Origin of the sequence: Hyphobacterium indicum (genome assembly GCF_003129605.1) — a bacterium.
Classification (GTDB): Bacteria; Pseudomonadota; Alphaproteobacteria; order Caulobacterales; family Maricaulaceae; genus Hyphobacterium; species Hyphobacterium indicum.
Genome location: NZ_QBDX01000002.1, coordinates 95,172 through 554,838, shown reverse-complemented (window position 1 = coordinate 554,838; position 459,667 = coordinate 95,172). Strand labels below are relative to the sequence as shown.

Genomic DNA, 459,667 nt, shown 5'->3' with positions numbered 1-459,667 from the left:
GCGCGCATTTCGGTCATGGGTGGCGAACAGGCCGCCAGCGTACTCGCCACGGTCAAACGCGACGGCATGGAAGCGCGCGGCGAAGACTGGTCTGCCGAGGACGAGGACAAATTCAAGCAGCCGATCCGCGATCTCTATGAGAAAGAAGGCTCGCCCTATTTCTCGACCGCGCGTCTGTGGGATGACGGCATTATCGCCCCGGCCGATACACGGCGGGTTCTGGCGTTGTCCTTGTCCGCTGCGATGAATGCGCCTTTCCCGGAGACAAAATTCGGCGTGTTCCGAATGTAGCAATCCGATCACCGCGGATCTGCGTAAGTCCTTATATGTTTGGCTTACGAGGTTTCGATGCGTGTTCTTGGGTTTTTGACTGCCCTTTTTGTCTTTTCCGGAGGCGTCGTCATGGCCGCTGACGAACCAGCTTATACGGTTGTGCAGCGCCAAGGTGATATGGAAATTCGCGATTATGGCCCGATGATTATGGCCGAAGTTCAAGTCAGAGGTGATCGCGAGCAGGCCGGAAGCCTGGGGTTCCGGCCGCTTGCGGACTATATTTTCGGGAATAATGCGCCCCGCCAATCCATCGAGATGACGGCGCCTGTGACAACCCGCCGGGGGCAATCCATTGAAATGACCGCACCGGTGACCGCAAGGTCAGCAGGTGAAAATGTATGGGCTGTTGCTTTTATCATGCCTGCGGAGTGGACGATGGAAACACTGCCCCGGCCGAATAATCCGGCTGTGAATATCCGCGAGGTGGAAACGCGGCGAATGGCGGTTGTCGAATACCGTGGCCGCCGGACCGCCAGCAGGGTGGATCAACATGAAGCCGAGTTGCGGGCGTGGATGACGGCCAACAATTTTGAACCGGCAGGAGAAGCGGTCTACGCGTCATTCAGTCCGCCCTGGACTCCTGTGCCTTTGCGCCGTCATGAAGTCATGATCGAGGTGCGCTCGGCCCGATAGAGCTGTGCGTTCCTACCGCAGTGATCCTGATATATTCCGGTGGTATTCTCCTCGTCTCATTCAGGGAGGCGCACCATGGGCCGGATTTGCATTATCGACGGACATCCTGATCCTGCTGACGGACATCTCGTCAGCGCGCTCGCACAAGCTTGCGCCGAAGGGGCGGGGGATGCCGGGCACGAGGTGAGCATGATCCGCATCGCCGCGCTTGACATCCCATTGCTTCAAAATGCCGGCGACTTTGCTCTTGCGCCAGCCGAGCCCATTCGTGACGCGCAAGCCAAGATTGCCGCGGCGGACCATGTCATATTCGTTTTTCCACTCTGGCTTGGCACAATGCCGGCGGCTTGCAAGGCGTTCTGGGAACAGCTCGCTCGCGGTGGTTTCCTGCTGGATACCGGGGACAAGCCGGACCAGTGGCCGCAACGGAAAATGAAAGGCAAGACCGTCCGGATCATTGTCACCATGGGCATGCCGGCGCTGGCCTACCGCCTGTTGTTTGGCGCGCATAGTGTGAAGGCACTGGAAGCCGGAATTTTCCGGATTTCAGGTTTCAGGCAAATCCGGCACACAATCTTCGGCGGGATTGGCGCAATTGATGACCAGCGGTATGCTGACTTGCTGGATCAGTGCCGTAAACTTGGCGCGAAAGGCGCCTAACCCTGGTGACGCAATTATGACAATCCTTCGCCTCTCACGCGAGTGGGGTTGCCAGCGCCGGATTTTCCTAAGAATGTTTTAACAATGCGCGCTTTCTGGGGTATTGTATGAGCGTGTGGGCGAAACCGAGGGGAAAAACGCCATGGAATTTCTTGATACTTTGCGCGGCTGGTTTGACCAGGGATACGCGTTTTTCGAGCCAGGCTTGCTGATGTATGCAGGAAATGGTGAGGCTGTGAACTGGATGCCGCTGGCGATCCAGTTCGGCGTCATCGCGCTGGTCATGGCGATCCTGTTGCGGTCGGCCGGAGCCATTCTGATTTTCACCATTGTGGCCACGATCATCCACCTGATTGTGGATATCGTCATGCCGATGGTGCGGGGCGGTGGTATGGACGGTTTCGATTTCGGTGCTGTCACGGCCAATCTGACGGATATGAATTACTGGCTATATGCGGGTGCGCTCGCGATCGGCTATTTCTTCGGCATCCTGATCCTGGGTGGGGTCAAGGGTATGATTTTCCGCGGCGACTGATACTGCGGGAAAACCGGAACAGAAAGCCGCTGACCTCCGGGTTGGCGGCTTTTTCTTTGCGGAGACCATCATGATGGAACATTATTCGGTTCATCCTGTTTTACCGGTCACCGATATGCAGCGCTCGCTGGCATTCTGGTCAAAGCTGGGATTCGTACTGGATTTTGCCGATGCCTCGCCTCCTGAATCCGCGAGTTATGCCGGTGTGTCGCGCGGCGATCTGGTTTTACACTTGCAAACCTTCACGCCCGGTCAGCGCGCCCAGACCCAGACCATGGCGCTGCGGATCGAAACCGATTCTGTGGACCAGCTCTATGCAGAATGGGAGTGTCTGGGAATTATCACTGCGCCTCTGGAAGAAAAACCGTGGGGCAATTACGAATTCGGCTTCTATGATCCGGACAACACCCCGTTTTTCTTTTACCGCGAGACGCGTTAGACGGGGTGGCCAATAATGGAGCCCAGCCATGTCTGATGAAAATCCCGTCCTCCTGGATGTCACACCCGGCGAGCTTGCCGTGGTCACGATCAACCGCCCCGAGAAGAAGAATGCGTTTGACCGGGTGACGATCAATGCGTTGAGCGACACGTTCGACCTGCTTGCGAAAAATACAGACGAGGTCCGGATCGTGATGCTGCGCGGGGCAGGGGACACATTCTGCGCGGGCGGGGATCTGGGCTGGATGAAGGATGCGGCCGGATACACGCATGAGCAGAATATCGAGGATGCCGAAGCGCTGGCCGGCATGCTCTACAAGCTGTTTCATCTGCCGCAATTGACGATAGCGCTGATCCAGGGCGCGGCCATGGGCGGCGGATCCGGCCTGGTGGCCGCGTGCGATGTGGCCATTGCGGTCAAAAACACGAAATTCAGCTTCTCGGAAGTCAAGCTGGGCCTGACGCCAGCGACGATTTCACCGTTTGTTGTCCGGGCTATCGGTCCGAAATGGGCCAAGGCGCTGTTCACAACGGCTGAGGGCTTTGATGCACAATTCGCTCACATGATCGGGCTCGTCCAGTATGTGGTCGACAAGCCGGAAGAACTCGATGACATGGCCGAATATGTTGCCCGGTTGGGCTTTGCGGCCGCGCCGGGGGCCATCGCCGATGCCAAAGAGCTGGTTGATGATGTGGCCGGGCACAGGATTGATCAGGGGCTGATGCATGACCTCGCGAAACGCATCGCCCATCGCCGTGCCAGCGAGGAGGGGCAAGAGGGGCTCACGGCCTTTCTTGAAAAGCGTAAACCGGGCTGGGCAGGCTAGACACCTCTGGAAGTTTTCCGCAATCCACGCGCCTTCCTGCATGCGCGCCGCGAGGCGTGGCGGGCCGCCTTTGTGCGCGGGCCGATTACCCGTTTTGTGTTCGAATTTGTGTCTTTCGGCATCAAGCAGGCCTGGGCCTGCCTGTTTGGCGGGGCGATGGTGGCGCTGCTGCTCGGCACATTTCTCTTTTATCCGGATGAGGCCGTTCTGCCGCGCTATGATTTTCTGACCCTGTCTGCCATCGCACTACAGGCCGGATTCCTGATCACGCGCCTTGAAACCTGGGAGGAGGCGCGGGTTATCCTGGTTTTTCACATCGTCGGCACGGTGATGGAGATTTTCAAAACCTCGGCCGGTTCCTGGATCTATCCAGAGGAGGCCTATTTACGAATTGCCGGTGTGCCGCTGTTCTCGGGCTTCATGTATGCCGCAGTCGGCAGCTATCTGGCGCGGGTCTGGCGCATTTTCGAATTCCGGTTTGACCGCTTCCCGCCGCTCTGGCTGCAGGGCCTGCTGGCACTGGCAATCTACATCAACTTCTTCACCCACCATTTCACCGTCGATATCCGACTGGCCCTGTATCTGGCGACCCTCGTGATTTACGGGCCGTGCGTGATCTGGTTCCGGCCGGATGAAAAGCACCGCTTCATGCCATTGGTGATTGGCCTCCTGCTTGTCGCGCTGTTCATCTGGTTTGCCGAGAATATCGGCACCTATGCGCGGGCCTGGACCTATCCGCACCAGGACGGGGTCAACTGGAGCCCGGTCTCTATCCAGAAGCTCGGTTCGTGGTATCTGCTGATGATCATCAGTTTCGTGCTCGTCGCGGCCGTGCACCGCGCGGGACCGGCCAATCAGGCCCCGCGCGACAGACACAGCTAGCCGAGCCAGGGGACAGCGAGTCCCGCAGCTTCTTCCAGAATGTCCTGGGGCATGCCGCCCAGATTGCTCATCAGCGCTATCGCGACGCCGTATTCAGGATAGACCAGGAGAACAGACCGTGTGCCCTGTTGCAGACCCGCATGGTGATAGCGCAGCCGTCCCGCGTCATCCTGATCGATATTCCAGCCAAGCCCTACGGGTGTTTCTTCAGCCAAAGCCGTGATTTGCGGTGTCATCAGTTCCGAATGCATGCGTTCGGACAGAAAGCCGGGTTCGGACATTGCGGCACCGAAGCGTGCGAGGTCGGCCGCGGACGCCAGCAAACCGCCACCCGCCCATTTGTAGGCCGGATTGGCGGGCAGAGCGTTCACAAGCGGGCCGGCCAATACCAATCCCAGCTGCTGCTCATACAGCATTGCCGGGTCATAGAAACGCACACGGCCTGAGCGCAGCGCGAATGGATCGTCGCTTTCCAGAGAGTCGAGACCTAACGGTCCGGCGATCCAGGTCTCGAGCAGATCAAGATAGTTGGCCCCGGTCGCGGCCTCCATGACGGCGGTGGCCAGCGTGTATCCAAAGGTGGAGTAGTGATAAGCCGATCCGGGCGCCGCGACGAGATCGTCTTCCACAAAGAGCGACAGCGCGGCAGATGTGTCCGGGTAAAATCGCTGATCGATCAGGCCGCCGGGCGCAGACGGATTGAAATCGCTTCGGCCATAATGGCGGATACCGCCTTGATGCCCGAGCAGTTGGCGCAAAGTCGTGTTGGCATGTTGTGCCGGCAGGTCCGGCAAGTATTCGGAAATCGGGGCGTCGAGGTCGAGATGACCGCCTTCTGCCAGCCGCGCCGCCAGGGTTGCTGTGATGACCTTGGAGACGCTTCCAAGCCGGAACCGGCTTTCCAGCGAGACCGACAGATTGTTTTCAAGATCGGCCAGACCACTTTCCCCGGTCCAGATGACCTCGCCATCGACGGCGATGGCTGCCGAGAGGCCGGGAATGTGGTTCTCGGTACGGATTGTATTGAATGCGGCGTCGGTCTCGGCCGCCGGTATCTGCGAATAGCTTGGACTGGCAGCCGCCAGCAAAGCAGCGGTGAGCAGGATGAGTGTCGTACGCATTGGTATCTCCCATAGAATTGTCTACGGGTCTGTGATGAAAGACTGCGCAAATCCGGATCCATTTTGAATATTAAGCTTTGGACAGAGCCATCCTGTGTGGACCGGCTCCGGGGATTGCCTTGACCTCGCCGGAAAATTCAGGCGCATAGGACCATCATTTGGAGACGCTTTTCATGTTCAAGACACTCCTGATCGCCAATCGCGGAGAGATTGCCCGGCGCGTCATGCGTACTGCCAAGCGGATGGGCATAAGGACGGTCGCGGTCTATTCCGAGGCCGATGCCGAGGCACCGCACGTCAGAGAAGCGGATGAGGCGGTGCTGATCGGGCCGGCACCAAGTGCGGAAAGCTATCTGCGCGCCGACAAAATCCTCGAAGCGGCCAAACAGACCGGCGCGGATGCCATCCATCCCGGCTATGGATTTCTGTCGGAGAATGCGGCCTTCGCGCGGGCCTGCGCCGAGGCCGGCATCAAGTTTGTCGGCCCATCGCCCGAATCTATCGAGGCAATGGGGCTCAAGGATCGCGCCAAGAAGCTGATGGAAGAGGCGGGCGTGCCGGTTACGCCGGGCTATCACGGCGACAATCAGGACCCGGAACACCTTCAGAATGCTGCTGATGCCATCGGCTATCCCTTGCTGATCAAGGCCGTTGCGGGTGGCGGCGGCAAGGGGATGCGCAAGGTGGAGACCTCTGCTGACTTCCCTGATGCGCTGGACAGCTGCAAACGGGAAGCAAAATCCTCCTTCGGCAATGATGAAGTCCTGATCGAGAAATTCATCGAGAATCCGCGCCACATCGAGGTGCAGGTCTTTGGCGACAGCCGGGGCCGCGTGATCCATCTGTTCGAGCGCGATTGTTCGCTGCAGCGCCGCCATCAGAAAGTGATCGAGGAGGCACCAGCGCCCGGCATGACGCCGAATGTCCGCGCCGCCATGTGTTCCGCCGCCGTGCAGGCCGCCAAGGCTGTCAATTACGAAGGCGCGGGCACGGTGGAGTTCATCGTCGATGGATCCGGCGCACTGCGCGAGGACGGCTTTTTCTTCATGGAGATGAATACGCGGCTTCAGGTGGAGCACCCGGTGACAGAAATGGTGACCGGCCTTGATCTGGTTGAGCTGCAGTTGAAGGTCGCGGCCGGCGGCTCTGTGCCCGAACAGGACGAGATCCGGCTGAAAGGCCATGCGATCGAGGCCCGGCTCTATGCCGAAGACCCGGCGAATGGTTTCCTGCCGAGTATCGGGCGGCTGGATATTCTCGACCTGCCATACGGAATCGAAGGTGTCCGTGTTGACAGCGGTGTGGAGCAGGGCGGCGAGGTGTCGCTGCACTATGATCCGATGATCGCCAAGATCATTGCCTTTGGTACAAATCGCAATGCGGCCATTGAGCGGACGCTGGCGGCGCTTTCTGCCACGCGTGTCTATCCGGTCCGGACAAATGGCGGGTTCCTGGGCAATTGCCTGCGCGATTCTGATTTTGCGGCTGGCAATGTGTCGACAGGTCTGATCGCGGACAAATCAGATTCGCTAATTCCCTCCGGACCGCCGGAAGCGGATGCCGCCCTTGCCGCCCGGGCTGTGCTGGAACGGGTATCCGCCGGCCAGCCCGCAGATCCCTGGGCCGTGCAGGATGGGTTCAGGGCAAATGCCGCGGCGCGTATTCAGGTCCGCCTCGAGTTTGATGGGGGTGCGGTTGACGTGTCACTCAGCGGCGCACCCGCAAAGGGCAGGACCGTAACGGCCCGCGTCAATGAAAAGGCGTTCATTCTGGACGGACAGGCAGCATCAGGCCGTGTGGTTGCCGATCAGGATGGTGTGATCGTTTTTTCGGATGGCCGGACCAGCCGCTTCAACCTGCCCCGCCCCGATGCCGCTGCCGATGCCGCTGAAGCCGGCGGCCTCGTGAAAGCTCCCATGCCGGGCAAGGTCTTGTCTCTGAATGTTGCCGAAGGTGATACGGTTACCAAGGGGCAGAAACTGCTTGTTCTGGAAGCCATGAAAATGGAGCATGCACTGGCTGCGCCACGAGACGGGGTGATTGCATCTGTCTCCATTGCCGCCGGAGATCAGGTCGGTGAGGGCGATGCCCTCGTCACGCTGGCGGAGGAAGAAGAAGCGGCGGCATAGGCTTCCATTTTCCGTCATCGTCCAGCTTGACCGGACGATCTCGATGTCAGTGAGGCCCTCCGATCAAGTCGGAGGGTGACGAAGCTTTTCAAATGACAAACTGGCCCGATCCTTGCTCTCGCCAGAGGGGAATGATGGAGATGGCCATGAACGGGACAGGCGAAACCACACATACCGGCAATGTTGTCACGGAATGGGGCAGCGAAGCCCGGTCCGGCTTCCGCAAGAAAGTGGTCGTGGGTCAGCATGACCTGCACACACGCGACGCGTTTTCCGATGAAGCCCTCGCGGCTCTGATCGAACGTCATCCGCGGGATATGTCGGATTTCTGCACGATGGGAGAACTGGACGACGGGGCAGACAGCTGGCGAGCCGGTGATCCGGGGGATCTTTCGGGCATGGAAATGCTGGAGGCTGTCCGGGCCGGAAAGCTGTGGATCAATCTGCGCGAGGCGATGTGCGTCGATCCGGTGTATCGCCCGCTGTTCGACCAGATGATGGCCGATATGAAGCGGCTGAATCCGGGCTATAAGGTATTGAATGCGGAAAGCGGCATTCTGATTTCCTCGCCGACCGCGCAAGTCTTCATCCATTCGGACGTTTCGGAAACCATTCTCTGGCATGTCCGCGGCAAGAAACGTATCCGCGTCTATCCTGCTGAAGCGCCTTATATCACCGATGAGCGGATGGAATCGATCCTGCACCTGGAGCAGACCGAGGATCTGCCTTTCGAACCGGGCTGGGATGATGAATGCGAGGCCGTCGACCTGGTGCCGGGCATGTTCACTTCATGGCCATTGCATGGACCGCACCGGGTCCAGAACCTTTCAGGCATGAATGTTTCGATCACCATGGAGTTGGTGACACCGGAATCCATGCTTAAAAATGGTGTACTGCATGCCAATGGCGTATTGCGCCGGCGGTTCGGGCTCGACCCCAGATCTTCCGAAGCCCAGGGGGCAGGAGCCTATATGAAGCTGGTCTTCTCCAAGATGGCGAAGAAAATCTGGCGCCACACCAAGCCCATGCCGAAAAGCGAAAAGACTTTCGAGATCGACAAGGCTTCGCCGACGGGTTTTCGTGATCGCGCCGCATAATCTGCTGGAATATCTCATTGCGCAAAGCTATCCCTTTGCCTGGCGGGGCGTATGACAGGCAAAGGGATGTTTGCATGAGAGTTTTGGCTGCAGCTGCGGCTGCGATGTGTTTTTGCGCCCCGTCATTTTCCGACAGCTCCACCTATCCGCAACCGCTGGCGGATGCATTGGCGATGGGCTATGCCGCGCCCGAAGATGCTTTCTGGCGGTTCACCATGCGGGTCTCCATGAATGATGCCGTCATGGATGTGAGGTTTGATGGCGCGCAGGCCGATGGCGAGGACTGGACGCTGCTATCACCCGCCAGTCCGGACGTCCTTCCGGAGGAATTGTCCGGAATGTGGGCGGAGATGAATACCCCTGACAATCCCGATGATGCGGGCAATGAACGGCGCCTGTCCGTGGGCAGTGGCGGCGGGCTGTTTTTCTCGCCTGAAACCGCGCAGATGATTGCCGGTGATGTGCAACTGGCGGCCGGTGGCGGATACACTTTCCGTCCGGACCTTGATCCGGATTCAGACGACGCGGAATCCATGGCCGAACACCTGAACGGAGAAATCGCACTCGCGAGCTCCGGTCATGTCGAGCGTATCCGGATATTTGCGCCGGCCAGTTTCAAGCCCAACCCGGCCGCCCGTATCCATGAGTTTGAAATGGTCATGGATTTCCAGAGCGTTGAGGGATTGCCTGCCCCGGTGATGACATCGATGTCGACCGTTGTAGATGTCAGCGCCCTGTTCCAGCGGCAGCAGCAGAATGTACGCTTTGACTTTTCCGATGTGGAATATGTCGAGCCGTGACTTGGCGGGCCAGGAGAAACGTCCTAGCTCTCACAGCATGACACTGCACCTGATCAAACTCTGTGTTGGGATTGATACCGTCGAGGAGCTGGAAAGCTACCGGCGCCAGCGTTCGCAAGAGCAATTGGCGCGCGGTGAAGCGCTCCGGTCAGTACATGTGACCCGCATGTTCCCGAAGCAGGCCGAAAAGCTTCTGGATGGCGGAAGCCTCTACTGGGTCATCAAACGGGTGATCCAGTGCCGCCAGCGCATTCTGTCGCTGGACGAGGTAACCGGTGAGGACGGGGTTCGCCGCTGTGCAATTGTCATGGATCCGGAGATCATCCGGACGGCACCGGCAGCGCGCCGGCCTTTTCAGGGCTGGCGCTATCTCAAGGTCGAAGAAGCGCCGATGGATATCAGCGACCCGTCCGCCGGTGGTGAAAACCTGCCGCCGGATTTGCGGCGCAAGCTGATCGAGATCGGAGCCTGGTAGCTCAGCCCACGGGCAGATTGTCGATCAGCCGCGTATTCCCGAGCCAGACGGCGGCCAGAACGCGCGCGGGCTGATGCACTTTGCCGCCGGGCAACGGTGCCAGGGTTTCCGCACAGCGCGCCTCGATATAGTCCACGCGGTCAAACACATTTGCAGCCTTGGCGAGCGCTTTGCCTTGCGCCGTCTCCCAATCGACGCCCTTTTCGAGATCAGCGGCAAAAGCGGCCAGGATTTCGTAGAGGCTGGCGGCTGAGCCGCGTTCTTGAGTCGATAGATAGGCGTTGCGTGAGGACAAGGCGAGGCCATCCCGCTCACGAAGCGTCTCCCCGGCCATGATGTCGATGGGCAGGTCGAGGTCACGGACCATTTGGCGGATGACCAGCAATTGCTGATAGTCTTTCTCGCCGAAAACCGCGATGTCAGGCTGAACGCGATTGAAAAGCTTGGCCACGACTATGGCCACGCCGCTGAAAAAATGCGGCCGGAAATCGGTCTCAAGACCGCGCGCTGGGCCGTCGACAGACAGGCGGGCTGAAAAGCCGTCCGGGTACATGTCCGATGCAACGGGTGCATAAAGAAGATCGCATCCCGCATGGGCCAGCTTGGCTGCATCGGTTTCCAGCGTCCGGGGATAGGCGTCGAAGTCCTCGCCCGGCGCAAACTGGGCGGGATTGACGAATATGCTGGCCACCACTCGGTCTGCCTTTTCTTTCGCGCGCGCGATCAGGGAAAGGTGGCCGTCGTGCAAGGCGCCCATGGTCGGCACAAATCCGACTCTCAATCCTTGCCGCTTCCAGCCGGTCACGGTTTTGCGCAAGGAAAGCAGGTCGGCGGTTGCGGGCAAGGGCAGGGCGGTTAAATCGTTCATGAAAGGCGGATAATGCGGCTTTGCTCTGGACGCAAGCCATGCGACTCGCGCTACACACGAAACATGATCCGATCCAGCCTCATAATTCTGCTTGGCCTGTCATTGACCGCCTGCATGACCACCCGCCAGGAGCCGGTTTCACCGGCAGAAATGCCGGTCGCGAATACGCCGGCTGCCCTTATGGCGTCACGCCTTGCGGTGGACCTCGACCGGCGCGCACGGCATGACCCAGCCTCACTGGACCGGGTTGAGGATGAAATGCGGACGCTGGCATTGCGCATGGCTGCACCGCCGGAACCGGCGCCTGAGCCTGATCCGGTAGCGCCCGACCCGGCAGGCGGTGTCAGCCTGTTTCATGCCATCCATCTGGCATCCTACCGTGCTGAAGAACACGCCGCTTCCGGGTGGGAGTCGCTACAGGCGCTGTTTCCGGACCTGCTGGCGTCGCGCATGGCCCGGCTCGAGGAAGCGGATCTGGGATCACGGGGGGTCTTCCTGCGGCTGAAAGCCGGGCCGTTTGATACCGCGGCTGAAGCCGGTTCGGCCTGCGTGCAGATTGAAGCCGCGGGCGGGTGGTGTGCGGTGACCGATTTTACGGGCCGCGCGCTCAGCCGGTAATAATTCTCACAAATCGAATCAGTTGTTGGGCATGGCACCGGACTTGCTCTATAAAGGCCATGAATTTGGCTCTACATCCGGTGTTCCCATGAATTTCTCGACGCAAGCTGACCGTCCTGGCCGATTTCGTCTGATACGGCGTAACAAGGGGGCTCATGTCATTGTCGTGGGCAATGAAAAGGGCGGGGCCGGCAAGTCCACGGTCGCCATGCACCTTTCGATCGCCCTGATGCGGATGGGGAAGTCGGTGGGTGTCATCGATCTCGATTTGAGACAGCGTTCCTTTGGCCGCTATCTGCAGAACCGCCGGGCCTGGATGGACACCTACGGCGTCGAGCTGCCCATTCCAACGGAAATCCGGCTTGAGGCCAGTCCGCTTCGCCACCTCGACGAGGCAGAAGCCGAGGAAGATGCCCGTTTTCAAGCCGCGTTCAGTGAGCTGAAGACCGGACAGGACTTCATTATCATCGATGCCCCGGGGTCTGACACTCATTATTCCCGTTTGGCCCACGCTGTTGCAGACACGATCATCACGCCGGTGAATGACAGCTTTGTTGATTTTGACCTTCTGGCCGAGATTGATGCGCAGACTTTCGAGGTCGGCCGGCCGAGCGTCTATGCCGAAATGGTCTGGGAATGCCGCAAGAAACGCGCCGGCCGGGACCGGACCTCCATTGACTGGGTTGTCATGCGCAATCGCATGTCGCAGCTGGACGCCCGCAACAAGCGCCGCGTGGGTGAGGGGCTCAAGAAGCTCTCCGAACGCATCGGTTTCCGCATGGCACCAGGGTTTGCCGAGCGGGTGATCTATCGCGAACTCTTCCCGCTGGGACTGACTTTGCTGGATCTGACCGAGGATGGCTCGGCCGTGGCCTTCTCCATGAGCCATGTGGCGGCGCGGCAGGAATTGCGCGAATTGTTGACTGTCCTTAAACTGCCCGAACTGGCGGACACAAAGATTCCCTTCTGATGCCATTTCTGCTGCTGGGCTTTGCGGCTCTTGTCATTCTGGTGCTGGTCTCCCGTGCCTTTGCCCGCATGAAAACCGCCGAGGCGGCGCGATGGTCGCGTATCCTTCTGGGGCTCGCGGCGGCGATCTTCGGCGGGCTGTTGACCTTGCGGGGGCTCGCCATTCTGGGCGCACCGCTGGCAACTTTCGGGATCGGGTTGATGGCCGTGGGGGCGGGTTTCCGGCCCAAGCCCTCCCGTGACGCTCCTTCCTCTTCTCCACCGTCTCAAACGATCAGCCGAGAGGAAGCGCTGGATATCCTCGGCTTGACGGGTGCGCCCACGAAAGCGGAAGTCCGGACCGCCTATCGCAATTTGATGAAACGGGTACACCCGGATTCCGGCGGAACTGACGGGCTGTCGCGCCGCCTGACCGAAGCGCGGGATGTGCTGCTGAAAGACTAGCCGCCGGGTGCGACGGCAAAGCAGGGCTCGTCGCGGGCTGCAAGTCTGGCGCAGACAGCGCGGGCCCGGCCGGCATCCACGCCGGTAAAGCGGGCGCGGAACAGTGTCCGGCCATTGGAGTCAAAGCGGGGGGTATACATGGACGCTTCCGCAAGTTCGCTTGCCAACTCGCGTACCGTCTCGAGGCGCGCCCGTGCTGCAGCTTCATCCGTATAAGCGCCGACCTGCACGGACCAGCCTGCAGGCGGAAGGTCCTGTGGCTCAGTCCTGGCCGCCGTGCCACTCGGCGTTCCCATATCATCTGTCATTTCAATCTGAAGCGGTGGCAGCGTCTCGCCATCGCCCTGAGCGACCGGCGGCGACAGGTCCAGCGCGGCGATCTGGGTCGCAATGATATCCTGTTCGCGAATGGGGTTCAGACGCGGTGTGAGATCGCGGGCCGCAACGATCAAAGCTTCGCGGTTTTCCAGTGAGCGATATGCGGCATCGATCAATTGCTCGGCATGGGCATCGCGATAGGCGGCTGTCGGTCCACCCATAACGACCGCAACAAGACGGTGGCCATCACGCATTGCCGTCGTTGCGATGTTGAACCCTGACGCGCGGATATAGCCGGTCTTCATGCCATCCACACCATCGACGCGGCCGACCAGATTATTGTGCGAACGATAGGTGCGCCCATTATGGGTGAAGCTGCGTTCGGTGAAATAATGCATGTATTGTGGAAAGTCGCGGCGCAGCGCTAGCGTCAGGCGCGCCATGTCCCGCGCGGTCGTAACCTGACGGGAATTGGGGAGGCCCGAAGCATTGCGGAAGGTGGTGTTGGCGAGGCCCAGATCGCGTGCCCGCGCGGTCATCTCGACAGCGAATGCCCGTTCCGTCGTGGCCAGCTCTTCAGCGACCATCACAGCAACGTCATTGGCGCTCTTGATCACCAGGGCGCGAATGGCGGTCTCGACGGTAATTGTGTCGCCCTGGGACAGATTCAGATTGGACGGCTGCTGGCTGGCGGCGATCCGCGAGGCGGTCAGCGTATCCGTCAAAGACAGATCGCCAGCCTCAATCGCTTCGAATAGCAGGTAGAGCGTCATCATCTTGGTGAGTGAGGCGGGATAGCGTTGTGCGTCCGCCAGCCGGCTGTGCAGAATTTCGCCGGTATTCGCGTCTGCAACAAAAGCAGCATAGCGGCGCGTGTCCGCATACCCGTCGGCCGCCATCAGGCCAGACAGGATGATTACAATCGTCACAAACAGACCGCGCAGGGTATCCATAGGGAACGATCCAACCCCAGACCCGTTTCTGTGACGTTAAGGCCGTCGCAAATATTTTATGGTGCAGCGCAACAATTTTGTTGACGCGGCTGCGAAGGTTTGGCATATAAATGCTGCAACTGCGAACAAATGAGTCGCGAGAGAGTTTGAAAATGACGGATACGACCGCAAATACTGCAGCCGAAACGGCGCAAACCGAAGCAAAGGCGCAACCGGCCAAAACACCGGCGGTCAAGGCCGCTTCGGCCCCGCGCGCCGAAACCGCGCCGGTCCAGAAAGCAAAATCGCCGAAGGCGGCAACCCGGAAGACTGCGGCAAAGAAGACCGCTGCCCGCAAGCCCGCCAAGACCAAAACGAAATCCTCCCCGAAAAAGGACATCAAGACCATGACCAAAGCTCAGAGCCACGCTGTGAACGAAACGATCGAGCAAATGACGACTGCCGGCAATCAGGCCTTCAAGGAAGGCTTTGAAAAGTCGCTGAAGTCCGTCAACGAAATGAACGCTTTCCAGAAGGAAAACGTCGAGGCCGTCATCGCTTCCGCAACCGCTGCCGGCAAGAATGCCGAAGTGCTGAATTCGAACGCCGTGGCCTATGCCAAGACGTCGATGGAATCAGCTGTCGCCGCCACCAAGGCGCTGACGACCGCCAAATCTGTCCAGGACATGATCGAGGTCCAGACCGACTTCGTGAAGTCTTCCATGGACATGTTCCTGGCCGAATTGAACAAGACCTCCGAGATCTATTCCGGTGCGGTCAAAGAAGTAACCAAGCCGATCAATGACCGCTTCGCGGCTTCGGTCGAAATGGTGCAATCGGCTCGCTAGAGCTGATTTCGGGCAGGCCGATCTCCCCCGATCTGCCCGACACATTCTCCCTAACTGGCCCGGCGGTTTATCTGCCGGGCCTTTTTCTTTTGCGCTTTGGTAACAGGATTGCTGCCAGAATTTGAACGATCCGGTGTCACAATTTGGCTCCAGATCGTGCAGAAGCTGTTGAGGATGGTGTTTCAGGTCTTCCCAGGGCGCAAACCTTGCTTATCTAATAGAAGCCCAGCGACGAGCCGAATCGATGACCGAGCGCCGCGATAAATCCAGCGACCCTGATCGCCAGACAGGGGTCGCGACCCGCACCCGTCCGAAGACGAAGAAACCGTCGATGTACCGGGTGGTGATGTTGAACGACGATTTCACGCCGATGGAGTTCGTCGTTGAGGTCCTGATGCGGATCTTCAACAAGTCGCCGGAAGAAGCGACGCAGATCATGCTTCATGTCCACCAGAATGGCGTCGGCGTCTGTGGCGTGTTTACCTTCGAGATCGCCGAAACGAAGGTAGCGCAAGTGATGGATCTGGCACGGCGCGCGCAGCATCCGCTGCAATGCACGATGGAAAAGGAATAGACGTTGCCCTCATTTTCAACCTCTCTCGAAGACACGCTTCATCGCGCCCTCGGGTTTGCGAATGAGCGTGGTCATGAATACGCCACGCTGGAACATCTGCTGCTGGCTCTCGTCGATGACGAGGATGCCGCCGGTGTCATGAAAGCGTGTGATGTCGATCTGGGGGAGTTGAAATCGACGCTGACCGCTTTTGTGGACGCGGAGCTGGGTGACCTGGCGGTTGATGATAATGAAGATGCCAAACCGACGACCGGTTTCCAGCGCGTGATCCAGCGCGCCGTCATTCACGTTCAGAATGCCGGCCGGGAAGAGGTGACCGGCGCCAATGTCCTGGTCGCGATCTTCGCCGAGCGCGAAAGTCACGCCGCGCATTTCCTCGCCGAGCGCGACATGACCCGCTATGATGCGGTTAATTACATTTCCCATGGCATTGCCAAACGGCCCGGCGAAAGCGAAGCGCGGCCGGTGCGCGGTGCGATGGAAGACGAAGCCGATGATGATGACGAGAAGGATGGCGACGCCCTTTCGGCCTATTGCGTCGATCTGAATGCCAAAGCCCGTGAGGGCGGCGTGGATCCGCTGATTGGCCGCGAGGCCGAAGTGGAGCGCTGTGTTCAGGTGCTTTGCCGCCGGCGCAAGAACAATCCTTTGCTGGTCGGTGATCCCGGCGTTGGCAAGACGGCCATTGCCGAAGGCCTGGCGCGCAAGATCATTGAAAAAGACGTTCCGGAAGTGCTGCAGGACGCCACCATCTATTCCCTGGATATGGGCTCGCTTCTGGCCGGCACCCGCTATCGCGGTGATTTCGAGGAACGCGTGAAGCAGGTCGTCAAGGAATTGGAAGCGCGCGAAGGCGCCATCCTTTTCATCGACGAAATTCACACCGTTATTGGTGCCGGCGCGACGTCTGGCGGAGCGATGGATGCGTCCAACCTCCTCAAACCCGCGCTGCAATCGGGAAGCCTGCGTTGCATGGGTTCGACGACTTACAAGGAGTTTCGTCAGCACTTCGAAAAGGACCGTGCTCTGGCCCGGCGCTTCCAGAAGATTGATGTGACTGAACCCAGCCGGGATGACACCGTGAAAATTCTCCAGGGGCTGAAACCCTATTTCGAGAAATTCCACGATGTACGCTTCACCAATGAAGCGGTGAAGACGGCGGTTGATCTGTCAGCCCGCTACATTACCGACCGCAAGCTGCCCGACAAGGCGATTGACGTGATTGACGAGGCGGGCGCACGGATGCGCCTGCTGCCGCCGTCCAAGCGGAAGAAAACCATCGGCGTGAAAGACGTCGAGACCGTGGTCGCCAAAATCGCCCGCATTCCGGAGAAATCGGTCTCCAAGGATGACGAATCGGCGCTGAAATCCCTGCCATCGGATCTGCGTCATGTGGTCTTCGGCCAGGACGAGGCGATCGAGAAGTTGTCATCGGCCATCAAGCTGGCGCGGGCGGGTCTGCGCGAGCCGGAAAAACCGATCGGCAATTATCTCTTCTCCGGTCCGACCGGTGTCGGCAAGACCGAAGTGGCCAAGCAGCTGGCTTCCATTCTGGGCGTCGAACTCTTACGCTTCGACATGTCCGAATATATGGAACGGCACACGGTTTCCCGCCTGATCGGTGCCCCTCCGGGATATGTCGGTCATGACCAGGGCGGGCTACTGACCGATGCCGTGGATCAGCATCGACATGCGGTTCTGCTGCTCGACGAGATCGAGAAGGCCCATCCGGATCTTTTCAATATCCTCCTGCAGGTCATGGACCATGGCAGCCTGACGGATGCCAATGGCAAGAAAGTCGATTTCCGGAATGTCGTGCTGATCATGACGACCAATGCCGGGGCGGCCGATGCTGCCAAGGAAGCCATCGGCTTTGGCCGCGACAAGCGTGAAGGCGACGATGTGGCTGCCATCGAAAAGCTGTTTACGCCGGAATTCCGCAACCGGCTGGATGCGATCATTCCCTTTGCCGGCTTGTCCCAACCGATTGTCGGCCGTGTTGTCGAGAAATTCGTGCTGCAGCTGGAAGCCCAGCTGGCGGACCGCGGCGTCTCGTTCGAACTGACCGATGCGGCGACGGAATGGCTGGCCAAGCGCGGCTATGACGAGAAATTCGGTGCCCGGCCACTGGCCCGGGTCATCCAGGAGCATATCAAGAAGCCGCTGGCGGATGAAATCCTGTTTGGCCAGCTGAAATCCGGCGGGCTGGTGAAAGTCGATGTCGATGCCGCAGATGCGGAACGCCTCGACTTCGACATCACGCCGGGCGACCGGATCAAGCCGAAACGGCCCAAAGGAAGTGGCCGTAAGAAAACGAAAGAGCCGGTGCGCTAATAAGCCTACTCGGCAAAGACTTCAGATGAGGACAGGCCGTCACCGATCCCGGTGGCGGCCTTTTCCTTTTGCCTGCGATATTCACGCGGCGTCAGGCCGTTGGCTTCCTTGAAGGCGCGATTGAACGGACCCAGCGATGCAAAGCCGCTATCGAGTGCAATATCGAGAATGCTGGCGCTGGATTCAGTATCCGCCAGCAAACTTTCGGCATGGCGAATCCGGTACCCATTGATAAAGCGGTTGAAATTCGGGTGTCCGAGCGCCGAGACGATGGCGCGTGAGACCTTGTAGTCCTTTTCGTGCAGGCGCTGGGCGAGGGTCGACACCTTGAGCTCCGGATCCAGATAGGCCCCTTCGGCCACGAGGGCTTGAGCGCGCCGGGCCAATGCCATTTCATCCCCGGTTGCGGGCGGTGATTTTCGCGCAGCGCCTGACGGTAAGGGGTTATTCTGACGGAAAATGATGGCGAGGCTGACGCTGCACATGATCATCGCGGCACAAAGGCCCTGAATGAGTACGGTCAGTCCGGGGGAAACGAATGTCAATCGTCCATGATCGAACAGCATGACACAGATAACAACGCCGGCTCCGAAGCTGGACAGGTAAATGTAGCGAATACGCTTTTCGTTATCGGAAATGCCCGACCAGCCATTCAGCCCCTCGCCAAACGCCAGAAGGAGGGCGGCCGAGCTGAAAAAGACCTGAAGGCCGTCCAGTCGTTCCATCCACTGCGCCAGACTTGCCTCGCCCATCCAGGCGCCAAAACTCAGGCTGAGGGCCAACTGGTCAAATATGGTCGGAAGGAAAATGCCGGCAACGATGGCTATTTCGGGCCAGCCAATCGCGGCATCGTGACGGAAAAGCGCACGGGATGTGAGCCAGAAAAAGGAACAGGAGGCGCAACTGGCAATCGCCATGACGGGATAGGCGGCACCAATCATTTCCCGGCCCAGAACCTCGATCAGCATGATGGCGATCAATCCAACGCAGAAACCGGCCCAGATCAGATGCAGTTGCGAGAAGGCGCGCCGAAGGGCGATCCATCCGAGCCAGACCGCCGCCGCAGATATTGCGAAAATTTTCAATCCTGCGCCCAGTGCAAACACGGCGGCCTCCATTCGTGTGCCATGATGCGCCTGATCCCGACCGATATGCAAGTTTGTGATTTTCTTTCGCCGATTTCTGAATCGGCGAGCCGGTGCCCGCCCGATCATTCATTCCTTTTTCATGACCGGCCAACAAAGGCTGGCACGACAAGAAGGAATATTCATTATGGTCGATACATTCGCGCCTCCCGCGCGCCGCGCGTTGAATGCGCACACCGTCCTTAAAACCACCGGACTGCTCTGGTTCCTCGTCGCCGTGATCGGGCAATGGCTGTTTGCCTATTATGTGATCGCTGCCTATGCGCCAGAAACGCTGTCGGGCAGCTGGGAGCGTTGGGATGAAACCGGCCTGATACAGGGGTTTACCGTCGATGATCTGATCGGCAATCTGGCCTTTATCTCGCACACCTTGCTGACCGCGGTCATCTGTATTGGCGGAACAATGCAATTGATGCCGCCGGTGCGGAAGCGGTTCCCGGCCCTGCACAGATGGACCGGCCGGACCTATCTGACAGTCGGCGCCTTTATGGCCATTGGCGGTATCTGGATGATCTGGGGGCGCGGTTCGCGCCTGACCGAAATTGGCGGCTGGGGCACAACGATCAACGGGCTTATGGCCCTGGTGACGATCGCTGTTGCCTTCTACTTCGCCAAGCGGCGCAAGATCGATCGGCACCGGCGTTGGGCGATGCGGACCTTCATACTGCTCAGTGGCGTCTGGTTCACGCGCCTCGGATATATGGCTTGGGCGATATTGACGGGCGGGGCCGGTATGAGCCGTTCGCTGGACGGGCCCTTCGATATCTTCATTGCTTTTGGCAGCTATCTTTTGCCACTGGCCGTGCTTGAGCTTTATTTCCTCGCCAGTGACAGCCGGTCAGGCGGCATCAAGCTGGCCACGTCCGGCGTGATGCTCGCGGCAACTGCAGCGACAGCACTCGGCGTGTTCGGTGCGTGGTCGATGATGTGGAGCCCGCATGTCTGAGGTCAGGCGAGGGCGGCTTTGATCTTGTCGGCCTGGGCTTTCAGCTCGTCCATATCCGCTTGTCCGCCGCCATGGCGGCCAAGTGGCTCGCCTTCCCAGCGCGGAATGACGTGAAAGTGGATATGAAACACGGTCTGCCCGGCGGGCGCGCCATTGAATTGCGTCACCACAATGCCATCCGGTTCGAGGGCCGTTTCGACCGCTTTTGCCAGGGCCTTCACGCGCTGGATTGCGGCGGCGGCCATGTCGTCTGACAGGTCGAGCAGATTACGCGCGGGCTCTTTCGGCACAACGAGGCAATGACCCGGCGATTGCGGAAAAATGTCCATGAAGGCCACGGCGACGTCATCCTCGAAAATCTTGATCGCCGGGGCGTCCCCCGAAATGATTTTCGCGAAGATGTTCTGGTCGTCATATGTGCCGGACAGGCTCATGGTATTCATTCCATTCAGCAGCTTTGGCATTCATGCCTAACAAGAGTCATTCCTGCTTGAAAGGCAATTCCGCCTGTTGCGCCTCGATGTCGGCGAGCACGGCCCCGCGCTCATAGTCGAGATAGTCTGCCACCGCGCGCCGGAAATTTTCATCGGGAATGTAATGCACCGAATGGACCGCGCGCGGACGATAACCCCGCGCCAGCTTGTGCTCGCCCTGGGCGCCGGCTTCCACGCGCGACAGGCCGCGTTCAATCGCGAAATCGATGGCCCGGTGATAGCAGAGCTCGAAATGCAGGAAGGGGGCGTCGGCGAGGCATCCCCAATAGCGGCCGTAAAGCGCGTCTGACCCAATGAAATTGAGTGCGCTGGCGACAAAGCGGCCGTCCTGTCTGGCCATCGCCATCCAGACCTTGTCGGCCATGCGCTGATGGATCAGATCGAAGAATTCGCGGTTGAGGTAGGGCGTTCCCCATTTGCGGGCACCGGTGTCCTGATAACAGGCAAAGAAGACGTCCCAGTGCTCGGGCCGCAGATCATCGCCGGTCAGACCCACGATCTCGATGTTGGCATTGGCGGCAGCGCGTTCCTTCTTCAGCGCCTTGCGTTTTCGCGAGGCCATATCGCCAAGGAATTCATCATAGGTCTGATAGCCCGCATTTTCCCAGATATATTGCCGGTCCACGCGGTGCAGGAGACCGAGACGTTCAGCCATTTCCCGGTCGTCTGCCGCCGGGAAATTCATCGACCAGACCGGCAGGCCATTCTGCTCGGTGATCGACATGGCGGCCCGTGCCAGTCCCTCGCGGACATTCGCCTCAGACGACAACAGACGCCGGCCAGTGACCGGTGTGAACGGCACGGCGCTGAGGAGTTTGGGATAATACCGCCCGCCGGCCCGCTCCCAGGCGTCGGCCCAGGCATGATCGAAGACATATTCGCCATAGGAGTGGGATTTGGCGTAGCCGGGCAGGGTGCCGACGAGCGCGCCGCCTTCATCTTCAGCAATCAGGTGAACGCCCTGCCAGCCCGTTTCCGTGGTGGCGCTGCCGCTTTCTTCCAGGGCCTGCAGGAAGTCCCAGGACAGGAAGGGATCGTATTCCACGCCGACCGGATTAGCCGCCGCATCCCAGGCAGATCTCTCCACATCGGACAGGCTGGAAATTGAGCGAAAACGGATCCCGGTCATCGCATCTGGAGATAGGCGCAATTTGGCATTGGGGAAAGGCGGGTGGCGGGCTATGTCTGTACAAAACCGGGAGGGATACAAACATGACATCACGATTTGAAGGCAAGGTCGCTCTGGTCACGGGCGGATCCCGCGGAATCGGGGCCGCTATTGCCCGCCGGCTGGCGTCTGAAGGCGCGGACATTGTGCTGACCTATGGCGGCTCGAAGGACAAGGCCGAAGCGGTTGCCGAAGAGATCCGCGCCATGGGCCGGAAAGCCGAAGCGGTGCATTGCGATGCCTCGAAACGTGGCGAGACGGCGAAACTGGTGGCCGATGTGGCAGAGCGATACGGACGGCTGGATGTGCTGGTCAACAATTCCGGCGTTTATCCGTTGACCTCGCTGTCGAAATGCACGGACGAGACCTGGGATGAAATGCTGGCGATCAATGTGACGGCTGTCTTCGAAGGCCTGCGCGCGGCCTATCAGGTGATGAAGCCGGGTTCCTCCATCGTGACCATCGGGTCGGTGGCTGGAGATTCGGCCCAGATGGCGGGTGTCGGGGTCTATTCATCCTCGAAAGCGGCTGCCGAACTGATTACTCGCGCTGCGGGCCGCGAATTCGGCCGCAAAGGCATACGGGCCAATGTCATTCAGCCGGGTCCGATTGATACCGACATGAATCCGGCGGATGGCCAAACCGCCGAATTGCAGAAAATGATGGTGCCGCTGGGCCGTTATGGCGAAGCCGATGAAGTGGCCAATGCGGTGGCTTTCCTTGCCAGTGACGAAGCGTCCTACATCAACGGCACGACGCTGAAGGTCTGTGGCGGGATGACGGCATGATACGGGTGATCCGCGGTACGGTTGCCCTGACGGCACTGGTGGCTGTCCTGATTCAGTACGTGACCTTTATGAGTGGTACGGATGACGGCGTGGCCATCGCGACGCTGCGTTATTTCAGCTATTTCACGATCATGACCAATTGCCTTGTCGCAGCGGGCTGGGGCGCCGCCGCCCTTTGGCCACAGACTGCAATGGGGCAATTTTTCCAGAAAGACAGCATCCGTACCGCCGTGACCGGCTATATTGTGCTGGTGGGGGTCATCTATCACGTCTTGCTGGCGTCCATTCACGATCCGCAAGGCCTTGAATGGTATGCCAATCACCTCCTGCACACGATTGTGCCGCTGGCCGTGTTCCTTGACTGGCTTTTTCTGTCCGGCGCGCGCTCGGCGCGGTTTGCGCAGGTCATCTCCTGGCAGGTCTATCCGGTGGTCTATACTGCCTACACCCTGATCAAGGGGTCGATCACCGGGTTTTACCCCTATCCGTTTCTGGATGTGAATGATCTGGGATATGGCGGCGTTGCGGTGCAACTTGCTGGCCTGATCTTCACCTTCGTGCTGACAGGTATTGTTTTTGTCGCCATTGGCAAATTGCAGGCCCGCCTGATGCGCTAGGCAATCTCGAAAACGGCGTCGATTTCCACCGCGGCACCCAGCGGAAGCACGGGGCAGGAAACGGCGGAGCGGGCATGACGTCCGGCGTCTCCGAATGCCTCGACCATCAGATCGGAAGCCCCGTTGATGACTTTCGGGATGGCTTCGAATTCGGGCGTTGCGCAGACAAATCCGCCGAGTTTCACTACCCTTACAAGACGGTCGAGATCACCATCCAGGGCATCCTTGAGCTGGGCAATCAGATTGAGTGCGCACAGGCGCGCCGCGGACTGACCCTGTTCAACATTCATGGTTTCGCCCAGGCGGCCGGTGACCAGCCCATCGGGACCAAAAGATATCTGGCCGGAAACAAAAAGCTGATTGCCGGAACGCACATAGGGCACGTAATTGGCCACGGGTGCTGCGGCCTGTGGCAGTTTCAGCCCCAGATCCGCCAGACGTTTTTCTGCCTCGGACATAATACTCTCCTGTTCTTCTAATCGCCTAGCGCGCTGCCTGTGTCACTGCAAGAGGTCCGTCATTTCGGTTTGAATACGCGGCCTTTCATGATGGCAGCGTCACCGAATTTTGCGCGGGCCTTGTCCATCGCCCGTTCGGCTGCTGCGCGCCTCGGCCCATCCGGGTCCAGCAAATCCAGGGCGTCCATACTGCCATCGACGAGACTGGAGATGCCGATACCAATGAGGCGGAATTTGCGGCCGTTCGCCTCCGGTTTCAGAAGCTCCTGTCCAACCCGGAACAGGGTGTCAGCAAGCTGTGTGGCATCGGGCAGTGTGCGGCGGCGTGTGATGATTTTGAAATCCTGTGTGCGCAGTTTCAATGTCACGACATAGCCTGAAACGTTTTTCTGCTTTGCCATGTCTGCGACCCGAACACATTGCCGCCAGAGTCGGGATTCCAGCTCCTTCAGGTCGCTGATATCATCGAAGAATGTGGTTTCTGACGACACGCTCTTGCGTTCGCGGTCCGGGGTGACCGTGCGGTAATCCTCGCCCGTGGCAAGCTTTGCGAGCCGGTAGCCGCCATCGCCATAGCGGGCGGCCATGGTCTTCTCTCCGACCCGGATGACATCGGCCAGTGTTTTGATGCCGTCCTTTTCCAGCCTGGCTGCGAAGACCGGCCCTACACCGAAAACGGCCCGGGTTGGCCGGGTCTTGAGAAAATCCGGAGCTTCCGAACGGCCCAGAACGAAAAACCCGTTTGGCTTGTCCATGTCAGAGGCCGTCTTGGCGAGGAATTTGTTATAGGAGAGGCCGACCGATACCGTAATGCCGACTTCCTGATGGATGCGCTTTTGCAAACGCAGCAGGGTCAGTGCCGGTGGTGCATGGTGGAGGCGCTGTGTGCCGGTCAGATCGAGAAAAGCCTCGTCGATGGAGAGAGGTTCAACAACCGGCGTGACGTCCTGCATCATCTTTCGGATACGGTCGCCCTCTTCGGCATAGACATCCATCCGCGGACGGATCACGACGGCATCGGGGCAGGCTTTCAGGGCCTTGAACATCGGCATGGCCGACCTGACGCCGTAAAGCCGGGCCACGTAACAAGCCGTCGAGACCACGCCCCGCTTTCCCCCGCCGATAATGACGGGCCTGTCTTCCAGGGAGGGGTCGTCACGCTTTTCAATCGCCGCATAGAAGGCGTCACAGTCGATATGGGCGATCGATAATGCGTTCAGCTCCGGATGACGCAGTGGCCGCCGCGCGCCGCAGGCCGGGCAGGTGTCGCTTTGCTCCAGCGGTGTCTGACAGGCCCGGCAATATCCCGGCAGGGTGCTCATGACAGTGGCCAGAGCCAGGCGGCACCGCGAACACCGGAGCTGTCGCCATGCAGATTCCTGACGATGCGCGTCGTCATCCGGTCGCTGAAGACATATCCGGGCAGGCGGCGTGCGGTTTCCTCTGCGAGCAGCGGGATGTTTGACAGACCGCCACCCAAAACGATCACTTCCGGATCAACGATATTGATCACGGTCGCCAGTCCGCGCGCCAGGCGGTCCTGAAACCGGTCGAGCGCGGCTTTGGCGTCGGCTTCGCCCGCTTCGGCATTGGTTACAATCTGGTCAGCCGTTAAGGTTCTGCCGGTTTCGCGTGTGTGATCGGCCGCAAAAGCCGGTCCGGAGATCCAGCTTTCGACACAGCCGCTAAGGCCGCATTTGCAGTCGGGGCCGGGCACCTCCCCAATCGAGGGCCAGGGCAGGGAGGTATGACCCCATTCGCCTCCCAGCAGGCCATGGCCTTCATGTATCCGGCTATCGACAACCAGTCCGCCGCCGACGCCGGTTCCAAGGATGACGCCAAATACTGATTTTGCGCTCTTGCCTGCACCATCCACCGATTCAGAGAGGGCAAAGCAGTTGGCATCATTGGCGCACCGCACAGGGCGGCCCAGCGCCGCTTCAAGGTCCTTGTCGAGTGCGCGTCCATTGAGTGCGGCCGAGTTTGAGTTGCGCATCAGACCCGAGACCGGATTGAGCGATCCGGGATGGCCGACGCCAACAGGGAGCGAATCACTTTCCACAGATTTTTCAGCCAAACCGACCAGATGCGTGATCAGCCGGATTTTTGATTCATAATGTTCCGGCGTCGCTTCGCGTCTGGAATAGCGTGTGTGGCCGACCGAATCGATAATGGCGACTTCGGTTTTGGTGCCGCCCAGATCCACTCCGATTCGAAACATGCTTCCGCCCCAGTCCGGGTTATGGTTAACATTGCCGTTCTTATCTTGTTCCAGAAAGGGAGAAAAGTTCGGCGCCGACTCATCCTTGATTAAGGATCATCTGCTCTAATCATCGCGGGGTGAAACCGGGTGCGCAATGACGCGCCCAAGCTACGGGAATGCGGCGGCGTCATGCTTCAGGTCATGCCCAAAAAGGTTCTCATCGTCGAGGACAACGAGCTCAACATGAAGCTCTTTTCCGATCTGCTCGAAGCGCATGGCTACGAGACCGTTGGCACGAATAATGGTCTGAATGCGCTGGATCTGGCACGGGAACATTCGCCTGACCTCATCCTCATGGATATCCAGCTGCCCGAAGTCTCCGGGCTTGAAGTCACCAAATGGCTGAAGGACGATGATGAGCTGTCGTCGATTCCCGTGATCGCTGTGACTGCATTTGCCATGAAGGGTGATGAGGAGCGTATTCGCGAGGGCGGCTGTGAAGCCTATATGTCCAAGCCGATCAGTATTTCTGTTTTCATCGACACCATCAGGGGCTTTCTCGGCGAGGAGGCGGCATGAGCGCCAGGGTCCTCGTTGTTGATGACCAGGAAGCCAATGTCAGACTGCTCGAAGCCAAGCTGAGGGCGGAGTATTTTGATGTTGTGACGGCCTTTAGTGGCCAATCCGCGATTGATTGCGCCATTGCGCAGCAACCCGACGTTATCCTACTGGATATCATGATGCCCGGTATGGACGGTTTTGAAACCTGCCGCCGCCTCAAATCCGATCGCCGGACGCGCCATATTCCGGTTGTAATGGTCACAGCGCTGGATCAGCCCGACGACCGCGTTCGCGGGCTGGAGGCCGGTGCGGACGATTTCCTGACCAAGCCGGTGGATAATCTGCCGCTGTTTGCCCGCATTCGTTCCTTGCTACGCCTGAAAGTCCTGCTCGACGAATTACGGCTGCGCGAGGAAAAGGCCGAGGAGCGCGGGCTGGCACCGGTTGATGCCGAATCGGAAGCGCTACAGGACGTGAACATCCTGCTCGTTGCCGGAGAAGACCGGATCGCCAGCCATCTCGCCAGCAAGCTGCCGCCACAGACGAATGCCGATGTGGAAATTGATCCGGCCAGGGCGATTACCCGGTCAGCTGACGGGTATGACCTGATACTGATCGACCTCACGACAAAGGCATTTGATGCCTTGCGTGTCTGCGCGCGTATCCGGGCCAATTCCGAGACCCGGCAAATACCAATCCTGGCCATTGTGGACCCTGACGAGGTCAGCCGCTCGGTCCGTGCGCTCGACCTCGGCGTGAATGATATTGTTCACCGCCCGGTTGACCGGGGGGAGCTGAATGCCCGGATATGGACGCAGCTTCGGCGCAAGCGCTATGCGGACACACTGCGCGAGCGCCTGGAAGACAGTCTGGAGATGGCGGTCACAGATCCGCTGACCGGCCTGCACAACCGGCGCTATATCTCCTCACGCCTGCAACAGGTTGCAGAGATTGTGGCCTCTGGTGATACGACCGCATCTGTTGTGATCGCAGACCTGGATCACTTCAAACGCGTCAATGACACTTACGGCCACGAGGCGGGAGATTTTATCCTGCGCGAGTTTTCCGAACGGCTGAAGGCGCGTTTGCGGGCGGTCGATCTGGCGGCGCGTTATGGCGGTGAGGAATTTGTGATCCTGATGCCGGATGCGCCGCTGACCGAAGCCAAGGCCGGCGCCGAACGTTTGCGGGCCGCGATTGCGGATACGCCGTTCAGATTGCCGGGCGACAGCGGTGTGCTTGCTGTTACGGTTTCAATAGGCGTTGCTGAAATCCAGCCGGGAGATGATGTCGATACGGTGCTACGCTGCGCGGATGATGCGCTCTACCGCGCCAAGGCGGCGGGCCGTAACTGCGTGATGACAGATCAGAAGGCCAGTCAGGCGGCCTGAAAGCACAAGAGTCGCAAGACTACTTGATTTTGCCTTCTTTGAATTCGACGTGTTTTTTGACGACCGGATCATATTTCCGGACGACCATTTTCTCGGTCATGGTCCGGGCATTTTTCTTGGTCACGTAGAAATAGCCGGTTCCCGCCGTGGAGTTCAGACGGATCTTGATGGTTGTCGGCTTGGCCATGACGAAATTCCCTGATGCACATGACTGTCACGCCGGAAAAGCCCGGTCGCAAGAGGCGCGGAACATACGCACGCTCCGCAAAGTGTCAAGCGGGTCTTCGCTGTATTTGCCGCACTGCCAGGAACACCAGGTAGATGACGGCGATACCACTGGTCACGATCAGCACGCCTTGCGGATTCATGGCGTCCATACCAACGCCACCTGCGGCAGGTCCCACAAGGGACCCGACACCATAGGCCATCACAAAAGCGGCGTTTGCCGCTGCCATGGATCCGCCATCAAACCGCTCGCCGATCATGGCGAGACCCAGTGTGTACATGCCGGTTGCCGTGCCGACATAGGCAAACATCACGGCGTATAAGGCCAGAGTATTGGCTCCCGCCAGGAAGATAAGACCGGGTCCGACAATACAGACGAGAGTCGCCAATACCGTGATGCGAAGCCGGCCGGCATGGTCGGCAAGGCGGCCAAGCGGTGTCTGAAGTGCGATACCGCCGAGCGCGCCGGCGGCCATCATGAATCCGATGGATGAATCCAGCAGGCCAATGCGTTCGCCATAAACCGGGAAGAGCGAGAAAAAGATGGTCTCGGTGGCACCGAATAACAATCCGGCTCCGATAGCGGCCGGCGCATATCCTGCGGCACGGATCATGGCTTTGAAACTGGCGGATTCGGCGTCGGGCTGTTCAATGCCCGGCCCCCGGAGAAGAATGATGGGCAGTGTGCCGATCGAAAACAGGCAGAACCCTGCAATCCATGGGTCGGGGCCGGTCGATCCCAAAACTGCCAGCAATAACCCGCCTGCGCCGAAGCCGGATGCCAGCGCTGTGGCATAAAGACCGAGAATGGTGGCGCGTTTCTCTGCCGGCGCAATCTGGTTGATCCATGTCTCGGACGAGACAAAGATGATGGTGATGCTGAGCCCCATGGCAAAGCGCAGGGCAAACCAGACGATCACATCCGGAAACAGTGGAAAAAGCGGAATGCAGAGGGCGGTGAATGCAAGGCTGCCGATAATCAGTGACCGTCCGGCATAACGTGACAGCAATCGTGGAATGAAGGGCGTCGCGGCGATTGTGGATAGCGCAGCAGCAGCGCCGTTCAATCCTACGATCAGGCCCGAGCCTGTCATCGTTTCCAGATTGAGGGCCATGACCGGCATGAGAAGTGTGAATCCGCAGCCGCAAAGCGATGCGCAAATGATCGCGGCTATGAGCGATCGAAGGCGGCCATGCCGCTCGTGGAGAAGCCATTCGGAAAACATCGCCCGCGGCTATAACGGATCAATCTGCATCCGTCTTGCCAATTCTCGGATATGACGCGGCCGCGATGCGGGCTGCTGCAGCCGCCGGTCCAGCTCGCCCAGTACAAAGCGTGTCACATGCGGCAAGGGCAGAGCTTCGGCTTCCTCGCGCGTCACCCACCGGACATCGGTGAGCTCGTCAGATTCGCGTTTGACGATGCCGGCAACCGCTTCGTCAGCATCGGCGTGGAAGAACCAGGCGTCGAAGCGGCGGACGCGGCGAGGCGGGGTTATGGCGCGGGCGATCAGGCGAAGCGGACGCGCATCCGGCTGGAGGCTCGATTTGCGAAATGCGGTCCAGTTGGGATGGCGTGATGTGATCCTCCCCTCGCAGCCGACAAGATATCCTGCCTCTTCGGCGGTTTCGCGGATGGCGGCAGCCGCTGCCGCACGGGCACGCCTCTCGGACATGACCCGGCACATGCAGGCCAGATCCTCGCCTTCCATCATCCCGGCAAGGGGAGCATAGCTGTCGGCGCGATCGACCCGGCCCCCGGGAAAAACATATTGTTCAGGCATGAAAACATGACGCGTCGAGCGCTTGCCCATAAGGATTTCCCGGCCGCGCTTGGACTGGCGCGTGAGGATCAGCGTTCCGGCCAGTTTTGGCCTGAGCGACAGCCCGGACTTTGCCGTCATCTGCGGCGGCCCTTCTTGCGTGGCTGACGCTTGAAGGTCGATTGCGGCCGGCCCTGGGGCTTTCCACGGCCGCGCGGTGACTGCCGCGGGCCTTTTTCCGGCGGTGTGAGCATCTCGAACAGGAGGCCGCCGGTCACCGGTGTGGCCTCCTCGAGACGCACCGTCACAGATCGTCCCAGCCGGTACATGTCGCGGGAATGCTGTCCGATCAGAGCATGCAGCGCTTCGTCATGAATGAAACGTTCGTCGCCCAGACGGCTGATCGGAACAAGACCGTCGGCCCCGGTTTCCTGCAGTCGCACAAACAGGCCGAAACGGGTCACGCCGGTGATGCGGCCGTCGAATTCGGTGCCGACCCTTTCCGCCAGGTAAAGGGCGATATAGCGGTCGGTGGCGTCTCTTTCGGCGGCCATGGCGCGGCGTTCCAGAGCCGTGATATCCTCGGCGATCGCGTCGAGCTGGCTGGCTTCGGAGTCGGTCTGGCCATCCTTGCCCAGCTTGCAGGCGCGAATAAGAGCGCGGTGGACTGTCAGGTCGGCATAGCGGCGGATCGGCGACGTAAAGTGGGCGTATCGGCGCAGGTTCAGACCGTAATGCCCCGGATTTTCTGTGGAATAGACGGCCTGTGACTGCGAGCGCAGCACGACCTCATTTACCGTCTCGTAGTGGTCGCCGTCCTTGGCCTGTTCGAGCAGGCGGTTGAACCGGTCGGGACGGGGCGGTTCGCCACGCGACCATTTCATATCAATGGTCTGCAGGAAGTCGGCGAGGGCATCCATTTTTTCGAGGCTGGGGGGTTCATGCGCCCGGTAGATCAGCGGCCGGCCTTTCTGTTCCAGTGTTTCCGCAGCACAGACATTCGCCTGGATCATGCATTCCTCGATCAGCCTGTGGGCATCAAAGCGCTCGCGGACCTCTATGCCTAATACCTTGCCATCCTCGCCGACGCGCACTCTGCGCTCCGGTGCGTCGATTTCCAGCGCCCCCCGGCGTTCGCGTGCGGCCGAAAGAGCCCTGTAGGCGCCCCAGAGCGGTTTCAACACATCTTCGAGAAGCGGCTCACCCTTCGGGCTGTCGCGTCCATCTATGGCATCTTGTGCCTCGCCATAGGCCAGCTTGGCGGCGGACCGCATCCAGCCGCGAATGAAAGTGTGTGACCGCTTGTTACCGTCCTTGTCGAAGACCATACGGACCGCCAGGCACGGGCGTTCCTCTTTTTCGCGCAGCGAACACAGATCATTCGACAGGCGCTCGGGCAGCATGGGAACGACGCGGTCCGGAAGATAGGTGGAATTGCCCCGGCGCAGCGCACCCCTGTCGAGGGCCGAACCTGCTGTCACATAAGCGGAGACATCGGCAATGGCGACGAGCACCACCCAACCGCCTGGATTTTTGGCGTTGTCATCGGCTGCGGCCCAGACGGCGTCATCATGGTCACGCGCATCTTCGGGATCGATGGTGATCAGAGGCACACTGCGCAGATCCGTCCGATCGCCCATGGTGACGGGTTCGAGTCTGGCGATCTCGGCCAGCTCCTCGTCCTTGAATCCGGTCTCGATGCCATGGGAATGCAGGGCGATCAGACTCCCCGCACCAGGCGAATTCACATCACCAACCACCTCTTCGATAATCGCGGTTTTCAAGCCGTGGCGATGTTCCTTTGCGATTCGGCACAGCACGAGGTCGCCATCTTTCGCTTTTTCCGCTTCGCCCTTGGCAGGGACCAATTCGTGGCGGCTGCGCCGGTCCACCGGTTTGAGACGCGGCGCGCCCTTGCCCTTTGAGAGCACGCACAAAACCTTGTGTGCGCTCTGGCCCAGCTTGCGGATGAGCCGGGCCTCATAGTTGCCATCCTCTTCCTGGACCAGGCGAACCAACGCCCGGTCCCCCACACCAAGCGCTGCGCTGCCTCTGCCGCCTGCGCCTTCACCGGGCGCCAGGCGGATGACGGGCGGATTATCTCGCGATTTATCAGGCCGGGCGAGCAGTTCGCCATCAGTGTCACGATCATGAATGACGACAACCATGACGCTGGGAAGAGCTTCGGTCAGGGCAAAGGCGTTGCGGCCCTCCTTGCGGATAAGACCTTCGTCCAGCATTTCGCGGAGCACAAATTTAAGCGCAATCTTGTCATCGCCTTTCAGGCGGAGCGCGCGTGCGATTTCGCGTTTTCCAAATTCACCGCGGCCCAGCCTTATGGCTTCGATCAGCGCTTCGCGCGTCAATCCGGTTATTTCGGATTTGTCTTTACCACTCACGCTTTCTTCGCTGCCGCCTTTTTCTTTGCCGGCGCTTTCTTCTTCGCCGCCGGTTTCTTCTTCGCGGGCGCTTTGCGGGCCCCCGCCTTCTTGCCGCCCTTGGCTTCCTTTTCCGCGACCAGTTTCATCGCTGTTTCCAGATCAATGGTTTCCGGATCAGCATCCTTGGGCAGGGTCGCATTGATTTTCTTGAATTTGATATAGGGACCATAACGGCCGCTCATAACCCTTACCGGTTCGCCTTCATGCTCGCCCAGTTCTTTGAGTGCCTGAGGCGCGCCGCGCGTGGCCTTCTTTTCAGCGAGCACGGTGACGGCCCGATTGAGACCGATTTCGAAGACTTCTTCGATATTCGGCAGGTTCGCATACAGGCGGCCATGTTTCACAAACGGGCCATAGCGGCCCAGCCCTGCTTCGATGATTTCGCCATCTTCCGGGTGCGCGCCGACCGTGCGGGGCAGGGACAGCAGTTTGAGTGCGCTTTCGAGTGTCAACTCGTCCTTTGCCCAGCCTTTGGGGATAGAGGAGCGTTTCGGCTTTTCTTCACCCGGCAGTGCCAGTTCGACGTATGGGCCAAAGCGGCCATCTTTCAGATAGACGGTTTCGCCGCTATCCGGATCCTCACCGAGGGCGCCATCGCCCTCAACGGCACCGTTGTCTTCCGTCGCGCCCAGAGGCCGTGTGAATTTGCAGTCGGGATAATTATCGCAGCCCAGAAAAGCTCCGAATTTGCCAAGACGGATAGAGAGCCGGCCCTTGTTGCAGGACGGGCAGAGGCGGGGGTCAGTCCCGTCTTCCTTCTCGGGGAAGATATGTGGTGCCAAGGCGTCATTCAGGGCCTCGAGCACTTCGCCAATCCGCAGATCGCCTATTTTCTCGACGTCACCGGAAAACTCGGTCCAGAATTCACGCAGCAGGGCTTTCCAGTCGAGGTCGCCGCGGGAGACCCGGTCAAGCTGATCCTCAAGCCCTGCCGTGAAATCATATTCCACATAACGCTCGAAGAACTTCTCAAGGAAAGCGGTGACGACGCGGCCCTTGTCTTCGGGAATGAAGCGGTTCTTGTCCATGCGGACATATTCGCGTTCGCGCAGGACCGAAAGCGTGGAGGCATAGGTCGATGGCCGGCCGATGCCCAGCTCTTCAAGGCGCTTGACCAGGGAAGCTTCCGTATAGCGCGGCGGGGGCTGGGTAAAGTGCTGATCCGCATGCGTTTTCTTTGCCTCTGCAGAGGCGCCATTGGTCACTTTCGGCAGGCGTGTTTCGCCTTCCTCGTCCTCATCATCGCGGCCTTCCTGATAAAGCGTCAGAAATCCGTCAAACAGCAGGACCGAACCGTTTGCCCGAAGCGCGAGCTTTCTGCCGGCCGCCTCGATATCGATTGTCGTGCGCTCGAAACGCGCGCTTTCCATCTGGCTGGCGACGGCGCGTTTCCAGATCAGCTCGTAAAGCCGGCGCTGATCCTCATCAAGGCGCAGGTCTTCCGGTGCCCGCGAGAAGCTGGTCGGGCGGATCGCTTCGTGCGCTTCCTGCGCATTGCGCTGTTTGGATTTGTAAATACGTGGGCTGCCGGGCGAATACAGCTTGCCATAGCGGGCACTGATGACATCGCGGACCTGGGTGATGGCTTCTGCCGCCATATCAACACCATCGGTCCGCATATAGGTGATGAGCCCGACGGTCTCCCCGCCGATATTCACGCCTTCATAGAGTTTCTGCGCCGTCCGCATGGTGCGCTGTGCATTGAAGCCCAGCTTGCGTGAGGCTTCCTGCTGCAGCGTTGAAGTTGTGAAAGGCGGCGGCGGATTGCGCTTTGCGGGCTTGGCCTCGACCGCCGAGATTGTCAGTTGGGCTGCCTTGATGGCTTCGGCCGCCGCTGTTGCTGTGGCGCGGTCGTTGATGGACAGCTTTGTGAGTTTTTTGCCATCAAACTGGACCAGGCGCGCGCGGAAAGGCTGGCTGCCACCCGAGACCAGATCGGCATCGACGGTCCAGTATTCTTCGGTGCGGAATTTTTCGATTTCCAGTTCGCGGTCGCAGACGATCCGCAGAGCAACCGACTGCACACGTCCGGCAGAACGTGCGCCCGGCAGCTTGCGCCATAATACGGGCGAAAGGGTAAAGCCGACCAGATAGTCGAGCGCGCGGCGGGCGAGATAGGCTTCGACCAGCTCCATGTCGACCGCGCGAGGATGTTTCATGGCTTCGAGAATGGCCGTCTTGGTAATGGCATTGAACGCGACGCGCTGGACTTCGACGCCCTTCAGGACGCGGCGCTTTGTCAGCGCTTCCAGTAAATGCCAGGAAATGGCTTCGCCTTCCCGGTCCGGGTCGGTTGCCAGAACCAGACGGTCGGCATTCCTGACCGCATCGGCAATGGCTTTAACGCGTTTTTGCGACTGGGCATCAACTTCCCAGCTCATCGCAAAATCCTCGTCCGGTTTTACCGATCCGTCCTTTGGCGGCAAATCGCGGACATGGCCGAAGCTGGCAAAGACCTCAAAGTCCTTCCCCAGATATTTCCCGATGGTTTTGGCTTTGGCAGGCGATTCGACGACAACGACGTTCATTCAATCACTTCCGGATAATTCTGGCCGGGAAGATAGCCCGGTAAATGGCGGCGGAAACTGATGGAGGCTAACAGACGTGTCAACACACCACTTGAGCTTGCAATTATAAGTCGCTTACGCAATATATTCGCCTTTAGCGAGATCTGGGGAGTTCCATGAAATCGCAATCGGTAAGTGAGTGCGAGGCCTTGCCGCCCCAACAGGCAGCAGATTTTGTCGCTGAAATGCTGAGTGAACTGGCCGTCTTGTCCCGTCAGGCAGGGTTGAATCGCTCCGGCGAGCTGATCGAGGCGGCAATCCCGTTACTGGCGATGGAGTCCGATCGTCATCAATCCTGATCATCGGCATAGCGCAACTGGACCTGCCCCCCGGGCAAAACCGTCGCCCGCCCTGCCAGTTCCAGTTCGATAAGCACGCCGTGAACCTCGCCCGCGCGGGCACCGGATTGGCGTACGAGCTCGTCAATACTTACCGGTGAGGGGGAAAGCAGGTCCGCAACACGAGCGCGGACGTCTGCATCGGGTTCGTCATCCAACCCGGATTCATATTCGGGCGATTCAGATTCCGCCGCGACCGGCCGCTTGGCCTGACGCAATATATCCAGCACATCATCCGCGCTCTCGATCAGCGCTGCGCCTTCTCGGATCAAGCGGTTGCTGCCCTTGGCGCGTGGATCCAGCGGGGAGCCCGGTGTGGCCATGACTTCGCGCCCCTGTTCGGCGGCCAGCCGAGCGGTGATCAATGAGCCGGAGCGCATCGCAGCCTCAATGACGACCGTGCCTAGCGAAAGGCCCGAGATCAGCCGGTTACGGCGGGGAAAATCGCGGGCGGTTGGCACCGCGCCCAACGGCGATTCTGTCACCAGAAGCCCGCGGCGTGCGATGTCATGATGCAGGTCTGCGTGCTCGGGCGGGTATATATGATCAAGCCCGCTGGCCAGCACGGCAATGGTTCCGGTTTCGATAGCGCCCGCGTGAGCTGCGCCATCTATTCCGCGCGCCAGGCCTGAGATGATCGTGATCCCGGCAAGTCCGAGTTCTCTGGCAAGGTCGCGCGCGAAACGGACGCCGATGGCCGAGGCGTTGCGGGAGCCGACGAGTGCGCAGCAGGGTGCTGCATCGGGGTCCAGAACGCCTTGAACTGAGATCACTGGCGGCGGCGGATCGAGCACAGCCAGCAATGACGGATAGTCCGGTTCGCACGCCATCAGCACGCGCGCCCCGAAATCCTCTGTGGCGGTCAATTCGGCCTCGGCCTCATCACGGCTGACGATGTTCAAGGCTTTGACGCGTCCGCCCTTGGCGGCCAGTCCGGGCAGGGATTCGAGAGCCTCGGCGGGTGAGGCATATCGTTCAATCAGTTTGGTGAAAGTGACCGGACCAACTTGCGGTGTGCGGGCAAGGCGGAGCCAATCGATGCGCTCGCTGTGGGTGAGTTCACAGCGCTTCACGACTTCTTTGCGCCGATGGCTGGCTCTTCGCCGGCCAGAAGGCGAGTGATATTCGGGCGATGCCGCCAGAAAATGAGGAGCGCCAGAAACAGACAGAGCAGGGCGACGTCCTGCCGCCCGAAGGCATAGGCGATGAGCGGTGCAGTGGCGGCGGCCACCAGGGCGCTAAGGGATGAAATCCGCGCCATCAGTGCCATGCCGATCCAGGTGAGCGCGGTCAGTATTGCGACCGGCCAGGCCACGGCAAACAGCGTTCCGTAGAAGGTGGCAACGCCCTTGCCACCCTTGAACCCCAGCCAGACCGGAAAACAATGGCCCAGAAAGGCCGCGCCACCGGCGACAAGGCCTTCGGTTGTGCCGAACAGCGCGCTGAAGATCAGGGCTGCGATCCCGGCCTTTGCAGCGTCGAGCACAAGCGTTGCAGCGGCCAGATCCTTGCGGCCTGTACGCAGGACATTTGTGGCACCGATGTTGTTCGAACCGATCTCGCGGATATCGCCCAGACCGGCGATCCGGGTCAGCACCAGACCGAAGGGAATGGACCCCAGAAAATAGCCGCCAATGGCGGCGATCGTAATTGCGATTATTTCCCAACCGGTCATCAAATTACCCTTTCAGGTTGTATACAATGCCCCCATCGACCATTGTCATCAAGACCCGGCCTTGAAAGCGCCGGTTGTGCCAGGCGGAATTGCGGCGCGCCGAAACGCTGTTTCCGGCGTCGAAAACCCAGGGCGCATCGCCGTCAATCAATACCAGGTCGGCCGGGGCACCGGTTTCAAGACGGCCCTGCGGCAGTCCCAGCAATTCGGCCGGGCCGATCGTCAGGGGGCGCAAGGCGGAGACCAGATCCAGCTCTTCCTCATGCACCAGGCCCAGCATCGCCGCCAGAAGGGTTTCAATAGAGATCGAGCCCGATGCGGCATCTGAGAAAGGCTGGGCTTTCCGGTCCAGGTCCATGGGACGATGGTCGGAGACCACAGCGTTGATGATCCCGTTTTCAATAGCGGCGACAAGCGCTTGGCGATCCTCCTCGTGACGTAAAGGGGGTGACAGCCGGAAGGCGGGATCAAGGCCGTCTGCATCGACGGCATTCAGAACAAGACTGGCGATGGATGCCGTGGCGCAAATCTCGATTCCGCGTTTACGGGCGCGGGAAATGGCCTCAACCCCATCACGTGTCGAGACGCGGTCAATCATCAGGCGCGCGCCGGTCAACTCGGCCAGGGAAGCATCGCGGTCAATCGCCATGCGCTCGGAAACGGCCGGCTCGGTCGCGAGCCCGAGACGGGCAGCCGCCTCGCTTTCGGTGGCAACGGTTTGCCGGGAGAGACCGGAATCGCGCGGTGGACAAGCCACCCAGAGCTCGAAGCCCGATGCGTAGCTGAGCAGGTTCCGCAAGGTGACGGTATCGGTAATGGGGCAATCGCCTTGCGAAACGAATGCTGCTCCGCAGGCCGCCATCAGCCCGAGTTCGGAGAGTGTTTCTCCTGCAAGGCCCATGGTTGCCCCACCGCAGAACAGGGCCCGGACCGGAAGCGGCAGGGCCGCTGCGCGCAGGCTGGTAATGGCCTCCGGCTGATCCATCGGCATGTCGCGGGTGGGGGATATCACCATTGTTCCTATGCCGCTCGTAACGGCGGCACGGGCGAGGCTGTCAAGCGTCTCACCGCCGGGTGTGAAAGCCGGTTCGATGGCGGTGCGCAGATCGATGAGGGCCGGCGCGAGGATCGCGCCACCGGCGTCAATAATGTGATCCTCATCCTGCGCAATGCCCTCGCCGATCTCCGCAATCAGGCCGTTTTCAACGCGCAGGCTGGCCAGTTCGTCGCGGCCACTGGCCGGATCGACGACGCGGGCATTGCGGATCGTGATGGCGCTCATAGACCCGGTCTCGTATTCTTGCGGGCGCGCTGTCCCAGTTGTTCGAGTACAGCCATGCGGATAGCAACTCCGGCTTCGACCTGATCGAGGATGAGGCTGCGATTGCCGTCATCTGCCAGCATGCTTTCAATCTCGACATTGCGGTTCATCGGCCCGGGATGCATGACCACACAATCGGGATGAGCAAGCTCCAACCGGCGCGAGGTCACCCCCCAGAAGTGAAAATACTCGCGGGTGGACGGGATCAGGGCGCCGCTCATGCGCTCCTTCTGCAGGCGCAGCGTGATCACCGCATCACAGCCATCGAGCGCGTCGTCGAGGTCATGGAAGATTTCCGCGCCCCAGCGATCCACATCAGTTGGGAGCAGCGTTGGCGGTGCACAGAGGCGGATTTCGGCACCGAGCAAGTTCAGCATGCCGACATCGGAGCGGGCGACGCGGCTGTGGAGGATATCGCCGACAATCAACACACGCTTGCCGCCAACATCGCCGATGCGGCGAGTGAGCGCGAACAGATCCAGCAAGCCCTGTGTGGGGTGGGAATGCATGCCGTCGCCGGCATTGACGGTTGCTATGCCGGTTTCGCGGTGGATGAAGTCCGCGGCGCCCGACGTCTCATGGCGCACCACGATCAGGTCCGGCCGCATGGCGGCGAGCGTGCGGGCCGTGTCGGCAAGGGTTTCGCCCTTTTTCGTCGAGGAATTGGCGGCGGAGAAATTGACGACATCCGCGCCAAGGCGTTTGCCGGCGAGCTCGAAGGAAGCAAGGGTCCGGGTCGAAGGCTCGAAAAACAGATTGATCTGCGTCAGTCCGCGGAGCGCGTCGTGCTTCTTGTCCGGCGATTGATTGATCGCGAGCCAGTGATCGGCGCGATCAAACAGGATCTGGATGTCCAATGGATTGAGGTCATCGACCGTGATCAGACGGTCATGAGGAAAGTCATAACTGAAGTCAGCGCGGCCCATGTGAATTCCCAGCTGATTTCGGGCGGTATAGGGTGAGAGTTGATTAACGGCAAGTCGTGAGCGTCAGGCGCATGTGGAGAAGGTCATGATTATCCGGGAGATGCAGGTGAGCGATGCGTCCGCTGTGCTGGAGATATACGGTGAGGGAATTGCGACCGGGCATGCCACATTCGAGTCGGAGCCGCCGGATTGGGCCGGTTTTGACCGGAAACGATTGAACGCACCGCGACTGGTTGCGGAACAAGCCGGCGATGTTGTCGGCTGGGCAGCGGCGTCGGGCGTATCGGACCGTTGCGTCTATGGCGGGGTGGCAGAAGGTACCGTCTATGTCAGCGCTCAAGCGCGCGGGCAGGGTGTCGGCAAGCGCCTGCTTTTGGCCTTTGTCGCAGCGGCGGAGGCGGCAGGCATCTGGACGCTGAATGCAGGGATATTTGTCGAGAACACGGCTTCCATCCGATTGCACGAGGCGTGCGGCTACCGCATGGTGGGGGTCCGCAAGGCCCTGGGCAAAATGACCTTTGGTCCGATGGCCGGACAATGGCGCGATGTCGCACTGATGGAATATCGCAGCCAGACGGTGGGAGTGGATTGAATGCTTACAATTCTTGCGGCGGCAATACAGGCGGCTTCGCCTGCCCAATGCTCTGTTGAACTCGTCGTTCTTGGCGTGTCGCAGGATGGCGGCACGCCGCAAGTCAATGTGCAGGACGATCTGGCCTGGGAGGATGCGCGTTTGCGCCGCCGCGTGGTGTCGCTGGGCCTGATCGATCATGAGGCTGGAACGCGGTACATGTTCGAAGCGACGCCGGATTTTCGTGAGCAATTGCACGATTTGAACGAGATGGCGGGAACCGAAGGCGCGCCGGATGGCGTTTTTCTGACCCATGCGCATATCGGCCATTATACCGGTTTGATGTTCCTCGGCTTTGAATCCATGAGTGCATCAGAGGTGCCGGTTCATACCCTGCCATTAATGGCAGAATTCCTGTCGACCAATGGACCGTGGGATCAGTTGGTCCGATACGAGAATATCGATTTGCAGGTCATGGCGCCGGGTGCGCCGGTCGAATTGACGCCGCACCTTGCCGTTTCTGCCTGGGATGTGCCGCACCGCCGCGAATATGCCGAGACGGCCGGCTTCCGGATTGAAGGACTGGAGCTGTCCGTGGTCTTCATTCCGGATATCGACAGCTGGGAGGAATGGGCGGAGCAGGGAATACACATCGAGGATGTCGTGATGGAAAACGATGTCATCTATGTCGATGCGACCTTCTTTGATGACAATGAATTGCCCGGCCGGGATATGAGCGCCATTCCGCATCCGCGCGTCACCGAAACAATGGATCTGTTCCAGGATTATCCGGACGAGATCCGTCAGCGGATTCGCTTCATCCATTACAATCACACCAATCCGATCCGGTTCGAGGACAGTGCGGAAACGCTGGAGGTGCTGGAGCGGGGGTACCGCATTGCCCGCGAGGGCGAGACGATATGCCTTTGAGCTTCTTAATTCCGTCATCCTCCGATTTAATCGGAGGATCTCTGAGGTCCTCCGGCCCCCCGCTTTCGCGAGGGCAGGCAAGCCTGAGGAAGACGGAGTTTTATGAAGGCCCTGAACCGTTAACCCACCTGCGTGGCGATCCAGACGGCCACCGGAAGCGTGATAAAAGAGAGCAGCGTCGTTGCGGTGACATCCCCCGCGGAAAGCCGCCGGTCACCGCCGAGCTGCTGGGCCAGAACATAGGCCGAGGCGGCCCCCGGTGAGGCGCCGACCAGAACCACAATCGCAAATGCTTCGCCGCGCACGCCGAGCGCCCAGGCAATGCCGCCGAATATCAGCGGCGCGATGATCAGCTTGTTAAACGCGGTCAGCGCCAGAAGGCCGCGCCGGGCATTCAGCGCGGTGAAATCCAGTCCCGCACCGACCGCCAGCAGGATGAGAGGAAGGGCCGCGCGGCCCATCAATGCCAGCACGTCCGCGATCGGGCCGGTCTGGAACAGGCCGAGGAGATTGGCGATGCCGCCGGCAATGCAGCCGAGGATCAGCGGGTTGGAGATGATCCGCCAGAGCACGGCCCTGATGTCCGGTGTTTTCTCGTGAGCGCCCCAGACCGTCAGCACAGTCACCGCCATGACGTTCACGATGGGGATGGTGGCGACCATGATGAGCGAGACCAGGACTTCGCCATCGAGGCCGTAGGACAGGGTGGCAAGGGCGAGGATGACAAGGCCGTTCCAGCGCACCGAGCCCTGGAAGACGCTGGTAAAAGCGGGGCCATCCGTCTTGATCAGCGGTTTCAGGGCAATCACCAGCAAGCCCATGCTGATAAATCCCAGAACGGCTGCCAGGACGGCAGGTGCAAGGGTAATGCTGTCGAAATCGGCACGCGAGATCACGGAGAAGAGCAAGGCAGGCGACAGGCCGACATAGGCGAGGCGTGAAATGGCCGGCCACATTTCCGCAGGCATCAGGTTGGATCGCCGCAATCCCCAGCCGACGCCGATGACCGCGAAAATCGGTAAAAGTGCACCGAGAATGGTCGTCATGCCTTCAAGGCCTCTATGGCATCTTCGAGGATCACGGCGGCGGCGTGGGCATCGATCACTTTTTCAATCTCCTCGCGGCGCTTGCCGGCTGCGCGCAAGCGGTCTTCGGCCTTGTCGGAGGACAATCGCTCATCCTGAAAGCGGATGGGCAAATCACGAAGACGTTTCAGATTGTTGCCGAGCGCGCGCGCCGACTGGGCGCGGGGTCCGATGGAGCCGTCCATATTGACCGGGAGGCCGATGATCAGACCGCTACAGCCAAATTCGTCGAACAATTCGAAGACGCGGTTTGCATCGGTCGTAAATTTTGTCCGGCGGATGGTTTCGACCGGTGTGACCACTGTACGGGCGGCATTGCAGACTGCGATACCGATGGTTTTCTCCCCGGGGTCAAGCGCGAGCAGCGGGCCGGTGCCCGGAAAATCGGGTGCATCTGTCATTTTGTCTGGGTGCGCTTGTGGCGGTTTTCAGTCAAGCTTTCTTGCGCTGCAGCATGGGCGTTGCTAGTCAGAACGCTTCTGGATGAACTCCATGACAGAGGGCGCATTTCATGTCCGTCACCGAAGACGATGTCCGCCGCATTGCGCGGCTGGCCCGCATTGCCGAACCAAGCGACCGTCTGGCCGCATTGACCGGTGAGCTGAACGGCATTCTCGACTGGATCGAGCAGTTGAACGAGGTCGATGTCGAAGGCGTCGAGCCGATGACGACACCCGTCAAATTCCCGCTGCCGCAGCGCGAAGATGCTGTCACGGATGGCGGTATTCGCGACAAGGTTCTTGCCAATGCGCCGAGCTCTGAAGAAGGCTTCTTCGTCGTACCGAAGAGCGTCGAATAATGACGGTGACGGTCTCTCCCGCTGACCCGCTTTCTGATGACGCGCGCGCTTTGATCGCGGCGCTCGATGCGGAGATGGCATCGATCTACCCGGCCGAATATAATTTTCCGCTCAGCCCGGAAACGCTGGCGCGTCCGGAGATCACGTTTTTTCTGGCCCGTAATGCGGACGGAAAGGCGCTCGGCTGCGTGGCGGTCCGGGCCTATGAGGATTTCGCTGAAATCAAGCGGATGTTCGTAATGGCCGAAGCACGTGGCCAAGGCGTAGCCCGGTTGTTGCTTCAAGCCGCGCATGATCACGCCGCCCGTGCCGGATTCGACCTGATCCGGCTGGAGACGGGCGACCAACAGAAGGCCGCGATCGGCCTCTACCAATCGGCTGGGTATAAACCGTGCGGCGCATTTGCAGCGTATCCAGTCAGCAGTGCGCACAATATTTTCTTTGAATGCCGGCTGCAGCCGGAAGGGGCGATGGCATGACTGATTTTCTGACCCTTTCGCTTGCCGAGATCACGGCGAGGCTGAAGGCCCGCGAGATTTCTGCCACCGAAGTGGCAACGGCTGCTCTGGCCGCGGCTGAAGCCTCGCAGGGTGAGTTGAACGCCTTCACGGCGTTTGACCGCTCCAGGACGCTGGCCATGGCAGAAGCGTCGGACCAAAAGCTCGCAAAAGGTGAGGGCGGGCTGCTCGAAGGCGCGCCGATTGCCGTAAAGGACCTGTTCGCGGTGGAAGGCGTGCCAACAACCGCCTGTTCGCATATTCTTGACGGGTTCAAACCGCCCTATGAATCGACCGTCACGTCGAAGCTCTGGGCCGAAGGCGGTGTTTTCCTCGGGAAGACGAATATGGACGAGTTCGCGATGGGCTCGTCGAACGAGACCTCCTATTATGGCAATGTCATCAATCCGTGGCGCGCAAAGGGATCCGAAGCGAAGCTGACACCCGGCGGATCGTCCGGCGGGTCGGCGGCCGCGGTCGCGGCCCATCTCTGCTACGGGGCCACTGGCACGGATACAGGCGGGTCCATCCGCCAGCCGGCGGCCTTTACCGGCACAGTTGGCGTGAAAGCCACTTATGGCCGGGCCTCGCGCTGGGGCGCGGTGGCTTTTGCTTCCTCTCTGGATCATCCGGGCCCGTTTGCCAAAACGGTGAAGGATGCCGCCATTTTGATGCAGGCCATGTCCGGCCATGATCCGAAAGAATCGACCTCCTTGCCGCTGGACGTGCCGGATTTCGTGGCCGCTGCTGCCGCTTCGGTGAAAGGCAAGCGGATCGGTGTGCCGAAGGAATACCGCATGGACGGCATGCCCGCGGAAATCGAGACACTGTGGCAACAGGGCGTGGACTGGCTGAAAGCCGCCGGTTGCGAAATTGTTGATGTCTCCTTGCCGCATACGAAATATGCGCTGCCGACCTATTACATCATCAATCCCGCCGAAGCCTCGTCCAACCTCGCGCGCTATGACGGCATGCGCTACGGGTTGCGGGTTGAAGGCCAGGACCTGACCGAGACCTATGAGAAGACGCGCGGCGAGGGCTTTGGCCATGAAGTCCAGCGCCGCATCCTGATGGGCACCTATGTTCTGTCGGCCGGATATTATGACGCCTATTATCTCAAGGCGTTGAAAGTCCGCCGCCGTATTCTCGAGGACTTTGATCAGGCGTTCGCGCAATGTGATGCGCTGCTGACGCCGTCAACTCCATCTGCGGCATTCGAGCTGGGCTCGAAGTCAGCGGATCCGATCTCCATGTATCTCAATGACATCTTCACCGTGACGGCGAACATTGCCGGGGTGCCCGCCATGTCTGTTCCGGCGGGGCTGGATGCGTCCGGCCTGCCACTGGGATTGCAGGTGATCACGCCGGCGCTGGATGAAGCGACGATGTTCTCGGTCGGCGCGGCCCTGGAAGATGCAGCTGGCTTCTCGCACACGCCGGAGAAATGGTGGTGACCCCGCATCCTGCCCTCAAGCTCGCGCGTCCGTCGATTTTCTTAGGCGGCCTGATGGCTGTGGCCGGGGCCTTGCTGGTCACGGGGCGGATCGAGATTGCGAACGGTTTGATTATCGGAATTATCGTTCTCTGCCTCGGCATTGGCGGTGTGATTTTCGGCCTGTTTGTGCAAGCGGCCTGGCGGATTGTTGTGGCGGCGAATTCAGACACATCTCCAGCTCAAACTGAGGAACAGGAATGAGCGACCATAGTTATGTATTGCAAGGGACCACGGGCGACTGGGAAATCGTTGTCGGGATGGAAGTCCACGCCCAGGTCGCGTCCCGGTCCAAACTGTTTTCCGGGTCGGCCACAGAATATGGTGCCGAACCAAATACCCAGGTCAGCCTCGTGGATGCGGCGATGCCGGGCATGTTGCCTGTGATCAACGCCTATTGCGTGGAACAGGCCGTGCGTACCGGGCTGGGGCTGAACGCGCAGATCAACAAATACTCGCGCTTTGACCGGAAGAATTATTTCTATCCCGATCTGCCGCAAGGTTACCAGATCAGCCAGTTCCAGTTTCCGATTGTCGGCGAAGGCGAAATCGAGTGCGAACGCGATGACGGGTCGCTGTTCACGGTCGGGATCGAACGCCTGCACCTGGAACAGGATGCCGGCAAGTCGATTCATGATCTGGATCCGAATGCGACCTATGTGGATCTGAACCGGTCCGGCGTGGCGCTGATGGAAATCGTGTCGCGTCCGCATATCCGCACGCCGGATGAGGCGGCGGCCTATATGAAAACGCTGCGGACGATTGTGCGCTATCTCGGCACGTGCGGCGGCGATATGGAAAAAGGCCAGATGCGCGCGGATGTGAACGTGTCCATCTGCCGTCCCGGACAGTATGAAAAATTCCGTGCGGATGGCGATTTCAAGCATCTCGGGACGCGCTGCGAGATCAAGAATGTCAATTCCATGCGCTTTATCCAGCAGGCGATCGAATACGAGGCCCGCCGTCAGATCGATCTGGTGGAAGAAGGCGGGACTGTGCAGCAACAGACACGCCTGTTCGACGCCAACAAGGGCGTGACACGGTCCATGCGCTCGAAAGAAGAAGCGCACGATTATCGCTATTTCCCGTGTCCGGATCTGTTGCCGCTGGAAATACCGCAAGCGCGGATTGACGAGATCAAGGCGGAACTGCCGGAATTGCCGGCCGACAAGCGCAAGCGTTTCGTCAACGAACTCGGTCTGTCTGAATATGACGCTTCGGTGCTGGCGGCCGACAAGGATCGTGCCGACTATTTTGAAGTTGTCGCCGCGGGGCATGACGCCAAGATCGCCGCCAACTGGGTCAATAACGAATTGTTTGGCCGCCTCAACAAGGAAGATCTGGGCATTACCGAGAGCCCGGTTTCGGCGGGCCAGCTGGGCAAGCTGGTCGATCTGATCTCGACCGATGTCATTTCCGGCAAGATCGCCAAGGATGTGTTCGAAATCCTGTGGGATGAGGGCGGAGATCCGGCGGAAATCGTCGAGAAGCGTGGCCTGAAGCAGGTCACCGATACCGGAGCGATCGAATCGGTTGTGGACCAGCTGATTGCGGAAAATCCGGAACAGGTGACCTCGATCGAGAAAAATCCGCGCGCGCTGGGCTGGTTTGTCGGGCAGGTGATGAAGGCGATGCAGGGCAAGGCCAACCCCAAAGCCGTCAATGATATCCTCAGGCAGAAGCTCGGTTTATAGCCACTGCGGTTGATATTATTGGTTTCGTCCTTAGGTCCTTTAGTGAAAGGAGCTATGGATATGACCGAACGGATCGAAAAAACCGAAGCTCGCCAGGGAGAAAGGAAACGCTGGCAGGAACACACGCTGATTATTTCCCTGATCGCGGCTGTTGTGTTGGTCGGAGCCGGATATCTGGTGTTTACGGCGGTTACCTGACGCGCCTTCCGGGTTGGCGTCCTGCCACCCGGCATCTTCCCAATTCAGCTTCAGGCTGACACATTATCCGCATGTGGAAGACGGTTCTGATCTATGCGGGCCTGCTGGCAATCGGTGTGTTTGCGCTGGAATGGGTGCAATATGCCTATCTTGCCCGGCGGTTCGGCTTGGAATTCCTGTTGCTGCTGACCGGTGTGGCATTCGCCGGGCTCGGATTGTGGCTCGGAATCATACTGACCCGTTCAAAACCTGCTTCGCATTTTCAGCTCAATATCGCGGCTCAAAAAGCACTGGGCATTACGCGGCGGGAGCTTGAGGTTCTGGCTGCGCTCTGCAGCGGTGCATCGAACAAGGCCATCGCGCGTGAGCTTGGCCTGTCCCCGAACACGGTGAAAAGCCATATTTCCAGCCTGTATTCCAAGCTGGAGGTCGCCGGACGTGTGGCCGCTATCGAGAAGGCCCGCTTCCTGTCATTGATACGCTGAGCCTGTACGAAGCGGTGAATTTGCTGAATTCACCCATTCGGGTGATGTGTGCGGCCGAGAAGTATGGCTGAAAGCCCGGCATTGTCATTTCATCTGCCGTGAAAGGGGAACACGATGATCCGGTACATTCTGATATTCGGGAGCATTTCGGGGATGCTGGTTGCGGGCATGCTGTGGCTGGGCGTGACGCTGCTGGCCGGAGAGAATGGCGGCGGCTCGATGCTGTTTGGCTATCTGAGCATGCTGATCGCACTGTCCTTCATATTTGTCGCGGTCAAGCGGTATCGCGACAAGGAAAATGGCGGCGTCATAAAATTCTGGCCGGCGCTGGGTCTTGGCATTCTGGTGTCGCTGGTTGCCGGGCTTTTCTATGTGGCTGCGTGGGAGACCTATCTGGCGACCACGGACGGAAACTGGATGGCGAATTATATCGAAGCCGAGATCGCCGCGCGCGAGGCTGCAGGTGCGTCAGCCGCCGAGATCGCCGCTTTCCGGACGCAAATGCAGGGAATGGCCGACAACTACGCGCATTGGTGGTTCCGCATACCGCTTACGCTTGCGGAAATCCTGCCTGTGGGATTGCTGATCTCGCTCATTTCAGCCGGTATACTGCGTAACCCCAAAATCTTGCCACACAGGCCGCAAGCCTGACGCGGTTGTGATAATAACCTTTTGAAAATTGGGGTTCATCAGGTCAGAAAAAGCCCTTGTTGCAACAATCCGCGTGACTATCTCCACCTGCGAAAGCAATGGAGGTTTCCCGTGTTCAACAAGGTTCGCAATTCAGCTCGCCGCCTCAAAAACGGTCAGGACTGGAAAGAGAATGGTGTGGCGCTGACACTTGTCGGTGCAGGATCCTCAATCGGCCTGGGCCTGCTCATGTGGTCAACCACCCTGTAGACGCATGTGCCTTGATCAGAGCAGGCGGATTTCCCGCAACCTTTCCAGCAAATAGTCCTGCGCCGTGATCGGTTCCGGATATTGATCCGGATGATCCGGGCTAATGCAGGATTCAAGCGTCCGGATCCTGTAATCCGGCCGGAAATGCAGAAAGAAGGGAAGGGAATACCGCGCGTATTTCTGCCGCTCGGGAGCGGGATTGACGACCCGGTGTGTGGTTGAGGGCAGCCGGTTGTTCGTCAGGCGTTGCAACATGTCCCCGACATTGATTACGAGGCAGCCGGCGGGCGGATTGATGTCAATCCATTCACCGGTCCGGCGGTCGATGACCTGGAGGCCCGCTTCCTCGGCGCCCAGCAGAAGTGTGATCGCGTTGATGTCTTCATGCGCGGCGGCGCGGATCGATCCCTCGGGTAATACACTCTCCTGGGCCGGATAGTGGAGTAGGCGCAGGATCGAATTGCCGTCCCTGACCGGATCATCAAAGAAATACTCGTCAAGGCCCAGATCGCGGGCGACAGCGCGCAGCAGGCGTATGCCCAGCTGGTCGAGTGCAGTGTAGAGACGCATAACCGCCTCCCAGCCATCGACTTCCTCAGGCACGAGATTGACGGGCATGATGGCGGCGTAGGGGTGCCCCGGTGGCAGGTCCCGTCCCACATGCCAGAATTCTTTCAGGTCGATCGCCTCGACGCCTTTCGCAGCTTCCCGTCCGAAGGGGGTATAGCCCCGCTGCCCCGCGCCGCCCTTGATGTGGTAGCGGGATTTGACGTCTGGCGGCAGCGCGAAAAAGGCTTTCGCCTTGTCCAGGGCCTCGTCAATCAGTGACTGGTCGAGTCCGTGATCCGAGATGACAGCGAAACCGAAGCGGCGAAACTCCTCGCCCAGCTCTGCTGCGAATACATCCGGATGCGTGTCGTCCAGCGTCAGCGATACGGGCGGTATGATCTGCTCTGTCATCGGGCACCTGCGAGAATTCGCGTTTTCATACTGCCAGAATAAATCAGTGCAAGAGCGCAGGCACGATTACGCTGATTGCCGCAGCTTCAGTCACTGACCGCCGGAAAGGATTTGGCGACCAATCCTAACAAGACCGGTGCCTCCGGTAAGGAGTCGGTTGCGCGATTCAGACCTGATTCAGACCGCTTAACCGATCTCAAGACTCCCTAACGGAAATAAACCAAATAAATCGATTAACCCTGACTTTTCTTAACCTTATAGCAAACCCCTGAGGTGATTCTCCTGACTGTCCGAGGCCAGAAGGCTCAGGGCATTGGGTGGATCGCTCTCATAGCCAATCCGGCACCAAGCCGGGCATGAGAGCCAGAAATGGGGGCCAAAATGGCTTTCACTGATGTGGAAACGGCGCAGGCGCACAATGTGGTCAATACAGACCCGACGGGCGAGGATCTCTGCAAACTCGGACTTCTCTATTCGACCGGCCAGGGTGGTACGGTGGATTATGTGGAAGCCCACAAATGGTTCAATCTCGCGACACTGATGGGCTGTGACGCCGCGAAATACTATCGTCAGGAAATCTCGGACGAGATGGACATGATGCAGATTTCAGCGGCCCAGCGCGCGGCGCGTGAATGGCTGAGCACACGTCACTAGACTGACTGGGCTAATTGTTGATCGCGTTCGCAATGGCGAATGAAAACGCCTGGTCGAGCGGCAGAATTCCGTAGACATATTGTTCGACGAACAATGTGACTTCGGAGATCGTCGAGCGTGGCACGAAAACGATATCATAGCGCTGCAGGGGGAAGGGGTCAGCCTGACCGTCTCCCCGCAGGGCGCGATGCAGATTGACCGTGCGCATCATCAGGCCATCGCCCGACGGGGCGCGTCTGAGTATGACGACATCGCCACGGGCGGCGGAATCGCGAAAACCGCCTGCCAGCATTATGGCTTCAAGTGCGCCGATGCGCGACGGCATCTCATACATGCCGGGTGTGGCAACCTGACCCCCGACAATTATGTTCTGCGCCGCAAAGCTTGTTGCGGTCACTTCCACAATCGGATTGCGAAGCATGGTCGTATAGGCGTCAGCGATGACGCTGGCAGCCTCGGAATCGGTTCGCCCGGCCACCATCACACGTCCGGCCAATGGCAGATTGACCCGTCCGTCCGGGCCAATGGTTGCGGTGCGGTTCAATTCGCTGGCGGTATGGACGGTGACATCAATGGCATCCCCCGGATAGAGCCGGAAGGCCGGATCCGCTGACCGCCATTCCACAAATTCGATATTGTTCCAGCTGGCCGGTGCGACGGACCCTTCCGGACGCGCACTTGCGTAGCTCCAATAATCAGGTTCGCGCTCGCCACTGAAAGGGGAGGTGACAGCATTTGTGACCGTTCGAGCCGTCCCACAACCTGCAAGACAGAGGGCCAGTATCAGAACGGAAATTCGCATTGATGGAGACTCACTTGGCTATTTCTTACCTGAACAAGAACCTTTCGCGGTTCGGATAATGAAAAATTAAACCGGACACCGTTTTTCTCGCTTTCATGAGTCGAAGCCACACCGGAACCGGTTCCAGACCGCCCAGCGATCATCCTCATCCCCGGGATGAAAGGCGGGAGCTGGACCTGTATGATCTGATCGAAATGATCTGGTCGCAACGTGGCATGATCATTGCGGTTTTTCTGGTCCTGTTTGTGGCAGGTGCGGCCGCGTCATTCCTCCTGCTGAACAAGACATACGAGGCGCGGGCACGGTTGCTCGTCCTGCTTGATGATGAGGATCTTACACCTGGTGCGGCTGGCTCTGGGGACGGCTTTATCATAGAACAGGTGATGCAGTCGGAATCCGAAATCATGAATTCGGAAACCGTGCGGCGGATCGCGCTTGAGAATATCGGTCCGGCTGCTGTTTTGCCGGAAGGGGGCTCGGAAGCCCTTGCCCTGCGGGCCATGCGGCAGAGCTTTTCGGTCGTTCGTGCGCCCAATGCTTCGGTGCTGATACCGGTTCTAGAAGCCGATAGTCCCGAGCGCGCCGAAACGGTGTTGAACGCCATTGTCGATGCCTATCTGGAGTATCGCCAGGTCGTTCTGACCGGTGATGGCGCGACGGGCGTCGCGGATCGCCGGCTACAATCGGATCAGGCCTATACTGCCGCGCTCGACGCGCTCGACCGGTTTCTGACGGAAAACGATATCACGGAATATGAATCCGATATTGCAGCGCTCCTGACGCAAATAGCGGCACTGCAAACATCTTTGGCGACGGCCCAGTCGGAACGTCAGGCCGCCTCTGCAGCCGCTTCCGCGATCGCGCAGCGCGTCGCGGAAATGCCGGAAAATATAGACCTCTATGTCGAAAGCAGCGCCGAAAACCTCCTGATCGAGAATCGGCTGGAGCGTGAAAGCCTGTTGTCGCGGTATCTTGAAACCGCTCCCCCCGTTGTCGCGCTGGATCGCGAAATTGCCGAACTGGAAGACTTCATCGCCGGGGGCGGTGTGGAGGGGCTCGGACAGAGGCGGACCGGCGTGAATACGGTCCGGCAGGGCCTTGTTCAGGAGCAAATGCGGCTTGAATCGGTAGCCGCGGCCGAGGCTACGCGTGCCCGCGCCATTTCCGCACAACTATCGGCGGCCGAAAGCGAAATTTCCAGGCTGCGCAGCCTTGCGCCTGACTATCGCCGGCTTGCGCAGGATGTTGCGGCGACGGCGGCCGCGGCGACATCACTGGCGACCCAGCAGGCCGAGGCTGAAGCCCGGCAATCGCTGGCACCGGGCAGTGCGGACGCCGTGCGTATTGTCGAGCGGGCATTCGCACCGGCCGAGGGTTCGTCGCTGAAAAAACTGGGTGTCGCCGCGGCTTTTGTTTTTGCCGCTGGGACCGCCATCCTGATGGGATTGCTGCGTGGCTACTGGTCGCGCCATGTCGGGCCGGGTGCCCAGGCACGCCCTGTTCAGCAGCGCACACAGACTGCGGATTTGACGGACGCCATCGGTCCGATGCCGTCCCGTGTTGCCGGTGTCCCGGTTCTGGCCCGAATGCCGGACAGGGGCAGTGCGTTGGGCCGCCGTTAACCGATGCGGTGAATGCTGCGGTCTCAATAATGATTCGCGGCGATTCGATGGTTGATCTTTCTTTTGAAATGCAGGCACTGGTGGACCAGCTGGAGCCGATCGCACGGCCCGGCGGCAAGGGGCGCGTGCTGATGTTTCTCGGGGCCAGTAAACGCGCCGGCACCTCGACCATCGCCCGTGAATTTGCACGCGTCGCTGCGGAAAGGTCGCGCCGCGGTGTCTGGCTCTTTGATCTCGACTTTGCCCGCAATTCGCATGCACGGGCGCTGGCGCGTCCTGATGCAAACGTTTTTGATGCCTCCTTCGGACGCAATGCATTCTGGCGCGCTGAACCGCATGGCGCCCGTGCCCGTCTGGTGGCCAAGGATTGCTCAACAAAGCACCTCTATGTCACCGAATTCCAACGCGCCCGTTCGGGGGTGGAGCGCCTTGAATTCGGAAATGCCCGGGAGTACTGGAATGCGGTTCGCGGCAGCATCGATCTTGCCGTGATTGATGCGCCCGGGGCCAGCCGCGCCATCTTACCTGTGGCCGCGGATGCTGATGGTGTCATCCTGGTTGCCGATGAAGGCAGCTGGAATGAACGGTCCATCGCCGCGCGCCGGGAGGCGATTGAACGCCGCGGTGGCATTGTCGCGGGAATTGTCTGCAACCGGTCGCGTATTGTGTCGCGGCGCGCCGCTTGACGGACGTCAGCACTCATATCCACAATTTGCGTGCAGCGCCGCGGATGAATGTGCTGCGGCCAATGGAATTTTTCCTCGCCGGTATCGTGCTGTTTCTGGTGTCGCAGGGATTGCTTGGCCCGCTTCTGGCCAATTCGCCGGAATCCGAAGAGAGCACATTGCTGCAGGTGATGTGGTTGCCCGTCTATGCCCTGACGATTGCCTGGATGGCGATTACACCAGCCCGCACGCTGGACGTCATGTGGCGGACGCCGATCATTCTGATCCTGTCCTTGTTGTGCTTCGCGTCATTCCTGTGGTCTGTCGATTCCGGCCTGTCTCAAAGGCGGGGCTTTGCGCTCATCATGACAACCCTGTTCGGCCTGTTGCTGGCGTCGCGCTTCAATTGGCGTGAACTGATCACATTGATTGCAGTGGTGTTCTCCGTTCTGGCGGTAATGAGCACAGTGATGTCGCTCGCCTTTCCGGGAATTGCTGTTCATCACGACATCCATGTTGGTGCGTGGAAAGGCATCTGGTGGGAGAAAAATACGCTTGGTGCGATGATGGCCTTCGGCACCACGGCCGCGCTCGCAGCATCAGTCTGTCAGCCCCGGCACAAATTGATCTGGTGGGGGCTGGCGGCATTCCAGGCCGGACTGGTCCTGATGTCGACATCGAAGACGGCACTGCTGGCCTTGATGCTGGCAATTGCCGGCATTGCCGCCATCCATCTGATACGGCGCGGATTCGGGTTTTCGGCGCTGATACTTGTCGGCGGCGGGCTGATCGCTTTCATCGCCGCCATGGTGATGTCCATTGCGCCTGTCGCCGTGATCGAGGCGCTTGGCCGGGACCCGACATTGACCGGCCGCACTGATATCTGGGTGGTGCTTGCCGAACAGGTTCAGGCGCGCCCCTGGACGGGTTATGGCTACGGCGCCTTCTGGGATGCGCCCTACGGTCCGGCTTTCTGGGTGCGGCAACGTACGCAATGGCCGGTGCCGACGGCCCACAATGGCTGGCTGGAAATTGCGCTCGGTATCGGTGTGCCGGGGATTATCCTGATGGCGGTTTCGCTCTTGCTATCAATCATAAGGGCTTGCGGCCGGCTATTTCGCGGACCTGAAGTCTTCTGGGCGCTGATTTTCCTGATTTTGGTGGTTTTGATCAGCATATCGGAAAGCAATCTGCTGCAGCGCAATGCGCTGACCTGGGTCTTGTTCGTGGCAACGGCTGCGCGTTTGGCCTTGCCGCGGCGCTATGATGCCGTCAGCCAACGATAGGCCTGCGTAACCGGCAGGACTTTTGCCCCGCTTGCCTGGATATGATCCAGCAATCCTGCAAATTCATCGGGCGTGCAGCCCCACTCCGTGGGCGAGGGCTGAATGTCATGGGTATAGAATATGAGCCAGCCGGGCCGGGTCATGCCTTCGTCGACGAAAGCGTGTGCCCGCGCGAGACCTGCTTCGCCGCCATCAACACCAACGGCTTTCAGCAGATTCCGGTCATCCCCCTTTCTGTTGATGCCCGGACGAACGCCGCGCAGGGTTTCAAACCGGGTTGCCAGGACGCGTTTGCTGGCCGGCGATGCCTCACCATAGGGATAGGCGAAAGCCGGAAGGCCTGATTTCAGGCCCAGATCCACAAGCGCTTCATAATTGGCCTCTATCTGCGCACACGCCACTTCGTCTGACGCCCGGCCGAGATCGGTATGATTGAGCGTATGGCAGGCAATCTCGTGGCCGGAATCTTCCAGCTGACGAAGATGGTCGGCATCGAACATCGGACCGTGATGCGTGTCTGTCCCCGCAAATCCGGCGGAGGCATACCATGTGCCGCGCCAGCCGCGCTTTTCGAGCCCGGATTTCCCCACGTCGAAAGCCGACTTCGGAAAATCGTCAAAGGTTATCGAGACGACGAGCTGATCCGGAGCAAAATGAAGCGGGTTACACTCCAGAAACCGGGCTTTCAGGCGCTTGAGCTTACCGGTCAGACCGGAGGCGGGGATGTAGGCAGTGTCCGTCATTTTCCAATCGCATCGGCTGCCCAGCTGGCACGCCAGAGTTTCAGGGCGGTTGTACGGGCTTTCATCGGCGCAAGCGGCGTTTGCGCCATCATTGCCCATATGCCACGTAACAATGACTGACCGGGAATGGCTTTCAATATCTGCGCCGCTTTCGCACCCGGGAGGCTTGCCAGCTCCGGATGTTTCTCCAGCAAGCGGGCATAATTGTGTGCAGCATCGCGGAATTTGCGTAACAGGACATCCGGTGACTGCCAACCCGAATGCCCGGCCGGATTGTCAAAATGCGCCAGCTCGCCCTGTTTGCCGGCGCGCACTGCCCAGTCAACATCTTCCCACCCCCAACCAGTGAAATTTTCGTCAAATCCGACTTTGCGCATCAGGGTTGACCGGGCGAGGAGATTGCTAGTGCAAAAGGCTGTCGCTCCGATCTGATTGCGGACATCTGCGTTATTCTCGTCGCTCGACCGGGCCAGTGCAGCATGAAGATGGTGGGACGGCTGTTGCACCGGATCCGCTGAATAACCGCCGAATGCGGCGTCGAATTCATATCCCTCGACCAGTTCCAGCCAGGTCTGAAGGAAGCCGTCGCTGACGGTCATGTCGGCGTCGAGGAAGAGCAGCCATTCACCAATGGCGGCGGATGCAAGCCGATTTCGGCCGGCGGCGCGTCCGACATTGCGGCGGGACGTCAGCAAGCGCGCCGGAGCCGGTAGACGATCTATTTCAGCTGCCACCGATGCATTCAGTTCAGGATCCGGTTCGCCGTCATCAAACAGGATGATTTCAGCCGGCAATCCGGCCGCCGCGATTTGCTGGGCCAAAGCCCGTGCGAGCGGCACAGGATCGTCCTTGTAAAAAGGAATCAGCATTGACAATTGACGGGCCGACGTCTCGGTAGCGGCGGCATTGGAATAATCGGCGTACTGGCTCATGGGCGCGCCTCCGCCGGACGCCACCAGCTTTGGGCTATACCCAGCCAGCTTCGGCAACCGGCAATATTCAATGCCAGAGCGATCACTACATAAACGGCACCGCCCAGCGCAGCCTTCGCCAGCAGGACGAGGATGGCCGGCCCCTGAACAGGCAGCGCATAGACCACCAGTGCCATCACGCCGGCGGCAAGCGCCGAGCGTCCCCAGTCCAGCCAGGGCAGGGGAAGTGGAAACAAGGCGCGTCCGATTGCAGCGCAAGCAACAAGGCTGAGCGTGTAGGAAACGAGTGTCGCCGCTGCCGCACCGGCGATACCGAACACCGGGATCAGCACCAGGTTCAGGCTGATATTGAAGACGGCAGCGCCACCCATGATCGCCGCCATCCAGCGCGTCTTGCGCTTCAGGATGAAGCTTTCGTGGAAATAATAGGTCATCAGCCCCTTCATCAGCCCGGCCAAAGCAATCCAGGGCAGGATCAGCGTGGCCCCCGCGCGATATTCCTCGCCCACCATGACGGTGGACAAGGGGGCCGCCACCAGCGCCAGCCCGGTGGCCGCCGGAAATCCGATCAGCCCCATGACGCGGGCAGATTGCCCCGCTACACGGCGGGCGGCGTCGGGGCCTTCTTTTTCGAGCGCCCGGATCATCAGAGGGGTTGCTGCCGTTCCCAACCAGATAAACAGGATATCAATGGTCCGGTCGGCAAGCCCGTAGCCCGCCGCATAAATCCCGACCGCGGCCTCGTTCATCAACCCGGCGATCAGAAAGCGGTCGCCGGCAGACAGCAAGTGTTCGAAAACCAGCGAGATTGAAACCGGCAGGCCGTAAGCGAAATAGAGCATGGCGCGGCGTTTGCGTGGCTTTCCGGTGGCTGATTTCCGAGCCTGCGATGGGAATTCGAAAAACAGGGTAATGAGGCTGGCGAGCGCCATTCCGGCGATCGGGCCGGCCGCACCGAGCGGCGTGGCCATGAGGATGGCGATTCCGAGCGCAAACCCGCCCAGAACATTGGCCGTTTCGAATATCGAATAGGCCGCGACCTGGCCGGCTGCGCGCCGCGATTCAATGCCAATGGCAAGGATAGAGCGGAGGGTCAGGGCGGCCAGTCCGAAACCGAGCGCCGTCTTGAGCTCGATGTTCAGCGGTGCGGCCCAGAGGGCAATACCGCCGAGTATGATCACGCCGGTTCCGACGAAAGCGAAGCTGGAATAGATGGTGGCAAGATGGGAAGCGAGATGCCCGCGCGCATCCGCCCGGGCGTGAAAACGGGCGACCGCGGCATCGAGCCATGTATGAAACGCCATAGCCGTGATGTGCATGGCCGCCAGCGCCAACGCGTACTGACCATACATTTCGGTTGGCATCAGGCGCGTCAGAATGGCCACGCCGCCAAAACCGACGACCGCGCGGGCGATCTGCACCGGCAAGTATCCGAGAATGTGTTTGCCGAGCATTCCTGAGCGCAGCTCCCTGTTCGAGCCCGACAGCATGCATACAAGCACCTAAAATCGCGTGAACATATCTGCGGGCTTTGAAACGAAGCGGAAACCCTATTGCGCTAGCTATGGGATCATATTTCCGGAGCATTGAATGGCCCACTCGATAGATGCCCGCCTGATCAAGCCGAGCGAGCTTTCCGTTGCCGAGCGGGAGGCATGGATCGCGTTCACGGACGGAGATCCGGCGCTGGCCAGCCCCTATTTCCGGCTGGAGTTTGCCGAATGCTGCGAGGAGGTGCGGTCCGATACACGTGTGCTGGTCGTTCGCGAGCGTGGTCAGATCGCCGGATTTCTTCCGATGCAGATGGGAAAGGTCGGTTATGCCCGCCCGATTGCCGGACCTTTGTCGGATGTCCATGGCGTTATCGCCGAGCCAGACCGGAGTGTTGACCTGAAAGCCTGGCTGCGAGCAGGGGGTGTGCCGTTGTTCGAATTTCACAGCGCACTGGGCCTGCAGCCTTGCTGGAGCGCCTTTTCGCACATGTCTGACGGTTCATGGATCATTGATGTGTCCCGTGGATATGACGCATTCGAGCAGGCCCGGTCGGAAGCCGAGCCCAAGGCATTCCGCAATATTCGCGCCCGGCGCCGGAAACTCGAAGAGATGGAAGGCGGGTTTGAATTCCGCATGGATGATGATCGCCCAGAAGCGTTATCTGCCATGATCGACTGGAAACGCGAGCAATACCGCCGAACCAGTGTTTTTGATGTCTTTTCAGTCGCGTGGACAAGGGACTTGCTGGCGGCTGTGCTGAACAAGCAGTCTGATCGCTTCCGCGGTGTGTGTTCGACGCTGAATATTGCTGGCCGCATTGCTGCGGTGCATGTCGGAATGACGAGCGAAGCCCGCTGTCACTACTGGTTTCCGGCCTATGATCCGGATTTCAACAAGGTGAGTCCCGGATTGTTGCTCCTATTGGAAAAAATCCGTTTTGCCTCGGAAGCCGGACGCGCCAGCGTCGAGCTGGGGCCGGGGGATTATGACTTCAAACGCAATCTCGGCAGCTGGCAGGTCCCACTCGCGCAGGGGTGTATTCTGACAGCATCCGCTCCGGCGACCTTGCGAAGCGCAGCGAGATCTCTGGCCGGTGCCATTGAAAAAGCGCCGTTCGGGAAAATCGCCAGCCTGCCAAGGCGCGCCTTGCGCAGGGCCGACAAGCTGGCGTCCTTTTACGCATGGTGATCAGGCCGGACCGCCGCACAGTTCTGGCTGCGGGCGGTGCGTCCCTGCTCTTGGGTGGCCAGCGTTCTGCCGCGCGGCGAAAGATAGCGCTCTGGGATAATGCGAGCGGGCCACATCTGCGTGGAGCGGTGTTTCCGCAACGCCGGGTCTATCCGGACATTGACGGTGACAGCTTTCTGGGGCCCGGGCCGGTCGGCACGCCGGTCAGCAACCGGGCGCTGGCCAGTCTTGCCGAAGCGGGTGCCAATCTGGCGGTGCTGTCTCACCCGGGCGTTTTTACGGAATTCGCTCCATACCGCACTGACCCGGCTATAGAAGATCATCTGGCCGATTTGGTGGAGCGTTGCGCGCGTCACGGCTTGTTTACCGTGATTGCCTTCCGTACCGGACCCGGGCGATCAGAATTCACTTTCCATCGCGACAATGGTGATAGCTGGTTTCCGTCTTCGATGATTGATGAGCGTGTCTGGTCGGATGCGGAAATGCAGTCGGCGTGGGCCGATATGTGGCGGCACACAGCGGGGCAGTTCCGCGCAAACGCGGCCGTTGCCGGTTATCTCCTGATGGTTGAACCCAATGGCAGCCATATTGTGCAGAACTCCCCCTGGCCGCAAATGGCGCGCCGGATGGCCCAGGCGGTGCGGGAGGTGGACCTCGAAACGCCCTTGCTGATCAGCCCGGACAGCTATGCCAGCGTGGCTCACGAGAGCGACCTGGAGCTGAGTGGTCTTGGACCGGCCGTGCTGGCCATTCATGATTATGCGCCCTATGCCTATACCCATTCCGATCCAAACAGCGCCGCATCATTTTCAGTGGAGGCGGCGCGAATTTCTCCGCCACAGGCGGCGCGATGGATGGTGGGGGAATGGGGAGTCAGACGATGGGCGCATGATGCCGCCCGCTTCGCCGCCTTGCGCCTGCAATCAATGGAAGAACAGTGCGCAAACTCGGCCTGGTTCAACTGGCCGTCGGGATGGCGGGCTTATGAGGAGGCCGAGAATGGATGGAATCCGTTTTTCGGACCGAATCCGGATGCAACACGGCCTGTCATCAATCCGCCAATCGTGGACGTGCTACGCCGCTACTGGTCGAGAAATACGGTCCGGCCCTAGCGGACGTTGATTTTGTCACCGAGCAGGGCTGGTCCGGTTTTCAGCATGATCCAGAGATCGAACCAGAGGCTGGCCTTGCTGATATACTCCACATCATAGCGGATACGTTCGCGTGCGGCTTCCGGTGAATGAAGCGGACCGCGCGACCCGCTGACCTGGGCCCAGCCGGTGAGCCCTGGCTTGACGCGGTGGCGATGCGCATATTCACCGACCAGGCTGGAGGTCAATGCGGCTCCGGTTTTCATGCCCGGTGCGTGCGGACGCGGGCCGACCAGCGACATCTCGCCTTTCAACACATTCCACAGCTGCGGCAGCTCGTCGAGGCTGGTCGAGCGGATAAAGCGGCCTATCCGCGTGACACGAGGATCGTCTCGTTCGACCTGACGGACTGATCCGTCTTTCGCAGCCGGCTCATCGCGCATGGAACGGAATTTCAGAACCTCGATCAGGCGGCCATTAAAGCCTTCGCGTTTCTGACGGAAGAGGGCCGGGCCGGGCGAATCCAGCCGGATCAGCACAGCCAGCAAGGCCATGACGGGCAGGGCTGCGACGAACAGGACCGATCCGATCACCAGGTCTTCCAGCCGTTTGGTGATGATCCATCCCGGCGTGGCCGAATTACCGGACAGGCGCGCTGCCGGAGCGTTTGCGATTTCCTCGAGGGTTTGCTTTTTCGGGTTGAAGTGCTCGAAATCGAGCAGCAGACAAACAGGCTGCGCAAGGCCTGACAGGCCGGCGAGCAGCGATTTGACGCGGTCTACGGCGTGCGGTGTCACGGTGACAATGATGCGGTCAACTTCATGCAGGTGAGGCCAGCTTGTCAGATCCTGTAGCGTTCCCAGATAGGGGGCGCCGGCCAGAATGGAGGGGCTGCGCGTGCGCCGGTCATCAAATACGCCGAGTATGTTGACTGCCTTGCTGCGCGAATTGGCATCAATCAGGCGGCGGGCATTTGCGGTTGCGCCGACGATAACAACATTGGCGGCGAGGCGGCCATTTCGCGCCCAGTATTCCATGAAGAAGGCATAGATCGTGTGAACAATCAGAAGGGCTGCGGCCGAAACGCTGGCCTGCTGAGCCGCGGCCAGCGTCAGGGACGGGTCGGACAGGCGGACCAGCAGAATGCTGGCCATGCCGCCCAGTCCAAGACCGATCATACCCGTGGCGATATGGCGCCAGGCCGGCTTGCGCGCACGTACGACATAGTGTTCGGAGAGCCGGAATGAGCAGAGGGATACGCCAAGAAAGACCAGGATCGGCCAGAAGTCTGCGCCAAATGACAGGAAGGCCGCCACAGTCAGGCTTCCCATGATGCCGAAGTCGACGAGCTGCAAGGCCCGGCTCAGCGTTGCCCGGTCGATACGGTTGGCTGGCGGGTTGATGGACTCGCGCATCATGTCGAGGGTGGCAGCGCGCCCGCGGCCGTTTTCGAGACCGGCAAAGCCGGGCGAGACGTCATTCGCCGGCGAAATGGGCCGCGTTTCATAGTGCCGCTTGTTCATGGTCACCGTCCCCGATCAAATTGATCCGACCGCGATAATGCACGGATAACGAAAAGATTCGGTTGTCAGACGTGGTTAGCAGAAAGTGAAAGATGGTTGTTTCTTATCGCGCTGAAATGCCTGTATGGTTGATGAGGCATTGCCGGGGAGGGCGAATTGTTTCGACTGATAGCAATGACAGTATTGGCCGCTGTGTTACTGGCCGGGTGTGCCAGCACACCCGCTGATCTCAGTCCGGACAATATGCGATCCTCGGCCGCGAATGCTCCCGCTGGTGCCTCGGAACAAAGTGGCACAATGGATTTTCCAGGCGCTGATGGCGGCGGTGGCAGCGCTTCACAGACCGGCTTTGTTTATCCGGCGATCGGAACAGCCTTTGCGGGCACACGGCCCGAAACGCCTTACGGTATGGCCGCGCAGGGCGAGTCTCCCTACTGGCGATCCACCATCGAACTCTATGATCTCGAGGGGGAGGTGTTTGGCGAATTCCGACTGATTGCCGCCGGGCAGGACCCGATTCTTACGACCCTTCGCATGGCACCTGATCACCTCGTGAACGGCTTTCGGCGCTATATTTCAACAACGCCTGATCCGGTCCCGGTGTCGGCGGCGTTCCAGGCTGGTCCCTGCATCGATTTTGACGGGATTGAGCGACCATTCTTTGCTTCAGTGCGTGTGGATGATGTGACTTATGAGGGCTGCGCCCGGGAAGAGGGTGGTCAGTGGGACTGGAGCCGGGATCTGTTGACGCGGTACGATCAGATCCTGTTATGCCTCGAAGAAGTGCCGGGAGCGGTCGCCGCCATCGACGCCTATTCACCGAGTGAGGAAAATACGGCGGTGCGTGTCCTGACCGATGATCAGAGCCGGTTCGAGTGTGTGATTGTCAATGCGGATCTCCGGCTGGCGTCTGTCCGCGAGCTGGATGTGACGGAAGTTCACCTGAATGAAGGCCGGACCGTGTTCTTGACGGCTGAACCCGAGGCGAATGATTGCCGGGCGATCGAACATATCCGGCGCGCTGATGGCGAATTGATGGGGGTGTTGGCCCACGATCTCTGTCAGAATCCGCGTACCCATGTGGAGGGGCCGCTTGCCGCCGGCGAAAGCTAGTTGGGGACCATTGCATCCAGTGCTGGCAGAGTTGCTGCCAGCTGATCCTTGAAATGTTTCCAATGTCCGATCGACGAAGCATAGACCGGGCGGCGGACATGTTCGGCGCTTGCTGTCGCAACCGCCGCACGATTGCCGGCAAAATCCAGGCAGGCCGGGTCCCAATCCATGCCTATAAACCTTGTCAGGCGCCTGGCTTCAGCCTCGGTATTCTGCACCAGGTCCTCATACGCAAGCCGTTCGATACGCCCGGCCGCGCCAGACAGCCAATGCTGCATGAGGCGCTGAACGGCAGAGAGGTAAGCCGCGATAGACTGCAAGTCATATGACCAGAAATACCGGTCCCGGAACAGCGTTTTGTAGGTCGCGATGGCCGCATCTCGCGGGTCGCGGTCCAGATGAATGATCCTGGCTTCCGGCAAGGCGTCCGCGATCAGTCCCGCATAGAGGAAGTTTGTGGGCGTCTTGTCGATCACATATCCATGCCTGTGACCACGGCGATGCAGTGCGTCGCGATATCGTTGACCCACGCCACTCATATCGGCAGCCGGAGTCTGCTGTGCAATTTCAACCGGGTCACGCAAACCGGCGAATACAGGATCTTCGAGCAGGCTGACGATGAAATCCTCGGTTTCGCCCGCCGAAACCACATCATTCCGGTTTGACAATATTCGATCCAGAAGGGTTGAACCGGCGCGCGGCAGACTGACAATAAAAACCGGCGTCAGTTCCGACCGCTGATAGTCGCGGGAGATAGATGGCCAGGCCCTGATGGTTTCGTCGATGGCATTGATTTCAGGCTCGACAGAGTAAGGCCGCGTCTGCCGCATAGCTCTGGCTCCGTTTGTCCAGGCGTCGAAAGCCTCAGACCATTTTCCGAGATCTTCGAATTCCTTGCCCATTGCGTAGCTGAGTGCGGCGCGCGAGAGGTCATCCAGACCGGGTGAGCTCAAGCGAACAGCAAGCTCGTCAATATAATTCCTGTCCGGAGCCGCCTTTGTCAGCAGCGACCGGGCATAGGCGGCTTCGGCCGCCTGTGGCCCTGCCTTGCTGGCGAGGTCGAAATTGCGGGCCGCTTCTTCAAGCTCGCCATTATAGCGCTGTGCCGCTGCCAGATTGAAACGGCAGCGCGGCTCGTCAGGGACTATCTGGGTCAGCCGGGCATAGACTTCCCGGGCCTCCTGATGCGCGCTGCTTGTCGTGAAACAGGCTCCGATCTGATCAAGAATAACCGGGTCGCTTGTCGTTTCGATGTCAATTGAACGCGCGGCACTCAAAGCTTCATCATACAGGCGGAATTGCGCCAGCAGATTTGCGGCTTGAGCCGCAGGGCGGGGAAACTTTCCGGGTTGGGCAGCCGCTTTCCGGGCAAAGCGGATGGCCTCGTCCCGCTTGTTCAGATTGGCAGAAATGAAGGCCGCGAATGCGTTGAGGCCGGGATGAACGGGATCGCTTTCCAGCGCCGTCAGGACACGCTGTTCGGCACCACGGAAATCGCCATCGCGCAATAATTGTGGAAGCAGGCGCAGTGTTTCTTCAGAAGTCATGACAGGCCGGGCGTTTCATTTGGCTATAAAGCCGCCGGGGTTTGCCGCAGGCAATACATGGTCTGCAGGCGATATCCGCTATTTGCCGGTAAAAAGGTGGACGTACTCGCCATAACCTTGCGCTTCGAGTTCCGCGACAGGAATGAAACGGAGCGAAGCCGAATTGATGCAATACCGCAAGCCGCCCTGATCCGCCGGCCCGTCGGGGAAAACATGGCCGAGATGACTGTCGCCATGTGCCGACCGGACTTCAGTCCGGATCATGCCATGAGACATGTCGCGCAATTCCTTGACGTATTCACCGTCCACGGGACGGGTGAAGCTCGGCCAGCCACAGCCGCTGTCAAACTTGTCCATGGACGTAAAAAGCGGTTCGCCCGAAACGATATCGACATATAGGCCCGCCGCCTTGTTGTCTGTATGCGCGCCGGTAAAGGGCCGCTCGGTCCCGTTCTCCTGCGTCACCCGATACTGCTCGGGTGTGAGCCTGGCGACGGCGTCAGCCGCTTTCTTGTAGGTGCGGGGCATGGCGGATTTCCTGTGCATACCTGGTCATTGTCGGTGGCGTATATGGGAAAGACCCGATCAGATTACCACCCGCCGGCAGGTGCGCGGGGGATGATTTGCGTTACGCGATCATTGCTGACCGCCGGCGACAGGTTCGTCACCGGCATCTGCGGCCTCGGCTTCAAGCCGTCCTGCCATCCAGTTCGGTGTCTTGGTAAACCGTCCCAGAACGCTGTAGGCCACCGGGATCACAAACAGGGTAAACAGGGTTGCGACCGTAACGCCGGTGAAGATGACAACCCCGATGGTGATGCGGCTTTCCGCACCGGGGCCGCTGGCGAGCATGAGCGGTGATGCGCCAATCGCAGTCGACAGACCGGTCATGAGAATGGGGCGGAAGCGGATCTCGGCGGCATCTAGTGTTGCGGTCATGACATCCCGGCCTTCTTCCCGCAGCTGATTGGCGAACTCGACAATGAGAATGCCGTTCTTGGCAGCCAGCCCGATCAGGATGACAAGTCCGATCTGGGAATAGATGTTCAGACTCGAACCAATGACTTCAAGCCCGAAAAGGCCCCCCGTAACCGCCAACGGAACCGTCAGCATGATGATCAGGGGCTGGATGAAGCTTTCAAACTGCGCGGACAGCACCAGAAAAACGATCAGCAGGGCCATGCCAAAAGCGAAAAGCAGGGCGGCATTGGCTTCGAGAAACTCCTTGGCTCCTCCCAGATAAGTCGTGGAAAAGCCCGGCGCGAGTTCACGCGCGGCCCAGCCATCGAGCCATTCCACGGCTTCTCCCAGCGTGTAGCCTTCGGCCAGCGTCGCGGAAACCGTGATGGCGCGCTGCCGGTCCACACGGTTGCGGGACGAGGCCTCACCGATTTCCGTTATCGAGACAAGGTTGGAAAGCGGAATGAGATTCCCTTCACGGCCGGATACGTAAAGCGTTTCGAGGTCCTGTGCGCTCGATCGCTCATCCCGGCGATTTTCCATAATCACATTATAGGCTTCGCCCTGTTCGATGAATTGTCCCACGCGGCGCGAACCGAGATGGGTTTGAAGGGTCTGGCCGATGTCGGCAACGGAAACGCCAAGATCCGCGGCGCGGTTGCGATCGATATCGACAACCAGGCGGGGGCTCGTGGGCTCATAATCCTTGCGGGCGCGCATCAGATCCGGATTGCCTTCACGGATCGCGGCCAGCAATCGTTCGGCTTCGGCATCGAGGCTTTCATAGTCCGGTCCCTGAAGGACAAACTGGATATCGTCTCCGCCTCCGCCGCCGCGGATCGCCGAGCGCATGGAGGCAAAGGCACGAACGCCTGTCAGCTGGCCAAAGCGGGCATTGATCTCGCCAATGATATCGCTGCCGCTGCGGCGCTCATCCCAGTGCACCATGGTTCCGATGACGATGCCGGAATTATAGCCGGATCCGCCCCAGCCCGGGGCGACCACGAGCACCCGCCGCAATTCACCATTCTCGACATATTCCATCATGATGTCTTCGACCTCGGCGGCCTGCCCGGTCATATAGTCGAAGCTGGCCCCCTCCGGACCGGAGAAAAATCCGAAGAATGACCCGCGGTCCTCCGGCGGAGTCAGTTCGCCGGGCAGCCGCTCGAGCAGATAGGCCGAGCCGCCCAGCGCCACGAGCACAACCGGGATAATCATCCAGGGTGTTCTGACGGCGATTTCAAGGCTGGAGCGGTAATTACGGCGCGCGCGGCGGACGATTTCATTCACCCAGCGGGCCGGCCCCCGGGCCTCTCCTGATGGCTTGATCAGCTTTGAAGCCATCATCGGAGACAGCGTCAACGCCACGAAGCTCGACAGCATTACGGCAACCGCAATGGTCAGGGCCAACTCGTTGAAAATGCGGCCGATAAAGCCGGGCAGGAAAACCAGTGGCACAAAGACCGCAACGAGCACGGCGGTGGTGGCGATCACGGCGAAAAACACCTGGCGGCCACCCCGCAACGAGGCGAGCGCCGGACCTTCGCCCATATCGACGCGGCGCTGAATGTTTTCCAGGACAACGATGGAGTCATCCACCACCAGCCCGATGACCAGAACCAGCGCCAGAAGCGTCAGGATGTTGATGGAGAATCCGGCCGCTGCGAGGCCCGCAAAAGTGCCAATAAGGCAAACCGGCACCACAGCCGCCGGGATGATGGCGGCGCGAAAGCTGCCCAGGAAAAGATAGATCACCAAAACGACGAGCGTCGCGGCAACAAATAGTGTGCGCCAGACTTCCCGGATCGATTCTTGAATGAAGACCGTATCATCGGACGCGACAATCATGGTCATGCCTTCCGGCAGGCTGGCGCGAATGCGTTCAACCTCAGCGGCCACATCCTGCGCCACCTGAACAGAGTTCGCCTGGCTTTGCCTGACAAAGCCGAGACCGATCATGTTATTGCCATTGCCGCGGAAAAGCGTGCGGGGTTCTTCGGCTTCGAGCGAGACATCCGCGACTTCACCGAGGCGGATGATATGCCCGCCTTCGCCGCGCCCGATGGGCAGTTGTTCAAAACTCTCAGGCTCCGAAAAGAGCCGCTCGACACGCACGACAATCTGGGTGTCCGGTGTTTCGATGGAGCCACCCGGCACTTCGACATTCTGTGTTCTCAAGGCGGTGTCGATATTGGCCACGGTCACGCCGCGTGCAGCCATGGCCTGGGGGTCGAGCCAAATGCGAATGGCATAACGCCGTTGACCGCCGATACGGACGCGGGCGACGCCATCGATCACGCTGAAGCGGTCCAGCATGGTGCGTTCGGCAAAATCGGATAACTCTTCCGACGTCAGCCGGTCCGACATCAGCGCATACCACATGAATGGACGGGCATCGGAATCCTGTTTCTGGATCTCGATCTGCTCGACTTCCGGCGGCAATCGGTCCGATATACGTGAAACCGCATCGCGCACATCATTCGCCGCCGCTTCGATATCACGGCTGAGATCAAAGGTGATCGAGATGTTGGCATTGCCATCGCGCGACGACGATTGGATCAGCTCGATACCATCGATTCCGGACAGCTGGTCTTCGATGACCTGTGTGACGCGATTCTCAACGACTTCGGCATTTGCACCAGGATATTCGGCCTGAACCGAGACGATCGGCTGATCCACATCGGGCAACTCCCGCAGCGGCAATTGCCTCAATCCCAATACGCCGAACACGATGATCAGGGCGCTGGCCACAAAGGCCAGAACCGGGCGCCGGACGGCGATATCTGAAAGAGTCATGGCTGACTCACCAGCGCGCTCGCCGCCTCGCCGGATCGCGGCCGGGCGGGGGCGGCCCGCTCAACGATCTCGACAGGCATGCGGTCGCGGACCCGGTGAACGCCTTCCGCGACGATCAGATCGCCGACAGACAAGCCATCTGTCACTTCCACCCAATTACCGATGCGGCCACCGAGTTCGACGGTTTGTTGCCGCAAAACGGGTGGGCTTCCGGTTTCATCAATGACGAAAACAAAGCTCTGATCCAGATAACGTGTGATCGCAGACCCGGGAATGGCCGGCCGCGAGCGGACGTCCTGGCGCATTTCGACCGTCATCAATTGCCCGGGCCGCAAATGCCCGTCGTCATTATTGATTTCGGCGCGAACTGTCACCGTGCGCGTGACCGGATCAATCCGGCTGCCGATCTGGGCAATTGTGCCCGTGAACACTTCGTTCGGGTAGGCGGATGTCCCGGCCGTGATTTCCTGCCCCGGTGCCAGCACCGACAGGAAGCGCTCCGGCACTGAAAAATCAAGTTTGATTATCGAGGTGTCATCCAGCGTTATGATCGGATCGCCGGGCCGGACCAGACTGCCCAGGCTGACTTCGCGCAATCCGACGACGCCCGAGAATGGGGCACGGATGATCCGGTCGGCAAGCCGTGCCTCAATCGAATTGACTCGGGCAACGGCCCGCTCGACGGCTGCATTGGCTTCATCCAGTCGCTGACGTGGTGCAATGCCGCGTTCGATCAGTCCCTCGACCCGCTCCAGTTCGCGACGGGCTTCGCGCAGTGTCGCCCGGGCTTCCGAGAGGTCAGCGGATTCCTCGGTGTCGGTGAGTTCGACAAGAATATCGCCTTCTGCCACTTGCTGTCCGGACTCGAAATTGACGCGTGAAATCGTATCGGCGACTTGCGACGTCACCGTAACCGTTTCATTGGCTCCGGCTGTGCCAAGCGCTTCGACAATATCGGCAAAGGTCTGATGGTTCACCGTGTGCGCGGCCACTGGTGTCGCGCTGCCGCGGAAACCGCTATCGGCAGAATCTGTATGGCTGATCGACCGGACGACAATGATGGCGGTCATGGCGATAAAAACGCCAAAGACGATGATAAGGGTAGCTGCGCGTTTCATGGATCCTCCGGCACCGAAGATGCGCCAATAATGCGGAATATCAAGTCAGATAGCCGCGGCGCTGCATATGGAGCAGGGCGGTTGTCGTCAATTGTTTCTGAATGGGAAGAAGGGCGTCGCTATTTCGTCTTTGATCTCGGTTCGCCCGCATTGGTGTTCATTCGCGAGGCCCGTTTGCGCCATTGATCACGCGCCAGCGCCTGCAAGTCTTCGATGCTGTCGGCCTCATCGGTAATCTCGAGCCCCAGAAGTGTTTCGACAAGATCCTCGATTGTCACCACACCCGCAGTGCCACCAAAATCGTCCGAGACAACGGCAATATGCCGGTTGCTGCTGAGCAAGACCTCGAACAAAGCCTGAAGACTGTCTGCTTCATCGACATGGGCGATATCGCGTCTCAAAGCGGAAAGCGGCGTATCCAACCGGTCTTCCAGAGCGGCCAGCAGAATGTCGGTCTTCAACACAAAGCCGGAAATCGTATCGACATCCTCATCATATATGGGCAGGCGTGAAAAGGGAATCGACGCGAGTTTTTCGGCGACGGATTCAACACTTTCCGTTTCATCAAACGCTTCCACTACCGTACGCGGCGTCATGATGTCACGTGCGGTCAGCGCGTCGAAGCGGAGAAGGTTGGCCACAATTGCCGACTGGTTTTTCGCAATCACGCCTTGTTGCTGGCTGATGCGGGCCATCGCCACGATTTCCTCGCGGCTGACCTTGTCGTGTTGGCGGTGCGCAATCATCCAGCTGATCGCTTCGGACAGTTTCACCAATGGCCACATTGACCAGATCAAAGGGGGCAGAAGCCGTGTCGTGAGTGGTGTGAGCGCTTTCCAATAGGTCGCGCCAAGCGTTTTCGGGATGATCTCTGAAACCACCAGAATCAACAGTGTGAGGACCGCTGAAAATACGCCGACTCCGGCATCCCCGAAAACATGAGCAGCCTGCGCGCCGGCTGCCGTAGCGCCCACGGTGTGGGCGACGGTGTTCAGGCTGAGAATAGCGGCCAGCGGCCGGTGCACATCAAGCTTCAGTGCCTTGATCCGTGCCGAGATGCGGGGCGAGCGTTCTTCGAGCGCGGCTATATGTGCGGGCGTGACGGAAAGAAACACCGCTTCAAGGATCGAACACAGGAACGAAACGCCCACTGCGAGAAGCACGAATAGAATTAGAAGAGTCATTTGAATCCATGCGGGTACGCTACCGGTGTGGCAGCGTTCAACATGTAACACGCGGAGGCATAATCACCAGCCGGTTCAGCCAAAGTATTTGAAGAAGGATTGCAAACGCTGCGCTCGTTCATGTGAGCGGACCATTTTTGCCGGACGCGCGCCCTTCAGCATTCAGTTCATCTCACGCATGGGCCTGTTGGTATTGAAGCGTGCGTGTAATGGGTGCCGCGGCGTGACAATACGGATTCGGTGGTGCGGTAGCCCGCAGGATATGCACATCCGTCTAAACTTATTTTGATGCTCGCCCGAAGGATCGTGGTGATCAGGCGGAAAATGATTTCCACCAAAAGTGGAAGAATAGTGGCGGAGAGGATGGGATTCGAACCCACGATACGCTTTTGACGTATACTCCCTTAGCAGGGGAGCGCCTTCGACCACTCGGCCACCTCTCCACTGGCGGGTTTAGCCGCACCACACTACCGGGATCAAGCGCCGATGACGGTTGCCGCGTTGGGGAGAATTTAACCTAGGAGGTCTAGGATTGGATTCAGGTGGGAAACAATATCGGACGGGACGCCTGATGAACCGGATCAACTGGAAATCAGCGGGAATGACATTTCTTGTCGCGGTCTTTATCGCGTCATTTGCTGCCATTGCCGGATATATAAGCCTTGAGCCCTATTTCGAGCGCAAGGTGATGGAGAGCAGCGCTCTGCATATCGAGGAGCGCGCCAATCGCCAGCGAGCCCTGTTTTCCGATGTGCAGGCCATTGAATACGCCACGGGGCGCAGCTTCGCGCGGCGGCTGGCTGCGATGGAGGGGCTGGATGTTTCTGCCGAATTCAACTGGTTGTTTCCGGAATTTGGTGATGGCACCCGCCGTTCGCGGCCAGAATTGTTTGATGGATATCGCGATGAGGACGGTGATTATGTCTATGGTGTCGGTGCCTTCATATCGGATGCAGTTGTTTCACCGGAGCGTCAACGGCGCCTGATTGCCGCCTATCATACAGTGCGTCAGCATGGCGAAGCCAATGCCGGGCATTTCGACAATCTGAATTTCGTGACGCCGGACAATGATCTGATCATCTATGCGCCGCAGCGCGATGATCGCCTGGAATTCTACCGCCGCGATGCGCCGGCTGATTTTGATTTCCAGTCGGAAGATCTCGCCCGGATCGTATCTCCCGCCAATAACCCCATGGGGGTGACGCGCTGTACGCAATTGTCGCGCCTGCTTTATGTGCGTGATGGCGTTGCACTGACCACCGGCTGCCATTTCCCGGTCCGGGTTTCGGGACGTCATATGGGCGCGTTCGGGATCACGATCTCTATGCAGAATTATCTGGCCAATGCCATCATCGACGCCGAGGTTAATGCCAGCAACATGATCATGACGCGGGATGGCAGCCTGATCGCGCACCAGGCCTTGCTGTTCCAGGATGTCCTGACGCCGGAAGCGGTGACTGCTGCGGAATCGATCGCCCATCCTAGGCCGATTGCCGAAGCCATACGCAATTCAGGGCGCGATTCGGGCGTGTTCCAGACCGATGATGGACGGCTGGTTGCCTTTGCGCGTATCGAAACACCGGGTTGGTATTTTGTTATCACGCGTCCGGCCTGGTTGATTCATGCGCGTGCTTCGCAGGTGGCGGCATTGATCTTCGCCTTTTCCTTCCTGGGGGTCTTCACCCAGGCGATCATTCTTGCGATCTATCGCTGGCAAAGACGCCGGACCCGGACCCAGCTCCGCTCGGGCGGCCATCTGGCAGGCGTTTGACGAGCGGCTTTGCGTTTTTGGGGGTAGCCGGGCGGGCAGGACAAGGCTAAGAGGCGCGCGCAATCCCTCTGGCCCTTTTCGAGTTCTGCCCATGTCCGTTGCACCGGAAAAACTGCGTAATATCGCCATTGTCGCGCATGTCGACCATGGCAAGACCACACTCGTCGATCAACTCCTGAAACAATCGGGAACCTTCGGCGACCGCGTCGAAACCACCGAGCGGATGATGGATTCCAACGATATCGAAAAAGAGCGCGGGATCACGATTCTGGCGAAGAACACGGCTGTGACGTGGCGGGACTGGCGGATCAACATCATTGATACGCCCGGGCACGCGGATTTCGGTGGTGAAGTCGAGCGCGTTCTGTCTATGGCGGATTCGGTGCTCCTGCTGGTGGATGCTGTCGACGGACCGATGCCACAAACCGCTTTTGTGACGCGCAAGGCTCTGGAACGGGGACTCAACCCGATCGTTGTCGTCAACAAGATCGACCGTCCGGGGGCACGCCCCGACTGGGTGGTCGACCAGACCTTTGATCTGTTCGACCGGCTCGGAGCCAATGACGAACAGATGGATTTCCCGGTTGTTTTTGCGTCGGCCCTGAACGGGTTTGCCGGCCTGGATGCCGAAAACCCTGACGCCGACATGACGCCACTCTTCCAGATGATTGTCGATCATACACCGCCGCCGCCTGTCGATCTCAACGGGCCGCTTCAGCTTCAGGTCAGCGCGCTGGATTATTCCAGCTATACCGGGGTGATCGGCATTGGCCGGATCCGCCGAGGGACACTGTCCAAGAACCAGCCGGTCATGGTCATTGATGCGGAGGGCAAGACGCGCCGCGGCAAAGTCCAGCAGGTGTTCGGATTTCACGGGCTGGAGCGCATCGAGATGAACAGCGCGAGCGCGGGCGATATCATCACCTTCACCGGACTCGATCCGCTGAAAATTTCGGACACGGTTTGTGCGCCCGAACAGGTGGAGGCATTGCCGCCGCTGACGGTGGATGAGCCGACCATTGCCATGACGTTCCAGGTCAATGACAGCCCGTTTGCGGGCCGGGAAGGTAAATACGTCACCAGCCGCAATCTGGGTGAACGTCTCCAGCGTGAGCTGATCCATAATGTAGCCCTGCGCGTGCAACAGCTTGACGATGCTGACAAGTTCAAGGTTTCAGGCCGTGGCGAATTGCATCTCTCGGTGCTGATCGAGAATATGCGCCGCGAGGGCTTTGAGCTGGCCATTTCGCGTCCCCAGGTCCTGACCAGGGAAATCGACGGTGTTCTGTGCGAGCCATGGGAGACGCTGGTTGTGGATCTTCCGGAAGAGTCGCAGGGCGCGATCATGGAAAAGCTGGGCGAACGCAAGGGCCAGCTGAAAAACATGACACCGGACGGGCAGGGCCGGGTGCGTCTTGATTACGAAATCCCGACCCGCGGCCTGATCGGCTTCCGGTCAGACTTCCTGACGGCGACGTCGGGAGCCGGTCTGATGTTCCACACATTTGACCATTATGCGCCCCGGGCGCCGGGTGAGATCGGTCAGCGCCGGAATGGCTCGCTGGTCTCGATGGTGGACGGCAAGGCGCTGGCCTATGCGTTGTGGAACCTGCAGGAGCGCGGCAAGCTCTTCATCGGGCATGGCACAGAAGTCTATGAAGGCATGATCATCGGCATTCACAGCCGCGATAATGACCTGCCGGTGAATCCGACCAAGGGCAAGCAGCTGACCAATATCCGGGCGGCCGGTACGGACGAGGCCGTGGTTCTGACCACGCCGGTCCGGACGACACTAGAATTTGCTCTGGAATTCATCAATGATGACGAGCTGGTCGAAGTGACGCCGGAGTCGATCCGGATCCGGAAACGCTGGCTGAAGGAGCACGAGCGGAAGAAGGCCGGACGCGCCTCCGCTGCCTGAGGCTTTTAATCATTCTGAACAAAAGGTTTACGTCAGCCCGCGACTCACTTCAAACATGGGTTGTAACGGCCAGAAAGGCTGTACAACTCAGAAGAGGAGATGAGTATGTTGAAGATCAAAGCTCTGCGGAAGTCCGCTCCGAAAGCCAAGCGCGTTCTGTACTGGGACTAACGGTTTTCTATCAAGCGCCCCGCAGTCTCCACCCGGCTGCGGGGCGTTTTTGTTTGAGGAGACACCGTGCGCACTTTATTCGCCGGACTCGGGGCTGACGCCGAAGCACGGTTTGCGGGCGTGGGGCAGTCTCCAACGGCTTTCCCGCAGATCGCCGCCGCACTTCTTGATGAATGGGACTTACCCAACCGTTTGTCGCTTGCAGAGGTCTGGGAGGCAGCGGCTTCGGGAGATCTGGCGGGCCTGGGCGATCAATCGAAGCCCGGCCTGGTTCCGCTTTTTAGCGGGACCAATGTCAGGATTGTCGGTCATCTGTGGAGTGACGCCGCCGACCGATTGCACCAGCATGACTGGACAGGCGCATTTCAGGTCCTGGAGGGCCAATCCTTCAACTCGGTTTATGATTTCGAAGCGGCACGCGAGATTGACGAATTTTCGGCCGGGACATTGTCGCGGCGTACCTTCGACGTGTTCACTCCCGGCCATATCCAGCCTGTCGAAGAGGGAAGGTCGCTCATACACAGCGTTGTTTACTGTGAAAAGCCCGGATTCGCCATCAGCCTGAGGGTGGCGGGTGAGGGGCCAAGGGGCGCGTATGAATATCTGCGGCCCGGCCTGCGGAGCCCGTCACATCGCCGCAGGGATGCCAGCGCCGCGCAGCTCGACCTCCTGTCGCAGGCATTACAGGTTGATCCGGCGGCGTATGAGGACAAATTCTCCGCCCTCGCGGAAGGGCTGGACGAGGCCGGGTTGATCCGCCTGCTGGATGCCGCCGCTTTCGACAGCCTGCCGATCCCGGAAACGGTTATCGAAACCACCCTGAATCGTCTGCCCGATGGTGGGCTGATCCTGGCGTCGCTGAACGACATCGAACGCAGTGACAAGACGCGTGAATTGCTCGGTGAGCATGATCATCCGAAAATCCGCACCTTCATCTGTGCCCTGTTTCACAGCGAAAGCCGCCGTGAGTTAAACGAGACCCTGCGAATTGCCGGTTTTGCCGATCCTGTTATCGAATCCGGACGCGTCTTGTCGGCGCTGATTGTCGATGATGAGGCGGGCGAATTGCCGCCGGATTATCTGGTGCAGGCTTTGGGTGAAGCGGCGTTAACCGGAGATGTCCGGAATGCCATTGCCGCCATGCGCACACAGGCGGCGGGCGCGCCCTTGCTGGATGCGCATAGCCAGTTTGTTGGCGAAGCATTCGAAGCGATGGAAGAGGCACCGGTCTTCCGATGCCTCTTCACAGCCTGATCAGTCGGCGGAGCGCTGTTCATCCCGCAGGGCGCGGAATTCATTGCCCTCATACCAGTTTGGCCATTCCTCGCTGTTCGCGATGCGCTCACCCAGAAGATAGAGCAGGGTGGCGTCGCGGGCGAGACCGTCGAAATCCCAGTCATAACTGAATTCGTCTTCGGGACCGTGATAGGCCGTTGCGCGATAGGCAGCGCTCAACTCCTCGACATGACCGGCGCCGAGCTCGGTATTTACCGAACCGGTATCCGCGTAGATCATCGGCACGCCGCGTTTTGCGAGTGAAATGTGATCCGAACGGTAGAAATAACCGGCTTCCGGATTGGGATCCGGTGACAATGTCCGGTTCTGGGTTTCGGCGACGGCGGCGAGATGGTCCTCCAGCTCGGAGGCTCCATAGCCGATCACCACGATGTCGCTGGTCGGGCCGGTGGGCAGCATGCCGTCCATGTTGAGGCCGCCTACGGTCTGCGAGAAGGGCACCAGCGGATCGGTCGCGTAATACTCAGAGCCCAGCAGGCCGGACTCCTCGGCCGTGACGGCGACGATGATGACCGAACGCTCCGGCGGATTGGCGGCAAAAGCCTGACCGATTTCAAGAATCGAGCTTGTTCCCGTGGCGTTGTCCACCGCGCCGTTATAGATGACGTCTTCTTCGGGATCATCGCTCAGCCGCGTGCCGATATGGTCCCAGTGCGCCATGTAGAGCACATATTCGTCCGGACGTTCCGTGCCGCGGACAATGCCGGCGACATTCCGGGAATCGAGGAATTCGTGGCTGGTGACCAGCGTGGCGTTCACTTCTGCGCCGGGAATCTCAACCGGTTCAAAACCGGGTTGATGCGCAGCTTCAACCAGAGCATCGAAATCAAGACCCGTTGCCGCGAAAAGTTCGCGGGCGCGGTCATTGGTGATCCAGCTTTCGGATCCGACAAAGGGTGTCGAGCCTTCCGGGCGCTGCAGGTCGAATTGCGGGCCAGACCAGGATCCGGAGACGACGTTCCAGCCATAGCTGGCAGCTTCGGTTTCGTGGATGATGATGACGGCTTCAGCGCCCTGACGGGCCGCTTCCTCGTACTTATAGGTCCAGCGGCCATAATAGGTCATGGCATTGCCATTGAAGAGATCTGGATCGCCGGAGGCGAAGCCGGGATCATTGATCAGCATGACCACTGTGCGGCCTTCCACATCCAGACCTTCATAATCATTCCAGCCATATTCCGGGGCGACAATGCCGTATCCGACAAAAACCAGATCGGAATTTTCGATCTCGACCACGGGTTCGATGCGGCGCGTGCCATAGACCACGTCTTCCAGATAGGTCAGGTCCATCGGCTCGCCATTGATGGAAATGTCGAAGCTGGACGCGGTTGTCTGCAGCGTGGCTTCGACCAGCGGGACGCGCTGGAACCAGGTCCCGGCCTCGCCGCCGGGCTCCAGACCCGCGCTGGCCATTTCGTCGGCAATCCACTGGCTGGCCATGATGCCGCCCGGCGTTGCCGGCGCGCGGCCCTCGAATTCGTCAGACGCCAGCGTCTGGATCCGCCAGGCCAGATCATCGCCGGTGATCGCCGCGCTGGTCTCCTGCGGTGCCGGACGGGCATTGGGATCAATGCGCTCGGGCTGGGCCGCGTCCCCGGAAGACATATCATCGGATGTTACGGCTTCGCCCGTGGCATCCGCGTCCGGATCCGTGACGGGCTCCGAACAGGCGGCGAGCGTGAAGGCAGCCAGGATGGATGCGACATAAAGGGTTTTCATTACGGTTTCTCCGATTTCAGTTTCAGCCGGTGACGCCACCGACGGTCGGCAGGGCGCAAAGATCTCTCATGCGCCAGCCCTGACCGGTCTGGACCAGGTCACAGCGGAAATAATCCTGCCGCGCTACACCGGGCAGACGAACGGCCTGTTCCGGGGCGAAGGTGATGCTGCCGCCGGTGAGCGCCCGGAAACGATCTTCCTGATAGACGGCGATCGAGCGCTGGCTGGCGATGACATTGCCTTCAGCATCCACGCGGCGCGGCAGATCAATAACGCAGGGCGGGGGCTGGGTCAAAACGCCCACCAGCGTACCGCCGGTATAGCCCTGATTGCCCCAGAGATGTCCGGCGACATAAGGATCGCGGCGTTGCATGGCAGCGCGGGCAGGCCCGTCAGCCGACAGGCGGATCAGTGTGTCGCGGTCGCGCGAGACGACGGCGCGGAAAATCTCGAACTCCTCGCCCGTCGGGGCGCGGCAGGCGAGCGTGACCGGTTCGGCCACGGTCTGGCAGGCCGACAGGGCGATGGTGAGGGTCAGGCCGGCACCGGCCAGGATTTTTTTCAACATGGTGTTCCCCGCATATCCAGATGGCGGGCGATGGCCCGGCCGGATCATGTCTGCGGTCATCATGCGATGGAATAAGGGGAAAGGTAAACTGCCGAATATGCGGGACGCGGTCTAAACCGCATCAACAGGGATCTTGATATAGCGGATACCATTGTCTTCCGGCTCGGGCAGATGGCCAGCGCGCATATTCACCTGCACCGATGGCAGGATGAGTTTCGGCATGGACAGGGTGGCATCACGCTCGGTGCGCATTTTCACGAATTCGTCTTCCGATGCGCCGTGTCCGACATGGATATTGTTCGCCTTCTCCTCACCAATCGTGGTTTCGTGGATATATTGCTCGCGGCCTTCGGGCAGGTAGTCATGGCACAGGAAAACGCGCGTGGAATCCGGCAGAGCGAAGAGTTTCTGGATGGATTGATAGAGCGCGCGGGCATCGCCGCCGGGGAAATCACACCGCGCTGTGCCATAGTCCGCTGCAAACAGCGTATCCCCCACAAACAGGGCATCTCCGATCAGATAAGACATGCAGGCCGGGGTGTGGCCGGGCGTATGTATGGCTTTTGCCTCCAGCTCTCCGATATTGAAGATCGCGCCATCCTCGAACAGCGCCCCGAATTGCGAGCCATCGGTGGCGACGCCATTGGCGTTGAAAAGTTTGGTGAAAATCGTCTGCACATCGCGGACATGGCTGCCGATGGCGATCTGGCCGCCCAGTTTTTCCTGCAGATAGGGCGCAGCGGACAAGTGATCGGCATGGACATGGGTTTCCAGAATCCAGTCAATGGTCAGGCCGCGCTCCTCAACCGTCGCGATGACCTCATCGGCGGCCGTCGTGTGGGTGCGGCCCGAGGCGGCGCAATAATCCAGCACGGAATCGACGATGGCGGCTCGCCGTGTCGCGGGATCGATCACCAGATAGGTGAAAGTATTCGTGTCTTCATGAAAGAAGCTGAGAATGTCCGGCGTCTTCATGGTGTGCTCCTGTTATTGCCAAGAGATATGGCGACAGACTACATCTTTGATAAGTGGACAAAACAGCACAGAGGACACCGGATTCATGAGCCAGCTGGAAGATATGTCGCCCAAAGCCGTCGCCGACGCCCTGAAGTCAGGGGATATTTTGCTGATTGATGTGCGCGAGGCCAATGAATACGGGCTGGAACGCATTCCCGGTGCCTTGCTCTATCCGCTCTCGACGCTGGACCCGAAAGCCATTCCGGTGGGCGGGCCCAAGCGTGTGGTATTTCATTGCGCGGCCGGCCGCCGCTCGGCCATGGCGGCGATGCGCTGTCAGGACGAAGGCGTGAATGTCGATGCCCATCTCGCCGGCGGGCTCGGTGCCTGGAAAGAGGCACAGCTTCCCCTGATCGAAACCGATCCCCTGACCGGGCAGGTCAAGGGCGGGTAGGGGCGCCCTTCGCTCGCGGCTCGAGGGCGGCGTCTGGAGGCCGAATGGGGCCTCTTCAACTATCGCGCCCGTTATGGAGCCTGCCCTCGGGATTGCCAAAGGCAAGACCCGGAGGATCCCGCCCTCGGCCGCTTCTACCAGACAGACCCGGTGCTCTATGCTGACCAGTTCAACCTCTATGCCTATGTCGGAAATGATCCGCTGAATATGACGGATCCGAGTGGGATGTGCGCAGTCATTTCGCGCGAAAGCGGCGGTTCAACTGTAGACTACCTTGAGCTGGAGTCATTCCCTGAGGAGCAAAGAGAGACTGTCAATTCGGCAGTTGTGGCAGCCGGCATTGCGATTGAGTCTGGGGGCGATTCACAGCTACAGCGGTCGTGGGCTAGCGCGAATAGCATTTCTTATGACCCAAACCAAGTGCAAAGCGGTCTGAACTCAGTTTCGCTAGACCCAAACTCTCCGATTGGATCATCCATTACGCTGGGGCCAAGTACCTTTGGTCAGAGTGCTTTCGAAACCTTAGAGGAGGTCGCAGAAACAACAGTTCATGAAGTTGGCCATGGGACTTTACGTGGACTGGAAATGTCTCGACAACTTAAATCACTCGAAGGCCAATTGCGAATTCAACAGCAGTTTGGCGAAATGTCCACCGCAACGCTCGCATCATACCGAAACATTAGCGCCAGGCTAGAAAACAGGGTAGAGACTAATGCCATAGAGCTCCTTCAGCGACAGGGGTATATTGGAAATTCATACGAAGGCATACCGTACCTCCGCGCATTAGAGCGGATTCCTGAGAGTTTTGACCCTCTGAGTTTACAATGAATATACTTCTAATATCAGCAACAGTGTTTTTGGCAGGCGGTAACGATCAGGAAGCAATATGTTATTCGAATGATGCAAGTCGTTTATGCTTCTACGCCGTGGGTGATTTTGTTGAGGCTCGTCTAGAGGATAATGTAACACAGACATTAAATATTAGCGCGAGTGTTAATGTAATAGAGATCACAACCTCAGCTGGAAGCGCGTATTTAAATGTTGCCCCTGGAGTTGAATTCTTTTTTCAAAGAAATTGTGATGAATTATCAAATCAGCAACAATATGAAAGTGTTTATTACTCAATATATGATATATTACATAACTGTCGTGCTAGCCTAGACGGAGGGGGTGTGATCAGCAATGCATTAATAAATAATAATATATTATATTCTGTACAATATCATATTTTTGAAGATTCATACATTATTGATAGTATTTCAATAAGTAGAAATGGTGTACTAACTCCTTTAGCACCTGAGCAAGATCAAAGAATTTTGAGGTTGGCTGTCGGCAATGATAACTTCAATGGTCATTTGCCTGTAGAATGGATATTTTAATTCATTATTTTACCGAAATTTATGAATTTATGTAAGCAATGTGTATATGTTGAATTTATAGATTTAATTAATTTTTCTCCTTTCCGCAAAATGAATCATTGTTGAAGGCCCGTCACGAAGGTTGCAAATTTACATGTATGGCTTGGCTGAAGGTGGATTTACAGAGGTTGACGTGACCCCTTGCTTTCCCCCAGCTGTGATTAGAGCCGAGCCGAGAGATTTCGCACCAACGGAGATGGCCGGTTTCTGGATACGCAGCGAGCCAACCAGGCCTATGCGGCCTCCGGTCCGGACGGCGTAACGCTGGCATTTGAAAATGCGCCGATTGCCGAGATCGCATCGGCTGTGCTGGGCGATATTCTTGGTGCGCAATATGTGATCGATCCACAGGTTTCCGGCAATGTCACTTTGCGCTCAGCACGTCCTCTTGCGCCTTCCGACATTCCAGCGGCTCTGGATCACGCCTTGCAGCTTTCGGGCTTCCGACTTGTTGAAACATCTGACGGCGCTTTCTTCATCACGCAGGGCAATCGCGCGCGCGAATTTACCAGCAGGCCGCGATTGGCCGGTGAGGACCTGCCGCCCGGCTATGGCCATGTCATCGTCCCGCTGGACTTTGTGCCGGTCGAAGAAATGCGCGGTCGCGCATAGCTCCGAGTCACTGACGTGCTATTCGAATGCACCTGCCCACTTGTTTTAGCATGTTAAAACGATATATCGGCGCTCACGGAGGTGAGAGCCATGAGAAAACCTGTTCGAAATGACGGTCCGGAAGAGCGCAGCAAGCTGATCGAGGCGCTGCTGTCTTTGAAGGATTCGGGCGAGATGGAGCGGTTCCTGACCGATCTGTGCACGCCGGGCGAATTGACCACCCTGGCCGAGCGCTGGCGGGTGGCGCGCCTGCTTGATGAAAATGAACTCACCTACCGGCAGATTTCCGAAAAAACCGGCGCGTCGACGGCCACTGTGACCCGTGTGGCGCGCTTTCTCTCCCAGGAAGCCGCGCAGGGTTATCGCCTTGTGCTCGACAGGATGAAACAGAAAACCGATGTCTGATGCCCGCCTGAAGCTTGCCGTTCAATCCAAGGGCCGCCTTTCCGAAGGCGGTATGGATTTGTTGAAACGCGCCGGTGTGCGATTTGCCTATGGGCGTGATCAATTGCACCGCCGGGCCGAGAACCTGCCGCTGGACCTGATGCTGGTGCGCGATGACGACATCCCCAGCTTTGTCGCGGGCGGGGCGTGCGATTACGGCATTGTCGGCGAGAATGTGCTCTATGAAATGCAGGCGCGCTCAAGCCGCTATGCCAATCTGGAAGTGGCCCTGCCGCTGGGCTTTGCGGGCTGTACGCTGAAGCTGGCCGCGCCCAAGGGCGGCGCAATCGGGTCGGTCGCGGATCTCGCCGGGCGCAGCGTGGCAACGTCTTATCCCGGGTTGACGCGAAAATATCTTGTCGAACGGGGCATTGAGGCGGAAATCGTGGAGATGCGCGGCTCGGTCGAGGTCGCTCCGCGCATGGGCATTGCCGATGCGATCTGCGATCTGGTTTCGTCCGGCGCGACGCTGGAAGCCAACGGACTGGCGGCGTTCGAAACCGTGCTGGAAAGCCAGGCCGTGCTGGTCCGGCGCACGACCGGCCGCAATCAAGATGTCGACGGTGTGGCCCATACGCTGATCGAGCGGGCGGAGGGCGTGATCGCGTCGGCGCAGACGAAATATATCCTGCTCAATGCGCCGAAGGACCGGCTGGCCGAGATCAAGGCGCTCCTGCCGGGCTCTGACGCGCCCACCATCGCGCAGATCGCGGATCGCGATGATGTGGTGGCCGTCCATGCCGTCTGCCGCGAGCGGGTGTTCTGGGAGACGCTGGAGAAGCTGCGCGGCGCCGGTGCGCGGGCCATTCTGGTGCTGCCGATCGAAAAGATGATGGCGTGATGAAACGGGTCATTTGGAAAGATCTGGGCGATGGCGCCCGCACAGCTTTGTTTTCGGCCTCGCCGGAGTCGGATACGGCGCGCGCCGCCGCCATCGAGATTGTCGAGGCCATCCGCCGCGAGGGCGACAGGGCCGTGTTTGAATATGCGCGCCGTCTGGACGGGTTTTCCGGCGAGAGCTTCCGTGTTTCGTCCGCCGACATTGATGCCGCGCGGGCGGCGGCTGATCCGGAGGATATCGCCGCGATGGAGGCCGCGATTGCCGCCGTGCGCGCCTTTCATGCCAAGCAAGGACTGGGCGGCTATGAGATCGAGACCTGGCCGGGCGTGACCTGCCGCCGCCGCGTCGATGCGATCCGGTCGGTGGGGCTGTATGTGCCCGCGGGCTCTGCACCGCTCGTCTCGACGCTGATCATGCTGGCCGTGCCAGCGCAGATCGCCGGTGTGCCGGAGATTGCCGTCACCGTGCCGCCGGGATCGGATGGCAGGGTGAATGCGTCCGTGCTCGCCGCGGCGAGCCTTCTGGGCCTTACGGATATCTTTGCCATTGGCGGGGCACAGGCGATTGCCGCGCTGGCCTTCGGCGCGGCGGGATTGCCGCGTGTCGCCAAGATTTTCGGGCCGGGCAATGCCTGGGTGGCGGCGGCGAAATCCCATGTCAGCACCTTGCCGGGCGGACCGGCGATTGATCTTCCAGCCGGGCCCAGTGAAGTCATGGTGATTGCCGATGCCGGCGCGCGTCCGGACTTTGTCGCGGCGGACCTTCTGGCACAGGCCGAGCACGATCCGATGGCGCAGGTCTGCCTCGTCTCCATCGGTGCGGATATTTCCGCGATCGAGGCCGAGCTGGCGCGCCAGCTGAGTGCGCTGCCGCGAAAGGCGATAGCCGAGCAGGCGCTGTCGCAGGGCGTGATGATCGAAGCGGGCGACCGGCGCGAGGCCATGGCCATCGCCGAACGGGCGTGTCCGGAGCATCTGATCCTTCAGACCGACGCGCCGGGTGAACTGGCGCGCGATATCACCACCGCCGGGTCGATCTTCCTGGGCGCATGGACACCGGAATCGATGGGCGATTATGCCGCCGGGCTGAACCACACCCTGCCCACGGGCGGGGCGGGCCGTGCCTATAGCGGCGTCACGGTCGAAGCCTTCCAGCGGACCACGACACTGATCGAAGCTAGCCGCAGCGGCGCGGCAGGCATTGCACCCGTTGTGGAACGGCTTGCGGCGCTGGAAGGGCTGGACGCACACGCCACGGCGATGCGCCTGCGCCGCACGGGAGGCGGTGATGAATAGCGATCTTTTGTCATTTGAACGGGTCGGGCTGGCGCGGAGATCGCGCCTCGAAATGCTGCGCCGGCGTTATTCGGCACGGGCGGGATGCGCGCCGTCTGGCGTGGTGTTCCTGCCAAGCCCGGACGCGGTGGATCTGATTGGCATTGACGGCGCGGACATTGAACAACTGGGTCCGGTGGAGGCACCGATCACGGCGGTCAGACTGGCATCGCCCAACCCGGATGTCTCCCGTTGGGAGGCGCTGTTGAGCGACGGGCTGGTGGAGGCCGGACTGACTGCGCTTTTGCCCGTATCAATAGCATCAAAGGAAAAAGAAAACAGTGAAATAGGAGAAAATATTAAGGTAGTGATTTGGGAGTTCGGGGCGTGGGATGAGATAGAATCAGCGCGCGCAGACGGCGACCAGATATCCCTGACCTGGGCAGATGAAGTGGCGGCCCGGGCGCGGCTCGCCGGCATCGGGCTGGATCTACCCGACAGCGGACAATTCCGCGTCCTGAGCGTTGAAGAAGCACGGGCATTGGCGGACCGGCTGGCCGTCCCTTCGCTGCGTGCTGCGAGTGTCCGGCGCACCACCAAGGAAACAGATATTCTTGTGTCGCTGAACCTGGATCAGTCCGGCCCGGTCCGCATTGCGACCGGTGTTGAATATTATGATCACATGCTGGAGCAGATCGCCAAGCATGGCGGCTTCGCGCTGGAAGTGGCTTGCGAAGGCGATACCGGGATCGATGCCCACCACACCATCGAGGATGTGGCACTGGCTTTCGGCGAGGCACTGGCGTCGGCGCTGGGAGATCGCCGCGGGATTGGTCGGTTCGGCTTCGAACTGCCCATGGATGAAACCCGGGCCGGGGTCTGGATTGATCTGTCCGGGCGGCCTTTTTCAAAATTTGACGGCGCGATTCCGGGCGAGCGGGTCGGTGAATTTCCGGTGGAAATGACATCGCATGTCTTCCGTTCCATCGCCGACAGTCTGAAAGCGGCCATTCATGTCTCGGTCGAGGGGGAGAATGCCCACCACATGATCGAAGCCTGTTTCAAGGCCTTTGGCCGGGCTCTGCGGCAGGCGGTGAAAGTGGAGGGCGATGCCATCCCGTCCACCAAGGGCGTGCTGTGACCGTTGCGATCATCCACACCGGCTGTGCCAACATCTTCTCGGTCCAGACCGCTCTGGACCGTCTGGGCGTGCCCCACATCCTGGCGGAACGGCCGGCAGAGGCTTCGGGAGCGGACCGCCTGATTCTGCCCGGCGTCGGGTCGGCCCGTCCGGCGATGGAAAATCTGCGAGCCGCGGGTTGGGATGAGGCGCTGGTGGCCGAGCCCCGGCCGTTGCTGGGAATATGCCTGGGCATGCAATTGCTCTTCGAGGCCTCTGAGGAAGGCGGGGTTGAGTGTCTCGGCCTGTTACCCGGAAATGTCATGGCGATGACGGCGTTTGACGGCGGGCGATTGCCGCATATGGGCTGGAACCGGATACATTTCGAAATAGGTCAAGATCCGATGTTGACCGGTATTGAAGACGGCGAGCACGCCTATTTTGTGCACAGTTATGCGGTGCCCGTGACACAGCATACCGTGGCGTCCAGCACGCATGGTGCACGGTTTTCGGCGATGGTCCGGCGCGGGAATGTGATGGGCTGTCAGTTTCATCCCGAGCGCTCGGGAAAAACCGGGGCGCGTATTCTGAACAACTTCCTGGAGTTTGGCGCATGAAGCTTTATCCCGCGATAGACCTTCTCGATGGCCGTGTTGTACGTCTCCACAAGGGCGATTTCGACGCCGTCACCGATTATGGCAGTGATCCGGCAGCAGTCGCGGCGGCCTATCTGGCCCAGGGCGCGGAATATCTGCACGTCGTGGACCTGTCGGGCGCCCGGGATGGCGCGCGGCGGCAATCGGAAACAATCCAGTCCCTTTCCAATACCGGGCTGCGCCTGCAGGTGGGGGGCGGAATACGCTCGCGAGAGGAAATCGCATCCATTCTCAAGGCGGGGGCCGAGCGGGTCATTGTCGGCAGCCTTGCTGTCCAGGCGCCGAAGACGGTTTCCGGCTGGATCTCGGAATTCGGTGCGGAGCGGATTGTGGCTGCTTTTGACGTGCGGATCGAAGCGGGCACGATCTGGCCCTTGGTGGCCGGGTGGACACGGAAAGGCGATGAGCCGCTGGCAGCACTCCTGGAGCGCTATGCCCAATCGGGTCTGCGTCATGCTCTGGTGACGGATGTTGATCGCGACGGGGCCTTGCAGGGGCCGAATGCCGGACTTTATCGCGATCTTTGTGAGCTGTGGCCGGACATTGCCTGGCAGGCCTCGGGCGGTGTGGCGTCGCTCAGCGATCTGACGGCATTGAAAGCGGCCGGCGCTGCCGGCGCGATTGTCGGCAAAGCCCTGTTTGAAAATCGCTTTACGCTCGGGGAGGCGCTTTCATGCTTGCAAAGCGGATAATCCCCTGTCTGGACGTCAGGGATGGCCGCGTGGTCAAAGGCGTCCGGTTCCGCAATCATGAGGATGTCGGCGATATCGTCTCGCTTGCGGCCCGCTATGCGGGTGAGGGTGCGGACGAGCTGGTCTTCTATGATATCTCTGCCAGCCCGGAATCCCGCTCGGTCGAGCCGGAATGGGTGAAACGTGTGGCACGTGCGATCGATATCCCCTTCTGCGTGGCCGGCGGCATCCGCAGCGTCGATGATGCCCGGGCCCGGCTGTTTGCCGGAGCCGACAAGATATCTGTCAATTCACCGGCACTGGCCGATCCGGATATGATCAATCGTCTCGCTGACGAATTCGGCCGGCAATGCATCGTCGTTGGCATTGACAGCCGCGAGGTTGGCGGGGAATGGCGGGTTCACTCCAATACTGGCGATCCCGGCAAAACCCGCACGGAAACCCGCGCGACACTGGACTGGATAGAAGAGGCCATTGAACGCGGGGCAGGCGAGATCGTGCTGAACTGCATGGATCAGGATGGGGTGCGCGAGGGGTATGACATCAAGCAGCTGACGGCTGCGCGAGCGGTCTGCCGCGTGCCGCTGATTGCCTCCGGCGGGGCCGGGGCGATGGCGCACTTTTCCGAAGTCTTCCGGCAGGCCGATGTGGACGGGGCGCTGGCCGCCAGTGTTTTCCACAAACAGGTCATCGGAATCGGTGAACTCAAGGCCTGGCTGGCGCAGCAATCCATAGAGGTCCGGCCATGATGGCTTCAGACGACATTGATTTTGAAAAGGGCGGCGGTCTTGTCCCTGCGATCGTCCAGCATGCCGGAACCGGGCAGGTTCTCATGCTGGGTTATATGAATGACGAGGCCTTGAATAAAACACTCAAGGATAATCACGTAACCTTTTATAGCAGAAGTAAAAAACGACTATGGAAGAAGGGTGAAACAAGCGGAAATACGCTGACCTTGGTGTCATTGTCAATCGATTGCGACCACGACACCGTGCTGGTCAAGGCGCTCCCGGCCGGTCCTGTTTGCCACACCGGAACAGCAAGCTGTTTTGCAAACGATGGGCCTCCTGTGGCGGGTTTTCTGGCGACTCTGGAGCAGGTCATCGATCAGCGTTCTGCGGCGGACCCTGAGGAAAGTTATGTCGCCCGGCTCATGGCGGAGGGGTTGACGAAAATGGCCCAGAAAGTCGGCGAGGAAGGCGTGGAAGTGGCGCTGGCGGCCGTGGCCGAGGACGAGACGGCGTTAAAGGGGGAGGCGGCCGATCTGGTCTTTCACCTGATGGTGCTGTTGCGGGCACGTGGCCTGACGCTGGCAGACGTCATATCGACCCTTCAGGCGCGACACCGCTAGGCCAGCAAGCGCTTCATGACCGCGGAGTATCGCCCGGCAATTTCCGCCCGCGCAATGTGTTGACCGTCTTTCACGATATGACGCCCGGCGGACCAGACATCGGAGATACAGTCGCGCGACCCTGTGAATATCCAGCTGTCCAGCAAGGCATCTTCTGATCTGCCGGCCAATACCGGATGTTCGGTGTCCGGGGCCAGCATGTCTGCCCAATAGCCGGCTTCGAGCTTTCCTGATTTGCGCCCCAGTGCCTGTGCTCCGCCCTGCAGGACGCCGGTGTAGAGGGCGTTGCCGTTGGATTGCATCGGATCGGCCAGAACGGTGCGCTGCTTGTAAAGCAGCCGCTGGCTCCATTCCAGTTGCCGCAATTCCACGGCGATATCCCTGCCGATATGGGAATCGGTGCCAATGCCCCATTTGCCGCCGTCTGCATGCCATTGGCGTCCATTGAAAATGCCATCGCCCAGATCCGCCTCCGTCGTCGGGCAAAGCCCCGCCACCGCCCCTGTTTGTGCCAGGGCGGCGGTCTCGGTTCCGGTCATCTGGGTGGCATGGATCAGGCACCAGCGTTCGTTGATATCATGATGGTTCAGCAGCCATTCTACGGGGCGCTGGCCGGACCAGGCCAGGCAATCCTCGACTTCCCTGACCTGTTCAGCGGCATGGATGTGGGTGGGGCCGTCATGCCCGGCTGCAAGGATTGTGGAAAGATCTTCCGGCGTGACCGCGCGCAGCGAATGCGGGGCCATGCCCAGTTGATCATCGGCCCGGTGAAGACAGGCGCGGCTGGCCTCCCACAGTGCCAGATAGTCTTCGGCTGAATTTGAAAACCGGATCTGGCCGGAATGCGTCGGGGCGCCGCCAAAACCGCTGCGGGCATAGGCGACGGGCAGGAGGGTCAGGCCGAGCCCGGCTTGTCCGGCGGCTGCGGAGATCCGCCCCGCCATTTCGGCTATATCCGCATAAGCGGTACCATCGGCCTGATGATGCAGATAATGAAACTCGGCGACAGCGGCAAACCCGCTTTCGGCCAGCTCGGCATAAAGCTGGGCCGCGATGATTTCCACATCTTCCGGCGTCAGGCGTGGCAGGAAATCATACATGCGTTCGCGCCAGCTCCAGAAATCATCATCACCCGGTCCGCGTGTTTCTGTCAGGCCGGCGAGGGCACGCTGAAAGGCATGGCTGTGCAGATTTGACGGGGCGGGCAGCAGTGTTGCAAACGTCTCAACCGCCGCCTCCAGCGGGCTTTCCGGCGTGATGCTTGCCAGCCGGCCATCGGCGCCGATCTCGATCCGGACATTGCGGGCCCAGCCATCCGGAAGAAGGGCTGACTTCGCTTGAAGCTTGCGCATGCGGGTTATCCTCTGACATGACATCACATACTGTAGGGATTCCGTGCTGATTTGGGAGAGCGCATGCGCGTTGATCGCACCTTCACCAATGCTAGGCTGGCCACAATGGCCGGCGCAGCGCCTTATGGAGCGCTTGAAGCGGGCGCGATTGCGGTGCGTGACGGCCGCATTGTCTGGGTCGGTCCGACGGCTGATGCACCCGATTGTGATGATACCACCGATCTGGAAGGGCGCTGGGTGACGCCGGCACTGGTCGATTGTCATACCCATCTCGTTTTTGCGGGTGACCGCTCGGGAGAATTCGAGCGCCGGCTCAATGGAGAAAGCTATGAGGCCATCGCGAAATCCGGTGGCGGCATTGCCGCGACGGTCGAGGCCGTGCGCCATTCGAGTGCGGCTGATCTTGCGGCGGCGACACTTCCCCGTCTGGATGCATTGATTCAGGAAGGGCTTGGAACTGTAGAAATAAAAACGGGTTATGGTCTTAACTTCAAGTCTGAGCTTAACATGCTCAAGGCCATTCGCAGCCTGGGTCTGGTCACCGGTTTGCGGGTCCAGTCGACGCTGCTGGCAGCGCATGCCATCCCGCCGGAATATTCCGGCCGCGCGGATGATTATATCGACGAGGTGTGCCTTCCATTGATTCATGAGGCGGCCCGGGAGGGGCTGGCGGATGCCGTTGATGCCTATTGCGAAAGAATCGCCTTTACCCCGGAACAAACACGGCGTGTCTTCTCGGCGGCCCGGGAGGCCGGACTGCAAATCAAGCTGCATGCGGATCAGTTCAGCGATAGTGGCGGTGCGTCGTTGGCCGCTGAATTCGGTGCCCTGAGCGCAGACCATCTGGAGTATACGAGCGAATCCGGCATCGTGGATATGTCAAAGGCCGGAACGGTCGCGGTGATCCTTCCCGGTGCGTATTACATGCTCGGGGAAACGCAAAAGCCGCCAATCGAGGCGCTCCGCAAGGCCGGTGTGCCCATGGCATTGGCGACCGATGCCAATCCGGGCTCTTCGCCCGTGCTCTCGCTGCTCACCATCGCCAATATGGGCTGCACACTGTTCGGCCTGACGGTCGAGGAGGCGATCGCCGGGATTACGCGGGAAGGGGCCCGCGCGCTCGGCCTGCAAAACGAGATCGGCACGATAGAAGTTGGCAAGAGATGCGATCTGGCTGTCTGGGATGTCGACAATCTGGCGCAATTGATCCAATGGATCGGCGCGCGCCCGCTTCATGGGCGTATTCTTTCCGGAGACTGGGGATGACGGTGACGCTGCGGCCGGGCGCGATGGCGCTTTCTGACTGGCGCGCGATCTATCGCGGCGAGGGTGTGGTTCTGGATCGTGGCTGCAAGGGCGATGTGGAGCGCGGTACAAAGGCGGTTCAGGACCTGCTGGCCTCTGGCCGGGCCGTGTATGGCGTCAATACCGGGTTTGGAAAGCTGGCGCAGAGCCGCATCGCCAATGAAGAACTGGCCGAGCTGCAAAAGCGCCTGGTGCTGTCCCATGCCGCAGGTGTCGGCGCGCCCATGCCGGCGAAAATCGTCCGCCTTATGATGGCGTTGAAGATGTCGTCGCTTGGCCGTGGCGTGTCGGGCGTGCGGTGGGTGATCATCGAGACGCTTGAAGCGCTGCTGGAGGGCGGTGTGACGCCCGTCATCCCGTGTCAGGGATCGGTGGGGGCGTCCGGCGATCTTGCGCCCCTGTCGCAACTCGCAGCGGCGCTGATCGGCGTCGGCGATGTCCAGATCGGCGATGAGATCATGACGGCCGCCGATGGGCTGGCGCGCCTGGGGCTGGCTCCGCTGGAGCTGGGCCCGAAGGAAGGCCTGGCCCTGCTTAACGGGACCCAGTTTTCCACCGCCTTTGCCCTGGCCGGCCTATTCGATGCCGAGCAGGCTTTCCGTTCGGCTCTGGTAGCCGGTGCGATGAGCGTTGAAGCCGCCATGGGGTCGCTCTCGCCCTTCGATGCCCGCATTCATGATTGCCGGGGGCATCAGGGCCAGATTGATGCGGCGGCGGCCTATCGCGAACTTCTGGAAGGCAGCGGAATCAATGCCGCTCATGCAGACTGTTCGAAGGTCCAGGACCCGTATTGCCTGCGCTGTCAGCCGCAAGTGATGGGCGCGGCGCTGGGTGTGTTGCGGCAGGCGGCGGCGACCTTGTCGACCGAAGCCAATGCCGTGACCGACAATCCGCTGATTTTCCCAGACGGTCCCGATGCGATCTCGGGCGGCAATTTTCATGCCGAGCCCGTGGCGTTTGCTGCCGACATGATTGCGTTGGCGATTTGCGAGATCGGGTCGATGTCCGAACGGCGGCAGGCGATGCTGGTCGATCCCAACCTGTCCGGCCTGCCGGCCTTCCTGTCGCCCGCGCCGGGTCTCAATTCCGGCTTCATGATCCCGCAGGTTACGGCCGCCGCGCTGGTCAGCGAAAACAAGCAGCGCGCCACGCCCTGCAGTGTCGATTCCATCCCGACCTCGGCCAATCAGGAAGATCATGTCTCCATGGCCGCACATGGGGCGCGGCGCCTGATGGACATGACCGCCAATCTCGATGCCATCATCGCGCTGGAATGGCTGACGGCGGCACAGGGCATGGATTTTCATGCACCGCTGTTCTCGACTGCGCTTCTGGAGACCGCCAAGGCCCGGCTGCGCGCCGAGATTCCGAAACTCGATGATGACCGTTTCTTCGCGCCGGATATCGCCCGGGCCACCGAAATGATCGGGCAGGGGATTCTGGCGGATATCGGCGATCTTCCGGGAGTGGCGTGATGGCCGGGCTGTTTGACCTGCGCGCCGGGCAAAGCCCGCTGATCATCAATATCCCGCATGCCGGAATTCATGTGCCGGATGACATTCTGGCGCGGATGACGCCGGCGGCGCGCAAATTGCCGGACACGGACTGGTTTGTGGACCGGCTCTATTCTTTTGCTTCGGACATGGACGCGACCATGCTGAAGGCGAATGTGTCGCGCATGGTGATCGATCTCAATCGGGATCCGTCCGGGCAATCGCTTTATCCGGGGCAGGCGACCACCGGGCTGGTGCCCACCGAATTGTTTGATGGCTCACCAGTCTATGAAGGCGATGCGCCGGATGCGGCCGAGATCGAACGCCGCCGCCAGGACTATTTCGACCCCTATCACCAGGAATTGAGCGAGCAGATTGCCCGCATCCGGGCACTGCATGGCTATGCCGTGCTCTATGATGCCCATTCCATTGCCTCGACTGTGCCGCGCCTGTTCGAGGGTGAGCTGCCCGTGCTCAATCTGGGCACCAATGATGGCGAAACCTGTGATCCCTCCATCGCCCGCGCGGTGATGCAGGTGATGCTGGACCAGGACGATTACGAGACCGTCGCCAATGGCCGCTTCAAGGGGGGCTGGATCACGCGCACTTTCGGGCTGCCGCGCCATAATCTCCATGCCTTGCAGATGGAGCTGGCGCAGCGCGCCTATATGGACGAGGCCGCAATCCGATATGACGAGGAGCGGGCGGCGAAGCTGCAGCCGCTTCTGAAAGATATTCTGAGCGCGGCGCTCGAGGCCGCCGACCATCTGCACTGGGAGCATGAGTGATGACGTCAACCCGCCTCGATAATGCCCGCACCATCCGCGCCAGGACCGGCCCCGAGCTGGACGCGAAATCCTGGCTGACCGAAGCACCCTTGCGGATGCTGATGAATAATCTTGATCCCGATGTCGCGGAGAAGCCGGAAGAGCTGGTCGTCTATGGCGGGATCGGCCGGGCGGCGCGCGACTGGGAGAGTTTTGATCGCATTGTGGCGACGCTGAAGCGCATGGAGGCGGATGAAACCCTGCTGGTTCAGTCCGGAAAGCCGGTCGGTGTGTTCAAGACCCATGCCGATGCGCCACGGGTTCTGATCGCCAATTCCAACCTGGTGCCGGCCTGGGCGACCTGGGATCATTTCCGCGAACTCGATAAGAAGGGCCTCATGATGTACGGCCAGATGACGGCCGGATCATGGATCTATATCGGCAGCCAGGGCATCGTTCAGGGCACGTATGAGACGTTTGCCGAAATGGGGCGCCAGCATTTTGGTGGCGAGCTGAAAGGCAAGTGGATCCTGACCGGCGGGCTGGGCGGCATGGGCGGGGCCCAGCCGTTGGCGGCGACCATGGCCGGAGCCTCCATGCTGGCGGTGGAATGCCAGCCCTCGCGAATCGAAATGCGCCTGCGCACCCGCTATCTGGATGAACGCGCCGATACGCTGGATGAGGCGCTGGCGATCATAGAGACCGCACACAAGGCGGGCCGGGCGGTCTCCGTGGGGCTTCTGGGGAATGCCGCCGAGATTTTTCCGGAACTGGTGAAGCGCGGCATCCGGCCCGATGCCGTGACCGACCAGACCAGCGCGCATGATCCGGTGAATGGCTATCTGCCCGCCGGCTGGACGCTGGAGCAATGGTTTGAAAAACGGGAGAGCGACCCCGACGCGGTCTCGAAGGCCGCCAAGGCGTCGATAGCCGAGCAGGTCAAAGCCATGCTGGCCTTTCACGCGGCGGGCATTCCGGTGTTCGATTATGGCAATAATATCCGCCAGATGGCCAAGGATGTGGGGGTTGAAAACGCCTTCGACTTCCCCGGTTTCGTACCGGCCTATATCCGGCCGCTCTTCTGCCGCGGGGTGGGCCCGTTCCGCTGGGCGGCGCTGTCGGGCGACCCGGAAGATATCTACAAGACCGATGCGAAGGTGAAGGAGCTGATCCCGGACGATCCGCATCTCCACAACTGGCTGGACATGGCACGGGAACGCATCGCTTTCCAGGGTCTGCCGGCGCGTATCTGCTGGGTCGGTCTGGGCCAGCGTGACAAGCTCGGCCTGGCCTTTAACGAGATGGTGGCGTCAGGCGAGCTCTCGGCTCCGGTCGTGATCGGCCGGGATCATCTCGATTCCGGTTCCGTGGCGTCTCCCAATCGCGAGACCGAGGCGATGATGGATGGCTCGGACGCGGTCGCCGACTGGCCGCTCCTCAATGCGTTGCTCAACACCGCGTCGGGCGCGACCTGGGTGTCGCTGCATCATGGCGGCGGGGTCGGCATGGGCTATTCCCTGCATTCCGGTCAGGTGATCTGCTGTGACGGCACGCCGGAAGCGGCGAAACGCATTGCGCGCGTCCTCTGGAATGACCCGGCCACCGGCGTCATGCGCCATGCCGATGCCGGATATGAGATTGCGAAGGATTGCGCGCGCGAGCAGGGGCTGGATCTGCCGTCGGTCTGATCCGGTTTCGAGGGTGAGGGGGCGAAGGGCGCGTGTCATCCCGCCCCCTCCGTTTCTCACTGCGTTCGAACCACCTCCCCCGTAAACGGGGGAGGAAAACACAAACTCACCTCATGGTGAGGCGCTTCTCGCAGAGAAGCCTCGAACCACGCAGCAGGCTTGAATGCTCCTTCGAGGCTCGCTGTCGCGAGCACCTCAGGATGAGGTGGGAGGGAATGTGGGGAGGACACCGGATCCGCATCTGCCATGCCGAACATCCCCGCCGGTCAGCGCCGCGAGGCTTTGAGGATGAGAGAGGGCGCGGGAGGAACTCGCAAGCCGTCTATGGATGTGTATGTGGGTGGCCTGCCAGGCCTCCCGCGCGGAATGTCTTACAACTGCCGGACCGTCTTTCAGGCACACCGGTATTTCGTCCTACCCGCCGGATTGCATGGGCTTTCCCCAACCGGGCAACCGGTTTCCACCGTTTCGTTGGCCAAGCCAGGAGGGCCTGACGATGGACCTTTCCACCCTTCAATCCTGCAAGGCGATGTCCGCCCGCTTCCCTTTCAGGACGCGTCGCACCCGCAGCCGCTCTTTCATGAACCGGATCGTTAGTCCGGCTCACTCGAGGCATTCCCCTCATCCCCCGATATACAGACGACCTGCAGACCGCCTCTCACAGGATGAGGTGCGGCGCATTATAGGGGGAGATGAGCGGGCGGGGATAAGTTGCGGCCAAAAACACCGTCATCCCTCCGAAAGCAGGGACCCAGAGCGACGGACGGTCGCGATATCCATGCCCGCAATCTGCGCAGCGTGGATGCCGGCGGCTGGTTGGCGCGGGGCGTGCCGGTTGAACAGATTCAACTGGGTTCCTGCCTTCGCAGGAATGACGATTAAAATCAGGATGAAATGACTGAGGTCATCCGGGTGATGACGGGTGTGTTGCTTATTTCATGCTGAGGTGGCTCAAATCGAGCGGCTTATGCATACCCGTCCATCAGCTGCTTGAGCGTCGCCGAACCCGGGCAGAGCTTTGAATGATTGATCGCGTTGAGCGGCGTGTCCGGCAGATGATTCATCTCGCCCATCTCCGGACGGCTTTCATCGATATAGATGAGGCCGGTCGGGATTTCGGAGCCTTCGAGATTTTTCAGGAGGTCGAAGGCCGCATCGCGGTCGCGCGGATCATGGCTGGTGTCGGTCTTGCGCAGGATCACATCGCCGCCATTGTGCATGGGGATGGTGATGGCTTCGCCGTCGGCATAATCCGCAGTGATTTCCTTTTCCTCCGGCACGAAATCGGCGTGGATGACCGGGTGATAGTATTTGTAGGTGTGGGCGTAGGATTTGGTCGAGCCGGCATGATCGTTGAAGGTGACGCAGGGGCTGACCACGTCGATGACGGCAAAACCGCGATGCATGAGGCCAGCCTTGATCAGCGGCACAAGCTGTTCCTTGTCGCCGGAAAAGCTGCGCGCCACGAAAGTGGCCCCGAGGGTGAGGGCGAGGCGCACCGGATCTATCGGGGTCTGTTCATTGACTTCGCCATATTTGGCGCGAGTGCCGATATCGGCCGAGGCCGAGAACTGCCCCTTTGTGAGGCCATAGACGCCGTTGTTCTCGATCACATAGAGCATGTTGAGATTGCGGCGGATGGCGTGCGCAAACTGGCCCAGCCCGATGGAGAGGGAATCCCCGTCGCCCGAGACGCCGATATAATGCAGGTCCGGATTCACCGCTGCGGCCCCGGTCGCCACCGAGGGCATGCGTCCATGCACGGTATTGATGCCGCTGGACTGGCCGAGGAAATAGGCGGTGGTCTTGGAGGAACAGCCAATACCCGAGACCTTGGCGGCGCGGTGCGGTTCCAGGTCGAGCTCGTGGAAGGCGCGCACGAAAGCGGCTGTGATGGAATCATGCCCGCAGCCGGCGCAAAGGGTCGAGGCGACCCCTTCATAATCACGCTGGGTCAGCCCGTGCCGGTTCTTGCGCAGATGCTTGTCGACGAGCGGCTTCTTGATCGAGGTCATGGTCTAGCCCTCCGCCTGGCAATGGCTGGTAATCATACGGGCAATCAGGCCGGTATCGGCCGGCATGCCGGAATAATCGAGAATGGAAACGAGCTGTTTCTTCTCGGCTGCGGTCTCGTTGATAAGGAGCTGGCGCAGCTGCCCGTCGCGATTCTGTTCAACGACGAAAACCGTGTCGTGTTCGGCGATGAAGGCTTCGATACCGGAATGGAAGGGGAAGGCTTTCACGCGCAGATAATTGAAATGCAGCCCCTCGAGCGCCATGCGGGCAATGGCTTCACGCACCGCCGCATCGCAACCGCCTACGGTGAGGATGGCCCGCCGTGTCGGTTCTGCCGCCTTCTGGATCACCGGGCCGGGCAGATGGTCGGCGGCCTTCTTCCATTTCTGCAGAATCCGGTCGAGAACTTCCTGATAAGCAGCTGAATCTTCTGTGTATCCGCCAAATTTGTTATGGCCGGAACCGCGCGTGAAATAGGCCCCTTTCGGGTGTTCGCCGGGAATGGTGCGATAGGGAATTCCATCGCCATCATGGTCGAAATAGCGGTAGAATTTCTCGATCTTCTCAAGGTCATCGGCATGCAGGACCTTGCCGCGATCGGGCTGACGGCTGTCATCCCATTCAAAGCGCGGCACCATCCACTCATTCATGCCGATATCGAGATCGGAGAGCACGAAGACCGGGGTCTGATAGCGTTCGGCGGCGTCAAAAGCATCCACGGACAATTCGAAACATTCCTTCGGGTCGGCCGGGAAAAGCACGATATGCTTGGTGTCGCCATGGCTGGCATAGGCGGCGAGCAGGATGTCGCCCTGCTGGGTCCGTGTCGGCATGCCGGTCGACGGGCCGACGCGCTGGATGTCGAAGATGACGGCGGGCACTTCGGCATAATAGGCAAAGCCGATGAATTCGCTCATCAGAGAGATGCCGGGCCCCGAGGTTGGCGTGAAGGATCGGGCGCCATTCCAGTTGGCCCCGATCACCATGCCGATGGCGGACAGCTCGTCCTCGGCCTGGATGATGCAGTAATTATTCTTGCCGGATTCCGGATCGACCCGCAGCTTCTGGCAGTGGTTCTTAAATCCGTCCATCAGCGAGGTGGAGGGTGTGATCGGATACCAGGCACCGAATGTCGCGCCGGCATAGACACAGCCCAACGCGGCCGCGTCATTGCCCTCGATCAGGATGCAGTCCTTTGTCTCGTCCATCGGCTCCACCCGCAGGGGCAGGGCCTCGTAATTCTGCGTGATATAATCATGGCCGAGCATGAGCGCATTCATATTGGGCTCGATCAGCTTGGGCTTGGCCTTGAACGTGTCTTCCACCAGTGACTGGATGACGGCCATATCAATGCCGGTCAGGGCCGCCACGGCACCGACATAGGCCATATTCTTCATCAGCACGCGGGTGCGCGCATTGGCAAATTCGCTGTTCGTCATCTTTGCCAGCGGCACACCGATGACAGTGATGTCCTCGCGGCCATGCAGTTTCGGGCGCGGCCATGTGGAGTCATACAGCAAGGCCCCGCCGGGCGAGACGGCCTTGAGGTCCTGCTCATAGCTTTCCAGATTCATGGCGACCATCAGGTCGACATCCCCGGACCGTGCCGTCCAGCCATCCTTCGAGACGCGGATCTCATACCAGGTGGGCAGGCCCTGGATGTTTGACGGGAACATATTCTTGCCGACCACCGGCACGCCCATGCGGAAGATGGACTTCATCAACAGGCCGTTGGCGCTGGCCGATCCGGTGCCGTTCACATTGCCGATCTTGATGACAAAATCATTGATCTTCACCGCCGTTGAACCGGCGGAACGGGTTTGAGTCTGGACGTTCATTCGGCCGCTCTCCGGCTGACACTTGCGGCAAGCTCGTCATCGGCATGCGGCAGGAAGATGGTGGATTTCTGCATATCCCAGGCGGCTGTCGGGCAGCGCTCGGCGCACAGGCCGCAATGCAGGCAGAGGTCTTCATCCTTGACCATGACCCGGGCGGTGTTGGGCAGACCTTCGGAGACATAGAGCGCCTGATCGGTGTTGTTCGCCGGGGCGGACAGGCGGGTGCGCAGATCGGCCTCGTCGCCATTTGCCGTGATAGTCAGGCAGTTGACCGGGCAGATATCGATACAGGCATCACATTCCGTACAGGCCGGGGCGGAAAAGACGGTCTGCAGATCGCAATTGAGGCAGCGTTCGACCTCGGTCTTGATCTGCTCGGGCGTGAAGCCGAGCTCGACCTCGATATCGAGCTCCTTGAAACGCTCGGCGAGATCGACTTCCGGCATGTCGCTGCGGGCATCGGGATCATAATCATTGGAATAGGACCATTCATTCGGCCCCATCTTGGCGGTTTCCAGATTGACCCCGCGCGGCAGGCGGTCATTCACGTCTTCGCCCATGCAATGCTTGTGGATTGAAATCGCCGCCTGATGGCCATGCTCGACGGCCCAGATGATGTTCAAAGGACCAAAAGCCGCATCGCCGCCGAAGAAGACGCCCTTGCGGGTGGATTCAAACGTGGTCTTGTCGACAACCGGGGTTTCCCACTTGTCGAATTCCATGCCGATATCGCGCTCGATCCAGGGGAAGGCATTGTCCTGACCGATCGCCAGAATGACATCATCGCACGGCAGGGTGACTTCGCCGGTCTTGCGCGTGCCGGTGATCTTGCCGCGCTCGTCGACATCATACTCCATGACCTCGAACGTCATCCCGGTCAGCTTGCCGTTTTCGGTGACGAAGGCCTTTGGCGAATGATTGACGATGATCTCGATATTCTCGTGCTCGGCGTCTTTCAGCTCCCAGGGTGAAGCCTTGAAGAATTGCCGCGGCTTGCGCGCCATGACCTTCACACTGTCCGCGCCGAGGCGCAGCGAGGTTCGGCAGCAATCCATGGCGGTATTGCCGACGCCGATGATCAGGACTTTCTTTCCGATCTCCTCGATATGATCGAAGGCGACCGATTCCAGCCATTCAATGCCGATATGGATATTGTCTGCGGCGTCCTCGCGGCCGGGCAGGTCCAGATCCTTGCCCTTGGGCGCGCCGGACCCGACGAAGACGGCGTCATAGCCTTCCTCCAGCATGGCTTTCATCGAGTCGATGCGATGTCCGGTCTTCAGCTTGACGCCCATGTCGAGGATGTAGCCGATCTCGTCGTCCAGAACCTTCTCCGGCAGGCGGAAAGAGGGGATGTTGGAGATCATCAGCCCGCCGGGCTTTTCCAGCGCTTCGAAGATGGTGCAGTCATAGCCCAGTGGCGCGAGGTCATTGGCGACCGTGAGCGAGGCCGGACCGGCGCCGATCAGGGCGATTTTCTTGCCATTGGGGGGCATTACCTCCGGCATGAGGTGTTTGACCTCGTCGCGGTGATCCGCGGCGACGCGTTTCAGGCGGCAGATGGCCACCGGCTCGTCCTCGACGCGGGTGCGGCGGCAGGCCGGTTCGCAGGGACGGTCGCAAACGCGGCCCAGAATGCCCGGAAAGACATTCGACCGGCGGTTCATCATATAGGCGTCGGTATAGCGGCCCTGCGCGATCAGCCGGATATAGTCCGGCACCGGCGTATGGGCCGGGCAGGCATGCTGGCAATCGACGACTTTGTGGAAATATTCCGGATCGCTGGTATCCGTTGGCTTCATGCCCATTCAATTATTCAAGGCGGATAACGCGCCCTGATCCCTCCCGGCGAAATACTGTGTGCAGCTAAAACCAGTTTACCGGGACTGCCAAGGAAAACCGGCAGAATCCGGGTGCGTTTGCGGCGTGTCTGCACGATTGAACCGGACCGGCCCTGCGGCTATGTCTGGCGCAGACCCAGATGGAGACCGACATGTCCGACGCCTTCTTTGCGCACCTTCAGGAAACGCTGAATGAAATCGAGGCCGAGGGGCTGTTCAAGCGCGAGCGGGTGATCGCCTCGCAGCAATTTTCCGAAATCGATGTGAAGCGCAATGGCACGACGGACCATGTCATCAATTTCTGCGCCAATAATTATCTGGGTCTGGCCAACCGCCCGGAGCTGATCGCAGCGGCCAAGGACGCGCTCGACACATACGGATTCGGCGTGGCGTCGGTGCGCTTCATCTGCGGCACGCAGGTGGTGCACCGCGAGCTGGAAAAGGCGATTGCGGACTTCACCGGCCAGGAGGATGCCATCCTCTATGCGGCGGCCTTTGATGCCAATGGCGGCGTGTTCGAACCGCTGCTGGAAGCCGAAGACGCGATCATTTCCGATGCGCTGAACCATGCCTCCATCATTGACGGGGTGCGGCTCTGCAAGGCGAAGCGCTTCCGTTATGCCAATTCCGACATGGACGATCTGGAAGCGCAGCTGAAAGCGGCTGAGGCCGCCGGTGCGCGCCACAAGCTGATCGTCACGGACGGCGTGTTTTCCATGGACGGCTATATCGCCAAACTGAAGGATATCTGTGATCTCGCGGACAGGTATGGCGCGCTGGTCATGGTCGATGACTGCCATGCGCACGGCTTCATGGGCGCCAAGGGACGCGGCACGCCGGAACATTGTGATGTGATGGGCCGGGTCGACATCATCACCGGCACGCTGGGCAAGGCACTGGGCGGGGCGATGGGCGGATTTACCGCGGCGCGCAAGGAAGTGATCGACCTCCTGCGTCAACGCTCGCGGCCTTATCTGTTCTCCAATTCACTGGCGCCGTCCATTGCCGGTGCCTCGCTGAAGGCGCTGGACATGGTGGCCAAGGGCGATGATTTGCGGGCGCAGCTCTTTGACAATGCCAAACGGTTCAGGACCGGGATGAGCGCGGCCGGATTTGACCTTCTGCCGGGCGAACACCCGATCATACCGGTGATGCTGGGCGATGCGGCGCTGAGCCAGAAAATGGCCAACCGGCTGATGGAGGAGGGGGTCTATGTGATCGGCTTCTTCTATCCGGTCGTGCCCAAGGGCAAGGCGCGGATCCGCACGCAGATGAGCGCGGCGCATACGTCGGAGCAGATCGACCGGGCGATTGCGGCGTTTACGAAGGTCGGCAAAGAGTTGGGGGTTATTTGATGGCGACGAAAGATGATTTGAAACAATGGGTTGCTGAGGCGTTGCGAGATTTGGGTGGCTCGGCGCGACTTATTGATGTGGCTGAACGAATATGGATGCGGCATGAGGGCGAATTAAAAAGTTCAGGCGATCTATTTTTCAGATGGCAGTACGACATGCGCTGGGCAGCAAATGAGCTGAGACGTTCAGGAGTAATGAAGCCAGTCGATGAATTGCCGAGAGGGTACTGGGGCTTGAAGTAGTTTTTACCGTGACGCAATCGCCATAATCCGGTACCAATCGCGAAGCAGATTTCGTCCGGGAAGCGAATTTGCATCTGTTTTACAGCCGGGGGGCATCAAGACGGCAAGGGCTTTGCCGAGGAGGTTTTGATGTCTGAAACACCAAATGAAATGGCGGCGCAATCGCCGTCTGTCCAATCACCACCGGTCAGCAATGCGCGTCCTTCGGACGAAATGCTGCCATTCCTGAACAATTTCCACGACATTTTCACCACGATCGGCGTGCTGATCCTGCTCGGCGGGCTCGGCATCGGGGCCGGGCAGGTGATGTCCGGGCTGGGCCTGGAAGAGGGCGGTCTGCGCTGGCAGATGGCCTTGATGGGCATGATTGGCGGCATAGCCGTGATCGTCTGGTTCCTGTCCGCGCTTCTGGTCGGTCAGCAACGCCGCATTTTACCGGGCATCGTATTGTGCGTGGCCTTCAGCGTATCGGTGACGATTGTGCTGGTCTGGGCCTATACACAGCTGGTGACGCAGGGCCTGGGGCTCAACGAGGCGTATTTCGAAAGCCGCTTCGCCAATGCGCCGGAAGACATGGAATTCGGCCGCGAAGCGGTGGATTATGCTCTGGCCAACATCCCGTTGGCGCTGCGCCTCTTTCCGGTGGCCATCGGGCTGGCCGCGCTGATCCCGGTGGCGATGTATTATTTCAGCTTTCGTCTGCCCTTTGCCGGCGGATTGCTGGGAGTCGGGCTGGCGACGCTGGCCGCGCTGACCCTGTTCACGATTGATCCCTATACGGTCGGCGTCTGGTCGCCTGCGGTGAATGTGGCGGTCGGCGGCGCGCTTCTGCTGGCCGGTATCATCTTTGATGCCCGCGATCCGCAGCGCCAGACCCGCCTGTCGGGTACGGCGTTCTGGCTGCACTTTTTTGCCGCGCCCATCCTGCTGACAGCCGTCCTGAATGTCGTTCAGATCGGCTGGACGCTGGAGGAGGCCGATTTTGTCAATCCGGAGCGGATGAATCTGCTGGCGGCGATGGGGTCCGATACCGGTAATGCCATGCAGCTGGCCGTGGTGGCGCTGACCGTGATCGCGCTGTTTGCGCTGGTCTCGCTGTTGATCAACCGCCGGGCGCTGATCGTGTCCGGTCTTCTGACTGCCGGAATATCCATCGGCGTCATCGTCAATGGCTCCGGGCTGGAGGCTCCGGCCGTGGTGGCGATCACGCTGCTGACGCTGGGCGGGATTGTGGTCCTCCTGGGAGCGGCCTGGAATCCGGTGCGCCGTCTTCTCCTGCTGCCGATCCCGGGCGAAGGCCCGCTGGCGCGCATCTTCCCGCCGGTCAGTGCGGCTGAAGGTTAGTTCCTGAAAACCCAAATCCGCGATTTGCTCCGGCTTGACCGGAGCATCTCGTGGCGGCGGGCGGTGCATTTGATCGAGATCCTCCGGTCCCCCGTTTTCACGAGGGCAGGCAAGCCGGAGGATGACAGGGGAGGTCAAGCCGGAGGATGACAGGGTGTGGGCGTTGTTAGCCGCGCGCTCCTATCATCCGGCTTCTCATACGGCCGGAGGCAGGCTAGCCTTGCCAGACGGGGAGGCTTTTCATGATCTGGATTCAACGGGGATTGCTGGTTCTGACGCTGGTGTTTGCCGGGCTGACGGTGTGGCTGGCGCTGGAAATCCGGTCCGTGCCCTTGCCGGATCAATTCACGCTACCCAACGGGTTCGAGACGCCCATCCTCGCGATGGAATTTCCGCGAGATGCCGAAGATCTGGAATTTGTCCGTGGACTCGAAAACGAGGATATGCGGCGGCATATCTTTGTCGTGCAATATATCGACCAGTATTTTCCCTATGCGTATGGCGGGCTGCTGGCGAGTTTTCTCGGCTCAATCATAATCATGGTGATGAAGCGATTTTCACGCCAAACGCTGCTGCACGTCACACTTTTGATTGGATGGGTGGTTCTGACCGCCTCGGTCATCCAAAGCGATCTTCGCGAGAATGCTGCAATCGACCGAGCCCTGTCTGCGGTCCTCTCCGATCCCGTCGCCATGCACGCGGCACTTGATACACTTGCCCATTCGGTTGCTTTGCATGCCTGGATCAAATGGAGCTTTATCGCCCTGATGATTGGCCTTGCTTCGTTGTTTCTGATTGCGTCAAGGCAACGAATTCTGGGCGGCCTGGTCTTACTTCCCGTGCTTGCAACCCTCTATGCCGCGTTGATCAACTCTACCGGCCCCGCAATCGAATTCATGGCGCAGGCGATTGCAGTTTTCTTCCTCGCCATTCCGGTGCTGGCGGTTTATTTCCTCGTCCAGTCTTTCCGCCGGACGGAGCCCGAAAATGAAAGCCCTCGCCAAGTCGAAACCTGAAACCGGAATCTGGATGATCGAGGATGCCGCCGTGCCCGAAATCGGGCCGGACGATGTGTTGATCAGGATCCGGAAAACGGCGATCTGCGGCACCGATATCCACATCTATAACTGGGATGAGTGGGCGCAAAAAAATGTGCCGACGCCCATGGTGGTCGGCCATGAATACTCCGGCGTGATCGAGGCCGTGGGCTCGGACGTGACGCGCGTCTCTGTCGGCCAGCGCGTGTCGGGCGAGGGCCATGTTGTCGGCGCCAGCTCTCGCGCGGCGCGGGCCGGGAAATTCCACCTCGACCCGGATACAAAGGGTGTTGGCGTCAATATTCCCGGCGCATTTGCGGAATACATGAAACTGCCGGCCTTCAATGTGGTGCCGCTGCCCGATGATGTGCCGGACGAGATCGGGGCCATCCTCGATCCGCTGGGCAATGCGGTGCACACGGCCCTGCAATTCGACATGATTGGCGAGGATGTTCTGGTCACCGGGGCGGGGCCGATCGGCATCATGGCTGCGGCGATTGCCCGCCATGTCGGCGCGCGCCATGTGGTGCTGACCGATATCAATCCGGACCGGCTGGCGCTGGCGGAAAAAGTCGTGCCGCATCTGACGCCGGTGAATGTGAGCCAGCAGGATCTGAAGGACGTGATGGCGTCGCTGAAAATGCGCGAGGGCTTTGATGTCGGGCTGGAAATGTCGGGCGCGCCGCAGGCTTTCGGCCAGATGCTGGATACAATGGTAATGGGCGGAAAAATTGCCATGCTCGGCCTGCCGTCAAAGCCGATCGAGGTCGATTTCGGCAAGCTGGTCCTGAAGGCGATCACCGTCAAAGGCGTTTATGGCCGCGAGATGTTCGAGACCTGGTATAAGATGCTGGCCATGCTGCAATCGGGTCTCGATGTATCCGGCGTGATCACACACCGTTTGCCGGTCGATGATTTCCAGGCCGGGTTTGACGCCATGCGGTCCGGCCAGTCCGGAAAGGTGGTGCTGAATTGGGGACGTCCGTGACAGCCAACCGCCATCCCCTCGACTTTACCGAAAAGCCGCTCGACGCCATGACCGCCGAGGCGAAGGCGTTCTATGAGGACATCCGCAAGCGCCGGACGGTGCGGGAGTTCTCTGACCGGGACGTGCCACGCGAGATTATAGAGCATGCGGTACTGGCCGCGGGCACTGCGCCGTCGGGCGCGAATCACCAGCCCTGGCACTTCACCGTGATCGGGAAAGGCCCCTTGCGGACGAAATTGCGTCAGGCGGCGGAGGCGGAGGAGAAGGCTTTCTATGAAAGCAAGGCGAGCGCGGAATGGCTGGAGGCGCTGGCGCCCTTGGGGACCGATGACCACAAGCCCTATATCGAGATTGCGCCGTGGATCATCTGCGTCTTCGCGCAGCGCCGCGGCGGCGTGACCGTGGGTGAAAACCGCAAGAATTATTATGTCAATGAGAGCGTGGGCATTGCCTGCGGCATGCTGCTGACGGCATTGCACCGGTCCGGCCTGGTGACGCTGACCCACACGCCGAACCCGATGACCTTCATGTCAGAACTGTGCGGGCGTCCAAAGGACGAGAAGCCCTACATGCTGATCGTGGCGGGTTATCCGGCAGAGGGGGCGACCGTGCCGGAACATGCGCTGATCAAGAAGTCACTCAGCGACATTTCCGATTTTATCGCGTGATCAGGTGCGGACGCGGCGTTCGCCGGCGGTTGTCGACCAGATCAGGGCGATGATCCAGCCGATCACGGTCCAGCCCAGAAGGAAGTTGGTCAGGAAGATCGCGAACGTGTTGTGATGGCCGCGCGCCAGCGCAATCAGGCTGGGAATAAAAAATAACACGATGCCGGGAATGACGATTTCCATCGGGCTTGCTCCTTATCGAATTTCGATAAGAAGGTAAGTCCGTTTCGCCGGGAGTGCAAGAGCCGGCGAGGGGGATTGTGCGATGTGCTGTCCCGTGCCATCGCGGTTTCCTCCCCCGTTCACGGGGGAGGGGGACCACGAAGTGGTGGAGGGGGCAGGCCCCCCTCGTCGCTGCGCGACACTCCCCCCGCAAGCAGGGGGAGAAAGAGCGAGCGTGCACGCAGCGCGAGGACGCTTTTGAAACCTACCCCTCCATGCCTTCGGTTCCCGGGAATTGGTAATCCCGATAGATGTCCCGCAGCTTCGTCTTGAGGATTTTGCCGGTCGCGCCAATAGGCATTTCGTCAATGAATTCGACTGCATCCGGCACCCACAATTTCGGTACCTTGCCGCGGAGAAACTCCAGAATGGACTCGGCATCCGGTTCAGCGCCTTCGCGGAGCTGGACAATGAGCAGGGGCCGCTCCTGCCATTTCGGGTGGTGCTTGCCGATGACGGCCGCCATGGCGACATCGGGATGGCCCATGGCCTCGTTTTCCAGATCGATGGAGGAAATCCACTCACCGCCGGTCTTGATGACGTCCTTGGAGCGGTCGGTAATGGTCATGAAGCCGTCGGAATCGAGATAGGCGACATCGCCGGTTTTCATCCAGCCATCGTCGGTGAAGGCTTCGGCGCCGGCGCCGCGGAAATAGCCGGAGGCAATCCACGGCCCGCGGACATGGACATGGCCGGAGGATTTGCCATCCCAAGGCAATTCCCGGCCTTCATCATCGACGATCCGCATTTCGACGCCATAGACGAGGCGGCCCTGTTTCAGCTTCAGCTTGACCATTTCGTCACGGCTGAGATCGGCATGCTTGGCGAGCGGCACATTGACGGTGCCCAGCGGGCTCATTTCCGTCATGCCCCATCCTTGCTGCATGGTGACGCCGTAATTGTCCTCGAAGGCGCGGAGCAGGGCTTCGGGCAGGGCGGAACCGCCGATCAGGACGCGTTCGACGGAATCGATGCGCTTGTCGTTTTCACGCAGATATTGCAGCAGGCCGAGCCAGACCGTTGGCACGCCCGCAACATAATTGACCTGCTCTTCCTCGATCATTTCATGCAGGCCGGCCCCGTCGAGGCGCGGCCCCGGCATGACCAGCTTGGCCCCGCCCATCGGGGAGGCGTAGGGGATGCCCCAGGCATTGACGTGGAACATCGGCACCACGGGCAGCATGACGCCGCGCGCGCCGACACCGATCACATCGGCGGACATGCAGGCCATGGCGTGCAGCAGGGTTGAGCGGTGGGAATAGAGCACGCCCTTCGGATCGCCCGTTGTACCGGAGGTGTAACACAGGCCTGCCGCGGCATATTCGTCGAAGACCGGCCAGTCATAATCCGGCTTGTGATCATCGATCAGGTCTTCATAGGCGAGGCATTTTGTCTGGACGTCCTTCACATGACCGGAATCGGCCATCAGCACCCAGTTCTTCACGGTCTTGCAGTGCTTGGCGATGCCATCGATCAACGGCGCGAAGGTCTTGTCGAAGAAGACGGCTTTTGACTGGGCGTGGTTGAGAATCCAGATGATCTGCGCCGGATCGAGGCGCGGATTGACGGTGTGAATCACCGCCCCGATGCCGGAGACACCATAATACAGTTCGAAATGCCGGTGCGTGTTCCAGGCGATGGTGGAAACGCGGTCGGATTCCTTGATATGCAGCTTCTTGATCAGCGCATTGGCGAGCTGGCGCGTCCGCTTGTGGGCATCGGAATAGCCATAGCGGTGGGTTGACAGATCTTCCGGCAGGCGGCTGACGATCTCGCGATCGCCATGACAATTATCGGCATGTTTCAAAATCCCTGAAATCATCAGGGGGGCATCCATCATTTCGCCCTTCAGCATCATTTCTCATTCTCCCCGGTCTGTTTGCCCGTTTTCGGGCTTGGCCCCATTGAAGCCTTTATTGCGCCTACAGCGCAACGCCTTTGCGTGATTTTTCGAAAACGATTACAGGCAATTCCAGATCAGGAGTGAGGGAATGGACCGTTTGCCGGTATTTTCCGATGTTGAGGACGCAGCCCGCCGGATTGCCGGCGAGGCGGTGCGCACGCCGCTGCTCGAAAATGACGCTCTGAACGAGCGTCTGGGCGGACGGGTGCTGATCAAGCCGGAATGCCTGCAAAGAACGGGCTCCTTCAAATTCCGTGGTGCCTATAACCGGTTGTCACGTATAGCGCCGGAGGCGCGGGAAAAGGGCGTGGTCGCGTTTTCTTCCGGCAATCATGCGCAAGGTGTGGCGCTGGCCGCGCGGCTGCTCGGCATTCCCGCCACCATCGTGATGCCGTCCGATGCGCCGAAGATCAAATCCTCCGGCGTCCGGCGTCTGGGCGGCAAGGTGGTGGAATTCAACCGCGAAACGGAAGACCGGGAAGCGGTGTCCGCGAAAATCGTTGACCGCACCGGGGCCACGCTGGTGCCGTCTTATGATGATCCGTATATCATCGCCGGGCAGGGAACGGCGGGTCTGGAAACCGCGCAAGACCTGCAAGAACGGGGTATTGTGCCGGATCAGTTTGTGTGCTGTGCGGGCGGCGGCGGATTGATCGCCGGCTGCGGCCTCGCGATGAAACACTTTTTCCCCGATTGCGATTTGCTGGCGGCAGAACCGGAAGGTTTTGATGATCACCGCCGGTCGCTGATGGCCGGTGAACGCGTGGCGAATGCCCGGAAAACCGGATCCCTGCAGGATGCGATCATCACGCAGATTCCGGGAAAGCTGACCTTCCAGCTCAACCAGGCGCAGCTGTCCGGGGCCGTGACGGCCAGTGACGAGGATACGCTCGACGCCATTGCCTTCGTCTGGAAGCATCTCAAACTGGTGGCAGAGCCCGGCGGCGCCACGGCTTTTGCCAGCCTGCTCAACGGTCAGGCCGATACGCGCGGCCGGACGACCGTAGTCCTGATCACCGGAGGCAATGTCGATCCGGACGTGTTCAAGCAGGCGCTGGACCGGGTCTAGAAATATCCTGAACCGCGGCGCAGATCAGCTTCCAGTTCAAGCGGCACCGGGCCGCCATCGCCCAGCCTGTAGCGATAGACCTGCAGGTTTTCCATGACGCGCTGAACATAATTGCGCGTTTCGGAGAACGGAATGGATTCCAGCCAGTCGATCGGATCCACTTCATTGGTCCGGGGATCACCATAATCCTCGATCCAGCGCCTGGAACGGTGTCCGCCCGCATTATAGGCGGCCAGGGCCAGAATGTAGGAGCCATCGAATTCATCGATCACTTCCTGCAAATGGTAGCGGCCGAGGCGCATATTGTATTCCGGATCATAGGTCAGGGCTTCATACTGATAGGGTAGACCCAGCCGGCGGGCGGTCACGCGCGCGACGGCAGGCATCATCTGCATCATGCCGCGGGCGCCGGCGCTGGAGATTGCGCGGGGATCGAATTCGGTTTCCTGGCGGATGACAGAATGAATGAGGCCGGGTTCGGGTTCGACATACAGCCCCGATGGCGGCGGCAAATCGATCACGGGAAAGCTCTCCTCCGGCAGGATGTTCCAGCGATAGCTGGCCGCTTTTGCCGCCCGAACGCCTTGCCGCAAAAAGCCATAATCCTGCGCGAGCCGTGCTAGCAGCAGGCTCTCGGCGGCATCTTCCAGCTCGTCATCGAGATGATAGATGAAGACCCGGAAGTAATAGTCTTCACCCTGTTCCGCCAGCAGCCGCAGCGCGCGGGTGACGGTCCGGGATTCAAACGTGATGCCGGTTTCCGCCGTCGGGACCAGCGCGGCGGGCAGATCCAGCATGGGGCGTTCGTCCCCGGCCAGCTCGATCAGCGCCATCTGGCCATAAAATGCAGTCGAATGCTCGGCCGCGAGCCGGTAGTAGCTTTCGGCTTCCTCTGTGCGGCCCAGTGCGGCGGCGGCCCGGCCCTGCCAATACCGGCCCCGCGATACGGACACCGGATAGGAGACGCCTTCCACAAGCCTGGTGAAATGCGCCAGGGCGTCTTCCGGGCGGTTCAGATAGCGCAGCGCCATCCAGCCGGCGACAAATTCGGCATCGGCAAAATCTGCGCCGGATGTCATGCCATTGGCGGCGGCGAGCTGATAGGCCGTGGCATAATCCCGGTCGCGGATGAGGTTCAGGATCATCAGCCGGCGTTCGAGCCACATATCATCCAGGGCTTCGAGGTCAGAGTGCGTCTCCGGCAGCTGCAGCAGCATCTCCAGCGCGCCCTCATCGAGATTGGCCCGGCGGCGCCAGCGCGCGCGCTCATAGATCAGGCCGGGATGATTGGCGAGCTCGGCCGGAACCCGTGCCACGGCCGCATTCACACCGCCTGACCGGCTGGCCAGGGCAATGCGGGCATCCATCAGGGCGCGATGTCCGTTGCTCAGCTCGTTTCTGAGATCGCCTGCAAGCGTACGCTGATCGCGCCAGAGCAGATAGTCCACGCGGGCTTCATGGTCGGACAATGTCAGAATGTCGTTATTGGCGTTGAGAATCTCGCGCTGACGATAACGGCGGAAGGTATGATGACGCCAGGCGTCACGGATATATTCCGTGGCTTCGGCCAGGCGGCCCACATTCCGGAGCGCCGCTCCGAGGGCGATCTTGCCTTCACCGGATATCGGTTCCCGGCCGGCAAACCAGTTGACGATGAATTCCGAGGAAAGGCCGGACGTCGAGATCTTGAACTCGGCTTCGGACCGGATCATTTCATACTGTGGCCAGCCTTCCAGCTCCTCCAGGGCGAGATCGAGCTCCATGAAGGTCGAATTCTCGTCGGAGGTCGCAATACGCCACAACAGGATCGAGCTCGCGACCGGATCCGATATCCGGCGGCGGGCATCACGAACGTCGCGCCAATCCCCGTCTTCGGCGGCTTCAAGGCCGCGCTCCAGCATCAGGAAATCCTGGTCATCGAGATAGCGTGACGGGTTGGGGCGTTCCGGCCGCAGGCGCGGGTCCGGATACAGTGCGGAGGCGGCCGGCACGACGATCCAGCCAGCCAGCAAGACGAACAACAGGAAAAGGGTTCTCATCAGACTCATCTTGTCAGCAATATTGGCCGTATCATGGCGCAGGCAATGGCGCTGTCTACAGCCGACATGCGCTCTTGGCCGCATGCCGGGCGTCCGATAGGCTTGAAAACGGTAACAATGTTGTCAGGCAGGCTTTTCATGCTCTCCGGTTCCATCACTGCGCTCGTCACGCCATTCAAGAATAATGCCGTGGATGCCAAGGCGTTCCAGATGCTGGCCGAGCGCCAGATCGATAGTGGAACGCACGGGCTGGTCCCGGTTGGCACAACCGGCGAAAGCCCGACCCTGTCCCTGGATGAGAAAAAGCGGGTCATCGAACTGACGGTGGAGACCGCCAAGGGCCGTGTACCGGTGATTGCCGGCACCGGATCGAATGATACGGCGGCGACGATTGAAATGACAAATTGGGCGAAAACGGCCGGTGTGGATGCCGCCCTGATCGTCGCTCCCTATTACAACAAGCCGTCGCAGGAGGGGCTGTTCCGCCATTTCGAGGCGATTTCGGCAGCCTGTGACCTTCCGGTCATCGTTTACAATATACCGGGGCGGTCCATCGTTGATATCCATCCGGAGACGATGGCGCGGATTGCCGGGCTGGAATCGGTGATCGGTGTGAAAGACGCGACCGGTGACCTCACCCGCGTGGGCGCGCACCGGCATCTGATCGGCCCCGATTTCATCCAGCTGTCGGGTGAGGATCCGACAGCGATCGGCTATAATGCCGAGGGCGGAACCGGATGTATCTCGGTCAGCTCCAATGTTGCGCCCGCCCTGTGCGCGCAGCTCCAGAATGCCACCCTGTCCGGTGACTATCAGGAAGCGCTTGAAATCGGAGATCTTCTACAGCCCTTGCACAAGGCGCTCTTTATGTCGCCGAGCCCCGGCCCGGCGAAATATGCATTGAGTTTGCTGGATTTGTGCCTGCCTGATGTCCGCCTTCCGTTAACGGAACCGGATGATGCCGTGAAGGCGGCGGTGCGGGGCGCAATGGAACATGCCGGATTGATCTGATGGCCAAAGACCCGAATGCTGCTGTTGCGGTGAACCGCCGCGCGCGGTTCGATTACGAGATCGAGGAGACGTTTGAAGCCGGGCTGCAATTGCAGGGCAGCGAGGTCAAATCCCTGCGCAATGGCCGCGCCAATATTGCCGAAGCCTATGTCGGTCCGGAAGGCGATGAGATCTTCCTGATCAATGCCGATATCCCGATGTATGAGGGCGCAAACCAGTTCAACCATGAACCGCGGCGCAAGCGTAAACTGCTGCTGAAACGCAAGGAAATCGCAAAGCTGCAAGGGGCTGTCGCGCGCGAGGGACGGACGATTATTCCGCTCAAGCTCTATTTCACCGATCGCGGCTTCGCAAAGCTCCTGATCGGTCTCGCAAAAGGCAAGAAGACGGTCGACAAGCGCGAAACCGTCAAGCAGCGGGACTGGAACCGGCAGAAATCACGGCTGATCAAGAATTACGGCTGATCTGCCAGATAGTCCCGGACGTCTGAAAACACATTCTCGAACATGGTTTCCGTCAGGCGGCCGGTATTCGTGTTGTATCGCGAGCAATGATAGCTGTCGAACAGGCGCACTGTGCGGCCGTTGAATTCGAAATCCTGCGCGGCTTGATGGGCGAATTTCATCGCCGACAGGCGCTGGCCCATGGCCCGCAAGGTGTTGTCATGTGAAATTTTTCCGAGGCACAGGATGGCCGACAGGCGGGGCAGGGCCCGCAACCGTTCGGTCAGGAAGGGACGGCAGGCATTCATTTCCGCGCCGACCGGCTTGTTTTGCGGCGGCACGCAGCGCACGGCATTGGTGATCATCGCATCCTGCAAGCGCGCACCATCATTGGCATGGCCGCCATATTCCCCCTCCAGAAACCCGAATTTCCCGAGCGTGGCGTATAAAAGATCGCCCGCATAATCGCCGGTGAAGGGCCGTCCCGTCTGGTTGGCGCCCTTCAGACCGGGGGCCAGGCCAACGATCAGGAAGCGGGCTTCCAAATCCCCGAAAGAGGGCACCGGCGCGTTGTGAAATGACGGAAACAGGCGGCTATTGGTTTCGCGGAAGGCGACCAGCCGCGGGCAGAGCGGGCAATCTAGTGGCGCTTCCGGCCCGGTCACCTCAATCGTCATCGTGTTGCGGACGTCCGCCCTCGCGACCGATCATGGATTTCAGATCGGCGAGATCGATGAATCCATCGGCTTGCCGCCGCAGATCATCCGATATCATCGGCGGGCGGGCTTTCAGCGAGGATACGACCGTGACCCGGGCACCCTTGCGCTGGCAATGCTCGACGGCGTAACGGAAATCACCATCGCCCGTAAACAGGATGATATGATCGAGATAGGTGGCGGCGGAAATGATGTCTACGGCCAGTTCGACATCCATATCGCCCTTGATCCGGCGCCGGCCCGAATCGTCCGTGAACTCCTTGGCCGGCTTGGTGATGACATTGAATCCGTTGTAGTCGAGCCAGTCGACAAGCGGTTTTAGCGGCGTGAAGTCCTCGTTTTCCAGCAATGCGGTGTAATAGTTGGCCCGGGTGAGGCGGCCCCGCTTGCGGAATTCCTCCAGCAGCTTGCGGTAATCGATGTCGAAATCGAGTGCTTTCGAGGTGGAAAACAGGTTGGCACCATCAATGAAAAGGCCAATACGTTCGTTGGGATAGAAGGTCATGGGGCGCTCCCGAATGCTAAAGATCAAAACATGAAAGAGGCGGCGAATATCTATGTCGCGCTCGGGGCCAATCTGCCCTTTCGGGGGCGGTCCCCGCAAGAGACCTTGCCGGACGCATTGCAGCAACTGGCTGAAAGCGGCGTATTGCCGGTTGCGGTCTCCAGCCTGTGGACATCGCCGGCCTGGCCCGATCCGGCAAAGCCCGCCTATATCAATGCGGTCGCCGAAGTCCGGACCGCGCTGGAGGCCGGGGCGCTGCTGCGCGTGTTGCTGGAAGTCGAGTCCCGGTTCGGCCGCAGCCGTGGCGAGCGTTGGGATTCGCGCACGCTGGATCTCGACCTCATCGATTATCGCGGCCTAGTCATGGATACGCCGGCCCTGACCCTGCCGCATCCGAGAGCGGGAGAGCGGGCTTTCGTGCTGCTGCCGCTGGCGGAGATTGCGCCGCACTGGGTCCATCCGGTCTCCTGCACAGCCATTTCCGGCCTGATTTCCCGCCTGCCAGCGGATGCGATTGACCAGACTCACCGAAGCGGCTGATTTGCGCTGTGTTGCAATGCGGCAAAGGCCTTGCAGTAAAGGCCGAGCGGCGTTACTTACTGCGATCCCTTTGCGAGCATTTTACAGGAGGCCGCACGTATGGCCCGCGTCACCGTTGAAGATTGCATCCAGAAAGTCCCGAACCGTTTTGACCTGGTTCTGCTGGCCGCGCACCGCGCCCGGAACATTTCGGCCGGTTCGGAGCTGACGCTCGACCGTGACAATGACAAGAATCCCGTCGTGTCGCTGCGCGAGATTGCCGAAGACAATCTCGATTTGCGCGCCCTGAAAGACAGCCTGGTCAACGGGCTCCAGCGCGTGATTCCGAGCGACGAGGAAGAAGAGGAGCGGGCATCGCCGCAAGACGATCTGCCGCAAATCGCCTCCAAGCCGACCCCTGTCGATCCGGATGAAGCCGACATGCTGAAAGCGCTGCAAAGCGACCGCGACGGCGCTCCGGACAACCGGTTCTAGGGCAGGGTGAGCCTCGCCGCGCCTGACCAAGACACCCCGGCGATTGAAACCTATCCAACCGCCGACGACCTCGTCGGGCGTATTTCCAGATATCATCCGACGGTCGATGCGGACCTGATCCGCCGTGCCTATGATTTCGCGCGCGAAATGCATGCCCCCCAGAAGCGCTATTCGGGGGAGCCCTATTTCGCGCATGTCGCGTCGGTGGCGATGATACTGGCTGATCTGAAGATGGATGCTGCAACCATCTGTACGGGCCTGTTGCACGACACGGTCGAGGATACGCCGGCTACGCTCGAACAACTCAGCGAACGCTTTTCGCCCGAAATCGCCGCACTGGTAGATGGTGTGACGAAGCTGGGCCAGATGGAGCTTGGGTCCAACCGGACCAAGCAGGCCGAGAATTTCCAGAAACTGGTGGTCGCGATTTCATCCGATGTCCGGGTGTTGATCGTGAAACTGTCAGACCGGCTGCACAATATGCGGACGCTCCATCATATTCCCAAACCCGAAAAGCGCGAGCGGATTTCTACCGAAACACTTGAAATCTATGCCCCATTGGCCCGGCGGATCGGAATCAACCGGATCTGTGTGGAACTGGAAGACCTGTCCTTCCGCTATATCAATCCCGCGGCCTTTGAATCGGTCTCATTGCGGCTCGCCGAAATGCGGGAATCGCGTGCCGAGGCGGTCGCCGAAGTGTCCCAGGTGATCATGGCCAAGCTTGAAGAAGCCGGTATTCAGGGCCGTATTTTCGGACGCGAGAAGCGGCCTTATTCGATCTGGCGCAAGCTGGAACGCAAAGGCACAAGCTTTGACGAGATCGCCGATATCTATGCCTTCCGGCTGATCGTGGATTCTGCCGATGATTGTTACCGTTCGCTGGGCATCATTCATCAGAACTGGCGCTGCGTGCCCGAGCGTTTCCGGGATTTCATTTCCACGCCGAAGCCGAACAATTACCGCTCCCTGCATACCACTGTCGTTGGTCCCGAAAGCGTGCGGGTCGAAATCCAGATCCGGACCGAGGAAATGGATTCGGTCGCGGAAAGCGGCGTGGCGGCGCATTGGCGCTATAAGGGCCAGAGCTATGGCTATGACGCGGAAGCCGCGAAATCTGCCGGCGGCGATCCGCTGGAGCGTCTGCGTCCTTTCCTCGAAATTCTGGAACAGGGCGGCGATCCGGACGAATTTCTCGAGCATGCCAAGCTCGAAATGTTTGCCGACCAGGTTTATTGCTTCACCCCGAAGGGCGAACTGATTGCATTGCCGTCCGGTGCCACACCTCTGGATTTTGCCTATGCCGTCCACACCGAGCTGGGTCACACCTGTATCGGCGCGAAAATCAATGGCCGGGACCGGCCGTTACGCACGCGCCTGAAGAATGGTGATGTGGTCAATATCCTGCGGGGCGGTTTGCGTCAGCCGCCTGCCGGGTGGGAGGAGCTGGCCGTGACCGGCAAGGCCCGCGCTGCGATCCGGCGGTTGATCCGCACGACGGAACGGGCCGAATTCGAGGGCATTGGCAAGATGCTGGCCGAACACGCATTCGAGCGCGAGGGCAAGGTATTCCGGGAAAAAGGCCTGGAAGATGCGCTGGCGCGCCTGGATATTGCCTCGATGGAGGAACTCTACCAGGCACTTGGCCGCGGCCGGGTCACGTCCGGACAGTTTCTGGATGCCGTCTTCCCCGGCCGCCGCGACAGCCGCCAGTATGATGCCAGTGAAAAGGAACTGATCCGCGATGAGAAAGCCCGGCTCTATGTCCGGGGCCGCGGATTGACGCCGGGTATTTCGATCCATTTTTCAGAGTGCTGTTCACCGCTTCCGGGTGACCGGATTGTCGGGGTGATGGTGCCCGACAAGGGCGTGACCATCCACACCATTGATTGTGACCGGCTGACCGAGCACGATGAATCCGATCCGGACCGCTGGATTGACCTTGGCTGGACGGCGGAGGCGGAAGAAAACGCCGTGTCGGCGGCACGCGTTCACGCCGTCATGCACAATACGCCGGGTGCGCTGGCGGAGATCGCCAAGGCCGTGGGCGAGAATCGCGGCAATATCGGCAATATCAAAACGCTGAAACGCGCCAAGGACTTCTTTGAAATGCAATTTGATATCGAAGTGTTCGACAACCGGCATCTCGCGAACATTATATCGGCCCTGAAAATGTGTAGCAGCGTGGTGTCCGCCGAGCGCGCCCGCGGTGAAACAGACGAGAATGACGCATGAAGACCGAAGACGTGTTGAACGAATTCCGTGCTGCCGGGGCTCTTCTGGAGGGCCATTTCATCCTGTCGTCCGGCCTGCGCAGCCCCGTTTTCCTGCAAAAGGCGAAAGTCTTCGCTGACGCCGTGCGGACAGCGAAGCTCTGCAAGGCGCTCGCGGCAAAAGTAAAAGCGGAGATGACGGACGCGCCGGAAATCATCGTTTCACCGGCCGTTGGCGGCATTGTCCCGGGCTATGAGATGGGCCGGCAGATGGGCCTTCCGGCTATCTATGTCGAACGCGAGGAGGGTGAATTCCGCCTGCGCCGCGGTTTCGAGCTGGCCCCCGGACAGAAGGTGCTGGTGGTCGAGGATATCGTGACTACCGGCTTGTCGTCACGCGAATGTATTGATGCGCTGAAAGCGGCTGGCGCGACGGTTCTGGCGGAAGCCTGTCTGATTGACCGTTCGGGCGGCAAGGCCGATGTCGGCGTTCCCTTGATCGCGCTGGCGTCGATCGAATTCCCGGCCTATGCGCCGGATGATCTTCCGCCGGAACTCGAATCCATCCCGGCCATTAAACCGGGCAGCCGGGGTCTGAAGGCATGAATCCGCCGGTCCGCCTCGGGGTTAATATCGACCATGTCGCGACGATCCGTAATGCGCGCGGCGGATTGCATCCCGATCCCGTGCGTGCTGCGCGGCAGGCGGCTGAGGCCGGCGCGGACGGGATAACCGCGCATTTGCGCGAAGACCGCCGTCATATCGGGGACAGGGATATCGAGCGCCTGGCCCGTGAAATCGACTTGCCGCTGAATTTCGAGATGGCGGCGACTGACGAAATGCTGGCGATTGCTCTGGCGCACAAGCCGCATGCCTGCTGCATCGTGCCGGAAAAGCGCGAGGAGCGGACTACGGAAGGGGGGCTGGATGTGGCCGGGGGCCATCAGCACATCGCGCCTTTTGTTGACCGGCTGAATGCCGCCGGAATCCGGGTCTCGCTGTTTATCGAGCCGGATCCGGTTCAGATCGCGGTGGCGGAAGCCATCGGGGCCTCCGTGGTGGAATTTCACACCGGCGCTTATTGCGATGCCTATATTGCCGGGAACCAGGCCAGAACCGCTGAGCTTCTGAAACGGATCGAGCTGGCTTGCGCGCTGGCGCATGAGCGCGGTCTGGAAGTCCATGCCGGGCATGGGCTGACTTATGACACGGTGAAGCCGGTAGCCGCCATTTCGCAGGTGAAAGAGCTGAATATCGGCCATTTCCTGATCGGTGAAGCCATCTTCCGCGGCTTGCGCGAGGCGGTAACGACGATGCGCGGGCTGATCGCCGATGCCCGCAATGAGGCGGCCGCTTGATTATCGGCACGGGCACCGACCTGATTGATATCCGCCGGATCGAGAAGACTCTGGAACGGTTCGGCGATCGTTTCACCCAGCGCTGCTTTACCGAGATCGAGCAGGCCAAGTCAGATCGCCGCAGGGAGCGGGCAGCCAGTTATGCCAAGCGTTATGCGGCAAAAGAGGCAGGCGCCAAGGCGTTGGGCACCGGCATATCGCGCGGCGTGTCGTGGAAAGAGGTCGGCGTTGTGAATCTGCCCGGCGGCAAGCCGACGCTGGAGCTGAAGGGCCGGGCGCTGGACTGGCTGGCGCGGCTGACGCCTGACGGTATGACAGCCTTTGTCCATATCAGCATTACGGACGAGCCGCCCTATGCGCTGGCCACCGTGATTATCGAGGCCCTGCCCGGGGATGAGGCATGAGCCGCCTGCTTCAGAGCGTGCAGGACAATATCGGGTATCATTTCAAGGATATCGACCTGCTCCAGCGGGCGCTGACCCATGCCAGTTTCGGTGATGGTAACCGGCTGGTGGGCAATTACGAGCGGCTCGAATTCCTGGGCGACCGGGTTCTCGGGCTGATTGCCGCAGAAACCATGTTCAGCAAGTTCAAAAACGCCAACGAAGGCAAGCTGGCCCCGCTTTACAATGCATTGGTCGACCGCAATGCCTGCGAGCATGTGGCGCGGCAATTCGGGCTGGGAGACGCGATACGGATGTCGCCATCGGAAGAAAATGCCGGCGGGCGTAACAAGGCCTCGATTCTGGCGGATGCTACGGAATCCGTCATCGCGGCGGTTTACCTTGATGGCGGGCTGGAGGCGGCGCGCCGTGTATTTGACCGTGGCTGGGGTGATGCGGTCTCGCAATTGACGGAGAAGCCGCGTAATCCCAAGTCGGATTTGCAGGAACTGGCGGCCAAAAAAGGATATGGTCAGCCGCGATATGATCTGCTGGAACAGGCCGGACCGGACCATCGCCCGATATTTGTGGTCCGGGTGGAGCTCGACGGCTTCGATCCGTGTGAAGGGCAGGGCGGATCGAAACAGGAAGCACAGCGCGAGGCCGCGACGGCCATGCTGCAAAGGATAAAGAGTCATGACTGAGTCCCGCGCCGGGTTTGCGGCCATCATCGGAGCGCCGAATGCCGGCAAGTCGACGCTCGTCAATGCGCTGGTCGGGGAGAAAGTCTCGATCGTGACGCGCAAGGTGCAGACGACGCGCTTTCCGGTCCGCGGCATTGCGATGGAAGGTGATGACCAGATCGTGCTCGTCGATACACCCGGCGTGTTCGAACCGCGGCGCCGTCTGGACCGGGCCATGGTCAAGTCGGCGTGGACCGGTGCCGATGATGCCGATGCCATTGTTCATGTCATTGATGCCGAAGCCCGCCACCTGGGCTCGACCGGAAAAGGCGGTGGGGCCGAGAAGCTCTCGGTCAAGGATGATGACAGTGTCACGGAAGGGCTGAAGGCGGCCGGCAAGACGGCCATTCTCGCGCTGAACAAAATTGACGAACTGGAACGCGACAAGCTTTTGCCACTGGCCGAGGCCCTGAATGCGACCGGCGTCTATTCCGATATCTTCATGATCAGCTCGACCCAGGGGTATGGCGTGGCCGATCTGAAAAGAAAGCTGGCCTCGATGATGCCGGTGGGACCGCATCTCTATCCGGCAGATCAGGCGGCCGATATCCCGCAGCGCCTTCTCGCCGCAGAGATCACGCGCGAGCAGATCTATGACCGGCTGCATCAGGAATTGCCGTATTCGACAGCGGTCGAGACCGAAAGCTGGCGGCGCCTGCATGACGGGTCAGTGCGCATCGAGCAGCGTATTTTTGTGGAGCGTGACAGCCAGCGCCCGATTGTGCTGGGCAAGGGCGGCAAGACGGTCAAAACCATCGGCGCGGCCGCGCGGCAGGAAATGGAACAGGCTTTCGGGTGCAAGGTGCATCTTTTCCTGCAGGTACAGGTCCAGCCCGGCTGGGATGAAAACCGCGCCCGCTATCTTGCCATGGGACTGGAATACGACAGCTGATGGAATGGAGCGGCAGAGGCCATGTGCTGGCGGTGCGGCCGCATGGTGAGACCAGCGCCATCGTCGAATTGCTGACCGAGGATCAGGGACGCCATGCCGGGCTGGTCCGGGGCGGACGGTCGCGCACCCTGCGTCCGGTGCTTCAGCCCGGAAATTCCGTGACTGCGAACTGGCGCGCCCGCCTCGCCGATCATCTCGGTCATTTTACCATCGAGGCGGACATCTCGCGGGCCGGTCTTGTGATGGATGATGCATTGTCGCTGGCCGGTCTCAATTCCGCCTGTGCGCTGGCCTGTCAGGCCCTGCCGGAACGGGAATCCCATGCGCCGGTCTACCGGGCGATGGAGGTCTTTCTGGACGCGCTGGGCGATGCCGATATCTGGCCGGCCCTTTATGTCCGCTGGGAATTCGGCCTCCTGCGTGATCTGGGTTATGGCATGGATCTGGAGAAATGCGCGGTGACAGGCGAAGTCGAGGGCCTGACCCATGTCAGCCCCCGGACGGGCCGGGCGGTCAGCCGGGACGCGGCAGCGCCCTATCTCGACAAGCTCCTCGCCTTGCCGCGTTTCCTGCGGGATCCGGAAGCCGGATTTGTGACCGGGGATATTGCGGATGGCCTGGCGCTGACCGGGTTTTTCCTGCAGCGCCGCGTGCTTTGGCCGATGGACCGGGATTTGCCTGAATCGCGTGTGCGTTTGGTCAAGGCACTGACGGACGCCGGGCGCAATTAGCGGCATACTGTAACGGTCCGAATCAGGAGTGCAGCATGGGCGATGTCTTCACCCCCGAAGGCGGGGAAATTTTCGAAGAACCTTTTGATGAGGCACTGTCCAAGCGCTATCTCGCCTATGCCCTGTCGACGATCACTCAGCGCGCCTTGCCGGATGCCCGCGACGGGCTGAAGCCCGTCCACCGCCGCATTCTGCATGCGATGCGCGTGCTGAAACTGAATCCGCGCGATGCGTTCAAGAAGTCGGCGCGGATTGTCGGGGACGTCATCGGTAAGTTTCACCCGCATGGTGATCAGGCCGTTTATGACGCGCTGGTGCGGCTGGCGCAGGATTTTGCCTCGCGCTATCCGCTGGTCGAGGGGCAGGGCAATTTCGGCAATATCGATGGCGATGGCGCTGCGGCGATGCGCTATACCGAAACACGCCTGACGGAGGCCGCCGAGCTGCTGCTTCAGGATATTGATCAGGGCACGGTCGATTTTCGCGAAACCTATGACGGGTCGGAAGAAGAGCCCGTGGTTCTGCCCGCGGCCTTTCCGAATCTGCTGGCCAATGGGGCCACCGGTATTGCGGTGGGGATGGCAACGTCCATTCCACCGCATAATGCTCATGAGCTGTGCCGCGCATCGCGGACGCTGATTGCCCATCCGGATACCTCTGTCGCTCAGCTTTTGAGGTCGGTGAAAGGCCCGGATTTTCCAACCGGCGGGATTTGCGTGGAATCGCCGGAGGCGATCCGCGAAGCCTATGAAACGGGGCGGGGCGGTTTTCGGCTGCGCGCCCGGTGGGAGATCGAGGATCTGGGCCGCGGAACCTGGCAGATCGTGGTCACCGAAATTCCCTACCAGGTTCAGAAGTCCAAGCTGGTCGAACGCATTGCGCAATTGCTGGATCAGAAGAAGCTGCCGCTTCTGGAAGATGTGCGCGATGAAAGTGCGGAAGATATCCGACTTGTTCTGGTGCCCAGAAGCAAGAATGTCGAACCCGAGCTGTTGATGGCGGCATTGTTCAAGATGAGCGAGCTGGAAAACCGGATCTCGCTCAATCTGAACGTCCTTGACCAGTCCGGTACGCCGCGGGTGATGAGTCTGAAGGATGTGCTGCGCATCTGGCTGGACCATCGCCGCGAAGTCGTGGTGCGCCGGGCCAATACACGCCTGGCAAAGGTCGAGGACCGGCTGGAAGTGCTGGCCGGATATATCATCGTCTATGCCGATCTGGACGAGGTGATCCGGATCATCCGCTTCGAGGATGAACCCAAGGCAAAACTCATGGCCCATTTCGACCTGTCGGACCGGCAGGCCGAGGCCATCCTCAATATGCGCCTTCGTGCGTTGCGGAAGCTGGAAGAGTTGGAAATCCGCAAGGAGGAAGCCAATCTTAAGGATGAGCGCGGCGATCTCAGAACGCTGATTGGCTCCGAGCCCGTGCAATGGGAAAAAGTTGATGCCGAAATCGCGGAGGTCGAAGCCGCCTTCGGTCCCAAAACCGCGATCGGCGCACGACGGACCGAGATCAATACCGCCGGGATTGTGGAATACGATGCCGAGGCGGTCGCTGAATCGCTGATCGTCCGGGAATCCATACTGGTCGTGGTGTCGCAGAAAGGCTGGATCCGTGCCCTGAAAGGCCATTCCCACGACATCGGGGCCATTGTGTTCAAGGAAGGCGATAGCGCGCTGTTCACAGTAAAATGTGAGACCGTCGACAAGCTGATCCTGTTCGCTACGGACGGAAAATTCTACGCCATTGATGCGTCCAGACTGCCCGGCGGCCGTGGCCATGGTGATCCACTGCGCCTGCATGCCGGCCTGCCGGAAGATGCCGCGCCGGTTGCCTTGTTCCGGCATGAACCGGAGCGTGAATTGCTGATCGCCTCGCGGGCGGGCAACGGATTCCGTGTGAAAGAGGCGGATGTCTTTGCCACGAAGAAGGGCGGCAAGCAGGCCCTGAATGTCGGAGACGGCGAGGCCATTGCCTGCGTGCCTGTAACCGGAAGCAAGATTGCCGTGTCCAACACCAAGAAGCGCCTGTTGATCTTCGATGTCGCGGACCTGCCGCAAATGGCGCGCGGGAAAGGGGTTCGCCTGATGGGCGGAAAAGGTGCTGAATTGCTGGATGTTGCGACCTTCGATCCGGCAGATGGACTTGCCTGGATTGACGGTGCCGGACGGCGTCATGTTTTCGAGGACTGGAAAGACTGGGAAGGCAAGCGCGCGCAAGCAGGCATGGCCCGGCCGCGCGGTTTCCCGAAAACCGGAAAATTCATGCCGGCGGACCCGGTTGCGGTAGCGCGCGCCATGGATTCGGCGTAATCAGCCCGTAGTGAAAAATTGAATGAAACCGGAGGGATTTTAGATGGAATGGATTATCCTGCTCGTGGTCGTGGTTGTTATCGCGTTTTTCGTGATTGGCATCTACAACCGTCTGGTCGCTCTGCGACAGACAACCAATCAGGCTTGGGGCGATATTGACGTGCAGCTCAAACAGCGCGTCGATCTGATCCCCAACCTCGTCAACACCGTGAAAGGCTATGCCAGCCACGAGAAAGAGACCCTGGAAAACGTCATCAAGGCGCGCCAGGCCTCGGTCGATGCGACAAATGTGAAGGATCAGGCCCAGGCGGAGAACATGCTGACCGGCGCGCTGCGTCAGATCTTTGCCCTGTCGGAAGCCTATCCTGATCTGAAAGCGAACGAGAACTTCCTGTCGCTGCAGAACGAGCTCGCGGACCTCGAAAACAAGATCGCGGCCGCCCGCCGTTTCTTCAACAATGCGGTCAGTGAATTCAACACGGCGGTCGAGCAATTCCCGGCGGTTATCTTTGCCAGCATGTTCGGCTTCCAACAGCGTGATTTCTTCGAAGTGGCTGATCGGGCCGCGGTCGAGAATGCGCCTGAAGTAAAATTCTAGGTCCGCTTCATGATGGGCGCGGTCGGTCTCCGCACGCATATCTGGAACAATAATCTGAAATCCGTGCTGCTACTGGCCGGATTTCCGTTCCTTTTGATGTTGCTGGCGTTTGCCGCCGCGCTTGTCATGACCGCCATGGATGGTGGCGGCACCTATTCCGCCGGCAAGGACGGGTTCGGACTGGGCGCGGATTTCGGGGCCGCTCTGGAAAACTGGCCGGTCATGGCGCTCTGGTCCGTTATCATTGCCGGTATCTGGTTCGTGATCGCCTGGTTCGGGCACCAGGCGATGATCGACATGGCGACCGGTGCACACTCCGTCACCCGCCAGGATGAGCCGGAACTCTATAATCTGCTGGAAAACCTGTGCATTTCCCGCGGTCTGACGATGCCGAAACTGAAAATCATCGAAACGGAGATGATGAATGCCTATGCCAGCGGTCTGACAGAAAAACAGTATGCCGTGACCGTGACACGCGGCCTGATGCGCAATCTGAACAAGGCCGAGCTGGAAGCCGTGCTGGCACATGAATTGAGCCATATCCTCAACCGGGATGTCCGGCTGCTGGTGATTTCCGTGATATTTGTCGGCATTTTTTCCTTCGTGGCGCAAATCGTCTTCCGCTCCCTGTTCTGGAGCGGGCTTGGTGGCCGGTCGTCCGGCCGCCGCGGAAATGCGGCGCTCTTGATGATCATTGCCATCGCCATCGTGGCCATTGCCTATTTTCTGGCCATCGCCATCCGCTTCGCCCTGTCGCGCAAGCGCGAATACATGGCGGATGCCGGGGCGGTGGAACTGACCCGCAATCCGGATGCCATGATTTCGGCGCTCGAGAAAATCTCAGGTCATGCCGAGATCGATAACGCGCCGGACGGTGTGCGCGAAATGATGATCGAGAATCCGAAAGCCGGTTTTGCCGGGGTTTTTGCGACCCATCCGCCGATTGAAAAGCGGATCGAAGCCCTGATTGAATATGCGGGCGGACAGCGCGGGGCAGGCAGCACGAGCGTGCCGTCCGTCTAGGTCCGTTCCATCAGTACGACGGTCACGCCGTCGATCAGGCCTTCACCGTAGGGCTTGTATCCAAGGCGCTCCGCAATCCTGATAGAGGCGATGTTGCCGGGTTCGATCATGCAGATCGTACGTCGGCGGCCGTGGGTGTCATCCATCCACTTCATGCAAGCGGTCATAGCTTCGCGCCCGTAGCCCTGACCGTGAACCGTTTTGTCAATGACATACCCGATCTCGGGGTCTCCTGAGAAACCGGCAGGCTGTTCGCGCTTGAAATCAGCAAAACCGACCAAGCCGATAAAGCGGTCCGATTCGCGTTCATCCAGTGCCCAGTATCCGTATCCGAGAATGGGCCAGTAACCGGCACTGGAAACAATCCGGCGCCAGGACTCATAGGGCGTAGAGGGCTTGCCGCCGACGAAGCGGACATTTTCCGGATCCGACCAGATACGGCAAACAGGCTCGAAATCATCAGCGCGCAAGGGCCGAAGCCGCAGGCGCCCGGTTTCGATCACCGGCGCAACGAGATGCCTAGTCATAGAGCAATTCCGGAAGGCCGGTCGCCAGCCAGGGCAGGAGTGCGACCAAAATGATGACAATCAGCTGGATGCCGACGAAGGGCAGGGCGCCGCGATAGATCGCCCCGGTCGTGACTTCGGGCGGAGCGACCCCTCTCAGATAGAAGAGTGCGAATCCGAAGGGCGGGGTCAGGAAGCTGGTCTGAAGGTTCAGGGCCATGAGCACGCCGAGCCAGACGGGGTCGATTCCCATCATGAGCAGGATGGGCGCAACAATGGGAACCACCACGAAGGTGATCTCGATAAAATCGAGGAAAAATCCCAACAGGAACATGACCAGCATGACAATAGCCAGCGCCCCCCACTTTCCGCCGGGCACGGCTTCCAGGGCGGCCTGTACGGTGGCATCTCCGCCCAGTTCCCGGAAAATGAGGGAGAATAAGGCGGCCCCGATGAGTATGACAAACACCATGGACGAAATCTGGGCCGTGGCCCGCATCACATCGTCGAGAACGCCGGTCTTCTTCAATCGCCAGAGGGCGGCCGCCGCGCCGAGGAGTGTTAGCGCAACCAGGCCATAGGCCAGATACAGCCCGGCCTGCTCTCCGGTGGATATGTTTTCCCGCCCGATGCGAAGATCGACGAAGAGCGTCATGGCAATCAGCAGGATGAGCGACAGGGCCCCAAGCCCGGACAAAGTCCGTCCGAAACCGGGATTGCCGTGCGCGCCGGCATTGCGGAATCCGGCCAGGAAAGTGGCCCCCACGGCCCCCACGCCAGCGGCTTCTGTCGGTGTGGCCAGACCGGTGAGAATGGAGCCCAGCACCGCGATGATCAGACCCAGAGGCGGGATCAAGGCCCGAAGGATGCGGCCCAGCGAGGGGCGGGCCTCCTGTGGGGCAGGCGGGGCCTTGGCCGGTTGGGTGATGGCGACGAAAATCTGGTAGCCGATATAGGCGGCCACGAGGAGCAGGCCGGGAATCAGGGCGCCGGCGAAGAGGTCTCCCACCGAGACGATATCCGGAGAGAAAATTCCCTGCGCCCTCTGGGCTTCCTGATAGGCGTTGGAAATCTGGTCCCCCAGGAGCACCAGCACGATGGAGGGCGGTATGATCTGCCCGAGCGTGCCCGCTGCGGCGATGGACCCGGAGGCGAGACCCGGATCGTATCCGCGTTTGAGCATGGTCGGCAGAGAGAGCAGGCCCATGGTCACGACCGTTGCCCCGACAATGCCGGTCGAAGCGGCCAGCAATGCCCCGACGACAACAACAGAAATGCCCAGCCCGCCCCGGAACGTGCCGAAGAGCGCGCCCATGGCTTCCAGCAATTCCTCGGCGACCCTGGATTTCTCCAGCATCACGCCCATGAACACAAAGAGCGGGACGGCGACCAGGATGGAGCGGTCCATTTCCATCATGTTGCCGTAAATCCGCTGCGGGAAGGCGCGCAGATGAATGGGGTCGAAAACGTCGAGGAGCAGACCGATTCCGGCGAAAGCCAATGCCACACCGGCCAGCGTGAACGCGACCGGATAGCCACGCAGCAGGGCGATAAAGGCGAAGGCAAACATGAGGAAAGGAAGGAGGTCGATGAAGGTATTCATCTAGAGCTCCCGATCCACGGCGGCCGCATGTCCCGGTGCAGTCTTGCCGGACACCGTCAATGCCGCCCTCAGAGCCGCTGCGAGCCCTTGCAGGATTATCATGACGGCAAAGAGCGGGATTGCCGTTTTCAGGATGAATACCAGGGGCAGCCCGTCACTTTCCCGCGAGCGTTCGAGGATCCGCCAGCTGGCATTGATATAAGGCGTCGAGACCCAGAGGATCAGCAAGGCCATCGGAAACAGGGCGAGATAGGTGCCGATCAGGTCGGTCCAGGCTTTTCCGCGTTCGGAGAGTTTGGCGTAGAAAATATCCACACGGACATGGCCGTCTGCCAGCAGGGTCGAAGCGGCGGATAACAGGAACAGCAAAGCGTGCATGTAGATCACGGTTTCCTGCAGCTTTGTCGAAGCAAAACCGAAGACATAGCGTTGGATGACGACCGTTGCGGTGACGATCACCAGTCCCAGCGCCAGCCAGCGTGCCGCATCCCCGATGACCGTGCTGATGGCATCAAAGAGGGATATCAATTTACGAAAAGCGGATTCCAGAACCGGCGGCAATCCGGCGATACGTCCCCAGACGCCGCCGAGGAGTGGCAGCAGCAAGAGGGGCGACAGGATCAGCCCGGCCCAACCGGCCAGACGACCGGCAGGCAAGACCGTCTGATAGAGGCTGGAACCCATCCAGGCCGATAGGCTGCCGGCGGTGAGGCCATCCAGCACCATCACGATGATGATGCCGGCGATGATCAGGACGATCAGCCAGTCTCCCCCGCGCATGGCCTAGCCGCCCAGAACGCGTTCACGTTGCGCAAAATAGGGATATTCCGAGACACGCCCCCAGACGCGGCCGCGGTTGCGGGCGGCCATATAGCTGTCATAGACACGCCGTGTCATCGCATCGGTATTGGCGACGTCCGCAACCACCTGTTCCGAAATCTCGCCAATCCTGAGCCAGGCTTCATCCGGGAAGGACCGCAATTGCACGCCATGCTCGTTCTGCAGGACATCCAGGGCGATGGCATTCTGGTGGGCATATTCGGCCAGGGCCATATTGTTGCTGGCCCGGCAGGCGGCGCGGATGATGGCCTTGTGATCCGTATCGAGCCCGTCCCAGACGCCGGCATTGATGCCAAGCCCGAGCGCCGAGCCCGGCTCGTGGAAGCCGGGGCCATAATAGTATGGTGCCTCGCGATAGAATCCGAATGCCAGATCATTCCACGGCCCGACCCATTCGGTGGCATCAATCGTGCCATTCTGCAGGGCCGGATAAATCTCTCCGCCTGACAGGGCGACCGCCGCCCCGCCGAGTTCGCGCAGCACATTGCCGCCGAGGCCCGGTATCCGCATGCGAAGGCCACGGAAGTCTTCCAGCGAATTGATCTCGCGCTTGAACCAGCCGCCCATCTGGTGACCGGAATTGCCAGCCTGGAACGCCACCACGCCGAATTCACGGCCCAGCTCCTCCCAGAGTTCCTGGCCGCCGCCGAATTCGACCCAGGCCATGATTTCTTCGGCGGTCATGCCGAGCGGAACGGCGGTGAAGAAATTGAAGGCCGGGGACTTGCCTTGCCAGTAATACTCGGCGGCATGATACATGTCGGCCGTGCCGGTCGCTACGGCGTCGAAGGCTTCGAATGCGCCGACAATTTCGCCTGCGGCATGAACCTCGACTTCCAGCGATCCGCTGGACATGGCGTTGCAGAACTCCGCCACACGTGTTGCGGCGGTGCCGAGGCCCGGGAAATTGGCCGGCCAGGTCGTGACCATGCGCAGGCGCCGCGTGCGCCTCGTCTGGACGTTGGGTGCAGCGACGCTGCTGTCTTCCCCCTGGCTGCAGGCTGTCGCCACCGTGGCGGCGGCAATGCTCGCGCCGCTCAGGAATGTCCGCCGATCCATATCAATCTCCCCCAAAATCCATTTCGGTCTGTCTGCCGAATTCGGTGTCTTCAAACCGCCGCCAGCCTGACGATGTCAGGATTTCCAGCGGACGGTAACGCGATTTGTAGGCCATTTTTTCGCTGCCCGGCACCCAATAGCCCAGATAGACATAAGGCAGGCCCTGTGCCTGCGACCATCGCACTGCATCCAGTATGATGAATTTGCCGAAGCTGCGGGCCGGCTGTTCCGGATCAAAGAAACTGTAAAGCAGGGACGGGCCGTCGCGCAGCCGGTCGATCAGGGCGGCGGCGCGCAATGTGCCGGCGTCATCACGATATTCAACGACATCGGTGCGTTGGGCCCCGTCCTCGATCATCATGACGTAATCGGCAAAGCTCATGCCCGCCATATCTCCGTCGCCATGCCGGGTGTCGAGATAGCGCGAGAGCAACTGGAATTGCTCCATCGTGGCGTGGGCGGGTTGTTCTTCCCGGCTCAGATCGTCATTGGCCTTCAGGACTTTCCGGTTCGAGCGGGAAAAGCTGAAGGCGTTGACCGGAATGCGCGCAGACCGGCAAGCATCACAACCTTCACAGGCCGGGCGATAGAGCACGGCCTGTGAGCGGCGGAATCCGGCATGGGTCAGGGCATCATTCAGCGCAGGGCCGTCGCCGGGTTCGAGACGGGTAAACAGTTTGCGTTCCAGCCGTCCGGGCAAATAGGGGCAAGGCCCTGATGCGGTCAGGTAGAAGGGAATCTGGCGGGTTGTGAACGGATGCGTCACGGAAGGGCTCGAATCCTTGCTTTTCTCATCAACTCAGACTGCACGTTCAGAAACCGAAATGAAATGCCGCGATGCCAGTGAAAGCCAGCCACAGTATGATGACAAGGGGTGCCCCGGCCTTGATATAGTCGGCAAAGCGGTAATGCCCGGGTCCCATGACCAGAAGATTGGTCTGATACCCGATCGGTGTTGCAAAGGAGGTGTTGGCGGCAAACAGGACGGTCAAGGCGAAAATGGCCGGATCCTGCCCCATCTGGTTGGCAGCACCGATGGCAATGGGGGTGAACAGGATGGCCGTGGCATTGTTTGAAAGCACGTTGGTGAGCAAAGCGATCAGGATGAACAATACCGAGACCAGAGCGACCGGCCCGTAGGGTTCGAATGTCGACACTACCGTTCCGGCAATGAAATTCGCAGCGCCTGTGGATTGCAGGGCCGTGCCCAGCGCAAAGGCCGAACCGACCAGCAGGTAGACGCGCATATCGATGGCACGGGCAGCCTGCCGGGAATTCAGGCACCCGGCGGCGATCATGCCGACGGCACCGAGAATCGACGCATGGACGATCGGCATCAGATTGGTCGCGGCGGCAACCACCACGCCGGCAAAGATGATGAGGGCGAAATTGGCGCGCCGCGGATCGGGCAAATCGGTTGTCGCCCAGGCCATCAGCAGCAGGTCGCGGTCATTGCGCAGGTTGCGCAGGGCATCTGCCTTGCCGAACAAAAGCAAGACATCTCCGGCTTCGATGCGGATTTCGCCCATTTTCTTTCGGATCATGCGTGACCGTCTTTGCACGCCCAGAACAACACAGCCCGTCAGATGGCGAAAGCCGATCTGTTCAACCGTGCGGCCGATCAGGCGCGAGCCCGGTGGAATGACCGATTCCGACAGGCCGAGGCGCTCTCCGGGTGAGGGCTCGTCTCCGCCGGGCCCGCTTTGCAGGAGGCCACGCAGATATTCGGCGCGAGAGGTCAGCAGATCGGACAGGGTCTTGCGGGTTGCGGCAACAATCAGAAGATCGCCTGCACGCAGTTTGACATCATCAAATGGCGGCAGAATGGCGTGCTCGCCGCGCTGGATCATCCGCACCGTGATATCCGGGAGGTCCGGAAACATGCCGGCGACCGGCGATTGTCCGCGCAAAGGGTGTTCACGTGTGACTTCGAGCTGGGCAATGAATTGCTTGCCATCGCCCCCTGCGATCTCGCGCTCCATTGTCGCGCGCTCTGGCAAAAGGCGCGGGAGAATGAAGGCCACATAGAGGACGCCAATCAGTGCCAGTACGATGCCGTATTGAGTGGGTGCGAAGAAGTCGAGAGTCACACCGGTGAAGGCCGAATAGCTGTCAGAGACCAGCAGATTGGTCGACGAGCCGATCAGCGTCGTCATGCCGGCGAGAATACAGACATAGCTGAGCGGGATCATGATCTTGGAGGGCGAGGCACCCATCCGGCCCGCGACGGCCACAAGGATCGGAATGAACATCACCACGACCGGTGTGTTGTTGATGAAGGCGCTGACCACGAAGACGAACACGAAAATCGACAGCAGGGTCATCAGCGGCCGTTTGTCGTAGGAGGCCAGCAGACGCTGTGTCGGGCCATCCATGGCACCGGTCTGGAAAATGCCCTGACCGACAACGAGCAACGCCATGATGGTCAGAAGCGCCGGATTGGCAAAGCCGGCCAGGATCTCCGCGGCACCGGGATTGTCCTCCGGAATCGGGAAAAACTGGAAAAAGACCAGAACCACTGCGACAATGGCCGCAGAGACGATTTCAATCGCGTACTTTTCCCAGACATAGAAGACGATTGAAATCGCCACGAGGGCCATGGCGGCCCACATCTGCCATGTCTCTGCGACGATATCGAGCATGCCTCACGCCCTGTGTCCTGCGCCCGCAATTCATGGCGGGCCGGAAAGACTAGCATGAGTGGGACGGCGTGAGGCGAGCCCTTTTTGCTGTGAACTGTGGATTACCTGTTGAGGCCGTGCCCGGGGGCAATCACCGGGGCTTCGCGCAGCAAAAGGATCGAGATGCGGCGATTTCCCGGCATGTAGGGATCGTCGGGATAGAGCGGTTCGGAGCCGGCGCGCCCGGTCACTTCCGCAATCCGGTCGTCATTCAGCCCGCCTTGCTGGAGAATGGCGCGCGCGGCGTTGGCGCGGTCGGCTGACAGATCCCAGTTGGAATAGGCATCGCCAGGGGCCGGCGCCGAATCAGTATGGCCGGAAATCGCCACACGATTTGGCAATTGCTGGGCAATTTCGGCCACGGCCCGCAGGAGAATGACAGCGCGGTCATTGGGCTCCACAGAGCCCGGATTGAACATCGGGCGGCCTTCCTCATCGACCAGCTGAATGCGCAGACCTTCCGGTGTTTCCTCGATGATCAGCTGGCGCGTCAGCTCGGCCAGTTCCGGCATTTCCTGCAGGGACTGCCGCAGAGACATTTCGGCCGAAGCAAACTCGGCTCGTTCCCGGCGTTCGCGGGCCGCCGCCATGGCATCCGCGCTGACGGATTGCGTGGTCTGCTCGCGGGTTTCATCAGGCGTTTCGGGGTCATCCTGAACTGCGTCCGGGGACAGGCGTTCAATGGTCGATGAGGTGCCCCGGGCCCCGCCGCCATCTTCGCCAAGGGCGGTGCCCGCCAGAATGCCGCCGCCGCCGGAATTGGTCGGGGCGACACTTGCGGGCGCAAAATAATCTGCAATTCCCTGACGCTGTTCGGGTGTTGTGGTATTGATCAGCCACATCAGCAAAAAGAAAGCCATCATCGCGGTCACGAAGTCGGCATAGGCCACTTTCCAGGCGCCGCCATGGTGACCATGGCCGCCGCCCTTCTTGATTTTCTTGATGATGATCGGTTGATCCGAAGCCATCACAACACCACCCTGTTTGTTCTTCTTTGAAGGCGGAGTATGTCCCAACACGGTTAAAGTCCGGTTTCGAAGCGATTCGGAGATTGTAAATTGTCGCCATCACAGTCATTTCGCGAGGCCATGTCGCGCTATCCCACCGGTGTGACGGTCGTGACCGCGTATCATGACGGCAAGGCGTACGGTATTACGGCGAATTCGTTTGCCTCCGTTTCGCTGAAGCCGCCTCTGGTCCTGTGGTCGATTGCAAAGTCGGCAGACCGCGCGGATATTTTTCTTGCCGCGAAAAGTTATGCGATCTGTTTTCTCGGCAAAGCGCAGGCGGATATCGCCCGGTTCTGCGCCGAAAATGACGGCCTTCCGGACGGGCAATGGTCTGAAAACAGACATGGCTTTCCGGTGATTGACGGGGCAGGCGCCGTCCTTGCCTGCCGTCAGCATGCCGTTTATCCCGGCGGTGACCATGACATCATCCTCGGCGAGGTCATGGGAATTTCAGTGAAGGAAGACGCCGGGGCGCTGACCTTTCACCGCAGCCGGTACGGCCAGCTCGATTAGGGGAACGGCATGGTTCATTGCGCATTTCTGGGGCTTGGGGTGATGGGCTACCCGATGGCCGGTCATCTGGCCGGCAAGGGCCATCAGGTCACGGTCTGGAACCGGACAGCAGACAAGGCCCGGAAGTGGGCCAAATTCCACACGGGAAAGGTCGCTGTCACACCGGAAGATGCCGCCGCTGAAGCTGATTTTGTCTTTCTCTGCCTGGGCGATGATCCGGATGTGCGCGCAGTTGCGGAAAGGATTGTCCCGGTGATGAAGCGGGGCTCGGTCCTGGTCGATCACACAACAGCCTCTGCGGAATTGGCGCGGGCGCTGCATCAGGAATGCAAGGCGCGGGATATCGGTTTTGTCGATGCGCCGGTTTCGGGCGGTCAGGCCGGGGCAGAGAAGGGGCAGCTGGCGATCATGTGCGGCGGTGACCCGGATGTTTTCGCCTATGCCGAACCGGTGATGGCAAGTTATGCCAAGGCGGTCACATTGATTGGCGCGGCCGGATCCGGCCAGCTTGCCAAGATGGTCAACCAGATCTGCATTGCCGGTGTGGTACAGGGGCTGTCCGAAGGACTGCACTTCGCCGAACAGGCCGGGCTTGATGCGGAGAAAGTCATCGGCGCGATTTCCAAGGGCGCAGCGCAATCCTGGCAGATGGAAAACCGCTGGCAGACCATGGTGGCGGGTGAATTCGAGCATGGTTTTGCGGCCGACTGGATGCGCAAGGATCTTCGCATTGCGCTCGACGAGGCGCGCAATAATGGCGCGCGCTTGCCGGTTGCGGCGCTAGTCGACCAGTTCTACGCCGAAATCCAGGCGATGGGTGGTGGACGGTGGGATACTTCCAGCTTGATCGCGCGATTGAAAAACGCCGATAAACGCTAGATGCGTCTGATCGAGCTCTCCTTTCCCGAAACGGTTGATACCCAGCCACTGCTGAAATCCTGCCTGCGGGCCAATCCGGTCGATCACCGGCTGGAACCGGCAGATGATCGGGGCCGCCGCGTCTTGCGTCTCTACTTCAAGACGGGCGAGGGGCAGGAAGCGATTGACGCAATCCAGGGCTTGCTGGCCGACACGGATGACTGGCGGCTTGTGGTTATCCCGATCGAGGCCACCTTGCCGAAGATCGAGGCGGAGGAAGACGCCGAGACCAGCCGGAAGCGGCGGACGCTGGCCCTGCGTGAAGAGTTGTTCGAAGACATTGCCGCCGGCGCCAAACTGAATCGTGACTTTCTGGTTCTGACGGCCTTGTCCGCGGTTGTGGCGGCGCTTGGCCTCAATGCCAATAATGTTGCCGCGGTGATCGGGGCAATGGTGATTGCGCCGCTGCTGGGGCCGATTCTGGCATTTTCCTTTGCGTCTGCGCTGGGCGATCTGGACCTGATGGCGAAGTCGGCGCGGACCGCGGTTGCGGGGCTGGCGCTCGGCCTGGCGGTCAGCTTTGCGCTCGGCATGGCCCTGCCGGTCAATTCGCTGAGCGGCGAGCTGGTCTCCCGGACGATTGTCGGCGTGGATACGACTGCTCTGGCGCTTGTTTCCGGCGCGGCGGCGGCGCTGTCCATTTCCACGGGAATCTCCAGCGCGCTGGTCGGGGTCATGGTGGCGGTGGCCTTGCTGCCGCCTTCCGCTGCGATGGGGCTCTATGCCGGGGATGGCGAATGGATGATGGCGGCGCGGGCCGGTCTCTTGCTGTCGATCAATGTGGTGAGCGTCAATCTGGCCGCGCTTTTCACATACCGGGTCAAGGGCGTCCGGCCCCGGACCTGGCTGGAACGCAAGTCGGCCAAGCGCTCGGTCCTCGTGAACTATGCGGTGTGGGCCCTGCTGATCATTATTCTGACCGTCGCGGCCTGGCAGGTGACGGTCCATGATGCGGCGCTGGCATCAGCGATAGACGGGTCATGAAAAACCCCGCCCGCAGTGCGCGGACGGGGTTTGCTCAGGCGTTGCCGGCGTCGTTATTCGCTGGCGCCCGGTATAAGGCGCTCGACCGTGGCCATGACGATGACCATCAGCGAGGCTGCGCCCAGAACGGCGCCATAATTGGCGAAGATGGCGTTCAGATACTCGCCGACCGCCGGGATGGAGCCCAATGCAGTGGAGCCGCCCGCAATCAGGAAGATGGCGGCCAGTATCAGGGCCTTGCGGTGATCGCCCTTGACGAAGAAACCGCTTGCGAGCCCCAATAGCGCAAGGATAAGTGCGCCATACTCAAAGGTTACGAACGCAAACACGATGGCTGCCAGAAACGCGACTGCCCAGATGATTTTGTCGAGTGACATGAGTCTCCCCCTTTGTTTTGCTTGTCAGATGACGCAATCGTCACCTGCTGCAAGGCGAGATTAGTTGGTGAATCGACTGATTGGGCAAGCCCAAAAACGAAATGACCGATTCCGTATATTTGGATAATTCGAAAGGCTGGCAGCTTTGACCGTCGATTTACTCTTTCTTTTTCTGGACTATAGCGGCGTCACTGTGTTCGCCTTTTCCGGGGGGATGCTGGCGGCGCGCAAGGAGCTTGATCCCTTTGGCGCGGCTATTCTCGGCGCGGTCACGGGTATGGGGGGCGGCACGCTCCGCGATGTCCTGCTGGGGGAATTGCCGGTCTATTGGGTGGATGCGCCGGATTACCTCTGGCTGGCGCTGATCGGGGCGTTGATCGGGTATTACACCTCCCCCTGGGCTCAATCCCTGGCCACACGCCGGGCGGCTCTGGCCTGGGCGGATGCCATCGGCATGTCGGTGTTTTGCGTGCTCGGTGCAAAGGCCGGGCTCGCCGCGGGAGCGCACTGGTCGATTGCCCTGCTGACCGGGGTGATGAGTGCGGCCTTTGGCGGATTGATCCGGGACATCATCGTTAATGATGTGCCACTGGTCCTGCGCGCAGAGATCTACGCTTTGGCGGCGCTGGCGGGGGCGGGTGCCTATGTGCTGGCCATTACGCTCGGTATCGGGGCCGGAACCGCTGCAGTAGGTGCGGCGCTGCTGGCCTTTGTCATCCGCGGCTGCGCCATCCAGTTCAACTGGACCCTGCCGCCGATCGGCAAGGTGGGTTAGGTCAGAATCTCCGCCGCCTTTGGCGCGAAGTAAGTGATAATCCCCGCCGCACCGGCGCGCTTAAAGGCCGTCAGACTTTCCATCATCACGCGGTCGCCATCAATCCAGCCATTGGCGGCTGCAGCCTGGATCATGGCGTATTCGCCGGAGACCTGGAAGGCGAAGGTCGGCACGCCAAAAGCCTCCGAGATCCGGCGCACAATATCGAGATAGGGCAGGCCGGGCTTGACCATCACCATGTCGGCGCCTTCCTCGAGATCCATGGCGACTTCACGCAAGGCCTCCTCGGTATTGGCGGGGTCCATCTGGTAGGTCTTCTTGTCGCCCTGCAGGACCGCACCGGAGCCGATGGCTTCACGATAGGGGCCGTAGAAACCCGACGCGTATTTGGCAGCATAGGAGAGGATCATCGTGTCGGTGAACCCTTCCATTTCCAGCGCTTCGCGGGTCGCCCCGATACGGCCATCCATCATGTCGGACGGGGCGATCACATCACAGCCCGCCTGCGCCTGAATGAGGGCCTGCCGGGTCAGGCGGTTCACGGTTTCATCATTCAGGATGATGCCGTCTTTCATGACGCCGTCATGGCCATGGATTGTGAAGGGATCGAGCGCGACATCGCAGATGACACCGACATTCGGGGCCGCGTCCTTGATGGTCTTTATGGCCTTCGGCACCAGGCCGTCAGGATTGAGTGCTTCGGAGCCGTCCGCGTCTTTCTTCTCCGGGTCGATATGCGGGAAAATCGCCATCGCTGGAATGCCCAATTGTTCCGCGCGCCTTGCCGCATCGGCCAGGGCCTTCAGACCCAGACGCTCGACGCCGGGCATAGCCGCCACGGGCTCTGTCGGATCAGCGGTGTCCGAGACCACAACCGCCCAGATCAGATCATTCACGGTCAGCACATTTTCCTGCACCAGGCGGCGTGACCAGTCGGCCTGCCGCAAACGGCGCAAGCGTGTTGCTGGAAATGTGCTCATCGTGATCTACCCTCGCAGCTTGCCCAATCGCATGGTCCACGTTAGGCCTTCGCGGCCTTTTTCAAAACCCGGATGGAGCCTGATTTGCACTTCGAGCTCAATGAAGACCAGAGCCTGATACAGGACGCTGCGCGCAAATTCGCCGATGACCGCCTGAAGCCGTTCGCGGCGGAGTGGGATGAAAACAAGCATTTCCCCGAAGATGTTCTGCGTGAAGCCGCCGAAATGGGCTTTGCCGGCATTTATACGGGCGACGAGTTCGGCGGATCGGGAATGACACGGCTCGATGCCTGCCTGATCTTCGAACAATTATCGCGTGGGTGTGTTTCAACGGCCGCTTACATCTCCATCCACAATATGTGCGCCTGGATGATCGACAGCTGGGGCGATGACCGCCAGCGGGCGAAATTCCTTCCGCCGCTGATGTCGATGGAGCATTTCGCCTCCTATTGCCTGACCGAGCCGGGAGCCGGATCCGATGCGGCCTCGCTGCGCACCAAGGCGGTCAGGGATGGCGATGATTATGTGCTGAATGGCTCGAAAGCCTTCATCTCCGGTGGCGGGCGATCCGATATCTATGTCGTGATGGCGCGCACGGGCGGCGAGGGGCCTTCCGGCATTTCCACATTCGTGGTCGAGAAAGGCACGCCGGGCCTGTCCTTCGGGGCGAATGAGAAGAAGCTGGGCTGGAATTCCCAGCCGACTGCCGTGGTGAATTTCGAGGATTGCCGCATTCCGGCCGCCAACCGGCTGGGCGAGGAGGGCATAGGCTTCAAGATCGCTATGAATGGCCTGAATGGCGGCCGTGTGAATATCGGCGCCTGTTCACTGGGCGGGGCGGCGGAGGCGCTGGATGTGGCGGCTGATTACGTTCAATCCCGCAAACAGTTCGGCAAGCCGATCTCCGGCTTCCAGGTCACCCAGTTCAAACTCGCCGACATGTCGACCGATCTCGAAGCTTCGCGTCTGATGCTCTACCGCGCGGCTGCAGCGATCGATGCGAAAGATCCGTCCACGCCGAAACTCTGCGCCATGGCCAAAAGGTTTGTGACCGATGCCTGCTTCGACATCGTCAATCAGGCACTGCAACTGCATGGCGGCTATGGCTATCTGAAGGATTATCCGATCGAGCGGATTTTGCGCGATCTGCGGGTCCACCAGATCCTCGAAGGCACCAATGAAATCATGCGCGTCATCATCGCCAAGGATGTTTTGAAATGAGTGACGAAATTATTGCCCGCAAGACCGGCCAGACCGGCCGTATCACGCTCAACCGTCCCAAGGCGCTGAACGCACTGTCCATGGATATGGTCCATGCGATGACCGAGGCGCTGCTGGCCTGGAAAGACGATGACAGTATCAGAGCGGTGGTGGTCGATGGCGAGGGCGAGAAAGGCTTTTGCGCCGGCGGCGATATCCGCATGTTGCATGACAGTGGCAAGGCCGGCGGTGAAGAGGCCTGGCGCTTCTGGCATGATGAATACCAGCTCAATACGCTGATCAAGGAATATCCCAAGCCCTATGTGGCGCTGATTGACGGCATCACGATGGGGGGCGGTGTTGGCATTTCGGTGCACGGTTCACACCGCGTGGCCGGTGACCGCACCATGCTGGCCATGCCGGAAACCGGGATCGGTTTTTTTCCGGATGTCGGCGGCACCTATTTCCTGCCGCGCCTTGCCGGGGAGACCGGCATGTGGATGGGGCTGACCGGGGCGCGCCTGAGAGCGGCCGATTGTGTCGCGACCGGCATTGCCACGCATTACACGCCGTCCGCTGATCTTCCGGCTCTGATCGCGGCACTGGAAAGCGCTGACCTGTCGGACGAGGACGCGCTGGAGGTCATTCTGGAAGAACATTCCGGCGATCCGGGCGATTCCGATCTGGCGGTGACACGCGGGCTGATTGATGCGGCCTTTGCCGGGGATGATGTGGCGGCGATGGTTTCGCGGATCACCGAAGCGGGGGATAGCTGGTCGCAGAAGCAGGCAAAGATCATCGCCACGAAATCACCCACATCGCTGAAACTGACCTGCGCGGCGATCCGCAGCGGGGCGGACAAGTCATTCGAGGATGTGATGCGGCAGGAATTGCGCCTGTCGACGCATTGCCTGGGCGGGGTGGATTTCTACGAGGGCGTGCGGGCCGTCATCATCGACAAGGACAATGCGCCGCGCTGGTCCCCGGCGACGCTGGACGCGGTGGATGATGCGATGATTGCGGCGTATTTCGAGCCGCTCGCCAAAGATAAAGAATTGTCGTTTCTGGGAGAATAGATCATGGCCATTATCGCATTCATCGGACTGGGCAATATGGGCTCGGGCATGTGCGCCAACCTGGCCAAGGCCGGGCATGAGGTGCGCGCCTTCGATCTGAGCGCGGAAGCCGTCAAGCGCGCCGAGGGGGCCGGGGCCAGAGGCGCAAAAAGCGCGGCTGAAGCGGTCTCCGGTGCGGATGCCATCGTTACCATGCTGCCCGCCGGCAAACATGTCCGCGCCGTCTATGAGGGCGAGATTTTTGACGCTGCGCAGCCGGGCACGGTCATCATGGATTGTTCGACCATTGACGTGGCGACGGCGAGATCCGTGGGTGAGGCGGCTGCGGCCAAAGGATTCCTGTTTGTGGATGCGCCGGTCTCCGGCGGTGTGGCGGCGGCCGATGCCGGCACGCTGACCTTCATGGTCGGTGGCCCGGAGGCGGCTTTTGCCAAGGCGGAGCCCTTCCTCTCGAATATGGGCAAGGCCGTGATCCATGCCGGCGATGCCGGCACGGGACAGGCGGCCAAGATCTGCAATAACATGCTGCTCGGCATTACCATGATCGGGACGTGCGAAGCGTTCGCGCTGGCCGACAGATTGGGTCTGGATCAGCAGCGCTTCTTCGACATTGCCTCGAAGGCATCCGGCCAGTCCTGGTCGATGACAAGCTATTGCCCGGTGCCGGGTCCGGTCGAGACGTCACCCGCAAATCGCGGCTATACGCCGGGTTTCGCCACGGCCATGATGCTGAAGGATTTGAAGCTGGCCATGGATGCGGCCGCAACGTCGGGCGCCTCGACGCCATTGGGCGCGCAAGCCGAGGCGCTCTATGCGCTGTTTGACAATATGGGCGGTGGAAGTTCCGACTTTTCAGCGATTTACAAGCTGCTGCAGGGCAGCTGGAATACGGAATAATCGGTTTTTAACGAGTTTCGGTTAGCGTTTCCGCAAAATAACAAAATGTTGTTGGGTGGAATGGAGAACCGATATGGCCCTGGCTGAAAGCCTGAAGCCGGCTGCGGAAACGCGCACGGACTATCTGGAATTGCTGCAACGTGTCGAGCGCCTTCACCGGCAATTGCTCGATGTTGTAAAGGACGAGCTGGATCGCGAACACCTTCGCGAGCTGACGAGCGTGCAGGCCTTGTTGATCTACAATATCGGCGACCAGGTGCTGACGGCGGGCGAACTGAAGTCGCGCGGCCATTATCTGGGCTCGAACGTCTCCTATAACCTGAAGAAATTGGTCGATCTGGGCTTCGTCAACCAGGAGCGGTCCAATAATGACCGCCGCACGGTCCGCATCAGCCTGACCGAAGCCGGCCGTGATGTCAGTGATCGCCTGTCCGGTCTGTTCGCGCGGCAGTCCCATGCGCTGGAGCCTTCTGGCGGTCTGAATACGGCGACAGTCGAAGCGACCAATGTGGCGCTGGATCGTCTGGAGCGTTTCTGGACCGATCATATCCGGTTCCGGCTGTAATTTTTCCGGCTGCGTCCTTTCGTCCAACTCGCCAAAGCGCCGGAATTGTTCCATTAGGGTCGTTAAGTTAAACTTAGACGACTCTGGTGACGGTGATTCCATGGACTATCAGGACGCATTCAAAACGGCGGTCTCCCGTGTGCGCGCGGAAGGCCGCTATCGCGTCTTCGCCAATTTGCGCCGCTATAAAGGCCAGTTTCCGAAAGCCCGCTGGCGGACAGATGAAGGCGATGTCCGCGATGTCACTGTCTGGTGTTCCAATGACTATCTCGGCATGGGGCAGCGCGCCTGCGTTACCGAGACCATGAAGCAGGCGATCGACGATGTCGGCGCCGGAGCTGGCGGCACCCGCAATATTTCCGGAACGACAAATTATCATGTCGAACTGGAGCGTTCGCTGGCCGACCTTCATGACAAGGACGCCGCGCTGCTCTTTACCTCGGGCTATATTTCAAATTCGGCGACCATTGGCACGCTTGGCAAAATCCTGCCGGGCCTGATCATTTTTTCAGACGCGCTAAATCACGCCTCCATGATTGAAGGCGTCAAAGGCGCGAAATGTGAAAAGCATGTCTGGCGGCATAATGATGTCGCACATCTCGAGGAATTGCTGCGCGCGGCACCGCTGGACGCGCCGAAACTGATCGCCTTTGAATCCGTCTATTCAATGGATGGCGATATCGGGCCGATCAGGGAAGTCTGCGATCTGGCCGACAAGTATAATGCCCTGACCTATCTGGATGAAGTACATGCGGTCGGCCTCTATGGCCTGCGTGGCGGCGGCATTGCCGAACGCGAAGGGCTGATGGATCGTGTCGATATCATCGAAGGCACGCTCGGCAAGGCCTATGGTGTCATGGGGGGCTATATCGCAGCCGATGGCGATCTCGTCGATGCGATCCGGTCCTTTGCGCCCGGATTCATCTTCACGACATCTCTGGCACCTGCGCTGGCGGCTGGCGCCCGTGCCTCGGTCGAATATCTGAAGTCCGCCCACGAATTGCGCGAGGCGCACCAGGAGCGCGCCGCGACACTGAAACAACGCCTGCGGGATGCCGACTTGCCGGTGATGGATTCGGAAACCCACATCGTGCCGCTCTGGGTCGGGGATCCGGTCATGTGCAAGCGCTTGTCAGATGCATTGCTGGATGATCACGGTATCTACGTTCAGCCGATCAATTATCCGACCGTTCCCCGCGGAACGGAGCGTTTGCGGTTCACGCCGACCCCGGCGCACAGCGATGCCATGTTCGACGAGCTGATTGACGCCTTGCAGGAAATCTGGGTCCGGTTCCGGGCCCGGCGGGTCGCCTGACCGGCGCGCCGAAGCCGGCGCCAGCCTCCCTCGCTGGCCGCGAGGTGATCTATGAATTTATTGAATTGACATCGGCCATCCGGGTGGCCGCGATTGATGTCGAAACCGGCGTAGAAGTCGTGATTCAATCGCCCAAGACGGCCAGCCGCCTCGATATGGAGCGTGTTGCCGGCGCCAAGCTGGCCCGCCGGCTGGGCCTTACTCCACAAAAGAAACGGCCGGATGACGGATCACCCGGCCGAGGTATCAAGGTCTGATCGCGAACGCTTACTTGCCTTTGCGGCCGCCGCGTCCCAGACCGATGTCCTTGGCGAAGGCCGAGCGCTTGCGTGAATAGGCCGGTGCCACCATCGGGTAATCGGACGGGAGGCCCCATTTGCGGCGATATTCATCCGGTGACATGTCATATTGCGAGCGGAGATAGCGCTTCAGCATTTTCAGCTTCTTGCCATCCTCGAGGCAGACAATGTGCTCGTCGGTGACGGATTTCGAGACCGGAACGGCCGGCTTGGACTTGGGCTCGGGTTTGGCTGATGATCCGCTGATCTCGCCCATGGTCGCGTGCACAGACCGGATAAGCTCCGGGATGCTGTCAGCAGGAACGGAATTGTGGGTCAGGAAAGACGCAACAATATCCGTGGTCATCCGCAGGATTTCTTCTTCATCGATCTGGGGGAGGGTTTCGTCTGTCATAAGGACTCCATTTGCCTTGTGTATTCTTTGACTTTCTAAAGTCGGCGAGAACTGTCTAGAATTCAACGTTGAAAATAGCAACACACCAGAACCTGCAAATACATTGAATACTTGGGAAGCAGGCTGCGGAAAGCAGTCCAGAAACCATAGAGCTGCATTGTCAGCCCGTGCGTTGCGCCCTATCAATCATGTCCCGCGTAGCGTTTGAGGAGAGTGTGCCGTGCGAGACGATTTTTTCAGCCAGTCGCTGGCGAATGCCGATCCTGATCTTGCGGCGGCCGTTGGCAAGGAGATCCGGCGGCAGCAACAGCAGATCGAGCTGATTGCCTCGGAAAACATCGTGTCCCGCGCGGTGCTCGAGGCGCAGGGCTCTCCGCTGACCAACAAGTATGCGGAAGGGTATCCGGGCAAACGCTATTATGGCGGCTGTGAGTTTGTCGATGTCGCCGAGGATCTGGCGCGCGACCGGGCAAAGGAATTGTTTGGCGCAGCCTATGCCAATGTCCAGCCGAGCTCCGGCAGCCAGGCCAATCAGGGCGTCTTTCTGGCGCTGTTGAAACCCGGTGATAAAATCCTCGGCATGAGTCTCGATGCCGGCGGACATCTGACCCATGGCGCAAAGCCGAATATCTCCGGCAAGTGGTTTGACGCTCACCATTATGGCGTGCGCGAAGAGGATGCGCTGATTGATTATGACGCGTTGGAAGCCCAGGCAAAAGACATCCGGCCCCAGCTGCTCATTGCGGGTGGCTCGGCCTATCCGCGGATCATCGATTTTGAACGCTTCCGGGCGATCGCCGATGCGTGCGGTGCCTATCTGATGGTGGATATGGCCCACTTTGCGGGACTGGTCGCTGCGGGCGAATATCCCAATCCGGTGCCGTATGCAGATGTCGTGACCACGACCACACACAAGACGCTGCGCGGCCCGCGCGGGGGCATGATCCTTTCGCGGGACGAGGACCTCGGCAAGAAGTTCAATTCCGCCATCTTCCCCGGTCTCCAGGGCGGGCCATTGATGCATGTCGTTGCGGCAAAGGCGGTCGCGTTCGGCGAGGCGCTGCGCCCGGAATTCAAGGACTATATCAAGGCTGTAATCGCCAATTGCCGGATCATGGCCGCGACGTTGAAAGAAGGCGGTTATGAAATCGTCTCGGGTGGCACCGATTCGCATCTGGCACTGGTTGATTTGCGGCCGAAATCCCTGACCGGCGACATTTCCGAGAAGGCGCTCGAACGGGCCTTCATGACCTGCAACAAGAATGGCGTGCCGTTTGATCCTGAAAAACCGATGGTGACGTCCGGCCTGCGTATCGGCTCACCGGCCGCAACCACGCGCGGTTTTGGCGAGGCCGAATTCAAGCAGGTCGGCGAGATGATGGTCGAGGTGCTGGATGCGCTGGCGGAAAACCGGTCCGGAAACAAGGCGGTTGAAGAAGCGGTCAAGGCCAGGGTTCTGGAACTGACCGGGCGCTTTCCGATTTATCCCGATCTGATCTAGGCTGACCCGATGCGTTGTCCTTTCTGCAGCCACCCCGATACCCAAGTGAAAGACTCCCGTCCGGCGGAAGACGGGGCTTCCATCCGCCGCCGCCGGCATTGCCCGAAATGCTCGGCGCGGTTCACGACATTCGAGCGGGTGCAGCTGCGGGAGCTCACCGTGGTCAAGCGCAATAACCGACGTGTCCCGTTTGATCGTGACAAGCTGGCCCGGTCGGTCGCACTCGCCTGCCAGAAACGCACAATCGATCCTGACCGTGTGGATCAGATGGTCTCCGGCATCGTCCGGCGGCTCGAAAGCTCCGGAGATTCCGATGTGACGTCGGATGCCATTGGCGAGCTGGTCATGGACGCGCTCAAGAATCTCGATCCGGTGGCCTATGTCCGCTATGCCTCCGTGTACAAGGATTTCCGCGAAGTCGATGATTTCCGGGACTTCATCAAGGGTGAGCAATTGGGACCGCCGGGCGGCGACGGCTCCTCGCAATCATGACCGGCCCCGGCGGGCCCCAGGTCACGCTGAAACTCGCCACTTCGCTGGATGGCCGGATTGCCCTTTCCAATGGCCAGTCGCAATGGATCACCGGGGAAGCGGCGCGGGCAGCTGTGCATCAATTGCGCAGCGAGCAGGACGTTGTGTTGACCGGTGTCGGAACGGTGCTGGCGGATGATCCGCAACTGACTGTGCGGCTTCCGGATTTCAAGGGGAGCCAGCCGGGCCGTGTAATTCTTGACACACGCCTGCGGACGCCGGACACGGCGCGTTTATTCGATGCGGGCGGTCCGCTGCTGTTCCTGTGCAGCGCCGATGTTCCCGCCCATAGCCGCGCGGCACTCGAAGCCAGGGGAGCAGCTGTTGACATCATCAATCGCTTTGATGGCCTGCATATCAGCCTGAAGGCCGCTCTACAGCGGATCCGCGAACTGGAAGGGGAACGGATCCTGATCGAAGCCGGCGCGCGGGTTGCGGCCAGTGCCATAAAACTGGACCTGGTGGACCGGATTGAATGGTTTCGTGCGCCCGTATTCCTCGGGGGGGATGGTTGGCCGGTATTGGCAGCCCTTGGCCTTGAGCGGCTGGACGAAGCGCCCATCTTCGAACGCATCGGCATTTCGGAATGTGGTGCCGATCTGCACGAGACCTACACACGAAAGCGCGTCTGAATGTTTACCGGAATTGTTACCGCCAAAGGAATTGTCCGATCCGTTTCGGGACGCACGGACCGCCGCTTCAGCATTGAAAGTGTGTATGATCCGGCGACGATCGAAATCGGGGCGTCCATCTGCCATGCGGGCGTCTGCCTGACGGTGACCGAGACCGCGAAGGCCCCGGCGGGCGGGCTGCATGTCGTCGAAGTGTCGCCCGAAACGCTGCAGAGAACCACGCTTGGCAGCTGGATGGAAGGCAGTGAGGTCAATCTGGAGCGGTCGCTGAAAATGGGCGATGAGCTGGGCGGTCATCTCGTGACCGGGCATGTCGATGGTCTTGGCGAAGTCGTCGACCGGAGCGAGGCGGGCGGATGGCTGACCTTGCAGGTCCGGCCGCCGAAAGCGATTGCAAAATTCATTGCGGAAAAGGGCTCTATCGCTGTTGATGGTGTGTCGCTGACCGTCAATGCGGCCGAAAATGATGTGTTCAGCCTGATGATCATTCCTCATACGGCGCAGGTTACGACGATTGGCGCGCTGCAGATTGGCGCACACGTCAATCTTGAAGTTGACCTCATGGCGCGATACGCCGCACGCCTGATGCAAGCGGAAGATTGATGCATGGCCAGCGATACGCCGCTTTCCCCGATTGAAGACATTATCGAAGACGCCCGGAACGGGCGTATGTTCATTCTGGTCGATGCCGATGATCGCGAGAATGAAGGCGATCTGGTCATTCCGGCCCAGTTTGCCACTCCGGATGCGGTCAACTTCATGGCGCGATACGGTCGGGGTCTGATCTGCCTTTCGGTGACAGATGAGCGCGCGCGCGCGCTCGGGCTCGAAATGATGTCCTCGCACAACCGGACGCGGCACCAGACCGCCTTCACCGTTTCCATCGAGGCCCGGGAAGGCGTAACCACGGGCATCTCCGCCCATGACCGGGCCGTCACGATCGCCGCGGCTATCGACCCCGGAAAAGGCGCGGAGGATATCGTCACGCCGGGCCATGTCTTTCCGCTGGTCGCGCGGGATGGTGGCGTTCTGGTGCGGGCCGGGCATACCGAGGCGGCGGTCGATGTTTCCCGGCTGGCGGGCCTCAATCCGTCGGGGGTGATCTGCGAGATCATGAATGAAGACGGCACGATGGCGCGGATGCCCGACCTTGTGGCCTTTGCCCAGCTCCATGGACTGAAGATCGGAACAATCGCCGATCTGATCGCCTATCGCCGCCGCAATGATCTTTTCATCGAGCGCCGCGCCGAAGTGCCGTTCGAAAGCCATTGGGGCGGGATATTCAAACTCGTTGTCTATCGCAGCCTGGTGGACGGGTTCGAGCATGTGGCCTTGTTGAAGGGGCAACCGGAAGCCGACCACCCCACGCTGGTACGGATGCACAAGGTCAGTTTCGTGGATGATGTGATTGCGGCAACCGGACGGCGTTCCGGCCTTGTGGAAATCGCCATGCAGACCCTGGCGCAGCACGATGGCCCGGCGGTGATGGTGTTTATCCGGGAAAGCAATCTCAATGCGATCCGCGAACGTTTTGGTGCAAAGCCGACAGAGCCCGACGAAAAACGCGAGGAAAGGCGGCTTCGTGAATACGGAATTGGTGCCCAGATCCTGACCGATCTCGGCGTTGGCAAAATGGATTTGCTGACAACGGCACCGCAACCCATTGTCGGACTGGAGGGGTATGGCCTTTCGATCCATGAGACGATCCAGCTTGGAGATTTTGACGCATGAATGGTCAACCGCGCATCCTTGTCGTTGTCGCGCCCTACTATAAAGAGGTCAGCGATGCCTTGTTGAAGGGTGCACAGGCGGCCTTGGCCGATGCTGAAGTGGAAATCGTCGAGGTTCCCGGCGCGCTGGAAATTCCGGGCGCAATTGCATCCGCGGTCCGGAGCCGGACGCGGTTCGATGGCTATGTGGCTCTGGGCTGCGTCATTCGCGGCGAGACCAGCCATTATGACCATGTCGCCGGAGAATCTGCCCGGGCGCTGATGGATTTGACGCTGCAGGGGATTGCGCTTGGAAATGGCATTCTGACGGTTGAAAACCGCGATCAGGCGATGAAGCGCGCGGGCGACAAGGACAAGGGCGGCGATGCAGCGCGCGCCTGTCTGGCCATGGTTCGCCTGCGTGAAAAATTCGGGGCTGCCTGATGGAAATGAGCGAAGATATCCTGCCTGTACTGAAGCCCCGTCCGGAAGCCCGGATGGCGGCAGTCCAGGCGCTCTACCAGATAGAGCAGGGGGGCAGTACCGCAGACCGGGTGATGCGGCAGTTTCTTGATCACCGGCTATCGGATACGGCCGATATCGAGCTGTTTGAATCCCTTGTGACCGGAACGGTGAAAGCCACGGCGCAGCTGGATCAACAGATTGCTCCGGCCCTGAGTGATAAATGGCGGCTGGACCGGATTGACGCGACACTGCGCGCCATATTGCGGTGCGGGGTATTCGAGATGACCCATGCCGCCGAGACACCCGCACGCGTGCTGCTGGATGCCTATGTCGATCTGGCTGCCGCCTTTTTTGATGACAAGGAAGTGGCGTTTATCAATGCGGTTCTGGACCGGTTGACCCGCGATATCCGGCCGGGAAGCCTGGCGGGGTGAGCCGGATCGGCGAATTCGAGTTTATCGCGCAATCACTGGCGCCGCTTGCCGCCGATTACGAGGGCGCTTTCGGCCTGACAGATGATGCTGCCTTTCTGGCCGCATCATCCGGTCTGGTCGTGACCTCTGATACGCTGATCCAGGGGGTGCATTTCCGCACGGATGATCCCTGGGACATGGCCGCGCGCAAGGCGTTGCGGGTGAATGTGTCGGATCTTGTCGCTATGGCGGCGCGTCCACATGCCTTCCTTTTATCTATTGTCTGGCCAGAGACTGTGTCGGCCCGGGACCAGCAGCGATTCGTTGATGGGTTGGCGGAGGATTCCGCAGGCTATGGCATGCCGCTGATAGGCGGGGACACCACACGGGGCGGTGACTGCCTGGTGATCACAATCACGGCTTTCGGGGAGGTGGCACAGCCGCTCCGGCGCAGCGGCGCGCAGCCCGGTGACCGGGTATTTGTCAGTGGCACTATCGGTGATGGCTGGCTCGGATTGCAGTCTGAAGCGCTTGACCTGCCGGAGACAGAGCGGAACTCCCTCAATGACCGTTATCTGCTGCCACGGCCGCCTGTCGCCTTGATTGAGACGTTACGCACCAGCGCAACGGCGGGGCTGGATATCTCGGACGGTCTGATTTCGGATGCTGGGCATATGGCGAAAGCCAGTGGTGTCAGTGTTGACCTCCAGCTTGCGAATATTCCGTTGTCGGCTGCTGCCCGGGACTGGCTGGCCCGGCAGGACAAGCGGACGGATGCGATGATTTCACTGATCACCGGGGGGGATGATTATGAAATGCTGTTCTGTTGTCCGGCTGACCGGGTGGAGGCTTTGCGCATTTCCGCACGCAATGCCGGTGTCGCCGTTACGGATATCGGATGCATTTCAGAGGGAAGCGGTGTCAGCGTGCGAGATGAAAAAGGCAATATCGTTCAAATTTTAGAGACCGGATTTACGCATTTTTGAGCGTGGACGTGTATCGTCCGGGTCATGAAAAACCTTCTCCTCGCCTTTGCCCTCGGCTCCTGTTTTTTCACGCCTGCTGTCTATGCAGGTGGTGGTGGCAGTAGCAGTTCGAGCAGTAGCTCCGCCATTAATATCGACTGGAATCAGGGAGCCGGCAGTCAGGCATCCAGCCATGCCAGTGTCATGGAGGAATTGGGCGTGGATGAAGGGAATCCAAGGGTTATTTTCATGCCGGCGATTGTGGTTCCACTTGTCGAGGATCACCGGCTGCAGGGTTATGCCTACATTCATTCCCGCCTCTTGGTCGCACATAATAACGAGGCCCGTAATGTTCAGGCCAATACCCATATTGCCCTCGACCGCCTGATCCGCGCGAGCCATCGCACCAATCTGACCGCCGAGAGTGGTGACACGATTGATGTCGACCGCATGCGGGAGGTCTGGTTGATTGCGCTTGCGGAGCAATTTGGCGAAGGCGTGGTGGAGCGGATTGTGATCACACCGCCAGATATCCGCCTTTTACGGTGATTTTTCAGTAAATTGATCCATTGCATCCGGGCGTGTTGCGCCCGCCATGGCCTTTGGGCATATTCCCGCCACTTTCCTTGGGGGGGATGGGTGCTTCGCTGATTCGCGAACATGCCCAGACAGCATTTCCTCCCCGGTCAAATTGAATTGGGACGAAAGGCTGAACGCCATGAATATGGAATTGGGACTTGGACTGGTCATTCTGGCTGGCCTGCTTGCCGTACTGTACGGCGTGGTGCAGAGCCGGTCGATTCTGGCAGCCGATGCCGGAAATGACCGCATGAAAGAGATCGCTGCGGCGATTCAGGAAGGCGCAAATGCCTATCTTCGCCGTCAATACATGACCATCGCGATGGTCGGCGTTGCCGTCACCGTACTTGTCTGGTTCTTGCTGGGCTTTCTTGTAGCGGCCGGCTTCGTCATCGGTGCCGTGCTGTCGGGCATGGCAGGATTCATTGGTATGCTGGTTTCGGTCCGCGCCAATGTCCGGACGACCCAGGCCGCATCCATCAGCCTTGCTGGCGGCCTGTCCATGGCGTTCCGCTCGGGTGCCGTGACCGGTATGTTGGTCGCGGGCCTCGCCTTGCTGGGTGTGGCGGTTTACTATTATCTGCTCACCGCAGTTTTCCCGCCTGAAAACCCGCGCGTCGTCATTGATGCGTTGGTTGCGCTTGGTTTCGGTGCGTCCCTGATTTCGATTTTTGCGCGTCTCGGCGGCGGTATCTTCACCAAGGGTGCGGATGTCGGCGGCGATATGGTCGGCAAGGTCGAGGCGGGTATCCCGGAAGATGATCCGCGCAACCCGGCGACCATCGCTGACAATGTTGGTGACAATGTCGGCGACTGTGCCGGTATGGCGGCCGATCTGTTCGAAACCTATGCGGTCACGATTGTCGCGACCATGGTTCTCGCCTCTATTTTCTTCGCAGGTGTTGCTGCTCCGGCCATGATGTTCCTGCCTTTGGCCATTGGTGGCGTGTGTATCGTGACGTCGATCATCGGGACCTTCTTCGTGAAGCTCGGCAAATCGAACAACATCATGAATGCGCTGTACAAGGGCTTCGTGGTGTCGGCCGTGCTGTCATTGCCCGCTGTTGCAGCCGCGATCTATTATGTGCTGCCGAACGGCTTCGGCCCGATCATGGACGGCAGTTCGATCACCGGTCTGAACCTGTTCCTTTGTGGCGGTATCGGACTGGCCGTTACGGGTCTGATCATCTGGATCACCGAATACTATACCGGCGTGGACAAGCGTCCGGTGCGGTCTGTGGCTCAGGCATCGGTCTCCGGGCATGGTACCAACGTCATCCAGGGTCTGGCTGTTTCGCTGGAATCCACAGCGTTGCCGGCTCTGGTCATTATTGGCGGCATCATCGCCACCTATGTTCTGGCCGGCCTGTTCGGGATTGCCATTGCCGTGACAACCATGCTGGCGCTGGCCGGGATGGTGGTTGCTCTCGATGCCTTCGGTCCGGTGACGGACAATGCCGGCGGTATCGCCGAGATGGCGGGGCTTCCCGAGGAAGTCCGCAATACGACGGATGCACTTGATGCCGTCGGTAACACCACCAAGGCTGTGACCAAGGGCTATGCCATTGGTTCGGCGGGGCTTGGCGCTCTGGTTCTTTTCGCGGCCTATACGGCGGATATCCAGCACTTCATCGAGACCGCGAATGGCGAAGGCTTCTTTGCGGACCTGATTTATGGCGGCACCGAAGTTACGGCGAATGTTGTGAACTTCTCGCTGTCCAATCCGTATGTCGTTGTCGGTCTGCTCTTCGGTGGCCTGTTGCCCTTCCTGTTCGGCGGCATGTCGATGATGGCTGTTGGCCGTGCAGCCCAGTCGGTCGTTGTGGAAGTGCGCCGTCAGTTCCGTGAAAATCCGGGCATTATGGAAGGCACGGTGAAGCCGGATTATGGCCGGGCCGTTGACCTGCTCACCAAGGCGGCGATCCGCGAAATGATCGTGCCGTCGCTGCTGCCGGTGCTGTCACCCGTCGTTCTCTTCTTCGCGATCATGCTGATCGCAGGACCGGGTCCGGCTCTTTCGGCTGTTGGCGCCATGCTGCTGGGTGTGATCGTGACGGGTCTTTTTGTCGCCATCTCGATGACCTCGGGCGGCGGTGCCTGGGACAATGCCAAGAAGGCGATCGAAGACGGTTTCACCGACTCCGATGGCGTGCTGCACGAGAAGGGCTCCGAAGCTCACAAGGCAGCGGTCACAGGCGACACGGTGGGTGATCCCTACAAGGACACGGCCGGTCCGGCAGTGAACCCGATGATCAAGATCACCAATATTGTGGCACTCCTGCTGCTGGCAGTGATCGCGCATCAATAGCGGCTGTTGCTGCGTACAAGAAAGCCCCGGTCTTCGGACCGGGGCTTTTTTTGTGGCTATGCACTCGGAAAATTACTGATCGCGTCTCGGACCGCCGGCACCGCCGGGCAGGTTCTGTTCGCCACCGAATTGTTCCGTGGGCAGGCTGCCGATATTGCCGAACAACTGTTCCCAAACGCTCATTTCGCGGCCCGGAGTCGGTGTTTCGCGATCGACCAGCGCCACGCGCCGCCCGTCTTCCAGCCCGTATTCCTCGACGGAAGCCACAAGACCGGCATCATCAAACCGGACTTCAAGTATCCGCCGGTAGCTCGTCTGCGGCCGCTGATAGGCCAGCGATTCCCGCGTGTCGGACATGTAATACCAGGTCGTCGATTCAAAGACGCCTTGCGTTGACGGGCTGCCAAGGCGTTCCAGAACGCTGGCCTGATTATCCTCGCCCGGGACGATTTCGGGGACTTCGCCGTCAACATAGACAAAGCCGTGATTCCGGAGGACAGGTGTACAACCGGCAGCAAGAATGGATCCGGCTGCAACAGCCAATAGCAATGCGCGCTTCATGGACTAAACCCTAACTCCCGGTTCTGGATACTCTGCCGCGTTGACCTAGCCGAGCCTGACCTTAGCTTCAAGCCCCGCCAAGAGGGAGTGTCTATCGCATGTTGTCATTCTTGAAACGCCGGGACGCGGCGAAAAGCCATACACAGGCCCTGTATGAGCGGATTGTCGCGGCTGCGCGCCAGCCGGTATTCTATACAGTTGGCGGTGTGCCAGATACGCCAGAGGGCCGGTTCGAGCTGATCTCGCTGCATGTCATTCTGGCCATCTCCCGGCTCAATGCGGACGGCGAAGCGGGACGTGCCGCCGGCCAGGCCCTGTTTGATCACTTTTTCAAGGACATGGACTATGCCATGCGGGAAATGGGAATTGGTGACACCAGTATCGGCAAGAAAATCCGGGCCATGGCGGAAGTCTTCTACGGGCGGTTCAAGAGTTACGCGGCGGCTTCTGACGCGGCCGACCGCGACACGCTCGCCACCGCCATCGGGCGGAATATCCTTGACGATGAACACCATCCCCAGGCTCCCCGTCTTGCAGACTATTTCCAGCGCAGCGCTGAACGTCTTTCGGCCTTGTCCCTGCTGGAAAGACATGCCGTGGAACAGCTGGAATTTGCCGATTTCTGACGGCTGCCGACAAGTGGTGCAGATGCCTTGCATCGGTTCCGGCTTTGGATATGGTCTCGCCGGTTCAATCAATGCGCCTGACTATCCGCGCCAGACCCGCTAAGGCATGACCCACTCAGCACCGATCATATCCGTTGATGCCATGGGGGCCGATAATGGCCCGTCCGTTGCGATTGAGGGCATCAGCCATATTCTGGCGCGCCGCCCCGATTCCCCGGTCCGTTTCCTGGTGCATGGCGATGAAGCCCAGCTGACTCCCCTGATTGCGGCGGCGTCACCGTTGGCGCGCGAGCGCATCACGCTCCAGCACACCGATTCGGAAGTTCGGATGACCGACAAGCCGAGCGAAGCCGTGCGGCGGTCCCGGGGCTCGTCAATGTGGAACGCGCTGACTGCGGTCAAGAATGGCGAGGCCGATGTTGTTGTGTCCGCCGGGAATACCGGCGCGCTGATGGCGATATCCAAGGTCGTTCTGCGGATGAAAAAAGGCGTTCACCGCCCGGCCATATCCGCCAGCTGGCCAACGCCGCGCGGTCATACTGTCGTGCTGGATGTGGGGGCGAATGTCGAATGCGGCCCCAAACAGCTGGTTGAATTCGCGATCATGGGTGAGGCGTTTCACCGGGCCGTTCACGGATCGACCCATCCAACGGTCGGGCTGTTGAATGTGGGTCAGGAAGAATTGAAGGGGAATGAAACGGTTCGTGCCGCCGACCGGCTGATCCGTGAGGCCGGAATTGACTTCAGATATCATGGCTTTGTCGAGGGTGATGATATCTCGCTCGGGGCCACCGATGTTGTCGTCACGGACGGCTTCAGCGGCAATATTGCGCTGAAGACCGCAGAAGGCACGGTCAAGCTGGTCGCCCACTGGATGCGCGAATCCTTTACGAGTTCACTGACCGCAAAAATCGGTGCGCTTTTTCTGCGTATGGGTGGTCTTGATCATCTCCGGGCCAAGCTGGATCCGAGGTCCATCAATGGTGGGGTATTGCTGGGCCTGAACGGCATGGTCGTCAAAAGCCATGGCGGCACCGATGGTGAAGGTTTTGCCACCGCGCTCGGGCTGGCCATTGATATTGCCGGCAGTCACTTTCTCACAGAAATAGAAGCCAATCTCGAGCGCCTGACCCGGGCAGAAGAAGCCATAAGCGAAGCAGTCTCTTGACCCGTTTGATTTCACGCGTGGCCGGGCAGGGGAGCTACCTGCCCGAACGTATCCTGACGAATGCCGAAATCGCGACTTTTGTGGACACGGATGATGAATGGATCCGGACCCGGACAGGGATTTCGGAACGCCGCATCGCCGCCGAAGACGAAACGACTGCCGATCTGGGCCACAAGGCAGCGCTTGCCGCGCTGGAAGATGCAGGCCTGTCCCCTGATGACATTGATCTGATTGTTGTCGCGACCACGACTGCCGATCTGGTGTTTCCTTCCACAGCTGCCCTGATCCAGAACCGATTGGGAATCCGGCATGGCGCAGCATTTGACATCCAGGCCGTCTGTTCCGGCTTCATCTACGGGCTTGCGGTCACGGACGGGCTGCTGAAAGGCGGCGTTTTCAACCGGGCGCTTGTGATCGGCGCAGAAACCATGTCGCGGATCCTGAACTGGGAAGATCGCACCACCTGCGTGCTGTTCGGTGATGGTGCCGGCGCCTGGGTGCTGGAGCGATCGGAGGGAGAGACGGGTCTTCTGGGGTATGACTTGCGCTGCGAGGGCCGGTATTCGGACCTTCTGAAAACCAGCGGCGGTATTTCTTCAACACAGTCCTCGGGCCATCTGACGATGGAAGGTCCGGCCGTGTTCAAACACGCCGTGATGAAGATTTCCAATTCCATGGCACGCCTGATCGAGCGAGAGAATGTTGCCATAGACGATATTGACTGGTTTGTGCCGCATCAGGCCAATCAGCGGATTCTGGAAGGTGTTGCCGACAAGCTCGGCATTTCCCGCGACCGGGTCATTTCCACCGTCGCCCGGCACGGCAACACATCTGCAGCGTCGGTTCCGCTCGCATTTTCACAGGCGGTTAGCGATGGCCGGATCAAATCCGGCGACCTGTGCCTGCTGGAAGCATTAGGAGGTGGGTTGACGTGGGGGTCAGCTTTAGTGCGAATATAATCCAAATGGGTGCTAACACGTTGACGCGGCTGGTCTGTTGGGACTAGCCTGTCTTCTTCCAGTGGGGGAATATCATGTCCGGTAAAACCGTAACGCGAGCAGATCTGGCAGATGCCGTGCATCAGAATATCGGATTGTCGCGTCAGGAATCATCCGACCTGGTCCAATCGGTGCTTGGAATGATTTCGGATTCTCTAGCAAATGGCGAATCTGTGAAATTGTCCTCGTTCGGGTCCTTTCTGCTCCGTGACAAGAGCGGCCGGATCGGACGCAATCCGAAAACCGGTGAGGAAGTTCCGATTGATCCACGCCGGGTTCTCACCTTCAAGCCTTCCCAGGTGTTGAAGGAGAAGGTCGATGCGGGTCACTCGAAAGGCTGATTGAGTGACAGACAAAGCACCAGATGCCTACCGCACCATCAGCGAGGCGGCGGATGAACTGGATTTGCCTGCCCATGTCCTGCGATTCTGGGAAAGCCGTTTTTCACAGATCAAGCCAGTAAAACGCGCTGGCGGCCGGCGGCTCTACCGGCCCGGCGATTTGCAATTGCTCCGAGGTATCCGCACGCTTCTGTATGAGCAGGGCTATACCATCAAGGGCGCGCAGAAATACCTGCGCGAACATGGCGTGGCGGCGGTTGCCTCCCTTGCGGATGGTGCGGCACCGGTATTGCCGGAAGCGCCCCGGCTGGCCGAGCGTTTTATTCCGGCCGATGCGCCTGTGACAGAAGGTGACGGAATACGGTCAATGCTCAGCCGCCTGGAGGCTGCCAAAGCCAAACTGGATACTGCACTGGCGGCCCGGGACGCGAACTAACTTATCCGGTTGCCGATCTCGCCGGGCACTCCTATAAGACGCGTCCCCTACAGCCGTCAGACGGTTGTTCTCTTCTACGGTTCGGAGCGTGGCGCAGCCCGGTTAGCGCACCGGTCTGGGGGACCGGGGGTCGCGAGTTCAAATCTCGCCGCTCCGACCATTTCCGCACTCTCTTTGTGGTTGGCGGGTCCGGCATGATGCGTCATGCTGGAGCCAATTCAGGGAGATATTGATGCGTCTGTTCCTATCCGCATTTTTAATGTCCGCCGCACCTGCAGCGTTCGCCCAGGACATGGCTGCATGGCAGATCGACCGACCGGCCGAGGCCGTGTCTGTGGGTGAAGGGACGGCCATCGCTATACCCGATGCGTCCCCTGATCGCGGCTGGCAATTGCAGATTGCTCCCGGCTTGCGCGCGGTAGAAGCAGGACAGGCGCTTGCTGTGCCGATGCCGGATGGCATCGCACTGGATGGCGAGGTGATGATCAACCGGCCGACATCGTCGGGCGGTCGCCATCTGCAGATTGATTTCGGCACGCCGGGGCAGGGTGTGTTGATGCATATCGGGCTGAATGCGACCTACGGACGGGTCTGGACAGACCATGGCGAATTCGTCATCCAGCCCGAGCGTTCCGGCGGTCTGGTCATGCGGCCCGCCCCCGAAGAACCGGTTTTTGATGATGCATTGGCGGATATCCGGATGCACGCACCATCCGGCATTGCCGAAGCGCAGCCCGATGGTGCTCTGGCCGGATCCGACACGCTGGATTTTCTCTATTTCTATGACAGCTCGATGATCGAGACGCATGGCTGGGGCCTTCCGGATCTCGCGGCGACCGACATCGGTAATCTGGAGACAGCTCTCACCGAGTCAGACGTGCCGCTGTCTGCCGACCTCACCCAGCTCCAGTTCATGGCTGTTGCGGCGGATTATCCGAGTGATGATCTTCTTGACGATCTCCACGGCCGGAGGGGTGTTTTTGCCGGACTTCAGGCCCGTGTCGATTCTCTTGGTGTGGATGTGCTTTCGCTTAATCGGGTCCGAGACCCTGACCGCGAGAGTTTTTGCGGACTTGGATTTCTGCATAATCCGACGTCCGACTTTACCGGGCGTTCGCACATCAATGTCTGTCATAACGGCCTGACCCTCGCCCACGAAACCGGACACAATATGGGACTGGCACACGGGCTCGAAACGGATGGCACGTCGGGCCGCCCTGTGGACTGGGCGCGCGGTTTCCGGATCGACAGTGCCAATGCCGATGGCGGCATATTCACATCGGTCATGGCGTATGGGAGCGGCCGTGTCCCACAGTTTTCAGACCCGACCATCGAATGTCCGGAACGCGGCAGCGTCTGCGGTATCCCCCTGAATCCGGCCGACAGCAGCGCAGGCTCTTATGCCGCCGAGGCTTTGCGGCGCTATGCAGTCGGATTTCCGGCCCAGGGGACGCCGAACAACCGGCTGCGGTCCTCAGTCCTGCCAACGAGCCGGTTTGTCGCTACGGGCAGCGCGGCCACAGCATTCATGACCGTTATCAACCCGAATCAGGTGGACGCCACGAACTGCATTATCGAGCACCACGGCCCTTACCGTGACAGCTTCAGCTATCAACGCACTGATCCGAACACGAATGCCCTTGTGGGAGATGCCAATACGCCGGTGACAATTCCGGGCGGGGCTTTCCAGACCTTCCTGATTTCGCTGACACCCGGTGCTGATGTCTCCGGTGTCAGTTTCGCGCCCTATGCGTCATGCGACAATGTCCCGATGGCCGCTGTTTCGCCTGGATTGAACACGGTCGATCTGGGGGCCGATGCGGCCGGGGGCCCGGATATAATCGCATTGAGTGCGACGGTCGGTAATACCGGGATTGTTGATGTGCCGGACGGCCGCAGGGGCGTGTTCTCCGTTGCGACGATCAATCTGGGCGGCGCCGGCAATGTCACGGTTAGCGCGCGATCCCTCGACCCCGCACTGCCGGCGACGGGACAGGTCTGTCAGACGGATACGAACGGCGTCTGCCTGGCTCCGCCGGCTGATACACTGACCCTCGATATTGGTCCGAATGAAACGCCGACATTCGGGGTATTTGTCCGGACCGGCCATGTCACGCCTTTCAGCCCCAGGCAGCGTTTCCAGTTCCGTATGGAAGTGAATGGGGTTGTCCGCGGATCAACCTCTGTTGCGGTTCGCGATCAGGGACCAATAGTGCCGCCTTCGGCAGTCGCGCATGCATTTGCGGTCACGGCGTTCGATGACGCGAGCGGCGCGCTGGCGAGTTACGCATCTGGGTATTATGACCGCTTTGAGATTGTCAGCGGACCCTCGCTCGGAAGCGTCGAGTTGAATGCATCGACGGGGCGCTACACTTATACGGCCGGCGCGCTTGGCGGGTCGGACAGCTTTACCTATCGGGCGGGCAATTCCAGCGGCTGGTCGGCACCGGTTGCGGCCAGCATCACTATCAACGCCCTGCCAGTTCCGACCGTGACGCCATTCACGGTCGAGGACGATACCGATGGTATCTTCTCTGTTGATCTGGATGATCATGCTGACTCGAATATCAGTATTGACCGGTTCGTGCTCATTTCAGCACCTTCCGGTGACCATGATTTCAATAGCTTGACCGGTGTCATTAGTGGAACTCTGCCGGCGGCGCCGGGTAATTACAGCTTTTCTTTTGCCGCAGAGAACCGGTCAGGAAGAGGTAATGCCGTCACCGGAATTTTCGATGTCGTGCAATATGAAGCCTGCGCACCGCGCAATTCCACGTCGAGGCGAATCTCGCGCCGCGTTGCAGAGGTCGCTGTGACCGAAACCGGTACGGCTACTTCGGACGAAATCGAAGTGATTGCGACGGCTTTGTGCATGGAGACGTATGATCGGAATGAAGGGAATTTTACCCGGCTGCGTAATCCGGCGAACGGGCTCGACTTTGCCGTTCAGCTGGTCAGCAATGATACGACCTATCGTTTTTATCTGAACAATGATGGGGGGCCGTCTGGCTGGGATTATATCTTCGATATGTGCAAAACGTCAGGTCAGGACCGGCTGTCAGCCTGCTGATTGGCATTGCGGGTATCACGAACGATAAGGCCGGACGCGATCATCAGACCGAATATCGCGATGGTGAAGAAATAGAGGCCGGGCTGTTCCGCAATCCGGACCGCCCGGTCGCCTGACAGTGTGAAAACGATCAGCCCGGCGATCAACACATCAAGCATCGACCATTTGCCGAGGCGGTCCACCCAGATGAGTGCGCTGCGGCCATGAGCCCAGCCGGCGTTCACGGCTGACAGGTAGAAGGCTTTTGCAATCGGAAACAGGATCGAGAAAACGAGGATGACCAGTCCGAGGAGATAGTTTTCATTCTCCAGCAGGGCCCGGGTGACATCGATCAGGGAATGCGCCTGCGAGAAGAAGATCAGGCGCTGAGTTTCCAGCATCGGGGTCAGGAGCCCGGCGGCCAGACATACGGAGGATAAAAGGATCAGCATCCGGGCCAAGACGCCGCCACGGCCATGCGCGCGTGAAAGGGATGTTTGGGTCATCATGTCCTCCCGCTGTTTGCGCTATCAGGCAAACAGAATGCGGCAGCACTAGGGCAAACAGAAAGGGCCGCCCGATGAGCGGCCCTTTCCGGTGTTGTCGTGGCGTGCGGATCAGTATCCGCTGAGTTGCGCCACACGTCCGGCACCCCAGGCATCATCACCGAGGAATTCGCCGGCGGCCTGCGCCCGCTTGTAGAAGAAGCCGATCTCGTATTCATCGGTCATTCCGACGCCGCCATGCATCTGGATGGCCTCGGCCGATGAGAGACGAGAAACTCTGGTGGCTTTGGCCTTGGCCGCAGCGATCCACAAAGGCGCCTGCGATGGCGCTTCATCGAGTTGCCGCAAGGCCTTGATCACGAGCGACTGGGTCATTTCCACCTCGGTCAGCAGATGCGCGGCACGGTGCTGGAGGCTCTGGAATGAACCAATTTTCTGGCCGAACTGCTCGCGTTCCTTGATGTAATCGAGCGTACGGGAAAACGCCTCCTCGGCGATACCCAGCTGCTCGGCGGCCAGGCAGGCCCGGCCTGAATCGAGCACCAGGTCGAGCAGGGCGGACCCGTCTTCTGTTTCCGACAACAATGCATCGCCATCCAGCTTCACATCGTCGAACTGGATGTTGGCCGGGGCGTGGCTGTCGACCGACCGGCGCAAAGTGCGCTCTACGCCACTGGCTTCCGGATCGACCAGGAAAAGCCCAATGGAGTCGTCATCCATACGGGCGGCCACGATCAGCATGTCGGCACCATTGCCGCAGACCACATGGCGCTTCTGCCCGCTCAGACGGAAACCGTTTCCGTCCTTTCTGGCCCGGGTTTCTATGTGCGAAGCATCGTGCCGGGCTTTCTCGTCAACCGCCAGCGCATAGACTTTTTCGCCGGATGCGATTTTCGGAAGGTGTTCGGACTTCTGTCCGTCTGTACCGCCATAGCGCAATGCCGTGGCACAAAGCACGGAGGAAGCGAGGAAAGGTGTGGCCGCCAGCGTGCGGCCCATCTCCTGAAGGATGAGGCCGGCGGCCGTGAATCCCATATCCACCCCGCCAAATTCCTCGGGAATGACAATGCCATTCCAGCCCATATCCGCCATGTCTTTCCAGATGGCATGACGGAATCCGTCCTTGCAACCTTCGTCGCGAAGACGGCGGAGCTCGGAAACCGGGGATTTTTCGGCCAGAAACGCCTGCGCACTGTCGCGCAGCATCTGTTCTTCTTCGGATAGAATGTAGCTCATTGATAGATCCCCGATCAGCCGCCCGGAAGCTCAAGCACACGCTTGGCCAGGATGTTCAGTTGGATTTCGGACGTGCCGCCCTCGATGGAATTGGCGCGTGACCGCAACCAGCCGCGCGCCGGATCGCCATCCTCGGGATTTTCACCCTCCCACAACAGCCCGTCCGAGCCGAGCGCCGACATATTCAATTCATGACGGCGTTTGTTCAGCTCGGTGCCGTAATATTTCAGCATGGACGCCTTCGCGCCCACACCCTGGCCACCGTCGGCCTGGTCCTTGATCCGTTGCAGTGTGGTTTCAAAGGCGAGGGCATCAATGGTCAGCCGGGCAATGTCGCCGCGCAGGATGGGATCCGCGACGCGGCCATTTTCATCAACTTCACCGGATTTGTGGGCTGCCGCGACCGGGTTCATCTGAGCGCCACTGCCGCCCCCGGCAATATTGGCGCGCTCGTGAGAGAGCAAGTATTTGGCGACGTCCCAGCCACGACCCGGCTGGTGCACGATATTTTCCTTGGGCACTTTCACGTCGTCGAAAAAGGTTTCGCAGAAGGGCGATTTGCCGGAAATAAGCTTGATCGGCTTGGTCGAGACCCCGTCCCATTCCATATCGATCAGGAGAAACGAAATGCCGAGATGTTTCGGCGCATCCGGCTCAGTCCGGACGAGTGCGAAAATCCAGTCACATTCATCGGCATAGCTGGTCCAGACCTTCTGGCCATTGACGATCCAGTGATCGCCCTTGTCATCGCCCTTCGTGCGAAGCGCTGCCAGGTCGGAGCCGGCACCGGGCTCGGAATACCCCTGGGCCCAGCGGATTTCACCACGTGTAATCTGTGGCAGGTAATGGCATTTCTGCTCTTCGGAACCGTATTTCAACAGCGCCGGTCCGAGCATCCAGATGCCGAAGGAGATCAGGGGCGGACGGGCCTTGATACGCTCCATTTCCTCTTTCAGGATCTGGGCTTCGTCCTTGGACAGGCCGCCACCCCCGTATTCCTTGGGCCAGGACGGGCAGGTCCAGCCTTTCTCCGCCATGCGCTCGAGCCAGGCTTTCTGATCGTCGCTGGAAAACTCGAAGCGTTTGCCACCCCAGCAGATATCTTTTTCCGACTTCATCGGTTTGCGCATCGAGTCAGGACAATTGGCTTCAAGCCAGTCACGGACGTCGTTGCGGAAGGATTCCAGATCGCTCATATTTCTCCCCGTTGGTCTCTTTGTCGCTGCAAAGACTAGCGCGAGATTTGCCGGAGGCGAGCCCCTTTTCCCACCTGCGGCGAATGATCGCCGGGACTTGCCAAGCGGGGAAGGGCGGTTAAGTCGGGCAGCGGAGGAATTGTCATGTCTCTTGCCCGCCCGCAGACCAGCAATGCGATCTTCATCTGGCTCCTGATTGTGGCCGCAATGGTGTCCGCCATGATCCTGATTGGCGGCGCGACGCGGCTGACCGACTCAGGTTTGTCCATCACCGAATGGCGGCCTGTTACCGGGACCATTCCGCCGCTGACCGAGGCGGGCTGGCAGAATGAGCTGGAGCTCTATCGCTCCACGACCGAATACCAGTTACAGAACCGCGGCATGAGCATGGAGGAATTCCAGTTCATTTACTGGTGGGAATGGGGCCACCGGTTTCTCGGCCGGATGATCGGGCTGGTTTTTGCCATTCCGCTGGCTGTTTTCTGGATCCGGGGAAAGATATCAGGGCGTCTCAAACTGCCGCTGGTCATTCTGTTGATCCTCGGCGGTCTGCAGGGCGCGATCGGATGGTGGATGGTCTCCAGCGGCCTAGTCGACCGGCTGGATGTCAGTCAGTACCGGCTGGCGACCCATCTCGGCATGGCATTCGTCATTCTCGGCCTGACGATCTGGGTTGCGCTGGATGCGCGTTACGGCGTGAGCGCGCGGACCCGGGATGGCACGGCGCCTTGGGTGGCAGGCTTCTGGGTGCTGGTCTTCGTCCAGATCATTCTTGGCGCCTTTGTCGCGGGGCTGGATGCCGGACGTATCTTCACAACCTGGCCGCTGATGGAAGGACGGTTGATCCCGGACGGTTATCTTGGCGGTATGGGCTGGCTGCAAGCGGCCTTCGAAAGCCGTCCGGCTGTCCAGCTGCATCACCGCTGGACCGGTTACCTGGTTGCGTTCTCTGCCGGCCTGTTGTCGCTGGCACTATGGCGCAGTCATGCTGCGGCGCTGCGGACCGGTGCCATCTGGATCGCATCGATGACAGCGGTGCAGATTGTTCTGGGAATCACCACACTCGTCCATGCAGCTCCACTCAGCCTGTCACTGCTGCACCAGGCGGGCGCGATCGCCTTGTTCAGTGCCGCCGCGATTGTGACCTGGAAAGCCCGGCGCGTTTAGTCAATTACGGTGATCCCGCGCGCGAAGGTTTCCCGTGCGATCAGGCGGATCCGGCCATCGGTTTCGTCAGCAACGGCCACCAGTCCGCTCTGGTATGCGGTGCCGCCATAGGATGATTCCGTTGTTGCAATTGCGCCGGGCTGATCGACTCCGGGGATCGAAAATCCGTCACGAATAATCGCATCGCCGATAAGTTCCAACGTGCGGCCGTCACGGATTTCAAGTGTATTATTGGTCCCATTCGACAGTATCAGAACCGGCCGGCCGAGAAACTCTCCTGCCGCCAGCGATATGGCATATCCATCCGTTTGCGCTTCGATGCGGCCATCCCCGGAGAGCCGGACAATACCGCCAGCTGGACCGGAGGCGTAGATGCTTCCATTGCCCGCGGCACAGGTCCGGACCGGGGAGGGAAGCTCGAAACGTTCCCGGAGCGTGGCGCTGATCAGATCGCCGCCATCATCGGCTATCCGCCAGATTTCGGCCGTCGTGCTACGGGACAGCACCATGAGGTCAACATAACCAATGCCTTCGCCAAGTCCGCAGACGGATGCGATGTCTCCCTGTGGGCCAATCGGCTGGATCGGTGCCTCGATCAGCTCGGGGCCCGTCCGGAGCAGGGCATAGGCCCGCACAAGATTGGTATCGCGGTCGGCTCCGAACAGCAGCGGAAGGGATTCTCCCCGCAACTGGAATCCCGGCGCAGCGGCCAGTCCCCACAAACGCGAGCCGGTCATGCGGTGGACCGCCTCACCTTCTATATCGAACAGGTCGATCCCGCCTTCTTCCGCCGCTGCGGCGATAAAGCCGGACCAGGACGTCGACGGGTCGGGCAGAAATGCCACGGCCGCAACGCCTTCGCTTTCAATCGTTTCCATCACCCCGGTCGATACGAGTTCCAGATAGGAGTCATCTCGTGCCGGTCCGGCTGCGGATTCCACCGTGCCGGTTTCGCTGGCCGGTTCACAGGCCGCCAGCAGCAAGGCGCCGCCAGCGATCAGCCCAATTCGTGCCAGGGCCCCCGGACCGCAAACGTCCGCGAAGGTTCTGACTGTACGTTGACGAAGAGAATAGTTCCGTCCGGAGAGAAGCATGGTCCACAAAACTCACTGTAGCGGCTGTTTTCGGTAAACGCGTTCCGGGCAAGCGTATAGATACGTCCGGCTGGCGTCACGCCGCGAATGTACTGTTCGCCGCGTCCATCCTCGGCCACGATCAGATCACCCCAGGGCGCAATCGTTATATTATCGCACATCCCCATGGTTTCATCACCGGGGCTCTCGATGAACAGTTCCAGCCGTGCCGGTTCAGTGGCTTCGGCTGACGTTCCTTCGTGCGGCGACGGAATATAGCGGAAGATCTGGCCCTGGCGCGCGGAACCGCCATCGGTACAGGTGAAGTAAAGCTCGTTTTCTCCGAACCAGATGCCTTCGCCACGCGTGAATTGAGCTGCGCCCAAGGCGATATGACGAAGCGCAATGTCGCCGTCGGGATTGGCGCTGTCTTCGACTTCCATCCATTCGACGGGCAGGCTGTCGCCCGGGTGGAAATTCCGCGCGTCCCAGTTGCGCGTGTCAAAGCCGTTTTGGCCGCGGATTTTCAGCGCCTGCAGCCTGCCGCCGCGCTGCAATTCGCCCGGCCGGTCTGGAATGAAACGGTAAAACAGGCAGTTGTCGTACTCATCTTCGGTCAGATAGGTGATTCCTGTGCCCGGATCGATGGCAACGGCTTCGTGCCGGAATCGGCCCAGCCCCACCAGAGGTTCGGCGCGGACCAGTTCGCGCGCGACGGCGGGAACCTCGAATACATAGCCATGGTCGCGGTCAAGGTGATCACCCTGGAGGTCAACGGTTTCCTCGCAGGTGAGCCAGCTGCCCCAGGGCGTCGGGCCACCGGCACAATTGTTATAGGTGCCGCCCAGTGACAGGAAATGTTGCTTCAATTCCAGTGTGACCGGGTCCAGAACAAGTGTCGACGTTCCTCCCAGCAGGCCGGTCCCGTCATCGCGGCGGTCATACAGGCGGGCCGGATCGATCAAGCCCAGTCGTTCGGCCTCCGGGCCGAAGGGGGATTTTTCAAACTCGAACGGATGCAATTCGTGATTCCGCACGAGCGTCAGACCGTCGGACGTTTCGAAGGCGGCCATGCCGTCAAAATCGCCCGGCGTCAGAAGGCCGTCATCCATCTCGTCGCCTTCGGTTGAAATAACCGAATAGGAAAAGCCCGGCGGCAGATCGAGCAGGCCGGCCGGGTCAGGAACCAGATCCGGCGGTGTAATCGCGAGCGGGACATTATCCGCCCGGGCCCGGCCGGATAATGCCGCAAGGCCCGAGAAAGCGGCTGTCGCTGCGGCGGTGTTGCGGAGAAACTGACGTCGATTGTACATGTCTGGAATCCCTGAAGTTGCGACTTTTCTAGCCGGGTGACCGCACAGGCAAAAGAGCCTCACAAAAACTTATTATTTCTACGGTACCTAAATACCGTATTCCTAACATATTGATTTAATGTAGCTCTGAAATATCAGTTGACGCCAAACGCACAGAGGCCTATCCCGCGCGCTCCATCAGGCCTGAAACCGGCCAGAAGTTCGAGAGACACATCATGAAAACCTTTACCGCAAAGCCTGCGGAGGTGGAGAACAAGTGGATCGTCGTAGACGCCGAGGATGCCGTTGTCGGCCGTCTCGCAGCGTTCGTCGCCACCCGCCTTCGGGGCAAGCACCGCCCGGATTTCACACCGCACGTTGATACGGGCGATCATGTGATTGTTATCAACGCCGACAAGGTCCGGTTCACCGGACGCAAGATGGGCGACAAGCGTTACTACCGCCACACCGGTCACCCGGGTGGTATCAAGGAGACGTCGCCGGAGAAGATTCTCGGCAGCAAACATCCGGAACGCGTTGTCGAGCTCGCCGTGAAGCGCATGCTGCCAAAAGACAGCCCGCTCGCCCGGGGTCAATTCTCGAAGCTGCGCGTTTATGCCGGCACCGAGCATCCGCATGAGGCTCAACAGCCTGAAGTTATCGACTTCAAGTCGATGAATACCAAGAATGTCCGGAGCTAAGCCCATGTCCGAGAACGCCCGTTCCCTCGAAGACCTCAAGGACGCTCTGAAAGAGTCAGATGCGCCCGTCGTCGCCAACGAAACCGCCGAGCTGCCTGAACCGAAGATCGACGAACTTGGCCGCTCCTATGCGACCGGCAAGCGCAAGGACGCCGTTGCCCGTGTCTGGATCAAGCGCGGTTCCGGCAAAATCACCGTGAATGGCCGCGCACAGGAAGTCTATTTCGCGCGTCCTGTTTTGCGGATGATGCTGCAACAGCCATTTGATGTGACCGAACGCAAGGACGAGTTCGACGTGATCTGCACCGTCAAGGGTGGTGGATTGTCGGGCCAGGCCGGCGCGGTCCGTCACGGTATTTCCAAGGCCCTGACCCTGTTCGAGCCGGGGCTTCGCGGTCCGTTGAAAGCCGAAGGCTTCCTGACCCGTGACAGCCGCGTGGTCGAACGCAAGAAGTATGGCCGCAAGAAAGCGCGCCGGAGCTTCCAGTTCTCCAAGCGCTAAACCAAGGCTTATACAGTGTATTACGGGCGGTCCTTCGGGCCGCCCGTTTTGTTTTCGGCAAAGGTTCTGGCAATGACGTCGAACACAATCCGGACCCGGCTGCTGGTCCGCAACTCGCTGTGAGTGACAAGCCAGGTCGGGACGGTCACCGAAAATTCATCAGTCAGAACGGCCTCGAGTTCATCATAATCTTCGGCGATGAATCTGGGCAGGACGCTGAGGCCCAGCCCGGCGCGGACGAGCTCCAGAATAACCTCGCCCGTGTTGCAACGATAACGGACGTCCTGACGGCTGATCGGCAGGCCACGTTCAGCAAGTCCGGCCACGACGCGTGCTGGTTGATCGAACCCGATAAAGCTCAGCCCGGTCAGGTCTGTAAGGGATTTCGGACGCCCATGGGCATCCAGCCAGCCGCGGGCGGCATAAAGAAAGGCAGGCGTTTCATCGATCTGGCGTGCAACCAGGTCCGGATGGTCCGGGCGGGCATGCCGCAGGGCGATGTCAGCCTCGCGCTTGTTGAGATCCCTGACATCGTTTGAGGCGATAATCTCGATTTCTATGCCGGGCGCTTCTTCCGACAGCGTTTTGACGACCAGCGGCAGGAAACGGGCTGCGGTAAAGCTTGTTGCGGTGATCGTGACAAGACCCTCTGCCGCCAGCGATTGCCCCGAAGCCACAAGCGAGACTCGTGTGGCGGCATCTGCCATGGTCCGGACATGATCGACAAGACCGGCTCCGGCCGCCGTCAGCGACATGGAGCGGTGCCCGCGCTGGAAGAGTGTGACACCCAGCTTGCTTTCCAGAGCTGTGATTTGCCGGCTCAAGGTAGGCTGGGTCGAGCCGAGTGCGCGGGCCGCAGCCGAGAAGGAGCCTTCCTCCACGGTCGCGAGAAAGGCCCGGATCTGGTTCCAGTCGAAATCTACAGCCTGCCAGTTCATACATATGCGTATATCAATTGATCGAAATTCCGCAATTTATATATGAAGAGCGTATATGTAGAACCCGGTCTTCCCTTCCATGTCACCGCTGCATGACCAGTGGTCAAAACGAAAGAGCAGAAAATGAATAATGATGCCGGGTTCTGGAATCGGACGGCCGAAAAATATGCCGCACAGCCTCTTGAGGATGAAGCTGCTTACCAGAAGAAGCTGGATATGACCCGCGCCCTGCTTACCCCGGGCAGCCGGGTAATCGAATTTGGCTGCGGAACCGGTACGACGGCCCTCCATCATGCCCCTTTTGCACAGCACATTCTGGCCACCGACATTTCCGAAAAAATGATCGAGATCGCGTGGTCAAAGGCACAGGCGCAGGGCATCGAGAATGTGACCTTCGAGGTTGGCGGACTCGATAATCCCGATCTTGCCGGTCAGCAATTCGACATGGTGATGATGCACAGCCTGCTTCATCTTCTGCGGAATCCCGGTGCCGGTATCGCCAAGGCTCATGATCTTCTGAAATCCGGCGGTTATTTCGTTTCCAGCACGGCCTGCCTGTCGGGCACTATGAGACTTTTGCAACCCTTTCTCGCCATCGGGCGTTTGTTCGGTGCTCTTCCTTATGTCGCTTTCTTTTCACAGCGGCATTTGAGCGCGGCTCTGCGCACAGCCGGTTTCGAAATTGTTCAGGAATGGCTACCTGAGGGGCACAAGGCCGTTTTCATTATCGCCAGAAAGCCATAGGGCAGGTCCGAAGCGCCCGACTCAGGAGTCATGAATGTCTGCATCCGACACCCGCTATCAGCAGGCCGACAAGGATCGCGGGTCCGGATTTGCCGCCGAGATGGAGCGGGATGCCGCCCACCGCGCAAAAGCACGGAGCGTAAAACCGCTGCGGCGCCTGATTCCCTATATCATGCGCTATCCGGCGCTGCTGACGGCATTTTCGATTTTCCTGATCCTTGCATCCGGGCTGACCCTGATCCTGCCGGCGGCGTTCCGCCTCGTGGTCGATTGCGGCTTTGGCGGGGCGCCGGATTCGGCGGCCTGTGAAGCGTTTTCCATCGGGTCGGATTTGTCCGGCTATTTCCTGGCCGGGATGGGCGTGGCGTTCTGTCTGGCGCTGGCGAGCGCTTTCCGTTTCTATTTCATCAGCCGTCTGGGCGAACGCGTGGTCGCGGATTTGCGGCGGGCGGTGTTTGATCATCTGCTCACGCTCAGCCCCTCCTTTTATGTCGATACGCGCACTGGCGAGGTCCTGTCCCGGCTGACGACGGATACGACGCTGATCCAAACGGTTGTCGGCTCGTCCGTGTCGGTCGCCCTGCGCACCGTGGCGACGACGGCCGGGGCCCTGACATTGATGGTCGTGGTCAACTGGCAACTTGCTCTGATGGTTCTGGCCATGGGGCCGGTCATTCTCCTGCCGATCCTGTTTTTCGGCCGCCGTGTGCAGCGGCTTTCGCGCGAGTCCCAGGACGAGCTGGCAAATGCTTCCGCCCGGGCCGGCGAGAGTCTGCAAGCCATTGAAACCGTACAGGCGTTCACGCGGGAGCCGGAAGAGAGCGCACGTTTCCGGCAGGTGGTTGAATCGACCTTTGCGATTTCGCTCAAACGGATCGGTGTACGTGCAGCCATGACGGCGGTGATTTTCACGGTCATTCTGACCGGATTGATTGCCGTGCTCTGGTTTGGCGCGGTTCAGGTGCAGGCGGAAGCGATCACGCCCGGCGCGATGACACAATTTGTCATGTATGCCTTTGTCGCCGTCAGCGGTGTCGGCATGCTGACCGAGACGTACGCTGAAGTGATGCGGGCCGCCGGTGCGACGGAGCGCTTGATGGAATTGCTGTCGGCGAAAACCGACATCGCCGCGCCGGTCAGCCCGGTACAGCTCGCAATGCCGGTGAAGGGTGCGCTCTCATTCCGCTCTGTCAGTTTTGCCTACCCGGCGCGGCCGGAGGCGCTGGCGCTGTCGGATGTCAGCTTTGATATTCATTCCGGTGAGACGGTGGCCCTGGTCGGGCCTTCCGGTGCGGGCAAGTCGACCATTTTCCAGCTATTATTGCGGCTCTACGATCCCGCCTCGGGGCGTATTGAACTTGATGGCACCGATATCCGCTCCGTTGAACCGCAGGCGCTGCGCCGGCAGCTCGCCGTGGTGCAGCAGAATGCGCCCCTGTTCAGCGGGTCGGTGGCGCAGAATATCCGCTTTGGCCGTCCGGAGGCCACGGATGACGACGTCAGGGCGGCGGCGGTGGCGGCGAATGCGCATGATTTCATCATGGCGCTGCCCGAGGGCTATGACACGCAGCTCGGCGAAAGCGCCGGCACGCTGTCTGGCGGCCAGCGTCAGCGTATTGCGATCGCGCGGGCAGTCCTGCGGGATGCGCCGGTGCTGTTGCTCGATGAAGCGACCAGTGCGCTGGACCCGGAAAGCGAGCAGGTCATCCAGGCCGCCTTCGAGGCGGCGTCCAGGGACCGGACAACCTTGGTGATTGCGCACCGGCTGGCCACCGTGCGCAATGCCGATCGCATCATTGTCATGGAAGAGGGCCGCATCGCCGATCATGGTACGCATGACGAATTACTCGGCCGGGAAGGCGTGTACAAGCGCTATATCGAGCTTCAGTTCGGACAGGCGTGAGGCAAGGTTTATGAAGTCTGACGGATTGTCCGTCCTCCAGCATTACGTTTGAACAGGGTCCGCTTCATCTGGTTCTTGCCGTCATAGGGCGACATGGACACCAGATTTGTGCGGGTCTCCGGCCCGTTCATTCCCAGATGCTCCAGTACGGCATCAAAGACCGGGATAAAGTTTTCCGTGCTTTCCAGAATGGTGATTTTATCGCGGGCGCCAGTGTAGACGACGGCCCATTGGAATGATGCGTCGGTCATACCGGGATAGGCATCTATACGCTGGATTTCATCAAAGGGAAGGCGCTGTTCCTTGCCTCCGGCAATGTAAACCAACGTCCTGCCCGCCAGAAACAACCGGGGTGCCGCGAAGCGCCGTTTGATCGCCGCATACTTATCTGCCAGCCATTGGCCAATCATACCAATGCTCAGCTCCTCACCAGCACATATTCGCCCGGCGCATCGCAGATGGGTTTCAGCTTGCCGTCACCGGGTTTTCGCGCCGGGATATCCTCGCCAGACCGCTCATAGAGCCAGTCGCGCCATTCCTCCCACCAGGAGCCGGGCACTTCTGTTGCGCCGTCCAGCCATTGCTCGACAGTCTCCGGCAGGTCCTTGTTGACCCAGTGCTGGTATTTATTGGCGCCGGGATGGTTGATCACACCGGCAATATGACCGGATCCGGCCAGCATGTACCGCACCGGTCCGCCAAAGAGTCTGGCGCCGCGGTAAACCGACGGGTAGGGGGCGATGTGATCATCGCGGCTGGCCTGCATGAAGACCGGCGTTTTGACTTTTGTCAGATCGAGGGTGAGACCGTCCATCTCGATCTCTTTCCTGGCGAGCCGGTTCTTGCGGTACATATTGTCGAGATACCAGAGGTGCAGCTTTTGCGGCATTCGGGTCTGGTCGGCATTCCAGTACAGGAGGTCAAACGCCTGCGGCTGCCGGCCGAGCAGGTAATTCGACACGACGAAGGACCAGACCAGATCATTCGAACGCAAAAGGTTGAATGTATCCGACATGGTGCGGCCGTCGAGCACACCGCCCTGGGCTTCCATGAGGCGGTTGATTTCGTTGAACCAAGCGTCGTCGACAAAGAGGAGGAGGTCCCCTGCGAGCTCGAAATCGGTCTGCGCGGCAAAGAAAGTGGCCGAAGCGATCTTGCTGCTTTCGCCGCGGGCTTCGAGCAAGGCAAGAGCGGAGGCGAGCATGGTGCCACCGATGCAATAGCCAACCGTGTTGACGCTGTCCTCGCCAGTGGCTTCCTTGACCTGGTCGATCGCGGCGAACAATCCCTGCTCGATATAGTCCTGAAAGCTCTTGTCTCTCAGTTCGGGACCCGGATTGACCCAGGAGATGAGGAAGACAGTGAAGCCTTGCTGGGTCAGCCAGCGCACCATGGAATTCTTGGGGCGCATGTCCATGATGTAGAATTTATTGATCCAGGGCGGGGCGATGAGGAGCGGCCGGGCTTTCACTGTATCGGTCGTCGGCGCATACTGGATGAGTTCCAAAATTTCGTTCCGGAAAACGACTTTTCCTTCGGTAGCCGCCAGGTCGACGCCGACCTTGAACCCTTCCATATCGGTCTGGGTCAGGGCCAGCCGTCCGCCGCCCTTTTCCAGATCGCTGGCCAGATTCGCAAGGCCCTTGGTGAGGTTTTCGCCCTTGGACTGCATGGTTTCGCGAATGACATCGGGATTGGTCAGTGCGAAGTTTGTCGGCGCGAGCGCGTCAACCATCTGTTTGGTCAGGAATTCAACCTTGCGCTTGATGGCCGGATCGACGCCTTCGACACCATGGACGAGGCCCATGAGGAAATTCTGGTTCAGCAGATAGGATTGCTTGATGGCGTCGAAGACCGGGTTTTCGCTCCAGTCCTCGCTGCGCCAGCGCTTGTCGCCGGGATCGGGGCTGACGACCGGCTCGGAATCGCCAGCGAGAAAGCGTTTGGACGTATTTGTCCAGAGGTCCAGATAGCCGGTGAGCAAACCGGCCTGAGCCTGCATCATTTTTTCCGGATCAGAGACGATTTTGGCCCAAACCTGGCCAAGTTCCGGTGTCGTATTGATGGATTGTGTGTCCGGCATCTCCACCTTGCCGTCCAGCGCCTTGCGCATGGAATCCGACATCAGTTTCTGACTTTTCAGCGCCGCCTGCATCAGATTGCGGGACATGTGATCCAGCGCTTCGATATCGGCCGGATTCATGGCGGCGAAATTGTAGCCGCCAGGTGCGGCGTCAGCCTTCGGCGCTGCGGCAGGCTTTGCCGACGTCTTCGATGCGGCTGGCTTTTTCCTTGGCGCGGTCTTGCGGGGTTTGCGCTTGGCGGCTGGTTTCTTTTCTTCGGCCATGAAAAGGACTCTCCAATCTGTGCACAGGCGGGTGACAGCGATCCCTGACAGCGTATAGATAGCGCCAGCGGCGTCCAGCACCGGAGCACGGCTTTGACCCGAATAATTATCCTTCTTGGCCCCTTGCTGCTCGCAGCCTGCGCGACGCCGGCATTGCCCGGCGGTTTCGAGGAGGAACAAAGCTGGTTTGATGCACGCGTCGAGGAAGGGGCAAGTGCGGATGAAGCCCCCGCCACCATTCCGGACAAACTGCCATCTATCAGCGCAGAACAATTGCGCCAGTCTGCTGCGGATGTGCTGGAAGCGCGTGATGCGGTCTCGGCAGATGAACGCGCTACGCGAGAGCCCGGAAGCGACACAGAAGCCTATGCAGAGGAAGCGCGTCAGCGCGCTGAACCGCCTAACCCGATCGACTGATTTTCATTCCGGAGCTGGATATATGAGTGACGCCCGAAATCTTGAACGTCTTGCGCTGGATGCGGTCAGCGCGGCTGAAGCCGCGGCCATTGCTGCCTCCCTTCATATCGGCGGCGGCGACAAGGAAGCGGCCGATCAGGCAGCTGTTGATGCGCTTCGGAACGGTCTGAACGCGATGGCCATGAAGGGCCGGATTGTGATCGGCGAAGGCGAACGCGATGAAGCGCCAATGCTCTATATCGGCGAAGAAGTCGGAACCGGTGACGGACCGGAGATCGATATCGCGCTTGATCCTCTGGAAGGCACGTCGCTGACTGCCAAGGGGATGGCCAATGCGCTTGCCGTGGTGTCGTTCGCGCCGCGGGGTGGTTTGCTCTATGCGCCCGACACCTACATGGACAAGATCGCCGTCGGTGGCGGACTGCCAGCGGGTGTGATCGATCTCGACAAATCTCCGTCCGAGAATGTGAAGGCCATCGCGAAAGCCAAAGGCGTGCCACCTGCAGAAATCCGCGTTTGTGTACTCGAACGCGAACGTCACGAGCAGATCGTCGCCGATATCCGGACCACCGGCGCGCGGGTGATCATGATCCCCGATGGCGATGTGGCCGGCATCATTTCCACAACCGATCCATCCACCGGTATCGATCTCTATGTTGGCCAGGGCGGCGCGCCGGAAGGCGTGCTGGCGGCCACGGCCTTACGGTGTGTGGGCGGACAGATGCAAGCCCGGCTTTTCTTCCGCAATGATGACGAGCGCGCCCGGGCCGCAAAAACCGGCATAACTGATCTTGATCGTAAATATGACCTTGCCGAACTGGCGTCATCGGACTGCCTGTTCGTGGCGACGGGGGTGACTGAAGGCGATCTTGTCGAGGGCGTGCGCCGCCGGAACGGCCAGATCAGCACCGAAACCCTGATCATGCAGTCGTCGGGATCCATCGTCCGGCGGATCCGGACCGTGCGGCCGGCATAGGTCAGAGGATGGCCGGCGGCTTCTCGGTTCAGCAATCGCTTTCCGGCAAGAGCTGGCGCCTGCGCGAACTGGATGACCAGGTCATCTCTGACATCCGCCGCAAGGCCGGGGTGGACGAGATTGTCGCGCGCATGCTGGCGGCCCGGGGCATCGCCCCGGACGATGCCGAGGCCGTGCTCAACCCGACCCTGCGCCATTTTTTCCCTGACCCGTCCTCGTTTCAGGACATGGATAGAGCCGCTTCGGCCATCTGGGATGCGGTGGACGCAGGAAAAGTCCTGGCTGTGTTCGCGGATTACGATGTCGATGGCGCAACGTCTGCCGCACAGCTCATCCGTTATTTCCGGCAGCTGAACCAGTCCCTGCTGCTGTATGTTCCGGATCGCGTGGAAGAGGGCTACGGGCCGTCTGCGGAAGCGTTTGCCCGGCTGAAGGCGCAGGGAGCAGAATTCGTGATCACGGTTGATTGCGGGGCTGCCGCCCATGAGCCGCTTGAGGCGGCTGCCGGGATGGGCCTGGATGTGGTGGTGGTCGATCACCATTTGATGAGTGCCGACCTGCCTCCCGCGCTGGCGATCGTGAATCCCAATCGTCCGGATGACACGTCCGGATGTGGTCATATGGCTGCTGCGGGTGTGACTTTCGTTTTGCTCGCGGCCCTGAACCGGGAAGGCCGCCGCCGCGGCAAGTTCGGCCATACTGACGAGCCTGACATTCTCGCCCTGGCGGATTTGTCAGCGCTTGGTACGCTTTGCGATGTCGTCGCGCTCCGGGACATCAACCGGGCGATCGTCTCCCAGGGCTTGAAGGTCATGCGCAACTGGTCTCACCCGGGTTTGAGAGCGCTTGCGGAGGTAGGCGGATTGACCGGAGATCCGTCAGCCTATCATCTGGGATTTCTGCTGGGACCGCGGATCAATGCCGGCGGACGGGTCGGACGGGCGGATCTTGGTGCGCGGCTTTTATCCAGTGATGATCCGGCAGAATGCGCTGAAATCGCTGCCGAACTCAATGCGCTGAACGCGGAACGCAAACAGATCGAGGCCGATGTTCTGGACGCTGCACAGGCCCAGATCATGGCAGCCGGTGATACCGATGCACCGCTGCTGATTGCACGGGGCGAGGGGTGGCATCCGGGCGTGATCGGCATTGTGGCCGGGCGTTTGAAGGAACGCTTTGGCCGTCCGGCCATCGTTATCGGGACTGAAAACGGCATCGGCAAGGGATCGGGCCGGTCCGTCTCGGGCGTGGATCTGGGCAGCGCTATCGGGGCTGCAAAGGCGGATGGCCTTCTGACGGCGGGGGGAGGGCATCCCATGGCAGCCGGCCTGACGATTGACGCGCGCCGGATCGATGAATTGCAGGCCTATCTGGCCGCACGCCTGCAGGCAGAATGGGACGCATCGCATGAGGCCCGTGCGATGATGCTGGATGCGATTCTGACGCCATCCGGTGCCAGCGTCGATCTGGCGGAACGAATCATGGCGGCGGCCCCGTTCGGACAGGGCTTTCCCGAGCCGCGTTTCGTGATGCCGGATGTGCGCATCGCCTATGCCGAACGGGTCGGCGCGGATCATGTCCGCTTCAGCCTTGCGGATGGCAGCGGGCGAAGGGTGAATGGCATTGTTTTCCGGCAAGCTGACCAGCCGATCGGCGAAGCATTGCTGGGAAATGCGGGTGGTGTATGGCACGCTGCGGGGCGATTGAAACTGGATGAATGGCGCGGAAACCGGCGCGTGCAGTTTCACCTCGAAGATCTTGCTGCGGTGGACTGAAAATCCCTGTCATGTGACGCTTGCGTGTCGGCGATGAAGTCGATATATCACGCCCTCCGATCGCGCGGTCCCTTCGTCTATCGGTTAGGACGCCAGGTTTTCAACCTGGAAAGAGGGGTTCGATTCCCCTAGGGACTGCCATCGGCTTCGCCGTATTATCCGGGCGCATCTGGTTGTGACTCAGTCGCAATATCGAGTAATTCCGTGGAAAAGTGCTCTAAGCGGCCTTCATGATATCATCCCAAGTGCAGGGATCTGAAGAATAATCCGGATTGCGCGTGCCTGTTCATAATGATGAACAAACATTATTCCCTTTCATGACGAAATCGTTACAGTAATTCCCCTGACAGTTGTGTTGTGGGGATTATCATGGCGGTGGAATGTGATTCCAGCCTCGAAGAGCTGGCCGCAGTCGTTGAGGGGCGGGTGAAATGGTTCGATCCATCCCGCGGTTATGGTTTTATCGAAACAGGTGACGGTCTGGGTGACGTGCTGCTGCATGCCAGCCGGCTGCGCATGTCCGGCCGCGCTACAGCCCCCGAAGGGGCCTATGTCAGATGCCTGGCCATAAACGGGGACAAGGGCCGGCAGGCGGTCGAGATCATGTCTCTGGAAGGCGGTGTCGAGACGGCGCCCCGGCCGCGGCGGTTTCATCCGCGCCGCGAGCCCGAAGCCGGTGTCAGTGCAGCGGTCGTCAAATGGTTTGACGCCGACCGGGGCTATGGCTTTCTCGATGTGGATGGTGTGGAAGGCGATGTCTTCCTGCATGCTGCAACGCTGCGCAAAGCCGGTATTGACGAGGTCCACCCTGGTGAGACGATGCAGGCTAGGTGCGCCGACGGACCGAAGGGCATTCTGGCAGCCGAAGTCTACCCCAAACAATACGTCTGAAATGACAGCCATAGACAATTGCGAAATTGCCTTCCGGCCGCTAGCTTGCGCGGCATGAAACGCTTTCTGATTTCCGCAGTTTTCGCGCTTGTTGCGCCTGCTGCTTTCGCCCAGCTGCCGCCTGCACCCGTGGGTGATCCCGCACATCCTGAAACCGTCATCGAGTTTGGCGTGCCGGAAACGGTCATCGTTCAGACTGATGAAGGGGATGTCGTCTTCGATGCGCTGATTGCTGACAGTGATGAAGAGCGTCAGCGCGGCCTGATGTTCCGGGAAGCGCTCGCCGACAATGAGGGCATGCTGTTCAATTATGGTGAGGTCCAGACGGTTTCGATGTGGATGCGCAATACGCTCATTCCGCTGGATCTGATCTATATCGCGCCGGATGGTGAAATTCTGAAAATCATCGCCAATGCCCAGCCGCATTCCCTGCGTCCCCTGGGATCGGATTTCCCGGTTCTCGGCGTGCTGGAAGTGCGCGGCGGCCTGACCCGTGATGCCGGCATCCGTCCCGGTGATATTGTCCGTCATGACATGTTCGACAATATCGAAGTGGCTGAAACCGAAGAGGTTTCGGATGACGGGGACACATCGGGGGCTGACAACGATCCGGGTGCCGATGTGCCGGCTGCACCTGAAGACGAGTGATTGGCTTGCCAGTCCGCCAGGACACCACTAAACACCGCCGGACGATAACGGAATTCATCTGTCGGGGCGTGGCTCAGTCTGGTAGAGCACTCGGTTTGGGACCGAGGGGTCGCAAGTTCGAATCTTGCCGCCCCGACCAATGAAATCAGTTACTTAGCGATTTTCACTTTCGTTGCTTCAATCGTGTACGGGGTAATTACGGGAAACCGTGTCTAGGCATGTTAGGTGCCAGTTTTGTGCTGGAATCCGCGTCTATGGATGTCTCATCTCAAGGCATTTTTTTGCTGAGGGATGGTCAGGGATGATGTCTTTCTGTAACTTCTGGGTCATAAAAAGAGCTCATCAAATGCGTGAGGAGCAATCTGGGAGGCGAAAGTGACCGATTTTGATTCGAGCAATGTCGTATTTGCCTTCACAGAGGAACAGACGGCTAAATTAACTGGGGTTTCACGCAATCAATTAAAAAGCTGGGACCGTTCGGGATTTTTTACGCCCTCTTTTGCAGATGAGGACCGCAGGCTTTCTTATAGCCGTACCTATTCGTTCAGAGACCTTGTTTGCATCCAAGTGATTCACGAGTTGCGGAATAACGCTCGTGTCTCGATGCAGCATCTTCGTGAAGTCCGAGAAAAGCTGGACCATCTTGGCGACGAGCTCTGGTCAAAAACAACTTTGTACGTGTTGAACAGAAAGGTCGTGTTCGACAATCCAGAAACACGGCGGAGGGAAGAGGTCGTTTCCTGTCAAGGCGTGCTCAATGTGCCTCTGCAAGTCGTTCGGCGAAACCTACAGAAAAAAATCGAACTTATGTGGGAGCGCGATAGCAATACAATTGGGATGGTCGCTAAGAAGCGAAATATTGCGCACAATCAAACAGTGATTGCCGGGACCCGTATACCTGTTTCGATAGTGTTGGAATTTCTCGAGGCTGGTTATTCTGCCGAACAAATTATTCGTGAATATCCGGTGCTGACAAAACGCGATGTAGAAGCGGTCGCTGAATTCGATAGGGTTGCTTGACATAGAAGATGACTGTTCTTCGTTTTTTTTTAGACGAAGGCGTTCCTAAGAGCGTCGGTGGGTACCTCGAAAAATCCGGGCACACAGTTATTTACTTAAAGGATGCAATAGCCCCAGGAAGCGCAGATCCTTTCGTATGTAAGGCGGCGCTTGAAAATGATGCAATCTTGGTTGCTTGCGACTCGGACATGAAGCAGCTGGCAAAAAGAGGTGGCATCGGCAAAGGCAGGTTTTCCACCCTCAGTCTGCTTCTAATCCAATGTCCAACATTGGCGGTGCAGCGACTTGACAGTGCGATGTCGCTGATATTGCACGAATGGAAAATAAGCGAGAGCAAGAAAGCTCGCCGATTGCACATTTCGATCAATAAGAATGTGATTCGAACGCACAGGTAGTGCGATTGGTGGTTTAAACAGTTTGTACGGGGTTATTACGGGGCGACTGCTCAATTTTGAGCCATTTTTAGGGAATCTCAGCAGTTTTCTTTCTTCCGCGTCTGCAGCTGGACTTACCTTTTTTTATTGTATAACCAGCGATCTAAAGACCGTGATCGATTGATCAACGTGTCAGATTTGGGACCGAGGGGTCGCAAGTTCGAATCTTGCCGCCCCGACCATTAATTCTGGAGGCCTTGAGGGCTGTCATGTTTGCAAAGATCTACCGTCCCTCTCGTACCGCCATGCAATCGGGACAAGCGAAAACCCGCGCATGGGTTCTCGAATTCGAGCCGTCCATGGCCAAACGCCCGGATCCGCTCATGGGCTGGAATTCATCGTCGGACATGTCCGCTCAGATCCGCCTCAAATTCGACGACAAGGATCAGGCTGTGGCCTATGCCAACAAGTATGGCATACCTTTCCGCGTGACCGAGAAACCGGAAATCCGGCGCAAGCCGAAAACCTATGCGTCGAATTTCGCCGCTGACCGGAAAGAACCCTGGTCGCATTGATGCCGGTTCGGGTGCGGCCAGCCGCGCGCACGGCCCCGTAGCTCAACTGGATAGAGCACCGGACTTCTAATCCGACGGTTGCAGGTTCGAGTCCTGCCGGGGTCGCCAGTTTTCAGGCGCTGGCACTGATCGCCTGCTCTAGGTCATTCCACAGATCCTCGACATTCTCCAGGCCGATGGCGAGGCGGATCAATGCGCCGTCATGAGCGGTCCGGAAATGGCGGCGCAATTGCGGATCGCAATGCACGGCGAGGCTTTCAAACCCGCCCCAGGAAAACCCCAGGCCGAAAATCCCCAGCGCATCGAGGAAACGTTCGCTTCGTGCAATGTCCCAACCCGCAAACTCCACGCTGAACACGCCTGCGGGCGCGGTGAAATCCCGGAGATAGAGCGCGTGGTCCGGATGGTCATCGCGGGCCGGGTGTATGATTGAAGCAACCGCCGGATGATCCGCCAGCCGCCGTGCAATTTCGAGTGAATTGCGGGCGCTTTTCTCCATGCGTAATTCAAGTGTCCGCAGACCGCGCAATGCCAGGAAGGCATCATCCGGCGAGACGTAAAGTCCCATGCGCCATTCGGCCTGTTTCAGGCGTTTTGCTGCTTCACCCTGCGCCAGCACCGCCCCCATGATGACATCGGAATGGCCGCCGACATATTTGGTGAGGGACTGGGCAGCATAATCGGCCCCGAGATCCAGCATGTTGGCATTAAGCCCGGCCGACCAGGTATCATCGACCATGATGCGGGCCCCGGTTCTTGCGGCCGCCTTGGAGATCGCCGGTATGTCCTGGACCTCGAAAGTCAGCGAGCCGGGCGATTCACAAAGGACCAGTTGGGTGTTGGCCTTTATCTGTGTGCTGATCCCGGCTCCCGCCCGCGGATCGTAGAATTCCACCTCCACGCCCCAGCGCGCCACGGTGTCGGTCAGGAACATGCGGGTCGGGCCATAAAGGCTGTCTGATGCGAGCACATGTCCGCCCGCGCTTACCTCGGCGATGGCGGTCAGAGTCATGGCTGACAGGCCGGAGGGCGTCAGAGCGCAGTAATCTGCCCGCTGCATTTCGCACAGCGCACTGCGCAGCGCGTTCTGGCTCTCCGTGCCGAAACGCCCGTAGAGCGGCGTGCCGTCCGGGCGGTTGTAGAGCTCCCTTGCCGTCCCGGCCAGAATGGTGGAGGCGCGGTCCACAGGCACATTGACGGGCCGGGTTCCATGGTGCGGACGGCCAGCCCGCATTAATTGGGTGTCGCGCTTCATTCGATTCCCCGTTAAACACGTCATAGAGGATCGTTCATTCAACAGGAGTTTTTGTCCGGTGTCGCCCTTGACCTTCCTGTCGCCGCGCCGTCTGCGCGAAGCCGCCATTGTGATGCTGGGCGGTTTGGCCGGGTTTGCGGTGGACACCGGAGAGGTGGCGCAAGCAGGATCGACCCTGCGGGCCATCGAGACTCGTGGCGTGTTGCTCTGCGGCGTGGATGGCGGCCTGGCCGGATTTGCCAACCGTGATGAGGATGGAGACTGGTCCGGTTTTGATGCCGATCTCTGCCGCGCCTATGCCGCTGCCATCCTCGGCGATGCCCGGGATGTCCGTTTTGTCCCGGTCACAACCGCGGAACGGTTCAATGCTCTGGCGGATGGCGAGATTGATATCCTGATCCGCAATACCAGCTGGACCTTCGCGCGGGATGTAGGCCAGGGCTTCGATTTTGCCGGTATTGCCTATTATGACGGCCAGGGTTTCATGGTGCCTGCCGATCTTGGCATATCGAGCGCCCGCGACATCAATGGTGCCCGCATTTGCGTTCAGGGCAGCACGACCACGGCGCTCAATCTTCAGGATTTCATTGCAGCGAACGCCCTGACTGTCGAAGTGATCGAATATCCGACGGCACAAGCCGGTCTGGATGGTTATGCGAGCGGTGAGTGTGATGTCTATACCAATGATTTGTCGTCGCTGGCCGGGCTGCGTGTCAGCCTCGAGACTCCCTCCGATCATGTTCTGCTGCCCGATGTAATCTCCAAGGAACCGCTCGGACCGGTTATCCGTTCCGGGGACTCGCAGTTTCTCGACATATCCCGGTGGATACTGTTCTCACTCATCGCGGCCGAGGAATTCGGCGTCACATCCGCCAATGCCGAAACCGCCGCCGGAACCAGCAATAACCGAGAGATCCGGCGGTTGCTGGGAGAGGAGGACAATTTCGGAGAACGCCTGGGCCTGGCCCCCGATTTCGCGGTCACGATGATCGATGCAACCGGCAATTATGGCGAAATATTCGACCGCAATCTGGGCCAGGGCTCGGCCCTGGGCTTGCGGCGCGGTCTCAATGCGCAGTGGACCGAAGGCGGGCTGCTGTATTCACCGCCCTTCCGCTAGGCGGTCATCCAGGGCGGAACCGGAAGTCCTTTTTCCTTCAGGAATTCGGGGTTGTAGAGCTTGCTCTGATAGCGCGAGCCATGGTCGCACAGGATGGTCACAATGGTATGGCCCGGGCCCATTTCGCGGGCCATGCGAATGGCACCGGCAATATTCACACCGGCCGATCCGCCAAGGCAAAGTCCTTCCTCCTCCACCAGATCGAACAGGACGGGCAGGGCTTCCTCATCCGCGATCCGCCAGGCCTGATCGACCTCAATGCCTTCGAGATTGGCCGTGACCCGGCTCTGACCGATGCCTTCGGTTATGGATGTCCCAGAGGCACATAATTCCCCCTCGGCATAGAAGCCATAAAGGGCGGCTCCGCCCGGATCGGCCAGTCCGATCCGGATAGCGGGATTGCGTTCCTTGAGTGCCATCGAGACGCCGCCAATGGTTCCGCCCGAACCAACCGCGCAGACAAAGCCGTCAATCCGGCCCTCCAGCTGATCCCAGATTTCCGGACCGGTGGTGTCATAATGGGCTTTGCGGTTGTCGGTATTGTCGAACTGATTGGCCCAGATAGCGCCATTGGGCTCGGTCCGGTTCAGCTCCTCTGCCAATTGGCCCGAATAGCGGGCATAATGGTTCGGATTGGCATACGGCACGGCATCAACCTCGATCAACTCGGCCCCCATCAGGCGGATCGCGTCTCTTTTTTCTTTTGACTGGGTGCGCGGAAAAACGATGACAACGCGATAGCCCAGGGCGGCGCCGATCATGGCCAGGGCAATGCCGGTATTGCCGGCCGTCCCTTCGACAATCGTTCCGCCGGGTCTGAGTGCGCCGGATTTTTCAGCTTCCCGTATAATGCCCAGCGCGGCGCGGTCCTTTACCGATCCGCCCGGATTGAGAAATTCGGCCTTCCCCAGAATTTCGCATCCGGTTTCCCGGGACGCTTTCTGCAAACGAAGCAGCGGCGTGTTTCCGATCAGGTCGATGATATTGCGGGCAGGTTTCATGGGAGAATCCAGATTATGACCGGCAGAAGGTATGGGCGCAAAAAGCCGGCTGCAAGGATTGTCCACGCATTGTGATCTGGAATGGCGGCATTGGCGTAATAACGGGCAGACAGAGTGGAGTTGGATGATTGCTTTCGGATCTTGATTCTCAATGGATTGTGGATCGCGCCAGCGGTGCGGCACCTGTGGCGGTTCGCGTGCTGGTCGACAGTGCCGCAGAAATCAACCCGCTGATCCGCTCGCGCCTGGAGCTGGCCGACCAGATCGGCGCCGTCCTTATGGCCCATGATTTCCGTGACGATGTGATGTCCGCGGTGCCTGCGCCTGTCGAAGACATCCGGACGGATGTATTGGACAATCCTGATCCGCTCTTTCCTTCCGCTCTCCGTCGCTATGGCTTCCATGCATCCGCCAGTCCGTGGCGAAGCAAGCTGGGCGGCGTTGAGGGCCGCAAGGTGAAGCGTTTATGCGAGCCGGGCGTGGATGCACGGCTATTCAAAATCCGGCCCGGTGCCGCGATCCCCCACCATGATCATTATGGGCAGGAATTGACGCTGGTTCTGCAGGGTGGCTTTTCGGATGAAAAGGGCGTCTATCATCGTGGCGATGTCTGTGCCGGGCAGGCGGGCGAGCCGCACACGCCTGTAGGACTGGCCGGTGAGCCGTGTATCTGTTTTGCTGTTTCTCTCGGCGGTTACCGGTTCCGGAATCCTCTGATGTCCATTGCTGCAAGGATGTTGTCATGATGCGCGTAATTCTGACCGGCGCGGTGTGGATCGCGGCCTTTGTGTCCCCGGCCCTGGCGGTCAATCGCGAGGCCGTTCCGGATACAGGGACCATTGCCTTCGATGTGTTCCGGGGCGACAGCCTGTTTGGCGCTCACATTCTCCGGTTTGAAGAAAACGGGAATGAATTGCGGGTCACCACCGATGTCGAACTTCGGGTCCGGATCGGTCCGGTTACTGTGTTCCGGTACGAGCATGATGCGGTCGAGGTCTATGAGGATGGCCGACTGACGCGGATTGACACCACAACGCTGAAGGATGGCGAACAGCTCAGAGTCAGCCTTTCGCGCAATGGCGATGTGTTTTCAGGTCAGGGATCTGACGAGGAGGGCAACCGGCAGCCTGTCAGCCTCCCGGCGTCGCTGACGCCTTCGAGCCACTGGGCGGGCTATGCGCCCGGGCTTGATACGGTGATCAATACCGAAACCGGGAACGAAATGCCGGTGACCATCACCGAGCTGGGCATGACAAATATCGAGGTCGGCGGGCGGCAGATCGAAGCGCGGCACATCCGGCTGGAAGGCTCGCTCACACTCGAGCTCTGGTATGATGCCAATGGGGAATGGGTCAGAAGCCGGTTTTCCGCGCGGGGACAGGACATCACCTATGTCCGCCGGGACATTTGAGCCCATCAGGCGGCTGCATCCGGCTCATTCTGGGTGATCAGCTTTCGGCATCGATCTCATCGCTGCGTGATTATACCGCCGGCGATATCATCCTGATGGCCGAGGTCGATGAAGAAGCCGGCTATGTGGCTCACCACAAGAAGAAAATCGCCTTTCTGTTTTCGGCCATGCGCCATTTTGCAGCGGATTTGTCCGGACAGGGATATGATGTCCGCTATGTGAAGCTGGATGATCGCGGCAATTCTGGCACGCTGTTCGGTGAAGTCGAACGGCTGATTTCCGATAAGGGCCGCACATTTGAGGGCCTCATCATTACATCGCCCGGCGAATGGCGGCTGCTGGATGAAATGCGTCAGTGGTCCAAACGTCTGGAGCTGCTCGTGTATATTCGTCCCGATGATCGTTTCATCTGCCCGCTGGCCCGATTCAATGACTGGGCCGAGGGGCGTACACGCCTGACGATGGAGTATTTCTACCGCGAGATGCGACGGGAGACGGGGCTAATGATGGAGGGCGGTAAGCCTGCAGGCGGGCAGTGGAATTTCGACAGGGAAAATCGCAAACGCCTTCCGGAGTCGGTGGAAATACCCGAACGGCCCCGTCATCCGAGAGACGAGATCACCAATGATGTCATCCGGCTGGTCTCGGAGCGGTTTTCCGCTCATTTTGGCGACCTCGAGCCCTTTCACTATGGTGTCACCGCTGAGGCAGCCGGGGCGGATCTGGATTTCTTTCTGAAGGCGTGTCTGCCGCAATTTGGTGACTTCCAGGATGCCATGTCCAAGGGCGAGGCTTTTCTCTTTCACTCGGTGATATCGCTCTATCTCAATTGCGGGCTGCTGGATCCGATGGACGTTTGCCGCAGGGCCGAGTCGGAATGGCGGTCCGGCCGCGCACCGCTCAATGCGGTGGAAGGCTTTATCCGGCAGATCCTCGGCTGGCGCGAATATGTGCGCGGGCTCTACTGGCTGAAAATGCCCGATTATGCCGAGACAAACCATCTCGAAGCCCGACGGCCGCTTCCGTCGTTCTACTGGAGCGGTGACACACAGATGGCGTGTCTCCGCGATGCGGTGGAAACCACGCGCAAGCATGCCTATGCGCATCACATCCAGCGTTTGATGATTACCGGTAACTTTGCGCTTCTGGCAGCAATTGATCCGAAGGCCGTCGAGGAATGGTATCTGCTGGTCTATGCCGATGCCTATGAATGGGTGGAGTTGCCCAACACACATGGGATGGCGCTTTTTGCCGATGGCGGAATGATGGCCACAAAGCCCTATGCGGCCAGTGGAGCCTATATCAACCGGATGTCAGATTACTGCCGTGGCTGCCATTATTCGGTCAGCCAGAAAAACGGACCGAACGCCTGTCCGTTCAATTATCTCTACTGGAATTTCCTGATCGAGAATGCGGACAGGCTGAAGGGAAATCAGCGCCTGTCCATGCCCTATCGCAATCTGGCTAAAATGAGTGCCGAAAAAAAGACGGAGATCCGGGAGGACAGCCGCCGGTTTTTCGAGGAGATCGGAATTGCCTAGCGGCTGAGAGCGTATTGCGCCACGTCGATGCGTCCGGTGCGGAAACCGGCCTCGCAATAGGCGAGGTAGAATTCCCACATCCGCCGGAAGCGATCATCAAACCCCATCGGCCTGATCTCGTCCCAACTCGCCGTGAACCGCTTCATCCATTCGGCCAGCGTGTCTGCATAGTCGGTAGCGAAAGCTTCAACCCGGTCCAGCGTCAGGCCGGCATTGACGAATTCCTCTTTCAGCCGGGTCAGGCTGGGAAGTACGCCGCCTGGGAATATATAGCGCTGAATGAAATCGGCCCGTCTTGAATAGGTTTCGAAGAGATCGTCCCGAATGGATATGATCTGCAGTCCGGCCTTGCCGCCCGGTTTGAGGCAATCATGGACTTTCGAGAAAAAGGATGGCCAGTATTCCTGTCCGACCGCCTCGAACATCTCGATGGAGGCAATCTTGTCGTATACACCGGATTCGTCCCGATAATCCTGAAGCTTGATATCTACCCTGTCGCCCAGCTGAAGCTTTTCCATACGGTCGATTGCGTAGGCGCGCTGCTCGGTTGAAAGCGTCAGGCAGGTCACCCGTGCTCCGCGGTCGCGGGCTGCGTATTCTGCAAATCCGCCCCAACCACAGCCGATTTCCAGAACATGGTCTCCTTCCTTCAGGTCGATGGAATCAGCCAGCGCCCGGTATTTTTCATGCTGGGCGTCCTCGAGCGGCTGGCCGTCCCGGGTGAAGCGGGCCGATGAATAGGTCATCGAGGGGTCGAGCCACTTCTCGTAGAAGTCATTGCCCAGGTCATAATGGGCCTCGATATTTTTCTTCGCGCCGGCCCTGGTGTTGGCTCTGAGCTGATGAAACGCCCAGTGAAAAAAGCGTGTGATGGGACCGCCCGCCACGATATCCGGCTTGGCGTCAAGATTGACCGAGAAGAAGGAAAGCAGGGCGGTCAGGTCGGGCGTCGTCCATTCGCCTTCCATATAACCTTCACCCAGACCGACATCACCGCCGGCGAGCGCGCGGCGGATAAAGCGGTAATCCCGGACATGGAGTTCGGCTACCGGCCCCGCGGACTTGCCCTTGAAGGTCAGTGACTGGCCGGCCGGGAAGCGGATCGTCAATTGTCCGTTGGGTAGCCGCAAAAGTATGTTCAGCCCGGTCTTCATGCCCACAGGAAGGCCCTGCAGCGCCTTGATGGTCTCGGGTGTTGCCACCACGGATGCGGATCGGCTCATGGAGGTCATGATTCAACCTTACTGTTTTTATGGCCGTGTTTCCAGAACCGGCGTTGACGCCTTTACGGGCGGCGAGGGACGTTTGTGATAGCGCGCACCCTTGAGCCAGAGGCGGAGGGCTTCGAAATGGATCAGGGCGATGGTGGTAAGGGTGGAGAAGGGGAAAGCCGCAAACCAGCCCAGGAAGCCATTGCTGGTTGCCGGCGTCCGTTTCAGCGACATGGACGCTCGAAAGTCAGGACCGTCGTCTGCGACCTTCCGGATCGCCAGCGCCAACGACTCGCCGGGTGGCTGAAGTGCGAATGCATACTGTCCGGACACATCAAAAAAGGGCGAAACATGAAACGCCTTGTCGGCGCGATGATGCTCAACCCGATTTGCCGCGATGGGCGCAACATAGGCATGAGCTTCGCCGAAAGTATTGTGAACCTCATAGATGATGCCTCGCAAGACGCCGTGGCTATCGTATCCGAAATGCAGGGAAATCGGATTGAACTGGTAACCCATAATGCGCGGCTGGCAGATCAGGATGACGCGTTTGATGCCCATTATTCCGGCGGCCTGAAACTGTGTTCGGGACCAGCGCTTTACCCCTGATCCATCCCGGGCACCGAAATCCTTCTCATGAAAGCTGAACAAGGCAGCGCGATTGACGCCAAACCACATTCCGGTCCGATCCGCCTCTTCCAGACGGCCGAGATCGATCCCGATCATGGCGACGGGATACCGGAACCGGTGCTCAAAAGGCTTGAGACGTCTATGCGTGGTTGACCCACGCCATATATGGAGTGGCGAAGTCATTCTGCCGCTGCCATGGCGGGCTTCGCCACGATTCTGCGCTCGCCCCAGCGGCCGCCGTCGATATCGCCATCAACAAAGGCCCAGGGAATTTGCCCGCCAAGGCGCAAGGCAACACGAAGGCCTGACCGCAGACCATCCTCGTGGAAGCCATAGCCCAGCCATGCACCGGCAAACCAGGTATGGCGGACGCCCTGTATGCGGTTGAAGATGCGCTGCGCTGCCAGCCCGGCCGTGCTGAATTGCGGATGGTCATACTGGAATTCACCAAAGGTCAGGGCAGGGTCCGGTTGCCGGTGTGGATTCAGGGTCACGAATAGCGGTCTTGCCGGATCAATGCCCTGCAGCCGGTTCATGTCATAGGTCACACTGGCGGGGCCGTTGGCCTCATCGCGGCAGTAATTCCATGCGGCGCGAGCGCCGGTTCTTTTCGGGCACAATGATGGATCGCGGTGCAGAACAGCGCGGTTGTTGGAATAGGGGATGGCCGACAACAATTCGTCTTCCTGATCGTCCCGGTCTTTCAATAGGCGGCGGGCCTGATCGGAATGGCAGGCGAGGATGATTTCATCAAATTCCTGCGTCTCGCCGCTGTCCATCCGGATGCTGACACCGTTTTCATGTCGCCATATGGCGCTGGCCGGCGCGGATATCCGGACATGGCCTTCGAGGTTCGCCGCAATCCGCTTGACGTATTCGCGGCTGCCGCCTTTGACCGTGCGCCATTGCGGACGTGACATATTCATCAGGCGGTGGTTCTGGAAGAATCGGATGAAAGCATCGGCTGGATAGGCTCGCATTTCCTCTTCGCTGGCAGACCATATGGCCGCCCCCATGGGCAGCAGATAGTTGCGGGTAAAGCGCTCACCGGCGCCCAATTGCTCCAGATACTCTCCCAGAGCCAGCCCTGCTAATCTGCCGCTTTCTAGGTCACAGGGGGCGGTTTTGTTGAAGCGCAGCACGTCGCGGAGCATGGCGATGTAGGAGGGCCGCAGGGCATTGCGCTTCTGCGCAAACAGGCCGCCGAGTCCGTTGGATGACCATTCGATATCGCCGTCCAGCGCAAAGCTGAAGCTCATATCCGACTGGATCGACTCCACGCCCAGCTCGTTGAACAGAGCGACCATGTTGGGATAGTTGAGCGGATTGTAGACGATAAAGCCCGTGTCCACCGCTATGGGCGTGCCATCGTAATCAATATCGACGGTGTTGGCGTGCCCGCCCAGCCGGCTGCGTTTCTCGAACAGCGTGATGTCATGCACATTACGCAGCGCCCAGGCCGCGCCGAGCCCGGAAATGCCGGCACCGATAATGGCGATTTTCCTGCGGGGAATGAAATCAGGGGTAATGACCGGGCTCATGCCGTTTCCTTGAGACTCTGGAATGCGGCAAGGGCACGTTCTCTTGCCGCCTTATGATCAATGATGGGTGCGGGATAGGTCTTTCCAAGCTCGATCCCGGCCTCTTTCAGGATGAGAGGGCCGGCATTCCAGGGCTGGTTGAGATATTTGCCCGGCAGGCGGGCCAGTTCCGGCACCCATTTGCGGATATAATCGCCGTCGGGATCGAATTTCTCCCCCTGGGTAACCGGATTGAAAATCCGGAAATAGGGGGCAGCATCCGCTCCGGAACCGGCGACCCATTGCCAGCTCGCGGAATTATTCGCGAGATCCGCATCAACGAGCGTATCCCAGAACCATTTTTCGCCTTCACGCCAGTCGATCATCAAGTGTTTGATGAGGAAGGAGGCGGTGATCATGCGGACGCGATTGTGCATCCAGCCTGTTGCCCAGAGCTCGCGCATGCCGGCATCGACCATGGGATATCCGGTCTGGCCGCGTTGCCAGGCCTTCAGCGCGGCGGAATCCTGGCGCCAGGGAAACCGGTCAAATTTCGCTTGGTAATTGGCTTCAGGCAGGTCCGGGAAATTGAAGAGAAGGCTGTAGGCAAACTCCCGCCAGCCGAGCTCGCTGAGGAATTTCTCGGCATTGCGGTCGCCGATATCATCGCGGACGCTTTCGGTCGCGCTGACGATCTGGCGTGGACTGACTTCACCGAAATGCAGGTGCGGTGACAGGCCCGACGTATAGGGCTTGTCCGGCCGGTCGCGGCCGCCGGCATACTGCCTTGCACCACTGGCCAAGAAATCTTCCAGGCGTTTCCGGGCGCCTGCTTCTCCCGGGGTCCAGACGGTATTGAAACCTTCAGCCCAATCCGGATTGCGCGGCAGCAGATTCCAGCTTTGCAGAGGATCGCCCGCCGGCCATTCTGCCGGGGAAGGCAAGTGTTCGGGGGCTTTGAGAGGATAGCCCGGGTCGAGTTCTGAGCGGATGTTGCGCCAGAAGGGGGAAAACACCCGGAAGGGATCACCGGACTTGTTTCTTACGGTCCATGGCTCAGCCAGCAGCGATGCATTGAATGACTGCACATCCAGACCGCTGCTGCTCAATTCCGCCTTGATGGATTTGTCACGCTCGCAATTGAAAGGTTCAAAGCAGCGGTTCCAGAAGACGGCGGTTGCGCCCGTTTCTTCGATAAATGCCTTCAGGACAGCGCCGGCTGGCCCGCGCCGCAACAATAGATGACTGCCGATCGCTTCTAGAGCCCCGGACAGTGCCGCCAGACTGTGATGCAGCCACCAGCGGCTGGCGCCGCCGCGTCTCCATTGCCCGGGGGTTTCATCGTCGAGAATAAAGAGTGGTAATACGGCTTGGCCGGTCTGTCGGGCTGCCTCGAGAGCGGGATTGTCCGACAGCCGCAGATCCTGACGGAACCAGACAATGACAGGGGCACGGGGGGAGGAGGACAAAACTTCAGCGGCCTTCTATTCTTTTCTCCCATAACTACGTAAGCAGATAAGAAGCGGATCAGTTGCATCCGCACCGCAGATTGCAGGAAGACAGATCATGGCGAATAGCCAACCGAATGCTGTTATCGAGGTGCCGCGTCCGAATGCGGCCCCGATCCAGATTTCCAATGCCAAGAAGCTGGTCCTGCTGGCCGGGCCCTGTGCGCTGGAAAGCCGCGATCATGCGCTGGATGTCTCCGGTCAGTTGAAGGAAATTGCGGACCGTCTCGGTATCGGCCTTGTTTACAAGACGTCTTTCGACAAGGCGAACCGTACCAGCATTTCCAGCGCCCGCGGCATCGGGCTTGAAGCCGCGCTTCCGATTTTCCAGGAAATCCGGGAAACGACCGGCCTGCCGGTGCTGACCGACGTTCATACTGCGGAACAATGCGCGCTCGCCGCACAGGCGGTGGACGTTCTGCAAATCCCGGCCTTTCTGTGCCGGCAGACCGATCTGCTGATTGCTGCGGCCAAAACCGGCAAGGTGATCAATGTCAAGAAGGGCCAATTCCTGGCCCCGTGGGACATGAAGAATGTCATTGCCAAGGTTACAGAGGCCGGTAATCCCAATGTCATGGCGTGCGAGCGCGGTGTGAGCTTTGGCTATAATACTCTCGTTTCCGATATGCGCGCGCTTCCGGTGCTGGCCGATATCGGCTGTCCGGTGGTGTTCGATGCGACCCACTCCGTGCAACAACCGGGCGGGCAGGGCGGCACGAGTGGCGGTCAACGCGAATTTGTACCGGTACTGGCGCGCGCGGCAGTTTCGATCGGCGTCGCAGCGGTCTTCATGGAAACCCATCCCGACCCGGACAATGCGCCATCCGACGGTCCCAACATGGTGCCGTTGAGCCAGTTTGAAGATATGGTCTCGCGTTTGCTTGAATATGACCAGTTGACCAAGGGCTGGTAGTTCAGCGCGGGCATTCAGGCGGGGACAAAATGGATATCACGACACTCTCCGGCATTCTGGAGCAGGCCAAGGGATTGCGGGTCCTTTGTGTCGGCGATGTGGTGCTGGATCGTTTTGTGTACGGCTCGACGCATCGCGTTTCCCGTGAGGCACCTGTGCCTGTGCTGGACGAAAACGCCGTTGAACTGATGCTGGGCGGTGCCGGTAATGTGATCCGAAATCTGCGGGCGCTCGGCGCTGACGCCACGCTGGTCAGTGTGATCGGGGACGATGCGGAGGGACGGGATGTAGCCGATCGGCTGCACACGGAGGGCGCGGTCAATTCGATTGTGATCGCTTCGGACCGGCCGACACCTGTCAAGACGCGCTTTGTCTCCAATGGCCATCAGATGCTGTGTGTCGACCGCAATCCGAAATCCGGACTCTCGGACACAATAGCCGCGGCGCTGCTGGAGAAAATCCGGCTGGAAATAGCATCAGCAGACATTGTCATTCTCTCCGATTATGGGCGCGGTGTGGTTTCACCGGCGATCAGTAATGGCTTGATGCGGCTGGCACGCGAAGCCGGAAAGCGCGTTTGTGTCGATCCCCGCGGGCGGGATTTTTCCCGCTATAATGGAGCTTTCCTGATCAAGCCGAATGCGCTGGAATTGTTTGAAGAATGCGGCATCGATCCGGCAGATGACGAGTCGACAGCCGCCGGGCTGGAGACCGTCTATGGCGGGCTTGATGATGTCAGCCATTTGATTGTGACGCGCGGCTCGAGAGGAATGAGCCTTTATGGCGAGCGCGGGGTCATGCATGTGCGGGCCCAACCGCGCCAAGTCTATGATGTCTCTGGGGCCGGTGACACGGCGATTTCAATGCTGGCGATCGCTCTGGCCGCCGGCGCTGATCTGCGGTCGGCCATGGAAGCGGCGGTTCATGCATCCGGTGAAGTGGTCACCAAGGTCGGAACCGCAACGGTTTCCCCGGATGATCTGCTCGTCGCTGCCAGTGCCGGACGCCACAAGACGGGACATGATTCCCTTGCCCAGCTCGTGGAAACTGTCGCCCGCTGGCGCGCACATGGCCTGAAAGTCGGTCTGACCAATGGCTGTTTTGATATCCTGCATGCCGGGCATGTCAGCTATCTGGAAAAAGCGCGTGCGCATTGTGACCGCCTTATCATCGGTCTGAATTCGGATGCCTCGGTGCGCCGTCTCAAGGGTGAGGGCCGTCCGGTCAATAATGCAGACGCCAGGGCCAGTGTTCTGTCGGCGCTTGCCGCTGTGGACCAGATTGTTGTTTTTGATGAAGATACACCCTCCGGCCTGATCGAGGCGCTGCGTCCGGACGTGTATCTGAAAGGCGCGGACTATACGGTCGAGGACCTGTTGCCGCTCGGCGGGTCAATCGTCAGATCCTATGGCGGGGAAATCCGACTAATTCCCCTGGTTGAAGGTCAATCCACCACAGGCCTGTTGCAAAGACTCGCCGATCAACAATCCTAATTTCCGTCCGCCCGGTCGGGAATCGGTATCACGGGTGCATCCTCGATTTCCTCGGGTTGGCCCATTGGCGGTGCCTGCATGTTCTCGTCAGTATAGACCGGCATGAAGGCTGCTGCGCGCTGCCCGACATCGGTGCGCAAATCCTCGTAGAACAGATTGAAGGGCGGGAGCCGGAAATGCTCGGCCAGCCGGCGTGGGCGGTAGAGCGACCGGGACCTCGGCAATTCTGTCATCAGCACACCGTCAATGCATTGAGCGCCGGTTTGTGCAGGCAGGGCTGCCGGGGAGGCGCCTTCACGGAAACCGGAGGCTTGCGCGCCGCCACGATGGAGGCGGGCGGGAGCGTAATCGGTTGTTCGCGCGCCCAGAATGGGATTGACGCACAACAGGCCGCGTCCTTCGACCCGCGCCAGCGCGCCGCCCGATGCCCATGTCATGGTTCGTTCCGTCAGATACCGGATCCGGTCCTCATTCTCCGAAACGGCGGAAACATAGCTGTAAACACAGCGGAAGTCGGATGGGGTTTCGCACGCTGAAATGTCCGCCAGCTGGTTCTGCAGCAAATCGAGCGGCAGAGGGTGCTCGAGGATGTAGGCGGCAACCAATCGCCGGCGCAAATCAGGTCGCGGTGCCACATCTTCGGTCAGGACGGCGAGACTGTGCAATCCGCCCTGGCCCACACCGACAATCAGGAATGGTGTGTCATCCCCGATCAGTTCCAGGAAAGCCACGAATGCATTGCGGACGTCCGAGGAGGCCGTCAGACGGGCAGCAACCCCGTCCTCGCGGAGATTCATGAAGGTATAGAGCGCGGCCTGACGATAGCGGGGCGCATAAATGGCTCCGGCATTCGCAAATGGCGCTGCAAAATTGGGCAATTGTTCCTCAATCACCAGATTGGCCGGTTCCTCGGCGTCGATGGCGGCATTCCACTCTGATCCGCCGGAATAGGTTGTGCCATGGACAAAGAAAACAGCTGCCTGGCCGGTCTGAACTGCCGGACGTGCATACCAGGCGGTATTGGCGGAATAATCCGGTGCGTCCGGCCGGATATAGGTCTGATAGGGTTCGCCGGGATCAAGCAGGGACTGGTAAATCTGGTCTCGCAATATCCAGGCGGCCAATGCGACCAGAAGCAGGAAGCCGATCGCCGCCGCTGTGATCACCCACAGGGCAATGCGGGTGCGGGATACGGATTGCCAGATTTTGAGCATGCCTGACCCTGAACATTCTTGCGTGTTGGCGTTGATCCGCCGGAGGCGTAGTGTTGCCCAGTTCGGCGGAGAATCAACCGGATTGGCTGTCTGAAATACCGGAAAGGAGGTCAGGCGTGTTTCGCTGGCTGAGAAATAGTTTGCTTACGGGTATCGTCGTCGCTTTGCCGGTGACCGTAACTGTTTGGTTAATATATACTTTTGTGACTTTCGTGGATCAGGTTATCAAGCCGCTCATTCCGGCCCAGTATAATCCTGAGAGCTATCTGCCGTTTGCCTTGCCCGGCTTAGGCGTGGTCGTGGCTGTCGTGGGACTGACGCTGCTGGGTGCCCTGGCGGCAAATTTCTTTGGCCGGACACTGATCGGCATGGGCGAACGCCTGCTCAATTCGGTGCCTCTGGTCCGGAATGTCTATGGCGCCGTCAAGCAGATCGCCGAGACTGTGTTTTCCAGCCGGCAGCAATCTTTCCAAGAGGTCGTCCTCGTCGAATTTCCGACCAAGGGCTCCTATGCGGTTGGATTTGTAACGGCGGCCGCACAGGGCGAAATCAGGGATGATGTCGGTGAGGATGCAATCGGTATTTTTGTCCCGACTACACCGAATCCGACCTCGGGCTTTCTGCTCTACACACCGCGTGAACGGGTGATGCCGCTGGAAATGTCGGTGGAAGAGGCCGCCAAGATGATCATCTCCTTCGGTCTGGTGACGCCCGAGGGGCTGGCGCGCGCCGATGTCCCCGAGCATATCAAGGAAAAAGCGGCACAGCTGGACAAGAAAAGCTAGCCGGATTCAATCAGCCGGATGCCTTCATCCTGTTCGAACAGATAGAGCAGTATCCGCCGGGCTTCGGCGTAACGGCCCTTGAAATCCGGATCTTCGTAAACGGCTTTCTTTGCCGCTTCGTTTGCGAGCGGTATCAGGTCCAGATGCGCTTCGATATCAACGAGACGGTATTCCGGCAGCCCGCTCTGTCGTACGCCCAGCGGATCGCCGGCTCCCCGGAGTTTCCAGTCTTCCTCGGCAATGACAAAGCCATCATCTGTCTGCTTCATGATATCGAGGCGCTTCCGGGCAATCTCGCCCAGCGGTGCCTGATAGAGCAGGAGGCAGGTTGATGCCTTGTCTGACCGCCCGACGCGGCCGCGCAGCTGATGCAACTGGGCGAGACCAAATCGCTCCGCATGCTCGATGATCATGATGGTCGCATCCGGCGCGTCGATCCCGACTTCGATGACGGTTGTCGCCACAAGGATGTCGATTTCGCCATCGCGGAAGCGCATGGCTTCGGCGTCCTTGTCCGCAGCCTTCATGCGCCCATGGACGAGACCAACACGGTCCTCGCCATAAATTGCCGTAAGCTGGCGATAGCGATCTTCTGCAGCCGAGAGGTCGGAAAGGTCGGATTCCTCGACCAGCGGGCAGACCCAATAGACTCGTTCATTCCGCTGGATGGCGCGGCCAATGGCGTCAATCACGCTGTCGATCCGCTCCATGGAAATCGTGCGGGTATCCGGCGGTTGGCGGCCGGCAGGTTTTTCATCCAGTCTGGACATGTCCATATGGCCGTAGACCGAAAGCGACAATGTTCGCGGAATGGGGGTTGCGGTCATCACCAGCAATTCCGGGCGGCGGCCCTTCGAGGAGAGTTTCAGCCGGTCGGAAACGCCAAAGCGATGCTGCTCATCGATTACCACAAGGCCGAGATTTGAAAACGTTACGCCCTCCTGAAACAGAGCATGCGTGCCGCACACGACATCGATTTCACCGCGTTCCAGGCAGTCCAGGATGTCGCTTCGCTTTTTCCCCTTGTCGCGCCCTGTGAGGACCCCCACGGTCATGCCGGCCGGTTTCAGAAAGGTCTCGATATTCCGCGCCAGTTGCCGGGCAAGGATTTCAGTGGGTGCCATGATTGCGGTCTGCAATCCGGCTTCATACGCCCGCGCCGCTGCTAATGCGGCGACGAAGGTTTTCCCGGCCCCCACATCCCCGTGAAGCAATCGCATCATGCGGCGATCGGAGGCCATGTCGCCGGAGATTTCACCAAAAGAGCGCAGCTGTGCGTTTGTCGGCGTGAAGGGTGCTGCCGCCAGAACCTTGTCGACACTCTCACCATTGCCGATGACGGGCTGCCCGGCGCGGCGTCGCCGGCGTTGCGCGACGATCTGGAGTGCGAGTTGCCGGGCAAACAATTCGTCACAGGCCAGTCTCTGGCGCGCGGGATGTGCCGGGTCGGTTTCTGCGATGTTTTCCGGATAATGGAGTATATGAAGGGCGTGATGCCAGTCGGGCCAATTCCGCTCGTGCAAGACCGATCCATCATGCCATTCAGGCAGATGCGGAAGGTTCTGCATGGCAGCACGGATGGCTTTGCGCAGGACTTTCAGGCTGAGGCCTTGCGTCAGCGGATAGACGGTCTCAAGTCCGCCGAGCTCCATGGCTTCCGCTTCTGTCAGGACAAGATCAGGATGGGTAATCTGTTTTTCACTGCCGAATCTCTCGATTTTGCCAGAGACAATCCGCGTTTCACCTTCCGGCAGAAGGCGTCTCAGATAATCGATGCGGGGTTTGAAATAGACAAGGTGCAGAAATCCGGTCTCGTCGCTCATGCGGACCTTGTAGGGCGTAAACCGGTTTTTGGGCGGCTCGATATGACCTTCCACCTCGCACCTGATCGTGACGATCTGACCTTCGGGTGCGTCTTCAATGGTGGGCCGCAAGCTGCGGTCAATAACCGAGACCGGCCGGAACAGGACAAGGTCGCGCACGCGGCTGCCGGCGACTTTCTCAACCAGAGCAGCCAGTTTCGGCCCGAGGCCGGGCAGGGTGGTGACCTCCTTGAAGAGGGAAAAGAGAATCTCCGGACGCATGAAGTGCAGATTGCGGCAGACTGGCGCTTCACGCCAGCGCCGGGTCAGCCTATATGGCCGTCCCATGTCAGAAACTGTTGAAACACGCCGCCGCCGTTTGCTCTTCCGCGCTGAACATCGCGGCTTCAAGGAAGCCGATCTGGTGATTGGCGGATTTGCCCGCAAAAACCTGCCGGTTATGGATGCCGCCGCGCTGGATGAGTTCGAAGCCCTGATCAATACGCCGGACCAGGACCTTTATGCCTGGATCGTCGGCCGTGAACAGGTGCCGGACGAATTCCGCGGTCCGGTCTTTGACGCACTCGCCGCCTCGGCCGTCGCTGTCAGCAAGCCCTGAACGTGGATTGGGTCGAGCCCATAGTCTCGTCACCGGGCAGGTTGACGATCGGCGGTGCGCCGGAGGGGTATGACGCGCTTATCCTAGGCGAGGCCCTGAAAAAGCGGGGCGGGACAGCCCTGTTCATTGCACGGGATGCCTCGCGCGCGGCCGCTTTTGAAAGTGCATGGCAATTCTTTGCGCCGTCCATTCCTGCCTTGCGCCTGCCAGCCTGGGATTGTCAGCCCTATGACCGGATATCGCCCAGCCCGCGTGTTGCCGCCCGGCGGGCGGCAACCCTGGCCTGGCTGGCCGCCCGGAATGAGGCTGATTCATCACCATTGCTGATCATCGCGACGATCAATGCGGTCACACAAAAATGTGCGCCACGGGGAACAATGGCGTCGCGCGGCTTTCAGGCGAAGCCCGGCGAAGTCACCGATCTGGACGCGCTGAAGGCCTATCTTACCGCGAACGGGTATTCGCGGACGACAACTGTCCGGGAGCCGGGAGATTTTGCGGTCCGGGGCGGTGTTGTGGATGCTTTTCCGCCGGGCATGGAGGAGCCGGTCCGGCTCGACATGTTCGGGGATACGCTTGAATCGGTCCGGTCATTCGATCCTGAAACGCAGCGCTCCACCCGGCAATTGAAATCCATCACTTTCTCACCGGTCAGCGAGCTTTTTCTGGATGAGGCCAGTATTTCCCGGTTCCGTTCTGGATATGTCAGGGCGTTTGGGGCGATCACGGATGGGGATCCCGTCTATGAAGGGGTCAGTTCCGGATTGAGACCGCAAGGCATTGAGCACTGGCTGCCATTGTTTCACGAGACGCTGGAAACCCCGTTCGATTACCTCGGGCCGGACGCCCTGATTGCCATTGATCATCAGGCATCCGATGCGCTCGCCCAGCGCAATGAGCTGGTGGCCGATTATTACGATGCCCGCAAGTCAGCTGCCGGGACCGTGACGGGCGGCATCAAGGCTCCCGCCTATCGTGCCTTGCCGCCGGACAGTCTCTATCTACCGCCGGACAATTTTGATGCCGCGATCCAACCCTTCGATACGCGCCGCTTTACGCCTTTCAGCGAGCCGGATGCCATGGATGCCGGTGGGCGCCAGGGCCGCAGCTTTGCCGCTGAACGGGCCGCGGAAGGTGTCAATATCTTCGATGCCGCCGCAAAACATATCCAGTCACAACTCTCTTTCGGGAAGCGGGTTGTTATCGCCTCATGGACGGAAGGCGCATCTGACCGGATGGGCGGTGTTCTGGCCGACCACGGTCTGAAGACACCGCAGCAGGCGAATAACTGGTCCGATATTCAAAAGGCGGTCCCGAGCGTGGCGCTGCGCACGGTCCTGCCACTCGAACACGGATTCGAGACGGCGGATCTTGTCGTCATCTCCGAACAGGATGTGCTCGGTGACCGGCTGGCACGCCCGCGCCGCAAGAAAGGCGCAGAGGTCATTCTGGAGGCGGGCTCGCTCGGCGTGGGCGATCTGGTCGTCCACAGTGATCACGGGCTGGGGCGTTATCTGGGGCTCAGAACGCTGGACGTTCAGGACGCCCCCCATGATTGCCTCGAAATCGAATATTCCGGCGGATCAAAACTGTTTCTGCCAGTTGAAAACATCGAACTGCTTTCCCGCTACGGCAATGAGAGTGAAGGCGTGCAGCTGGACAAGCTGGGCGGCGTCGCCTGGCAGGCGCGCAAGGCAAAAGCCAAGAAGCGCTTGCGCGACATGGCCGAGGAGCTGATCCGGATTGCCGCAGAGCGCAATGCCCGGAAAGCGGACGTCATCACACCGCCAAGCGGGACGTATGACGAGTTCAGCGCAGCTTTCCCCTATGTCGAAACCGATGATCAGCTCTCTGCGATCGAGGATGTGTTCGGGGATCTGGCCAGCGGCCGGCCGATGGACCGGCTGATTTGCGGGGATGTAGGCTTCGGTAAGACCGAAGTGGCGCTGAGAGCCGCTTTCATCACCGCCATGGAAGGCCGGCAGGTTGCCGTCGTCGCGCCGACTACATTGCTGGCCCGCCAGCATTTCAAGACATTCTCTGACCGTTTCCGCAACTGGCCGGTCAAGGTGCGGCATTTATCGCGTCTGGTGCCTGCGAAAGAAGCGGCGCTGACACGGCAGGAATTGCAGGATGGCAAGGCCGAGATCGTTGTTGGAACACATGCCTTGTTGTCGGATTCGGTGAAGTTCTCTGATCTGGGCTTGCTCATTGTCGACGAGGAGCAGCATTTCGGCGTGAAGCACAAGGAACGTCTGAAAGCGCTGCGGTCGGATGTTCATGTGCTGACGCTGACGGCCACTCCCATACCGCGCACGCTGCAACTGGCGCTGACGGGGATCCGCGATCTGTCGATCATTGCAACACCGCCCATCGATCGTCTGGCCGTCCGCACCTACGTCTCGCCATTTGATCCGGTGACCGTACGGGAAGCCTTGCTCCGCGAGAAGTATCGCGGCGGTCTCAGCTATTTTGTTGCGCCCCGCATCACCGACCTCGACGCCATGGCGGAATTTCTGCGTGAGCGTGTGCCGGAGGTCTCCTTCGTGGTCGCACATGGCCAGATGGCACCAACGCGGCTCGAAGATATCATGACCGCCTTCTATGAAGGCCGGTATGATGTGCTGGTCTCAACCTCGATCGTGGAATCCGGCCTCGATATTCCGACCGCCAATACGCTGGTGATCTACCGGGCCGACCGATTTGGACTGTCTCAGCTGTATCAGCTTCGGGGCCGGGTCGGGCGCTCCAAGACGCGCGCCTATGCCTATCTGACCACTTCGCCGAACACTGGAATCACGCCGCAGGCCGAGCGCCGGCTGCAGGTCCTGCATTCGCTCGATACGCTAGGTGCGGGATTCTCGCTGGCCAGCCATGATCTCGACATTCGCGGTGGCGGAAACCTGCTGGGTGAAGAACAATCCGGACATATCCGCGATGTTGGCGTCGAGCTTTATCAGTCCATGCTGGAGGAGGCGGTCGCATCGCTCCAGAACGATCGGGAAGAGGATGACCGGGACTGGTCCCCGTCCATCAATGCCGGAGCAGCAGTCCTGATACCTGAAAGCTATGTTGCCGACCTTGATCTGCGGCTGCAGCTTTACCGGAGGGTTTCAAACCTCGCCAACAAGGCGGAACGCGAGGCTTTTGCCGCTGAACTGATCGACCGGTTCGGGCCGTTGCCCGAGGAAGTCGAACAGCTCATGCATGTCATGCAGGTGAAGATGCTGTGCAAGATTGCCGGCGTTCAGAAAATCGATGCCGGGCCCAAGGGCGTCACAATCCAGTTCCGCAATGATGCGTTTGCCGACCCGGCCGGTCTGGTGAAGCTGATCACTGATAACCCGCACGAATTCCGCGTCCGTCCGGATCAGAAACTCTTCATCGCCGGTGACTGGCCCGAGGCCCGGCAGCGGCTGAAAGGCATGGAGCGCGCGTTGGCCCGCCTGGCTGATCTGGCGCGGCGGACGTCCGGCTAGACGGCTTCCAGGCGGGCACGATCCAGCATCCGCGTGCCCCGTTCGATCAGGGCTTCGGCGGTTTCTTCGCCTGTTGCTTCCAGCGAGACGCAATTAATATTCAGGCGGAATGGGTGTAAGGGATCATCGCCATCAAAAGCGGTACATTCGGCCACTGCTGACACGCGTTCTGCCACACATTCAGCGCCGTCCTTGCCGGTATAGGGCAGGATGGCCGCATAAAGATTGGCTGCAATCAGGGCCGGAAAATCCTCGGCCCGCAGCAAATGGCGCAACATGGCTGCAAACTGGACCTGGGCGCCGCTGAGTTTTTCAGGGCTGATGGCGGTATCCGGCGGTTCCATGGCCATAAGGACCAGACCGGTCGGCTTGTGGGTTCTCGCGGCTGTATTCAGCAAGTCCTGCAAGTGGGCGAGGGCCAGCTTCGGACGATACAGGCCCAGTTCCGCATCCGTGGTCGAGCGGGCCCGGCAATTCTCGAGCAGCGCCTTGGCGGCGCGCCGGCGGCGGCGTTCGTCTGCCAGACGCAAGACCCGCGCACTGATTTCAGCCGGTGTTGCATTGTCGGGAAGGATGTCTGAAACGCCGCGCGCGAAAGCTTCATCAGCCGCGTCGAAGCGCCCGGAAGGTGTCAGCAACAGCACCGGTGTGTGATAGAGGCGGGCATTGCGGCGCATGGCGGAGGAGATGGTAAAAGCCAGCTCCTTCTTGTTGATTGCATTCAGAATGACGGCATCAAAGGGGCGTTCATGCAAGTAATCGAACGCCGAGAATGAAGAAAATGCGGCGATCATGCCGGTGTCGGATGCGTTGAGCGCATGGCGGATCGCCATGAACCGGGATGTGGCATCGCCGACAAAAAGCACTGTCGGCCGCTTTTCCGCCTGGAGTTCACCCGTTACCGGATGACCGAAAACCTCGACGGCCGCACGGCGCCGTCGCGCGACATCCTCCATCACCCAGAGGCGGCGCAGGGATTGAACACGATTGGCAAGCTGGACCGGCGAGACCGGACGACGCAGCCAGCCATCAAATCCGTCTGGCGGAGGCACTGTATCGGATATCAGAATGACAGGCGGCCGGCCTTTCGCCTTGCCGGCATGCAAATCCGCCAGTTCCCGCGCGTGTTCAGGATCCGATGCGCAAATGACGATGGCGTCAATACGGTCCGCAGGGCGGGGTTTATCGACCGGAATGGTATGGGTATTGATCTGATAGACATCAAGCTCGCCGGGTTTCAGCGACAGATTTCCATCGGCATCAATAAGAGCGATATTCAGCATGCAGGTGCGGCCTTCCCCCAAGGCGAATGACGACAGGTTGTCATAAAAAAGTGAATGTGGAAACCGCTCAACCGATAGCACGGATTTCGTTCATATAGCGTTCAAGCAGCCCCCCTTATTCCTGTTTGCGAGATCAACGGACACCTTCTTGTCCCTCGCACGTCCGTTGTCTTGGCCGGGAAACCGGTCTGAACTATCCCAGATGCGCCAGCCTGCACCCACAGGCTGGCGTTTCTGTTTCCGAACCCGCGAAATCGCGTTATTGGCTCCGGTATGAAACGATTTCATATCCTCGCAGACATCTACCGCGACCTGATCAAACCGGTTCTGACCTGGCCGCCACTGGCAATCGTCATCGCTTCGGTCAGCCGGACCATGGCGCGGGAGGTCATGCTGTTTGCCGGAGGTGTATCATTCTTTACCCTGCTGGCGATCTTTCCGCTGATTGCGGTCGCCGCGGTGGCCTACGGACTGATCTTCGATGCAACGGATGCCAGCCAGCAACTGGCGCGGCTGTCCAGTGTCATGCCTGAGTCGGCGCAGGCGTTTGTCGAGACCCAGATTGCCCCCCTCGCCGGAACTTCGAGGACCGCACTGTCCTTACAGGGGCTGCTGGCGCTGACCATTACGGTGTTTGCGGCATCGCGCGGTGCCAAGGCGCTGATCGCCGGCCTGAACCAGATCGCGGGCATGGGGGATTTCCGGAATGTGATCAAATTCAACGTGCTCGCCATCATGACCGTGATTGTCGGCGGTGTATTGCTGATCGTGTCGAACATCATGGTTCTTGCGATCCCCAATATCGTCCGGCCGGCCATACGATGGCTGGGCTGGGAAATCTCCATTCTGAATTCGGTATTCAACGAATGGACGGCGGTCAGCGTCACCATGATTTCCGCGCTGGTGCTGCTTTATCGCTATCTGATGCGGCGGGCAGGTGAAATCAGCTGGATTGCCTCGCTGATTGCAGCTTCGACGGCCTGCGGGTTATGGCTCTCTCTGTCGGCCGGGTTTTCGTATTATGTCAGCGGATGGGTCAATCCGACCGCCTATGGCTCGATCGGCGCACTGATCGTCTTTCTGCTCTGGATCTATTGGGGTTCTTATACGGTCTTCTTTGGCGGTGCCATGGCGGTCGAGATCGATAAAAGGCGGCTGGCTGAGCAACGTCACCGCGAATGACTGGCCAATTTTTCTGCACGCGATATAAGCGGGGCACACATCATAAATTCCCAGCCAAGGACATCTGATGAACAAGATATTTCCCGATGCCTCAACCGCACTGGACGGTGTGCTGTTTGACGGCATGACCATCATGGCCGGCGGGTTCGGCCTGTGCGGCATTCCGGAAAATGCGATTGATGCCATTCTGGACTCCGGCATCAAGGATCTGACCATCATATCGAATAATTGCGGAGTGGACGGCTTCGGGCTGGGAAAATTGCTGGATGCGAAGCGGATCCGGAAAATGGTTTCCTCCTATGTCGGCGAGAACAAGGAATTCGAGCGCCAATTCCTGTCCGGCGAGCTGGAGCTGGAATTCAACCCGCAGGGCACGCTGGCTGAACGCATCCGCGCGGGCGGGGCGGGCATTCCCGGCTTCTACGTCAAAACCGGCGTCGGCACCGTTATTGCCGAGGGCAAGGACCATCGCGATTTCAACGGCGAAACCTACATCATGGAAACCGGTCTGACGGCTGACCTTTCGATCGTGAAAGCCTGGAAGGCCGACACGCAAGGCAATCTGATCTATCGGAAAACCGCACGGAATTTCAATCCGATGATGGCGACGGCCGGCAAGGTGACGCTGGCCGAGGTTGAAGAGATCGTCGAGGTCGGCGAACTGGATGGCGATCATATCCACACGCCGGGTATATTTGTTCAGCGCCTGATCAGGGGCGAGTTTGAAAAGCGGATCGAACAGCGCACCACGCGGACGAGGGAGGGTTGATCATGGCCTGGACACGCGAAGACATGGCGCGCCGCGCGGCGCAGGAGATGGAAGACGGCTTCTACGTCAATCTCGGTATCGGTATCCCGACCCTGGTGGCGAACTTCATCGATGAAAGCATTGATGTCACGCTGCAATCGGAAAACGGCATGCTGGGCATGGGCCCTTTCCCTTATGAAGGCGAGGAAGATCCGGACCTGATCAATGCCGGCAAACAGACCATCACGGAATTACGCCGGACCAGCTATTTTTCCTCTGCCGACAGTTTTGCCATGATCCGCGGCGGGCATATCGACCTGTCCATTCTCGGCGCCATGGAAGTCTCCGAATCCGGCGACATCGCCAACTGGATGATCCCGGGCAAGATGGTCAAGGGCATGGGCGGCGCGATGGATCTCGTTGCAGGAGTCAAGCGGGTGGTGGTCATTATGGATCATACGTCCAAGACGGGTGATCCGAAGCTGTTGAAACAGTGCTCGCTGCCGCTGACCGGCACCGGCGTTGTCGACCGGATCATTACCAATCTCGGCGTCTTCGACGTGACCGGCGACGGGCTGATTCTGGTCGAGCTCGCCCCGGAGGTGACGGTGGATGACGTGAAAGCGCAGACCGAGGCCCGCTTCGCCGACGCTCTGGTTTAGAGATGGAAGGCCGATCGAATTTTCGGTGAAACACTCTCCTCTTGGTATTTGGTTTGTTGAGACTAGTTGCTTCAAGGTGCTGAGAAATGAACCTCACCACAGTCTTGTTCTTGAATTTCTTGTTGGCCACGTCTGTTTCAGGGCAAAAAGGGCCTGAAGCTCCAGAAGCAACTCTGGAGATAAACGGGCAGGTGTACACAGAGGAAATGGTCTGGGATCGCTTGGAACTGTATGAGCAAACACCGTTTACCACAGGTCTGACCGGTCAGTCGGAAGGGTCTGGTGACAACACTCCCGACCCAACCAATGCAAGCGATATGGCGTATTGCGCGATGATTGTCAGGCGCGACGGGTTCCAAACAAGGGTAGGGTCCCCGTTTTCCAGAGCTGCTCTCGCTCGGGCGCGAGTGTTAGAAGAACATCTTGATGAACTGGTCATCGAACCGAATGATGCAGAATTACTTCTTTTGGAGGCCGAAGCGATTTATGGCGAAGCGGTAGAGTACGCTAGAGCCGTCAATCCTATGATCTTCAATTTCGGTGGCCACAAACGGAATTGTATTGAAGTTGCTGATCAGCTTTCACGATAAGTGCGAACTAGCAGGAATCGGAAAATGGAGTCGAATTTCTGAAAACTCATCCCATTTGTCCGAACTGTCTTTGACTATATCGATTGCGATTGACGAAGCATTCCTTCACAACCGCGTGAGGCGCCTGTCCATAGTTTAACTAGGTAAATTATACGCGTCGTCGCATTTATCTCTCATTGCGAGGGAGACGCACAAATGCCTTTGACACGCTTTGCCCTTAACAACCCGGTCGCCATTCTGATCGGGGTCATGCTGATTGCAGTGATCGGCGCAATGAGCGTGACTCGGCTCCCCGTGCAGCTTTTTCCGGATACAAACCGGCCGCAGCTCTTCATCCAGACATTCTGGCGCGCGGCATCTCCGCAGGAAATGGAATCCCAGATCGTCGAGCCGCAGGAGCAAGCCCTTGCGGGCATTTCCGGGCTTGAAGAGCTGCGTGTAAACATTGGACAGGGCGGGGCTTTCCTGAATCTTACATTCGCCAACGGTACGGATATGGATCAGGCGTTGATCGACGTCATTGGCCGCATGAACCAGTTGCCGCCCATGCCGCTGGATGCAGTAGGCCCGAATATCAATAATGGCTTTGGCGGCGGATCGGGCGAGATCCTGATCTATTATTTCGTTCAGGCGTTGCCAGGAAATCCGCGGGAAATCAATGATTACAGCGATTTCATCAACAACACGATCGTGCCGCGCCTCTCGGCCTTGCCCGGCGTTGCCAATGCCCAGGCCAATTGGGGATTGCGGCCACAGGAATACCAGATTGTTTTCGATCCCTATCGCGCCGCGGCGCTTGGCGTCACCATTCCTGAAATCGCAGCGGCTTTGCGTGGGAATACAGATGTTTCCGGCGGTGACGCCACAATCGGCCGCCGCGCCTTCACGGTGCGGTATGAGGGCGAATACGACCCCAGCGAGCTGGCTGAACTCGTTGTTGATTGGCGTGACGGGCGGCCCGTATATCTGCGGGATGTCGCCGATGCCCGGATAGACTATGGCGAGAACAATACATTCGCCTATCAGAATGGAAATCCGGCAATCGGCATCCAGATCACGCGGGAAAACGGTGCGAATTTCCTTGCGGCTCTTGAAGCGGTGAAGGCGGAAATCGAGGCAATCAACGCGAATGAGGCGGCTGAGCTGGGGCTTTCCATGCAGCCCTCGTTCGACGCCTCCGTCTTCATATACCGTGCGATCAACCTGCTGCGCACAAATCTGGCGCTTGGGATTGTTCTGGCGATCGGCGGGCTCTGGCTGTTCCTGCGCCGCAGCCGCGCTACACTCATCATTTCACTCGCCATTCCGGTCAGCCTCCTGGCAACCTTGATCGTGCTATTTGCGCTCGGGCGCACCTTGAATGTGATTTCGCTGGCAGGGCTCGCCTTTGCCACCGGCATGGTCCTCGATGCGGCGATCGTGGTCATGGAAAACATTATCCGGAGGCGTGAAGCGGGAGATGATCCGCGCACGGCCTCGGACAAAGGAGCAGGGCAAGTCTGGGGAGCGCTGTTTGCCTCGACGACGACGACGGTCGCAATCTTTCTGCCGATTATTTTTCTGGACGATGCCGAGGGGCAGCTCTTTGCCGATCTGGCGATAACTATTGCCGTGGGCGTGGCGATTTCCATGTTTGTCGCTGTTACCATTCTGCCGGTTGCGACTGAAAAATGGGTTCGCGACAAAAACAATTCCACGGGTCAGCCGGTCATTGAAAAACTGACTACCCAACTCATGCGGATAACGGGCGGACGGTCGCGCCGCATAGGCCTGATTGCGGGACTCATAGTCGTTCCCGCCGCCGCCAGCTGGTTTCTGTTGCCCAATCTGGATTATCTGCCACCGGTTCGCCGTGATGCCATTGATGTCTTTTTTCAACTGCCGCCGGGTGCGAACCCAGCCTGGGTGGATGAAGAAGTTGCCAGTGTCGTGATCGAGCGGGCGGCTCCCTATATGGCCGGTGAGGAAGAGCCGGCGCTGCTGAACTACTATTTCGGTACATTTGGCACATTCGCCAATGCCGGATTCCGGGCCAGGAATATCGAGGATATCCGCGCGCTGGAAACACTCGTCCGGGATGAGCTGATCGCCGGCATTCCCGATGTCGGTGCCTTCGCCTTCCGCGGCGAATTGTTTGGCGGATTCGGGCAGGGTGGCGGTATCCAGATCAATCTGCAGTCCGCCGACCCAGACCGGCTTTCTGCTGCGGCCGTGGAAGGTCTGGGACTCTTGCGGGCGCGGTTTCCGGGCACCAACATCAACGCCAACCCATCACCGCAGGCAACTCAGCCCAGCCTTTCGATTCTTCCCAATGACCGCCGCATCCAGGAATCCGGCTGGACCCGGCAACAGGTCGGAAGCGTCATCGCGGCATTGGGAGATGGTCAGTTTGTCGGTGAATATTTTGATGGCGATCAACGGCTGAACATGATCCTTCGAAGTGATGGCTGGGAAAATGTACAGGAGCTGGAAGGGATTCCGGTTGCTACACCTTCCGGGGCAATTGTTCCGCTCGGCGACCTTGTCGAAGTGCGTGAAAGCCTGTCCCCGGCCGGAATTCAACGGGTAGACCGGCGCCGCACCATCACGCTCAACATCTCTCAGCCTGAAGGCCAGACGCTACAGGAAGTCCTGGATACGATTCAGGCGGAAGTCGAGCCCGTCTTGATGCAGACGCTCGGTCAGGATGGATCCATTGTTTACGGCGGCAGTGCCGACAGCCTCAATCGTGCGATCCGGACCATGCTTCAGAATTTTGCTTTTGCATTGTTCATTCTTTTCCTGATCCTTGCGGGCCTGTTCCGATCAATACGGGATGCGTTGCTGGTTCTAATCTCCATCCCGTTGGCCACAGTCGGCGGTGTGGCCGTGCTACGTATTCTCGACATGGTCATGCAGGCGACCACGCAGCAAAGACAGCCGCTGGACCTGCTGACCATGATGGGCTTCATCATTCTTCTGGGGCTGGTTATCAACAATGCTATTCTGCTGGTTGATCAAACGCGGCAGGGCGAGCGCGAAGGCCTGTCGCGAACCGATGCGGTAGAGCAAGCATTGCGCATCCGGCTTCGTCCGATTTTCATGTCCACCCTGACCAGCATACTGGGCATGACCCCATTGCTGGTTTTCCCCGGTGCCGGCAGCGAAATCTATCGCGGTCTTGCGGCGGCGATTGTCGGCGGCATGAGTGTCAGCCTGATTTTTACCCTTATCCTTATTCCTAGCCTGCTAAGGCTGGGCGAGCATTCACCGGCCCGTCAGGGTCAATCCGGACTCGCACCGGCGGAGTAACCTGATGCCTCTCAAACATATGATCATGCTCATTGCTGCGTTTATGATGTCAGCAACGATAACTCTGGCCCAACAAGGACAGGGTGAGGGGGGACCACCGCCGGCCCCTGTGCGGATCGGTTTGGCCATTGAAGCCGACATGGCGCCGACCATTCAAAGTCCCGCAACCGTTGTCAGCCGCAGTGATTCCCGTATTGCCTCGGAAGGTGTCGGCCGAGTGGTCTATGTCGCGGAGCCGGGAGATCTGGTTTCGGAAGGCGAGGCTGTGGCGCGGCTGGATGATGCGGAGCCACGTCTGCAATTGGGTGAAGCGCAAGCGCGTTTGGCGCGTCTGTCAGCCAACGCTGACTACCAGAATGCGGAATACGAGCGCTGGTCGCGACTGGCAGACGCCGGCACGGCCCCTCAAACCCGTCTGCGAGAGGCCGAACTGGCGCGGAATCTGGCGTTGCAGGAGGTGGCGGAGGCCCGTAGTGCGGTCCAACGCGCGCGGCTGACACTGGAGCGAATGGAAATTCTTGCTCCGTTTGATGGCCGTGTCGTCGAGCGTCTGATTGAAGTCGGTGAGTATTCAAATCCGGGGCGGGAGATCGTCCGCCTTGTAAACACTTCGGCGCTGGAAGCCCGCGCACAGGCCCCGATTGCAGTTGCGGCATACATAACAGTTGGAGAGGAGGTATCCGTCAGCGATGGCGAGCAGGCCATCAATGCGCCCGTGCGCCGGATTATCCCTGTGGGTGACGAGGCAACGCGCACCTTCGAGGTTCGCGTTGATCTGGAAGACTCGCCCTGGATCGCTGGAACGGCGGTCCGGGTGCATTTGCCGCGCGCGCCCAGTGAGCATGTCATAGCTGTGCCGCAAGATGCGCTCGTGCTGCGGTCGCAAGGCTCTCATGTCTGGGTGGTCGAAGAGGATGACACTGTGCGTCAGGTTCACGTCGAGGCCGGAACCCGCGGTGACGGTATGATCGCTGTCACAGGCGAACTGGAAGCTGGCGACCGGGTTGTCGTGCGCGGTGCGGAAAATCTGCGCCCGGGACAGGCCGTCAACATCCTTGGTGACCTGGCATCGGCAAATGGCGCAACGGGTGGCGGCAATATTGCCAACTAGCGTCTGCTAGCAAACCGGGACGTTGATCGCGAGACCGCCTTGCGAGGTCTCCTTGTACTTGTCCGACATGTCCTTGGCGACGTCGCTCATCGTCTTGATCACCTGATCCAGCGAAACCTTGTGTTCGCCATCGCCTGACAAGGCGAGGCGGGCCGCATCGATGGCTTTCACGGCACCAATGGCATTGCGCTCAATGCAGGGGATTTGTACCAACCCGGCGACCGGATCGCAGGTCAGGCCGAGATTGTGCTCCATGCCGATCTCGGCGGCGTTCTCGATCTGCTGGTTGGTGCCGCCCATAGCTGCGGCCAAGCCTCCGGCGGCCATTGAACAGGCGACACCGACTTCCCCCTGGCATCCGGCTTCCGCGCCGGAGATAGAGGCATTCTTCTTGTAGAGCGCTCCGATCGCCGCTGCGGTCAGGAAGAAACGCAACATCGATTCCGTATCGCCTGTGCGGCGATGGTGCCGGTCGAAATAGCGGGCGACGGCTGGAATGATACCGGCGGCACCATTGGTCGGCGCGGTGACGACGCGCCCGCCCGCGGCGTTTTCCTCGTTGACGGCCATGGCCCAGAGATTGATCCAATCCATCGCGGTGAGAGGATCGGCTTCGGCCTTGTCCGGATTCTCCAGAAGGGAGCGATGCATCTTTGCGGCGCGCCGCTTCACATTCAATCCACCCGGCAAAATGCCATCATGGCGCAGACCGCGATCAATGCAGTCCTCCATAGCTTTCCAGATGGTCTTGATGCCGTCACGAATTTCCGCTTCGGAGCGGAAAGCCATCTCGTTCGCCAGCATGATTTCCGGAATCGAGAGGCCGTGTTCCTTGCCAATTGCGATGAGCTCGTCGCCAGTGTTGAAGGGGTAGGGCTCTCCCTCCTGATCACCGACTGCGGAGTTGCGTCCGGCTTCGCGTTCATCAATGACGAAACCGCCGCCGATGGAATACCATATTTCCTCGCGCAGAACTTCACCATATTTATCCAAAGCACGGAATTTCATTGCATTTGAGTGGAAAGGCAGGCGTGTCCCACCATCAAAGATCAGATCTTCTCCGGCGTTGAAAGTGATTTCATATTCGCCGCCGGCCTTGAGCCGGTTTTCCTTCCGGATACGCTCGATTTTCCCCGCCATGGAGTCGGGGTCGATGGTGGCCGGATCCTCGCCTTCGAGGCCCAAAAGGATTGCATTGTCTGTGCCATGCCCGACGCCGGTAAAGGCCAGTGAGCCATAAAGCTCGGCCTGAAGGCGCGTGATGGATTCCAGGCCGTGCTCATCTTGCACACGCGAGACAAATGTTGCGGCGGCTTTCATCGGCCCGACCGTATGGGAACTGGAAGGGCCGACGCCGATCTTGAAGAGGTCGAAGACGCCTAGATGCATGGGGTCAGCCTTCGCCCAGACCGCGGTCAGGTGTAAAAGCGTTGAAACAGAGGATTGTCTGGGTGTCCTTGATTCCCGGCAGGACTTGCAGGCGCTGGTTTACAAAGCGGCCGATATCCTCGTCGGCCTCGACCGAAAAATGCGCGAGGAGATCATAAACGCCGGAGACCGAATGGACATGCCGTGCCTCGTCGATCTGATCGACGATGTCACTGGCCACATCATAAGTCCGGCCCAGCTCGCATTTGATAAAAACGTAGAATTGACGCATCACACCCTCACTGACTGTCGCAGTCTTTCTAGGCTTAAACGCCTTTGCTTCCTACATGGAATGTCCGCCATTTAACGCAATGGCCTGGCCATTCACGCTGCGGCTGTCCGGATGGCAGAGCCAGCCGGCAATCTCGGCGACTTCCTCGACTTCCAGAAGCCGGCCTTGCGGATTGCTCTTGGCCAGCTCGGCAATCGCCTGGTCACGGTTGGCACCGGTTTTCTCGATGATCGTCCGGATCGCGCCTTCCGCCATTTCGGTACGGACGTAGCCGGGGCATATCGCATTCACCGTCGTGTTGGTCTTCGCCCATTCAGCCGCCAGCGCCCGGGTCATACCGATGACCGCATGTTTCGAGGCGCAATAATGAGAGATGTAAGGTCCTCCTGAAAGCCCCGCGATCGAGGAAATATTGATGAGGCGGCCGGAGTCTGCAGCGCGCAAATCATTGGTCACCGCCCGGGTGCAGCGGAACACGCCGGTGACATTGACGTCCTGGATACGCAGGAATTCTTCCTCGCTCATGCGATGAAACGGGGCGGAAGAGGCAATGCCGGCATTGTTCACCAAAATGGTGACCGCCCCCCCTGCGCGCGCGGCATCGAAAGCTGTTGCAACGCTTGCGGCATCAGTGACATCGCACTGGATCGCGCGGGCCCGGGGGATACTGGCCGCTCCGGTTTCAAGGCGTTCCAGATTTCGGCCCATTAGCACACAATTGGCACCATCCGTGGCCAGCCGCCGTGCGATGGCGAGCCCGATGCCTGTTCCGCCGCCTGTGATTACCGCCGTCTGGCCGGTCAAGTGTCCCATTTATCTATCCCTTTTCCAGTGTCCGAATGTGCCGCCGCTGGCCGCCAATTCCCGGATCAGCGGGGAGGGCGTCCACCATTTGGGGCCGTATTTTTCCTGATAATTTTCCAGACGCTCGAGAATATGCCCGGCACCGAGCTCGTCTGCATAAAACATGGGGCCGCCGCGATAACGCGGGAAACCGTACCCATTGGCATAAACCACGTCGATATCGCTGGCCCGCTGGGCAATGCCCTCTGACAGGATGGCCGCGCCCTCATTGATCAGCGCCAGCATGCAGCGCTCGACAATCTCCTCGCTGGAGACGTCGCGCCGTTTTACGCCGTGCTCCGCGGCGAGTTGTTCGATGATGGCGTTGACATCCGGGTCAGGTCGGGGCGTGCGGTTGCCAGGTTCGTAATTATAAATGCCCGCACCTGTCTTCTGACCTTTGCGGCCTATTTCCACAAGCCGGTCCTGAAGCAGGGAGGCGAGGGGCTCGTAATCCTCGCCCGCCGTCATGGAACGGCGATTGTCATAGCCGATATCCAGTCCGGCCAGATCAGCCATGGCCAGCGGCCCCATTGGCATGCCAAAATCGTACAGCGCCTTGTCGACGGCTTCAGGTGCCGCGCCTTCCATCATGCACAGCCCGGCCTCACGGCCATAACCTTTCAGCATGCGATTGCCGATGAAGCCATGGCAAACGCCCGACACGACAGGGACCTTCTTGATCCGCTTTGCGGCGTCCAGTGCTGTCGCCAACGTGATGTCGTATGTCTTCGCCCCGCGTACGATTTCAAGAAGGCGCATGACATTGGCCGGCGAAAAGAAATGCATGCCCAGAATACGGGCCGGATCCTTTGTCGCGGCAGCTATCGAATCGACATCCAGATAGGAGGTGTTGGTGGCCAGAATGGCGTCGGCGCGTGCAACCTTGTCCAGCTCCGCGAAGACAGCTTTCTTGACGTCCATCCGCTCGAAAACCGCTTCGATAATCAGATCACAGGCAGAAAACGCCTCCCAATTGTGGGCGGGCTGGATACGGTCATAGCGATCCAGGGCTTCGGCTTCACTGGTTCGTCCTTTGGCCGCAGATGCCATGTACAGGCTGCGAATTCTCTCCATTCCCGCTTTCAAGGCGTCGGCATTGGCATCAAAGAGGCGGACAGAGAAACCGGCATTGGCAAAGGCCATGGCGATGCCGCTGCCCATCGTTCCCGAACCCACGACGCCAATCAGACCAAGCGATTTTGGTGAGGCGTTCAGGCCGTCGACTTTGGCGGAGAGGCGTTCGGAGAAGAAAAGATGACGCATGGCGCGGGATTGCGGCCCGCCAATCAGTTCGAGAAAAAGCTCTCGTTCTTTTTCCAGTCCCTGCTCAAACGGCAGGGCAGCGGAAGCGAGGACGGCTTCGGTGGCCTTATCAACCGCAATCTGGCCGCGCCGCGCCTTTGCTGCCTTGGCCAATTCTGCGTCGATGGCGGGCTGATCCACAACCGGCGACGGCAGGTCCCTGATCCGGCGTTTTTGCGATTGCTGCATCGCAAATTCAATGGCGTTTTCGAGGATGTCCCCATCAGAGATTTCATCACACAGGCCGGTTTTGACGGCCCGCGTGGCATCAATCGGTTTGCCATCAAGCGTCATGCCAAGCGTTGCGGCGATGCCGGCAAGGCGGGGCGCGCGTTGGGTGCCTCCAGCCCCCGGGAAAATGCCCAGATCAATCTCCGGAAAACCGATACGCGCCTTGCGGTCAATGATGCGATAATCGCAGCCGAGGGCGGTTTCGAGCCCGCCCCCCAGCGCCATACCGTGAATGGCCGCGATTACAGGTGCCGGGCAATCTTCAAGGGCGGCAATCATCTCCGGCAAAGAGGGCGATTGCGGCGGTTTGCCGAACTCTGTGATATCGGCACCGGCAAAAAACGTGCGGCCTTCACAATGCAACACGGCACATCTGGCACCGCCAATATCTGCAAGCGCCGTGACGACGCCTGCGCGAACAGCGTGCCCCAGGGCATTTACCGGCGGATTATTTACCCGGATGACAAGGCAATCCCCGCGGCTTTCGGTGCTAACAATTTCACTCATGTGACAGCCGCCTTCTGTTTGAAACGGGCCTGGTTCCATTCGTTCGTTGTCATGACATCGCGCAGAGTGTCCACTGCGTTCCAGACATCGGCATAGGAATTGTAGAGCGGTGCAAAGCCGAAACGGAGAATGTCCGGGGCCCTGAAATCCCCGATCACACCACGCGCAATCAGCGCCTGCATGATGGCATAGCCTTCCGGATGACGAAAACTCACCTGACTGCCGCGGTCCTCGGCCTCAAGTGGGCAGGCGGGCTCAAAGCCGAACGCGCCACAGCGCTGTTCAACCAGCTGGATGAAGAGATCACCGAGCGCCGAAGATTTGCTGCGCAGCGCGGCCATATCGGCTTCCAGCATCAGATCGACGCCGGTTTCCAGCGCAGCACAGCCAATGATTCCCGGCGTGCCGCACTGAAAGCGATGAATGCCCGGGCCTGGCGTATAGGTATCGTCGAAGGCAAAGGGCTGTTTGTGACCCAGCCAGCCGGACAGGGCCGGAAACACTTTTTCCTGATGCCGACGTGCCACGAATGTGAAGGCCGGAGCGCCGGGTCCGCCATTGAGATACTTATATCCGCAACCGACAGCAAAATCGGCTTCGCAGCCATTGAGGTCGACCGGCATGGCCCCGCAGGAATGTGACAAATCCCAGATGACCGGTACGCCTGCGGCATGAGCGGCAGCGGTTATCGCCTTCATATCGCGGACCCGGCCGGTCTTGTAATGGGTGTGGGTCAGGAGGAGGGCGGCTGTCGTATCATCCAGATTTTCAATAATCGCATCCGGTTCAACAAGGCGAGCCGTGATCCGGTCCGGTGCAATCGCGGCCAGGCCTTCGGTCATATAGGCGTCGGTTGGAAAATTCCCGGTTTCCGTAAGCAAAATATTGCGGTCAGAATTCAGTTGAAGGCAGGCTGTCAAGCATTTGAAGACATTGACAGAGGTGCTATCACCGACAATGACTTCACCCGATTTGACGCCGATCAGTTTCGCGATCTTGTCGCCGATCCGCGTGGGAGCGTTGATCCAGTCATTGGTGTTCCATGAGCGGATGAGATCCTGCCCCCATTCACGGGCGACAACATCATTGATCCGCTCGCGTGCGGCTTTAGGCAAGCAGCCAAGCGAATTACCATCCAGATAAATCACGCCATCGGGTATCTCGAAGCGGTCGCGGAAGAATGCGACGGGGTCGCCTAAATCCAGCCGTTCGATGTCGTCAAGGCCGATCTGGCTCATGTCAAAGCTCTCTCAACAACGCCCGGACCGGGGAGGCATCAGCCCCCTCGATCTTCAATGGTGCAGCGATCAGTTCGTAGCGGCCTTCGGTGACATCATCCAGCACCAGGCCTTCGAGAATGGCCATTCCGGCGCGTTTGACGGCGTGGTGCGCGTCCAGGGTTTTCGATGTTTCGGGGTCAAGCGACGGTCCATCCATGCCAACCAGCTTCACGCCTGCATGATGCAGGGCATCAATCGTGTCCGGTGCGATCGCCGCATAGTCCGAGACCCATTGATCGTGCGGAAAGCGGTCAAAGGTGCGGAACAGAATGCGTTTGCAACCTGCGGCATTTTCGAGGTTGAAATCAGTGGGGCGCACAAGATTGGTCGCCTTGCGGACATCAAAGACGTGGCAGGTGCCGATATAGATCTCCGGATCCACCTCCGCGATGGCCTTGCCCTGCGGATCATAATGAAGCGGGGCATCAGCATGGGCACCGGAATGGGTGGAGAGCGTCAGCCGGGAGACATTGACCGGACAGTCCGGCTCGATTGTCCAGACTTGATCCAGCGAAAAGGCGGTGTCCCCGGGCCAGACGGGCAGGGCGGGCCGCAGGGTTTGGGATATGTCGATCAATCGTTTCCCCATCAGAGCGAAGTCCTGACCGTCCACAATTCAGGGAAAAAACGCAGATCCAGCGCCTTGACGAGATAGGAGACGCCGCCCGTGCCGCCGGTGCCGCGGCGATAGCCGATGATGCGCTCCACGGTCTTCATGTGATTGAAGCGCCAGAGCTGGAATTTGTGTTCCACATCCACCAGCTTTTCGGCCATTTCATACAGCTGCCAGTGATCCTCGATGTTGGAATAGACCTCTTTCCAGGCCGCCTCGACTTCAGCGCTGGGCTTGTAGGGTTCTGACCAGTCCCGCTCCAGACGGTCGGCCGGAATATCAAACCCGGCTTTGGCCAGTTGTTTCAAAGCTTCGTCGTAAATGCTGGGGAGATTGAGATATTTCCGCACGGCATCTGCGTGCTCGGATTTTCCGTGGACCCGGGCCATGGCCGCATTCTTGTTGCCCAGGCGGTATTCCAGCATGCGGTATTGATAGCTCTGGAAGCCGGAACTCTGGCCCAGCCGGTCGCGGAACTTCAGGTAATCGGCAGGCGTCATGGTGGCCAGAATGGCCCAGGATTGCGTCAGCTGTTCCTGGATCCGGGCGATGCGCGACAGCATTTTTGACGCCGGGCCGAATTCCCCCCGATTGATACAATCAATGGCGGCATCAAGTTCGTGCAGGCAGAGCTTGAGCCATAATTCCGAAGCCTGGTGGATGATGATGAACATCATCTCGTCGTGCTCCGCGGTCAAAGGCGATTGGGCTTTCAGGATGTGGTCGAGCTTGAGATAAGCCCCATAGGACAGGCCGCCTTCCGGGGACCAGTGAACGTCTTCGCCCGACAGATCGACGGATGTGCTGATGGTTTCAGGCATTTGCAGGGTCCAGTCATTTGATTTGCGCGAAGACTAGTCCGGGAGGTGCCGGGACGGAAGGCGGCATGATGTATCCGGATCAACTGCACCGGAAATGGAAAGGGCGGCCCGACAGGACCGCCCCTTTTTTACTCTGAAACAAGGTCTACCAGCCGCAATTACGGCCCTCATTCTCTTCTTCCAGATGCGTCATCAATGGCTGGAAATAAGCGATGATCGCGGACCCGTCCATTTCGCGCGTGCCGGTAAAGGCTTCCAGCGCGTCCGGCCAGGGCTGTGACGCGCCCATTTCCATCATCTCGTTGAAACGGCGGCCAACTTCCTCATTGCCATAGACGGTGCAGCGGTGAAGCGGTCCTTCCCATCCGGCCATTTCACACGCGGCCTGCTGGAACTGGAATTGCAGGATATAGCTGAGAAAATAGCGTAGATACGGGACATTATTGGCGATGTGATATTTGGCACCCGGATCAAATGCGGTGTCCGGCCGGTCCACGGGCGGGTAAACGCCCTGATACTGATCACGAAGCTCCCACCATGCGGAATTGTATTCCTCTGGCGTGATCTCGCCGCGGAAGACGCGCCAGCGCCATTGATCCATCATCACCGCAAACGGCAGGAAAGCGATCTTGTCGAGCGCCAGGTCCATCAGGAGCCCGAGATCGGCTTCGGCCCCCGGCACCTGATCGGCGGCGAGCAGATCGATCTGGACGAGATATTCCGGCGTCACTGACAGCGCGACAAAATCACCAATGGCTTCGTGGAAACCGTCATGAGCGCCATTCTGGAACAGCGTGTCCTGATCCTGATAAGCGCGTTGATAATAGTTGTGACCCAGCTCGTGGTGAACCGTACGGAAGTCCTCAGCGTTCACATTGGTGCACATCTTGATGCGGATATCATCGCGGGAATCGAGGTTCCATGCCGAGGCATGACAAACCACATCCCGGTCCCGCGGGCGCGTGATCAGCGACCGGTCCCAGAAGGATTGCGGCAACGGGTCGAGGCCAAGAGAGGTATAGAAACGTTCACCGGCCTCGACCATCTCATGGGCGTCGTAGTCGGCGGCCACCAGCAATTCGGTCAGGTCATAGCCGGGATCGGATGATCCGACGCTGACAATGTCACTGATAGGGGACCAGCCCTGTGCCCACATATTGCCCAGCAAATCCGCACGGATCGGGCCGGAGGCAGCTTGGACCGCATCGCCATATTCTTCATTCAGTTCTGCCCGCGCATAGCAATGAAGCTGTTCGTAGAGCGGCTCGACCTGCCCCCAGAGCCGTTCGACCTCGGCTTCCATTTCGTCGGCCGGCATGTCGTAATTTGACAACCACATCTCGGCGAGATCGGAAAAGCCGAGCTCGCGCGCGCCCTCATTGGCCAGGTCGACCATGGCCGCATAATCCTGGCTCATCTGTTCGGGATTGATGGCATCGCGCCACTGGCGCCACATGGCGGACAGGACATCCGGGTCGCGCTCGGTTCCCATCAGCACTTCCATCGTATCCAGCGGAACTGCGTCCAGGTCGATATCCTCCCGGCCGGTGGCCTCGGTGATCTCCTCTGCGGTGATAAGCTCCGGGTCCAGGGAAACGGTTCCGGTCGAGTAGGCCGAGCTCATCCGCGTGGTCAGCTCTGCCAATTCCTCAGCCGCTCCGGCTCGGGACGGGGCGGGCAGGGTGATGCCTGCCGTCAGATTGGTCATCTTGCGGCGCAGATCCAGCGGCAGATCAAGATCGGCAAAAGGGGCGGTGCCAAGCGCCATGCGGACAGCCATTTCGGTGCCTTCGGCGCTGACCCGGCTCACCAGATATTCGGTGTCTTCGGTGATGAAGTTGGAATAAACCCAGAAAACACGGCTCGCATATTCATTGAATTCGGCAAGTTCGGCCTCTGTTTCCTCAAGGAAGGCCCTCGCGTCTGCGGCGGTCAGACTGCCCGAATCGGATGTCATCTCGCTTCCGGAATTGTCCTGGTCCAAATTCGCTGCGTCACTCTGGCTTTCGCTACATCCGGCAGCGGCCAGCAGGGCCATGCCTGCGACACCATACATCCACGTTTTCATGCTCTTCTCCCGTAAGGCGACAGAAATTCAGTTTACCTTTATCGCGTGTGTTGAGCGGAAAGTAACCCCCGCATCTGTGTGTTCACCTACGCTTGGCCGAATGATTGGATTCCGATGCAGATCGCTGCGGCAATATTTTTTGGGAGAGTCTAACGGAATTATTGGTGTCATCCCGAGTTTCGGTATAGGCTTGTGAAGACTGTTGATTTGCTGGCGTGGCCGACATCAAATTTGGCAATAATTTCGGGGAGAAAACTGATGAATAGATTGATCTGGGCTGGCATTGCGATGACCGCAATGCCGGTAATGGCCTTCGCAGATGACATGTTTGCCGGCGTTTCCACGATTGCTGACAGCAATGGTGAAACCCGCATCATGTTTGAATCGCTAAATCCGGACATCATGCGAATGGAGGCCGGCGAGCGTGTCTCCCTGAATTTTGGTCCAGGTTATGAAGCCGAGCTTGACCGTATCGGTGATCAATCGCTGGGGGCTCGGGTCTGGGTCGGGCGGCTTGCCGATCATACGATCCATAACCGGGTTCTTCTTACGCAGACCAACGGATTTGTTTTCGGCCGAATCCAGACTGAAGACGGTCTGTGGATGATTGTTCCGGAGGCCGGAGGTCACCGCATCATGCAGATGCCAGAGGGTGGTGAGCCTCTCCAGAATCCCAATGACGTGCTGATCCCGAATTATGATCTTGTGGTTCAGGAAGGACGCGAGCGGGTTGCTGAAATTGAAGAAGGCACTGCTGACGCCGTAGCGGTGGGTTCCAACGGAATTATTGATATTGCCGTCTTCTATTCCCAAGGTTTTTCTGCCCGCTGGGGCTTGGCCACGGGAGGCCGTGTCCAATATCTGATGGCGGTGCTTGATCAGGCGCTGATTGATTCTGACACCGGATTGCGTGCGCGTCTGGTCCACCTCGATTCGGTGACCCTGGATAATGATGCCGCTAACCAGAGCGAAACGTTGAACAATCTTTCGGGCGATCCGAATGGAGATACGCCTGTCACGCAGGATTTGAGCGCTCTGCGTGCGGCCGGCGTGACCTATGGTGCGGATCTTGTCGCCATCTTGCAGCGATCACTGACCGGACAGAGTTCATGCGGGCTTGCCTGGGGAATTGGCCAGCCTTCCACCAATGGGGTGATCAATGCCAATAGTGCCCGTTTCGGATACTCGGTTTCTGCCGACTGGATTGCGGATACCGATAATCCCGCAGGCCAGTACAGCTTCTGTTCTGACGTCACGTTTGCTCATGAAATCGGCCACAATCTGGGCTTTGCTCACAATGTTGAAGATGCCGGCGGCACACCCGGCGGCGGCGTACGGGCCTATGCACATGGCCACCGCGTTGATTGCACGTTCGGCACGATAATGTCCTATCAATCAGGCGCTGGCATTACCTGCCCGCAAGGGGCTCCGAATGGGCCCGGTGGAGAGGCCGAAGCGCTGTATTTCTCCAATCCGGATATCAATCTTTGTCCGAATGGTGCTGCGTGCGGGATTGCTGCGCCGGGACAGGAGCAAGTTGCCTTTGCGCAGATTGATGGTCCTTCGACTTCCGACCCGGCAGACAATGCACGGGCGGCACGCGAGGTCAGTCTCAATGTCGTGAGCTTCCGACCTGAAGCTCCGCGTGTCGTATCATCGGTACTGCCAATTACCCGGTCAGTGACCAATGGTACAACAGCCACGGCGTTTGCCACCATCATCAATCCCACCGCAACAGGATCGACGGCTACCGGCTGTGGATTGCGTCTGGCAGGCGCAACACCGGCGCAATTCTCCTATCAGACGACGACGCCGGCGAATGCCTTGACAGGTACGGCGAATACGCCCGTCAGTATTGCTGCGGGAGCCGCACAGAACTTCCTGTTCTCGGTTACCAGTGCTGCTGATTTCGTCGATGGCGTGGGCACGCCAGGCTTCTACCCATCCACAAACAATGAGAGCGATCTCTTCATCGAGGCCTTCTGTGACAATCGTCGTTCGGCGGAATATACGCTGGGCCTGAACTCGCTTACTTTCCGGTCAACCGCTGCAGGGTCTGCTGACATCGTCGCACTGGCCACATCTGGTGACCCGGGCCGCGTGAATGTTCCGACAACAGGTAATTTCGTTGGCGTCTTTGCAGTCGCAATCTCCAATGTCGGGAATGCGGGTAATATTGTGGTCTCCGCTGACACCGGAGGGCGGACTCTGGCCATCAATAATATTGAGATTTGCCCGACCAACCCGGCGACAGGGGCTTGTACGGCCGCGCGTGCTGCAACGCAGAATCTCGCTGTGGGTGCCAATGGCACGGCCACATTCGGTATTTTCGTAAGGGGGACCGGAGCCGCGATCAGCAATGATCCGGCGCGGAACCGTGTCTTCGTCCGCTTTGCCGAGGGTGGTAATGCGGTGGGAGCCACAAGCGTGGCGGTCCGGACCCAATAGGTCTGCGAATCTGAATTCGACACTGGATGAGGGGCTGCTTTCCGGAGCGGCCCCTTTTTCAGGCCTCATGACAGACCTGCCGATATCACTGAACACAGAAAAACCCGGCAGACATGCCGGGCTTTCATAGACTGGCGGAGGGGGAGGGATTCGAACCCCCGGAACCTCGCGGCTCAACGGTTTTCAAGACCGCCGCAATCGACCACTCTGCCACCCCTCCGCAGATGATGTTTCCTCTTAGCGGGGGAGGCCGGTATAAGGCAACTGGTGAATGCTTACACTTGTTTCACTCCTTTCGATTAGAGACAGTGCGGGATTTTATGGTGTGGGAGAGGCGCTGTGCAGATTTCAGCCCGGTCTTCAATCATGATTGCGACGCTGATCTGTTCAGCGTTTCTAGGCGCATGCTCGTCATCAGCATCACATATCGTGCGCGGGATCGATATTGTATCACCCCCCTCCCGCTCGACATCTGCGGGTTCTTCCGGTTCGGCCAGCCCGGCCTGGAATGGGGGTAGTGGCGAGCAGAAAATAGGACGGCCCTATACCATTGCCGGTCGCACCTATGTGCCGGCACGGGACGATGATTATGATGCCACCGGGATTTCCTCCTGGTACGGGCCGAATTTCCAAGGCCTTCCTACGGCCAATGGTGAAATTTTTGACCAGAACCTGCTGACAGCGGCGCATACGACCCTGCCGATTCCCAGCATGATCGAGGTTACCAATCTTGAAAATGGCAGATCAGCCGTATTGCGGCTCAATGATCGGGGTCCGTTTGCAGGCGACCGGATCCTGGACGTCAGCCGTGCGGCCGCTATTGAACTCGGTTTTCTCGAGCAGGGGCTGGCGCGGGTGAGGGTGCGGTATCTTGGCCCGCCCGAGGGCGTGGCGCCGGCCGGAACGGTGGCGGAAAGCCACATCTATACGGCCAGCAATGGCAATACCCGATTTCGTGTCCAGGCCGGTGCCTTCTCGGAGCGCGCCAATGCAGAAGCTCTTCGCCAGCGCCTGGCATCTGCCGGGGATGTGCGGATTGAAGATGCCCGGTCAGCCGGAAGGCGTATCTACCGGGTTTATGTAGGCAGCGATCTAGCGCGTTCTGATGCCGATATACTCAGCCGGGATCTGTCGCGATACGGCGTGTACGACGCGCGGGTTGTGGCGCTGAACTGACAGCAGGCTGGACGCCAGCCCTCCATCGCGTTTCAATCAGCCTTGTCTTCTGGCTGTCTGATTCCGTGATGGAGAAACGCCCGTGCGCGCACTCATAGTATTCTGCCTGTTTACTTTCGCTTCGCTGGCGCAGGCGCAGGACTTCCAGACATCCGCCAGCCATGCTGTCATTCTGGATTACGAAACCGGCGAAGTCCTGTTCAACCACAATGGTGATGAGCCGATGCCGCCGGCTTCCATGTCGAAGCTGATGACGCTGCTGATGGCGTTTGAAGCTATCGAACGGGGCGCATTGTCGCTGGACGATGAATTGCCGGTTTCCGAACATGCATGGCGGACTGGCGGAGCGGCTTCGGGCTCCTCCACCATGTTTCTGGAGGTCCATTCACGGGCACGTGTGGATGATCTGATCCGCAGCATCATCGTTCAATCCGGCAATGATGCCTGCATCGTGCTCGCCGAGGCGATATCCGGGTCTGAAAGCGCGTTCGCGGCTGATATGACGGTGCGGGCGCGTGAGCTGGGCCTGTCCAGTGCGCGGTTCGCAAATTCGACCGGCTGGCCGCATCCGGATCAACGGATCAGTGCCATTGATCTGGCCCGGCTTGCGGCCATCATCATCCGCGAATACCCGGAATTCTATGAAATCTTCGATGTCCGGGAATTCACCTATAACGGCATCCGCCAGTTCAACCGCAACCCGCTGCTGGCGACCATGGACGAGGTTGATGGGCTCAAAACCGGTCATACCGAGGAAAGCGGATACGGCCTCGTTGCCTCCGGCGAACGTGACGGTGCGCGCCGTATCGTCGTCTATAACGGTATGGAAAGCGAACGGGCACGGGCCAGTGAAGGCGAACGCCTGATGCGCGCTGCGCTGGCCGATTTCACTCTGGTTGAACTGGGCACTGCCGGTGATGTGGTGGGTGAAGCCGATCTGTTTCTGGGACAGGCGGAAACGGTTGCGCTGCGGCTGACAGAAGATGCGCGCGTCGGACTGCATGTTCGGGCCCGCGGCGATCTCCAGGCCGAAATTGTCTATGATGGTCCGATTGCCGCTCCCGTGGCCGAAGGGGATGTGATTGCGCGCCTGGAAGTGTCGGCTCCGGGTATGGAAACACGTCAGTTTGCGCTTGAAGCTGCCGGGACGGTGGCCAAGCAGGGCCTCATCGGACGCGCACTGGCCGGACTGGGCAGCCTGTTCGGCGTCAACTGATGCCGAAGGGATTGTTTATCTCGCTGGAAGGCGGTGAGGGGGCCGGAAAGTCCACACTCGCCCGGGCCTTGCAAACGGCGCTGATTGCGCATGGCCGCGATGTTGTCCTGACGCGTGAACCCGGCGGTACACCCGGGGCCGAACAAATCCGGGATTTGCTGGTCAAAGGCGATACCGAACGCTGGTCGGCGATGACCGAAGCTCTTTTGTTCTACGCAGCCCGCGTCGACCATGTCGAGAAAGTCATTCAACCCGCCATCGGCCGCGGGGCGATTGTCATTTCCGATCGGTTCGCGGATTCGACCATGGCATATCAGGGCGCAGCGGGCGGTATTGAGCTTGCCCGCCTGAAAGCCCTGCATCGTCTTGCGCTTGGCGATTTTCAACCCGCACTGACGCTTTTGATTGATATACCGCCGGAAACCGGGCTGGCGCGGACGCGCGACCGGCTGGGACTGGAAGTGCGGTTTGAATCCAAGGCGCTGGCGTTTCATGAGCGCCTGCGGAATTGCTTCCGGCAATTGGCGGCGGACGAACCAGACCGTTTCGTGACGCTGAAGGGTGAAGATGATGCCGATAAAGTCGCAGCCAGGGCGCTGAGCGCGGTGATGGACCGTTTGAATGATGAGTAGCCCCGACCTCGAGCCCGATTGCGAAGCCGGTTGCGCTCCGCCGCGCGAGATCGCCGCGCTGTTCGGCCATGACGCCGCGCTGGCCCAGTTTGACGCCGCCCGCCGGTCCGGACGCTTGCATCATGCCTGGATGATTACCGGTCCCAAAGGGGTCGGCAAGGCCAGTCTTGCCTACACGGCGGCCCTGCAGCTGCTGGCGGGTAGCGGTTCCCCTGACGCCGCCCGGCAAAAAGTTCGGGCCCAGGCTCACCCCAATCTTCTGACCATCCGGCGGCCCTGGGATGACAAGCGCAAGCGTTGGCGGGGCGAAATCACGATTGATGAGGTGCGGCGGGTTCCGGACTTCTTCTCGCGCAGTGGTGGCGAGGACGGCTGGCGCATCGCCATCATCGACTCGCTGGATGAATTCAACCGCAATGCGGCCAATGGCTTGCTGAAGACATTGGAAGAGCCGCCAACGCAAGGCCTCCTCTTTCTGGTTACGCATTCGCCGGGGCGGCTCTTGCCGACGATCCGGTCCCGATGCCGTCAGCTGGAACTGAGATCGCCGCCCGTCGATGAAACACGCGACTGGTTGATCCGCATACACGGTGTGCCGGCCGAACAGGCTGCGGCCGCCTCGGCTTTAGCCTCCGGCGCGCCGGGACGGGCGCTGGCGCTGCTGCAGTCCGGCGCGGTGGAACTGGAAAAGGATGTTCGGACTCTTCTGGACCGCCTGCCGAACTGGGATGCGCGCGCTAGCCGACGCCTGGCCGCCAGGGTTTCATCCAAGGCTGGAGAATCCCTGCGTCCGCATCTTTATGCCTCACTGGCGCGAAATGCGGCGCGGCTGGCCAAGGAAAATGCAGAAAATGGTCAGGCACCCGAAGCCTGGCTTGATGCATGGAAGTCCATCCAGAATCTCGAAACGGAAGCCGAAGGCGTGTATCTGGATGCCAAACAGGCCGCACTCGCTGCATTTGCCCATATGGAGAGCGCGGCCCGCGCCAGCCGGAATTGAGGCCATGCTGATCGACAGTCACACCAATCTACACGGTGAAACCTATGCCGAGGATTTGCCAGAGGTCCTTGAACGCGCTCGCGCAGCCGGTGTTGGTGGGATGATTGCCATTTGTTGCCGGTTGTCGGATTTCGAGGCTGTTTCGGCGATTGCTGAAGCGCATGAGGATATCTGGTGCACGATCGGCGCGCATCCGCACCATGCCAAGGACCGCCCGGATATCAGTGCAGACGAGCTGATCGAGATCGCCCAGCATCCGAAAGTGATAGGAATTGGCGAAACCGGGCTGGACTTTCACTATGGATACAGCCCGCGTGAGGATCAGTTTCAAAGCCTGCGCACGCATATAGAGGCCGCCAGACGCACGGATTTGCCGCTCATCCTGCACACCAGAGAGGCCGATAGCGAGATGGCGGCCCTTCTGGAAGAAGAAACGGGCAGGGGAGCTTTCCGGACATTGCTGCATTGTTATACCGGCGGCGCAGAACTGGCGGTGCGCGGTGCGGCCCTTGGCGCGTATTTCGCCGCCTCGGGGATCATCACTTTCAGGAAAGCAGAGGATGTCCGCACTGTTTTCCGTGATCACATCCCGGCAGATCGCGTGATCATCGAGACGGATTGTCCATATCTTGCGCCGATGCCACATCGGGGACGCCGCAATGAACCGGCGTTTCTCCCGGATGTACTGACCGGCGTGTGCGATACACTTGGCTGGAGCCGGGAAGAGGGGGAGCAAAAGACCACTGATGCTTTCTTCCGCCTGTTCACCAAGGCGGAGCGTCCGGTATGACGGAGACATCTGTCTGGCAGGTGACGATCCTTGGTTGCGGGTCGTCGGGCGGTGTGCCGCGGCCGGACGGGGATTGGGGCGCTTGCGACCCGGGCAATCCGAAAAACCGCCGCAGACGCTGCAGTATTCTCGTCGAATATGCGGATAATATTCAATTATTCCAGTCGGGAACCCGGACAGTTTCGGTGATCGATACATCCCCTGATTTTCGTGAGCAGATGCTGTCGGCCAGCGTGAAACGCCTTGATGCGGTCATTTATACCCATGATCATGCCGATCAGACCCATGGTATCGATGATTTGCGGCCCTATGTGCTGCGTGCCCGCAAGCGGTTACCGGTCTGGATGATGCCTGAAACGGCCCAGAGCTTGACGACGCGCTTCAAATACGTGTTCGAGGCGCGCGAAGGATCACCATATCCTGCGATTCTCGCGGCGCGTGGCATTCCAGATGAAGGCGAATACTTTCGTGTTGATGGCCCGGGCGGAGCGATGCCGGTCACCTTGATGCGTCTGGAACACGGTGGAATCATCGCGGGCGGTTTCCGGTTCGGCCCCTTTGCCTATTCGCCGGATGTCAGCGCGGTCCCGGATCGCGCCTTTGACATTCTGAACGGCGTGCCAGTCTGGATTGTCGATGCATTGCGCGAAACCCCGCATCCTACGCATGCAAGTGTCAGTGATGCTTTGGCCTGGCTGGATCGCGCTGGCGCCGGGCGGGGCATACTCACCAATCTTCATGTTGATCTCGACTATGAAACGCTCTTGGCCAGACTGCCAAAAACCGTTGTACCGGCCTTTGACGGCATGACGCTGAAATGCGAGGCTTCAACATGGGCCGCCTGAAGGTCCAATGATAAGAATGACATATAATATGTCTCATAATATACATTATGCGCATTTTAGATATCAGAACTGAAGGCGAGCATGAGAAATAACCAATCTCCCCTCCAGCGTCTGCGGTCCATCATGGAGCGCCTTCGTAATCCCGAAAATGGCTGCCCATGGGATGTTGCACAAACGTTTGAAACCGTCGCGCCCTATACGATCGAGGAAGCCTATGAAGTCGATGACGCCATTCGGCGCGGTGATATGGCGGACCTGAAGAATGAGCTCGGCGATCTTTTGTTGCAGGTCGTGTTTCATTCCCGCATGGCCGAAGAAGCCGGCCTTTTCGACCTGGACGATGTTGCCACGGCAATATCCGACAAGATGGTGAACCGCCATCCCCATGTTTTTGGTAACAAATCCTATGCTGATGCGGAGGCACAAACGCAGGACTGGGAACGCCTGAAGGCCGCAGAACGCAAGGAAAAGACAGGGTTCGATGGCTTGCTGGATGATGTTCCGCTGGCCCTGCCCGGCCTGAAACGCGCGCAAAAACTCCAGAAACGGGCCGCTACGGTCGGATTTGACTGGCCGGATGCAGGGCGCGTTCTGGAAAAGGTGGATGAGGAATTGGCAGAAGTCCGCGAAGCCATTGCGTCAAATGATGCCGATAAGATCGAAGATGAAATCGGGGATTTATTGTTTGTCTGTACGAATTTGGCGCGAAAAATGAAAGTAGACAGTGAGGCAGCCTTGCGGCGCGCGAATGCCAAATTCGAGCGCCGATTCCGTTATATTGAAGCGGCGCTCAAAGCCCAAAAGCGCGATATCCGCCAGACCGCGCTGGATGAAATGGAAGCCCTCTGGGTCGACGCCAAGGGCCAGGAGAACAGCTAGCCGGCATCCTCGAAATTCGGGGCGAGTTCCGGAAACTGGGACGCAAACCGGCCTGCAGCCTCGGGCGACAGGCGCGCGTGAGCTGTCGTTACGCCCTTTTCATCCACGCTTTCCGAGATAACGGCACCATGCTGGTGTAGCCAGGCCAGTGCACGTTGATCGCGGACGCCGGCCTTGACTTCCAGCATGACGGATTTCTCTGCCATGGCACGGTCAATGGCATGGAGAAGGCGATCAATCCCCTCGCCTGTCTGTGCAGACAGGCTGATGGCGCAGATGGCGTCTTCGCTCTTGCGGGGCAGATCGGCGAGACTGTCCGGATCCAGCCCGTCCTCATCTTTCCAGAGGTCAATCTTGTTAAAGACCTCGATGACCGGCTGACCATGTTCGCTGCCGGCATCTATGGCGTCGAGAATGGCTTCGACTTCGCGGCGGCGGGTTTCGAAATCGACCGCCGAGACGTCCAGGACATGCACAATGATGTCGGCTTCGCGGACTTCTTCCAGCGTCGCCCGGAAAGCAGCTACAAGTTCCGTGGGCAAATCGGTGATGAAACCGACTGTATCTGATAACAGCAACTGGGTCCCGGCCGGTGACTTGAAGCCGCGAATGGTCGTATCGAGCGTGGCAAAGGGCATGTCCTTGGCGAACACCCCTGCCCCCGTGATCCGGTTGAACAGAGTGGACTTGCCGGCATTTGTGTAGCCAACGATCGCCACCATCGGATAAGGCGCGACCTGACGGGATTTGCGATGCAGGGCACGGGTGCGGCGAACTTCTTCCAGTTCGCGGCGCAATCGTCCCATCTTGTCCGCCAGGATACGCCGGTCGGCCTCGATCTGGGTCTCACCGGGACCGCCCATAAAGCCCTGCCCGCCACGCTGACGTTCAAGGTGGGTCCATGTCCGGACCAGGCGCGAGCGTTCATAGGCCAGCCGGGCCAGCTCGACCTGCAACCGGCCTTCGCGGGTGCGCGCCCGCAGACCGAATATTTCCAGAATCAGGCCGGTTCTGTCGACGACCTTGATCTTCCAGGCTTTTTCAAGATTGCGTTGCTGGACCGGTGACAGGGCGGCGTCAACGACGGCTACCGTGGCACCGATTTCCGCGATATGTGCCCCGATCTCTTCCAGCTTGCCCCGGCCGAAGAAACGGCCCGGGTCAATCTTGCGTACCGGTGCGAACGTGGATTCGACAACGTCAAGACCGAGTGCTTCGGCCAGTCCGGTGGCTTCTTCCAGCCGCGCATTTTCTTCTGGATCTTCGCCGCCCAACCGGGCGCGAATGACGATAGCCTTGTCAGCGGGCGTTCCGGTTTCGATCAATCTTCGCTGTCCTCATCATCCTGTTCGGCCTCAAACAGGGAGACCGGTGCAGATGGCATGATGGTGGAAATCGCATGCTTGTAGACCAGCTGGGATTGACCGTCGCGTCGCAGTAGCAGGCAGAAATTATCGAACCAGGTCACAACGCCCTGGAGCTTGACACCATTGACCAGAAAAATGGTCAGAGGCGTTTTTGTTTTGCGGACGGAATTGAGGAAGACGTCCTGCAGATTATTGCTTTTGCGTTCGCCAGACATTGGCCTGCTCCAGTTGTTCTTGTTCTTTTCACCGAACCGTTTGCCTAATTTACAGGGCGTTCGCCCCGGCGCGCAACCAGCCAGACCGACGGGCGGTTTATCTGTTTACGAGCACGTTCGTTCGCAGTTGCAACATAAGACGCGCGAAGCTGCAAGGAAAACGTGCCCGGATGACCGTTTGCGACCGATTTTCCGTCAATTTCCACGACAGGTGTCAAAAACGCCGATGCAGAAGTGATGAAGGCTTCGCGGGCCGAAAGTGCTTCATCGCGCGTGAACGGACGCTCCTGCGTCTTGATACCCGCATTCCGCGCCAGCTCGAACAAGGTGCGCCGGGTAATGCCATTGAGAATATCATTCGATGCCGGGCGGGTGACCAGTGTGCCATCAGCGGTGACGATCCAGACATTCGAGGCAGAGGCCTCGGTAATGAACCCGTCTGCATCGATCATCCAGCACTCTCCTGCACCGGCTTCAGCTGCAGCTTGCTTTGCCAGTACATTCGGCAGCAATGACACGGATTTTATATCGCGGCGGGCCCAGCGGATGTCCGGCTGTGTGATAACAGAAATGCCTTTTCCGGCACGAACTTCCGCCTTTTCGAAATTGACCGGTTTGGCTGTGATCATGATCCCCGGCCGCGTATCCAGTGGTGGGAAAATGTGATCCCGACGGGCCTGACCACGCGAAATCTGCAGATAGATCAAGCCATTCCCGATGTGATTGAGCGCGACCATGCGGGCCAGAATAACGCTCAATGACGCATTGCTCATGGGTGGCCGGATCTGCAATTCCGACAGCGACCGGGCCAGACGCGTCATATGGCCGTCAAAATCCATCAGTGCGCCACCCCTGACGCCCCAGACTTCATAGACGGCATCGGCAAACTGATTGCCGCGGTCCTCGATATGAATGCAGGCATCACGGTGCCGGACAAACCGGCCATTGACGTAGGCAATGCGGGACATGGAAATCAGAACCTTCTGAAAAGCGAGGCTATCGCGGCGAGGCCAGCCAATACTTCAAGCCGTCCAAGCACCATAAGCAAGACCGTAATTCCGAGAGAAACAGGTTTCATGTCAGCCCAAGCATGATCTGGCGACAATTGGTCATGCAAGGGGCCGGCATTGGCGATGGCTGTTGCAGCCGCACTCCAGGCGGCTTCAAACGGCTCGCCGGAAAATGCCAACAGCACAACGCCTATGGCGACCAGCCCGATATAACCGAGAACCGTGGCCCAGAGCGCCAGCATGGCCGGGTTGGACGTCGTCCGGCCCCGGAATTTCACCGACACAATGCCGGAGGGGTGCGCCATGCGCGCCAATTCGGCCAACGCTGTGCGGGAGAGGATGACAAGTCTGGAAATCTTCAGGCCGCCTGCCGTTGATGCCACGGCACCGCCGATCATTGCTGCCAACACAGCCGCAAGCGGGACATGCCCGGCCGAATTGGACACTGTAAACCCGGTGGTGGTCACCACGAAGATAGCGTCTGCGATAACGTGATGCGGTCCCGCCACATGTGCGGTCCCGAGAAAGAAGAGGAAAGCCAGCGCCGCTATGGCCGCAATCATGGCCAATGGTTCCATATTGAGCCCGGTCTCATGGCGTGACACCAGATTGCGTAGATAAGCAATATTGCTCGCGCCTATGAACGTGATTGCGGCCAGAATGGCTATGGCAAGGCCATTGACCTGACCGTCCAGAGCCCCTGAGGTTACCGTGTAACCGCCCGTCGATATTGCGGAGAAAGCCAGGCAAAGCGCTTCGAAGGCCGGCACTTGTGAGGCAAGGAGCAACAGGAATCCCACTGCCGTCAGACCGCAATAGATAAAAGCTATGCGCCGGGCCGCGACATGGAGATTCGAGAAAATATTCTCCTTACTGACCGTCAGGAGAATGGACTTGCGTAATTCAAGCCCCGAATTATCAAAAGCCGCGAGAACGCCGGCCGCCGTTAAAAGCGTCATATACCCGCCCAGAAAACTCAGAAGACAACGCCAGAAGATTATTGTGTCCGTCACGTTTTCCGGTGCCCGCAATATGGCCCCTGTGGTCGTGAAAGCGGAATAGGATTCAAACAAGGCTTCCGGATAGCTCATGCCAGGCAAGAGCATCAGAAAGGGAATTATCAGGAAGAGCGGGGTCAGCACCCAAAGCGCCATTACATAGGCAGAGGCTTCAGTCGCCCGCGCGACGACCGTTGTTCCTGTCGTCGCGGACCAGATCAAACCACCTGCAAAGCCCATTGTCCCGGCCGTGACCAGAAACGCCCGCGCGGCAAACCATGACTGGGCCAGGAGTGAGACAAGGGCGATAGCGAAAATCACGATCGCGAGTGCAGTCCATGTCTGCCCCAGTGGCCGGAGGAAGCCGAGCGAATTCATCCTCGCTAGAAGTAGTCCAGGCTGACGCGGAAGAGGCGTTCGACCTTGGAAACGGCAGCGGATTCTGCAAACAATAGCATCCTGTCGCCTTCTTTTACGATCGCCCCCTCACCCGGCATGTAGATCTTTCCGGCCTGAACCAAAGCGCCAATCGTTACATTGTCGGGCAGTTCCAGTTCATCTATTGATTTTCCGAGCAGCGGCGATGTGGCCAGGATGACGCCTTCCAGCGCCTCGGCGAGACCACCGGCAATGGATTGCAGGCCAGTGATGCGCCCACGCCGGATGTGCTGGAGAATAGTCGAAACGGTGGTCGTTCTCGGGTCGATGAAGGCATCCACTTGCAGTGGTTCGCGAAGTGGCTGGAAAGCCTGCTCATTGACCAGACAGATCGACCGCCCTGCCCCTTCACTCTTGGCCATCACAGAGCTGAGCAAATTGACCTTGTCGTCATTGGTGACACAGACGACCAATTCGGCCCTGTCCGCGCCGGCTTCACGCAACAGGTCCGGAGTCAGGCCGTCCCCATGCAGCACGACGGTCTTCTTGAGCTGGTCAGCCGCGCTTTCCGCTCGCTTCTTGTCGGCTTCTATAAGGCGGACCTTGACGTGTCCGAGGCGTTCGAGCGCCTGGGCCACGTAAACGCCGATATTGCCGGCACCGATAATCACAACCCGGCGAACCTTTTCCGCCTTCTGTCCGAAGATCTGCAGTGCCCGTTCCAGCATGGAAGGCTCGATCGAGATATAGATCTCGTCGTCGGCCAGCAGGGGGTCGGTGACGGTCGGGACAAACAGCTTGCCATCACGCATGACACCACACAGTGATAGCCGGAGGTCCGGGAAAATCTCGCGGATCTGCTCAATGGAAGATCCGGCGACCGGACTGTCTTCCTCCATCCTTATGCCCAGCAGCTGGACGCGGCCGCCTGCAAAGAGCGCAGTGGAAAATGCTCCCGGCGTCTCCACACGCTGCAGAATGGCCCGGCCAACCTCCAGCTCAGGCGAAATAACCACGTCGACAGGCAGGTTGCCGGTCGAGAACAGGCCCCGCCAGGCCGGATCGAGATAGGCTTGAGCCCGGACCCGGGCGATCCGCATCGGCGTCTTGAAAAGCGAGTGGGCCACCTGACAGGCGATCATATTGGTTTCATCGGAGTGGGTGACGGCCACAAGCAATTCCGCATCAGCTGCGCCAGCACGCTCCAGCGCTTCGGGATGCGATCCATGTCCCACAATTCCGCGGACATCGAGATCCGTTGTAATCTGTGAAATCAGGTCTTGTGACCAGTCGACGACCGTTACCGCATTGCCTTCACGCGACAATGCCTTAGCGATGCCGTATCCGACGCGCCCGGCCCCACAAACGACAGCCTTCATGGCGTCAAATCCTTATTCCTCGGCGAGCTCGCCATCCGAGCGGGCTTCAGAGGTATTTACCCCTAAAGACTTCAGCTTGCGATGCAAGGCGGAGCGTTCCATGCCGATAAATGCGGCTGTGCGGGAAATGTTGCCACCAAAGCGGTTGATCTGCGATTTCAGATATTCACGTTCGAATTTTTCACGTGCATCGCGCAGCGGCAGAGCGATCATCCGCTCGGCGTCAAAGCCGCTATCGTCTGTTTCGCGCCCCGCCACTTCGGATGGCAGCGAATCGAGTGTGATTGGCCCGTCCGGATTGCCAGAGGTCAGAATCAGCAGACGTTCGACATTGTTGCGCAACTGGCGGACATTACCGGGCCAGTCATGAGCCTGGAGCGCTGCCATGGCGTCTTCGCCGATCTCGCGCTTGGTCAGGCCGGAATAGCTGGTAATGCGCGACAGGAAATGATCGACCAGGAGTGGAATATCTTCGCGCCTTTCGGAAAGACCGGGCACATCCACCGGCACGACGGCAAGACGGTGGTAAAGGTCCTCTCGGAACAAGCCCGCCGAAATATGATCGCGCAGATTCCGCGAGGATGATGATATCACTCGAACATTGATTTTGACGTCGCCACCGCCGCCCAGGCGACGGAAGCTGGAATCGACCAGCATGCGCAGCAATTTATTCTGCGTTGCGATGGGCATATCACCAATTTCATCGAAGAAGAGCGTGCCCCCGTGGGCCCGCTCCAGAAGGCCGACCTGCGAGACGAGCCCCTGTTCGGTTTCCGAGCCGAACAATTCTTCCTCGACGCGGTCAGGCTCCATGCCCGCGGCATTGACGGCAATGAAGGGAGCCTTGGCGCGGGGTGACCTGGCATGGATCAGACGCGCGACAACTTCTTTGCCGCTTCCGGCGGGACCACAAATCAGAACACGGCTATTGGTCGGCCCGACGCGCTCGATCAACTGCCGCAATTGGGAAATCGGTCCTGACTTGCCAACGAGTTCCGGTTCGCCCGGGCCCCTCGCCTTCAATTCAGCGTTTTCCCGGCGCAACTGGCTGGCTTCCATGGCGCGTTCAATCGTCAGGATCAGCTTGTCGCTCTTGAACGGTTTTTCGATGAAATCATAGGCTCCCTTGCGGATAGCCGCGACCGCGGTCTCGATCGTGCCATGTCCCGAGATCACGATGACCGGCAATTCCGGGTCAACCTTTTTCATCTCTTCCAGCAATTCGATCCCGTCCAGCCGGCTTCCCTGCAGCCAGACATCAAGAATGACGAGCGATGGCTTGCGCGTTCGCAAAGCCGCCAGCGCATCATCGGCATTCGCCGCTTCGCGGGCCTGATAGCCCTCATCCTCGAGCAATCCGGCGACCAGATCGCGGATATCTTCTTCGTCATCTACAATGAGAATGTCGTTGGCCATGTCTCACACCTGGGCATTTTCGGTTTCAGAAGCGATATCCGGGCCAGTCTGGCTCGACATCGGAAATTTCATGCGGACGATGGCCCCATGGCCTTCATCGGGCTGATCGAGTTCCAAGCGCCCACGATGGTCTTCCATCACCCGTTTGACGATTGCGAGACCGAGGCCGGTCCCCTTTTCGCGCGTTGTCATATAGGGTTCGGTCAGGCGCTCGCGATTGGCCAAGGGCCAGCCCAGCCCATTGTCCTGAATAATGATTTCGGCGAATCCGTCGGTTGCGGAAAGTGTGAGCTGAATACGTCCCTTCAGCTTGGTTCCGGCAATGGATTCCATGCGCGCGGTGACGCTTTCCGCGGCATTCTTGACAATGTTGGTCAGCGCTTGCGCGGCCAAGCGTTCGTCGCATTCTGCATGGATATCAGCGTCAGGATGAGAAAACTCGATGGACACGGCCGGGCTGGCAACCCGCTGGGCGAACACAACATTCCGGATCAGGTCTGTCATGCCGACAGGCTCGATTTTCGGCTGCGGCATCCGGGCGAATGACGAGAATTCATCAACCATCCGGCCAATATCACTGACCTGACGCACTATGGTCGCTACGCATCGATCGAATGTCTCGACATCGTCCTCATTCACCTGTTTGCGGTAGCGCCGTTGCAGGCGCTCGGCCGAGAGCTGGATCGGTGTTAGCGGGTTCTTGATTTCATGCGCAATCCGGCGCGCCACGTCGCGCCAGGCCGCGCTGCGTTGTGCGGCCACAAGGCGGCTGACATCATCGAATGTCAGGATAAGTCCTGCATCGGGATCCAGGCCGGCGCGGACGTTCAGGCTGATCGGGCGTTCCTCGTCTTCGGACAATTCTATCTGCGAGCTGGCGATATCGCCCGGGCGTTGACGCGCCTGAACCGCCACGCTCTCCAGTTCCGGCGACACCTGTGCCAATTCCTGCCCAACGAGCTTGTCTTCATCTCGGCCCAGGAGATCACAGGCCGGACGATTGGCCAGCGTAATGCGGTCCTGATCATCTATCCGGATCACGCCTGCGCTGATCCCTGACAGGACGGCCTCGGTGAAGGCCCTGCGGTTTTCGGACTGGCCGTGTGCCATGAGGAGTTCGCGGCGCTGACCGCGCAGCTGCCGGGTCATCCGGTTAAAAGCCCGTCCCAGTGTGGCGATTTCATCGTCTTCGCGGTGAACTTCGACACGTGTGTCCAGATTGCCCTGACGAACCTGTTCGGCGGCCCGAACCAGGCTGGCGACAGGCCGCACAACCCGTGTGGCCGCAGACAGGGCTAGCCAGACGGCGCCCAGAAGGATCAGGAAAGCGGTTTCGAGATAGACCAGAATGAATACCAGACGGGTTTCCGCTTCGCTCTCGGTCGCTGACCGGAAATCATCGAGTGCCGCCTGGGCGCGCAGCAGTAAGGAAAGGTCGACATCCAGCGTGACATAGAGAAAAGCATCCTCATATGCCGGCAACAGCAGCAACCCCCGCAAGGCCGGCTCGCTGCCGGTCGCCTGTTCCGGGTCGGAGACGCCGAGATCGCCGTCCCGCGCCAGTTGATAAAGGCGCTGTGACGGGCTCACAAAAGCCGGAGAGCCAGAATCTTCTGCCCTGACAAGGATATTGCCTTCACTGTCCACCAGATAGGCTGACGGAAAGCTGCGAACGATTGCCTGGCGGCGGAAATAGGCTGTGTAGGTCTCCGGGTCCTCCGAAAACGCTGCAACCGGCTCAGCGCCAGAGATGTCAAATGCCATAAGCTGGATTTCGTTCAGTGCCTGCTGGGACTGCTGTTCCACAATCACCGCAGCGGTTTCAGCGGCGGACTCAACCACGGTATTCACACGCTCACCAAACCAGTATTCCACCCCGCGGGTCAGCACGCCTCCGAGAAAAAGCGCCATCAAAATGGCCGGGGCGACGGCTGCCAGGGAAAACATGGCAATGAAACGGAGGTGCAGCCGTGGTGCCGGCTCTCCATATTTGCGCCCGGCAAAGCGCCGCGCCACACGGAAACCGACGAGTCCGGCCAGACCGGACAACAAGACAAGGTTGGCAATCAGCAGCAGGACCAGATTCTGTCGCCCGGGAAATGTCTGGTCATCGCCAAAGATCAGAATGAATGCGGCAAGGATGAGAATGGCCGTTGAAACGCCGACACCGGCCCAGAGCGCAACCACGATTGCGCGGGGAAGGTTTGCGGATTCCGGGAAATCCGGTGAGGAAGGATCGCTGTTATCCACCGACATTCCAAAGAGTTTCGCCGAGTTGTTGCTGAAAATCAACGCCCTTGTGTCGCGAATGACACAGGGCTGTCAGGCGGCGATATGGGTGCGCTGTTGCAGACCAGAAAGCAATTTGAAAACTGTCGCGGGCTCAGCCGTCTGGCACAGGCCTTGCCGCAATCCGGGGTCGGCAGCGAATTCAACACCGGCAAAGGCCGCCAGATGCTTGCGCATCATCCGCAGGCCTATGTGATCGCCGTAGAAGATCAATGACCTCTCGAGCTGCGCCGTCAACGCCGACAACTTGTCCGCCATCGATATGCTGCGCACCTCCCCGGCAAGAGCGGAATCGAGCTCGGCAATCAACCATGGACGCCCCTCGGCGGCCCGGCCAATCATAACCATGTCCGCGCCAGACCGATCGAGAGCAGCGCGCGCCGTCGGCAGGTCACGTATGTCGCCATTGACCACAACCGGAACAGAGACCGCAGCTTTTACATCACCGACCCGCGCCCAATCCGCCTGTCCCTTGTAGAATTGCTGACGGGTCCGGCCATGAACGGTTATCAAGCGGACACCCGCTGCTTCCGCCCGACTGGCAAGTTCGGGCGCATTCAGGTTTTCGTGATCCCAGCCGAGGCGCATTTTCAGAGTTACCGGCACTTTTACCGCCGCCAGTGTCGCCTCGATCAGGCTCATGGCATGATCCAGATCACGCATCAGCGCCGAGCCCGAGAGGCCATTGGTGACCTTGCGTGCCGGGCAGCCCATATTGATGTCGATGATGTCAGCGCCCTCGCCTTCGGCGATTTTTGCGGCTTCATGCATCCATCGGGCTTCACGGCCGGCCAGCTGCAGTATTTTCAGGCCGGCACCATCATCCAGCGCAGCCTTTTCCCAGGCCTGCTTGCCGCCGGTCACGAATTCCTCGCTGGCAACCATTTCACTGACGACCATCCTGGCCCCAAACGCGCGGGCCTGGGCCCGGAAGGGCAGGTCTGTCACACCAGACATCGGCGCCAGCATGGCGCGCGCGTCTATCCGGTGTGGACCCAGTTGAATCATGAGACATTTACTTCGCGGCTGGTCTAAAAAGCTGGCGGAACCTATAGAGGAGCTCCCTGAATCGCAAGTTGAGGCGCCTCACCCGTGTCACAGACCACAACCGCCGCCCTGATCGTTGCCGCCGGCCGTGGACACCGGGCCGGCGGTGGCCTGCCGAAGCAATATCGCGACATGGGCGGAGAGTCAGTGCTGGCGCAGACGCTGCGGGCATTTCATACGCATCCCGCCATTGATACGGTCTGTGTGGTGATCCATCCTGACGATCAGGCGTATTTTGATCTGGCAAATGAATATATCGGTGCAATGCATTGTTTTGGTGGGACTACGAGAAACCAGTCAGTCCATAGGGGGTTACTGGCGCTAGCCGATCACGCACCTGATCATGTTCTGATTCACGATGCCGCCCGCCCTTTCGTTTCACATGATTTGATACAACGCCTGTGTGATGCTCTGGCTGGGTCAGAGGCAGCCGTACCGGGTTTGCCTGTCACAGATGCGACTTTCACCAGAGAGCAGGATGCTATCGGTGACAGCGTGGATCGTAATCTGTTGGTGCGCGTACAGACTCCGCAGGCGTTTCAGTTCCAGTCGCTGCTCGGCGCTTTCGAGGCAAGAGAGTCCAACCGGGACTTTCCCGATGAAGCCAGCCTGATGCGCGCCGCCGGCATCCCTGTGAAAATCGTGGACGGCGAACCGGCGAATATCAAACTCACCTTTCCCGAAGACTTTCAGATGCCAGTCAGAACAGGTGATAGTATGACCACCGTCAGCGGGTCCGGATTTGATGTTCATCGCCTGGGTCCCGGACAGGGCGTTTGGCTCTGCGGTGTGGAAATCCCCTGTGAATTCGAGCTGATCGGGCATTCTGATGCGGATGCCGGCCTGCATGCCCTGGTCGACGCCCTGCTCGGCACCATCTGCGCGGGCGATATCGGTCAACATTTTCCGCCCTCTGATCCGCAATGGAAAGGCGCAGCATCTTCGGCTTTTGTCGAACATGCGCTGGCACTGCTCCACAAGGTGGGCGCGCAGGTGTTACATGCGGATATCACTTTGATCTGTGAGCAACCCAGGATCGGCCCCTTTCGTGCGGCCATGCAGGAAAGAGTCGCAGAATTGCTGGGCTTGCCGACCGCCTCTGTGAATATCAAAGCCACTACCACGGAAGGTCTGGGCTTCACGGGGCGCGGCGAAGGCATTGCCGCGCAGGCGATCGTAACGGTGAAACGACATGCATGATGTCGAAGCTGAAATAAGCGCCCTGGCCTTTCGTGTTGTTGAAACCGCTTCAGCGCGAAAGCTGCGACTTGCGACGGCGGAAAGCTGTACCGGCGGGCTGGTCGGGGGGGCTATCACGCGCATTCCGGGATCATCTGACGCTTATGACCGCGGCTATATTACCTATTCAAATACGGCAAAGATCGACAGTCTCGGAGTGGACCCGGATTTGATTGCGGAATTCGGTGCGGTGTCCGAAGCTGTTGCCCGGGAAATGGCGCTCGGCGCATTGTCGGCATCGGGCGCAGATGTGGCCGTTTCAATTACCGGAATCGCGGGCCCTGGCGGGAGTGATGTAAAACCGGCCGGCCTCGTCTGGTTTGGTCTGGCGACCTCGTCCGGCCTCATCGAGACACTGGAACAGAGATTCGGTGATATCGGCCGCGACGTTGTGCGGCAGGCGTCGGTAAAGCAGGCGCTCGAATTGCTACTGTCCGGCGTCGGACGGTCCTGAAGCCCGGCCGGTCACAGGATAGCGCCTGTCAGCTTCCTGAACGAAATGTCCGATCATCTTGTGTACGGCGCGCTGCTTGTTCGCGCGGATCAGCATGTCCAGAACCATGTTATTGAACTGGAATTCCAACTCGAAATCGATCGCCGTCGAGCCATCACTCAGCTCCGACATCTGCCAGACATTACGCAGAATGTGAAACGGCCCCTCCACAAGGTTGACTGAAACACGCAGCGCGGCGGCATCCGCCGTGACGCGCGTCACAAAACGTTCCCGGGCGAATTTGTAGCGGGCGACCGCCTCCGCCACGAAAACCAGTTGTGATCCAGAGGATTCGCGACTGAGAATCCGCAACGAGGTCAGATAGGGAATGAAATCGGGATAGCGTTCGACATCGGAGACAAGCGCGAATATATCGGCCGGCGCATGACGCACCCGCAAGCGTTCGGAATGCCGGGAAATCATCTGCCGCCAGCGAGCGAAGCGTCACGTGCCGCACGAAGGCGCACGAAATCATCGCCGGCATGATAGCTGGAGCGCGTCAGTGGTGTTGCCGAGACCATCAGGAAGCCCTTGGCCCGGGCAATGGTCTCATAGGCCTTGAATTCCTGCGGTTCGACAAAACGCTGAACCGAAGCATGCTTGCGCGTGGGTTGGAGATACTGGCCAATGGTCAGGAAATCGATTCCGGCCGAGCGCATATCATCCATCACCTGCATGACCTCCTCCTTGCTCTCGCCGAGGCCAACCATCAGGCCGGACTTTGTGAACTGGGACGGATCGCGTTCTTTCACCTGCTCAAGGAGGCGCAGGGAGTGGTAATAGCGGGCGCCGGGCCGAATAGAGAGATAGAGCCGAGGCACCGTTTCCAAATTGTGATTGAAGACGTCCGGACGGGCATCGATCACCGTATTGATCGCGCCGTCCTTACGGAGGAAATCCGGCGTAAGGATTTCAATGGTGGTCCCGGGCGATGCCGCGCGAATGGCCTTGATCACATCGACGAAATGTTGCGCACCGCCATCTTCCAGATCATCGCGATCCACGGAAGTGATGACGACGTGTTTGAGCCCCATCTTGACGACCGCGTCGCCGATGCGATTGGCCTCATCATGATCGACCGGCGACGGTAGGCCGGTTTTTACATTGCAGAAGGCACAGGCGCGGGTGCAGGTGTCCCCCAGAATCATGAATGTGGCATGTTTCTGGGTCCAGCATTCACCGATATTCGGGCATCCGGCTTCCTCGCAGACCGTGATCAGATTGTTATCTTTCACGATATTGCGGGTTTCAGCATACTCGCCGCCAACCGGTGCCTTGACACGGATCCAGTCCGGCTTGCGCAGGACCGGATTGTCCGGGCGATGCTGCTTTTCCGGATGCCGGGGCCGCGGGGTCTCCGCGAGGGTGTCGATAAGATTGGCCATTGCGGCGCAACATGGCGCTAGTTGCGGGCGGCTTCAAGCACCGCCCGCAATTTGTGTTCAGCGCCTAGACAGAAGTATCGGCGGATGCGGCAGCCGGGCTGCCGCCATTATCGTCCTTGCGACCAAAAGCGGCCAGCATCCAGGACCCAAGGCCGATCCAGGACAGGATCAGCGACGCAATCACAGCCAGAGGCGGCAATATCCAGAGCGCAGCTGACAGGATCAGGACAACGGCCATCCCCAGAAGCCGCATTCCCAGGCCGGGATTGGGCTTTCCGGCGCGATTGAAAATACAGTCGCCGACGGCAATCGCCCCGAGTGGATAGGCCAGCAAGAGCAGGAATATGCCGAAAACCCACCAGAAGGGTATCAGTACGATCCCCACAACGGAGATGAACAGGAGCACCGTGCCAGCGGTCATCAGCATGATCCAGCCCATCGGAAGCAGGAACAGACCGATCAACGGAGCCAGAAGCGGGTGCTTCCGGAATTTCGTCGACAGACGGGTGACGCCTTTCGGCATCATCACGAGCGCCAACAGGCCCAGCAGAAGCGAAAAGGCGACGCCGGATACCGCAAAGAATTCGGCCGGCGGAACGATATCGAAATCGAAATCAATATCGCTAAACTGGTCGCCGTCCCAATCAAGCTCGATCAGGCGGTATGTGTATTCAACGCCATTTGCCAATGTGGCATCAGGCGAAATCTCGGGCTCGGACGGGCCGAAATATTCCAGACGGCCGGAAATGACGGCTCCGGGTTCGATGGTGAGGCGCTCGGCCTCGATCTCAACATCGCCATCTATGCGGCCGGATATAACGACGTCCTGAGCCAGAATCTCGACGGTGTCGAGGAAATGGCCCCGCAACGTGATCGATTGACCGGCCATATCGGCCGGGCCCGTGACGACACTGCCCTCGGCGATCTCCAGCACGCCAGCAGCCGAATCCAGCGATCCGCCGATTGTACCAGAATATTCGACATAACCGCCGGCAAATTCGGCACTGTCACCGATATCGACTGTCAGCTCGACCGACCCGCCGGCAACTTCCGCATCCCCGCCAACAGTTCCAGTGACGGTCACATTTCCGCCGGCCACGCGGATATCGCCTTCAACCTGGGCGTCGATGACAATGCTGCCGCCGAACACAGCAAGATCTTCGCCGATCCGCCCTGAGATTTCCGCAGAGCCGGCGATGACCTTGAGGTCGCCATCGCGGTCAACATCGCGAAGCTCGACATGGCCACCAAAATGCTGGGCCCATGCGCCCGAGGCGAGCGTGGCGGCCAGTCCGGCCGCGAGCAGCAGTGAACGTATAAGCATCATTACCTCCGTTCGCCCCCAAGCGTAACGAGTGAGTGCAAAGAAAAACTAGCGGTCAAAGGGTTCCAGAAGGTCGTTACAGTCGCGTCCGTCAATGGCCTCGAATGTCACGCTGGATTGCGATGCCCCGGCTTCGAACACCGGAGCCTCTTCGGCAAAAACGGCCAATTGTCCGGTTATCACCATCTCAGGACCAATCACGACGCGGCGGGCGCATACTGCACTGCCCTCTCCTATGGCCGCATTGATACGGACGCGTTGATGAGTGTTGCCTGAAGACCAGCTCCATCCGCGCCTCGAATAGGCAACGGCGATAAGACGGCCATCAACAGGACCTTCTATTTCGGCCGAGCTGCCGGCCAGGCTGGCATTACCGCCGACAGAGCCGAAGAGTTCAAGGTCGCTGCCTGCCATGGAAAGATTGCCGCCAACGTCGCTGTCACGTGACACTTCAATATCGCTTCCGGCAATGTCGAGATCCTCGCCGATCCTGCCGTCAATCATGACATCGCTGCCGGCAATTGACAGGCTGCGTTCCGTTGTACCGGACCAATTCACGTCACTGCCGGCGATGTCGACATCGCCGCGGGCATTGCCCGACCAGGCAACGTCACTGCCTGCGATATTGGCCTCACTGCCGACACTGCCCTCGAATATGATGTCGGACCCGACGAGCGACATGTCGCCGCCAATTCCGGCCGATACATGCAAATCAGAACCGATGACCGACAAGTCACCGCCAATACGGCCGGCGATGCGCATATCACCCGCCATCAGGCTGGCATCGCCGTCCTGATCAAAATGATGCGCACCATCACGGCCATTGTGATTTTGAGCGTCGACATGGACTGTGGCGGATGCGTTATTGCTGCAACCAGCCACGATGAGCGCGCTCGCAGACACGCTTATGGCAAGAAATCTTTTCATGCCCGAAAACTCCAGACTCGATGGACGAAGGATAAGTCCGTCCTGATCGCTCCCCAGCGGTGATTCCTATCTAGCATATCGAAATTCGATATGAAAGCGATTTTTCGTTTTTCGATAAATTTTGGCAGTTCTAATGCTGCGCAAATCGTGCGGAGAGGCGAATTTCGGGCTTTTCAGCGCCTGGCACACCGCTTAACGTCTGCGTCAATGATATGACAAGCGCGCCAAAGCGTTACACGGGGAGATCATGATGACCGACCGCAAAGCCGCGGACGACACCTCTTTCACTGGCCCCAACATGTCTGGTCCGGATATTCCGGCAGCTGAAGGCTTGGATGAGGTTCGCAATCATGACGCCGGTCCCGGCAAACTGACCTCCGCGGATATCGTCCCGGATGGCGGCGATGACGTGACAACCGATGGCGACAATCCGCCTGCGATTGATCCCTCTTCCTGGCCGCAGATCGAGGGGGAGCCTTTCCGTTTGTCTCGCGCCCGAAAGTCCGTACTCCAGGCAATGTTGCGGGCCAAAAACAAGGTCGGGGGCAAGACCGTCGTTATTATCGATGCTGACGGGCGCCAGCTGGACTATAATGAAATGCTGCGGGCGTCGTTTGCCTTGGGCTCAGCCCTCGCAAAGCTGACCGAAAAGGGCGAGAAAGTCGCCGTACTGCTTCCCACAGGTGCCGGTTCGGGAATCGCGTTCTTCGCGCTGAATACCTATGGGCGCATTCCCGCCATGCTGAATTTCACAGCCGGCGCAAAAGCGATCAAGGCGGCCTGCCGGGCCGCGCAGGCGACAAAAATCGTCACGGCGCACAAATTTATCGAACTGGGCGGGCTGGAAGAGCTTGAAGGGCATCTCAAGCAGGATCATGAAATGATCTATCTTGAGGATGTCCGCGAAAACATTTCCCTGGGCGACAAGGTCAGGGCCGTGCTGGGGCCGATCTTCCCGGACCTGGTGGCCACGCGCGTCAGCCCGGACGATACAGCCGTCATCCTGTTCACCTCGGGCACCGAAGGCGATCCCAAGGGAGTCGCCCTCAGTCATATGAATCTGGTCGCCAATGTCGAACAGGCTCGGGCGCATGTGGACATCCTGCCAACAGATATTGTCTTCAACTCCCTGCCGACCTTCCACAGTTTCGGTCTGACAGGCGGGCTTTTATTGCCGCTTTTTGTCGGAATTCCGGCTGTTCTGCACCCCAGCCCGCTGCAAGGCAAAACCATCATGGAGCGTGTGCGGAAGACGAAATCCACAGTGCTGTTCGCAACCGACACCTTCCTGAACCAGTATGCCCGGGTCGCGGACAAGGGCGATTTTGATTCCCTGCGCTTTGTCGTCTGTGGTGCCGAACGGGTGAAGGATGAAACACGCACCATGGTGCGGCGCGAATTCGATCTGATGGTGCTGGAAGGATATGGCGCTACGGAAGCAGCACCGGTGATCGCCGTCAATCAACCGCAGCGCAACAAGCCCGGCACGGTCGGCCGCATGATTCCCGGAATGAGGGCACGGCTGGAGCCGGTCGAGGGCATTTCCGATGGAGGCCGTCTGCACGTCAAGGGTCCGAATGTCATGCAGGGCTATATTTTCAGCGACCAGCCCGGTGTCATCCACCCGCCCGAGGATGGTTGGCATGATACCGGCGATATTGTCAGTTTTGACGAGGAAGGCTGTGTGCAGATCCGCGGGCGGCAGAAGCGGTTTGCCAAGATCGGCGGCGAAATGGTGTCGCTGGCGGTGGTCGAAAATATCGCGACTTCACTGTGGCCTGACTGCCTGCATGCTGCTGTCACCCTGCCTGACGCCCGGAAAGGCGAGCAGATCGTCATCGTAACAGAATACCCCAATGCCGAGCGTGGTGACATGGTGGCCTTTGCCCGCAGCCACGGAATTGCCGAGCTGGCCATCCCGAAACGGGTGATCCCGGTTTCCGAGATCCCCGTCCTGGGCACTGGCAAGATCAACTATGTGGCGATCGAAAAACTCGCCAAGGGCGAGGATTAATCGCCGCGGCAGCTTTCCCGTTCGCGCAGGGCATAGCTGATATTGGAAGCGTCGAAGCCTGCGGCATAGTCCGGTTCATCATCGGCCAGAACCGTCAGCGGGCCATTGACTTCAGCGCCATTGAGGAATCGGACTTCGTGGGCGCAGATCGTACCGCCAGCGTCCAGAATTCCGCTGATCTCGATCTCGCTGCGATCACGGCGGCGGAAAATGCCCTCGCGGTTATTGCCTTCAAGATCGACGGCCTGATCCGCGCGGCCGGAAAATTCCATGTCGCCAAAACGGATCTGGAGCCCGGACATGGCGTGTCCGCCAAATTCCAATGCTCCGGCTGCGATCTCGACATCGCCGGAAAAGACCGAGCCGGAAGATACGTCCACCGCGCCGCCGGAAATCTCGGCCCGGCCCGCGACCTGCAGATTGATATCCACGGCCCCGCCACTGATTTCGGCATTGCCACCAACAGAACCGGAGATTTCCACGGCACCGCCGCTGGCTTCGAGATCTTCTCCGACTTCGGCATTGATCTCTGTGGCGGCACCGGAAACCTCGAGATCACCACCGAAGCTGCCGGAGACGTCGACCGTGGCTCCGGAGAATTCACCATTTCCAGCGACATCACCGGAATAGTCGACCGTAATGCCGGACATGGAGACGTTCTGGCTCTGCGCCATAACAGGCGATGCCAGCAAAACTGCCGCCGAAGCGGTCAGCAAAAAGAGTGATTTAGTCATTTCAAGCTCCCTTCAAGGATTCAAGAGAGCCCCTTCCGCTGCTCACCTTTTTCATTCCGCGATAAAAATCAAGAGGCATCAGCCACGATTGCGGCGGATATCCTCGCAATCACGCGTGCCCAGAGCTTCAAAGTCAAAGGCGCCGTCCCAATCCGGGCGGCGTTCGGCAATGATGTGCAGCGGGCCGTTGACCCGGGCATTGCTGCGGAAATCAACATGCTGGGCACAGATATAGCCACCCTCTTCGAGCGTACCGCTGATGACGACGCGGCCATTGCGGCCTTCGCCACCCCCGCCATAAATGCGGACCGGCGCCGCGAAATGGCCCAGAAGGTTGAAACGGGCTCCCATGGCGTCAAGTTCGCCGAGCACGTCTCCGTCAATCGTGGCGCGAGCCCCCATGACTTCCATACGGCCGCCGAAACGGCCATTCAGATACATGGTTGCACCGGCAATCTCGGTGTCACCGTCCACGCTTCCGGTGAAGCGTATCCGCGCGCCTTCAATGTTCAGATTGCCGCCCACGCGCGCATCGGAAACGACATTGGCACCGGCGAGCGACAGGTCTCGATCTATATTGCCGCCGGCATCGACAAACATGCCGGAATAGTCAGCACTGCCTGTCGAATCGACGTCGCCCGCAGCCACCAGACCGGCCCGTTCGATCGAGCGGTTATCGGCCGGACCGCGCGCTGAATAGCTGCATCCTGCCAATGCGGTAGCTGCCGCCGTGATCATCAGTATCGCTCTCATCACCTGTCTCCCTGTGCTGTCCCGCTATCGGGCCTATGCTGGAGAGATGCAGGTCAGGCCGCGTCCGGATGCACTAGATGTGCAGAACCCGGTCATAGGCATCGAGCACGCTCTCATGCATCATTTCCGAGAGCGTCGGGTGCGGGAAGATGGCGTGCATCAATTCCTGCTCGGTGGTCTCGAGCACCTTGCCGACCATGAAGCCCTGTATGAGCTCGGTGACTTCGGCCCCGACCATGTGGGCGCCCAGCAATTCACCGGTTTTGGCGTCGAACACCGTCTTGATCAGCCCCTGATCCTCGCCCAGGGCAATCGCCTTGCCATTGCCGACAAAGGGGAAGCGGCCGACCTTCACCTCGTGCCCGGCCTCTTTCGCTTTGGCCTCGGTCAGGCCGACGGAGGCGATTTGCGGATGGCAATAGGTGCAGCCGGGTATGTTGGACGTGTCCATGGCGTGTGGATTTTTCCCGGCGATCTTCTCGACGCAGATAATGCCTTCATGGCTGGCCTTGTGTGCCAGCCAGGGCGGGCCGGCGACATCACCGATGGCGTAGAGGCCTTTGACATTAGTCGCACCATAGCCGTCGATGACGATATGCCCGCGCTCGACCTTCACGCCGAGATCCTCGAGGCCGAGATTTTCAACATTACCGGTGATTCCGATGGCGAGGATGACTTTCTCGACCTCGATGGTCTGGTTCTTGCCGTCCTTTGTCTTGATCGCTGCCTTGACTGACTTTGCGCCCTTGTCGAGTTTTTCGACCTGCGCGCCAGTGATGAGCTTCATCCCCTGTTTCTTGAACTGCTTGGCGGCGAAGGCGGAGATCTCCTCATCCTCGACCGGCAGGACGCGGTCCATCATCTCGACGACTGTTACATCCGCGCCCATGGTCTTGTAGAAGCTGGCGAACTCGATGCCGATCGCGCCCGATCCGATGACGAGGAGAGATTTCGGCATCTCCTCCGGCACCATGGCTTCGCGATAGGTCCAGATCTGCTTGCCGTCCGGCTCGAGGCCGGCCTGCGGCACCGTGCGGGCGCGGGCGCCGGTGGCGAGGATGACGTTTTTGGCCTCGTAGGCCGTGTCTTTCTTGTCCTTGCCGGTCACGATGACTTTCGGCGCCGCGCGGCCCTTTTCCAGGCGCGCTGTTCCCTCGATCACCGTGATCTTGTTCTTTTTCATCAACATACCGACACCGCCGGAGAGACGTCCCGCAACCTTCCGTGAGCGCTCGACCACCTTCCTGATGTCAAAGGAGATGGCCTTGGCCGACAGGCCGAACTCGTCCGCGCGGTGCATCAGATGATAGATTTCGGAGGTCCGCAGCAGCGCCTTGGTCGGAATGCAGCCCCAGTTGAGGCAGATCCCGCCGAGCTGGTCGCGTTCGACAATGGCGGTCTTCAAGCCGAGTTGGGCGGCGCGGATGGCGGTCACATAGCCGCCCGGACCACTGCCAATCACGATGAGGTCAAATTGCTCGGCCATACGGGATAACTCCTTGCACTTGCTGGCTCGGGTTTGACGGCTGACCCGGAAAAAATCAATGCTTCAAACGCAAGGCGGGTTTGCAGACCCGCAATGTCAGGCCATGGTGCCGCGAGACAGAGGGAGACCAACATGACGATCAATGCCTTGCGCACACCGGAAGAGCGGTTTGCAAACCTCAAAGACTGGCCCTATGCGCCGCACTATGTCGACAGCCTGCCGGGCTATGAAGGTCTGCGCATGCATTATGTCGATGAAGGGCCGAAGGATGCGCCCGTCTTTCTGTGCCTGCATGGCGAGCCGAGCTGGGCTTATCTCTACCGCAAGATGATTCCGGTTTTTCTCGAAGCCGGCTGCCGCGTCGTGGCACCGGATTTCTTCGGCTTTGGCCGATCCGACAAGCCGGCGAAGGATGAGGACTATACCTTCCACTTTCATCGCAATTCCCTGAAAGCCTTTATTGAATACATGGATTTGAAGGATGTCTGCCTGGTCTGTCAGGACTGGGGCGGGCTTCTCGGCCTGTCGGTGCCGATGGATTATCCGGACCGTTTCACCCGCCTGCTGGTCATGAATACCGGACTGGGAATCGGCCGGGATCCGGGCCCGGGCTTCATGGCGTGGCGCGATTATGTGGCGACCAATCCGGAGTTCAATGTCGGCGAGCTGATGAAGCGGGCCACGCCGATCCTCGATGAGGACGAGATTGCGGCCTACCAAGCCCCCTTCCCCGATCCGTCCTATATGGGCGGTGTGCGCCGTTTCCCGATGCTGGTGCAGGTCTCGCCGGACATGGAAGGTGTGGATACGAATCTGAAAGCCGCCCAATTCTGGAATCAGGACTGGAATGGTGACAGCTTCATGGCTATCGGCATGCAGGACCCGGTGTTGGGCCCGCCCGCCATGCGCGCGCTGCAAAAGCTGATCAAGGGCTGCCCGGAGCCGATGGAAATCGCCGATGGCGGTCATTTCGTGCAGGAATGGGGCGAGCCGATCGCGAAGGCGGCGGTGAAGAAATTCGGTTTGTAGCCGCTTTCTTACGCGTCTTCGTCCGGCTTGACCGGACGATCTCAGAGACCCTCCGATCCCCCGCTTTTTGCGAAGGCAGGCAAGTCGGAGGGTGACGGATTGTGTGCGCGGTTCGAGGCCCGCCTTCAGGCGGGCACCTCACCATGAGGTAAGTTGGAGTTCGAAGTCCCTCACCACCTCATCCTGAGGTGTGACCCCGGACTTGATCCGGGGGAGCCCCGAAGGATCGGATGACGGCTGCAGCCGGGCCTATATCTCTTCCGCCGCCACCGCCCGCTCATGCCCGGCATCGCCGGTATTCACCACGCCCTTGCGTTCGATCATCATGATCTCGGCATAGGGCAAGGCGACGGGCTTGTGAGGCAGGCCGGCGGAGACGACATAGATATCGCCGGCGTCCAGCACGACATCGTCGCGGCCTTCGAGTTCCAGCTTCAGCCGGCCCTTGGTGACGAGAAAGAATTCATCTTCCTCGTCATGCTGGTGCCAGACGAACTCGCCTTCGACCTTGGCGATCTTGACGTCGTAATTATCCAGACCGGCGATGATTTTCGGCGACCAGCGTTCGTCGAACAGGGCGTGTTTTTCGGTGATGGAAACCTTGGCACCGGTCATGCTTGCGTCCCTTCATAAACCCGATCCCGGATCAGGTCCGGGATAACCTCCGCTGATGCGGAGGTCACATCAGCATCGTCATCGGGTCTTCGATGAAGCCCTTGAAGGCCGCGATCCAGCGGGCGCCCGTCGCGCCGTCCACGACACGGTGATCACAGGTCAGCGTGACCGTCATCACGGTCGCCTTGGCCAGCGCACCCTCCTTGACCACCGGGCGTTCCTCGCCCGCGCCGATGGACAGGATCATGCCCTGCGGCGGGTTGAGGATGGAGGCAAAGGACTTGATCCCCATCATGCCCAGATTGGAGAGCGAGAAGGTGCCGCCCTGGAATTCTTCCGGCTTCAGCTTGCGCTCGCGCGCCCGGGCGGCGAGATTCTTCATCTCGGACGAGATTTGCGCGAGGCCCTTGGCGTCAGCATCCTTGATGATCGGTGTGATCAGCCCGCCTTCGATGGCCACGGCCACCGAGACGTCGGCATGTTTGTGACGGGCAATGCGGCCATCCTCGATCCAGCTGGAATTGGCTTCCGGCACGCGTTTCAGGGCGAGACCGGACGCCTTGATCAATATGTCATTGACCGAGACTTTCACGCCGTCCGGCGCTTTGTCATTCACCTGCTTGCGGAAGGACAGCAGCGCATCGAGTTCGCAATCGACGGTCAGCGGGAAGTGCGGGACATCGCGGAAGCTGTCGGTCAGGCGTTTGGCCGAAATCTTCGTGACATTGTCGGCCTTCTCGATCTCGTAGCGATCGGCGGAAATACCGAAGCGGGCGAGCGGATCGTCCTGGCTGATCTCCCCGGTCGCTTCGGCAGAAGCAGCCTTGGGGGCATCGGACTTTGCCGGGGCTGCCTTGCTGTCAAAGCTTTCAATGTCGCGCTTGACGATGCGGCCATTCGGGCCGGAGCCGTCGACGTCCTTGAGGTTTATGCCCGCCTGTTCGGCCATGCGCTTGGCCAGCGGGGAGGCCTTGATGCGGTCATCTTGCCGGCTATCTGCCCCCCTCACCCGCTCAGGCTTTGCCTTCGCGGCCTCTCCCCCCTCGGGGGGCGAGGCGGAGGTTTCCTCTTTTTTGTCTTTCTGGGCGGCGTCACCGTCTCCGCCCTCTTCCTTGTCAGACGACACATCCGGTCCGCCTTCCGGCGAATAATCCTTGAGGGCGCTCTTGTCCTCGCCGTCTTCCAGAAGCAGTGCGATGACGGCATTGACCTTCACGCCTTCAGTGCCTTCGTCCACGAGGATCTTTCCGACCACGCCTTCATCCACGGCCTCGACTTCCATCGTGGCCTTGTCGGTCTCGATTTCCGCCAGCAGGTCGCCGGAGCTGACCGTATCGCCTTCTTTCACCAGCCATTTCGACAGCGTGCCCTCTTCCATGGTGGGCGACAGGGCGGGCATGAGGATTTCAATCGGCATCCTAATTCCTCTCGGCGATGGCGGGGGTCAGGGTGATGCGGGCCTGCGTGGTTTCTGCCGCGCCCTGTTCGCCCATGACCCGGTAGATGATCAGACAGGCTTCAAGGCCGGCATACTGGTCGATATCACCGGCCATGATTTTTGCGGTGCAATGGGCGCGCGCCGCGGCCGGCTGTCCGGCCCAGCTCTCAGCCAGACGGGCATGAGCGCCAGCTTCGCGCGACAGGCAAGCCGTGTCGCCGCGGCAGATTGTATCTGGCTCGAGAACGGGCAAGGCCGGTGACAGCGCCTGGGACAGGAGGAAAGCGGCGATCATGCACCCATCTCCGGATTGATTTCGTTCACATTCTTTTCCCAATTCGCGCCGTCAAAATCGACGATACGGCCGGAGAGGCCCTGATCACTGTCGAAACAGCGCAGATTGACCGAGACCTTGCCCGGATGCGACCGCGGATAATACCAGCTTTTGACGCCACACGTCTTGCAGAAGAGGTGTTTGGCCGTGCGGGTATTGAAGGTGTATTCGCTCTGCGCGCCCTCACCTTTTTCAAGGTGAAACTTTTCGGGTTCGACGATGACGTGAATAAAACCCGTCATGGCGCAGTTCGAGCAATTGCACGAAAGGGCAACCACCTGATCGGGCAGATCAGCCGAGAAGCGCACCGCGCCGCAATGGCAGCCACCGCTGCGGGGTTTGACGGGAGCACTCATCAGTCCACGTAACACACTTGTTTCGCCGCTTTCACGACATCGTCCTTGCCTGGCAGGGACAGCTTTTCGAGATTGCCGGCGTAAGGGAGTGGCACGTCTTTCTGGAAGACGCGGGCGGGCGGCGCATCAAGATAATCGAAGGCCTCGGCCACAACGCGCGCGGCGATTTCCGCGCCGACGCCGTGCTGACCCCAGCCCTCTTCCGCACAGACAATGCGGTTGGTCTTCTTGACGCTCTCGATAACGGTGTCGGTATCGAGCGGGCGCAGCGTGCGCAGGTCGATGACTTCCGCCTCTATCCCCTGCTTTGCCAGTTCCTCGGCGGCCTGCAAGGCAAAACCCACCATGCGGGAATGCGCCACGATGGTGACGTCCGAGCCTTCACGGCGGATTTTCGCCTTGCCGATGGGCAGGACCCAGTCTTCCATGTCCGGCACATCGAAGGTCTCGCCATACATCAGCTCGTGTTCGAGGAAGACGACCGGGTTCGGATCGCGGATCGCGGCCTTGAGCAAGCCTTTGGCATCGGCGGCATCATAGGGCGCGATGACTTTCAGGCCCGGCACCTGGGCATACCAGGCGGAATAGTCCTGGCTGTGCTGGGCCCCGACGCGGGAGGCCGCGCCATTGGGGCCGCGGAAGACCATCGGACAGCCCATCTGACCGCCGGACATGTAGAGCGTCTTGGCGGCGGAATTGATGATGTGGTCGATCGCCTGCATGGCGAAGTTGAATGTCATGAATTCAACGATGGGCTTCAGTCCGCCGAAGGCCGCGCCCACGCCCAGACCGGCAAAGCCGTGCTCGGTGATCGGCGTGTCGACGACGCGCTTGGAGCCGAATTCCTGCAGCAGATTGCGTGTGACCTTGTAGGCGCCCTGGTATTCGGCAACTTCCTCGCCCATGACGAAGATGGTGTCGTCGCGGCGCATTTCCTCTGCCATGGCATCCCGCAGCGCATCGCGGACGGTGGTCGGCACCATATCGGTACCGTCCGGGATTTCGGGATCGGAGGCGGCGGGTTTTATGTGCCGGACAGGTTCGGGCGTATTCTCTTTTGCATCGTCTTTGCCGGATTCTGTTTTTTCTTCCGGCGCATCTGACTCTTCATCCCCGTCAGAGTCAGAACCGGAATCGTCACCGGCCGTGCCGTTCGGAGAATAATTCTCCAGAGCGTTCTCATCCTCGCCCTCTTCCAGCAGAAGCGCGATGGGCTGATTGACCTTCACGCCCTCCGTGCCTTCCGCGACGAGCAGCTTGCCGACCGTGCCTTCCTCGACGGCCTCGACTTCCATCGTCGCCTTGTCGGTCTCGATCTCGGCAATGACATCGCCGGAAGAGACGGTATCGCCTTCCTTGACCAGCCATTTGGCCAGATTGCCCTCCTCCATTGTGGGAGACAGGGCGGGCATCAGGACTTCAATCGGCATCAGGCAGCTCCGGAAAACGGCAGGACTTGCAGGAAGATGAGGACGATGCCGGCAAGACCCCCGGCCCAGGCCAGTGTGCGCAGCCACGGAATGCCGAACCAGTAGAGCGGGGCGTAGACAATTCGCGCCGCCAGAAACAGGCCGGCGCCAAGCTCGGTCATGCCATTCAGATTGCCGGTGACATGGGCGACCAGCACGAGTGGTACGAACATCAAAAGAGATTCGACCATGTTGGCATTGGCCCGGCGCGCCCGGCCCAGCATGACCCCTTTATCGGTGATGCCATCACGACCGCCGGCCATAACCGCCGGCTTGTTTTCGATGTTGGACAGGAAAGCCTGCACCGCAATCATCACGAAATAGAGGGCGATCGCGGATACGAGGTAGGAAAGTTCCAGGGGCATCATCAGGCGATTTCCTTCTTGAAGGCCAGCGCGTGTTCGCGCATGCGTGTGGCAAATTCGATATAGGTGTTCATCGGACGGATCAGGACTTCGATGCGGGACATGAGTCCGTCCTCATTCAGTGTGATCTTGTCGATCCCGACGAGGGCTTTGCCGGCGACCGTGCCGGTGAATTCCAGGATAATCCCGTTTCCCTTCACCCATTCCTCGCGATAGGCAAAATCATCAATGGTATTGATGACGCCTTGCAGGATATGGATGAGATAGGCCTTGTCATTTGCCGGCTTCCAGACCACCGGGGAATGCAGCTCACAGCCCTCGGCGATGATGGACGATAACAGCGCCGCATCCTTGCCGAGGACGGCTTTGTGCCAGTGCTGGAGGAATTCGGCGGGAGTCATCAGCTCTCCACCAGAACGTCGGTGTAGAGTTCGGACGGATCGGGCTCCGGGCTCTCCCTGGCGAAATCGGCCGAGGCGTTGACGATGGCCTTCACCTCCTTGTCGATCTTCTTGAGATCGTCCTCGGTGGCGAATTTTTCCTTCAGGATGCGCTCTTTCGCGCCCTCGATCGGGTCGTGGTGCGAACGGATATCGTCGACTTCCTCGCGCGTGCGGTATTTCGCCGGATCGGACATGGAGTGGCCGCGATAGCGATAGGTCTTCATTTCCAGAATGAAGGGGCCCTTGCCGTCCATGCAATGCCTGCGCGCCTTCGCGGCGGCTGTGCGCACGGCAATGACGTCCATGCCGTCCACTTCCTCACCCGGAATGCCGAAAGAGGCACCGCGCTTGTGGAGGTGGGTTTCCGAGGAGGACCGCTTGACGCTGGTCCCCATGGCATACTGGTTGTTCTCGATGATGTAGATCACAGGCAGATTCCAGAGCTTCGCCATGTTGAAGCTTTCATAGACTTGGCCCTGATTGGCCGCCCCGTCGCCGAAATAGGTGGCGCAGACCTTGCCGTTATTCTTGTAGAGATCGGCGAAGGCGAGCCCGGTGCCGATGGAGACCTGGGCGCCGACAATGCCGTGGCCGCCGAAGAATTGCTTGTCGCGGCTGAACATGTGCATGGAGCCGCCCTTGCCGCGTGAATAGCCGCCCTCGCGGCCGGTCAGCTCGGCCATCACGCCGTTCGGGTCCATGCCACAGGCCAGCATGTGGCCGTGATCGCGATATCCGGTGATGACCTGATCGCCCTCGTCCAGCGCCGCCTGAACGCCGACCACGACGGCCTCCTGCCCGATATAGAGGTGGCAGAAACCGGCGATCAGCCCCATGCCATAGAGCTGGCCCGCCTTCTCCTCGAAGCGGCGGATCATCACCATGTCGCGATAATAGGTCAGCAGGTCGTTCTTGGTGACCTTGGCAGCGGGCCCCTTGGCCCGTTTGGCAGCGGTATCCGTGGTCCGGTCAGCAGCTTTCTTTGCAGCCATTCTTTCGTATGTGAACTAAAGTCCACACTCCCTGATGTCTGGCCCGGCCATAACAGGAAGTTGCCGTCTGCGGCAAGCTGCAATTTCGTGACTTCAACGCGTGTTCAACGCGGGTCCGGCGTCTCGATATCGACGACGAAATCCCGCGGATGGGCGATATTGAGCAAAGCGGTTGCGCGTTCCTCGACATAATCCAGGTCCAGACTGTCGGAGCGCAGGCGGGCAGCGCGGACTTCCAGCGCTTCACGCTCGCTGCGGGCTTCGGCCAATTCGATCTCGGCCTCATTGATCTGGTTCTTGACCACGATCCAGTTGAGCACGCCTTGCTCGCCATTCAGCGCGTGATAGCCGAAATAGGCGATCATCGCTGCAAACAGCATGGATGGAAAAAGCCGTTTCAAGGATTGCATGCCATGCCCCGCCTGGTTCACCACGTCTGAAACCGGCCCGGTTTGTCCGGGCTCGTCTTCTGAGGCGGCATTCAACGCCAACAGGGTGAATCAAGGGTTACAGCAAGCGAAATTATTCGTCCTTGCGCCGGGAAATCGCGATTCCGCCCGACCCTCCGATCAGGATCAGCAGCACGAACATCCACCAGTGATCTGATATAAATTCCAGCATGAGCGTCCTCCGTCCCGCCTTTCTATCGCCCGGAGGGGAAAGCGGAACGGGGACTCGTGCGTCTGGCGTCCCGCCACAGCTACATGGCGATCGGGTCAGCCCCTGCATAAAGCGCCTGGGTGCCCAGCTGGGCTTCGATGCGGAGCAGTTGATTATACTTCGCCGTCCGGTCCGAACGGGCTAGCGAGCCGGTCTTGATCTGGCCACAGCCGGTTGCGACCGCAAGATCGGCAATCGTGGCATCCTCGGTCTCGCCGGACCGGTGACTCATCACCGCGCCATAGCCCGACCGCAGGGCCATTTCGACCGTTTCCAGCGTCTCGGTGAGTGTGCCGATCTGATTGACTTTCACGAGCACAGCGGACGCCGCGCCCATCTCGATGCCCTTCGCGAGCCGGACCGGATTGGTGACAAAGAGATCATCACCGACGAGCTGAGCCTTGCCGCTGACCGCTTCAGTCAGCGCTACCCAGCCGTCCCAGTCATCTTCGGCCATGCCATCCTCGATAGAGATAATGGGATAGTCATTGGCCAGCTTCGCCAGATAATCCGCAAAAGCGCCGGCGTCGTGGCTCACCCCTGCCCCTTCGAGCACATATTTGCCATCCTTGTAGAATTCGGTCGAGGCGACATCGAGTGCCAGGCCGATCTCGCTGCCGGGCTTGAAGCCGGCCGACTCGATGGCCGCCATAACAAAGTCGAGGGCTTCCTCCGGGCTTTTGAGATTGGGGGCAAACCCGCCTTCATCGCCGACATTGGTATTATGGCCCTCGGCCTTCAGCCGGGTTTTCAGCGCGTGGAAAATCTCGACACCCTGGCGCAGGGCTTCAGAAAAGCTTGGAGCGCCAACCGGCATGATCATGAATTCCTGGAAATCGATCGGATTGTCCGCGTGGGCACCGCCATTGACGATATTCATCATCGGCGTTGGCAGGACGCGGGCATTGATCCCGCCAATATAGCGATAGAGCGGCAGACCGAGCGAATGGGCCGCCGCCTTCGCAGTGGCCAGGGAGACACCCAGCAGCGCATTCGCGCCGAGCCGGCTCTTGTTTCCGGTGCCATCCAGCGCGATCAGGGTGTCGTCGATCTCGCGCTGTTGTTCCGCATCCATACCGCCGATGGCGTCAAAGATTTCGGTCTCAACCGCCTCAACCGCCTTGCGGACGCCCTTGCCGTTGTAGCGGTCGCCGCCATCGCGAATCTCGACCGCTTCATGCGCCCCGGTGGAGGCGCCCGACGGCACCGCCGCCCGGCCCATGCTGCCATCTTCGAGCACGACATCGACTTCGACCGTGGGATTGCCCCGGCTGTCGAGAATTTCACGGCCAATAATGTCGACGATTGCAGTCATGGAAGCGTCCTTCGAATAGGGAAAGCGGTTTGCGCGCTTCATAGACGAGCGTTCGAAGCAGGGGAAGTCCCAACGGCCTTATCTTTGTACTGGCGATCAGGGTGCTGTACAGACAAGCTATGCCCTGCTTTGCATTATAGACAGAAGCTGAAATTGCCCTTGATTCCGAATATTGGACAGTCACCACAACAGGGCCCAAAGTCAGCGTCGGGAGATCGCGCCAGATGTATTTGGGAGGACCTTGTCCATGCCACAATCACATAAAGCTGGTGTGAAAATATTTAGGGGATCCGTGGGTAAATTCAGATTATTTCTGGTCACACTGGCCTGCTGGACTCTTCTGGCGGGGTCCGCCGCGGTTGCGGCGAACGAGGCAGACGATCGCGCTGTACTGGACAACAGCCTGCGCAATCTGATTGATGATAGCCTCATCCCGGGGGCAAGTATTGCCGTTATCGAGAACGGCGAAATCGTCTTTATCGGCGCTTATGGCATAACGGATCATGAGACCGGGCTCCCGGTCACGCCCCGAACGGTGTTCCGGGCCGGGTCGATCTCAAAGAGCTTCACCGCCCTCGGCATCATGATGCTGGAGGAAGCCGGCGCACTCGACATCAGCGATCCGCTTGCGACCCACCTCCCCGAAGTTCCAGTTTCAAACCGCTGGGCAGAAAGCGATCCGGTGCGCCTGTCCCACTTACTCGAGCATACCGCCGGACTGAACGATATTGCGTTCCGCCATTACTTGATCTCCAGCTCGGACATTGGCCTCGAGACCGCGGTCGAGCTCTATGGACCTTATACCGCTCGGTGGCGCCCCGGCACTCGGACCTCTTATAGCAATGCCGGGCCTATTCTGGCCGGTCGCGTATTGGAAACCGCGAGCGGGCAGTCTTTCACCGACTTTATGCATTCACAATTGCTCAATCCGCTCGGGATGACCGATAGCTCCTGGACAGTCACCGAGGCAGCTGAGAATGGCCAACTCGCTCGCAGCTATCAATCTGACGGCCGAACACCGGAGCCCGTCATCGACCCTCCCGGCCGGCCGAGCGGCGGGCTGAATACGACCGCCCGCGATCTCGCGCAGCTGCCGCGCCTCATGCTTGCGCGAGGCACGCTTGATGGAGTCGAATACTTACGCCCCGAAACCGCGCGGCGTATAGAGCATCCAACGACTAACAGCGCAGCGCGCGCCGGGCTCGCGTATGGTCTGGGCTTAGGCAATGAAGCTGACGTCGCCGGACCTACCGTTTGGTTGGGCCATGACGGAACGATTGACGGCTTTCGTGCCGCAGCGAGGTACTCTCATGACTTGAATGCCGGATATGTCATTCTGGTCAACGCGCTTTCACCAGAGTTTGAAAGGATAGAAAACGAGCTGCGCGCCTATCTCGAAGAAGGTATGTCCCTCCCCGTTATCGACGCTGTCCCGCTCGCACCAGAGGTCGTGGATGGGATCGAAGGGCAGTATCAAACCATCACGCCAAGACGTGCGCTCCTCGCCCCTATTATCGGCCTGACCCAATGGGAGGGTGCCTCCCTCGACGGATCAAGGCTGCAATTTCGTCGCGAAAGCCTCCTCCATGTCGGTAACCGGCTATTCCAGGCCGAGGGGCACGCTGTGCCAAGCACAGTATTGATCGAAACAAACGGCCGAATGGAGCTGCATACCGGCTTTGGTGCATATCGGCAGGTTTCTAAATTCGAACTCTGGACCAAGATGAGCGCCATCGGGCTCAGCGCCGCCGTCATGGCCGCCGCGATTTTCTACGCCCTGATCTGGATTCCCAGCTTCGCCCTTGGACGGCTGCGAAAACGCGGCGGGCCGGCGCCGCGTGCCTGGCCAGCGACTGCGCTCTTGCTGGCATTGAGCGCGGCGTTGATGCCGCTGGTCGTTTTGCAAACTGCGAGCTTCGAAACCTTGGGTCAGCCAAGTCTGACGGGATGGACGCTGTTCGTGCTCACGATCCTCGCCCCAATTTCAGTCTTCATTGCAGTTGCATCGCTTGTACGAGCGCATCGTGCGAGCGTGTCAGTGAAAGTTATCGGGGCGCTACAATGCACGGTTTCCCTGATGATTTTCTGTTATCTTGCATGGGGTGGCTGGTTTGCATTAAGAATCTGGACCGCGTGAAAATCACAAGGAAAGCCCCGCACAATCGCTTGCACGGGGCTTTCAATCAACCAATCCAGAAAGACCTAGTCTTCCTTCGGTTCCAGGACCTGCTTGCCGCGATACATGCCGGTCTTCAGGTCAATGTGGTGCGGACGGCGCAGCTCGCCGGAGTCCTTGTCTTCCACGTAGGACGGATTCGCCAGCTTGTGGTGGCTGCGGCGCATCCCGCGCTTGGACGGGGTGGTTTTTCTCTTGGGGACCGCCATAGGTCTCTCCGGTCGTTAAGTGAACAGATGACGCAAGCCCATGCCTGCGAAGACCGGCGCGTATACCCCCAGTCTTGCGAGAACGCAACCGCCTTGGGCGGATGGACTGAGGCTAATTCTAACGACGGCTCCCTGCACGGACATTGCCACCCGTGCTTGACCGGACACTCAGGCTTTCCGGCCGCGATATTGAACGAATAATTGCACCGGTGGAGGCATTGGCGACCAACGCGTCCCGGGCGTCAATTGTCACGTTCGCACCAGTTGAGGCGTTTGCACGAATGCTGGCGCATGCCAAGTCCCTTCCGTCGAGATTCGCGCCGGTCGAGACATTGATTCGAGCTGTCTCACAGGTTCCGGAAAACTCCGCATCGGCGCCGGTGGAGGCCCTGATGGCAATATCATCACTCTCAAGCGAGGTGATGTTTGCATCAATGCCCCGGGAAAAATCGAATGAGGCGACGTCCGGACCGCTTACATAAACGGTTACGTTCAGATGACGCCGACGGCCAAACCACCCCAAGGCACCGCGATCCTGACGGATTTCCAACGTGTCTCGACTATGGTCAATTTCAATATCTTCAATGTCCTCCGCATCGCCTTCAAAGCGAAGACGGGCGACATCCGACGGTTCAAACCGGATATTGAAATTTCCGCCGGCATCCAGGTGACGGAAAGCGTCAATCGAGCGATCATTCGTGCCGGTTTGCGCCACGGCCATTCCTGCCAGCCCGGCAGCAAGTAGTGCACTGATTGCGTATTTCATCATGTTAATCTCCCGTCCTGACAAACATCGTCAGTTCAGGGATGCACCCAACAGCGGGAATGGATGCAACAGACGAAAAAATCAGACCAGCCGGCTCTGTTCGACAGCGGCCCTGATGAAGCTGGCAAACAGCGGGTGCGGCTCGAACGGGCGAGATTTCAGCTCCGGATGGAACTGGACGCCGATGAACCAGGGATGGTCTTCCAGCTCGACAATTTCCGGCAATACGCCATCCGGCGACAGGCCGGAGAATGTCAGGCCCGCTGCTTCCAGCCGGTCGCGGTAGGCGATGTTCACCTCATAGCGGTGCCGGTGGCGTTCCTCGATCACGGCCGAGCCATAGACACCATGGACGCGGCTGCCCTCTTTCAGCGCCGCCTTGTAGGCGCCGAGGCGCATGGTGCCGCCCATATCATCATCACTGCCACGGCGTTCGACCGCATTCCCGCGTGTCCATTCCGTCAGCAGCCCGATCAGGGGCTCTTCGGTGGGTCCGAATTCGGACGAGCTGGCCTTGGGCAGGCCCGCCAGATTGCGGGCGGCTTCTATGACGGCGAGCTGCATGCCGAAACAGATGCCGAAATACGGAATCTTGCGCTCACGGGCGAAGCGGACGGCCGCAATCTTGCCTTCTGCTCCCCGCTCGCCAAAGCCGCCTGGCACCAGAATGCCGTGAACATTTTCCAGCGGCGCGAAGGGGTCCGGACTCTCGAATTGCGAAGAATCCAGCCATTTCAGCTTCACCTTCACATTGTTGGCGATACCGCCATGCATCAGGGCTTCATTGAGCGACTTATAGGCGTCCAGCAGGCCAGTATATTTACCAACAACACCGATTGTGACCTCGCCGTCCGGCTCGTGAATGGTGCGTGAAATCGCTTCCCAGCGTGACAGGTCCGGCTCCGGCGCATCCTCGATCCGGAAGCGTTTCAGAACCTCGCTGTCGAGGCCCTGGGAATGATATTCCAGCGGCACGTCATAGAGCGATGACGCATCCTGACCCTCGATGACGGCGGATTCCGGCACATTGCAGAACAGGGCGATCTTGCGGCGATCGCCGGGATCAAGCGGCTGTTCGCAGCGGCACAACAGAATGTCCGGCTGAATACCGATGGAGCGCAATTCCTTGACCGAGTGCTGGGTCGGCTTGGTCTTCATCTCGCCCGCGACCTTGATGTAGGGCAGCAGGGTCACATGCAGGAAGATGGCCTGATCGCGGCCGAGCTCCTGACCGAGCTGGCGCAGCGATTCGAAGAAGGGCAGACCTTCGATATCGCCAACCGTACCGCCGACCTCGCACAGCACGAAATCGACATCGCCGGCATCCGACAGGACGAATTCCTTGATGGCATCGGTGACGTGGGGAATGACCTGAACGGTCGCGCCGAGATAATCGCCGCGGCGCTCGCGCTCGATGATGGTCGAATAGATCCGGCCCGTGGTGATATTGTCGCTCTGGGCGGCCGCAACGCCGGTGAAGCGCTCATAGTGACCCAGATCCAGATCCGTCTCGGCACCGTCATCGGTGACATAGACCTCGCCGTGCTGGTAGGGCGACATCGTTCCGGGGTCGACATTGAGATAGGGATCCAGCTTGCGCAGGCGGACCTTGTATCCGCGCGCCTGAAGGAGTGCGCCCAGTGCGGCGGAGGCGAGGCCTTTTCCAAGCGAGGAGACCACGCCGCCAGTGATGAAGATATATCGCGGCATGGGAATTCTGAATAACCCAGATTCGGCGGCGGCGAAAGCGCGCCGTCCGTCAGTTCCGTACAAATGGCAGTAAGTGACTAGCCTTCGTCAGGCAGGGACGGCGTTTCGTTTTCCGGATCAATCGTCAGATCGAGGTTCGGTTGTTCTTCCTCGACGGCATCGAAAACACTCTGCCCCTGCGCATCAACACCCGCCACAATGGCCAGGATGATGGACAGCGCAAAGAAAGCCGCTCCGAGGAAAGTCGTCGAACGGGTCAGGACTGTTGCAGCCCCGCGGCTGGACATCATGCCACCGCCACCGCCGCCAATCCCCAGCGCACCGCCATCGGAGCGCTGCATCAGAACCACGCCGACCAGCCCGGCCGAAACCAGAAGCTGAATGATCAAGAGAACTGTCATCATGGCAAAATCGCCGCCTTCTTCGGGACACCCCGTCTACATGGAGGCGGCTTTTAGCGCAGGCAAGTCCCGAACGCCACTCCCCGGTGCGGCGGATGACAGCCGCTTTCGCAGGGCCTTGACCGTGCTGGCGATTTCATCCTTGGCTTTTTCAAGTGTTTCACCGTCCGCATAGGCTGCAAAGGTGCCGATGGCCAGCTCCTTGGCGAGACGGAAATTCTTGACGTTGCGCTCTTCCGGATTGCGGAAATTGCGGACGTGATCAATCAACGCCTCCGCCACCTGGACGGCCTCATAGCGTCCGCCCTGCTCCAGCTGGTCCCGAAGTTCGCGCGCCGTCCGCATCATATCGGCCGGATCAAACACTTTTGCCGGTCCGGCTTTTGAATCGAACTGCAGCTCCGCTGTTACCACCACCCGCATGGCCAGGCGGCGAATGCGCTCGCCCTCGATCTGTTTCTTGGCCTCGCGGATGCCCTGATAGGCTTCGCGCAGCTGGTCTTCATTGCCGTCGGCCTTGGCTTGCAAGGTGTTGGGCACAATCAGGGAATCTTTCGCCGATGCGGCGCGTTCGCCAGAACGCCGGTCCGGCCCGACATAATCACTGGTCACGACAAACGCCTTGCGGTTGCGGATCATTGTCCGGATCCGCTCTTCGGCAAACTGCGTGGAAAACGGACGGACAATCACATCATCAGCGCCGGACTCGATGGCGTTTCGTACATGGCCGCCATCGCGGGTCCAGGATGTCAGCGCAATCACGGCATAGGGGTTGGGCGTTGCCTCCCCGCGGCGGATCATCCGCACCAGTTTGAACACATCCACCTTGGGCGACGAACACTCGGCCACGATCATGTCCCAATTATTTTCGCGCAGGTGCCGCTGGAACTCCTCGATCGCGCTGCAAGCCTCGATCGACTTGAATCCGATTTCATTGAGGGCGTAGCGGGTCGTGCGCAGATTGACATGCACAGGGTCGAAAAGCAGGACGGCTGCGCGCTGAAGATCCATTTCTGCCATGAATTGCACCCCGGACTGCAAAGGCAAGTGAACCGTCAGGATCGCAAGAAATGATTGATAGGCGCTTACTTTTAAGAAGCGAATCTTATCGGTGCGGCTTCAATTATTGCGGCGAAGCTCGCCGCTTCGAGGCTGGCACCGCCGACCAGCGCGCCATCGACATCGCCGATCGAGAGAATACCGGACGCATTCTCCGGTTTGACCGAGCCGCCATAGAGAAGCTGCACATCACTGCCCCCCGGCACCTTGCTGCGGATGAAGCCATGCATCGCCGCGATATCATCGAGAGACGCTGTCAGCCCAGTGCCGATCGCCCAGACGGGCTCATAGGCGATGACATAACCGCTGCGATCCGGCAGGGAGTCTGCCAGTTGCTGCCCGACCACCAGCTCGGCTGTCCCGGCACGGCGTTCGGCTTCGCTCTCGCCAACGCAGATGACCGGAATCAAGCCGGCAGACAAAGCGCTCAGCGCTTTGGCGCGGACCATGGCGCTGTGCTCATTATGGTCAGCGCGGCGTTCCGAGTGACCGAGTATAACGTGGCTGGCGCCGGCATCCTTCAGCATGTCTGCAGAAATATCGCCCGTATGCGCGCCGGATTGCTCGGTATGGCAGTCCTGTCCGGCGATTTTCACCGGGCCTGCAATTCTTGCTGCGCGCTCTATCAGGGTGGCAGGGGGCGCAACGAGAATATCAAGATCGGCTCTTGAATTGGCGACGTCGCGAATTTCTTCCATAAATACAAGCGATTGGCGCAAGCCGTTCATTTTCCAATTGCCTGCGATCAGCATGCGTCTTGTCATGCGCCCCTCCAGCTTCACGATTCCCTGCGGGCGGACAATGACGCCGCGCTTGCGGCCTGTAAACGCCGCCGCTAGTTTCCGCCCTTCACGCTAGATAACGGACCTTCGTCAATGCTTTCTGCCGTTCGCAATGCCCTCAAGTCTCCCATTTTCATGGTTATCATCGGTCTGATGATTGTGAGCTTCGCGCTCTGGGGGGTGAACGACATTTTCCAGGCTCCCGGAAATTCCGTGACCGTGGTGGGAGGCGAACGGGTTACCGCGTTTGAATTGCAGCGCGATTTCGAACGCGCCGTGCAGCGCGAACGCGAGGAAAACCCGACTTATACGCAAGAGCAAGCGCGTGCCGACGGGCTGGGTGATCAGGTCCTCAACCAGCTGGTGCTGGATGCCATGCTGCGCTCCCAGGCCCGGGAATTGGGCATATCCGCTTCCGATTCCGCCGTGCGGGATGAAATCCTGTCCTACGACGCTTTCGTGAATCCCGTGACCGGCGGCTTTGACCGGATCGGATACTCCAACTTCCTCCGCAGCGCCGGGCAGCGCGAGAACCAGTTCGAGGCAGAGATCCGCAATGACCTGGTGTTACGCCAACTGACCGAGGGCCTGTTCGACGGTATCCGCCAGCCAGATGTCTACCGCACCATTCTGACGCGTTTCCTGGCCGAGACACGCGATCTCGAAGCCATTGTCATCTCGCCCGCCGCGGCCGGCGAGATCGGTGAACCCACCGACGAACAATTGCAATCCACCATCGACAATACCCCGCAATTCTTCACCACGCCGGAACGCCGGGGCTTCACCCTGATGCGGCTGCGGATTGATGATTATCTGGGCAATATCACCGTTGATGAAACCCGGATTGCCGAGCAATACGAGTATGAGTTGGAGACGGGGGCGATCGGAACGCCGGCGTCCCGGACCTACACGCAGATTTCGTTCGACAATGAAGCCGCCGCGCGCGAGGCCGCCGAACGTCTCGGCAATGACGAGGATCCTGCTGCCATTGCAAGTGATCTCGGCGGCAATCCACCGTCCCGGCAGGAAGACCGCCAAGCCTATCAGATCCCGGACACAAATGTGCGGGATGCACTGTTTGAAATGGCTGCCGGCGATACAGCCGCTATCGAGACCCGGTTCGGGAGCTGGTTCGCCCTGGTGGTGGAAGCCGCTCAAGAGGATGACATCCCGACTCTGGAAGAGCGCAGCGAGGAGATTCGCGAGCTTCTGGCGCGCGCCGCAGCGGAAGATGCGCTTTATGCCGATCTGGGCGAGTATGAAGAAGCCCGCGGCAGCGGTTTCAATATCGAGGAAGCCGCGGCCGCTGCGGCCATTCCCGATGAAGTCTACCAGCCGGTTGATGATCAGGGCCGCGACAAGGACGGCCGCTTTGCCTTCAGCTTTTTCGCCGAACAGGAAATCCTCGCCGCCGTCTTTGCCAGCCAGCCCATGCTGGACGGCGAACTGACCGAGTATGGTGATGGCAATTTCTATGCGGTCCGTGTGGATGTCGTCGAAGACGCCCGCGTCCGGACGCTGGAGGAGGCCCGCGATGACGCCGAAACGGTCTGGCGGCTGCAGGAAATCGACACACGTCTCGAAGAGCTTGCAACGGAAGTGGCCGGGCTTGTGGAAAGCGGTCAGTCATTTGAGTCTATCGCGGCGGCCAATCCCGATTTCCGGATCGAGCAGGCCAGCCTGCGCCGCGGCGAGGCCGCCGACAATTTCAGCCGCCAGGTCGTGCAGCTCGCCTTCACCCTGGATATTGGCGACATTGAAGCCACGCGCTCCGGCTCCGGGCGTTCGCACATGGTGTTGCGGGTGAATGATGCCCGCGATGGTGAAATCCGGCCGGAAATTGTCACCCAGGTGGATGAGTTCCTGGACCAGGGCTATCGCCGCGACATCGATTCGAGCCTTGTCTCCGCGCTTTACCGCGAGTTTGACTATGATGGGTCGGAGGTTGACGTCCGCTTGCGCGACCAGGCCCTGGGCGTGGTCGATCCCAACGCAATCCGGTGACCGAAAGCCTTCTTGCTGCCGGTGCCGGACTGGTCTCGGTAACCCGGGTCGATGACCTGACAACACCGGTTGCGGCTTACCTGAAACTGGCAAAGGACCGGAACAACGCTTTCCTGCTGGAATCGGTGGAGGGCGGATCGTTTCGTGGCCGGTATTCCGCCATCGGCTTCGATCCGGATCTGGTCTGGACCGTCGAAAAAGGCCGGCCCTTCCTGCAGACAGCCGCGGACGGAACACCGGTGGCGGACGGAACCGACCCGATGGCGTCACTCCGTCGGATTGTCGACGCCTCCCGCCTGCCCGGCCTGGACAATACGCCGTCAATCGCCTCCGGTCTCTTCGGCTATATCGGCTATGATCTCATCCGTGCCATCGAACCCCTGCCAGATAATCAGGCAGACGATCCGGCCGGCATTCCCGAAGCGCGCCTGATCCGGCCGCGCACGGTCATCGTCTTTGATGCCCTGCAGCAGGAAATCACCGCCTATGGACGTGTGCCGGCGGGCGGCTCTGCCGATGCTGTCCGCAAGCAGCTGGAATCGCTTCTGAAAGAGCTTGATGCGCCGCTGGGTCCTGGGAAAACGGCACAACAGCAATCGATTGCGCCGGAATCCACCTTCGATGCGGAGGCCTACCGGGCCAGCGTTGCGCGGGTGAAGGAGCACATCCGCGCGGGCGATATATTCCAGGGTGTGCTAAGCCAGCGCTTTTCCACGCCCTTCACCCTGCCGCCCTTTGCGCTTTACCGGGCCCTGCGGCGGCTGAACCCCTCACCTTTTCTCTTTCACTTCCAGTTCGACGGCTATGCCGTCACCGGCTCGAGTCCGGAAATCCTGGTGCGGCTCCGCGATGGCGTCGTCACTGTGCGGCCGATTGCGGGCACGCGGCCACGCGGGGCGAACCCCGCCGAAGATGCTGCGCTGGAAGCCGATCTTCTGGCAGATCCGAAAGAGCGCGCCGAACACATGATGTTGCTGGATCTCGGCCGCAATGATGTCGGCCGTGTTGTCCGGCCCGGAACCATCCGCATCACGGATCGGGAAATCGTCGAGCGCTACAGCCATGTCATGCATATCGTCTCGAATGTCGAAGGCGAACTGGCCGATGGCGAGGATGCCATATCCGCCCTGTTTGCCGGTTTCCCGGCCGGTACGGTGTCGGGCGCGCCAAAAGTGCGGGCGATGCAGATCCTTGACGAGATCGAACCTCACAGGCGCGGCTATTATGCCGGTGCGGCCGGCTATTTCAGCTTCGACGGCAATATGGACATGGCGATCACCTTGCGCACTGCGCTGATCCGGGACGGCCAGATGCATGTGCAGGCCGGGGCGGGAATCGTACTGGATTCCGACCCCGAGGCCGAACGTCAGGAATGCATCAACAAGGCACGCGCGCTATTCCGCGCCGCCGAACAGGCCCATCGATTCGTCTGACGCACCGGCAGCCCTTACCGGTTGCTGCCCCCTGTCTGCATAGTCCTGGATGGTGACAAAGCGGACCGAACGGGCGGCTTCCGTTTCCAACCAGGTCTCCAGCACATCCAATGTGCCTCCGCGCGGGTGGCCGATGGCGATGGCCTGCCCGTTCCGGTGTGCCGCCTCGACGAGGGCATCCAGCATGGCCGGCATGTTTCCGGCGTCATGATCGATAAAGATATCCCGCCGCAATGTGGTGAGGCCCAGAGTCCGGGCAATCATTCCGGCCCGGCTGCGCCCGGTTGTCAGGGAATCCAGGAAAATCAGATCGCGGCCTGCCAGCGGTCCCAGGGCCGCGCGCATGGCATCCGCATCGGCTGTAAAAGCGCTGCCCATGTGATTGTTGAGACCGATCGCGCCCGGCACGCGCGCCAGCGCGGCCTCGATGCGGCGGGCGGTCTCCACAGGCGGCAGGTAGCGGTTGAGCGCGCCGGGGCCCGGGTCTTCCAGACCAAAGGGCTCCATCGGCATGTGCAGGAAAACCGCATGTCCCTGAGCATCGGCCATGACGGCAAGTTCCGGTGTCTGCTCCGCATAAGGCAGGAATGACAGGGTCAGCGGAATATCCAGCGCCATGGCGCGGCGCGTCAATTGCGGGTCGATTCCGGCATCATCCATGACCAGCGCCACGACGGGACGGGTGTCGATCACGGCTGATTCCGCAGGCTGCGGCGAAATCGAAGCGGCCGGAGGCGCCGGTTCCGCACTGGCGGTCCAGGTTTCTGCCGGGCGCGGATCGGCCTCCGCCGCCGCCCGGCCGATTTCAAATGCCGCCGCACCGGACAGAAACGCCAGCGACGTAATCAGGCCCGAAATCAGCGGTGTCGCCGGATGAATGGAATTGCGGCTCATGACAGGATGACCACACCGTTTCGGTTAATGTCCCGTTTACCGCTGATAACGGCATTGCGGCGTTGCACACAGGCGGTCCGTGCCTAGATTACCGCGCAGCCAACAGGACCCGTGCCCCATGCTGCTGATCATCGACAATTATGACAGCTTCACCTTCAACCTCGTGCATTATTTCGAGGAGCTGGGGGCGGAAACCCGTGTCATCCGCAATGATGTGATGACGGCGGAAGAAGCGCTGGCAATGAAGCCCGCAGCCATCTGCCTGTCCCCCGGACCGGGACGTCCGGACACTGCCGGTATCTGCCTGGATATCCTGACCACAGCACCGGAAGACCTGCCCGTTCTGGGCGTCTGTCTGGGGCATCAGTGCATGGGCGAGATTTTCGGCGGACGCACGGTGCAGGCCAAGGCCATCATGCATGGCAAGACCAGCGAGATCACCCATGATGGCAGCGGTGTGTTTGCCGGCCTGCCCAGCCCGTTCGGGGTTGCACGCTATCATTCGCTGGCGGTCGGTGATCTGCCGGACGATAGCGGGATGATCGTCAATGCCCGCACGGCGGACGGTGAGATCATGGCGATGCGGCACCGCACGCGGCCCCTGCACGGCGTCCAGTTTCACCCCGAATCCATCGCCTCCCTTCATGGTCATGACGTGCTGGCCAATTTCATGATGCTGGCCGGACTTCCGGTCAGGGAGATTGCCCGATGAGCGCGCTACACAACTGCCTGCAGTCGCTGTCCCGCGGCGAACACCCGTCTGCCGAAGACATGACCGGTGCGTTTGACCTGTTGATGGAGGGCGAAGCCGGAGAAGCGGAAATCGGCGGATTCCTGATCGGCCTAGCGGCTGTGGGGGAGACGCCGGAGGATCTTGCCATCGGGGCACAAGCGCTGCGCAAGCGCATGAAGGGCATTACCGCGCCGGAAGGGGCGATTGATACCTGCGGCACGGGCGGCGATGCCAAGGGCACATACAATATCTCCACCGCGGCCGCGATTGTGGCGGCGGGTGCAGGGGCCAAGGTGGCCAAGCACGGCAATCGCGCGGCGTCCTCCAAATCCGGTTCGTCGGAAGTGCTGGCGGCCCTGGGCATCAATCTGGACGCCACACCGGAACAGGTGGAACGGTCGGTGCGCGAAGCCGGGGCCGGCTTTCTGTTCGCGCCCGCGCATCATTCCGCCGTGCGCCATGTCGGCGGGGCGCGCAAGGCGTTGCGCTCCCGCACAATTTTCAACCTTTTGGGGCCGATGGCCAATCCCGCCGGTGCCAGGCGGCAGCTTCTGGGAGTGTTCGATGCCCGCTGGCAGGCGCCGGTCGCCCAGGCACTGCATACGCTGGGCTGTGAATTTGCCTGGGTGGTCCATGGCTCGGATGGTCTGGATGAGATCACCACGACCGGCGAAACCCGCGTGGTCGAGCTGAACAATGGCAAGATCACCGAGTTCACACTTTTGCCCGGCGATGCCGGTCTGGCCACTGCCCGGATCGAGGAGCTGATCGGGGGAACGCCGGAAGCCAATGCTGCGGCCTTGCGGGCCCTGCTGGGCGGGACGCCGTCTGCCTATCGCGATATTGTAGTGATGAATGCGGCCGCGGCGCTGATCGTCGCGGGGCTTGCCAACAGCCTGCCTGAAGGCGCGCGGATGGCCGAAGCCGCGATTGATAGCGGGGCGGCGAAATCCACGCTGATGAAGATGGCCGCCATCTCCCGGGGCGAAGCGTGAACGCACTGCAGAAAATCGAGGCCTACAAGCGGGAGGAAATTGCGCGCGGCAAGGCGGCTTTCAGTGAGGCCCGGCTGGCGGAAATGATAGCCGCCACGGGACCGGCGCGTGATTTTGCCGGCGCGCTGGCCGCGAAAGCCGGATCAGAGGGGGTCGCCCTGATCGCCGAGATCAAGAAGGCCAGCCCGTCCAAGGGGCTGATCCGGGCCGATTTCGACCCCGCCGCCCTGGCCCGCGCCTATGCAGACGGCGGTGCGGCCTGCCTGTCCGTGCTGACCGATGCGCCGAGCTTTCAGGGGCATGCCGATTATCTGGCTGCAGCGCGGGCCGCTGCGCCCCTGCCCGCCCTGCGCAAGGATTTCCTGCTCGATGTCTGGCAGGTGACGCAATCGCGGGCGCTGGGCGCGGATGCGATCCTGGTGATCATGGCGAGTGTCGATGACGCGCTGGCGCTCGATCTTGTCCAGGCTGCACACGATCTGGGAATGGCGGCCCTGGTCGAAACCCATGACGCGGCCGAGCTGGAACGGGCCCTCGCCCTGCCCTCGCCCCTGATCGGTGTGAACAATCGCGATCTGACGACGTTCGAGACCTCGCTTGAAACCTTCGAGCGGCTGGCTGCGGATATTCCCGCGGATCGATTCGCCATTGCCGAGAGCGGCATCTTCACACCCGCCGATGTGGCCCGCCTGAAAGCGGCGGGCGCGAAAGGCCTTCTGGTCGGAGAAAGCCTGATGCGGCAGGCCGATGTGGCGCAAGCGACACGGGCCTTGCTGGCCTGACCGGCATTAACTTGACCTCCCTATTATCCCTTTAAGGCATGTAGAGACGTCAAGGATCGCACAATGACTATCTTTAGTGGCGTAAGCGCCCGCCCGCGTGGTATGAGTCGTGGATGTTATCTCGTCTACAGCGGGTCAAGGTGCGGCAGTGGTTTGTCGCGTTCGGTTCTGTTTACGGAAATTCGTTGGCGCGCCTCTTAACCTCTTTTGGGTTTGGTGGCCTAGCTCTCGGCACGTTTGCTGTAATGCTCCTTATCCGGTGGGGCGTTGGGTATGGCGAAGCCGCAAACGAAATGCTTGTTAGGTTTGCAGAGTTTTATGCGGGGCTAACCGTTTTGTTAGGCTGGGCATGCGTCAATTTTGTATTGGCATTTGCTGGCGCGGGCCAGAAGATCAAACGCGACGGGCGCTGGTATGACGATCACTTTATCTATAACGCCCCAGTGCTGATTGGAGCTGTCAAAACGGATCCTGGAACAGCATTAACAGTGACGTTGCCCAAGCTGTCCAAAGCGCCTAGGAATTGTAGGGTTAGGTACCATGTCGAGTTCGCGCCTAACAATAAGCTGTGGGAGGCGTTCCTTAATACTGAGGCTTATCATTTCGAGGTTCCGTCACTTGCTCACCAGCCTTCTCGTAGAGAATGGGGTTTGACTGGTGAATTTCTAATGTTGAAAAACAAGTGTGTGGAATTAACAGTCCGCCCGGTAGTGGAAAATGCGGATGCTGTTATTGCCCGCGTGTGGATGGAGTCATGGCAGATTCAGTAAAGAAATTTGACGCCCTGTTGCAGGCAATGGTTAGCGCGCCACCGGGCGCGGAAAAGCCAGCAAAAGCAGGTCAAACATCAACTGGGGCTGCTTCCGCAGATTCCACACAAACTCGAAAGAGCCAAGATACGTCTCAAGATATTTGGGCGAAACCCAAACGTGGGTCGAGCGAATAGAGCGCTTGATAATCGACCAGAAGCCTTCGATCTCGTTTGTGTGAGCGTCACCGCGCACGTATTCCTTGGCGCTGTGGTTCACGACCTGATGCTTGTATCCCCAGCTTGAAAGGCTGCGATAGGATGACCAGTCATCGGTCATGACGCGCGAGCCTTCCGGCACGTTCTGGCGAATATGGGGTAGGACGGTTTTCATATAGCGGTTCGGGACAACACGGGTGATGACCTCACCACCACGTTCCGCCATTCCCATGACCACGATCTTGTTTTCGTATCCGCGCTTGTCTTTGCCGCCGATGAAGGTTTCATCAATCTCGACCGCGCCTTTGCCAGCACCGCCTACAGGGCTGTCACCATCGACTTGCCCCATATATTCGCGGATCAGCTTCGCCATGCGCCATGCGGTTTTATAGGTAACACCTAGCTGGCGCTGCAATTCCTTGCCGGACACGCCATGCCGCGAGGAGCAAAACAGATACATGGCATAGAACCATTTGCGCAGCGACGTAGAGGACTTTTCAAAGGCGGTCCCGACTTGCGGGAACACCTGATAGCCGCAGTATTCGCACTCGTAACACTGGCGGCCCGTCACGCGGTAATAATGGGCATCCCTGCCGCATTTGCCGCAGGTGTGACGGTCGCCATAGCGGACGCGCATAAGGTGTTCCAGACAAGCGTCATCCGTTGGGAAGCGCTCCATGAATTCGAGGACTGTAGGTTGCTTGCTCATGGCTATTTTATAGCACAACAAACTACATGGTTCAAGGGGATAATAGGGCTTGACCTTTACCCGGAACACTCATAGAACATCCGGAGAAGTTTCCGATTTGTTCCTGCCGGGGTCTGGCCATGCTGACACGCAAACAACACCAGCTTTTGCTCTTCATCAACAAGCGTTTGAGCGAGGATGGCGTCTCGCCCTCCTTTGAAGAAATGAAGGATGCGCTGGACCTGGCCTCCAAGTCCGGCGTGCACCGCCTGATCACCGCTCTGGAAGAACGCGGCTTTATCCGACGCCTCGCGCATCGCGCGCGGGCGCTGGAAGTGTTGAAAATGCCGGACTCCGCCTCGCCGGCTGCGATTGCCGCTGATGCCGGGAATGTGGTCCGTCCCGATTTCGGGGCCGATCCGGAACCCGCGCAGGGAATCGAGATCGCCGTGCTCGGCAAGATCGCTGCCGGTGTGCCGATCGAGGCCATCCAGCACGAGCAGGACCGCATCATGTTGCCGCCGGATCTCGCCGGCGGGCGCGGCGAACACTACGCGCTGGAGATTGAGGGCGATTCCATGATCGATGCGGGCATTCTCGACGGCGATATCGTGATCATCGAGCGCTGCGATACCGCCACCAATGGCGATATCGTGGTGGCGCTGATCGACGAGGAAGAAGCCACGCTGAAACGCCTGCGCAAGAAAGGCGGGTCCGTGGCCCTGGAAGCCGCCAATCCGGCTTATGAGACCCGCATTTTCGGGCCGGACCGTGTCCGCGTCCAGGGCAAGCTGGTAGGGCTTATCCGCCGCTATCACTAACTGCCCAGATGCGCCGGCCACGCCGGGCCTCGACCGGCGATTCGCGGACAATGCGGCCATCCTGCAGCCACAGGGCGATGGAGCCACCGTCCTGCAGTTCGCCCAGGTCCACCAGCCGGGCTTCACAGACGGCCCGCTCGACGGGCGAGGCAAAGGCTTTCAGCACAACAATATCGGAGACAGCGCAGTCTTCGCCAAGCGTTTCCCCGCTTTCGCTGACGGTGATGGCCAAACCTTGGGCCCGGCCCGCGCAGCCGCGCGGATCACATTCTATCCCGTCCCGGCCCGGGCGGACCGGCTCTCCCGCCTGTTCGAGAAATACCGATGTTGCAAAGCGGGCCCGCCGCCGGTCTGTACTGGCCCAGCCTGCGCCCTCCCCGTCCTCAAACCTGGCCAGAACCACGCCTTCCTCGCTGATAAAGGCGTCAGGGGGCTGGTGGACAAACCAGGCCGCATAGGCGGCGATCATCGCCACAGCGCCGATACGCCGGACCAGACTGGAGGCGGCGACCAGCAGCACAAATCCGAAGGCATAGAGCGCCAGCACGGCCCCCGGTGCCGAGGCGGCCGGTGCGAGAGAGCCCGGCCAGGACGCCACGCCTTCCGCGATCCACACCACCCATATCAGGCCGCGGCTCATCACCGCGAGCGCGGGCCCGTCCAGCCCGAAGGGAGCGAGCGCCAATGCCAGCGCGCCCGCCGGCATCACCACCAGAGAGAATACCGGCATGGCGGCCAGATTGGCGGCCAGCCCGTAGACGGCAATGCGGTTGAAATGAAAGGCGGCATAGGCCGCCGTCGCACTGCCGGCCACCAGAGATGAAAAGGACAGGGTTCCCCAGAAGCCGATAAATCGGTCAATCGTTCCCTTCTGCCGGACATGGGTTTCACGCCGCCGCCACAAATCGAACGCCGCGACCAGGGCCGAAGCGGCGGCAAATGACATCTGGAAACCCGGTGCCAGAATGCTTTGCGGTTGAAGGATCAGGATGATGGTTGCGGCCAGGGCGATGGATTGCAGGGAAATCGCCCGGCGTTTCAGCAGCACACCCAGCAGGACCACCGAGACCATGACGAAAGCGCGCTGGGTCGAGACCGACGCGCCGGACAGGATCAGGTAAAGCAGTGCACCGGTCAGCGCGATGAGTGCTGCCGGAATGCGCGGATCATATTTCCGGGCGAATGCAGGAATGGCGGCCCCCATGGCCCGCGTCACGAAAAACAGCCCGCCGGCAAAGAGACTCATATGCAGACCGGATATCGCCAATATGTGCCCCAGCCCCGCTACGCGCAGGGCTTCCGCCTGATCCGGCGGAATGCCGGACCGGTCGCCGGTGATCAGGGCCGCGGCAATGCCCGATGTCTCCGGCGCGGCCCGTTCACGGATATGTTCGGCCATCTGCCAGCGCCAGCGGGCGAGCAGGCGGCGCCACCGGTCCCCGTTCACCTCCGCCGCCGCGAGCGGGGCAATGGCATAGCCCGTCCCGCCAAGACCGGAGAACCATGCGGCAAAGGCCGGATCATACCCGCCCGGAACCGCCGGCCGCCGCGGCGGCGTCAGCACGACCCGCGCAGACACGCCCTCGCCCGGCCCGAATTCGCCGCGGCGTGCATAGAAACGGATGCGCTCCGGCGGCCGGTCCATACCGTCCAGCGAAGCGACCCGCAAAATGACCCGCTCCCGGCCATTGCTGTTCTGGACAGCCTCTATCCAGCCCTCCACAGCCCGTGCCCGGCCAGAGTCCTCAACAAAGATCATGTCTTGCGACAGCGTGTGGTGCTGTGCGCGTGCGAAGCCGAAGGCGGCAAATGCCGCCAGCATCAGGATCGACCACAGGAGAGGCCTTGCGGCCGCTGTCGTCCAGCCAGCCAACACGGCCAGCAGCCCGGCGGTGGCGAGCACGCCGGTCAGCGCCGGAGGCGGTTCTGCCTGCAAGCCGTAATAGACAATCGACCCTGCTCCCAGGGCGACGGGCGCCCAGATGGCCATGCGGACCGGTCTGGCCAGATCCATTTGGCCGATTACCATTGTCCACCGGCTTGACCCCGGCGCTGCTCCGGGGTTCAGATATGCTGTATCCGTCTGGCGCAATCGGCTGTTCCATCCCCCTGTCCGCCATGCTACCACGCGCTCATCTTTTCGCAGTGCAACATGGTTTCGCGAGTGCAAAACACGACACAACCCATCGTTACACGCTTTGCGCCCTCTCCGACAGGCTATCTCCATATCGGCGGGGCGCGTACAGCGCTTTTCAACTGGCTTCTAGCGCGTGGTGCGGGCGGAAAATTCCTTCTGCGCATTGAGGATACGGACCGCCAGCGTTCAACCGAAGATGCCACGCGCGCCATTCTCGATGGCCTGACCTGGCTGGGTCTGGACTGGGATGGCGCGCCTGTCTCACAGAATGCCAATGTGCGCCGTCATGCCGAAGTGGTGGACGAGCTGCTGGCAAAAGGCCGCGCTTTCCGCTGCTACATGACCGAGGAAGACGCTGCGGCGGAGCGTCAGGTGGCGTTTTCGGAAGGGCGCGCCCTGCGCAGTCCCTGGCGGGACCGCCCGGGTTCAGAAACGCCTGCGGATACTCCGTTTACCGTGCGCTTCCGCGCCGGTGATGACGACATCATTGTCGAGGACGCTGTCCAGGGTGATGTGCGCTGGAAAGGCAAGGAATTCGACGATCTGGTCCTGCTGCGCAGCGATGGCACGCCGACCTATAATCTGGCGGTTGTCGCGGATGATCATGATATGGGCATCACCCACATTGTGCGCGGCGACGATCATCTCGTGAATGCCGCCCGTCAGGCCCAGATTTATGATGCGCTGGGATGGCAGCGTCCGGTGTTCGCGCACGTGCCGCTGATCCATGGCCCCGATGGCAAGAAACTGTCCAAGCGTCATGGCGCGCTCGGCATCGAAGCCTATCGCGATCTCGGCTATCTGCCTGAAGGTCTGCGCAATTATCTCCTGCGGCTGGGATGGTCGCATGGCGACCAGGAATATTTCACCGATGCCGAAGCGCAGGCCGTTTTCAGTCTTTCGGGTCTGAACAAGGCGCCGGGCCGGCTGGATTTCGACAAGATGGCCAGCGTCAATGCGCATCACATGAAGCTGGCCGACAATGCCCGCCTGCTGGAGCTGGTCTCGCCCTGGTGCGAAAAGCTGGCAGAGGGCCTCGATACGGGCTCCACGGCCTTCCGCGCGCGCCTTCTGGCGGCGATGGATGTGCTCAAGACACGGGCCTCGACCCTCGCCGAACTGGCCGAACAGGCCTATTTCCTGTTCCGGCCGGTTCCGATCGTGCTGGAAGGCAAGGCGGCCAAACCCCTGAATGGGGATGCGCCGGAGCTTCTGGCGCGGTTATTGCCGCGTCTGGAGGCCCTGCCACACTGGGCTTCTGCCCCACTACATGCCGAGCTGGAGGCTTTTACAGAAGCCGAGAGTATCGGATTCGGAAAAATCGGGGCGCCTCTCCGGGCGGCTCTGACCGGCGGTGCACCTGCGCCGGACCTGTCTCTGGTCATGGAATGGCTGGGACGTGATGAGGTCTTGCGCCGCATGGCGGATCAAATCAAAACGGGCGTATAGGCCCGAGGAAGACGAGAAGGAAGACCATGATGGAAACCAAGGCTCAACCCAATGGCACGGCCACGCTCACAATCGATGGTCAAACCTATGAGTTTCCGGTTCTGAAAGGCACGATCGGCCCGGATGTGGTCGATATCCGCACGCTTTACAGCAAGGCCGGCGTCTTTACCTATGATCCGGGTTTTACCTCGACCGGATCCTGCGAAAGCCACATCACCTATATTGATGGCGATGAAGGCACCCTGCTCTATCGCGGTTATCCGATCGACCAGCTGGCCGAACAATCGAGCTTCATAGAAGTCTGCTATCTGCTGCTGCATGGCGAATTACCGAGCCCGCAAGAGCTCGAAAATTTCGACATGACGATCCGCCGGCACACCATGCTGCATGATCAGTTTGATCAATTCTTCCGCGGTTTCCGCCGCGATGCGCACCCGATGGCGGTCATGGTCGGCACGGTCGGAGCCTTGTCCGCCTTCTATCACGACTCAACCGACATCAATGACCCGCAGGCCCGTGTCATCGCCAGCCATCGCATGATCGCGAAAATGCCGACAATTGCGGCGCGCGCCTATAAATATTCCATCGGCCAGCCTTTCATCAGCCCGCGCAATGATCTCGATTTCGCCGGCAATTTCCTGCGCATGTGCTTTGCGGTTCCGGCCGAGGATTTCGAGCTGAACAAGACGCTCGCCAAGGCCATGGACAAGATTTTCATCCTGCATGCCGATCACGAGCAGAATGCCTCGACCTCGACCGTCCGCCTGGCCGGCTCCTCCGGCGCCAACCCGTTTGCCTGTATTGCCTCCGGCATTGCCAGCCTGTGGGGTCCGGCACATGGCGGCGCCAATGAAGCGGCGCTCAACATGCTGGAGGAGATCGGCACGGTCGACAAGATTCCGGAGTTCATTGCCCGCGCGAAGGACAAGAATGATCCGTTCCGCCTGATGGGCTTCGGCCACCGGGTCTACAAGAATTACGATCCGCGCGCGAAAGTGATGCGTGACACCTGCCATGAAGTACTGGACGTGATGGGTGTCCGCGACGAGCCTCTGCTGCAGGTCGCTCTGGAGCTAGAGAAAATCGCGCTCGAGGATCCCTATTTCGTCGATAAGAAACTGTATCCGAATATCGACTTCTATTCCGGCATCACCCTGCGTGCGATGGGCTTCCCGACCTCGATGTTTACGGTTCTCTTCGCCCTGGCCCGGACGGTGGGCTGGATCGCGCAATGGACCGAGATGCTGGAAGATCCGGTCCAGAAAATCGGCCGCCCGCGCCAGCTCTTTGCCGGTGCGACAGAACGCACCTATGTACCGATTGCCAAGCGCTAGCCGGTGGACTTGCGGGCTGTGACCAGACCGGTCACGGCCCTGGCCGCCCGGGCACTGGACTGACCATCGCCTTTCATGGTCAGGGCGGCGGTCTGCAAGGCCGGCCCGCGGGAGTGCCCGCTTCTGACTTCGGACAATAAGGCTGTGACGGATTCCGCGAGAACTTCAGCCTTCGCGCCGGTCTGCGCATGCTCGATGATCAGCTCTTCATCGGCGGCGATATTGACGAGGCTGAAATACTTCGCCTTGAACAGAATGAAGCGATAGATGAACCAGCTCAGCCATCCGAGCTTGTAGGTCGCCACGGTCGGCACGCCCGCGAGTGCGAGTTCGGTCGTGGCTGTGCCCGAAACGGCGAGTGCCACAGTCATGGCCGATGTGGCATCGCGCTTTTCATCTTCCCCCAGCAGGTAAATGTGCGGAAGACGCGGGTCGCCCGCAATATCTGCGGCAATCCCTTCGGCAATCGCCGGAGCCAGTGGCGAAACGAAGACCGCATCTGGTTCGGCTTCCGCCAGCAGGGCGATGGCGTCCCGGAGCACCGGTCCGATACGGCGGCGTTCACTCTGACGGCTGCCGAAAAGCACGCCGATGACCGGCGCGCCCGGCGCAATGCCATGACGGGCCCGGAAGGCCAGGCCGTCCCCGGTGACCGGCCGTTCCAGCGCCGGATTGCCAACAAATGTCGTGGGCAGGCCGGCCGCTTCGAACATCGGGGCGTCAAAGGCGTGGATGGTCAGCAGATGATCAACCGAATGCGCGAGTATCCGGGCGCGCCCGGGACGGGCTGCCCATATCTGCGGGCCGACATATTTGATCAGCACCGGCGGGTTTTCCCGTTTCTGAAGGCGCTGTGCGACGCGGATCATGAATCCCCATGAGTCGATCAGCACCACGGCATCGGCACCGAAATCCATGGCCGCCTCAACGGTTTCATTGACCCGTTTCAGAATGGTCCCGTATGATTTCAGGCCATCCAGGAGGCCGAGAATGGCCAGTTCAGAAATATCGATGGCGCTTTCCAGGCCAAGCGCTTCCATCTTCTCGCCGCCGACACCGGCGATTTCGACACGTTCGCCATGATCGGCGCGCAGGGCTGACATCAGATCTGCGCCGAGCGCATCACCCGACGGTTCCACCGCAACAAGGAATATGCGCTTTGGGCTACTCATCGGCCCGGGCGGCATAGATGAAAATGCCGGCCTCATCTGCTGCGGCTATGGTTTCATCGCGCCGCGGTATCAGAGCGCTGCCCGCCTGTATGGCGATGCCCGCCAGACCGGCGCGACTGACGCCCTCAACGGTCCGGAGGCCGATTGTGGGCAGGTCGATGCGGCGTTCCTGCTGCGGTTTCGGCGTTTTTGCCAGCACTCCGGCGCGCCCGCCCGGCCGTCCGCGAATGTCATCCGGCAATTCGGCAATGCGGGCGAGCATGGCATCTGTACCTTCCTGGGCTTCGACCGCCAGCACAAGCCCGTTGGCCACGACCGCCCCCTGCCCGATATCATGTGCGCCAATGGCACGCGCAATCTGCAGCGCCTTTCTGACATCCGTCATGGCGGCCGCATCCGGCTCGATTGCCCCCAGGATTCCGGCCTGCGGCACCAGGCTGCTCAATGCCTGATCGGCGCCGATTGCCCGCAGGCCCTTGTGTTCAAATGAATCGATAATCACCCGCATGAGCGCGTCATCGCCATAGCGGGCAGCCTGGGTGATCTTTGGCAGAAGCGCCATGGCGGCGGTGTCCAGCCCCATTAAAGACTTGAAATCCGGGCGGGTAATGCGGCCGATAAAACAGACGGCATCACACCCCGCTTCGCGCATGGCTTTCTGCATGCCCCCGATCTTCGTCACGGGAAAGGCTGCCCGGTCGTATGGCGTATAGTCCTGATCGGCGAAGCCCGTCACTTCGACGATGAAGGGCTTGCGCCCGGCGCTGGCCTCGCCCTGGGCGATCAGAAGCGGTACTTCACCCCCACCGGCGATGATAGCCAGCCGTGACCATCCGGTATGTGGTGTATCAGTCATGCGGCATGCAGATCGAGCGCTTGGGCTCGGCACGAATGAATTCCACGATTTCCATGACCGCCGGATTATTCACATAAACACCGGCGACATCTTCCAGCCGCTCGCTGAACGAGCCTTCTTCGGCGAACAACAGACGATAGGCGGTCCGCAATTCCTTGATCGCTTCACGCGAATGCCCGCGGCGTTTGAGGCCCACAAGGTTGAGGCCTTCCAGATGTGCATAATTGCCGCCCGCTGCACCGTAGGGAATGACATCCTTGGTCAGGAGCGACATCGCATTCACGAAAGCCTGCCGTCCGATCCGGCAGAACTGGACGACACCGGTATAGCCTCCGAGGATAACCTGATCCTCGACAACCGAATACCCGCCCAGCACCGCGTGATTGGACAGAACGACCTTGTTGCCGACGACACAATCATGCGCGACATGGGTTCCGACCATGAAGAAGCCGTCATCGCCAATGACGGTTTCCTTGCGTCCCACACCCGTGCCCGGATGCATGGTGACATATTCCCGGATCGTGTTGCGCTCCCCGATCCTGAGCCAGGTTTCCTCACCCTTGTACTTGAAATCCTGAGGCGGGTGGCCGAGCGAGGCATGCGGATAGATGACGCAACCCGCCCCGATCTTTGTATGGCCGGATATTGAAACGTGGGAGATCAGGCGGACGCCATCTCCCAACTCGACATCGCCATCGACGATACAGAAGGGGCCGATTTCAACGCCCTCGCCGAGCTTTGCCGTTTCGGATACAATCGCACTCGGGTGAATGTTTGCGCTCATAGGACCCCTACGCCTTTCGCGGAAAAGTCGAATTCGGTGACGCGATGGTCCCCGATAAAGGCCTGACCGCTGAATTTGAAGAGCTCACCGCGTATATGCGTGACCCGCACCGGCATGCGCAGAACATCGCCCGGCTTGACCGGACGGCGGAAACGGACCTTGTCCACGCCCATGAAATAGATCGCTGTTTTCGAGACATCGGCATCCAGTGTCTTTGACATCAACAAGGCCCCGGCCTGGGCGACGGCTTCAATGATGAGGACGCCCGGCATCACCGGATTGCCAGGGAAATGCCCCGGAAAGAACGGCTCGTTTGCCGTGACATTCTTGATCCCGACGATGGATTCGCCTTCACGATAGTCTTCGGCCCGGTCGAGTAGCAAGAACGGGTAGCGATGCGGCAACCGCTCCAGGATTTCCTGGATTCCGATGGATGTGCCCGACTCCGTCATGCCTATCTCCGTGCCTTCTTGCCCTGTGCGCCCTTGATGCCGGACAATTTGCGCAACTGTGTCAATTGCTTCAGGAAATTTCGGGCCGGCATGGCCGGGCTCCCGCCCCAGCGCTCACCATCGGGGATGTCATACATGGCAGCTGTATCCGCGAGCAGAATGACGTCATCGCCAATGGTGATGTTGTCCGTCGTCGCGCAGCGCCCGGCGAACAGGCAGTTTCGTCCGATTTTCGTGCTGCCGGAAATACCGGCAAAGGCCGCCATGACCGTGCCGCTGCCAATCTGCACATTGTGGGCGATCTGACAGAAATTATCGATCTGGCAGTTATCGCCAATGCTGGTGTCATCAAACAGGCCGCGATCGATGGAGCAGGACGCTCCGATCGAGACATCCGAGCCGATTATGGCCCGGCCGAAATGCGGCACCTTGATTCGCTGGTCTGCGCCCAACACGACTGCAAATCCCGACTTTCCGATCACCGTGCAGGATCCGATTTCGGTCCGGTCACCAATGGTGGCGCAGGAAATCACGGCATTGGCGCGGATAATGGCCGCCTCGCCGACTTCCACGCCCGGGCCGATGACCGCATTCGGCTCAATGACCGCATGTGCGCCGACCTTTGCTCCGGCACTGATGAAAGCCCCGGGTAAAATACGCGCTGTGGAGTGAATATCCGCCTCTCCGGCGGTCAGCTCTTTCAGCCTGTAGATCGCACCCGCTGACCGCGCAAAAGCCGCGCGAGGATTGACGGTCACGCCGACGATGGCGCCGGCCGCGCGCAAATCTTCCGCCAGCTCGGATTTGGTGAAGATGATGGCGCCAGCAACCGGGTTGATAACTTTGCGCTCGGCATAGCTGAGATGCCCGGCGCGCATGGCTTCGACGGGGGCCACGCCGGTGGCCGAAACGCCATCGGGCGCAAGCCCTTCAAAGCTCGCGCCCGACAGTGTTTCCAGTTCCCGGATAGAAAGCGGACGGGCCGACTCGTAGAAACGTGGATCGGCCACGGACGCCACTCCTTCCGTGTTACTGCTGCGGTTGTTGTGCATCACCTTGTGGAAGGCGGACACGGTTGACCGGAACGGTCGGGAGCCGCGCATTCAGGCTCTCGATCACCTCAGCGCTCGCATCGACGCTCTGACCGGCATAAACCAGCGAACCGCGGTCAATAACGATGTCGGCATTACGGGCGGTCACCACTTCCTGCAACACCGCCTGCAGGGCCTCGAGGACCGGCCGCATGGCGGCGCGTTCGGTTGCCACCAGCTCGTTGGAGTAACGCTGGCGCATGGCTTCGAATTGCTGAGCCTGCTGGCTGACGGTCTGGATACGCTGGATCAGATCCGGGCGCTGCTGAATGCCTTCTTCCGTAATACCGGCGGTTTCGGCATTCAGACGCTCGGCTTCCTCATCGATCGGGGCCCGCGCCGCACGCAATTCGCCGTCCATTTCCTCGGAAATGGCCTGAAGGCGGGTGGCGATATGCTGCCCGACAGCGCTTTCACGAAGGATTTGGTCTTCGTTGATGACAAGAATGGTTTGTTGCGCCATCGCCGGAGCGCTGATCGCCATGAGCGTGACAGCAGCTGCGATGATCGCAAGCGGATTAAGGTGGGAAGGTTTCATTTTAGAATCCTGTTCGTGTGCTGAAGCGGAAGAATTCGGTGCGGTCGTAGGTTTCGTTGACCAGCGCCTCGGCCAGGTCAAAACGGACCGGACCGAAAGGTGAATCCCAGAAGATGCTGAGGCCGGCTGAAACGCGCAGCGACATGTCATCCACGGTGAAAGACTGACCCGTGACTTCGTCGATGATATCATCATCGTCAAGAAGTCCAAGTGTACCAAAGTCGGTAAAGAGGCTGCCGCGGACACCATATTGTTCCGGCAGCGGCAGCGGGAAGGACATTTCCGCGGTTCCGATCGCATAGACGCGACCGCCCAGTGCATCGCCGGCCAGCAGGCGTCCCGTCGCAGCATCACGGACCACAACGCGCGGACCGATGCCAGCGATTTCAAAACCCCTGAAGGAATTTCCGCCGCGGAAGAAGCGGTCATTAATGCGGACATTGTCGCCGCCCCATCCCATGATGAAGCCGGAATTGACACTCAGACTGCCCACAACATTCCAGAAAAGCGGACGATAGACTGCGGCGTTCAGCTCTGTCGACACAAAGCGGACATCGCCACCTATGCCGGCGAAGGACTGGCTGAGATCGGCGCGGAAACCGCGGGTCGGCGTAACGGGATTATCCACGCGATCCCAGCGGAGCGAATAGTTCAGAACCGAGGTGATCCGGGAGCCGGCCTGATTGCGCAAGGCCTGGTTCGCGCCGGCAAAGATGCGGACATCATCCGTCCTCAAAGTGTATTGCAGTCCCAGATTGGTTGAGCGGGTCGTCGGGAAACCGGCGCGCAGGCTGAAACCGGTCGACTGGGTCTCGAAACTGGCTTCATTGATGAAATCGGAGCGCACCGAGAACAGGTCGATACCGGCCGCCAGATTGCGGTCAAGGAAACGCGGCTCGGTGAAACGGATATCAATCTGCTCACGCCGCGAGCTGAGCGCGACCCGGAAGCGCAGAAACTGACCCCGTCCACGCAGATTTCGCTCCGAAATCGACAGATCGACCAGGAACGAATCTGTTGATGAGAAACCGGCTCCGAAGGCCAGCTCTCCGGTCGCCTGCTCTTCGACCGACACTTGCAAGCGGGCGAGATCAGGCGCAGCGCCCTGGACTTCCGTAATTTCAACTTCCTCGAAGAAACCGAGGCGGCGCACCCTCGCCTGCGACCGGTCGATCAGTGAACGATTGAACGCATCGCCTTCCACCAGCTCCAGCTCCCGCCGGATGACATGGTCGAGCGTGCGTGTATTCCCGACAATGTCGATCCGCTCGATATACACACGCGGACCTTCCTCGATCTCGAAGGTGACATCGACCGTCTGCTCGGAGCGATTGCGTGAAATGTTCGGGGTGATGTTGACGAAGGCATATCCGGAAGCGCCGACCGCAAAATTCAGCGTGTCAACAGCATTCTCGATCTGTTCGCCCTGGAAAAGCTGGCCTGTCTGGATCGGCAGGAAAGATTCGAGAACGTCTGAATCAACGTCCGGCAGATCGCTTTCAACGGTGATCTCACCGAAATTGTAGATATCGCCCTCGTCGAGGGTGAATGTGATGTAGAAATCTTCCTGATCCGGCGTCAGTTCGGCAACGGCGGAAACCACCCGGAAATCGGCAAAGCCGCGATTCTGGTAGAATTGGCGGATCAGTTCACGATCATATTCGAGGCGGTCCGGATCATAATTGTCGTTGGTGGAAAAGAAGCGCCACCAATGTGATTCAACCGTAACCAGTTCGCCCCGGAGCTCGCGGTCCGAAAAACTCTCATTGCCAATGAAGTTGACGCGGCGCACGCCCGTCACAGGGCCTTCGGAAATCTCGAAGATCAGATCCACACGGTTTTGCGGCAGTTCGACAATACGCGGCGTCACCTGAGCGGCGAAACGCCCGGTGCGGCGATAGACCTCGATAATACGCTGGACATCGGCCTGGACGCGGGCGCGCGTGAAGATGGCGCGGGGCTGGGCCTGGATTTCTTCCATGATGGTATCATCGTCCGATGCCCGGTTCCCCTCGAGCAGGACACGGTTGATGATGGGGTTTTCCTGCACATAAACGACAACAATCTCCCCGCGATTCTCGATCCGGACGTCGGAAAAGAGACCCGTGGCAAACAGTGTCTGAATGGACAGGTTGATGGAACGCGGATCGGCCGGAACGCCGGGCTGGAGCGCAAGATAAGACAGGACAGTGTCGGCCTCGACACGCTGATTGCCCTCGACCAGCACCTGCCGCAGCGGAGCGGCCTGAGGCGCCTGGTCCTGGGCAGCTTCCGGTGTTGTCTCCGGGGCCTGTGCCGATGCAGAAGCGCCCAGCGGCAATGCCAGGGAAATAACGCAATAGATTGCCGCGGTCAGGACGCGCTGGATACTCGACATACGGGCCGCCGTTCTTGTTTGCGGATCAGGAACCTAATCCGCCCAGATAAACCAAATCGTTCCAGGTTGCCACAAGCATCATGCCCAGCACGAGGGCAAGCCCGACCTTGAAGCCGATGGCTTGCGCCTTCTCACTGAGCGGTCTCCCGGCAACCGCCTCGTAGGCGTAATACACAAGATGGCCGCCGTCGAGTATGGGAATTGGCAGAAGGTTCACTAAACCCAGTCCGATACTGAAAAAACCCGCAAGCTGGACAAGATTTAATGCCAGCCCGCCAACAGCCGCGCCGGCATTCGGGGCATTGTCGACTGTCCCGTTGGCCACCTGACCCGACACGGTCACGATTCCCAAGGGACCATTGAGCATGTTCGCCGAGGCTCGGCCGGTAATAATCCGCCAGACATATTGCCCGGTTGTCCCAATCACGCTGCCGACACGGTCGATTCCTGCACCGAGGGCTTCTACCGGATTATAGGCGCGTTCGTAGGTTTCACCCGAGGCATTGAAGCCGACGACCGCCACTTCCCTATACCCGCCAAAGCCGTCCGGCAGGCGCCGCGATTGCGGCGCCGCGATCAATTGCAGCTGGAGGCCATTGCGGTCGATATCGAAGGTGACGGGCTCGCCCGGACGCCACATCAGCGCCATACGGATATCGGAGAACCGCTCGATCTCCTGTCCGGCAATCGCCAGAATGCGGTCGCCAGACTGGAATCCGGCTGCTTCGGCAGGCGAGTCTTCGCTGACCTCCCCGACAATGGGAAGATATCCCCGTTCACCGAGTGCGCCCGCGAGAACGCTGAAAATCGCAATCGCCAGAATGAAATTCGCCAGCGGGCCGGCAATGACGATAAAGGCGCGTTGCCAGACCGGCTTGAAATGATAACAGCGCTCGGCATCCGCTCCCATTCTGGCCCGCATTTCGACCAGCCTGGCCCGGTCAGGCTCGCTGGCAGCACCGGCATCTCCCATGAAGCGCACATATCCGCCCAGAGGCAGGGCGGCGATGCGCCAGATTGTGCCGCGCCGGTCTTTCACCGCGAATAGCGTCGGGCCAAAGCCGAAGGAAAACACTTCGGCATGCACACCGCACCAGCGGCCGGCGAGATAATGGCCCAGCTCGTGTATAACGACGACAATCGATATCACCGTGATAAACGCGAAAATGGTCAGCAGGCCGGAGCTCAGGAAATCAAACAAGGAAAGCCTCTCGAATATCAGGCGGGAATGCCGGTCATGCACTGCGAGACGATGTCTCTCGCCCGCCGGTCAACGTTCAAAGCATCATCTATGCCAGCAAACCGTTTGGGAAGCATTGACTTGCGATCCATGGCTTCCAGACAGTCGGAAACGAGGCCGGGGATGTCAAGAAAGCCGACCCTGCCCGCAAGAAATGCCTCCACAGCCACTTCATTGGCAGCATTCAGACAGGAGGTCGCCCCCTCACCGGCCAGCAAGGCTTCACGGGCAATCCTGAGGGCCGGAAAGCGGATTTCGTCCGGAGCTTCAAAATCGAGGCGGGCCAGCGCTGCCAGATTCAATGGCTCGGAAGGCGTCTCCATGCGCTCTGGCCAGGCCAGGGTAGAGGCAATCGGAATACGCATGTCGGGACTGCCCAATTGCGCCAGGACGCTCCCATCAATGTATTCGACGAGGCCATGAATGACGGATTGCCGGTGAACGACAACATCCACCTGTGCCGGTGGCAGGCGGAACAGGCGGCACGCCTCGATCACCTCGAGTCCCTTGTTCATGAGCGTGGCTGAATCAATCGAGATCTTGTCGCCCATGCTCCACACAGGATGCGCGAGGGCATCCGCACGGGACACGCCGGACATCTTCTCGACCGGCCAGTCCCGGAATGGCCCACCGGATGCAGTCAGAATGATCCGGCGGATATGCTTTTCGTGCCCCGGATAAATGGCCTGGAAAATGGCATTGTGCTCGCTGTCGACCGGCAGGATTCGGGCCCCCCGCGTCTCTGCCAGCTCCATGAAATAATCCCCGGCACACACCAGACATTCCTTGTTCGCCAGCGCCAGAATGGAGCCGGCCTGAAGTGCCGCCGCTGCAGGACGGAGGCCGGCCGAGCCGACAATGGCCGCCATAGTGTAATCAACCGGGCGCGAAGCCGCCTCGATCAGGGCCTCCGGACCGGCGGCCGTCTCTATGCCGGTTCCGGCCAGCGCCTCCGCCAGATCGCCGGCAAGACGTTCGTCACCGATCACGGCAATTTCAGGACGGTGGACCCGGGCAATTTCCGCCAGTGCCGCCACGTTGGCATTTGCCGTCAAGGCAGCGAATTCGAACGCACCCGGCTCGGCCCGCGATATCAGGTCGAGCGTGGCACTGCCGACGGATCCTGTGGCTCCGAGGATGGAAATTCGACGGCTCATAGCGGGCCTTCCAGCACATTCAGCGAGGCCATGACAAGGGCCGCAAGGCAGGCCGCCATCAGGGCATCGACCCGGTCCAGCACGCCACCATGCCCGGGAATGATCTCGCCCGTGTCCTTTACACCGAACAATCGTTTGAACAGCGACATGGCGAGATCTCCGGCGACAGCCGCCAGTGCCAGGATCAGACCGGCAGTCATTGTGCCCAATACCGGCTCATTCTGCCACTGCGCAAAGCCCCAGGCGGCGGCCACGCCGCCGGCAATGCCCGCGATCAGACCCGACCAGGTCTTGTTGGGACTGGCCCGGGGCCAGAGCTTCGGACCCCGCAACCAGGTTCCGGCAAAATAGGCCGCGCTGTCGGCCGCCCAGACCACCAGCAGAATGAATGCGGCCGCATTGAAGCCGTTCAGGGCGCGCAGTGACGCCAGCGCCGAGACGGCCAGCGCAACGTAAAGAATGCCGAATGCACCACGCCAGCGCCGCGCCAGCGGCATGTCACCGGTAAGGCTGACGCCGATCGCACCCGCCAAAGGCCAGCCCAGCATCCAGAAAAACTCGCCATCCGCCGCAAACAGGACGGCGCCGGAAGCGGCGGCTGACGCAATGGCATAACTCCGGGTGGGCGCATCGCGGTCCGCCATGCGCATCCATTCCCACGCCATGGCCGCAGCAAACGCCGCGCAATAGGCGGTAAAGGCCAGTCCGCCATTCCACAGCAGGAAGAGCGAGACCGGGATCAGGATCAGGGCGGACACGATGCGGGTGACCAGCGCCGGGTCGCGCTGGCGGACCGTTTCTGGGTCAGGCAGCATTCACGCCCCCGAACCGCCTCTGCCGGGAGGCATACTGATCGAGAGCGGATTTGAAATGATCAGCTGAAAAATCAGGCCAGAGCACGTCCATGAAGACAAGCTCGGCATAAGCGGCCTGCCAGATCAGGAAATTGCTGGTCCGGTGTTCTCCGCTGGTCCGGATAACGAGATCAGGGTCGGGCATGCCCGCCGTGTCGAGATAGCCGGCAAAGAGAGTCTCATCGACAGTACCGGGATCCACCCGTCCGCTGGCCGCATCTCTCGCCAGCCGCCTTGCGGCGCGAACGATTTCGTCACGGCCGCCATAGTTGAACGCGATGGTCAGGAAGCAGCGGTCATTTTCCGCGGTCCGGGATTCGGCGCGGCCGATGATTTCCAGAAGATCGTCTGACAGGCCTTCGCGGCGGCCCGCGATCCGGATATTCACGCCTTCCCGATGCAGCTTTTCCAGGTCCGCATCGACGAAGCGCTTCATCAGTTCGAACAGGGCATCGACTTCGTCACTCGGACGGCGCCAGTTCTCGGTCGAAAAGCCGAATAGTGTCAGATAACGCACGCCCAGATCACCGGCCGTCCTGACCGCTTCGCGGACCGCGTCCACACCCTTGTTATGCCCGAAGGCGCGGGGCCGGTTGCGTTGTTGTGCCCACCGGCCATTGCCATCCATGATGATAGCGACATGCCGGACGCCCCGGCACTGTTCTTCGCTACTGGTCATGGACACCTCCCAAGCCGGTCAGGTCTAGACCTGCATGATCTCGTCCTGCTTGGATTTCAGCTCAGAGTCCACCTTGGCGACATATTCGTCGGTGAGTTTCTGGACCGCGTCGGACTGACCCTTGAGCTCGTCCTCGCTGATCTCGTTGTCTTTTTCCATCCTTTTCAGCGTATCCATGCCGTCCCGGCGGATATTGCGGATGGCCACGCGGGCATGTTCGGCGAAATTGCTGGCCGCCTTGGCCAGTTCGGTGCGGCGCTCTTCATTGAGCGGCGGAATCGGTATGCGCAGCAATGTGCCCTCGACCACCGGATTGACGCCAAGCGGGGCATTGCGGATCGCCTTGTCGACGGCTGCCACCATGGTCTTGTCCCAGACCTGTACGGAAATCATCCGTGGTTCCGGAACGGACACCGTTGCGACCTGGTTGATCGGCGTCGGTGAGCCATAGGCGTCCACCTTGACGGCATCCAGCAAACTGGCCGACGCCCGTCCGGTGCGAAGGCTGCCGAATTCCTTGTGCAGGGAGTCAATCGCGCCGTCCATGCGGCGGCTCAGGTCTTTCAGATCAATTCTCGCGCTCATCCATTACCCCTGTTGTTATCGGGCCGAGCGCGTTATGCCGATGGTTGTGCAGGTGCCCTCGCCCCTCAGCACGCGTGCAAATTCGCCCGGCTTGTGAATATTGAACACCACGATAGGCACGGCATTCTCGCGCATCAATGTCACGGCTGCAGCATCCATCACCTTCAGGTCCCGCGACAGCACCTCGAGATAATCCAGCGATTCATAGCGCTCGGCATCCGGGTTCTTGCGCGGATCGTCGGAATAGACCCCGTCCACCTGGGTGCCCTTGAACAGGGCTTCGCAACCCATTTCAGCCGCGCGCAAGGCTGCAGCCGTATCTGTCGTGAAGAAGGGATTTCCCGTGCCGGCCGCAAAAATCACGACGCGCCCCTTCTCCATGTGGCGGATGGCCCGGCGGCGGATATAGGGTTCGGCGATCGACATCATCGGAATGGCGGACTGAACCCGCGTCGGGACGCCAACCCGCTCCAGCGAATTCTGCATCGCCAGCGCATTCATGACCGTGGCCAACATGCCCATATAGTCGGCGGCCGCGCGATCCATGCCCTTGGCGGCCACAGACAGGCCGCGGAAAATGTTGCCGCCGCCAATCACGAGACAGACTTCAACACCGCTGTTCACCGCATCGGATATCTCGCGCGCCACGCGTTCGGCAACATTGAGATCAATGCCGTATTGCTGTTCGCCCATAAGGGCTTCACCGGAAATTTTCAGCAGCACCCTCTTGTAGAGGGTGGCGGGTTTTTCGCTGGTCGTATGTCCGGCAGAATCAGTCACGAGCGGAACCCTAAAAGAAAAGCGCCGGAGCGGTAAGGCTCCGGCGCTGTTTGATCAATCTAGCCACCCTTGGCAGTGGCGGCGACTTCTGCGGCGAAGTCTTCGGTCTTCTTCTCGACACCCTCGCCGACTTCCATGCGGATGAAACCGAGGATTTCGACGCCCGCCTCTTTTGCAGCGGCCCCGACCGTGAGGTCTGGATTGATGACGAAGGACTGGTTCAGAAGGGTCACCTCGGCGAAGAATTTCTTCATCCGGCCCTCGATCATCTTCTCGATGACATTTTCAGGCTTGCCGCTTTCGCGGGCTTGTTCGGTCAGGACCGATTTTTCCTTCTCGACAATCGCCGGGTCCAGATCCGCTTCCGACAGGGACGCCGGATTGATGGCGGCGATGTGCATGGCGGCCTGACGGCCGAACTCGTCATTCGAACCTTTCAGAGCGACCAGAACACCGATCTTGCCCATGCCTTCGGCGGCGGCATTGTGCACATAGGCTGCAACGCTTTCACCCTCGATCTTTGCCAGGCGGCGGACCGACATGTTCTCGCCGATCTTGGCGACATTGTCGGTGATCATATCGGCAACGGTCTTGCCATTCACCGATGCGGTCTTGAGCGCTTCAACATCGGCGGCGTCCAGGGCGGCAGAGGTAATGTCCTTCACCATGGCCTGGAAGTCGGAATTCTTGGCGACAAAGTCGGTTTCGGAATTGACTTCCACGGCAACACCCTTGCCACCGTCCACTGCTATGCTGACCAGACCTTCTGCGGCCACGCGGTCGGCTTTCTTCGCGGCTTTGGACAGGCCTTTGGTGCGCAGCCAGTCGACCGCGGCTTCCATGTTTCCGTCATTTTCCGTCAATGCCTTCTTGGCATCCATCATGCCTGCGCCCGTCATGTCGCGCAGTTCCTTGACGAGGGCTGCTGTAATGGCCATCGGTAATGCTCCTGATTTTCGTTCGATGCCGGAGGCCGGGATCAGCCTTCGGTCTTTTCTTCTTTCGCTTCGGTAGCGGATTCGTCTGACGTTTCCGCGACAGTGTCCGCAGCCGGTGCGGCTTTGGCTTCTTCAGCTGGCGCTTCCTCAGCCGGAGCCGCTTCTGCCGTTTCGGTCAGAGCCGGTTCAACAACGGGGTTTTCGGCGGCGCCGATATCCACACCGAGATCCGACTGGCCTTGTGTCATGCCATCAAGCGCTGCGTCCGCGATCAGCTCGCAATACAGGGTAATGGCGCGCGCGGCATCGTCATTGGCCGGGATCGGGAAGTCGATCGGGTCCGGGTCACAATTGGTATCAACAATACCGATGACCGGAATGCCCAGCTTCTTGGCTTCCAGAATGGCGATCGCTTCCTTGTTGGTGTCGATCACGAACATCAGGTCCGGCGTGCCGCCCATTTCCTTGATGCCGCCGAGGGACAATTCCAGCTTGTCGCGCTCGCGGGTCAGGTTCAGCAATTCCTTCTTGGTGAAGCCGGACTGGGCTTGTTCATCGTCGAACAGGCCTTCCAGTTCGCGCAAGCGGGCGATGGAATTTGAAATCGTTGCCCAGTTGGTCAGCGTGCCGCCGAGCCAGCGGTTGTTCATGTAATACTGCGCGCAACGCTTGGCGTTCTGCGCGATGATGTCGGACGCCTGACGCTTGGTACCGACAAACAGGATACGGCCACCCTTGGCCGCCACATCACGCACCTGAACCAGTGCCTGGTGCAAAAGCGGCACCGTCTGTGACAGGTCGATAATGTGGATGTTTGCGCGCTCGCCAAAGATGAAAGACTTCATCTTGGGGTTCCAGCGGTGGGTCTGGTGTCCGAAGTGTGCGCCAGCTTCGAGCAATTGGCGCATGGAGAATTCAGGCAGTGCCATTGATCATATCCTTTTCCGGTTGGCCTCCACGGAACGGAGTCACGATCAGCCCGATGCCGACCGCAACACCGGAGCGATAACACCCCAATTCGAGGTGCACCGAAGTCCCGTGTGCGTGATCAGGCGCGCATATAGGCGGGAATAGCGTGTGGCGCAAGCCCGATTGGGCAGATGGCGGCGGCTAGATCAGCTCGACGCTTTCCACGCCCTTGACCCCGCGCAGAGCGGCCTGGACAGGTGGTGTCGTCGGCACGCGGCCGGGCAGACGCAATTCCGCTTCACTGCCGTCGGCGACCGACAGGACAAGATGAACAATCCCCTCGCCTTTCGCACTGTCTGCGGCCCGATCCAGCCGCGCCTTGACGCTTTCCAGTGCGGACACATCGAGACGCACTTTCAGCCCGGCGGCGGCGGGGGCCTCATCCAGGGCTTCTATGCTGTCAGCGAAAAAGCGGAGCTGTTCTTCCTTGTCATCGATACTGGCACTGATCATGACCGAAGCCCCGACCTCCAACGCATCGCGGGAGGATTGCAGCGTGTCAGGATTGACCAGGACCTCGAATTCGCCGGACGGATCCGAGAGCGTGACCCATGCAAAACGCTTGCCGGAGCGTTGTGACACACGTTCCTGACGGCGGCGGACGACGCCGGCCATGCGAATGGCGGACGCGCCATCCGCGACCCGGTCGGGCGCATCGGCGACGAAGACAACGCCGCGTTTGGCCAGCATATCGGCCAGATCATCCAGCGGATGACCGGAAAGATAATAGCCGATGGCCGCCAGCTCCTCGTCCAGCCGCTGAGTGGCCGTCCATGGCGGCACGTCGGGCAGTTTCGGGCGGGCCAGACCGCCGGACTCCGGATCGGCACCGCCAAAGAGACTGACCTGCGCGGTCTCGCGCTCTTCATGGGCCTTGGCCGACATGGCGCACAATGTCTCGGCGGCGGCGAAGGCGCGGGCGCGATCCAGCTCGACACTGTCGAAAGCGCCGGCGCGGGCAAGATTTTCCAGGGTCCGCTTGTTCAGAAGCCGCGGATCAACGCGCTCGGCGAAATCGAAGAGGTCGGCGAAGGGGCCATTGGCCTTGCGTTCTTCCACCAGCGCTTCCATGGCCGACAGGCTGACATTGCGGATCGCGCCAAGCGCATAGATGACCGCTCCGTCCTTCACCGAAAAGTCGGCTTCGGAAAGATTGATGTCGGGCGGCCGGATGGTCACATCCATGCGCCGGGCTTCCTGGAAGAAAACCGCCAGCTTCTCGACATTGTTGCGGTCGAGGCTCATCAGGGCGGCAAGGAATTCTACCGGATGGTTGGCCTTCAGAAAGCCGGTCCGGTAGGCGATGGCCGCATAGGCCGCGGCGTGGGATTTGTTGAAGCCGTAACCGGCAAATTCATTGACCAGTTCGAAGATATATTCCGCCTTGCCGCGCGAAACGCCTTTCTTCTCTGCCCCTTCGAGGAAGCGCACTTTCTGGAGGGCCATCTCCTCCTTTTTCTTCTTGCCCATGGCACGGCGCAGAAGGTCGGCCTCCCCGAGCGAGTATCCGGACAGGATCTGGGCGATCTGCATCACCTGTTCCTGGTAGATGATGACCCCGTAGGTCTCGTCCAGAACGGTTTTGAGATCGGGATGGAGATAGTCCACCTCGGCGCGGCCGAATTTGCGGTCGACATAAACGTCGATATTTTTCATCGGCCCCGGCCGGTAGAGGGAGATGAGCGCGATCAGATCCTCGATCTTGTCGGGCTTCATCTTGGCGAGCGTGTCGCGCATGCCGGTGGATTCCATCTGGAACACACCAATACCCGCCCCGGTCGACAAGAGCTGATAGACTTTCGGATCATCGAAAGCCGCATTTTCAAGATCAGGTACGTCGCCTCCGGCCTGTTCTATGTATTTCAGGGCGCGGGCGATCACCGTCAGGGTCTTGAGGCCGAGAAAGTCGAATTTGACCAGCCCGGCGGGCTCGACCCATTTCATGTTGAACTGGGTGGCGGGAATATCTGATCGCGGATCACGGTAGAGCGGCACGAGTTCGTCCAGCGGCCGGTCACCAATCACCACGCCCGCAGCATGGGTGGACGCGTTGCGATACAGGCCTTCCAGCTTCAGCGCGATCTCCAGCAAGCGGTCCACGCCCGGCTCTTCCTCGGCAAACAGGCGCAGCCGCGGTTCGGTCTCGATCGCCTCTGCCAGCGTGACCGGATTGGCAGGATTGGCCGGGACCAGCTTGGCCAGCTTGTCGACGAGGCCGAGCGGCAATTGCAGGACACGGCCGACATCGCGCACGACCGCGCGGGCCTGCAGCGTGCCGAAGGTGATGATCTGGGCGACATGGTCGGCGCCATAGCGCTCCTGCACATAGCGGATCACCTCGCCGCGCCGTTCTTGACAGAAATCGACGTCGAAATCGGGCATGGAGACCCGTTCCGGATTGAGGAAACGCTCGAACAGCAGACCAAACCGCAAGGGATCAAGATCGGTAATGGTCAACGACCAGGCGACCAGCGATCCGGCTCCCGATCCGCGGCCGGGACCAACCGGAATATCATGGGCCTTTGCCCATTTGATGAAATCGGAAACGATCAGGAAGTAGCCGGGAAACCCCATCGAACCGATGATTTCCAGCTCCAGCGCCAGCCGCGCCTCATATTCCTCGACCGGCGCGGCCGCTTCGACCGCTGCCAGCCGCGCTTTCAGGCCGGCTTCGGCCTGGGCGCGGAGTTCGGCGAGTTCATCGCGGCCGGCTTCGGTCGGGAAGCCCGGGAGGATCGGATCGTGAGTCTGCGGCCTGAAGGAACACCGGCGCGCAATCTCGATCGTGTTGGAGATGGCCTCCGGCAGATCCCCAAAGCGCGCCCGCATCTCCTCTGCCGGCGCGAAAAAATGATCCGGCGTGACCCGGCGGCGGTTTTCAACCGTCAGATATTCGCCCTCGGCAATGCACAACAAGGCATCGTGGGCGGAATGCATGTCCCGATCCGGAAAATAGCATTCATTGGTCGCAACCAGAGGCAGATTGCGGGCATAGGCTTCATCGACCAGCCAGGTTTCGGCCAGTAATTCCTCGCGGCGGCCATGCCGTTGCAGCTCGACATAGAGCCGGTCGCCGAACGCCTCCTGCAAACGCGAGAGCCAGGCCCCTGCCTCCTGCCGGTGATCATCAACAATCAGACGATTCAGCACGCTGTCAGGCCCGCCCGTCAGCGCGATCAGGCCTTCTGTGTGCTGGAAGAGTTTCCCGGCCGCGATGTGGGCCGGTTCGGCCGGACCGACCTCAAGGAAGGCGGCACTCGTGAGTTTGAGAAGATTGCGATAGCCGGTCTCATTGGCAGCCAGCACCACGATGGTGCCATCCGGCCTCGCGGCTTCACCGGGGCGAGGCTCAGCCAGACGAATGGAAAGCGTGCAGCCCGTGATCGGCTGTATGCCGGCAGCGGACAGGGTTTCGGAAAATTCCAGCGCCCCGAAAAGATTGTTGGTATCGGTCAGGCCGATGGCCGGCATATCGCCGCCCTGCGCTAACTCCACCATGTGTTTGATCGGGATGGCCCCTTCGAGCACCGAATAGGGCGAGCGATTGCGGAGATGGACAAATGCCTGTCCGGCCTCTCCTGAAGACTCGCTCATTCCGGATACTCCCTGATTTCGACTCACCCCTCCTAGCAGAGCCTGCCCGAAAAGGTCAGGCGAGGAGAATGGATGTCCACATCAAAATCATCCAGCCGAAGCCCAGAATGGCGGCAGCGGAAGTTGCGTCAGCAAGAAGTCGTCTCATAACCAGCTCCGTTATCGGTGTTGTTCCGGTTATGTTCTTTCACGTTTTGTTCCGCGCCGCAACAGGTTTTTGGTTAATGCCGGAATCCCCCTGTCAGGCTGCGGTCTGGAAGGAAACGAGCTTGCCGTCCGCCAGCGTCAGGACCCGGTCCATGCGTTCCGAGAGGGCGATATTATGGGTGGCGACCAGCGCGGCGGTCCCCTCCTCCCGCGCGGCCCTGCGGAAGCTTTCAAAAACCGCTTCGGAGGTGGCCGGATCCAGATTGCCGGTCGGTTCGTCGGCCAGAATAAGCTTGGGAGCGTTGGCAAAGGCGCGGGCAATGGCCACCCGCTGCTGCTCGCCGCCCGAAAGCTCGGCGGGCCGGTGGGTCAGCCGTTCGCCCAGACCGAGCGCGGTGAGCAGGCGTCTGGCTTCGGGCATCGCCCTGTGACGCAGCTCGCCATGGATCAGGCGCGGCAGCGCGACATTTTCCAGCGCATCGAATTCCGGCAGCAAGTGATGGAATTGATAGACGAAGCCGACGAAATTACGCCGCAGGGCGGTGCGCATATCGTCATTGGCGTTGACGGCATCAATCCCGGCCAGAGTCACCGCTCCGGCATCGGGCGGCTCGAGCAGTCCGGCGATATGAAGCAATGTCGATTTGCCGGAGCCGGAAGGCCCGATCAGCCCCACGATTTCACCGGGGTTAAGATCAAGATCGATCCCCCGGAGCACATGCAGTTCTTCATCACCGGACGTGTAGGTCCGCTCCACGCTTTTCAGGGAGAGTACGGCCTCACTCATAACGCAGCGCCTCCACAGGATCGAGCCGGGCCGCGCGCCAGGCCGGCGGGAAGGCCGCGAGCAAGGCCGATATCAGGCCGAAGAGGATGGCGAAGCTGACCTCGCCCGGATCAATCCGGGCGGGCAGCCGGGTCAGGAAATAGACTTCAGGGTTGAACGGATCGACGCCGGTCAGAAGCTCGATGAAGTTCTGCAGATGTTCAATATTCAATACGAAGGCAAAACCCAGTGCTGCCCCCGAGAGCGCCCCGACAGCTCCGATCATCATGCCGATCAGCAGGAATATCCGCATGACCGAGCCACGGGTCGCGCCCATTGTGCGCAAAATGGCGATATCCCGGCCCTTGTTCTTCACCAGCATGATCAGTCCGGTGATGATGTTGAGTGCGGCAATCAGGATAACGACCGACAGGATGAGCCGCATGGCGAAGCGTTCCACCTGCAGCGCCTGATAGAAGGCCGAGCTCTGGTCGCGCCAGTCATAAACGGCAACACCGCTGCCGACGGCACGGCGCACTTCAACCATTACCGCTCCGATCTCGACCGGGTCCTGAACGCGGGCCTCGATGGTCAGCGGCCCGTCCTGCGCAAAAAACAGCAGGGATTGTTCCAGCGGCATGAAGGTCACGACCTGGTCAAACTGGTGCACACCGACGGTAAAGATTCCGCCGACGGTGAAAGCCTTGCGCCGCGGCACGGTCCCGAACGGGCCGGAGGAGCCGGTCGGAGCCAGCACAGTGATCTGATCGCCCGGTCCGACATCCAGGCGCGCAGCGAGGGCGCGGCCGATCAGGATATTGTCACCGCCATGATTGCCATCGCCGAACGTGTCAAATGTGCCATCGATCAGGCCATAGCGTTCGTCCCCGGCAGGGATGGCGGAAATCCGGGGAATATCCGCCAGGTCACCGGGCTCGATACCGACCACCTGTGCGCCAACAGTCTGGCCGTTGGCGGTAAAAAGCGCCTGGCCCTCATAACGCGGGCCGGCATTCAGCACGCCCGGAATACGCTCAAGGCCTTGTTCGATGTCGTCGATCTCCGGTTCGGTCAGGCCGCGGACATCCACATAGATATGGCTCTGCGCCCCAAGAAGCTGGCTCAGCAACTCGTAGCGGAAACCGTTCATGATGGAGAGGACGATGATGAGCGCGGCAACGCCGAGCATGATGCCCATAAACGAAATGATCGCGATCAGCGCGATGCCGCCTTCCTTGCGCCGGGCGCGCAGATAGCGCATGGCGATCACGAACTCAAACGGCGCAAAAGGCCGGGCACCGCCCAGCTTCGCATCAGCCATCGATGAAGGATCCTTCCGCAAGACGATTGATTGCGTCGTCAAGCGAGAGTTCATGCTTCTCGCCGGACCGGCGCACCTTGACCTCGATCCTGCCCTCTTTCAGCCCGCGCGGGCCAATGACCATTTGGTAAGGCAGGCCGATAAGATCCATACGGGCAAACTTGCCCCCTGCCCGGTCCGCCGTATCATCCAGCAAGGGCTCCTTGCCGGCCCGGGTCAGCGCCGCATAGGCGGTCTCGCAGGCGGCATTCGTTTCATCGTCATCGGGTCGCATATTGATGATGCCGACGCCATAAGGGGCAACGCTTTCCGGCCATATGATGCCGTTCTCGTCATGGCTGGCCTCGATAATGCCGCCCATCAGACGGGAGACGCCCACGCCATAACTGCCCATGTGAACCGGGCGCTCCTTGCCATCCGGATGCGCAACAAAGGCTTTCATCGGTTCGGAATACTTGGTGCCGAAATAGAAGATATGCCCGACTTCAATACCGCGGGCCGAGAGGCGTTTGTCCGCCGGGACTTCTGCCTCGAAACGATCCGCCTCATGCATTTCCTCGGTGGCCGCATACAATGATGTGCGCTGATCAACGAGCGGCTGCAGATCTCCCTCGAAATCCACATCCAGACCCGGCGCGCCCATCTCCACAAGATCAGCATGGCAGAAAACCTCGCTCTCGCCGGTTTCGGCCAGAATGATGAATTCGTGCGACAGGTCGCCGCCAATCGGGCCGGTATCGGCCCGCATCGGAACAGCTTTCAGTCCCATGCGCGCAAATGTGTTCAGATAGGCCACGAACATGCGGTTATAGGCCTTGCGGGCGCTGTCTTCATCCAGATCAAAAGAATAGGCATCCTTCATCAGGAATTCGCGGCCGCGCATGACGCCGAAACGCGGGCGGATTTCGTCACGGAATTTCCACTGGATATGATAGAGCAGCTTGGGCACGTCCTTGTAGGAGCGGCAATAGCTGCGGAATATCTCCGTGATCATTTCCTCATTGGTCGGGCCGTAAAGCAGATCGCGTTTGTGGCGGTCGACGATGCGCAGCATTTCAAGCCCGTAATCATCATAGCGGCCGCTTTCGCGCCACAGATCGGCCGGTTGCAGGGTCGGCATTAACATCTCGGCCGCTCCGGCGCGGTCCTGTTCCTCGCGGACGATCTGCTCGATCTTGCGCAGAACGCGGTGACCGAGCGGCAGCCAGGCATAGATGCCGGCGGCCTCCTGACGGATCAGGCCGGCCCGCAACATCAGGCGGTGCGAGACAATCTGGGCGTCCGAAGGCGTTTCCTTCAGAACGGGGATGAAATAACGGGAAAGGCGCATGGATTCTGATCTGATTGTTGCAACCGGTTTTGGCATAAACTGCTGCTGCAGTGGTAGCAAGCCGCGCCAACGTTTTCCCGTCCGGCGTTGACAGATGCCCGGCAGGCCACTTGTCTGGGGGCATGTCTGACACCCCTGACAGCGATCCAAAATCCGGGACCGGCTCGACTCTCGCCTTCCTGTTCCTCGGCATGGCCATATTCGGCTCGGCCACACCGGTCAGCCGCATCATCGGGCAGGACTTCCCTGTCATGCTGGCCGCGGGGCTCCGTGTCGGCCTTGGCGTTCTGGCGCTGTCTCCGCTGGCGTTCGCGCACAGACATGAAATTGCCTGCATCCGCAAGGCCGACTGGATCCGCATTGCCGTCATCGCCGCCTTCGGCATGTTCGGCTTTTCGGTGCTGATGCTCTACGGCATGCGCCTGATCCCCGGGGCCGCCGGTGCCGTTGTGATGAGTACGGCTCCGGCGATTACGGCGGCTGGCGCCATTCTGTTCCTGAAGGAATCCGTGACGGTGCCGAAACTGATCGCCATTGCGCTGGCCGTGGCCGGCGTGCTGATCCTGAATCTGATGAGCCAGGGGGAGTCCGGCAGCCTGATCATAGCCGGAAGCCTGCTGGTTTTGGCAGCGGTCTGCTGTGAAGCGGTCTACACGCTGGCCGGACGGACCACGACGCAAACGGTCTCTCCGGTGCTGGTGGCCCTGTTGTCCGCGGCCATCGCGATTCCCTTCTTTCTGCCGTTCGCTATCTGGCAGGGGCTGGGCTGGGACTGGTCACAGGCTTCGCCGCGATCCTGGACGGCACTGGCCTGGTATGGCGCGGGCACGCTCGCCCTTGGCAGCTGGCTCTGGTATCTCGGCGTCCGCAAGGCGAAAGGAGCCACGGCGGCCGGTTTCATGGCGGTGATGCCGTGTTCCGCCCTCATTTTTTCATATGTGTTGCTGGATGAACCTTTCGAGTGGGTCCATCTCGCCGGCTTCGGCGTGGTCCTCGCCAGCGTGTTGCTGATGTCGCGTGAGCACGCACGATCTGCAGATTAAAACCGGCTGTCCTCTGATCGTGAAAGCTGGCATGAAGTCGGTGAGGAGCAGACATGACCGAGTTTCCGCGAAACAAGCTGGAAAAAGCGCTGCAGGACGCCGCCGATGACCCGGTTGCCCGGCCGGACTTCTTCAATCTGCTGCTGGATGCGCAGATCTATGTCATTGGGGAAGCCGATTCCGGATTGCCGGACGAGGATTTCCGGATTCGGGAGGGCGATACGCTGTCACTTGCCAGCTTCGAGTTCGAAGACGGACGGCCCTATATTCCGTTTTTCACATCGCTGGAGGCGCTGACGGAAACCGTTGTGGGGGAGACAGGGTATCTGTCGATCCGCGGGCGGGAATTGCTGGAATCGACGCGCGGCAATTATCTGGTGCTCAATCCGGGCCAGGAGATCGCCAAGGAATTCACACCCGGGGAAGTGACGCGTCTGCTCGATGACACGCGCCTTCCCGGACAGGGTGAATACACGCTGGCCGAAAACACCGAAGTCCAGCTCGGCCCGCCGGTGGATATTCCGGTGGAAATGGTCGAGGCCCTCACCCGGCTCTTTGCCCGGCACAGCACGGTCAGGCGCGCCTTTCTGACCCAGATGCGGGTCCCGGAAAGAGATGACGACCCGCTCAGCCTGCTGGTCGCGCTCGAGACAGATGGCAAGACAGATGCCGTGCTACGGGCCATGGAGATCGTCATAGCCAGCACTGCGGCACCGGAGAGGCCGGTCGATGCCGTCCTGCTGGGGAATGGCAGCGGATTTGTCGATCAGTATATCGCAGAATCCGGAATCGAGCCGTTTTATGCCCGTAGCTGGGGGCAGCGGCTGAAGGGCTTTTTTGTCCGCCCCTAGCCGTCCCAGGCGTGTTCGCCGGGAATGAACGGTATGTCGTTCAGCGAAATGAGCTGGAATTCCAGAACAATGAAGAGCAACAGCCAGATGATGGCTGTGGTGACGGTCGTCAGCCACGCCTTGCCCTTGAAATTGGCCACAACCGGCGCGCCGGATTCGGTTCCGGGCACAATCTCCCCGCTTTCGGCCTGCCCCGTAATGCCAAGCGGCAATATGGTGAACAGGGTGATCCACCAGGCGATCAGATAAACGACCAGGCCGGTCACGAAATTCATTCCCTCGCCAGGGCGGACCAACTGGAACAGCCAAGCCAGTGCAGCCACCGCCACGATGGCAATCTGGACGATACGGACCGGGGTCATGCCGGCTCCTGCATCAGTTCGATCAGGACTCCATGGGTGTCCTTCGGGTGGACGAAGATGACCGGTACGCCATGAGCGCCGGTATAGGGCTCTCCTGTGCCCAGAATAGTGGCACCCCGCGCGCGCATGGCATCCCGCGCAGCGAATATATCGGCGACCTCGAAACACAGATGATGCTGTCCGCCTTTCGGATTCTTTTCCAGAAATCTGTTGACCGGGCTCTCCGGGCCGAGCGGCTGCAGCAATTCCAGTTCGGTATTGCCGGTGTCGACAAAACAGACTTTCACGCCGAGTTCCGGAAAGTCCTTGACCGCCGTCACCTTGTCGAGGCCGTAAAGCGCGGCATAGGTGTCACGCGTCTCCACAATATCCGGTGTGGCAATGCCGATGTGATTGAGACGTCCGACTTTCATTTCAACGCTCCTCAGGCCGTGAGCACCATTATATCAACCTGGGGCTTCTTGCCCCAGATGCGGTTGAGCTCGCCGCGCACAGCCCGGCGCACCATTTCCTCAACCTGGGCCTCGTCACCGCGAGCCCGGTGCTTGAGCCGGTCAAAGGCGGATTCGGCCGTATCGGCGATCAGGTCAAACCAATGATCTTCAGTCAGTTCACGCGTTTCCGGAAGCCCTAGCACACGCACATCCGGTCCGGAAACCAGACCGCCCTGCCCGTCAATCACCATGGCCACGGTGACATGGCCGGCATAAGCCATGGAGCGGCGCTCGCGAATGCCTGATCCCTCAGCCTCGCTGAGCAGGTTGCCATCCATGTAGAGGCGGCCCGATTTGACCTCGTCGACAACGCTCGCCCCGTCTTTTGTGATGCGGATCATGTCGCCATTGCGGCCCGGCAGGGCATGCGGCACCTGAAGCGATTTGGCAAAGGCGGCGTGCTCGACAAGATGCCGGCGTTCGCCGTGCACCGGAATGGCAATGCGCGGCTTGACCCAGGCATACATCTGCCGCAGCTCGTCACGGCAAGGATGGCCGGATACGTGAATGTGACGATCACGTTCGGTGATGATCTCGACGCCGCGCTCGGCCAGCCGGTTCTGCAACTCGAAAATGCCGGCCTCATTCCCCGGAATGACACGCGAGGAGAAAATCACCGTGTCTCCGGTGGTGAGGTTGATGGCGCGGTGATCGCCCCGCGCAACACGCGACAGGGCCGCGCGTGGCTCGCCCTGGCTGCCCGTGCAGAGATAGAGGATTTTCTCTGCCGGAAACGCAGCAGCATCATCTTCATCAATGAAGGGTTTGGCGTCCTTCAACAGGCCCACGGCCTTCGCCGCAGCCGCCATTCGGTGCATGGACCGGCCGGCCAGGCAGACGCGGCGGCCATTGGCCTCGGCGGCGACAATCGCCGATTCCATGCGCGCGACATTGGAGGCAAAGGAGGCGATCGCGACACGGCCTTTCAGTTCCCCGACCAGTTCGATCAGATTCTTGCGGACCCCGGCCTCCGAACCGGATTCGCCCTTTGTGAAAACATTGGTGCTGTCGCACACCATCGCCAGCACACCTTCTTCGCCCAGGGTGGTGAGCGCGCTGACATCTGTGACCTCGCCGATCTGCGGGTCGCTATCAATCTTCCAGTCTCCGGTATGCAGGATCAGGCCTTCCGGCGTGCGGATGGCCAGGCCATTGGGCTCGGGGATGGAGTGGGTCAGTGTCACGAAACTGATGTCGAACGGGCCGAGTTTGATCTGCCCGTCCAGCGGGACGACATTGACGATGGCTTCCTTTTCAAGCCCCTTTTCCTTGAGCCGGTCGACCATCAGCCATGCCGTGAACGGCGTGGCGTAGATGGGGCAGCGGAATCGCTCCCAGAGATGGGCTACCGCGCCCATATGGTCTTCATGGGCATGGGTCAGGACGATCGCCAGCAGATCGTGGGCGCGTTCCTCGATGAAATCGGGATCCGGCATGATGAGATCGATTCCCGGCGTAGACAGATCACCGAAAGTGACACCGCAATCGACCATGATCCATTTGCGGTTCTCCTCGGGCCCATAGCCGTAGAGATTGAGATTCATGCCGATTTCACCGGACCCGCCGAGGGGCAGGAAATAAAGTCCGCCAGTTTCTGCCATCAGTCCGCTCCGCCGCCATTGAGACGCCAGACTTCCAGCAATCCGCAAATCGTAATATCTGAATCAAAGTGATCGATTGATGACACCGCGCCTTCAAACAGCGAGGCCACGCCGCCCGTGGCAATCACTGTCAGGTCTTCGGGATATTCCGCCCGCGTGCGCCGCACCAGCCCGTCGATCAGCTCGACATAGCCCCAGAAAACACCCGACTGCATGGCCGACACGGTGTCCTTGCCGATGACCTTTTCGGGCTGGCGGATTTCGATACGGGGCAGGCGCGCCGCCGCTTCATGCAGCGCTTTCATCGACAGGTTGACCCCTGGCGCAATGATGCCGCCTTCAAATGCGCCATCGCTGGAGACGACATCGAATGTCGTCGCCGTGCCGGAATCGATCAGCAGCAAGGCCCCGTCATATTTCATGCGGGCACCGAGCGCGTTCACCAGCCGGTCTGCACCGGCTTCCTGCGGGCGCGGCAGGCGGACCTGAACGCCGAGTTCGACATTGGGCTCTCCAATGATCAGCGGCTCGGCATTGAGATAGCGCCGTGACAGATTGCGCAGATTGAACAGGGCTTGCGGCACCACGGTCGAGATGACGCAGGCGGATATATCGCCGAATGACAACCCGTTCATTTCCATGATCTGGCTGAGCCAGACCGCATGCTCGTCCGCCGTGCGGGTGGAGTGGGTCGCGGTGCGCCATTGCGCGCGCCATCCTTCGCCGTCATGGACGGCGAAGAGCGTATTGGTATTGCCGCAATCGATTGCAAGAAACATGAAAAGCGGTCTAGCCCAAAGCCCCGGGGAAAAATACGTCTCCCGCTGAAATAAGCCGTCTTTCTCCGCCGGCGAGTTCCAGTATCAGCGATCCATCCGCCGCGAGATCGGTGAAAACACCTTCCAGCGTTTCCTTGTCCAGGCGTGCGAGGCAGCGCTGACCCACGCCATGGGCGCGCGCCAGCCAGGCGTCCCGGATGGGTGCAAATCCTTCCCGCGCCCAGACGCCGCGCCAGTGTTCGAAGCGGTCGGCAAGGTGATCCAGCGCTGTTGCAGCGTCGAGACCGGATCCGAGCTGTGCCAGACTGACGGCCGGGGTTTCGGGAATGTCGGGCGCTGCCATGACATTGATGCCGATGCCAATGACGAGCTGAACGACCTGTCCCGGCGCATCGGCCGATTCCAGCAGAATGCCGCAGACTTTCTGACCTTCGATCAGCACATCGTTCGGCCATTTCACCTTCACCGTTCGACCGGTCAGGGCCGCCTGGCAGACGTCTGACGCGGCCAGCGCCGCCGCAAAAGAGAGCTGGGCGGCCTCACCGGGCGTACATTTGAGCGAATACAGGCCGGAGCAGTAAAGATTGCGGCTCAGATCCGCCCAGGCCCGGCCCCGGCGGCCACGTCCCGAGGTCTGCCGGCGGGCGGCAATCCACAATGGACCGATCTCCCCGGCCCTGAAGCGGCGGCGGGCTTCATCATTGGTCGAATCCGTTTCGTCCAGCCATTCGGTCCGGACACCCGATACCGTCATCTAGAGCGGTCCGAAGCCGGCATTCTGCGCCAGATAGAATAGGACCGGCGCAACGATCACCAGAGCCGCCGTGGCAATCCCTGCCACATTGGTGATCACGGCCGTTGCCGCGGATGGACCGACAAAGGTCACAACCGGATCGGAGAACCACATCACCCGCACAATGCGCAGATAATAATAGGCGGACACGACCGAAAACAGAACCAGGGCAATCGGCAAGAAGATCAGGCCGGCCTGCAGCGCGGCATAGAGGATGAAGAGCTTGCCGAAGAAGCCGACCAGGAAGGGCAGACCACCGATGGAGAACATTGCGCCGGTCATTGTCCAGGCCAGCCCCGGGCGCGATTGTGCAAGGCCCGCCAGATCCTCGATCTGCTCGACCATACCTTCGCTGGTGCGCATGGAAAGGATCACGCCGAAAGCCGCAACCAAGCCGATAATGTAGAGGATCATGAATGCGAGCAGCGCCCAGAGACCGATCGCGGTTCCCGCGGCGATCGCGACCAGCGCATACCCCATATTCCCGATCGAGGAATAGGCCATCAGACGCTTGATATTGTTCTGCGTCAGGGCGCCGAATGCGCCGACCGCCATGGACAGGACCGCAATGGCGGTAATGACCTGCTGCCACTGATCCGTCATCGCCCCGAAGGGTTCGAGCAGGATACGCGCAAGCAGAACGATGGCGGCCAGTTTGGGCGCGGTCGCGAAGAAGGCCGTCACCGGAGTGGGCGATCCCTCGTAAACGTCCGGCGTCCACATGTGGAAGGGCGCAGCCGACACCTTGAAGGCCAGTCCGCAGATAATGAAGACCAGGCCGAAGAGCAGCCCGATCGAGACTTCGCCGGACGCCGCGGCGATCGCGATTTCGTTGAATCCGGTGGCACCGGTAAATCCGTAGACCAGAGACGCGCCATACAGGAGCAGTCCGGACGACAGGGCGCCGAGCACAAAGTATTTCAGGCCCGCTTCGGACGCACGCAGGCTGTCTCGGTTGAAAGCGGCCAGCACATACAGCGCCAGCGATTGCAGCTCGACGCCCATATACATGGCGATGAGATCATTGGCCGACACCATCATGGACATGCCAAGAGCCGCCAGCGCGATCAGTACGAAATACTCGAACTTGGCGAGGCGTTCCGCTTTCAGATACGGAACCGCAAACAGCAAGGCGATGGCCGCTGCGCCGAAAATCGCGACCTTGGCAAACAGTGCCAGCGGGTCGAACACGAATGCGCCCGAAAAGGCCTGTCCGCCCTCACCCGGCACCATGAAAGCGGCAACAAGCGCCGCAACCACCAGCAGTCCGGCCGTCAACGGGGCGACAAAAGCGGCGGCCTTGTCGTGATCCCTGACGAAGACGCCCAGCATCAGAAGGGCCATCGCTCCGATTGCCAGAACCAGTTCCGGTGCGAAGAGCATGTATTCAGCGGTGAGCGTTGAAAGGTTCATCGCTTCGGCCCCTACTGTGCGCTGGCGGCAAGGGCCGCCTGATAATTGGAAAGCAGTTGCTCAACCGAGGCCGCCGTCACATCCGTGATCAGCGTCGAGAAGAAGCCGAGCACGAGCGTGGCAATGATCAGCGGCAGGAATATCGCCCATTCGCGGATATTCATGTCGTTGATCTGGGCCAGCTTCGGATTGGTCAGATCGCCGAGCACCAGATTGCGGTAGGCCGTCAGCATGTAGACCGCCGACAGGATCACGCCGATCGCCGCGCCGGCCGCCGCCCAGGTCGAGACCTGGAAAGTGCCGATCATGGCCATGATCTCGCCGACAAAGCCGGATGTGCCCGGAAGGCCGACATTGGCCATGGTGAACAGGGCCAGGACGGCCGCATAGACGGGCATCCGGTGCACCAGCCCGCCATAGAAGGCGATCTCGCGAGTGTGCATCCGGTCATAGATGACGCCGACGGCAAGGAAGAGCGCGCCGGAGATGACGCCATGCGAGAACATCTGGAAAATCGCCCCCTGCACGCCGAGCTCGGTCATGGCAAAAAGGCCCATGGTCACCAGGCCCATATGGGCGACCGATGAATAGGCGATCAGCTTCTTGATGTCGGTCTGCCGGAAGGCCACCAGCGAGGTGTAGATGATGGCGATCACCGACAGCACAAAGACCAGCGGGGTGAAATAGGCCGTCGCATCCGGGAACATCGGGATCGAGAACCGCAGGAAGCCATAGCCGCCCATTTTCAAAAGCACACCGGCCAGAATGACTGAACCTGCAGTGGGCGCTTCGACGTGGGCGTCCGGCAACCATGTGTGGACCGGCCACATCGGCATTTTCACCGCAAAGGACGCGAAGAAGGCGAGCCACAGCCAGGTCTGGATTTCGGCCGCAAACGGCGTCGCCAGCAATACCTCGATATTCGTGGTGCCGGCCTGCAGATACATGAAGACCATAGCGACCAGCATGAGCACCGAGCCCAGCAGGGTGTAGAGGAAGAATTTGAACGCGGCATAGACCCGGTTGGCGCCGCCCCAGACGCCGATGATCAGGAACATCGGGATCAGGCCGCCTTCAAAGAAGATGTAGAACAACACCATGTCGAGCGCACAGAAGACGCCGATCATCAGCGTTTCCAGAATCAGGAAGGCGATCATGTAATCGGCGACGCGCTTCTCGATCTTCCAGCTGGCCAGAATGGCAATCGGCATCAGGAAGGCGGTCAGCAGTACGAAGAGGACAGACAGGCCGTCCACGCCCATGCGATAGCCCATTCCCAGCTCGGTAAACCAGGGCACGTATTCGACCATCTGGAAGCCGGGGTTTTGCGGATCGAACTGGATCATCACCACGATTGCCAGGGCAAAGGTGACGAGCGTCGTCAGCAGGGCCACGCCACGCGCATTCTTTTCGATGAAGGCTGAGTCCTCGGCGCGCGAGAACATCTTGAAAAGAATGATGACGAGCGCACCGGCCAGCGGCGCAAAGGTTACGGCAGAGAGCATTTATTCGCCTCCCGCGCCGGTCATCGCCCAGATGGTGAGTGCCACCACCCCGATCAGCATGACAAATGCGTAGTGATAAAGGAATCCTGACTGTGCCCGCGACAGCCGCCGTGCCGCCGCCATCGCCGACGCGGCAAAACCGTTGGGCCCGAAACCGTCAATGATGCGCCGGTCGCCGACCTTCCAGAAGATGTCGCCAAGCGCAGCGGCGCCCCGGACAAAGACGAAATTGTAGATCTCGTCGAAATACCATTTGTTCAGGAGGAAGCTGTGCAGCGGACCTCTGCGTGCCGCCAGCCGGGCCCCAAAGCCCTCATGGCGGATGTAAAGGAACCAGGCCAGCGCAAAACCGGTCACGGTCACAAACAAGGGCGTCCAGAGCACCCAGGTCGGCGGGTGGTGTCCGCCATGATGCTCATCCTCTGCGTCGTGATCGCCTGCACTCTCCGCAGCGTGACTGTCGACGGCCTGCGATGGTGCTTCGGCATCTCCCGCGCCGACGGCCGCGTTCAGTGAGTCCGATTCCAGGTCGGAATGTCCGGCCAGAACCTCCTCTGCCAGGGAAGCACGGTAATCATCGCCATAATTGCCCTCGGCATAGGGACCGGCGGGCAGTGAGTCTTCCCAGAAGGTGAAAGCATTGCGGCCCACAAACTGATCCTTGAAGGCCATACCGGCGAAAACTGCCCCCACGGCCAGCAGGACCAGCGGAATCATCATCACGGGCGGGCTTTCATGGGCGTGATCGAGCACTTCTTTCTCGCCGCGGAACTTGCCGTGGAAAGTCATGAAGATCAGGCGCCAGGAATAGAAGCTGGTCAGACCGGCGGCGATGACGCCGACCCAGAAGGCCAGCATGCCGAACGGCACCCCTTCCTCGCCCATCATGAAGGCCTCCTCGATGATCATGTCCTTCGAGAAGAAGCCGGCAAAGCCGATGGGTGTTCCGGGAATGCCCACGCCGGTCAGCGCCAGCGTGCCGATGATCATCAGGAGATAGGTTGCGGGTAGCGCTTTAAACGTACCGCCCATTTTCCGCATGTCCTGCTCGTGATGCAGGCCGTGAATCACCGAACCGGCGCCGAGGAAAAGCAAGGCCTTGAAGAAGGCGTGCGTGAACAGGTGGAACATGGCCGCGGAATAGAGGCCGAGACCGGCGGCAAAGAACATGTAGCCGAGCTGGGAGCAGGTCGAATAGGCGATGACGCGCTTGATATCGTTCTGCGCCAGACCGACCGTCGCCGCAAACAGCGCGGTGGTCGCCCCGATGACCGTCACGAAGGCCGAGGTCATCGGTGCCGCTTCAAACAGCGGATAGCAACGGCAAACGAGGAAAACGCCGGCCGTCACCATGGTGGCGGCGTGAATCAGCGCGGACACCGGCGTCGGGCCTTCCATCGCGTCGGGCAGCCAGACATGGAGGAAGAACTGGGCGGATTTCCCCATCGCGCCAATGAAGAGCAGGAAGGCGATCAGCTCGATCGCATTGTATTCCAGGCCGAGGAAATTCCAGGTCAGGGCGGCCATGCCCTCGACATCGCTGAAGACGCTGTCAAAGCTGACGGAACCGAAGACGGCAAAGACTGCCATGATGCCGAGTGCAAAGCCGAAATCGCCGACCCGGTTGGTGACGAAGGCCTTGATGGCGGCGTTGTTGGCGGACTTCTTCTTGTACCAGAAACCGATCAGCAGATAGGAGGCGAGACCGACGCCTTCCCAGCCGAAGAAGAGCTGGAGGAAGTCATCAGCGGTCACCAGCATCAGCATCGCGAAGGTGAAAAGCGAGAGATAGCTGAAGAAGCGTGCCCGGTGCGGGTCGTCGCTCATATAGCCCCATGAATAGACGTGGACGAGCGATGAGACGCTGGTCACGACGACCAGCATGACCGCCGAGAGCGGATCCAGCCGCAGGGCCCAGCTGGCGTGGAAGTCACCGATCTGCATCCAGGTTGCCAGCGGAATCGTGCGCGCATTCTCGGCGAATATGACGTCATAGAAGACCCAGGCCGAGAGCACGGCCGACAGGATCAGCAGACCGGTGGTGATGACCTGTGCTGCGCGGTCGCCGATGAATCGCTGGAACAGTCCCGCGATAATGGCGCCTGCTAGCGGGCCGAAGACGATGAGGATCGGTGCCATGGCCTCTAGCCCTTCATCAGATTCACGTCTTCGACCGAAATGTTTCCACGGTTCCGGAAGTAGACGACAAGGATTGCAAGGCCGACTGCGGCTTCAGCCGCCGCAACCGTCAGGACGAACATGGCGAAAACCTGCCCGGCGAGATCGCCGAGATAGGAAGAGAACGCCACGAGATTGATGTTGACGGCGAGCAGAAGGAGCTCGACCGACATCAGCAGAATGATGACATTTTTGCGGTTCACGAAAATGCCGAAGACACCGATCGTGAACAGGATCGCGGCAACCGCGAGATAGTGTGACAGCCCGATCTCGGTCATTCGCCCAGCCCCTCTCCGGATTTCACATCCTGCATGGTCACCGCCGTCTTGCGGTCACGGCCAACCTGTTCGGCAATATTCTGCCGCTTGATATGCGGCTTGTGGCGCAGGGTCAGGACGATGGCGCCGATCATGGCGACCAGAAGGACCAGACCGGCCGCCTGGAAGAAATACGCATAATCATCGTAGAGCAGCATGCCGAGCGCCTCGACATTGGACACGCCTTCCGGCGTGGCGCTGGCACCGGCCGGCGCGACCACATTGGCTTCGGTCCAGGCATTGCCGACAATGATCAATTCCGTCGCCAGGACGATCGAAACCAGCGCGCCGAATGGCAGATAGCTGAGGAATCCCTGCTTCAACTCGGTAAAATCGACGTCCAGCATCATGACCACGAACAGGAAGAGCACTGCGACCGCGCCGACATAGACGACGATGAGCAGCATGGCGAGAAACTCGGCACCGAGCAGGACAAACAGGCCGGCGGCCGAGAAGAAGGCGAGGATCAGCCACAGCACAGACCGGACCGGATTTCTTGCGGCCACGACGAAGAAGGCGGACAGCACCGTCACGCTCGCCAGTATCCAGAATGTAATTACCTGCAGCATCAGCCGCCCCGTTCTTGTGTTGCGCCTGCCCTAGCGGTAGGGCGCGTCCAGTTCCAGATTGCGCGCGATCTCGCGTTCCCACCGATCGCCATTCGCAAGCAGTTTTTCCTTGTCGTAGTAGAGCTCCTCGCGGGTTTCCGCGGCGAACTCGAAATTCGGGCCCTCGACGATGGCATCCACCGGGCAGGCTTCCTCGCAGAAGCCGCAATAGATGCATTTCACCATGTCGATGTCATAGCGCGTGGTGCGGCGGGAGCCGTCTTCGCGCGGCTCGGCCTCGATGGTGATGGCCTGTGCCGGGCAGACCGCTTCACACAGCTTGCAGGCAATGCAGCGTTCCTCGCCATTGGCATAGCGGCGCAAGGCGTGCTGACCGCGGAAACGCGGGCTGAGCGGGCCTTTTTCAAACGGATAATTGATGGTCGCTTTCGGCTGCGCCATGTAGCGCAGGCCCATGACGAAGGCGCCCCAGAAGTCCATCAACAGGGCACCGCGAATGGTTTGAGCGATACGGCTCATGAGGCAGCTCCCGAATAGGCGACGTAAGCGCCGACCAGAACGACGGCACCGAGTGAGGTTGGCAGGAAGATTTTCCAGCCCAGGCGCATCAGCTGGTCATAGCGGTAGCGCGGCACCAGCGCCTTCACCATGGCGAACATGAAGAAGAAGAAGATCACCTTGGCGGCGAACCAGAAGAAAGGCGGCAGGAAGGACAGGAATTCGAACGGTGCATGCCATCCACCGAAGAAGAGGATGGTCGTCATGGCGCACATCAGAACGATGTTCAGATATTCACCGATCATGAACAACAGGTACGGTGTGGAGGAATATTCCACCTGATACCCGGCTACGAGTTCGGATTCCGCTTCCGGCAGATCGAAAGGCGGGCGGTTGGTTTCTGCCAGGGCGGAAATGAAGAAGATCGCCGTCATAGGGATCATCACCAGGAACATCGGCACCGGCAGCGTGTGCAGGGCCAGCATGTTCCAGTTCCAGAATCCGCCGGCCTGCTGCTCGACGATGACCGACAGATTCATGGAGCCGGCAAAGAGCAGGACCGTCACGATGATGAAGCCGATGGAGACTTCATACGAGACCATCTGCGCCGCCGACCGCAGCGCGCCGAGGAAGGGATATTTCGAGTTGGACGCCCAGCCGCCGATGATGATGCCGTAAACGCCGAGCGACGAGATCGCGAACAGGTAGAGGATGCCGACATTGAGATCGGCAATCACCCAGCCCGGTGCCACCGGCACCACGGCCCAGCCGATGAAGGCGAGGACAAAGGTGATCAGCGGCGCGATCAGGAAGAGCGTGCGGTCGGCACCGGCCGGCACCACGATTTCCTTGAACACGAATTTCAGGAAGTCGGCAAAGGATTGCAGGAGGCCAAAGGCACCGACGACATTGGGGCCCTTGCGCATCTGGACCGACGCCCAGACCTTGCGGTCCATCAGGAGCAGGAAAGCCAGCGAGATCAGCAATACGATCATGAAGGCGAGGATCTGGGCCAACGCCACCAGCGTCCACTCGACGGAAACCGGCAAGTTCCAGAAAGAGATCGGGTCCATCGTCTCCATCTCCCCTACTCCGCCGCTTGCGCGTGAGGCGCTGATTTGAGTGCCGAACAGTCCGCCATGGTTTTCGAGGCCCGTGCGATTGCGTTCGTGAGATAGAAGTCGGTCACGGCCGACCGGAAGGGTTCGGTGCCCATATCGCCCGCTTCGCCAATGGACGCCACATCAAATTCAGCGGCTGTGGCATGGCCCGGCGCGTGATCAATGCCACCGAAAACCGGATGATCGGCAATCAGTTTCTCACGCAATTCTTCCAGCGAATTGTAGGGCAGGGTCTTGTCCAGACGATCGGACAGGGCGCGGAAAATCGCCCAGTCCTCTTTCGCCTCGCCTTTCGGGAAGACGGCACGGGCATTGAATTGCACGCGGCCTTCCATATTGGCCCACATGCCCTTTTTCTCGGTATAGGCCGCACCCGGCAGGATCAGGTCGGCGCGATGGGCGCCGCGATCGCCGTGATGGCCGATATAGATGACGAAGGCCTTGCCGAAATCTGCGTCGATCTCGTCCGCGCCCATCAGCACGACGGTGTCCATCTTGCCGGACTTTGCCGCGGCCTGGATGCCGCCTGCGTCCTTGCCGCCCTTGCCAGGCACGAAGCCGAGATCCAGCGCACCGACGCGCGAAGCTGCTGTTTGCAGCACGTTGAAGCCGTTCCAGCCATCCTTGACCGCGCCGACCTTGGCCGCGAGCTCTCCGGCGGCCCGCAGCACCTGTGCGCCATCCTTGCGGGCCAGAGCGCCCATACCGACGATAATCATCGGCTTTTCGGCATCTTTCAGGGTCTTGGTGAAGCCGGAGCGCTTGCCGCCAAAACCTTTCAGGTCTTCCGGGCCGCTGCCGATCTGCTCGAACGGATACGTCAGATCACCGGTCTCGCCAATCACGCCGACCTTGACGTCGCGTTCCAGCCAGGCGCGGCGTATACGGGCATTGAGCACCGGCGCTTCGAGGCGCGGATCCGTGCCGACCAGAAGGATGGCATCAGCCTCGTCAATCCCGGCAATGGTGGAGTTGAAGAGCCAGCTTTCCCGCGGACCAGTGCCCAGCTTCGCACCGTCCTGGCGGCCATCAATGGAGGTCACGCCAAGCGCGTCGAACAGGTCCTTGGCAGCCTTCAATTCTTCGATGGAATTGAGATCGCCGGCGATGACGCCGATCTGCTTCGCGTTTCCGGACAGTTTTTCAGCTGCGAGGCCGAGCGCTTCTTCCCAGCTGACCGGGACCAGCTTGCCGTCCTTGCGGGCATAGGGCGCATCAAGACGTTGGCGCTGCAGGCCGTCCCAGATGAAACGGGTTTTGTCCGAGATCCATTCCTCATTAATCTCGTCATTGACGCGCGGCATGATGCGCAGAACGCCCGGGCCGCGGCTGTCCACACGAATCCAGGAGCCCATGGCGTCCATCACGTCGATGGTTTCGGTCTTCTTCAACTCCCAGGGCCGCGCATTATAGGCATAGGGCTTGGAGGTCAGCGCGCCGACCGGGCAGAGATCGATGACATTGCCGGAGAGTTCGGACTCAACGGCGGCTTCCAGATAGGTTGTGATCTCGGCATCCTCGCCGCGATTGAGCATGCCGATTTCCGGCGAGCCCGCGACTTCGGTCACAAAGCGCACACAGCGCGTACACTGGATGCAACGGGTCATGATCGTCTTGATCAGCGGCCCCATATTCTTGTCTTCGACGGCGCGCTTGTTCTCGGTATAGCGGGTGCCGGGCCGGCCATAGGCCATGGCCTGGTCCTGCAGATCGCACTCGCCGCCCTGATCGCAGATCGGGCAATCGAGCGGGTGATTGATCAGCAGGAATTCCATGACGCCTTCGCGCGCCTTCTTCACCATGGGCGAAGCGGTATTCATTGCCGGCGGTTCGCCATTCGGCCCGCCGCGCATGTCCGACACATTCATGGCGCAGGAGGCCGCCGGTTTCGGCGCACCGACCAGCTCGACCAGGCACATGCGGCAATTGCCCGCCACGGACAGGCGCTCGTGATAACAGAAGCGCGGGATTTCCTTGCCCGCCGCCTCGGCGGCCTGCAGCAGCGTGTAATGGTTCGGGACGTCGATTTCCTCGCCGTCGATGATGATGGTGCGGAGATTATCGGTCATATTATTCCCCTACTCCGCGGCCATCTGTGACACCGTGACCGGCTTGCCGGCGCGATAGGTATTGATGCGGTCCTGGATCTCGTGGCGGAAATGCCGGATCAGACCCTGGACCGGCCAGGCCGCGGCATCACCGAGGGCGCAGATGGTGTGGCCTTCGACCTGGCTGGCCACGTCCAGGAGCTTGTCGATCTCGTCCGTCGAGCTCTCGCCGCGCGCCATGCGCTCCAGCACGCGCCACATCCAGCCCGTGCCCTCGCGGCACGGCGTGCACTGGCCACAGCTTTCATGCTTGTAGAAATAGGAGATGCGCGCGATCGCCTTGATGATGTCGGTGGACTTGTCCATCACGATGACCGCTGCTGTGCCGAGGCCGGATTTCACATCGCGCAGCGCGTCGAAATCCATCAGAATGTCGGTGCAGGTGTCGGCCGGGATGCAAGGCACGGACGAGCCGCCCGGAATGACGGCCTTGAGATTATCCCAGCCGCCGCGCACGCCACCCGCATGGGTTTCAATCAGCGTTTTCAGCGGGATGGACATGGTCTCCTCGATATTGCACGGCTTGTTCACATGGCCGGAAATCGAGAATACCTTGGTGCCGGTATTGCCCTGCCGGCCAAAGCCCGCAAACCACTCCGCGCCGCGGCGGATAATGGTCGGCGCGACGGCAATGGATTCGACATTGTTGACCGTGGTCGGGCAGCCATAAAGGCCGGCATTGGCCGGGAAAGGCGGCTTCAGGCGCGGCTGGCCCTTCTTGCCTTCCAGGCTTTCGAGCAAAGCGGTTTCCTCGCCGCAGATATAGGCACCCGCGCCATGGTGGACGTAGCAGTCGAAGTCCCAGCCATGGATATTGTTCTTGCCGATCAGCTTGGCGTCATAAGCTTCCTTGATGGCCTTTTCGAGCGCGATGCGTTCGTCGACATATTCACCGCGGATATAGATGTAGCAGGCCTTGGCGCGCATCGCGAAGGAAGCAACCAGGCAGCCCTCGATTAGGAGGTGCGGATCATTGCGCATGATCTCGCGGTCCTTGCAGGTGCCCGGCTCGGATTCATCCGCATTGACGACCAGATAGTGCGGGCGTGCGCCGACTTCCTTCGGCATGAATGACCATTTGAGGCCGGTCGGGAAGCCCGCCCCGCCCCGGCCGCGCAAGCCTGAGGCCTTGACCTGATCAACGATCCATTCCGGACCCATATCGATCATGTCTTTCGTGGCATTCCAGGCGCCGCGTTGTTTCGCGGCGTCCAGGCCCGGATTTTCCCGGCCGAACAAGTTCAGGAAAATACGGTCTTTATCTTCAAGAAGTTGAACCATGATCAGGCCTTTTCCTTCTTGGGGCTCGTATTCGGCAATTTGACTTTCTTCGCCAGCGATCCGTCATAGAGCGCGCCATCGGTCAGCGCCATGGAACCCCCTTCGGCCTCCGAACAGGACCGGCCGGTCTGGGAGCCCGGCTTCGGCGTCTTGCCGGCCACGAGATCGTCAATGATCCGGCCCATCGTCTCGGCCGTCAGGTCTTCATAATAGTGATCGCCCGCCTTGTTGGCGATCTGCACCATGGGCGCATTGGCGCAGGCGCCCAGGCATTCCACTTCCATCCAGGACAGCTTGCCATCAGCCGAGACCTGGCCCCTGGGGCCGATTTTCTCGGCGCAGACCTTCTTGAGGTCCTCCGCACCGCGCAGCCAGCAGGGCGTGGTGCCGCAGAGCTGGATCAGGTGTTCCCCGGCCGGTTCGAGATTGAACATGGTGTAGAAGGTCGCAACCTCCATCACCCGGATTTTCGGCATGTCCAGACGGTCGGCGATTTCGCGCATGGCCGGTTCGGATACCCAGCCCTCCTGCTTTTGCGCAATCCACAGCATGGGAATGACGGCAGAGGCCTTCTTGGCTTCCGGATACTTGTTCAACCAGAACTTTATTTCTTTCTCGCTTTCCTTTGAAAACGAGAAGCTTTCCGGTTGGTCGAGAGCAATTTTGCGAGCGCTCATCGCGCGCCTCCTTCATACGTCTCGGCGACGGTGTCATTCTCGACAAACCAGTCCGTAACACCCTGTCCGTCGCACCACTCCCGGCCGGCCAGCAGAGCTTCGGCGACGCCTGCCCGCGTGCCGTCATGTTGAATCTGCTCAATTCCGTAAGCGCCACCAAACGAGATCAGGTCCAGCCCCGCCTCGTCCTCGGCTCGGAAATTGTATTCTTGGATTTCGGCATAAACGCGATTATCCAGATCCCCGGGTTCAAAGGCGGTCAGCACGCAGCCCATGCATTGGACTTCTGCAGTACCGCCTGAACAGCCGATCACACCGACAGCCGAATAGGGTGGCTGATTGCCGATCGATTCCGCGATCTGCGCATGCAGCGCGCCCTCATCGCGGGGGGAGCAAGCCATGACGGCGATCGGCACGATCAGTATGACAAAAGCACGCAGCATTAGCGGTCGATTTCTCCGAACACGATATCCAGCGAGCCCAGGATGGCGGACACGTCCGCCAGCTGGTGGCCCCGATTGATGTGATCCATGGCGGCCAGGTGGGCAAAGCCCGGCGCGCGAATCTTCACGCGATAGGGCTTGTTGGTGCCGTCGGCAACCAGATAGACGCCGAATTCGCCCTTGGGCGCTTCCACAGCGACATAGGCCTCACCGGCCGGGACATGAACGCCTTCGGTGTAGAGTTTGAAGTGATGGATCAGGGCTTCCATCGATTGCTTCATCTCGGCGCGGCGCGGCGGGGCGAATTTGGAATGGGTGGGCAGGACTTCGCCGGCATTTTCCGCGCGCGACAGCCATTCCACGCATTGCTTCATGATCTTGACCGATTCCAGCATCTCCTCGATGCGGATCAGATAGCGGTCCCAGCAATCCCCGTTCTTGCCAACGGGGATGTTGAAATCCAGCTCGTCATAGACCGAATAGGGCTGGGCGCGGCGCAAATCCCAGGCCATGCCGGAGCCGCGCACCATGACGCCGGAAAAGCCCCATTCCAGCGCTTCTTCCTTCGACACCACGCCGATATCGACATTGCGCTGCTTGAAAATCCGGTTTTCGGTCAGAAGGTTGTCGATGTCCTTGAGCTTGGCCGGAAATTGTTCGCACCACTCACCGATATCCTCGATCAGCTTCGGCGGCAGGTCCTGGTGGACACCGCCCGGGCGGAAATAATGCGCGTGCATGCGCGAGCCGGACGCGCGCTCATAGAAAACCATCAGCTTTTCGCGCTCTTCAAAACCCCAGACGGGCGGGGTCAGCGCGCCCACGTCCAGCGCCTGCGTGGTGACGTTCAGAATGTGCGACAGGATGCGGCCGATCTCGCAATAGAGGACGCGGATATATTCGCCGCGCACCGGAACGGGAATGCCGGCCAGCTTTTCCACAGCCATGCAGAAGGCATGTTCCTGATTCATCGGCGCGACATAGTCGAGCCGGTCGAAATAACCGATTCCCTGCAGATAGGTCTTGTGTTCCAGCAGCTTCTCGGTACCGCGGTGAAGCAGGCCGATATGCGGATCGACGCGGTCGACGATCTCGCCATCCAGCTCCAGCACGAGGCGCAACACGCCGTGGGCCGCCGGGTGCTGGGGACCGAAATTGATCGTGAATTTGCGGTCGTCGAGCTGTTCCATGTTTTCGGGGTTGGTCAGGTCGGTCATGAAATGCTCTCCCCGCTCTGAAACGCTGCGATCAATTCGGGGCCGGTCATTTTGCGGGTGTCATTGGCGAAATCGTAATAGGCCGGCTTCTCGTCGATAAAGACCTGCAAACGAAAATCTGCTTCGCTCGACAGCAGAACCGCCGACGCGGCAATCGCAACCTGATCGAGATCGGCTTTCATCCGCCACATCAGGGACGAGCCGCAATTCTTGCAGAACAGGCGCTCGGCCCAGTCCGATGAATTGTAAATGCCAAGCTGGGCATCGGTCTCGAACACAGGTGCCGCAGCGGCCATGACATTCATGAAGGGGCCACCGCCCCATTTACGGCACATGCCGCAATGGCAGGCATCCACATGTTGGTTTTTCAGCCGGGCCGAAAACGTTACCGCGCCGCACAAGCAGCTTCCCTTAACAGGAGCAGACATTACGCGCCCTCCCCCTTGGCTTTCTCGTCACCCGGCAGCACGTATCTGGCGCCTTCCCACGGGGAGAGGAAATCGAAATCGCGATATTCCTGAACCAGTTCGACCGGCTCGTAGACGACGCGTTTTTCCTCGTCATCCCAGCGCACTTCGACATAGCCGGACAGCGGGAAATCCTTGCGCAGCGGATGGCCGGTAAAGCCGTAATCGGTCAGGATGCGGCGCAGATCCGGATGGCCGGAGAACACGATGCCATACATGTCGAACGCCTCGCGCTCGAACCAGTTGGCGACCGGGAAAATATCCGAGATGGACGCGACGGGTTTTTCCTCGTCGGTCGACGTCCGGATGCGGATGCGATGGTTCAGATTCATCGACAGAAGGTGGTAGACGACATCGAAACGCTCGGCGCGGGCCGGGTAATCGACGCCACAGATATCGATCAGCGTGGTGAAGCGGCAGCCGCGGTCATCGCGCAGGAATTTGATCACTTCCTCGACACGGTCCGAATAGATGCTGACATTCAGCTCACCAAAATCGACTGACCATTCCCGGATGGCGGAATCCAGGTGATGCGAAATATGCTCGCCGAGTTCCTTCAATCGTTCGCTCATCGTTCGATCGATCCTTCCCGGCGGATTTTCTTCTGCAACTGCATGATGCCATAGACCAGCGCTTCGGCGGTCGGCGGGCATCCCGGCACATAGACATCAACCGGAACGATCCGGTCACAGCCGCGCACCACGGCATAGGAATAATGATAATAACCGCCGCCATTGGCGCAGGAGCCCATGGAGATGACATAGCGCGGCTCGGGCATCTGGTCGTAAACCTTGCGCAGCGCAGGGGCCATCTTGTTGGTGAGCGTGCCGGCCACAATCATCACGTCGGACTGGCGCGGGGAGGCGCGCGGCGCAAATCCGAAGCGTTCGACATCATAGCGGGGCATGGCCGCCTGCATCATCTCGACGGCGCAGCAGGCGAGGCCGAATGTCATCCACATCAGGGAGCCGGTCCGCGCCCAGGTGATGAGGTCATCGGCGGCCGCCACGACAAAACCCTTGTCGGCCAGCGCATCGGAGACACCATCGAAGAAGGGGTCGTGCTTGTTCGGGTCATAATGCGGGGTGGCCGCACGGCCAGCAGAACCCGCAGGAATTATCGTGTTCTCAGCCATGTTCTACTCCCACTCCAACGCGCCTTTTTTCCACTCGTAGATGAAGCCCACGGTCAGAACACCGAGGAACACCATCATCGACCAGAAGGCAAACAGGCCGGTCTCTCCGAGCGTCACGGCCCAGGGGAACAGGAAGGCCACTTCCAGATCGAAGATGATGAAAAGAATCGCCACGAGATAGAATCGCACGTCGAATTTCATGCGGGCATCGTCAAAAGCCTCGAACCCGCACTCATATGTCGATACCTTTTCCGGATCCGGCTTTGACGGTGCCAGAACCCAGGCCGCCAGCATGAAGCCAATGCCCATAGCAGCAGCGATTCCCAGAAAAATGATAATCGGCAGATATTCGAGCAGAAGCGCATTCATGACGGATCGCCCCGATAGCTGATGTGCGTGGGCTGGCCTTCGCGGAATCGCGAGTCAGGCCTGACCAATAGCCCCCGCACGGTCGGGCCGGAAGCTAGTGCGAGCCGACTTCACCCGCAAGGCGAAATGGCGGCTTTTGTGCGGGACAATTCCGCTCAATATGTTGATTTTTCAGTAGTTGCGAATGGTTTGCAGAAATTGGGCTGTGCATCCGTAAAAAAGCCGCCCCGAAGGACGGCTCTCTCTTGATCCAGCTGATTTGTTCAGCCCGTGCCGGTCTTGTCCTGCGTCCGCGTTTCGAAGTCCGACGCGTCGTGGCGTTCCAGCAGCTGGCTGGCCGGCTCGCCCCAGGACCGGTTGACCATACGGCCGCGTTTGACGGCCGGGCGGGCCTGGATCTGGTCCGTCCAGCGGATGACATGCTTGTAGTCCTGCACCGACAGGAAGTCCCCGGCATCGTAGAGCAGGCCCTTCGCCAGCGCGCCATACCAGGGCATGATGGCCATGTCGGCGATCGTATAGTCATCGCCTACGATGAACTCACGGGTGGCCAGTGTCCTATCGAGCACGTCGAGCTGACGCTTGACCTCCATCGCATAGCGGTCAATCGGGTATTTCTGCTTCTCGTTGGCATAGGCATAGAAATGACCAAACCCGCCGCCCAGGATCGGGGCGGATCCCATCTGCCAGAACAGCCAGTTGAACACTTCGGTCCGCTGGTCCGGATCGGTGGGCAGGAATTCTCCGAATTTCTCGGCGAGGTAGACCAGAATCGATCCGGATTCGAAGACCCGGCGGGGCTTGCTGCCGGAATGATCGGCCAGGGCCGGGATCTTGGAATTCGGATTGATGTCGACAAAGCCCGAGGAAAACTGATCGCCTTCACCGATATTGATCAGCCACCCATCGTATTCGGCACCCGTAATGCCCTTTTCGAGGAGTTCCTCCAGCATGATGGTGACCTTCACGCCATTGGGCGTGGCCAGCGAGTATAGCTGGAGCGGATGTTTCCCGACCGGCAGATCCTTGTCGTGGGTCGCGCCGGAGACAGGCCGGTTGATGCTGGCGAAGCGGTTATTGTCGTCCTTTTCCCAGGTCCAGACCTTGGGTGGTTCATATGATTTGGTGCTGGTCATTCCGCTTCCTCGCATTTCGTGTCCCGCAGGTCATATAGGCGATCGCCGCAAGTATTGAAGACAGGCCGGATGTCACGCCTGCGTGATACCCGTCTTGACAGGAAGGCTTACCATATTCATTTTACCTATTGGTTTAATGAATGAGTAGCAATGATGGCAGGCGTTGATATCGACACCACTCTTTCCGCGCTCGCAGACGGCACACGGCGCGCGATTCTTGACCGGCTCAGCGCTGGCCCGGCGAACATCTCCGAGTTGGCGGGGCCTTTCGAAATGTCGCTGGCCGGTATTTCAAAGCATGTCCGGATTCTTGAGCGAGCCGGACTGGTAAGCCGTCAGCGCGTCTGGCGTGAACAGCGCATTTCGATCGAGCGGGGCACCCTCGATGCGGCCGCGCGCTGGTTTGAGGACAAGCGGCGCTTCTGGGCCGGGCGTCTCGATGCGCTGGATGATGCCATCGCCAATGAACAGTCAGACCAATCCTGGGAGAAACAGAAATGACTATGAGAAACGGCGTGATGGCCGATCCCGATACACTCGTTTTCGAGCGGCGCTTCGATGTTGCGCCAGCGGCACTTTGGAGCTGGATTATTGATCCGGAAAAGCGCGCGAAATGGCTGGCGGGTGGCGAATGGGAGCTGAATCCCGGCGGACGCCTCGAATTCGTCTTTCGGAACGGTGACCTGTGCCTGCCGGGTGATTCGATACCAGCCAAGTATGCCGACTCCCCGGATGAAGTCCGGCTTTCGGGAGAACTGATTGCCATTGATGAGCCGCACCATGTCGAATTCGCCATGTTTGAACCCGATGGAACGAAGTCGCGCGTCCGTATCGAGCTGGTACAGGACGGTGAAGGCACCTGCCTGCGGCTAACGCAATACGACCTTTCGGGCCTTGCCGGTGCTGGGGGCATAGCTGCCGGCTGGCACACGCACCTCGACATATTCAGCGCCGTTGCTGCGGGTGAAACACCGCCCTCATTCTGGCCCCGGTTTGGAGAGCTGGAAGCGGCTTATGGCGAATGCGGCCAACCGGCAGCCTAGAACCAGCCCTTGCGCCGGAACCACCAGGCCAGACCGCCGCCGATGAAGAGGCAGAGGCCGCAAACGATACAGGAGGGCGGACGGATACCCGTCCGCCTTCAACCGCTGCGCGCTACCAGACGAGCGGCTTGCGGTCCTGATAGAAGCCGCCCGTGGGTCCGTCGTCCGGCAGTGTGGCCAGCCAGACCGCGGTATCGGCCCCCTCCTCCGGCGATTTGGTGGCACCTTCCCCACCCATGCGGGTGCGCACCCAGCCGGGGCACATCGAATTGATCTTCACCGCGGCGGGTAAATCCCGGGCGGCGGCGACGGTCAGCCCGTTCAACGCGGCTTTCACCAGGCCATAAGGTCCCGGACCGTTCAGTCCCGAGCCGAAAGATCCCCATTCCGAGGACAGGTTCACAATCCGGCCATAGCCGCGTTCCACCATGCCCGGCGCGACCCGGCGGATCAGCGCGTAGGGCCCTTTCAGCATGACCTCAATGGCCTTATTGAATGCTTGCGGGTTCTCCAGCACGGGATCGGTCGAGAGGACACCGGCATTATTGACCAGCACATCGATGGCGCCGGCCTTTTCCAGGGCGGCTTCGATGCTGTCTTCCCGGCTGACATCGATTTCCAGTGGCCGGCCACCGATTTCCGAAGCGGCGGCCCGGGCATCGACAAGCTTGCGCGCGCCGACGATAACGTCGAGCCCTTCGGCGGCGAGCCCTTTGGCGATGGCCTTGCCGATGCCGCGATTGGCACCGGTTACGAGCGCGGTTTTTCGTTCAACCATGGCAGTTTTCCTTTCCTTGCTGACCGGACAATTGGGTTTCTGACCCGGGCCGCGTTAGGCGTAGGGGTGGAAAAAGCCTGTTTCCAACCTGTCAGGCATTCATATCCGGGCGGAACAGAAGCACCGGGACAGTACAGGACCGGATCAATTGCGTGGTCGTGCTGCCGATGATCAGATTGCGCAGGCGGGAATGGCCATAGGCGCCCATGACGAGAAACTCGATCTCCCCATCGGCGGCTTTCTGGGTGAACACGGCATCGGGATCACCAGCCAGTGTTTCAAAGGCGGCCTCGTAGCCGGCCTCGCGTAATCTGGCGCACGCAGCTTCCATCGCGGCCACCAGTTCTGCGGTGGCTTCACCGACATGCAGGAGGCGGATATCCATTCCGGCAAACAGCTTGCCACGGGCGATATGATCAACCGCTTTTGCCACACTCGGGCCGGTATCAAAGGCGATGGTGGCGCGGCGCGGCTCCCTGAAGGCGCGTGATGTCACCAGCACCGGCCGATGCGCGCTGCGGACCACGCGTTCCAGATTGGATCCCAGATGCAGTTTTGCGAAATCGGCGTGCTCGCCCCGCTTGCCGATAATGATGACGCGGGCTTCATCCTCGACCTCATGGACGGCTTCGAGCAGGTCGCCATTGCGCAGCTTCGTCTGGATGCCGGTCAGACCTTGCCCCTCGAGCCGGGCTTTTGCGGCCTCGACGATCAACCGTCCGCGTTCGCGGGCCAGCCTTGCGCCCTCTTCATCATGTTTTGTGAGTTTCTCCAGGAGCTCGGACCGCGCGCCCAGCGTGAGATTGCCGGACAGATTGACCGGACCGGAGCGTCCGGGGCGGTGATCGATCACATGCAGAAGATCAATGCCGAAGCCGGTCTTTCCGGAGACCCAGGCGGCGTGGTCGCACGCGCTTTCACTATAGGCCGAGCCGTCAATCAGGGTGATGATACGATCCATGGTCTGGCTCCTAATGCCCGATGGCGCGATCAATCGCACCCGGCTTGTCGTGTTCACCGAGGCGATCCACGAGGGTTTCGCTGGCCTGGTTCATGCCTACCAGATTGACCGTCATGCCTTCGCGGCGGAATTTCAGGACGATGAGGTCGATCGCCTGCACACTGGAAATATCCCAGATATGCGCCGATGTGAGGTCGATCGTCACCTCATCAAGCGCTTCCTTGAAATCGAAGGCATTGGTGAACGCCTCGGTTGAAGCGAAGAAAAGCTGCCCGCGCACCATATAGGTCCGGCTCCGGCCATCGGTGGAGAGCGTCGAGGTGATCTCGAAGATTCTCGAAATCTTCCAGGCGAAGAAAATGCCCGACAGGAAGACCCCCACCATGACGCCGATGGCCAGATTGTGGGTCAGGATGACGCCCGCCACGGTCGCCGTCATCACGATGGTGGACGAAAGCGGGTGTGTGCGCAGCGATTTCACCGAGGACCAGGAGAAGGTCCCGATGGCGACCATGATCATGATGGCGACCAGGGCGGGCATGGGAATGGCGGCAATCCAGTCGCCCAGCACAAGGATCATGAAGAGCAGGAAGACGCCCGCCGAGAAGGTCGACAAGCGCCCTCGGCCGCCGGATTTCACATTGATCATGGACTGGCCGATCATGGCACAACCGGCCATGCCGCCGAGAAAGCCGGTGACGATATTGGCGGTGCCCTGCCCGACGCATTCGCGGTTCCGATCGGATGGCGTATCGGTGAGATCATCGACAATTTGCTGGGTCAAAAGCGATTCCAGCAGGCCGACCGCCGCCACTGCCGCCGAATAGGGCAGGATGATCATCAGCGTATCGAAACTGAAGGGGATGTCCGGAATCAGGAAGACCGGCAGCGTGTCCGGCAATTCGCCCATATCGCCGACGGTGCGTACATCCCAGCCGAAATAGAGCGTCAGCCCGGTCAAAACGAGAATACAGACCAGAGGTGACGGGATGATCTTGGTAAAGCGCGGCAGGATATAAATGATGGCCAGCCCGGCCGCGACCAGCACATAGGTCAGCCAGGTGACGCCGATCAGTTCTGGCAGCTGGGCCATGAAAATCAGAATGGCGAGCGCGTTGACGAATCCGGTCAGTACCGAGCGCGACACAAAGCGCATCAGATTGCCCAGCTTGAGCGCCCCGGCCCCGATCTGGATCACGCCGGCCAGAATGGTGGCCGCGAGCAGATATTGCAGGCCGTGATCGCGCACCAGCGTCACCATCAGCACGGCCGTGGCCGCGGTAGCCGCAGAGATCATGCCCGGGCGGCCGCCGACAAAGGCGATCAGGACGGCGATGGAGAAGGAGGCATAGAGGCCGACCTTGGGGTCCACACCGGCGATGATGGAAAACGCAATGGCTTCGGGTATGAGCGCGAGCGCCACGACCAGCCCGGCGAGCAGATCGCCCCGGATATTGCCGAACCATTCCTGACGCGTGCGGGTCCAGTCAAACGCGTCCAGCTGAAGAAAATGCATGAATACCAGCCTGAATATTGCAGCCACCCGGACCGCGCCACAAAAGAGCGGCGCGTCTAGCAGGGCCCGTCCGGATTGGGAACCGGCGATTCCGGGCGGCGGCTATGCGCGAACGGGATCATCGGGGAAAGAAAAAAGCCGCCCGGAAGGGACGGCTTTCTTTTGCAGGAAATGGCGCGAGTGACGGGACTCGAACCCGCGGCCTCCGGCGTGACAGGCCGGCGCTCTAACCAACTGAGCTACACCCGCTTGGGCCATTCCATCCCTTTCGGGAAGGCCGGTTGTCTACGCAAGGCCGCGGCAGTGGTCAAGCGGGTTTCTCTGCATCCTGCACATGGGTTGAAAGCGTTAAAAAGGCCGCCTCCGCTGAAGCTACGGCGTGACAGCCTTCGCTCGGTCAGATGCTGGCTTGCCTAGCCGCAGCTCGCGCCAGCAACATGTTGATTGGTATCTACCAACGCCCCAGCCCTGAGCGCGTTTCATGTGAGCACGGCCCGCAACTGCTACGGTGATGGCGCGTGCCAGGGCCGCGCGCAACGGAAACAATGAAAAGGCGTCCGCCTCCGCTGAAGCTACGGCGTGACAGCCTTCGCTCGGTCAGATGCTGGCTTGCCCAGCCGAAGCTCGCGCCAGCGAGCGAAGGCTGGTGGGCGGTGAGGGGTTCGAACCCCCGACCCTCTCGGTGTAAACGAGATGCTCTCCCAGCTGAGCTAACCGCCCGGTCGATGCGCTAGATAGACTCTTTATTCCGGTTCGTGAAGTACCGATGACGGTGCGATCCGGTCCGCGCCATAACAGCCGAGGATTCGCAGCCGTGAGGCGCAGCCCTCCAGCGCGGCCAGCGCCCGTTTGCATTCCGGCGCATTCATGTTGGCCTCGATATCGAGAAAGAACATCTCCTCCCAGGGCGCGCCCGGAACCGGGCGGCTTTCCAGCCGCGCCAGATTGATGCCTTCATCGCGGAAGGCGGCGAGGCCATCGACCAGCGCGCCCGGCGTGTGCTTGGTGGCAAAGACGATGGTGGTCTTGCACGGAAGGCCGGCGGCCGGCGGGGTCGGCGATTTCGCCAGCGAGACAAAGCGGGTGTAATTCTCTCCCGCATCACTGGCCTGATCATCAATGACGTTGAGGCCGAACAGGCGGGCGGCATCGGCACCGGCAATGGCCGCGGTCTGACCACCCTCCTCCATCGCATGCTCCAGCGCCCGCGTTGACGAGCTGGCAAAACGCTGGGTGACCCCCTCGAGCCCCGACAGGAAGCGGCGGCACTGGGCCAGCGCCTGCGGGTGGCCATAAATGGTTGAAATGCCGCTCAGGGACTTTCCGCGCCCGACCACGCAGTGGCGGACCCGGTAGTGATGTTCTCCGGCGATTTCGAGCTGCGTATCCAGCAGGAGGTCATAGACTTCGTTGATACTGCCGGTCGTCGTGTTCTCGATCGGCAGAAAGGCATAGTCCGCCTCGCCATCTTCCACGGCCCTCACAATGGACGCAAAATCGCGGCGCACGACCGGCGCCATGGCCGAATGGCGGCCGGCGAAGTGGGCCAGGGCGGCAAAGTGCGAATAAGTGCCCGGACCGCCGAGATAAGCAACCCGCGCCTCCCCCTCGACATCGGCGCGGGCATCCAGCTCGGCGCGCTGGCCGCTCAGGGATAGCTCGATCAGTGTCTGGTAGAGGCGTTCGACCGCAGCGGGCTCGAGCCCGAGCGCTGCGCCATTCTCGATCGCGGCCCGCAGCACATCGCGCTCGCGCGCGGGATCACGGACGGCGCCGCCGGCCTGGGCCTTGGCGCGCGCGATCTGCACACCCAGAGAGGCGCGTTTCGCGCACAGGCGCAGAATATCGCGGTCTGTCCCGTCGATCTCCGCGCGCAATGTCTCCAGCGTGTCTTTCGGCATGGCCCCGCCCCTGTCCGTTCAGCCGCTTAGTGTTAGCAGGTGCAGCAAGAATGGAAAGTGTGTGGCACAACTCCGCATATGAAAACGCCGCCCCGATGAGGAGCGGCGTTTGCGTTTTGCGTATTGATCAGCCGCTAGTGCGCGACCTGGCTACCGGCAGGTGTGGACGGCGTGTTTGAAAGCGCCGCCAGTGCGGCTTCATCCGCCTCCGTCCATTCCGCCGGTGTGATCGGTGTCACCAGCGCGTTGGCAAGCACATCCTCAACCGTGGAGACCGGGATGATATTCAGTCCGGTTTTCACATTGTCGGGAATTTCCGCGAGATCCTTTTCATTATCGATCGGAATCAGAACGGTTTTCACGCCGCCCCGCAACGCCGCGAGGAGTTTTTCCTTCAACCCGCCAATGGGCAGGACGCGTCCGCGGAGCGTGATCTCGCCGGTCATGGCGACATCCTTGCGCACCGGGATCTGGTTCAGCACCGAGACAATGGCGGTCATCATGGCGATGCCGGCCGAGGGTCCGTCCTTGGGCGTTGCGCCTTCCGGAACGTGGACATGGATGTCGGTGGCACGGAAGACGGTCGGCTTGACGCCCAGCTTGGGCGCACGGGCCTGCACGAAGGAATTGGCAGCCGAAATCGACTCCTTCATCACATCGCGCAGATTACCGGTAACGGTCATCTTGCCCCGGCCCGCCATCTTGACGGCCTCAATGGTGAGCAGGTCACCGCCGACCTCGGTCCAGGCCAGGCCGGTAACCACACCGATCTTGTCCTCGCCTTCGGTTTCGCCGAAGCGGTATTTTCGGACCCCGGCAAAGTCGCCGAGATTGTCCGATGTGATGGTGACGGATTTGGTCTCACCGCTTTCGATCTTGCGCACGGATTTGCGCGCGAGATTGGCCAGCTCACGTTCCAGATTCCGCACACCGGCTTCGCGGGTGTAGTAGCGGATCAGATCGCGGATGGCCTCATCCTTCACTTCGAACTCGCCTTCTTTCAGCGCATGATTCTTGAACTGCTTGGGCATGAGATGCCGGGTGGCGATCTCGACCTTTTCATCTTCGGTGTAACCGGCGATGCGGATGATCTCCATCCGGTCGAGAAGCGGTTGCGGCATGTTCAGCGAGTTGGCCGTGGTCACGAACATGATGTCGGACAGATCATAGTCCACTTCCAGATAGTGATCCGCGAAAGTGGAATTCTGCTCCGGGTCCAGCACTTCGAGCAGCGCCGCCGAGGGATCACCGCGATAGTCCGCGCCGAGCTTGTCGATTTCATCCAGCAGGAAGAGCGGATTGGTCGACTTCTTCTTTTTCAGCGCCTGGATGATGCGGCCCGGCATGGAGCCGATATAGGTGCGGCGGTGACCGCGGATTTCGGCTTCATCGCGCACGCCGCCCAGTGACATGCGGACGAATTCGCGGCCGGTCGCGCGGGCAATGGATTTGCCCAGCGAGGTCTTGCCCACGCCCGGAGGCCCCACAAGGCACAGGATCGGGCCCTTGAGTTTCTTGGCGCGGGCCTGCACGGCAAGATGTTCAAGGATACGCTCCTTGACCTTTTCCAGCCCGTAATGATCGGCATCAAGCGTTTCCTCGGCCTTTTTGAGGTCGTGCTTCAGGCGCTTGCGCTTGCCCCATGGCAGGGAGGTCATCCAGTCGAGATAGTTGCGCACGACGGTGGCCTCTGCCGACATCGGGCTCATCTGCTTCAGCTTGCGGAATTCCGCATCGGCTTTTTCGCGCGCTTCCTTGGAAAGCTTCGTTTTCTCGATCTTCTCTTCGATTTCGGCGAGCTCTTCACGGCTGTCATCCGGCTCGCCCAGCTCGCGTTGGATCGCCTTCATCTGCTCGTTGAGATAATATTCGCGTTGGGTCTTCTCCATCTGGCGCTTGACGCGGCTGCGGATCTTCTTCTCGACCTGCAGGACAGAGATTTCGCCCTCCATCAGGCCCATGACCTGTTCAAGGCGGCGGGCCACATCGCGCTGCTCCAGCAGGCTCTGCTTTTCGGAAATCTTGACGGCCAGGTGCGCGGAAATCGCATCCGCCAGTTTGGCCGGATCCGCAACTTCCTTGATGGTCGCCAGGGCATCCGGCGGCACTTTCTTGTTCAGTTTGACATAGTCATCGAATTTCACGGACGCCGCGCGCATCAGCGCTTCCATCTCGGAAGGATCGCCGATTTCATCTGTCAGAATTCTTGCCTCGGCTTCGAAATAGGCCGCATTGTCGAGATAGCGCTCGATTTCGACACGCGCGCCTCCCTCGACCAGCACTTTTACAGTGCCATCCGGCAGCTTCAGCAATTGCAGCACCGAGGCCATGACGCCAATGGTGTGAATATTTCCGACCGCCGGATCGTCATCTCCGGCATTTTTCTGGGTGGCGAGCAAAATCTGCTTGTCGGCCCGCATGACTTCTTCCAGCGCCGCCACGGATTTGTCGCGGCCCACGAAGAGCGGCACGATCATGTGCGGAAACACAACAATATCGCGCAGGGGCAAGAGCGGGAGGATTTTGGTCTCGGTCATATGCTTCAGAACTCCTGACAATCGGGCCGCTGGTGCATCATGCTGATACGATTCGCGGCCCTGCAAGCGCGCCAAACGCGCATCTTGCACAGCTTTCCCAGCTTATTACCCAAATGGTTGCCGCAGAGCCGGAATTCAACCGGCCCTGTGTGCGCGGCCGGTCAGGACGCGGTTGGCCGCTTGTCTTTTTTCTCGGACTCGGCTTTTTCGGCATAGATGAAGAGCGGCTTGGCACCGCCATTGACGACATCGCCATTGACGACCACCTCGTCCACACCGTCGAGGCCGGGAAGGTCGAACATGGTTTCCAGCAATATGCCTTCCATGATGGACCGCAGGCCCCGGGCTCCGGTCTTGCGTCCGATCGCCTTCTTCGCGATGGCGTGCAAGGCGTCTTCGGTGAAGGTCAGGCTGGTGCCTTCCATCTCGAACAGGCGCTGATACTGCTTGACCAGAGCGTTTTTCGGCTCGGTCAGGATCTCGATCAACGCACTTTCATCGAGATCTTCCAGAGTGGCAATGACCGGCAAACGGCCAATGAATTCGGGGATCAGGCCGAAACGCTGTAGATCATCAGGCTCGCATTCGCGCAGGATATCGCCCGTGCGGCGTTCATCGGCGTCTTTCACATCGGCCCCGAAGCCGATGGACGAGCCCTTGCCGCGTTGTGAAATCACCTTCTCCAGGCCCGCAAAGGCCCCGCCGACGATGAAGAGAATATTGGTCGTATCCACTTGCAGGAATTCCTGCTGGGGATGCTTGCGGCCGCCTTGCGGCGGCACGGAGGCAATCGTGCCTTCCATGATCTTCAGCAAGGCCTGCTGCACGCCCTCGCCTGATACATCCCGGGTGATGGACGGATTGTCGGACTTGCGGGAAATCTTGTCGATTTCGTCAATATAGACGATGCCGCGCTGGGCGCGCTCGACATTGTAATCGGCGGACTGCAGCAGCTTCAGGACAATGTTTTCAACGTCCTCACCGACATAACCGGCTTCGGTCAGCGTTGTGGCATCCGCCATGGTGAAGGGCACATCAATGATACGCGCCAGCGTCTGCGCCAGCAGCGTCTTGCCGCACCCGGTCGGGCCGATCAGCAGGATGTTGGACTTGGAAAGCTCGACATCCTGATTTTGCGAGGCGTGGTTGAGGCGCTTGTAATGGTTGTGCACCGCGACGGAGAGGACGCGCTTGGCCCAGTCCTGACCGATCACATAATCGTTCAGCACCTTGTAGATCTCTGTCGGTGTCGGAACGCCTTCCTTGCCCTTGACCAGCGAGGTCTTGTTTTCCTCGCGGATGATATCCATGCACAATTCGACGCATTCATCGCAGATGAAGACGGTCGGACCGGCGATCAGCTTGCGGACTTCGTGCTGGCTCTTGCCGCAGAAGGAGCAATAGAGCGTGTTCTTGGCTTCGCCGCCGTTACTGGTTGACTTGCTCATATTCCCACCTGCCCGTTGCTGCGGCACGCTACACTATCGTTACGCGCTTGCGATTCCACCCCAGCAAGATCGGGGCCGAACCTTAGCGAAACGTAATCACACACCCAATTTGTTCTCATGCCAACCCGTCAGAACATGCGGGAATGTGGTCCGGGCGGTCACTTGTCACCGCTGGCCGCATCCTCACGGGTGGCATAGACATGATCGATCAGCCCCCAATCCCGGGCCTCTTCCGAGGACATGAAGGTGTCGCGATCCAGTTTCGCCTCGACCTCATCATAGTTCTGACCGGTGTGTTTTACGTAAATTTCGTTCAGACGCTTCTTGGTGTTGATGATGTCTTCCGCATGACGCTGGATGTCGGACGCCTGCCCACGGAAGCCGCCAGAGGGCTGGTGGACCATGATCCGCGAATTGGGCGTGGCGGAGCGCATGTCTGCGTGACCGCCGCACAATAACAGCGAACCCATGGACGCCGCCATGCCCATGCAGGCGGTGGCCACCGGGCTGCGGATGTATTGCATCGTATCGTAGATCGCCATGCCCGAGGTCACCACGCCCCCCGGCGAGTTGATATACATGGCGATTTCCTTTTTCGGGTTTTCCGACTCCAGGAAGAGGAGCTGGGCCACGATCAGGCTGGCCATATTGTCCTCGATCGGACCGGTGACGAAAATGATGCGCTCTTTCAGGAGCCGCGAATAGATATCATAGGCCCGTTCACCCCGGCTGGACTGCTCCACCACCATGGGAACAAGGTTCATCATCACTTCCTGAGGGTCTTGCATCGCGTGCTCCAGCAAACTTGCAGACAGGCAGGACGCCCGTCCGATTCGGCTAAACGTGTTGGGCGCAACTATCGCGACGCAAAACGCCCCGCGCAAGGCGGGGCGTCTTATCGATGTCAGCAAAGGTTAACAGGCGTTACTTTTTCTTGGCGGCTGTTTTCTTTGCCGGCGCCTTTTTGGCCGCCGGTTTCTTGGTATCGGCCTTCTTGGCCGGAGCCTTCTTGGCCGCCGGTTTGGCATCCGCCTTGGCGGCAGCCTTTTTCGCAGGCGCCGTCTTGTCAGCAGCCTTTTTCGCCGGAGCTTTCTTGGCCGCGGCTTTCTTGCCGGCCGGCTTCTTGGCACCGGACAGAATGTCGTCCTCGTCAGAGAACAGCGCTTCGCGGCTGACCTTTGCGTCCTTCACTTCGGCCAGTTCGAGCACGTAATCGACGACTTTTTCCTCGTAGATCGGGGCGCGGACCTGGGCGACGGCGTTCGGATTCTTGGTGTAGAACTCGACGACCTGCTGTTCCTGACCCGGATAGCGCTGGGCTTCCTGGTTGATGGCGCGGGCGATTTCTTCCTGCGTGACCTCGACGCCGGAACCCTGGCCGATCTTCGCCAGCACCAGACCGAGACGCACGCGGCGTTCCGCGATGGTCCGGTATTCGGCTTGCAGCTCGTCCTCGGACTTGTCCTTGTCCTCATCATCGAGATGGCCGTGTTCGATGGCGTGGCTGACTTCGCGCCAGATATTGTCGAATTCGGCATTCACCATCGAGGCGGGCAGATCGAATTCCTTGTCGACATCCAGAGCGTCCAGCAGGGCCCGCTTGGCCCGCATGCGGGACTGGGCCGCATGTTCGCGTTCGAAACGCTGCTTCAGCGCATCCTTCAGCGAATCCAGCGATTCCAGACCCAGGCGCTTGGCCAACTCGTCATCAATCTTCGACTCGGCAGGCGCTTCAACAGCCTTGACCGTGGTCTCGAAAACCGCATCCCGTCCGGCCAGGTTTTGTGCCTGGTATTCTTTCGGGAAGGTCACTTTCAGCTCGATCTGGTCGCCTTTCTTGGCGCCTTTCAGCTGTTCTTCAAAACCGGGAATAAAGGCGCCATCGCCGATCACGACGCGGGCATCCTCGGCCGAGCCGCCTTCAAAGACTTCACCGTCCAGCTTGCCGACGAAATCAACGACCACGGCATCGCCGTCTTCGGCCTTGGCATTCTTGCCTTTTTTCTCTTCAAAAGCGCGGCTTTCCTTCGCCAGCTCGGCGAGTGCCTCGTCAATCTGCGCGTCCTCGACCTCGGCGACCGGGCGCGTGATTTTCAGCTTCTTCGGATCGGGCGCCTCGAAGGACGGCATGATGTCGAGCTCGATCTCGAACGAGAAATCAGCTCCGGACACCAGCTCCTTCGGGTCACTCTTGATCTCGACCCGCGGCTGCGAAGCCGGCTCGATCGAGCGCTCCTTCAGCGTGGAATCAATCGTCTGTGGCAAGAGCTCGTCATTCAGGAGATCGCCCAGAATGGATTCACCGAAGACCTTCTTGATGTGCGCTGCCGGCACCTTGCCCGGGCGGAAGCCCTTGAGGCGCACTTGCGGGCGGATTTCGTTGATCTTGGCGTCGAGGCGAGCCTGCAGATCCTTTGACGGGATCACAATCTCGAAAGTGCGGCTCAAGCCTTCGGCGGCTTTTTCTGTAACTTGCATTTAAACGGTCCTGGCAAGGTTGGGCGATCAGCAGGGCAATGCGACTCTGCTGCGTTGAAGGCGCGGGTTATGTCACGGTGCCCTCCCCTATGCAACGGGGCTTGGCGGGGAAGAGTGCAGTGGGGGCAGATTGCCCACCCGGGCACGCGGCAACCTTCGCTCTGACGTCCGGCGTGCATGGGTCATCAAACCCGCCAGCGCCGCAGCCCTGCCTGCCCCCGCGAAGGCGGGGGAGCGCGTTTTATGTGAGCACGGCCCGTAGCACGACCGGCGATGACAAGGGCCGGCACCTTCAACGCCAAACCCTGCCCCCGTCTTGCTCCGGTTTAACCGGAGCATCTCGAACGAAGGGCGCCGATTATCGAGATCCTCCGATCAAGTCGGAGGAAGACGGTCGGTGTCTATGGAGAGTTGTTGAGATCCATCCCTCACGAACCCGCCAGGGTTCGCAAGCGCGACTGCGCGCCCGCAGCTTTAGCGAGGACCGACCGCGCGGAGGCGCGGGAGGATCAACATGATTGGCTTGCCAAGCCGAAGCTCTCGAAGAGAGGACGGGCCCCTGCCGGGGCATTCCGCGCCTAGATTTGATCCAGCGGGTCAAATTTTCTGCCACGGCAGACCGACTTGGGATGGTACGGGTGAGAGGACTCGAACCTCCACATCGTGAGATACTGGAACCTAAATCCAGCGCGTCTACCAGTTCCGCCACACCCGCACAGTATTCCGGTGGCCGGGTTCATAATGCCAGATTGCCGGGCCGTGCAACCGCTTTTGCTCAGGGCGCCAGGAATGATCCGCTGATGTCGGGCTGGCCCCAGTATCGCAGATGATTGATGTCGTGTTCGGGCACCGGGTGGGAATAGCCGCCGCAATCGATCGTCCGGAGGATATCCTGAATAACCGTCAGCCGTGCGGTATGCTTGTCATCGGCTTTCACCACGCGCCAGGGCAGGGGCTGGCAGGTTTCGACCAGCATGCGATTGCGGGCGGCGGAATAATCCGCCCATTTTTCCACGGCGACCGCGTCAATCGGGCTGATTTTCCAGGTTTTTAAAGGATTCTGGCGGCGATCTTCCAGACGCTCGATCTGTTCCTGTTTTGAAATATCCAGATAGTATTTGAGCAGTATCAGCCCGTCATCAATCAGGATTTTCTCGAAACACCCCACATCGGACAGAAAGCTTTCGTATTGCTCGTCCGAGCAATAGCCCATGACTTTCTCGACGCCGGCACGATTATACCAGGACCGGTTAAACAAAACGGTTTCGCCCTCTGCCGGCAGATAGGGCGTCCAGCGCTGGAAATACCAGGACGAGCGGTCGCGTTCGCTGGGTTTGCCGAGGGCAATGACCCGGGTTTCACGCGGGCTCTGATGCTCGGTGATGCGTTTGATCGTGCCATCCTTGCCAGAGGCATCCCGGCCCTCGAGAATGACCAGCAGGCGCTTGTTGCGGGCAATGACATGCCGCTGCAGGTCAACCAGGTTGATCTGCGCCTTCCGCAATTCCGCGTGATAGATATCCTTGTCCAAATCCACCTCCCCTGCCCGGCAAGCTTCAGACTGGGCCTATTCGGAGGTCAGGACCAGAGCTGGCCGTCGGTGGTGGCGCGGTTTTCTGCCTCCTCAGGTTCGGACTGGATGTAGAGTGAACGCTGGCCGGGCCCGTCGATCCAGCCCTCGGCCCGCATATAGCCCATGACGGCGATCAGGAGCAGAGCACCTGCCACCGTCAACAGAATAAGGGCAATGCCTGTCTTGATCGCGTCACGCATGTCCCGTGCATCTCCCCCTCATGCCTTACGGGCCCGATCCCCCAGTCCCGCGGCGCAAGGTGTTACAGAGGCTCGATTGTTTCAAGCCGGTGCCGGATAATCGCCACAGAAAACCGTGGAAAGCCTGCGCACGATGAGCACGACCTCCGAAAGATCGCCGATGGACTGGGAGCAGCGCTTTCGCGATGACACAACGCCATGGGAGCGCAAGGGGCTGCACCCGGCATTCATGAACTGGCGGGAGGCCGGGGCTTTTGAAGGCCTCACCACCGTGATCGTGCCCGGATGTGGCCGTTCGGCGGAACTCAGGGGCTTTGCCGCTCTGGGCAAATCCGCCATCGGGGCCGACCTCTCGGCGACCGCACTCGCCTGGCAGGAAGCGGCGCTGGAGACGGCCGGGCTATCCGCGGAACTGATCGAGGCCGACATCCTGTTGTGGCGGCCGGACGCACCGCTGGACGCGGTCTATGAGCAGACCTTCCTGTGTGCCATCCCGCCGCGCCTGCGCGAGGAATACGAGCAGGCCGTCCATGACTGGCTGAAACCGGGCGGGAAGCTGTTCGCGCTGTTCATGCAAAAGGAGGAATTGGGCGGGCCGCCCTATGGCTGTTCCATCCCGGCGATGCGGGAATTGTTTCCGGAAATCCGCTGGGACTGGCCCGACAGTGCGCCCGCCGCCTACCCGCACCCGTCGCTGAATGGAAAACCGGAACTGGCTATGATTCTGACGCGGCGCTGACCGGTTCCGGAGATTTGCGCTGGCGGCGCTTGCGGGCCTCCATGGGCGCCCGGAGCAGGACATAGCCCGCCGTGCCGAGCCCGGACAGGATATTGGCGAGGGCAATCCCCGCTATGACCCCGATGGGTGCCTGCGTCACCATTCCGCCGGTGACGGCGAAGACCGCCATCATTACCGCGCGGCTGGAGGTGATCATGACACCGAAACTGGGCCGTCCGAGGCCGGTAAAACCGGCGCTGGCGGCCATGGTCACGCCGTATCCGGCGATCGTCAGCGTGACCAGCGACCAGTAGGTCCGGGCCACTTCCTGCCCCATCTCGCTGGGCAGGAAGGCCGGCGCCAGCCAGCGCGAGGCTATGAGGATGATGGCGGCAATGGCCGCCGACCAGAGCAGGCAGAACAGAAAACTCTTCGCAAATGCTTCCCGGACGCGTGAAGTGAGACCCGCCCCGCCATTCTGGCCGGTGACCGGTCCGATACAGGCCGACAGGGCAAAGAGCGGGACAATGGCAAAGGCTTCCAGACGGGCCGCCACGCCAACGCCGCCGACCGCCGCATCCCCGAATTGCGCCATGCCCAGCGCGCCCATGACAATGGTCAGGGCAAAGGGGTTGAAAGTGTTGGACGCCGCCGAAGGCAGGCCGACGCGGGCGATCTCGCCCCAATTGTGGAACAGCTCGTCAAAACCGTGCCAGGAAAAATCGATCAGCTTCTCGCGGAAAACCAGATAGGCGGAGATCATGATGAAGGTGACGCCATTGGCCGCGACCGTCGCCAGGGCGGCCCCGGACACCCCCCACCCCAGGGCCGGAAGGCCCAGGAATTCGTCGAGAATGAAGAAGGGGTCGAGCACCATGTTCACAACGGCAGCGGCGATCATCATGATCGAAGGCAGGATCGCATTGCCGAGGGCGCGCAGAATATTGCTCGCCACCATGGGGCCGACGATCAGCACAATGCCGGCAAACCACACCGTCATGTAGTCAATGACATGCGGCATCATGGTGTCCGAAGCGCCGATCAGGCGGAAAAGCGGTTCGACAAAGATCACGCCGAGGAGCGATACAAATCCGACGGCCAGAATGGACAGGGTCAGCGCGTCGGTCGCGGTGCGCCGGATGACGCTGTCATCCTTCTCGCCGGCCGCGCGCGACACGACCGAGACGGCCCCTGCCCCGAGGCCGATGGAAATACTCATGACCAGCATGGTGACGGGGAAGCTCAGCTGTACGGCGGCCTGCTGGCTGGTGCCCAGCGTACCGACCCAATAGGTGTCGATCACGCCGGTCAGCATCATCGCCACAATGCCGAAGCTCATCGGGACGACCATGCGGGCAATATGACCGAAAACCGGCCCCGTCGTCATGTCCCGTGAAGCGCGTCCCGCCATGCCATTCCCCTCACTTGAACGGCCGATATAGGGAGGTTCGCGCGCGAATGCACCTCACGATGTGATGATGAGGATTGTACCGCCGCTTAAAGCGCCGCCCTTGAAGGATCATAGGCCGCCAGCCCCGCCAGATTGACGATGTCGGACACCTTGGCCCCGAGCCGGGCGACCTGGACCGATTTTTCCAGCCCGACCAGTATCGGCCCGATCACAGTCGCCGCGCCCGCCGCTTTCAACAGCCGCGTCGCGATCGAGGCGGAATGTACGGCCGGCATGACCAGCACATTGGCCGGTTCGGACAGGCGCGAGAAGGGATAGAGCTCGTGATGGTCCGGATCGAGCGCGATATCGGCGGCCATCTCGCCTTCATATTCGAAATCCACGCCGCGCGCGTCCAGCAGGCGGACCGCGCCCGACATTTTCTCGGTGCGCTCGCCCGGCGGATTGCCAAAGGAGGAATAGGACAGGAAGGCGACGCGCGGTGTCAGGCCGAAGCGGCGCGCCGTGGCCGCCATCTCAACGGCAATGTCGGCCAGCTCTTCGGATGAGGGAAATTCGGTTTCGAGGACATCGCCGATCAGCAAGGTCCGCCCGCGCGAGATGGCGGCATTGATTCCGACAATGCGGCCGCCCGGCACCGGATCCAGCACCAGGCGGATATCATCCATGGCGACATTGGTGTGGCGGGTAACGCCGGTGACCATGCCATCCGCCTGCCCCATCTTGACCATGCAGGCAGAGAAGACATTGCGGTTGGTGTTGACCATCCGCTGCACGTCCCGCTTCAGATAACCTTTTCTTTGCAGGCGCTTGTAGAGGTATTGCGCGTAATCATAATTGTGATCGGACAGGCGCGCATTCCAGATTTCCAGCGAGTCCTCCGGCAGGCCGAGCTCGCGCATATTCTCGTGAGCGATATTCTCGCGGGCGACCAGGATCGCCTTGCCCAGCCCCTGCGACTGGAAGGCATGGGCAGCGCGGATGACGCTGGGCGCTTCACCTTCCGCAAACACGATGGTCTTGGGGTCCGCCTTGATTGACGCCGAGACGCGTTGTTGCAAAGCGGCCGTCGGATCGGTCCGCCGGGCCAGGGATTGCCGGTAATGTTCATCTTCCCGCGCCGGGATCCGCGCCACACCGGATTCTACCGCCGCCCGTGCCACAAAAGGCGGAATGTGCGAGATCAATCGCGGATCAAACGGCGTCGGGATGATATATTCCGGACCGAATTTCATGCGGCCCTTGCCATAGGCGGCGGCGACCTCGTCGGGCACATCCTCGCGCGCCAGATCGGCCAGCGCCCGGGCGCAGGCGATCTTCATTTCCTCGTTGATGGTTTTCGCGCGCACATCCAGCGCGCCGCGGAAAATATAGGGGAAACCGAGAACGTTATTGACCTGATTGGGGAAATCGGAGCGGCCGGTGGCCATGATGGCATCGGGCCGGATTTCCGTCACCACTTCCGGGCGGATTTCCGGTTCCGGATTGGCCATGGCAAAGATAATCGGCTTTTTGGCCATGGATTTGACCATGTCCGGCTTGATCACGCCGGCGGCCGACAGGCCGATCAGGCAGTCGGCGCCCCTGACGACTTCTTCCAGGGTCCGCAGCTTCGTCTTCACGGCCTGATTGGCGAGGCGGGGATGGAGCCCTGCCCGGCCTTCATAAACGACCCCGTCAATATCTACGACAATGGTCTTGTCCCGGTCGACGCCCATGGATTGCAAGAGCTCGATCACGGACAGGCCGGCCGCACCGGCCCCCACCAGCACGACATTCAGATCCTTCAGCTTCTTGCCGGAAAGCTCGCAGGCATTGAGCAGACCCGCGGCCGCAATGATCGCTGTGCCATGCTGATCATCGTGGAAGACGGGAATGTCGAGCCGCTCACGCAAGCGCCGTTCGATCTCGAAACATTCCGGGCTCTTGATGTCTTCCAGATTGATGCCGCCGAAGCTGTCGCCGAACCCGGCCACGCATTCCACGAACTGGTCGGGATCGGTGTAATTTACTTCAATGTCGAAGGCATCGATATCGGCGAAGCGCTTGAACAGAACCGCCTTGCCTTCCATGACCGGCTTGGACGCCATGGCGCCCAGATTGCCAAGGCCGAGAATGGCTGTGCCATTGGAGACCACGGCGACCATATTGCCCTTGGAGGTATAGTCATAGGCGGCATCCGGATTGGCCGCGATTTCCTTCACCGGCACCGCCACGCCCGGCGAATAGGCCAGAGACAGGTCGCGCTGGGTGGACATGGGCTTGGTCGGTTGCAGCGCCAGCTTGCCCGGTGTCGGACGGCTGTGAAATTCCAGCGCTTCGCGTTCGAAGGCGGTCAGGTCGGTTCTTTTTGAGATATCAGCCATTTCGACTCAATCTGTCAGATTCAACTTGGTTATGCGTTGTTATGGCGCGCGTTTAAAGCCGCGCGCATGGCGAAAATCCGGCGGCGGCGCGCCAGATCTGCAAAAACCTCCGGCAAGACCTCCGGCAGGTCCCCGGCGATCAGGCCCGTCCCCCGCCGGATCCCCGCATCGCCATGCAGCCAGACCGCCGCCGACGCGCCGTCGAAACCACTGGCACCGCGCGCCAGGAGACCGCCGATCATGCCGGCCAGTACATCGCCCGCCCCCGCCGTCGCAAGCGCCGGGTCGGCATGGACATTGACCCGCACCTCCCCGTCCGGTGACGCAATCACGGTATCCGGCCCCTTGTAGACGATGGTGCAGCCGGCCTGCTTCGCGGCCAGGCGCGCCCGCTCGATCTTGCTGCGTTCAAATCCGAACAGGTCCGGGAACAGGCGCCGGAATTCGCCGTCATGCGGCGTCAGCACGTCATTCGCCCGCAGATGCGAGAACAGATGATCCGCGTCGCCTTCAAAGCTGGTCAGCGCATCTGCATCCAGAACCAGCGCGGCTTCCCGCGCGGTGGCGGCAATCACCAACTCTTTCGTTTCGGCCCCGACACCGCAGCCCGGCCCGATCACGGCCGCCGTTGCCCGCCTGTCATCCAGCGCCTGAAGCAAGCCTTCCACGCCTTCGAAGCGTTGCAGCATCACTTCGGTCAGGTGCATGGCATTGACCTGCAGCGCCCCGGGCGGGCTGAGAAGGGTCACCAGCCCAGCCCCGGCCCGCAATCCGGCCTCTGCGGCCAGCCGGGCGGCGCCTGTCGCACTGGCCGGTCCGCTGACCACACACAAGCGCCCGCGCTGATGCTTGTGGATCATGCGCGGCGAAAGCCGTGGCAGGGCGGGCCAGAGATCGGGCCCGTTGACCGTGGCCAAGGGTTCGGCATCCGCTGCCCATCCAGCCGGGATACCAATGTCAGCCAGCACGATTTCGCCGCAGAGCGACCGGCCGGGTTCGAGGAAATGGGCCGCCTTGAAGCGGTGAAATGTCACCGTCAGATCCGCCCTGAAAGCACAGCCCTGAGGCTTGCCCAGATCGCCGTCCACGCCGGACGGCACGTCGACCGCGACAAAAGGCACGTCATAATCGACGGCCTGATGCGCCAGTCTGAGCGCGTCGCGCGCCAGCGGCCGTGACAATCCGGCTCCGAACAGCGCATCCACGACCAGATCACAGCCATCCAGACCGGTTTTGGCGATGGGGAGGCATGGCCCTGTCCATTTCGCCAGCATGGCCGCCGCATCGCCGCGATACGCTTCGCGATCTGCGTAAAGCGACACGACAACCGCCCAGCCCGCCGCCTGCAAGTGCCTGGCAATCACGAATCCGTCGCCGCCATTATTGCCCGGACCACACAGGATCAGCGCCCTGCGCGGACTCCAGCGAGCCATGATTTCGCGCGAAACGGCCGCCCCGGCACATTCCATGAGAGACAAACCGGGAACGCCGTTTCCCGCCGCAAAGGCATCTGCAGCGCGATGACCGTTCACGGAAAGAATTTTATTTGCGGGGGGATGCATTTTGAATCCATTTCCGTTTATGCTGCAGGTGCGTAAAGCGTGGCGAGCTTGATTCTCGCGCGTTCCAACATACGTCGTCAATCGCGAGCGGGGGCCATGAAAAAAATCGAAGCCGTCATCAAGCCATTCAAACTGGATGACGTGCGAGACGCGCTCCAGGAGATTGGCGTGCAGGGCATGACCATTACAGAGGCCAAGGGATTTGGCCGCCAGAAGGGTCATTCCGAACTCTACCGGGGCGCAGAATATGTCATCGACTTTCTGCCCAAGGTGAAACTCGAAATCGTTGCGCCCGAAGCCCGGGTTGAAGCGATAGTCGAGGCCATTCAGACTGCGGCACGCACCGGCCGCATCGGTGATGGCAAGATTTTCGTGTCCTCTATTGATCAGGCGATCCGCATCCGGACCGGCGAAGCCGATGAGAATGCCATCTAGGGTCCGATTTCACCCCGTCATCTAACCAGCCCTAGAAAGGGAGCCTACCGCCAATGTCAAACGACATTCAAAAGAAAATTAAAGACGAAGATATCGAGTTCGTGGATCTCCGGTTTACCGATCCGCGCGGCAAGCTGCACCATGTGACTTTCGACGCATCCATGGTCGACGAGGACTTCTTCGAAGACGGGGTGATGTTTGATGGCTCGTCGATCGACGGCTGGAAAGCGATCAATGAGTCCGACATGACCATGATGCCGGACGTAACCAATGCGACGGTTGATCCGTTTTTCCAGAACAAGACGCTGACCATGTTCTGCGACATTCTGGAACCCGGCACCGGCAATGCCTATAGCCGAGATCCGCGCACAACCGCCAAGAAAGCCGAGGCCTATCTGAAATCCTCCGGGATTGGCGATACGGTCTATGTCGGTCCGGAAGCAGAGTTCTTTGTTTTCGATGATGTCCGCTGGTCCACTGATCAACACAATACGGGCTACGCTTTCGATTCCGAAGAAGGTCCCTATAATTCCGGCCGCCAGATGGAGGGCGGGAATATGGGTCACCGCCCGGGCCCGAAGGGCGGTTATTTCCCGGTGCCACCGATCGACAGCGGCCAGGACATGCGTTCGGAGATGCTGGCCGTGATGACCGAACTCGGGCTGGAGCCGGAAAAGCACCACCACGAGGTGGCGCCGTCCCAACACGAGCTGGGCATGCGGTTCAATACGCTGACCCGCATGGCCGATAACATGCAGGTCTATAAATACATTGTGCATAATGTGGCGCACGCCTATGGCCGCACGGCGACCTTCATGCCGAAGCCGGTCTGGCACGACAACGGAACCGGAATGCACGTTCACCAGTCGATCTGGAAAGACGGCAATCCCCTGTTTGCCGGCGACAAATATGCCGACCTGTCGGAAACCTGCCTCTATTACATCGGGGGCATCATCAAGCACGCGCGGGCGATCAACGCTTTTGCGAACTCGACCACCAACTCCTACAAGCGGCTGGTTCCGGGATTCGAAGCCCCGGTGCTGCTGGCCTATTCCGCCCGCAACCGCTCGGCCTCGATCCGCATCCCGTATTCGACTTCGCCAAAAGGCAAGCGCATCGAAACCCGATTCCCGGACCCGGCCGGCAATCCCTATCTGACCTTTGCCGCGCTATTGATGGCCGGGTTAGACGGAATTGAGAACCGGATTCATCCGGGCGATGCCATGGACAAGGATCTCTATGATCTTCCGCCCGAGGAATTGAAGGACATTCCGACCGTTTGCCGGTCGCTGCGCGAAGCCCTGGAATCGCTCGATGCGGACCGTGATTTCCTGAAAAAGGGCAATGTCATGGATGACGACCAGATTGATGCTTTCATCGATCTGAAAATGGATGAGGTATTGCGTTTCGAAATGCACCCGCATCCCGTCGAATTCGACATGTATTACAAATCCTGACCATAGCCGCCCTGCGGAGAAATGGCTGGGGCTCTTGCGGGCTCCAGCCATTTTTATTTGTAAACAGCGATGGGTGGTCGACGGACGCGTTCTGCTCGGCTAAACCTTCGGCCAAGTGCATCTTAGCGCCTTTGATTGTTACGAATTGAGAGTTGTCCATGCGGAATCGTTTTCTGGTCTCAACCGCGCTTTGCGCCGCATTTGTGTCAGCCCCCGTTTTGGCCGACACGACGGTTGATGAGGAACGGACGACTGGCATCCGAACCTCTACCATCAATGACGGTGCGCCGGACAATCTGATTATCGGCTCCAATGGCCGGGTCACGATCTCAACCGAGAATGGCGGTACCGGGCCGGCAGTGACCGTGGACAGTGACAATACGTTCGCCAATGGCGGTGTCATCGAAGACACGACCGGAGACGATGGAGCGACAGGTGTCCTCGTCAATGGCGGGACGACAGGCGGCATTACGAATAATGGCCGCATTTCGGTAACCGGAGCGGCCGTCACCAATGATGAAGACGGCGATGGCGATAATGATGGCCCGTTTGCCGACGCCAGCAACCGGACCGGGATTCTGATTGTCGGTCCCGGCACCTATATTGGCGATGTCCTGAACACATCGAACGGGGTGATTGATGTCGTGGGCAACAATTCGGCTGGCATCCGGTTGTTGACCATGGTCGATGGGCAACTGACGTCCCTGGGCACGATATCCGTCACCGGAGAAAACAGCTATGGTATCGATCTCGCAGGTGGATTGAGCGGCGACTTTACTGTGGATGGTACCGTCAGCACTGTCGGGCCGGGGTCAAGCGCGATCCGTATCCGCAGCGATGTTGGCGGCGCTTTTATTGTTGCGGGACAAGTCAATTCCACGGCTTACCGGTATGCCGGTAATGTTCCGGCCAATTTCCAGAACGTGCTTGACGAGGATGACACGCTTCTTTCGGGCTCGGCGATCACGATTGGCGCCAGCATCACGAATGGAATTTTTCTCGCGGGCACGACTTTTACCGGTGACGGAACGACGGCGAGTATTGCATCTGCCACAACAGCGCCAGCTTTCTGGATCGCCCCCGAACTGGGCAATGGAAACGATATTGTTATCGGCAATGTCTTTATCGGCGCTGATCCTGAGGACGAAGAAAGCGAAGACATTTCGCTCAATTACGGCTTTGTGAATCGCGGCGTCATCTCGGGTGAAGGCCGGTTTGACGGATTTGATTCCACCGGGTTGAGAATCTCCGGCTCCATGGTCAACAATGTGCTGCGGACGACGACGATTGCCGGCGGGTTGCGCAATGAAAACCTGATTTCGTCCCGCTCTGTCGCAGCTGAGGCCCGCGCGGTGGAAATCGGCAATGGTGCCATTCTGCCTGTCTTCGAGAATGCCGGTGCCATCCGTGCCACGGCGGTGGGGCAGAATTCGAACAGTATCGGCCTGATCATCCTGGCCGGCGCCAATGTTCCGGTCATCCGCAATTCGTCAAACTTCTTTGTCGAGAATTTCGGTATCGGAAGCGCGACCGCCATTGTTGATCAGTCCAACACGGTCGGATTGATCGAAAATACCGGTCTGATTTTTTCCACGGTCGGACAATTATCGACAGAAGTGCAGAGTGATCCGGACGGGACAGCCAATAGCAGTCCGGTCTCTGTCGTTAACCGCACAGCGATTGACGTTTCGCGCTCAACAATTGATGTCACTTTCCGCCAGTTATTGCCGGACGTGATCGCGCGGGAAGGTTCGGGGCAGGTCCGCGGCGATATCCGGTTTGGTTCGGGCGATGATTTCGCGGATATCCAGGGCGGCCTTGTCGAAGGTGATATCTACTTCGGTGATGGGGCTGACCGGCTCAGCATTACCGGTGATTCCGCCGTCGTTGGTGCCATTCACGACTCGGATGGCGATCTGGATATTTTTGTCGAGAACGGCCAGCTCGAACTTCAGAACACGACCAGCGTGAATATCCGTACAGCGACCTTCAATGACGGCTCGCGGCTGGTGTTTGAAGTCGATACGCTGGACGAAAATTCCCGCTTCATCACGGCTTCGGATTCGGTGACCTTCAATGAAGGCTCGACTGTTACGGCATCGCTCGCCAATCTGATCGGCGAAGGCGCGGAATATATTGTTCTGGAAGCCAACAGCCTGGTCATCAATTCTGCGATCGACAGCCTTCAGGATGCCAATTCGCCTTATCTGTACAATACCAGTCTGGCCCGCGACTCGAACAATCCCAATCAACTGGTCCTGACGCTTCGCCGCAAGACGACTGATGAGCTCGGCATGCATGAAAACCAGGCTGCCGCCTATAGTGCCGCTTTCACGGCCTGGTCGGAAAACGAGCGTCTGGGTGCCGCTTTTGCATCGCTGACCAATTCGGCGGACTTCTTCGAAGCCTATGATCAATTGCTGCCGGAATATGCGGCCAGTGCGATCCAGTTTGCCGTTGCCAGCAATGACAGCGCCATCGGGGCGCTCTCCAGCCGTCTTGATGCCGCCCGGCGCAGCCCGGACGGAACAGGTGGTATCTGGTTGCAGGAATTCGGCTATTTCGCTGACCGCGAACAAACCTCCTTCGGTCCCGGCTATCGCGGACAGGGCGTCGGTATTGCCGGAGGTGTCGACCGTCCGGTCGGGCCTTTCTATGCGGTCGGTGTGAATTTTGTCGGTGCGGCCAGTGAAATCGAGGAATCCAATGGCGTCGACCAGCCCATGACCGCGCTGACCGGTCAGATCGGCGTTTATGGCGGCGTTGATTTCGGCAATGCCTTTGCCGGTGAATTCTATGCCGGAGCCGGCGTCGACAGCTTTGAAACCGAACGCCGCGTGCTGATTGGCACGTTCGACCAGACATCCACAGCGGACTGGACCGGCTATCATTATGCCGCGTCCGCGCGTTTCGCCCGCGATTTCGAACTGGGCCGCTGGTATGCACGTCCATCGGTATCGGTTGACTATCTGCGCCTTTATGAGAGCGCCTATTCGGAAACCGGTGGCGGGCCCGGCATCGATCTTGTTGTGGATGACCGCGAAAGTTCAACCTTCTCGTCGACCGCAAGCTTTACGCTCGGCGGGCTTTATGGCTCGCCATCGAGCTGGTGGTCGCCGCAGGTTCGCCTCGGTTACCGCAATGATTTCAGCGGCGATGCGGTCATCACCAATGCGCGTTTTGACGGCTATAACAACGAATTCTCCTTCCGCTCCGAAGATCTTCCGGGCAGCGGATTCGTGGTCGGATTCGCGCTGCAGGCTGGCTCTGACTACTCAACCTTCTCGTTTGATTATGATGCGGATCTGCGCGACGGCTTCGTGCGTCATACTGCCCGCCTCGTCTTGCGTCTGATCTTCTAGGAAACCCGCGGTTAACCGTCTTGCGGTCAAAGAAAGGGCATGCAGTTCCTGCGTGCCCTTTTCTTCTGCCTGATCGCAGGCGTGATTGCGGGGTGTGGCCATGCGCCGCCTTCGCAAACCCATGACGCCTGCCTGATCCTGGAAGACAACCGGGCCTGGTGGCGGGATCTGCGGCGAAGCGAAGACCGTTGGGGAATTTCTCCCGGCATCCAGCTGGCTATCCTCAAACGCGAATCGTCTTTTGATGCCAATGCCCGCCCTGCCCGGCAACGCCTTCTGGGCATCATACCGGGCCGCCGCCCCTCATCCGCCTATGGTTATGCACAGGCACTGGATGGCACATGGGACTGGTACCGGGAAGAAACCGGACGCCGTGGCGCAGATCGCGACGATTTTGGCGATGCCGTCGATTTCATCGGCTGGTATGGCCATATGAGCGGCCGGCTTTCGGGAATATCTTCCAGCGATGCGCGCGCCCACTACCTCGCCTATCATCAGGGGCATACCGGCTATAACAATGGCAGCTACCGCAATATTTCATGGTTGAACCGTGCCGCCGACGAGGTCGCGCGGGATGCGGCGCGATATGACAGCCAGATTTCGCAATGCCGCCGCCGGCTGAACCGGCGCTTCCTCGGAGTGTTCTAAATCTCCCCTTCCGTTTGCGACTCGGGCAATATCCGCGCATGAGCGCCAAACCTGAACAAGACGACCTGTTTTCCGCCCCGCCGGCTTCACCGTCGCAGCCGGTCAAGCCGGCCGCGGAAAAAGTGGACGATGATCCTGAACCGGAGGCAAGCCATCGCCCTGCCCCAAATCCGGGCGGCACCGCCTATGATGCCGATTCCATCGAGGTCCTCGAAGGGCTGGAGGCCGTCCGCCGCCGTCCGGGCATGTATATCGGCGGTACCGATGAGCGCGCCCTGCACCACCTGTTCGCCGAAGTGCTCGACAATTCCATGGACGAGGTGGTGGCCAGCTGGGCCGACCGGATCGAGGTCCGGATGGATGCCGACGGCTTTGTCACTGTTACGGATAATGGCCGCGGCATCCCCACGGGCCCGCACCCGAAATTCAAGGACAAGTCCGCGCTGGAAATCGTGTTCACCACCCTGCATGCCGGGGGCAAGTTTTCTGACAAATCGTACAAGACAGCGGGCGGGCTGCACGGGGTTGGCGCGGCCGTGGTCAATGCGCTGTCCGAACGCCTGGAAGTCGAAGTGGCGCGCGAGAAAACCCTGTGGCGGCAGGTCTTTGAACGCGGCCACCCCATGGGCAAGCTGGAAAAAGTCGGTGCGGCTCCCAACCGGCGCGGCACCAGTGTCCGCTTCAAACCCGATGAGCAGATCTTCCATGGCAGGGCGCAGCTGAAACCGGCGCGCCTGTTTGCCATGGCGCGGTCCAAGGCCTTCCTGAGACGCGGCGTTGAAATCCGCTGGTCGTGCGATCCGGAACTGGTCGCCGGGACAGATACGCCGTCCCAGGCCGTGCTCAGTTTCCCCGGCGGGCTGTCCGACCGCCTGACCGAGATCATCGGCAAGAAAAGCCAGGTCACACAGTCCCAGTTTGCCGGCCGGATCGAGAAAGAGGCCGGTCACGGGGCCGTGGAATGGGCGGTCAGCTGGTCACTGGTCGGCTTTGGCGATGCCGACGGATTCGTTCAATCCTTCTGTAATACCGTGCCAACCCCGCAGGGCGGATCACATGAACAGGGGCTGCGCAATGCCCTGACCAAGGGACTGCGCGCCTATGCCGAGCTGGCCGGGGTCAAGAAAGGCAATCTGATCACCCCGGAAGACGTGATGGGCGGGGCGGGCGCACTGGTGTCCGTCTTTATCCATGATCCGGAATTCCAGGGTCAGACCAAGGACCGGCTGGCGACCGCCGAAGCCGCCCGTATTGTCGAAACCTCCGTCCGCGACCGCTTCGACCACTGGCTGGGCGGTGCGCCCAAGGAAGCCGATATCCTGCTGTCATGGGTCATCGAGCGCGCCGAAGACCGCATGCGCCGCCGCAAGGAGAAACAGGTCAAGCGCCAGACCGCGTCGCGCCGATTGCGTCTGCCCGGAAAGCTGGCGGACTGTTCGCGGGCGGGTTCGGACAATACCGAACTCTTCCTGGTCGAGGGTGATTCGGCCGGCGGCTCGGCGAAACAGGCGCGGGACCGGAAGACGCAAGCCATCCTGCCCTTGCGCGGCAAGATACTGAATGTGGCCTCGGCGACAGCCGACAAGATGGCGGCCAATCAGGAGATCAGCGACCTGCTGCTGGCGCTGGGAGTTCAGACCGGCTCGAAATTCAATCCCGATGACCTGCGCTATGAGCGGGTGATCATCATGACCGATGCCGATGTCGACGGGGCGCATATTGCCGCTCTGCTCATCACCTTTTTCTACACTGCCATGCCGCGCCTGATTGAAGCCGGACGGCTCTATCTGGCGCAACCGCCGCTCTATCGCCTGACGCAGGGTTCGAAGACGGTGTATGCGCGCGATGATGCCCATCGTGAGGAGTTGCTGAAGTCGGAGTTCAAGGCCGGCGCGAAAGTCGATGTCGGACGCTTCAAGGGCCTTGGTGAAATGACACCGGCGCAATTGAAGTCGACCACGATGGACCCGTCGGTGCGGCAGTTGGCCCGCATCACCTTCGATGCTGCCGGACGGCCGGCTTTCGAAGCCCTGGTCGAAACGCTGATGGGCAAGAAGGCCGAATTGCGCTTCCAGTACATCCAGGACCACGCGCCGCAATTCTCGGATTCCGCGCTGGACGTTTGACACGCCCCCCCGGCACCCGCTTCAATACGCGAACCAATTAGAGGCACGACTTCACAAGGGGTGGAACAACATGTCACTGGACTGGAAGCGATGGACAGCCTTGCTGGCCATGGGGGCGCTCGCCGCCTGCTCGGGCGCTGAAGATAATGGCGAAAGCCAGTCAGTCAGAGAGGATGACGAGGCGGCGGAGCTGGTCCGCTTTGATCTGGATCCCTATCCCTCGACCTATTCGCCGCAAGCTGGCGAAACCACATTTGTCACCGGTGCGACGATTTTCGACGGGGCCGGTAATGAGATCGAGAATGGCGACGTCCTGATCGAGAATGGCCGTATTACGGCCGTCGGCCAGGGACTGGAAGCGCCTGAAGGGGCCGTCATTGTCAACGCCGCGGGCCGTTTCATCACGCCCGGCGTTATCGACATCCACTCCCATCTCGGGGATTATCCCTCACCGCAGGTTGACGCGCATTCCGATGGCAATGAGCTGACGCAGCCGAACACCGCCGAGGTCTGGGCAGAGCATTCCGTCTGGCCGCAGGATCCGGGATTTGCCCGCGCGCTGGCCGGTGGCGTCACCACGCTTCATGTCCTGCCCGGCTCCGGCAATCTATTCGGCGGCCGCGGCATCACGCTGCGCAATGTCGCCGCCCGCACGGTTCAGGATATGAAATTCCCGGACGCGCCCTACACGCTGAAAATGGCCTGTGGCGAGAATCCGTCGCGCGTTTACGGCAGCCGCGGATCGTCACCGGCGACGGATATGGGCAATATGGCCGGATATCGCGCCAGCTGGATCCGCGCCGCGGATTACCGCGATAGCTGGAATGATCACTGGGATGATCCGGAAAACAATCCGGCCCCGACCCGGGATCTGGAACTCGACACGCTGATGGGCGTCCTGGAAGGCGAAATCCTGATCCAGATGCATTGCTACCGTGCCGACCAGATGGCGCAGGTCATCGATATGAGCGAGGAATTCGGATACCAGGTCACGACATTCCATCACGCTGTGGAAGCCTACAAGATCCCCGACCTTCTGGCCGAGGCCGATATCTGCGCTGCGGTTTGGGCAGACTGGGGCGGTTTCAAGATGGAAGCCTATGACACGGTCCGCGAAAATCTCGCCCTGACCCATACCAACGGGGCTTGCGCCATGATCCACTCGGATGATGCGCTGGGCATTCAGCGGCTCAATCAGGAGGTCGCAAAAGCGCTCTCCGATGGCCGCCGTATGGGGCTCGAGATTTCAGATGCGGAAGCCGTTTCCTGGTTCACCTCCAATCCGGCGCGCGCGCTCGGAATTGCGGATGAAACCGGATCCATAGAGGCCGGCAACCGCGCCGATATCGTCATCTGGTCGGCCCATCCCTTCTCCACCTATGCGCAGGCGGATCATGTCTATATCGACGGAGCGCTGATGTATGACCGCGCCAATGACGTGCAACCGGTCAGCGATTTTGACCTCGGACAGATTGGTGAGGGAGACGACTGATGAAAACGATCATTGCACTTCTCGCTGCCGGCACCGCGCTGACCAGTGCGGCGGCCGCGCAGGACCTTGCCATTCTCAATGGCCGTGTCATCACCAATACCGATCAGGGGCAGATCAGCTCCGGCGGGGTGCTGATCCGCGATGGCGTAATTGTCTCGGTCGGCGCGAATATCGACGTCCCTGACGGTGTCGACACGATTGACGCCAATGGCGGATGGATCACGCCGGGGATTTTCGCGCCTTTCACCCAGCTTGGCCTCATCGAGGTCGCACTCGAGGATACCGCCAATGACGCCTCGGCGTCTGAAAGCGAATTCTCGGTGGCGCTGGATGTTGCCGACAGTTTCAATCCGAACGGCACCTATATCGCCACATCGCGGATCGAGGGTGTCACCCGCTTCGCTGTGGTCCCGTCAACCGGATCGACAGTGTTTGCCGGGCTCGGCGCTCTCGGTGACTCCAGCGGCGATATGGATTCTCTGTTCGATACGCAGAGCTTCGTCTTCGCCGATCTCAGCCAGTCCGGCGCCGGCTCTGCCGGCGGTTCGCGGTCTGCCGCCTGGGCCTTTCTGGAAGCGGCATTCGGCGATGCCCGGGCCTATCCGGGGCGCTATGCCTCCGGCCAGGGCGATGCGCTGAGCCGTTATGATGCGGCCGCGCTGGTAGATGTGGTCCGGGGCCGTATACCGCTCATCCTCGAAGTGGATCGCGCTGCGGACATTCGCCGGGCCATCCGTTTTGCCGAAGAGAATGCGCCGGTACAGCTGGTGATATTCGGAGCTGCTGAAGCCTGGATGGTGGCCGGAGAACTGGCGGAAGCCGGTATTCCGGTGCTGATGGATCCGATGCGGAACCTGCCCTCCTCCTTTGATGCGCTCGGGTCAACGCTGGAAGCCGCTGCACGTCTTGATGCGGCGGGTGTGCGTGTGGCCTATACGACGCAGACAGCGGACGGTTATTTCAATGCCCGGCTGCTGCCGCAACATGCCGGGAATGCCGTAACAAACGGCGTGTCCTGGGAGGCCGCCTTCCGGGCCATTACGCTGACGCCGGCTGAAATCTTTGGGGTTGGTGACCAATATGGCGCCCTTGCAGCCGGTTATATGGCGGATGTTGTTGTCTGGGACGGCGACCCGCTTGAAGTGATGTCGGCCCCCACCCATGTCATCATTGACGGTGAAGAGACCGAAATGTCCTCACGTCAGACCCGGTTGCGGGATCGTTATGCTGACATGGATGACACAACGCCTTTCGGTTATCGCCGCTAGAGGGTTACGCTGATTGACAGTTGCGGCGCCATTCGTATGGTGCCGCCAACTTTAGGACGGTCGCGCCTTTTCAAAAGGCGCGACCGCAACCCTGCCCGGATAGCTAGATAATCTTTTCATGATCTCATTTTCAGACCTCGGCCTCGGCCAAAAACTTCTCGATGCCCTTGATGCCGTCGGCTACAAACAGCCGACCCCCATCCAGGAAGGTGCCATCCCTCACGCGCTCGCAGGCAAAGACGTTCTGGGCATCGCCCAGACCGGAACCGGCAAGACCGCGTCATTCACGCTTCCGCTGATCGAACGCCTGTCCAAAGGCCGCGCCAAGGCCCGCATGCCCCGCTCGCTGATCCTGTCGCCGACCCGTGAGCTGGCCGCGCAGATTGCGGAAAACTTTGACAATTACGCCAAGAATACCAAGCTGACGAAAGTTCTGTTGATTGGTGGCGTCGCTTTTGGCCCGCAAGAGGAAATCCTCAACAAGGGGGCCGATGTCGTCATTGCAACGCCCGGCCGCCTGCTGGACCAGTTCGAACGCGGCAAGGTCCTGCTCAACGGTGTGCAGATCCTGGTGATTGATGAAGCCGACCGGATGCTGGATATGGGCTTCATACCGGATATCGAGCGCATCCTGAAAACCCTGCCCGCGCAACGCCAGACACTGTTTTTCTCGGCCACCATGCCACCGGAAATCAAGTCGCTCGTCGATCGCTTCATGAATAATCCGGTGCGCGTTGAAGTCTCGCGCCCGGCCTCGACCGCAACGACGATCACGCAACTGGTGGCGCGGGTGAAAGACAAGACGCCTGCCGCCAAGCGCGACATGCTGCGCAAGGCCATCGGGCGGAGCGGCGTCAAGAACGGCATCATTTTCTGCAATCGCAAGCGTGATGTCGACACCGTGGCACGATCACTGATCAAGCACGGGTTTTCGGCAGCACCGATCCATGGCGATCTTGACCAGTCCACGCGGACAAAGACGCTGGACGAGTTCAAATCGGACACGTTGCGTTTTCTCGTCGCCAGCGATGTCGCAGCCCGCGGGCTCGACATTCCGGCGGTCAGCCATGTGTTCAATTTCGATGTGCCTCATAATGCGGAGGATTATGTTCACCGCATCGGCCGCACAGGCCGCGCCGGGCTTGAGGGCGAAGCGATAACCATTGTCGGCCCCTCGGACGATCGCAATCTCGCCGCCGTCGAAAAAATGCTCGGAAAGAAAATCCCGTCTGCCGATTTCGGCGATGGTGCCGGTTCCGCGCCGGAATCCGCTCAAGCGGACGAGCCAACGCCCTCTCGCGGGCGCAAGCGCCGGCCTGGCAAGACCGATACGGAAAAATCCGCAGCACCTGCCAAGTCCGAAAAACCGGATACAGACGCGTCTGAAGTCCCCGCGGCCGAGACCCGGAATGCGCCGAAAAAACCAAAACCGGCACCGCGGCGTGACCGGTCAAGCCGCGGCTCCGCAAGAGAGTCCGGCGGCGAAAATGACAATGTCAAAGGCTTTGGCGATGATACGCCCGCCTTTTTCAATATCGGACAGGGTTAATTCTGCCGGGCTGTTTACGGCTTCTTTCCCTTTGTGACGCACTTTGAAGCCAACTCGAATCACGGGACAGACGTGGTTCATCGTGAAACGGATTATCAAGGGGTTGGCCGTGAACGGACGTTTGCAAGGACCAGAAGGTCGCACATTGGCGAAAGAAACGCTCGATTTGATGGAGCGTTACGACGTCGCGCCCACGCCAGAGAATTACGCCGTTTTCTCCAGTTTTGCGTCCGATTCCATTCCGGAATTGTGCGAAGCGATTTCAGCCCGCATCGAAAAAGGCGAGCCGCTCAATCAGGCTTTCTGCGACAGGATGTATGACGAGCACTTTGCCATCGCGAAAATCCAGGAAGCGGTCATAGCCAGCTCCGGCGCCATGGGCAAGGAGCTCGCCCAGGTTCGCGAAACCCTGAAAGCCGCCGAGCAGCATACAGCCGAATATGGCGAAACACTTGCCGGTGCCGAAACGGCATTTGATGAAAATGCCGACCCGGATGCCGTCCGCAGCGTGGTCCAGTCCCTTGTCGCTGCAACAACACGGATGCAGCAACGCTCGCGCGAACTGGAACGCCGCCTCCAGGAAACCTCCAGCGAGGTGGTCAAGCTGCGGACCAATCTGGAACGTGTCCGCGAGGAATCCATGACGGATGCCCTGACCGGCATCGCCAACCGCAAACGGTTTGACGAAATGCTGCGCAAGGGCCGCCGTTCGGCGGATGCCAATAACGAGTCCATGTGCCTCATTCTTTGCGACATTGATCATTTCAAGCGCTTCAATGACACGTGGGGTCATCAGACCGGGGACCAGATCATCCGATTTGTCGCAGGCTGCATGACCCGCAATGCCGGTGACACGCACACGGTCGCGCGTTATGGCGGCGAGGAATTTGCCGTTGTGATGCCGAAAACCAGCCTGATGGAAGCCAATGCACTGGCTGAAAAGATCCGCATGACGGTTGAAGGCAAGCGCTTGCTGCGCAAGTCCACCAGCGAGGATCTGGGCAATATCACCATTTCGCTCGGTGTCGCCAGCTACAAGCATGGCGAGGCGGTCGAGGAATTGATCGAGCGCGCTGATTCCAATCTCTACAAGTCCAAGAAAGACGGACGTAACCGGGTCACGACAGAAACCGGCGACAGTGTCCGGTCGGCTGCCTAGCAGCGCCTGTGAAAACGCATTAGTCCAAGCCCCGGCATTACCACCGGGGCTTTTTCTTTATCGCTTCACATCATACGGGAAATAGTTCAGCCGTCATGCAAGACGTCAGGCCTGTGCGGCTGCGGCTCACGCAGCGGCCGGGGGTTCCGTCGACTGATAGGATGGACGCTCTTTCCATTTCTCATGGAAGGCCGTCAAACGATCGCGGTCGGTCCGCCATTCGCTCTCCGGATAGCGGAAATCAAGATATCCAAGTGCCACGGCGATGGCCATGCCGCCCAGATCGAAGGCCCCGGCAAACTTGTCGGCTTCGGATTCGAGCAGATCAAGTGACCGGCGGATGCCGCTTTCCTGCCGCTCGATCCAGAAATCAAAGCGTTTGTCGTCCGGCCGGATCATTTCCAGACGGCGGCCGACAGCGAGGTCGAGGATACCGTCGGCAATCGCCTGGAAGCGCAAGACGCGCCAGCGCGATGTGCCGGATTTGGGAATCCAGCGGTCCTCATTGAGGCTGTCGATATATTCGCAGATCAGCGGGCTATCGACGAGCGGTGTTGCTCCGTCCCGGATGAGCGCCGGGACCTTGCCAAGGGGGTTGGCCGACAGCAGATCATCCGGGTCCTCCAGCGGCAGGGCCTCGATCTCCTCGATCCGGGCCGTGAGCCCCTGTTCCCGGATCAGCATCCGGCATTTCCTCGCATAGGGCGAAGTCTCGGTCATCAGGAGTTTCACGTCAGTCGCCCCTACAGCTCTGGCAAAACCGGATAGCCATGCCGCGCTCTTCTTACTTGCAATCGGCCCGGCGAACGAATGCTTTTTCGCAGTCCGCCACGCGGCTTGCGCAGGACTCAGTGCGTCGTCTGGGCGGGAATGAGGGTGACACTCTCGCCGCATCCGCAAGCATCCGTCTCGTTCGGATTGCGGAACACGAATTTCGAGGAAATCGGAGTCACATCCCAGTCGATCTGTGATCCCAGAAGGAATAGCAGGGAGGTGGCATCCACGACGATGGTCACGCCCTTGTCCTCGACGATTTCGTCCAGAGGTTCGGGAGCGGTGATGTAATCCATCACATATTCCATACCGGCACAGCCGCCCTTCTTGACGCCCACGCGCAGATAGCCGGCGCCGCGGGACGCCATGATGTCCTTCACGCGCTCGGCGGCGCGGTCGGAAATGGTCAGGGCCTGTTTCTTTTCCGTCATATCCTTGGCCTCTACAGCATGTTCAGCGCCAGGCGCGCTTCGTCGGTCATCCGGTCCGGCGTCCAGGGCGGTTCAAAGACCAGTTCGACCTTTACCTTTTCCACGCCTTCGACCTGCGCAGCCGCATCGTGCACCCACATCGGCATCTCGCCCGCCACCGGACAGCCGGGCGCCGTCAGCGTCATGGTGATGTGCATGGTGCGATCATCGTCCAGGTCGACCTTGTAGATCAGGCCGAGCTCATAGATATCGACCGGGATTTCCGGATCGAAGACAGTCTTCATCGCCTCCACGACATCGGCCGTGATCCGCTCCAGCTCTTCGGCCGGAATGCTGGAGGGCGCAGACGGGGCATCCGCGGCCGGCTCGGGGTCCGGGCGGCGGGAAAGATCAATCATATCGCGGGCATTTTCGGTCATGTCAGTCATCTAGATGAGAAAACTCTTCGCTTTATGCAATGCCTCGAGAAAGACATCGACTTCGTCAGCCGTGTTGTAGATCGCGAAACTGGCCCGGACCGTCGAGTCCACACCGAAGCGGCGCATCAACGGCTGGGCACAGTGATGGCCGGCGCGGACGGCCACTCCATATTTGTCGAGCAATTGCGCCAGATCATGCGCATGGGCGCCCTCCATCGCAAAGGACAGGATCGCCCCCTTGTCCTGCGCCGTGCCGATCAGCTGGATGCCCGGCATGGCGGACACGCCCTGGGTCGCCCGGTCGAGCAGCGCGCGCTCATGCTCCATCACCGCAATACGATCGAAGCGGCGGACCCAATCGATTGCGGCGCCGAGCCCGATGACGTCCGCTATGGCCGGCGTTCCGGCCTCGAATTTGTGCGGTACATCGGCCCAGGTCGAATGATCTTCATGCACATCCGCGATCATCTCGCCCCCGCCCTGCCAGGGTGGCAGCCGGTCCAGCCAGTCGCCCGACGCATAAAGCGCACCGGCGCCGGACGGGCCATAGAGCTTGTGACCGGTGAAGACGAAAAAGTCACACCCGAGCTCGGTCACATTGACCGGCATGTGAACCGCAGACTGCGAGCCGTCCAGCAGCACAGCCGCGCCATTGTCGCGGGCCATCTTCACGATACGCGAGGCATCATTCGTGGTGCCCAGCACGTTGGACATATGGACCATGGCCACCAGCCGCGTGCGCGCACTCATCAGGCCCATCAGCGCATCATAATCGAGCTCTCCGGTCTGGGTGACCGGACACCATCTGATCACCGCACCGGTGCGCTGCGCCAGCAGCTGCCAGGGAATGATGTTGGAGTGGTGTTCCATCTGGCTGAGGATGATTTCATCGCCGGATTCAAGGGTCTGGCCGAAACTGTTGGCGACCAGATTGATGGCTTCTGTAGCACCGCGTGTCAGAACGATCTGTGCGGCATTCTGAGCGCCCAGAAAGTCGGCAATCTTCTGCCGAGCGCCCTCGAACGCCTCGGTGGCCTCATTGGCCAGCGTATGCAGGCCGCGATGCACATTGGCATAGGAATGGCGATACACGTTCGAGAGCGCCTCGATCACAGCCTCCGGCTTCTGCGCAGAGGCGGCATTGTCCAGATAGACCAGTGGCTTGCCATTGATTTCGCGCTGCAGGATCGGGAATTCCGACCGGATCGCCGCGATATCGAGCGCCTTTATGGGCGTGTGCGCCGTCATACCAGGTCCTTCAACCGCTTCGACATCAGGCCGCGGATCGTGGCCGCCGTCTGTTCATGCGTGATTTCAGCGAGGGCTTCATCCAGAAAGCTTTCCACCAGCAGGCGGCGCGCCTCGGATTCCGGAAGGCCGCGCTGCTGCATGTAGAAGAGCGCCATTTCATCCAGCGTGCCAATCGCATTTCCGTGCGCGCATTCAACGTCATCGGCATAGATTTCCAGTTCGGGCTTGGCGTCGATCTCGGATTTCTCGTCGATGATCATGCCCTTATGGGTCATCCGGGCGTCGGTTTTCTGGGCTTCACGCTTGACGTGGATCTTGCCCTGGAAAACGCCATGGCCACCGCCATAGGCAATACCTTTGGTCAATTGTGACAATTTTCCGTCCGGCCCGTGCATGTTGACGCGGGTCGTCAGATCCGCGTGTGCGCCCTTGCCGACGAGATATGCCGCGTTCAGCGTCACTTTTGCGCCCCCGCCTGCGGAATGCAGCTGGGTTTCATGCCGGACCAGCTTGCCGCCCTGGGAAATCACGGTCTGCACAAACTCGCCGGTCTCATGCACGGTCACGCCACTGGATAAAAGCAGTACGGATTCCGGCGCTTCGTCGATCAGGATGACACGCTCCACACGCGCGCCCGGCCAAACAACGTAATCCACACCGATGGCGCTGAAGGCCTGGGCTTCCGAGCTGTAATGTTCATGCACCCTGACGGACATGCCCGGCGCTCCTACAATCGTGGCCGCGGCTTGTGACACGCCTTTCAGCGCCCGGAAATCGAGATCGAGTACGGTCAGATTCCGGGGCTCGAAATAGGTGACATTCATCACACCGGCAAAGGCCAGCAGATTGGCAAAGAAATCCTGATCTGCCGCACGGCGCACTTCGGTCCACTCCGGATTGACCGAGGACCGGAACTGGACTTTTCCCGCGCCGGTAATGCCTTTGGTGGCCCGCGCCACATCCGACCATTTCCAGTCTTCATCGCGCCTCGTCGGCAGGCCGTCCTTTTTCAGACGGGCCGCGAAGTCGCCACGCCAGCCGGTCGCCCCCTTGAAGGGCAAGAGCACCTGCTCAAGGGCGTTTGTGGGTTCGATGACTGCCATCAGGCCGCCCTCACATATTTGTCATAGCCTTCGGCCTCGAGCTCCTTTGCGAGCTCCGGGCCGCCGGACGCCACGATCTTCCCGTCGCTCATCACATGGACAACATCAGGCGAAATATGATCCAGCAGGCGCTGATAGTGGGTGATGACCAACATGCCGCGCTCGGGCGATCGCAGCGCATTGACGCCATCGGAGACAACTTTCAGCGCGTCAATGTCCAGCCCGCTATCGGTTTCATCGAGGATGAGGAAACGCGGTTCCAGAACAGCCGCCTGCAGGATTTCGAGGCGTTTCTTCTCGCCGCCGGAAAATCCGACATTCAGAGGACGCTTCAACATATCACCGGAAATATTCAGAAGTTTTGCCTTTTCCCGGACCGTCTTCATGAAATCCGGGGCCGACATCTCGTCCTCGCCGCGGGCGCGACGCTGTGCATTCAGCGCTTCCTTCATGAAGGTCAAAGTCGGCACGCCGGGAATTTCCACCGGATACTGGAAGGACAGGAACAGGCCCTTGGCAGCACGCTCTTCCGGGGCCATGCCGGCGACGTCCTCACCGTCATAGAGGATGGTCCCGTCTGTCGCCTCATAGCCGTCCCGGCCGGTCAGCACATAAGACAGGGTCGATTTGCCAGAGCCGTTCGGGCCCATGATGGCGTGCACCTCACCCTTGGGCACAGACAGGTCCAACCCCTTGAGGATGGGTTTGTCGCCGCCAACCGAGGCGTGGAGGTTCTTGATCTCAAGCATTACTGATTACCCATTGCGAGGCCGCAATAATACGCCTCGCCCTCTGTTTGGCCGCCATCGACGAGCGAGCAGTCGGGGCCGTCATCGACGTCCTCGACGGTCTCGTATGTCAGGAAAATCGTGGCGATATTGTCGAGCTCAAGCCCTTCAAGGCGATAGAATTCGATATAGCGGGCGATCGCGCTGTCGCGGGCGGCGACCATGAACACGCCCTCGCCGACCGGATCCACGCCATAGCCATTCAATTCATATGACGTCCATTCGAAGCCGTACTCGGTGCCGATGGCGAGGCTGTAGGTGGTGTTGACATTTCCGGTTTCCAGCGGAACCAGCAATTCCTCCATGCCGTCGCCATTGAGGTCGGACAGGCTGGGATAGAAGAAGCTTTCCGTGGCATAGCTCATCGTCTGTGCCAGCGTGCCATCGGCTTGACGCACCGTTGCATCAATCATTTCGCGGCGATCATCCAGCGGCGAGAAATCGAAGCTGAGGATGAAGGCGTGGTCGCCAGCTGTCTGAAGCACGCAATCTTCGTGCGTGGCATTGCTTTCCAGCTCATCGCACAGTGGCAGACCTTCCTGGCCAACATCCTGCGCCATCAGCGCGGCGGCGAGTGCGAATTCGATCATCCCACGCTCCCTTCAAGCGAAACCTTGAGCAATTGCTGGGCTTCGACGGCGAATTCCATCGGCAATTCCTGCAGGACTTCGCGAACAAAACCGTTCACCAGAAGCGCCGTGGCCGTTTCCTCGTCCAGACCGCGCTGGCGGGCATAGAAGAGTTGGTCCTCGGCGAGTTTTGTCGTTGTCGCCTCGTGCTCCAGCTGCGCCTTTGGCGTCTTGCATTCGATATAGGGCACGGTATGCGCACCGCACTGATCGCCGATCAGCAGGCTGTCACATTGCGTAAAATTGCGGGCGCCCTCAGCCTTGGCATGGATGGAGACCAGACCGCGATAGGTGTTGTCCGAGCGCCCGGCCGAAATCCCCTTCGAGATGATGCGCGAGCGGGTATTCTTGCCCAGATGGATCATCTTGGTGCCGGTATCGGCCTGCTGTGCGCCATTGGTGACGGCGACGGAGTAGAACTCACCCACCGAATTGTCCCCGCGCAGAATGCAGGACGGGTATTTCCAGGTGATGGCGGAGCCGGTCTCGACCTGTGTCCAGGAGACCTTGGAATTCTTGCCCCGGCAATCGGCACGCTTGGTGACGAAGTTATAAACGCCGCCCTTGCCGTTCTCATCGCCCGGCCACCAGTTCTGGACGGTCGAATACTTGATCTCGGCATCATCCATCGCGACGAGTTCGACCACGGCGGCGTGCAGCTGGTTTTCATCGCGCATCGGCGCGGTGCAGCCTTCCAGATAGGAGACGTAAGACCCCTCTTCCGCGATGATCAGCGTGCGTTCAAACTGGCCTGTGCCTTCCGCATTCATGCGGAAATAGGTGGAAAGCTCCATCGGGCAGCGCACGCCCTTGGGCACATAGACAAACGTCCCGTCGGAAAAGACCGCGCAATTGAGCGTGGCAAAATAATTGTCCGATGTCGGCACCACCGAGGCGAGGTATTTCTTCACCAGCTCCGGATGCTCGCGAATGGCTTCGGAGATCGACATGAAGATGACACCCGCCTTGGCGAGTTCGGCCTTGAACGTGGTGGCTACTGACACGCTGTCAAATACGGCATCCACGGCGACGCGCGGCTTCTCGCGCGCTTCGGCGGCGGTTTCAGCGGCCCCGGCGACGCCGAGCAGGACTTCCTGTTCACGCAGCGGAATACCGAGGCGTTCAAAATCGGCGAGGATTTCCGGCGGCACATCGTCGATGGACTCGTATTTCGCGCCGGACGATGGCTCGGCGTAATAATAGATGTCCTGATAATCGATCTTCGGATAATTGACCTTGGCCCAGTCCGGCTCGCGCATCTCCAGCCAGCGCTTATAGGCTTCCAACCGCCAGTCGAGCATCCATCTCGGCTCGTCCTTCTTGGCCGAGATATAGCGGACGGTCTCTTCAGACAGGCCTTTCGGCGCACGTTCCTGCTCCACCTCGGTGGTGAAGCCGTACTTGTACTTGTCCGATTCCAGACGTTTGACGTCTGCGATGGTTTCCTTGACCGCTACCATGATTTTCTTTCGCTTAAGCGATTTCCTTGAGACGCGGTTTGACCCGCGCATATTCGGTTGACCAGGCCTTCAGAAAGGCCTCGACGTCAGCTTCGGTCGAATTCCAGCCCAGGCTGACCCGGATCGTGCAGCCTGCCGTCTTCTCGCACATCATCGAGGCCCAGGTTCTCGACACGCCGGTCTTGCCCGATGAACAGGCCGAGCCGGAACTAACGCAGATGCCGGACAGGTCGAGTGCAATCACCTGCATGCCACCTTCCCAACCCGGCACACAAATGGCCGAAGTGTTGGGCGTGCGGGGCGCGTTCTTGCCGAGAAAACAGATGCTTGGGCCGATTTCCTGCAATTGGGATTCAATCCGGTCGCGCCAGATTCCGATCTGCTTCCATTTGTCCGGCTCCGCCAGACAGGCCTCCAGTGCCTTGGCAAAGGCATAGGCTCCCGGCACATTCTCCGTGCCCGAGCGTCGGCCCTTTTCCTGGCCACCGCCGCGCCTTGGCACATCAAATGGGGCGTCGCACGCCAGGATTAAAGCCCCCACGCCTTGCGGCCCGCCGACCTTGTGCGCGGAAACCGCCGCATAATGCGCCCCGGAGGCGGCGAAATCGAACGGGATTTTTCCCAGCGCCTGCACGGCATCGATATGGAACAGCCCGCCAGCCTCGCGGACAATGCGCGCGGCTTCGGCAAAGGGCTGGATCACTCCGGTTTCGTTATTGGCGGCATGGAGACAAACCAGCACCTTTTCGTCTTCTCCGAGCGCTGAAAGCCGGTTTTGCAACCAGGTCAGATCGGCCAGCCCGTCGCGTGTGATCGGCAACAACTCGACCGGCAGCGCGGTGGTCTCGGCGAACCGCGCGACGGCTTCGTGTTCGCTGACCGTATGGATGATGCGGGTCACGCCACCGCCCCGCACCGCGCCTTCAATGGCGAGGTTATCGGCTTCGGTACCGCCGGCCGTGAAGACGATGTCATTCGGCTGGGCGCAGACGGACCGGGCAATCGACAGGCGGGCGTGTTCAAGAATGGCGCGCGCGCCTCGCCCGGCGGAATGAACAGCTGACGCGTTTCCGCCCCGATCCATGGCATCCAGCAATGCCTGGCGCGCCTCAGGACGTACCGGCGTTGTTGCATTGTGATCGAGATAGACTGCCATTTCCCGCAATTGCCTTTGTCTATTCCGCCGCCATCGGGTCCGATGTGCGTTCATTCGCACCCCGGGCCGCGCCCATCACCCGCCCGGCAATCACATCTTCCAACGTGATCGATCCGAGGAACAGGTAGATGTGGCGACTCAGCTCATCCCACAGATCATGAGTGATACAGCGGCGGCCATTCTCTATACAGCCCCTGGCCTCACCTTCGCAGCGCGTGATATCGACGCTCTCATCGACGGCGGACATGATATCGATCACGCGGATGTTCTCCGCTGGCCGTGCCAGGGAATAACCGCCGCCGGGTCCGCGCACGGAATCGACAAGCTCGGCTTTGCGCAAGCGTGCGAACAATTGTTCAAGATAGGATAGCGATATGGATTGGCGCGAGGCGATGTCGGCCAGAGTGACGGGACCGCGTATGGATCTGCGGGCCAGATCGGCCATCGCCATGACGGCATAGCGGCCTTTGGTGCTTAACTTCATGTCTTCACTCCCCAAAACCCTCGCATTTACAAGGCGGCTTGTGTTATCACGCGCCATCTTTGCCAGGGCGGCTGGAACATTACGTTCAGGGACGTACATCTCCGAGTGTTTTAGTCAACTTTTTAGTGCCCGCATACACTTAGTTTCTGGCTGATTGCAGTTGATAAACCGCGTCAGTTAGTTGGGAATTGAAAAAGAAAGGCGAAATCGCCATGCCTGACGTCATCATCCCCGGCCCGGAAGGGCGCCTGGAAGGCCGTTATGCTCCGGGTGAAGCGGACAATGCTCCAATCGCTCTGATTTGCCATGCCCATCCGATGGGCGGCGGGAATATGGAAAACCACACCTCGGTGATGATGTATGACATCTTCCGCAAGCGGGGTTTTGCGACATTGCGGTTCAATTTCAGGGGAGTCGGCCGCAGCCAGGGCAGCTATGATCAAGGGCTGGGTGAATTGTCCGATGCCGCGACGGCGCTCGACTGGATCCAAGCCTATAACAATAATGCGCCCTTTTCCTGGGTGGCCGGTCATTCCTTCGGTGCGTGGGTGGGGATGCAGCTTCTGATGCGCCGCCCGGAAGTCGGCGGTTTCATCTCGGTGGCCCCGCCCACCAACATGTATGATTTCAACTTCCTCGCCCCCTGCCCGGCCTCGGGCATCATCCTGCATGGCTCCGAAGACAAGATCGTGCCCTATGACGATATGGAGCGCATGATGAGCAAGGTGCGTGTCCAGAAGGGCATTGTCATCGAGCGCGAGGAAGTGCCGGGTGCCGGTCACATGTTCTCGACCCATCTCGAGGAGCTGGAGAAGCGGATCGAGGCCTATCTTGACCGGCGTCTGCCGATTGTCATGGAAGAGCGCAAAGCCGTCCGCCCACGCCGCTAGACCGCTTTTGCCAACCGGCCTCCCGTCATCGGCTCCGGCACGCCGGTCGTTGACGGCAGGCTGAGCGGCAGGCCCTTGATCGAGCGGACAGCGAGCCAGGCGAAGGCCTGGGCCTCCATCAGATCACCATTCCAGTTGACCGCTTCGACGGGCTCGGCCGGACGATCCAGCCGTTCGGCAATCGCCGCCATCATCACCGGATTTTTCCGTCCACCGCCTGTCGCCAGAATGCGTTCGGGCCGCCCCATCCGCAAAATGGCGTCGGCCACGGTCTGCGCGGTAAAAGCTGTCAGCGTGGCGGCTCCGTCTTCCGGCGAAAGCCCGCGCACCGGATCCAGCGAGAAATCCCAGCGGTCCAGAGATTTGGGCGGCGGCAAGGCGAAATAGGGATGATTCATGAGCTGCGACAGCGCTGCCGCATTCACAGTGCCACGGGCGGCCAGCGCTCCATTCCGGTCGCAGGATTCGCCAATCGTCTGTTCACACCAGGCATCCAGCAAGCCGCTGGCCGGTCCGGTGTCAAAGGCGACCGGGTCACCCGCGCCCAGCCAGGATACATTTGCCACACCGCCCAGATTGAGCACCGCAACCGGACCGTCGAGCTTGTCGCGGCGGAACAGGGCTTCGTGATACAGCGTGGCCAGCGGTGCGCCATGGCCGCCGGCGGCAATATCGGCGCTGCGCATGTCATAGACGACATCAATGCCCACGGCTTTCGCCAGTGCCGGGCCATTGCCGATCTGGCGGGTCGCGCCGCGCCGCTCCGGTGTTGGCGCGCGATGCAGCACGGTCTGACCGTGGAAGCCGACAAGATCAATATCGTCCGCGGGCAGTCCCGCCGATGCGATCACGCCTTTCACGGCACGGGCATGGGCCTCGGTGAGCGCGCGTTCGGCGTCCGCAAATTCCGGGGGCTCCTCGCCGTCGAATTTCCATTTCAGAGCGGCATTGACGGCCGCCTGCAGGCGCGCCCTCTCCGCATTCGAATAGGGCTGTTCCGTGCCGGCAAGCGGCGTGATCCACATGCCGCCATCGGTCTCGATCACTGCGGCATCCACTCCGTCAAGCGAGGTGCCACTCATCAGTCCGATCACACGATACATGCTGCCCCCTTCCGGCTTTGGAAAAGCGCCGCTAAAAGACGCGGCCAACCCCTAATCAGGCCGAAGCCATGACCGAATACAAGTCCGAACTCATCAAAACGCTGGTTTCCCGCGGCTATCTCAATCAGGCCACCGATATCGAAGGTCTGGATGACGCCGCCGCAAACAAGCGGATTACCGGCTATATCGGCTTTGATATGACGGCCGATTCCCTGCATGTCGGGTCGCTTGTGCAGATCATGATGCTGCGCCGGATGCAACAGGCCGGGCACAAGCCGATCATACTGGTGGGCACGGGTACGACCAAGATCGGTGACCCGTCCGGCAAGGACCAGTCGCGCAAGATGACGACCGATGCAGCGATCGCTGCCAACAAGGCCGGCATTCTAAAAGCGTTCGACAAGCTCCTGACCATCGGTGACGGCCCAACCGATGCCATTGTCGTCGACAATGATGAATGGCTGTCGAAATTCGGGTATCTCGAATTCCTGCGCGAATACGGCCCGCATTTCACCATCAACCGGATGCTGACATTCGAGTCGGTGAAATTGCGGTTGGACCGCGAACAACCCCTCACCTTCCTCGAATTCAACTACATGCTCCTGCAGGCGGTTGATTTCCTGGAGTTGTCACGCCGCTATGACTGCACGCTGCAGCTGGGCGGCGGTGACCAGTGGGGCAATATCATCAACGGCGTGGAATTGTGCCGGCGCATCGACCAGAAACCGGTCTTCGGCTTCACCACGCCACTGATCACGACCGCCTCCGGCGCCAAGATGGGGAAGACGGAATCCGGCGCGATCTGGCTCAATGAAGACCGTCTCAGCCCTTATGAATACTGGCAGTTCTGGCGCAACACCGAAGATGCCGATGTCGGCCGCTTCCTGCGGCTCTTCACCGATGTGCCGCTGGACGAGATTGCCGAACTCGAGAAAGCGGACGGTGCCGCTCTCAACGCGGTCAAGGTGCGGCTCGCCAATGAAGCCACGGCCATGCTGCACGGTGACGATGCGGCCCGGGAGGCAGAGGAAACAGCACGGGCCACATTCGCGGATGGCGGGACAGGCGGAGCCTTGCCGGCCTTTGACATTGCGGCATCAGAGCTGTCAGCAGGGATGCCGGTGCTTGCGCTTCTCACCGGGGCCGGATTTGCCGAATCCAACGGCGAGGCCAAGCGTCTGGTCAAAGGTGGCGGCGTGCGGGTGAATGGCCAGATCGTATCCGATCCTCAAGCTGTCATAACCACTGGCGACCTGGTGGACGGGGCAATCAAGATTTCCGCCGGGAAAAAGCGCCACGCACTGGCCAGAGCCATCTGACTCAGTTTTCCGGCCCGTCTCCGCTCGCATCATTATCCGTGACCTCGTCCGGGGGAGTTGTTTCCGCCTCCGGTTCGGGCGTCACCGCATTTTCAATATCTTCTTCCACGGCCTGCCGGGCCCGTTCACGATCCGCGGCAGAGCCTTCGAACAGGCGGCGGAGGAGACCGGGTGCCAGTACGGAAAGCGGGTTGGCGATCACCGTCGGCTGATCAAACGGGCCTTCGGCCGAGAAGGTTATGCCGATCACGCCCTCACCCGGACGCGACACCAGTGCATCCCCGACAATGGGCAGGTTTCCGACAAAGGAATTCAACCCGTAGGACGGAGCGAGCACACCGTCCAGTGCCAACCGGTCCTGCGTCATGTTGATCGTGCCCTCGGTCGTGACCCCCAGTGACGGGCCGCTGGCGCGCGCTTCCGAAATGCCGATATTCCCGTCCTCGATTGTCACGCCGGCCTGCAGCAGATCAAAGGCGATGCCCTCATCTCCGCTCAGCAAGGCGGCCAGCCCTGGCAGGGACCCGGCAGCCAGCACCCGCGCCAGTACCGGCATGCGGATCAGCGTGAAGGGGCCCGACTCGACATAAAATTCGGTTCGTCCGTCCTCACCCGGTGGCGGCGTGGAGCCCGTGACGCTGAGCGCACCGCCCTCGACATTGTCATAAAGATCCAGAAGCCGCAGGAATTCGCCAAAATCAGGCGCGTCGAGTGCAATCTCGCGCCGGCCTCCGGGGCCGGATTCCATATCCAGTGCAAAGACGCCGTCCGGTGTGCCGGCACGGACCGTCAGCAATTCACCCTCTGCTGCCGATGACTGCCAGTCGAGGCGCAGGTTATCATAGCGGATAGCATTCGTGACCTGTATCTCATCAAAAGCGACGGTCAGCCCCAGAGGCGGCGGTGCGCCCCCTGCGCCGGAGAAATCCGTCAATGACGGCAACAGTCCGGTCGCATCGAAGAACGGCCCTTCAATCATAAAGGCCAGCGGTCCGTCCGGGCCTTGAGGCCGCTCCACCGCGCCAGAAGCCTCGATATAATTCTCTAGGAAAAGCCGCGAGATGCCGGCAGACAGAATCCGGCCGTCTGCAGCAAAACGGGCCGTCGCCTGCGCATCAAGCCCGTCAGCCTGCATGCTGAAACGCTCGATCATAACCGACCCGTCATCGCCGAACTGCATTTCGGCTTCGGCATCCGCCGCCTCGCCTTCCGGCTTTATGAATACGCCACCGGGCCATTCGATCCGGGCGTCCAGCAGGTCGGCGGCGAGCGAAACAGTATCAAACGCGAAAGCTTCGCCCAGCGTCCGGATGCGCACATCAATGGCCCCGTCCAGATAACGGCGCAGCGGAATCCCCAGCCGGTCCAGTGCCGCCGCATCCAGACGGGCCTCAAGATCCAGCGCCGTGGAGGCGGCGCCTTCGGGCAGCCCGAGTGTTTCCACCCATCGAATGCGCGTATTGGCTCCGGCCAATTCCGCATCACCGCTGACTTCCACAGCTTGCGGGGTGGCCGTCAGCTGAATGTCGCCATTGCTCAGAACCAGGTCGCGTAGGCCGGTATTCATGGCGACATCGGTAAAGTCAGCACGAATGTCAAAACCGATGTCCTCAACCGCGACATCTTCCAGCATGGGACGGCGGATTTCAAAGGTCACATCGCCTTGTCCGGTGATCATTTCCGGATCAAGTCCATAATCGGAAACCAGGTTGAGCGGCGGTTCGTCGATCAGGGACAGAACCGCCTGAGCCCGTGCAGTGGCTTCACCGCCGAACGTCGCGATGGCACCGCGCGGATTGAGACGCGGAATATTGACATGCCCATTGCGGACCGGTGTCTCGCCGATGAACCCCTCGTCCATTGTCAGCTCGAAAGAATTACCGAACAGGGTGGCCCGGCCGCTGCCACGGGTCACTGGCGTCATGGTCGAGATGTATCGGAATGCGGCATTTTCGAATGCGAAGCCGAGCGTCATACGCTCATCTTCGAGCCGTTTCGCCACCAGAGCCTCGGCATTCAGGTCAAGATCAAGGTGGGCGTCAAACAGCCGCCCGGAAATTACCGCCTCCTCAATCCAGCGGCGTGCCCCATCGGCCAGCTCAACCGGCCAGTATTGCAGCACCAGGTCCGGCGAAATATCGCCTTCGACCGGGCCTGTGAGTTGAAGGTCCGGAAGCCAGCGCCCGTCTTCCACCTGCCGCAACCGCGCGAGACCGGTCAGGCGGGCGATGATGGGGCCGATACTGGCATCCAATCGGTCAAAGCCGATCTCGATTGCGCGGGCATTCATTTCACCGGACAGGTCAATAGAATTCCATTCCGGCGGCACTTCAAAAACGCCTCCCAGATCCAGCCGCCCCGCCCCGATGGCGAGCTCGTAATTCCAGCGGCGCGGAAAGGCATCATCGAATTCGCGCATATCGAAAATGCGGCCGTTGACGGTCGTTGCCAACAGGTCGGTATCAATCTCCAACTCGTTAATACGGACGGCACCATCCACGGGCTCGTATTCGATACTCGCCGAAAGGCCGCGAATGGCCTGCGCCTCGGGGCCGCGGCCCAGTTGTCCCTCCCCGACCCGCAGGTTGAGATTTGCCGCGCGGATGCCGTCACTTCGGGACGCGCTGGCGAACATCTCCACAGAAACCGGGGCATTGATATTGCCGGCACCGGCAAACGGTCCGGACAGCGGGGCGATGGCGCGCGGGGACAGGTTTCCGGCCCGGGCCTCAAACAGGAAGGTGTTCAGATCAGCGCCCGCTTCAATGCGCATGGCCACAGGCGCAAAGCCGGCCGTTGTTGCAAAACGCCCGGACAGGTCGGCCTGCAAGCGATCCGGATTCCGGTCCAGATGGAGCTCGGCCTGATCAATATACCAGTCGAGATGATTGATGGCATCCACGACACGGACCGATGCCGAACGGATGGACACATTGGTCAGGCGCCCGAGCAGGGCATTGTCTTCGGGATTGCGAAGGAGTTCGAGGACGGCATCCACATCGCGGCCACGGCCGGCCGGGCGGGCGTCCCGGGCGACACGCTCCGGCGAGCCGAGGCCGGCTCCGACCGCGCCATCGGCCCGGCGCACAATGGACACTGCACCGCCCTCGATCGACACTCGGGCGGGGGCGATGCGCCCCACAATCAGCGTATCAAGGCCAAATCCGGCCTCGATAAGCGGCGCTCGCGTGATGACATTGCCGCCCGCTTCGGCAACCGTAACGTCCCGCGCGGCGATGATGAGCAAGCCGGTTGTGGTTTCGAAGCGGGCTTCCAGCGACGTCAGGGCGACCAGATCGCCCTCGAAAGCATCGGCGAGGCGCGCCTGGGCATCGGCCACAAGAAAATCCAGCTCCATCGGACCCTGCGACAGGCGCCAGATCAGCGCGCCCCCCGCAAACAGGCCCAGAGCGAAAAGAACCGCAACCGCTTCCAGCGCGTAAATCACAAAGACGCGGATGGAACGCTTGATCATCAGGGCAGGCCTCGTGCAGTCGGCGGGGCTGTCGTCAGCTCCAAATCTTGTATGACAGAGCGGCCGGTATTGCACCCGGCGGAAACAGGGAGACCCGGAATGACAACACTCACGGAAGGCCAGAAGGCGCCGGACTTCGAATTGCCGGCTGATGGCGGCGGAATGGTCAGGCTGTCGGATTTTTCCGGCAAGATCGTGATTCTCTATTTCTATCCCAAGGACTCGACCCCGGGATGCACAACCGAGGCCATCGATTTCTCCGGGCTCAAGGCAGATTTCGACAAAGCCAATGCCGTTGTCATCGGTATTTCACGCGACAGCGTTAAACGGCATGACAATTTCAAGGCCAAGAACGATCTCAAAGTCATCCTGGGGGCCGATCTGGAAGGGCGTGTGACGGAAGATTATGGTGTCTGGGTCGAAAAGAGCCTGTATGGCCGCAAATATATGGGAATTCAGCGCGCAACCTTTCTGATTGATTCGCAAGGCGTAATTCAAAAAGTGTGGCCAAAAGTCAAAGTAAAGGGGCATGCCGGCGAGGTGCTGGCCGCGGCGCAAGCGCTTTCTGGCTGAAATCGCGAATGTTATTTGGCGCGCTGATTGCATAACGAAATATTGATAAGTCGGGCAGGATCGTGTCCTATGCCCGGCGATCCGGGGTGGCTCAGAACAGGTGCGGACCAGTTATATGATTTCTGGCGTGTTTCAGAAGGCGTGGGATATAGCCGAGCAATGGTTTCCCAATCGCCAGATCTATCACCGCAGTGAGGGTCAGGTTCGGTATTTCGAACTGACAACCACGATGCAGGTGAGCGCGCTGGCCAGCGTCGTGGCGCTGACCGGCTGGCTCTGTTTCACAACCATCTCCGTGGCCTTCCATGGCTATCAGCTGTCGCAACAGACCGCGGCGATGGAACGGGTGCGATATGAATCCTCCCGCATGGTCAGCGAAGCCATGGCAAATGAGGCCGCGACACAGGCCATGTTTGAATCGCAGGTCGAGGAATTCCGCTCGACCGCCAATGAATTCCAGTCCCGTCACGAAACGCTCAGCCAGTTGATCCAGCTGGTGGAAGAAATTGACGGTGATGAGTACGACCCCTCCCCGGCGCTTGAAGGCGGACGCCTGCTGATGGCGGCGACGCCCGCCGATCCAACGCCGCGCCGGGCCCGCGACGAACTGGCCATTTCGATCAGCGATCCGAATGCGCCGGAGGACCGGGTCAGCTCGCTGATTGAACAACAGGACGTGGTTCTGGCTGAAGCCGAAGATGCTGCAGAGGCCCGCCTGGAAAATCTCCGCGCGGTGCTGCGGCTGACCGGGCTGCGTCTGGACGATGTCCTGGCCGAGAACCGTGAGAATGAGGAAAGCGGCGGGCCGTTCCTGTCGATTGCCAGCTCCGCCTTTGCCACCGAGCTGGATATGGATGACGCCTTTTCAGCGCGTGTCGCCCGGATCGCCACACGGCTGATCGAGGCCCGCGAGATCGAAGCGGCGGTCATGTCGTTACCGCTGGGGGTTCCGATCCGCGGCGAATTTCGCGAAACCAGCGATTACGGCCCGCGCATGGATCCCTTCACCGGCCGCCCGGCCTATCATTCGGGGCAGGATTTTGTGTCTGCCGAGTATCGTACACCTATTTATGCAGGTGGACCCGGCCGCGTCGTTTACGCAGGCTGGCGCTCGGGTTATGGTCGCACGGTGGAGATCGACCATGGCTACGGTTTCATGACCCGTTATGGCCACCTCTCCTCGATTGACGTCAGACGCGGTGATACCGTGCGCATCGGCCAGCAGATCGGCCGCATGGGCTCCACCGGCAGAAGCACCAGTACGCACCTGCATTATGAAGTCTGGAATAATCGACAAACGCTTGACCCCGAACGTTTCCTGAGAGCCGGACAATATGTTCAACAGAACTAAAGAGAATTCTTCAGACGGCGCCGCCAGCGCCCCTCAACCGTCCCCCGTCAAAAGGTCCGCCATGAAATCGAAAGCCCCCTCTATCATCAGCGCCGACATGGTGCTCCACGGTTCCCTCACATCCGAGGGTGAAGTTCAACTGGATGGAAGCGTGGAAGGCAATATCCGCGCCGGGTCGCTCACCATTGGCGAGGAAGCCTCGGTTGATGGTGAAGTCGTTGCCGAAACGGTGATTGTCCGCGGCAAGGTCAAGGGCTCCATCCGCGCCCGTCAGGTCCAGCTAGCCGCAACCGCGCGGATCGAAGGCGATATCGTCCACTCCGCCCTGTCGATGGAAAGCGGCGCTTTCTTTGACGGTCATTGCCGCCATTCGTCTGATCCGGTGGCAGATGCGGGCAAATCGTCGGGTGCCAAAGCACCGGCCGCTGCTACACCCTCCTCCGGTTCCGGCGCGGCCACGCCACCGCCGTCCTCGTCTTCGAGCAGCAGCTCGCCGTCTTCACCGCCAAAAGCCAGCGAATCTTCCAGCAATCCGTCGCTGGACCTGCCAAAGGCCAAAAGCTCGGCTTAGGCTTCGCTGAACTTTGTTGAATGACGACGCCGCCGGTGCCTAGCCGGCGGCGTTTTCGTCTGTGCTCTCGCCCAGCTGGGCCGCCAGAGCCGCCGCCATGAATTCATCGAGATCACCATCCAGCACACCCTGTGTATTGGAGGTTTCAACGTTGGTGCGTAAATCCTTGACCATCTGATAGGGCTGCAGAACGTAAGAGCGGATCTGCCGTCCCCAGCCGATCTCGGTCTTTGAATCCGCCTCGGCCTGGGCTGCCGCTTCGCGCTTTTGCAATTCCAGTTCGTAGACACGGGCACGCAGCATGTTCCAGGCGGTCGCCCGGTTCTTGTGCTGGGAGCGGTCATTCTGGCACTGGACCACAATCGGATCGGTTTCACCGGGCGGCGTATAGGTCAGCCGCACCGCGCTGTCGGTCTTGTTGATGTGCTGTCCGCCCGCCCCGGAGGCACGATAGGTATCGGTGCGCACCTCGCTTTCGGGAATGTCGACCTCGATCGTATCGTCAACCAGCGGATAGGCCCAGACACTGGCGAAGCTGGTGTGACGGCGGGCATTGGAATCGAACGGGGAAATCCGCACCAGGCGGTGAACACCGGCCTCGGTTTTCAGCCAGCCATAAGCATTTTCGCCCCTGACCAGCAATGTGCATGACTTGATTCCGGCTTCTTCGCCCGCCTGCTCCTCGATCACTTCGACCTTGTAGCCGGAAGCATTGGCCCAGCGCATATACATGCGCTGCAACATCGCGGCCCAGTCCGTAGCCTCGGTACCGCCGGCACCGGGATGAATTTCGATATAGGCGTCATTGCCATCAGCCTCGCCGGAGAGCAGCGCATCAAGCTCGGCCCGCGCGGCCTTGTCCCGGGCCTTCTCGAGCGCAGCAACCGCCTCGGCCATCAGGTCTTCATCGCCGTCGGCTTCGGCGAGTTCAGCCAGTTCGGCATTGTCGGAAAGCTCGGATTCAAGTTCCTGGATCGCCTTCATCGACGATTCCAGCTTGTTGCGTTCCCGCATCAGGGCCTGAGCCTTGACCGGGTCATCCCAGAAGGACGGGTCCTCGGCGCGGGCGCTTAGTTCGTCGAACCGTTTTTCAGCCGTAGGCCAGTCAAAGACGCCTCCTCAGCAGTCCCACTGACCGCTCGATTTCGTCCGACAGGTTTTGCACATCTGCGCGCATGGATCATTCCTTGTTCCGAGACTTCCGGATAGCCGCGACTGCGGGCGCTATCAAGACGGCCTCTGCATTGAAGATGCCGGGGTCAGTAGATACCGCCGAGATCCTCATCGGTGGAATCGTCATCGGAGTTCCCGGAAACAGCGCTGCCGGTGAAGGTCAGGCCGGTTTCCCGGTTGCCGCCGTCGCGGCTGGGTTCCGTACCCGGCTGGAAAGCCTCCAGAATCGTGCCCGGACGGCCCAGAACGGACGGCTCGCCCGTGCGCGCATCAATCGGCACGAGGCTGACGCCTTCGGGGACACGGAACGGCGCAACCGGGTAGTTCTGCAGGGCCACTTCCAGGAAATCGCGCACGATCGGGGTCGCGACGCGGCCACCGGCTTCGCCCGCACCCATTTGCTGAGGGGAATCAAAGCCGACATAAGCGCCAACGACTATGTCCGGCCCGAAGCCGACAAACCAGGCGTCACGGAAATCATTGGTCGTGCCGGTCTTGCCAGCGAGCGGGCGGCCAAGCGAGCGTAAGGCGGTGCCCGTACCGCGTTGCACCGCGCCCTCCAGAATATGCACAATCTGATAGGCTGTGACGGGGCTGACGACTTCCTCGCCCAGCTCGGGAACTTCAGGCTCCGCCATCCCCGGTTGCCACTCCTCGACATCATACTCATCGCTGGCGCGGGGATCATGGACGTAAATGGACTCGCCATTGCGGTCCTGAACCCGGTCGATAATAGTGGGTTCAATCCGGGCACCGCCATTCACGAGTGCGCCATAGGCGGTCACCAGACGCCAAAGCGTGGTCTCGCCGGCACCGAGCGACATCGCCAATACCGGTTCGAGATCGTCATAAATGCCGAAGCGCTCGCCATATTCGGCAATCGGGCCCATGCCCATTTCCTGCGCCAGACGGACGGTCATGACATTCCGCGACAATTCCAGTCCGAGGCGGAGCGTCGACATGCCGTAAAAGCGTTCGGAATAATTCTGCGGACGGTAGAAACGCAGATCCGGTCCGCCGGAGGCCACAAAGGGCGCATCCAGGATCATCGAGACCGGCGTATAGCCATTATCCAGCGCGGCGGCGTAAACGAAGGGCTTGAAAGACGAGCCCGGCTGACGCCGCGCCTGTGTCGCCCGGTTGAACTGGCTTTGCTGGAAGGAATAGCCGCCCGCCATCGCCAGCACGCGGCCGGTGTGCGGATCGAGGGCCAGAAGACCGCCATTGACGGCCGGCACCTGCCGCAAGCCGAAGCCTGTGGCATTACCGTCTTCATCGCGGATTTCCTCGGCAAGGACGACATCGCCCACCGACAGCACGTCCGACGGGCTGTTGATGGTCGGACCCAGCAACCCGTCTTCAAGCGACTGGCGCGCCCATTCCAGCTCCGACAGGGAAATCCGTCCTTCAGCCGGCTCGGGACCGGCCTCCTCTTCCTCGTCCTGTTCTATCGCGTCGATGATTTCATTGCCGTCATCCTCGGGATGGATGAGATAGCCGATACGGACAGCGTCACTACCGACTTCCAGCACAACGGCCGGCCTCCAGGTGTCATTGATGTCGGGAGGGATGCCTTCAAACGCGTCCAGACGGCCAGCCCAGCCCTCGCCTGCCTCGATCTGACCGAGCGGGCCGCGATAACCATGGCGGCGGTCATAGGCTTCCAGCCCGTTGCGCAACGCATTGCGGGCGGCCAGCTGAAGGCGCGTGTCCAGCGTTGTGCGGATGGACAGGCCGCCATTATAGAGCTGATCATCGCCATAGGTATCAAACAGCTGACGGCGGGCTTCCTCGACAAAGTACTCCGCTGCGAGATATTCCTCGCCGCTGAAGCGCTCGATCACCAGCATCGGCTCCTGCGCGGCGGCCTCAGCTTCTTCCTGCGTGATGAAACCCTCGATCGCCATGCGCGAAAGCACCCAGTTGCGCCGGTCAAGCGTACGCTCGGGGTGGCGGATCGGATGAAACCGCGACGGACCATTCACCACGGCCGCCAGAAATGCACTCTCGGCCAGTGTCAATTCGTCCAGCGACTTGCCGAAATAATTCATGGCTGCGGCGGCGACCCCATAAGAGCGGCGGCCGAAATAGATCTCGTTGAGATAGAGCTCGAGAATATCATCCTTTTCGAAGGCGCGCTCGATGCGCCGCGCCAGAATCATCTCGCGAACCTTGCGCTCCAGGCGCTGATCGGATGACAGAAGGAAGTTTTTTGCCACCTGCTGGGTGATGGTGGACGCCCCTTCCAGCCGGTCATCCCGGATGACATTGCCGATATTGTTGATGGCGGCACGAATAATGCCGCGAAAATCAAGCCCGCCATGCTCGTAGAAATTGGCATCCTCAGCTGCGAGGAAGGCATTCGACAGCGTCGGGGGAATGCGGTCGATGGGCACAAAGACGCGGCGTTCCCGGGCAAATTCGGCGATCAGACGGCCATCGCCGGCGTGAACCCGGCTGGTGATCGGCGGCTCGTATTCTGCCAGCTGGGTATAATCCGGCAAGTCCTGCGAGACTCGCGCCACATAGACAACGGCCACAATCAGGCCGATCAGCCCGAACGCCAGAGCTGCGCCGCCGCCCCAGATGGCTGCCCGCAAAGTATTTCGCCACGTAAAGAGTTTCATGCCGCTCCCGTCAGACCGGTTAGATTGCTTCGCCTGTTGTCAACATTATGGCGAAGCCTGCGTTTGAACGAAAGCCGTTTATCGCCTGAAGTGTATCAGGGGATGGGAGTCAACGCCGCAGCCCGGACAGGATTGCTGCCGCGCACTTCATCGCGCGCGAAATACGCATCAATGGCGCGCAGTACGGCTGCCATCTGACGCGACCGCGACCGCTCCGAGCGCATATTCGCCAGATCGGAGGGGTTGGTCATGAAGCCCATTTCCAGCAGCACGGCCGGGACTCGCGGATCGAGCAACACGAAGAGATTGGCTTCGCGGTGCGGATTCTGCAGCAGCGGCCCGGCTTCAGCGAGGTGCTGAAGCATGACTTCGGCAAAGGCTGTCGACTGATTGCGCTTCTCGCGCAATTCCAGCTCCACCAGAATATTGTTCACATCAGCGCGGCTTGTGTGGTTGGCTCCCCGGCGCGCAATCTGGCGCGCCCGGTTCTCGGCCCGGTCATTGAGCGTGTAAACGGCGGCACCGCGCGTCTGCGCACTCGGTGAAGAATCGGCGTGAATGGACAAAAACAGGTCCGCGCGCTGCTCGGCCATGACACCAACGCGCTCTTCCCAGGACGGGTAGGTATCGTCGTTGCGGGTCATATAGACGACATAGCGCCCGGTGGCCTCCAGCTGACGCTGCAGTTCGCGCGCCGCCGCCAGCGTGACATCGGCCTCCTCGGCTCCCCCTGACCCGAGCGAGCCCGGGTCGTGCCCGCCATGGCCGGCATCCAGCACGATAACCCGGCGTTCACGGGGAGGTGGAACATAAACAGCCTCGACGCGTTCGGCGATCAGCTGGCTGAGATCAGAGGCCTCCGGAAAACCGGAAGCGGCCTCCGCCTGCCCGGCCTCGACCCGGCGCAGATCGACCACAAGGCGGTGATGCGGATTGTCGGCATTCGCAGGAATGCCGAACTGGTTCACGATCACCGACGGCCCGTCCAGTTCGAAAACAATACGCGAGGCATCGGCGGAACGGTCGAAAAAGCGGAAATCATCAACGAGGCCATAGCCCAGCCCCTCGCCGGTTTCGAGGCCGGCGACCGACCAGGCCGAGCGGGGCAGATCGACCACCAGCCGCATTGACGGATCGGACACGGTGAAGGCGCGAAAATCCAGCTCGGACGACATTTCCACGACGATGCGGGTTTCGCCATCATCACCGCCAAAGCGGACCTGGCGGATTTCAGACGCATCAAGGGCAGCTGCGGTTGCGGAACCGGCCAGCCCCGTGAGCAGGAGCGAAATCAGGAAAGAGGACATTCTGCCCATAACACCACCATCGCAAACGCCGTGATTCGGTGCACGGCTTTTTTCCAGTGTTACCCGCTTTGCATTGACGTTTCGTTGACAGCATTACGATTTCCGGCTTGCTGATCAAACGCTTTCCATTCGCCCCGCTTTCGGGCATGTTGAAAAGCGTTCCGGAGGGCGAAGCGCTTGCGCCGCCCGGCCGAGGTCCCAGTCCGGAACGCGCCGAGGCGGCTATCCGCCAAAACGCACTTCATCCCGCAGGTCCTGTCGTTCAGGCCTGCGACCCGAAACGCCCGTGAGGCCGCTTGCGAAGAGCCCTCACACCAGGAAAGTTTAACATGCGCGTCGCGCCGATTTTCCAGCCCCTACAATCAAACACAGACGGGACTGTCCGCTGCGCCGCGCCGCCGCACCCTTTCGGGATGCGCGCAGGAGCAAATTTGCATGTCAAAGAAAATGCTGATCGATGCGAGTCACTCGGAAGAGACTCGCGTCGCCATCGTCGAAGGATCCCGCGTCGAGGAGTTTGATTTTGAATCCGCGGCCAAGAAACCCATCCGCGGAAACATCTATCTGGCAAAAGTCACCCGCGTAGAGCCCTCTCTGCAAGCGGCTTTTGTCGAATATGGCGGCAATCGCCACGGCTTCCTCGCCTTTAATGAAATCCATCCGGATTACTACCAGATCCCGCACGAGGATCGCCTTGCCTTGCAGGCCGAGGAAGAAAAGGCCGTCGAGGAAGCCATGGCCGATTCCGAGGAATCCGATGGCACGGAAGGCGAAGACGGAGCCGAGGATGACGCCGATGTCGAAGTCGAGGCCGTCGCCCGGAAACGCCGGAATTTCTTCCGCAAATACAAGATCCAGGAAGTCATCAAGCGGCGTCAGGTGCTGTTGGTCCAGGTGGCCAAGGAAGAGCGCGGCAACAAGGGCGCGGCGCTGACGACCTACTTATCATTGGCCGGCCGCTATTGCGTGTTGATGCCGAATACGCCCCGTGGCGGCGGCATTTCCCGCAAGATTGCCAATGGCAGCGACCGCAAGCGCCTGAAGGACATCGTCAATGGCCTCGACCTGCCCACAGGCATGGGGCTGATCGTGCGTACTGCCGGTGCCAGCCGGACCAAGGCTGAAATCCGCCGCGATCATGATTATCTGCGCCGCGTCTGGGATGATATCCGTGCCAAGACGCTGGAATCCGTCGCTCCGGCCCTCGTTTATGAAGAGGGCGATCTGGTGCGCCGCGCCATTCGCGACATGTATGACCGCGATGTCGAGATCGTTCTGGTCGAGGGTGAGGAAGGCTATAAGGACGCCAAGGGCTTCATGAAGCTGCTGATGCCCTCACATGCCTCCAAGGTGCAGCAATACAAGGAGCCGATGCCGCTTTTCGTCCGGCATCATGTCGAGGACCAGCTCGAATCCGCCTACAATGCGGAAACCCAGCTGAAATCCGGCGGATATCTGGTCATCCACCAGACCGAAGCCCTGGTGGCGATTGACGTGAATTCCGGGCGCTCCACCAAGGAACGCAATATCGAGGACACCGCGCTCAAGACCAATCTCGAAGCCGCTGACGAGGCGGCCCGCCAGATGCGGTTGCGGGACCTGGCCGGACTGATCGTGATCGACTTCATCGACATGGAAGAAAACCGGAATATCCGGGCTGTCGAAAAGCGCATGAAAGATGCGCTGAAGAAAGACCGGGCCCGCCTGCAAATGGGCCGCATCTCGCAATTCGGCCTGATGGAGATTTCACGGCAGCGCCGCCGCACCTCGATCCTGGAAGGCTCGACCCAGACCTGCCCGCATTGTGGCGGCAAGGGTTATCAGCGCACGCCGTCGTCCAGTTCTCTGGTGGCGTTGCGCGCACTGGAAGAAGAAGGCGTACGGCGCCGGGCCGGCAAGGTCCGCATTTCCCTGCCAACGGATGTGGCGCTCTATCTGCTCAACGAGAAACGCGATCACGTATTGGCCCTGGAGCAGCGCTACCAGTTCCGTGTCCTGATCGCTGCGGACCCGGACCTGATCCCGCCCGACTGCAAGGTCGAGGTGCTGGAAACCCGGGAACGGAACGCACAGGACGATGCCGACGAAGTTCCGGTTACGCAGTACATCCCGGTTATTGAAGACGATCCGGTTGATGATGATGACGAAGTTGATGCCGGCAATGAGCGCGCGCGTGACTCCGGTGATGAGAGCAGCAATGAAAGCGGCGGACGCCGCCGACGCAGCCGTCGCCGCCGCCGGAAAGATGATGACGGATCTGCTTCGGATGCAAATGCATCCGCGACGGATTCCGCCGACGATTCAGATGAAGGCGATGGCGAAAGCCAATCCGCATCCCGGCCGGAAACGGATGAAGATGGCCAGCCTCGCAAGCGCCGCCGCCGCGGGCGACGGGGCGGACGTGGCCGCCGCCGCAACAGGGGAGATGGCAACACCCCGAATGACGAGTCACAACCCGATTCAAACGCGCCTTCCGATATCGCCGAAGCCCCTGCCGGCATGGCGGTGATTGATCCGGAAGCGGAAATCGAGGCCTTGCCCGCCAGCGAAGCTGCTGCCGAACCGCCCAAACGCCGGACACGCCGCAGGAAAGCCGATGCCGCAATAAAGGCAGAGGGATCGGATTCCGATTCTGTGGCCGCGCCTGAAGCGGCAGCCGCCCAGACCGACGCCGAGGCAAAGCCCTCGCGTGGCCGCAAGCCGCGCAAGAAGCCTGACGCTGCCGTGGAGCAAGCCGCTGCTGCGGAGGATTCGCCTGCCGCCGAGGAAAAACCAAAGCGCAAGCGGGCACCGCGCAAAAAGGCGGCCGACGCTGCTGATACATCCGCTGATCCAGCGACTCCCGAAGCGGAGGAAAAGCCCAAGGCTACCCGCAGCCGCAAGAAGCCAGCGGCCAAAGCCGAAACAAAAGCTGACGAAAAGGCCGAAACACCGTCAGCGTCCAAGCCGGCTGATGATGCGGGCAAGGACAGTGGCCCGAAGCGTACAGGCTGGTGGCAAAAGGGCACCAAACTGTTCGGCGGCTGATCAATTGCATGTGAGGGGCAACGGATGGGCTTGGTCCATCCGTTGCATGTGCTAGGTTCTTTATTCAGCGGGGGCTGTTCGAAGGATATCTGTATGCGTGCCCTGATCGCTTTATTCACCGGATTGCTGACCATTCTTGCGTCCAGCGGGTCCGCACTTGCGCAATCTCTCATTCGCGATACAGAAATCGAGATCATGCTGCGGGATTATACTGACCCCTTCCTGCGGGTCGCAGGTCTCGAGCCCACCGATGTCGGCCTGTTCATTATCGCCGACCCGTCGATCAATGCCTTTGTCACCGGTGGCCAGAATATCTACATGCATACCGGCACGATCCTGGAAGCAAGCGATCCGCTGCAGATCAAGGGCGTTCTGGCGCATGAGACCGGGCATATCTCCGGGGCTCACCTGGCGCGTACTGGCGAGGCGATGAATCAGGCGGCCATCCCGATGTTCGCCACACTGGGCCTTGGTGTTCTGGCGGCAATCGCGGGCGAAGGCGGCGCGGCCGGCGCACTGATGGCGTCCAGCCAGCAATTCGGCGCATTGCAGTTTTTCACTTATACACGGACGCAGGAATCCGCTGCAGACCAAGCCGCGGTCCGCTTTCTCGAGGAAACCGGCACTTCCGCTGCAGGGTTGATGGAATTCTTCGAACGTTTCCGTTACCAGGAAGCGTTCAGCCCGGCCCGGCGCTTCCCCTATTTCCGGACTCACCCGCTGTCGTCCGCGCGTGTGGCATCGTTGCGGGAGGCGGTCGCCCGGTCACCCTATGCTGACCAGCCCGAGAGCCCGGAAGAGATTGCACGGCTGGAACGCGTGCAGGCGAAAATCTATGGCTTCATGGCAGAGCCCGGACACGTCTTCTACCGCTATCCGGAATCGGATCAGAGCCTGCCGGCCCGCTATGCACGGTCGGTAGCCTATTATCATGATGCCCGCATGGATGAAGCGCGGGAGGAAATCGAATCGCTGATCGAGGAAGAACCGGACAATCCGTTTTTCTTCGAGCTTTATGGTCAGATGTTGTTTGAAAGCGGTCATGCCGAGGAATCCATTCAATATCATCAGCGGTCCGTGGACCTGATGCCGCAAGCCCCGCTATTGCGGATCAATCTGGCAATGTCGATGATCGCGGCGGATGATGACATGTATCTCGAAGACGCTCAGCAGCATTTGCGCGTGGCGCTGGATATCGAGCCCGACAATTCCTTTGCCTGGTACCAGCTGTCCATCGTTCACGAGCGCAATGGGGATACCGCTCGCGCCCAGCTGGCAATCGCCGAGCAATCCTATGCGCTGGGTGACAGCGGTCGGGCCATGCAATTTGCGTCCCGCGCCCGCCCGCAGCTGGAGCCGGGCACGCCAGACTGGTATCGCGCCAGCGAGCTGCTGGCCGTGGCTCAGGCCAGCCTGCCTTCAGGGGGGCAGCAGCGTCAGCGCCGCCTCGGTTTCACCGAGTAACAGCAGCATCATTGGCACATCGGACACAGGCAGCTAAATGTCGGGTGTCATCTAGTTCGGGGAAGTTTCATGAAAGCGTTTTTTGCCGCTCTGACGGGTCTTTTTGCGCTGTTCGCCTTTGCCAGTCCGGCCAGCGCGCAGTCCGGCAGCGAATTCAGCGATGCCGAACGGGCCGAAATCCGCGAAATGGTTGGCTCCTACATTCTGGAAAATCCCGAAATCATCGAGGAAGCCCTGATCGAGCTCCAACGGCGCGCGCGCCAGCGTGAGAGCGAGGCCATGATATCGGCCATAAACGCGAACGCCGATCTGCTCTACAATGATGCGCGCGACCCCTCGATCGGGCCCGATGATGCACCGATCGTGATCGTCGAATTCATGGACTATAAATGCGGCTATTGCCGCATCGCCTCACAATGGGTGTCTGAAGCCCGCCAAGCCTATGGCGATCAGATTCGCTTTGTTTTCAAGGAATATCCGATCCTGGGCGAAGAATCCCGCGTTGCCGCGCGCGCCGCACTTGCCGTTTTGCGGCAGGGCGAGGACGTGTACTGGCGCTTCCATACGGCCATGGTCCAGTCGAGCGGGCCCCTGCCCGCTGGCCGGATCGAGAACTTCGCGCGTCTCGCCGGTGCGGATGTCGCTCAGATGCAGGAAGACATGGACGATCCTGAAATCCAGACCCATCTGGAACAGGTCTATGCGCTTGGCCGCGCTATAGGCGCAGAAGGCACACCTTTCTTCATCATCAATGGCCGTCCGGTTCCGGGCGCCAACCGCGAGATGCTGGATGAATTGCTGGCGGGCGAACTGAGCCGCGTGCGCCGGGGCGGCTAGATCAACCCGCCCAGCGGGCTCGACGGATCGGCATAGCGCTTTTTCGGCATCCGGCCAGCCAGATAGGCCTCGCGTCCCGCAATCACGGCATGCTTCATGGCGCTGGCCATCCGGATCGGGTCTTTGGCTTCGGCAATGGCCGTATTCATCAGCACGCCGTCACAGCCCAGCTCCATCGCCACGGCGGCGTCGGACGCCGTGCCGACACCGGCATCGACGATGACCGGCACTTTTGCTTCCTCGATGATGAGGCGGATATTGACCGGGTTCTGGATGCCGAGACCCGAGCCGATCGGCGCGCCGAGCGGCATGATGGCGCAGCAGCCCGCCTCTTCCAGCTTCTTCGCGTAGACCGGGTCATCCGAGCAATAGACCATCACCTGAAAACCTTCCTTGATCAGCAATTTGGCTGCACGGAGAGTTTCTTCCATATCGGGATAGAGGTGTTTCGGGTCTGACAGGACTTCCAGTTTCACGAGGTCCCATCCCCCGGCCTCGCGCGCCAGACGGAGCGTCCGGACAGCGTCCTCACCGGTAAAGCAGCCGGCCGTATTGGGCAGGAAGATGTATTTTTCCGGATCGATATGATCGACCAGCATGGGCTGATCCGGATCAGTCAGATTGACCCGGCGGACGGCGACCGTGATCATTTCCGCGCCGGAAGCTTCCAGCGCCCGGGCGTTCTGCTCATAGCTCTCATATTTTCCGGTGCCGATGATGAGCCGGGATTTCAGTGTCCGGTCAGCGATGATGAGCGGTGTGTCTTCCATGATTATCCTCCGCCCACGAACTGGACGATCTCTATGCGGTCGCCTTCGGACAACCGGGTTTCGGCGTGGAGAGATTTCGGCACGACTTCCATATTGCGTTCTATGGCCACCTTCTTGGGGTGAAGGCCAAGCGCTTCAACCAGGCCGGAAATGGTCAGCCCGTCAGCAAAGTCCTGCGTCTCGCCATTAATGGTCAGTTTCACGCCAACCGCCCTGCCTACTTGAACTTCTCTGTCTGGAGGTCGTAGAACGCGGCCTCCACGTCAAGGGGCAAGGCGCATCCATGGCAGCCAGGCTAATGATCCTCAACGGACCGAATCTCAACCTGCTCGGCAGCCGAGAGCCGGAGATATACGGCCATGAGACGCTCGCCGATATCAAGGCCATGTGCGTTGCAGCGGCCGGTGCCCATGGGCTGGAGGCCGATTTCCGGCAATCGAATCACGAAGGCGTGCTGATCGACTGGATCCAGGAGGCCCGCACGGGATTTGCCGCGCTGATCATCAATCCGGCTGCCTATACGCATACATCCATTGCTTTACATGATGCTTTAAAGACGGTTTCCATACCGGTCATAGAAGTGCATATCAGCGATACCTCCACGCGGGAGCCATTCCGGCATCATTCCTACGTGGGACTTGTCGCAACCAGAACAATCGCAGGGCGCGGTGCGGCCGGTTATGTCGAGGCGGTGGAGATTGCCGCCAGTCTGATCTAGAACACGCCCACCGAATCCGAGCCGAGGGACGAAACACGCATGACCACGTCTTCCAAATCCGGTGCGAAGCCCGCATCCGCTTTTGATCCGAAACTGGTGCGGGAACTCGCCGATATTCTCCGCGAAACCGAACTCACCGAAATCGAGGTCGAACGCGGCGATCTGCGCCTGCGCGTTGCGCGCACGCTGACAGCGGCACCCGTCCAGCAGGTCATGGCGGGGCCCGCGGCCGCTCCGGCGGCGCCGGCCCCCGCGGCCGCACCAGCACCTGCCGCAGCTGCCAGCGATGCGCCGGTCAATGCCACGCCGTCACCCATGGTTGGCACGGTCTATATCCGTCCCAATCCGGATGCGGACCCCTTCTTCAAGGTGGGTGATCCGGTGAAAGAAGGCGATACGATTTTGCTGATCGAGGCGATGAAAACCTTCAACCCGATCACGGCGCCCAAATCCGGCAAGCTGACCGCCATGCTGGCCGATGATGGCCAACCGGTGGAATTCGGTGAGCCCCTCTTTGTGATCGATTGACCGGCGAGACCTGATGTTTGAAAAAATCCTCATCGCCAATCGCGGCGAGATCGCGCTCCGGGTGCACCGCGCCTGCCGCGAAATGGGAATCAAGACCGTCGCCATTCACTCGGAAGCGGATGCCGAGGCCATGCATGTCCGCCTCGCCGATGAAAGCGTTTGCGTCGGACCGGCACCGGCCTCGCAATCCTATCTGAATATTCCGCAAATCATTGCCGCCTGTGAGATCACCGGCGCACAGGCAGTTCATCCCGGCTATGGTTTCTTGTCGGAGAATGCCCGCTTTGCGGAAATCGTAGAAGCGCACGGCCTGGTCTTCATCGGCCCGACGCCCGAGCATATCCGTCTGATGGGCGACAAGATCGCTGCCAAACAGGCCGTGAAGGATGCCGGAATCCCGGTCGTGCCGGGTTCCGATGGTGGAATCAGCGATATCGAGGAAGCCAAAAAGATTGCCGACGAAATCGGTTATCCCGTCCTTGTCAAAGCCGCCGCCGGTGGTGGCGGGCGCGGCATGAAAGTGGCGCAATCCGCCAAGGATTTCCGGGAAGCGGTCGAAACCGCATCCCGCGAGGCCGAGGCCGCCTTTGGCGATGGCGCTGTCTATCTGGAAAAATATCTGGGCCAGCCCCGCCATATCGAGATCCAGATCCTGGCCGACACGCATGGCAATGTGGTGCATCTTGGAGAGCGCGATTGTTCGCTGCAGCGCCGTCACCAGAAAGTGCTCGAGGAAGCGCCCTCACCGGCACTGGATGCCGAAGCCCGCGAACGCATTGGCCGCGTCACCCGCGATGCGGTGGCCGCCATCGGCTATCGCGGCGCCGGTACGGTCGAATATCTCTACGAGAACGGCGAATTCTATTTCATCGAGATGAATACGCGTCTGCAGGTGGAGCATCCCGTCACCGAGGCCATTACCGGGCTGGATCTGGTACGCGAGCAAATCCGCATCGCAGCCGGAGAGACGCTGGGCTACACACAGGAAGACATCACTTTCAGTGGCTGGGCGATTGAATGCCGCATCAATGCGGAAGACCCGGAAACGTTTGCGCCGTCGCCCGGCAAGGTGACCGAATTTCATGCGCCGGGCGGTCTTGGCGTGCGCCTCGATAGCGGGCTGTATGCCGGCTATTCCATTCCGCCCTATTACGACAGCCTCATTGGCAAGCTGATCGTCCAGGGAAAGACCCGGGAAGAAACGCTGCTGCGGCTGAAACGGTCGCTGGAGGAAATGGTGATTGGCGGCATCAAGACGACCAAAGACCTGCATCTGGCGCTGCTGGAAGAAGACGCCTTCAAGTCTGGCGACTATCATATCCGCTGGCTGGAAAGCTGGCTCGCCGAACGCGCCAAAGGCTAGGCGATGCCGGGCTTCGGACCGGCCGAATTGCTGGACTGTTACCGCACCGGCATCTTTCCGATGGCGGATTCGGCAGATGATCCGCGGATCTATCTGGTTGATCCGCCGGAACGCGCCAACATTCCGCTGGACGGATTTCATATCCCCCGGCGGCTGAAACGGACCGTGCGGCAGGACAGGTTCAGCATCACCGTCAATCAGGATTTTGCGGCCGTACTTGATGCCTGTGCAGCCCCGGCACCTGACCGGCGCAACACCTGGATCAATGCGCCCATACGCTGGCTGTATACGGAGCTGCATCGCATGGGCCACTGCCATTCGGTCGAGTGCCGGATCGGCGGGCAGCTCGCCGGCGGGCTTTATGGCGTGTCGCTGGGCGCGGCGTTTTTCGGGGAAAGCATGTTCTCGCGCGCAACCGATGCATCGAAGGTGGCGCTGGTTCATCTCGTGGCAAGGCTGAAAACGGGCGGATTTGAATTGCTTGATGCGCAATTCATGACGGACCACCTGACGCAGTTCGGAACCGACGAAGTTCCGGCGGACATCTACCGCGAACGGCTGGCACGGGCGGTAGAGAAAAATGCAGACTTTTTCAGAATGCCGGACGGGGCAAGCGGCGCCTATGCCCTGCAGTCGATCGGCCAGACATCGTAGACCGGGTGTTCCAGGGGATTGAGGGCCGGATTGGAGGCAAACATCCAGCCCGAAAAGATACGTTCATCCTCCGCTTCCACCGTCTCACCTGTATCCGGCCGGTGATCGAAGATTTCGACGAAGACAAAGATTTCCGGCGTTTCTTCCGGCGGACGTTCTCGGCAATAGCGCGGCAGGATGGTCAGCGATCCGAAACGGTATTCCTCACCGATGCGGATTTCAAAGTCCTCGGTGCGTGCGGTTACCTTGTCGAGGCCGCGCATGACCAGAACATTGCCGGGCCGGCTGGACAATTCCGGTCCTGTCTGAGCCGAGGCGGCGGCCAGCGGCAGGGCAAGCAGGACGCAAATGAGAAGACGCTTGATCACATTCATTCCATCATGATGCCGCGAAGCGGCGGCCACGTCGAGCCGGAACGCCCCTAAGGCGACCAGCTTTCATAATCGGCGCTGTTGGCCTGACGCTTTCCGCCCCGCGACAGCGAACCGGAGGGTTTGTAGGCGTGCAGCGTGCCGGTGAGATTCGGCTCATGACCCTTTTCCCAGGCATGGGCGGGCTCATCGCCCGTGGGCGGGTCCTCGAATGTATGGTGCAACCAGCCATGCCAGGCCATTGGCACACGGCTGGCATCGGCATAGCCGTTATAAACCACATAGCGCCGGATGCGGCCGTCAGACCCGGTCGCCTTCTTTTCCTCGAAATAGCGGTTGCCGAACTCGTCTTCGCCCACCTTGCTTGCACCCTTTGCAAACAGCGTCAGATAGGTGCCGGGCGTGGCATCATCCCACCAGGCGAAGATTTTTCCGATAAAGCCGAGCATCAAGCGCTCCTTCAGGGGTCAGAGTCGCGCCGGAATATGCCTATCCACACCCGATTGGTCCAGTGCGCTGTGTGGCCGTTGGGCAGTTTGCCGGTGGCGCGTATGCTCGTCCGGCAAATAACTGATTCTCCTGATACGGCGGGGCGGCCATGGCCAAGGCAAAGACACCGGTTTTTATCACCTATGAAATCGCCGATCCCGATGGCGGCGATCCCGTGAACATCCGCGCTCCGGAGACATGGTCAGTCAGTGCGGCCGCCGCCCTTGCCAGCCTTTGCGATATTGATCGCCCGGTAGAAACGAAAATCCGCAAGGGCACCAAGGGCCCCGATGCGTTCCGCAAGCGGGAAGCTGTGGGCCGGGAACGGGCGCCGGAGCGCGATGCCGAAACCGTCATCGACCGGATGGCCGCCCACTTCGCCAAACCCACAAAAGACGAAAAAGTGGTCGATGCTCTCAAAGCCGATCTGATGGCCCGGCGGATTTCGCCGGCATCTGATCTGTGGCGTCATGCCGGCGTCGATCTGGCCTATGGCGATGCGCTTCCGGCGGCGGCAACAGCCGAGGCCAACCACGTCATTGCGGCAGAGAGCGGTGAAGCGCGGTCACTTGCCCGGGATATCAGCAATGCGCGGTTAAAGGCTGCCATCAGCGATGTCGGCGCGCGAGTCTTACGCGACCGGTTGAGAGCGATTGGTGAGGCCGTGGCGCAGTGCGCGGGTGAAATGGATGACTGCCTTGACCCGGCGCACAATCCGGCCCTGAAGCGCGCCCTGCAGGCCGCCAGACGCGATGGCGCGCCGGATGAAGCGATAGAGCATGCCCTCGCGCTTGCGCGTCAGGGCGAGTTTGACGAGCCTGACCTCGGATTTACGCCCCTCGCCGCGACGGCTTCCTCCACCCTGCACATCCCGGCTGCCATGCTTGAAGCGGAAGCGGACGATTCGTCCTGGGCTTTCCATGACGGCACAGAAATACCGGCACGCTCATGGTGGATGGATATTGCGCAATCGGTCTGGAGTTTCGGCGCGCCGGAATTCCGCTTTGCCGATGCCCGCCCCGCTCCGGGACCGGTGCTTTATCTGAACCTGCCGGCTTTCGGTGCCGATGCGGACACCGTCAGCAAGACGGTCCGCCGGTGGGCCGACGTACTGCGCGCCGGTGCCGGAAAGTCCGCGCCGGCCGGGACGATTTCGCTGACCGGTTTTGCGGCCCTGTTTGCACAGTCCGGCCTGCCCTATGACAGTGAGGATGCACATAAGCTGGCGGACGATATCGCAGCTGCGGCCATGGCTGCGGCTGGTGACCGCATTGTGATCGCCGTGCTCGAGCCCGAGGGTGAGATCGCGCGGCTGATGGAAGCGGATTCGCTCGGGTTTGCACCGCTGAACGATGTTCTGGTGCAGACTGCCTCCGGGCGCGAGCTGCGCCCCTGTGTGATTTCAGGGCTGAAGGCGCTGGGCCTTGGCATGACCGACAAGGGCGCAATGACCGCCTTTGCCCGCCCGGCACCGGACGCCGTGATCATGCTCGCGGAAAAGCTGGAAGCCATCCTCAACGGCCCGGCGCCTGCGCATCTGACCCTGCCGGGCGATGCCGGCCCCGATCAGGCCGCGCGGCTGATGCGTCAGGCGGGCAAGGCCGGTTTGTCCGCGGTAAAAATCGAACGTCAGGGTTCGGGACTGACGACATTGCTGGACGGAATTGACGAGGATCTCGAGCCCGGCGAGGAACGCATTGTCGAGCGGATCATCGAGAAAATCGTCGAAAAACCGGTCAATCGGCGCAAAATGCCGGACCGCCGCAAGGGCTATATCCAGAAAGCAACGGTCGGCGGTCACAAGGTCTATCTGCATACCGGCGAATTTGACAGCGGCGAGCTGGGCGAGATTTTCATCGACATGCACAAGGAAGGCGCTGCTTTCCGGTCACTGATGAACAATTTTGCCATCGCCATTTCCATCGCACTGCAATACGGCGTGCCGCTGGAGGAGTTTGTCGACGCCTTTGTCTTTACGCGGTTCGAGCCGGCAGGCGAAGTCGAAGGCAATGACTCCATCCGTCATGCCACCTCCATTCTCGACTATCTCTTCCGCGAACTGGCGGTCTCCTATCTGGGGCGCGATGACCTGGCCGAAGTGCAGCCGGATCTGTCTGGCGGTATCGGCCGGGGTGTCGCGAAAGAGAAAATCGTCCAGGAAGACGCGTTGCGTTATATCTCCAAGGGTTTCTCGCGCGGGCAATTGCCTGACAATGTGGTGATGCTCACCGCAGACATGCGCAAGGCCAAGGCCGACGAGCGCCAGACAGGCCAGGCCAGCAGCGAGATTTTGCCACCGGACAGCTATGATGGTGATCCCTGCCCGGAGTGCGGGCATTTCACAGTGGCGCGCCTGAATGACGGCACGCTGGATTGTCAGGCCTGCGGCTGGAGCAAAAGAAGCGAAAGCGGAAGCTGAGGCGGCTAGTTTTCAGTCTCTTCGGCCGGGCTGAGCGGTGTGCGCGGAAAGCCCAGATCACCCCGCGGCGGCCATTCGAAATTGGCTTGCGCCAGGCGGCGTGAAAAATCCGGAACCGCATTGCGGTCAAACGGCGCCCCGCAGCGGCAGGAGTCGATCGCCGTCATCAGATCCAGATAGCCATAGGGCCGGGCATCGATTTCGGCCGCCACAGCGTTGGCGGCCTCCGTATCGCCTATCCAGGTCAGAAGGATAAGGTTGAACCAGACGGCGTCTTCGGACAGAAATGGCGTGAGGACCTCGCGGGCTGTATCGCCGCCGCGGCGGGCGGCCAGCCGGAGCGATTCCCATTCCCAGTGAGGCTGCAGCATCGCTTCGGCATCCCCGAGCCGGCCCAGGCCCAACAGCGCGTCAAAGCCAATAACTTCGGCTTCGTAATCCATGCCGCGTTCTGTCAGATCGGCGGCCCAGTCCAGCGCTGCCTCGTAATCGCCACGCACGATCAATGTGTTGCCATAAAACAGCCGGATCATCGGATTGAGCGGATCGCATTCAACCAGTCTCTCAGCATAGGCGAGGCGTTGATCCATATTGCCATAAAGATAGGCAAAATCCTGCGTCCAGTTGTCATGCGCGCAGATATCCGATGTGATCGCCTGTTCCAGCGTTTGCCGGGCATAGGTCCAGTCTTCGGAAAACAGGATTTCATTCACCGCGACAATGGCGCGCCGTGTGTCATCGGATGCCGAGTCATAGGCCAGCTGCAGCAATTCGCCATGACGTGCCCGCGCCTGCTCCCGCGCTTCGGCATCATCCGCCAGCGTCCCGTCACTCAGCAGGTGCCCATACCAGTCGCTTTGCAAAAGATAGGCTTCGGAGAAATCCGGCGCGAGCTCGGTCGCCCGCGCAAAATGCGCATCCGCCTGTTCAAGGAAACGGTTCGTATCCTCTTCCTCATGCGCCCGGTCCCACAGGCTCTTGCCCTGCTGGAATGCGATGAAGGCGTCGATATTGCGCGTTCCGGAATTGCGCATCTGCCGGCGATTATCCTCGCTGAGCACGACATTGAGCACCTCCGCAACATTCTCGGCGATATCCTCCTGTATCTCGAAGACGTCCTCCATCGTCCGGTCATAGGTCTGGGACCAGAGATGGACATCGTCGGATGCGCGGATCAGCTGGACCGTGATCCGGACCTGCTCGCCTGACCGGCGGACCGAACCCTCCATGACATGGGCCACGCCAAGGCTCGCGGCGATCTCCGGGATTGACGGCAGATCGCGGCCGCGGAACTGGAAGGCAGAGGTTCTGGACGTCACACGCAAATCCGGAAGAGCGGCCAGCGAATTGAGGATTTCCTCGGTCAGCCCGTCCGCGAAATAGGCGTCACTCTGGTCATCCGTGAACGGCAGAAAAGGCAGAACGGCGACCGAGAGCTCGTTCGGTATGGCCGTTGCGATTTGCGTTTCCACGCTGCCGGATTCGCCGCCCGCCGGCGTTACGATATTTACCTCGCCGTCATTGCGCGCCAGTGGCGGCGCGCCTGTCCGGATGGTGTTGCTGATCGGTTGCCAGGCGAGCAGGCCGGCAAACAAGACGATCGCGCCCATAATGGCAAAATCCGCCAATCGTGGTGGCGGCAATGCGTCGGCTTCGCTGGCATTGAGCCGGCGGGTGGCCTTGATGCCCTCGGGCGTCAGCTCAAACGTCCAGGCGACAAATACCACAACAGGGAATGCCGCCACCAGGATGATCAAGGCGACGCTGTCAGCCCATGCGGGAAATCCGGCAGCGTTTTCAACGCCCTGCACAACCTCGAACGTGACCCATGCGACGGCCAGATATCCGGCGACGATCCGGAACACATTCCGCCGCCGGAGCTCGTTCAGAAAGCCTCCGATCACGCGACCCGTCCCTCTACGGCCATCAATGGATCACCGACAGCCACCGCCCGGAACACATTCCTATGCTGAACTGTCTTTAACAAAACGGCCATGGATCCTCCCCCTGCAGGGTGAAATGGCATGGATTTAGGATTAACTCAATGAAATCCGCTAATAATGCCGGCGGGTGAGTGCGGCACCGTGCTTGCACGTATCAGGGGAATTCCTGAAGGGAGCGATCCAGAATGAAACGTCTCGCGATTCTTGTGGCCGCATTGATGATTTCGAGTCCGTCCGCCCTGGGCCAGAATGCCGGTGAAATCGATCGGGTTCAGTCCGGCGCGTCCTGCACGGGCTGCAATCTGTTCCAGGCGGATCTCTCCTACCGTGATCTGCCGCGTATCAATCTCTCGGGATCTCGTTTGCGGCAGGCCAATCTCAGCCTGGCGACGATGAACGGGTCCAATTTCAGCCGCGCCGATCTGTCAGTGGCCGACCTGTTCGGCGGCCGCTTCACAGGAGCCAGCTTTGCCCATACGAGCCTAAGGGATGCCAATCTGGTCGGAGCCTATTTTGGCAGCGCGGATTTTTCGGGGGCCGATCTGAGCGGGGCGATTCTGTCCGGTGCCGAAATGGAAACCGCGCGCGGCCTGACCCAGGCACAGCTTGACGCGGCCTGTGGAGATCAGGACACACGTCTTCCCGCCGGCTTGCGGATTCCGGTTTGCTGACAGGCAGCTAACGGGGGGCTTACAGCGATTTAAGTCGAATATTTCCCGGAATTGCTCTAATTGCTTATCGCGTGAAAAGATTTGTCTTTTATATCCTGGCCGGGGTCGGCTTTCTGACCGGAAGTGCGTTCGCAGGCGATACGCATCCGCACAGAACCATCACCATTTCCGGTGAGTGCCACAGCTGCGAGCTGGCGCGGGAAAACCTTTACGGCGCCGAGATTCTGGGTGCCCTGTTCATTGATGCCAATCTCGATGACACCAACCTCAATCAGTCGCTGATCGTCGAGACGCGGTTCATGGGGTCGGAACTCAACCGCACCGACTTCACCCGCGCACGCCTGTCCGGCGTTCTGTTTCACGGATCATCGCTGCACGGCGCCATATTCGCGCGCGCACGCGGCGAGCGTGTGCGGTTTGACTCCTCGGATCTGAGCGGAGCGGACCTGTCCCACTCCCTGATGATCCTCGCCAATTTCATGAATGCCGATCTCAGCGAGGCCGATCTGACATCGGCGCGCCTCTTCAATGCGCGCTTTGATGACGCCACTCTGACCGGTGCCAACTTCTCGCAGGTCCGGATTCCCGGCGCTGTCCTGCGCGGAGTGCAGGGTCATTCGGTCCGGTTCACCGGTGCCGATATGCGCGGCGTGGACATGTCAGGTGCGGAACTGACCGAAGCCGATTTCGAAGGGGCTGACCTGAACGGTGCCCGCCTGTCCGGGACTGTTCTGATCGATGTCCGTGGCCTGACCCCGTCCAGTCTGCGGAATGCCTGCCGGGATGCTGAAAGCCGGCTGCCCGAGGGTCTGGAACTTGTTGAGTGCAGCGAGCTGCCCCTTGCCACCGGCAATGCCACGCCCCGGACCGTGACATTTGCGGTGACCCGGGACCGCCTCCCGGAGGCCACACAGTCAAATCGCCCAAGCGAGAATGTCATCCGTCTGGAATTGATCCGCGAGGAACAGGAGCGCGCGGTTGCCGAGTTCGAAGGCACGCGGGATGCGCTGGCCGCCACCCGCCAGGCCATCGCCGAAGCGCAGGCCATGGCGATGAGGGCCAATGCCGAGGTGCGCGAAGACGTCTTGCAGGAAACCGCGCGCAGCTTGCAGGAGGTCGAAGCCGCGGAAGCGGAACTCCGGCGCCAGCAAGAGATCATGGTCGAGCAATTGCGCAATAATCCCGACCTCTTGCGGATTGTACAGGGCAGAGGCGAGCGCCTGATCTTCCGGGACGGCAATGACGCCCCGGAAGCTGCGGGATCGCGCGGCCCGTCCGTTATCGTTGACGGCAACCGCTATCAATTGAATGGCCGCTATCGCTGGGTATTCGAAATGCCGGTTCCTCCGGAGGCGCCCTCCGAACCGGCAACAGCCATTGACCCGCTGGGCCCCAAGGGTCCGGGCGATACACCCGCCGCGGAAAACGACTGATCAGCCCTTTTTGGGCTCCTGCGGAACAATGCGGAGGCTGAGCTCTTTCAGTTGAGCCGGATCGGCTGACGCCGGGGCATTCATCAACAGATCGGCGGCCTGCTGGTTCATCGGGAAAATGCAGACTTCACGCAGGTTCTTTGCCCCGACGAGCAGCATGACAATGCGGTCGACGCCGGCGGCCATGCCCCCGTGCGGCGGAGCGCCGTACTGGAAAGCCCGGTAAAGCGCGCCAAAACGCTCCTTGACCACATCCGGCCCCAGACCGGTGATCCCGAAGGCCTTGATCATGGTTTCCGGCACATGGTTGCGGATCGAACCGGAAGCGATTTCAAATCCGTTGCAGACGAGATCATATTGCTGGGCCTTGAGCGCCAGCAGCGCCTCGGTGCCTCCGGCTTCGGCCGCTTCCAGCGCCGCCATGCCGCCCTTGGGCATGGAGAAGGGATTGTGCGAGAAGTCGATCTTCTTGCGGTCTTCATCCCACTCATACATCGGGAAGTCGACAATCCAGGCCAGGGCGAAGCGGTCCTGTTCAACCAGGTTGAGTTCCGACCCCACACGGTCGCGCGCCTTGCCGGCAAAGCTGACGAAATCCTTTGGCACACCGGCGACGAAGAAAACGGCATCGCCATCTTCGAGGCCGAGTTGCTGGCGGATGGCGGCGGTGCGTTCCTCGCCGATATTCTTTGCCACAGGCCCCGCGCCCTCGCCTTCCCGGAAGAAGATATAGCCAAGACCCGGCTGCCCCTCCTTCTGTGCCCAGGCATTCATGCGGTCGCAGAATGCGCGCGATCCGCCGGACGGGGCCGGGATCGCCCAGACCTCGACCCTGGGATTCTTCTCGATCATGCCGGCGAAGACCTTGAAACCGGAACCGGCAAAATGAGCGGTGACCGCCTGCATCTCGATCGGGTTGCGCAGATCCGGCTTGTCGGTGCCATATTTGGCCATCGCCTCGTCATAAGGGATGCGCGGGAATTCTGCCGTGACCGGCTTGCCATTGGCAAAATCCTCGAAGACGGAGCGGATAACCGGCTCCATCGTGGTGAAGACGTCCTCTTCCTCGACAAAGCTCATCTCGACATCGAGCTGGTAGAATTCGCCCGGCAGGCGGTCAGCGCGCGGGTCTTCATCGCGGAAGCAGGGAGCGATCTGGAAATAGCGGTCAAAGCCGGAGACCATCAGCAATTGCTTGTATTGCTGCGGCGCCTGCGGCAGGGCGTAGAACTCACCCGGATGGATACGGCTCGGCACCAGGAAATCACGCGCGCCCTCTGGCGACGAGGCTGTCAGGATCGGCGTGGCGAATTCGAAGAATCCGGCCGCCGCCATTTTCTCGCGCATGGCGCGGATGATGGCGACACGGCTCATGATGTTGGCGTGCAGGGTCTCACGGCGCAGATCCAGGAACCGGTATTTCAGGCGCACTTCCTCGGCCCAGTCGGGCTCGCCGAAGACCGGCATCGGCAATTCCTCGGCCGCCGATTGCACCACCACATCCTCGACACGCAGCTCGATCTCGCCGGTCGGCAGGTTCGGATTGATGGTCTCCGGCGACCGCGCCACCACCTTGCCGGTGATCGTCACGACACTCTCGACGCGGGCGCGTTCCAGCAGTTCGAAGTGCGGGCTTTCCGGCTCCAGCACGCATTGGGTCAGGCCGTAATGATCGCGCAGGTCAATGAAAAGCAGACCCCCATGATCGCGCTTGCGATGGATCCAGCCGGAAATGCGGGCTGTGGTGTCAACATCGCTGGCGCGAAGCTGGGCGCAGGTATGCGAGCGGTAGGCGTGCATGGCGAAAATCCGTTCCGGAAAGCGCGAAAAACTGGTCGGCGGGACATGGCGGAGAAGCCCGGCTGTTGTCAAGAATTGGGGTGTGTTTGGCGTGCTGGCCCCCCTCCCAGCTGCATGAATAATTCCGGAGACGGAAGCAGCGTCTGGAACGTCAGAGGGGCGAGCGGTCAAGCCGGGCGGAATCGGTAATCTCACTCCCGGCCACGGCCGCCGGCAAATCCGCAACCGGCGTGCGCCCGACGGACATACCCCGCGCCCAGTCGCGCCCGCCCGCCTCGACACGTTGTTGCATTCCGGCGGTCGCCACGCCGTCACTATCCGGAAATCCGCCAAGCTGCACCGCAAGCGTGTCAATAGCATCGGCCTGTGGCCCGGCCCATATGCAGGACAGGCTGTCACCATTCCACAGAAGCAGGACGTACTCACCGTTATGGGACAGGAAGCTGGATGTCCCGGAATTGACCGCGCCCGTCACGCCCGCGATCAGCCGATCAAAGTTGTCTTCACGTGCCGCTGGCGGAAGATCCGGCATGAACGACCAGAAAAGTGCGGCGCTGAAAGCGGGGATGACGGCGCTGTGGTCCCCGGAGGGAACCGGCGTCCATCCGCGCTCCATCATCTGATCGCGAATGACCGGCCCCTGTGCGTCTACAGGGGTGCAGGCCGCCATCAAGGCAGAGACCTCAGGCGCAGCCGTCAGCGTGATCTGTTGTGCCTTGAGCGGAGGAGTCATGGCGATGACAATAAACACCGGTACGACAAGCATGGCGGCCCGGATCAACTGCATTGAAAACATTCCAGGCTCCTGAATTGTCGAAACATTGTCGGCGAAAGTCACGCTCCATTCGCGACGTTGCACTACGCTTGGCAGACAGGTCAACTCTTCTCAGTGGCGCCTAGGGTCTCGCAGCACTGCGGGACCGTAATATCGAGCGCTCGGCTCGATGGTTGGTTTCGCCCCCTGGCTGGCTTTTCAACCAAAAGGGTGGCGCACACCGGCTATTCCATTTTGGTCCCCACCCACTCCCCGGCAATGAAATTCCATTTTCACATATGTAAGTAATTATTCACTTGCATTGTCGCTTCTGTCGCGTTATCCGTTATGTGAATGAACGATTACTTCCTGATCACCGGAGCGGAGCGATGGACACCTATCTCGACAAAACCCTGCTGGATCGCGGCCCCGCAGACCAGGGCATTACCGGCCAGCCGGGCTCGACCAAGGCGCGCATCGAACGCGCGGCGCTGAAACTGTTCGCCGCAAGGGGCGTGGACGGGGTTTCGATCAAGGATATCGCCAGCGCGTGCGATATTTCGGATGGTGCCATGTACCGCCATTTCAAGAGCAAGGAATCGCTGGCACATACGCTGTTCCAGGCGATTCACGCCCGTCTTCTGGGCATGCTCAGGGAAAAAGCGGCGCCTGATGCCGGGCTGGAAGCCACGGTGCGCACCGTTGTCACCGCCTATTGTGAGCTTGCCGAGCAGGATCCGGCGGCCTTCGCCTATCATCTGACCGCGCGCAATACCGTACTGGCCCGGGCCGGCGATGGCGGGGCCGACCCCTCCTCACTGATGGCGCAGCGTGTGGCCGCGGCGATCACGGCCGGCGAGATCCCGGCCGGCGATCCGGAACTGAAATCCGCCATGGCGCTGGGCGTTGTCCTGCAGGCGGCAGAATACCGGCTCTATGGCCGCATCACCACGCCGCTGACGAATCTGATCGAGGTGTTCACACGCAGCGTTCTCGCCGTTCTGCGAACAGAAGGATAAGCCCGATGCGCGCGACCCTGTTCAATATTCTCTACTGGACGATGTCCGGAGTTTACGCCGTGCTTTGTGCGCTGCTCGCCCTGATTCCGGGCAAATTCTTCCTGATGCATGGCGTGCGCTCCTATTGCCGCCTGACGGTGCTGATGATGCGTGTCATCTGCGGCATAAGGGTCGAGGTCCGCGGCACGCCTCCCAAAAACAAGGCGGTCATCATTGCCGCCAAACACCAGTCCTGGGGCGATGGCATCGTCATGATCGCCAAGACCGGCAATGTGAATTTCGTGGTCGGGGACCACATGCTGAAATTCCCGCTCATCGGCTGGGTGCTGGAACGTGCGGGCGCCATCGTTGTCAACAATGGCGGCGGCCGCAAGGCGCTGGAATCGCTGAATGATGGTATTCACCGTTCGCATGGAGAAACGCGGCCCATCCTGATCTATCCGGAAGGGCATCTGACCCCGGTCGGCACAGGCAAGCCCTATCGCAAGGGTGTTTACCGCCTGGCCAACAGCCTCGAACGGCCGGTCGTTCCGGTCGCCACCAATCTGGGCTGCTTCTGGCCGCAGCAGGAATGGGGCAAACATCCCGGCACGGCCGTGATCGAGTTTCTCGAACCGATCTCGCACAGGCTTGACGGGACCAGCTTCATGGCCACGCTGGAAACCACAGTTGAAGCGCATACGCGCCAGCTTGAAGAGGAGGCGCTGTCATGAGTGCCAGAATAGCCGTCTCGCTCATCGGGCAACGCCGTTACTGGCCCATGCTGGTGGCCCAGTCGCTGGGGGCGTTCAACGATAATCTGTTCCGATTCTCGATGATTTCACTGGCGACCTATTCCTCGCTGACTTTGTTTGGCCGTGGTGAAGAGTGGATGAACCCTGCTGCGGCTACCGCGTTTACGTTGGCCATGTTTCTGTTTTCCGCCATCGCTGGACGTATCGCAGACAGATATGACCGCACACAAATCCTACGCTTCACAAAATTCGCGGAAATCTGGTTGATGATGATGGCCGCTATCGGATTCTTCCTGCAGTCCGGCGTGTGGCTGGTCGTCACCCTGTTTTTCATGGGCATGCAATCAGCCTTCTTCGCACCGACCAAAAATGCGGCACTGCCCAATCTGCTGGAGGATCACGAGCTGGTTTACGGCAATGCAGTGCTTTCCGGGGCGCTGAACATGTCGATTCTGATCGGGATCGTCGTCGGCACGCTGCTCGCTGTTTCTCATCAGGGCGGCATGGTTGTCGGCGGCATACTTGTCGGCATGGCCATTCTCGGCTGGATCAGTATTCGGCAATTACCAGCCATTCCGGCGGCCAATCCCGATATGAAAATAAACTGGAATTTTATCGGAGAAACCATCCGGGTGCTCCGGTTTGCTGGCGCCCATCCCCGCGTTTTGCGTCCCTTGCTAGGCGTAGCCTGGTTCTGGATGTTGGGGGCTGCCATCATCTTCTCGGTGATGCCGACTTTCACCTCTGACGTGATCGGCGGTGACCAAAATGTGCTGTCGCTCTTCAACGCCACTTTTACGATTGGCGGCGCGCTCGGCGCCATTCTTTGTGGTGCGCTCAGCGGACGGGGTAATGCCCTGATTTTCAGTGTAATCGGCGCGATCGGACTGGTGCTTTTCCCGGCTGATCTGGCCTTCAATACTATGGGGCGTCCGCTGCTGGCCGATGACGTGGAACGCATGGGGATTGAGGCCTTCCTCGCTGATCGTCAGAATTTGCGGATACTGGCCGACCTGGTTCTGGCGGCGGTTTCGGCCGGTCTCTTCGTTGTACCATTGCTGGCGATGGCACAGCGCCGTGCTCCGGAGGAATTGCGCGGGCGGCTGCTCTCGGTTGGCAGCATTCTCAATGCAGGCGCGGCCACCCTCGGCAATTTCACGCTGACACTTGTGGTCGTGCTTGCCTGGCCGATTCCCGCTGCTTTCCTGCTGGTAGCCAGCATCAGTGCCTTGATTGCCGCCTATACCTTCTATTGGCACTTGAAGCTGCGAGGTGAGGCAAGCTGAAACCTTCCCTCGCCAACCGAGTGGAAGCCCGTTAAACGCGATCCCGATGAAACTGATTACAACGACCAAAGACCTCGAAGCCGCGTGCGACGCGCTGGTGCAGTGTGACTTCATTGCGGTCGACACCGAATTCATACGCGAAAGCACGTTCTGGCCGCAGCTCTGCCTGATCCAGGCGGCGGGCGGCGAGACGGAAGTGCTGATCGATCCGCTCGCTGACGGCCTGGATCTGGAACCTTTCTACGACCTGCTGGCCGATGACCGGATCATGAAAGTGTTTCATGCGCCGCGGCAGGATCTGGAAATTTTCTATCACATGGCCGACGGGATGATTCCGGCGCCAATCTTCGACAGCCAGGTGGCCGCGATGGCCCTCGGACTGGGCGACAGCATTGCCTATGACAAGCTGGTCATGGCGGTGCTTAAACACCCGATCGACAAGGGCTCGCGCTTCACCGACTGGTCACGGCGGCCCCTGACGCCGGCGCAATCGGGCTATGCGCTCGCCGATGTCACCCATTTGCGCGACATGTATCCGATCATCCGCGAGCGGCTGGAAAAGGCCGGGCGGATGGGCTGGGTCGCCGAGGAAATGGCGATCCTGACCAATCCCGCGACCTATGAACAGCATCCGGAAAACGCCTGGCAGCGCCTGAAAGTCCGCAAGAACAGTCCGAAATGGCTGGCGGCCATGAAAGCGGCGGCCGCCTGGCGCGAAGAAGAAGCGCAGACCCGCGATATTCCGCGCCAGCGCATCGTCAAGGATGAGGGCCTTTACGAGATTGCCCATGCGGCCCCCACCAAGCCGGAAGACCTGGCGGGCATGCGCGCCCTGCCGCGCGGCTTTGAACGGTCGGCCCCTGCCCAGCGGCTGATCGACAAGCTGAAACCGGCCCTTGCCGACCCCAAGGCCTATGCGCCCGACGTGCCACCGCCACCGCGGCGGCCGGAAGGGGCCAGCGCGATTGTCGAATTGCTGAAAGTGCTGCTGAAACTGGTGGCGGAGGAGGCCGGAGTCGCCGCGCGTCTGATCGCCACGGTTCCGGATCTGGAAGAGATCGCCACCAGCGACACCGCCGATGTGCCGGCCCTGCGCGGCTGGCGGCTCGAGGTGTTCGGCGAGACCGCACTGGCGCTGAAGCATGGCAAGATCGGCCTGGTGCTGGAAAACGGCAAGGTCGTCGCAAAACGGCTCTAGAGGCTTTTGACGACCGGTTCGCGCTCGAGCGATTCCGCCAGTTGGTCAAAGCGGTAACGGGCGCGCTCAACCACCAGATCGGCATCGCCTTCCGGCGCGCTGAGGATGAGGTGTTTCTCGTCCGCGGACAGTGAAAACCGGCTGAGCAATGCATCCGCACGGCCGGACAATGCCGCGCCGAAGCGCAATCCCAGTCCATACGCCATGGCCCATTGCCGCGATTCCTCGTCCAGCAAATGTTCGAAAACGCGCGCATCGGCCGGTGGCCGTTTGCCGTCATATCTGTGATGCAGCACCAGCCCCATATAGGCGCGTTCGGCATGTGCAACCCCGGCGAAGGGCGCATAAAGCGCAAGCTCGCGCGCCAGAGCCGCACGGTGATCGGGGTGATGGCGGGCGCCGACATCGCACAGACGGGCCGCCGCCGCCCGGACCAGCGGGCTGCGATTGGCGAAAACCGTATCGCGCTGTGCAAACACCGGCTCCAGCCAACCCGCCATGGCGCGGCCGAAACCGGGGCTGGGCGCGGCCGGGCGGGCAACCGCCTCGGCTCCGGCCAGCAGCGGATCCACAGCCCTGACCCCTTCCGGCAGGCGGTCGAACACCGCGCCTTCCCGGACGCCGAAAGCGGAGAAAACCACGCGATTGAACTTTCCGCGCTTCATCAGCCGCTTCAGCAGCAATCCGGCATAGGGCAGCATGGCCGCCCGGCGTGCGGAAATTCCGGGAATACCGGTCAGCGAGACCACACTCAGCCGCGAGGCGAGGCCGGCGATTTCCTTTGCCGCCAGCCGGCTGAGCTGGAATTGATGGATGACGCGCAAGGGATAGTCGGCCTCGGCAATGGCCAGATGCGCCAGCGCCCGCCATGAACCGCCAACCGCATAGAGCGTGTCGCCACACTCCTTCAGAACCGGCGCAGCGGGTTTGAGAATTGTGTCGATCCAGTCCCTGGCGTTCTTGCGGCTGGCCATCAGATTATCCGGTGCAGCCAGCGGGCCCAGCGGCAGCGTAATCCCCTGTCCCGGCTTGCCGCGCGATACCGGCACGATTTCGAGGCTGGACCCGCCCAGATCCGCGGCGGCACCGGTGGCATCGGGTGCGCCGGCAATGACGCCCATACCGGCAAGGCGGGCTTCGTCCTCGCCCGAGAGCACAGCGATCTCGATACCGGCCTCGTTTCTGGCGCGCATGATGAATTCGGGGCCGTCCGACGCATCGCGCACGGCAGCCGTAGCCAGAGCGATGCGCTCGCTGACGCCCTTGGCATCCAGCAGGATGGCAAAGCGGCGCAGCGCCCGCAGTGCGGCCTCCACGCCCTCCGGATTGAGGTGTCCGGTCTGACCCAGCCCCCGGCCCAGCCCGGCGCTGGTCTTTTCATTGAAAACCGGCCACAGCGCCCGGCCTTCCATGCGGAAGTGCACGAGGCGAACCGAATTGGAGCCGATATCAATAACGGCGAGATCGTGCTCGACCGCGTTTTCTCCGCTGAGGGCATGCATGCGCTGCGTCAAAGCCGCGGTCCGGAATAGGGCAGCGTTTGCGGCTGATCATTCTTGAGCGCCTGGCCGCGGCCCGAAAGACTGGGATTGGTCATGAAATAATCATGGGCGGAGAAGCGCTTGTTGAGGTCGCCGGTATCGACCCGCTCATACTCACCATTGGCCTGCATATACCAGCTCTGATCATCATCATTCAGATTGGCGACCATGATCTGGTCGAGAATCTGCCGGTGCACAGTCGGGTTCTGGATCGGTGTCAGCACCTCGACGCGGCGATCGAGATTGCGCGGCATCCAGTCGGCAGAGGAGATGAAGACCCGTGCCGAGGCGCTGGGCATGTGGGCCCCATTGGCAAAGCAGACAATACGGGAATGCTCCAGAAAGCGGCCAACGATGGATTTGACGCGGATATTGTCCGACAGGCCCGGCACGCCGGGGCGCAGGCAGCAAATCCCCCGGACCACGAGTTCACACCGCACTCCGGCCTGGCTGGCACGGTAAAGCGCGTCAATGATCTCCGGGTGGGTGATGGAATTGAGCTTGGCCCAGATGCCGGACGGCTTGCCGGCGCGGGCATTCTCGATCTCGCGGTCAATATGGCGGATCAGGAATTCCTTCATGCCGATGGGCGAGATCGACAGGCGCTCCAGATTTTCCGGACGGGCATAGCCGGTCACGTAATTGAAGATACGCCCGGCATCCCGGCCAAAAGCCGGATCGGCGGTGAACAGGGACAGATCGGTATAAATCTTGGCCGTGATCGGATGATAATTGCCGGTCCCGAAATGCGCATAGGTCTGCAGCTCTCCAGCTTCGCGGCGCACGACCAGGCTGACCTTGGCGTGGGTCTTGTACTCGATAAAGCCATAAACGACCTGCACGCCGGCGCGCTCCAGATCCCGCGCCCATTTGAGATTGGCTTCCTCATCAAAGCGGGCTTTCAGCTCGACCAGGGCGGTCACATTCTTTCCGCTTTCCGCCGCCTCGATCAGCGCCGCAACGATCGGTGAATTCTTGGAGGTGCGATAGAGCGTCTGCTTGATCGCGACGACGTCGGGGTCGGCCGCTGCCTGCCGCAAAAACTGTACGACAACGTCGAAGCTCTCATAGGGGTGGTGGACCAGAATGTCCTTGGCCCGGATCGCGGCAAAACAATCGCCGCCATGATCCTTGATGCGTTCCGGAAAGCGCGGCTCATAGGGCTCGAATGTCAGGTCATTACGGGCATCGGGGATGAGCTGTGCGAGTTGTGCCAGGCCGATAATACCGTCAACCTCGACAATGTCGGCGGGATCGGCCTTCAGATGCCCGGCGATAAAGCGCTTGAGGTCTTCCGGCATGCTGGCTTCGATCTTCAGCCGGACGAGCTGACCCCGGCGGCGTTCCCGCAAAAGCTGTTCGAACTCGCGGACCAGGTCTTCGGCCTCTTCCTCGATCTCGATATCGCTGTCGCGGATGATGCGGAATGTCCCCTTGCCTTCCAGGTCATGGCCCGGAAACAGCTTGTCGAGGAAAAGGGTCAGCACGGTTTCCAGCGCCACAAAGCGCTTGATCGGCCGTCCCGCCTTGTTCACACGTCTGTCCGGCAATTCGATAAAGCGCTTGACCCCGGCCGGCATCGGCACCAGCGCGGTCATCAGCTTGCGGTCGGACTGCCGGCGCAGCTTCAGGACCAGCGAGAAGCCGAGATTGGGAATGAAAGGAAAGGGATGCGCCGGATCAATCGCCAGCGGGGTAATGACCGGCAGGATGTGGAGCAGGAAATCTTCTGACAGCCAGGCCCGGTCGCGTTTTGATATGTCCGTTTCCCCGAGCAGCTTGACGCCCGCGCGGCCCATTTCAGTCTTCAATTGCCGCCAGCGCTCCAATTGTTCTTCCATCAGCTCGCCGGCAAACTGATTGATGCGTTTCAGCTGCTCTGCAGGGGTCAGACCATCAATGGACGGCGTATTGATGCCATTGCGGAGCTGCGCGCGCAGCCCGGCCACGCGCACCATGTAGAACTCGTCCAGATTGCTCGCCGAAATCGACAGAAAGCGCAGGCGTTCAAGAACCGGATGATCCTTGTTCGCGGCCTCTTCCAGCACGCGCGTATTGAACTGCAGCCACGACAATTCGCGGTTCAGGAACCGGTCGGCCGAATTCAGCAGGTCAGACGTCTGGCCATCCATGAGTGCACTTTCATTCGATTCGGGCCGGAATATGCCCGGATTTGTGTCCATCAATCCTCGCCGAACGGGTCCTGCCCGTCCAGCACGCGGCGCGCAACACCGCGATTGATCAGCGAGCGCCGCGCCAGCGCTTCCCGGTCCAGCGCCTCGACCAGACGGCGCGCGCCTTCAACCGAGCGCTCCATCCGGGGCAAAAGATAGTCGATCAGACCCTCCACCAGGGGTGATTGCCGGTCGGCGAAGAGTTTCTTCAAGAGCCGCGCCAGCAAGGCATCATCCGGCTCCTGCAATTCCGCGGTCGAAACCGCTTTCAGGCGCGATTGCAGATCGGGAATATCTGTCTGCCAGCGGGCCGGAGCTTCGCGCGCCGTCAAAAGCAGCGCCGGGATGGTCTCGTGCTGGGCCCGGTTCATCAGGTGAAACAGGGCCGAGCGGTCGGCCTCGACATCCGCATCCTCCACCGCGACCGGCTTTGCCGGCGGCAGACCCTCCAGACTTTCTGCCAGATCGGCTCCGGCGATGATCGTGCCGCCGCTCTCCCGCACCCACATATGGGTCAGATGGGTCTTTCCCGTTCCCGGTGGTCCATACAGCACCAGGACGCGGCCCGGCCAGGCCCGCCAGCCGGCCAGCGCCCAGCGCGCAGACGCATTGGCTTCGCCATCGACGAAGCTTTCCGCGCTGTAGTCCTCACGAGGCGGAAGGCCGAGCGCGAGCTGTTCACCCATCAATGTTTCCCGATTCTAGCGCGAGCGTACCACAAGGCCGAGTTCGCGGTCTTCCATCAGACGGGCGCCGCGGGCATCGAGTTCACGCTGAAGCTGGTCCCTCGACCCGCGATATTGCAGCGTCATCATCGCACCGGTCGGGGCGATGGCATCAAGCTGGGCCGAGCTGATCAGCGAAGCGCCGGTCATGGCGTTCTGAAGACGCTGCCATTCGGCGAGCGAGCTGTAGAGCACCGTCACGTTCAGCGTCTCGGCACCACCGCCACGCACAATGGCTTCCGACTTCCATGCCGATTCCAGATCGCCGACGAATCGCCGGGCCGCGGCCCGGAAGTTCGGCACGCCCATGGTCGGGATCGCCTGGCTGGTCATCTCGCCGCTGCCATCAATGGAAAAGAGGCGGCCATCCACGCGCACACCGCCCTCTGACTGGCTGGCAATCATCACCGCCACACGGGAGACGCCATAGGCCTGTGCCACCGAACGCAGCTGATCCTCATTCATCTGCGCCGCGCCGGCGCCATCAATCAGCATGCGCCCGGCATCACCCGAGGGCGCGCTCACCGGCGACAGGGCATGTTGATAGCCGCCATTGCGCCATTCCATCAGCCACGGATTTTCGCGCCCTTCGCCGGTCTCGGAATTGGTGGCATTCCAGAGCCAGTAGCCATTGCCGGTCTGCAGGACCGGAAGCACCAGGATTTCCCGCGCCTGTCCCTCCACGAAGGGAACGCCGAGACCATTGAGCCAGGTGCGGACCGCGCGCGGATCAAAGCTGACGGTCAGCTCACCCAGATAGCGGGTGGCGCTGCGCTGTTCATTGCCGACCTGGAGCCCGCTGATCATCATCGCCGCATCATCATTGCTGACCGGGGGAATCAGGCCGCGATCCTCGGGCAGCGTCAGGCGCTCCACCAGCCGCTCCACTGCCGCGACCTGGCCGCGCTGCATGGCCTGTGTCTGGGCTTCCAGCGCATTGGACGCCGACGCATCAATCGGCACGCCGACAACCGTGTAGGGCGAGTCGGCGGCGGCCAGCCCGGTCCAAAGAGCAATCGTGGCTATGGCTGCAAAAATCTGACGCATCATGGCGCGTTCCTCTTCGCATTCGGATATATCCCCCGTTATACCCGCCTTACGCGCGCGGTGAAGCCCGCGTCTTGCGCGAAAACTGCCTTTTGGGGAGAAGTAGCTCCCGGACGACTCAGGAAAGCGCCTGCCATGACCGACAAACACCGCAACAGCCTGACCTATGCCGATGCCGGCGTGGACATTGATGCCGGGGATGCGCTGGTCGACCGGATCAAGCCACATGCGAAATCCACAGCCCGCCCCGGGGCGGAGGTGGCGCTCGGCGGTTTTGGCGGGGCCTTCGATCTGAAAGCCGCCGGATATGAGGACCCGATCCTGGTCTCCGGCACGGACGGGGTCGGCACCAAGCTGCGTATCGCCATCGAGACTGGCCGCTTTGACACGATCGGCATTGATCTCGTGGCCATGTGCGCCAATGACGTGCTGGCGCAGGGTGCCGAACCCCTGTTTTTCCTGGACTATTTTGCGACCGGCAAGCTCGACCCTGCGCGCGGCGAAGCCATTATCGCCGGGATTGCCGAAGGCTGCCGGCAGTCCGGCTGCGCCCTGATTGGCGGCGAGACGGCGGAAATGCCGGGCATGTATTCGGGCGATGATTTCGACCTCGCGGGATTTGTGGTGGGGGCCGCTGAACGTGGAACCCTGCTGCCGCGGCTCGATGACATGCAGGCCGGCGATGTCCTCATCGGGCTGGCGGCCTCCGGGCCGCATTCCAATGGCTATTCGCTGATCCGCAAGGTGGTCGGGATGTCCGGGCTGAAATGGACGGATGATGCGCCGTTCGCCCCCGGGCAAACGATGGGCGAGGCCCTGCTCACCTCGACAAAACTCTACATCAAATCCGTTGTGCCGCTGATCAAGGAAGGCCTGGTCAAAGGTCTGGCCCACATCACGGGCGGCGGGCTGATCGAGAATCCGCCGCGCATGTTGCCGGATCATCTGGGTTTCGAGCTCGATTATTCCGCCTGGAAACGCCCGGCCGTCTTTGACTGGCTGGCCGAGACCGGCGGGATCGAGGAAAGCGAAATGCGGCGCGCCTTCAATGGCGGGATCGGCCTGCTGCTGGCGGTGGCTGCAGATGATGCCGAGGCGATCACCGTTGCATTGAATGATGCGGGCGAAGAGGCCTTCGTGTGCGGGCAACTCGTCGCCAAGTGACGAAGCGCGTTGCCATCCTGATATCCGGGCGCGGCAGCAATATGCGCGCGCTGTGCCAGGCGATGGCATCACCGGATTTTCCGGCCAAGCCTGTGCTGATCCTCTCCAACCGCCCGGATGCGGCGGGGCTGGATTATGCCCGCGCCGAGGGCCTTCCCTACACGGTGATCGACCACACGCAATTCGAGAGCCGCGCGGCCTTTGACGCGGCACTGCACGACGCCCTGCAAAAAGCCCGGCCTGACATTATCTGCCTCGCCGGCTTCATGCGGCTCCTGACGCCCGGCTTCGTGGAGAAATGGGCCGGCAGCCTGATCAATATCCACCCCTCCCTCTTGCCGAAATATCCCGGCCTGAAGACGCATCAGCGCGCGCTCAATGCCGGAGACACAGAGGCCGGCTGCACCGTGCACCATGTCGTGCCGGAAATGGATGCAGGCGAGATCATCGGCCAGTCGCGCGTGCCCATTCTGCCCGGCGATACAGTGGAGACGCTGGAGGCCCGTGTGCGGGAGGCCGAACACCAGCTCTATCCGGCGTGCTTGCGGAAACTGGTGGAAAGCTAGCCCGCGACCTTACCCTGTTTCTGCTGCCATTGAGCCCCCAATGAGGCGATGGCCGCAGCGATCATGCCGGCATCATCGACATAGCCAGCGACAGGAATGAAATCGGATACGGCATCGGTCGGAAGGACCAGATATCCCAGCGCGGTCAGGCAGGTCGCCTTGACCCAGCGCGGGGTTTCGGGATCCCGTAGCAAGCCGTAAAGCCCACTGGCCTGGTCGACCAATTGCCCCACTCCGCTGATATGCTTCAGCTTGGACGTGAATTTACCGGCACTGAAATGACGGGCATGATCCATGACGGGCTCCTTGCGGGTCGCATCTGCCCGTCTCAAGTTAAGGTCAATTGAGGCAGAAATAGGAAAACCGCCGGAGCCATCATGCAGATCACGGACGCCATCTTCATTGACGAGAGCGAGCTGGAGGAGCGGTTTGTGCGCGCCTCCGGCCCGGGCGGCCAGCACGTCAACAAGACCTCCTCGGCCGTACAGCTGCGCTTTGACGCCGCCAACTCGCCCAGCCTGTCCGCCGAAATCAAATTCCGCCTGAAACGCATTGCCGGGCGGCGCCTGACCAAGGACGGGGTGCTGGTGATCGAGGCCGATGGCTCCCGCTCGCAGGAGCGCAACCGGGCCGAAGCGCGCCGCAAGCTGGCGGAGCTGATCGAACGCGCCACGAACCGGCCCAAGCCGCGAAAGGCTTCGCGCCCCTCTCTGTCCTCGATCAGGAAGGTCAAGGAGGCCAAGGCCAAGCGGGGGCAGAAAAAGGCGTTGCGCAAAAAACCGGGGCGGGAGGAGTAGCCACGTCACCTGCAATTTCGACCGCCGGGTTTCGTCTGACACGCGAAAATGTTAACCAACAATTCCCAAACGCCCATGCGCGCCCCGAGGCTCGCGCAGCTTCGGGCGTCGCGGCGGGCGTTCACACGCTACGCGACAGGGGGAAAATATGACGAAATTCAATTCATTGGCGGCTGTGGCCGGGGTCTTCTCATGTCTGGCCATCACGCCTGCGGCAGCGCTTCAGGACCGGGACGAGCAACGGGTTATCCGGCAAAGCCAACCAGCCGTTATTCAGCGGGAAGTTTCGCCGGAAATCCTCCGGAACACGCCCGAACTGATCCAGCGTCTGGATCGCAATCCGCGCCTCCAGACACCGGTCCTTGAGGGCCAGCTGGAGGAGATTACCGGTTTCATAGCGCCAACACAGGCGCAGATGGAATATCTGGCACCGTTCCAGCGCCGCTTTGCCAACGAAATTGTTGAAATACATCGCGAATTACGTCCGGAGATTTGGGAGCGGCTGCGTAATTTCTGCTCGCCGGGCGCGCGCGCTTTCAACTGGCGTGACGCCGGACAGATGACTCCGGTCCGCAATCAAGGGGCCTGCGGGTCTTGTACGACCTTCTCCGTTTCGGGAGCGTTCGAGGGAGCCAACAATATCCGCAACAATCAGTCGATTGACGTCTCCGAACAACAAATGCTGAGCTGCGCCGAGCAGAATAATGGCAATGATGCCGTCAGCTGCAATGGCGGCTGGATGCACTGGATTGCCGGCTGGATGATGTCGAACGCACTGACCGGCGAAAATGATTTCAACTATCAGGCGTCCGATCTCTCCTGCCCGGCCAATTTGCCAAGCCGCTATGGCCTGGCCGCCTGGGACTGGATCGGGTCCAATACTCGTTTTCCAACTGAAAACGAGATTAAGGATGCCATCTGTGAATATGGCCCCGTCAGCGTGGCCGTGACCGTCGGTAATGATTTCCGCCGTTATGATGAAGGGGTCTTCCGCACCGATGACCGCGATGCCGTCAATCACGCCGTCGTGCTAGTGGGTTGGGACGATGACCGTAATGCATGGCTCATGCGCAATAGCTGGGGCACGGGCTGGGGCGATGATGGTTATATGTGGATCGAATATGGAGCCAGCCGGATCGGTGAATATGGTATCTGGCTGCTGCCCGAAGAACGCAGCTTTATCGAACGCTCCAATATCGCCGAGCTGATCCGTGAGCAATACATCCCGTTCTGGCAAGAATATAACCTTCAATTCCCGCTGCCGGACATCACCGAGGCGCGCCGCCTCAATCCCGATTTGCAGAATCCGGACCGGTTCCGCGAAATACAGGATCAACCCGAACTGCAGCGGCAGGAATTCCAGCGTCAACCGCGTCTCGAGCAGCGCTTGGAACTGCCCGAGCGGTTCGAGGATCGGGGATCACCGGACGATGGCAACTAGACCATTTTTATTGAGTGCTGTCATGGCTGCCGGTCTTTGCGGACCGGCAGCCGCCCAGCGGGCTGAAAATCGCACGGTAATCGAACCCCTGACGGTCGAGGCCATTCCCGAGACTGACCGGATGTCGGTATCGGTCGATACCGGCATCGGCGGCGAAATCGAGGTCATCCTTCCGGCCCAGGCCACAACCGGGTTCGAATGGCAGGCCGAGCGCGCCAATGATCTGTTGCGGCTGGTGGCGGAATGCGAATATCCCGGCGACACGGACCGGCTGGGCAGCGTGGGAACACACCGATTTATTTATCGCGCTGAGAGTGCAGGCCTGAGCGGCGTCACACTCCGATATGTGCAGCCCTGGGTGCCAGATGAGCCGGCAATTACCGTGGAATTGACGATCACGATCACAGAATAAAAAAGCCCGGCGCAATGGCCGGGCTTATCGATTTCTCTTTCTCCCCCTGCTTGCGGGGGGAGTGTCGAGTAACGACGAGAGGACGGATGGCGTGCAGGATCGCCCCCTCCGCTCGCTTCGCGACCACCTCCCCCGCGAACGGGGGAGGAAAGTCTATCACCTACCCGACAATCTCGTCGTCGGAGAAGAAGAATTTGATTTCTTCCGCGGCGGTTTCCGGGGCGTCGGAGCCGTGCACCGAATTGGCTTCGATGGATTCAGCGAAGGTCTTGCGGATCGTGCCTTCATCGGCATTTTCCGGATTGGTGGCGCCCATGACTTCGCGGTATTTGGCGATCGCATTCTCGCCTTCCAGGACCTGGACCACGACCGGGCCGGAGATCATGAAGCTGACCAGATCGTTGAAGAAGGGACGCTCGCGGTGGACGCCGTAAAATCCTTCGGCCTGATCCTTTGTCATATGGATGCGCTTTTGCGCGATGATGCGCAAGCCGGCATCCTCGATCATGGCGTTGATCTTGCCGGTCAGATTGCGGGCGGTGGCATCGGGTTTGATGATGGAGAAGGTGCGCTGGGTAGCCATTTGAGAAACTCCGTAGTGTTCGGGGAGGTTTGACGAGTCGCGCGGGCTTATAGAGGCGCTTTCGCTCCTTGTGAAGCCGTGCTAGCCGCTGCCGCCATGCTACACGTCAACGACCTCACCTGCCGGATGGAAGGCCGCCTGCTGATTGATCAGGCGACGTTTCACCTGCCGCCGCGCTGCCGCATGGGGCTGGTGGGGCGAAACGGGTCGGGCAAGTCGACCCTGTTCCGGGTGATCAAGGGCACATTTGCCGCTGAAAGCGGCGATGTCCGCGTGCGCAAGGGCGCGCGAATGGGGTTTGTCGATCAGGAAGTGCCGGGCGGGCCGGAAAGCCTGATGGAGGTGGTGCTGGCCGCCGATACCGAGCGCGCCAGCCTGCTGGCCGAAGCAGAGACCGCCACCGATCCGCACCGCATCGCCGACATCCAGACGCGGCTGGCGGACATCGAGGCGCATTCTGCCGAAGCGCGGGCCGGGATCATCCTGTCCGGTCTGGGCTTTACCGCGGCGGAACAATTGCGGCCCTGTTCGGAGTTTTCCGGCGGCTGGCGCATGCGGGTGGCCCTCGCGGCGACACTGTTTGCGCGGCCGGACCTGCTCCTGCTCGATGAGCCGACCAATTATCTCGATCTGGAAGGCGCGATCTGGCTGGAAAGCTATCTCAAGAGCTTCCCCGGTGCGGCGCTGGTCATCTCGCACGACCGCGACCTGTTGAACGCGATGGACACGATCGCCCATCTGCGGGCGAAGAAAATCAGTATTTTCGAGGGCGGTTACGATAATTTCGAGCGCCAGCTGGCGGAAAAACAACGCCTGCAGATGAAGCTGAAAGCCCGGCAGGATGATGAACGCCGCCACCTGCAGGCTTTTGTCGACCGTTTCAAGGCCAAGGCCAGCAAGGCCAAACAGGCGCAAAGCCGGGTGAAACGCCTGGAAAAGATGCAGCCCGTGGCGACCATTGTTGATGATCCGGTCTCGCCCTTCGAATTCCCGGCCCCGCAAAAGCAGATGGCCCCGCCGCTGATGCGGATCGAGGGGCTGGATCTGGGCTATGAGCCCGGCCAGCCCATCCTGCGCGGGCTTAATCTGCGCATTGACCCGGATGACCGCATCGCCCTGCTGGGCCGCAATGGTTCGGGCAAGTCGACCTTTGCGAAACTGCTGGCCGGACGGCTGGAACCGATGGGCGGGCATTTCCGCCGTCACAAGAAAATCCAGACCGCCTTCTTTGCCCAACACCAGATGGACGTGCTGCCACCGGAAAAGTCCGCCTATGATCATGTGCTGGAACGCATGGAGGAAGCGACCGAGGCCCAGCGCCGGGCGCGGCTGGCGCGGTTCGGCCTGCCCATCCATTTGCAGGAAACGCCGGCCCGGCAGCTGTCGGGCGGCGAGAAGGCGCGGCTGTTGCTGAACCTTATCGTGTTCGACGGCCCGCACCTGCTGATCCTCGATGAACCGACCAACCACCTCGATATGGATGCGCGGGCCGCCCTGATTGATGCCATCAATGCCTATGAGGGAGCCGTCATCCTGATCGCCCACGACCGGCACCTGGTGGAAAGCTGTGCCGACCGGCTGTGGCTGTGCGCCGAGGGCGGTATCGAGCCCTATGATGGCGACATGGAGGATTACCGCCTGCTGGTGACCGGAAAGGCGCCGAAAGAGGAGCGTGGACGCAGCCGCACGGTCATCGATGAAAAGACCGGCCGCCGCCGCGAGGCAGCCGCCCAGCGCGAGGCCATCAAGCCGCTGAAACTGGAAGTGCGCAAATGGGAGAAGGAAGCTGAGCGCCTGCGGGCCATTCTGGCCACGATCGACAAGGGGCTGGCTGCGCCGGGGCTTTATGAAAAGGATCCGAAAACCGCCACCGAACTGCAGATCAAACGGGCCCGGGCCGAAGAACTGATCGAGACCGCGGAGACGAACTGGCTGGACGCGATGGAGAGGCTGGAAGCGGCAGAGGCGGGCTAGCCGGTTTGGCGTATTTCAGAATCCGTTTTCGTTCGGCTTGACCGGACGATCTCGCCATCAAAGAGGCCCTCCGATCAAGTCGGAGGGAAACGGTTTTGAGTATTGCGCCTACCCGCAATAAACCCGCACCACGCGATCATCCTCATCGAGTTCTATATTCGTACGGTCGGCGCGATAATCCATCGTGACGGCCGTGCCCGGCGGGATGATGCGGCGGGGCTGCGGCAGGGTGTCGACGTCGATCTCGTTGATATCCTGGCCGACCAGATAGCCGAGCATATCGGCATCGCACCCGCCCTCGCCCAGCACCGGCGTCTCGATCCCGGGATCGGCGGGCTGCGGCGTCGCACAGGCGGCGAGCGCGAACAGAAGCGGAAATATCAGCTTTTTCATCATCGAGGCTCCAGAGGCTGGTCATAGTCGCTGCGCAGCCAGTGCCCCCGCAGCGATGCGAAGAAGGGATCAATATAGACCCATTCCCCATCCAGTTGCACCACTTCGACGATGGCATAACCGATCATGTAGTCGTTGACCGGGTGATGATCCCAGAAATCCTCGCCGGTGAAGAAGATGATCAGATCGGTGCGGAGCCCGTCCGCGTTGAAATTGCGATGGCTGCGGATGAGCTCGACGCCGCCTTCCTGCGCGAGGATCGACGCCACGGACGTGTAGCGATCATCGCCTTCCCGCCCGGCCAGCCAGGCGTCATCGTAGAGCCAGGCCTCGACCGGGGCCGCAAAGCCGTCGCCATCAAAGTGCCAGTCACTGACGCCATGAGCGCGGAAAAAGGCGATGTCGCGTGCCAGAATGGCCTCCCGCGTTTCCTCGGCGAAATACTCGATGGAGCCTTCACGCGGCGCACCGGGCCCGCAGGCGACAACAATCAATGCCAAGAATGGAATGAAATGTTTCATGATCGCCCCGGTCCTGCGCGAGGCTTGCCGGAAGCACACGATAGATACAACTTACAATTTGGCGAGGAACGGACAGGAGCGCCCATGTTTGACCGGCGGCTGGTTGATAAAGACATCGAGGATTGGATTTTCGAGCAATGGGACATGCTGCATCAACGTCTCGGGCCGGAAAAACCGCTGGGTAGTTCTGCCATGGTGCTGCCCCGGCCCGGCGAGTTCGGGTCCGCAGCGCCATCACCAGCGGAAACCGCACAGCGCATATTCGACCGAGTTCAACAATTGGCAGGACTTGAAAACTGGCCGGTCAAACTGGAAAGCTTCGAGGCTCTGAAGCCCGAACAGGTATCAGAATATGTTTTTCTGGCCCCCGAACGGCAACAGTCTGCCGGCCTCTTCATTACAGGTGACGGCAATGAACCGATTATCCGGTACGATCTGGATGCCGTGAACCGGCCAATGGATCTTATCGCCACTTTTGCGCACGAACTTGCGCATTACTTGCTGATCGCCACCCAGATCGACACAGGGGATATGGGAGAGGAAGCCGAATTGCTGACCGATCTGGCAGCTGTGTACATGGGCTTTGGCGTATTTCTGGCCAATTCGGCATTCGAGTTTGGGGGCCACCAAGGTTTTTACGGGAGTGGCTGGTCCAGCAAGCGGCAGGGCTACCTGTCCGAAAACAGCTTGTTGGTGGCGACGGCGCTATTTGCCCGAACCAGCGGAAACGATCCGGAAGAAGCCACGCCCTTCCTGAAAAACCGGCTGCACAAATCCTGGAAGAAAGCCCTGAAACAGGTCGACAGGCGTCAAGATGCCATAGAGCTGATGCGCAAAGCCGATAACGGGTTTTCCGAAAAGCTTGCGCAGGCTTAAGCCTTCTTTTCCCAGCGGCCTTCGACGGATTGCTGCCAGTAGGCGATGGCGCGGCCGGCGGCCTTGGCCTTCTTCCACAGTGCGCGGGAGGCCGCGATCGCCTGCTCGTCACTGGCATCAAACATGACGCAGACGCGTTCAAACCCGTCGGGGTTCTCGACGTCCACACCATCCAGCGCAAACAGGATTTGCGCGGAATTCAGATTGTCTTCCGTGAGGGATAGCAGGATGGGCTGGCGGTCCGGGTCCGGCTCATCGGCGCGGCCATGGGCGAGGAAGCTGTCCTCCTTCGCCGTCCAGAGCGTCGATTCCAGCGCCTTGATATGATCGGCATGGCCGGTACGCACCAGAGCGCGCCAGCCCTTTTCAAGCGTCTTTTCAAGCAATTCGGGCAAGGCATCGGCGAGCGTGGTCCGCTCAAGATGGTAGAACCACAGCTCGCCGGCCATTTACCTAGCCCTCGTAATTGTCCCGCACGAAGCGGTCCAGAAGGCGCACGCCATAGCCCGTGCCGAAGGTCGGCAGACGGGCATCCTTGGCGCCGGACCACATGCCGGCACCGGCGATGTCGATATGCACCCAGGGCTTGTCATTGACGAAGCGCTGGAGGAATTGCGCCGCGGTGATAGATCCGGCCAGACGGCCCTCGCCGATATTCTTCATGTCGGCGATGGGACTGTCGATCTGGCGGTCATATTCCGGCCCGATGGGCAGGCGCCAGACTTTCTCGTCCGAGGCCAGACCGGCTTTCGAGAGCTGGTCGGACAGCTTGTCGGAATTCGAGAAGATGCCGGCATGCTCATGACCCAGCGCGATCAGGATCGCCCCGGTCAGGGTTGCCAGGTCGATGATGAATTCCGGATCATATTCTTTCTGCGCATACCAGAGCACATCGGCCAGAACGAGGCGGCCTTCCGCGTCGGTATTGAGAATCTCGATGGTCTGACCGGACATGGAGGTCACGACATCGCCCGGACGCTGTGCGTCACCATCGGGCATGTTTTCCACGAGCCCGACGAGGCCGACCGCATTTACCTTGGCCTTGCGATTGGCGAGCGTGGTCATCAGGCCGACAACAGCAGCCGAACCGCCCATATCGCCCTTCATTTCGTCCATGCCGGCCCCCGGCTTGAGCGAAATGCCACCGGTGTCGAAAGTGACGCCCTTGCCGACAAAACAGAGCGGCTTGTCGCCCTTCTTGCCGCCATTCCATTTCATGATGGCGATCTTGCTTTCGGCGACCGAGCCCTGACCGACGCCCAGCAGCGAGTGCATGCCGAGCTTGGTCATTTCCTTTTCGCCGAGGATCTCGATCTCGAGACCGATATCGGCGAGCTTTTCAATGCGCTTGGCATAATCCGGCGGGCGCAGGAAGTTGGACGGCTCGTTGACGAGGTCGCGGGCGAGATAAACACCTTCGGCCACCGCCGACCAGTCTTTCCAGGCGGCTTTCGCGGCTTTCTGATCGTCGGCCGAGACCGTCACCGATTTCAGCGAGGGCTTCTTGTCATCAGCCAGCTTGGTGCGGAATTTGTCAAAACGGTAGGCGGCCAGCATGCCGCCCAGTGCAAAACGGGCTGCGCCTTCAGCGTCGGCGATTCCCTCCAGATGGACGTGCAAATCCTTTTCGCCCGTTGTCAGGAGCGCCTTGACCAGTCCGGCCCCGGCCTGCTCCAGCGCATTGCCGTCGGTCTTCTTGTTGCCCACGCCGAACAGGACGACGCGATCGGCGTCGATGCCGGACGGTGCATTGATGACGAGGGCTTCGCCGGCCCCGCCCTTGAAACGCGACGACTTGATGGCGCGGGTCAGCGCGCCTGCAGTCGCGGTATCAACGGTCTTGGCGGTTTCGGACAGCACGGCCTTGTCGAATGCGGGGACCGCAATTGACCCCTTGGCCGGCGCGTCTGCGAACTTGATTTTCATGCCTCATCCTCTTTTGTGGATCGCCTCACCCCGAATGGGTGTGCGAAGCTGTGTCGCCGAAGTGGTATCCGATCGCCGGGTGTTATAGAAGGCCATATCCGCATGAGTCTGCAGGCCCGATGATTCTCGTACAGCGCTACATGTTCCGGCAATTGCTGATGCCGTTTGTCACCGCTGCCACTGCGTTCGCGGCGCTGGCCTTGCTGACTCAGAGCCTCTCGAACATCGAATTCATCTCGAATTACCGCGAAACCGCCTTTACCTTTATCAAGGTCACCTTTCTCGCCTTGCCGCAGCTGGTGGCGCTGCTGTCGCCGTTTGCCTTGTTCATTGCAGTCCTGGCCGGATTGTCGCGTCTCTATTCGGATTCAGAAGCAACGGTGGCGTCTGCCTCTGGTTTGTCGCGCTGGGGCGTGCTGTCCCCGGTCATCCGTCTGGCGGTCCTGGCGGCCATCCTGAATCTGGGCATCAATCTCTTTGTCCAGCCGCTGGCCTATCAGGAAATGCGGCGCAGCGTTTACGAACTGCGCACCGATGTCGCGGCCAGCCTGGTACGGCCCGGAGAGTTTTCCAATCTGGCAGCCGGCGTAACGCTTTATGCCCGCGAATCCGACGGTAGCGGCCGCATGGCCGATATCTTCATCCACGATGCGCGTGATCCCGACGAGGTCTCCACCTACGCGGCGCGCGAAGGCGTCATTGTCCGGGGGGAGGTCCGCCCGTCCATGGTGCTCATAGACGGCAATGTGCAGCAGGTGGATGAAACCGGCGCGCTCAGCTTCCTGACATTTGACCGTTATGAATTTGATCTCGGGGATTTTGTTGATCCGCAACTGATTTTCTTCTTCAAGGAATCGGACCGGTTTCTGCATGAATTATTCTATCCGGACGCCACAGCGCTGGCCCGCGCACGCGGGGCCGAACGTTTGCTTGCTGAAGCGCATTACCGGCTGTCCGGACCGCTTTACAATATCGCCCTGGCGCTGATTGCCGCGGCCGCCTTCATGGCCGGCACGCATTCGCGGCTCGGCAATACGCGAAAGGTCATCATTGCTGTCGGGATCGCCCTGACCGTCCGGCTTGCCGGCTTTGCCGCCCAATCGGCAGCGGCTGATGATCCCGCTTTCAATTATGTGCAATACGCCTTGCCGGTACTGGCCATGATCGGCGCGATGACACTCATCTGGTGGCGGCGCGGACGTCCGCGGCCGGGCATTGACGAAGAGGCGGTCGCCGCATGAACCCGCTTCGCAGCCGCCTCGCCCGCTATCTGGCGCTTCAGATCCTGTTCGGCATTTTTGTTGCCGCCAGCGTCGTTGTGGCAATCATCCTGCTTGTCGATTTTGTGGAGCAATCCCGTGCCGTTGGTACACGCGTTGATGTCTCCGCCTTTGATCTTCTGGTGCTGACACTGTTGCGGGCCCCCTTGCTGGTTGAAGAGACCCTGCCTTTCATTTTCCTGTTCGGCGTATTGTTTGCGCTGTTCCGGCTCAATCGCCGCAGCGAACTCGTGGTGATGCGGGCCTCGGGCTATTCAGCCTGGCGGATCGTATCCCCCGCTGTCATCATTGCGCTTGTGTCCGGCATTCTGGCGACGACCTTGCTGAATCCCATCGGATCCGCACTGAACGCCGAATTCGAATCCCGCCGGGATCAACTCACGCAGGTCCAGACCGATGCGCCGCGGGCCCAGCCTGTCTGGCTGCGGGAAACCACGGCCGACGGTTTTACGGTCATTTCGGCGCGACAGCTGGAAGAAAATGCCCGGGAGCTGGTCGCCCCGGTCTTTCACTTCTACACGATCGGCGATTCCGGCCGGCCAGATCTGGATCGCAGGATAACGGCCTCCAGCGCGCAACTCATAGCCGGTTTCTGGACGCTCGAGGGCGCCGTGGAACGTACGCCTGGTGCCGCGCCTCTCGAGATCGGCGAAGTGGCGCTTCCCACTAGCATTGACCGTCAGTCTCTGTTCGAGCGCATCCGTTCACCTCGCGGCGTCTCTTTCTGGGACCTGCCGGGGCTGATTGCGTCGGCGGAAGCCTCCGGCCTCGCCGCCGAACGCTTCGTCCTGCGCTGGCAAGGCCTCCTGACTCTGCCGCTGACCCTGATCGCAGCAAGTCTGATTGCAGCGGCAGCGACCTTGCGGCTTTACCGGCTCGGCGGAGCGGCGGCGTTTGCGCTAACCGGGGGTGCGGCAGGTTTCCTGATATATTTCGTGCAGGAAGTTCTGCATACGCTGGGTGGCAATGGCACCCTGCCGCCCCTGACCGCGGCCTGGGCGGCGCCACTGATCACGACCTTGCTTGCCCTTGCCTACATCGCGTCGACCGAAGATGGTTAGCAGCGCGGCGTGGACGCGCGCGCTATAAGTGTTTATGCGGGTTGGTAACCGGCCCGGCCCCAAGGAGTATCGTATGCGGTCCCTGCTTCTCACTGCGGTTTGTGCCAGCGCACTGATATCCGGCATGGCCGAAGCGGCGATATGTGCCGTGACGCAGGGAACCGACGGCGGACTTTTGTCGGCGGCCGGTGATGAGCCTGTCTTTATCGAGGCCGATACGCTGATCGAGAATCGTGCGGACGGCAGTTACATGGCGCAGGGCAATGTAGTCGCGCGCCAGAATGGCCGGACCGTCGAAGCTGACGAGCTGATATATCGCCCCGGCACCAACCGGGTCATTGCACGCGGCAATGTTGCCATCTTCTCCGATAATGCTCCGCCGCAATTTGCCGACGAAATCGAACTGGATGACGCGCTCGGTGAAGGTCTCGCCGTCGGGTTTTCGACGCTGCTCGAGAACAATGGCAGCACCGCTGCAGCGTTCGCCGTAAGGCGGGCAAACGGGTCGCTGGAACTGACCAATGCCTATTATACAGCCTGCCGTATTGAAACGCATGGCCGTGAGCCGACCTGGCGTCTGCGTGCCGCCCGTGCCGTGCGGGATACGGATTCGGACATGATGTATTATCGTGATGTCCGGCTGGAGGTTCTCGGACTACCCGTTGCCTTTTCTCCGGTCTTTGCCCATGCGGACCCGTCCTCCGAACGGCGGTCTGGCCTGCTGTTTCCGGATTTCGGTGTATCGTCGCGGCTCGGAGCCTTCTACGGACAGCCCTATCACTGGGTCCTTTCCCCGTATCAGGACATCACGGTCACGCCGCGGGTCATGGCCAATGTCAATCCGCTTGTGGAACTGGAGTACCGGCGCCGGTTCTGGTCAGGGGATATGGCTTTCGAGACCAGCTATACGCGGGAACGCGATATCGACAGCGATGGTGAATTGCTAAACGACGCCGAACATCGCTGGCACCTGTTTGGCGGCGGTGAGTTTGATGTCACCGAAAACTGGGTCTGGGGCTTTGGCGTGCAGCTGGCGTCGGACGATTTCCACATGCGGTCCTATGACATCTCGGAAACCTATGAAGATTATCCCGGCATAATAGAACCCGCCCCCCGCCGGCTCATGAATCAGCTCTATGCGCAAGGCCGGACAGATAATTACTACGCAGAAGTGATCGCCTCGGGCGTTCAAAGTCTGCGCGAATTCGAAAATGATGATCAATTGCCAGTCATGGCGCCGTTGGGCGAATTGCGGCTGAACACCGCAGCAGGGGAACGGTTCGGCCGTCTTCGCGCAATTGCCTCGACGACGGTTCTGACGCGCAATGACGGTGTGGATTATCAGCGCGCGTCGGCCTCGCTGGACTGGCAGGCACAGTTCATCGCCCCCGGCGGGCTGGTGTTTGAGCCTTTTGCTGCCGGGCGGACGGATTATTACAGTTTTTCCGACGTGCCCGGCGCGCTGCCCGGAAATACGGTCACGGAAGATTCCTTTGGCCGCGTTCTTGGCTATGCTGGCGCTGAGCTGAGCTGGCCACTGATCAATTCGACCGGCGCCGCCGATACGATTCTGGAACCCATGCTGCAGGCACTGGTTGCGTCCGACGACACCGAGTCGACGAGGATCATCAATGAGGACAGCCAGACCGCGGAACTCGATGAGACCCTTCTGTTCGATCACAATCGCGCGACGGGATATGATTTGTGGGAGGAAGGCACGCGCCTGACCTACGGGCTACGTTCGACAACATTCTGGGGAAATAACAATCAGCTTCGCGGATTTATCGGTCAGAGCCGGAGACTGGATGGTGATCCCGTATTCGCGGCCAATAGCGGGCTGTTCGAAGATGACTCCGATTTTATCGTCGCGGGCGAGATCGATCTGGGATCTTTTGACTTGATGGCGCGGACGCGCGTGGATGCCGAGGACGGCACGCTGAACCGGATTGACCTTATGGCGACCTATTATGGCCAAAGGGTTTTCGCCCAGATCCGGTATTTCAGCTTTGATGATTCGCTTAACCGGCCTGGCCCCAGCGAGGAGATCCAGCTTGTTTCACAAACGCGTCTCACCGAGAACTGGAGCGTGGTCTACAATGTGCAACGCGATATGGATCAGGATGTAAACCGGCGTCAGGAAGTCGGGTTCCGCTATCGCGATTTCTGCACGGACTTCGAAATCCTGTATCAGCGCGAAAACCTCAATATCGGCAATCTCGGCCCGTCGGAATCGATCCAGTTCCGTGTGACGCTGTTCACGCTCGGTGGTATTGGCTCCGAATAACTGCCATGAGCAGTGCGCCATCGTTGCACCGCGCGCGCGTATGAGTATTTTCGAGACCGTACCAGAAAAAATCGGCCATGATCATGAAACGACTTTTGACCGCCTCACTTGCCCTGGCGCTTTCTGCTGTTGGCAGCGCCTGTGCCCATGCCCAGCAAGTTGAAGGCATAGCTGCGCTGGTCAATGACTATCCGATCACAACTGTGGATGTCCGCAACCGGATGCGGCTGATCATTGCATCGTCCGGGGCCCAGCCGACGCCGGAAGCGCTGGCCCGAATCCAGGATCAGGCGATCCGCTCTCTGGTCGATGAAACGCTTCAGCTGCAGGAAGCGCTCGAGTATGAAGTCGAGGTTGATCCAGCCGAGGTGGACGCCGCCATCCAGAATATCGCGGTCCAGAATGATGCCGACCCGGCTCAGATCGAACGTGATCTGGCCGCCAGCGGTATTGCTGTCACAACGCTCCGCCGCCAGCTCGAGGCGGAAATCGCGTGGCAAATCCTCGTCGGCGGGCGCTATAGCAACCGCATCCGTATTTCCAATCAGCAGATCGAAGCGACGCTGGAACGCGTGGCCGCATCGGCATCGGAAACGCAATACCGCCTGGCCGAAATCTTTCTCGAAATCCCGGTCTCGTCTGATGAGGAACAGGCCCAGCAGCGCGCGATCGCGGTTATGACCCAGATCCAGCAGGGTGCCCCTTTCCAGGCCGTCGCCCAGCAGTTTTCCGATGCCCCGTCAGCGGCCAATGGCGGCGAAATCGGCTGGCTGCTCACCGGACAGATGCGCCCGGAAGTGGCGCAGGTCGCGCAAGCGCTCTCGCCGGGTCAGTTGTCGCGGCCCTTCCGTGTTCCGGGCGGGCTGATGATCATCGCCCTGATTGACGAGCGCGAAGGCACCACTGCCATCATGTATGATCTGGCACAGGTGACAATCCCGACCAGCCGGGTCACTGACGAGTCCGTTGCCGCATTACAGCGGGCGATTTCGCGCATTGCCAGTTGCGACCAGATCGACGCCGCCGTCGAAGGCGTTGACGGTGCCTTCTCGTCCCGTCTGGGCCAGATTTCGCTGGATGCGCTGTTGCCGCAAGTTGCCGAACCCCTGTCCGGGCTCGATGAGGGTGAGAATACCGGCATTCTGGAATCCGCGGCCGGACGGCAGGTCTATTTCGTCTGTGATCGTTCTATCGGCGGACCGGGCGTGCCCACGCGCGAGGAAATCGAACGCCAGCTGCGCAACCAGCAATTGTCGATGCTGTCCCGCCGCTGGCTCCGTGATCTACGCCGCGACTCCACGATCGAAATCCGCTAATGACCGCGCCCCTGGCGCTGACCATGGGCGATCCGGCCGGGATCGGTCCGGAGATCAGTTGCGCCGCCTGGCAGGCGCTGAAGCAGGCCGGGCCGGTCTTTTTCGTGATCGGCGACCCGGCCCTGTATGATGTTCCGGTGGAGATCATCGAAACGCCCGCGCAAGCGGAATCCGTATTTTCCCGCGCCCTGCCCGTCATCCCGGTCGCGCTTGCTGCGCCTGTCACAGCGGGGCAGGCAGACGGGGCGAATGCCGCCCCCGTTCTGGCTTCTATCGAGCAGTCGGTCGCGCTGGCGGCCAGCGGCCTGGCCGGCGGCATTGTCACCAATCCGGTTTCCAAAGCCGTCCTTTATACGGCCGGCTTCAAGCATCCTGGCCATACCGAGTATGTCGCCATGCTGACCCGGAAGCTGAAGCAGGCGGGACCGCGCGGACCGGTAATGATGCTGGCAGGCGAAAAGCTGCGCGTTTCCCTGGTCAGCATCCACATGTCACTGAAAGCGGCGATCGAGGGTCTGAGCGCCGAAGCCATCATCCATACGGCACGGGTCACGGCCCATGCGCTGCGAAAGGATTTTGGCATCAGAACGCCGAGACTGGCGCTGGCCGGACTCAATCCACATGCCGGCGAAGGCGGTTCCCTGGGCCGCGAGGAGATTACCATTATCGCGCCGGCCGCCAATGCCCTGCGCGCCGAGGGCGTGGACATATCCGGCCCGCTGCCGCCCGATGCCATGTTCCATGAGGAAGCGCGGGCCGGATATGATGCGGCCATCTGCCTGTATCATGATCAGGGGCTGATCCCGTTCAAGGCGCTGGATTTCTGGGGCGGCGTGAACGTCACGCTCGGCCTGCCTGTCATCCGCACATCGCCGGATCATGGCACCGGATTCGATATTGCCGGCAAGGGCGTAGCGCGCGCCGACAGCCTGATCGCGGCCATCCGGCTGGCGGCTGACATGGCCGCGCGGCGGGCCATATGAGCACGCCGCCACCGCTGCGGGAGATAATCGCCGAATACGGGCTGCGCGCCGACAAATCCTTCGGTCAGCATTTTCTGCTCGATCTTAATCTGACCGGAAAGATTGCCAGCCTGTGCGGGGATGTCTCCGGCGTCACGATCATCGAGGTCGGCCCCGGCCCTGGCGGCCTGACCCGGCCCCTGCTGGCGCTTGCGCCCGAACGCCTGATCGCGGTCGAGATGGATGCACGCTTCATCCCGGCGCTGGAGGCGACGGCTGACTATTATCCAACGCCTTTCGAGATGATCGAGGGCGATGCGCTGAAAGTGGACGAAGCCGCATTGACCGGCGGGGGACCGGCCGTGATTGCGTCCAACCTGCCCTATAATGTCGGCACGCCCCTGCTCATAAAATGGTTGAAAGCCGAGCCGGTCTTCTGGCAGAGACTGGTGCTGATGTTCCAGAAAGAGGTTGCGGAACGGGTGGTCGCTCCCGCGGGGGCCAAAGCCTATGGGCGGCTGGCCATTCTGACGGCTGCTGTCGCGTCGGCGCGGATCGTGCTGAATGCACCGGCCCGTGCCTTCACGCCACCGCCCAAGGTCGATAGTGCGGTGGTGGTGATTGATCCCCTTCCCGCTGCGCAACGTTTCACTGATCTGGCGGCGCTGGAAGTGGTCACGGAAAGCGCCTTTGGCCAGCGCCGCAAGACCTTGCGCAAAAGCCTGGGCATCGCGGCGGGCAAGGCGGGCACATCAGCAGAAACCTTGCTGGAGGCTGCGGGCATTGACCCCGGTGCCAGGGCGGAGACGATTCCGCCGGAGGGGTTTTTTGCATTGGCAAAGGCGTGGCGGGCGGCGCGGGGTTAATCCCGCTCGCTCATCAGCTCATCGACGAAACCGCGCAGCCAGGGCCGGCGGGTGCGGCGCAGGCGTTCGGCGCGGAGGATGAGTTCGAGTTCCTCGAGCGCGCCGGAAAAGTCCTCATTGACGATGACATAATCATATTCCTCCCAATGGGAGACTTCCGCTTCGGCGCGGGCCATGCGGCCATTGATGATGTCCTCGGAATCCTGCCCGCGTTTGCGCAGACGGTCCTCCAGAAGCTTCATCGACGGCGGCAGAATAAAAACGCGCACCACGTCGCGCGGCGCCTTTTCGGCCAGCTGCTGCGCCCCCTGCCAATCGATATCGAAGACCACATCGCGGCCCTCGGTCAGCGCCTCCTCGACCGGGGCGATGGGCGTTCCATAATACTGGTCAAAAACTTTTGCGTGTTCGAAAAACCCGCCTTCCGCAATGCGTTTCTCGAATGCCTCATGGCTGACGAAAAAATAATCCTCGCCATCCAGCTCGCCCGGGCGGGCGGCACGGGTCGTGGCCGAGACAGAGAGGACGACATCGGGATGATGCATGATCAATCGCTTGGACAGCGTCGTCTTTCCGGCCCCGGACGGGCTGGAAAGAACCAGCATCATGCCACGTCGTCCACCCCGGTAGCGGGGGGCAGGTGGCCGGCTATTCGACATTCTGTATCTGCTCCCGGAACTGATCGACCGCGGCTTTCAGTGCCAACCCGATGCGTGTCAGCTCCGAATCGCCGGACTTGGAGCATAGCGTGTTGACCTCACGATTGAACTCCTGAGACAGGAAATCCAGCTTGCGTCCGACGGGAGAGCCTTGCGCCAGCAGATCACGGGCGCTTTCGATGTGGGCGGTCAGGCGGTCGAGTTCCTCGCGGATATCAGCCTTGACGGCGAGCATGGCCGCTTCCTGGGCGAGCCTTTCCTCGGGCAGATCGCCGTCGAGAAAATCCTGCAGCCGGGCGCGGAATCTGTCGCGGATGATCTCCGGACGTGCTGCCGCAAGGCTGGCCGCCTGCTCCCGCAATGCCACGATTTCATCCAGAACGGTCGTGAGAATTCCGGACAGGGCGGCGCCTTCTTCGAGACGCGCGGTCCGAAGCGCGGCCAGGGCCTCGTCAAAGGCGACCAGAATGGCGCCGTGCAGGGCTTCGGCATCGGCTTCGCTGGCGTCGTCCTCGGACCTGAGGACGCCCTTGACCGCCAGAAGGCCGTCAAAGGATGGCGGCGCCACCTCTCCCTTTTCGACATAGGGCCGGCTGGCGGCGATCAGGGCTTCCAGACGGGCGGCATCAATCGAGACATCGCTTGCGGACAGATCTCTTGCCAGGGTGAGGCTGGCCTGAATGTTACCGCGCGAAAACGTCCGCTTGGCGCGCTCCCGGGCCGCCTGTTCCAGCGCATCATAGCCGGGCGGTGTGCGGAACCGCACTTCCAGCCCCTTGCCATTCACGCTCTTGATCTCCCAGACAAAGGTCCAGTGCGAAAACTGACCGCCCGCGCGCGCAAACCCTGTCATTCCGGAAAGCCGTGGCATTATCTGCGCTCCCGTTCGATCCGGCGCCAGTTGGCCACATTCCGCTGATGTTGGCGATAGGTCTCGGCAAAGGCGTGCCCGCCGGTGCCATCGGCCACAAAGAAGAGATAATCGGTGTCGGGCGGGTTGAGGACGGCCGCAATGGCATCCCGGCCGGGATTGGCAATCGGTGTCGGCGGCAAGCCGTTCACGAAATAGGTGTTGTAGGGATTATCGGCATTGTCGAGTTCGGAGCGTCGTATGCCGCGGCCCAGAGGCTCGCCGCCGGTGATGCCGTAGATGATCGTCGGATCGCTTTCCAGCCGCATGCCCCGGCGCAGCCGGTTGACGAAAACCGATGCCACCAGTGGGCGCTCGTCCGCGACGCCGGTCTCCTTTTCAACGACGGAGGCCAGGATGATGGCCTCCTCCGGCGTATCGAAGGGCAAATCTGCCGCGCGGCCGGGCCAGAGCTGGTCGATCAGGGCTTGCTGATCGGCCCGCATGCGGTCGAGCACAGCCTGGCGCGGCGTGCCGCGTTGCACAAAATAGGTCTCGGGCAGAAGTGTGCCTTCTTCCGGCATGTTTGTGATCTCGCCGGTCAGCACCTCCGAGTCATTGAGGATGCGTACAATCATGGCGCTGGTCCGCCCTTCCGGCACCGTCACCGGATAGGACAGGGTCTCGCCCTCGCGCAGCTGCTCATAGATGTCGAGAATGCTGGACCGTGCAGGAATGGCGTATTCCCCCGCCTGCAAATCGCGGTCGCCGCCATCGATGGTGACCCAGATACGGAAAATCCGTGCATCCTCGATGACGCCTTCGCGTTCCAGCTGGTTGGCGATGGCAATGAGTCCTGCACCGCGCGGCAAGGTGACGATGGTCTCGGTTTCGGCCGGGCCGGCATCGGCGACTTCGTCCTGCAGCCATTGCCAGCTGAACCAGGCCGCGCCGGCAACAACAATCACCCCGATGACGATCAGCAGGAGCAAACCGAGCAGTATTCTCCCGAGCAGGCCACCTGTCTTCTTTTCCGGTTTCTGATCGCTCATGGCCGCAGATCAATCCACGGCCCGGAAAATTACGGACGCATTGGTGCCGCCAAAGCCGAAGGAGTTCGAAAGGGCCGCTCTTACCGGTTTTTCCACCGCCTTGTGCGGGGCAAGATTGATCGGTGTTTCCACCGATGGGTTGTCAAGATTGAGCGTTGGCGGGCAAATGCCGTCGCGGATCGCCAGGATGGAGAAGATCGCCTCCACAGCTCCGGCCGCGCCAAGCAGGTGTCCGATCGATGATTTCGTCGAGGACATGACAATATCGTCTGCCGCATCGCCGAACAGGCGCTCCACGGCTTTCAGTTCGATCTCGTCACCCTTCGGCGTGGAGGTGCCGTGCGCATTGACATAGTCGATATCGGACGGTTCCAGACCGGCATCCTTCAATGCGGCGCGCATCGACCGGAAACCGCCATTGCCGTCTTCTGCCGGTGCGGTGATGTGGAAGGCATCGCCGGACAGGCCATAGCCCGCCACCTCGGCATAGATGGTCGCGCCGCGGGCTCTGGCGCTTTCATATTCTTCCAGGACGACCACGCCGGCCCCTTCGCCCATGACGAAGCCATCCCGGTCCCGGTCATAAGGACGCGAGGCTTTTTCCGGTGTGTCGTTGAAGCCGGTCGACATGGCGCGGGCCGCGACAAAACTGGCGACGCCGAGGCGGCAGATGGCGGCTTCAGCCCCGCCGGCGACCATCATGTCGGCATCGCCATATTTGATCATCCGGGCAGCATCGCCAATGGCGTGCGCGCCGGTGGAACAGGCCGTGACGACCGAATGGTTCGGGCCTTTCAATCCATGGCGGATCGAGACCTGACCGGAAATCAGATTGATGATGATGCCGGGAATGACGAAGGGCGATATCTTGCGCGGGCCGCGCTCTTTCAGGAGGACGGAGGTTTCATAGATGGTGCTCAGACCACCTGTCCCCGAACCGATCATCACGCCGGCGCGTTCCGCCTCTTCATCCGAGCGGGCGGACCAGCCGGAATGTTCGATGGCCTGATCGGCGGCGGCAATACCGTAGAGAATGAATTCGTCGATGCGCTTTTGTTCACGCGGCGCCATGGTGGCATCGGCATCAAAGGCATGCGGATCATCCGCACCACCGCCCCGGCCATCCTTGCGTGGAACAATGCCAGCGATCCGGCTTGCGAGATCGCTGGCATCAAAATGTTCAATGGGCTTTATGCCCGATTGTCCGGATAAAAGCCGCTTCCAGACAGGTTCGACTCCGCATCCCAGCGGTGAAACGATACCCAGTCCGGTAACAACAACACGGCGCATGACAATCCGTGACTAGCCGGTTTTCTCGCTGATGAATTTCACAGCGGCACCAACCGTCTGGATGTGCTCTGCGGCATCATCCGGGATTTCAATGTCGAACTCTTCCTCGAACGCCATGACCAGTTCGACATTGTCGAGCGAGTCAGCGCCGAGATCGTCGATGAAGGACGCGGACTCTGTGACCTTGTCTTCTTCAACGTCGAGATGTTCGACAACGATTTTTTTAACGCGGGCAAGAACGTCGGACATAAGCGATTCCCTTCTGCAATCCTTCGTAAAACCTTATGCGGGGCCGGACGAGCCGTGAAGCGCCGAATACAGACGCCGTTCCCCCAAACAAACGGTGCGGGGCAGTTAGCACGCCAATTCGTGCTTGACCAGTCGGTGTGCGCCTTGGCCTGCCCGGCCGGTATCAGATCATGGCCATGCCGCCATTCACGTGCAAGGTCTGGCCGGTGACGTAGTGCGCTTCATCGCTGGCGAGATAGGCCACGGCTGCAGCAATATCCTCGCCGGAGCCGAGATCATTGGCGGGGATTTTCGACAGGATGGCTTCACGCTGCTGATCGTTCAGCGCGTCGGTCATCGGCGAGGCGATGAAGCCCGGCGCAACACAATTCGCCGTCACGCCGCGTGCAGCCACTTCCTGGGCCAGGGATTTGGTGAAACCGATCATGCCGGCCTTGGAAGCGCAATAATTGGCCTGTCCGGGATTTCCCATCACGCCCACAACCGAAGTGATGCCGATGATGCGGCCATGACGCGCCTTCATCATGCCGCGCAAGGCGGCGCGTGACAGGCGGAAATAGCTTTCCAGATTGATTTTCAGGACCTGCTGCCAGTCCTCGTCCTTCATCCGCATCAACAAGCCGTCCTTGGTGATGCCGGCATTGGCGACGAGGATGTCCAGCCCGCCCATGGCTTCAGCGGCCTGTTTCGGCAAGGCGTCCACCGCTTCGCCATCGTCGAGATTGCAGGCGATGGCATGCACCCGCTCGCCCAGCTCTGCCTTCAGTTCATCCAGCTTTTCCTGTCGGGTTCCGGAAATCGTCACCGTTGCGCCCTGGGCATGGAGTGTGCGCGCAATGGCGCCGCCGATACCGCCGGTGGCACCGGTGACCAGCGCGGTCTTGCCTTCGAGAGAGAACATTATTTGGCTCCTTTGAGGGAAGCGGCGAAGGCTTCCAGATTGTCAGGGGTGATCAGCGGCGTGCCGGCCGCGTCCGGCGCGGTGCGCCTGAGCATGCCGGACAGCACCTTGCCACCGGCTTCGGCGAATTCCGTGACGCCGCCCTCACCCGCCATCCATTGCACGCTCTCGCGCCAGCGCACCCGGCCGGTCACCTGTTCGACCAGCAGTTCGCGGATCGTATCGGGATCGGATTCCGGGGCGGCGCGCACATTGACGACGACCGGCACGCCCGGCGCATTGATTTTTGCTGCGGCCAATGCTGCGGCCATGGCATCGGCCGCCGGCTGCATCAGCGTGCAGTGAAACGGCGCCGAAACCGGCAAGGTCATGGCGCGTTTGACACCCTGTGACTGGGCATGGGCGATCGCCGCATCGACGGCGGCTTTGGCCCCGGAAATCACGATCTGGCCCGGCGCATTGTCATTGGCGACCTGACAGACGCCGTGTTCCGCCCCGGCCCTGGCCGCTGCTTCGGCGACATCCATTTCGGCACCGATCAGGGCCGCCATGGCGCCTTCGCCCACCGGCACCGCGGCTTGCATGGCCTGACCGCGCAGCTTGAGCAGCCTGGCCGCATCAGTGATGGACAGCGATCCGGCAGCCGCCAGCGCCGAATATTCGCCCAGCGAGTGACCGGCGACGAATTTTGCGGCCGTCGCGTCAATCCTGAACTGGGTTTGCAGCACCCGCATCACGGCCATCGAAGCCGCCATGATGGCCGGCTGGGCATTTTCGGTCAGCGTGAGGTCTTCCAGCGGACCATCCGCCATCAGGTGGGAGAGTTTCTGGCCGAGCGCCTCATCGACCTCGTCGAGCACGGCCCGCGCGGCCGGAAAGGCCCCGGCCAGCTCCGTGCCCATGCCGACCGCCTGCGAGCCCTGTCCCGGAAATACGAATGCCAGCGTCATGGCGTGCTCCCTCAACTTCATTCAGGGTGTCGATAAACAGCGCAGCCGGTTTAATCAATCGCCGGAGGTCAGCCAGGCAATGGCCTCATCGCGGTCGCGGAAGACGCGGCTTTTCAGATCCGGTCCGCTGATGGCCATCAATTCGAACAATTTGATAATGGCGAGATCCAGCTCCTTCTCGACAAGGATGGCCTCTTTCAGCCCGGCTGCCGGCCCTGACCTTGCCTTCTTCATGGCCGGGATCAGCACCTCCTGATATCCCTTGATGGTGAAATCACTGAAATCGGCGTCCGCGCTGGCAATGCCGAGAATCTGGCTGTGCTCATTCCATTCCGGACGCGCCATGCAATCGGGGATGTAGGCAGCGATCTCCTCCACGGTCATTTTGCCATGGGTGCGCATCTCGAAGATATTGTGTTCGGGCAGGTATCGAATGGTACAGGGCATCAGCATCATCCCTTCACAGGATCAAGAACCGGCTGGCGCCCCTCCCCCGGCACCAAAAGACTATCAGATTGCCCCCGCTGCCGCCCAGCATGTGAAGGTTGCAGCCCGCGACCGGGCCTATCGCCCGATCCCGGCCCGCGCGGCAAGGCTTGTGTGCAGCAGGAAATGCGTCAGAATTCGGGCATGCGCACCCGGCCACCCCTCGCCCGCCGTCTCCTCTATGCCGCGATCTTCTTCGTGCTCGGCTCGGCGGTGCTGATGGGCGTCGCTATCGTAGCCGACCCGGTGAAGCGCTGTGAAGAACGCGGCGGCACTTTCCACATTGCCGGACGGTGGTGTGAGGAGGCCGAAACTCCACAAGCACCGTCACCACGTTGATCGCGTGCTTCTTTTCAGCTATTTTAGCTAAATTAGCTATTATGGACAAAAGTCATGAAGACCTACACCGCTACTGAAGCCAAGAACAAGTTCGGGCAATTGCTGGATGATGCACAGCGCGGGCCGGTGCGCATCGAAAAGCACGGGCGGGGCTCGTCCTATGTCGTGTCCGAGGCCGACTATGAGGTCATCCAGGCGCAGAAGGAACGGGCCTTGCGGGACATGCTGGAGGAAAGCCAGCGTGATATCGACGCCGGGCGGACGGTTCCCATGGAACAGGTTCACGCCGAGGTCAGGGAAATGCTCGAACAGGCCAAGTTAGATGCCGAAAGTTGAGTATTCGGAGCGCGCCCGGGCCAATATCAAAGACATCGGCCGCTATACGATACTTAACTGGGGTGCCTATCAGGCCGACGAATATGTGAGCAGCCTGCTTGAGCGCATTGAGAAGGCGATGGAGTGGCCGCAGGGAGCGCCAGTGGTCATGTTCGGCGGCGAAGACGTGCGAAAACTCGTGGTTGGCCATCATGTCGCCTATTATTCGATCGAACCTGACCGGGTGCTGATCCGGGCCATCCTGCATTTCAGCCAGTTGCCCGACCGGCTGCGCGATTAGCCTTTCCCCACTTGCCTTGCCGCAGGCTTTCGCCTATACGCCCGCCTTCGAACGAATGCGGTCCTTTCTCCCGTCTGTAACGTGCGCACAGGGCGCATGGGAAAAGGAGCCACCGCAGATCATCCCGACCCTTCGGTTGATCCGCGCCGCATTCATGAGAGAAGGGAGTGCCCACATGGCTCTGTACGAGCATGTTTTCATTGCGCGTCCGGATATTTCTCCGGCGCAGGTTGAGTCTCTGACCGAAGAGCTCAAAACCCTCGTTGAGGAAAAAGGCGGCAAGGTCGGCAAGACCGAATACTGGGGTCTTCGCAACCTCGCCTACCGTGTACACAAGCACCGCAAGGGCCATTACGGCCTTCTGGACATTGACGCCGGCGCGGAGGTTCTGAACGAACTCGACCGCCGTCAGCGCCTGTCCGACGACGTCATCCGTCACATGACGGTGAAGGTCGATGCGCACACGGAAGAGCCGTCCGCCATTCTGTCGAAAAAAGACGACCGGCGCCGCCGGGAACAGCGCCGCTAGGCCGAGGGAGACACGAACATGTCTGATCTGAATATTTCCAATATTCCGGCCCGCCGCCCGTTCCAGCGCCGCCGGAAAGTCTGTCCGTTCTCCGGCGAGCATGCGCCGGCGATCGACTACAAGGATCCCAAGCTGTTGCAGCGCTACATGTCGGAAAAGGGCAAGATTGTCCCGGCCCGCATCACCGCTGTTTCCGCGAAGAAACAACGCGAACTGGCCCGTGCCATCAAGCGCTCCCGCCAGATGGCCATCCTGCCCTACGCGGTCGATTAAGGAGAAAGACGATGCAAGTTATTCTTCTTGAACGCGTCGACAATCTGGGCGACATGGGTGAGGAAGTGGCCGTAAAGGCGGGTTATGCCCGCAATTACCTGCTGCCTCAGGAGCGTGCCCTGCGCGCCACCGAAGCCAATCGCAAGCGGTTCGAAGCACAGCGCGAAATCCTCGAAAAGCGCAATGCCGAGCGCCGGGATGAAGCTGCCAAATCCGCCGAGGGTGTTGATGGGGAAACCTTCATCATGATCCGTCAGGCGGGCGAAACCGGCCAGCTCTACGGTTCGGTGACCACGCGGGATATCGCGGAAGCGGTGTCCACGGACGCCGTCAAGGTGGGCCGCTCGATGGTGGTGCTCAACGTCCCGATCAAGACGCTGGGTCTGCATGAGATCGAAATCAAGCTGCACCCGGAAGTGTCCATCACGGTGACCATCAATGTCGCCCGCACGACGGACGAAGCCGAACGTCAGGCCAAGGGCGAAGACGTGATCGCATCGCAAGCCGATGAGGATCGCGCCATTGCCGAAGCCCAGGCGGCCGAGCTGTTTGAAGCCGGAGCCGAGCCGGAAGACCTGATCGCGGCCGAGGAAAATGCCCAGGCGGAAGCCGAAGCTGAAGTTGAAGCTGCGGAAGAGGACGAAGACAAGGCGTAAGCCCGGTTTTCATCCTTGAACGGAATTGAGGCGGGCCATTGCGGCCCGCCTTTTTTCTTTGCCCGCGACTCGAGTTATCCACAGATCGGCAATTTCCTGTTGGCGATCTGAAAAACCCCAATGTCAACGAATTTTCATCAGTAGACGCGCTTTAAGACATCGTTAAGACCTGAGCCATGGCAATACATGATCTCCCCCATCCGGACGATACCGGAGCCGAGTCAGCCCCGCACAATATCGAGGCCGAGCAGGCCTTTCTGGGCGCGCTCATGTATGACAATGAAGTGCTGCACCGGGTCAGTGACTGGCTGCGCGCGGACCATTTCTACGACCCCGTCCATGGCCGGATCTTCCAGGCGATTTCAGACCGGATCCAGCGCGGCGCCCTGGCTGATGCCATTGTTCTCAAAACGGATTTCGAGCGCGATGGCGGTTTGAAGGAAATCGGCGGCGCGTCCTATCTGGCGCTGTTGCTCGAAAGCGCGTCCGACTCGGTGGCGGCGGTTGAATATGCCCAGCTGATCTATGATCTGGCGCTGCGCCGGGCGCTGATCCGGGTCAGTGCGGAACTGTCCCACGAAGCCACCGAAGCGACACCGGAAACCCATGCCCGCCATCTGATCGAGAGCGCCGAACGCAAGCTGTTCGAGCTGGCCGAGACCGGCGGCAATCAGCGCGGCTTCATCAGCTTCAAGGATGCGCTGACCGAATCCGTCGAGATGGCGGCGGCGGCCTATGAGCGCGAAGGCGGGCTGTCGGGGATTTCCTCGGGTCTGAAGGCCATGGACGCCAAGCTGGGCGGGCTGCACTCCTCGGACCTGATCATTCTCGCGGGACGCCCGTCCATGGGCAAGACCGCTCTGGCGACCAATATCGCTTTCTCGATTGCCCGCGCCTACCAGTATCAGACCCTGCCCGACGGCTCGAAGAAGACCGAGAGCGGCGGCGTGGTCGGTTTCTTCTCGCTGGAAATGAGCGCCGAACAGCTCGCGACACGTCTGATCGCGGATTATACCGGCATTCCCGGCTACCAGATCCGGCGCGGCGATATTGATCCGGCGCAATATGAGGAAATCCGCGACGCGGTGCTCGATATCCAGAGCCTGCCCTTCTACATCGACGATACAGGTGGCCTGTCCATCGGAGCGCTATGCGCCCGGGCGCGGCGCCTGAAACGCCTGCACGGGCTCGACGTCATCGTGGTCGACTATCTCCAGCTCGTAACCGCCTCGGCCAGCAAGGCCAGCCAGGGCCGGGTGCAGGAAGTCTCCGAGGTGACGCAGGCGCTGAAAGCGCTGGCCAAGGAATTGTCGGTTCCCGTGATCGCCCTCTCCCAGCTTTCGCGGCAGGTGGAACAGCGCGAGGACAAGAAGCCGCAACTCGCCGACCTTCGCGAATCCGGCTCCATCGAGCAGGATGCGGACGTGGTGATGTTTGTTTATCGCGAAGCCTATTACAAGGAACGCGAGAAACCGACCGAAGGCACGCCGGAATACCTCGCCTGGGAAGAGGAATTCCGGCAGATCGAACGCAATGCCGAAGTCATTATCGGCAAGCAGCGGCATGGCCCGATCGGCACGGTCGAGCTCGCCTTTGATGGCGCACGGACGAAATTCTCCGACCGCATCACCGATGACCGGTATGAAGGCCTGTCACACTAGCGCCTTGCGAATGCGTGGTGCGGACCGGACACTGAACCCCGTTCGGGAGAGATGATTCGTCATGGCGCGTGCCGATAGCCAGTTTGTCTGTCAAAGCTGTGGTTCCGTCCATGCCAAATGGGCGGGGCGCTGCGATGATTGCGGTTCTTGGAACACGCTGACCGAGGAAGCGGCTCCGGCGCCCATGGGAACGGCCGCCAAGGCCAAAAAGGCCAGCCGCCGCAGCCGCCTGGAATTTGTTACGCTGGACGGAGATGGCCGGGAATTGCCGCGCCATGAAAGCGGCATTGCCGAATTCGACCGCGTCGCCGGTGGCGGCATCGTGCCAGGCTCGGCGCTGCTGGTGGGCGGTGATCCGGGCATCGGCAAGTCGACCCTGCTGCTTCAGGCCGTCGCCAATCTGGCCAGGAACGGTGTCAGCGCGGTCTATGTGTCCGGCGAGGAAGCCATTGACCAGGTCCGCCGCCGCGCCCGGCGGCTGGGACTGGCGGATGCGCCGGTGGCGCTGGCCGCGGAAACCAATCTGGAAAACATTCTCGACGGGCTGAAAGCCGAAAAGCCGCAGATCGCCATTGTCGATTCCATCCAGACGCTGTGGACCGACCAGCTGGCCGCCGCGCCCGGCACCGTCGCCCAGGTGCGGGCCTGTGCCCAGGAGCTGGTGCGCTTTGCCAAGAAATCCGGCTGCGGGATCGTGCTGGTCGGCCATGTCACCAAGGACGGCCAGATCGCGGGACCGCGCGTGGTCGAGCACATGGTCGATGCGGTGCTCTATTTCGAGGGCGAGCGCAATCACCAGTTCCGCATCCTGCGCGCCGTGAAAAACCGCTTTGGCCCGACCGACGAGATCGGTGTGTTCGAGATGGGCGAGGCCGGGCTCCAGCAGGTCGAAAACCCGTCTGCCCTGTTTCTCAATGACCGCGGCAATGAAACGCCCGGCGCGGCCGTCTTTGCCGGCATGGAAGGCACGCGCCCCGTGCTCACTGAAATTCAGGCGCTGGTCGCGGCCTCTCCCCTGGGCACGCCGCGCCGCACCGTTGTCGGCTGGGATTCGGGACGGCTCTCCATGGTTCTGGCCGTGCTGGAAGCGCGCTGCGGGCTTTCCTTTGGCGGCCGTGATGTTTATCTGAACGTCGCAGGTGGCCTGAAGATCGGCGAACCGGCAGCCGATATGGCTGTCGCAGCGGCGATCATCTCGTCCGCGCTCAATGCGCCCTTGCCCGCTGATGCAGTGGTCTTTGGCGAAATGAGCCTTTCGGGTGATATTCGGGCAGTCGGTCGGAGCGAGGCGCGTTTGAAGGAAGCAGCGAAACTCGGTTTTTCACAAGCCTTGGCGCCGCTGGCTGCGAGCGAGGGCAATCCGCCCGTGACCGTGCGCGGTCTGGGCGGTGTCGCGGATCTCGTGGCCACGATCAGCGCCTGGCAACTGGAGGATTAGCGGATGGGCGGCCTCACTCCGGTTGATGGAGCCATCCTCCTCTTCATCGGGGCCTCGGCCTATCATGCGCTGGTGCGCGGCTTTGTCAGCGAAGCCCTGTCCATGACCGCAGCGATCGTGGCGGCCATTGCGGCGCTGTGGAGCCGGCCGCTGTTTGTCACCCTGGCCGATGATTTCGTGCCCTCCGGCTGGCTCGCCAATCTCGTTACCCTTGCTGTTATTTTTGCGCTGGTCTTCATGGCTGTCAGCTTTCTGACCGCGCCGATGCGGGCCAATGTCAAACGCGGCGATGATGTCGGCTTTCTGGACCGCACGCTCGGCTTTTTCTTCGGGATTGTCCGCGCGCTGCTGGCGCTCGGCTTTTTCCTGATCATCTCCAGTCTTGCCAATCAGGGGCAGCCGCCAAGCCAGCTGACGGATGCGCGCCTCTACCCGCTGGTGAACACTTCGGCGCGTCTGCTGCAATCTCTTGCGCCGGGGGATTCGCATATCGGACGAACAGAGGCTATATCGCCTGCGGAAACGCCGGCCGAGAGAGCGTATGACGAGCGCGACCGTAACCGGCTCGATGAATTAATCGGCACTGCCAGCGAGGATGATGACGGATGAGATTTCCGGCGCCCCCCCTCTCCTATGATCCCGCAACGGATCATATGAAAGAAGAATGCGGCGTATTCGCCGTTTATGGCGCGGCCGATGCGGCACTGCTGATCGCGCTCGGCCTGCATGCCCTGCAACACCGGGGACAGGAAAGCTGCGGCATTGTCACCCATGACGGATCGCGGGTTTATGCCGAACGTCATATGGGGCTGGTCGGCGACAATTTCGCGGATGGCGAGACCCATCACCGCCTGCCCGGCTCCACCGGCATCGGTCATGTCCGCTATTCCACCCAGGGCGCGACCATTATCCGCAATATCCAGCCGCTCTATGCCGATGTGCGTGGCGGCGGCATAGCCGTGGCCCACAATGGCAATCTGACCAATTCGCGCACGCTGCGCGACGAGCTGGTGGCGACGGGTGCCATATTCCAGTCGACCAGCGACACGGAAGTCATCCTGCAGATCGCCGCCCGGTCAAACCGGACCAGCGCATCAAAACGCTTCCTGTCAGCGTTGAAACAGATTGAAGGGGCGTTTGCCCTTGTCGCAGTGGTCAATGGCAAGCTGATTGCGGCGCGGGATCCGTTCGGCATCCGTCCGCTGGTGCTGGGCGATCTGGATGGCGCGGTCATTCTGGCGTCGGAAACCTGCGCGCTGGACGTGATCGGCGCGAAATATGTGCGCGATATCGAGCCGGGCGAAGCGATTATCGTCAGTGAGGATGGCATCAAGTCGGAACGGTTTGCGCCGGCGCAGCGCCCCCGTCCCTGTGCCTTCGAATACATCTATTTTGCGCGTCCGGATTCCGCGATTTCCGGGATCAGCGTCTATGAGGCGCGCAAGGAAATGGGCCGCCAGCTCTTCCGCGATGCGCCCGCCGATGTCGATGTCGTCATTCCCGTCCCGGACAGTGGCGTGCCGGCGGCGCTGGGATACGCCCAGGCAGCCGGTGTGCCCTATGAAATGGGGATTATCCGGGGTCACTATGTGGGCCGGACCTTCATCCAGCCCACCCAGGCCAAGCGCGATCTCGGCGTCCGCCGCAAACATTCTGCCAACCGCTCCGTCATCGAGGGCAAGCGTGTGCTGCTGGTTGATGACTCCATTGTACGCGGGACAACCTCGCGCAAGATCGTCGACATGATGCGCGAAGCCGGCGCCACCGAAGTGCATTTCCGCTCCGCCTGCCCGCCCATTGTCAGCCCGGATTTCTATGGCATCGACATGCCGCGCACGGACGAGCTGATGGCCTCCTCGATGGCCTGTGACGAGATGGCACGGGCCCTGAAAGCCGACAGTCTCGGCTTCCTGTCGATCAATGGCCTTTACCAGGCCGTGCTCGGTGAAGCGCGCAATGACGCGGCCCCGCAACTGGCCGATCATTATTTCACCGGACAATATCCGACCCGCCTGCTCGATCACGAGCGCGCGGCTTCCGACAAGGACCGGCAGCTTTCCCTGCTTGTCGATGCATGAGTGATCCGATGCTGAATGACAAAATCGCGCTGGTCACCGGCGCTTCCCGCGGCATTGGCCGTGCCATTGCCCTTGGCCTCGCGCGGGAAGGCGCCCACGTCATCGCCACGGCGCGGACGCAGGGCGGGCTGGAAGAGCTGGATGACGAAATCCGCGCGGCCGGAGGACAATGCACGCTGGTGCCGCTGGACCAGCTGGATTCCGAAGGCATCGAGAAGCTCTCCGAAATCATTGCCGAACGGTGGGGCCGGCTCGACATTCTGGTGGCCGCTGCCGGACAGCTGGGCGAGCTCACACCGGCCTATCAGGTGACGGCCAAGACCTGGAACGAGGTGATGGGCGTGAATGTGATTGCGCCCGCCCGCCTGATCCGCGCGTTTGAACCGCTACTCTTGAAATCGGAGGCCGGACGCGCGGTTTTCCTGACTTCCGGGGCCTCTAAATCCTGCCGCGCCTACTGGGCACCCTATGCCGCCAGCAAGGCGGCGCTGGATGCGCTGGTCATGTCCTGGGCGGATGAGCACAATAGCTCCAGCTTGCGGATCAATCTGGTCAATCCGGGGCCGATGCGCACCGCCATGCGCAAGAAGGCTTTCCCCAGCGAGGACCGCGATGCCCTGCCCCCGCCCGAGGCGCTGGTGCCGCTGGTCCTGTCGCTGGTTTCAGCGGACACTACCCGTCATCGCGAATGGATCGACTTTCCCGACGAGAGGTAACGGGGCTTACCCCGGACGCCCTGATCAAAGCGTCATCACCCGATTTATTCGGGTGATCTCGATGGATGACGCAATTCATTGGTTGATGGCAGGTGCCCGCCCCCCGCAAGCAGGGAGAGACATCCAGCCGCCGAGATGGAATAGCAGAACTAATTCCCGCTGCCGCCGCGGGCGCCATCGGTATAGGGGTTCTTGCCGGCTTTCACGATCAGCCGGATGGGCACGCCGGGCATGTCGAACGCTTCGCGGAGACCATTGACCAGATAGCGCTTGTAGCTTTCCGGCAGATCGGCAGCGCGCGAACACATCAGGACGAAGGTCGGCGGACGGGATTTGGTCTGCGAGAGGTAGCGCGGCTTGATGCGGCGGCCATTGACGGCAGGCGGCGGATGGCGCGCCGTCATTTCCTGCAGCCAGTCATTGAGATCGCGGGTCTTGATCTTGGCCGACCAGTTCTTGTGCAGGCGGGTGACCGCCGGCATCAGATCGTCCAGCCCCTTCATCTTCAGCGCCGAAACCGGCACCAGAGGCGCGCCCTTGGCCTGCGGCAGCAGGCGCTCGAATTCATATTGCAGTTCTTTCAGGGCGGCATGGCGGTTGGAGACGAGGTCCCATTTCGCCAGCACCATGACCAGGCCCCGCCCCTCGCGCAGGACCAGATCGGCCAGGGTAAGGTCCTGTTTCTCGAACGGGTGTTCGGCATCGACCAGCAAAAGCACGATTTCGGCGAACTTGATGGCGCGCAGCGTGTCCGCGGCGCTCATCCGCTCCAGCCGGTCGGTGACCTTGCCTTTCTTGCGCAGGCCGGCGGTGTCGTGCAACCGCACACGGCGGCCGTCCCAGAGCCAGTCGACGGCGATGGCATCACGCGTCACCCCGGCTTCCGGGCCGGTGATCAGCCGGTCCTCGCCGATCAAGGCATTGATGAGGGTGGATTTGCCGGCATTGGGGCGGCCGATCACGGCAATGCGCAGCGGCGGTTCCTCGCTGCGGTCATCGCCGATCTCGTCGAAATCGCCGAGGGCTTCGGACACCGCCGCATAAAGATCGCCGATGCCGTCACCATGGGAGGCCGACAGGGCGACCGGCTCACCGAACCCCAGCGCATAGCTTTCTGAAATGCCCACCAGACCGGCGCGTCCTTCCGCCTTGTTGGCCACCAGGACGACTTTGACTCCGGACCGGCGCACGACGTCGGCAAAAGCCTGGTCAAGACCGGTGACGCCTTCGCGGGCATCAATCACAAACAGGCAGATATCGGCATCCGCCAGGGCCTGATCGGTCTGGGCCCGCATGTCGGTGCCCAGCTTTGTAGCGTCGGCGTCGTCAAATCCGGCCGTATCAATGATGCGCAGGGGAATGTCGCCGAGGCGGCCATGGGCCTCGCGGCGGTCACGGGTGACGCCGGGCATGTCGTCGACAATGGCGAGCTGCTTGCCGGCCAGACGGTTGAACAGGGTCGACTTGCCGACATTCGGGCGGCCCACCACCGCAATTGTGGGGACAGCCATATCGGTTAACGCAGCGCGATCAGCCGGGCCTCATCGGTCACGACATAGATCGTTTCATTGACAATGATCGGGGCGACATAGACCGGATCACGAAGATTGACCTGGCGCTGGATGGTTCCGTCACTGGCCGAAAGGATGACGGCCGCGCCATGCGATCCGGTCAGCACCAGCCGGCCTCCGGCCAAGACCGGTCCGGACCAGGCGATGCGGTCGCGGCGGCGGCGTTCACTCTCGAATTGCTGCAACTGGGTGATCCAGCGGATGGTGCCGTCCGCGCGTTCCACGCACACCACTTCTCCGTCAGTTGTCACCAGGAAGATGAAATCGCCGGCCACCCAGGGCGCGTGAAGTCCACCGGCCGGCTGGGTCCACAGACGCTCGCCCGTGCGCAGGTCAAAGGCGGCCAGAATGCCGGAATGGCTCATCGCATAGACGAAATCGTCAACAATCACGGGGCTTCCGGCGACATCATTGATGGCCGAGATCGGCGTCAGTCCGCCGGTGCGGGTGAGCGCATCATTCCAGATCGGGTTGCCGTTCTGGATGCGCAGCGCCACGATTTCACCGGAGGCATAGGGGGCGATAATGGTTTCGCCCAATACGGCCACGCTCGGCGAGGTCAGGAGCCGGGCTGGCTCGGCAATGCCCTGGTGATTCCAGGCGATTTCGCCATTGCCCTGCTCGATTGCATAGAGCTCATTGTCATCGGTGGAGACGAAGACCATGCCATTGACAGCGGTCGGCGCGGAATGGAAGGGCGTCAGCGAGTCCGCGCGCCAGATTTCATTGCCGGTCGCGGCGTCCAGCGCGGCGAGAAAGCGGTTGCCGTTATGGGCAAAGACGCGCCCACCGTCGAAGGCCAGGCCGCCGCCAAATGTCGTCCGGTCACGGCGGAAGTCCGAGCGCAAATCGGCCTGCCAGATCTGGCTGCCGTCTTCCGGATCGAGCGCGTACACATGACCGCGGCCATCCATGGCGTAAATCCGGCCATCGGCATAGATCGGGCGGGCATTGATGCGGCTGGAGCGATTGGAGCCCTGGCCAAAATTGCGGCGGAACAGGATGTCGAGATTGCCGGAGGCCTGGGTGTGCTGCATCGCATGGGTCGGATAGCCATCCGGCTGCGCCCAGATCGTGTTGCGATAGGCGGTGGGCAAAACGACCGGTTCGCCGGCCCTGTCCGCATCCGCCTGCAGCGATTGCTCGAAGGACAGAATGGAGACGCGCTCGTCATCCGGCGGGCTTTCGGGGTCTTCTTCCTCAAGCAGCACGAAGGGATTGATCCGCGAGGCGGTATCCTGAACCGAGGAACACCCGGCGAGAAAGGCCAGAGAGGCCAGCAGCAAATACCGGCCCGAGGTGGAAAATGTCATCAGCTTAGTCCTGTCCGTCTTCGGCAGTGTCGGTGTCATTTGAGTCCAGAATTCCGGCCGCGTCGGGCATTTGCGGGCTGTCCACGTCCAGGGCGCCGGTTTCCTCATCAACCTGGTCGAGCACGGCACCAAGATTGAAGGTGGCCGGATCGACATCCGGCGTCTCCGGCAAGGCCGGCATCTCCAGGGCCGTGTCCTCCGGCGCATCAAGCGCGGCCTGTTGCTGCAACCGGTCAATCACTTCAACGGCGGCCTGGGCGCGCTGGGCCACCGGCAGGGCCAGGGCATCCAGATCATTGGCAATCGCTTCGTATTCAGTGCGGGCGCGCTCCAGATCGCCATTATCGAATGCCTTGGCGGCGATCACTTCCATCGCCAGCAGGCGATAGGGGCGCTCCGGCTGCATCATGTCGCCGAGGCGGTTCTGCAGATCGTCAATCGAGAGCTCCTCGAATTGCGCCATGGCTGCCTTGACCCGGGCGAGATCGGAGAAAGACGTGGTCGAAAACGTGTCAGCCGCCTGCTCGAAGAAATAGCCGGCCGTCGCCGCATCGCCGCCCTGAAGGGCCAGCTCGCCGCGCTGCATCAGGGCCAGTGCGGCATAACCGCTGGTGGCCTCTTCGGAAATGCGCTGCAATTCCAGATCGGCGTCCGTCAGCCGGTCTTCCTCAATCATTTCCAGAGCGGCGAAATAGCGGTCCGACATGGCGTGAGACCGCTGGGTCTGCCAGTACTCCCAGCCCTGCCAGGCCGCCGCGGCCACGACAATCGCAATCGCTCCGCCCAGCACCCACGGGCCCCATGTGCGCAGCAGAACATTGTACTTGTCCTTGCGGAGTTCTTCTTCAACTTCGTGGAAAATGTCGGCCACGGGAAACGCCCTGTATTCTCTGGTCAATCGGAGCCGGACACTAGCCGCGCTGCGGCCCAGCGGCAACCGCGCTTAGGGGCAGGACCTGCTAATTTGTCCGAAGGACGGCCAGATCAGCAGGTCCTGGCCCTAACCGTTCTTCGGCTTGAAGGAATAGGTTTCTGCATCTGCCGGAAAAGCGCGTGACCGGACATCGGCGGCATAGGCGGCAACGGCTTCCTCCACCACGCCGGAAAGCTGCGCATAGCGGCGCACGAATTTCGGTGTCCAGTCGAACAGGCCGAGCATGTCCGGCGTGACCAGTATCTGGCCGTCGCAGGCCGCAGATGCGCCAATACCGATGGTCGGCGCCTTCACCGCTTCGGTGATTTCACGTGCCAGGCCTTCCGCAACCCCCTCGATGACGATGGCAAAGGCGCCGGCGGCATCGGCTTCGCGCGCTTCATTGAAAACGCGGGTGCGTTCCATGTCGTCGCGGCCCTTGGCCTTGAAGCCGCCCTCGTTCAGCGCCGCTTGCGGACGCAGGCCGACATGGCCCATCACCGGCACACCGCGTTCGGTGAGGAAGCGGATGGTATCGGCGGCATAGGTGCCACTCTCGATCTTGACGGCCTGGGCCCCGGTTTCGGCGAGGACGCGGGAGGCGCTGGCGAAGGCCTGTTCCGGCGATTCCTCATAGGTGCCGAAGGGCAGATCAATGACCACCAGCGCCTGTTTTGCGGCGCGCATCACGGCCTTGCCATGGAGGATCATCATGTCGAGCGTGACGCCGATCGTGGAATCGAGCCCGTGCACGACCATGCCGAGACTGTCCCCGACCAGCAGAATATCGCAATGCGGGTCCAGCAGGCGCGCCATGGGCGCGTCATAAGCGGTCAGGCAAACCAGAGGTTCGCCGCCCTTGCGGGCGCGGATATCGGGAACGCCAATACGTTTGATCTTGTTTTGCGCAGACATAGCGGCGTCATAACCGAAGAGCCGCTCCGGCGATAGCGTCCGGCTGGTTAAATCTGTTTCGGAATGACGACCGCAAAACCGGCGATCATGAGCGCGAGGATGCCCGCCGCCAGCATTTCCGGCGAGGTGTAGGCGAAGACCTGTCCGGCGATTCCGTCCACAGGCAGCAAATCCGGGTTGGAAAAAAAACCCTCCAGCTGCGTGCCGGCCACGGCAGATCCGGTCGAGCCGGCCCCGCCCAGAACCAGGGCGCGGCGGCGGTCCGGGCGCTTGATGCGGCTCTGCACGCGCTTCACGAATTCATCGGCATCGATCGCGTCATCACGGCCGGGCTCTGCCGCCGCAAATGCGGACCGCAGACGATCTTCAAATGGGTCATTCATCGTCATGATACCAACGCCTCCTCGGCCTCGAACCAGGCTTTCAGTTTTTCCCGTCCCCGGTTCACATGCGATTTTACCGTGCCCAGCGGCATGCCGGTCGCTTCCGCCGCTTCGGCATGCGACATTCCGCTGGCATAACACAACACAACACACACGCGCTCGTCTTCCTTCAATGTTTTCAATCCGCGGTCGAGATCGACCACCGATCCCATGTCACGCGGCGCCTCGACATCGTCAATATCGTGCTGGAAGCGTTCCATGGCCTTGTCCGTTGCCTTGCGCTTGCGCGCGGACATCAGAAACTCGTTATATGCAATCCGGCAGAGCCATCCCCGAAAGGAGCCACTGCCCGTATAGCTGTTGATCTTGTTGAAAGCCTTGATGAAGGCTTCCTGGGCAAGATCGTCGGCCAGGGCGTGATTGCCGCACATGCGGGCCATCATCCCGCGCACCACACCCTGATGCCGGCGGACGAGCTCGCCAAAGGCCGCGCCGTCCCTGGCGGCGACGACCAATGCGATCAATTCCTCGTCCGATGCGCCCCGAGACACGTTCGCGTCCTCCGCTTATTCGGCGTCTTTGGATTTGTCGCGGAACAACACGCCCATAGTGATCAGCGCGATGCCGACAAATCCCGGGAATGATGCCACGCCGGCCATAATCCCGAGTGCTTCAAAATCATTCTCGACTGCACCGATCGTGTAGCCCAGCGTGATGAAGGCTGCGGCAATCGCCAGCAGAATGATTCCGGCGCGGATATCGCCACCTTTCTTCTTCTGCGGCATTCCGAGGGCCTTGATGACTTCCGGTGTCAGCTGGGTGCCACTCTGGGCCGCCTGACGGACGGTCTCAAGGACTTCGCGGCGGTTTTTTGCGCCATGATGATAAACGATCCAGACGATCAGAACGACGGATCCAAAAACGGTAATAGGGGCAAGCACATCGGGTCCCATGGTATTTTCCTTTCGTGTCTCGATGGCGCTCCACAGCGCCTTCCGGACTTATGATGCAGTGCGGTGCCAAACTGGATGCAGAGCGCTAGCCGATAATGCCGACACCGAACAGATAAAGGTGAAACCGCGCCAGCAGGGTGGCGATCAGCACGCCGATAATGATGGCGACGACATCCCCGCCCCAGCCCTTGGGCGGTTTTGGCGGATGGTCGCCGCGGATGAAGGCGGCAATCATCGAAACCAGCGACCACAGGAAGAAAGCGCCGAACAGCAGCACGGCGGACAATTCGCCATTGGCCGCAAGGTGCGATCCGGACCACAACATCACGGCCAGCAACATGGGATGCTGGACAAAGCGGCGGATATGGCTGGGCGTATAGGCCGCCACAATCAGGATCAGGGCAATGGGCACGGCAATCAGAGCTGCCATGCGCCCCCATTCCGGCGCGAGCCACACGGTTGCTGACGGGTGCGCCTGGATCTTGCCCAGGATGATGAGGATCAGGCCGGTCAGCGAGAACAGCGAATACAGGACTTTATAGCCCCCGGCCCCGAAACCTGAAATCATGGCGTTGCGCCCCCCCGGCACCAGCCGTATCGAGTGAATGCCCATGAACAGAACCAGGCCGGTAATCAGTAGAATCATGCGTCTTCCCCCTTGCTGGGAGACAGGCTAGGCCGAGTCTGCAAGCCTTGGCGAGGTCAGCGCACGATATTGAAAGACCATGTCCGGGGCAGATGTGTTGCCGGCCTCCGGGCTCATGTTCCGGGCTCAGGCCCTTGAAGCGCGGCGAGCTTTCCGGGCAGATCGACCCTGACATGCAGGAAATCGACTATGCTGATCTGGTCCGGCGCTTCAACAAAGACAACATAGTGTTGCCCGCAACGCACATAGCGCAAATCCTCCGGCACGCCGCTGCCGGCCAGTTGTCTGCAGGGACGGGTGATCGCATGGCCCGCGGCGACTTCACGGCAGGCCCCGATCAGATCGGCAGCATAAGCCTCAGCCTGACGCGTTCCAAACGTGTTATAGGTCCAATCGGCAATTTCGGCGAGGGAGTCTTCCGCCTGGCGTGTCAGCCGCCAGCGGCGGATCATCCGGCCGGCTTTCCGGCCTTCGAAAAGGCGCGCCGAATGGCCTCCTCTCCGCTGCCCGCCGCGAAATCACCGCTGCGGACCTGTTCCAGTCCGGACTGAAGCCGGGCCTGGAGGGCACCGATTTCGGCCTCTTCACGTTCCAGCAGCCGCAATCCCGCGCGCAGCGCTTCGCTGGCATTCTGATACCGGCCGGATGCCACCAGCTGATCGACCAGCCGGGACTGGGTTTCGGTCAATACGACATTGCGTGTCGCCATAACGGCCTCCTGCAAGGGCGTTGGCAATATATGCCAATACGGCCGCAGCGTCTATCCGGTCCGGCCCCCGTCAGGCGCGCGCGCTTCGCGGCAATACACGCGGCAGCAGCACCGCGCCTGCAACGATCAGACCTGCGATAGACAGGCCCGGCGTGGCGGCCATTTCGGCCGCAAATTGCGCCGCTGCGCCGATCAGGGTGTGGCCAGAGGCCTTGATCAGTCCGAAAAAAACGGCGCTGGCCGCAATGGCAAGAAAGGCGTGGCGGCGCAAACGGGCGTGCAGGCGGATACGCGCCATGCGTTCTTCCAGCGCGGCCATGAATACCGGATCGCGCTGCGGCGCGGCATCGGCCCGCAAGAAGGCGTTCAGCTTGTTTTCTGCGCTCATGTGTCACCTCCCAGCGCAGCGAGCAGTCTGGCCCGCCCGCGCTTGATATGAGACTTGACTGTTCCCACCGGCATGTCCAGCGCCTGTGCGGCATCGCCATGCGACCAGCCGCCGGCGAGGCAGAGCGAGACGCAGGCGCGCTGGTCCGGTGTCAGCTCCTGCATGGCGGTTTCCAGCGCCATATTGTCTTCCATGCTCAACCCTTCGGGCCGGCTTTGCGCGGCGGTTTCCATCCAGCTGTTTTCGCGTCTTTCCCGGCGGCCGGAGGCCCGGCGCGCTTGCGAGGCCAGCCGCCATCCGGTGCCGAACAGCCAGCTTCTGAAGGCCGCCGGATCGCGTAATTGCCCCAGCCGCTGCCAGGCACGGATCAGCGCGTCCTGGGCGATGTCATCGGCCAGTGCCGGATCGCGGCAGACCCCGCGCAGAAAGCTGCGCAGGGCCGGGCTGTGACGCCGGGCGAGCTGTTCGAAGGCTGCATCCGCGCCCCGCAAAGCCGCGCCCACCAGTTCCGCATCGCTGGCCGCGGCCATGATCAGCCGCGGCGCTTGCCGAACAGGGATGACGCCAGAAAGGCCAGCGCCAGCACGCCGAGGATCATCGCGACGAAATACATCGACGTCGTATCCCCCAGCCAGCCGGAATAGCCGACAAAGGCGAAAACGGCGCTGAGACCGGCAAACAGGACGACCAGGAAGACGCCGCTGCCGCCGCTCTCCTCCTTGCCGCCATCCGACCAGTCATCGCCGGACCTGTCATTTTCCGATTCCAGGGCCCGGATCAGATCTGCGGGCGGTTCCTTGCCGGACTGGGCATAGGCCTTGAGCACCTCGACCTTTGCCTTGGTGCGCTGATAGCTCAGAAAGCTGTTCCAGCCGCCGATCACAAAGAAGGCGAGCGGGAAAAGCAGCCACCAGTAACTTTCAAAAAGATCACCGAACGTTTCCATGTTGTCCTCCAATCGACCCGGCTTTATCGCCGTTCATGAAGGAAGTGGCCACCACCGACCGGTTTGGAGGCAGGCTGTGTGCATTTTTCAGACATGCTCCGGTTCCGCGCCGGCGCGGCCGGAGCAAGTCGCGCTTGATTGATGTCTGAGCGTCCCAACCCCCGTCTTCCTCCGGCTTGCCTGCCCTCGTGAAAACGGGAGACCGGAGGACCTCGTGGGAAGCCGCCCCGATCAGGTGAGGTATCGAGTCATGATCCGGCTCCAGCGGTCTGAAGGCGAATCGGTTTTTCCCTTCACGCGCGGGATCGGACATAAAAAGGGCGCAACGTGCGGCCGCGCCCTTCATGTATCGAGTCAAGTTCAAGTTCTGAATCAGGTTGAAGTGCAATATTCTGAACCTGCCTTCAACGAGGCATCGGCCCAGCCAGCTAGCGACCGAACGGATTGGCGAGAAAGTCCGGCGCATCAAGCCAGATATCTGAATCAGCCACCGCTTCATCCTGCATGAAGGCATGCATGGCATTCTGGATATCCGGGGACAGCATGAAGAGATTATGCCCAGCATTATGGATGGTGATCTGAGTCACATCTGACAGCCCTTGTACCGCCTCGGCCTGCCCTTCGATATAGGTGCGGCTATCCAGCGTTCCGGTCAGCAGCAGAACAGGCGTCTCGCCTGACAATTGCGTGCGAAAATCATCGCCCAGATCCAGCTCGGTCAGGACAGGCAAAAGCTGTGGCATCGGCGCGTTGAGGAATGCCCCGATGGGGGATTGCGGCAGCTGAGCGTTGAACAAGGCCAGACGTTCCTCCGTGATGCCGGATGCCCGGTCCATCGCCAGCGGCATGGCCCTGAAATCAATGGTTTCGCGAATGTCCATGAAGCGCTGAATCAGCGCGGTCATGATGACGTATTCGCCGCGGTCGAGTTCCGAATAGAGCGCCAGAACAAGGCCGACATTGGTCGGGTCTGCGAGCGCACCACCGGCCAGAGCCTGCACATCGCGGCGTTGCAGCATGAAGGCTCTGGTCGTGCCATCGTCCTGCGGGATGTCGAGTAGAACAGGCGCTTCATCCAGCCGGTCATGGACGCGGCGCATCAGACCGACCACATCCGGATAGGCAGCCGCAGCGGCGGGCTGGGCATTGATCGCATCCTGCAAGCGCTGGAAATAAGAGGCGGTACGCGAAGGCAGTTTGACGGTCTGATCCAGCCCCTCGGCGCTGGCGATGATCACCCGGTCCAGTTCGGCGTCGATTGTGTTCAGCGCCGCCAGTGCGAGATGACTGCCATAGGAAATCCCCCACAGGGAAATCCGGTCCGCACCGAGGTGCCGTCGCAAATCACTCAGATCGTGGACGCTCTCCATCGTCGTATAACCGCGCAGATCAATGCCCTGATCTGCCCAGAAAGCCGCGCACTCAACCGCCGCCTGTTGGCGAGACACGGCCCATTCCGCATCGGAAACCTCCTGCGCCACCGTGTCTGTGACAGAGGAAACGCAGACCGGTATGTCATTTTCCGACAGGCCGGTCCCGCGCTGATCAAAGGTGTACACATCACCATGCTGGCGCATATCCATGAACAGCGAAAAGCGACGTCCGCGGGCCGTGCCGGTTCCCGTTCCGCCCGGCCCGCCCGCCAGATAGATAATTGGCGACCCCGGATCATCCGTCGTGGCCGGAAAGCGGACATATCCCAGTTCGATCATCCGGCTGTCGGGATCAGCGCGATATTCCGGCACCTGAAACGACCCCTGATAGGCGGTGACGGGATCGCCATTGCCCGGTGTGAATTCGATTTCGACCTCGCCGGGGCGCGGCGCAGCCTGCGCCAAAGCCAGCGGAGCGGAAACAAGTAAGGCCATGCCGGCCATGAGGAGGTTTTTCATCTGTTTTCCAATCAACCATTTATGCGTCGGCGCAGGATTGACGCGAATGCGATCGGATGGGGCGCGAACCAGTCAAACGGCAGTGACTTTTCGGTAAACGGCAGGACGGTGCCGTTGAACGGCGCTAGACTGACGGCATGAAATATTCGCTGACCGCCATTCTCTTTGTATTCCTCGCAAATCCGGCGATCAGCCCAGTGGCTTATGCCCAGTCGTTGAACTGGGTGGAAATGGATGCCGTTCGCGTGTGTCCGGCGACCGAACCCATCGCCGACCTGCCCGATTTCGATGCGCCGGAATGCGAAACGATGCCGCTTCACGGGGTCAACCCTCAAGGGCGAATGATCTGGATAGCCGCATCGCTCATGCTTTCAGAATCGGAGCTTGCTACTGATCGTCCGCTGGGCCTCTTTGTTTCCGGGGCCATGTCGACCTCGCTCTATATGAACGGCACGTATCTGGGACAGAATGGACAGGCCGGACAAAACCGCGCCAGCGAAATCCCGGGTGCGATGGATTCCGTCGTCTTCGTTCCGCCCTCCACCCTGCATCCTGGCAACAACGAGCTCGTCCTGCTGATGTCCGCGCATCACAGTCTGATCTCTTTTGAATACCCGATCCACATTGTGGCGCTAGGCGAGTTTGCGGGACCAACCGAGCGAATCATCCGCGCCTACTGGCCATCGCTGATCAATTTTGGCGTCTTTCTGCTCGGCATCATCATATTCGGTGTGTCTGCCGTACGCGGTGACGACAGGGAAAACGGCGTTATCCTCGCCTTGCTCGCGCTTTTCGTCACAGCGCAACTCGTCACGGAAACCAGCCGTGGTCTGATCAGTTATGCCTACCCCATGCACGCCTGGCGCATGCTGGGCGTTACAGGCTTTGCCGCAATGACCGGCCTGTTGTTCCTGGCACATGTTCTGAAACGATTTTCAACTTGGCGCTGGACGTTTCGGTGGGGCCTGTCCGCGCTTGTCTCGCTTGTGGTCGTTGCCGCTATCTGGTTGGCGCCCAGCTATGATCCAAAAGCCATTTTTGCTCTTTTCATCCCCATCGGCATTGCCATTCCCGGCCTTGTCTACCGGGGGCTGAAAACAGACCGCAACGCCCTTATTTATCTCGGGCTGATTGCGGCCGTCGGCATAGCCTATCTCATCCATCCCAGATGGATTCTCGATGTCTATGTCTACTATTTCTTCTCGGCCTTGATGCTGGTTCTGTTTTTCCAGCAGGCGCTAGCCCTGATCCGCGCGCGACGCAGCGCGAGATCGGAAACCGCACGCGCAGAACGTCTCCAAATGGCGCTGCAACAGGCGCACCAGAAGTCCGATCCCGCGCAGCTACAATTAACCAGTGCCGGCAAAATGGAACGGATCGACACTGGGCGCATTGCGCATATTCAGGCAGCGGGCGATTATATCGAGCTGCACTTCAAGGGCGGCAAATCGGCACTTTTCACCAGCAGTCTCAATGAGATCGAAGCCAAGCTGCCAGATACGTTTTTACGCGTTCACCGCTCGCACATCGTCAATACTGCCTTCATCGATCAACTGGAGCGCCATGCGTCCGGCGTCGGCAGGCTCACGCTCTCGTCAGGCGCGGAAATCCCGGTCAGCCGCCGTATCATGCCCAGCGTTCGCAGCGCGCTGGCGGACTAGGTCGCGTAGGCGTTAGTCCGGCGGATTGAGGAACACCTCGCGTGCAACATGAATGCCCAGAAGCGTGCGCTCGGCCGTGACGCGGGCTGACACCTCGGCCTCGTCTTCGCGGCTCTCCAGAATGGCGGCATCGACACGCGCCCAGTCTTCCCAGAAAGTGTCATAGGCCGCCATGTCCGGAAAGATCTCGATGATCAGCACGTCCCAGTCATCCGGGCTTGTTGGCCATTTGGTCAGGACATGATGGTCGAGCACAAATCCCATTTCCTCTGCCAGTTCGACCTGGGCGGTCCAGGTGCCGGACAGGCTGTCGAGATAGGCTTCGCGTTGGCCCGGGCCGGTGCGCACATAGATCATGTGCCAGACCGGGCCTTCGTCATAGACGTCCAACACGGTCCGGGCGGACTGGGCCTGCGCCGCCGGAGCGCCGGCGAGCACGGCCAGCGCCATTGCAAGAAAGACTATTCTGAATGCCGTCATGTGACCGGCTCCTATTCGGCTTGTATGGACGAAAACGCGCCGCCAAGCTGGCCGCATGCCTGCCGGCCGGCAAGCCGGGCGGGGGTCACAATTGATTGAGAGAATTCGGTAAACGGCGGACGCTCCGGTTGCGGCCGGGTAAAAACCGGGCACGCGCCTCACCCGCGCGCCAAGATTCAAACCCAGGTTTGGTTGTTGTGCGCCTTGTGATCGCGCCGGCGTCTACGCCTCGACGATCATTTCAAACCCGCCAAAGATCATGCGTTTACCGTCAAAGGGCATGGCGTCCGGGCCCATGGCGGCAAAGCGCTCATCCTTCATCGCCGCGGCCATGCCGGCATCACGCGCCGCCCTGTCCGGCCAGACGATCCAGGAAAACACCACCGTCTCGTCGGCTGTCGCCTTCACCGCCATGGGAAAGGAGGTGACTTTTCCGTCCGGCACATCATCGCCCCAGGCCTCAACGACGCTGAGCGCGCCATGGTCCTTGAACACGGTGGCTCCCAGCTTTGCCATTTCGAGGTATTCCGTTTTCTTTGCTGATGGCACTGCCACGACAAATCCGTCGACATAAGACATGGTGCTTTCTCCCCTGTTCGTGCTGAGATTAGCAGGGAATTCCGAGTGTGGTAGCTGAAATACAAACGTCATTCCGGGGCGCGCCGAAGGCGGGAACCCGGAACCCATTCCGGATATTCAACGTCACGGAATGGGTCCCGGATCGCACGCTATCGCGCTCGTCCGGGATGACGATTTTGATGCTCAATAATGCGGCGGCTTGTCATTCCCCGGCGCGGGCCGGCCGGATTCGAGCTCGGCGATGCGGTCGTCAGAGGCGCGCAGGCGCGCCGTCAGCCGGTCGAGCTCCTTTTGCTGACGCAACAGGCCGTCAGAGAGATCGTCAATCGTGCGCTGTTGTTCAGCGACGAGCATTTCCAGCGCGTCAAGGCGATCAGAGCTCATCCCCCTACTCCCACTCAATCGTGCCCGGCGGCTTGGACGTCACATCATAGACGACGCGGTTGACGCCGCGCACCTCGTTTATGATGCGGGTGGCGGTGCGGCCGAGGAAGTCGTGGTCGAAGGGGAAATAGTCCGCCGTCATGCCGTCCACGGAGGTGACGGCGCGCAGGGCCAGCACATTGTCATAGGTGCGGGCATCGCCCATCACGCCGACGGTCTGCACCGGCAGGAGGACGGCAAAGGCCTGCCAGATTGTATTGTACAGGCCGGCCTTGCGGATCTCGTCGATATAGATGGCGTCGGCTTTTCGCAGAATGTCGGCCTTTTCCTTCGTCACCGCGCCGGGAATGCGGATGCCGAGGCCCGGACCCGGGAAGGGGTGGCGTTGGACAAAGCCATCGGGCAGGCCCAGCTCGCGGCCAAGCGCCCTCACCTCGTCCTTGAAGAGTTCGCGCAGGGGCTCGACCAGCTTCATATTCATGCGCTCGGGCAGGCCGCCGACATTGTGGTGGGACTTGATCGTCACGGACGGGCCGCCATCGAAGGAGACACTCTCGATCACGTCCGGATAGAGCGTGCCCTGGGCGAGGAAATCCGCCCCGCCAGCGGCCTTGGCGTGCTTTTCAAACACGTCGATGAAGAGCCGGCCAATCGTCTTGCGCTTGGCTTCCGGGTCGGAGACGCCGTCGAGCTCTCCCAGGAAGAGATCGCCTTCATCGGCATGGACGAGCGGAATGTTGAAGGAGTCCCGGAACAGGCGGACGACTTCCTCGGCTTCATTGAGGCGCATCAGCCCGGTATCGACAAAGACGCAGACCAGCTGGTCGCCGATGGCATCATGGATCAGCTTGGCCGCCACGGCGCTGTCAACGCCGCCGGACAGGCCGCAGATCACCCGGCCGGAGCCGACCTGCTCGCGGATCTTGGCCATCGCTTCCTCGCGGAAAGCGGCCATCGTCCAGTCGCCCTTGAGGCCGGCAATATTGTGGGTGAAATTGCGCAGGAGCAGAGCGCCGCGCGGTGTGTGCACGACTTCCGGGTGGAATTGCACGCCATAGAAGCGGCGGCTCTCGTCGGCAATGGCGGCAAAGGGGGCGTGGGGCGAGGTGGCGATGACATGAAAGCCGGGCGCAAGGCTGGCGACGCGGTCACCATGGCTCATCCAGACGCGCTCTTCATGGCCAATCCCGCCAAAGCCGTCGAAGAGCGGGCTGTCGGCGACGATCTGGATGTCGGCGCGGCCAAATTCCTTGTCCTCGCTGCCTTCCACCGCCCCGCCGAGCTGGGCCATCATGGTCTGCTCGCCATAGCAAATGCCCAATACCGGCACGCCGCGGGTGAAGACGCTGTCATCGGCGCGCGGGGAATTTTCCCAGTGGGTGGAGTGCGGCGAGCCCGACAGGATGATGGCCTTGGGATCGAATTCATCGATGAAGGCGGCATCGGCCCGGTTATAGGGGTGGACCTCGCAAAACACGCCGCTTTCGCGCACGCGCCGGGCGATGAGCTGGGTGACCTGGGAGCCGAAATCGACGATCAGGACTTTTTCATGATGGGCGGTGATGTCTGTCATGGCGAGCGGTTAGCGCGAGTCAGCGCGAAAGGCGAGTCCGGAGTTGCACCCGCTTCGTCTTTTTACCCGTCATTCCGGGGGCGCCTCTTTCTCCCCCTGCTTGCGGGGGGAGTGGCCCCCACGGGTCCGACCTTAGGTCGGCCCGAGGACAGGCTTCAGGCCGAGGGGGGCGAATGGCGGGTGTCATCCTGCCCCCTCCGTCTTTCGCTCCGCTCAAGCCACCTCCCCCGTAAACAGGGGAGGAAACCAACCCCTCACCCTCGAAAGCCGTCCACTCGCGTGGCCGCCTTCCTCTACCCTCTCCCCTTTTAAAGGGGAGAGGGAAAGGGTGCGAGATCGCGCAGCGATGAGCGGTCAGGGTGAGGGGTCGGGCAAAATCGGGCCTCGAACTCCACACGTCGTTCCAAACTCCGTCTCCCTCCGGCTTGCCTGCCCTCGCGAATGCGGGGGACCGGAGGGCCTCAAGAGATCCTCCGATTAAATCGGAGGAAGACGCGATTGTTTGCGACCTCAGGGTGAGGCACCCGGCAGTGCCGGGCCTAGAACCCCGCAGGGATGACGGCTAACTTTCGCAATCGGTCAGAATACGTTCCGCTTTGTAACGCTTGGAAGCTATACGCATAAGGTCGGGGTGGTTTTTTTCAAACACGGACCGCCATCCCGGCCTGTCTTAGTGGCAAGTTGAAACTGAAGAAAAATTGTTGGTCTCTGTCCAAACTAAGTAGGATTATTCCATCCTGCGAATATGCCGGCAAGCTGTGATATCGTATTATCCAAATCGCTGTAGGTTGGATTCTCGATGTCCACACCTAGAACGGTATAAAATTCGCCAATTGAAATTTCATGTTTTCGGATAAGACGAGCAACTTCGAGAATTATTTCCTCATGATTTTCTGATTGCATTATTCAATCCCCGTTGCATTCCGATTTTCGATATCGTGAACAGCGCAATACCCTCCTTCTTCTTCTAACCAAACCAAAAATGGCTGTTGAATGCCGCCTGGCACGGGGTTCTTGCATCGTTTGCCTGACTTAGTAGTGGCACCACACCGAGGTAGACCACCTGAATCTATCCAAAGCTCGTATTCATGTTTTTCGGCGCCATGCGTTTTCGCAAACCATGCATGTCGATCTTCAACATAATCTTCCAAATCTTCTAGCTTCGGAAAAACGGTTTCAACTCCCCACGGAGCCTCAATATATCCGACCAGAGATATCTTTGCGTCTCTCAATTTGATTAGTGTCGCTCGGTCCAATGACAATCTATTTTTCCATTTCTTGCTTGCGGAAATCCACCCGCTCCATTACCGCGATGAAGAAGCCGTCTGTGGCGCTGCGGTGCGGGGTGAGTTGCAGTGCGCCGCTGTCCATCTCGCACGCGGCGAGCACGTCTGCAGCCCCCTCGGCGAGCCCGCCGGAGGCGATCAGGGCGTCGCGGGAATTGCGCTGGGTAAAGTTCGAGTATCGGGTGAGGAAAGCTTCGATCCGGTCGCCATTCTCTTCCGGCAGAATGGAGCAAGTGACATAGATGAGCCGCCCGCCGGGCCTGACGTATTTGGCTGCGTTATCAAGTGCTTCGTCCTGTTCCTCAAGGCGTTGATTCAAGGCGCATTCGGAGACCCGCCATTTGGCATCCGGCCGCCGGCGCCAGGTGCCGGTGCCGGTACACGGCGCATCGACGAAGACGACATCCATTTTGCCTTCCAGCCCGGACAGCTCGTCTTCCGGCCCGTCATGGACCTGAACGTTTCTGACTCCCGCCCGTTGCAAGCGTGGCCAGATGGCCTTCATCCGCCGCCAGTCATGGTCCCAGGCGTGGATCTGCCCGGTATTGCCGGTCATGGCGGAAAGCTCCAGCGTCTTGCCGCCCGCGCCGGCGCAGAAATCGAGCACCTGGTCGCCCGGCTTCACCCCCGCGGCGAGGCCGGCGAGCTGACTGCCCTCATCCTGCACCTCGACCCAGCCCTTGCCATAGGCGGGGATGGCGTCGGCGGGCGGGGATTTGCCGGTCGCCTCGTCCTGCGGAATGCGGATGCAGGCGCGCGCCAGAGCGCCGGCGCGGGCGGTTGGGATTTTCGCCTGTACAGCCGCCAGCGCCTTCACCGGATCGGTTTTCAGCTCGTTGACGCGCAGATCGACCGGGGCGCGATCGGCCATGCCGGCGCCCTCCTCCGCTGCCGTCTGGCCGAAAACGCGCGCCAGCGACGCGGCCAGCCATTCGGGATAATCGCCGCGCACATGCGCCGGAGCATCAGAGATATCACGCGAAAACGCCGCGATCTCGGCGTCGGTCAGGGCGTCAGGTGAATGCGGATCGGCCGCCAGCTGGTCCTGCAGCGCCCCGGCCTCCATGCCCCAGATGCGACCGACCACGCCCAGCGCCAGGGCGCGGGCACTGTCATCGCCCATCGCCCAGGCCAATGATTGCTTGCGCCGCAACGCATCCATCACCAGGCCGGAAATGAAGGCGCGGTCGCCCGATCCGGCAAAGCGGTGGGCCGAACCCCATTCGCGCACGGCCAGCTTGACCGGGCGGTTCTGGCGCTCGATCAGGTCGAGAATGTCTATCGCCGCAGCGATCCGTCCACCCAGTCTCATTTACTGCTTCCTTTCTCCCCCCGTTCACGGGGGGAGTGTCGCGAAGCGACGAGGGGGGCTGCCCCCTCCACCACTTCGTGGTCCCCCTCCCCCGCAGGCGGGGGAGGAAACCTAACCCGGTGTCGGATAGTTCGGCGCTTCGCGGGTAATGGTCACGTCGTGGGCATGGCTTTCCTTCAGGCCCGCATTGGTGATGCGGATGAATTGCGCCTTTTCGCGGAATTCGGCCAGCGTTTTCGCACCCGTATAGCCCATCGCCGCGCGCAGACCGCCCATCATCTGGTGCAGGATCGGGCCTGTGGGGCCCTTATACGGCACCTGACCTTCCACACCTTCGGGCACCAGCTTCATCTGGTCGCCGACATCCTTCTGGAAATAGCGGTCGGCCGAGCCGCGCGCCATCGCCGCGACCGAGCCCATGCCGCGATAGGATTTGTAGGACCGGCCCTTGAACAGAAAGACCTCGCCGGGCGCTTCCTCGGTGCCGGCCAGGGCCGAGCCCATCATCACCGCATCCGCCCCGGCGGCCAGCGCCTTGGCGAAATCACCGGAATACTTGATGCCGCCATCGGCGATGATGGAAGCGTCCGAGCCTTCAGCCGCGCGGGCGGAATCCATGATCGCGGTCAGTTGCGGCACGCCCACCCCGGCCACCACGCGGGTGGTGCAGATCGAGCCCGGCCCGATGCCGACCTTGATGCAATCGGCTCCGGCGTCAATCAGCGCTCTTGTGCCGTCATAGGTGGCGACATTGCCGGCGATCAGGCGGGTGCGGTTGGAGGCGCGCTTGATGCGGCGCACCTGTTCCAGCACCGAAGCGGACATGCCATGCGCGGTGTCGATCACCAGCACATCGACACCGGCCTCGATCAGGGCTTCAGCGCGCTCAAACCCGCTGTCGCCGACCGTTGTGGCGGCGCCGCAGCGCAGGCGGCCATGGCGGTCCTTGGAGGCGAGCGGATGGGTTTGCGCCTTCTCCATGTCCTTGACGGTGATCAGGCCGATACAGCGCTGGCTCTCATCGACGACCAGCAGGCGTTCGATGCGGTGCTTGTGCAAAAGGCGGCGCGCCTCGTCCTCTCCGGCGCCCTCGCGCACGGTGACGACGTCGCGCGTCATCATATTGCCGACCTTCTCGTTGGGATCATCGGCAAA

442 protein-coding genes, 9 tRNA genes and 1 pseudogene (2 of these 452 only partly in view) are annotated in these 459,667 nt (G+C 60.3%); 219 read left to right on the top strand and 233 right to left on the bottom strand.

Features of this window, described 5'->3' with window-relative positions:
• The 7 genes from DBR16_RS07055 to DBR16_RS07025 all read left to right on the top strand — a co-directional run.
• Positions 1-291 carry the final stretch of a carboxyl transferase domain-containing protein gene (locus DBR16_RS07055; RefSeq protein ID WP_109260530.1) on the top strand. The gene continues 1,317 nt to the left of window position 1, outside the view, so only the last 291 of its 1,608 coding nucleotides appear in the window; its start codon lies off the left edge, out of view; the stop codon is at positions 289-291.
• Positions 292-402: 111 nt separating this feature from the next.
• Positions 403-966: an SOUL family heme-binding protein gene (locus DBR16_RS07050; protein ID WP_161539435.1), complete on the top strand. Its 564-nt coding sequence runs from the start codon at positions 403-405 to the stop codon at positions 964-966.
• Positions 967-1,041: 75 nt separating this feature from the next.
• Complete coding sequence (locus tag DBR16_RS07045; RefSeq protein WP_109260528.1) at positions 1,042-1,626, top strand: NAD(P)H-dependent oxidoreductase; 585 nt, start codon at positions 1,042-1,044, stop codon at positions 1,624-1,626.
• Positions 1,627-1,768: 142 nt separating this feature from the next.
• Complete coding sequence (locus DBR16_RS07040) at positions 1,769-2,161, top strand: hypothetical protein (RefSeq protein ID WP_109260527.1); 393 nt, start codon at positions 1,769-1,771, stop codon at positions 2,159-2,161.
• 70 nt (positions 2,162-2,231) lie between these two features.
• Positions 2,232-2,600, top strand: coding sequence for a VOC family protein (locus tag DBR16_RS07035; protein WP_109260526.1), 369 nt, complete (start codon positions 2,232-2,234; stop codon positions 2,598-2,600).
• Between the two features lie 28 nt (positions 2,601-2,628).
• Entirely contained in the window at positions 2,629-3,426 is a 798-nt protein-coding gene (locus tag DBR16_RS07030; protein ID WP_109260525.1) for an enoyl-CoA hydratase-related protein, read from the top strand.
• 72 nt (positions 3,427-3,498) lie between these two features.
• Positions 3,499-4,308: a DUF817 domain-containing protein gene (locus tag DBR16_RS07025; RefSeq protein ID WP_109260524.1), complete on the top strand. Its 810-nt coding sequence runs from the start codon at positions 3,499-3,501 to the stop codon at positions 4,306-4,308.
• Here DBR16_RS07025 and DBR16_RS07020 read toward each other — a convergent pair.
• Positions 4,305-5,429, bottom strand: coding sequence for a serine hydrolase domain-containing protein (locus DBR16_RS07020; RefSeq protein WP_109260523.1), 1,125 nt, complete (start codon positions 5,427-5,429; stop codon positions 4,305-4,307). The genes DBR16_RS07025 and DBR16_RS07020 overlap by 4 nt on opposite strands.
• 173 nt (positions 5,430-5,602) lie before the next feature.
• On the opposite strand from DBR16_RS07020, the gene DBR16_RS07015 reads away from it, so the two are divergent.
• From DBR16_RS07015 to DBR16_RS07000, 4 genes are all read left to right on the top strand, one after another.
• Positions 5,603-7,558, top strand: coding sequence for an acetyl-CoA carboxylase biotin carboxylase subunit (locus tag DBR16_RS07015; RefSeq protein WP_109260582.1), 1,956 nt, complete (start codon positions 5,603-5,605; stop codon positions 7,556-7,558).
• Between the two features lie 146 nt (positions 7,559-7,704).
• Positions 7,705-8,655 carry a hypothetical protein gene (locus tag DBR16_RS07010; protein ID WP_233347649.1) on the top strand — a complete coding sequence of 317 codons (951 nt, stop codon included), beginning with the start codon at positions 7,705-7,707 and terminating at the stop codon, positions 8,653-8,655.
• Positions 8,656-8,729: 74 nt separating this feature from the next.
• Entirely contained in the window at positions 8,730-9,455 is a 726-nt protein-coding gene (locus DBR16_RS07005) for a hypothetical protein (protein ID WP_125184522.1), read from the top strand.
• A gap of 37 nt (positions 9,456-9,492) precedes the next feature.
• The gene (locus DBR16_RS07000; protein ID WP_109260521.1) at positions 9,493-9,930 is read left to right on the top strand and encodes a DUF1489 family protein; all 438 of its coding nucleotides are present in this window, start codon (positions 9,493-9,495) and stop codon (positions 9,928-9,930) included.
• Between the two features lies 1 nt (position 9,931).
• On the opposite strand, the gene panC is transcribed toward DBR16_RS07000, so the two are convergent.
• Positions 9,932-10,798 (bottom strand): pantoate--beta-alanine ligase, encoded by an 867-nt coding sequence (gene panC / locus DBR16_RS06995; protein WP_109260520.1) that lies wholly within the window; start codon positions 10,796-10,798, stop codon positions 9,932-9,934.
• Between the two features lie 114 nt (positions 10,799-10,912).
• On the opposite strand from panC, the gene DBR16_RS06990 reads away from it, so the two are divergent.
• The 3 genes from DBR16_RS06990 (at position 10,913) to DBR16_RS06980 (ending at position 12,829) form a co-directional block, all read left to right on the top strand.
• Positions 10,913-11,416: an SPOR domain-containing protein gene (locus DBR16_RS06990; protein WP_161539434.1), complete on the top strand. Its 504-nt coding sequence runs from the start codon at positions 10,913-10,915 to the stop codon at positions 11,414-11,416.
• Between the two features lie 88 nt (positions 11,417-11,504).
• A complete protein-coding gene (locus DBR16_RS06985; protein WP_109260580.1) occupies positions 11,505-12,386 on the top strand; it encodes a division plane positioning ATPase MipZ in 882 nt (293 codons plus the stop codon).
• A complete protein-coding gene (locus DBR16_RS06980; RefSeq protein ID WP_109260518.1) occupies positions 12,386-12,829 on the top strand; it encodes a J domain-containing protein in 444 nt (147 codons plus the stop codon). The genes DBR16_RS06985 and DBR16_RS06980 overlap by 1 nt, the downstream gene beginning before the upstream one ends.
• On the opposite strand, the gene DBR16_RS06975 is transcribed toward DBR16_RS06980, so the two are convergent.
• Positions 12,826-14,100 carry a D-alanyl-D-alanine carboxypeptidase gene (locus DBR16_RS06975; RefSeq protein WP_109260517.1) on the bottom strand — a complete coding sequence of 425 codons (1,275 nt, stop codon included), beginning with the start codon at positions 14,098-14,100 and terminating at the stop codon, positions 12,826-12,828. The genes DBR16_RS06980 and DBR16_RS06975 overlap by 4 nt on opposite strands.
• Before the next feature lie 152 nt (positions 14,101-14,252).
• Between DBR16_RS06975 and phaP the strand changes: the two genes are divergently transcribed.
• The 3 genes from phaP (at position 14,253) to clpA (ending at position 17,835) form a co-directional block, all read left to right on the top strand.
• Positions 14,253-14,927 (top strand): phasin family protein, encoded by a 675-nt coding sequence (gene phaP / locus DBR16_RS06970; protein ID WP_233347648.1) that lies wholly within the window; start codon positions 14,253-14,255, stop codon positions 14,925-14,927.
• A gap of 244 nt (positions 14,928-15,171) precedes the next feature.
• The gene (gene clpS, locus DBR16_RS06965) at positions 15,172-15,501 is read left to right on the top strand and encodes an ATP-dependent Clp protease adapter ClpS (protein ID WP_109260516.1); all 330 of its coding nucleotides are present in this window, start codon (positions 15,172-15,174) and stop codon (positions 15,499-15,501) included.
• A gap of 3 nt (positions 15,502-15,504) precedes the next feature.
• Positions 15,505-17,835: an ATP-dependent Clp protease ATP-binding subunit ClpA gene (gene clpA / locus DBR16_RS06960; RefSeq protein WP_109260515.1), complete on the top strand. Its 2,331-nt coding sequence runs from the start codon at positions 15,505-15,507 to the stop codon at positions 17,833-17,835.
• 5 nt (positions 17,836-17,840) lie between these two features.
• Here the strand turns inward: clpA and DBR16_RS06955 are convergent, their stop codons facing one another.
• Positions 17,841-18,941 (bottom strand): helix-turn-helix domain-containing protein, encoded by a 1,101-nt coding sequence (locus tag DBR16_RS06955; RefSeq protein WP_161539433.1) that lies wholly within the window; start codon positions 18,939-18,941, stop codon positions 17,841-17,843.
• 166 nt (positions 18,942-19,107) lie between these two features.
• Here DBR16_RS06955 and DBR16_RS06950 point away from each other — a divergent pair, with 166 nt between their 5' ends.
• Positions 19,108-19,926 (top strand): DUF2306 domain-containing protein, encoded by an 819-nt coding sequence (locus DBR16_RS06950; protein WP_109260513.1) that lies wholly within the window; start codon positions 19,108-19,110, stop codon positions 19,924-19,926.
• A gap of 2 nt (positions 19,927-19,928) precedes the next feature.
• On the opposite strand, the gene DBR16_RS06945 is transcribed toward DBR16_RS06950, so the two are convergent.
• Positions 19,929-20,360: an HIT family protein gene (locus tag DBR16_RS06945; protein ID WP_109260578.1), complete on the bottom strand. Its 432-nt coding sequence runs from the start codon at positions 20,358-20,360 to the stop codon at positions 19,929-19,931.
• A 46-nt stretch (positions 20,361-20,406) separates the two neighbouring features.
• Positions 20,407-21,549 carry a GNAT family N-acetyltransferase gene (locus DBR16_RS06940; protein WP_109260512.1) on the bottom strand — a complete coding sequence of 381 codons (1,143 nt, stop codon included), beginning with the start codon at positions 21,547-21,549 and terminating at the stop codon, positions 20,407-20,409.
• A gap of 83 nt (positions 21,550-21,632) precedes the next feature.
• Between DBR16_RS06940 and DBR16_RS06935 the strand changes: the two genes are divergently transcribed.
• Together DBR16_RS06935 and DBR16_RS06930 are read left to right on the top strand one after the other, a co-directional pair.
• Positions 21,633-22,376 carry an SDR family NAD(P)-dependent oxidoreductase gene (locus tag DBR16_RS06935; RefSeq protein WP_109260511.1) on the top strand — a complete coding sequence of 248 codons (744 nt, stop codon included), beginning with the start codon at positions 21,633-21,635 and terminating at the stop codon, positions 22,374-22,376.
• The gene (locus DBR16_RS06930; protein WP_109260510.1) at positions 22,373-22,993 is read left to right on the top strand and encodes a Pr6Pr family membrane protein; all 621 of its coding nucleotides are present in this window, start codon (positions 22,373-22,375) and stop codon (positions 22,991-22,993) included. Before DBR16_RS06935 ends, DBR16_RS06930 begins: the two co-directional genes overlap by 4 nt.
• On the opposite strand, the gene DBR16_RS06925 is transcribed toward DBR16_RS06930, so the two are convergent.
• Genes DBR16_RS06925 through DBR16_RS06915 form a run of 3 tightly spaced genes read right to left on the bottom strand, consistent with a single transcriptional unit; the run spans position 22,990 to position 25,672 of the window.
• A complete protein-coding gene (locus DBR16_RS06925) occupies positions 22,990-23,451 on the bottom strand; it encodes a RidA family protein (protein ID WP_109260509.1) in 462 nt (153 codons plus the stop codon). The two genes, DBR16_RS06930 and DBR16_RS06925, sit on opposite strands and share 4 nt — an antisense overlap.
• A 59-nt stretch (positions 23,452-23,510) precedes the next feature.
• Complete coding sequence (locus tag DBR16_RS06920) at positions 23,511-24,773, bottom strand: DNA polymerase IV (protein WP_109260508.1); 1,263 nt, start codon at positions 24,771-24,773, stop codon at positions 23,511-23,513.
• A complete protein-coding gene (locus DBR16_RS06915; RefSeq protein ID WP_109260507.1) occupies positions 24,770-25,672 on the bottom strand; it encodes an ROK family protein in 903 nt (300 codons plus the stop codon). Before DBR16_RS06915 ends, DBR16_RS06920 begins: the two co-directional genes overlap by 4 nt.
• Before the next feature lie 183 nt (positions 25,673-25,855).
• Here DBR16_RS06915 and DBR16_RS06910 point away from each other — a divergent pair, with 183 nt between their 5' ends.
• Complete coding sequence (locus DBR16_RS06910; RefSeq protein WP_109260577.1) at positions 25,856-26,233, top strand: response regulator; 378 nt, start codon at positions 25,856-25,858, stop codon at positions 26,231-26,233.
• Positions 26,230-27,606 carry a PleD family two-component system response regulator gene (locus DBR16_RS06905; RefSeq protein ID WP_109260506.1) on the top strand — a complete coding sequence of 459 codons (1,377 nt, stop codon included), beginning with the start codon at positions 26,230-26,232 and terminating at the stop codon, positions 27,604-27,606. The genes DBR16_RS06910 and DBR16_RS06905 overlap by 4 nt, the downstream gene beginning before the upstream one ends.
• Positions 27,607-27,625: 19 nt before the next feature.
• Here DBR16_RS06905 and rpmG read toward each other — a convergent pair whose 3' ends face one another.
• From rpmG to topA, 5 genes are all read right to left on the bottom strand, one after another.
• Positions 27,626-27,793, bottom strand: coding sequence for a 50S ribosomal protein L33 (gene rpmG, locus DBR16_RS06900; RefSeq protein WP_109260505.1), 168 nt, complete (start codon positions 27,791-27,793; stop codon positions 27,626-27,628).
• An 85-nt stretch (positions 27,794-27,878) separates the two neighbouring features.
• Positions 27,879-29,057: an MFS transporter gene (locus DBR16_RS06895; protein WP_109260504.1), complete on the bottom strand. Its 1,179-nt coding sequence runs from the start codon at positions 29,055-29,057 to the stop codon at positions 27,879-27,881.
• A gap of 9 nt (positions 29,058-29,066) precedes the next feature.
• Positions 29,067-29,735 carry an NUDIX domain-containing protein gene (locus DBR16_RS06890; RefSeq protein WP_109260503.1) on the bottom strand — a complete coding sequence of 223 codons (669 nt, stop codon included), beginning with the start codon at positions 29,733-29,735 and terminating at the stop codon, positions 29,067-29,069.
• Positions 29,732-31,993, bottom strand: a complete 2,262-nt coding sequence (gene rnr / locus DBR16_RS06885) for a ribonuclease R (RefSeq protein WP_109260502.1) — start codon at positions 31,991-31,993, stop codon at positions 29,732-29,734. Before rnr ends, DBR16_RS06890 begins: the two co-directional genes overlap by 4 nt.
• Positions 31,990-34,563: a type I DNA topoisomerase gene (gene topA, locus DBR16_RS06880; RefSeq protein WP_109260501.1), complete on the bottom strand. Its 2,574-nt coding sequence runs from the start codon at positions 34,561-34,563 to the stop codon at positions 31,990-31,992. The genes rnr and topA overlap by 4 nt, the downstream gene beginning before the upstream one ends.
• A gap of 155 nt (positions 34,564-34,718) precedes the next feature.
• Between topA and DBR16_RS06875 the strand changes: the two genes are divergently transcribed.
• Positions 34,719-34,901, top strand: coding sequence for a hypothetical protein (locus DBR16_RS06875; RefSeq protein WP_109260500.1), 183 nt, complete (start codon positions 34,719-34,721; stop codon positions 34,899-34,901).
• Here DBR16_RS06875 and dprA read toward each other — a convergent pair.
• The 4 genes from dprA to DBR16_RS06855 are packed head-to-tail and all read right to left on the bottom strand — an operon-like array spanning position 34,892 to position 38,862.
• The gene (gene dprA / locus DBR16_RS06870; protein ID WP_109260499.1) at positions 34,892-36,013 is read right to left on the bottom strand and encodes a DNA-processing protein DprA; all 1,122 of its coding nucleotides are present in this window, start codon (positions 36,011-36,013) and stop codon (positions 34,892-34,894) included. The genes DBR16_RS06875 and dprA overlap by 10 nt on opposite strands.
• Positions 36,010-36,615, bottom strand: a complete 606-nt coding sequence (gene plsY, locus DBR16_RS06865) for a glycerol-3-phosphate 1-O-acyltransferase PlsY (protein WP_109260498.1) — start codon at positions 36,613-36,615, stop codon at positions 36,010-36,012. Before plsY ends, dprA begins: the two co-directional genes overlap by 4 nt.
• Positions 36,616-36,619: 4 nt before the next feature.
• On the bottom strand, positions 36,620-37,897 hold the full coding sequence (locus tag DBR16_RS06860) for a dihydroorotase (protein WP_109260497.1): 1,278 nt from the start codon (positions 37,895-37,897) through the stop codon (positions 36,620-36,622).
• Positions 37,894-38,862: an aspartate carbamoyltransferase catalytic subunit gene (locus tag DBR16_RS06855; RefSeq protein ID WP_109260496.1), complete on the bottom strand. Its 969-nt coding sequence runs from the start codon at positions 38,860-38,862 to the stop codon at positions 37,894-37,896. The genes DBR16_RS06860 and DBR16_RS06855 overlap by 4 nt, the downstream gene beginning before the upstream one ends.
• An 85-nt stretch (positions 38,863-38,947) precedes the next feature.
• Between DBR16_RS06855 and DBR16_RS06850 the strand changes: the two genes are divergently transcribed.
• Positions 38,948-39,454 carry a GNAT family N-acetyltransferase gene (locus DBR16_RS06850; protein WP_109260495.1) on the top strand — a complete coding sequence of 169 codons (507 nt, stop codon included), beginning with the start codon at positions 38,948-38,950 and terminating at the stop codon, positions 39,452-39,454.
• Entirely contained in the window at positions 39,455-40,363 is a 909-nt protein-coding gene (locus DBR16_RS06845; protein ID WP_109260494.1) for an MBL fold metallo-hydrolase, read from the top strand.
• A gap of 119 nt (positions 40,364-40,482) precedes the next feature.
• On the opposite strand, the gene DBR16_RS06840 is transcribed toward DBR16_RS06845, so the two are convergent.
• Together DBR16_RS06840 and ruvX are read right to left on the bottom strand one after the other, a co-directional pair.
• On the bottom strand, positions 40,483-41,409 hold the full coding sequence (locus tag DBR16_RS06840) for an AEC family transporter (protein ID WP_109260493.1): 927 nt from the start codon (positions 41,407-41,409) through the stop codon (positions 40,483-40,485).
• On the bottom strand, positions 41,406-41,849 hold the full coding sequence (ruvX, locus tag DBR16_RS06835) for a Holliday junction resolvase RuvX (protein ID WP_109260492.1): 444 nt from the start codon (positions 41,847-41,849) through the stop codon (positions 41,406-41,408). The genes DBR16_RS06840 and ruvX overlap by 4 nt, the downstream gene beginning before the upstream one ends.
• Positions 41,850-41,959: 110 nt before the next feature.
• On the opposite strand from ruvX, the gene gatC reads away from it, so the two are divergent.
• The 9 genes from gatC (at position 41,960) to DBR16_RS13975 (ending at position 47,513) form a co-directional block, all read left to right on the top strand.
• Positions 41,960-42,247, top strand: a complete 288-nt coding sequence (gene gatC, locus DBR16_RS06830) for an Asp-tRNA(Asn)/Glu-tRNA(Gln) amidotransferase subunit GatC (protein ID WP_109260491.1) — start codon at positions 41,960-41,962, stop codon at positions 42,245-42,247.
• A 50-nt stretch (positions 42,248-42,297) separates the two neighbouring features.
• Positions 42,298-42,726, top strand: coding sequence for a GNAT family N-acetyltransferase (locus DBR16_RS06825; protein WP_161539432.1), 429 nt, complete (start codon positions 42,298-42,300; stop codon positions 42,724-42,726).
• Complete coding sequence (gene gatA / locus DBR16_RS06820; protein ID WP_109260489.1) at positions 42,723-44,198, top strand: Asp-tRNA(Asn)/Glu-tRNA(Gln) amidotransferase subunit GatA; 1,476 nt, start codon at positions 42,723-42,725, stop codon at positions 44,196-44,198. Before DBR16_RS06825 ends, gatA begins: the two co-directional genes overlap by 4 nt.
• Complete coding sequence (locus DBR16_RS06815) at positions 44,195-44,440, top strand: hypothetical protein (RefSeq protein ID WP_125184521.1); 246 nt, start codon at positions 44,195-44,197, stop codon at positions 44,438-44,440. Before gatA ends, DBR16_RS06815 begins: the two co-directional genes overlap by 4 nt.
• Complete coding sequence (gene gatB / locus DBR16_RS06810) at positions 44,437-45,930, top strand: Asp-tRNA(Asn)/Glu-tRNA(Gln) amidotransferase subunit GatB (RefSeq protein WP_109260487.1); 1,494 nt, start codon at positions 44,437-44,439, stop codon at positions 45,928-45,930. Before DBR16_RS06815 ends, gatB begins: the two co-directional genes overlap by 4 nt.
• Positions 45,931-45,990: 60 nt before the next feature.
• Entirely contained in the window at positions 45,991-46,128 is a 138-nt protein-coding gene (locus tag DBR16_RS13980; protein WP_161539431.1) for a hypothetical protein, read from the top strand.
• A 71-nt stretch (positions 46,129-46,199) separates the two neighbouring features.
• Positions 46,200-46,613 (top strand): helix-turn-helix transcriptional regulator, encoded by a 414-nt coding sequence (locus tag DBR16_RS06805; RefSeq protein ID WP_170108325.1) that lies wholly within the window; start codon positions 46,200-46,202, stop codon positions 46,611-46,613.
• 114 nt (positions 46,614-46,727) lie between these two features.
• Entirely contained in the window at positions 46,728-47,264 is a 537-nt protein-coding gene (locus DBR16_RS06800; RefSeq protein WP_109260486.1) for a DUF4199 domain-containing protein, read from the top strand.
• 111 nt (positions 47,265-47,375) lie between these two features.
• Positions 47,376-47,513 carry a hypothetical protein gene (locus tag DBR16_RS13975; protein WP_161539430.1) on the top strand — a complete coding sequence of 46 codons (138 nt, stop codon included), beginning with the start codon at positions 47,376-47,378 and terminating at the stop codon, positions 47,511-47,513.
• Positions 47,514-47,528: 15 nt separating this feature from the next.
• Here the strand turns inward: DBR16_RS13975 and DBR16_RS06795 are convergent, their stop codons facing one another.
• A complete protein-coding gene (locus tag DBR16_RS06795; RefSeq protein WP_109260485.1) occupies positions 47,529-48,473 on the bottom strand; it encodes an isopenicillin N synthase family dioxygenase in 945 nt (314 codons plus the stop codon).
• Between the two features lie 381 nt (positions 48,474-48,854).
• On the opposite strand from DBR16_RS06795, the gene DBR16_RS06790 reads away from it, so the two are divergent.
• On the top strand, positions 48,855-49,127 hold the full coding sequence (locus tag DBR16_RS06790) for an SEL1-like repeat protein (RefSeq protein ID WP_109260575.1): 273 nt from the start codon (positions 48,855-48,857) through the stop codon (positions 49,125-49,127).
• A gap of 10 nt (positions 49,128-49,137) precedes the next feature.
• Here the strand turns inward: DBR16_RS06790 and DBR16_RS06785 are convergent, their stop codons facing one another.
• Positions 49,138-49,929, bottom strand: coding sequence for a polysaccharide biosynthesis/export family protein (locus tag DBR16_RS06785; protein WP_109260484.1), 792 nt, complete (start codon positions 49,927-49,929; stop codon positions 49,138-49,140).
• Between the two features lie 95 nt (positions 49,930-50,024).
• Between DBR16_RS06785 and DBR16_RS06780 the strand changes: the two genes are divergently transcribed.
• The 3 genes from DBR16_RS06780 (at position 50,025) to DBR16_RS06770 (ending at position 53,502) form a co-directional block, all read left to right on the top strand.
• Positions 50,025-51,551 (top strand): GumC family protein, encoded by a 1,527-nt coding sequence (locus DBR16_RS06780; RefSeq protein ID WP_109260483.1) that lies wholly within the window; start codon positions 50,025-50,027, stop codon positions 51,549-51,551.
• A gap of 47 nt (positions 51,552-51,598) precedes the next feature.
• Positions 51,599-52,237 carry a P-loop NTPase family protein gene (locus DBR16_RS06775; RefSeq protein ID WP_125184520.1) on the top strand — a complete coding sequence of 213 codons (639 nt, stop codon included), beginning with the start codon at positions 51,599-51,601 and terminating at the stop codon, positions 52,235-52,237.
• 62 nt (positions 52,238-52,299) lie between these two features.
• Positions 52,300-53,502, top strand: a complete 1,203-nt coding sequence (locus tag DBR16_RS06770) for an O-antigen ligase family protein (RefSeq protein ID WP_161539429.1) — start codon at positions 52,300-52,302, stop codon at positions 53,500-53,502.
• Here the strand turns inward: DBR16_RS06770 and DBR16_RS06765 are convergent.
• Genes DBR16_RS06765 through DBR16_RS06755 form a run of 3 tightly spaced genes read right to left on the bottom strand, consistent with a single transcriptional unit; the run spans position 53,478 to position 56,631 of the window.
• On the bottom strand, positions 53,478-54,245 hold the full coding sequence (locus DBR16_RS06765; protein ID WP_161539428.1) for a polysaccharide deacetylase family protein: 768 nt from the start codon (positions 54,243-54,245) through the stop codon (positions 53,478-53,480). The genes DBR16_RS06770 and DBR16_RS06765 overlap by 25 nt on opposite strands.
• Positions 54,242-55,177 (bottom strand): glycosyltransferase family 2 protein, encoded by a 936-nt coding sequence (locus DBR16_RS06760; RefSeq protein WP_109260479.1) that lies wholly within the window; start codon positions 55,175-55,177, stop codon positions 54,242-54,244. The genes DBR16_RS06765 and DBR16_RS06760 overlap by 4 nt, the downstream gene beginning before the upstream one ends.
• Positions 55,174-56,631, bottom strand: coding sequence for an oligosaccharide flippase family protein (locus tag DBR16_RS06755; RefSeq protein WP_161539427.1), 1,458 nt, complete (start codon positions 56,629-56,631; stop codon positions 55,174-55,176). The genes DBR16_RS06760 and DBR16_RS06755 overlap by 4 nt, the downstream gene beginning before the upstream one ends.
• A gap of 136 nt (positions 56,632-56,767) precedes the next feature.
• Here DBR16_RS06755 and DBR16_RS06750 point away from each other — a divergent pair, with 136 nt between their 5' ends.
• Positions 56,768-57,859, top strand: a complete 1,092-nt coding sequence (locus DBR16_RS06750; RefSeq protein ID WP_109260477.1) for a GNAT family N-acetyltransferase — start codon at positions 56,768-56,770, stop codon at positions 57,857-57,859.
• On the top strand, positions 57,853-58,971 hold the full coding sequence (locus DBR16_RS06745; RefSeq protein WP_109260476.1) for a glycoside hydrolase family 5 protein: 1,119 nt from the start codon (positions 57,853-57,855) through the stop codon (positions 58,969-58,971). The genes DBR16_RS06750 and DBR16_RS06745 overlap by 7 nt, the downstream gene beginning before the upstream one ends.
• Here the strand turns inward: DBR16_RS06745 and DBR16_RS06740 are convergent.
• Entirely contained in the window at positions 58,968-60,473 is a 1,506-nt protein-coding gene (locus tag DBR16_RS06740) for an exopolysaccharide biosynthesis polyprenyl glycosylphosphotransferase (protein WP_109260475.1), read from the bottom strand. The genes DBR16_RS06745 and DBR16_RS06740 overlap by 4 nt on opposite strands.
• A 297-nt stretch (positions 60,474-60,770) precedes the next feature.
• Here DBR16_RS06740 and DBR16_RS06735 point away from each other — a divergent pair, with 297 nt between their 5' ends.
• Positions 60,771-61,586, top strand: a complete 816-nt coding sequence (locus DBR16_RS06735) for a hypothetical protein (protein WP_109260474.1) — start codon at positions 60,771-60,773, stop codon at positions 61,584-61,586.
• Here DBR16_RS06735 and DBR16_RS06730 read toward each other — a convergent pair.
• The 6 genes from DBR16_RS06730 to DBR16_RS06705 form a co-directional block, all read right to left on the bottom strand.
• On the bottom strand, positions 61,583-63,133 hold the full coding sequence (locus DBR16_RS06730) for a tetratricopeptide repeat-containing sulfotransferase family protein (RefSeq protein WP_109260473.1): 1,551 nt from the start codon (positions 63,131-63,133) through the stop codon (positions 61,583-61,585). The genes DBR16_RS06735 and DBR16_RS06730 overlap by 4 nt on opposite strands.
• A 78-nt stretch (positions 63,134-63,211) precedes the next feature.
• Positions 63,212-63,661, bottom strand: a complete 450-nt coding sequence (gene msrB, locus DBR16_RS06725) for a peptide-methionine (R)-S-oxide reductase MsrB (RefSeq protein WP_109260472.1) — start codon at positions 63,659-63,661, stop codon at positions 63,212-63,214.
• A 108-nt stretch (positions 63,662-63,769) separates the two neighbouring features.
• Positions 63,770-66,892, bottom strand: a complete 3,123-nt coding sequence (locus tag DBR16_RS06720) for an efflux RND transporter permease subunit (protein ID WP_109260471.1) — start codon at positions 66,890-66,892, stop codon at positions 63,770-63,772.
• Positions 66,889-68,010: an efflux RND transporter periplasmic adaptor subunit gene (locus DBR16_RS06715; protein ID WP_109260470.1), complete on the bottom strand. Its 1,122-nt coding sequence runs from the start codon at positions 68,008-68,010 to the stop codon at positions 66,889-66,891. Before DBR16_RS06715 ends, DBR16_RS06720 begins: the two co-directional genes overlap by 4 nt.
• Positions 68,011-68,129: 119 nt before the next feature.
• Positions 68,130-69,194, bottom strand: coding sequence for a CNNM domain-containing protein (locus DBR16_RS06710; protein ID WP_109260469.1), 1,065 nt, complete (start codon positions 69,192-69,194; stop codon positions 68,130-68,132).
• Between the two features lie 352 nt (positions 69,195-69,546).
• Positions 69,547-69,637, bottom strand: a tRNA-Ser gene (locus tag DBR16_RS06705).
• Between the two features lie 158 nt (positions 69,638-69,795).
• Here DBR16_RS06705 and DBR16_RS06700 point away from each other — a divergent pair.
• From DBR16_RS06700 to DBR16_RS06690, 3 genes are all read left to right on the top strand, one after another.
• The gene (locus tag DBR16_RS06700; protein WP_125184517.1) at positions 69,796-70,965 is read left to right on the top strand and encodes a hypothetical protein; all 1,170 of its coding nucleotides are present in this window, start codon (positions 69,796-69,798) and stop codon (positions 70,963-70,965) included.
• 91 nt (positions 70,966-71,056) lie between these two features.
• Positions 71,057-72,886, top strand: coding sequence for a translational GTPase TypA (gene typA / locus DBR16_RS06695; RefSeq protein WP_109260467.1), 1,830 nt, complete (start codon positions 71,057-71,059; stop codon positions 72,884-72,886).
• A 237-nt stretch (positions 72,887-73,123) separates the two neighbouring features.
• On the top strand, positions 73,124-74,311 hold the full coding sequence (locus tag DBR16_RS06690; RefSeq protein WP_109260466.1) for a hypothetical protein: 1,188 nt from the start codon (positions 73,124-73,126) through the stop codon (positions 74,309-74,311).
• On the opposite strand, the gene DBR16_RS06685 is transcribed toward DBR16_RS06690, so the two are convergent.
• The 3 genes from DBR16_RS06685 to DBR16_RS06675 all read right to left on the bottom strand — a co-directional run bounded on the left by DBR16_RS06685 (position 74,312) and on the right by DBR16_RS06675 (position 77,615).
• Positions 74,312-76,072 (bottom strand): M28 family metallopeptidase, encoded by a 1,761-nt coding sequence (locus DBR16_RS06685; protein WP_109260465.1) that lies wholly within the window; start codon positions 76,070-76,072, stop codon positions 74,312-74,314.
• Between the two features lie 22 nt (positions 76,073-76,094).
• The gene (locus tag DBR16_RS06680; protein WP_125184516.1) at positions 76,095-76,640 is read right to left on the bottom strand and encodes a hypothetical protein; all 546 of its coding nucleotides are present in this window, start codon (positions 76,638-76,640) and stop codon (positions 76,095-76,097) included.
• A 111-nt stretch (positions 76,641-76,751) separates the two neighbouring features.
• Positions 76,752-77,615, bottom strand: coding sequence for an MBL fold metallo-hydrolase (locus tag DBR16_RS06675; protein ID WP_109260463.1), 864 nt, complete (start codon positions 77,613-77,615; stop codon positions 76,752-76,754).
• Positions 77,616-77,700: 85 nt separating this feature from the next.
• On the opposite strand from DBR16_RS06675, the gene DBR16_RS06670 reads away from it, so the two are divergent.
• The 12 genes from DBR16_RS06670 (at position 77,701) to hisIE (ending at position 86,459) form a co-directional block, all read left to right on the top strand.
• Entirely contained in the window at positions 77,701-78,051 is a 351-nt protein-coding gene (locus DBR16_RS06670; RefSeq protein ID WP_109260462.1) for a rhodanese-like domain-containing protein, read from the top strand.
• Positions 78,052-78,084: 33 nt separating this feature from the next.
• Positions 78,085-78,879, top strand: a complete 795-nt coding sequence (locus tag DBR16_RS06665) for an RHS repeat-associated core domain-containing protein (RefSeq protein ID WP_109260461.1) — start codon at positions 78,085-78,087, stop codon at positions 78,877-78,879.
• Entirely contained in the window at positions 78,876-79,430 is a 555-nt protein-coding gene (locus DBR16_RS13875; protein ID WP_125184515.1) for a hypothetical protein, read from the top strand. The genes DBR16_RS06665 and DBR16_RS13875 overlap by 4 nt, the downstream gene beginning before the upstream one ends.
• Before the next feature lie 246 nt (positions 79,431-79,676).
• Entirely contained in the window at positions 79,677-80,081 is a 405-nt protein-coding gene (locus DBR16_RS06660) for a hypothetical protein (RefSeq protein WP_325050342.1), read from the top strand.
• Positions 80,082-80,171: 90 nt separating this feature from the next.
• Positions 80,172-80,486, top strand: coding sequence for a YerC/YecD family TrpR-related protein (locus DBR16_RS06655; RefSeq protein ID WP_109260459.1), 315 nt, complete (start codon positions 80,172-80,174; stop codon positions 80,484-80,486).
• Entirely contained in the window at positions 80,479-81,366 is an 888-nt protein-coding gene (gene hisG / locus DBR16_RS06650; protein WP_109260458.1) for an ATP phosphoribosyltransferase, read from the top strand. Before DBR16_RS06655 ends, hisG begins: the two co-directional genes overlap by 8 nt.
• The gene (gene hisD, locus DBR16_RS06645) at positions 81,366-82,661 is read left to right on the top strand and encodes a histidinol dehydrogenase (protein ID WP_109260457.1); all 1,296 of its coding nucleotides are present in this window, start codon (positions 81,366-81,368) and stop codon (positions 82,659-82,661) included. The genes hisG and hisD overlap by 1 nt, the downstream gene beginning before the upstream one ends.
• Positions 82,654-83,781: an imidazoleglycerol-phosphate dehydratase HisB gene (hisB, locus tag DBR16_RS06640; protein ID WP_233347641.1), complete on the top strand. Its 1,128-nt coding sequence runs from the start codon at positions 82,654-82,656 to the stop codon at positions 83,779-83,781. The genes hisD and hisB overlap by 8 nt, the downstream gene beginning before the upstream one ends.
• A complete protein-coding gene (gene hisH, locus DBR16_RS06635; protein ID WP_109260456.1) occupies positions 83,778-84,377 on the top strand; it encodes an imidazole glycerol phosphate synthase subunit HisH in 600 nt (199 codons plus the stop codon). Before hisB ends, hisH begins: the two co-directional genes overlap by 4 nt.
• Positions 84,374-85,108, top strand: coding sequence for a 1-(5-phosphoribosyl)-5-[(5-phosphoribosylamino)methylideneamino]imidazole-4-carboxamide isomerase (hisA, locus tag DBR16_RS06630; protein ID WP_109260455.1), 735 nt, complete (start codon positions 84,374-84,376; stop codon positions 85,106-85,108). Before hisH ends, hisA begins: the two co-directional genes overlap by 4 nt.
• Positions 85,090-85,857, top strand: a complete 768-nt coding sequence (hisF, locus tag DBR16_RS06625; protein ID WP_109260454.1) for an imidazole glycerol phosphate synthase subunit HisF — start codon at positions 85,090-85,092, stop codon at positions 85,855-85,857. The genes hisA and hisF overlap by 19 nt, the downstream gene beginning before the upstream one ends.
• Positions 85,854-86,459, top strand: a complete 606-nt coding sequence (gene hisIE / locus DBR16_RS06620) for a bifunctional phosphoribosyl-AMP cyclohydrolase/phosphoribosyl-ATP diphosphatase HisIE (RefSeq protein ID WP_109260453.1) — start codon at positions 85,854-85,856, stop codon at positions 86,457-86,459. The genes hisF and hisIE overlap by 4 nt, the downstream gene beginning before the upstream one ends.
• Here the strand turns inward: hisIE and DBR16_RS06615 are convergent.
• Complete coding sequence (locus DBR16_RS06615) at positions 86,456-87,811, bottom strand: formimidoylglutamate deiminase (protein WP_109260452.1); 1,356 nt, start codon at positions 87,809-87,811, stop codon at positions 86,456-86,458. The two genes, hisIE and DBR16_RS06615, sit on opposite strands and share 4 nt — an antisense overlap.
• 63 nt (positions 87,812-87,874) lie before the next feature.
• Here DBR16_RS06615 and hutI point away from each other — a divergent pair, with 63 nt between their 5' ends.
• Genes hutI through hutU form a run of 4 tightly spaced genes read left to right on the top strand, consistent with a single transcriptional unit; the run spans position 87,875 to position 93,064 of the window.
• Complete coding sequence (gene hutI / locus DBR16_RS06610; RefSeq protein ID WP_109260451.1) at positions 87,875-89,077, top strand: imidazolonepropionase; 1,203 nt, start codon at positions 87,875-87,877, stop codon at positions 89,075-89,077.
• Entirely contained in the window at positions 89,074-90,591 is a 1,518-nt protein-coding gene (hutH, locus tag DBR16_RS06605) for a histidine ammonia-lyase (protein ID WP_109260450.1), read from the top strand. Before hutI ends, hutH begins: the two co-directional genes overlap by 4 nt.
• Positions 90,591-91,397, top strand: a complete 807-nt coding sequence (gene hutG / locus DBR16_RS06600) for an N-formylglutamate deformylase (protein WP_109260449.1) — start codon at positions 90,591-90,593, stop codon at positions 91,395-91,397. Before hutH ends, hutG begins: the two co-directional genes overlap by 1 nt.
• Positions 91,397-93,064 (top strand): urocanate hydratase, encoded by a 1,668-nt coding sequence (gene hutU, locus DBR16_RS06595; RefSeq protein ID WP_109260448.1) that lies wholly within the window; start codon positions 91,397-91,399, stop codon positions 93,062-93,064. The genes hutG and hutU overlap by 1 nt, the downstream gene beginning before the upstream one ends.
• A gap of 965 nt (positions 93,065-94,029) precedes the next feature.
• Here hutU and DBR16_RS06590 read toward each other — a convergent pair.
• From DBR16_RS06590 to DBR16_RS06580, 3 genes are read right to left on the bottom strand one after another with little or no spacing between them, the layout of a single operon-like run.
• Positions 94,030-95,079 (bottom strand): 2-oxoacid:ferredoxin oxidoreductase subunit beta, encoded by a 1,050-nt coding sequence (locus DBR16_RS06590; RefSeq protein WP_109260447.1) that lies wholly within the window; start codon positions 95,077-95,079, stop codon positions 94,030-94,032.
• 3 nt (positions 95,080-95,082) lie between these two features.
• Positions 95,083-96,918, bottom strand: coding sequence for a 2-oxoacid:acceptor oxidoreductase subunit alpha (locus DBR16_RS06585; RefSeq protein ID WP_109260446.1), 1,836 nt, complete (start codon positions 96,916-96,918; stop codon positions 95,083-95,085).
• Complete coding sequence (locus tag DBR16_RS06580; RefSeq protein ID WP_109260573.1) at positions 96,915-98,720, bottom strand: FAD-dependent oxidoreductase; 1,806 nt, start codon at positions 98,718-98,720, stop codon at positions 96,915-96,917. Before DBR16_RS06580 ends, DBR16_RS06585 begins: the two co-directional genes overlap by 4 nt.
• Before the next feature lie 191 nt (positions 98,721-98,911).
• Here DBR16_RS06580 and DBR16_RS06575 point away from each other — a divergent pair, with 191 nt between their 5' ends.
• The 6 genes from DBR16_RS06575 to DBR16_RS06550 all read left to right on the top strand — a co-directional run bounded on the left by DBR16_RS06575 (position 98,912) and on the right by DBR16_RS06550 (position 104,393).
• A complete protein-coding gene (locus tag DBR16_RS06575; RefSeq protein WP_109260572.1) occupies positions 98,912-100,114 on the top strand; it encodes a glycine C-acetyltransferase in 1,203 nt (400 codons plus the stop codon).
• Positions 100,114-100,356: a hypothetical protein gene (locus DBR16_RS06570; protein WP_109260445.1), complete on the top strand. Its 243-nt coding sequence runs from the start codon at positions 100,114-100,116 to the stop codon at positions 100,354-100,356. The genes DBR16_RS06575 and DBR16_RS06570 overlap by 1 nt, the downstream gene beginning before the upstream one ends.
• 129 nt (positions 100,357-100,485) lie before the next feature.
• A complete protein-coding gene (locus tag DBR16_RS06565) occupies positions 100,486-101,700 on the top strand; it encodes a hypothetical protein (protein ID WP_109260444.1) in 1,215 nt (404 codons plus the stop codon).
• Between the two features lie 242 nt (positions 101,701-101,942).
• Positions 101,943-102,716, top strand: a complete 774-nt coding sequence (locus tag DBR16_RS06560; protein WP_109260443.1) for a hypothetical protein — start codon at positions 101,943-101,945, stop codon at positions 102,714-102,716.
• Positions 102,688-103,725 (top strand): L-threonine 3-dehydrogenase, encoded by a 1,038-nt coding sequence (gene tdh, locus DBR16_RS06555; RefSeq protein WP_109260442.1) that lies wholly within the window; start codon positions 102,688-102,690, stop codon positions 103,723-103,725. The genes DBR16_RS06560 and tdh overlap by 29 nt, the downstream gene beginning before the upstream one ends.
• A gap of 47 nt (positions 103,726-103,772) precedes the next feature.
• The gene (locus DBR16_RS06550) at positions 103,773-104,393 is read left to right on the top strand and encodes a nitroreductase family protein (RefSeq protein WP_109260571.1); all 621 of its coding nucleotides are present in this window, start codon (positions 103,773-103,775) and stop codon (positions 104,391-104,393) included.
• Here DBR16_RS06550 and DBR16_RS06545 read toward each other — a convergent pair whose 3' ends face one another.
• Positions 104,394-104,576: a superinfection immunity protein gene (locus tag DBR16_RS06545; protein ID WP_109260441.1), complete on the bottom strand. Its 183-nt coding sequence runs from the start codon at positions 104,574-104,576 to the stop codon at positions 104,394-104,396. It lies immediately after the preceding gene.
• Positions 104,577-104,820: 244 nt separating this feature from the next.
• Entirely contained in the window at positions 104,821-106,473 is a 1,653-nt protein-coding gene (locus DBR16_RS06540) for a long-chain-fatty-acid--CoA ligase (RefSeq protein ID WP_109260440.1), read from the bottom strand.
• A 133-nt stretch (positions 106,474-106,606) separates the two neighbouring features.
• On the opposite strand from DBR16_RS06540, the gene DBR16_RS06535 reads away from it, so the two are divergent.
• Positions 106,607-107,587, top strand: a complete 981-nt coding sequence (locus tag DBR16_RS06535) for a threonine ammonia-lyase (protein ID WP_109260439.1) — start codon at positions 106,607-106,609, stop codon at positions 107,585-107,587.
• On the opposite strand, the gene DBR16_RS06530 is transcribed toward DBR16_RS06535, so the two are convergent.
• Positions 107,584-109,626, bottom strand: a complete 2,043-nt coding sequence (locus tag DBR16_RS06530) for a lytic transglycosylase domain-containing protein (RefSeq protein ID WP_161539426.1) — start codon at positions 109,624-109,626, stop codon at positions 107,584-107,586. The genes DBR16_RS06535 and DBR16_RS06530 overlap by 4 nt on opposite strands.
• Positions 109,627-109,764: 138 nt before the next feature.
• On the opposite strand from DBR16_RS06530, the gene dapA reads away from it, so the two are divergent.
• Together dapA and smpB are read left to right on the top strand one after the other, a co-directional pair.
• A complete protein-coding gene (dapA, locus tag DBR16_RS06525; RefSeq protein ID WP_109260570.1) occupies positions 109,765-110,637 on the top strand; it encodes a 4-hydroxy-tetrahydrodipicolinate synthase in 873 nt (290 codons plus the stop codon).
• Positions 110,637-111,101 carry an SsrA-binding protein SmpB gene (smpB, locus tag DBR16_RS06520; protein ID WP_109260437.1) on the top strand — a complete coding sequence of 155 codons (465 nt, stop codon included), beginning with the start codon at positions 110,637-110,639 and terminating at the stop codon, positions 111,099-111,101. Before dapA ends, smpB begins: the two co-directional genes overlap by 1 nt.
• On the opposite strand, the gene DBR16_RS06515 is transcribed toward smpB, so the two are convergent.
• Together DBR16_RS06515 and DBR16_RS06510 are read right to left on the bottom strand one after the other, a co-directional pair.
• On the bottom strand, positions 111,092-111,757 hold the full coding sequence (locus DBR16_RS06515; RefSeq protein ID WP_109260436.1) for a uracil-DNA glycosylase: 666 nt from the start codon (positions 111,755-111,757) through the stop codon (positions 111,092-111,094). The two genes, smpB and DBR16_RS06515, sit on opposite strands and share 10 nt — an antisense overlap.
• Positions 111,747-112,301: a LabA-like NYN domain-containing protein gene (locus tag DBR16_RS06510; protein ID WP_109260435.1), complete on the bottom strand. Its 555-nt coding sequence runs from the start codon at positions 112,299-112,301 to the stop codon at positions 111,747-111,749. Before DBR16_RS06510 ends, DBR16_RS06515 begins: the two co-directional genes overlap by 11 nt.
• Before the next feature lie 30 nt (positions 112,302-112,331).
• On the opposite strand from DBR16_RS06510, the gene folK reads away from it, so the two are divergent.
• The 12 genes from folK to DBR16_RS06450 all read left to right on the top strand — a co-directional run bounded on the left by folK (position 112,332) and on the right by DBR16_RS06450 (position 123,571).
• Positions 112,332-112,841 (top strand): 2-amino-4-hydroxy-6-hydroxymethyldihydropteridine diphosphokinase, encoded by a 510-nt coding sequence (folK, locus tag DBR16_RS06505; RefSeq protein ID WP_109260434.1) that lies wholly within the window; start codon positions 112,332-112,334, stop codon positions 112,839-112,841.
• A 99-nt stretch (positions 112,842-112,940) separates the two neighbouring features.
• Positions 112,941-113,315: a DNA-directed RNA polymerase subunit omega gene (rpoZ, locus tag DBR16_RS14210; RefSeq protein WP_109260433.1), complete on the top strand. Its 375-nt coding sequence runs from the start codon at positions 112,941-112,943 to the stop codon at positions 113,313-113,315.
• A gap of 6 nt (positions 113,316-113,321) precedes the next feature.
• A complete protein-coding gene (locus tag DBR16_RS06495; RefSeq protein ID WP_109260432.1) occupies positions 113,322-115,550 on the top strand; it encodes a RelA/SpoT family protein in 2,229 nt (742 codons plus the stop codon).
• The gene (pyrE, locus tag DBR16_RS06490; RefSeq protein WP_109260431.1) at positions 115,547-116,134 is read left to right on the top strand and encodes an orotate phosphoribosyltransferase; all 588 of its coding nucleotides are present in this window, start codon (positions 115,547-115,549) and stop codon (positions 116,132-116,134) included. Before DBR16_RS06495 ends, pyrE begins: the two co-directional genes overlap by 4 nt.
• Positions 116,131-116,886, top strand: coding sequence for a pyridoxine 5'-phosphate synthase (locus DBR16_RS06485; RefSeq protein ID WP_109260430.1), 756 nt, complete (start codon positions 116,131-116,133; stop codon positions 116,884-116,886). Before pyrE ends, DBR16_RS06485 begins: the two co-directional genes overlap by 4 nt.
• Entirely contained in the window at positions 116,883-117,290 is a 408-nt protein-coding gene (gene acpS, locus DBR16_RS06480; protein ID WP_109260429.1) for a holo-ACP synthase, read from the top strand. The genes DBR16_RS06485 and acpS overlap by 4 nt, the downstream gene beginning before the upstream one ends.
• On the top strand, positions 117,287-117,973 hold the full coding sequence (gene rnc, locus DBR16_RS06475) for a ribonuclease III (RefSeq protein ID WP_109260428.1): 687 nt from the start codon (positions 117,287-117,289) through the stop codon (positions 117,971-117,973). Before acpS ends, rnc begins: the two co-directional genes overlap by 4 nt.
• Complete coding sequence (gene era / locus DBR16_RS06470; protein ID WP_109260427.1) at positions 117,966-118,904, top strand: GTPase Era; 939 nt, start codon at positions 117,966-117,968, stop codon at positions 118,902-118,904. Before rnc ends, era begins: the two co-directional genes overlap by 8 nt.
• The gene (recO, locus tag DBR16_RS06465; protein WP_109260426.1) at positions 118,904-119,635 is read left to right on the top strand and encodes a DNA repair protein RecO; all 732 of its coding nucleotides are present in this window, start codon (positions 118,904-118,906) and stop codon (positions 119,633-119,635) included. Before era ends, recO begins: the two co-directional genes overlap by 1 nt.
• A 35-nt stretch (positions 119,636-119,670) precedes the next feature.
• On the top strand, positions 119,671-121,950 hold the full coding sequence (parC, locus tag DBR16_RS06460) for a DNA topoisomerase IV subunit A (RefSeq protein ID WP_109260425.1): 2,280 nt from the start codon (positions 119,671-119,673) through the stop codon (positions 121,948-121,950).
• Positions 121,951-121,993: 43 nt separating this feature from the next.
• A complete protein-coding gene (locus DBR16_RS06455) occupies positions 121,994-122,548 on the top strand; it encodes a LemA family protein (protein ID WP_109260424.1) in 555 nt (184 codons plus the stop codon).
• A gap of 9 nt (positions 122,549-122,557) precedes the next feature.
• Positions 122,558-123,571, top strand: a complete 1,014-nt coding sequence (locus tag DBR16_RS06450; RefSeq protein WP_109260423.1) for a M48 family metallopeptidase — start codon at positions 122,558-122,560, stop codon at positions 123,569-123,571.
• On the opposite strand, the gene DBR16_RS06445 is transcribed toward DBR16_RS06450, so the two are convergent.
• The 7 genes from DBR16_RS06445 to DBR16_RS06415 form a co-directional block, all read right to left on the bottom strand.
• Positions 123,568-124,098 carry a GNAT family N-acetyltransferase gene (locus tag DBR16_RS06445; RefSeq protein ID WP_109260422.1) on the bottom strand — a complete coding sequence of 177 codons (531 nt, stop codon included), beginning with the start codon at positions 124,096-124,098 and terminating at the stop codon, positions 123,568-123,570. The genes DBR16_RS06450 and DBR16_RS06445 overlap by 4 nt on opposite strands.
• Entirely contained in the window at positions 124,091-125,680 is a 1,590-nt protein-coding gene (locus DBR16_RS06440) for a TRAP transporter large permease (protein ID WP_109260421.1), read from the bottom strand. Before DBR16_RS06440 ends, DBR16_RS06445 begins: the two co-directional genes overlap by 8 nt.
• On the bottom strand, positions 125,681-126,460 hold the full coding sequence (locus DBR16_RS06435) for a TRAP transporter small permease subunit (protein WP_109260420.1): 780 nt from the start codon (positions 126,458-126,460) through the stop codon (positions 125,681-125,683). It abuts the gene before it with no gap.
• Between the two features lie 3 nt (positions 126,461-126,463).
• Positions 126,464-127,579, bottom strand: coding sequence for a TRAP transporter substrate-binding protein (locus DBR16_RS06430; RefSeq protein WP_109260419.1), 1,116 nt, complete (start codon positions 127,577-127,579; stop codon positions 126,464-126,466).
• Between the two features lies 1 nt (position 127,580).
• Positions 127,581-128,345, bottom strand: coding sequence for an arginyltransferase (locus DBR16_RS06425; RefSeq protein ID WP_109260418.1), 765 nt, complete (start codon positions 128,343-128,345; stop codon positions 127,581-127,583).
• 46 nt (positions 128,346-128,391) lie between these two features.
• A complete protein-coding gene (locus tag DBR16_RS06420; protein ID WP_109260417.1) occupies positions 128,392-130,221 on the bottom strand; it encodes an SLC13 family permease in 1,830 nt (609 codons plus the stop codon).
• Positions 130,222-130,322: 101 nt separating this feature from the next.
• Positions 130,323-131,228 (bottom strand): flagellar motor protein MotB, encoded by a 906-nt coding sequence (locus tag DBR16_RS06415; RefSeq protein WP_109260416.1) that lies wholly within the window; start codon positions 131,226-131,228, stop codon positions 130,323-130,325.
• 90 nt (positions 131,229-131,318) lie between these two features.
• On the opposite strand from DBR16_RS06415, the gene DBR16_RS06410 reads away from it, so the two are divergent.
• Genes DBR16_RS06410 through DBR16_RS06400 form a run of 3 tightly spaced genes read left to right on the top strand, consistent with a single transcriptional unit; the run spans position 131,319 to position 133,685 of the window.
• Entirely contained in the window at positions 131,319-131,783 is a 465-nt protein-coding gene (locus DBR16_RS06410; RefSeq protein ID WP_161539425.1) for a flavin reductase family protein, read from the top strand.
• 9 nt (positions 131,784-131,792) lie between these two features.
• A complete protein-coding gene (locus DBR16_RS06405; RefSeq protein WP_109260414.1) occupies positions 131,793-132,662 on the top strand; it encodes an NAD(P)-dependent oxidoreductase in 870 nt (289 codons plus the stop codon).
• Positions 132,663-133,685, top strand: coding sequence for a TIGR00341 family protein (locus tag DBR16_RS06400; protein WP_109260413.1), 1,023 nt, complete (start codon positions 132,663-132,665; stop codon positions 133,683-133,685).
• Between the two features lie 53 nt (positions 133,686-133,738).
• Here DBR16_RS06400 and DBR16_RS06395 read toward each other — a convergent pair whose 3' ends face one another.
• Positions 133,739-134,062, bottom strand: a complete 324-nt coding sequence (locus DBR16_RS06395; protein WP_109260412.1) for a hypothetical protein — start codon at positions 134,060-134,062, stop codon at positions 133,739-133,741.
• 145 nt (positions 134,063-134,207) lie between these two features.
• On the opposite strand from DBR16_RS06395, the gene DBR16_RS06390 reads away from it, so the two are divergent.
• Entirely contained in the window at positions 134,208-134,837 is a 630-nt protein-coding gene (locus tag DBR16_RS06390; RefSeq protein WP_109260411.1) for a trimeric intracellular cation channel family protein, read from the top strand.
• Here the strand turns inward: DBR16_RS06390 and hemB are convergent.
• Positions 134,834-135,817, bottom strand: coding sequence for a porphobilinogen synthase (gene hemB / locus DBR16_RS06385; protein ID WP_109260410.1), 984 nt, complete (start codon positions 135,815-135,817; stop codon positions 134,834-134,836). The genes DBR16_RS06390 and hemB overlap by 4 nt on opposite strands.
• Before the next feature lie 84 nt (positions 135,818-135,901).
• Here hemB and DBR16_RS06380 point away from each other — a divergent pair, with 84 nt between their 5' ends.
• From DBR16_RS06380 to DBR16_RS06355, 6 genes are all read left to right on the top strand, one after another.
• Positions 135,902-137,038 (top strand): isobutyryl-CoA dehydrogenase, encoded by a 1,137-nt coding sequence (locus DBR16_RS06380; protein WP_109260569.1) that lies wholly within the window; start codon positions 135,902-135,904, stop codon positions 137,036-137,038.
• A complete protein-coding gene (locus tag DBR16_RS06375; protein ID WP_109260409.1) occupies positions 137,035-138,093 on the top strand; it encodes an enoyl-CoA hydratase/isomerase family protein in 1,059 nt (352 codons plus the stop codon). The genes DBR16_RS06380 and DBR16_RS06375 overlap by 4 nt, the downstream gene beginning before the upstream one ends.
• Before the next feature lie 3 nt (positions 138,094-138,096).
• The gene (gene mmsB, locus DBR16_RS06370) at positions 138,097-138,990 is read left to right on the top strand and encodes a 3-hydroxyisobutyrate dehydrogenase (RefSeq protein ID WP_199288378.1); all 894 of its coding nucleotides are present in this window, start codon (positions 138,097-138,099) and stop codon (positions 138,988-138,990) included.
• A gap of 73 nt (positions 138,991-139,063) precedes the next feature.
• On the top strand, positions 139,064-139,555 hold the full coding sequence (locus tag DBR16_RS06365; protein ID WP_109260407.1) for a MarR family winged helix-turn-helix transcriptional regulator: 492 nt from the start codon (positions 139,064-139,066) through the stop codon (positions 139,553-139,555).
• 100 nt (positions 139,556-139,655) lie between these two features.
• Entirely contained in the window at positions 139,656-140,870 is a 1,215-nt protein-coding gene (gene hemA / locus DBR16_RS06360; RefSeq protein ID WP_109260406.1) for a 5-aminolevulinate synthase, read from the top strand.
• A 44-nt stretch (positions 140,871-140,914) separates the two neighbouring features.
• Entirely contained in the window at positions 140,915-141,127 is a 213-nt protein-coding gene (locus DBR16_RS06355; protein WP_109260405.1) for a DUF6898 family protein, read from the top strand.
• A gap of 10 nt (positions 141,128-141,137) precedes the next feature.
• Here the strand turns inward: DBR16_RS06355 and DBR16_RS06350 are convergent, their stop codons facing one another.
• Positions 141,138-141,563, bottom strand: coding sequence for a MucR family transcriptional regulator (locus DBR16_RS06350; RefSeq protein WP_109260404.1), 426 nt, complete (start codon positions 141,561-141,563; stop codon positions 141,138-141,140).
• Between the two features lie 220 nt (positions 141,564-141,783).
• Between DBR16_RS06350 and glyA the strand changes: the two genes are divergently transcribed.
• The 10 genes from glyA (at position 141,784) to DBR16_RS06300 (ending at position 150,666) form a co-directional block, all read left to right on the top strand.
• The gene (gene glyA / locus DBR16_RS06345; RefSeq protein ID WP_109260403.1) at positions 141,784-143,064 is read left to right on the top strand and encodes a serine hydroxymethyltransferase; all 1,281 of its coding nucleotides are present in this window, start codon (positions 141,784-141,786) and stop codon (positions 143,062-143,064) included.
• A 9-nt stretch (positions 143,065-143,073) separates the two neighbouring features.
• Positions 143,074-143,556 (top strand): transcriptional regulator NrdR, encoded by a 483-nt coding sequence (gene nrdR / locus DBR16_RS06340; RefSeq protein ID WP_109260402.1) that lies wholly within the window; start codon positions 143,074-143,076, stop codon positions 143,554-143,556.
• On the top strand, positions 143,553-144,227 hold the full coding sequence (locus tag DBR16_RS06335) for a RibD family protein (RefSeq protein WP_109260401.1): 675 nt from the start codon (positions 143,553-143,555) through the stop codon (positions 144,225-144,227). Before nrdR ends, DBR16_RS06335 begins: the two co-directional genes overlap by 4 nt.
• Positions 144,228-144,830 (top strand): riboflavin synthase, encoded by a 603-nt coding sequence (locus tag DBR16_RS06330; RefSeq protein WP_109260400.1) that lies wholly within the window; start codon positions 144,228-144,230, stop codon positions 144,828-144,830.
• Positions 144,831-144,833: 3 nt separating this feature from the next.
• Complete coding sequence (gene ribB / locus DBR16_RS06325; RefSeq protein WP_109260399.1) at positions 144,834-145,958, top strand: 3,4-dihydroxy-2-butanone-4-phosphate synthase; 1,125 nt, start codon at positions 144,834-144,836, stop codon at positions 145,956-145,958.
• Positions 145,955-146,380: a 6,7-dimethyl-8-ribityllumazine synthase gene (locus DBR16_RS06320; protein WP_109260398.1), complete on the top strand. Its 426-nt coding sequence runs from the start codon at positions 145,955-145,957 to the stop codon at positions 146,378-146,380. The genes ribB and DBR16_RS06320 overlap by 4 nt, the downstream gene beginning before the upstream one ends.
• Positions 146,381-146,385: 5 nt before the next feature.
• The gene (gene nusB, locus DBR16_RS06315; protein WP_233347637.1) at positions 146,386-146,835 is read left to right on the top strand and encodes a transcription antitermination factor NusB; all 450 of its coding nucleotides are present in this window, start codon (positions 146,386-146,388) and stop codon (positions 146,833-146,835) included.
• Entirely contained in the window at positions 146,832-147,800 is a 969-nt protein-coding gene (gene thiL / locus DBR16_RS06310) for a thiamine-phosphate kinase (protein WP_109260396.1), read from the top strand. The genes nusB and thiL overlap by 4 nt, the downstream gene beginning before the upstream one ends.
• Positions 147,801-147,824: 24 nt before the next feature.
• Positions 147,825-148,328, top strand: coding sequence for a hypothetical protein (locus DBR16_RS06305; protein ID WP_125184514.1), 504 nt, complete (start codon positions 147,825-147,827; stop codon positions 148,326-148,328).
• Between the two features lie 175 nt (positions 148,329-148,503).
• The gene (locus DBR16_RS06300) at positions 148,504-150,666 is read left to right on the top strand and encodes a sodium-translocating pyrophosphatase (protein WP_109260568.1); all 2,163 of its coding nucleotides are present in this window, start codon (positions 148,504-148,506) and stop codon (positions 150,664-150,666) included.
• Positions 150,667-150,738: 72 nt separating this feature from the next.
• On the opposite strand, the gene DBR16_RS06295 is transcribed toward DBR16_RS06300, so the two are convergent.
• Positions 150,739-151,227: an outer membrane protein assembly factor BamE gene (locus tag DBR16_RS06295; RefSeq protein ID WP_109260394.1), complete on the bottom strand. Its 489-nt coding sequence runs from the start codon at positions 151,225-151,227 to the stop codon at positions 150,739-150,741.
• Positions 151,228-151,325: 98 nt separating this feature from the next.
• Between DBR16_RS06295 and DBR16_RS06290 the strand changes: the two genes are divergently transcribed.
• From DBR16_RS06290 to DBR16_RS06260, 7 genes are all read left to right on the top strand, one after another.
• Positions 151,326-151,853, top strand: coding sequence for a ubiquinol-cytochrome C chaperone family protein (locus DBR16_RS06290; protein ID WP_109260393.1), 528 nt, complete (start codon positions 151,326-151,328; stop codon positions 151,851-151,853).
• Positions 151,854-151,959: 106 nt separating this feature from the next.
• Complete coding sequence (gene plsX, locus DBR16_RS06285) at positions 151,960-153,021, top strand: phosphate acyltransferase PlsX (RefSeq protein ID WP_109260392.1); 1,062 nt, start codon at positions 151,960-151,962, stop codon at positions 153,019-153,021.
• Positions 153,018-153,980: a beta-ketoacyl-ACP synthase III gene (locus tag DBR16_RS06280; protein WP_109260391.1), complete on the top strand. Its 963-nt coding sequence runs from the start codon at positions 153,018-153,020 to the stop codon at positions 153,978-153,980. The genes plsX and DBR16_RS06280 overlap by 4 nt, the downstream gene beginning before the upstream one ends.
• 74 nt (positions 153,981-154,054) lie before the next feature.
• Positions 154,055-154,360 carry an integration host factor subunit alpha gene (locus DBR16_RS06275; RefSeq protein WP_109260390.1) on the top strand — a complete coding sequence of 102 codons (306 nt, stop codon included), beginning with the start codon at positions 154,055-154,057 and terminating at the stop codon, positions 154,358-154,360.
• A 4-nt stretch (positions 154,361-154,364) separates the two neighbouring features.
• Positions 154,365-154,796, top strand: a complete 432-nt coding sequence (locus DBR16_RS06270) for a MerR family transcriptional regulator (RefSeq protein WP_109260389.1) — start codon at positions 154,365-154,367, stop codon at positions 154,794-154,796.
• Between the two features lie 82 nt (positions 154,797-154,878).
• A tRNA-Pro gene (locus tag DBR16_RS06265) sits at positions 154,879-154,956 on the top strand.
• 72 nt (positions 154,957-155,028) lie between these two features.
• Complete coding sequence (locus DBR16_RS06260) at positions 155,029-157,866, top strand: Ig-like domain-containing protein (RefSeq protein ID WP_109260388.1); 2,838 nt, start codon at positions 155,029-155,031, stop codon at positions 157,864-157,866.
• Here the strand turns inward: DBR16_RS06260 and DBR16_RS06255 are convergent.
• The 3 genes from DBR16_RS06255 to DBR16_RS06245 all read right to left on the bottom strand — a co-directional run bounded on the left by DBR16_RS06255 (position 157,842) and on the right by DBR16_RS06245 (position 160,783).
• Positions 157,842-158,351, bottom strand: coding sequence for a paraquat-inducible protein A (locus DBR16_RS06255; RefSeq protein ID WP_161539424.1), 510 nt, complete (start codon positions 158,349-158,351; stop codon positions 157,842-157,844). The two genes, DBR16_RS06260 and DBR16_RS06255, sit on opposite strands and share 25 nt — an antisense overlap.
• Before the next feature lie 111 nt (positions 158,352-158,462).
• Positions 158,463-159,587, bottom strand: a complete 1,125-nt coding sequence (locus tag DBR16_RS06250; RefSeq protein ID WP_109260386.1) for an acyl-CoA dehydrogenase family protein — start codon at positions 159,585-159,587, stop codon at positions 158,463-158,465.
• 14 nt (positions 159,588-159,601) lie between these two features.
• Positions 159,602-160,783 carry an acyl-CoA dehydrogenase family protein gene (locus DBR16_RS06245; RefSeq protein WP_109260385.1) on the bottom strand — a complete coding sequence of 394 codons (1,182 nt, stop codon included), beginning with the start codon at positions 160,781-160,783 and terminating at the stop codon, positions 159,602-159,604.
• Positions 160,784-160,927: 144 nt separating this feature from the next.
• On the opposite strand from DBR16_RS06245, the gene DBR16_RS06240 reads away from it, so the two are divergent.
• Positions 160,928-161,950: a COX15/CtaA family protein gene (locus DBR16_RS06240; RefSeq protein ID WP_109260384.1), complete on the top strand. Its 1,023-nt coding sequence runs from the start codon at positions 160,928-160,930 to the stop codon at positions 161,948-161,950.
• Here DBR16_RS06240 and DBR16_RS06235 read toward each other — a convergent pair.
• The gene (locus DBR16_RS06235) at positions 161,947-162,933 is read right to left on the bottom strand and encodes a hypothetical protein (protein ID WP_109260383.1); all 987 of its coding nucleotides are present in this window, start codon (positions 162,931-162,933) and stop codon (positions 161,947-161,949) included. The two genes, DBR16_RS06240 and DBR16_RS06235, sit on opposite strands and share 4 nt — an antisense overlap.
• A gap of 14 nt (positions 162,934-162,947) precedes the next feature.
• Entirely contained in the window at positions 162,948-164,336 is a 1,389-nt protein-coding gene (locus DBR16_RS06230; RefSeq protein ID WP_109260382.1) for an alkaline phosphatase PhoX, read from the bottom strand.
• Between the two features lie 215 nt (positions 164,337-164,551).
• Between DBR16_RS06230 and rplM the strand changes: the two genes are divergently transcribed.
• Together rplM and rpsI are read left to right on the top strand one after the other, a co-directional pair.
• Positions 164,552-165,016 (top strand): 50S ribosomal protein L13, encoded by a 465-nt coding sequence (gene rplM / locus DBR16_RS06225; RefSeq protein WP_109260381.1) that lies wholly within the window; start codon positions 164,552-164,554, stop codon positions 165,014-165,016.
• A gap of 4 nt (positions 165,017-165,020) precedes the next feature.
• Positions 165,021-165,518 (top strand): 30S ribosomal protein S9, encoded by a 498-nt coding sequence (gene rpsI / locus DBR16_RS06220; protein WP_109260380.1) that lies wholly within the window; start codon positions 165,021-165,023, stop codon positions 165,516-165,518.
• Between the two features lie 20 nt (positions 165,519-165,538).
• Here rpsI and DBR16_RS06215 read toward each other — a convergent pair whose 3' ends face one another.
• Positions 165,539-166,456, bottom strand: a complete 918-nt coding sequence (locus DBR16_RS06215) for a LysR family transcriptional regulator (protein ID WP_109260379.1) — start codon at positions 166,454-166,456, stop codon at positions 165,539-165,541.
• Positions 166,457-166,579: 123 nt separating this feature from the next.
• On the opposite strand from DBR16_RS06215, the gene DBR16_RS06210 reads away from it, so the two are divergent.
• Positions 166,580-167,200: a class I SAM-dependent methyltransferase gene (locus DBR16_RS06210; protein ID WP_109260378.1), complete on the top strand. Its 621-nt coding sequence runs from the start codon at positions 166,580-166,582 to the stop codon at positions 167,198-167,200.
• A 34-nt stretch (positions 167,201-167,234) separates the two neighbouring features.
• A complete protein-coding gene (locus DBR16_RS06205) occupies positions 167,235-169,103 on the top strand; it encodes an ABC transporter transmembrane domain-containing protein (protein WP_233347633.1) in 1,869 nt (622 codons plus the stop codon).
• An 8-nt stretch (positions 169,104-169,111) separates the two neighbouring features.
• Here DBR16_RS06205 and DBR16_RS06200 read toward each other — a convergent pair whose 3' ends face one another.
• Together DBR16_RS06200 and phaC are read right to left on the bottom strand one after the other, a co-directional pair.
• Positions 169,112-169,513, bottom strand: a complete 402-nt coding sequence (locus tag DBR16_RS06200) for a hypothetical protein (RefSeq protein WP_109260377.1) — start codon at positions 169,511-169,513, stop codon at positions 169,112-169,114.
• An 8-nt stretch (positions 169,514-169,521) separates the two neighbouring features.
• Entirely contained in the window at positions 169,522-171,450 is a 1,929-nt protein-coding gene (phaC, locus tag DBR16_RS06195) for a class I poly(R)-hydroxyalkanoic acid synthase (RefSeq protein ID WP_109260376.1), read from the bottom strand.
• A gap of 93 nt (positions 171,451-171,543) precedes the next feature.
• Between phaC and DBR16_RS06190 the strand changes: the two genes are divergently transcribed.
• From DBR16_RS06190 to DBR16_RS06140, 11 genes are all read left to right on the top strand, one after another.
• The gene (locus DBR16_RS06190) at positions 171,544-171,867 is read left to right on the top strand and encodes a hypothetical protein (protein WP_125184513.1); all 324 of its coding nucleotides are present in this window, start codon (positions 171,544-171,546) and stop codon (positions 171,865-171,867) included.
• Positions 171,868-171,889: 22 nt separating this feature from the next.
• Entirely contained in the window at positions 171,890-172,843 is a 954-nt protein-coding gene (gene glpX, locus DBR16_RS06185) for a class II fructose-bisphosphatase (RefSeq protein WP_109260374.1), read from the top strand.
• A gap of 8 nt (positions 172,844-172,851) precedes the next feature.
• Positions 172,852-174,618 carry a single-stranded-DNA-specific exonuclease RecJ gene (recJ, locus tag DBR16_RS06180; protein WP_109260373.1) on the top strand — a complete coding sequence of 589 codons (1,767 nt, stop codon included), beginning with the start codon at positions 172,852-172,854 and terminating at the stop codon, positions 174,616-174,618.
• A gap of 66 nt (positions 174,619-174,684) precedes the next feature.
• Positions 174,685-174,759, top strand: a tRNA-Glu gene (locus DBR16_RS06175).
• A gap of 228 nt (positions 174,760-174,987) precedes the next feature.
• Complete coding sequence (locus DBR16_RS06170) at positions 174,988-175,509, top strand: cold shock domain-containing protein (RefSeq protein WP_109260372.1); 522 nt, start codon at positions 174,988-174,990, stop codon at positions 175,507-175,509.
• Positions 175,510-175,563: 54 nt separating this feature from the next.
• A complete protein-coding gene (locus DBR16_RS06165; protein WP_109260371.1) occupies positions 175,564-176,157 on the top strand; it encodes a DUF192 domain-containing protein in 594 nt (197 codons plus the stop codon).
• A 62-nt stretch (positions 176,158-176,219) separates the two neighbouring features.
• Positions 176,220-176,296, top strand: a tRNA-Pro gene (locus tag DBR16_RS06160).
• Between the two features lie 236 nt (positions 176,297-176,532).
• Positions 176,533-177,177 (top strand): DUF433 domain-containing protein, encoded by a 645-nt coding sequence (locus DBR16_RS06155; protein WP_109260370.1) that lies wholly within the window; start codon positions 176,533-176,535, stop codon positions 177,175-177,177.
• A gap of 8 nt (positions 177,178-177,185) precedes the next feature.
• Complete coding sequence (locus DBR16_RS06150) at positions 177,186-177,572, top strand: DUF5615 family PIN-like protein (protein ID WP_109260369.1); 387 nt, start codon at positions 177,186-177,188, stop codon at positions 177,570-177,572.
• A 248-nt stretch (positions 177,573-177,820) separates the two neighbouring features.
• Positions 177,821-178,126 carry an ETC complex I subunit gene (locus DBR16_RS06145; RefSeq protein WP_109260368.1) on the top strand — a complete coding sequence of 102 codons (306 nt, stop codon included), beginning with the start codon at positions 177,821-177,823 and terminating at the stop codon, positions 178,124-178,126.
• A gap of 31 nt (positions 178,127-178,157) precedes the next feature.
• A tRNA-Arg gene (locus DBR16_RS06140) sits at positions 178,158-178,234 on the top strand.
• Positions 178,235-178,238: 4 nt separating this feature from the next.
• On the opposite strand, the gene metC is transcribed toward DBR16_RS06140, so the two are convergent.
• Positions 178,239-179,381: a cystathionine beta-lyase gene (metC, locus tag DBR16_RS06135; protein ID WP_109260367.1), complete on the bottom strand. Its 1,143-nt coding sequence runs from the start codon at positions 179,379-179,381 to the stop codon at positions 178,239-178,241.
• A gap of 112 nt (positions 179,382-179,493) precedes the next feature.
• Between metC and DBR16_RS06130 the strand changes: the two genes are divergently transcribed.
• Positions 179,494-180,501, top strand: coding sequence for an amino acid ABC transporter substrate-binding protein (locus DBR16_RS06130; RefSeq protein WP_109260566.1), 1,008 nt, complete (start codon positions 179,494-179,496; stop codon positions 180,499-180,501).
• Here the strand turns inward: DBR16_RS06130 and DBR16_RS06125 are convergent.
• Positions 180,498-181,502, bottom strand: coding sequence for a cysteine synthase A (locus DBR16_RS06125; protein ID WP_109260366.1), 1,005 nt, complete (start codon positions 181,500-181,502; stop codon positions 180,498-180,500). The genes DBR16_RS06130 and DBR16_RS06125 overlap by 4 nt on opposite strands.
• Before the next feature lie 128 nt (positions 181,503-181,630).
• On the opposite strand from DBR16_RS06125, the gene DBR16_RS06120 reads away from it, so the two are divergent.
• The 3 genes from DBR16_RS06120 to DBR16_RS06110 are packed head-to-tail and all read left to right on the top strand — an operon-like array spanning position 181,631 to position 184,454.
• Positions 181,631-182,248: a cupin domain-containing protein gene (locus tag DBR16_RS06120; protein WP_233347629.1), complete on the top strand. Its 618-nt coding sequence runs from the start codon at positions 181,631-181,633 to the stop codon at positions 182,246-182,248.
• Complete coding sequence (locus tag DBR16_RS06115; RefSeq protein WP_109260365.1) at positions 182,245-182,913, top strand: DUF6134 family protein; 669 nt, start codon at positions 182,245-182,247, stop codon at positions 182,911-182,913. Before DBR16_RS06120 ends, DBR16_RS06115 begins: the two co-directional genes overlap by 4 nt.
• Entirely contained in the window at positions 182,910-184,454 is a 1,545-nt protein-coding gene (locus tag DBR16_RS06110) for a cryptochrome/photolyase family protein (RefSeq protein WP_233347627.1), read from the top strand. The genes DBR16_RS06115 and DBR16_RS06110 overlap by 4 nt, the downstream gene beginning before the upstream one ends.
• Here the strand turns inward: DBR16_RS06110 and DBR16_RS06105 are convergent.
• The 4 genes from DBR16_RS06105 to DBR16_RS06090 are packed head-to-tail and all read right to left on the bottom strand — an operon-like array spanning position 184,451 to position 189,284.
• A complete protein-coding gene (locus DBR16_RS06105; protein WP_233347626.1) occupies positions 184,451-185,677 on the bottom strand; it encodes an SAM-dependent methyltransferase in 1,227 nt (408 codons plus the stop codon). The genes DBR16_RS06110 and DBR16_RS06105 overlap by 4 nt on opposite strands.
• A gap of 27 nt (positions 185,678-185,704) precedes the next feature.
• Positions 185,705-186,478: a DUF1365 domain-containing protein gene (locus DBR16_RS06100; protein ID WP_109260362.1), complete on the bottom strand. Its 774-nt coding sequence runs from the start codon at positions 186,476-186,478 to the stop codon at positions 185,705-185,707.
• On the bottom strand, positions 186,475-187,836 hold the full coding sequence (locus DBR16_RS06095) for an NAD(P)/FAD-dependent oxidoreductase (RefSeq protein WP_109260361.1): 1,362 nt from the start codon (positions 187,834-187,836) through the stop codon (positions 186,475-186,477). Before DBR16_RS06095 ends, DBR16_RS06100 begins: the two co-directional genes overlap by 4 nt.
• On the bottom strand, positions 187,833-189,284 hold the full coding sequence (locus tag DBR16_RS06090; RefSeq protein WP_109260360.1) for a cryptochrome/photolyase family protein: 1,452 nt from the start codon (positions 189,282-189,284) through the stop codon (positions 187,833-187,835). The genes DBR16_RS06095 and DBR16_RS06090 overlap by 4 nt, the downstream gene beginning before the upstream one ends.
• Positions 189,285-189,381: 97 nt before the next feature.
• Between DBR16_RS06090 and kdsA the strand changes: the two genes are divergently transcribed.
• A complete protein-coding gene (gene kdsA, locus DBR16_RS06085) occupies positions 189,382-190,236 on the top strand; it encodes a 3-deoxy-8-phosphooctulonate synthase (protein WP_109260359.1) in 855 nt (284 codons plus the stop codon).
• Positions 190,237-190,265: 29 nt separating this feature from the next.
• A complete protein-coding gene (gene rfaE2 / locus DBR16_RS06080) occupies positions 190,266-191,729 on the top strand; it encodes a D-glycero-beta-D-manno-heptose 1-phosphate adenylyltransferase (RefSeq protein WP_109260358.1) in 1,464 nt (487 codons plus the stop codon).
• Here the strand turns inward: rfaE2 and DBR16_RS06075 are convergent.
• On the bottom strand, positions 191,726-192,943 hold the full coding sequence (locus DBR16_RS06075) for a DUF3089 domain-containing protein (protein WP_109260357.1): 1,218 nt from the start codon (positions 192,941-192,943) through the stop codon (positions 191,726-191,728). The genes rfaE2 and DBR16_RS06075 overlap by 4 nt on opposite strands.
• A gap of 212 nt (positions 192,944-193,155) precedes the next feature.
• Here DBR16_RS06075 and DBR16_RS06070 point away from each other — a divergent pair, with 212 nt between their 5' ends.
• A complete protein-coding gene (locus DBR16_RS06070; RefSeq protein ID WP_233347625.1) occupies positions 193,156-193,728 on the top strand; it encodes a DUF502 domain-containing protein in 573 nt (190 codons plus the stop codon).
• Here DBR16_RS06070 and recG read toward each other — a convergent pair.
• Positions 193,725-195,812, bottom strand: coding sequence for an ATP-dependent DNA helicase RecG (gene recG, locus DBR16_RS06065; protein ID WP_109260355.1), 2,088 nt, complete (start codon positions 195,810-195,812; stop codon positions 193,725-193,727). The genes DBR16_RS06070 and recG overlap by 4 nt on opposite strands.
• Positions 195,813-195,876: 64 nt before the next feature.
• Here recG and DBR16_RS06060 point away from each other — a divergent pair, with 64 nt between their 5' ends.
• Entirely contained in the window at positions 195,877-196,149 is a 273-nt protein-coding gene (locus tag DBR16_RS06060; protein WP_109260564.1) for an FAD assembly factor SdhE, read from the top strand.
• Positions 196,150-196,190: 41 nt separating this feature from the next.
• Positions 196,191-199,628: a transcription-repair coupling factor gene (gene mfd, locus DBR16_RS06055; protein WP_233347623.1), complete on the top strand. Its 3,438-nt coding sequence runs from the start codon at positions 196,191-196,193 to the stop codon at positions 199,626-199,628.
• On the opposite strand, the gene DBR16_RS06050 is transcribed toward mfd, so the two are convergent.
• The gene (locus DBR16_RS06050) at positions 199,625-200,911 is read right to left on the bottom strand and encodes a PleD family two-component system response regulator (RefSeq protein ID WP_109260353.1); all 1,287 of its coding nucleotides are present in this window, start codon (positions 200,909-200,911) and stop codon (positions 199,625-199,627) included. The two genes, mfd and DBR16_RS06050, sit on opposite strands and share 4 nt — an antisense overlap.
• Before the next feature lie 273 nt (positions 200,912-201,184).
• On the opposite strand from DBR16_RS06050, the gene DBR16_RS06045 reads away from it, so the two are divergent.
• The 6 genes from DBR16_RS06045 (at position 201,185) to DBR16_RS06020 (ending at position 208,495) form a co-directional block, all read left to right on the top strand.
• Positions 201,185-202,093, top strand: a complete 909-nt coding sequence (locus DBR16_RS06045; protein WP_109260352.1) for a YihY/virulence factor BrkB family protein — start codon at positions 201,185-201,187, stop codon at positions 202,091-202,093.
• A gap of 67 nt (positions 202,094-202,160) precedes the next feature.
• Complete coding sequence (locus DBR16_RS06040; protein ID WP_109260351.1) at positions 202,161-202,862, top strand: CoA transferase subunit A; 702 nt, start codon at positions 202,161-202,163, stop codon at positions 202,860-202,862.
• Positions 202,863-202,864: 2 nt separating this feature from the next.
• Entirely contained in the window at positions 202,865-203,503 is a 639-nt protein-coding gene (locus DBR16_RS06035) for a CoA transferase subunit B (RefSeq protein WP_109260350.1), read from the top strand.
• A gap of 86 nt (positions 203,504-203,589) precedes the next feature.
• On the top strand, positions 203,590-204,093 hold the full coding sequence (locus tag DBR16_RS06030) for a hypothetical protein (RefSeq protein WP_109260349.1): 504 nt from the start codon (positions 203,590-203,592) through the stop codon (positions 204,091-204,093).
• Positions 204,094-204,288: 195 nt separating this feature from the next.
• Positions 204,289-207,384: an efflux RND transporter permease subunit gene (locus DBR16_RS06025; RefSeq protein ID WP_109260348.1), complete on the top strand. Its 3,096-nt coding sequence runs from the start codon at positions 204,289-204,291 to the stop codon at positions 207,382-207,384.
• 139 nt (positions 207,385-207,523) lie between these two features.
• Entirely contained in the window at positions 207,524-208,495 is a 972-nt protein-coding gene (locus tag DBR16_RS06020; protein ID WP_161539423.1) for an efflux RND transporter periplasmic adaptor subunit, read from the top strand.
• Positions 208,496-208,501: 6 nt separating this feature from the next.
• Here the strand turns inward: DBR16_RS06020 and DBR16_RS06015 are convergent, their stop codons facing one another.
• The 8 genes from DBR16_RS06015 to DBR16_RS05980 form a co-directional block, all read right to left on the bottom strand.
• On the bottom strand, positions 208,502-209,884 hold the full coding sequence (locus DBR16_RS06015) for an L-serine ammonia-lyase (protein WP_109260346.1): 1,383 nt from the start codon (positions 209,882-209,884) through the stop codon (positions 208,502-208,504).
• 4 nt (positions 209,885-209,888) lie between these two features.
• Complete coding sequence (locus DBR16_RS06010; protein ID WP_109260345.1) at positions 209,889-210,155, bottom strand: Lrp/AsnC ligand binding domain-containing protein; 267 nt, start codon at positions 210,153-210,155, stop codon at positions 209,889-209,891.
• Between the two features lie 51 nt (positions 210,156-210,206).
• A complete protein-coding gene (locus DBR16_RS06005; RefSeq protein WP_109260344.1) occupies positions 210,207-210,968 on the bottom strand; it encodes an SDR family NAD(P)-dependent oxidoreductase in 762 nt (253 codons plus the stop codon).
• Positions 210,969-213,041: a 3-hydroxyacyl-CoA dehydrogenase NAD-binding domain-containing protein gene (locus DBR16_RS06000; RefSeq protein ID WP_109260343.1), complete on the bottom strand. Its 2,073-nt coding sequence runs from the start codon at positions 213,039-213,041 to the stop codon at positions 210,969-210,971.
• Complete coding sequence (gene kynU, locus DBR16_RS05995) at positions 213,038-214,279, bottom strand: kynureninase (RefSeq protein ID WP_109260342.1); 1,242 nt, start codon at positions 214,277-214,279, stop codon at positions 213,038-213,040. The genes DBR16_RS06000 and kynU overlap by 4 nt, the downstream gene beginning before the upstream one ends.
• Before the next feature lies 1 nt (position 214,280).
• Positions 214,281-214,910 carry an arylformamidase gene (kynB, locus tag DBR16_RS05990; protein WP_109260341.1) on the bottom strand — a complete coding sequence of 210 codons (630 nt, stop codon included), beginning with the start codon at positions 214,908-214,910 and terminating at the stop codon, positions 214,281-214,283.
• Positions 214,910-215,755: a tryptophan 2,3-dioxygenase gene (locus DBR16_RS05985; protein WP_109260340.1), complete on the bottom strand. Its 846-nt coding sequence runs from the start codon at positions 215,753-215,755 to the stop codon at positions 214,910-214,912. Before DBR16_RS05985 ends, kynB begins: the two co-directional genes overlap by 1 nt.
• A gap of 145 nt (positions 215,756-215,900) precedes the next feature.
• Entirely contained in the window at positions 215,901-217,823 is a 1,923-nt protein-coding gene (locus DBR16_RS05980) for a M2 family metallopeptidase (protein WP_109260339.1), read from the bottom strand.
• 258 nt (positions 217,824-218,081) lie between these two features.
• On the opposite strand from DBR16_RS05980, the gene DBR16_RS05975 reads away from it, so the two are divergent.
• Complete coding sequence (locus tag DBR16_RS05975) at positions 218,082-220,271, top strand: M12 family metallo-peptidase (protein WP_109260338.1); 2,190 nt, start codon at positions 218,082-218,084, stop codon at positions 220,269-220,271.
• 132 nt (positions 220,272-220,403) lie between these two features.
• On the opposite strand, the gene DBR16_RS05970 is transcribed toward DBR16_RS05975, so the two are convergent.
• A tRNA-Ser gene (locus tag DBR16_RS05970) sits at positions 220,404-220,491 on the bottom strand.
• 209 nt (positions 220,492-220,700) lie between these two features.
• Here DBR16_RS05970 and DBR16_RS05965 point away from each other — a divergent pair.
• The 7 genes from DBR16_RS05965 (at position 220,701) to mazG (ending at position 226,809) form a co-directional block, all read left to right on the top strand.
• Positions 220,701-221,447, top strand: coding sequence for a septal ring lytic transglycosylase RlpA family protein (locus tag DBR16_RS05965; RefSeq protein WP_233347622.1), 747 nt, complete (start codon positions 220,701-220,703; stop codon positions 221,445-221,447).
• An 82-nt stretch (positions 221,448-221,529) separates the two neighbouring features.
• Positions 221,530-222,663: a D-alanyl-D-alanine carboxypeptidase family protein gene (locus DBR16_RS05960; RefSeq protein WP_109260336.1), complete on the top strand. Its 1,134-nt coding sequence runs from the start codon at positions 221,530-221,532 to the stop codon at positions 222,661-222,663.
• Complete coding sequence (gene tmk, locus DBR16_RS05955) at positions 222,663-223,295, top strand: dTMP kinase (protein ID WP_109260335.1); 633 nt, start codon at positions 222,663-222,665, stop codon at positions 223,293-223,295. The genes DBR16_RS05960 and tmk overlap by 1 nt, the downstream gene beginning before the upstream one ends.
• The gene (locus tag DBR16_RS05950) at positions 223,288-224,295 is read left to right on the top strand and encodes a DNA polymerase III subunit delta' (RefSeq protein ID WP_161539422.1); all 1,008 of its coding nucleotides are present in this window, start codon (positions 223,288-223,290) and stop codon (positions 224,293-224,295) included. The genes tmk and DBR16_RS05950 overlap by 8 nt, the downstream gene beginning before the upstream one ends.
• Positions 224,296-224,299: 4 nt before the next feature.
• Positions 224,300-225,085: a TatD family hydrolase gene (locus tag DBR16_RS05945; protein WP_109260333.1), complete on the top strand. Its 786-nt coding sequence runs from the start codon at positions 224,300-224,302 to the stop codon at positions 225,083-225,085.
• The gene (locus DBR16_RS05940) at positions 225,082-225,930 is read left to right on the top strand and encodes an MBL fold metallo-hydrolase (RefSeq protein ID WP_109260332.1); all 849 of its coding nucleotides are present in this window, start codon (positions 225,082-225,084) and stop codon (positions 225,928-225,930) included. Before DBR16_RS05945 ends, DBR16_RS05940 begins: the two co-directional genes overlap by 4 nt.
• Positions 225,931-226,011: 81 nt before the next feature.
• Entirely contained in the window at positions 226,012-226,809 is a 798-nt protein-coding gene (gene mazG / locus DBR16_RS05935) for a nucleoside triphosphate pyrophosphohydrolase (RefSeq protein WP_109260331.1), read from the top strand.
• Here mazG and hflX read toward each other — a convergent pair.
• The 8 genes from hflX to dusB all read right to left on the bottom strand — a co-directional run bounded on the left by hflX (position 226,806) and on the right by dusB (position 236,869).
• Positions 226,806-228,134 carry a GTPase HflX gene (gene hflX, locus DBR16_RS05930; RefSeq protein ID WP_109260330.1) on the bottom strand — a complete coding sequence of 443 codons (1,329 nt, stop codon included), beginning with the start codon at positions 228,132-228,134 and terminating at the stop codon, positions 226,806-226,808. The genes mazG and hflX overlap by 4 nt on opposite strands.
• A complete protein-coding gene (gene hfq, locus DBR16_RS05925; RefSeq protein ID WP_109260329.1) occupies positions 228,131-228,391 on the bottom strand; it encodes an RNA chaperone Hfq in 261 nt (86 codons plus the stop codon). Before hfq ends, hflX begins: the two co-directional genes overlap by 4 nt.
• Before the next feature lie 44 nt (positions 228,392-228,435).
• Complete coding sequence (locus DBR16_RS05920; protein WP_109260328.1) at positions 228,436-229,359, bottom strand: D-amino-acid transaminase; 924 nt, start codon at positions 229,357-229,359, stop codon at positions 228,436-228,438.
• A gap of 5 nt (positions 229,360-229,364) precedes the next feature.
• The gene (locus DBR16_RS05915) at positions 229,365-230,777 is read right to left on the bottom strand and encodes a potassium transporter TrkG (protein ID WP_109260327.1); all 1,413 of its coding nucleotides are present in this window, start codon (positions 230,775-230,777) and stop codon (positions 229,365-229,367) included.
• A gap of 5 nt (positions 230,778-230,782) precedes the next feature.
• The gene (trkA, locus tag DBR16_RS05910; RefSeq protein WP_109260326.1) at positions 230,783-232,156 is read right to left on the bottom strand and encodes a Trk system potassium transporter TrkA; all 1,374 of its coding nucleotides are present in this window, start codon (positions 232,154-232,156) and stop codon (positions 230,783-230,785) included.
• A gap of 12 nt (positions 232,157-232,168) precedes the next feature.
• Complete coding sequence (gene ntrX / locus DBR16_RS05905; protein WP_109260325.1) at positions 232,169-233,572, bottom strand: nitrogen assimilation response regulator NtrX; 1,404 nt, start codon at positions 233,570-233,572, stop codon at positions 232,169-232,171.
• A 3-nt stretch (positions 233,573-233,575) separates the two neighbouring features.
• Complete coding sequence (locus DBR16_RS05900; RefSeq protein WP_109260324.1) at positions 233,576-235,828, bottom strand: sensor histidine kinase NtrY-like; 2,253 nt, start codon at positions 235,826-235,828, stop codon at positions 233,576-233,578.
• Positions 235,829-235,894: 66 nt separating this feature from the next.
• The gene (gene dusB, locus DBR16_RS05895; protein ID WP_109260323.1) at positions 235,895-236,869 is read right to left on the bottom strand and encodes a tRNA dihydrouridine synthase DusB; all 975 of its coding nucleotides are present in this window, start codon (positions 236,867-236,869) and stop codon (positions 235,895-235,897) included.
• An 84-nt stretch (positions 236,870-236,953) separates the two neighbouring features.
• Between dusB and DBR16_RS05890 the strand changes: the two genes are divergently transcribed.
• Both DBR16_RS05890 and DBR16_RS05885 read left to right on the top strand, forming a co-directional pair.
• Entirely contained in the window at positions 236,954-238,108 is a 1,155-nt protein-coding gene (locus DBR16_RS05890; RefSeq protein WP_109260322.1) for a bifunctional 2-C-methyl-D-erythritol 4-phosphate cytidylyltransferase/2-C-methyl-D-erythritol 2,4-cyclodiphosphate synthase, read from the top strand.
• Positions 238,101-238,601, top strand: a complete 501-nt coding sequence (locus DBR16_RS05885) for a CinA family protein (RefSeq protein WP_109260321.1) — start codon at positions 238,101-238,103, stop codon at positions 238,599-238,601. The genes DBR16_RS05890 and DBR16_RS05885 overlap by 8 nt, the downstream gene beginning before the upstream one ends.
• Here DBR16_RS05885 and DBR16_RS05880 read toward each other — a convergent pair.
• From DBR16_RS05880 to DBR16_RS05865, 4 genes are all read right to left on the bottom strand, one after another.
• Positions 238,575-239,063, bottom strand: a complete 489-nt coding sequence (locus DBR16_RS05880) for a type II toxin-antitoxin system RatA family toxin (protein WP_109260320.1) — start codon at positions 239,061-239,063, stop codon at positions 238,575-238,577. The genes DBR16_RS05885 and DBR16_RS05880 overlap by 27 nt on opposite strands.
• Complete coding sequence (gene lipA / locus DBR16_RS05875) at positions 239,060-240,025, bottom strand: lipoyl synthase (protein ID WP_109260319.1); 966 nt, start codon at positions 240,023-240,025, stop codon at positions 239,060-239,062. Before lipA ends, DBR16_RS05880 begins: the two co-directional genes overlap by 4 nt.
• A gap of 64 nt (positions 240,026-240,089) precedes the next feature.
• Positions 240,090-241,349 carry a bactofilin family protein gene (locus DBR16_RS05870; RefSeq protein ID WP_161539421.1) on the bottom strand — a complete coding sequence of 420 codons (1,260 nt, stop codon included), beginning with the start codon at positions 241,347-241,349 and terminating at the stop codon, positions 240,090-240,092.
• A 48-nt stretch (positions 241,350-241,397) separates the two neighbouring features.
• Positions 241,398-242,276: a hypothetical protein gene (locus DBR16_RS05865; RefSeq protein WP_109260317.1), complete on the bottom strand. Its 879-nt coding sequence runs from the start codon at positions 242,274-242,276 to the stop codon at positions 241,398-241,400.
• Between the two features lie 250 nt (positions 242,277-242,526).
• Here DBR16_RS05865 and DBR16_RS05860 point away from each other — a divergent pair, with 250 nt between their 5' ends.
• Positions 242,527-244,290, top strand: coding sequence for an AMP-binding protein (locus DBR16_RS05860; RefSeq protein WP_233347621.1), 1,764 nt, complete (start codon positions 242,527-242,529; stop codon positions 244,288-244,290).
• On the opposite strand, the gene DBR16_RS05855 is transcribed toward DBR16_RS05860, so the two are convergent.
• The 3 genes from DBR16_RS05855 to lpdA all read right to left on the bottom strand — a co-directional run bounded on the left by DBR16_RS05855 (position 244,287) and on the right by lpdA (position 247,263).
• Positions 244,287-245,024, bottom strand: a complete 738-nt coding sequence (locus tag DBR16_RS05855) for a hypothetical protein (protein ID WP_125184511.1) — start codon at positions 245,022-245,024, stop codon at positions 244,287-244,289. The genes DBR16_RS05860 and DBR16_RS05855 overlap by 4 nt on opposite strands.
• Positions 245,025-245,102: 78 nt before the next feature.
• The gene (locus DBR16_RS05850; RefSeq protein ID WP_125184510.1) at positions 245,103-245,777 is read right to left on the bottom strand and encodes a hypothetical protein; all 675 of its coding nucleotides are present in this window, start codon (positions 245,775-245,777) and stop codon (positions 245,103-245,105) included.
• 73 nt (positions 245,778-245,850) lie between these two features.
• Positions 245,851-247,263: a dihydrolipoyl dehydrogenase gene (gene lpdA / locus DBR16_RS05845; RefSeq protein ID WP_109260314.1), complete on the bottom strand. Its 1,413-nt coding sequence runs from the start codon at positions 247,261-247,263 to the stop codon at positions 245,851-245,853.
• 132 nt (positions 247,264-247,395) lie between these two features.
• Between lpdA and DBR16_RS05840 the strand changes: the two genes are divergently transcribed.
• Complete coding sequence (locus DBR16_RS05840; protein ID WP_109260313.1) at positions 247,396-248,292, top strand: haloalkane dehalogenase; 897 nt, start codon at positions 247,396-247,398, stop codon at positions 248,290-248,292.
• A 249-nt stretch (positions 248,293-248,541) separates the two neighbouring features.
• On the opposite strand, the gene DBR16_RS05835 is transcribed toward DBR16_RS05840, so the two are convergent.
• From DBR16_RS05835 to eno, 10 genes are all read right to left on the bottom strand, one after another.
• The gene (locus tag DBR16_RS05835) at positions 248,542-248,907 is read right to left on the bottom strand and encodes a cupin domain-containing protein (protein WP_109260312.1); all 366 of its coding nucleotides are present in this window, start codon (positions 248,905-248,907) and stop codon (positions 248,542-248,544) included.
• 64 nt (positions 248,908-248,971) lie between these two features.
• Positions 248,972-250,324 (bottom strand): pyruvate dehydrogenase complex dihydrolipoamide acetyltransferase, encoded by a 1,353-nt coding sequence (locus DBR16_RS05830; RefSeq protein ID WP_109260311.1) that lies wholly within the window; start codon positions 250,322-250,324, stop codon positions 248,972-248,974.
• Between the two features lies 1 nt (position 250,325).
• On the bottom strand, positions 250,326-250,640 hold the full coding sequence (locus DBR16_RS05825; protein WP_109260310.1) for a hypothetical protein: 315 nt from the start codon (positions 250,638-250,640) through the stop codon (positions 250,326-250,328).
• Positions 250,637-251,035: a GFA family protein gene (locus DBR16_RS05820; RefSeq protein ID WP_109260309.1), complete on the bottom strand. Its 399-nt coding sequence runs from the start codon at positions 251,033-251,035 to the stop codon at positions 250,637-250,639. Before DBR16_RS05820 ends, DBR16_RS05825 begins: the two co-directional genes overlap by 4 nt.
• The gene (locus DBR16_RS05815; protein WP_109260308.1) at positions 251,035-252,465 is read right to left on the bottom strand and encodes a pyruvate dehydrogenase complex E1 component subunit beta; all 1,431 of its coding nucleotides are present in this window, start codon (positions 252,463-252,465) and stop codon (positions 251,035-251,037) included. The genes DBR16_RS05820 and DBR16_RS05815 overlap by 1 nt, the downstream gene beginning before the upstream one ends.
• Positions 252,465-252,872, bottom strand: coding sequence for an MAPEG family protein (locus DBR16_RS05810; protein ID WP_109260307.1), 408 nt, complete (start codon positions 252,870-252,872; stop codon positions 252,465-252,467). Before DBR16_RS05810 ends, DBR16_RS05815 begins: the two co-directional genes overlap by 1 nt.
• A complete protein-coding gene (locus tag DBR16_RS05805; RefSeq protein ID WP_199288377.1) occupies positions 252,872-253,270 on the bottom strand; it encodes a nuclear transport factor 2 family protein in 399 nt (132 codons plus the stop codon). Before DBR16_RS05805 ends, DBR16_RS05810 begins: the two co-directional genes overlap by 1 nt.
• Entirely contained in the window at positions 253,270-254,304 is a 1,035-nt protein-coding gene (pdhA, locus tag DBR16_RS05800) for a pyruvate dehydrogenase (acetyl-transferring) E1 component subunit alpha (RefSeq protein WP_109260306.1), read from the bottom strand. Before pdhA ends, DBR16_RS05805 begins: the two co-directional genes overlap by 1 nt.
• Before the next feature lie 104 nt (positions 254,305-254,408).
• A complete protein-coding gene (locus tag DBR16_RS05795; protein ID WP_109260562.1) occupies positions 254,409-254,714 on the bottom strand; it encodes an FtsB family cell division protein in 306 nt (101 codons plus the stop codon).
• 290 nt (positions 254,715-255,004) lie between these two features.
• Positions 255,005-256,279: a phosphopyruvate hydratase gene (eno, locus tag DBR16_RS05790; protein WP_109260561.1), complete on the bottom strand. Its 1,275-nt coding sequence runs from the start codon at positions 256,277-256,279 to the stop codon at positions 255,005-255,007.
• A 247-nt stretch (positions 256,280-256,526) separates the two neighbouring features.
• Here eno and DBR16_RS05785 point away from each other — a divergent pair, with 247 nt between their 5' ends.
• Positions 256,527-258,416, top strand: a complete 1,890-nt coding sequence (locus DBR16_RS05785) for a serine hydrolase domain-containing protein (protein ID WP_109260305.1) — start codon at positions 256,527-256,529, stop codon at positions 258,414-258,416.
• A gap of 65 nt (positions 258,417-258,481) precedes the next feature.
• On the opposite strand, the gene rpmF is transcribed toward DBR16_RS05785, so the two are convergent.
• The 6 genes from rpmF to tpiA form a co-directional block, all read right to left on the bottom strand.
• Positions 258,482-258,664 carry a 50S ribosomal protein L32 gene (gene rpmF / locus DBR16_RS05780; protein ID WP_109260304.1) on the bottom strand — a complete coding sequence of 61 codons (183 nt, stop codon included), beginning with the start codon at positions 258,662-258,664 and terminating at the stop codon, positions 258,482-258,484.
• Between the two features lie 118 nt (positions 258,665-258,782).
• Entirely contained in the window at positions 258,783-259,433 is a 651-nt protein-coding gene (locus DBR16_RS05775) for a GIN domain-containing protein (protein ID WP_109260303.1), read from the bottom strand.
• A gap of 78 nt (positions 259,434-259,511) precedes the next feature.
• Complete coding sequence (locus DBR16_RS05770) at positions 259,512-261,140, bottom strand: CTP synthase (protein ID WP_109260302.1); 1,629 nt, start codon at positions 261,138-261,140, stop codon at positions 259,512-259,514.
• Positions 261,141-261,217: 77 nt separating this feature from the next.
• Positions 261,218-261,544 (bottom strand): preprotein translocase subunit SecG, encoded by a 327-nt coding sequence (gene secG / locus DBR16_RS05765; protein ID WP_109260301.1) that lies wholly within the window; start codon positions 261,542-261,544, stop codon positions 261,218-261,220.
• 33 nt (positions 261,545-261,577) lie between these two features.
• On the bottom strand, positions 261,578-262,561 hold the full coding sequence (locus DBR16_RS05760) for a response regulator (protein ID WP_109260300.1): 984 nt from the start codon (positions 262,559-262,561) through the stop codon (positions 261,578-261,580).
• 71 nt (positions 262,562-262,632) lie between these two features.
• Positions 262,633-263,376: a triose-phosphate isomerase gene (tpiA, locus tag DBR16_RS05755; protein ID WP_109260560.1), complete on the bottom strand. Its 744-nt coding sequence runs from the start codon at positions 263,374-263,376 to the stop codon at positions 262,633-262,635.
• A gap of 99 nt (positions 263,377-263,475) precedes the next feature.
• On the opposite strand from tpiA, the gene DBR16_RS05750 reads away from it, so the two are divergent.
• Both DBR16_RS05750 and trpE read left to right on the top strand, forming a co-directional pair.
• Complete coding sequence (locus DBR16_RS05750) at positions 263,476-265,386, top strand: peptidylprolyl isomerase (protein ID WP_109260299.1); 1,911 nt, start codon at positions 263,476-263,478, stop codon at positions 265,384-265,386.
• Positions 265,383-266,819, top strand: coding sequence for an anthranilate synthase component I (gene trpE, locus DBR16_RS05745; protein ID WP_109260298.1), 1,437 nt, complete (start codon positions 265,383-265,385; stop codon positions 266,817-266,819). The genes DBR16_RS05750 and trpE overlap by 4 nt, the downstream gene beginning before the upstream one ends.
• Here trpE and DBR16_RS05740 read toward each other — a convergent pair.
• Positions 266,781-267,713 carry a divergent polysaccharide deacetylase family protein gene (locus tag DBR16_RS05740; RefSeq protein ID WP_109260297.1) on the bottom strand — a complete coding sequence of 311 codons (933 nt, stop codon included), beginning with the start codon at positions 267,711-267,713 and terminating at the stop codon, positions 266,781-266,783. The two genes, trpE and DBR16_RS05740, sit on opposite strands and share 39 nt — an antisense overlap.
• A gap of 118 nt (positions 267,714-267,831) precedes the next feature.
• Between DBR16_RS05740 and DBR16_RS05735 the strand changes: the two genes are divergently transcribed.
• The 4 genes from DBR16_RS05735 to DBR16_RS05720 all read left to right on the top strand — a co-directional run bounded on the left by DBR16_RS05735 (position 267,832) and on the right by DBR16_RS05720 (position 270,993).
• Positions 267,832-268,425 carry an anthranilate synthase component II gene (locus tag DBR16_RS05735; RefSeq protein ID WP_109260296.1) on the top strand — a complete coding sequence of 198 codons (594 nt, stop codon included), beginning with the start codon at positions 267,832-267,834 and terminating at the stop codon, positions 268,423-268,425.
• The gene (gene trpD / locus DBR16_RS05730; protein WP_109260295.1) at positions 268,422-269,441 is read left to right on the top strand and encodes an anthranilate phosphoribosyltransferase; all 1,020 of its coding nucleotides are present in this window, start codon (positions 268,422-268,424) and stop codon (positions 269,439-269,441) included. The genes DBR16_RS05735 and trpD overlap by 4 nt, the downstream gene beginning before the upstream one ends.
• Entirely contained in the window at positions 269,438-270,223 is a 786-nt protein-coding gene (gene trpC, locus DBR16_RS05725) for an indole-3-glycerol phosphate synthase TrpC (RefSeq protein ID WP_109260294.1), read from the top strand. The genes trpD and trpC overlap by 4 nt, the downstream gene beginning before the upstream one ends.
• A gap of 113 nt (positions 270,224-270,336) precedes the next feature.
• Positions 270,337-270,993 carry a hypothetical protein gene (locus DBR16_RS05720; protein WP_109260293.1) on the top strand — a complete coding sequence of 219 codons (657 nt, stop codon included), beginning with the start codon at positions 270,337-270,339 and terminating at the stop codon, positions 270,991-270,993.
• A gap of 30 nt (positions 270,994-271,023) precedes the next feature.
• Here DBR16_RS05720 and DBR16_RS05715 read toward each other — a convergent pair whose 3' ends face one another.
• On the bottom strand, positions 271,024-271,899 hold the full coding sequence (locus tag DBR16_RS05715) for an IS1595 family transposase (RefSeq protein ID WP_109260292.1): 876 nt from the start codon (positions 271,897-271,899) through the stop codon (positions 271,024-271,026).
• Positions 271,900-272,018: 119 nt separating this feature from the next.
• Between DBR16_RS05715 and lexA the strand changes: the two genes are divergently transcribed.
• Positions 272,019-272,699 carry a transcriptional repressor LexA gene (gene lexA, locus DBR16_RS05710; protein ID WP_109260291.1) on the top strand — a complete coding sequence of 227 codons (681 nt, stop codon included), beginning with the start codon at positions 272,019-272,021 and terminating at the stop codon, positions 272,697-272,699.
• Here lexA and DBR16_RS05705 read toward each other — a convergent pair.
• Positions 272,680-274,728 carry a ComEC/Rec2 family competence protein gene (locus DBR16_RS05705; protein ID WP_109260290.1) on the bottom strand — a complete coding sequence of 683 codons (2,049 nt, stop codon included), beginning with the start codon at positions 274,726-274,728 and terminating at the stop codon, positions 272,680-272,682. The two genes, lexA and DBR16_RS05705, sit on opposite strands and share 20 nt — an antisense overlap.
• A gap of 123 nt (positions 274,729-274,851) precedes the next feature.
• On the opposite strand from DBR16_RS05705, the gene gltX reads away from it, so the two are divergent.
• Positions 274,852-276,285: a glutamate--tRNA ligase gene (gltX, locus tag DBR16_RS05700; RefSeq protein ID WP_109260289.1), complete on the top strand. Its 1,434-nt coding sequence runs from the start codon at positions 274,852-274,854 to the stop codon at positions 276,283-276,285.
• 29 nt (positions 276,286-276,314) lie between these two features.
• Positions 276,315-277,619 carry a citrate synthase gene (gltA, locus tag DBR16_RS05695; RefSeq protein WP_109260288.1) on the top strand — a complete coding sequence of 435 codons (1,305 nt, stop codon included), beginning with the start codon at positions 276,315-276,317 and terminating at the stop codon, positions 277,617-277,619.
• On the opposite strand, the gene DBR16_RS05690 is transcribed toward gltA, so the two are convergent.
• The 19 genes from DBR16_RS05690 to proS form a co-directional block, all read right to left on the bottom strand.
• Positions 277,616-278,791, bottom strand: a complete 1,176-nt coding sequence (locus DBR16_RS05690) for a lipid-A-disaccharide synthase (RefSeq protein ID WP_170108324.1) — start codon at positions 278,789-278,791, stop codon at positions 277,616-277,618. The genes gltA and DBR16_RS05690 overlap by 4 nt on opposite strands.
• The gene (locus tag DBR16_RS05685) at positions 278,784-279,647 is read right to left on the bottom strand and encodes an LpxI family protein (protein WP_109260286.1); all 864 of its coding nucleotides are present in this window, start codon (positions 279,645-279,647) and stop codon (positions 278,784-278,786) included. Before DBR16_RS05685 ends, DBR16_RS05690 begins: the two co-directional genes overlap by 8 nt.
• Complete coding sequence (gene lpxA / locus DBR16_RS05680; RefSeq protein ID WP_109260285.1) at positions 279,640-280,431, bottom strand: acyl-ACP--UDP-N-acetylglucosamine O-acyltransferase; 792 nt, start codon at positions 280,429-280,431, stop codon at positions 279,640-279,642. Before lpxA ends, DBR16_RS05685 begins: the two co-directional genes overlap by 8 nt.
• Positions 280,428-280,883: a 3-hydroxyacyl-ACP dehydratase FabZ gene (fabZ, locus tag DBR16_RS05675; RefSeq protein WP_109260284.1), complete on the bottom strand. Its 456-nt coding sequence runs from the start codon at positions 280,881-280,883 to the stop codon at positions 280,428-280,430. Before fabZ ends, lpxA begins: the two co-directional genes overlap by 4 nt.
• A 2-nt stretch (positions 280,884-280,885) precedes the next feature.
• Positions 280,886-281,893 carry a UDP-3-O-(3-hydroxymyristoyl)glucosamine N-acyltransferase gene (locus DBR16_RS05670; protein ID WP_161539420.1) on the bottom strand — a complete coding sequence of 336 codons (1,008 nt, stop codon included), beginning with the start codon at positions 281,891-281,893 and terminating at the stop codon, positions 280,886-280,888.
• A gap of 19 nt (positions 281,894-281,912) precedes the next feature.
• A complete protein-coding gene (locus DBR16_RS05665) occupies positions 281,913-282,512 on the bottom strand; it encodes an OmpH family outer membrane protein (RefSeq protein ID WP_109260282.1) in 600 nt (199 codons plus the stop codon).
• Position 282,513: 1 nt separating this feature from the next.
• On the bottom strand, positions 282,514-284,889 hold the full coding sequence (bamA, locus tag DBR16_RS05660) for an outer membrane protein assembly factor BamA (RefSeq protein WP_109260281.1): 2,376 nt from the start codon (positions 284,887-284,889) through the stop codon (positions 282,514-282,516).
• A 25-nt stretch (positions 284,890-284,914) separates the two neighbouring features.
• Positions 284,915-286,090 carry a M50 family metallopeptidase gene (locus tag DBR16_RS05655; RefSeq protein WP_109260559.1) on the bottom strand — a complete coding sequence of 392 codons (1,176 nt, stop codon included), beginning with the start codon at positions 286,088-286,090 and terminating at the stop codon, positions 284,915-284,917.
• Positions 286,091-286,107: 17 nt separating this feature from the next.
• Positions 286,108-287,286 carry a 1-deoxy-D-xylulose-5-phosphate reductoisomerase gene (gene dxr / locus DBR16_RS05650; RefSeq protein WP_109260280.1) on the bottom strand — a complete coding sequence of 393 codons (1,179 nt, stop codon included), beginning with the start codon at positions 287,284-287,286 and terminating at the stop codon, positions 286,108-286,110.
• Positions 287,283-288,101, bottom strand: coding sequence for a phosphatidate cytidylyltransferase (locus DBR16_RS05645; protein ID WP_109260279.1), 819 nt, complete (start codon positions 288,099-288,101; stop codon positions 287,283-287,285). The genes dxr and DBR16_RS05645 overlap by 4 nt, the downstream gene beginning before the upstream one ends.
• Entirely contained in the window at positions 288,091-288,819 is a 729-nt protein-coding gene (locus DBR16_RS05640) for an isoprenyl transferase (RefSeq protein ID WP_109260278.1), read from the bottom strand. Before DBR16_RS05640 ends, DBR16_RS05645 begins: the two co-directional genes overlap by 11 nt.
• 24 nt (positions 288,820-288,843) lie before the next feature.
• Positions 288,844-289,404, bottom strand: a complete 561-nt coding sequence (gene frr / locus DBR16_RS05635) for a ribosome recycling factor (protein WP_109260277.1) — start codon at positions 289,402-289,404, stop codon at positions 288,844-288,846.
• A 15-nt stretch (positions 289,405-289,419) separates the two neighbouring features.
• The gene (pyrH, locus tag DBR16_RS05630; protein WP_109260276.1) at positions 289,420-290,184 is read right to left on the bottom strand and encodes a UMP kinase; all 765 of its coding nucleotides are present in this window, start codon (positions 290,182-290,184) and stop codon (positions 289,420-289,422) included.
• Between the two features lie 59 nt (positions 290,185-290,243).
• Positions 290,244-291,122, bottom strand: a complete 879-nt coding sequence (tsf, locus tag DBR16_RS05625; protein ID WP_109260275.1) for a translation elongation factor Ts — start codon at positions 291,120-291,122, stop codon at positions 290,244-290,246.
• A 41-nt stretch (positions 291,123-291,163) separates the two neighbouring features.
• A complete protein-coding gene (gene rpsB, locus DBR16_RS05620) occupies positions 291,164-292,051 on the bottom strand; it encodes a 30S ribosomal protein S2 (RefSeq protein ID WP_109260274.1) in 888 nt (295 codons plus the stop codon).
• Positions 292,052-292,232: 181 nt separating this feature from the next.
• Positions 292,233-295,685 carry a DNA polymerase III subunit alpha gene (gene dnaE, locus DBR16_RS05615; protein WP_109260273.1) on the bottom strand — a complete coding sequence of 1,151 codons (3,453 nt, stop codon included), beginning with the start codon at positions 295,683-295,685 and terminating at the stop codon, positions 292,233-292,235.
• A gap of 241 nt (positions 295,686-295,926) precedes the next feature.
• Complete coding sequence (locus DBR16_RS05610) at positions 295,927-296,619, bottom strand: ABC transporter ATP-binding protein (RefSeq protein WP_109260272.1); 693 nt, start codon at positions 296,617-296,619, stop codon at positions 295,927-295,929.
• The gene (locus DBR16_RS05605) at positions 296,612-297,919 is read right to left on the bottom strand and encodes a lipoprotein-releasing ABC transporter permease subunit (RefSeq protein ID WP_109260271.1); all 1,308 of its coding nucleotides are present in this window, start codon (positions 297,917-297,919) and stop codon (positions 296,612-296,614) included. Before DBR16_RS05605 ends, DBR16_RS05610 begins: the two co-directional genes overlap by 8 nt.
• On the bottom strand, positions 297,912-299,249 hold the full coding sequence (gene proS / locus DBR16_RS05600; protein WP_109260270.1) for a proline--tRNA ligase: 1,338 nt from the start codon (positions 299,247-299,249) through the stop codon (positions 297,912-297,914). The genes DBR16_RS05605 and proS overlap by 8 nt, the downstream gene beginning before the upstream one ends.
• A gap of 122 nt (positions 299,250-299,371) precedes the next feature.
• On the opposite strand from proS, the gene DBR16_RS05595 reads away from it, so the two are divergent.
• Positions 299,372-300,292, top strand: a complete 921-nt coding sequence (locus DBR16_RS05595) for a DMT family transporter (protein ID WP_109260269.1) — start codon at positions 299,372-299,374, stop codon at positions 300,290-300,292.
• 53 nt (positions 300,293-300,345) lie between these two features.
• A complete protein-coding gene (locus DBR16_RS05590) occupies positions 300,346-301,143 on the top strand; it encodes an enhanced serine sensitivity protein SseB C-terminal domain-containing protein (RefSeq protein ID WP_109260268.1) in 798 nt (265 codons plus the stop codon).
• Here the strand turns inward: DBR16_RS05590 and DBR16_RS05585 are convergent.
• The 22 genes and pseudogenes from DBR16_RS05585 to yghU all read right to left on the bottom strand — a co-directional run bounded on the left by DBR16_RS05585 (position 301,140) and on the right by yghU (position 321,606).
• Entirely contained in the window at positions 301,140-301,505 is a 366-nt protein-coding gene (locus DBR16_RS05585; RefSeq protein WP_109260267.1) for a DUF1467 family protein, read from the bottom strand. The genes DBR16_RS05590 and DBR16_RS05585 overlap by 4 nt on opposite strands.
• The gene (gene mce, locus DBR16_RS05580) at positions 301,502-301,918 is read right to left on the bottom strand and encodes a methylmalonyl-CoA epimerase (protein WP_109260266.1); all 417 of its coding nucleotides are present in this window, start codon (positions 301,916-301,918) and stop codon (positions 301,502-301,504) included. Before mce ends, DBR16_RS05585 begins: the two co-directional genes overlap by 4 nt.
• An 11-nt stretch (positions 301,919-301,929) precedes the next feature.
• Positions 301,930-303,600, bottom strand: a complete 1,671-nt coding sequence (locus DBR16_RS05575) for a ribonuclease J (RefSeq protein WP_233347614.1) — start codon at positions 303,598-303,600, stop codon at positions 301,930-301,932.
• Positions 303,600-304,379, bottom strand: coding sequence for a type III pantothenate kinase (locus tag DBR16_RS05570; RefSeq protein ID WP_109260265.1), 780 nt, complete (start codon positions 304,377-304,379; stop codon positions 303,600-303,602). Before DBR16_RS05570 ends, DBR16_RS05575 begins: the two co-directional genes overlap by 1 nt.
• A 10-nt stretch (positions 304,380-304,389) precedes the next feature.
• Positions 304,390-305,133 carry a biotin--[acetyl-CoA-carboxylase] ligase gene (locus tag DBR16_RS05565; RefSeq protein WP_109260264.1) on the bottom strand — a complete coding sequence of 248 codons (744 nt, stop codon included), beginning with the start codon at positions 305,131-305,133 and terminating at the stop codon, positions 304,390-304,392.
• A pseudogene (gene nuoN, locus DBR16_RS05560) lies at positions 305,078-306,585 on the bottom strand (NADH-quinone oxidoreductase subunit NuoN). The gene DBR16_RS05565 and the pseudogene nuoN overlap by 56 nt, the downstream one beginning before the upstream one ends.
• 11 nt (positions 306,586-306,596) lie before the next feature.
• Positions 306,597-308,090, bottom strand: coding sequence for an NADH-quinone oxidoreductase subunit M (locus DBR16_RS05555; protein WP_109260262.1), 1,494 nt, complete (start codon positions 308,088-308,090; stop codon positions 306,597-306,599).
• On the bottom strand, positions 308,091-310,229 hold the full coding sequence (gene nuoL, locus DBR16_RS05550) for an NADH-quinone oxidoreductase subunit L (RefSeq protein ID WP_109260261.1): 2,139 nt from the start codon (positions 310,227-310,229) through the stop codon (positions 308,091-308,093).
• A 5-nt stretch (positions 310,230-310,234) separates the two neighbouring features.
• Positions 310,235-310,546, bottom strand: coding sequence for an NADH-quinone oxidoreductase subunit NuoK (nuoK, locus tag DBR16_RS05545; protein ID WP_109260260.1), 312 nt, complete (start codon positions 310,544-310,546; stop codon positions 310,235-310,237).
• Positions 310,543-311,157 carry an NADH-quinone oxidoreductase subunit J gene (locus DBR16_RS05540; RefSeq protein ID WP_109260259.1) on the bottom strand — a complete coding sequence of 205 codons (615 nt, stop codon included), beginning with the start codon at positions 311,155-311,157 and terminating at the stop codon, positions 310,543-310,545. Before DBR16_RS05540 ends, nuoK begins: the two co-directional genes overlap by 4 nt.
• A gap of 27 nt (positions 311,158-311,184) precedes the next feature.
• Positions 311,185-311,673, bottom strand: coding sequence for an NADH-quinone oxidoreductase subunit NuoI (gene nuoI / locus DBR16_RS05535; protein ID WP_109260258.1), 489 nt, complete (start codon positions 311,671-311,673; stop codon positions 311,185-311,187).
• On the bottom strand, positions 311,670-312,725 hold the full coding sequence (gene nuoH / locus DBR16_RS05530; RefSeq protein ID WP_109260557.1) for an NADH-quinone oxidoreductase subunit NuoH: 1,056 nt from the start codon (positions 312,723-312,725) through the stop codon (positions 311,670-311,672). Before nuoH ends, nuoI begins: the two co-directional genes overlap by 4 nt.
• A gap of 14 nt (positions 312,726-312,739) precedes the next feature.
• The gene (gene nuoG / locus DBR16_RS05525; protein WP_109260257.1) at positions 312,740-314,842 is read right to left on the bottom strand and encodes an NADH-quinone oxidoreductase subunit NuoG; all 2,103 of its coding nucleotides are present in this window, start codon (positions 314,840-314,842) and stop codon (positions 312,740-312,742) included.
• 9 nt (positions 314,843-314,851) lie between these two features.
• Positions 314,852-316,162 carry an NADH-quinone oxidoreductase subunit NuoF gene (gene nuoF / locus DBR16_RS05520; RefSeq protein ID WP_109260256.1) on the bottom strand — a complete coding sequence of 437 codons (1,311 nt, stop codon included), beginning with the start codon at positions 316,160-316,162 and terminating at the stop codon, positions 314,852-314,854.
• A gap of 2 nt (positions 316,163-316,164) precedes the next feature.
• Complete coding sequence (nuoE, locus tag DBR16_RS05515) at positions 316,165-316,839, bottom strand: NADH-quinone oxidoreductase subunit NuoE (protein ID WP_109260255.1); 675 nt, start codon at positions 316,837-316,839, stop codon at positions 316,165-316,167.
• Complete coding sequence (locus DBR16_RS05510) at positions 316,836-317,282, bottom strand: hypothetical protein (RefSeq protein ID WP_109260254.1); 447 nt, start codon at positions 317,280-317,282, stop codon at positions 316,836-316,838. The genes nuoE and DBR16_RS05510 overlap by 4 nt, the downstream gene beginning before the upstream one ends.
• The gene (locus tag DBR16_RS05505) at positions 317,282-318,499 is read right to left on the bottom strand and encodes an NADH-quinone oxidoreductase subunit D (RefSeq protein WP_233347607.1); all 1,218 of its coding nucleotides are present in this window, start codon (positions 318,497-318,499) and stop codon (positions 317,282-317,284) included. The genes DBR16_RS05510 and DBR16_RS05505 overlap by 1 nt, the downstream gene beginning before the upstream one ends.
• Positions 318,496-318,927, bottom strand: a complete 432-nt coding sequence (locus DBR16_RS05500) for a GFA family protein (protein ID WP_109260253.1) — start codon at positions 318,925-318,927, stop codon at positions 318,496-318,498. Before DBR16_RS05500 ends, DBR16_RS05505 begins: the two co-directional genes overlap by 4 nt.
• Positions 318,927-319,538: an NADH-quinone oxidoreductase subunit C gene (locus DBR16_RS05495; protein ID WP_109260252.1), complete on the bottom strand. Its 612-nt coding sequence runs from the start codon at positions 319,536-319,538 to the stop codon at positions 318,927-318,929. The genes DBR16_RS05500 and DBR16_RS05495 overlap by 1 nt, the downstream gene beginning before the upstream one ends.
• Positions 319,535-320,101, bottom strand: a complete 567-nt coding sequence (locus tag DBR16_RS05490) for a NuoB/complex I 20 kDa subunit family protein (RefSeq protein WP_109260251.1) — start codon at positions 320,099-320,101, stop codon at positions 319,535-319,537. Before DBR16_RS05490 ends, DBR16_RS05495 begins: the two co-directional genes overlap by 4 nt.
• 3 nt (positions 320,102-320,104) lie before the next feature.
• On the bottom strand, positions 320,105-320,470 hold the full coding sequence (locus DBR16_RS05485) for an NADH-quinone oxidoreductase subunit A (RefSeq protein WP_109260250.1): 366 nt from the start codon (positions 320,468-320,470) through the stop codon (positions 320,105-320,107).
• Positions 320,471-320,733: 263 nt separating this feature from the next.
• The gene (yghU, locus tag DBR16_RS05480) at positions 320,734-321,606 is read right to left on the bottom strand and encodes a glutathione-dependent disulfide-bond oxidoreductase (RefSeq protein ID WP_109260249.1); all 873 of its coding nucleotides are present in this window, start codon (positions 321,604-321,606) and stop codon (positions 320,734-320,736) included.
• A gap of 150 nt (positions 321,607-321,756) precedes the next feature.
• Between yghU and DBR16_RS05475 the strand changes: the two genes are divergently transcribed.
• On the top strand, positions 321,757-322,107 hold the full coding sequence (locus tag DBR16_RS05475; protein ID WP_233347605.1) for an ArsR/SmtB family transcription factor: 351 nt from the start codon (positions 321,757-321,759) through the stop codon (positions 322,105-322,107).
• Positions 322,104-322,649, top strand: a complete 546-nt coding sequence (locus tag DBR16_RS05470; protein WP_109260248.1) for an SRPBCC family protein — start codon at positions 322,104-322,106, stop codon at positions 322,647-322,649. The genes DBR16_RS05475 and DBR16_RS05470 overlap by 4 nt, the downstream gene beginning before the upstream one ends.
• Before the next feature lie 112 nt (positions 322,650-322,761).
• Here DBR16_RS05470 and DBR16_RS05465 read toward each other — a convergent pair whose 3' ends face one another.
• From DBR16_RS05465 to DBR16_RS05400, 13 genes are all read right to left on the bottom strand, one after another.
• Positions 322,762-323,427 (bottom strand): SDR family NAD(P)-dependent oxidoreductase, encoded by a 666-nt coding sequence (locus DBR16_RS05465; protein ID WP_109260247.1) that lies wholly within the window; start codon positions 323,425-323,427, stop codon positions 322,762-322,764.
• A gap of 91 nt (positions 323,428-323,518) precedes the next feature.
• Positions 323,519-324,388 (bottom strand): universal stress protein, encoded by an 870-nt coding sequence (locus tag DBR16_RS05460; RefSeq protein WP_109260246.1) that lies wholly within the window; start codon positions 324,386-324,388, stop codon positions 323,519-323,521.
• A 10-nt stretch (positions 324,389-324,398) separates the two neighbouring features.
• Positions 324,399-325,904, bottom strand: coding sequence for a SulP family inorganic anion transporter (locus tag DBR16_RS05455; protein WP_109260245.1), 1,506 nt, complete (start codon positions 325,902-325,904; stop codon positions 324,399-324,401).
• 172 nt (positions 325,905-326,076) lie between these two features.
• A tRNA-Asp gene (locus DBR16_RS05445) sits at positions 326,077-326,153 on the bottom strand.
• A 395-nt stretch (positions 326,154-326,548) separates the two neighbouring features.
• A tRNA-Val gene (locus DBR16_RS05440) sits at positions 326,549-326,624 on the bottom strand.
• A gap of 23 nt (positions 326,625-326,647) precedes the next feature.
• Complete coding sequence (locus DBR16_RS05435; protein WP_109260243.1) at positions 326,648-327,805, bottom strand: bifunctional chorismate mutase/prephenate dehydratase; 1,158 nt, start codon at positions 327,803-327,805, stop codon at positions 326,648-326,650.
• 134 nt (positions 327,806-327,939) lie between these two features.
• On the bottom strand, positions 327,940-330,342 hold the full coding sequence (lon, locus tag DBR16_RS05430; protein WP_109260554.1) for an endopeptidase La: 2,403 nt from the start codon (positions 330,340-330,342) through the stop codon (positions 327,940-327,942).
• 161 nt (positions 330,343-330,503) lie between these two features.
• A complete protein-coding gene (gene clpX / locus DBR16_RS05425; protein WP_109260242.1) occupies positions 330,504-331,790 on the bottom strand; it encodes an ATP-dependent Clp protease ATP-binding subunit ClpX in 1,287 nt (428 codons plus the stop codon).
• Between the two features lie 158 nt (positions 331,791-331,948).
• A complete protein-coding gene (locus DBR16_RS05420; protein ID WP_109260241.1) occupies positions 331,949-332,578 on the bottom strand; it encodes an ATP-dependent Clp protease proteolytic subunit in 630 nt (209 codons plus the stop codon).
• Between the two features lie 136 nt (positions 332,579-332,714).
• Positions 332,715-334,268 (bottom strand): trigger factor, encoded by a 1,554-nt coding sequence (gene tig / locus DBR16_RS05415; protein WP_109260240.1) that lies wholly within the window; start codon positions 334,266-334,268, stop codon positions 332,715-332,717.
• A gap of 630 nt (positions 334,269-334,898) precedes the next feature.
• Positions 334,899-334,983, bottom strand: a tRNA-Leu gene (locus DBR16_RS05410).
• 60 nt (positions 334,984-335,043) lie between these two features.
• The gene (gene ppk2, locus DBR16_RS05405; protein WP_109260553.1) at positions 335,044-335,799 is read right to left on the bottom strand and encodes a polyphosphate kinase 2; all 756 of its coding nucleotides are present in this window, start codon (positions 335,797-335,799) and stop codon (positions 335,044-335,046) included.
• Between the two features lie 47 nt (positions 335,800-335,846).
• Positions 335,847-336,041 carry a hypothetical protein gene (locus DBR16_RS05400; protein WP_109260239.1) on the bottom strand — a complete coding sequence of 65 codons (195 nt, stop codon included), beginning with the start codon at positions 336,039-336,041 and terminating at the stop codon, positions 335,847-335,849.
• Positions 336,042-336,174: 133 nt separating this feature from the next.
• Between DBR16_RS05400 and DBR16_RS05395 the strand changes: the two genes are divergently transcribed.
• Positions 336,175-336,780, top strand: coding sequence for a methyltransferase domain-containing protein (locus DBR16_RS05395; RefSeq protein ID WP_109260238.1), 606 nt, complete (start codon positions 336,175-336,177; stop codon positions 336,778-336,780).
• Here DBR16_RS05395 and DBR16_RS05390 read toward each other — a convergent pair.
• The 3 genes from DBR16_RS05390 to DBR16_RS05380 all read right to left on the bottom strand — a co-directional run bounded on the left by DBR16_RS05390 (position 336,758) and on the right by DBR16_RS05380 (position 342,098).
• Entirely contained in the window at positions 336,758-338,170 is a 1,413-nt protein-coding gene (locus tag DBR16_RS05390) for an MATE family efflux transporter (protein WP_109260237.1), read from the bottom strand. The two genes, DBR16_RS05395 and DBR16_RS05390, sit on opposite strands and share 23 nt — an antisense overlap.
• A gap of 86 nt (positions 338,171-338,256) precedes the next feature.
• Positions 338,257-340,536: an NADP-dependent malic enzyme gene (locus DBR16_RS05385; RefSeq protein WP_109260236.1), complete on the bottom strand. Its 2,280-nt coding sequence runs from the start codon at positions 340,534-340,536 to the stop codon at positions 338,257-338,259.
• Between the two features lie 29 nt (positions 340,537-340,565).
• Positions 340,566-342,098, bottom strand: a complete 1,533-nt coding sequence (locus DBR16_RS05380; protein ID WP_109260235.1) for an NAD(P)H-hydrate dehydratase — start codon at positions 342,096-342,098, stop codon at positions 340,566-340,568.
• Between the two features lie 96 nt (positions 342,099-342,194).
• On the opposite strand from DBR16_RS05380, the gene DBR16_RS05375 reads away from it, so the two are divergent.
• The 9 genes from DBR16_RS05375 (at position 342,195) to DBR16_RS05335 (ending at position 355,594) form a co-directional block, all read left to right on the top strand.
• Positions 342,195-342,533 carry a P-II family nitrogen regulator gene (locus tag DBR16_RS05375; protein ID WP_109260234.1) on the top strand — a complete coding sequence of 113 codons (339 nt, stop codon included), beginning with the start codon at positions 342,195-342,197 and terminating at the stop codon, positions 342,531-342,533.
• 53 nt (positions 342,534-342,586) lie between these two features.
• Positions 342,587-343,990: a type I glutamate--ammonia ligase gene (gene glnA / locus DBR16_RS05370; protein ID WP_109260233.1), complete on the top strand. Its 1,404-nt coding sequence runs from the start codon at positions 342,587-342,589 to the stop codon at positions 343,988-343,990.
• Positions 343,991-344,148: 158 nt separating this feature from the next.
• On the top strand, positions 344,149-347,352 hold the full coding sequence (locus DBR16_RS05365) for an autotransporter family protein (protein ID WP_109260232.1): 3,204 nt from the start codon (positions 344,149-344,151) through the stop codon (positions 347,350-347,352).
• A gap of 39 nt (positions 347,353-347,391) precedes the next feature.
• A complete protein-coding gene (locus DBR16_RS05360) occupies positions 347,392-348,000 on the top strand; it encodes a transglycosylase SLT domain-containing protein (protein WP_109260231.1) in 609 nt (202 codons plus the stop codon).
• Between the two features lie 38 nt (positions 348,001-348,038).
• Entirely contained in the window at positions 348,039-350,126 is a 2,088-nt protein-coding gene (gene parE, locus DBR16_RS05355) for a DNA topoisomerase IV subunit B (RefSeq protein WP_109260230.1), read from the top strand.
• Positions 350,127-350,196: 70 nt separating this feature from the next.
• Positions 350,197-351,618: an amidohydrolase gene (locus DBR16_RS05350; RefSeq protein ID WP_233347603.1), complete on the top strand. Its 1,422-nt coding sequence runs from the start codon at positions 350,197-350,199 to the stop codon at positions 351,616-351,618.
• Positions 351,618-352,886, top strand: coding sequence for an amidohydrolase family protein (locus tag DBR16_RS05345; protein ID WP_233347602.1), 1,269 nt, complete (start codon positions 351,618-351,620; stop codon positions 352,884-352,886). Before DBR16_RS05350 ends, DBR16_RS05345 begins: the two co-directional genes overlap by 1 nt.
• 118 nt (positions 352,887-353,004) lie before the next feature.
• Complete coding sequence (locus DBR16_RS05340) at positions 353,005-354,435, top strand: DEAD/DEAH box helicase (protein WP_109260228.1); 1,431 nt, start codon at positions 353,005-353,007, stop codon at positions 354,433-354,435.
• 109 nt (positions 354,436-354,544) lie between these two features.
• The gene (locus tag DBR16_RS05335) at positions 354,545-355,594 is read left to right on the top strand and encodes a GGDEF domain-containing protein (RefSeq protein ID WP_109260551.1); all 1,050 of its coding nucleotides are present in this window, start codon (positions 354,545-354,547) and stop codon (positions 355,592-355,594) included.
• Between the two features lie 126 nt (positions 355,595-355,720).
• Here DBR16_RS05335 and DBR16_RS05330 read toward each other — a convergent pair whose 3' ends face one another.
• The 10 genes from DBR16_RS05330 to DBR16_RS05285 all read right to left on the bottom strand — a co-directional run bounded on the left by DBR16_RS05330 (position 355,721) and on the right by DBR16_RS05285 (position 364,089).
• Positions 355,721-356,314 (bottom strand): glutathione S-transferase N-terminal domain-containing protein, encoded by a 594-nt coding sequence (locus DBR16_RS05330; protein WP_233347601.1) that lies wholly within the window; start codon positions 356,312-356,314, stop codon positions 355,721-355,723.
• A gap of 128 nt (positions 356,315-356,442) precedes the next feature.
• The gene (locus DBR16_RS05325) at positions 356,443-356,799 is read right to left on the bottom strand and encodes a HesB/IscA family protein (protein WP_109260226.1); all 357 of its coding nucleotides are present in this window, start codon (positions 356,797-356,799) and stop codon (positions 356,443-356,445) included.
• Positions 356,800-356,810: 11 nt separating this feature from the next.
• Entirely contained in the window at positions 356,811-357,227 is a 417-nt protein-coding gene (locus tag DBR16_RS05320; protein ID WP_233347600.1) for an SUF system Fe-S cluster assembly protein, read from the bottom strand.
• The gene (locus tag DBR16_RS05315; RefSeq protein ID WP_109260225.1) at positions 357,228-358,466 is read right to left on the bottom strand and encodes a cysteine desulfurase; all 1,239 of its coding nucleotides are present in this window, start codon (positions 358,464-358,466) and stop codon (positions 357,228-357,230) included.
• Positions 358,463-359,572, bottom strand: a complete 1,110-nt coding sequence (locus DBR16_RS05310) for a SufB/SufD family protein (protein ID WP_109260224.1) — start codon at positions 359,570-359,572, stop codon at positions 358,463-358,465. Before DBR16_RS05310 ends, DBR16_RS05315 begins: the two co-directional genes overlap by 4 nt.
• Complete coding sequence (gene sufC / locus DBR16_RS05305; protein ID WP_109260223.1) at positions 359,572-360,321, bottom strand: Fe-S cluster assembly ATPase SufC; 750 nt, start codon at positions 360,319-360,321, stop codon at positions 359,572-359,574. Before sufC ends, DBR16_RS05310 begins: the two co-directional genes overlap by 1 nt.
• Positions 360,321-360,950, bottom strand: a complete 630-nt coding sequence (locus DBR16_RS05300; protein WP_109260222.1) for a hypothetical protein — start codon at positions 360,948-360,950, stop codon at positions 360,321-360,323. Before DBR16_RS05300 ends, sufC begins: the two co-directional genes overlap by 1 nt.
• Positions 360,947-362,449, bottom strand: coding sequence for a Fe-S cluster assembly protein SufB (sufB, locus tag DBR16_RS05295; protein WP_109260221.1), 1,503 nt, complete (start codon positions 362,447-362,449; stop codon positions 360,947-360,949). The genes DBR16_RS05300 and sufB overlap by 4 nt, the downstream gene beginning before the upstream one ends.
• Before the next feature lie 13 nt (positions 362,450-362,462).
• On the bottom strand, positions 362,463-363,605 hold the full coding sequence (locus DBR16_RS05290; RefSeq protein ID WP_109260220.1) for a cysteine desulfurase family protein: 1,143 nt from the start codon (positions 363,603-363,605) through the stop codon (positions 362,463-362,465).
• Positions 363,606-363,624: 19 nt separating this feature from the next.
• The gene (locus DBR16_RS05285; RefSeq protein ID WP_109260219.1) at positions 363,625-364,089 is read right to left on the bottom strand and encodes an Rrf2 family transcriptional regulator; all 465 of its coding nucleotides are present in this window, start codon (positions 364,087-364,089) and stop codon (positions 363,625-363,627) included.
• A gap of 212 nt (positions 364,090-364,301) precedes the next feature.
• On the opposite strand from DBR16_RS05285, the gene DBR16_RS05280 reads away from it, so the two are divergent.
• Positions 364,302-364,979, top strand: a complete 678-nt coding sequence (locus DBR16_RS05280) for an alpha/beta hydrolase (protein ID WP_109260549.1) — start codon at positions 364,302-364,304, stop codon at positions 364,977-364,979.
• Here the strand turns inward: DBR16_RS05280 and DBR16_RS05275 are convergent.
• The gene (locus DBR16_RS05275; protein ID WP_109260218.1) at positions 364,976-366,082 is read right to left on the bottom strand and encodes an anhydro-N-acetylmuramic acid kinase; all 1,107 of its coding nucleotides are present in this window, start codon (positions 366,080-366,082) and stop codon (positions 364,976-364,978) included. The two genes, DBR16_RS05280 and DBR16_RS05275, sit on opposite strands and share 4 nt — an antisense overlap.
• Positions 366,083-366,150: 68 nt before the next feature.
• Here DBR16_RS05275 and tyrS point away from each other — a divergent pair, with 68 nt between their 5' ends.
• Entirely contained in the window at positions 366,151-367,401 is a 1,251-nt protein-coding gene (gene tyrS / locus DBR16_RS05270) for a tyrosine--tRNA ligase (protein ID WP_109260217.1), read from the top strand.
• Between the two features lies 1 nt (position 367,402).
• Here the strand turns inward: tyrS and DBR16_RS05265 are convergent, their stop codons facing one another.
• Entirely contained in the window at positions 367,403-370,876 is a 3,474-nt protein-coding gene (locus DBR16_RS05265) for a YhdP family protein (protein ID WP_109260216.1), read from the bottom strand.
• Between the two features lie 99 nt (positions 370,877-370,975).
• On the opposite strand from DBR16_RS05265, the gene bcp reads away from it, so the two are divergent.
• From bcp to DBR16_RS05250, 3 genes are all read left to right on the top strand, one after another.
• Entirely contained in the window at positions 370,976-371,449 is a 474-nt protein-coding gene (gene bcp / locus DBR16_RS05260) for a thioredoxin-dependent thiol peroxidase (protein WP_109260215.1), read from the top strand.
• Positions 371,450-371,576: 127 nt separating this feature from the next.
• The gene (locus DBR16_RS05255; protein WP_233347598.1) at positions 371,577-372,800 is read left to right on the top strand and encodes a M23 family metallopeptidase; all 1,224 of its coding nucleotides are present in this window, start codon (positions 371,577-371,579) and stop codon (positions 372,798-372,800) included.
• A gap of 61 nt (positions 372,801-372,861) precedes the next feature.
• Positions 372,862-373,371: a bactofilin family protein gene (locus tag DBR16_RS05250; protein WP_233347596.1), complete on the top strand. Its 510-nt coding sequence runs from the start codon at positions 372,862-372,864 to the stop codon at positions 373,369-373,371.
• Positions 373,372-373,410: 39 nt separating this feature from the next.
• Here the strand turns inward: DBR16_RS05250 and prfB are convergent.
• The 3 genes from prfB to DBR16_RS05235 all read right to left on the bottom strand — a co-directional run bounded on the left by prfB (position 373,411) and on the right by DBR16_RS05235 (position 378,487).
• Positions 373,411-374,548, bottom strand: a protein-coding gene (gene prfB / locus DBR16_RS05245) for a peptide chain release factor 2 (RefSeq protein ID WP_109260212.1) whose coding sequence is annotated in 2 segments (ribosomal slippage) — positions 373,411-374,478 and positions 374,480-374,548 — 1,137 coding nt in all. Because the reading frame shifts where the segments join, the coding sequence is not laid out codon by codon here.
• Positions 374,549-374,630: 82 nt separating this feature from the next.
• Positions 374,631-377,171, bottom strand: a complete 2,541-nt coding sequence (locus tag DBR16_RS05240; protein ID WP_109260211.1) for a penicillin-binding protein 1A — start codon at positions 377,169-377,171, stop codon at positions 374,631-374,633.
• Positions 377,172-377,266: 95 nt separating this feature from the next.
• Complete coding sequence (locus DBR16_RS05235; RefSeq protein ID WP_109260210.1) at positions 377,267-378,487, bottom strand: N-acetylmuramoyl-L-alanine amidase; 1,221 nt, start codon at positions 378,485-378,487, stop codon at positions 377,267-377,269.
• Positions 378,488-378,913: 426 nt separating this feature from the next.
• Between DBR16_RS05235 and DBR16_RS05230 the strand changes: the two genes are divergently transcribed.
• The 3 genes from DBR16_RS05230 to DBR16_RS05220 all read left to right on the top strand — a co-directional run bounded on the left by DBR16_RS05230 (position 378,914) and on the right by DBR16_RS05220 (position 383,806).
• A complete protein-coding gene (locus DBR16_RS05230) occupies positions 378,914-381,505 on the top strand; it encodes an Rne/Rng family ribonuclease (RefSeq protein WP_109260209.1) in 2,592 nt (863 codons plus the stop codon).
• Between the two features lie 93 nt (positions 381,506-381,598).
• A complete protein-coding gene (locus DBR16_RS05225; RefSeq protein ID WP_109260208.1) occupies positions 381,599-382,969 on the top strand; it encodes a M48 family metalloprotease in 1,371 nt (456 codons plus the stop codon).
• 69 nt (positions 382,970-383,038) lie between these two features.
• Positions 383,039-383,806 (top strand): DsbA family protein, encoded by a 768-nt coding sequence (locus DBR16_RS05220; RefSeq protein WP_109260207.1) that lies wholly within the window; start codon positions 383,039-383,041, stop codon positions 383,804-383,806.
• Here DBR16_RS05220 and DBR16_RS05215 read toward each other — a convergent pair.
• Positions 383,803-384,576 (bottom strand): thiazole synthase, encoded by a 774-nt coding sequence (locus tag DBR16_RS05215; RefSeq protein ID WP_109260206.1) that lies wholly within the window; start codon positions 384,574-384,576, stop codon positions 383,803-383,805. The genes DBR16_RS05220 and DBR16_RS05215 overlap by 4 nt on opposite strands.
• 2 nt (positions 384,577-384,578) lie before the next feature.
• Positions 384,579-384,779, bottom strand: coding sequence for a sulfur carrier protein ThiS (thiS, locus tag DBR16_RS05210; protein WP_109260205.1), 201 nt, complete (start codon positions 384,777-384,779; stop codon positions 384,579-384,581).
• Positions 384,780-384,859: 80 nt separating this feature from the next.
• Here thiS and aroQ point away from each other — a divergent pair, with 80 nt between their 5' ends.
• From aroQ to aat, 4 genes are read left to right on the top strand one after another with little or no spacing between them, the layout of a single operon-like run.
• Positions 384,860-385,294 carry a type II 3-dehydroquinate dehydratase gene (aroQ, locus tag DBR16_RS05205; protein ID WP_109260204.1) on the top strand — a complete coding sequence of 145 codons (435 nt, stop codon included), beginning with the start codon at positions 384,860-384,862 and terminating at the stop codon, positions 385,292-385,294.
• Positions 385,295-385,333: 39 nt separating this feature from the next.
• Positions 385,334-385,822, top strand: a complete 489-nt coding sequence (accB, locus tag DBR16_RS05200; protein ID WP_109260203.1) for an acetyl-CoA carboxylase biotin carboxyl carrier protein — start codon at positions 385,334-385,336, stop codon at positions 385,820-385,822.
• A gap of 13 nt (positions 385,823-385,835) precedes the next feature.
• Complete coding sequence (gene accC, locus DBR16_RS05195) at positions 385,836-387,185, top strand: acetyl-CoA carboxylase biotin carboxylase subunit (RefSeq protein WP_109260202.1); 1,350 nt, start codon at positions 385,836-385,838, stop codon at positions 387,183-387,185.
• 3 nt (positions 387,186-387,188) lie between these two features.
• Complete coding sequence (aat, locus tag DBR16_RS05190) at positions 387,189-387,839, top strand: leucyl/phenylalanyl-tRNA--protein transferase (RefSeq protein WP_109260201.1); 651 nt, start codon at positions 387,189-387,191, stop codon at positions 387,837-387,839.
• On the opposite strand, the gene DBR16_RS05185 is transcribed toward aat, so the two are convergent.
• Together DBR16_RS05185 and DBR16_RS05180 are read right to left on the bottom strand one after the other, a co-directional pair.
• Entirely contained in the window at positions 387,806-388,207 is a 402-nt protein-coding gene (locus DBR16_RS05185) for a DUF2155 domain-containing protein (protein ID WP_233347595.1), read from the bottom strand. The two genes, aat and DBR16_RS05185, sit on opposite strands and share 34 nt — an antisense overlap.
• A 53-nt stretch (positions 388,208-388,260) precedes the next feature.
• The gene (locus DBR16_RS05180; RefSeq protein WP_109260200.1) at positions 388,261-388,659 is read right to left on the bottom strand and encodes an NADH:ubiquinone oxidoreductase subunit NDUFA12; all 399 of its coding nucleotides are present in this window, start codon (positions 388,657-388,659) and stop codon (positions 388,261-388,263) included.
• 149 nt (positions 388,660-388,808) lie between these two features.
• Between DBR16_RS05180 and DBR16_RS05175 the strand changes: the two genes are divergently transcribed.
• Positions 388,809-391,118, top strand: coding sequence for a TSCPD domain-containing protein (locus tag DBR16_RS05175; protein ID WP_109260199.1), 2,310 nt, complete (start codon positions 388,809-388,811; stop codon positions 391,116-391,118).
• Positions 391,119-391,123: 5 nt separating this feature from the next.
• Here the strand turns inward: DBR16_RS05175 and DBR16_RS05170 are convergent, their stop codons facing one another.
• Complete coding sequence (locus DBR16_RS05170; RefSeq protein ID WP_109260198.1) at positions 391,124-393,022, bottom strand: hypothetical protein; 1,899 nt, start codon at positions 393,020-393,022, stop codon at positions 391,124-391,126.
• Positions 393,023-393,246: 224 nt separating this feature from the next.
• Here DBR16_RS05170 and DBR16_RS05165 point away from each other — a divergent pair, with 224 nt between their 5' ends.
• Together DBR16_RS05165 and DBR16_RS05160 are read left to right on the top strand one after the other, a co-directional pair.
• The gene (locus DBR16_RS05165; protein WP_109260197.1) at positions 393,247-393,732 is read left to right on the top strand and encodes a pentapeptide repeat-containing protein; all 486 of its coding nucleotides are present in this window, start codon (positions 393,247-393,249) and stop codon (positions 393,730-393,732) included.
• Between the two features lie 71 nt (positions 393,733-393,803).
• Entirely contained in the window at positions 393,804-395,165 is a 1,362-nt protein-coding gene (locus DBR16_RS05160; protein ID WP_161539419.1) for a pentapeptide repeat-containing protein, read from the top strand.
• Here the strand turns inward: DBR16_RS05160 and aspS are convergent, their stop codons facing one another.
• Entirely contained in the window at positions 395,166-396,965 is a 1,800-nt protein-coding gene (aspS, locus tag DBR16_RS05155) for an aspartate--tRNA ligase (RefSeq protein WP_109260547.1), read from the bottom strand.
• A 151-nt stretch (positions 396,966-397,116) separates the two neighbouring features.
• Complete coding sequence (locus tag DBR16_RS05150) at positions 397,117-397,761, bottom strand: hypothetical protein (RefSeq protein WP_125184509.1); 645 nt, start codon at positions 397,759-397,761, stop codon at positions 397,117-397,119.
• A gap of 347 nt (positions 397,762-398,108) precedes the next feature.
• Between DBR16_RS05150 and DBR16_RS05145 the strand changes: the two genes are divergently transcribed.
• The 4 genes from DBR16_RS05145 to rnd are packed head-to-tail and all read left to right on the top strand — an operon-like array spanning position 398,109 to position 401,956.
• Positions 398,109-398,738: a TetR/AcrR family transcriptional regulator gene (locus DBR16_RS05145; protein ID WP_109260194.1), complete on the top strand. Its 630-nt coding sequence runs from the start codon at positions 398,109-398,111 to the stop codon at positions 398,736-398,738.
• A 5-nt stretch (positions 398,739-398,743) separates the two neighbouring features.
• Entirely contained in the window at positions 398,744-399,451 is a 708-nt protein-coding gene (locus DBR16_RS05140) for a lysophospholipid acyltransferase family protein (RefSeq protein WP_109260193.1), read from the top strand.
• A complete protein-coding gene (locus DBR16_RS05135) occupies positions 399,448-400,758 on the top strand; it encodes an MFS transporter (RefSeq protein ID WP_109260192.1) in 1,311 nt (436 codons plus the stop codon). Before DBR16_RS05140 ends, DBR16_RS05135 begins: the two co-directional genes overlap by 4 nt.
• Before the next feature lie 46 nt (positions 400,759-400,804).
• Positions 400,805-401,956, top strand: a complete 1,152-nt coding sequence (rnd, locus tag DBR16_RS05130) for a ribonuclease D (protein ID WP_109260191.1) — start codon at positions 400,805-400,807, stop codon at positions 401,954-401,956.
• Here the strand turns inward: rnd and DBR16_RS05125 are convergent.
• The 4 genes from DBR16_RS05125 to DBR16_RS13870 are packed head-to-tail and all read right to left on the bottom strand — an operon-like array spanning position 401,953 to position 407,446.
• Positions 401,953-403,470 (bottom strand): Ppx/GppA family phosphatase, encoded by a 1,518-nt coding sequence (locus DBR16_RS05125; protein WP_233347594.1) that lies wholly within the window; start codon positions 403,468-403,470, stop codon positions 401,953-401,955. The two genes, rnd and DBR16_RS05125, sit on opposite strands and share 4 nt — an antisense overlap.
• Complete coding sequence (locus DBR16_RS05120) at positions 403,467-405,680, bottom strand: RNA degradosome polyphosphate kinase (protein WP_109260190.1); 2,214 nt, start codon at positions 405,678-405,680, stop codon at positions 403,467-403,469. The genes DBR16_RS05125 and DBR16_RS05120 overlap by 4 nt, the downstream gene beginning before the upstream one ends.
• Positions 405,680-406,357 (bottom strand): P-loop NTPase family protein, encoded by a 678-nt coding sequence (locus DBR16_RS05115; protein ID WP_109260189.1) that lies wholly within the window; start codon positions 406,355-406,357, stop codon positions 405,680-405,682. The genes DBR16_RS05120 and DBR16_RS05115 overlap by 1 nt, the downstream gene beginning before the upstream one ends.
• Positions 406,358-406,372: 15 nt before the next feature.
• Positions 406,373-407,446: a DUF2066 domain-containing protein gene (locus DBR16_RS13870; protein ID WP_161539418.1), complete on the bottom strand. Its 1,074-nt coding sequence runs from the start codon at positions 407,444-407,446 to the stop codon at positions 406,373-406,375.
• Positions 407,447-407,578: 132 nt separating this feature from the next.
• Here DBR16_RS13870 and purM point away from each other — a divergent pair, with 132 nt between their 5' ends.
• Entirely contained in the window at positions 407,579-408,607 is a 1,029-nt protein-coding gene (purM, locus tag DBR16_RS13865; protein ID WP_125184507.1) for a phosphoribosylformylglycinamidine cyclo-ligase, read from the top strand.
• Positions 408,604-409,173 (top strand): phosphoribosylglycinamide formyltransferase, encoded by a 570-nt coding sequence (purN, locus tag DBR16_RS05105; RefSeq protein WP_109260187.1) that lies wholly within the window; start codon positions 408,604-408,606, stop codon positions 409,171-409,173. Before purM ends, purN begins: the two co-directional genes overlap by 4 nt.
• Here the strand turns inward: purN and DBR16_RS05100 are convergent.
• Entirely contained in the window at positions 409,170-409,469 is a 300-nt protein-coding gene (locus tag DBR16_RS05100) for a YkvA family protein (protein ID WP_109260186.1), read from the bottom strand. The two genes, purN and DBR16_RS05100, sit on opposite strands and share 4 nt — an antisense overlap.
• Before the next feature lie 81 nt (positions 409,470-409,550).
• Between DBR16_RS05100 and arfB the strand changes: the two genes are divergently transcribed.
• The 3 genes from arfB to DBR16_RS05085 all read left to right on the top strand — a co-directional run bounded on the left by arfB (position 409,551) and on the right by DBR16_RS05085 (position 411,823).
• Positions 409,551-409,970, top strand: a complete 420-nt coding sequence (gene arfB / locus DBR16_RS05095; protein ID WP_199288376.1) for an alternative ribosome rescue aminoacyl-tRNA hydrolase ArfB — start codon at positions 409,551-409,553, stop codon at positions 409,968-409,970.
• 148 nt (positions 409,971-410,118) lie between these two features.
• On the top strand, positions 410,119-411,411 hold the full coding sequence (locus tag DBR16_RS05090; RefSeq protein WP_109260184.1) for a C1 family peptidase: 1,293 nt from the start codon (positions 410,119-410,121) through the stop codon (positions 411,409-411,411).
• A 22-nt stretch (positions 411,412-411,433) separates the two neighbouring features.
• Positions 411,434-411,823 carry a protease inhibitor I42 family protein gene (locus tag DBR16_RS05085; RefSeq protein WP_161539417.1) on the top strand — a complete coding sequence of 130 codons (390 nt, stop codon included), beginning with the start codon at positions 411,434-411,436 and terminating at the stop codon, positions 411,821-411,823.
• A 160-nt stretch (positions 411,824-411,983) separates the two neighbouring features.
• Here the strand turns inward: DBR16_RS05085 and ndk are convergent, their stop codons facing one another.
• Positions 411,984-412,406, bottom strand: coding sequence for a nucleoside-diphosphate kinase (gene ndk, locus DBR16_RS05080; RefSeq protein ID WP_109260182.1), 423 nt, complete (start codon positions 412,404-412,406; stop codon positions 411,984-411,986).
• Positions 412,407-412,502: 96 nt separating this feature from the next.
• Here ndk and DBR16_RS05075 point away from each other — a divergent pair, with 96 nt between their 5' ends.
• Complete coding sequence (locus DBR16_RS05075; RefSeq protein ID WP_109260181.1) at positions 412,503-414,380, top strand: ABC-F family ATP-binding cassette domain-containing protein; 1,878 nt, start codon at positions 412,503-412,505, stop codon at positions 414,378-414,380.
• A 108-nt stretch (positions 414,381-414,488) separates the two neighbouring features.
• Here DBR16_RS05075 and DBR16_RS05070 read toward each other — a convergent pair whose 3' ends face one another.
• Complete coding sequence (locus DBR16_RS05070; protein WP_161539416.1) at positions 414,489-414,773, bottom strand: I78 family peptidase inhibitor; 285 nt, start codon at positions 414,771-414,773, stop codon at positions 414,489-414,491.
• A complete protein-coding gene (locus tag DBR16_RS05065; RefSeq protein WP_109260179.1) occupies positions 414,773-415,294 on the bottom strand; it encodes a hypothetical protein in 522 nt (173 codons plus the stop codon). The genes DBR16_RS05070 and DBR16_RS05065 overlap by 1 nt, the downstream gene beginning before the upstream one ends.
• A gap of 84 nt (positions 415,295-415,378) precedes the next feature.
• Between DBR16_RS05065 and DBR16_RS05060 the strand changes: the two genes are divergently transcribed.
• On the top strand, positions 415,379-416,170 hold the full coding sequence (locus DBR16_RS05060; RefSeq protein WP_109260178.1) for a hypothetical protein: 792 nt from the start codon (positions 415,379-415,381) through the stop codon (positions 416,168-416,170).
• On the opposite strand, the gene DBR16_RS05055 is transcribed toward DBR16_RS05060, so the two are convergent.
• Positions 416,167-416,619 (bottom strand): DNA polymerase III subunit chi, encoded by a 453-nt coding sequence (locus DBR16_RS05055; RefSeq protein ID WP_109260177.1) that lies wholly within the window; start codon positions 416,617-416,619, stop codon positions 416,167-416,169. The genes DBR16_RS05060 and DBR16_RS05055 overlap by 4 nt on opposite strands.
• A 4-nt stretch (positions 416,620-416,623) precedes the next feature.
• Positions 416,624-418,096 (bottom strand): leucyl aminopeptidase, encoded by a 1,473-nt coding sequence (locus tag DBR16_RS05050; RefSeq protein ID WP_109260176.1) that lies wholly within the window; start codon positions 418,094-418,096, stop codon positions 416,624-416,626.
• A 119-nt stretch (positions 418,097-418,215) separates the two neighbouring features.
• Here DBR16_RS05050 and DBR16_RS05045 point away from each other — a divergent pair, with 119 nt between their 5' ends.
• The 6 genes from DBR16_RS05045 to rsmA all read left to right on the top strand — a co-directional run bounded on the left by DBR16_RS05045 (position 418,216) and on the right by rsmA (position 425,865).
• Positions 418,216-419,337 (top strand): LptF/LptG family permease, encoded by a 1,122-nt coding sequence (locus DBR16_RS05045; protein WP_109260175.1) that lies wholly within the window; start codon positions 418,216-418,218, stop codon positions 419,335-419,337.
• On the top strand, positions 419,334-420,437 hold the full coding sequence (locus DBR16_RS05040; protein WP_109260174.1) for an LptF/LptG family permease: 1,104 nt from the start codon (positions 419,334-419,336) through the stop codon (positions 420,435-420,437). The genes DBR16_RS05045 and DBR16_RS05040 overlap by 4 nt, the downstream gene beginning before the upstream one ends.
• A gap of 73 nt (positions 420,438-420,510) precedes the next feature.
• Positions 420,511-422,721, top strand: a complete 2,211-nt coding sequence (locus tag DBR16_RS05035) for an LPS-assembly protein LptD (protein ID WP_161539415.1) — start codon at positions 420,511-420,513, stop codon at positions 422,719-422,721.
• A 77-nt stretch (positions 422,722-422,798) separates the two neighbouring features.
• Positions 422,799-424,037, top strand: coding sequence for a peptidylprolyl isomerase (locus tag DBR16_RS05030; RefSeq protein ID WP_109260172.1), 1,239 nt, complete (start codon positions 422,799-422,801; stop codon positions 424,035-424,037).
• Positions 424,037-425,020, top strand: coding sequence for a 4-hydroxythreonine-4-phosphate dehydrogenase PdxA (gene pdxA, locus DBR16_RS05025; protein WP_109260171.1), 984 nt, complete (start codon positions 424,037-424,039; stop codon positions 425,018-425,020). The genes DBR16_RS05030 and pdxA overlap by 1 nt, the downstream gene beginning before the upstream one ends.
• Positions 425,017-425,865: a 16S rRNA (adenine(1518)-N(6)/adenine(1519)-N(6))-dimethyltransferase RsmA gene (gene rsmA, locus DBR16_RS05020; protein ID WP_109260170.1), complete on the top strand. Its 849-nt coding sequence runs from the start codon at positions 425,017-425,019 to the stop codon at positions 425,863-425,865. Before pdxA ends, rsmA begins: the two co-directional genes overlap by 4 nt.
• Here rsmA and gmk read toward each other — a convergent pair.
• The 8 genes from gmk to DBR16_RS04980 all read right to left on the bottom strand — a co-directional run bounded on the left by gmk (position 425,862) and on the right by DBR16_RS04980 (position 432,263).
• On the bottom strand, positions 425,862-426,473 hold the full coding sequence (gene gmk, locus DBR16_RS05015; RefSeq protein WP_233347591.1) for a guanylate kinase: 612 nt from the start codon (positions 426,471-426,473) through the stop codon (positions 425,862-425,864). The two genes, rsmA and gmk, sit on opposite strands and share 4 nt — an antisense overlap.
• Before the next feature lie 40 nt (positions 426,474-426,513).
• Positions 426,514-427,395: a YicC/YloC family endoribonuclease gene (locus tag DBR16_RS05010; protein ID WP_109260168.1), complete on the bottom strand. Its 882-nt coding sequence runs from the start codon at positions 427,393-427,395 to the stop codon at positions 426,514-426,516.
• Positions 427,395-428,426, bottom strand: a complete 1,032-nt coding sequence (gene mltG / locus DBR16_RS05005) for an endolytic transglycosylase MltG (RefSeq protein ID WP_109260167.1) — start codon at positions 428,424-428,426, stop codon at positions 427,395-427,397. Before mltG ends, DBR16_RS05010 begins: the two co-directional genes overlap by 1 nt.
• A gap of 9 nt (positions 428,427-428,435) precedes the next feature.
• Positions 428,436-429,716 carry a beta-ketoacyl-ACP synthase II gene (gene fabF, locus DBR16_RS05000; protein ID WP_109260166.1) on the bottom strand — a complete coding sequence of 427 codons (1,281 nt, stop codon included), beginning with the start codon at positions 429,714-429,716 and terminating at the stop codon, positions 428,436-428,438.
• 12 nt (positions 429,717-429,728) lie between these two features.
• Entirely contained in the window at positions 429,729-429,965 is a 237-nt protein-coding gene (locus DBR16_RS04995) for an acyl carrier protein (protein WP_109260165.1), read from the bottom strand.
• A 163-nt stretch (positions 429,966-430,128) separates the two neighbouring features.
• Positions 430,129-430,866, bottom strand: coding sequence for a 3-oxoacyl-[acyl-carrier-protein] reductase (gene fabG, locus DBR16_RS04990; protein WP_109260164.1), 738 nt, complete (start codon positions 430,864-430,866; stop codon positions 430,129-430,131).
• On the bottom strand, positions 430,866-431,816 hold the full coding sequence (gene fabD, locus DBR16_RS04985) for an ACP S-malonyltransferase (RefSeq protein ID WP_109260163.1): 951 nt from the start codon (positions 431,814-431,816) through the stop codon (positions 430,866-430,868). Before fabD ends, fabG begins: the two co-directional genes overlap by 1 nt.
• Before the next feature lie 54 nt (positions 431,817-431,870).
• Positions 431,871-432,263, bottom strand: a complete 393-nt coding sequence (locus DBR16_RS04980; protein WP_161539414.1) for an STAS/SEC14 domain-containing protein — start codon at positions 432,261-432,263, stop codon at positions 431,871-431,873.
• A gap of 165 nt (positions 432,264-432,428) precedes the next feature.
• Here DBR16_RS04980 and DBR16_RS04975 point away from each other — a divergent pair, with 165 nt between their 5' ends.
• From DBR16_RS04975 to DBR16_RS04925, 11 genes are all read left to right on the top strand, one after another.
• On the top strand, positions 432,429-432,641 hold the full coding sequence (locus DBR16_RS04975; protein WP_125184504.1) for a hypothetical protein: 213 nt from the start codon (positions 432,429-432,431) through the stop codon (positions 432,639-432,641).
• Positions 432,642-432,695: 54 nt separating this feature from the next.
• On the top strand, positions 432,696-432,977 hold the full coding sequence (locus DBR16_RS04970; RefSeq protein ID WP_109260160.1) for a type II toxin-antitoxin system Phd/YefM family antitoxin: 282 nt from the start codon (positions 432,696-432,698) through the stop codon (positions 432,975-432,977).
• Entirely contained in the window at positions 432,964-433,257 is a 294-nt protein-coding gene (locus DBR16_RS04965) for a type II toxin-antitoxin system RelE/ParE family toxin (protein WP_109260159.1), read from the top strand. The genes DBR16_RS04970 and DBR16_RS04965 overlap by 14 nt, the downstream gene beginning before the upstream one ends.
• A gap of 175 nt (positions 433,258-433,432) precedes the next feature.
• Positions 433,433-433,786 (top strand): 30S ribosomal protein S6, encoded by a 354-nt coding sequence (rpsF, locus tag DBR16_RS04960; protein WP_109260158.1) that lies wholly within the window; start codon positions 433,433-433,435, stop codon positions 433,784-433,786.
• Between the two features lie 18 nt (positions 433,787-433,804).
• Positions 433,805-434,059: a 30S ribosomal protein S18 gene (gene rpsR / locus DBR16_RS04955; protein ID WP_109260157.1), complete on the top strand. Its 255-nt coding sequence runs from the start codon at positions 433,805-433,807 to the stop codon at positions 434,057-434,059.
• A gap of 11 nt (positions 434,060-434,070) precedes the next feature.
• On the top strand, positions 434,071-434,715 hold the full coding sequence (gene rplI, locus DBR16_RS04950; protein ID WP_109260156.1) for a 50S ribosomal protein L9: 645 nt from the start codon (positions 434,071-434,073) through the stop codon (positions 434,713-434,715).
• 176 nt (positions 434,716-434,891) lie between these two features.
• The gene (locus DBR16_RS04945; protein WP_109260155.1) at positions 434,892-436,376 is read left to right on the top strand and encodes a replicative DNA helicase; all 1,485 of its coding nucleotides are present in this window, start codon (positions 434,892-434,894) and stop codon (positions 436,374-436,376) included.
• Positions 436,377-436,437: 61 nt separating this feature from the next.
• Complete coding sequence (gene radA / locus DBR16_RS04940) at positions 436,438-437,814, top strand: DNA repair protein RadA (RefSeq protein WP_109260154.1); 1,377 nt, start codon at positions 436,438-436,440, stop codon at positions 437,812-437,814.
• A 3-nt stretch (positions 437,815-437,817) separates the two neighbouring features.
• Positions 437,818-438,423: a CvpA family protein gene (locus DBR16_RS04935; protein WP_109260153.1), complete on the top strand. Its 606-nt coding sequence runs from the start codon at positions 437,818-437,820 to the stop codon at positions 438,421-438,423.
• A 44-nt stretch (positions 438,424-438,467) separates the two neighbouring features.
• Positions 438,468-439,892, top strand: coding sequence for an amidophosphoribosyltransferase (gene purF, locus DBR16_RS04930; RefSeq protein WP_233347590.1), 1,425 nt, complete (start codon positions 438,468-438,470; stop codon positions 439,890-439,892).
• On the top strand, positions 439,889-440,608 hold the full coding sequence (locus tag DBR16_RS04925; RefSeq protein ID WP_109260151.1) for an SDR family NAD(P)-dependent oxidoreductase: 720 nt from the start codon (positions 439,889-439,891) through the stop codon (positions 440,606-440,608). The genes purF and DBR16_RS04925 overlap by 4 nt, the downstream gene beginning before the upstream one ends.
• 149 nt (positions 440,609-440,757) lie before the next feature.
• Here the strand turns inward: DBR16_RS04925 and der are convergent, their stop codons facing one another.
• The 14 genes from der to DBR16_RS04855 all read right to left on the bottom strand — a co-directional run bounded on the left by der (position 440,758) and on the right by DBR16_RS04855 (position 451,237).
• A complete protein-coding gene (der, locus tag DBR16_RS04920) occupies positions 440,758-442,119 on the bottom strand; it encodes a ribosome biogenesis GTPase Der (RefSeq protein WP_109260150.1) in 1,362 nt (453 codons plus the stop codon).
• A 5-nt stretch (positions 442,120-442,124) separates the two neighbouring features.
• The gene (locus DBR16_RS04915) at positions 442,125-443,216 is read right to left on the bottom strand and encodes a PQQ-like beta-propeller repeat protein (RefSeq protein ID WP_407657709.1); all 1,092 of its coding nucleotides are present in this window, start codon (positions 443,214-443,216) and stop codon (positions 442,125-442,127) included.
• A 280-nt stretch (positions 443,217-443,496) separates the two neighbouring features.
• Positions 443,497-444,363, bottom strand: a complete 867-nt coding sequence (locus tag DBR16_RS04910) for a tetratricopeptide repeat protein (protein ID WP_161539413.1) — start codon at positions 444,361-444,363, stop codon at positions 443,497-443,499.
• Between the two features lie 129 nt (positions 444,364-444,492).
• Entirely contained in the window at positions 444,493-445,320 is an 828-nt protein-coding gene (gene panB, locus DBR16_RS04905) for a 3-methyl-2-oxobutanoate hydroxymethyltransferase (protein ID WP_109260147.1), read from the bottom strand.
• A gap of 47 nt (positions 445,321-445,367) precedes the next feature.
• The gene (locus DBR16_RS04900; RefSeq protein ID WP_109260146.1) at positions 445,368-445,709 is read right to left on the bottom strand and encodes a hypothetical protein; all 342 of its coding nucleotides are present in this window, start codon (positions 445,707-445,709) and stop codon (positions 445,368-445,370) included.
• A complete protein-coding gene (locus DBR16_RS04895; RefSeq protein ID WP_109260145.1) occupies positions 445,706-446,254 on the bottom strand; it encodes an RNA polymerase sigma factor in 549 nt (182 codons plus the stop codon). Before DBR16_RS04895 ends, DBR16_RS04900 begins: the two co-directional genes overlap by 4 nt.
• A 15-nt stretch (positions 446,255-446,269) precedes the next feature.
• Positions 446,270-446,656 carry a DUF6249 domain-containing protein gene (locus DBR16_RS04890; protein WP_109260144.1) on the bottom strand — a complete coding sequence of 129 codons (387 nt, stop codon included), beginning with the start codon at positions 446,654-446,656 and terminating at the stop codon, positions 446,270-446,272.
• An 85-nt stretch (positions 446,657-446,741) separates the two neighbouring features.
• Entirely contained in the window at positions 446,742-447,302 is a 561-nt protein-coding gene (locus tag DBR16_RS04885; protein ID WP_109260143.1) for an NnrU family protein, read from the bottom strand.
• Between the two features lie 113 nt (positions 447,303-447,415).
• Positions 447,416-447,754 (bottom strand): type II toxin-antitoxin system RelE/ParE family toxin, encoded by a 339-nt coding sequence (locus DBR16_RS04880; protein WP_109260142.1) that lies wholly within the window; start codon positions 447,752-447,754, stop codon positions 447,416-447,418.
• Positions 447,751-448,011, bottom strand: a complete 261-nt coding sequence (locus tag DBR16_RS04875; protein WP_109260141.1) for a type II toxin-antitoxin system ParD family antitoxin — start codon at positions 448,009-448,011, stop codon at positions 447,751-447,753. Before DBR16_RS04875 ends, DBR16_RS04880 begins: the two co-directional genes overlap by 4 nt.
• A 70-nt stretch (positions 448,012-448,081) precedes the next feature.
• Positions 448,082-448,399, bottom strand: a complete 318-nt coding sequence (locus DBR16_RS04870; protein WP_109260140.1) for a hypothetical protein — start codon at positions 448,397-448,399, stop codon at positions 448,082-448,084.
• Entirely contained in the window at positions 448,396-448,929 is a 534-nt protein-coding gene (locus DBR16_RS04865; RefSeq protein ID WP_109260139.1) for an RNA polymerase sigma factor, read from the bottom strand. Before DBR16_RS04865 ends, DBR16_RS04870 begins: the two co-directional genes overlap by 4 nt.
• Before the next feature lie 2 nt (positions 448,930-448,931).
• Positions 448,932-449,345: a hypothetical protein gene (locus tag DBR16_RS04860; protein WP_109260138.1), complete on the bottom strand. Its 414-nt coding sequence runs from the start codon at positions 449,343-449,345 to the stop codon at positions 448,932-448,934.
• Between the two features lie 428 nt (positions 449,346-449,773).
• A complete protein-coding gene (locus DBR16_RS04855; RefSeq protein ID WP_109260137.1) occupies positions 449,774-451,237 on the bottom strand; it encodes an alpha/beta fold hydrolase in 1,464 nt (487 codons plus the stop codon).
• Between the two features lie 137 nt (positions 451,238-451,374).
• On the opposite strand from DBR16_RS04855, the gene DBR16_RS04850 reads away from it, so the two are divergent.
• Positions 451,375-452,898: a LytTR family DNA-binding domain-containing protein gene (locus tag DBR16_RS04850; protein ID WP_109260136.1), complete on the top strand. Its 1,524-nt coding sequence runs from the start codon at positions 451,375-451,377 to the stop codon at positions 452,896-452,898.
• A 12-nt stretch (positions 452,899-452,910) separates the two neighbouring features.
• Here DBR16_RS04850 and DBR16_RS04845 read toward each other — a convergent pair whose 3' ends face one another.
• The 7 genes from DBR16_RS04845 to guaB all read right to left on the bottom strand — a co-directional run.
• Positions 452,911-453,378: a hypothetical protein gene (locus DBR16_RS04845; RefSeq protein WP_125184503.1), complete on the bottom strand. Its 468-nt coding sequence runs from the start codon at positions 453,376-453,378 to the stop codon at positions 452,911-452,913.
• 222 nt (positions 453,379-453,600) lie between these two features.
• On the bottom strand, positions 453,601-453,957 hold the full coding sequence (locus tag DBR16_RS04840; RefSeq protein WP_109260134.1) for a DUF1428 domain-containing protein: 357 nt from the start codon (positions 453,955-453,957) through the stop codon (positions 453,601-453,603).
• Between the two features lie 183 nt (positions 453,958-454,140).
• Positions 454,141-454,341, bottom strand: a complete 201-nt coding sequence (locus DBR16_RS04835) for a SlyX family protein (RefSeq protein ID WP_109260133.1) — start codon at positions 454,339-454,341, stop codon at positions 454,141-454,143.
• Between the two features lie 4 nt (positions 454,342-454,345).
• The gene (guaA, locus tag DBR16_RS04830; RefSeq protein ID WP_233347588.1) at positions 454,346-455,914 is read right to left on the bottom strand and encodes a glutamine-hydrolyzing GMP synthase; all 1,569 of its coding nucleotides are present in this window, start codon (positions 455,912-455,914) and stop codon (positions 454,346-454,348) included.
• A 717-nt stretch (positions 455,915-456,631) separates the two neighbouring features.
• On the bottom strand, positions 456,632-456,817 hold the full coding sequence (locus DBR16_RS04825; protein WP_109260132.1) for a hypothetical protein: 186 nt from the start codon (positions 456,815-456,817) through the stop codon (positions 456,632-456,634).
• Between the two features lie 360 nt (positions 456,818-457,177).
• Positions 457,178-458,512 (bottom strand): RsmB/NOP family class I SAM-dependent RNA methyltransferase, encoded by a 1,335-nt coding sequence (locus DBR16_RS04820; protein WP_109260131.1) that lies wholly within the window; start codon positions 458,510-458,512, stop codon positions 457,178-457,180.
• A gap of 111 nt (positions 458,513-458,623) precedes the next feature.
• On the bottom strand, positions 458,624-459,667 hold the 3' portion of the coding sequence (gene guaB, locus DBR16_RS04815; protein ID WP_109260130.1) for an IMP dehydrogenase. It continues 429 nt past the right edge of the window; the window shows 1,044 of its 1,473 coding nt (coding positions 430-1,473); the start codon falls outside the window, past its right edge; the stop codon is at positions 458,624-458,626.

Coding starts and splice junctions, on each gene's coding strand:
- DBR16_RS06730 (WP_109260473.1), bottom strand. CDS start 63,133: ATGACTTCTGAAGAAACACTGCGCCTGCTTCCACAATTATTGCGCGAT.
- DBR16_RS04825 (WP_109260132.1), bottom strand. CDS start 456,817: ATGCAATCAGAAAATCATGAGGAAATAATTCTCGAAGTTGCTCGTCTT.
- dusB (WP_109260323.1), bottom strand. CDS start 236,869: ATGATTCAACTGGGTCCACACCGGATAGACGCGCGCGCCATGCTGGCG.
- hisD (WP_109260457.1), top strand. CDS start 81,366: ATGAAACGGGTCATTTGGAAAGATCTGGGCGATGGCGCCCGCACAGCT.
- DBR16_RS04890 (WP_109260144.1), bottom strand. CDS start 446,656: ATGGGACCCGATGTGCTTGCCCCTATTACCGTTTTTGGATCCGTCGTT.
- folK (WP_109260434.1), top strand. CDS start 112,332: ATGAAAGAGGCGGCGAATATCTATGTCGCGCTCGGGGCCAATCTGCCC.
- DBR16_RS06440 (WP_109260421.1), bottom strand. CDS start 125,680: ATGAATACCTTCATCGACCTCCTTCCTTTCCTCATGTTTGCCTTCGCC.
- mmsB (WP_199288378.1), top strand. CDS start 138,097: ATGGCCATTATCGCATTCATCGGACTGGGCAATATGGGCTCGGGCATG.
- eno (WP_109260561.1), bottom strand. CDS start 256,279: ATGACTGCAATCGTCGACATTATTGGCCGTGAAATTCTCGACAGCCGG.
- DBR16_RS04945 (WP_109260155.1), top strand. CDS start 434,892: ATGGCAATACATGATCTCCCCCATCCGGACGATACCGGAGCCGAGTCA.
- DBR16_RS04885 (WP_109260143.1), bottom strand. CDS start 447,302: ATGATTCTACTGATTACCGGCCTGGTTCTGTTCATGGGCATTCACTCG.
- sufB (WP_109260221.1), bottom strand. CDS start 362,449: ATGGTAGCGGTCAAGGAAACCATCGCAGACGTCAAACGTCTGGAATCG.
- DBR16_RS05100 (WP_109260186.1), bottom strand. CDS start 409,469: ATGGATCATGCCCGTCATTTCAGTGCCGGTAAATTCACGTCCAAGCTG.
- DBR16_RS06245 (WP_109260385.1), bottom strand. CDS start 160,783: ATGAGCGATCTGGAATCCTTCCGCAACGACGTCCGTGACTGGCTTGAA.
- DBR16_RS06445 (WP_109260422.1), bottom strand. CDS start 124,098: ATGACTAGGCATCTCGTTGCGCCGGTGATCGAAACCGGGCGCCTGCGG.
- parE (WP_109260230.1), top strand. CDS start 348,039: ATGAGCGCCAAACCTGAACAAGACGACCTGTTTTCCGCCCCGCCGGCT.
- DBR16_RS13870 (WP_161539418.1), bottom strand. CDS start 407,446: ATGATGCGTCAGATTTTTGCAGCCATAGCCACGATTGCTCTTTGGACC.
- hutG (WP_109260449.1), top strand. CDS start 90,591: ATGGCCGGGCTGTTTGACCTGCGCGCCGGGCAAAGCCCGCTGATCATC.
- parC (WP_109260425.1), top strand. CDS start 119,671: ATGGGCGATGTCTTCACCCCCGAAGGCGGGGAAATTTTCGAAGAACCT.
- DBR16_RS06530 (WP_161539426.1), bottom strand. CDS start 109,626: ATGAGAACCCTTTTCCTGTTGTTCGTCTTGCTGGCTGGCTGGATCGTC.
- DBR16_RS06005 (WP_109260344.1), bottom strand. CDS start 210,968: ATGGGACACTTGACCGGCCAGACGGCGGTAATCACAGGCGGCGGAACA.
- DBR16_RS06550 (WP_109260571.1), top strand. CDS start 103,773: ATGACCGCCGAGGCGAAGGCGTTCTATGAGGACATCCGCAAGCGCCGG.
- nuoG (WP_109260257.1), bottom strand. CDS start 314,842: ATGACCGATAATCTCCGCACCATCATCATCGACGGCGAGGAAATCGAC.
- DBR16_RS05435 (WP_109260243.1), bottom strand. CDS start 327,805: ATGCCGAAAGACACGCTGGAGACATTGCGCGCGGAGATCGACGGGACA.
- pdhA (WP_109260306.1), bottom strand. CDS start 254,304: ATGGCTGCAAAGAAAGCTGCTGACCGGACCACGGATACCGCTGCCAAA.
- DBR16_RS05385 (WP_109260236.1), bottom strand. CDS start 340,536: ATGGCTGATATCTCAAAAAGAACCGACCTGACCGCCTTCGAACGCGAA.
- rplM (WP_109260381.1), top strand. CDS start 164,552: ATGAAAACCTTTACCGCAAAGCCTGCGGAGGTGGAGAACAAGTGGATC.
- DBR16_RS06300 (WP_109260568.1), top strand. CDS start 148,504: ATGGAATTGGGACTTGGACTGGTCATTCTGGCTGGCCTGCTTGCCGTA.
- accC (WP_109260202.1), top strand. CDS start 385,836: ATGTTTGAAAAAATCCTCATCGCCAATCGCGGCGAGATCGCGCTCCGG.
- DBR16_RS05840 (WP_109260313.1), top strand. CDS start 247,396: ATGACGATCAATGCCTTGCGCACACCGGAAGAGCGGTTTGCAAACCTC.
- DBR16_RS06800 (WP_109260486.1), top strand. CDS start 46,728: ATGATCCGGTACATTCTGATATTCGGGAGCATTTCGGGGATGCTGGTT.
- DBR16_RS06415 (WP_109260416.1), bottom strand. CDS start 131,228: ATGGCTTCGGATCAACCGATCATCATCAAGAAAATCAAGAAGGGCGGC.
- DBR16_RS05475 (WP_233347605.1), top strand. CDS start 321,757: ATGATGGCAGGCGTTGATATCGACACCACTCTTTCCGCGCTCGCAGAC.
- nuoK (WP_109260260.1), bottom strand. CDS start 310,546: ATGACCGAGATCGGGCTGTCACACTATCTCGCGGTTGCCGCGATCCTG.
- DBR16_RS06295 (WP_109260394.1), bottom strand. CDS start 151,227: ATGAAGCGCGCATTGCTATTGGCTGTTGCAGCCGGATCCATTCTTGCT.
- DBR16_RS06920 (WP_109260508.1), bottom strand. CDS start 24,773: ATGAGCACCCTGCCGGGATATTGCCGGGCCTGTCAGACACCGCTGGAG.
- DBR16_RS05240 (WP_109260211.1), bottom strand. CDS start 377,171: ATGAAACTCTTTACGTGGCGAAATACTTTGCGGGCAGCCATCTGGGGC.
- DBR16_RS05060 (WP_109260178.1), top strand. CDS start 415,379: ATGTTTGACCGGCGGCTGGTTGATAAAGACATCGAGGATTGGATTTTC.
- DBR16_RS05880 (WP_109260320.1), bottom strand. CDS start 239,063: ATGATTTCCCGGCATTCCGAACGCTTGCGGGTGCGTCATGCGCCGGCC.
- DBR16_RS06765 (WP_161539428.1), bottom strand. CDS start 54,245: ATGACGGACACTGCCTACATCCCCGCCTCCGGTCTGACCGGTAAGCTC.
- DBR16_RS04865 (WP_109260139.1), bottom strand. CDS start 448,929: ATGGCCGCGGCCAGCGATGCGGAACTGGTGGGCGCGGCTTTGCGGGGC.
- kynB (WP_109260341.1), bottom strand. CDS start 214,910: ATGGGGAAACGATTGATCGACATATCCCAAACCCTGCGGCCCGCCCTG.
- DBR16_RS06130 (WP_109260566.1), top strand. CDS start 179,494: ATGCTGGGCGGTTTGGCCGGGTTTGCGGTGGACACCGGAGAGGTGGCG.
- DBR16_RS06145 (WP_109260368.1), top strand. CDS start 177,821: ATGTTTGCAAAGATCTACCGTCCCTCTCGTACCGCCATGCAATCGGGA.
- lon (WP_109260554.1), bottom strand. CDS start 330,342: ATGACCGAGACCAAAATCCTCCCGCTCTTGCCCCTGCGCGATATTGTT.
- DBR16_RS04965 (WP_109260159.1), top strand. CDS start 432,964: ATGCCGAAAGTTGAGTATTCGGAGCGCGCCCGGGCCAATATCAAAGAC.
- DBR16_RS05570 (WP_109260265.1), bottom strand. CDS start 304,379: ATGTTTCTTGCAATCGATTGCGGCAATACCAATACGCTCTTCGCCGTC.
- DBR16_RS04915 (WP_407657709.1), bottom strand. CDS start 443,216: ATGCAGCACACCCAGGCCTCCGGCAATCTCGACATCCTGTTCCGCCGC.
- DBR16_RS05325 (WP_109260226.1), bottom strand. CDS start 356,799: ATGACGGAAAAGAAACAGGCCCTGACCATTTCCGACCGCGCCGCCGAG.
- panB (WP_109260147.1), bottom strand. CDS start 445,320: ATGTCTGCGCAAAACAAGATCAAACGTATTGGCGTTCCCGATATCCGC.
- DBR16_RS05835 (WP_109260312.1), bottom strand. CDS start 248,907: ATGACCGGTGCCAAGGTTTCCATCACCGAAAAACACGCCCTGTTCGAC.
- DBR16_RS05135 (WP_109260192.1), top strand. CDS start 399,448: ATGAGTGCCAGAATAGCCGTCTCGCTCATCGGGCAACGCCGTTACTGG.
- trpD (WP_109260295.1), top strand. CDS start 268,422: ATGAGCGCGCTACACAACTGCCTGCAGTCGCTGTCCCGCGGCGAACAC.
- bamA (WP_109260281.1), bottom strand. CDS start 284,889: ATGTCGAGTATCCAGCGCGTCCTGACCGCGGCAATCTATTGCGTTATT.
- phaP (WP_233347648.1), top strand. CDS start 14,253: ATGACGGATACGACCGCAAATACTGCAGCCGAAACGGCGCAAACCGAA.
- DBR16_RS06240 (WP_109260384.1), top strand. CDS start 160,928: ATGTCTCTTGCCCGCCCGCAGACCAGCAATGCGATCTTCATCTGGCTC.
- lipA (WP_109260319.1), bottom strand. CDS start 240,025: ATGGCCAATCTTATCGACACCCTCGCGGAGACCCCGCGGCCCCGGCAT.
- DBR16_RS06255 (WP_161539424.1), bottom strand. CDS start 158,351: ATGACCCAAACATCCCTTTCACGCGCGCATGGCCGTGGCGGCGTCTTG.
- DBR16_RS05085 (WP_161539417.1), top strand. CDS start 411,434: ATGGCTGCCGGTCTTTGCGGACCGGCAGCCGCCCAGCGGGCTGAAAAT.
- DBR16_RS04975 (WP_125184504.1), top strand. CDS start 432,429: ATGCGTCAGAATTCGGGCATGCGCACCCGGCCACCCCTCGCCCGCCGT.
- DBR16_RS06980 (WP_109260518.1), top strand. CDS start 12,386: ATGCCATTTCTGCTGCTGGGCTTTGCGGCTCTTGTCATTCTGGTGCTG.
- DBR16_RS13980 (WP_161539431.1), top strand. CDS start 45,991: ATGACCGAACGGATCGAAAAAACCGAAGCTCGCCAGGGAGAAAGGAAA.
- rplI (WP_109260156.1), top strand. CDS start 434,071: ATGCAAGTTATTCTTCTTGAACGCGTCGACAATCTGGGCGACATGGGT.
- hutI (WP_109260451.1), top strand. CDS start 87,875: ATGCGCGTTGATCGCACCTTCACCAATGCTAGGCTGGCCACAATGGCC.
- glpX (WP_109260374.1), top strand. CDS start 171,890: ATGAGTGACGCCCGAAATCTTGAACGTCTTGCGCTGGATGCGGTCAGC.
- DBR16_RS05330 (WP_233347601.1), bottom strand. CDS start 356,314: ATGACCGAGACTTCGCCCTATGCGAGGAAATGCCGGATGCTGATCCGG.
- DBR16_RS06320 (WP_109260398.1), top strand. CDS start 145,955: ATGAATGGTCAACCGCGCATCCTTGTCGTTGTCGCGCCCTACTATAAA.
- DBR16_RS06420 (WP_109260417.1), bottom strand. CDS start 130,221: ATGCTCGATATCGTCGCAGAGACATGGCAGATGTGGGCCGCCATGGCC.
- DBR16_RS05460 (WP_109260246.1), bottom strand. CDS start 324,388: ATGGATCGTATCATCACCCTGATTGACGGCTCGGCCTATAGTGAAAGC.
- DBR16_RS06755 (WP_161539427.1), bottom strand. CDS start 56,631: ATGCTCGGCAAACACATTCTCGGATACTTGCCGGTGCAGATCGCCCGC.
- DBR16_RS06840 (WP_109260493.1), bottom strand. CDS start 41,409: ATGACGACCATTCTCGGTGCACTTTTACCGATTTTCGCGGTCATCGGC.
- DBR16_RS05830 (WP_109260311.1), bottom strand. CDS start 250,324: ATGCCGATTGAAATCCTCATGCCCGCCCTGTCGCCCACCATGGAAGAG.
- pyrE (WP_109260431.1), top strand. CDS start 115,547: ATGAAGACCGAAGACGTGTTGAACGAATTCCGTGCTGCCGGGGCTCTT.
- DBR16_RS05505 (WP_233347607.1), bottom strand. CDS start 318,499: ATGACCGACCTGACCAACCCCGAAAACATGGAACAGCTCGACGACCGC.
- rpsR (WP_109260157.1), top strand. CDS start 433,805: ATGTCTGATCTGAATATTTCCAATATTCCGGCCCGCCGCCCGTTCCAG.
- DBR16_RS05310 (WP_109260224.1), bottom strand. CDS start 359,572: ATGGCAGTCATCGAACCCACAAACGCCCTTGAGCAGGTGCTCTTGCCC.
- DBR16_RS05250 (WP_233347596.1), top strand. CDS start 372,862: ATGAAATCGAAAGCCCCCTCTATCATCAGCGCCGACATGGTGCTCCAC.
- DBR16_RS05610 (WP_109260272.1), bottom strand. CDS start 296,619: ATGAGTGAGGCCGTACTCTCCCTGAAAAGCGTGGAGCGGACCTACACG.
- DBR16_RS05290 (WP_109260220.1), bottom strand. CDS start 363,605: ATGGCAGTCTATCTCGATCACAATGCAACAACGCCGGTACGTCCTGAG.
- DBR16_RS05340 (WP_109260228.1), top strand. CDS start 353,005: ATGATCTCATTTTCAGACCTCGGCCTCGGCCAAAAACTTCTCGATGCC.
- plsY (WP_109260498.1), bottom strand. CDS start 36,615: ATGACCGGTTGGGAAATAATCGCAATTACGATCGCCGCCATTGGCGGC.
- DBR16_RS05645 (WP_109260279.1), bottom strand. CDS start 288,101: ATGCTGCCTGACCCAGAAACGGTCCGCCAGCGCGACCCGGCGCTGGTC.
- rnc (WP_109260428.1), top strand. CDS start 117,287: ATGAGCCGCCTGCTTCAGAGCGTGCAGGACAATATCGGGTATCATTTC.
- DBR16_RS06375 (WP_109260409.1), top strand. CDS start 137,035: ATGAGTGACGAAATTATTGCCCGCAAGACCGGCCAGACCGGCCGTATC.
- dxr (WP_109260280.1), bottom strand. CDS start 287,286: ATGAGCCGTCGAATTTCCATCCTCGGAGCCACAGGATCCGTCGGCAGT.
- DBR16_RS04875 (WP_109260141.1), bottom strand. CDS start 448,011: ATGGCGACACGCAATGTCGTATTGACCGAAACCCAGTCCCGGCTGGTC.
- DBR16_RS06615 (WP_109260452.1), bottom strand. CDS start 87,811: ATGCGCAAGCTTCAAGCGAAGTCAGCCCTTCTTCCGGATGGCTGGGCC.
- DBR16_RS06405 (WP_109260414.1), top strand. CDS start 131,793: ATGGTTCATTGCGCATTTCTGGGGCTTGGGGTGATGGGCTACCCGATG.
- rpsI (WP_109260380.1), top strand. CDS start 165,021: ATGTCCGAGAACGCCCGTTCCCTCGAAGACCTCAAGGACGCTCTGAAA.
- DBR16_RS06435 (WP_109260420.1), bottom strand. CDS start 126,460: ATGCGCGGGGGAGACTGGCTGATCGTCCTGATCATCGCCGGCATCATC.
- DBR16_RS04835 (WP_109260133.1), bottom strand. CDS start 454,341: ATGAGCTCTGATCGCCTTGACGCGCTGGAAATGCTCGTCGCTGAACAA.
- DBR16_RS05510 (WP_109260254.1), bottom strand. CDS start 317,282: ATGCTGCGTGCTTTTGTCATACTGATCGTGCCGATCGCCGTCATGGCT.
- DBR16_RS06805 (WP_170108325.1), top strand. CDS start 46,200: ATGTGGAAGACGGTTCTGATCTATGCGGGCCTGCTGGCAATCGGTGTG.
- DBR16_RS06165 (WP_109260371.1), top strand. CDS start 175,564: ATGAAACGCTTTCTGATTTCCGCAGTTTTCGCGCTTGTTGCGCCTGCT.
- DBR16_RS13875 (WP_125184515.1), top strand. CDS start 78,876: ATGAATATACTTCTAATATCAGCAACAGTGTTTTTGGCAGGCGGTAAC.
- nuoH (WP_109260557.1), bottom strand. CDS start 312,725: ATGGACCCGATCTCTTTCTGGAACTTGCCGGTTTCCGTCGAGTGGACG.
- DBR16_RS06040 (WP_109260351.1), top strand. CDS start 202,161: ATGAACAAGATATTTCCCGATGCCTCAACCGCACTGGACGGTGTGCTG.
- DBR16_RS05030 (WP_109260172.1), top strand. CDS start 422,799: ATGATCATGAAACGACTTTTGACCGCCTCACTTGCCCTGGCGCTTTCT.
- DBR16_RS06210 (WP_109260378.1), top strand. CDS start 166,580: ATGAATAATGATGCCGGGTTCTGGAATCGGACGGCCGAAAAATATGCC.
- DBR16_RS05975 (WP_109260338.1), top strand. CDS start 218,082: ATGAATAGATTGATCTGGGCTGGCATTGCGATGACCGCAATGCCGGTA.
- DBR16_RS06045 (WP_109260352.1), top strand. CDS start 201,185: ATGAAACGATTTCATATCCTCGCAGACATCTACCGCGACCTGATCAAA.
- DBR16_RS04925 (WP_109260151.1), top strand. CDS start 439,889: ATGAGTGATCCGATGCTGAATGACAAAATCGCGCTGGTCACCGGCGCT.
- DBR16_RS06535 (WP_109260439.1), top strand. CDS start 106,607: ATGGACCGTTTGCCGGTATTTTCCGATGTTGAGGACGCAGCCCGCCGG.
- DBR16_RS05585 (WP_109260267.1), bottom strand. CDS start 301,505: ATGACCCCGGTCCGTATCGTCCAGATTGCCATCGTGGCGGTGGCTGCA.
- DBR16_RS05315 (WP_109260225.1), bottom strand. CDS start 358,466: ATGACGGCGCACACGCCCATAAAGGCGCTCGATATCGCGGCGATCCGG.
- mltG (WP_109260167.1), bottom strand. CDS start 428,426: ATGAGCGATCAGAAACCGGAAAAGAAGACAGGTGGCCTGCTCGGGAGA.
- DBR16_RS05400 (WP_109260239.1), bottom strand. CDS start 336,041: ATGCGTGACGCGATCAAGACAGGCATTGCCCTTATTCTGTTGACGGTG.
- lpxA (WP_109260285.1), bottom strand. CDS start 280,431: ATGAGCGCAAACATTCACCCGAGTGCGATTGTATCCGAAACGGCAAAG.
- DBR16_RS06100 (WP_109260362.1), bottom strand. CDS start 186,478: ATGACTTCGCCACTCCATATATGGCGTGGGTCAACCACGCATAGACGT.
- ntrX (WP_109260325.1), bottom strand. CDS start 233,572: ATGGCCAACGACATTCTCATTGTAGATGACGAAGAAGATATCCGCGAT.
- DBR16_RS06785 (WP_109260484.1), bottom strand. CDS start 49,929: ATGCGAATTTCCGTTCTGATACTGGCCCTCTGTCTTGCAGGTTGTGGG.
- DBR16_RS05220 (WP_109260207.1), top strand. CDS start 383,039: ATGAAAGCGTTTTTTGCCGCTCTGACGGGTCTTTTTGCGCTGTTCGCC.
- hisF (WP_109260454.1), top strand. CDS start 85,090: ATGCTTGCAAAGCGGATAATCCCCTGTCTGGACGTCAGGGATGGCCGC.
- DBR16_RS06740 (WP_109260475.1), bottom strand. CDS start 60,473: ATGAACAAGCGGCACTATGAAACGCGGCCCATTTCGCCGGCGAATGAC.
- DBR16_RS06015 (WP_109260346.1), bottom strand. CDS start 209,884: ATGCATCTAGGCGTCTTCGACCTCTTCAAGATCGGCGTCGGCCCTTCC.
- DBR16_RS05285 (WP_109260219.1), bottom strand. CDS start 364,089: ATGAAGTTAAGCACCAAAGGCCGCTATGCCGTCATGGCGATGGCCGAT.
- kynU (WP_109260342.1), bottom strand. CDS start 214,279: ATGAGCCAGATCGGCCTTGACGACATCGAACGGCTGGATTTAGGCGAC.
- sufC (WP_109260223.1), bottom strand. CDS start 360,321: ATGCTTGAGATCAAGAACCTCCACGCCTCGGTTGGCGGCGACAAACCC.
- DBR16_RS06455 (WP_109260424.1), top strand. CDS start 121,994: ATGGAATGGATTATCCTGCTCGTGGTCGTGGTTGTTATCGCGTTTTTC.
- DBR16_RS06430 (WP_109260419.1), bottom strand. CDS start 127,579: ATGGATCGGCGGACATTCCTGAGCGGCGCGAGCATTGCCGCCGCCACG.
- fabZ (WP_109260284.1), bottom strand. CDS start 280,883: ATGACGGAGTCGGGCACATCCATCGGAATCCAGGAAATCCTGGAGCGG.
- DBR16_RS06890 (WP_109260503.1), bottom strand. CDS start 29,735: ATGACGGCAAAGTCCGGGCTGTCGCTCAGGCCAAAACTGGCCGGAACG.
- DBR16_RS04995 (WP_109260165.1), bottom strand. CDS start 429,965: ATGTCCGACGTTCTTGCCCGCGTTAAAAAAATCGTTGTCGAACATCTC.
- DBR16_RS05870 (WP_161539421.1), bottom strand. CDS start 241,349: ATGCTTATACGTTCACTGCTGCTCGCGGCCGGACTGGCCGCCACGCTC.
- DBR16_RS06935 (WP_109260511.1), top strand. CDS start 21,633: ATGACATCACGATTTGAAGGCAAGGTCGCTCTGGTCACGGGCGGATCC.
- DBR16_RS06330 (WP_109260400.1), top strand. CDS start 144,228: ATGTTTACCGGAATTGTTACCGCCAAAGGAATTGTCCGATCCGTTTCG.
- DBR16_RS06685 (WP_109260465.1), bottom strand. CDS start 76,072: ATGAAAACCCTTTATGTCGCATCCATCCTGGCTGCCTTCACGCTCGCC.
- DBR16_RS06200 (WP_109260377.1), bottom strand. CDS start 169,513: ATGATTGGCCAATGGCTGGCAGATAAGTATGCGGCGATCAAACGGCGC.
- DBR16_RS06875 (WP_109260500.1), top strand. CDS start 34,719: ATGAAATCGCAATCGGTAAGTGAGTGCGAGGCCTTGCCGCCCCAACAG.
- DBR16_RS05720 (WP_109260293.1), top strand. CDS start 270,337: ATGTTATCTCGTCTACAGCGGGTCAAGGTGCGGCAGTGGTTTGTCGCG.
- aroQ (WP_109260204.1), top strand. CDS start 384,860: ATGGCAGCCAGGCTAATGATCCTCAACGGACCGAATCTCAACCTGCTC.
- DBR16_RS05145 (WP_109260194.1), top strand. CDS start 398,109: ATGGACACCTATCTCGACAAAACCCTGCTGGATCGCGGCCCCGCAGAC.
- rpoZ (WP_109260433.1), top strand. CDS start 112,941: ATGGCCCGCGTCACCGTTGAAGATTGCATCCAGAAAGTCCCGAACCGT.
- DBR16_RS06060 (WP_109260564.1), top strand. CDS start 195,877: ATGTCAGAAACTGTTGAAACACGCCGCCGCCGTTTGCTCTTCCGCGCT.
- DBR16_RS05715 (WP_109260292.1), bottom strand. CDS start 271,899: ATGAGCAAGCAACCTACAGTCCTCGAATTCATGGAGCGCTTCCCAACG.
- DBR16_RS05350 (WP_233347603.1), top strand. CDS start 350,197: ATGTCACTGGACTGGAAGCGATGGACAGCCTTGCTGGCCATGGGGGCG.
- DBR16_RS05360 (WP_109260231.1), top strand. CDS start 347,392: ATGCAGTTCCTGCGTGCCCTTTTCTTCTGCCTGATCGCAGGCGTGATT.
- rfaE2 (WP_109260358.1), top strand. CDS start 190,266: ATGGATATCACGACACTCTCCGGCATTCTGGAGCAGGCCAAGGGATTG.
- DBR16_RS05115 (WP_109260189.1), bottom strand. CDS start 406,357: ATGGGTGAACAGCTCGCGCTCGGCCTTCCGCCTCGTGAGGACTACAGC.
- DBR16_RS05565 (WP_109260264.1), bottom strand. CDS start 305,133: ATGACGGTATCGGGTGTCCGGACCGAATGGCTGGACGAAACGGATTCG.
- DBR16_RS05950 (WP_161539422.1), top strand. CDS start 223,288: ATGAGTAGCCCCGACCTCGAGCCCGATTGCGAAGCCGGTTGCGCTCCG.
- DBR16_RS06905 (WP_109260506.1), top strand. CDS start 26,230: ATGAGCGCCAGGGTCCTCGTTGTTGATGACCAGGAAGCCAATGTCAGA.
- DBR16_RS06675 (WP_109260463.1), bottom strand. CDS start 77,615: ATGAAGACGCCGGACATTCTCAGCTTCTTTCATGAAGACACGAATACT.
- DBR16_RS06655 (WP_109260459.1), top strand. CDS start 80,172: ATGAGAAAACCTGTTCGAAATGACGGTCCGGAAGAGCGCAGCAAGCTG.
- DBR16_RS06025 (WP_109260348.1), top strand. CDS start 204,289: ATGCCTTTGACACGCTTTGCCCTTAACAACCCGGTCGCCATTCTGATC.
- DBR16_RS07045 (WP_109260528.1), top strand. CDS start 1,042: ATGGGCCGGATTTGCATTATCGACGGACATCCTGATCCTGCTGACGGA.
- DBR16_RS04860 (WP_109260138.1), bottom strand. CDS start 449,345: ATGGAAACGTTCGGTGATCTTTTTGAAAGTTACTGGTGGCTGCTTTTC.
- mazG (WP_109260331.1), top strand. CDS start 226,012: ATGAGAAATAACCAATCTCCCCTCCAGCGTCTGCGGTCCATCATGGAG.
- rpmG (WP_109260505.1), bottom strand. CDS start 27,793: ATGGCCAAGCCGACAACCATCAAGATCCGTCTGAACTCCACGGCGGGA.
- DBR16_RS05465 (WP_109260247.1), bottom strand. CDS start 323,427: ATGGTTGAACGAAAAACCGCGCTCGTAACCGGTGCCAATCGCGGCATC.
- DBR16_RS05175 (WP_109260199.1), top strand. CDS start 388,809: ATGGCCAAGGCAAAGACACCGGTTTTTATCACCTATGAAATCGCCGAT.
- tsf (WP_109260275.1), bottom strand. CDS start 291,122: ATGGCCATTACAGCAGCCCTCGTCAAGGAACTGCGCGACATGACGGGC.
- DBR16_RS06305 (WP_125184514.1), top strand. CDS start 147,825: ATGAAAAACCTTCTCCTCGCCTTTGCCCTCGGCTCCTGTTTTTTCACG.
- DBR16_RS06400 (WP_109260413.1), top strand. CDS start 132,663: ATGCGTCTGATCGAGCTCTCCTTTCCCGAAACGGTTGATACCCAGCCA.
- DBR16_RS05390 (WP_109260237.1), bottom strand. CDS start 338,170: ATGGCGGGACGCGCTTCACGGGACATGACGACGGGGCCGGTTTTCGGT.
- tdh (WP_109260442.1), top strand. CDS start 102,688: ATGAAAGCCCTCGCCAAGTCGAAACCTGAAACCGGAATCTGGATGATC.
- DBR16_RS05855 (WP_125184511.1), bottom strand. CDS start 245,024: ATGACTAAATCACTCTTTTTGCTGACCGCTTCGGCGGCAGTTTTGCTG.
- ribB (WP_109260399.1), top strand. CDS start 144,834: ATGGCCAGCGATACGCCGCTTTCCCCGATTGAAGACATTATCGAAGAC.
- DBR16_RS06790 (WP_109260575.1), top strand. CDS start 48,855: ATGGCTTTCACTGATGTGGAAACGGCGCAGGCGCACAATGTGGTCAAT.
- hfq (WP_109260329.1), bottom strand. CDS start 228,391: ATGTCTGGCGAACGCAAAAGCAATAATCTGCAGGACGTCTTCCTCAAT.
- DBR16_RS05770 (WP_109260302.1), bottom strand. CDS start 261,140: ATGCCGCGATATATCTTCATCACTGGCGGCGTGGTCTCCTCGCTTGGA.
- DBR16_RS05495 (WP_109260252.1), bottom strand. CDS start 319,538: ATGAGCGAACGATTGAAGGAACTCGGCGAGCATATTTCGCATCACCTG.
- radA (WP_109260154.1), top strand. CDS start 436,438: ATGGCGCGTGCCGATAGCCAGTTTGTCTGTCAAAGCTGTGGTTCCGTC.
- DBR16_RS06985 (WP_109260580.1), top strand. CDS start 11,505: ATGAATTTCTCGACGCAAGCTGACCGTCCTGGCCGATTTCGTCTGATA.
- DBR16_RS06750 (WP_109260477.1), top strand. CDS start 56,768: ATGGCCCACTCGATAGATGCCCGCCTGATCAAGCCGAGCGAGCTTTCC.
- hisB (WP_233347641.1), top strand. CDS start 82,654: ATGAATAGCGATCTTTTGTCATTTGAACGGGTCGGGCTGGCGCGGAGA.
- DBR16_RS07005 (WP_125184522.1), top strand. CDS start 8,730: ATGAGAGTTTTGGCTGCAGCTGCGGCTGCGATGTGTTTTTGCGCCCCG.
- clpX (WP_109260242.1), bottom strand. CDS start 331,790: ATGAGCAAGTCAACCAGTAACGGCGGCGAAGCCAAGAACACGCTCTAT.
- DBR16_RS06205 (WP_233347633.1), top strand. CDS start 167,235: ATGTCTGCATCCGACACCCGCTATCAGCAGGCCGACAAGGATCGCGGG.
- DBR16_RS06275 (WP_109260390.1), top strand. CDS start 154,055: ATGTCCGGTAAAACCGTAACGCGAGCAGATCTGGCAGATGCCGTGCAT.
- DBR16_RS06735 (WP_109260474.1), top strand. CDS start 60,771: ATGGATTTTCCAGGCGCTGATGGCGGCGGTGGCAGCGCTTCACAGACC.
- DBR16_RS06035 (WP_109260350.1), top strand. CDS start 202,865: ATGGCCTGGACACGCGAAGACATGGCGCGCCGCGCGGCGCAGGAGATG.
- DBR16_RS07010 (WP_233347649.1), top strand. CDS start 7,705: ATGAACGGGACAGGCGAAACCACACATACCGGCAATGTTGTCACGGAA.
- DBR16_RS06000 (WP_109260343.1), bottom strand. CDS start 213,041: ATGAGTGAAATTGTTAGCACCGAAAGCCGCGGGGATTGCCTTGTCATC.
- hisG (WP_109260458.1), top strand. CDS start 80,479: ATGTCTGATGCCCGCCTGAAGCTTGCCGTTCAATCCAAGGGCCGCCTT.
- DBR16_RS05915 (WP_109260327.1), bottom strand. CDS start 230,777: ATGAATTCGCTCGGCTTCCTCCGGCCACTGGGGCAGACATGGACTGCA.
- DBR16_RS05215 (WP_109260206.1), bottom strand. CDS start 384,576: ATGGAAGACACACCGCTCATCATCGCTGACCGGACACTGAAATCCCGG.
- DBR16_RS05575 (WP_233347614.1), bottom strand. CDS start 303,600: ATGGCAGAAACTGGCGGACTTTATTTCCTGCCCCTCGGCGGGTCCGGT.
- DBR16_RS05690 (WP_170108324.1), bottom strand. CDS start 278,791: ATGAGTAGCCCAAAGCGCATATTCCTTGTTGCGGTGGAACCGTCGGGT.
- ndk (WP_109260182.1), bottom strand. CDS start 412,406: ATGGCTACCCAGCGCACCTTCTCCATCATCAAACCCGATGCCACCGCC.
- DBR16_RS05750 (WP_109260299.1), top strand. CDS start 263,476: ATGCTTTCTGCCGTTCGCAATGCCCTCAAGTCTCCCATTTTCATGGTT.
- DBR16_RS06150 (WP_109260369.1), top strand. CDS start 177,186: ATGACTGTTCTTCGTTTTTTTTTAGACGAAGGCGTTCCTAAGAGCGTC.
- DBR16_RS05345 (WP_233347602.1), top strand. CDS start 351,618: ATGAAAACGATCATTGCACTTCTCGCTGCCGGCACCGCGCTGACCAGT.
- DBR16_RS05605 (WP_109260271.1), bottom strand. CDS start 297,919: ATGGCTGATGCGAAGCTGGGCGGTGCCCGGCCTTTTGCGCCGTTTGAG.
- DBR16_RS05885 (WP_109260321.1), top strand. CDS start 238,101: ATGCATGATGTCGAAGCTGAAATAAGCGCCCTGGCCTTTCGTGTTGTT.
- purF (WP_233347590.1), top strand. CDS start 438,468: ATGAAAGAAGAATGCGGCGTATTCGCCGTTTATGGCGCGGCCGATGCG.
- DBR16_RS06125 (WP_109260366.1), bottom strand. CDS start 181,502: ATGAAACCTGCCCGCAATATCATCGACCTGATCGGAAACACGCCGCTG.
- DBR16_RS06365 (WP_109260407.1), top strand. CDS start 139,064: ATGGCCCTGGCTGAAAGCCTGAAGCCGGCTGCGGAAACGCGCACGGAC.
- secG (WP_109260301.1), bottom strand. CDS start 261,544: ATGATGACAGTTCTCTTGATCATTCAGCTTCTGGTTTCGGCCGGGCTG.
- DBR16_RS04935 (WP_109260153.1), top strand. CDS start 437,818: ATGGGCGGCCTCACTCCGGTTGATGGAGCCATCCTCCTCTTCATCGGG.
- DBR16_RS07050 (WP_161539435.1), top strand. CDS start 403: ATGGCCGCTGACGAACCAGCTTATACGGTTGTGCAGCGCCAAGGTGAT.
- DBR16_RS07040 (WP_109260527.1), top strand. CDS start 1,769: ATGGAATTTCTTGATACTTTGCGCGGCTGGTTTGACCAGGGATACGCG.
- rpsF (WP_109260158.1), top strand. CDS start 433,433: ATGGCTCTGTACGAGCATGTTTTCATTGCGCGTCCGGATATTTCTCCG.
- DBR16_RS05150 (WP_125184509.1), bottom strand. CDS start 397,761: ATGTTTTCAATGCAGTTGATCCGGGCCGCCATGCTTGTCGTACCGGTG.
- DBR16_RS06020 (WP_161539423.1), top strand. CDS start 207,524: ATGGCGCCGACCATTCAAAGTCCCGCAACCGTTGTCAGCCGCAGTGAT.
- DBR16_RS06895 (WP_109260504.1), bottom strand. CDS start 29,057: ATGTTTTCCGAATGGCTTCTCCACGAGCGGCATGGCCGCCTTCGATCG.
- DBR16_RS05380 (WP_109260235.1), bottom strand. CDS start 342,098: ATGCATCCCCCCGCAAATAAAATTCTTTCCGTGAACGGTCATCGCGCT.
- DBR16_RS05820 (WP_109260309.1), bottom strand. CDS start 251,035: ATGAGTGCTCCCGTCAAACCCCGCAGCGGTGGCTGCCATTGCGGCGCG.
- rpmF (WP_109260304.1), bottom strand. CDS start 258,664: ATGGCGGTCCCCAAGAGAAAAACCACCCCGTCCAAGCGCGGGATGCGC.
- DBR16_RS06940 (WP_109260512.1), bottom strand. CDS start 21,549: ATGACCGGGATCCGTTTTCGCTCAATTTCCAGCCTGTCCGATGTGGAG.
- recO (WP_109260426.1), top strand. CDS start 118,904: ATGGAATGGAGCGGCAGAGGCCATGTGCTGGCGGTGCGGCCGCATGGT.
- tyrS (WP_109260217.1), top strand. CDS start 366,151: ATGACCGAATACAAGTCCGAACTCATCAAAACGCTGGTTTCCCGCGGC.
- DBR16_RS05470 (WP_109260248.1), top strand. CDS start 322,104: ATGACTATGAGAAACGGCGTGATGGCCGATCCCGATACACTCGTTTTC.
- yghU (WP_109260249.1), bottom strand. CDS start 321,606: ATGACCAGCACCAAATCATATGAACCACCCAAGGTCTGGACCTGGGAA.
- hisIE (WP_109260453.1), top strand. CDS start 85,854: ATGATGGCTTCAGACGACATTGATTTTGAAAAGGGCGGCGGTCTTGTC.
- DBR16_RS05225 (WP_109260208.1), top strand. CDS start 381,599: ATGCGTGCCCTGATCGCTTTATTCACCGGATTGCTGACCATTCTTGCG.
- DBR16_RS05795 (WP_109260562.1), bottom strand. CDS start 254,714: ATGCAATCCTTGAAACGGCTTTTTCCATCCATGCTGTTTGCAGCGATG.
- arfB (WP_199288376.1), top strand. CDS start 409,551: ATGCAGATCACGGACGCCATCTTCATTGACGAGAGCGAGCTGGAGGAG.
- purM (WP_125184507.1), top strand. CDS start 407,579: ATGACCGACAAACACCGCAACAGCCTGACCTATGCCGATGCCGGCGTG.
- DBR16_RS04980 (WP_161539414.1), bottom strand. CDS start 432,263: ATGCCCTGTACCATTCGATACCTGCCCGAACACAATATCTTCGAGATG.
- DBR16_RS05940 (WP_109260332.1), top strand. CDS start 225,082: ATGACGGAGACATCTGTCTGGCAGGTGACGATCCTTGGTTGCGGGTCG.
- DBR16_RS06945 (WP_109260578.1), bottom strand. CDS start 20,360: ATGAGCCTGTCCGGCACATATGACGACCAGAACATCTTCGCGAAAATC.
- guaA (WP_233347588.1), bottom strand. CDS start 455,914: ATGACAGACATCACCGCCCATCATGAAAAAGTCCTGATCGTCGATTTC.
- DBR16_RS06580 (WP_109260573.1), bottom strand. CDS start 98,720: ATGAAGCCAACGGATACCAGCGATCCGGAATATTTCCACAAAGTCGTC.
- DBR16_RS07035 (WP_109260526.1), top strand. CDS start 2,232: ATGATGGAACATTATTCGGTTCATCCTGTTTTACCGGTCACCGATATG.
- DBR16_RS04820 (WP_109260131.1), bottom strand. CDS start 458,512: ATGAGACTGGGTGGACGGATCGCTGCGGCGATAGACATTCTCGACCTG.
- plsX (WP_109260392.1), top strand. CDS start 151,960: ATGACCCACTCAGCACCGATCATATCCGTTGATGCCATGGGGGCCGAT.
- DBR16_RS06030 (WP_109260349.1), top strand. CDS start 203,590: ATGAACCTCACCACAGTCTTGTTCTTGAATTTCTTGTTGGCCACGTCT.
- DBR16_RS05065 (WP_109260179.1), bottom strand. CDS start 415,294: ATGAAACATTTCATTCCATTCTTGGCATTGATTGTTGTCGCCTGCGGG.
- DBR16_RS05490 (WP_109260251.1), bottom strand. CDS start 320,101: ATGGCTGAGAACACGATAATTCCTGCGGGTTCTGCTGGCCGTGCGGCC.
- DBR16_RS05165 (WP_109260197.1), top strand. CDS start 393,247: ATGAAACGTCTCGCGATTCTTGTGGCCGCATTGATGATTTCGAGTCCG.
- DBR16_RS06050 (WP_109260353.1), bottom strand. CDS start 200,911: ATGCTGAATATCGCTCTTATTGATGCCGATGGAAATCTGTCGCTGAAA.
- DBR16_RS06215 (WP_109260379.1), bottom strand. CDS start 166,456: ATGAACTGGCAGGCTGTAGATTTCGACTGGAACCAGATCCGGGCCTTT.
- DBR16_RS06850 (WP_109260495.1), top strand. CDS start 38,948: ATGATTATCCGGGAGATGCAGGTGAGCGATGCGTCCGCTGTGCTGGAG.
- aspS (WP_109260547.1), bottom strand. CDS start 396,965: ATGCACGCCTACCGCTCGCATACCTGCGCCCAGCTTCGCGCCAGCGAT.
- DBR16_RS06745 (WP_109260476.1), top strand. CDS start 57,853: ATGGTGATCAGGCCGGACCGCCGCACAGTTCTGGCTGCGGGCGGTGCG.
- DBR16_RS06095 (WP_109260361.1), bottom strand. CDS start 187,836: ATGAGCCCGGTCATTACCCCTGATTTCATTCCCCGCAGGAAAATCGCC.
- tmk (WP_109260335.1), top strand. CDS start 222,663: ATGCCGAAGGGATTGTTTATCTCGCTGGAAGGCGGTGAGGGGGCCGGA.
- DBR16_RS05775 (WP_109260303.1), bottom strand. CDS start 259,433: ATGATGAAATACGCAATCAGTGCACTACTTGCTGCCGGGCTGGCAGGA.
- DBR16_RS06950 (WP_109260513.1), top strand. CDS start 19,108: ATGGTCGATACATTCGCGCCTCCCGCGCGCCGCGCGTTGAATGCGCAC.
- DBR16_RS05050 (WP_109260176.1), bottom strand. CDS start 418,096: ATGAAAATCAAGTTCGCAGACGCGCCGGCCAAGGGGTCAATTGCGGTC.
- DBR16_RS05045 (WP_109260175.1), top strand. CDS start 418,216: ATGATTCTCGTACAGCGCTACATGTTCCGGCAATTGCTGATGCCGTTT.
- clpS (WP_109260516.1), top strand. CDS start 15,172: ATGACCGAGCGCCGCGATAAATCCAGCGACCCTGATCGCCAGACAGGG.
- DBR16_RS05735 (WP_109260296.1), top strand. CDS start 267,832: ATGCTGCTGATCATCGACAATTATGACAGCTTCACCTTCAACCTCGTG.
- DBR16_RS06590 (WP_109260447.1), bottom strand. CDS start 95,079: ATGACCTCGATCAAGAAGCCGCTCGTCGACAAGCATCTGCGCAAGAAC.
- DBR16_RS04900 (WP_109260146.1), bottom strand. CDS start 445,709: ATGACGATGAATGACCCATTTGAAGATCGTCTGCGGTCCGCATTTGCG.
- hutU (WP_109260448.1), top strand. CDS start 91,397: ATGACGTCAACCCGCCTCGATAATGCCCGCACCATCCGCGCCAGGACC.
- DBR16_RS06930 (WP_109260510.1), top strand. CDS start 22,373: ATGATACGGGTGATCCGCGGTACGGTTGCCCTGACGGCACTGGTGGCT.
- DBR16_RS06975 (WP_109260517.1), bottom strand. CDS start 14,100: ATGGATACCCTGCGCGGTCTGTTTGTGACGATTGTAATCATCCTGTCT.
- nusB (WP_233347637.1), top strand. CDS start 146,386: ATGAGCGAAGATATCCTGCCTGTACTGAAGCCCCGTCCGGAAGCCCGG.
- DBR16_RS04870 (WP_109260140.1), bottom strand. CDS start 448,399: ATGAGCGCAGAAAACAAGCTGAACGCCTTCTTGCGGGCCGATGCCGCG.
- DBR16_RS06575 (WP_109260572.1), top strand. CDS start 98,912: ATGTCCGACGCCTTCTTTGCGCACCTTCAGGAAACGCTGAATGAAATC.
- DBR16_RS06990 (WP_161539434.1), top strand. CDS start 10,913: ATGACCACCCGCCAGGAGCCGGTTTCACCGGCAGAAATGCCGGTCGCG.
- DBR16_RS05665 (WP_109260282.1), bottom strand. CDS start 282,512: ATGAAACCTTCCCACCTTAATCCGCTTGCGATCATCGCAGCTGCTGTC.
- gatC (WP_109260491.1), top strand. CDS start 41,960: ATGTCCGTCACCGAAGACGATGTCCGCCGCATTGCGCGGCTGGCCCGC.
- DBR16_RS04850 (WP_109260136.1), top strand. CDS start 451,375: ATGAAATATTCGCTGACCGCCATTCTCTTTGTATTCCTCGCAAATCCG.
- nrdR (WP_109260402.1), top strand. CDS start 143,074: ATGCGTTGTCCTTTCTGCAGCCACCCCGATACCCAAGTGAAAGACTCC.
- DBR16_RS06770 (WP_161539429.1), top strand. CDS start 52,300: ATGGAATTTTTCCTCGCCGGTATCGTGCTGTTTCTGGTGTCGCAGGGA.
- rnd (WP_109260191.1), top strand. CDS start 400,805: ATGAAACTGATTACAACGACCAAAGACCTCGAAGCCGCGTGCGACGCG.
- DBR16_RS06585 (WP_109260446.1), bottom strand. CDS start 96,918: ATGAACGTCCAGACTCAAACCCGTTCCGCCGGTTCAACGGCGGTGAAG.
- DBR16_RS05365 (WP_109260232.1), top strand. CDS start 344,149: ATGCGGAATCGTTTTCTGGTCTCAACCGCGCTTTGCGCCGCATTTGTG.
- DBR16_RS05785 (WP_109260305.1), top strand. CDS start 256,527: ATGCCACAATCACATAAAGCTGGTGTGAAAATATTTAGGGGATCCGTG.
- lpdA (WP_109260314.1), bottom strand. CDS start 247,263: ATGGCCGAGCAATTTGACCTCATCGTGATTGGCAGTGGTCCGGGCGGC.
- aat (WP_109260201.1), top strand. CDS start 387,189: ATGCCGGGCTTCGGACCGGCCGAATTGCTGGACTGTTACCGCACCGGC.
- hemB (WP_109260410.1), bottom strand. CDS start 135,817: ATGAGCACATTTCCAGCAACACGCTTGCGCCGTTTGCGGCAGGCCGAC.
- rpsB (WP_109260274.1), bottom strand. CDS start 292,051: ATGGCACTGCCTGAATTCTCCATGCGCCAATTGCTCGAAGCTGGCGCA.
- DBR16_RS04970 (WP_109260160.1), top strand. CDS start 432,696: ATGAAGACCTACACCGCTACTGAAGCCAAGAACAAGTTCGGGCAATTG.
- era (WP_109260427.1), top strand. CDS start 117,966: ATGACTGAGTCCCGCGCCGGGTTTGCGGCCATCATCGGAGCGCCGAAT.
- DBR16_RS06515 (WP_109260436.1), bottom strand. CDS start 111,757: ATGACGATTGAGGTGACCGGGCCGGAAGCGCCACTAGATTGCCCGCTC.
- DBR16_RS05265 (WP_109260216.1), bottom strand. CDS start 370,876: ATGATCAAGCGTTCCATCCGCGTCTTTGTGATTTACGCGCTGGAAGCG.
- nuoF (WP_109260256.1), bottom strand. CDS start 316,162: ATGGTTCAACTTCTTGAAGATAAAGACCGTATTTTCCTGAACTTGTTC.
- proS (WP_109260270.1), bottom strand. CDS start 299,249: ATGCGCCTTTCCCGTTATTTCATCCCCGTTCTGAAGGAAACGCCTTCG.
- DBR16_RS06075 (WP_109260357.1), bottom strand. CDS start 192,943: ATGCTCAAAATCTGGCAATCCGTATCCCGCACCCGCATTGCCCTGTGG.
- DBR16_RS05920 (WP_109260328.1), bottom strand. CDS start 229,359: ATGTCCCGCATTGCCTACGTCAATGGCCGGTTTGTCCGGCACCGTGAT.
- DBR16_RS05120 (WP_109260190.1), bottom strand. CDS start 405,680: ATGGACACAAATCCGGGCATATTCCGGCCCGAATCGAATGAAAGTGCA.
- DBR16_RS06350 (WP_109260404.1), bottom strand. CDS start 141,563: ATGACAGACGAAACCCTCCCCCAGATCGATGAAGAAGAAATCCTGCGG.
- dnaE (WP_109260273.1), bottom strand. CDS start 295,685: ATGAGCGAGTCTTCAGGAGAGGCCGGACAGGCATTTGTCCATCTCCGC.
- DBR16_RS05900 (WP_109260324.1), bottom strand. CDS start 235,828: ATGTCGGTGGATAACAGCGATCCTTCCTCACCGGATTTCCCGGAATCC.
- DBR16_RS06845 (WP_109260494.1), top strand. CDS start 39,455: ATGCTTACAATTCTTGCGGCGGCAATACAGGCGGCTTCGCCTGCCCAA.
- gatA (WP_109260489.1), top strand. CDS start 42,723: ATGACTGATTTTCTGACCCTTTCGCTTGCCGAGATCACGGCGAGGCTG.
- DBR16_RS04845 (WP_125184503.1), bottom strand. CDS start 453,378: ATGACGGCATTCAGAATAGTCTTTCTTGCAATGGCGCTGGCCGTGCTC.
- topA (WP_109260501.1), bottom strand. CDS start 34,563: ATGAACGTCGTTGTCGTCGAATCGCCTGCCAAAGCCAAAACCATCGGG.
- DBR16_RS05860 (WP_233347621.1), top strand. CDS start 242,527: ATGACCGACCGCAAAGCCGCGGACGACACCTCTTTCACTGGCCCCAAC.
- rsmA (WP_109260170.1), top strand. CDS start 425,017: ATGAGCACGCCGCCACCGCTGCGGGAGATAATCGCCGAATACGGGCTG.
- DBR16_RS05760 (WP_109260300.1), bottom strand. CDS start 262,561: ATGGCAGAAATGGATCTTCAGCGCGCAGCCGTCCTGCTTTTCGACCCT.
- DBR16_RS06565 (WP_109260444.1), top strand. CDS start 100,486: ATGTCTGAAACACCAAATGAAATGGCGGCGCAATCGCCGTCTGTCCAA.
- DBR16_RS05865 (WP_109260317.1), bottom strand. CDS start 242,276: ATGAAAAGATTTCTTGCCATAAGCGTGTCTGCGAGCGCGCTCATCGTG.
- DBR16_RS05090 (WP_109260184.1), top strand. CDS start 410,119: ATGACGAAATTCAATTCATTGGCGGCTGTGGCCGGGGTCTTCTCATGT.
- DBR16_RS05500 (WP_109260253.1), bottom strand. CDS start 318,927: ATGTCTGCTCCTGTTAAGGGAAGCTGCTTGTGCGGCGCGGTAACGTTT.
- DBR16_RS06700 (WP_125184517.1), top strand. CDS start 69,796: ATGACATTTCTTGTCGCGGTCTTTATCGCGTCATTTGCTGCCATTGCC.
- DBR16_RS05070 (WP_161539416.1), bottom strand. CDS start 414,773: ATGAAAAAGCTGATATTTCCGCTTCTGTTCGCGCTCGCCGCCTGTGCG.
- trkA (WP_109260326.1), bottom strand. CDS start 232,156: ATGAAGGCTGTCGTTTGTGGGGCCGGGCGCGTCGGATACGGCATCGCT.
- hutH (WP_109260450.1), top strand. CDS start 89,074: ATGACGGTGACGCTGCGGCCGGGCGCGATGGCGCTTTCTGACTGGCGC.
- DBR16_RS06290 (WP_109260393.1), top strand. CDS start 151,326: ATGTTGTCATTCTTGAAACGCCGGGACGCGGCGAAAAGCCATACACAG.
- tig (WP_109260240.1), bottom strand. CDS start 334,268: ATGCAAGTTACAGAAAAAGCCGCCGAAGGCTTGAGCCGCACTTTCGAG.
- DBR16_RS05180 (WP_109260200.1), bottom strand. CDS start 388,659: ATGCTCGGCTTTATCGGAAAAATCTTCGCCTGGTGGGATGATGCCACG.
- gltA (WP_109260288.1), top strand. CDS start 276,315: ATGGAAACCAAGGCTCAACCCAATGGCACGGCCACGCTCACAATCGAT.
- kdsA (WP_109260359.1), top strand. CDS start 189,382: ATGGCGAATAGCCAACCGAATGCTGTTATCGAGGTGCCGCGTCCGAAT.
- gatB (WP_109260487.1), top strand. CDS start 44,437: ATGAGCGACCATAGTTATGTATTGCAAGGGACCACGGGCGACTGGGAA.
- DBR16_RS05140 (WP_109260193.1), top strand. CDS start 398,744: ATGCGCGCGACCCTGTTCAATATTCTCTACTGGACGATGTCCGGAGTT.
- DBR16_RS06250 (WP_109260386.1), bottom strand. CDS start 159,587: ATGAGCTACATTCTATCCGAAGAAGAACAGATGCTGCGCGACAGTGCG.
- nuoI (WP_109260258.1), bottom strand. CDS start 311,673: ATGAGCCGTATCGCTCAAACCATTCGCGGTGCCCTGTTGATGGACTTC.
- gltX (WP_109260289.1), top strand. CDS start 274,852: ATGGTTTCGCGAGTGCAAAACACGACACAACCCATCGTTACACGCTTT.
- DBR16_RS05420 (WP_109260241.1), bottom strand. CDS start 332,578: ATGCAAGACCCTCAGGAAGTGATGATGAACCTTGTTCCCATGGTGGTG.
- fabF (WP_109260166.1), bottom strand. CDS start 429,716: ATGCGCCGTGTTGTTGTTACCGGACTGGGTATCGTTTCACCGCTGGGA.
- msrB (WP_109260472.1), bottom strand. CDS start 63,661: ATGCCCCGCACCTACAAGAAAGCGGCTGACGCCGTCGCCAGGCTCACA.
- DBR16_RS06105 (WP_233347626.1), bottom strand. CDS start 185,677: ATGAGCCGATCCGCATCCGTGGTGGCAACACCCGAGACCATCAAGGCG.
- DBR16_RS06910 (WP_109260577.1), top strand. CDS start 25,856: ATGCCCAAAAAGGTTCTCATCGTCGAGGACAACGAGCTCAACATGAAG.
- DBR16_RS06230 (WP_109260382.1), bottom strand. CDS start 164,336: ATGTACAATCGACGTCAGTTTCTCCGCAACACCGCCGCAGCGACAGCC.
- DBR16_RS06925 (WP_109260509.1), bottom strand. CDS start 23,451: ATGTCCGAGGCAGAAAAACGTCTGGCGGATCTGGGGCTGAAACTGCCA.
- DBR16_RS05740 (WP_109260297.1), bottom strand. CDS start 267,713: ATGAGCCGCAATTCCATTCATCCGGCGACACCGCTGATTTCGGGCCTG.
- DBR16_RS05280 (WP_109260549.1), top strand. CDS start 364,302: ATGCCTGACGTCATCATCCCCGGCCCGGAAGGGCGCCTGGAAGGCCGT.
- fabG (WP_109260164.1), bottom strand. CDS start 430,866: ATGTTCTCTCTCGAAGGCAAGACCGCGCTGGTCACCGGTGCCACCGGC.
- gmk (WP_233347591.1), bottom strand. CDS start 426,473: ATGATGCTGGTTCTTTCCAGCCCGTCCGGGGCCGGAAAGACGACGCTG.
- lexA (WP_109260291.1), top strand. CDS start 272,019: ATGCTGACACGCAAACAACACCAGCTTTTGCTCTTCATCAACAAGCGT.
- DBR16_RS06775 (WP_125184520.1), top strand. CDS start 51,599: ATGGTTGATCTTTCTTTTGAAATGCAGGCACTGGTGGACCAGCTGGAG.
- DBR16_RS05055 (WP_109260177.1), bottom strand. CDS start 416,619: ATGGCCGGCGAGCTGTGGTTCTACCATCTTGAGCGGACCACGCTCGCC.
- DBR16_RS06760 (WP_109260479.1), bottom strand. CDS start 55,177: ATGAGCCAGTACGCCGATTATTCCAATGCCGCCGCTACCGAGACGTCG.
- DBR16_RS05985 (WP_109260340.1), bottom strand. CDS start 215,755: ATGCCTGAAACCATCAGCACATCCGTCGATCTGTCGGGCGAAGACGTT.
- DBR16_RS05300 (WP_109260222.1), bottom strand. CDS start 360,950: ATGATCGAATTCGCACTCGCCGCCGCGCTGATGGCGCAGGATGTTGGC.
- DBR16_RS06680 (WP_125184516.1), bottom strand. CDS start 76,640: ATGTTGAAAAAAATCCTGGCCGGTGCCGGCCTGACCCTCACCATCGCC.
- DBR16_RS07015 (WP_109260582.1), top strand. CDS start 5,603: ATGTTCAAGACACTCCTGATCGCCAATCGCGGAGAGATTGCCCGGCGC.
- frr (WP_109260277.1), bottom strand. CDS start 289,404: ATGAGCGCGAGAATTGATCTGAAAGACCTGAGCCGCCGCATGGACGGC.
- DBR16_RS06395 (WP_109260412.1), bottom strand. CDS start 134,062: ATGTCACTCGACAAAATCATCTGGGCAGTCGCGTTTCTGGCAGCCATC.
- phaC (WP_109260376.1), bottom strand. CDS start 171,450: ATGGCCGAAGAAAAGAAACCAGCCGCCAAGCGCAAACCCCGCAAGACC.
- DBR16_RS05040 (WP_109260174.1), top strand. CDS start 419,334: ATGAACCCGCTTCGCAGCCGCCTCGCCCGCTATCTGGCGCTTCAGATC.
- DBR16_RS05275 (WP_109260218.1), bottom strand. CDS start 366,082: ATGTATCGTGTGATCGGACTGATGAGTGGCACCTCGCTTGACGGAGTG.
- smpB (WP_109260437.1), top strand. CDS start 110,637: ATGGCCAAAGACCCGAATGCTGCTGTTGCGGTGAACCGCCGCGCGCGG.
- DBR16_RS05555 (WP_109260262.1), bottom strand. CDS start 308,090: ATGCTCTCTGCCGTAACCTTTGCGCCGCTGGCCGGTGCGCTCGTCATC.
- DBR16_RS05075 (WP_109260181.1), top strand. CDS start 412,503: ATGCTACACGTCAACGACCTCACCTGCCGGATGGAAGGCCGCCTGCTG.
- DBR16_RS05980 (WP_109260339.1), bottom strand. CDS start 217,823: ATGAAAACGTGGATGTATGGTGTCGCAGGCATGGCCCTGCTGGCCGCT.
- DBR16_RS06860 (WP_109260497.1), bottom strand. CDS start 37,897: ATGAGCGCCATCACGATCCGCAATGCCCGCGTCGTCGATCCGGCCAGT.
- mce (WP_109260266.1), bottom strand. CDS start 301,918: ATGAAAGTCGGACGTCTCAATCACATCGGCATTGCCACACCGGATATT.
- DBR16_RS06170 (WP_109260372.1), top strand. CDS start 174,988: ATGGCGGTGGAATGTGATTCCAGCCTCGAAGAGCTGGCCGCAGTCGTT.
- DBR16_RS05035 (WP_161539415.1), top strand. CDS start 420,511: ATGCGGTCCCTGCTTCTCACTGCGGTTTGTGCCAGCGCACTGATATCC.
- DBR16_RS06915 (WP_109260507.1), bottom strand. CDS start 25,672: ATGTTTCGAATCGGAGTGGATCTGGGCGGCACCAAAACCGAAGTCGCC.
- DBR16_RS07000 (WP_109260521.1), top strand. CDS start 9,493: ATGACACTGCACCTGATCAAACTCTGTGTTGGGATTGATACCGTCGAG.
- recJ (WP_109260373.1), top strand. CDS start 172,852: ATGGCCGGCGGCTTCTCGGTTCAGCAATCGCTTTCCGGCAAGAGCTGG.
- pdxA (WP_109260171.1), top strand. CDS start 424,037: ATGACCGCGCCCCTGGCGCTGACCATGGGCGATCCGGCCGGGATCGGT.
- DBR16_RS05825 (WP_109260310.1), bottom strand. CDS start 250,640: ATGATCGCCGCTTTCCTCCTGTCCCAGGCGCTGTCACCGGCCTTGCCC.
- DBR16_RS06795 (WP_109260485.1), bottom strand. CDS start 48,473: ATGACAGAGCAGATCATACCGCCCGTATCGCTGACGCTGGACGACACG.
- DBR16_RS05685 (WP_109260286.1), bottom strand. CDS start 279,647: ATGACTGATACACCACATACCGGATGGTCACGGCTGGCTATCATCGCC.
- DBR16_RS06570 (WP_109260445.1), top strand. CDS start 100,114: ATGGCGACGAAAGATGATTTGAAACAATGGGTTGCTGAGGCGTTGCGA.
- DBR16_RS06855 (WP_109260496.1), bottom strand. CDS start 38,862: ATGGGCCGCGCTGACTTCAGTTATGACTTTCCTCATGACCGTCTGATC.
- DBR16_RS05850 (WP_125184510.1), bottom strand. CDS start 245,777: ATGAGAGCGATACTGATGATCACGGCGGCAGCTACCGCATTGGCAGGA.
- bcp (WP_109260215.1), top strand. CDS start 370,976: ATGACAACACTCACGGAAGGCCAGAAGGCGCCGGACTTCGAATTGCCG.
- DBR16_RS05010 (WP_109260168.1), bottom strand. CDS start 427,395: ATGCCACGGCTTTCCGGAATGACAGGGTTTGCGCGCGCGGGCGGTCAG.
- DBR16_RS05235 (WP_109260210.1), bottom strand. CDS start 378,487: ATGGGCAGAATGTCCTCTTTCCTGATTTCGCTCCTGCTCACGGGGCTG.
- DBR16_RS06260 (WP_109260388.1), top strand. CDS start 155,029: ATGCGTCTGTTCCTATCCGCATTTTTAATGTCCGCCGCACCTGCAGCG.
- accB (WP_109260203.1), top strand. CDS start 385,334: ATGACCACGTCTTCCAAATCCGGTGCGAAGCCCGCATCCGCTTTTGAT.
- hemA (WP_109260406.1), top strand. CDS start 139,656: ATGGACTATCAGGACGCATTCAAAACGGCGGTCTCCCGTGTGCGCGCG.
- DBR16_RS05485 (WP_109260250.1), bottom strand. CDS start 320,470: ATGAATGCGCTTCTGCTCGAATATCTGCCGATTATCATTTTTCTGGGA.
- DBR16_RS05320 (WP_233347600.1), bottom strand. CDS start 357,227: ATGACTGACATGACCGAAAATGCCCGCGATATGATTGATCTTTCCCGC.
- DBR16_RS05640 (WP_109260278.1), bottom strand. CDS start 288,819: ATGACCAGTAGCGAAGAACAGTGCCGGGGCGTCCGGCATGTCGCTATC.
- DBR16_RS06710 (WP_109260469.1), bottom strand. CDS start 69,194: ATGACTCTTCTAATTCTATTCGTGCTTCTCGCAGTGGGCGTTTCGTTC.
- DBR16_RS07020 (WP_109260523.1), bottom strand. CDS start 5,429: ATGCGTACGACACTCATCCTGCTCACCGCTGCTTTGCTGGCGGCTGCC.
- DBR16_RS06510 (WP_109260435.1), bottom strand. CDS start 112,301: ATGACCTTCTATCCCAACGAACGTATTGGCCTTTTCATTGATGGTGCC.
- DBR16_RS06720 (WP_109260471.1), bottom strand. CDS start 66,892: ATGACTCTTTCAGATATCGCCGTCCGGCGCCCGGTTCTGGCCTTTGTG.
- DBR16_RS05805 (WP_199288377.1), bottom strand. CDS start 253,270: ATGACTCCCGCCGAATTCCTCCAGCACTGGCACAAAGCCGTCCTCGGC.
- dapA (WP_109260570.1), top strand. CDS start 109,765: ATGCTCTCCGGTTCCATCACTGCGCTCGTCACGCCATTCAAGAATAAT.
- DBR16_RS04840 (WP_109260134.1), bottom strand. CDS start 453,957: ATGTCTTATGTCGACGGATTTGTCGTGGCAGTGCCATCAGCAAAGAAA.
- der (WP_109260150.1), bottom strand. CDS start 442,119: ATGGCTGTCCCCACAATTGCGGTGGTGGGCCGCCCGAATGTCGGCAAG.
- nuoE (WP_109260255.1), bottom strand. CDS start 316,839: ATGAGCGCTCGCAAAATTGCTCTCGACCAACCGGAAAGCTTCTCGTTT.
- DBR16_RS04855 (WP_109260137.1), bottom strand. CDS start 451,237: ATGAAAAACCTCCTCATGGCCGGCATGGCCTTACTTGTTTCCGCTCCG.
- DBR16_RS06450 (WP_109260423.1), top strand. CDS start 122,558: ATGATGGGCGCGGTCGGTCTCCGCACGCATATCTGGAACAATAATCTG.
- DBR16_RS06010 (WP_109260345.1), bottom strand. CDS start 210,155: ATGCGTCAATTCTACGTTTTTATCAAATGCGAGCTGGGCCGGACTTAT.
- DBR16_RS05455 (WP_109260245.1), bottom strand. CDS start 325,904: ATGCATTTTCTTCAGCTGGACGCGTTTGACTGGACCCGCACGCGTCAG.
- recG (WP_109260355.1), bottom strand. CDS start 195,812: ATGCGTCCGGAGATTCTCTTTTCCCTCTTCAAGGAGGTCACCACCCTG.
- DBR16_RS06115 (WP_109260365.1), top strand. CDS start 182,245: ATGATGCGCGTAATTCTGACCGGCGCGGTGTGGATCGCGGCCTTTGTG.
- DBR16_RS06485 (WP_109260430.1), top strand. CDS start 116,131: ATGAATCCGCCGGTCCGCCTCGGGGTTAATATCGACCATGTCGCGACG.
- DBR16_RS05810 (WP_109260307.1), bottom strand. CDS start 252,872: ATGATGCCCCTGGAACTTTCCTACCTCGTATCCGCGATCGCCCTCTAT.
- DBR16_RS06670 (WP_109260462.1), top strand. CDS start 77,701: ATGAGCCAGCTGGAAGATATGTCGCCCAAAGCCGTCGCCGACGCCCTG.
- DBR16_RS06780 (WP_109260483.1), top strand. CDS start 50,025: ATGAGTCGAAGCCACACCGGAACCGGTTCCAGACCGCCCAGCGATCAT.
- DBR16_RS05395 (WP_109260238.1), top strand. CDS start 336,175: ATGAGCACGACCTCCGAAAGATCGCCGATGGACTGGGAGCAGCGCTTT.
- DBR16_RS05815 (WP_109260308.1), bottom strand. CDS start 252,465: ATGCCGATTGAAGTCCTGATGCCCGCCCTGTCTCCCACAATGGAGGAG.
- DBR16_RS04880 (WP_109260142.1), bottom strand. CDS start 447,754: ATGATCCGCCGCTGGCGGCTGACACGCCAGGCGGAAGACTCCCTCGCC.
- DBR16_RS05595 (WP_109260269.1), top strand. CDS start 299,372: ATGTCTGACACCCCTGACAGCGATCCAAAATCCGGGACCGGCTCGACT.
- DBR16_RS05375 (WP_109260234.1), top strand. CDS start 342,195: ATGAAAAAAATCGAAGCCGTCATCAAGCCATTCAAACTGGATGACGTG.
- DBR16_RS06545 (WP_109260441.1), bottom strand. CDS start 104,576: ATGGAAATCGTCATTCCCGGCATCGTGTTATTTTTTATTCCCAGCCTG.
- metC (WP_109260367.1), bottom strand. CDS start 179,381: ATGAAGCGCGACACCCAATTAATGCGGGCTGGCCGTCCGCACCATGGA.
- DBR16_RS06335 (WP_109260401.1), top strand. CDS start 143,553: ATGACCGGCCCCGGCGGGCCCCAGGTCACGCTGAAACTCGCCACTTCG.
- DBR16_RS05705 (WP_109260290.1), bottom strand. CDS start 274,728: ATGGTAATCGGCCAAATGGATCTGGCCAGACCGGTCCGCATGGCCATC.
- hisA (WP_109260455.1), top strand. CDS start 84,374: ATGAAGCTTTATCCCGCGATAGACCTTCTCGATGGCCGTGTTGTACGT.
- typA (WP_109260467.1), top strand. CDS start 71,057: ATGTCCGTTGCACCGGAAAAACTGCGTAATATCGCCATTGTCGCGCAT.
- DBR16_RS07030 (WP_109260525.1), top strand. CDS start 2,629: ATGTCTGATGAAAATCCCGTCCTCCTGGATGTCACACCCGGCGAGCTT.
- DBR16_RS05945 (WP_109260333.1), top strand. CDS start 224,300: ATGCTGATCGACAGTCACACCAATCTACACGGTGAAACCTATGCCGAG.
- DBR16_RS06715 (WP_109260470.1), bottom strand. CDS start 68,010: ATGAAACGCGCAGCTACCCTTATCATCGTCTTTGGCGTTTTTATCGCC.
- panC (WP_109260520.1), bottom strand. CDS start 10,798: ATGAACGATTTAACCGCCCTGCCCTTGCCCGCAACCGCCGACCTGCTT.
- DBR16_RS06540 (WP_109260440.1), bottom strand. CDS start 106,473: ATGATGCTGAAGGGCGAAATGATGGATGCCCCCCTGATGATTTCAGGG.
- ruvX (WP_109260492.1), bottom strand. CDS start 41,849: ATGACAGATGCACCCGATTTTCCGGGCACCGGCCCGCTGCTCGCGCTT.
- DBR16_RS05590 (WP_109260268.1), top strand. CDS start 300,346: ATGACCGAGTTTCCGCGAAACAAGCTGGAAAAAGCGCTGCAGGACGCC.
- fabD (WP_109260163.1), bottom strand. CDS start 431,816: ATGACGCTGGCATTCGTATTTCCGGGACAGGGCTCGCAGGCGGTCGGC.
- nuoL (WP_109260261.1), bottom strand. CDS start 310,229: ATGGCACCGATCCTCATCGTCTTCGGCCCGCTAGCAGGCGCCATTATC.
- DBR16_RS05230 (WP_109260209.1), top strand. CDS start 378,914: ATGTCAAAGAAAATGCTGATCGATGCGAGTCACTCGGAAGAGACTCGC.
- DBR16_RS06560 (WP_109260443.1), top strand. CDS start 101,943: ATGATCTGGATTCAACGGGGATTGCTGGTTCTGACGCTGGTGTTTGCC.
- glnA (WP_109260233.1), top strand. CDS start 342,587: ATGTCAAACGACATTCAAAAGAAAATTAAAGACGAAGATATCGAGTTC.